Genomic DNA, 461373 nt, shown 5'->3' on the forward strand with positions numbered 1-461373 from the left:
TTGTTGGCACTGGCAGAACCAGTTCCGTTTGTGTTGGCAAAACGAATAACAAATTCGTTTACGGAATTAATATGTTTCATCGTTAAGCCACCTCTACCTGTGTCGCTTTAAATAGGAATTTCTGCATGTCCCATGCCCCTGTCGGGCAACGTTCCGCGCAAAGGCCACAGTGCAGACAAACATCTTCATCTTTGACCATGATTTTTTTGCTGGCAAGTGCATCAGAGACATAAATGTCTTTTTCGTTACCCACAGCCGGAACGCGCAGGCGTGAACGCAGATCATCTTCATCACCATTGTCGATGAAGTTGATACAATCCATCGGACAGATATCTTCACAAGATACACATTCGATACAACGATCGCCTAAGAAGACAGTCTGAACGTCGCAGCTCAAACAACGTGAGGCTTCTTTCAGGGCCAGCTTTTCATCAAAGCCCAACTCAACTTCCGCCATCATGTCTTTCATGGCTTCTTCCAAATTCATCACCGGCACTTTATTGCGCGGGTCATTGGAAACAGCACTTTGATAAGACCACTCATGAATACCCATTTTCTGAGATTCCATGGTGTAGTTCCCTGCCGGGATCTCATCGAGTTCTTTGTCATCAGACAGCATACGGTCAATAGAGGCCGCAGCAATGTGACCGTGGGCCACAGCTGTAATGATGTTTTCCGGACCAAAGGCCGCATCACCTGCAAAGAAAACTTTCTCGTGGCTGGATTGCAGCGTGTCTTTATTCAGAACTGCCATGCCCCAGTCATCAAAATCAATGCCGATGTTGCGCTCAATCCAGGGGAAGCTGGCATCCTGACCAACAGCAACCAGCACAAGGTCACATTCCACCAGCATTTTCTCACCGGTGGAGACCAGGTTACGTTTGCCCTTGTCCCACTGTGTTTCAACGCGTTCGAATTCAACGCCGATGAATTTGCCGTCTTCAATGACGTAACGCAGCGGTGTGTGGTTCGGGATGATTTCAACACCTTCTTCCATGGCGTCTTCACGCTCCCATGGGGAAGATTTCATTTCGTCATAGGTGGAACGAACGATGGCTTTGACTTCGCTGGCACCCAGGCGACGTGCTGTACGGGTACAGTCCATTGCCGTGTTACCACCGCCCAGAACAACAACGCGTTTCGGGGCTTCTTTAACGTGTTCGAATGTGACACCAGCCAGCCAGTTGATCCCGATTTGAACGTGATCTCCAGCTTCTTCCAGACCGTCCATTTTTAATGGGCGACCAGACGGGGCACCTGTGCCGACAACAACAGCGTCGTAGCCTTCATCCAGAACAGATTTCAGGGACGTCAATTCTTCACCAAAGCGGGTGTTCACACCAAAATCGAGAACCGTGTCTACTTCGCTGTTCAATGTATCCAGCGGCAAGCGGAAAGACGGGATTTGTGTGCGCATCATGCCGCCAGCCTGGGCGTCGCGCTCATAAAGTGTTACGTCATACCCCAGTGGCATCAAATCACGTGCAACTGTCAGGGAAGCCGGACCTGCACCAAGCAAGGCAATCTTTTTGCCATTCTTTTCTGTCGGGATTTGCGGCAGGCGGTCTTTGATATCTTCTTTATTGTCGGCAGCAACACGTTTGAGGCGACAGATCGCCACCGGATTTTCTTCTACGCGTTGGCGGCGACAGGCCGGTTCACACGGGCGGTCACATACACGACCCAGAACACCCGGAAAGACGTTTGCTTCCCAGTTGACCATATAAGAGTCTGTGTAACGACGTGCGAGGATCAAGCGAATATATTCAGGAACCGGCGTGTGGGCCGGACAGGCATATTGGCAATCGACCACTTTATGAAAGTGTGCCGGATCAGAAGTGTTGGTTGGTTTCACGGGGCAACCCTATCTCACTAGCTGTCAAAAAAAAATCATATAGCTGGCGTTTGTATGATTATTCCACCTTTTCTTCAAGTAAGACTTTAGTAAAAAGCGTTATTTTTCATGGTCTTACCACTTAATTGGTCATACCTCTTTTTACATTTATATAAGATGTTTTTGTTATGCGGATCTGTATTCTCCCTAGGTTGTTTTAAATACCGTAAATAAGATATCTTTTTGTAGTAATTTTAAAGTGCAAAGTTTGTTTTTCTAATAAACGCTTGTGGAGAAGACGAATGGATAAAAAATTGAAAATCGGTGTGTCGAGCTGTTTGTTGGGACAGGAAGTACGCTACAATGGTGGGCATTGTCATAACCGTTTTGTCACGAAATCTCTGGGGACATATGCTGAATTTGTCCCGACTTGTCCTGAAACTGCGATTGGTATGGGCATTCCGCGTGAAACTGTACGTCTGGAACGTTCTGCTGAGGGGAAAGTTGAAATGCTTGCCCCAAAGTCAGGTCATGATTTTACCCAAGACATGCGTGCTTTTTCAAAAAGCTGGTGTGAGCAGTTGGATCAAATGGATCTGGATGGGTTTGTTTTTAAGAAAAACTCCCCAAGTTGCGGTGTGTTCAGAGTCAAAATTTATCAAAACGGCCAGCCTGCCCAGCGTCGGGGCCGTGGTTTGTTTGCTCAAGAGGTTATGGACAGATGCCCCGAACTCCCTGTGGAAGAAGATGGGCGTTTAGCTGACCCGATGTTGAGAGAGCAATTTATTAACCGTGTTTTTGCCTTTCGCCGGGTGAAAGATGTGTTTAAGGGGGATTGGAAGCGTAAAGATATTATTGCGTTTCATGCTCGCGAAAAAATGTTGTTGATGGCTCATCACCCCCAACAGGCAAAAGTGCTGGGTCGTTTGCTCGGGAATGTGAAGTCCTTTGAACGCGACGATTTCAAGATGGTCTATATTAAGGAATTCATGGCTTGTGTGAATCATAAGGCCAGCCGGGGCAAGCAGGTTAATGCCTTGATGCATATGGCGGGCTATCTGAAGAAAAAACAGACAGCGCAGGGCCGGGCTGAGTTAAATCAATTGATCGCAGGCTATCAGCGCGGACAATATCCACTGTCTGTTCCGTTGACGTTAATGACACATATGGTGCGTCGTTTTGAACAGTCTTATTTGGCACAGCAAAGTTATCTCAAGCCTCACCCGCAGGAATTGGCTTTGCGTAACTATAGCTAAATTAATTAAGGGGCTGAAGTAGCTAAGGGTTAATGTTTAGCCTGTTTATACCATATTTTCAGCTGCTTTAGGAGGTCTGCGTGGTTGCCTCCATTGAAACGCCATTCACACTCCTTGAGAAACCAGTAGAAATGGTCAGGTTTGATACCGTTGAATTTCCGCATATGACGCTTTGCCTGATTCCAAAAGTTCTCAATGCCATTGATGTGATTTTGTTTGTCTGCAAAGAGTTTGGAATGGTTGATGCGGCGGTGATGAAAGTCCGAAACATCCAATGCGTTGTAAGCGCCAAACGTATCGGTATAGACGATACTGTCAGGCTCGACCTTCTCCTGAATAATCGGTAACAGCGTCTCTGTCTTTGCATTGGGAATGATTGCCGTATAGACCTTGCCACCCCGCTTTAAAAGGCCAAACACAGCCACTTTGCCGCCAGCACCACGACCTCGTTTTCCTTTACGGACACCGCCAAAATAACTTTCATCAGCTTCAATCTCGCTTTGCAAACGATAGCTCGGCAACTTGCTGGCAATCAATTGGCGAAGCCGCATGAAGAAGCGGATCGCTGTGTTCGCTTGGACACCTACAATTTCAGCAGTCGCACGAGCCGTGCTGCCTGCGACAAAATGCTCAATCAACTTGCTTTGCTGACGTAAAGTCAGACGACTTTTTCGGATGTACATCGTAGCCATTATAGAACCTCTTTCAGTCCTTAGCTACTTCAGCCCCTTAATTAATCAAAATTACTCGGGATTTGCTATGTCAAAAATGCCAGATGTTGAGGGCCAGCCAAACCGTGCCAGCAGAACAGGCCAGTAAGATTAGGGCCTTGAAGGATGATTGTTGTTTCAGTTCTTGTCCTTCTGGAACGATCTCTGCATCTTTATTGCCTGTGACCATGGCGCGGATGAGATTTTCTTTTTTGAAAATCAGATAAAATAGCGCTGCACTCACATGTAGGGCCACACAGGCGAGAATAACCCAGAAGCCAAGGCGGTGGAGCGTTCCTGCCAAACTTACCATGTCTGATGACGCAAGAAAGACCAGTGGGCCTTCAACAATGATTTCGTCGGTTGTGAATAATCCCATACTGCCCTGCCCTAATAAAAGAAGCAAAAGCGCAATTACCATCAAGCCACCGACCGGGTTATGGCCGAGGAATTTTTGCGGCATGGGGTCTTTTAAAGACATCAGATAGGTGAAGACAGCTTTCGGGCCTTTGATGAAATCACTAAAGCGTGCGGTATTAGACCCAAACAGCCCCCATAACAGGCGATAGAGACATAAAGTCAGGATCGCATAGCCATTCCACATATGATAGGTCATGTTAACATCACCAAACTCAAAGGTGAGATAGGCATTGATGAACAAGGCCACCAGCGTCCAGTGGAACAAGCGGGTTGGGAGGTCCCATGTGGGAATTTTTTGATTGGATTTCATAAGCGCCGCCTTAGTTCAAGATCTATTAATTTAAACAGAACAGGGCATCCTATCTCAGAATAAGATGCCCTCCCCTTTATTTTTAGCAAAAAATATTATTTCTTGCGGAACTCTTTGTGACAGGCTTTACACGAACCGCCCAGTGTTTTGAAGGCTTCAACCTGTGCAGCTTTATCGCCGCTTTTGGCTGCTTCAATCAAGCCAAGTGTTGCGCCATAAGCGGCTTTGCCTTTTTCCTGGAAGCCACTCATGTTGGTCCAGATTTCAGGCTTTGCTTTGGTTTCACCGACATCAGAACCTGCCGGGTAGGCTTTGCCCATATGGTCAAAAGCACCTTTGATCGCTTCGGCATGGTAAAGCGCATCGCCCTTACCGCCGAGGAACAAGATAGCTTTCAAAGAACCCATGTGGCCGCCAGCAACTTTATAGATGCTTTGACGGTGAACGATTGCCGGGTTGCTTTCCGCAGCGATTGCAGTTGAAGCGATACCGACAAAGGCAGTCGCACAGATACATGCAGCAAGAGCGAGTTTTTTCATTTGATCCTCTATTTGAAAGAAAGATTTATTCTAGGTTTGTTGAATGTAACACACCTTATGCTGGTTTATTATCTATTTAAATAAGTTCTTTGTAACAGACTGTAACAACCCTATATAAATTATGGGGAAATGCCCATTTAGCCCTTATCAAAGACGATAGGGTCGTGTATGAAGAGGGCAATCTAAAAACTCAATTCGGAGAAATCATCATGCGTTTTATTCTGTCTGCCGCTGCTGCCTTGACGTTTGCAACATCTGCAATTGCCGGCAACATCCCGACTCACCCGAGTTTTTCAAAAGACGTTATGCCGATCCTGGAAAAGAACTGTAAAAAGTGTCATATGGCAGGCGGTGAAGGTTTTGTTGCATCCGGTTTCTCTATGGAAAGCCATGAGGCAATCATGAAAGGGACAAAACATGGTCCTGTGATTGTTCCCGGTGATGCGTCTCTCAGCAACTTGGTACGTATGATTGAAGGTGAAACTGATCTGGCGTTGAAAATGCCACACAACACACGCCGCCTGGAAAAATCAGATCGCAATATCATCCGCCGCTGGATCAACGATGGTGCGAAAAAGAACTAAGTTCTGCTGAACATTCAGTTATGGAAAAACCCGCGAATTTTTTGTCGCGGGTTTTTTATTGCTTGGGCAAGGTGATGATAAAACAGGTTCCTTGACCTTCCTCCGTTTCAATCTCAATCGTTCCCCCATGTTTATTGACAATAATATCGTGACTGATGGAAAGCCCCTGCCCGCTGCCTTTGCCCACTTCTTTGGTGGTAAAGAAAGGATCAAAAATACGGGAAAGATGAAGTTGTGAAATACCAATGCCGCTGTCTTTGATGCGCAGGCTGACATGCTGCTTTGTTTCATCCGTTATGATCGTGATTGTTCCCATGTCTTTGGATTTTTCTGCAATCGCATGGGCGGCATTGACAACCATGTTAAGCAAGACTTGATTAAGGTCACTTTCATGGGCAGGAATTGTGCTGAGCCCCTCTTTGAGGTGAAGGTCAACTGTTGCCAGACTTTTCCATTCGTTTTTACAAACAATCAGCACCCGCTCGACAATTTCGTTCAGATTGATCAGAGATTTATCTTTTCGGCTGGGATGGGCAAATTCTTTCATGGCAAGGACGATTTTTGAGACTTGCTGAACCCCGTGAACAGATTGTTGCACTGCCTGTGGAATTTCATCCCGGATAAAATCCAGGTCAGCCTCTTCAGTTGCCTCAAAGCATTCTTCAAGCGCATTGAGCTTTAATTCTTTTTCCTGAATTTCTGTAATGAGCCCTTCATAGGTTTGAATTAAGTTCAAAAGGCTTTCATAAGAGCCCCCCATGAAATGCAGATTGTCACCGATATATTGAATGGGCGTATTGATTTCATGGGCAATCCCTGCAGCCAGTGTCCCGATGGATTCCATTTTCTGGCTTTGTAGAAGGTCGCGTTCGAGTTTTCTGTTTTTTTCGTCTGTTTCAATGATTTGCGTGATGTCCGTATCTACGCGTATGCCACCACCGATGCTCAGTGGTTTGAAACTGTGCATGACATAACGCCCGTCTTTGGTTTTTGAAACAGGAAGGTCTGAAACCAGAGAGTTTTCAGCGGATGTACCGGGAAACAGCACCGTATCCGTCTGGGTGGCGATTGTATATTGATGCAGTTCCGTACAGTTTTTCATTGTTTGAAGGATATCTTGCGGGATATCAAAAATTTTGCCAAAGGCATCGTTAATCAAAATGATGTTTTCATCTTCATCAAATAAAAGAACACCTTGGGAAAGGTTGGAAACTGCATCTTGCAAGATGCTTTCGGCTTTGAAGCGTTTTTCATGGGCTCTGGATAAGGCATCCTGAAGGTCATCGGCATATTTTTTCAGGGCAAGGGACATTTCATTAAAGCTATGGGCCGTATCGGCAAGTTCATCCTTTCCTTTGACCTCAATCACGTGACCAAAGTCTCCTTGAGCAACTTTTTTTGCCCCAATTTGCAAGGATTTGAGCTGGCGGGTCAGAATTCCGCCCAGCAGGAAACCAAAAATGCCAACCAGAATAACTTCGATAAAAGCAACACTTAAGAGGTGCTCGCGTGCCTGTTGGACAAACCCTGTGAGCTGAGTGGTTGACATCCCCAGCTCAATCACCCCCCAGATATCATCTTCAATGGTGATAGGATGTTGGACATCCAGAATATTATCCTGCTGGGCCTCAAGAATTGTACTGTCTTCTTTGAAAACTCTGTTCAGAATATCTTTTGGCCCCTGGGCTGAAAGAACTTCCCCGGCACTGTCGCGGACACGAATATAGATGATTTGCTTGTTGGTCAGGGTCTTTTCCACCAAGGCATCCAATGTGGCAAGGTCTAGTGAAATAACGGCCTCTGCCGTCATTGTTGCCAATAACTGGGCACTGATCTGCGCCCGATTAAGCATCTGTTCTTCATTGGAGCTTTTGAGATAGTTGATACTACTGACAACCAGAAGTGTGAGCAGTAAAATCTCAATAATTGCAATGCCCAGTATGGTCTTTAGACGAAACGACATAAAAAATGAGAGAGCCTTAGTCCGATTTATTATTCTTTATCCGTGTATAGGGAAGCAGCATAACATAAATAACGGATTGTGGCAGAGGCTATTGTAATTTTAGCGGCAGATACAAAAATGGAGGAAGCTTGACCTCCTCCATTTCAACATGTTGTTTTTTGTGCCGCGAAGGTCCTGATCTTAGTTTTCGGTTCTTTCAGAAATAACCATCATCACTTGTTCGTTGCCATAATTAAGGACGACCTCAAGAGGAAGCCCGCCATCTGGTACGGCTTTGGCCTCAAATGATTTTGTTGCCGGGTTTATACTCAGCCAGCTGGGAAGGTTTCCACCATCAACCAATCGCGCTGTCACTTCTGTGGTCGCAATGTTCTGGCTCACCTGCTGGGGGAGGTCAAAGCTAGCGGAATCAACAATGCGTACATTAAACCTATTCATCAGCCATAGCTGGAACGTGCCTCTTACAGCGATGTCGTGCTGGTGGATCGCTTACGTGAGCAACTACAGATCATCAACCCTGATGTTTCCGAGGACGCATCACGGAAGTCATCAACCGGGTGCTTGATAGTGCCACGCCGTCTCTCGTGGAAGAGAACCGTCGCCTTCACCTGATGATGACTGATGGCGTTGATATCGAAGACCACACACCCGATGGATCATTGCAATCCAAGAAAGTTTGGCTGCTCGATTTCGAGACAACAGATAACAATGATTGGGCTGCTGTTAATCAGTTCACTGTCATTGAAGGACGTAACAATCGTCGCCCTGACATCATTGTGTTTGTGAACGGACTTCCGCTCGGTGTAATAGAACTCAAAAATCCTGAAGACGAAAACGCTACCATCGAAGGTGCGTTCAACCAGCTTCAGACCTACAAGAAAGAAATTCACGCACTGTTCCGCACCAATCTGTTCTTGGTAACATCGGACGGCATCCTTGCTCGTGTAGGTTCTCTTACAGCGGACGAGGAACGCTTCATGCCGTGGCGGACCACAGATGGTATGACAGTGGCCCCTAAAGGCATTCCAGAGCTTGACACTCTGCTTTCAGGTATCTTCGAACCGCAACGCCTCTTGAATTACCTCAGAGGCTTTGTTGTGTTTGATAGTGATGGCTCCAAGCTAATCAAAAAGATCGCTGGATACCATCAATTCCATGCTGTGCAAAAAGCAGTTCTCAGCAGCTTGTCTGCAACAGATAATGAAGGAAACCGGAAGGCGGGTGTTATCTGGCACACTCAAGGCTCGGGAAAGAGCCTCCTGATGGCATTCTATGCTGGTCGCATCATTGCCCATTCTGATATGGGAAATCCGACACTGGTCATCATCACTGACCGTAATGATTTGGATGACCAACTCTATAAGACGTTTGCCGGATGTAAAGATTTGATCCGCCAAACACCACGTCAGGCCAAAAACCGTGAAGAATTACGTGAACTATTGGCAGTACCATCAGGCGGAGTTGTCTTTACGACTATTCAAAAATTCTCCCCTGAAAAAGGCGAAGATTTCCCGGTGCTGACAGAGCGATCCAATGTGATCGTCATGGCGGACGAAGCCCATCGTTCTCAATACGGCTTCAAGGCCAAGGTAAAAGAAGATAGCGGCGAGATAGCTTATGGCTTTGCCAAACATATGCGTGATGCTTTACACTTCAATTCAGGGAATAGTTTCTCTTTTGACGGACACTTGGTGGAACAAAATGGCTTTTAATCAGTCACGGTCTGAATCTGAATGCCAAATTGAATCCGTGATAGAAGACGCAACCCGCTCTGAAGAGCAATGGGTTGATTACATCACTAAAAAAATAAACAACAAGCATTGGGACGCTCTATGTGTCCAGACGACCTGGCCCTTTGACGGAACAGTTCATTAGTCGCTGAATTTCAGCAACCACAATAGTTTTGGGTGTTAGGAAGGCGTGGGTATCCCAGCCTTCCTCTCCATTTTCTTACATCATTTTATGTTTATGCGGGCGTGTGCGATATAGCTGCCTGTAGGTCAAGTATATCTAAAATTAAGAACTTAGATGACCAGAAAAATAATCTGACAAAACGCATCAGTAATGACAGCACCATCCGGTGCAAACCATCTGAGTAACATTATCACCCCACCCTATACTGTACAGACTAAATAACCAAACCCATAAAAATCAGAGTGGTCATGCAAACATTTAATGAATTTAGACAATCAAAACATTCAAAAAAGTCATTTTCTCAATGACTTAAACCGTAAAATATCATTGGCAAAATCAACAGAAGAAAAACTAGACCTCATGGTAAAGCTGCTTAATGCCCAGGTGCAGCTGAATGTGTTGTCCCATTCAAGCCTGTATAAAGACATGAGTGGCATCATACCGTAACTGTTAAGCTAATCCGCCTACCCCAAGCCCCCGCCACCACTGGCAATCCACTCCGCTAACGAATGTCCCCATTCTCTGAGTTTGGCCCCGACAGCAGCAGCGTCCGTTAAGAATTTAGCGTCTTTGTACAATGTTTTCTTTTCAATGTGATCAATTGCATCAGCCGTGTTGAACACCATTTTTACCACGTCAGTAGACCACTCTTCCATATCATGCAGTATCAAGGCTGCATCCAGTAGTCTCCTGATATCTCGTAGTTGTTTTTTACTGGTTTCAAGGTGTACATGCTCAACCTCTGCCAGGGCACTGTTGCTTAGTAAGGCACGATCAATTTCATCACGCACTGTTTCAATATGTGTTTTGCTGACAGTGCGTGCGCTTCGTACGGCAACATACAGCTTTTCTTTATCCGCTCGCTCTTTCCAAGATGAAGTTTCCGTTTCTTCTGCGTTGGTTTCTATCGAGCTATCTGAGCTTAACTCTGTGTGGGGTTGTTTTGTTAATGTGGCCTCTGTACCTACATCCCCTGTTTTCTCATCACTTTCTAGTTTGGGAGTATCTTCGTGTTCTTGTGTTTTGCCTAAGCGTTTCTCAAGTGCTTCAACAATTTGTCCTTCTCGATAAAGTGCATGAATTGCGGAGGACTCATTTTCTGCAAGAAAAGCTGCTTGTCTGGCTTTAGCTGCTTCAAGTTCTTCTTCAAGAGAACCTCCACCCAGCTCGATAGCTTCCCCATCCTCAGTGGTAATGATCTCCCGGTCTTCTGTTGTTAGATATTTTTTATCCTCTTCAACAGGTTGCGTCTCTGGCTTTTCCCAGGCGTCTTCTGCGTTTTTATCCCATTCTTCACGGCTTTCTGAAGCTCTTTCTTCAGCCTTTCGGCGTTCCTCGGATTCAAACTGGTAAGCAAATGAGGTCATCCCTCCATCAGTGGTGGCTGCTGGCTGGTCGCGTCCAATGGTATCAAAATCTTCAATAGAGTCGAAATCAGCAACCTCATCAATCGTTCTTGGTGCAGCGCCAGTGATCGAATTTGGACCATTGAGGGAGCCAGCGCTTACAACCGTACCACCTTCAGGTTTGTTTTCTTCTCTAGCGGTCTCTTGCGGTCCGCCATATGTTCCCATGCCAAATCTACCTGAGCCAAAACCGCCTTTTTCCTCTTTGTCCGACATAACTCCCTCTCAGAACAATTACAATGTAAGTATTGCTGTCTTTTCAAGTGTCTATCAAGCTTAATCAAACCTAATGCCGTGTTCGCTCAGGACGTATTTTCTGTTTTCATGGTAAAGCTTTTGGTCAAGCGCATATTTTTTGTCGGAGTTAGCCACAGCAGTCATAAAACTCATATTCATGATTTGGTTATTAGACGACACAAATTTTGGAGTTTTGGGTATGCTTAATCGTAAGGCCATAATTTCACATAGTGCCACATGATGAACAGGGGCTTTAGGGTGTTCAATCGCTAATTTTTTAAGTGTATCCCGAAGGCTTTCAACCCCTTCATCGCCCATATAAGATTTTGTTAAAAAGCCATCCTCCAGGCAGATAATAAAAACGAGATTTTTTATTTTAAGTAACAGTGTGTATGGGTGAAGGCGTGTCAACAGGTCAAAGTCATCGCTTTCTGTTTGAAAAACATAAAGACTTGAAGGAAGGCTAAAACCATATTCTTTTTCATAGGCATTTTGGATGATTTTGAAATTTACTGAGCTAATAACTTCGTAACAGACCTCTTTCCAGTCCTGATCATTAGTTTTCAAATAATCATTATAAAACAAGCCATAAAAAATTTTACCTAACCATGTTGATATCAAGCCGAAACTATCGTCTGTAGGTGTGAAAATGGCATGTCCAACCATATCAGTCTTATTCAGGTCATTAAACAACCCTTCGGGGTCATTCAGCAGTTTTAAGATATGGTCTTCATATCGACTACCGAACTCATTGTTGCATTTAGTATGGGCTGGAACTTTAATCTTGCTGTATTGGCTAGAGTAAACGCCATTTAAGGTCTCTTCCTTTATCTTCATCTGTCCCAGTAAGGAATTGGGAATGATGTGCTCTAGACTCTTTTTTTCGTTTATCTCTTGATTACAGAAAAAACATGTTCTGCTTAAATCTTCCATACGAGCCCCTGTAATTACACACTTTTTGTTCAAAATGATTGAATGAAGGGTAATCTGCATTTGGCTTGGAGCCAAGAAATATAAGTCTGTTATCAACTAGCCGTTAAATGATTAATATTATAAAAAAATAGAAAACTAAACTGCTCATACTGATCATTTAAGCCCGATATGTATAGAGAAAATGGAAGGCAATGTTTTTATATCTCCCATTGTGTCTTAAATGAATAAATTTGATTAATATCAGGTGATGAATGTGATCAGATGTTGCAGGTTATATCCTCCAATGACGGTAGCAGCCATGGACAGGACAATAGCTATAAACAGATGTGTTTTGTTCATTTTATCCTCCTCCCCTCATGATGTCGGTTTCGTGTCGGAGACTTCTTGTTTAACCGCACCAATCTCAAGCTTGGTTAGTTCAGTATTCAGATAGTTTGCCATTTCAGTTCTGACGACACGTTTGCCGATGGGGAACAAGGCGACAGGGGTCATTTTGAAATGAGCCATAGCATTAGGGAGCGCCACCGGAATGGTGACGATTAAGGCCATCATAGTGATGTTTAACAGGCCTGATGTGGCATGAATACAGACAAGCGGTATGCCGAACAACAAGAACCACAGGAGGTTAAACACCAGTCTGACAGCCCCTTTCGTCAAGACACCGGCATCAATGTCTTCCAACCCTTCATTATGACATGGATAAAGCAATATTTTCCAGACCCAAAGGTGCGCTTTGTTGATGTTTGTACAGCCTGTTTCCCGCCTAAATAACAATGGTTAAAACAGGCAGGTGAAAATGCAATCATTCACAGAGTATAGGGCTTCACGTACAGGGAACTCTCCGGCAGCAAGTAAACGCCAAAATCTAAGGGCAGAAGCTCATCGCCTGCATCGTCAGGGGAGTGACTTAAATAAAAAATTTTCAAGGGTAAAGTCTATAGAGGATAAGATTGATTTGATGGGTGAAATCCTGATTGTTCAGATGCAGTTGTCTATGTTGACGCTCGAAGCTTCTTTAAGGACTCCTCAGTCATCATTGGATCAGAAATGATGGTGGTGTTGCCCTTTCAACCAAGTGACTCTGTGGGGTCTTTAAAAGGCTTTGTTGGCAACCTTTGTCATCGGTGTTATTCTTTTCAAAGTTCATTTTCAAAGGATACAGTTATGGCAACAATGAATGTGTCATTGCCTGATACCATGCGTGAGTGGGTTGATGGTCAGGTTAAAAGTGGTGTTTATGCCAATGCCAGTGATTATGTCCGTGATTTAATCCGTAAGGACCAGCGCCAACGTGAGTTGATTAACCTTGCCTTGATGGAAGGTGAGCAAAGTGGTGTAAGTCAGCGTAAGGTTGGTGATATTGTCAAGGCGGCAAAGGCACAGTTAAGCGGTGCGTGATTATCGTCTTTCGGGTTTAGCTGACCAAGACCTCCATGACATTTACGTTTACACCTATCAGCAGTTTGGTGAAAAACAGGCTGATGTGTATTTATCAGATATGGAAACCTGTTTTGTGCAGTTGGTTGAGCACCCCAAATTAGGCCGGGATATTTCCTTCACTCGTGCTGGTTATTATCGGTTCGAGCATCAACACTATTCTATTTTTTATCAGATTGAGCCTGATGGGATTTTTATCGTGCGGGTTTTGCATAGTACCCGTGATATTGAAGCTGTGTTGTAAAGATGCTCGTCCTTGAGGCTTCGTTTAAGGATGTCTCAGTCATCGTTGGGGTGATTTCAGTGGGATGGTGCTCTGGAAAAATAGCGACTCTGTACGGCCTTAAATAGCCTTGTTTAGTCTGCTTTTGTGGCAGTTCCAGGCATGAAAAAAATCAGAGTGATGTCCCGGTTTGACCCGAAACGGAAGGATAAATGTTTATCTAACAGTAAGTCTCTACTTAAATATTTCCCTCCAAAAAAGATGCTTACTTTTAAGGGAGGAGTTTCATTTGGGAAAACCCTTACGGTTCCCTGAAGCTCGTTTCAATTGTTCGGATGACCGGATAAAGCACGTAAGTGATTAAGCGTCGTTTTCCAACAATGATATCAGCATTTAACTGCATACCGGGAATAAGGTGGAAGCCTTCAGGGACTTTTCGTAAGTTATTGTGTTTTATCTCTGCACGGGCGCGATAATACGTGCCTTCTTCTCCGTTAATTGAAGTCGTCACTGTATCGGCAGAGATAAACGTAATTTGTGCTTTTAAGTCACCGTGTTTCTGGAACGGCAGCGCATTCAGTTTGACAGAAACCTCGTTACCGATGGACAGGTTGCTTATATTTTGTGGATCAATGTCCATTTCAACATTTAAAGGTACATCAACAGGTACCAGGGTTAAAACAGGTTGCCCTGCGGTAACGATGGAACCGACAAACAAATCCTGAAGTTCCAGAATAATGCCGCTTTTAGGGGCAATAATCTGAATATTTCCCCGCTTGTGATCCAGCTTGACCAACTCTTCACGCAATGAAGCCCTTTTTTGCGTTGCAGTTGAAAGTTCTTCGTTAATTTGCTTTTGCCAGCCACTGATGAAAGCTTGTCGGTCTGATTGGGCTGTATCCAAATCGCCTTGAGCTACCTTCAAAGCAATTTCCGAACTTCTCAATTCAATTTTTGCCTTATCAAGCTTAAAGGCTTCTTCGACCATTTTCTTTTTAGAGAAAACCTCTTTATCAACAAGCTCCTTGTTAATGTCATAGGTGTGTTGAGCTTCTTTTAAGGCAACGCGGGCAATTTCAAGTTTGCGCCTTGCTGTGTCCAAAGCGAATTTTGATTTTTCAACACCCAGATCATAGGTAAGAACCTTGGATTTATACTCCTGCCATCGGTTCTTAAAAATATCCAACTGGATCGGATCTGAAATCTGGGGCGCTATGGAAATATCCAGATTATCCCGTTCTGCCTCCAAACGTTCGATCTGAGCTAAGACTTGCGAAAACTCCTGTTTTTGGCGTGTATAATCCGCTTCTGTTAATGTCGGGTCAAGCGTTGCTAATACCTGCCCCTCTTTTACCAATTCGCCAGCCTGAACATGAACAGAACGTACAGATGCCCCTTCACCGGATTGCACCGTTATTTTCGGAACAGTCGTTGCTAGACGACCGTTTGCCGACATGAAAATATCTATGATCGAAAAACTTGCCCACAAGACACAGGCAACAACAAGGCATGCCATTGCCCAAAATGTATATGAAATGACGGGAGGAACACGTCGGCGAGCGATTGTGTCACTGGGCGATTGGAACTCATCAATAATAAAGGCATTATCGATATTTTCCTTTCGCAATTTATCAAAAACAGTTTCTTTGACCTGCTCTGCTTTATTTTCTTTTACAGGCTGGGCTTCAAACGCGCTGACTTCCAATGCTTTATTGGAGGTCCGAACATATGTTGACAGGCGTTTCATAATGGAAACAGCCATATCAGGTGTTTGGGTGATATATTGGCTTAACGCATCTTCATCGACTTCACGCACGACCGTATCACCAACTGCTCTTGCCGCAGCACTTCTGGGGGCTGGGTCGATAACCGCCATCTCACCGAATAACCCACCTTCACCAACTTCCGTCAAGGTCGTGTATTTACCATCAGTTATCTTACAAATTTCCACCGTACCGGAAATCACAACATAACCACAATCGGCTTCATCATTTTCCTGAAAGATAAATTCGCCGGGTGCAAAACGCCTTTCTCTTAGGTCTCTTCCCGCCTGAGGAGTTTCCGTTTTCTCAGGTTTCTTTGTAGGAGAAGGTGCAGGTTGTACTTTTTTCTCAGGAGCTTTCTTTTTTTCTGCAGATTGTCCCGCCGGACGTTTCAACTTTCGTTTTTTTAGAATGCTCGGCATTGCATTTTTCTTAATCTCGCTCATGACGTGCCACCTCTTAAAGCACATTCCTTGGACCATAAGTCGGCATATTCCCCACCCAAATTCATCAGTTCTTCATGGGTACCTTGCTCAAAAAGCTCACCGTTTTTATTAAGAACCAAAATCTGGTCACTGTCTTTGATCTGAGAAAGCTGGTGTGTAGCAAAAATGACGGTTCGCCCACTGGAAATTTCATCCATATTCTTTCGGATACTATGTTCATCATCAAGGCTGAGCCCTGAAAGCGCATCATCAATCATAAGAATCTTAGGATTTCGTATTAATGCCCGAGCCAGTGCTAGCTTCTGGCGTTGACCTGAAGATAAGTTAGCCGCCCCTTCTTCAAGCTGTGTCTCATAACCATCTGCAAACTCTTTAATCTCATCATGCAGCCCAACCATTTTTGTCGCCCATATGACACGTTCCATTGAAGCCGTTGGCATCGGGCGCAGAATGTTTTCACGGATGGTTTCAGCAAAGAAAGTATTTTCTTTGCCGACAAGCGTGACGTTTAACCGTAAATGGCGGGGATCAATGGTGCGAATTTCGTTTCCTTCAAAAGAAATCGTTCCATCATCGGGGCGCAAAAGCCCTTGCATTAAACGCATCAGAGATGACTTTCCGCAACCAGAAGGGCCAACAAGTGCAATACGCTGTCGCGGTTGAATTTCAAAATTCAGGTTTGAAAGAACTTTATGGCCTTCATTATAGGTCAGGGACACATCGTTAAATTCAATACCACCACGCAATGTCGGTGAAATGCCCTGCCCTCTGGCTTCCCCTTTTCGGTTAATAACACTGCCTAACCCTTCAATAGCGGAATTAAAGCGATCAAAGTCAACAGACATGGTCACAAGTTGAACCAGTGGGCCTGTAACCTTGCCTGCCAACATATTAACACCGATCAAAACACCGGGGGTCAGTTGCTCATCAAAGACCAAAAGAACGCCAACAAAAATAACGGTCACAGTCATAAGCTGCTGTAACGTCGCACTTACCTGTGCTGACTTTTCCGACATTTTCCCCAGCTCAAGGTTGGCTAATGTCGAGCTTGATGAATACTCTTCCCAGCTTTTTTTTAGAATCGATTCAAGACTTAAGGTTTTTACTGTTTCAATGCCCGTAATGGAATTCATCAAGATGGATTGTTTTTGAGTTTCATGACGTCCAACTTGCTGCATAACGCCTTTTTGCCGTTTGGTCGAAAAGACGTTATTCAGCCCGATCAACAAAGCAAAAACGAGAACAACACCAAAGAGCTGAGGACTATAGAGCAGCAAAATCGGCACAAAAACAAATAACCCGGTTGCATCCAAGACAGTCCCAAAAAGCTTACTAACGAGAAACTGCTTGATTTTGATAACTTGCTGTACGGTTTTGATCAGTGAAGTTGGAGAGTTTTGGTGAAAATAGCCGACAGACTGCCCCATAAGGCTGGAGAAAGCCTGCACATTAAGCTTAACTTCAACTTTGCTGACGAAAAACAGAATAAGATATTTGCGCAAATAGGCAAAAACACCATTAAACAGCTGTGCAACAACAATACCTGCCGCAATAACAATTAGTGTAGAATGTGCCTCATAATTCACAACCTTGTCTAAAACAGTCATAATATAGACAACGGGTAAAAAACCGAAAATATGCAGCAGGAAAGAAATCCCCAAAAGTTGGAGCATAATCAGCTTATGATCCACCATTTCCCGGAAAAACCAGCTCAGGCTAAAAGGGTTATCATCATTAAGGATACCCACCTTGCGTTTAAGTAGGACCATGTCACCGGCCCAAACCTTTTCAAGGGTTTCCTGATTAATATATTCCAGCTTGGCATCAGAAGAAAGCGGGTCCAAAATCGCAACACAATCCTCGCCGTCACTTGATGGACACCATCTTGCTAAAATTACATATCGATTATTCGTAAACCTGAGAATTACAGGAAAAGCTGAATCCAGTTTTGAGATTTCATCCCATGAACTGGAAATAGACTTGGCCGTCAACCTATTGGCATTTGCAATCGTCAGCAACGTAGCAATATCTACATCACTTTCTTCTTGTAATGCATTTTCATGTAGCAACCGTTCAACACCGAGCTCCACCCCATGTTGTCGTGCCGCCAAGACAAGGCTTCTTATCCCCGAATTCATACCACCTCACCGCCGATATAAAAATTGAAGCAGCATGCCCCGTTATCCAAGGCATGCTGCAACATAACTGATGCTCTATCCTAAACAGATATTTGTTCAGGTATACGACTAAATGACAGATTCCTGTTCATATTGTTTATCATCATCCTGATTTTCGTCAGTGCTGTTATGAGCAACATCTTCATGCTCCTCATATGTAGCGCCCTGATTGTCTGCCTGATTTCCAGCATCATCCAGAACATTGGCTTTGTCAGACATGTCCGTATCCATGTTCTCCTGATCGCCATTTTCTTCATTTTGGGCCAGAACATCATGATCATCCTGTTCTTGGGATGTATCCTCTTCCTGTTTAATACCCAAGTCATCAGAATTATCATTTGCGGCCCATTCTGTGGGCGCTTCATTGCCTTCTTCATCATCGAAGAAATCATTTTGGCTCAAATAAGTCGGCATTTCCAAACCGTTTTCCCAAGCAAAAGATGGTTCTTCAGGGAATGGAATGTCAATGTCATCTTCCAAACTTGCAGGCGGTGCAGGCAATTCAAATGAATCTGGGAATTCAAATCCGGTTTTCGTTGTCAAAGCCTCATCGAATGTGATGGACATGGAGCCATCTTCATTCATGCTAAATCCAGCTTCGTCAATATCCTGCACATTGGTTGTCGTGCCATACTCATTGTGTTCCCAAATCTCCACATGAGGTTCTTCCCCATTTGGCAGATTAGCCACACGAATATGTCCGCCGTGCTCGATATAGGTATCAACCCCATAAGAGCCATCCTGCATCTGCCAGGTAATTGTGTCACCTTCTTCTGCCGGGTAACTGCTGTAATGACTTTCACGGCCATCACCGCTTACAAAGCTTGCAGATCCATCTGCAAATTTCGTAAAGCTGGCATCATCTGGGAAGCGTCCCTCCACATCCGGGTAATTATAGACATAGCTTGGCTCATTACCCGTAGCATTCGGATAAAATTCCTGCGTTGCCCCGTTTGGACAATTTGCCGTTTGGTGACCATCTGTATGCCAGGTAAATTCATATCCATCCGGGCGACTCAGAGTCATGGAGCCATCTTCGTTTGTAACCGTCGTGCCGACCCCTTCTGGGTATTCACCCATGCCATATTCAGATGGGTTTGGATAAATCTCTACACCAAGGTCAACATCATCTAAGTCCCCACCGGTCATGGCAGCGGACAGAATATCACCGACCGAAGCGCCGAAAATACCTTCTTCAGGCAGATCCATGATGTTGGTTTCCAAATTCCAGCTTGTACCATCAGCCTGATAAAGATCAACTAAAGAGCCATCTAGCCTACTTATGCCGTCAAAACCAGCATCTTCGGCGACCCCAAAGGCAAAACCACCTGTTGGTACCTGAAATTCAAATGAACCGTCATCTTTGGCAATGGCAATATCACCATTGAAGTTAGACTGCTGTGCCCCATCGATATTGTAGAAATATCCACCATCGGGTTGGACTGATGCCCAATCGCCACTGTCATCATCACTGTAACGATAAACACCATCATCAGACATGCCCATGGATGTCGCTTCAAAGCCATCTTCCATGGAAGTCGTACGATAGCCACCATCCGGGTCGGATGTGTGGGTTTCTTGGGTGTGTGGATTATAAAGACTGGTTGAGCCATCTTCATAAGTGGTCATTTCAATACCATCGGCATTCACAGCAACCGTCGTGCCTGATGGATATTGAGTTTCTTTAGAACCGTCATCGTAATTAATCACAACGGCAGTATCGGAAATTTCCATACCGTCAATCTCGGAACCTTCTGCATAATCAAGGGAGACGTTACCATATGATGTATCAAGATTGGTTAAGTTATCTGGATCTGGGAACTCATCTTTCCAAGACAAATCAACATTAGAGGCATCCGTTTTAAAACCGCTGCCATCTTCATAGGTAATCGTAACCGTATCACCATCCTGCGTGTAACTTACAGGCAAGCCCATATCAGTACCCACTTGCTCGTCAAGTGCAACACCTGGCTGGTATTCAACAAACATAGCCCCATCAGGTGACATGGTTACGTTGGAAACATCGCTGCCCTCTTCGTAACTTGCAATCAGGTTGCCATCCCAATGAGTTTCCAAAGAAGTCACCCCTTCAGGGAACTGTTCAAGGAAGCTTGTGTCAACCGTTTCTGCGGGGGCTTTAAAGCCACTGCCGTCTGGGTACTGCACTGTAATCATGCCGTCTTCGATGCTGAATTCAGCAGGCATGGCATCACCACCCAAGACCATATCAGGGCCAGGAACGAAGTCTTCGCTATATTCGGTAAACTGATGACCATCTGCCGTCGTGGTCATGCTGAGAACATCGCCACCTTCTTCAAAGGTGATTTTTGTCTCACCCGTATAGCTACTGGTAGAAATTTGAGAAACCTCACCTGGCAAGCCTTCCGTCCAGCCCATATCAACGTTGTCAGCAGCCGTGTTGTAGCTTGTACCATCGGCATAGGTGATGATTACATTTTCACCGTTACCATAAGTGAGATAGCCTGTCGGTGCACCCAAGCCTTCACCAAGTGATGCCCCCAGATCGACCTGAATTTCATGTTCGATCACATGGAAGCCACCTTCAGTGCTATATTCAATAGATGTATAAGTAGTGTAACCTTCACCATCTGCATTCACAGTATCAACACGCCCACCATCATATTCGCGCGTATAGCTGCCATCACCGGGGCCTTGCTCCACATAGCCATCAACATGTTCGGTGACGTAAGACCCATCTGTTTGCGTGGTCGTGACGTTCCCATCCACATCTTGAGCCTCAGTGCTACCATCTGTAAATGTGGTTACATAAGAGCCATCGGCCTGTGTAAGAGACACATTGCCATCACTATCACCCGTTTCAACCACACCATCGGGGGTCTCTTGACGATAAGAACCGTCTTCTTCCGTGATCCGTATAGTCCCCTGACCATCGCCTTCTTCAATGCGACCATCGGCATATTCTGTCTTATAGCTGCCGTTCTCCTGCGTAACTGTTACGTTACCATCAGCATCACCTGTACGAACAGAACCATCATTTTGATTATGGGTAAAGGCCCCTGTTGAATCACCTCTTTCCGTTGAACCATCGGCATGTTCAAACGTGTAATCGCCATTTGCATCAACAGATTTCACAGCCCCATCCGGCATGGTTTGGGTATAAGAACCATCTTCCTGAGTAACCTGAACAGTGCCGTCTGCCAATGTGGTTTGTACGGAGCCGTCTTCCAGAACAATCTCATCTGTAACTTCAGGCTCAGGCGGTTCTTGATCCATGGCTTGAATATCAACATTCTGACTGGCTTGCAGATAGTCCATGGCATCGCTATCACCGGATGCAAGTGTGAGCGGCGGTTCTGCATTGCTCCAAGAAATATTGCCTTCGCTGTCCATGCTGGTATAACCGCCCTGACCGTCATAAAGCGTCATGCTGCCATCCGCATTGCTCCAGAAACCAGAGCCATCATCATTATAAACACTCATGGACCCATCAGCACGCATATACATGCTGGAACCATCCTCAAAACGATGGCTTTCAGAACCATCGGCACTACGAGAATGGTATTCATTGCCTTTAGATACACTGACATAGCCGTCATAGGTGAAGACTGTCGTGCCATCGGCGTAACTTACGTAAAAGAAATCACTATCAGCGCTGTTGTCACCAAAGCTCCAAGATGCGTTATCTAAGTTGACTGGAAAAGATGGAAAAGAGAAAGCCATTTATCATGCTCCCAAAAAATATTGTTGCCCTCTAAAAGGACGGAATTTGATGCTTAAAAGTGTGGATAGTTATGCGCTTGCTTTTTTAACCGGGATTTCATCGCCCTTAAGGGAGGCGAGCATATGTTCCGCAACAGCCATTCGCTGACTAGCGTTTGTAAGTTGGTCCTGTAACGCTAACATTGATTGCTTGGCTTCATCATATTCCTGCTGGGCTTTTAAAGTGATCTCATCCACTTCTTTTTGGCGCGCCTGGCGCTTTCTCAATTCTTCTAAAGCATGCTCCTGAACAGTAAGGTGTTCCTGCATACCTTCTTCAAAACGCGCCCGTCGGCGCTTGGCTTCCTCCGCAATTTTTTGCGGATCGGAATTGGTTGTCGAATTGCTCTTTGTATGTGCTGCTTGAACAGCCTTCTGCATTACATCGAGCTGAGATTTAATTCTTTCATTCAAAGCCATATTTTCTACTCCTAAGTGAACTCCACATTGTATGCACGGTATCAAAAGGAACAAATGATAGCCACTATGCAAAAGAATAATGTTTCTCACGCAATACTATCTTTATAGGCTGAATGGTTACGACAGGCTATTTTATCTCGGAAAGCTCTGTTTATCGGTTACTCAAAAGCCATGACCTGATCACCAGTCCAGCTTACGTGGTCATCAAAGCAGCCAATGAGTTCAGGGATAAGACAACAGCACCAAATCAAATGTGGCAGACAGATTTTACCTACTTCAAGATCATTGGCTGGGGTTGGTATTATCTATCGACAATCCTGGATGACTATTCGCGCTATATCATCGCCTGGAAGCTATGTACGTCAATGAAAGTAGGTGACGTGAAAGATACGCTGGATCTTGCCCTGCAAGCTTCCGGCTATGATCAGGTGTGATTTCCCTTAACTTATAGCGCGACCGCTGCTCTAAGTGTTTGGTCTCTTTTTTGGTTAATCGTGCAACAGAAATAATCTCAAGATTAACGCCACTTGGATGGTTGCACACATTCAAAATGAGGCCTTGGCAGTATTTAGGTAAATCTGCGATCAATCTGCCAAATTGGATGTCGTATTTATGACGGGCAGGACCAAACAACTTTTGTCGGGCCTGTGAAATACTTTCAGCTTTTGTTTTAAGGGCAGCATATGTTTTTCGTGAAGATGCCTGTTTTTGTTGTTGGCGTCTAGCTTCCGCTTCTTGTTTTTCTATGGCTTTAGCATGCTGTTTTTTTGCGGCCTGTTTTTTAGCCATATTGGCCTTAGCTTCGTTTAGAAGTTGTTCTAAGTTTTGGGCAGAAGTTGTTATTCCCTGCGGTTTTTTTGAATAAAGTGTATTTTCAAGGCCACTGGCTGCAAACTCAATTCTATGCCGAAGACCTGAGGGTGTCATAGACATAAAGTCAGGGGTCTTCCAGCGTAATGTGCGATACTCCTCTAAAACCTTTTCTGCGTAGGCATTACCGTTTTGATTTAGCAGGCCTGCTGGTTTGCCATCCTTCTGTTTGGTTATCGTGTTGATGCCCTCGCATCAGAAGCATAGCAAAAATGGCCTGAAAGCCTATAAGCTAAAAGGCACACAATCTCAGTGTGATTGGTTCAAGGCAACGTTTGCTAATCAGGATGGCTAGATAAATTTCGCCATTAATTCATCATCACGTATGCAAAGAGTACAAATGCCGCAATAGCAATGAGGTTGAGAAGCCGAGTCTTGTTTGGCGTTTGACTAATGTCAGCTTTACAAAACGGGCATGTGTTTGCTTGAAACTCAGCTGGCTTCCCGCACTCAGAACAGATGAACTTTGTGTATGATTTTGTTTTTGGGACACGCTGTTTATATGCCATGATGGTTTTGAACCTTATTTCAAGGCTTACCGGATTGCCAAGAAAATCAATTATTCCTGAGAAACGTGGTTTGCTTAACCTCAACCGGGCAGCCTACAGTTTTATACACTATTTAGATTCGTATGGAATGTATGGCTGTTTGGTTCGTTGAATTTTTCAATATAGCATTGATTTTTTGTGGTACCTATGTGGTACCTAGAAGAAAACAAGGGCTTAGCTAAAATTAGCTAAGCCCTTGTTTTATATGGTCGGGACAGCGGGACTACAACCAAAATCCAAAAAGAAGCTTTAATTCAATAGCTTATCCACCTTCGATGTAAGTATGGAAGGGGTGTAATTCATACGTACACTTACATCGGTCAGAAAGCAAGCCCTTTCCCCTACCCTCAAAATGGTCGTTACTTGTTGCTGCAGATCACATCAAGATCAATCCCAATGGTCTGCTTCAAATAAGAAGAGGCAGAGCCGAGAACTGCTGCTTGATCTCTTGTAAGCTTCTTCTTCGAGATTCCCGGCTGTACAACAGAAATCCCAATACGGACTTCCTTGAAGCGAGAGCTTCTTTCAATCCCGATCAGCCTAGTTCCGTTTCCATGAAGGTAACTGTCTCGTCCAGTTTTATGTCGTCCGTTTCTTGTCACCATATGGGAAATCAACTTTTTAAATTGACCAGACCACCTTGCTGACCTCACAGCTTGAGAAGAGACTTCGACAGTGTCACCAACTCGTTCTCCACCTTCCTTGCCACCAGAGTACTTGCAATGAAGCAAACGCAATTGAATGCAATCGTCTTCTTCCTTTATGCAAATCAAATCAGCTGCTTCATTCGCACCGTCATCATCAAACACAATCTCGTACCCACCAGCAATGTACTGTTGTGCCGTATGCCATTGAACTGAGTCTTTTCGTTCAACGCCCTTTTTCCAGATAGACTCTTTCTTCACGTCAACACCTGCCCAATTCCATTCTTCTAGACGTTCCGGCTGAATGTCTTCAATCTCTGAACTTTCTGTCTTTAGAAGGATATTTCCATCTAATTCTGATAGATCAAGGAATCTCACAAGTGGTGGATAGTCTTTAAAGAACTCGTCTACCCGTCTTTCTGTGTTGCCTATAGTTACCTTGAGTTCCTTCCCTGAGAACTGCGTCAGGGTGTAACCATCTTCCCCTTTTGCGGTTAGTCTGAACTTTCCAAGGGCGTTATCGTGTTCATCTTCATAGATAGCGAACTCAATGGTAGCCGCACTATGATCGACAGATAAGCATCTCAGATCAACTGAGAACCAATCAAACTCATTTTCCCCAACTGATAAGATAATCCTCTCTTCTGATGTCCGAAGTAGCTCAGAAGGCCATTCAATATTCAACACGCCAATGTCAGGCAAGACATCAACATATTCTGGTATCATTACGTTCTTGATTATTTGGCTGGTATCAATCGTATCATCGATCAGCTTCTTACCAACGTTTTCGGCCCATTTGATGAAATCAGGAAGTGTACCTGCTGCCTTTGACCACACGCGCCCCTTCCTTGAACATCCGATGGTCATTTGACTTCCTTGTTCCCAGCCATAGCCATCGATGTTGGATTTCCTAGAACCGACCTTCTCTGTTTCACTCAACGCATCTCTGACCTGCGCCCCTGTGTACATTGCGTACCTCGCGTCCAATAGCCAGAAGGACTTTGTTCTTACGAGAATTGGCGACTTTGAAGTCTTTAGTGTTCAGGCCACGGACAATTTCTCGCTTACCCACAAGTTTACGGAATTCTTGGGGGACGTAAAAGACTACAGCCCAGCCACCGCCGGGTCGTTGTCTCAAGTTCTTTTTGGTGCTCATTGTATCGCTCATAGATGTAAGTATATACATACATCCCCGATACTTACAAGAAGAGGAAGCCCTTGATTTTAAAGGCTTCCTCTCTCTATGGTCGGGACAGCGGGATTCGAACCCACGACCCCTACACCCCCAGTGTAGTGCGCTACCAGACTGCGCTATGTCCCGTGTATGTGTGGCGGAATATATAGGGGGCTTTTCTTTGTTGCAATGGTTTGTTTTGAAAAAGTCCGTCTTTTTTAAATGATATGGTCGATTTCGCGTTTCATGTCTTTTAGCTCATCCAAAATATCGTTGAGCATATGGCGTTGTGTATCTGTCAGCATACGTTTGACGATGATTTTGGGTTCAGGCTCATCTGGTGAGCGGACGGGTTCCGGTTCCGGCATTTGGGGGAACGGGTGGTCGCTGTTAAAGGTAGGTGAGAAAATTTGTTGTGGCTCAGGCAGAACAAAGGGCCGCTCGGCTTCGGTTGTGAAATCTTCTGGTTCTGCGAGGTCTTCCCTTTTAGAAATTTCTGCATGTATAGAGCCCCTTGGCAAAGGGGAGTCCGGCTCGAGTGGCGTTGAGGTTGGTGCTATATCAAACAGGCTTGCTTGTCCTGCTGGTGCCAATGGCACGTCTTTGATTGGAGGTTCTGGGAATGGAGCCTGAGGGGAGGCTGAGGGCATTTCAGGCGTGGCTGGTTGAACCATGGCTGTGCCTTCATCAATAAATTTGCGCGCCCCGTCTTCACGTAGGAGCTTTTGTACCCCTTTGATGGTGTAGCCTTCATCATGGAGCAAGGTTTGTAGACGGCGCAGTAAAGCCACATCGTCCGGGCGGTAATAGCGCCGCCCCCCTGCCCGCTTGAGTGGTTTGATTTGCGGAAATTTACTTTCCCAAAAACGCAGGACATGCGTTGCCAGGCCAAGCTCTTTGGCCACTTCACTGATGGTGCGAAATGCGTCTTCGGATTTAGTCATTTAAGAAGCTTTTGAATTAGTCTTCGTTAATACGGGCTTTAAGCACCTGAGAGGGGCGGAAAACCAGAACTTTACGTGGCAGAATTGGTACTTCTTCCCCGGTTTTAGGGTTCCGACCAATACGTTGACCTTTGGAACGAACAGAAAAACTGCCAAAGGATGAGATCTTGACGGTTTCGTCTTTGGCAAGTGTATCGGCAATCATATCCAGAACGGATTCAAGCAGGTCAGCCGATTCATTACGAGAAAGACCAACTTCCTGATATACAGCCTCGGTCAGTTGGGCGCGGGTAATGGTTTTTTCATTCATAGGCGCAATCCTCGCAGAAAAGTTGAACAACGACAGACTTTAACGGTACCTGAGCAGGATTAATCCGTCAATATCAAAGGTTTGGTTGTTTTGAATTTCTAAAAGAATAGGCTACCAGCGAACCAGTGCAGAGCCCCATGTCAGCCCACCGCCCATGGCTTCCAAGATGATCAGGTCGCCCCGTTGGATACGCCCATCTCGCACTGCAACGTCCAAAGCCAGGGGGATGGAGGCCGCAGAAGTATTGGCATGTTTGTCGACAGTGATGACAACTTTATTGGCATCAATTTTAAGTTTTTTTGCAGTGCCGTCCAAGATGCGTTTGTTCGCCTGATGAGGGACAATCCAGTCCACGTCATCGGCTGTCAAGTCATTGGCTTGTAAGGCTTCTTTGACGACATCGGCCAAATTAACAACGGCATGGCGGAAGACTTCCTTGCCGGTCATGCGGACATGGCCTGTGGTTTGGGTGCTGGAGGGGCCACCGTCAACCATCAAAATATTTTGATGGCGACCATCGGAATGTAAATGTGTAGACAAAATACCGGCAGATTCGTCTGTAGCCTCTTCGGCACGCAAAATGACAGCGCCGGCACCATCACCAAATAGAACGCACGTGGTACGGTCTTCCCAATCCAGCAGGCGAGTAAAGGTTTCTGCCCCAATGACCAGAGCCGTTTTCCCCTGCCCTGCTTTGAGGAAATTGTCTGCTGTTGCCAAGGCATACATAAAGCCGGAACAGACCGCTTGTACATCCATGGCAAAACCATGTGTCAGGCCCAGTTGAGCTTGCACTTTGGTTGCCGTGGAGGGAAAGGTATTATCCGGTGTTGTGGTGCCCAGTACAATCAGGTCAATTTCCTGGACATCAATGCCTGCATGTTCAATGGCCTTGAGTGCAGCTTTACGGGCAAGATCGGATGTCAATTCATCTGCTGCAGCCATATGGCGTTGCTTGATACCAGAGCGGCTTTGAATCCATTCGTCGCTTGTATCGACTTTTTGGGCCAGTTCATCGTTGCTGACCACATTTTCAGGAAGGTATGATCCACATCCAAGGATTTTCGAACGTAAGGCCATCAGAACCGCCACCAGAGTTAAGAGTCTTCGCCGTTATTGGCATCCATCAGACGTTCAAGGTCTTCTTTGATCAGGTCGTTGAAACCATGACGAACCAAGTCATGGGCAACGCTGACTGCATTGGCAAAGCCAAGAGCGTCTGTTCCGCCATGGCTTTTAACGCATATTCCGTTCAAACCCAAGAACATAGCGCCATTATATCGACGTGGGTCCATTTTTTTCTTGAAATTCATCAAGGCAGGCTTGGCAATCAAGGCACCGAGTTTGCCCAAAAAGCTGCTGGTTAACGCATCTTTTAGGAAATGAACTAAAAGCTGGGCCGTACCTTCTGCGGTTTTCAAGGCGATATTGCCTGTGAAACCATCAGTGACAATGACATCAACGGTCCCTTTGCCAATATCATCACCTTCAACAAAGCCATAGAAATCAATATCTAGTGGCGTATTGCGTAAGATAGTATGGGCCTGTTTGACCGAATCATTGCCCTTTAGGTCTTCTTCCCCAATATTGAGGATACCAACCTTGGGTTTGGGCAGGCCCAGCACATTACGAGCATAGACTTCACCCATAACGGCAAACTGGGTCAGGTTATCGGCATCACATTCCACATTGGCACCCAGGTCAAGCATGACCGAGCCGCCGGTGCGGTGTGGTAAATATGTGGCAATCGCTGGGCGGTCAATACCAGGCAGTGTACGCAAGGCAAATTTTGCCATTGCCATTAAGGCACCTGTGTTGCCCGCAGAGACCACGCCGTGTGCATCGCCATTTTTGACAGCATTGATCGCCAGACGCATGGAAGAGTTCCGCCGGTTGCGCAAGGCAACGGCCGGTTTGTCATCATTGGTGACAACTTCCGTGGTGTGCTGGATCGTGCAGATATCCTTCACAGAAGGATATTTAAGCAACAAAGGCTCCAACTGGCGCTCATCCCCAACAAGCAGGAAATGTACACCAGGGAGCTTTGTTTTGCAGATGCTTAAGCCTTCAACGACCATATCAGGGGCGTCATCACCCCCCATGGCATCAATGGCTAGCGTCATTACGTCTGACAAGGAGATACCCTTTCGAAGCTACGATTAAACAGCTTCGACGTCGGTAACCTCACGGCCATCATAGTGACCGCATTCAGAACAAACGTGGTGAGGACGCTTCAGCTCGCCGCAGTTCGGGCATTCGTTGTACACAGACGCCGTTAGGGAGTCGTGTGCGCGACGCATGTTGCGACGGGATTTGGATACTTTCTTCTTAGGAACAGCCATAATTCTGTACTCTTTAAAACTTTAACTCGAAAACGAGGGAGGCGGTTATTTAAACGAAAGTGTCACATAGAGCAAGCCTTAATGACTGCTTTAGTCACTTTTATTTTTCATTTCAGCTAAAACAGCGAAGGGATTGTTAGATTCAATCTCTTCTTCCGTGATTTCCGGCCCTGCCCCATACTCTGTATAGGCGGTTCCATCTGCACGGGGGTAAAGATCTATTTCTAGACCTAATTCCTCTGCAACAGCGTTGCCGAGGTCTATCACACCATCAATGATGGGATCAAGCTCATCTGTGCTTTCAATGTCGATTTCGACCTCTTTTTCATCATTTTGCCGGGCCAGTGATGAATCATAAAGGCGGGTAAACTCCAGCTCTATCAAGGTTTCAATCGGTTTGAAGGTGACGACACATTCCTGTTCGATCTGACAAGCCCCTGTGAAACGGCATTCAATTTTTTTACCGCTGAGGCGCTGTAACACCGCTTCTACCTTAAGAAATATCATCTCTGTGAGATTGAAACGTTCGCTCAGTGCCTGGCATTCTTCTTGTGTGGCCTTGAGGTGAATCTTCTTTGGGTTCGGGCCAAGTTTATCAACGGCAAAGGGGTGGCTGAAGTCTATATCGCTCATGCGTCATTCTCTTTGCTTGGGGCTGTTATGAAGTCAATTTGACCCTTTAAAAGCTGCTCAATGGCGATCTGGTCCACATGTGCAATTTGATCGCGCAGATATTTTGCCAAAACGTCGAGCGATTCGTCGCTGACAGGTGTCTTTCTATAAAGGTTGCGATCAAGTGCTGACTTAAGCTTCTCATTATTGTCATCAGCTTCTAGACCTTCTTCATAGGCGATGACGCGACCATAGAATGCCTCGGCCATTTTGGGGACACGACGTGCCAGCCCCATGTCACCAACGCCGAGTTCTCGCAAGTTCAGGTCCATATCAGCAAACATAAGATCCCACAGGGATTGGGAAAATTCTTCTGTCGGTTCCCCACCCGTCTTGAGTTTGCGCATCAAGATAAAGGCATGCATCAAGATCATGTCAAAACGCCCCTCGACCGTATCTGCGACTTCATAGTCTGCATAAAAGGCAGGTTGGCGTGCCTGTTGCACCATGGCAGTGTAAAGGGCCTGTACCTCTTCAGAGAAAGCAGGCTTGGTTTTGAAGAATTTGGAAAAAATCACGACCGATAGAACTCCAATAAAACTTGATCCTTGGGTGTTATAAGATATTGTAGGGACTCTAATCAAAGTAAAATCCAAGTTTATACGTAACGGTGTCTCAAATGGTTCGTTCAAAGTCTGTTTTTAGTGTTGGTTTTTTAATGGGGGCTGCACTGTTTGTCAGTGCCTGTACATCCCAATATGCAACACGGGGAAATTTACCCAATGAAGAACGAATGGCCGAAGTCATTCCCGGTGAGGTTCACGCTCGTGATGTGGCTGAAATCCTTGGCACACCATCGACCTTTTCTACATTTGGGGGCGAATCCTGGTACTATATCAGTGAACGTGTGGAATATTATGCGTTCCTGGAGCCAAAAATCCTTGATCGAAAAGTTATACAGATCAAATTTGCCAAGGATGGCCTGGTGAAATGGGTGAATAAAGCGGACAACCAGCAAGTTCGCCGTATTCAGTTTGTTGAACGCACAACCCCGACAGCCGGGAATGAAATCACTTTCTTTGAACAGATTTTCGGGAATCTGGGTCGCTTTAATAAGAAATAAGCTTTGTACAGGCGGTTTTATTTATTATCGGCAACCGATTGAATCAGTACGTCTTTAACATGGGTGGCATCTTCACCCAGTACTTTTTTTGTCACCCGTTTTAAGCGCTTTTTCAAGGCGTTGATATCCAGCGTTTCCTTATTGCGCAGAAGGCGGGGCATAAAGACGTAAAGGTCGCGCAAGTAAGCATCTTCCAGACGGATCATCTGGGCGGAAATCAGCTCTTCCTGACCCATGGCGATTTCCAGTTCAAACTGTACCTTAATGCTGCCTGCTACACGTTCGCCTTGAAACATGGGGATTGTGAAGGGTTTGATCTTGAGATTGGTTGTTGTAATTTCTTTTTCCAGTTCAAGCTCTTCATCTGTTTTGACAATTTCTTTTTCTTCAAACGGGCCAAGTTTGAGGAAAAACAAAGTGCCAACAGCAGCACCTGCCATCACCAATAGCAAAACGACAAAAAGAAGAACTTTTTTCATTACTTAACCTATACCCTCATCAATGGAGTTATTATTGACAGCCTTGCAGGTGATTGCAAGGATCACGGCTTAAAAATGTCGATAGCCATGAGGGTAATCGGTATAAAGCTGGCCGTCCTCTTGGAGGATACGTATCTCTGGAGACTCTGTAATTCTGCCGATTATACTGATTTTCGTGGCCGTTTGTTCTGCGATATCAGTCAGTTGTTCAGCCTTGTCCGGGGCAATGCTAAAGAGCAGTTCATAGTCATCTCCTCCGTTTAAAACTTGCCCGAAAAACGAAGAATCCTCTGCAATGGCATGTTGGGCAGCGTCTGAAAGCGGGATGGCTTTTTGTTCAATCTCCATGCCCACCTGCATGTGTCTCATGTCTGTAATCAGCCCATCTGAGATATCCAGACAGCTACGGGCAACACTAACAAGTGCTTGACCAAGGGCGGTGCGGGCATTTGGGACTTGATAGCGAAAGGCCAGCCAACCGCTTTCATCCTTGATCTTATTTTGCATGGCAAGCAGGCCCAAGGCGGCGTCGCCAATGGTCCCGCTAACACAGACCAAATCCCCTACCCGTGCACCAAGTCTTTGCAGGGCTTTGCCTTTGGTGACTGTGCCATAGGCCGTCAGGCTAAAACATAGTGGGCCGGGTGTACGGGTCGTGTCTCCACCCAACAGGCTTATGTTAAAACGTTTTTGTGTCTCGTGTAGACCGTGGGCAAAACGTTTGATCCAGTCACTGGTGATATCTGCGGGGTAAGAGGCATTCAGGGTGTAGTGAGCAGGCTTTGCCCCCATGGCGGCGAGATCAGAGAGATTGACGCCAAGTATTTTTTGGGCAAGCAGTTCAGGTTCATCTGTTTCAAAAAAATGAACACCTGCGATTAAAGTATCGGTGGTGACAACGATTTCCTCGCCTGCATCATGATGAAACACGGCGGCATCATTTTTTAACGCAAAAGCTCCTTCAGCCTTTTCAGCTAAAGGAGCCATGATTTGTGCAATTTGTTCGAACTCACCAAGCACGGGAGTTTATGCCTTGGACAGTTCGTCAGCGCGAAGTGTTTTCGCAACGCGGTCCAGTACACCGTTGACAAAGCCCGGTTCCGGCCCTTCAAAGAAGGCGTGGGCAACATCAACATACTGGGTGATAACCACACGTGCAGGCACGTCTTGACGAATATAAAGTTCGTAAATACCACTCATCAAAATGATGCGAACGATATCTTCCAGACGGTTTGTAGACCATTCCTGTGACAAGGAGCCTGACAGAATTTCTTCCAGCTCGTCACGGCGTTTGGCAACACCACGCAGCAGATCGGCAAACAGTTGCTTATCCGGTTTTGCCAGCGGGCTGCTGCCACGATCTTCATCGCCTTCTTCTTGTGGCGTATCCCAGCGGGTTTGTTGAAATTCAACAAGTACGTCATCTACGTTGCTGTCTGAAATTTCAACTTCGTATAAGGCTTGAACCGCAGCAAGGCGTGCAGAGCTGCGTTTCACCGATTTGTTTTTTTTCACTTTATCGTTCATGGTCTTATCTGGGCAGCAGGTGAAGGTCTTTTTTCAGTTCAATCATTTGCAAACAGGCACGCGCAGCTTTACCGCCGACGTCTTTTTGCTCACGATCAGCACGCACAAGGGCTTGGTCACGGTTTTCGCAAGTGATCATGCCAAAACCATGGGCGAGATTGTGTTTCACGCTCAAATCCATCAAGGCACGCGATGTTTCGTCCACAACAACATCATAGTGCGTTGTTTCACCGCGGATCACGCAGCCCAAGCTGATGAAACCGGCATAACGAGAACCTGCAGCTCCAATTTCCATGGCACGAATGGCATAAGAAAAGGCAGAAGGCAGTTCAAACACACCGGGAACCTGATAGCGTTTCAGCTCATAGCCTTTACCTTCAAATTCTTTTTCAACCGATGCATAGAGCTGATCGGCAATGTCATCGTAGAAACGGGCCTCAGCCACAAAAATACGAGGTTTATCCATTTTTAGTCCTCCATTGCCGGAATTGGCTTTTGGTCAACAATCGAAAGGCCATAGCCTTCCAGACCGATAATATTTTTCTTTTCAGAATTACTAAGCAGGATCATATCGCTAATGCCAAGATCCAGCAAGATTTGTGCACCCGTGCCATAATCACGTAGCTGCCCAGACGGCTTTTTACCTGTAGCATGGGCTTCTACACGTTCTGACAGGCTGGAACGTTGTGGTTCGCGCAAAAGAACAATGACACCACGCCCAACATCAGAAATATGGCGCATGGCATTATGAAGTTCCTGTGCCTTCCCTGCCCCATGATCGCCCAGAACATCATCTAGAACGTTCAGCGCATGCATGCGTACCAGAACAGGCTCATCGGTTGTGATATCACCTTTAACCAAGGCCACATGTTCGGCATATTCCACATTGTTGGTGTAAACACACATATCAAACTCACCGCCATAGATGCTGTTGAGTTTGGTTTCTGTTTTCTTTTCTACAATGCGATCATGCTTGCGACGGTACGCAATCAAATCAGCAATTGTTGCAATTTTCAGGTCAAGGCGTTTGGCATATTCGACCAAATCCGGCATGCGTGCCATGGTGCCGTCATCGTTCATGATCTCACAGATCACGCCGGAGGCATCAAGGCCAGCCAAGCGGGCCACATCGACGGAAGCTTCTGTATGACCCGCACGCACCAGCACACCGCCATCACGGGCACGCAATGGGAAGACATGGCCCGGTGTGGCAATGTCAGCACGTGTTGCATTGGGTGCAATGGCTGTTTTGATGGTCAGGGCGCGATCAGCGGCAGAAATACCTGTTGTCACCCCTTCGCGTGCTTCAATCGAAATGGTAAAGGCTGTTTCGTGGCGTGACGCATTATGGGTTGTCATCAACGGCAGGCCGAGATGATCAATACGATCGCCTGTCATGGCCAAACAAATCAGGCCACGGCCATGGGTCGCCATGAAGTTAATGGCAGCGGCATCACATGTTTGTGCCGGAATGACCAGATCACCTTCATTTTCACGGTCTTCATCATCGACCAGAATGAACATTTTACCATTTTTTGCATCTTCGATGATTTCTTCGATGCTGGAGAGATATTGGCTATATTCGCTCACTTTTATTTTCCATCCTTTTCCAGCAGGCGGGCCACATAGCGCGCGAGCATATCAATTTCCAGATTAACAAAATCGCCGACTTTGGATTTGCCAAAGGTGGTAACTTCCATGGTATGAGGAATGATATTGATGCCAAAGACATCATCTTCAACCTCATTGACCGTTAAAGATACGCCGTTTAGCGTAACTGAACCCTTCGGCGCAATGAAATTTTTCAATTGTGCAGGTGCTTTGAATTTAAAACGGTGGGAATCCCCCTCTAGAGTGATGGAGATAATTTCAGCAATGCCATCGACATGACCGGAGACAATATGACCGCCTAATTCGTCACCAACGCGACAAGCTCGTTCGAAGTTAACAGATGTCTCAACTTCCCAAGAACCCATGGTGGTTTTGGACAGGGATTCCGCAGAAGCCGTAATAGCAAACCAGTTCGGGCCTTTTTCCACAACGGTCATACAAGCGCCGTTACAGGCAATAGAGGCCCCGATATCAACGGTGCTGGTATCATAAGCTGTTTCAAATTCAAAACGGGTGTCGCCTGATTTTTCAACGGCTTTGACGCGCCCAAGGTCGGTAATAATGCCAGTAAACATATCAATGAATGCTTTCAGTTATCTGTAAAATCAAGAAAGGTCTAAATCGCGACGGCGATAAAGCTCAACAAGGTCATCACCGGAGCCAAACAAGCCATTGCGATCAAAAAATGGGGTATCTTCAAGATGGTCAACGCCAAAGGCTTGTACTACGGGAATGCCATCATGGCCCATCAGGCGCGGGGCACGCATCCAGGCCAGGCGGTCTACCAGTTTGCGACGCATCATGGCTGCGCACAAATGGCTACCGCCTTCGACCAAGACGCGGGTCAGGCCGCGTTTGCCCAGTTCGCTTGCCACCCAATCCAGTGTAATGCCGCCTTCATTATTGCTGTGGGGTGGCACAATCAGTTCCATCCCTGCTTCTTGGTAAGCTTCTGCGCGGATATCATCCTGATCACCCAGGGTGAACATCCATGTGGGGATGCGATGGGCTTCTGTCACCAAATGGTGGGTCAGCGGCAGGCGCATGCGACGATCAATCACAATACGCACAGGCGAATGATCTTCCAGCCCAGCCAGTCGACAAGTCAGTTTCGGGTTATCTTCTGTTGCTGTTCCAATTCCGACCATGATCGCATCATGGTTGGCGCGCAACAGATGGCCTTGTTGGCGTGTCGGGGCCTCGGTAATCCATTCGCTTTCACCGGTATGAACCGCGATTTTCCCATCCAGTGTTGTTGCCATTTTCATGGTGAACATAGGGCGTTCTTTTAACACTTTCAGAAAAAAACCTTCATTGACTTCCAAGGCTTCTTCGCGACAGACGTTCAGGATAATTTCAATGCCTGCATCTTTAAGCATCTTAATCCCCCGCCCAGAGACGCGGGGGTCCGGGTCTTCAAGGGCGATGACAACACGTGTGATGCCTGCCTCAATCAGGGCTTCGGCACAAGGTGGTGTTTTGCCATGATGCGAGCAAGGTTCCAGCGTTACGTAGGCTGTTGCACCGCGTGCGTCTTCCCCTGCCCGGCTCAAAGCAACCGTTTCGGCATGGGGGCGTCCGCCGGGCTGTGTCCAGCCACGGCCCAAAACAATGTTGTCTTTGACAATGATGCAACCAACCGCAGGGTTGGGCCATACGTTACCAAGGCCACGACGGGCAAGGCCCAAAGCGGTGCGCATATAGGCGTCATCACTGGTTGGGGCCAGTGGTGCCTTATTGGTTATGTGTTCCCAAATTTTCGACAAAGTCCTCGAAGTCCTTTGCTTCACGGAAATCTTTATAAACAGAGGCAAATCGTACGTAGGCGACTTTATCCAGCTCAAGTAAAACTTCCATCACTTTTTCACCAATGGCATTGGACTGGATTTCAGTTTCACCGGATGTTTCCAACTGACGCTGGATAGAGCTGACGATACGTTCGATTTGATCTTCTTCGACGGGCCGTTTGCGCAATGAAATGCTAATGGAACTCAGCAATTTATCGCGATCAAAAGGTGTTTTTGTACCATCGCGTTTGACGACCATCAGTTCACGCAGTTGCACCCTTTCAAAGGTGGTGAAACGTGAAGCGCAGGCCGGACAGTAACGGCGACGACGAATGGCAGCGCTGTCCTCAGTCGGACGCGAGTCTTTGACTTGGGTGTCGTGATTGCCACAAAAAGGACAGCGCATGTCATTCGATCCTTAAGCTTTTAGCCTTAGAAGTCTTTGTAAACCGGGAACTGTTTGCACAATTCGCCGACTTTGGCACGAACAGCGGCTTCAACATCGGCGTTGTTGTCTTCACCGTTGGCTGCAAGACCGTCCAGAACGTCAGAGATCAGGTTGCCGATCTGCTTGAATTCTTCTTCCTTAAAGCCACGTGTTGTCCCAGCCGGTGTGCCTAAACGAACACCGGATGTGACCATCGGTTTTTCCGGGTCAAACGGAATGCCGTTTTTGTTACACGTGATGCCTGCGCGTTCCAGTGCCGCATCGGCCATCTTACCCGTCACACCTTTGGGGCGCAGGTCAACCAGCATCAGGTGCGTATCTGTGCCGCCTGTAACGATGTCACAGCCGCGTTCAACCAGTACAGCAGCCAGTGCTTTGGCATTGGCAACAACTTGAGCTGCATAGTCTTTGAACTCAGGACGCAGCGCTTCGCCAAAGGCAACGGCCTTGGCTGCAATCACATGCATCAGGGGACCACCTTGCAAGCCGGGGAAGACCGCAGAGTTAATCTTTTTACCCAGATCCAGATTGTTGGACAGGATCATACCGCCGCGTGGGCCACGCAGGGTTTTATGCGTTGTTGTTGTCACAACATCTGCGTATGGCAGCGGGCTTGGGTGAACACCACCAGCAACCAGACCTGCAAAGTGCGCCATATCCACCATCAACATCGCGCCCACTTTGTCTGCAATTTCACGGAAACGCTTAAAGTCGATTTGACGCGGAATAGCAGAACCACCGGCAACGATCAGTTTCGGCTGGCATTCAACGGCCATTGCTTCAACTTCATCATAATCAATGTCTTGTGTTTCTCGCGATACATCATATTGAACCGCATTGAACCATTTACCAGATTGTGCAGGTGGAGCACCATGTGTCAAGTGACCACCAGAAGCCAGTGTCATCCCCATGATGGTGTCGCCCGGTTGCAGCAATGCCATGAAGACAGCACCGTTCGCTTGTGCACCAGAATGTGGCTGAACGTTCACATATTCGCAATCAAATAGTTCTTTGGCACGCTCAATCGCCAGACCTTCTGAAACGTCAACATATTCACAACCACCGTAGTAACGGCGACCCGGATACCCTTCGGCATATTTGTTGGTCAGAACAGTGCCCTGAGCCTCGATCACAGCGCGGGAGACAATGTTTTCAGATGCGATCAGTTCGATCTGGTCTTGCTGACGGCCAAGTTCTTCACGGGTGGAAGCATAAACCTCAGGGTCGGAATCTGCCAAAGTGGCAGTAAAGAAATTTTCAAAAGACATTTACGTGAGCCTTTCTAAAGGGAGGATAAAAGAAAAATGCTTTTAAGACCTATGCTTCAAAGCGGTGGATTAGACAGTTTTTCAACACGACGTGCGTGTCGACCGCCTTCGAATTCTGTATTGAGGAACACGTCCAGGCAATCTAATGCGGTGGCTTCACCCATTGTACGATCACCAAAGGCAATGACGTTGGCATCATTGTGTTCACGTGACAAGCGCGCACCCAAGGCATCATGAACCAAGGCACAGCGCACTTCGGCAAAACGGTTGACGGCAATGGAAATGCCAATGCCGGACCCGCAGACGACAACACCGCGATCAGCGTCGCCATTTTTAATGGCTTTGGCCAGCTTGTAGCCATAGTCAGGATAATCAACGGAAGCACAACTGTCACAGCCCAGGTCAAGAACCTCAAAACCCTTGTTTTTCAGCTCATTAGCCAAAGTTGTTTTCAGGTCAATACCGCCGTGGTCACAGGCAATTGCAATTTTGTTTGAAGCCATAAGTAATGGTCCTCATCAATGGTCATTGTTGGGCTTTGGTTTAGCACAGGCAAGACCTGCGTTACAATTGTTAAATTGCGTACATAGCCCTACTTGCCTTCCCTCATTTTGCGCAGCTTGTATTCGAGCTTTTGCTTGGCATTTTGCCGGATCATTGGTTCGCCCATGCTGATTAAGCCTGTGGCGATGACCTCGACCCCGGTTTCGGCATCAATGGCGTGAACACGCAGGTATTTCCCATAGGGGCGCGCTTCAAAATAAATCTGACGATGGTGTGAGTTTTGGGACATGGTACTAAAAAAGATAATAGACACTATAGCCTTAATGTAATGGCTATCGCTGTGAAGTCCACAGGCTTAATGCGCCATTTCAGAAGTTTTTATGGTGATTTGTTCTTGTCGTTTGATCATGGGCAGGTTTTCAGACAGTTCACGGTAGAAGAAATTCATGTGGCGGTATTCTTCTGGCTCACATGTTTGGGCCTGTCTCAGGTTATAGACCAGCTTACGCATTTCATTGCAGATATCACAAGTCACACTCAGGTTACTACGCAGGGCGCAGTTGTAAATTTCTTCCAAAGCATTGTCGGTGCAATCCAGCAGGTAATTGAAGTCAAACTCTTCTTCGTGTTCGCTGGAGATTTTATCCAGAACCCAGGCCAGTTGTACGAGATGGCGTTCCATTTTAACGGAATTTAGTTCGTTAATGCCGCTATAAACCTGGGTTTCAAGGTCTTTAGGTGCCTGTTTTTTTAGAACCTTGGCAGCAAGTGTATTGGGGGCGGAGAAGGATGGCGCAGACTCTTTATCTTCTTGATTCATATGAGCGCGGTCTGGCCCAGCATAATTGCGTGTCACTACAAACTGTCGATCACTTTGACATAAGGTGCGGAAGGTTTTCAAGATGCTGTCGACAGAAATAGGCTTTTGTAAAACCAAATCACACCCCCCATCCAATAAGGCTTTTTGGGCGCTGTTCGTGTTCGTGTTTGTATTTGTCATAACCAGAATAGAGAGGAACGGGTTTTTACTGCATAGGCCATGACGGATTTTTTGTGTCAGGTCGCAAATTTCACGAATACCGAAAGAACAATCCAGCACAAGGATATCGAAATGCGTTCGTTGTAATTCTTTTTCAAGGTCATGCATGGCGCTGACATCGCAAATTTTTCCAAAACCAATACCAAGCAAGCCCCCACGTAAGCTGTTGCGCTTTTGCGGGTTTGGGTCTGCGAGCAGGAAATTGACTTCATCAAATGAGGGGCGTTTTGTTTTGGTCGGTGTACCAATTTTTTTTACGGATTTGGTTTTGTCGCAATTTATTTTTTCAAAAAGACCCGCTGTTTGATCAGAGGTGTTTTTGATGCGGGTAATAACCATTTTAATCAAGGAATAAAGCAGCGGATCAACTTCTTTGAGGCGGTCATCAAATGATTTTTTATTTAAAACAATGGCCTCAACAGGTTCATAAGTGACGACACTGGCTGAACGGGGCAAATTATTGATGATAGCCATCTCGCCGACCACGCCTCCTTCTTCGACCAAAGCAAGGGGAACTTGTGTGCCATTAGGGCCTTTTTTATAAATTTTAACGCTGCCAGATTGGATGATATAGGCAAAATCAGCTTGATCGCCTTCTTTGAATAAGACGGTATTGGCGTCAAATTTGACTGTTTTATATGCGTCTACGACCATAGTGCCCCCGTGGAAGTTTAGGCGTATCAGTCGACATGCTTTCAGCGTTTTTTCTTTTTATTCAATAGATTATGTAGAGTTGAATGAAATTTCAATAGACCCATTTGGGTGAGTGCGATGCAACAATTGGTAATGTTTTGAATTCAAATGAATTTTTTTGCAGACAATTAAAATTTTTATGATTCCAGGATGCAAACTTTTCTACTTTTAATGCTTTATGGTAGTTGAGTCTTATCTTTATGTATAGTGAAAAAGGCCCTGCCAAATAATGGACAGGGCCTTTTGTTGAAAGGTTTGAATTACATGTTACGGCGATATTGGCCGCCAACTTCAAACAGGGCGTCTGAAATCTGACCGAGGGAGCAATAGCGCACAGCTTCCATCAGGACTTCAAACATGTTGCCATTGGCACGTGCCACGTCTTTCAGCTTGGCAAGAGCCTTTTCCCCATCGCTGGCATTGCGCTGCTGGAAGTCTTTCAGGCGTGAAATTTGGCTTTCTTTCTCGTCTGTAGAAGAACGAGCCAATTCAGGGGTTGGTGGTTCTTCCGCATTGGGGTTGAGGAATGTATTCACCCCAATAATCGGCAGCGTGCCATCGTGTTTCTTCATTTCATAGTATAAAGATTCATCTTGGATCATACCACGCTGGTAACCTGTTTCCATGGCACCCAGAACGCCACCACGCTCAGAAATACGCTCGAATTCTTTCAGAACGGCTTCTTCCACAAGGTCAGTCAGTTCTTCAACGATAAAGGCACCCTGGTTCGGGTTTTCGTTTTTCGCCAGACCGAATTCCTGGTTAATGATCAACTGGATCGCCAGGGCACGGCGTACAGACTCTTCCGTCGGTGTTGTGAAGGCTTCGTCATAGGCATTGGTATGCAGGCTGTTACAGTTATCATATGTTGCCAGCAGGGCTTGCAGGGTTGTGCGGATATCGTTGAAATCCATTTCCTGAGCATGAAGCGAGCGACCAGAGGTCTGAATATGGTATTTCAGCTTCTGTGAACGCTCATTGGCGCCATATTTGAAACGCATGGCTGTTGACCAGATGCGGCGTGCCACACGGCCCAGAACCGTATATTCAGGGTCCATCCCGTTAGAGAAGAAGTAAGACAGGTTCGGGGCAAATTCATCAATGTGCATGCCACGTGCCAGATAGCTTTCTGCAAAGGTAAAGCCGTTAGACAGGGTCAATGCCAGTTGTGAAATCGGGTTCGCCCCTGCTTCGGCGATATGGTAGCCAGAGATGGAAACAGAATAGAAGTTGCGAACATCATTGTTCACAAAATACTGCTGGATATCCCCCATCATTTTCAGGGCAAATTCTGTGGAGAAGATGCAAGTGTTTTGACCTTGGTCTTCTTTGAGAATATCGGCCTGAACCGTGCCGCGCACATTTGCCAGTGTCCAGGCTCTGATCTTTTCGATCTCTTCATCTGTCGGAATACGACCGTTTTCTGTTTTGAACTTCTCGATCTGCTGTTCAATTGCTGTATTCAGGAACATGGCAAGCAACATGGGTGCCGGGCCGTTTACAGTCATGGAAACAGAGTTAGAGGGCGCACACAGATCAAACCCGTCATAGAGAACTTTCATATCGTCCAGTGTGGCAATGGAAACACCGGAGTTACCGATTTTACCATAGATATCCGGGCGATGATCCGGGTCTTGACCGTACAAAGTCACGGAGTCAAAGGCGGTAGAAAGTCGTTTTGCATCAGAGTGTTGGGAGAGATACTTAAAGCGTTTGTTCGTGCGGAAGGCATCACCCTCCCCTGCAAACATACGGGTGGGGTCTTCGCCTTCACGTTTGAAGGCAAATACACCTGCTGTGTAGGGGAAACTGCCCGGAACGTTTTCTTTTAGCAACCATTTCAGGATTTCACCTTCGTCTTCAAATTGCGGCAGCGAAACTTTTGGAATTTGGGTGCCAGACAAAGATGTGTATTTCAGCTCCGTGCGGATTTCACGATCGCGGATTTTTACGACATATTCGTCACCGGAATAATTCTCTTTTACTGTTGGCCAGATTTCCAACAGCTTGTGGCAACGTCCATCGAGCGCCTGATCGCGTTCTTTGATCAGTTTCTTGATGGCTTTTTTGCCTTTTTCGCCGGCTTCTTCCAGCATGCGGTTTGTTTCGCGCAGCTGTTGACGTTCCCGTGCAATTTTGGACTGTGTGGCGATGTCTTTGTGATAGCCACGAACCGTGTCGGCAATATCTGCCAGATAACGGCGGCGTTCTGGCGGAACAATCGCTGTTTTCGGGGATGAATGACGAATGCCGGGGCCTTCTTTCAAGGTGGTTGTGACCTTGCCAAGCTTTTTGGCTTTCAGGGCATTGACCAGTTCATAATAAAGGGCCGTTACACCTTCGTCGTTAAAGCGTGATGCAATAGTGCCGATCACAGGCATGTCTTCTGGGGCAGAATGGAATTGTTCACGGTTGCGCAGGACTTGTTTAGCCACATCACGCAAGGCATCCTTGGCTCCTTTACGGTCGAATTTGTTGATGGCGATAATTTCAGCGAAATCGAGCATGTCGATTTTTTCCAGCTGAGAAGCGGCACCAAATTCAGGTGTCATCACATACATGGGGAAGTCAACATAAGGAACGATGCCTGCATCGCCCTGCCCGATCCCCGGTGTTTCAACAATAACCAGATCAAAGCCCGCCAGTTTGCACGCATTGACCATGGATGTCATGGAAGGTGGAACTTCAGACTTATTGTCACGCGTTGCAATGGAACGCACATAAATGTTGTCCACATTGTTGGCGTTCATACGGATACGGTCACCCAACAAAGCTCCGCCTGTCTTGCGGCGTGTCGGGTCAATGGCGAGTACGGCAATGCGTGGCTCGTTTGAATACATGCGGAAACGGCGGATCAGCTCGTCCGTCAGGGAGGATTTACCTGCCCCACCTGTACCTGTGATACCGAGAACCGGAACTTTACCAGAAAGCTTTTCACCGCCTTCATCAATTTGTTTTTTCAGCTTGGCGTCCAGCTGGTCGTTCTCAAGTGCTGTAATAATACGCGCCAGATCAAGGGTGTCGCCTTTTTTCAGCTTCGCTAGTGATTTCGGGCATGAGATATCTTTTGCCGGTGCATAGTCAGAACGTTTGACCATATCCTGAATCATGCCTTCAAGGCCCAGTTTGCGGCCATCTTCCGGGGAATAGATTTTTTCAACACCATGGCTCATCAAGTCTTCGATTTCATCGGTGACGATTACACCGCCGCCGCCGCCAAAGACCTTGATATGGCCTGCGCCACGTTCTTTAAGCAGGTCGATCATATATTTGAAATATTCAACGTGACCGCCTTGGTAGGAGCTGACGGCAATGCCTTGAGCATCTTCTTCAATGGCTGCGGTGACAATTTCATCCACAGAACGGTTGTGGCCCAGATGAATGACCTCTGCCCCGCTGGATTGAAGAATGCGACGCATAATATTGATTGATGCATCGTGGCCGTCAAACAGGCTGGCGGCAGTCACAAAACGAACCGGGTTTTTCAGTTTATAAGCCTTTTTAGTGTTACCGTCTGGCATGCGATCCTCCCAAAAACTTCTATAAAAATAATTCGGTATTTAAATGCCGATTTATTTTCTTTTTTTACGCCCTAACCAAATAATGGAAGGACGTTGAAAAAAGCCAAGTCAAAAATATGATTTGGCGAAATTAAATAGTTACCTTTACGTAAACGTAAAGCAAAAGCAGAGGCAGGTAAAGAGACAAATTGTAAATAATTTAAAATGTTTCAAATTATCCCCTCGCTCTCCCATAGTTGTCATTCCAAACTTGATTTGGAATCCATTGGACCCTCGTATCAAGTACGAGGGTGACGGGCTGAAGTATGTTTTTCATATCAGTCTTTTCTGATTTTTAGATTTGCTTGACGCCGCATGTCTGAGGTGGTCTTGTATTGCCAATTTTAATACTGACTTATAGGAAAGCTTTCATGTCTGATAAGAAACTTCATCCTGAAACACTGGCCCTGCACGCTGGTTACCGTAATGATGAAACTGCAAAATCTGTGGCTGTGCCCATCCACCAAACAACCTCTTATCAGTTTGATAGTGCTGAACATGCGGCCAATCTGTTTGCCCTGAAAGAATTCGGCAATATCTATACACGTATCATGAACCCGACCACTGATGTGCTGGAACAGCGCTTGGCCGCCCTTGAAGGTGGTGTGGCAGCCCTTGGTGTGGCATCTGGTCAGGCGGCTGCGACTTTTGCCATTTTGAACCTGTGTCAAGCTGGCGATAACTTCGTGACCTCAACCGACCTTTATGGTGGTACGTGGAACCTGTTTGCCAATACATTTAAGCAAATGGGCATCGAAGCGCGTTTTGTCGATCCGGCTGATCCGGAATCTTTCCGCAGCGCAACTGATGACAAGACACGTTGTTATTTTGCCGAAACCCTGCCGAATCCTAAGTTGAATGTCTTCCCCATTAAAGAAGTGGCTGATATTGGTCGTGAATTGGGTGTGCCGCTGATTATGGATAACACAGCAGCACCGTTGATCTGTCGTCCGCTGGAACATGGTGCGGCGATTGTGATGTATTCCACAACCAAATATATCGGCGGTCATGGCACATCTATCGGTGGTATGATCATTGATGGTGGTAATTTTGATTGGGAAGCTGGCGGTGATCGTTTCCCGACCCTGAACCAGCCGGACCCGAGCTACCACGGTGCTGTTTGGACAGAGGCGGTTAAGCCGCTTGGCCCGATTGCTTATATCATCCGTGCGCGTGTAACACTGTTGCGTGACATTGGTGCAGCAGAAAGCCCGTTCAATGCATGGCAGACAATTCAGGGGCTGGAAACTCTGCCGCTGCGTATGCGCCAGCATTGTGAAAATGCCAATAAGGTTGTTGAATTCCTCAACAACCACCCGAAAGTGGAAAATGTCATTCACCCGTCCATTCAAGATGGTGAGGCCAAGCGCCGTGCCGATGCTTATCTGGATGGTGGTTATGGTGCTCTTGTCGGGTTTGAGCTGAAAGACGGTCTGGATGCAGGTCGTAGCTTTATCGACTCACTGGAATTGCTCTATCACGTAGCAAACATCGGGGATGCCCGTTCTTTGGCGATCCATCCTGCCAGCACAACGCATTCACAGATGACAGAAGAAGAACAGGCCAAAGCGGGTGTGACACCGGGCTATGTTCGTCTGTCCATCGGGATTGAACATGCAGATGATATTATCGCCGATATCGAGCAAGCTTTGTCTAAATGCTAAGTCTGCCATAATTTAAGCATAAACGCCGGGCTATATATGGTCCGGCGTTTTTGTTTGCATAAAATAAATCGTCATTCCCAACTTGATTGGGACTCTTTTTTAAGGAGAAAGATCCCCGCTTTCGCGAGGATGACGGTTTTAGTTTTTTAGGGGTATTCATCTTGTCTCGTCCACATTTTCTTACCAATGAGTCACTGCCGCGCACGCGTATGCGCCGCAATCGTCAGGCGGAATGGTCACGTCGTCTGGTGCGTGAAAATACCCTGAGTGTGGATGATTTCGTCTGGCCGATTTTCGTTTTGGAAGGCGAACAACGCCGTGAATCCGTGGCGTCAATGCCCGGTGTGGAACGTCTGTCCATTGACCTGTTGGTCGAGGCTGTCGGCGAAGCCTATGAGCTGGGGATTCCTGCCATTGAGATTTTCCCCTATACTGATGACAGTTTAAAAACACCAGATGCCAAAGAAGCCCTGAACCCGAATAATCTGGTCTGTCGTGCAGTACGTGCGGTGAAAGAAAAATACCCGGATATGGGCGTTTATACCGATATTGCACTTGATCCTTATAATAGTGACGGTCATGATGGATTGGTGCGTGATGGCCGTGTTCTCAATGATGAAACCGTTGAGATCCTGTGTAAGCAAGCGGTGGTTCAGGCCCAAGCTGGCTGTGATGTAGTTGCGCCAAGTGACATGATGGATGGGCGCATGGGTCAAATTCGCGATGCCTTGGATGGTGCAGGCTTCCAAAATGTCATGATGATGTCTTATGCGGCCAAATATGCCTCAGCCTTTTATGGGCCGTTTCGCGATGCGGTGGGATCAGCTGGTGCCTTGGGCAAAGGGGATAAGAAAACCTATCAGATGGACCCGGCCAATACGGATGAAGCCATCCGTGAAACCGCACTGGATATTGCTGAAGGTTCCGATATGGTGATGGTCAAGCCGGGCATGCCCTACCTTGATATTGTTCACCGCTTAAAAGAAAGCTTTGGTGTGCCTGTGTCAGTCTATCACGTCAGTGGTGAATATGCCATGCTCAAGGCCGCAGCCCAGAACGGTTGGCTAGACAATGATCGAGCTGTGCTGGAAAGCCTGCTTTGTTTCAAACGTGCCGGTGCCGATGTGATCTTCACCTATTGTGCTGTGGAAGCTGCCAAATTGTTGAAAAAGTGAAACAAGTGCCGTCCTCGCAAATGCGGGGACCTCTTTCAAGGGTAAAGGAGATTCCCAATCGAGTTGGGAATGATAAAGATATAAAAAAAGCCGCATCTTCCATAAGGGGACGCGGCCTTTTTGTTTAAATTTCTTTACAGATTAAACGGCAGCTTTCGCGCCCTTCATTTCTGTTGTTTGGATGTCGAGCATGCGGTCTACATCCAGTACAACCATCAGCTGGCCGTCTAGGCGATAAACGCCGGAAGCGAATTCGCGCCAGATTGGGTCCAGTGTCGATGGGTTGCGCTCATAATTCTTTTCATCAAGGCTGAGAACTTCACCAACGGTGTCAACCAGCAGGCTGTACAGTTCATTGATATGTTCGACAGTCACGCCCATGCTTTGGCCGTCGTCGTCACGCTTTGGCAGGCCAAGGCGCACACGCACGTCGATCACGGTTACAATACGACCACGCAAGTTGATGGAGCCTGCAACTTCTTTGGGTGCAAGCGGAATAAAGGCAATATGGTCCGGCATCAAAATGTCCTGAACTTTCAGAACAGGAATACCAAACAACTGATCAGCGATTTTGAAAGTGACGTAATCTTCCAAACCGTCCCCTTTGATAAGGTCTGTTGATTGCGCGTCATTCGTTGTTACGAGCTGATTCATTTTTTCTCTCCGGCCATTAGCATTTCAGCTTGTTGTCAAAAGGCTCTTCTAAAAGATGTATCTACCAATTTGACAGCTGCGCAAATCTACACAAAAAACACAGCAGAGTTAAGCCAAATTATGAGATAGCCCCCTAAAATTTATAATTACCCGGTCAACCACTGTTTTACAAGCCCGATTTGCGTCTCATCCATCAACGTTGGGGCGTGGCCGACTTTGGGGATTTCAACCAGCTCGGCATCCGGGCCGCGTTTTAGCATTTCCTGGGCTGTTTCTTTGGTCAAAAGATCGGAGTCTTCGCCCCGCAGAATCAGCACCGGGCATTTAATGGATTCCCAGATGGGCCAAAGGTCGACATCAACGGGATCAGCCTCTTTAAAAGGCTGAGAAATTGCTGGGTCGTAATGAAAAGCAAACTGACCGTCTTCACATTTCTTGGCACTATGTTCCGCCAGATGTTTCCATTGTTCATCACTTAAGGGACCAAAGGGAGCATGGATCAGGCGCAAATGTTGTTCCAAAGCCTCCAGGGACGGAAATTTGGGGTCCATGCCAAGATAATCACCAATGCGGGCCAGTGAGTCTTTGGGGATAAAGGGGCCAACATCATTGACAATCAGGCGTTGAATGGGGCTGTTGGGCTGAATGGCGAGCATCATGCCGATGATTCCCCCCATGGATGTACCAATCCAGTCGACCTTTTCATCCCCGATTTTGGCAAGTAGAGTTGCCATATCATTTACATAAAGCGGGAATCCATAATCTGAGGGATTAAGCAACCAGTCACTATATCCCCTGCCCGCCATATCCGGGCAGATGACCTGGTGGGTATCGGTCAGGGCTTGCGCCAGTTCATCAAAGTCACGGCTGTTGCGGGTGAGCCCGTGGGCACAGATGGCCGTGCGTCCCGCTTCTTCAAATCCCCAATGGGTATAGGCAATGCGGTGAAAACCATGAGGGCCAAGGCTGAGGAAACTTTTCTGTTGCATGGCAACTTATCCTTCTTATTCAAACAATTTGCCTTATCTTGCAAAGTTGATAGTTTGTTCGTCAAACAAAATCTCTAAGCGGAGCAAAAAGATATGAGCGATCCTATCCTTGTTCAACGTGATGATGCGATTGTGACCATTACTTTGAACAACCCGGAAAAACGCAATGCCCTGACCAAACCTGCCTGGCAAAAGTTGGGCGATGTGATGGAAGAGCTTTCAGCAGATAATGATTTGCGTTGCATTATTATTCGTGGGGCTGGCGATGAAGCTTTTGCGGCAGGAGCTGATATTTCTGAATTTCCTGAAGAACGCTCCAGTGCGGCCCAAGCCAAAGCCTATGGGGAAATTGTGACACGTACGGTCAAGGCGATTGAAGAATGCCGCCATCCGACGGTTGCTATGATTAAAGGGGCTTGTACAGGTGGCGGGCTGGAAATTGCCTGTGCGTGCGATATGCGTATTGCGGGGGAAAGTTCGCGTTTCGGCGTGCCGATCAACCGTTTGGGGCATACATTGGCCTATCCTGAACTGGATGCGATTCTGCGCCTTGTCAGTCCGGCGGTGATGCTGGAATTGTTGCTTGAAGGTCGTGTTGTGGATGCGGATTACGCACTACGTGTTGGCATGATCAATCGTATTGTGGAAGACTGGGAAGTTGAAGAAGAAGCCAAACAATGTGCTGAACGTATTGCCAAAGGGGCCCCTCTGGCTGCACGTCTGCACAAAAAAATGGTGTCACGCCTGAAACGTCCAGAGCCTTTGACGCAAACAGAGTTGGATGAAGCCTTTTCCACTTGTGATTCGGAAGATTACCAAAACGGCTATCGTGCCTTTATGGAAAAGAAAAAGCCGGTCTTTAAGGCAAAGTAGATTCTCGTCGTCCTGGCTTTTGCGAGGGCGACAGAGGTCTATAGAGTTTTATAGCCACCTTGGAAATAGAGCAATGGTCCGGTGGCATCGCTGTTGGTGCTGATCGAAGTCACTTCGCCGATAAAGATGGTATGGTCCCCACCCTTGTGAGATTCGACACGCTTACATTCCAGTGTTGCCAGTGTGCCGTCCAGAACTGGACAACCATTTTGACCTTCGTGCCATTTAATCGTATCGAACTTGTTTTCGTCGCTGCCCGCAAACAGATTGGATAGATTTTCCTGATTTTCCGCAAGGATGCAGATATTGAAGTTCGGCTCTGAAAGGAAAACATCGTTAAGCTGGCTGTCGGTCTTTAAAGAAAACAGGACCAATGGCGGCTCTAGGGAGACAGAGGCAAAAGAATTGATAGTGACACCAATGTTGCCCGCCTTTTCAGACTGGCTTGTGACAACAGTAATCCCTGTGGCAAATTGGCCCAGGACATCACGGAATTCGCGCTGATCGAAACTCATATCTCACCTATTCGTTGCTTTTAGACTTCAATAGAGATTGAATGAAGAGCCGTCAATAGCTTGTTTAATCAATCTCTTCAGCTATATTTTATATAAGTCCTACTGAATGGTTGTGCGAAGGAAAAAGATGTTTAATTCACGATCAAATCCATATGAGGGTGAAAGCCGTCAGGCTGTTGGCCCAGACCCGCTGGAACAGCCTGAATTTTATGATGGTATAACTCAAAAGCGGATTTTGGCCTATGTGGTTGATTTTCTGATTTGTGCCGGGCTTGGTGGATTGGGATTTGTTTTGGCTGGAATCATGGGGATTATGAGCTTTGGTTTGCTGTTTGCGCCCATGATGGCGCTGATGGCCTTGATCCCGATTGCCTATCATACGTTTTTAATCGGTTCAGCCAAGAGCGCGACCTATGGGATGCGTTTTGCCGGGATCAGGGTGTATCGCCTTGATGGGGGGCGTCCAGAATTAATGCAGGCTTTTGTACAGTCCGCTTTATTCTTTTTGACGGTACCGCCAACCTCTTTTCTTATTTTGATTGTGTGTTTGTTTAATCTGCGCAGGCGCTGTCTTCATGATATACTTGCCGGGACTTTGGTGTTAAATATTCCTGAACAAGAATAAGCCTAAGGTAAGCAATGCGCCCGGATCGTACCCAGTCCAAGGTCTTTTTTTATACAACGTCCCCCCTGTCCTGCCCTTATTTGGATGGGGAGGTTGAAAGACGTATTGTGACTGAATTGACTGGGGCAGATGCGGATGATCTGCATAATGCCCTTTCTAAAGGTGGTTTTCGTCGCAGTCACTATATGGCTTATGCCCCTGTATGTCCGAATTGTTCGGCCTGTGTTCCTGTGCGTGTGGATGCGCAGAATTTTCATTTCTCTAAAAGCTGGCGTCGGGTGGAAAAGCAGTTTTCCTATCTGGAAGCAACACTTTGTGAGCCCGTAGCCACCCAAGAGCAGTTTTTATTGTTTGAGAAATATCAAAAAAAGCGTCATGGCGATGGCGATATGGCCTCGATGGATTATTTTGACTATCGCTCCATGATTGAAGAAACGCCGATCAAAACATCGCTTGTTGAATTTCGCGAAGAAGGAACATTGGTTTCAGCCTTGTTGATGGACCATCTCGATGATGGCTTGTCTGCGGTGTATAGTTTTTTTGATGATGCAAAAAAATACCGGGGTATGGGGAATTATATGGTGCTATGGGCGATCCGTCAGGCTGTGGTGCAGAACCTCCCTTATGTTTATCTTGGCTACTTGATTAAAGACTGTCGTAAAATGTCCTATAAGGGACGTTACAGCCCGCTTGAAGGCTGCGTTGACGGGCAATGGGTATTGTTGAATACCGACTAACACTTAGAAAAAAATCAAATATTGCAATGCAGTACGCGTTTTTGCGTATGGTCTTTTGTTTGCAAGTGGTTTGCAGCAGGCGTAAGCTAAATTCTTATTGGTTATCGGATAACCGATGTCCGGTTAACAGATAACCGGATTTGAGAATTTAAATGTGATTAGGGAGGTTTTCACATGAAGCGTCGTGATTTTCTAGCCGGAGCAGCTGCGGTCGGTGCCATTGGTGCAGCAAGTGCTGTTTCTGCGCCTGCTATTGCAAGCGGTAAGCGTACACTCAAAATGGTGACCACTTGGCCGAAGAATTTCCCCGGCCTGGGCACTGGTGCGGCTCGTGCTGCAAAACGTATCACGGACATGTCTGACGGTCAGTTAACCGTTAAATTATTTGCGGCTGGTGAATTGGTGCCTGCATTTGAATCTTTTGATGCGGTGTCCAGCGGGACGGCTGATCTTTACCATGCGGCTGAATATTATTGGCAAGGTAAGCATAAGGCATTTAACTTCTTCACTTCTGTTCCTTATGGTCTGACAGCGGGTGAGATGGATGCCTGGATTCACCATGGTGGTGGTCAGGAGTTATGGGACGAACTGGCGTCCGGCTTTAATATCAAGCCGTTTGCTTGTGGTAACACAGGCGTTCAGATGGGTGGTTGGTTCAATAAGGAAATCAATTCCGTTGAAGACCTGAAAGGTCTTAAAATCCGCATGCCGGGTTTGGGTGGTGAAGTGCTGCGTCGTCTGGGTGCTGCGGCTGTAACCCTGCCAGGTGGTGAGATTTTCCCATCCCTGCAATCTGGTGCCATTGATGCGACAGAATGGGTTGGCCCATGGAATGATCTGGCCTTTGGTTTCTATAAAGTGACCAAATATTATTATTCACCGGGCTTCCACGAGCCGGGTTCAACATTGTCTTGTGGTGTAAACCTTGATGTGTGGAAATCACTGACACCTGCACAACAGGCAATCGTTCAGAACGCGACGATGGCAGAAAACAACTATATGATGGCTGAATTTAACGCCCGTAACGGTGACAGCCTTGAGGTTCTGCTTAAGAAACATGGTGTTCAGGAACGCAAGTTCTCTGACGATGTGATGATGGCGATTGGTGATGCCTCAGGTGAAGTAATGCGCGAAGTTGCCAAAACCGATGCCCTGACAACGAAGATCTTTGATAGCTATACTGACTTCCGTCGCAAAGCGATTAAATGGTCTGATCGTTCAGAAGCATCTTACTGGAACGCACGTAAGCTGCCGTTCAAATACAGCTAATTGCACAAAAAAGGGCGACAGCACAAATCTGTGCGTCGCCCTTTTTTTGTCGATTTCTAATGGGAGATAAGCTTTGGGGTCACTTTCGACTTTGATGCGCTTTATTGACGGGTTGAACCAGACGATTGGCCGAACAGTCGCCTGGCTGGCGGTGATCATGGTGATCACGCAGTTTTCCGTTGTGGTGATGCGCTATGTTTTCGGCATCGGTTCGATTATGATGCAGGAATCTGTCGTCTATATGCATTCATTTTTATTTATGATCGGTGCAGGCTATACATTACTGCACAATGGGCATGTACGCGTGGATGTTTTCTATCGTGAAGCCGGGGTGCGTAAAAAAGCAGTCATTGATATTTTCGGTGTTGTTTTCTTGCTTTTACCTGTTTGTTTCCTGATTGGGGATTCATCCTGGAAATATGTTTATCAATCCTGGTCAATCCTTGAAGGGTCCAAGGAAACCAGCGGGATTCATGCTGTTTATCTTCTGAAATCCGTTATTTTGGTTTTCTGTGTTCTCTTGAGTTTGCAAGGGATTGCCCTGGCATTGCGTTCTTTCCTGATTTTAAAAGGGGCGCTGGTGCCAGAAGAAGACCATGACGTACATGAGGTGCCTTAATCATGGAAATTGCTGAAATTCTTTGTATTGCCATGTTTGTGGTGACTTGTGGCTTCTTGATGTTGGGCTTCCCTGTTGCCTTTACCTTGGCGGGAACCAGTATTTTCTTTGCCGCCATGGGGGTGGCCACTGATGTGTTTAGCTGGTCCCTGTTTGGTGCCCTGCCCTCACGTATTTTTGGTAATGCCATGACCAATGAGGTCCTGATTGCTGTTCCCCTCTTTATTTTCATGGGGGTAATGCTGGAACGTTCCAAGGTGGCAGAAGAACTGCTTGATAGTATGGGCATGTTGTTTGGTTCCTTGCGCGGTGGTTTGGGTATTTCTGTATCTATCGTGGGCGCGTTGCTGGCGGCTTCGACCGGGATTGTTGGGGCGACAGTGGTGACGATGGGATTGTTGTCTTTGCCGACTATGTTGAAACGTGGCTATAACCCGTCCCTTGCCTGTGGGTCTATCTGTGCAGCCGGGACATTGGGACAAATTATTCCGCCATCTATCGTTCTTGTTCTTCTAGGTGATCAGATTTCCAATGCCTATTCTGATGCGCAACGCTCGCTTGGAAATTTCTCCCCGGAACCGGTTTCTGTGGGCGACTTGTTTGCAGGTGCCTTGATCCCAGGGCTTGGTTTGGTGGGCATGTATATTGCCTATCAGCTGATTGTGGCCTGGTTTAAGCCGGAAACATCCCCGCCGATCCCGCAAGAAGAGTTAAATGTGGAAGGGCTCGGAAAACGTATTGCCCATGCTTTGATCCCGCCGATTATTCTGATTGTAGCGGTGCTAGGCTCCATTCTCGCAGGTGTTGCCACCCCGACAGAAGCGGCTGCTGTTGGCTCTGTTGGTGCATTGTTGCTGGCAGGTTTGCGTCTTGATGAAAGCCACGGTATCCCATTTTATGGTGCTGGCTTGGCGCTGGTGGTGATGTTGATCTTGACCAATACGATGGACTTGCGCTTGGGAATGAGTGAAACCAGTGCGGCCAATATGTTTGGTATCGGGCTGGCGTCGGTTTGTTGTGCCATCCTCGCCTTTGGTGTGTTGATGGCGGCCAAACGGGTGTGGGATGCCAAAATCCTGCAAGAAGTATGTGCTTCGACCATGGATATCACTTCTATGGTATTTGTGATCTTGATTGGTGCCTCTGTCTTCTCCCTCGTGTTCCGTGGGCTTGGCGGAGATGATATGGTTCATGAAATGCTTAGCGAGCTACCCGGTGGTGTCGTTGGGGCCATGATCGTGGTGATGGCCGTGATGTTCGTTCTCGGCTTCTTCCTTGATTTTATCGAGATTACTTTTGTCGTTGTGCCGATTGTTGCCCCGGTCCTGTTAATGATGGATTTGAATCCGGTCTGGTTGGGGGTGATGATGGCGATGAACCTGCAAACATCGTTTTTGACACCGCCCTTTGGTTTTGCCTTGTTCTACCTGCGTGGCGTGGCCCCGAAAGAGGTCTCCACCATGCAGATTTATAAAGGCGTGATCCCCTTCATCGTTATTCAGGTGATTGGCCTGTTGCTTCTGTCCTTCTTCCCAGGGCTGGCAACTTGGTTGCCAAGCGTGATCTTTGGATAAGAAGATATCCTTGTTATGAATTGGAAAAGGCCGCTTCAGGGAAACTTGCAGCGGCTTTTTCTTTGGCCTATCCTATTCAGAATGGAGGGTGTTATGGGCAACTATCGTATTCTTTCAATTTGTTTCTTTTTGTTGATGTTGACGGCTTGTCAAAGCACCCAGATTATCAAGGCCGATAAGAATGTGATATTAGCACCAGCTGAAAGTCTGGAGTTCAGCATCTTCCCCAAACAAGACTGGCAGGAAACGGGTGTTTCCGTTCTGGCTGGTAAGGAATATGAACTTAAAGCCAATGGCATGTGGAGCTATGGCCCCATTTGTGGCATCGCTGATCCTTCTGGTGCCGGGAATGCCCCCATATGCAGTGGCCCCGGTTATGTGATTGATAAGAACAGTTCCGCACTGGTGGGGAAAATTGGGCCGACGGGCAAACCGTTTTTTGTCGGCTTTGGCGTGAAGATCAAACCTGAGAAATCCGGTAAATTGTTGATGGGACCCAATGCCTGGGATTGGTTGCCACAGGACAACACGGGGAAGATGGATGTCAAGGTGACCCGTGTCGGGGAAAGTTATCAAGTGACAACACCACAAGTTCAGCCTGCTCCCTCACAACCGCCACAGCAAGCACAAGCCCCGGTGAAGGCAGTTTCAAAATATCTTGGGGCAACCACACAAATTCAAGGGCCGCGCATTGCCTTGGTGATTGGTAATTCTGATTATCGTATTTCGCCGCTTCGAAATCCGGTGAATGATGCACGCTTGATGTCCAAGACCTTACGCAGTTTGGGTTTTGATGTAATTCACGAGGAAAATGCCACGCAACGCAAAATAAAACGGGCCTTAAACCATTTTGGGGACCGTTTGGAAAAAGCAGGCCGACGGGCCGTTGGGTTATTTTATTATGCCGGCCATGGTGTACAGGTTTCCGGGCGTAATTATTTGATTCCAATTCAGGCTAATATTCAAAATGAAAAAGATGTGGATGTGGAAGCCGTGGCCGTTGATGGGGCCTTGATTGCCATGGAATATGCCCGAAACGATTTGAATGTGGTGATTTTGGATGCCTGTCGCAATAACCCCTATCGCAGCGGGTTTCGTTCTGCCAATCGGGGGCTAGCCTTGATTGATGCACCACGCGGCAGCTTGATTGCTTATTCGACCAGTCCGGGCAAGGTCGCCGCAGATGGCAGTGGTTTAAACAGTCCCTATACGACGGCTGTTGTAAAGGCCATGTCTGATAAAGGGGTGGCGATTGAACGGATGTTCAGGAATGTACGAAATCAGGTGATGCAAATGACCAACCAACAACAAGTCCCGTGGGAGGCTTCGTCACTGGTTGGTGGGGATTTTTATTTTAACCCCTAATGAAAAAAAAGGGCCGCTGGGAAGTGATCCGCAACGGCCCTTTTCTTTTATTTTTAAGGAAGGTTATTCCCCTGCTTCCAGCATGGGTTTGCCTTCACGATGTTCTTCAGGCTGAATGCCAAGACGGGTAAACATATCTTGGTCCGCTGCAACGCCTTGGTTTCCAGCTGTCAGCAGTTTATCACCATAGAACATGGAATTTGCGCCAGCAAAGAAGCACAGCGATTGCAGTTCTTCACTCATTTCTTCACGACCTGCTGACAGGCGCACGTAAGAAGCTGGCATGACAATACGGGCAACTGCGATTGTTTTGACGAAATCAAAATGGTCGATTTTGGCCTTGGCTTCAAACGGTGTGCCTTCAATCGGGATCAGCATATTAATTGGAATGCTTTCCGGGTGTTTGGGCAGGTTCGCCAGTGTCACCATCATGCTTGCTCGGTCTTGCTGGCTTTCGCCCATACCGATAATGCCGCCTGTACACAGTTTGATACCTTTATCACGGCAACGATCCAGTGTGGCCAGACGATCATCGTAAGAACGTGTGGTCACAACTTTGTCGTAATATTCACGCGAAGTATCAATGTTATGGTTATAGTAATCCAGACCTGCTTCTTTTAGCTGTGCCGTCTGTTCATCTGACAGCATACCCAGTGTCATGCAGGTATCCATGCCTAAATCTTTGACTGACTTAACCATGTTAAGAATTTCCGGCATATCGCGCTCTTTTGGAGAACTCCAGGCCGCGCCCATACAGAAACGGGTCGCGCCCCCCTCTTTTGCCGCTTTTGCCGCATCAATCACGTCTTGCGTCGGGATCATTTTGGACGCTTTGGTTTCGCTTTCATGATGGGCCGACTGAGAACAATAGTTACAGTCTTCAGCACAGCCACCTGTTTTGATATTCAACAGTGTGCTGAGCTGTACGCGGTTCGGGTCAAAGTTTTGACGGTGAACACTTTGGGCGTGAAACAAAAGATCGTTAAACGGTAAGGCAAACAGCGCTTCGACTTCTTCAACAGTCCAGTCGTTGCGAGGGGTGGCCGAAATAGTGGGGGTCATGTTCTTCTTATTCCAATAATACCTGAGTGGGTTACCACGTTATTTAGGTCATTAGATACGGGATCGCAAGGGACATTTCAAGATAAATCGGCATTCGAATACCGATTTATTTTTTGTGGATAAATTTATGCAGGAAACCCAATGCCTTAAAAAGGCCCCCCTCAAGAAAGGGAGGAGGTCCAAAAAATATGTATGTACACTGGATGCTCTTAAGTTTTGGGTAGCATTGGTATAGGAATACCTAGTCGATTGAAACCCTGCTTGCTTCGCAAGTGAATATCCCATATCTTCTCCTTTCTGACGTTTGACGACGTCCTATTAGCGGTTAGCTGCCCCCGACTGGGCGGCCTTTGTGTGTCTGTAAAACGGCATGCAAGGCTTTTCCTATGGTCGGGAGTGGGCTGAATACAACACCCCTCGGGAAATAGGTCCGCATGTCTAATAGCATGTCGTCAAACTCCCGATCACCAGAAATTTCTGGTGGTCGCTATAACAGGAGGAAAGCGACGTGGAAAAGACAGAAATTAATGAAAATGATGCCTTTATTGACCGGTTGATTGGCCCGCTGTGATAGGTAGAAATGAAACAGGCTCCTGCTTTCGCAGGAGCCTACAGGTGGTTAAGTAAACTTATTATTCCTTGGGAAGCCATTGGGGGCTAAACGCCCTGCCCCGGCGCGTTTGCCAATCCATGGGAGCAGGTCAGTGACAGTGCGGGTACGATCTGAGCCACCGCCCATTTGCCAGCTGATGCCCTCTTCAAGGTTAAAGCTCAGCACATCGGACATGCCGCCATCACGGTATTTCTGCAAGATAACCCCGCGACCCCGGTTCATTTCCGGCAGGTCTTCGACTTTGAACACAAGGATTTTTCGGTTGTCGCCCACAACGGCAATGGCATTGCCCGTCAGCGGCATACAGATTTTTGCCTTTTCGCCTTCTTGCAGGTTCAGCACTTGTTTACCGTTTTTAGTTTGGGCGACAACGGATTTTTCCTCAATGGCAAAACCACGACCAGAGCTGGAGGCCACCAGCATTTTACGTTCCGGGTTATGGACGAACATATCGACGATTTCATTTTCATTGCCGATATCCACCATCAAGCGCACAGGTTCGCCATGCCCACGCCCCGGTGGCAGTTTGTCACAGCCAATGGTGAAGAAGCGCCCGTTGGAGCTAAAGGCCAAAAGTTTGTCTGTGGTGTAGCCTTTCAGCACAAAGCGGGCTTTATCGCCATCTTTGTATTTGATCGCGCTTTCATCGTTGTTATGGCCTTTAAACGCACGGATCCAGCCCATGTGAGAGCAGACAACGGTGATGGGTTCGCGTTCGATAAAGGCTTCGAAATTCACCACATCGGCACTTGGGGCATCGCCAAAGTCCGTGCGACGTTTGCCTAATTCGGTTTTCTGGCCGAATTGTTTTTTGGTTTCGCGAATTTCATCGGAAATGGTTGCCCATTGCTTGGTTTCATCTGCCAGCAATTCTTCCAAGCCCGCTTTTTCGTCACTGAGTTCTTTATGTTCGGTCTTCAGTTCCATTTCTTCCAGCTTACGTAAGGAACGTAGGCGCATGTTCAAAATGGCTTCGGCCTGAACTTCTGTCAGTTTAAAGGCACTCATCAATTCTTGGCGGGGATGGTCTTCTTCGCGGATAATACGAATGACTTCATCCAGATTAAGGAAGGCAATCAGGTAGCCTTCTAAAATTTCCAGGCGACGAGCAATCTTTTCTAAGCGATATTTGGAACGGCGTTGTAAAACCACGCGACGGTGATCAAGGAAGGCTTGCAAAACTTCGCGCAAGTTCATCACACGTGGGGTCTGGTCTGCATCCAGCACGTTCATGTTGAGACCGAAACGGACCTCGAAATCAGTGAGCTTGAAAAGCTGTTCCATAAGAACTTCGGCTTCAACCGTACGATTGCGCGGTTCCAGAACAATGCGGACTTCTTCGGTAGATTCATCACGGATATCGGCCAGCAGCGGCAGCTTTTTGGCGAAGAGAAGTTCGGCGACCTTTTCAATCAGTTTGGATTTTTGAACCTGATATGGGATGCCTGTGACCACGATTTGATACATACCGTGGGACAGTTCTTCTTTTTCCCATTGGGCACGAATACGGAAAGAGCCTTTACCCTTGGTATAGGTTTCAATGATGGTCGCGCGTTCATCAACAATCACACCGCCTGTGGGGAAATCTGGTCCTGGGATCAGGTCGACCAGCTTTTCAATGCCTGCATTGGGGAATTTGATCAGATGAAGTAACCCGTCACACAGTTCGCCCGCATTGTGGGGTGGGATGTTGGTTGCCATCCCCACGGCGATCCCGCTGGACCCGTTTGCCAGCAGGTTTGGAAAGGCAGCGGGCAGAACCATGGGTTCTTCTTCTTCACCATCATAGGTCTGGCGAAAATCAACGGAATCTTCATCTATATTGCGCAACAGTGCCATGGCGACTTCTGTCAGGCGGGCTTCGGTATAACGCATGGCGGCCGCATTATCGCCGTCAATGTTACCAAAGTTCCCCTGCCCATCCACCAGTGGATAGCGCACGGCAAATTCTTGGGCCAGTCGCACCATGGCTTCGTAAACCGAGCTATCCCCATGAGGGTGATATTTACCGATCACGTCACCGACCACACGCGCACATTTCTTAAAGCCTTTGGCCGGGTCCAGTTTGAGCTGGCGCATGGCAAAGAGCAAACGGCGGTGTACGGGCTTTAACCCATCGCGCACATCAGGCAGTGAGCGCGACATAATGGTGGACATAGCGTAAGCGAGGTAACGCTCGCCAAGGGCATCGGCTAGTCGGGTTTCGCGGATATCTCCGCTTTTAACGGTGTCTGACATTGGTTCTCGAAATAAGGATAGAGATTTGATCAAATAAATTTGACCCTAGTTTAGCGATCTATTTCAATCGGTCAATAAATCGCGTACGTGCAGCGGGCAACTTCTTGTTTATGGGGCCAAGAAGACAGCGTTCAATGAAATGCCCGGTGATGGTAAAAACCGCCAGCAGGTCTTTTTTATGGGGTTTTACCTCATCTACAAGTAGATGGTAGGGTAAAGGGAAAAGCTTGTCTTTATAAGGTTCCCCGGCATTGCGACTGACAGCACGTCCCGTCTTTGGGGAGATGTAGATCAAATCACCCGTTTGACCAGTGGCCGCACAGGATGAAAGGTCCAGCCCAAAGCCAAGTTCATTTAAAAGACCCAATTCCCAGCGTTGATAAATCTCCGGCCACAGGCGGGTTTCATCTAACATGTCCAATAAAATTAGGATTGCACCAAACACCCCTTCTACCGATTGGCGTTCCGGCAGGCATAGGTCACACATGGCGCACAGGGTGTTTATATTCGTCAGTTTTTCCCGACTATTGATAGCCTTGGCCCCATAGGCCGTTTCCATTTCCACGCTGAACGTACCCAGGTGTTCTTCCAGTCGCCCCTTCCATTCCACTTGTAAGAGGTTTCCCGGCTGGAGCAGTGGAGACAGTTTTTTACTGCTGCCACCGCGCACAAGCCCGCTATAGCGGCCATGTTCACGGGTCAGCGTGGTGATAATAACGCTGTTTTCCCCATGTTTGCGGGCAGATAAGACGATGGCGAGATCGGACCAGAGCATAATGTCTTGTAAAAAAATCGAAAAAAAGCAAAAACACTATGGGAACATGGCCTATGATTTCTTATGATGGAAGTCAAAATTATCACAGTGGTGAAACGGGGACCAAAGACGTGTCTGCATTTTCAGGCTTGGATGAACAAGCGCAAGAAAATGAACCTTCGGACGAAGGTGTTGAAAAGAAAGAGGAAACATCGGGGCGCAAGGCCGCACCGATCAGTGTTTCCTTGTCTTTGGCTGCAGCTATTCGTGCCCATAAAAAAGGCAAGATGGAAAAGGCCGTTCAGATCTATAGCGGCATTTTAAAGAAATACCCAGACCATGGGGATGCGAACTATCTATTAGGGGTTGCTGCCTTCGAACGTGGCCTGAAAGAAGACGCCATTGCCATGATTGAAAAGGCGATTGAGGCTGATCCGGAAAATGCCTCTTACCATGGCAAGCTGGGTGAAATCCTGACCATGATGGGCTATGTGGAACGCGCAGATGAGGCTTATGGCCGTGCAGCTGAACTGGCCCCTGGTGATGTGCGTTTTCATCTTGGCCGTGCCCAGATTTTGGAACGCAATGGCGATATTGACGGGGCCTTAAAGCAATATCACGATATTTTGGAGCGTTGGGGCGATTCGCATGAAGCCTTTTATCGTTGTGCGGCGATTGAAGCCCGTCTGGGCCAACGTGATGAGGCCAAAACCCACGCCAAACGTGCCCTTGAAGCCAAAGCAGATTACGCCGATGCGCATTTCCTTTATGGCTTGTTATCCATGGGCACGGGGGATGTGAAGCTGGCGTGCAAGCATTTTCATGCCGCTTCTCAATATAGTGAAGGGCGTGGCGATTATCATATGAAGGTTGCAGCCAAGTTGATGCAACTGGCTGATTATGATGGGGCTTTGCAGGCCCTGCGTCGTGAAACCAAACGCCAGCCCAGCAGCCCGCAGGCGTATTGCCTGATGGGGGATTGTCTGAGTGCCAAGAAGGAATTTGACGGCGCGGTGCTGAGTTATGACCGGGCCATTGAAAATGATGCCTCTTATGCCTTGGCTTATGCCAATCGGGGGCTGGCTTTAATGGCGTTAGGGCATGTGCAGGAAGGTCATGAGTCTTGTCAAAAGGGCGTGCAGATCGCCCCAAATGACTGGCAGGCCCTGAATGCCCTTGGGGTTTTGTTGCGCGAAAATGACAAGCTGATTGATGCGATTGATTGTTTAGGCAAGGCAACACGTTTGGCCCCCAATGAAAGCCGCCCGTTTGTGGAACTGGCCTTAGCCTGTCAGGACAGTCTTGATCTGGAAAATGCGCTCTATCACATTCGTGAAGCCCAAGCTTTGGCCCCGAAAGATGCTGAAATTACCTTTCGTCTTGGTCAAATGCAGTTACAGCATGGGGATTGGGCTGGTGGCTGGAAAAATTATGAGGCACGTACAAAATTACGTACCTACCAGCCGTTGTTGGGCCGAAAGGAACTGGCAGAACCCGTGTGGGATGGCAAGCCTTTAGGGGATGGGAAGCGTCTTGTTCTGTATGTGGAACAGGGCTTTAGTGATGCCATTCAGTTCTTGCGCTTTATCCCGTTGGTGAAAGAGCGTGTCGCAGATATTTATATTGCCTGTCACAAAGAAATGGCACGCCTGTTTGCTGCTGTGGAAGGGGTCAACGGTGTGGTGCCGCAAGATACCCCCCTGCCCCGCCATGATGCCCAAGCCGCGTTGAACAGCTTGCCTTATTTGTTGGGGGTTACATCACCATCAGAATTACCGCCGTTTAAAGCTTATCTTAGTGCCTCGTTTAAGGATGTTCAGTCCTGGTCGGAGCGTGTGTCAAAAGAAGCCGGTGGTGTGAAGGTCGGCCTTGTCTGGCAAGGGGATCGTGATTATCGCAAGGATAGTCGGCGCTCGCCCGGTATTTGGCCGTTTTCTCGGTTATTCTATATGCGTAATCTGGATTTCTTTGGCCTTCAGGTCGGCGATGGCAGTGACGTATTGACCGATCCGCAGTTGGCGAAGGTCGTGCGCAATTACGGCATTGATCTCTTGGATTTTGCTGATACCGCCGGGTTGATTGAGGCCCTTGATCTGGTGATTACCTGTGATACGGCTGTGGCTCATTTGGCAGGTGCGATGGGGAAACCAGTCTGGATGGTGCTGCCCTTTGCCTGTGACTGGCGTTGGGGCATACCTTTAGGGGGGCAAGGTGTGCAATCTGACTGGTATCCATCCATGACGCTTTATCGCCAGTCTGTCCATGGGGACTGGGCTGATGTTTTTGCCCGCCTGGGCCAGGAACTGGATCAATTTGTCGCAAAAAAACAATAAAGGAAGATTTACGTGGGACGTCAAACACCGATTGATTTCGTCATTAAAAAGCTGCGTGTCAAATTAGGCCCGGATGCCTTGCTATGTAATTCAGACCAACGCATTCAGGTGACTGATGAAGATAATGGCGAGCTGTGGGTTGCGGTTGAACATGACCTCGAACCCGGTGTGACCTATCTGGCTTTATTTTCAGAAGAGCTGGAGATGGATTTTGATGTTCAGATCAACGAGAAGAACGGAAAAATCCTTAAAGACAAAAACGTCAAAGCGGTTAATGAAATGATCAAATTTACGGGTATTGACGTCTTTGTCGATACGGTAGCGGCGAAAGTCTTGGAATTTAACGAAGAATTACGCGCAAGCCGATAAAGGCAAAGCAATGAGATTGTCGCTCTCGCCTATGCGGGGGCTTTTGTTTAGCTGAATAAGGCCCCCGATCAAGCCGGGGACGACGCTTTTTTATGCGTTATAATCCAAACCCCAATAATTGAAGCGTTCCGGATCATCGCTCCATTTATCGCGCACTTTGACAAACAGGAAGAGATGTACGCGGCAATCCAGAATTTCTTCCAGTTCTTTACGGGCGTGAGCCCCGATGGCTTTGATCTGTTGACCTCCTTTACCCAGAATAATCTTCTTCTGGCCGTCACGAGCAACATAGATGATCTGTTCAATCTTCACACTGCCGTCTTTTTTCTCTTCCCATGTTTCAGTTTCTACCGTTGTGGAATAAGGCAGTTCCTGACGCAGCTTGAGATAAAGCTGTTCACGGGTGATTTCAGCAGCCAGCAAACGTTCCGGCATGTCAGAAACTTGATCTTCCGGGAAGAGCCATGGGCCTTGCGGCAGTTTTTCCACAATGAAATCGACAAAATGATCAAGCCCATCCCCTTTAAGGGCAGAAACCATGAAGGTATCCGTGAAGATATCTTCCGCATTCAGCTTCATGGTGAGTTCAAGCAGGGCTTCTTTATCGACAATATCAATTTTGTTGAGGATCAGGATGGCCTTACGCTTCTGTTCCTTCAAGGTATTGATAATGGTTTGTGTTTCATGACAAATGCCGCGCTTGGCATCGACCAGCACCACGATATGGTCTGCATCAGCTGCCCCACCCCAGGCCGCAGCGACCATGGCACGGTCCAAACGGCGTTTTGGGGCAAAGATACCGGGTGTATCGACAAAAATGATTTGGCTGTCGCCTTTCATCATAATGCCTAGAACACGGGTACGTGTGGTTTGGACTTTGGGCGAAACAATGGAAACCTTGGTGCCGACCATCTGGTTAATTGCTGTTGATTTCCCGGCATTAGGCGCACCGACAAAGGCAACAAATCCGGCACGTTGTTTCGAAAAATCGATCTCTTCAGTCATTATTTCTTATCCAAAACTATGTCTAACAGGGTACCAGCAGCAGCTTGTTCCGCTTTACGTTTGGACGGGCCGCTGGCACGCTGTGGTGTATGGTTTTTCACCAATACTTCAATTTCAAAAATCGGGGCATGGGCCGGGCCTGTCTGGGAAACGGTTTTATAGACAGGTAACGGCAGTCCCTTGCTTTGTGCCCATTCTTGCAGGGCTGTTTTATTATCTTGGGGCGGTGTTGGGTCTTCTTCAACCAGACCTGCCCAAAACTTTGTAATGAAATCCTGTGCAGCCCCTAGCCCTCCATCCTGAAACAGGGCTGCAATGACAGCTTCACACGCATTGGCAAGGATCGCAGGGTTTTCGCGCCCCCCTAAATCAGCTTCGGCTTGAAGCATATCAATATATTGTCCAAGCTCAATATCAGTGGAGACACGGGCCAAGGCTTCTTTACGGACCAAAGCCGTATGGCGACGGGCCAGATCGCCCTCTTTGTCTTTAGGAAAGCGCTTAAACAGCAAATCAGCAATCACCAGTCCCAGTACGCGATCACCGAGAAATTCAAGGCGTTCGTTATCAAGGGCAGAGCCGTCTTTATGTCGGCGGTGGGTGCTTGAATGCACAAGGGCGAGTTTCAAACGCGTGGGGTCTTGAAAAGTATAACCGATGGTTTGTTCAAGCTGTTCAGGAGTGCGCATTGATTACTCAATACCTGAGAACAGGCGACTGAAACGGATAGATGACAAGTCCCAGGTCGGTTCCAGCGTATCTTTGGAATAGAACAGGAATTCTGCACGACCCACTAAATTTTTCGCCGGGATAAAGCCGACTTCACTTAGCCAGCGGCTATCTTGGGAATGGTCACGGTTATCACCCATAGCAAAATAATGTTCTGGCGGAACCGTATAGACAGGTGTGTTGTCACTCCAATGCCAATTGTCATTTTCTTCGGCAATCTCATGAACAACGCCATTGGGCAGTGTTTCGATATATTTGGTCACGCGCTGAACGCTGCCATGCTGGTTACGTGTGACAAATTCACCAACTTTTTCACGCTTAACCGCTTCCCCATTGATGTGTAGCAGGCCGTTAATGACCTGAATTTTATCACCGGGCAGGCCAACGATACGTTTGATATAATCTTTTGAGGTATCTGTCGGCAGCTTGAAAACGGCTACATCACCGCGTTCCGGCTGGCTTTCAAAGACACGACCATCAAACAGGTTTACCCCAAACGGCAGTGAATAGGTGCTGTATCCGTAGGAGAATTTGGAGACGAAAAGATAGTCACCAATAAGCAACGTCGGCTTCATTGAGCCGGACGGAATATTGAAAGGTTCATATGCGATTGTACGAATGCCCAAGGCAAGGACAATGGCCCAAAAGACTGTTTTAATCGTTTCCATGGATAAGCTTTAATTTCACGTTAACTTCAGCGCAGTGATGAATCCAACCTTATGGCTTGAATGTCAAGCTTCATCTGCTTTTGGAAGGGCAGAAATTATCACAATGGCATGGGCCATAGGGTATTCATCAGTCAAAGAGACATTGATCAGGGCTTCCATTCCGTCGGGAAGCAGGCTGTCCAGACGATCCTTTGCGCCCCCTGTGAAGGTCATTGTCGGTTGGCCGGAGGGGAGATTATCATTGACCAAATCACGCCAGAAGACGCCGTTCTGAAAGCCTGTGCCCAGTGCTTTAGCGGCAGCTTCTTTGGCGGCATAGCGCATGGCGTAGCCATTTGCAATATGGGCGCGACGTTCAGCTTTTTCTTGTTCTTCAATGGTATAGATGCGATTGATAAAGCGATCCTTAAACTTATCAAGGGTCTTTTCAATGCGGCGAATATCAATCAGGTCTGTGCCGACACCAATGATCATTCTAGGCCCCCAGTCGTGCTTCATTCATCAGGCTGCGCATTTTGTCCATGGCTTCGGCCAGTCCGCAGAAGATGGCTTCGCCAATCAGGAAGTGCCCGATATTTAGTTCCACAATCGTATCAATTTCCGCAATTGGTTTGACGGTGGCATAAGTCAGCCCATGACCGGCATGGCATTCCAATCCCAGTTCTTCGGCGTAAGCTGCGGCTTTAATGATACGTTGGAGTTCTTTATCACGTGCTTCACCTGTTTCTTCACAGTAAGCCCCGGTGTGAAGTTCAATCACAGGAGCACCCAGTTCCTTGGCCGCATCCAATTGTGCCGGGTCAGCTTCAATAAACAGGGAAACACGGATGCCTGCTTCGCTTAGCTTGTTGACAAATGGTTTGAGGTGGTCAAAGTTGCCTTTGGCATCCAGTCCGCCTTCTGTTGTGCGTTCTTCGCGTTTTTCAGGCACGATACAGGCAGCGTGTGGGCGATGACGTAGCGCAATGCCCAGCATTTCTTCGGTTGCAGCCATTTCGAAGTTCAGTGGTAGATTGACTTCATTGGTCAGGCGCGTGATATCATCATCGGAAATATGACGACGATCTTCACGCAAATGTGCCGTAATACCATCAGCCCCAGCCTGTGCGGCCAGTTGGGCGGCGCGCACCGGATCAGGAAAAGAACCGCCACGGGCATTGCGAATGGTGGCAACATGGTCGATATTCACGCCAAGGCGCAGTTTTCTATTCATCATGGCTGTGGCCTATAAAAGTCGATTTCTTTGCTGCCGCATGGCGATGAACGCGCCGTGCATGATAGCGTTTAACAAGAGTACGGATCGGGAAAAAGAATAAGGCCCAGCTCAGGATAAAGGCTGGAAGGCCACCGACGAACATCGGCCAGAAGACAGGCCAAGCCACATCCCCAACATAGGTCCAGTCCATGCCTTTGACCGCTTCGATCAGTTTGTCAAAAAAGGCTAAAAACTCAAGGTCTTCTTCGCTAGACGCGCCACTACCCGCTCCCATCATCAGCCCGGTCTTGTAAGTGCCAAGCCAGATAAAGGGGAAAGTCCAGGGGTTGCCAACTGCCGTACCGATGGCGGAGGCCAGAATATTACCCCGTGTGATCCAGGCAACCGCTGCGCCTAAGATAAAATGTAGCCCGACAAAGGGAGTAAAGGAAATGGCTGCACCAGCAGCAAAGCCCGCAGCAATGCTATAGGGCGTGCCAGGAAGACGGGCAACCCTGTGACCAACATATTTCGAAGACCGCTTCCAACCCATTGCGGGCCAGAAAAAACCGATAACTTTTTGATGAAATTTAGGTTTTTGGCGTCTTCTGAACATAAGGTACCCTAGCTTCTGGATCTTTCAACAGAATTGATTTCCGGTGTGGCGCGCAGGGCTGCAATGATATTGGTTAGATGGCGGACATCATCCACTTCCACATCAATGATCAATTCAAAAAATTCCTGCGTGCGATGGGTGATTTTCAGGTTATGAATATTGCCACTATTTTTGGCAATAACCATGGAAAGTGACCCTAAAGCGCCTTGTTCGTTAATAACGGTGAGTTTTATACGCCCGACATGTTTGGAGCTTTGTTCTTGTTGAGTCATGTCCCAAGATACATCCAGCCAGCGTTCCGGTTCATTTTGGAATTGCATCAGGCTGTCACAGTCGATGGTGTGAATTGTTACCCCGCGCCCGGTTGTGACAATCCCGACAATGCGATCACCAGGAAGTGGGTGGCAACATCCGGCAAAATGCATGGCCATCCCCGGAATGAGGCCGCGGATGGGCACAGACTCTGGGTGGGGAGTATCCTTGTGTGACTTGATTGGGATTTTTGTCGATGTCGTTGTTTTCTTTGACTTAATACCAGGAAAGATAGCTTCGACCACATCACGTGCGGGAAGGTGTCCGCTGCCGACTTCGGCAATCAGGTCATCGACTTCATTGGCATTGAATTTTTTCAAGACCCCTTGCAGGGCTTTTTCAGCGAATTCATATTCTTCCTGACGAAAAGCGCGTTGCAGCATGATTTTACCAAGGGCAAGATATTCATCACGTTGCTGCAGGCGGATATAGCGACGAATACAGGCCCGCGCCTTCCCTGTAACCACAAACCGTTCCCACGTCGGCGAGGGTTGCGGTACTTTTGAGGTAATGATGTCAACCTGATCACCGTTTCTAAGCTCTGTGCGCAAAGGAACAATCCGACGGTTAATTTTGGCCCCAACGCAACGGTTGCCGATTTCCGTATGAACCGCATAGGCAAAATCAACAGGTGTGGCCCCACTGGGCAGGTTGATAAGATCTCCCTTGGGCGAGAAACAGAACACCTGATCCTGAAACATATTCAACTTGGTATGTTCCAGAAATTCTTCCGGGTCATCAGCGCTATCGAGAATATCTAGCAGTTCGCGCAGCCAGCGGTATTGTTTGCCTTCTGTCTGTTTGGTGTCAGACCCACCTTTGGCCTTATAATGCCAGTGGGCAGCAACCCCATATTCGGCAATTTCATGCATTTCACGGGTGCGGATTTGAATTTCAATGCGGTGATGGTCCGGGCCAAAGACACCCGTGTGCAGGGATTGGTAGCCATTGGGTTTGGGTGTGGACAGATAATCTTTAAAACGCCCCGGCACGGTTGGGTATTTGCCGTGAATGACACCAAGAATGCGATAACAATCTTCTGTGTTTTCGACGATGACGCGGAACGCCATGATGTCACACAGTTGTTCAAAGCCCACGTCTTGGCGCTGCATTTTACGCCAGATGGAATAAGGCGCTTTTTCCCGGCCGCTGATTTCTGCTTCAATGCCGTTGTCTTTTACGGTGTCACGCAGTTCCTTGAGGATACGCCCCACCAGGTCCCCCCCCTGTTCACGCAGGAATTCTAGGCGGGTAATAATGGAATCGCGCGCTTCGGGGTTGAGCTGCTCAAAGGACATGTCCTGTAGCTCATCCTTGATCTCGTGCATACCGATGCGCTCAGCTAGCGGTGCGTAGATTTCCATCGTTTCGGCAGCGATACGGCGGCGCTTTTCCGGCTTTTTGATGAAATGTAGCGTGCGCATATTATGCAGACGGTCCGCCAGCTTCACCAACAGCACACGAATGTCATCAGACATGGCGATGACCAGCTTGCGCAGATTTTCCGCCTGTTTGGTATGGGAGGACTGTAATTCGATTTGAGTCAGCTTTGTTACACCGCTGACAAGGCGCTGTACACGTTCACCAAAGGCATCTTCGATGTCTTCTGCCGTAACTTCGGTATCTTCGATTGTATCGTGTAACAGGGCGGTGATGATCGTATCAGCATCAAGGCGGTAATCGGTTAGAATACCGGCTACTTCCAGTGGATGCATGAAGTACGGATCACCTGAGGCACGTTTTTGAGAACCATGTGCCTTCATGGCAAAAACATAAGCGCGGTTGAGGGCATCCTCATCCGCGCTTGAATCATAGGCCCGGACCCGTTCAACAAGTTCGTATTGACGGATCATGGTGCTACCTACTTAGTCTTCGTCGTCGATTTCAACTTCGTCTTGGAAAGCCAAAGCGCCAGCTGCATCCAAAGACGCGCTGTCATCTTGAACGTTCAATGCATCGGCCAACGCATCGGCGTTGTCTTCTGCCGCTTCAACAGCTGTTTCTTCGCTTGAAGTTTCTTCTTCTTCATCGCGGGCTGGTGCCATGCGTTGTGAGCCACGGATCAAAGACTCTTGCAAATTATCAATAGCGATTGTTTCATCAGCGATTTCACGCAGGGAAACAACGGGGTTTTTATCGTTATCTCGTTCAACAGTGAGTTCTGCGCCAGCAGAAATGTCACGGGTACGCTGAGCAGCGGACATAACCAGCTCAAAGCGGTTTGGGATCTTAACGATACAATCTTCTACGGTAACGCGAGCCATAAAGACGTCACTCCAAAAATACATAAATGCGAAGGGCGCAAAATATAGCGACACCTCTGGTGAAATCAAGCCTAATCTTGCTCAATGGCCTCAATAATTTGATCTTGAGGTAAGTGAGCGATTAATTCCTTTAAAGATAACCTTTTTTTCGGATGTGTCCAGTCTGGATCAATATCTTGCAAGGGGTACAGGACAAAGGCCCTTTCATGCATGCGTGGATGGGGCACGCAAAAGGGCTTATCTTCAATTTTACCAGCGTCTTCAATGATTTCGTTATTATAGGCAATCAGGTCCAGGTCCAGTACGCGTGGGGCATTGGCTTCGCTGCGCACACGACCAAATTCATTTTCCACATCCAGCAGCTGTTTTAAAACCTCTCTGGGGGCTAAGTCTGTTTCAATAGCGGCCACGCCGTTGATGTACCAGGGCTGGTCTGACATGGGTACGGGGGCTGACTTGAACCAGCGAGATTGTGCCGTAACCAACAGGCCGCATTGGGTAAGCCTTTTGATACAAGCGTTTAGGGTTTCAATGGGGCTACCGTGAACAGGGGATGGTAGGTTGGCACCAAGTCCGATGAGTATCATCTTATAAATCCTTGCGAAAACAGATGTTTCGCGTAATACTGTTTGCCGTTTTTATAGGATTGCCGCCGTATTTTGGCAATGATTTATATTTGAGTTATTGGAAGTGAAGATGATTTTCTACCCACAGGAGCGTATGGGGCTGTTTATTGATGGGTCTAACCTTTATGCCGCAGCGCGTTCGCTTAATTTTGACATTGATTACAAGCGCCTTTTGGAGGTTTTTGCCAATAAGGGGCATCTGATCCGCGCTTTTTATTACACAGCTCTTGTTGAAGACCAGGAATATTCCCCGATTCGACCGTTGGTGGATTGGCTGGATTACAATGGTTATACCATGGTGACCAAACCGACCAAGGAATTCACCGATGCGCAAGGCCGTCGCAAGATCAAGGGCAATATGGATATTGAGCTTGCCATTGATGTAATGGAGATGGCGGAACATCTGGACCATATTGTTATTTTCTCTGGTGATGGGGACTTTCGCCGTCTGGTCGAGGCCGTTCAGCGCAAAGGTGTGCGTGTGACAGTCGTCAGCACAACGCGTTCAAGCCCGCCAATGGTCGCCGATGAATTGCGCAGGCAGGCTGATAACTTTATTGATTTGGTCGATTTGGAAGATACGGTGACGCGACCGGCTGGCCCGGCAGGACAAAGTTCTTCTCAGCCCGATTATGAGGATGAGTATCTTGATGATGATGCCGAGTATGTTGAGGAATAAGAGATGACATCCCCTACCTCAGCTGTTCCGACACCGGATTGTGATCTCTGTCCGCGTCTTGTTGAGTTTCGCCATGATAATCAGGCAAAATACCCGGATTTTTTTAACGCACCCGTTCCATCATTTGGGCCGCTTGAGGCACAAGTGTTGGTTTGTGGTCTGGCACCGGGATTAAAAGGAGCCAATTGCACCGGGCGTCCCTTTACCGGGGATTATGCCGGGGATCTGTTGTATCCAACCTTGAAGACGTTTCATTTTGCAACAGGTGAATATGGCGCACGCGCAGATGATGGCTTTGAACTGGTCAATTGTCGCATTACCAATGCCGTACGGTGTGTACCACCTCAAAATAAGACAACAGGGCCGGAAGAAAAAGCCTGCCGTCCCTTTCTGATTGACGAAATGAAGGCCATGCCTAATTTAAAGGCCATTCTGGCGTTGGGTGGTGTGGCGCATAATGCGGTGATCCAGACACTGGGCCTGAAGAAATCACAGTGGAAATTCGGCCATAATGCCCGCCATGAGCTGGGGGATGAATTGCCTATTTTATTCGACAGTTATCACTGTTCACGCTACAACACAAATACGGGTCGTTTGACCGAAGAAATGTTTCATGACGTGTTTCGCAGCCTGTGCGAAGAGCTATAAACTAAGGGGGAAGTCTCGTGGAAATCGTATGTCTTGATCTTGAAGGTGTTTTGATCCCGGAAATCTGGATTAACTTTGCCGAAAAAACAGGGATTGAGGCCCTGAAACGTACGACACGGGATGAGCCGGATTATGATGTTTTGATGAAATATCGCCTTGATATTCTCGATCAACATGGCTTGAAAATGAAAGATATTCAGGACGTCATCAACAGCTTGGGTCCGCTGGATGGGGCGAAAAAGTTCTTGTCAGAGTTGCATGAAGATTTTCAGGTCGTCATTCTTTCTGATACGTTTTATGAGTTTGCAGAACCGCTGATGCGTCAGCTGGATTGGCCGACTTTATTCTGTCACCGTTTAATCGTGGATGAAAATGATCGTGTAGCTGACTATAAGCTACGGCTGACAGATCACAAACGTAAAGCTGTCGAGGCGTTTAAACAGCTGAACTTCCATACGATTGCAGCGGGCGATAGCTATAATGACACGACAATGTTGGGGGAAGCGCATACGGGCATTCTCTTTAGTGCGCCTGATAATGTAATTGCGGAATTCCCGCAGTTTAAAACGGCTTTCACCTATGATGAGCTAATGACCCATATTCGTGCCGCGAGCCCACGCTTTGGCTGAGATCATCAACCTTCGACAAAAACGCAAGCAAAAGGCCCGTTTGGATAAGGACAAACGGGCTGAGGAAAATCGCGTTAAATTTGGCCGAACAAAAGCGCAGAAGAAAAAAGAGGCTTTTGAAGCCGGAAAACAAAAACAATCTGTGGATGATCATAAGTTAGATTAAAAAACTAAAAATAGGGCTTGAATTTTTTTTGAGTTCGTATACATCCTAAAATGGTCTTTTCGGATTAAAATATAATTTTAGGTGACTTATGCGCTCTTTTGTTTTTTCTCTAACTTTATTGGCAGCTTCTTTTGGGGCTTTTGCAACCCATGCTGGGACTGTTGGTGTGCCTGAGGCCCCCAATTTAATGCCTGCACCGGCTCCGGCCCCCGCTCCTGCTTCGGTCCAGTCTGTAGATTCCAGCTTGAGTGCTGCGCAATGCACGAGCTTAAAAGAAACATATATTGGTTCTAAGCCAGTGGTGCAGGAACGTTTGAAGACGTTGTATCCAACCTGCCTGAAAGATCTGTAAGAAAATGAGAAAATTCCCCTATATCGAGATCGACCTCAAAACAGACATTCTGGCTTTTGCTGCCTTTGTGATGGCTTTAGGGGGCGTTCTGGTGCAGGGATATCACTTTGTCAGGGGGGCGCAAGTAACCTTGTTTCCCCCTGAACAGGTGATCATGATTTTTTATCAATATCATCCCAAGGATGAAAAACGTTATTTACGCTTGGGTGCCCGTGTTGCTTATACCAATGATGGGGAGACGGGGCATAATGCGGTTGTTGAAAAAGAAACAATTTCCTTTGAACTTGACGGGGTAAGATATGAACAGCAATGGCAGTCTGTTCATAAATTCACGGGAACGGAAGCCAGTGTTAAGACTGAATATATTAGCGAAGCCAAGCCAGAACCAATTCAAGCAGGTAACGCAATCAGTCGTGAGATCTATTTTGCACCACACAGTATACGTTGCACGCAAAAGCAACCAGATTGTAATGTTGAAAAGAATTATTTGACAGGAATCGACTTTCTTAATGGCATTGCTGGGCTTGAGCAGTTAAAAATTACCATTTCTTCCAAGTTGTTTGATGTAAAGAAACCAATCAGGGTTTCCTGCCTGATTGATGTGGATACAGCTTTGATCGGTAAGCTGGCAGCTTTTGGGTCTGCCGCCCCGAGTTGCTGGCCTGAATCATCTTGATTACGCTTTAAGGGGCAGGACCAATAACAGCGCCACCTAGCCGGAAGGAAGGTGGCGTTTTCTGTTATGGGTTAAGCCGCTTTTTCGGCACTCTCAACATTGTTGAGGAAATTGTTGATATAAGCTTGAAGGTCATCAGAGATTGCCATCAGCTCAGATGCCGAGCTGGAGACTTCCTGAGCTTTGACTCCCGTGTCCTTGGCTTCATCAGTCACATTTGCAATGTTATCTGCAACGCGTTGTGTCCCATCGGCAGCTTGCTGAACGCTTCGGGTGATTTCATCGGTTGAGGAACTTTGTTCTTCCACCGCCGCCGCTACGCTTGAAGACATGGAGCTAATCTCATTGATCATGTTGGAAATCTCGCGGATGGCTTCCACAGCACCGTTGATTTCACCTTGGATACTAACGATCTGTGCGCCAATTTCTTCGGTTGCTTTACTGGTTTGAGAAGCCAGGTTTTTCACTTCTGAGGCCACAACGGCGAAACCCTTGCCCGCATCCCCTGCCCGTGCGGCTTCGATGGTGGCGTTCAGGGCCAGCATATTGGTTTGATCTGAAATATCACTAATCAAGCCCACAACTTCGCTAATACGATCAGATGCATTGGCAAGGTGGCTGATCTTTTCATTGGCAATATCTGTTTTTTCAACAGAATTGGAAAGCAGGCCCGTGGTTTGTTGGACATCGCTTGAAATTTGCTGGATTGATGCGCTGAGCTGCATACTGGCAACAGAAACGGAATCAACATTTTCTGCAGCTTGTTGGGTATCATTGGATACGTTTTCAACTTTGTTACTTGTTGACGCCGCATTGCCGTTTAATGCATCAGCTGCGTTATGAAGGGTTGTAATTGAATTGGAAACAGCCCCCATCATTTCACCGATTTTTTCTTCAAACTTTTTAGTGAGGTCTGCAACGGCTTGCTGGCGGCGGATTTGCTTTTGTTGTTCAGCACCTTCGCGTTCTTCAAGTTTGATGCGTTCAATGGAACTTTCTTTAAAAATCTGGATAGCTTTGGCCATATCACCAATTTCATCTTCACGCTCTAGTCCGTTGACTTCTGTGTCCAGTTCGCCTTTGGCTAACTTATTGGTTACAATGACAAGTCTTTGAATGGGGGTGACGCCTTTTTTAGCAAGAAAGATGGTGATTGCGATGAAAATGATTAAAACAAGCCCTGCTGAAATGATGATGGAATTTACAATGTTGTTGATAAAGGCTTCGCTTTTTTCTTTTTCAATACCAACGTAAAGAATGCCGACGACTTTGCCGGATGGGTCAAAAATAGGGTTATATTCGGTGTAATAATCAATACCGAAAATAGTAGCTTCGCCGCGATAGGTTTTACCGCTTTTTACAACAGGGTATGCGCGCCCGGTTTGCCCCAAAGGGGTGTTGATTGCACGGGAACCGTCCGGCTTTTTAATGTTTGTGGTTTTGCGCCAGAAGTCTTTTGTTTTTTCATCCCATTGAAAAACTGTCGCTGTATCCCCCGTGGATTGGGTAATGCGGTCAATCATGAAGTGGTTGCGAAATTTCGGGAAACGAATGGTTTTGATGTCATGGACATTGCCATTATCATCAATTTTGAACTTCAGGCTTGGATACAGCATCTGAAAACCCATTGCTGCAGTACGCAAGGATTTCCCTTGAAGGTCCTGTACGAATGTTTTTAATTCTGAATTCAGCGTAATCACTGATGCAGCGCCAATCCCAACTGCGGAAAGCAAAAGCAAGAGTGTTGAGAAAACAACCATTTTCGTCGTAATGCGCATAACTATACCTCAATAAAGACATAGCCGAAGAGGCCCCCCGACCTTCGACCCGAACAGTGAAATCTTTATACTTTGGAATTAAGTATTTTCCTCACCTATTTAGGTAGCCTATTGCGTAATTATTCTTGATTGTTCATTAACATGATGAAAGTATTGTTTTTTTTGACTTTTTCGAAAGTTAAAAATATGAAACCAAAAGATATTTTTGAGGTGTTTTTTTAATTACAAGTTCTGCCTGTGTATAGAATCGGCATTCGCAGATGTATAGATTTCATCTAAAAGGTGTTTTGGGTGCTGTGACTTAGTATTTTTCGCGCATTAAGCGGGCTTTATCGCGTTTCCAGTCCCGATCCTTGATGCTTTCGCGTTTATCGTGACTTTGTTTACCTTTGGCAATCCCGATGGCAACTTTGGCAATTCCGCGATCATTGAAGTGAATATGCAGCGGAACAAGCGTATAGCCTTTCTGCGTTGTCATTCCCAACATTTTGTCCAGCTCTCGTTTATGGAGCAGAAGTTTACGTGGACGCAGTGGCTCGTGATTAAAACGGTTCCCACCTTCGTACACCGGGATATTAGCATTGACCAGATAAAGCTCACCATCTTTTTCAGTGGCGTAAGCTTCCTGAATACTGGCGCGACCACTGCGCAGGGATTTGACTTCGGTGCCTGTCAAAACCATGCCGCATTCAATGGTATCTTCAATGAAATAGTTATGGCGCGCCTTGCGGTTTTGTGCCGCAATGCGCGCCGAAAAATCATCGTTCTTTTTTTTCTTCTTGGCTGCCATGGACTTAGATAAGGCCAGCACCAGTCAAGGCGTTACGGACAGTTTCTTTGCTACTGTCAGAAATTTCTACCAACGGCAGACGTGTTTCAGAAGAGCAACGCCCCATCAGTTCAGCGGCATATTTCACAGGCCCTGGGCTGCTTTCGCAGAACATGGCATTGTGAACCGGCAGCAACTGGAACTGAATCTCCATGGCCTTTTGTACATCGCCTTCACGCCATGCACGTTGCATGTCAGAACACAGTTTTGGGGCAATGTTGGCTGTGACAGAAATACAGCCATGACCACCGGCAGACAGGAACTGAACAGCTGTGGCATCTTCACCAGAAAGCTGACAGAAGTTTCCGCCGCAAGCTTGATAAGTATCCAGCGGGCGTGTCAAATCCCCTGTTGCATCTTTAACGCCAACAATGTTTTTGAGTTTGGACAACTCTGCCATCGTTTCCGTCGTCATATTAATGACAGAACGGCCCGGAATGTTATAGATGATGATGGGCAGATCCACCGCATCATGGATTGCTTTATAATGGGCAATCAGGCCCGCCTGTGTCGGCTTGTTATAATAAGGTGTCACAACAAGACCGGCATTGGCACCTGCTTCCTTGGCATGTTTCTGCAGGCTGACGGCTTCGGCTGTATTGTTGGAACCGGTTCCGGCGATGACCGGAACGCGTCCCTTGGCAGCCTCAAGACACAGTTCCACCACACGGCGGTGTTCATCGTGGCTGAGAGTCGGTGATTCACCAGTGGTGCCGACCGGGACGAGTGCATCAGACCCTTGCTCGATCTGCCATTCAACGTGGTCTTGGAACGCTTGTTCGTCGACTTTTCCGTTTTTGAACGGCGTGATCAGGGCAGGAATAGAACCCTGAAACATGATTATCTCCTTGGTATGTGTAGGAAAAAATGTGCCTACACAAATCAAAACTATTTTTTGGATTGGGGAACATAACTGTTCTGTTGGCAATGGGCAAGTTTTCAAAGCGAAAAAAGTTGAATCCGTTCTTGCGGATGGCTGTGCTGCCGCTTAAAGTATTTGTCCAAGCAGGGATCGCAGAATGAATTCTTGCAGAAAATAGACACGGGATGGATGACCATTGAGTTTGTCTTTTAAGGTAAAGCAATCACGCCTTTTCATGAGTGCCCTTGCATTTGGTGCGTTCATGTCATTGCAGCCCCTTAGCGCTGCACCCCTTTCTCATGCAGATTACAAAATTACCAAGTCCGCTTTTCAGGATGCCAAAAAGAAGAAATGGAAACGCGCTTCCAACAAGGCGGTGAAGGCGAAAAGCACGATGCCTGCCAAACTGGTTCGCTGGATGCAGATTATTGACCCGAAAAAGGATGTTTCTTTTCAGGATATTGCGGCTTTTATTTCACATAATTCAGAGTGGCCGCGCCAGTCAATCCTTCAACGCCGTGCTGAAGAGGCCATGAGTGAAGCCATGGCACCGCAAGCTGTCATCAAATGGTTTAATGGTCGCCAACCCCGAAGTGCCAATGGACATATACGACTTGTGGACGCCTTGCATAAACTGGGACGGGTGCAAGAGGTGCGTGAACAGGTGCGTAAATCCTGGCTTAAGGTAAACTTTGGTCGCCAACAGCAAAAACAGTTTTATCGCAAATATCGGAAATACCTGACTTATCAGGATCATGTGGATCGTCTGGATCGTTTGTTGTGGGAGGGGCGTTATTATCCGGCACGCCGGATGTTGCGCCATGTAAAGAAAGATTGGCAGCGACTGGCCGAAGCCCGCTTGGCATTACGTCGAATGCGCGGTGGTGTTGATGGTGCCATTGCCCGTGTCCCGAAAAAGTTTATCGAACATCCGGGACTTTTGTTTGAACGTATGCGATGGCGCCGGATCAAGGGACGCCATGAAGGGGCTGTCGAGTTATTTTTCAAAGCACCGCAAGACCTGCCCTACCCGCATGTTTGGTGGAAACAGCGTGTGATTATGGCACGCCATGCCATTCGTGAAGGCCATTACAGCGAAGCTTATCGTATGGTCACAAACCATGGTTTGGAGAAAGGTGCGAACTTTGCCGATGCAGAATGGATGGCAGGCTGGATCAAGTTGCGCTTCTTAAAAGAGCCACAAGAGGCGTTAGCCCATTTCACAACATTGAATAAGGCGGTGAAATATCCCATCAGTAAGGCACGGGCCACCTATTGGGTTGCGCGCTCTTATGAAGATATGGGCAAGGCCGAAGAAGCGGATAAATGGTATAAAGAGGCATCGCAATATACCACCTTTTATTACGGCCAATTGGCGAGTGAACGTTTAGGCAAACGCTCGCAAGTAACGGTTAATTTGAAAGCACAACCAAACAAACAGGAACGTATTTCCTTTGAAGAAAGCGAGCTTGTGGATGTGGTTTCCTTCCTTAAGCGCATTGGGGAACGTGAACAGATGCGCAGTTTCATCTATCAGCTGAATACCATGAGTACCACGGCAGGCTGGCGCACGCTGGTGGCTGAACTTGCCATCAAGTCAGGACGGCCGGATTTGGCGGTTTATGTCGGGAAAAAAGCCTTACGTGATGGACATGGTGTCATTGAAGCTGCCTACCCGCTTCTTGATCCTAAAATCATGCGTAAGACACCAGAAAAAGCCCTTGTTCATGGGGTGGTACGTCAAGAAAGTGCCTTTTATGAAAAGGCGCAGAGCCATGCTGGTGCACGAGGGTTGATGCAATTGATGCCACGCACAGCCCACCGTTTGGCGAAGATGAAAAACTATAAATATTCTCGCAAGAAACTGACTTCTAGTCCCAAGATGAACGTGTGGCTTGGCAGTGAGTATCTGGATGATTTGTTGAAAAAGTTTGATGGGTCTTATGTGCTGTCATTGGCCTCTTATAATGCAGGGCCACACCGGGCCCGCCAATGGGTTAAGGAATTTGGCGATCCTCGCACCGATGACCGTGACTATGTTATCGACTGGGTTGAACAAATCCCCTTTAGCGAGACACGCAATTATGTGCAACGTGTGTTGGAAAATGTGCAGGTTTATCGCTACCGTTTGAAAACAACACAAATTGCATCTTCTTTGGAATCTGATTTGAAAAGAAGAAAATAGCATGACGCAAAAATTGGAAAATATTAAAGCATGCGTTTTTGACGCGTATGGTACTTTGTTTGATGTGGCCGCATCAGCGCGCCATTGTGCGGCAGATATTGGGGATAACTGGCTGAATTTTTCGGCCATGTGGCGCAAGAAGCAGCTGGAATATACATGGTTGCGCACCATGATGGGGCGCTATGTGGACTTTTGGCATGTCACGGGTGAAGCACTTGATTTCACGATGGATACGTTCAACATGCAAGACCCCTTGCTACGCGCGCGTTTGATGGAATTATATTTGAAGCTGGATGCGTATCCCGAAGTCCCCAGAATGTTGGCAAACCTCAAGGACCGGGGGATTAAGACGGCAATTTTGTCAAATGGGTCACGCACCATGTTAACTGCCGCTGTGCGTCAAGCCGGTATTGCCCATTTGCTGGATGATGTTATGTCTGTTGATGAGGTCAAAGCTTTTAAAATTGACCCAAGGGTCTATCAAATGGCTGTTGATCATTTGGAGGTCGAACCCCATGAGGTCGCTTTTCAGTCTGCCAATGCATGGGATGCGGTTGGGGCGACAGCTTTTGGTTTTCAGGTTGTCTGGATCAATCGTTTTGGTCAAAAACAGGAACAAATGGGGCAAGATATTTTGCCGAAGATTGAGGTGAAGTCCCTACATCATTTCCCTGATATTGTTTGCGAGACGGAAGTGTGATGATGTCGTTTCAGGAACGGTTTATTTCGGCTTCAGATGGGCTAAAGCTTTATGTTCGTGATTATCGCCCAAAGCAGATAGAGGGGCGAACCGTTTTATGTCTATCCGGGCTGACACGCAATTCTCAGGACTTTGATCAGATTGCGGATGTCATGTGCCAACGTGGTCATCGTGTTGTGACACTGGATTATCGTGGCCGTGGGCGATCGGACTATGATCCTGATGGGCAGAATTATGCCCCCATGACGTATGTGTCAGATATTTTTAATGTTGCTTCGGCATTGGGCTTACATCACGTGGTCTTTTTAGGAACATCATTGGGGGGCTTGTTATCCATGGCGATGTGTGTGGTTGCCCCAAGTCTTGTACACAGTGTCATTTTGAACGATGTGGGGCCGGATCTCGATGAAACGGGTCTTGCAAAGATCATCGCCTATACCAGTGACGATCGTGCCGTCAGTGATCTGGAAGGGGCTGTTGAAAAATTAAAAAGCCATTATCAGGATGAGCTGAGTTTTGATGATAAGGACTGGCATACGATTGCAAAGAAAACCTATAAGCTTGTCGATGGACGCTATATCCCGAATTGGGATGTGAAGATCGCTGAAAACCTCAAGGCTGATCGCGGTAAAGAGGAACGCAAAGATTTATGGCCCTATTTTCATGCGTTGGGCCTGCGAAAGGTGCTGGTGTTAAGGGGGGAAGTTTCTTCCGTTTTTAAGAAAGAAACTTATGAAAAAATGCTGGCTTCACTGGATAATATATCCGGTCTGGAAGTTGCCAATGTTGGTCATGCCCCTACCCTTGAAGAAGACAGTGCAGAACAGGCGATACTTGAATTTATCAGTTCCTGAAAAGATCGCTTCCTGACCTTCCATATAGAATGTGTTTCATAATGCTCTTGGTCTTACTGAGAGCGACTCGGCATGAATAATGAACAGTATATAAGTGTAATATGTTTTTTATTCGCTCACTACGGGTTTAAAAGTAATATTTTTTACCTAGGCGGTTGATTTTAGCACGTTATATTGCAATGCAGTGTCGAATTGGTGCGACGCAATACTGTTTCTTTTAGACTCTATATAAACTAGCAATACTATTATTCCCTAATATAACTTAGAGTTTTGTGTACATGGGGGCTTTATATGCAAATCCAAATTAAAGGTAGTGTTGCCATTGCTTTTTCCATTGCTTCGGCATTAATGATCGGAGCAATCGCTTTTACGCTTGATGGTATATATTCAACAAAAATTGAGACAGAAGCGGAAAAAGAAGTAAACAACAGTATTCAGCGTGCTGTTCAAATGTTTATGGTTTCAACGGTTCGTTTTCTCGAGGAATACAAAGAGGCTTCTGAAGATGAAAAACCTGAAATCCATAATGCATGGATCAAGACTATTTTTGCTGTAGATAAGGCGGTTACCCATAATTTTGGAGAAGATATGACCCGTATTCGCTTAATTAATGCGGAGACGGTTGGTGGGCCGGGGTCCTTTGGTAAGGAACAGACTGAGCCCAAAATACCTTTTGAACACGACGCGTTAACCGCCCTCAGTAAAGGTGGTGAAATTTATAAAACCCAGGATGAAGAATTCTTGCGGGTTGCTGTTCCATTGCCAAGTAATGCACATGAAGGCTGTGCGACATGTCATAGTATTGACCCTAAAGAGTCGATCTTTTTAGGGACACTGAATGTCTATGTGCCCCTAACAAATATGAAAGTTGCGGCATATGAGGAATCTACAAACATTATTATGCTGGTGGTTGCTCTTTTGCTGGCGACTTTTGGGGGGACGTATTTCTTTATCGCAAAACGTATTGTGACACCGATCTCTCAAACAACGCGTACCATGCGTCGTCTTGCCCGTGGGGAAGACGACATTATGCTTAAAGGTGTTGAGCGGACTGATGAAATTGGTGAGATGGCGCAGTCGGTGCAGGTTTTCCAAGAGAATGCACAGCGTGTGAAGCATCTTGAGGAAGAGCAAACAGCGCAAGAAAAAGCGGCCGAAGAAAAGAGAAAGGTCGCTCTTCGCGAAACTGCCGATGCGTTTGAGGCTGAGGTTCAAGACATTGTACGCGCTGTACACGAAGCCTCAGAACAATTGAAAAACCTGGCTGAGGGAATGTCTGATGCGGCTGGGCATGTCGGTGGTGCTGCTGAAAATGCTTCAAACGCTGCAGGAAGTATTTCTCAGAATGTCGATGCGGTGGCCGCTGCCTCTGAAGAACTGTCTTGTTCGGTTGATGGCATTACGCGTCAAGTCAATCATGCATATGATACTTCATCGAATGCATCGAACCTGAGCCAGGGTGTCAGCGAAAATGTACAAAGCTTGTCTAACAAGGTGACGCAAATTTCGGAAGTTGTTGGGCTCATTACAGATATTGCCAATCAAACGAACCTGTTAGCATTGAATGCCACCATTGAAGCTGCCCGAGCGGGTGAAGCAGGGAAAGGGTTTGCTGTTGTTGCGTCAGAAGTGAAGAACCTGGCCAATCAAACGGCTAAAGCCACAGAACAGATTGAAACCCAAATTAGTGGTGTCGTCGCGGCAACAGAAGAAACGGTTCAAGGGTTCTCTCATATTAATTCCGCTATTTCTGAGGTTCAGGAAACCTCAACTGAAATTGCAGCTGCGATTGAAGAGCAAGGTGCAGCAACGAGAGAAATCGCAGGTAATGCAACACAAACTGCAAAGGATGTTGCTTTGGTCTCAACAACAGTGAGTGATGTAAAAGAAGGCGCACAAAGCAATGTTGGTCGCTCTCAACAAGTTCTTTCTTCTGCAGAAGACCTGCAAAACCAAGCAGAGACTTTAAGGAGACGCTTGAGAGACTTCTTAACGGCACTGCGAGAAGGCTAAGAGCAATCTACAATTCCCCTTTGGCCTAAGCAAAAATGTGAAAGCAGTAGGTGTAGGCCAAAGGACTGGATTAAACTCTGACTTTTGTAGGTAATCGGATTGGCCATGAAAAAAGCCCGGCTCTATCGAACCGGGCTTTTTGAATCAGATAGCTTGTTTAAGCTGTTGCTTTTTTTGCATCTGCTGTATTGCTTTTATTGTTGGATGCATTGGCGTTCGAATTGGGTTTATTCGTTCCCCCTGCCCCTTTAAGAGGTGTTTTCTTGCTGGGATTAAGGCTGAATTCGCCATCGACCAGGCGTTTGCAGTGACCTTCCAGGAAGGCACCCGTTTCAATTGACAGGTTGTCATGCAGGATATCACCGACAACGTGGGCGCTTTTAGCAAGGCTCACATTCAGGGCCTTGATTTGACCATCGACTTTACCGTGAACACGAATGGATTCAGCGATGACTTCCCCTTTAATATGGGCAGTTTCGCCAACGAGAATATCTTTGCTGATGATGTCGCCACTTACAGTGCCATCAATCTGAATTTCGCCTTCACTTTTCAGGTTGCCTGTTACAGACAGGTCTTCGCTGATGATAGACGGTGCGACACGTTTCTTCGGCGCAGAAACGCTGGAAGTCTTTGGTGAGTTGCTTTTAGCCTTGGAAAACATTGCGTCCTGCCTTGATAAATTTATACGGATCGACATTTTTGCCATTTACACGTACTTCGTAATGTAAATGGGCGCCAGTGCTACGGCCTGTGTTCCCCACAAGTCCAATCTTGGTTCTAAAGTCAATTGTATCACCTTTTTTGACGAGTGTCTTATGCAGGTGACCATAACGTGTTTCAATCCCGTTACCATGATCAACGATGATAAAGCGACCATAGTTGCCTTTCCAGCCAACAAACTTCACTTTACCCGGCGCTGTCACATAAACGGGTGTTTTTTTCGTGGCAGCCATATCCAGACCGTAATGAACGGCCCAGCGATTGTTCACCGGATCACGGCGCTTACCATATCGGCTGCTGATATAGTAATAGTCAAGAGGTTGTGCCAAAGGTAAAGAGGCACGAATTTTTTGCAGGCCCTGCCAGCGGGCTAAATGACGATCAACCGCGTTCAGTTGAATTTGTTCAGCTTCTTCGGTTGCTTCGCCCTGACTATTGAGAGCTGCGATGAAAGGCCCGCCAGATGCGGTTGTATCTTCATCAAGGGTGCCTAACATTTTATCCGGATCAAGACCAGCCAAGGTCATGATTCCTTCAATATCTGTAATCTCTTCACTAGCTTGATTGGTCACGCGCTTGATCAAATCTTCCTGAGAATGATTGAGGCGGGCAACTTTAATTTCAGTTTCACGCAGCTTTTCTTCAATACGTTCTTTTTGCAGACGTGCTGTATTGCGTTCCGCCAAGGCTGTTTGTAAATCCATTTCCTTTAAGGACAGGTCGCCTTTCAGGGAATAGTTACGGTTTGCCAGCTCGCGCATGGAATCTTCAATGGAATTCAGTTGGGTATTCAGGTGCATACGCGCAATTTGTGCTTCTTTACGGGCTGCTTCGGCTGAAACCAGCTTGTCCTTATTTTTCAGAGCCTCTTTGCCAAGGCTTGCCACCATCATGGAATGGTTGGCTTCCAGTTCGTCACTGATGTTGGTGAATTTGGTCTGATATTCATTAACTTCGGTCAGCAGACTGCGATAAGCGACCTGCACGCTGAGAATTTCTTTGTCTTTGGCAACCAGTTCTGCACCATGCATAAAGTGATTGATGCTGGTAAACCCTGTCCAGCTCAGCAGTGCAAAAGCACTGGCGGCTAAAGTCATTTGTGTGCGTTTGGAGGCGCGCAGGTATTTGATGTCTGCGTCTGTGCGCAAGACAAGCTGGCGTTCCGGAAAGTATTTATCGGTAAGTTCGACGGTTTTTTCTTTTACTTTATCGTACCGTTTTTTCAAGTCGTTCATGTGCCCCTAGATACCGTTTTGTCAGACCCTAGTTATTCATTTTGTTTTTCAAAGCCTTATATGGCTTATTGAAACGGGTCGATAATTACGTTGGTAACTACCTTTCTCAAAATCCCAAGCATTTATACAGTGCTTTGTCCTCTAACGCTATGCCAATAATCAAAAAAATGTAAATTCTTTGCCTATTGGTTTTACTTTACGACTTATGTTATATCGCAATGTATTAAGATAAGGTTTCCAACAGGTGAGTTTATAGTGAGTTATAATCAGAAATTAAACAAGGAATTCCTCCTTTCACCTGCGGGTGTGCTTGCAACATGGTTTGGTTCGGGGCTTTTGCCCAAGGCCCCGGGGACATGGGGCTCGCTTGCTGCCCTGCCCTTTGCCTGGGGGATTCAATATTATACGGGCTGGATTGGCTTGAGTATTGCAACTGTGCTGGTTTTTTTAATCGGCTGGTGGGCGGCTCATGCCTTTGAAGAAAAGGCCGATGTGAAAGACCCTGGTGCGGTTGTGATTGACGAGGTTGCCGGGCAATGGCTGGTTCTGATCCCTGCTGGGTTGGACCTGAAACTTTATATCATTGGTTTTTTCTTGTTTCGTCTTGTAGATATCTTCAAACCTTGGCCGGCCTGTTGGTTTGATCGTCATGTTCATGGCGGTCTGGGCATTATGCTGGACGATGTGGTTGCCGCCCTTTATGGTTTGATTGCGATTTATTTTATCCAAATTCAATTAAGCGGGATGTAGTCCGATGAAATTGAACAGCCTTGCCAAAGAAACACTCATTGCCTGTCGCAGGGCGGGCTTAATGATTGCCACGGCTGAATCCTGTACTGGGGGTATGATTAGTGCAGCTCTGACCTCCGTTTCTGGCTCATCAGATGTGTTTGATCGTGCTTTCATCACCTATTCCAATCAGGCCAAGCAGGATATGTTGCATGTGCCTGAGAAAAAGCTGGAAAAACACGGGGCTGTGAGTAAGCAAGTCGCCAAAGCCATGGCGGAAGGAGCCCTGAGCGTTTGTGACAGTGACTTATGTGTTGCTGTGACCGGAATTGCCGGACCTGACGGAGGCACAGATGAAAAGCCTGTTGGGCTGGTTTATATCGCTTGTGCTAAAAACGGCAGCACGACCATTGTGGAAAAGCATAGATTTGAAGGCGGTCGTGATGACGTTCGTTTTCAAACGGCTGAACGGGCCTTAAAATTGATCCAAATTCAGGCTTTGGTGCCGTAAAGCTCTACGGCACGTTTTTCAAAGGCATTGATCATCAGCTTGACGGCTTCGTTAAACACTGCGCCCATGGCTTTTTGCAAAATGGCGGATCGAAATTCAAAATCGACAAAAAAGTCGATGGTGCAGCCGCCATTTTCATCTTCATCAAATTTCCAGTGGCTGTTGAGATATTTAAACGGGCCATTTTTATAGACGATTTGGACTTCCTTATCCTGATCAAGGGTCACTTCCGAGGTGTATTTTTCACGAATCATCTTAAAGCCAATCACCATATCGGCCACCATATGGTTGCCTTCAAGTGAGCGCACGCGCGTTGCCACACACCAGGGTAAAAAGTCTGGGTATTTAGCAACATCGGCGACCAAGTTATACATCTCAGCCGCCGAGAATGGGCTTTTTTTAATTTCTGCGTGCGTTGGCATGCGGGCCTTACTTTAGCTTTGCAAGTTGTTCCTCACGCGCAGCACGCAATTTGGCAAAATCATGATCGGCATGATAGCTCGAACGAGTAAGCGGCGTACAAGATGCCAGCAGGAAACCCTTGCGTTTGGCGATCTTTGTATATTCTTCAAACTCTTCCGGCGTCACGAAACGGTCAATCGCTGCGTGCTTTGGCGTGGGTGCTAAGTACTGCCCAATGGTCAAAAAGTCAACATCTGCGCATCGCATGTCATCCATGACCTGAATGACTTCTTCCTTTGTTTCGCCCAAACCGACCATGATGCCGGACTTGGTGAAAATATGCGGGTCTATTTCTTTTACCTGTTGGAGAACACGCAAGGAATGGTAATAGCGTGATCCCAACTGCACGGATGGGAACAGGCGCGGCACAGTTTCTAGGTTGTGGTTAAACACGTCCGGTTTGGCTGCGACCACATGTTCCAAGGCCCCTTCTTTTCCACGGAAATCCGGTGTTAGAATTTCAATGGTGGTATCTGGGGATTTTTCACGAATGCGTTGGATACATTGGACAAACTGATCTGCCCCGCCATCATCAAGGTCATCGCGATCAACTGAGGTAATAACCACATGTTTCGCGCCCATGGTTGCCACGGAAATAGAAACATTTTCCGGTTCCATCGGGTCAGGCGCATTGGGCTTGCCCGTAATTACGTTACAGAAAGTACAAGCACGGGTGCAAATCTCGCCCAGGATCATGAAGGTTGCATGTTTGCGTTCCCAGCATTCGCCAATATTGGGGCAAGAGGCTTCTTCACAAACCGTATGCAGGTTCTTATCCCGCATCAGTTTACGTGTCTCGTTATAGCCTTTTGACACAGGGGCTTTCACGCGGATCCAGGATGGTTTTTTCTGGATGGGGTTATCCGGGTTTTTCTGCTTTTCGGGGTGACGCAATTTCGGTGCTTCACTCATGATCTGTTGATCCTTCTTTCATGTAAAGCTGTCCTACCCACAGCATTTCTTGTTTGGCTTGATCGCTTCGATGGAGGCAGAGGCCACATATTGTTCAATACCGCGCCCCGGTGCCCAATCTTTAATATATTCACGGCTTTCTTCTTTGACATCAATGTTGATATCAACAAAGCCGACAGCTTCCAGCCAGTTTGTTAAATCTTCTACAGAAGCCGCACCGGAAACGCAACCGCACAGCAATTCTGTATCCTCTTGAATATCTTGTGGCATATCATGTGTCTGGACCACATCAGAAATGGCCACACGACCACCGGGCTTAAGCACACGATAAGATTCTTCAATCACGCGATCTTTGCGTGGGGACAAGTTTATCACACAGTTGGAAATAATCACATCGGCGGTGTTATCGGCAATGGGCAGGTTCTCAATCTCACCCAAGCGGAATTCCACATTATCAGCACCAATCTTTTGGGCGTTATCACGGGCCTTGCGCAACATATCCGGTGTCATATCCACACCAATGACTTGCCCTGCTGTGCCCACCTGTTTGGCAGATAGAAAACAGTCAAAGCCACCACCTGAGCCCAAATCAACAACGGTTTCACCTGATTGCATTGCGGCGATGGCAGATGGATTGCCACAACCAAGTCCCATGTTTGCCCCATCGGGAACTGCTGCGAGTTCTTCTTCGCTATAGCCGAAATTCTTGGCGAATTCTTCGGCAGATGGTGTGTCTGCCCCACCTGTTGCGGGAAGGCAACAACCTGCATTGCCGCCAGAATTGGCAATTTTGGCATAGCTTTCAGAAACGTCCTTGCGAACGTCATCATCAGTTTTAGGGCCACAGCAACCGGACATGAGAACCTCGTCTAATTATCTGTTTCCCTGTGTAAACAGGGAACTTGTGTGAAGAGAGATTCCTGCTTTCGCAGGAAAACAAAACGGAGAGGAAACTATAGCCCCCTCCCCGTCTTAATCAATTCACTTTTTTGTCAGCACCTTCCTATATCGTCCCCCCTGCGAAGGCAGGGGCCCATTTTCAAGGGTGGTTTCCTGCCTACGCAGGAATGACGAAAAAAGAAGATATAGGCAGCCTACATGTGTATAACTTTGCCATACGCATCCAGAACACTTTCATGCATCATTTCCGACAATGTCGGATGCGGGAAGACTGTATGCATGAGGTCTTCTTCTGTGGTTTCAAGCGACTTGGCAACACCGAAGCCCTGAATCATTTCAGTTACTTCTGCACCAACCATATGGGCGCCGAGCAGTTCACCAGTCTTTTCATCAAAGATGGTTTTAACCAGACCGTCTGGGGCACCCAGGGCAATCGCCTTACCATTCCCCATGAATGGGAAACGACCAACTTTGATTTTGTAGCCTGCTTCTTTCGCCGCTTTTTCCGTCAGGCCGACAGAAGCCACTTGTGGTTCGCAATACGTACAGCCCGGAATAAGGTTTTTATCCAGCGGGTGAACACCTTCAACACCAGCGATTTTTTCAACACAGATGATGGCTTCATGTGAGGCTTTGTGGGCTAGACACGGCGCACCAGCCAAGTCACCAATGGCATAAACACCTTCAGCAGATGTTTTGCAGTAGCCATCAATAGCAACAAAACCACGCTCGTCCAGCTTCACACCAGCAGCTTCAAGGCCGATATTTTCAACGTTCGGCACCACACCAACGGCTGTGATGACTTTATCGACTTTGATGGTTTCCTGCTTGCCGCCTTTTTCAAGGGTTGCTGTAACGCCATCAGCCGCTTTATCCAATTTCTTCACAAAAGTGCTGGTTTTGAATTTCAAGCCACGTTTTTCCATTTGCTTTTGTGCGAACTTGGAAATTTCTTCATCTTCAACCGGCATGATGGTGTCGAGTGCTTCAACCACGGTCACATCTGCACCGAATGTATGATAGAAGTTGGCAAATTCGATACCAATGGCACCAGAACCAATGACCAGCATGGATTTCGGCACTTCGGTCGGAACCAATGCTTCTTTATAGGTCCAGACTTGCTTGCCATCGGGCTCCAGCCCCGGGAAAGATTTTGCCCGTGCACCTGTTGCCATGATGATGTGTTTGGATGACAATGTTTCAAAGACTTTACCGTCTTTTTCCACGCTCAGCTTACCGCCACCAAGCAGTTTGCCATAGCCATCAAAAACAGTGACTTTGTTCTTTTTCAACAAATGGCCGATCCCGCCGGACAATTGTTTTGAAACGCCGCGTGAACGTTCAACAACTTTTGCAAGGTCAAAAGAAATGTCTTTTGCACCCAGACCGAAGCTGGCCGCATGTTTCATATGTTCATAGATTTCTGCGGAACGCAGCAGGGCTTTTGTCGGGATACAGCCCCAGTTCAAGCAGATACCACCAAGGTGGTTGGCTTCAACAATCGCTGTTTTTAGACCAAGTTGTGCCGCACGGATCGCGCCAACGTAACCACCGGGGCCTGCGCCAACAACAATGACGTCAAAATTTTTATCAGACATCTTCAAATAATTCCTTATCTCTACTCAGTCATCCTCGCGTATGCGGGGATCTGTGTGAAATGGGAACGAGGTCCCCGCCTTCGCGAGGACGACGTTCTGTTTTTGGTATTAGAGCATCAATGCAATCGGGTCTTCGATCAGAGCTTTCAGCTCTTTGATCAAAGCAGCGCCTGCCGCACCGTCGATACAACGGTGATCAACAGCCAGTGTCAGGGTGACAACAGTGGCAACAGCCAATGCGCCGTCCTTAACAACCGGGCGCTGTTCCCCTGCCCCTACAGACAGGATGCCGCCTTGCGGTGGGTTGATGATGGAGTTGAAGCTCTTAATCCCGAACATGCCGAGGTTAGAGATGGTGAATGTACCGCCCTGATATTCTTCAGGTGACAGTTTGCCTTCACGGGCACGTAGCGCCAGATCCTTGGCTTCGTTTGCCAGTGTCGCCAGACCTTTAGACGCCGCATCTTTGATGATCGGTGTGATTAGGCCACCTTCAACGGCAACTGCAATCGCCATATCCACTTGCTTGAACTTCAAGATCGCATCGTCGGTATAGGCAACGTTACAATCAGGCACACGTGACAGGGCCAAAGAGGTCGCCTTAACGATAAAGTCGTTAACTGAGATCTTATAGTCTGCGCCATCACGGGCATTGAGTTCTTTGCGTAAGGAAAGAAGCTTGTCGATTTCCACATCCACTTGCAGGTTGAAGTGCGGGATATCGCGTGCAGATTCCGTCAGGCGCTTGGCAATGGTCTTGCGCATGTTGGAGTTTGGCACGGCTTCAAATTCAGGCAGAAGTTTGAAGATCGGATCATCAACAGACAATGTGTTGCTTTCGGCAGCCACCGCTTTGGGTGCAGGTTTATCAGCCGCAGGTGCTGCTGCTTTCCCTGTACCTGCGGCAATGGCAGCGTCCACGTCACGTTTAACGATACGACCACGCGGGCCAGTCCCGGAAACAGCACTCAGGTCCAAACCTTCGTTGGCGGCAATGCGACGCGCCAGTGGGCTTGAGAAAATACGATCACCGTTATTAGCAGCCGGTGCAGCCGGGGCTGGTGCGGATGGAGCAGCTGTCGGTGCTGCGTCAGCTGCCGCAGGGGCTGCTGCTGCTGTAGGCGCAGCTGTTGCTGCCCCTTCCAGTGCAGAGGCATCTTCACCCTCTTCCAGCAACAGGGCGATCAGTTCATTGACTTTCACGCCTTCTGTGCCAGCTGGAACAATGATTTTACCCATTGTGCCTTCGTCAACAGCTTCGACTTCCATTGTGGCTTTGTCTGTTTCGATTTCGGCGATGACGTCGCCGGATTCAATTGTGTCACCTTCGGCAACACACCATTTGGCCAGATTGCCTTCTTCCATCGTCGGAGAAAGGGCCGGCATCAAGATTTGAATAGGCATAATGCTTTTATCCTTATTTCCGAGATTACTTGTAACAAACTGCTTTTGCAGCAGCGACAATGTCATTTGTCGTCGGCAAAGCCAGTTTTTCAAGGTTGGCTGCATAAGGCATTGGCACGTCAGCACCAGCCACACGGGTTACAGGTGCATCCAGATAATCAAATGCATGTTCCATCACCTGTGAAGAAATCTCAGAACCGATGTTGGAATAAGCCCAGCCTTCTTCCACTGTCACCAGACGATTTGTTTTCTTAACAGACTCGATGATGGTATGTGTATCCAGCGGACGAAGCGAACGCAGGTTGATGACTTCGGCAGAAACTCCTTCTTCTGCCAAGGCTTCAGCAGCTTGCAGTGCCCAACCAACAGAAATGCCATAGCCAACCAATGTCACATCGGAACCCGCACGCTCGATCTTTGCTTTACCAAACGGGATGACGAAATCTTCATCTGTCGGGCAATCAAATGTTTGACCGTAAAGAATTTCGTTTTCCAAAACCACAACCGGGTTCGGGTCACGAATGGCAGCTTTGAGCAGACCTTTGGCATCTTCGGCAGAATAAGGTGCAACGACCTTCAGACCCGGACAATGCGCATACCAAGAGGCATAACACTGAGAGTGCTGAGCGGCTACACGAGAGGCGGCACCGTTACACCCACGGAACACGATCGGGCAGGAAATTTCACCACCAGACATATAAAGCGTCTTGGCGGCAGAGTTGATGATATGGTCAATGGCTTGCATGGCGAAGTTGAATGTCATGAATTCAACAACGGGTTTGAGACCAGACCATGCCGCACCAACACCCAGACCTGTGAAGCCGATTTCAGTGATCGGCGTATCTACAACGCGCTTGTCACCAAATTCTTCCAGCAGACCTTGGGAGATTTTGTAAGCACCTTGGTATTGGGCGACTTCCTCACCCATGATGAAGACTTTGTCATCACGACGGAATTCTTCAAACATGGCTGTGTTCAGCGCTTGGCGAACCGTCATGGCTTCTGTTGGGCCGTCATAGGCATTTTCAATGACTTCAACAGGTGCAGCAGAGGCTGTTGGAGCAGCTGTCGCTTCGACAGCAGGGGCGCTTTCAGCTGGGGCTGCAGCCGGGGCAGAACCGCCTGCTGCGTAATTTTCAACAGCAGCAGCGTCTTCACCTTCATCAAGCAAAAGCGCAATCAGCTCGTTTACCTTAACGTTTTGTGTGCCTTCCGGTACGAGGATTTTCCCCATCGTGCCTTCATCAACGGCTTCGACTTCCATTGTGGCTTTATCAGTTTCGATCTCGGCAATGACATCACCGGATTCAACTTTGTCCCCTTCGGCCTTGCACCATTTTGCAAGGTTGCCTTCTTCCATGGTTGGAGAAAGCGCAGGCATAAGAACTTCAATAGGCATTATATTTCCTCTTATCTTGCTTTTACGCTTCCACCAACACGTCGGTCCACAGCTCACTTTCGGCTGGTTCCGGGCTGGTTTGGGCAAATTCTGCGGATTTTGTCACAACGGCTTTGATCTCTTTGTCGATCTCTTTCAAGCCGGCTTCATCCATATGACCACCGTCGATCAGCATGGCGCGTACGAAATCAATCGGGTCGCTTTCAGAACGAACCTTTTGAACTTCTTCTTTTGCGCGATATTTCGCCGGGTCAGACATGGAGTGACCGCGATAACGGTATGTCTTCATTTCCAGAATAACTGGGCCTTCGCCACGACGACATTTTTCGGCTGCTTCCTTGGCAGCTTCACGAACTTCAAGAACATTCATGCCGTTGACCTGAATACCCGGAATGCCGTGGGCTGATCCGCGTTCAGACAGGTTGGTGTTTGAAGACGCACGCTCAAGGCTTGTACCCATGCCGTACTGGTTGTTCTCAATCACATAAACAACAGGCAGGTTCCAAAGAGCTGCCATATTAAAGGCTTCGTAAACCTGACCTTGGTTAACAGCACCGTCACCCATGTAGGCAAAGTTCACGCCGCCGTCTTCGTTGTACTTGTGACCAAAGGCCAAACCTGTACCCAGCGGGATTTGTGCGCCAACGATCCCGTGACCGCCGTAGAAACCACTCTCTTTAGAGAACATATGCATGGAACCGCCCTTACCTTTAGACAGGCCACCCTCACGGCCAGTCAGTTCGGCCATAACGCCGTCCGGATCCATACCACAGGCCAGCATATGGCCATGATCACGATAAGATGTGATCAGCGTGTCTTGTGGGTTTGCAATGGATTGAATACCAACAACAACGGCTTCCTGACCGATGTAAAGGTGACAGAAACCACCGATCAGGCCCATGCCGTATAATTGACCCGCTTTTTCTTCAAAGCGACGGATCAACAACATGTCCTTATAATATTGGATCAGTTCTTCTGGTGTGGCCTCGGGGACTTTTTTCTTTCCCCGAGATGTACGTTTTGTTTGTGTTGCCATTAGGGCTCCCCTTGGCTGACCTGAAATAGGCATATGCGAAGCAAATTTGATGTTCTTTTGAAACCTATCTGGCGGGGCTTGGCAAGTTTTTCACAGAATGGAAATGTTTGTTTTGCAATGCAAAAAACTAATTTAACTATACTTTGGTTAAGTGTGTTGTAAGGGTTAGTGCGTATGATCTTAAGGGCTATTCAATAAATAGCGCTTTTATAGCCCTTGAAAAATAAAGGTATTAACTTATATATCGTTAATATATGATGAGTTAAAGTTGTTCGCTTGTTTAACGATTATGTGACTTAACTTGATTTTTGTTGTTTTGCAGTGCGGAAAAAACGTTTAAATCTCTTGGCGGTATAAGAGTACCTATCCCTCGTTGCGATTCGCTTAATTACGTACCCAGCGATAGCCGTGTTCAACTTTGGCGACTTGAAGTTGGTAATCCTCATACCATTTCTGTTTGCCACATTGACGTGCTTCTTGGTGTTCCAAGTTATTTTTCCAGTTTTCAATCGCGTCGATATTTTTCCAGTAGGAAACACTAATGCCTTTGCCCGCATCATCGCGGACACTTTCCATACCAAGGAAGCCTGTTTGTTGCTGTGCAAGCTCAACCATGTGATCAGCTATTTTATCGTAGCCATCTTGGTCTTGACTAGTCCGCTGGTTGACAAAAATGACTGCGTAATAAGGTGGGTTTGGTAGAGTTGTTGCAGTCATAATCAGTGTCTCACTTAATAATAATGGCAATTTCATCTGGATGGGCAAAATTCAATACTGCACGTGCACGTTCTTCCAGAAGATCTGGGTCAAGGCTGTCTGAGCGTAACAGGTAAACGCGATGTTCAAGGCGTTCTCTTTTCGCCTTCACTTTTGCCAGTTGTGCTTTGGTTTTTTCAACACGGGCCTGATAATCAAGCAAAGCGCGAATGCCACCATCACCTTGGACAAAATGATAGGCAAAATAAAGGACCACGCACACGCCAAGCACCGGCAGGAATACCCCCGGCTGGATGCTTGAAAAAACTGTGCGTAACGCGTTCATAAAAATCGACTATCCTAAAGATGTATCAATAGACTTTCCTTTATGACTCCAATTGGTAAATAAAGTCTAACCGGAATGAAGACTCTTTTGGGAAAAGTTTCTTTATGAGAACAGATGCACCCCCTTCCCTCTGCAAACAAAAAAGGGCTACCCAAACGGACAGCCCTTTTTTGTTTATTGTTGTTCTCGCAGATTAGCGCAGAACTTTACGACCCGCATAGATCGCCGCAGAACCGAGTTCTTCTTCGATGCGGATTAACTGGTTGTATTTGGCAATACGGTCAGAACGGGACAGGGAGCCTGTTTTGATTTGGCCCGCATTTGTCGCAACTGCAATGTCAGAGATTGTGGAATCTTCTGTTTCACCGGAACGGTGAGAGATCACTGCTGTGTACTGGGCTTTTTGTGCCATTTCAACAGCTTCAAGAGTTTCGGACAATGTACCGATCTGGTTCACTTTGACCAGAATGGAGTTTGCCACACCTTGGTCAATACCGTCAGACAAACGTTTCGGGTTTGTCACGAACAGGTCATCACCAACCAGTTGGCATTTTTCACCGATTTTATCTGTCAGGATTTTCCAGCCTTCCCAGTCGTCTTCGTCCATACCGTCTTCGATGGAAACGATTGGGAATTTCTCAACCAGATCAGCCAGATAATCAGCCATTTCAGCAGAGCTTAAGGATTTGCCTTCGCCGGCCAGTTCGTATTTGCCGTCCTTAAAGAATTCAGAAGAGGCCACATCCAGAGCCAGAACGATATCATCGCCCGCTTTGTAACCAGCATTTTCAATAGCTGTCATGATGAAGCTCAGGGCTTCTTCAGAAGAGGCAACACCCGGTGCAAAACCACCTTCGTCACCAACGTTTGTGTTATGACCAGCTGCTTTCAAGGCGGCTTTCAGTGCATGGAAAACTTCTGCACCCATGCGGATGGCTTCGCGAATGGATGTCGCGCCAACTGGCATGATCATGAATTCTTGAATATCAACCGGGTTATCGGCATGTGCGCCACCGTTAATGATGTTCATCAGCGGAACCGGCAGTTCACGGGCAAACACACCACCAAGATATTTATAAAGCGGCAGGCCAGCATCTTCGGCAGCAGCACGGGCAACAGCCATGGAAACCCCCAACATCGCGTTAGCACCCAAACGGCCTTTGTTTTCTGTGCCGTCCAGATCAATCATTGTTTGGTCGATTGCCAGTTGATCGTCTGATTCCATACCGACGAGCGCATCGAAAATCTCACCATTGACAGCTTCAACAGCATTTTCAACGCCTTTACCGAGGTAGCGGCCTTTATCGCCATCACGCAGTTCAACAGCTTCGTGAACGCCAGTGGAGGCACCAGACGGTACAGCAGCGCGACCAAACGCACCGGATTCCAACAAAACGTCAACTTCAACAGTAGGGTTACCACGGCTATCGAGAATTTCGCGACCGTGAATATCGATAATGGCGCTCATTAAAAAGCCCTCTTAATCTGGAAAACAGAGATAAAATTCGTGCGCCCTAGATACTGGCTTGAGGCACAAAATGCAAGATTTTCCTGTCCTTCTTCAAATTTCTATTTTGGGCTAGAGTTGGATTTCTTTTCAATTTTGTCAGATGAGGCAAGAACAGGCTTTTTACGAGATGCGTAAATATTACCAGGATCAAAGACTAAGCGGACTTTTTTACCTTTTTCATCATATCCAGTTCCAACCAGAACATGGTCATTACTTTCAAAGACGAATTCACCACTGACTTGCATAATGTGGTTACAGGTAAGGTCCCATTTTATTTTCTGGTTTTGGCTGGGCAGGATCACACTGGTAATACAGTACCCTACTTTAGGTGAGTCTGCGGTGAAAAAGAAATAAGTGTTTCTGCCACTATATTTAATATCGACAGAATGTTCTTCTTGCTTGCCTTCCCAGCTAAAGAGCATGCGCTTTCGCCAGATACGGTTGTATTTTTCTTTAGCTGTATATTGAACAACATCCTTGTGATTTTTGGTGGGGCGTTTGTAAGTAGCTGGCTTTTTTACAGGTTTCTTGAGTTCTTCTTTATCTATTTTCTTTGTTAACGAAGGGCCTCTATCATATTCAATGCTTACGCTTCGGTTTTTATTATCATAACCCGTGCCTAGAAAACGGTTCCCTTTTATTTGGCCTGTACCGTTTACTACCAAGTTATTGGCACAGGTTGCCGTCCATTTTCGATCATCAACTTTTCCTTGGCAGGCTCCAATTTGACTATCGAGTGTATGGAAACGAAAATTTCCACTTTCTTCGTTATAGTAAAATTGTGTCAGTTGAGGTTTAAAATGGTCTTGCCAGCTTAATGTTGCTGAATATGCAGTATATGTTTCAGTTGGTTTACGGGGCTTTGTATTTGTTGAGGTCTGGATGCTGTGCTTTATCAGGGCTTGAAGTTGTGGAGACGTTCTTCCATGAGCGCATGATGCAGCAATGCTAATGGCCATTCCTGCAAGGTCATGGTTGTTCTTATCCAGTGCTTTGGCGTTCGCGAAAACCGCGTGATGACCAGCTTTTTTTACCTTGTCGGCATAAGCTCTTTGTGCCCAGTTTTTCACTTTTGAATCAGACTTATCTGCAATGACGAATATTTGTCGGTCATTTCGCTTTGGCATTTGATCAATATAATCAGTCGGATCATAGACTAAATTTTTATATTGCCCGACATATAGGTGTCCTTTAGCTCTAATCGTATCCCATAGCGACCCGATTGAGGAAGCCAGTGTCGCGCATTTGATGTCGTTTCGCCAATTGAGCATCGCTGCAACAGCAATCCCTCCACCAGATTGGGAACTGAGCGAGATTTCATCAATATGATGTTTTGCTTTAATCTTGTTTATTGCAGCATTCAGTAATCTTGGGTTTTTCTCTTTATAACGGTCCCCATGAAAACCTGTTGAGCCAAGAGTACCTGGGCGTGCCATATAGAAAAAAGGCATCTGTATTTTGTGAGCGATGTTTTTTGCTGTAGAGGCAAACTCATTATGTGACCAGCTTGTATAGGATGCAGGAACATTGACGACTCTTGACGTGAAATAAGTTGCCCATGCGATATCGCCATGAACATGGAAATGGGCAATTTTGTTATGGGGTTTCAAACCTGCTGTATAATATTGAATACACTCTTGGGCACCCGTTACTTCAACCCACACGGTGTGTGCTCGAGAATTACATTCTGCCTCGGTTGTTCTTGTGCCTTGGTAAACACTCTCTTTGGTGAATTGAGGTGAATATTCAAGCCTGTCTGCGACACAACCTGATAGAAAAACAAGGCATAGCGCGATTATAGATTTTTTAAACATCTCCCCCCCTCCTGTTGTATGGAGTATTCAGATAGAAGGAGTGCATGTCAATCTATAAGTGTATATGGTGTTGCGAATGTTATTTTTTTGGTAGTGTGGTCAATAAGTAGCCATACCAACCAGATCAACAGGATTGCCTTTTGCAACTTCATCCAGGGCTTTGAGGGTTTGGAGCACGCCTTTGAGCTTATGAACCGGGATCATGTTCGGGCCGTCTGAAATCGCTTTGTCTGGATCGTCATGGGTTTCAGCAAAGACGCCTGCGATGCCTAAGGCAATGGCAGAACGGGCAATGACCGGGGCGAGTTCGCGGCGACCGCCAGAGGAATTACCCTGCCCGCCCGGTTGTTGTACAGAATGGGTGCAATCAATGATCACCGGATAGCCCGTGTCTTCAGCCATTTGCGGCAGGCCACGCATGTCGGTGACCAGTGTGTTGTAACCAAAGCTGGAGCCGCGTTCTGTAATCAGGATATTTTCATTCCCTGTTGATGCCACTTTCTTACAGACATTCGGCATGTCCCAAGGTGCAAGGAACTGGCCTTTTTTCACATTGATGGCTTTACCCGTTTGACCCGCAGCTAAGAGCAAATCAGTCTGGCGACAAAGAAAGGCCGGGATTTGCATCATGTCACAAACCTCACCGACGACCGCACATTGTTCTTCGCTATGTACATCTGTAATGACCGGGCAGCCATAAGTATCTTTGACTTCTTGAAAGATGGACATGGCAGGCATGATTCCAATGCCGCGATTGCCATCAACAGAGGTCCGGTTGGCTTTGTCAAAAGAGGATTTGTAGATCAGGCCAATGCCGAGTTCTGAACACATTTCAGTCAAGGCATGGGCCATTTCCAGTGCATGGTTGCGCCCTTCCATCGAGCAAGGACCTGCAATCAGACAGAACGGCAGGTCATTACCGAACGTAACATTACCAACTTGGACATGTTTCTGTGCAACCATGATAGGTCCCCTTTATACTAAACGGCTTTGTTTGATCGCGGCCTCAACGAAGGCTTTGAAAATCGGGTGTGGGTCTGTCGGGCGGGATTTCAGTTCCGGGTGGAATTGTACGGCCAGGAAGAACGGATGATCTGGTAGCTCTACAATTTCCGGCAGAACCCCATCAGGTGAGAGACCCGAGAATTTTATGCCTGCTTTTTCCAGCTGGTCTTTATAGTCGATGTTGACTTCGTAACGGTGACGGTGGCGTTCTGAAATGTCTTTCGCGCCGTTATAAACATCCCATGCCAGTGTATCTTCTTGCAACGCACAGGGATAAGCGCCCAGACGCATGGTACCGCCTAGATCACCGTCTTGAGAACGCTGTTCTTTAGACCCGTCTTCTTTTTCCCATTCCGTCATGAGACCGACGATTGGCGTTTTGCAGTTGCCAAATTCAGAAGAGCCAGCCCCTTCAATGCCCGCCATATTGCGGGCCATTTCCACAACCGCCATTTGCATGCCCAAGCAAATGCCAAAATAAGGCACTTTATTTTCACGGGCATAGGTAATGGCCTTGATCTTACCTTCGGCACCACGTTCGCCAAAACCACCGGGGACCAAGATCGCATCTTTGTCTTCCAGCTGTTTCATACCGTCTTCTTCGTGAAGCGTTCCGGCATCGATCCAATGCTGGTTCACCTTGACATTATTATGGATACCGCCATGTGTTAGAGCTTCGGCCAGCGATTTATAGGCTTCAAGCAATTCTGTATATTTACCGACAATGGCGATGTTAACTTCACCTTCCGGTTCCAGTACGCGGTGAACGATTTCTTCCCATTTGGACAGGTCCGGTTCCGGGGCGGCCATACCGAAGTGTTTCAAAACAACCGTATCAAGACCTTCTGCATGATAAGACAGCGGCACACGATAGATTGTGTCCACATCAAGGGCTGGGATAACCGCATCTTCTGCTACATTACAGAAGAGAGCGATTTTGCGACGCTCACCCACCGGAATTTCACGGTCACAACGACAGAGCAACGCATCCGGGCTAATCCCCAGACCGAGCAGCTCTTTTACAGAGTGTTGAGTCGGTTTTGTTTTCAATTCACCAGCTGCGGGGATATAAGGCAGTAAGGTCGTGTGCAGGTACATGGCGCGGCCACGGCCCAGCTCGTTCCCCATCTGACGGATGGCTTCCAAAAATGGCAAGGATTCGATATCGCCAACAGTACCGCCAACTTCAACAAGGATAAAGTCTTCGTCTGTGACATTTGCACGGGTGAAATCTTTAATGGCTTCGGTTACATGCGGGATAACTTGAACCGTTGCGCCCAGATATTCCCCTGCCCGTTCTTTTTGAATGACGCTGGAATAGATTCGACCGGATGTCACGTTGTCACTTTGCATGGCATTGACTGAGGTGAAACGTTCATAGTGACCAAGGTCGAGATCGGTTTCTGCACCGTCGTCAGTAACAAAAACCTCACCATGCTGGTATGGACTCATCGTGCCGGGGTCAACGTTCAGGTATGGGTCGAGCTTACGCAGGCGAACCTTAAAGCCACGTGCCTGTAAACACGCGCCCAAAGCCGCAGAACCCAAGCCCTTACCAAGAGATGAAACCACACCACCAGTGATGAAAATGTAACGTGCTGCCATGTCAAAAACCTAAACGTCGATAAATTTCATTCAAAGAAGAAGAGGCAGCCATTTGACCGCCTCTTTCCTCTAATTTCAAGTTCGCTTTTTGTATAGTTAAGCGAAAATTATTTTGCCAGAGGCGCGCCCGGCTCTTCATTTTTTGGAGCCGCAGGTGCTGCCGGCGCAGTCTCGGAGGTTACACCAGCGTCAGCCTTTGGTGCTGCGGGGCCTTCTTGAACTGCTGGCGCTGTTTCTGTGTCCAGAATGGAAGTGCTGTTGCGTTCTGAATTTGCCAGCAAAGACAGGATCAGGCTGGTCACCATAAAGCCAGCCGCCAACAATGCTGTGGAACGGGTCAACAGGTTAGAGGCTGAACGACCAGACATCAGGCCCCCCATGCCCCCACTTGCACCACCGCCGCCAAGGCCGCTCAGTGCGCTGCCTTCAGAGCGTTGGATCAAAACCAGAATGATCAGGCCGAGGCACAAGATCAAGTGAATCACGAGAAGAACGTTTGTCATCGCTTCTCTTCCATCCTTCAAATAAACAAATCAAACGAGCGTGAAAACGCGAAGGTCCACGCTCGCAGTCAAAATCTTGGGCTTCTTTTAGCGCAAGGTTTTAGGAAATGCTAGGACAACTTTGCGCAATTGTCCAAAAATCTTCTGCTTTTAAGGACGCACCGCCGATCAGGCCACCGTCAACATCGTCTAAAGCCAGTAATTCCTTGGCATTTTCCGGTTTCATGGAACCGCCATAAAGAATACGGATACCTTCGGCTTCTTCACTGCCCAGCATCTCACTAAGTGTTTTGCGAATGTCGCTGTGCATTTCCTGAACATCAGCCGGAGTCGCCACTTTACCTGTGCCAATTGCCCAGACCGGTTCATAGGCAATGACGGTATTACCATAAGAGGCATCGCCAGGAACAGAAGCTTTAATCTGTTCGCATACGACCTCAAGGGCCTTGCCGCTTTCTCGTTCTTCAAGGGTTTCGCCAACGCAAATGATGGCAATCAGGCTTTGGGCATGTGCCGCTTGTGCCTGTGCTTTAACCTGTTCGTTAGTCTCTTGATGGTCTGTGCGGCGTTCTGAATGACCAAGGATCACATGCGTGCAATCAACATCAGCCAACATGGCGGGGCTAATGTCACCTGTGTGGGCACCTTTTTCACTGGCATGGCAGTTTTGGCCACCTAGATACACACTGGTGTTTTCAAGAACCTGACCGACAGCTTCCAAAGCCGTAAACGGCGGGCAGACAAGCATGTCGAATTCCGCATCCGGTTGGGACATACGAAGGGTGCCGATTTCAACGGCCAGTCTGCGCGCTTCTGCACGCATGCCATTCATTTTCCAGTTTCCGGCGATAAGGGGGCGGCGTTCGCTCATTGCTTGGTATCCTTTTCTAAGAATAATAAATTGAGGTGTTTTTTACACAATTTCGCACTTAACTTCTAGCCTATTCTTTGAATTATCAAAATCTTGCTCGTTAATATACGTTTAACCATTGCGAGGTTGCCTTTCCTTTCTTATGATGCGCGACCAATTCGTAACTCATTTCTATTTGGATAGACTTCACCATGCTCGAAGGTTTTCGCAAAAATTCTAATTCGATTGTCGTAAAATCCCTGCTCTTCTTGTTGATTGCAAGTTTTGCAGCCTGGGGCATTGGCGATATGTTGCGCCCTGCCACCACAGGCAGCAGTGTGGCCACTGTCGGGGGGCAAGAGGTTCCTGCACAGGAAGTTTACCGCGATTTTCAACGTGAAATCGCCCGCATGCGTCAGTTGACTGGCGATCAAGGTGTGAATGAAAGCCTGTCCATGGCAATTGGTAACAGTGTGGTGGATCGTGCTGTTAACCGGACCTTGCTGGCAGTCAGTGCCGATGAGATGGATGTTGCCATTAGTGATGAGCAGGTACGTAAGTCTATCCATCAAACCGAAATGTTTCAGGAAAACGGTACATTCAGCCGCGCACGTTTTGAACAGATTATGTTTTCAAACCAGCTGAATGAAGCCCAGTATATTGAACTGGTGCGCGACGACCTGGCCCGTGAGCAGGTCATCAGTGTTCTGGTCAGCGGTGCCCGTGTTCCTCAACAGGTCGCCAAAGACCTCTATAAACATCGTTCAGAGAAACGTTCGGCTGAAATCGTATTGATCAAAAAGGATCAGGTCGGGGATCTCCCTGCCCCGTCAGCCGACCTCGTGCGCAAATATTATGACGATAACGTCGCACGTTTCATGGCACCGGAATATCGTAAAGTGACCATGCTACATATCACGCCGGAGGATGTGGCTGATACAATTGATGTGCCGCTGGAAAATATTGAAGATGCCTATTCTGAACGTATGGCCGAATTTAAAAAGCCGGCCCGTCGCACAGTTGAACAAATTGTCTTTTCAACGGAAGACGAAGCCAAGGCGGCAGCGGCAAAGCTGACAAGTGGTCAAAAGTTTTCTGACATTTCAAAAGATGTTCTTCCCCTTGGTGACGTGACCAAGGCGGAATTGCCAGAAGAACTGCGTGAAGCGACCTTTGCATTGGCAACCAATGGCGTGAGTACCCCGATCAAATCCTTGTTGGGGTGGCATCTGGTTCATGTCACTGCTGTAACAGAAGAAATCAATCCGGCTTTTGAAGAGGTGCAAGAGACATTGCGCAAGAGCCTTGCCCTTGAAATGGCTGGTGAAGAATTGTTTGGGATCTCAAACGGTATTGAAGATGCCTTGGGCGGTGGTGCGACGATTGAAGAGGCTGCGAAAGAAGCAGGCTTTGATATTGTCATGATTGAGGCTGTAGATCAAAACGGTGCTGATAAAGCAGGTGCTGCTGTTAAATCCATCTTTAATCAGCCTGCAATTTTGCAAGAAGCCTTCAAGTTGGAAGTGAATGCTGAACCTCAAATGAAAGATGATGGCAAAGGCGGTTACTTTATGGTGCGTGTCGATGATGTGATTGCGGCCACCCCTCGCCCGTTTGAAACAGTTGAGAACGATGTTTTACAGATTGTGATCAATAATCAGAAAAATGATGCAGCCAAGACCAAGGCAGATGAGCTTTTAGAAAAAGTCAAAGGGGGCGCCAATCTGAAAGAATTGGCCCAAGCCGCCAGCTTTGAAGTGAAATCGGAAAATGATTTTACCCGTTTTAATGCGCCGCTGCCCCGTGATGTCGTTGAAGCCTTGTTTGCTGCCAAGGTTGGTGAAACAGCCACCGGTGCAACACAAGAGGGGCAAGTGATTGCGATTTTGCGGGATATCAAATCCGTTGAAGGGGCACAGGATAAAGCCATGATCACAGCGCTACGCCGTGAAATGGAAAATGGCGTTTCAACGGACTTGCAAGGTCAGTTCGTCAATGCCTTGCGTGCACGCCATCAGGTGAAAGTTGATCGTGCTATGGTGAACCGCTTATTTGTACAAGAGCAGCAATAAGATGAAGACTTATCCCTCTTTTGATGCCTTTGAAGTCCCTTATCACAAAGGTGAAGCTCAAGTCGTTTGGACCAAGCTGGTTGCAGACCTTGAAACTCCTGTATCGGCCATGATGAAACTGGCCGATGGCAAGCCCGACAGTTTTTTGCTGGAATCTGTTGAAGGTGGGGCCAAGCGTGGGCGTTATTCTTTTCTTGGGCTCAAACCTGATTTGACATGGCGTTGTTTTGGCGAAAAGGCTGAGATTAACCGCAAGGCGGATCTGGACCGTCAGGCTTTTGAGTCTTGTGATAAACCATCACTGGATAGTTTGCGCAGCCTGATTGATGAAAGTTCAATTGAGCTGCCAGATCACCTGCCGCCCATGGCAGCTGGTCTTGTCGGTTATATGGGATATGATACGGTTCGCTTGATGGAAAAACTGCCTGATAGCAATCCAGACCCGCTGGGGGTGCCTGATGGTGTCTTTATGCGTCCAACCATTATTGCGGCCTTTGATAATATTGAAGATGTGGTGACGATTGTTACCCCCGTGCGTGCTGTTGCAGGGGTGAGTGCCAAGGATGCTTATGATGCGGCCTTGGACCGTCTTCAGGCAATCGTTGATGATCTGCAACAAAGTTTGCGTGTGAATCGCAATCTGGATGATGATATCGGGGAATTGCCAGAACCTGTTTCCAATATGACACGTGAAGACTTCCATAATATGGTGCATAAGGCACAGGATTATATTCTGGCAGGGGACATTTTTCAGGCGGTCTTATCGCAACGTTTCACCCTGCCCTTTGAACTCCCTCATTTTGCCTTATACCGTTCCCTTCGTCGTTTGAATCCATCGCCGTTTTTGTTCTTCCTGAATTTTGGCGAGTTTACTTTGGTGGGCTCCAGCCCGGAAATTTTGGTGCGCCAGCGTGAAGGCGAAGTGACTATTCGCCCGATTGCAGGGACACGTAAACGGGGCAAGGATGCAGCTGAAGATCAGGCATTGAAAGAAGACCTGTTGTCTGACCCTAAAGAGCTGGCCGAACATCTCATGTTGCTGGATTTAGGGCGTAACGATGTTGGGCGTGTCGCTAAGATCGGCACGGTGAAAGTCACCGATCAGATGATTGTTGAGCTTTATTCCCATGTCATGCATATCGTTTCCAATGTCGTTGGTGAACTGGATACAGATCGTTTTGATAACATGGATGCTCTGATTGGGGGCTTCCCAGCCGGTACGGTTTCAGGGGCACCAAAGGTCCGCGCCATGGAAATTATTGATGAGCTGGAACCTGAGCGCCGCAGCTTCTACGCAGGCTGTATTGGTTATTTTGGGGCCAATGGTGATATGGATACGGCGATTGCCCTGCGTACAGCCTTGTTGAAAGATGGCAAGATGTATGTGCAGGCAGGTGGTGGTGTCGTCGCTGATAGTAGCCCAGAAGGTGAGTATCAGGAAAGCATCAATAAGGCGCGTGCACTTATTCGTGCGGCAGAAGAAGCATATAAGTTTGCTTCTGATGAAAAATCATCGAACTAGAGCGTGTCGCGCTCTAATCCATTCGTTTTTTAAGGAAGGCCCCATGCGTTTGTATGGGGCCTTTTCTTTTTTAACCTTCCCCAATAAAATCAAAGCCAGCATCTTCAATTGCCTCTTTGATGGCTGCAACGTCATCAAGGCCATTGATTGTTACTTTTTTGCTATCCAGCTCCACATTGATTTCTGCGGAGTCTTTAACTGATTTAAGGGCATCTTTTACAGCTTGGGCGCAGTGACCACAGGTCATGCCATCGACGATATAGGTATTGGGCATTTGCTTTTCCTTAACTTAATCCTTGGTTTTTAAGAACGATTTGTGAAATGGGAACAAGGCTGAAACCCTTTGCTTCAGCAAGGGGAAGCCATTCTCTCAAGGCTTCAATGGTGCCATCGCGTGGATGACCGATGCCAACGGCAAAGCCTGTTTTCCGTGAGACTTTTTCTAATAAGTTTAATTGCTTGAGCACAGCAGATTTTTCGTTCACGTTATCCAGAAACACATTACGCTCAGCAAAAGGAACGCCTTCTTGACTTGCCATCCGTGCACCAACCGATTTTGAATTGGTACGTGAATCCAGAAACAGCATTTCTCTATTTCGAAGTTCAGCCATAAGGGCTTTCATGACAGTGCGGTTTGTTGTGGCCCGGCTACCCATATGGTTGTTGACACCAACATAGCCATCAAAGCGTTCCAGGTTCCAATGAATGCGATCCAGTAAATCTTCACGGGCCAATCGCCCATGCAGGTGGTTGGGGCCTGCATTGACGTTTTTATTCAGTGGTTCCATGGGAAGGTGGAGTAATAATTCGTGACCACGACGACGGGCATAAGAAGTTTGACTGTGCAGGTTCTTTGAATATGGGATAAAGGCCATGGTCATGGGACCTGGCAATTTGAGTGTTTGTTCCGTGCGCCGTTTATCCAAACCCAAGTCATCAATGACCACGGCAATCATGGGCTTGTTTTGTAGCGGGGCGACTTTCAGTGCATATTTCATCCAGCGAGGCTGTTCAGCCGTTCGCGAAGGTGCGGTTCTGGTTGCCTTTGGAATGACTTTTGGTGTGTAAATATCCTGAGGAAGCGCCTCTTCATAAAAGGCTGTGTTTTTGGGTGCTGTCGGTTTGGTGGAAAGATCGACATGGGCGACACGTGGGCTTGGGGCAGCTGTTGATGGTGCTGTTGAATATTGTGGCCCAAGGGTTACGGGCCTTTTCTTGGGCGTTAATTCAACAATGGTTGTGTCGATTTCAATTTCACTATCTGTCAGCATTAAGGGGGCATCGGGCATGCGGATCATGCCGATGGGCTGGGTGTGTTCCTTGTACCAGGCCAAGGCTTCCTGGTTGGCAGCTGGTGGCTTTTCTTTGGGAAGAAGTTTGTCTTTGTAATAAAATCCACCATAGGCCAAAGCGCCGACGATGAGTACCGTGCTCATCAGCGTATAGTTTAGGCCCTTTTTGCGGGACTTTGTCCTGCTTTTAGCGCTTTTCTTCTTTTTCCTGTTGTTGCGTTTCTTAGTCGGCGCAGCCACAGTTATCTTCCTTTGCAAAGCTGTTGAGGATTGGGCAATCCGGGCGATCGTCACCTTGGCAACAATCGACCAGATTTTTCAAGGTATGGCGAATACCTTCCAGTTCCTTGATACGGGCCTCGACTTCGTCGATATGGCGTTGGGCCAGTTCTCGTACATCACGTGATGCCCGGTTCTTATCTTTCCATAACGCCAAAAGGTTACCAACGTCTTTAAGAGGGAACCCCATTTTACGTGCACTTTGGATAAAACGCAAAATTTCAACATCTTGATCACTATAATCACGATAGCCATTTTCTGCGCGTGCAGGCTCTGGCATAAGATTGATACTCTCGTAATAGCGAATGGTTTTGGCTGTTACGCCTGTAAGTTTTGAAACCTTGCTGATGTTCATGGCTTCCACCGTTTTAATAATAAAGAATTCGTGACGACACTAACGCTGCTGAGTGCCATCGCAGCCCCTGCAATGACTGGATTGAGCAAGCCAAAAGCAGCAGCAGGTAAGGCGATGATGTTATAGATAAAGGCCCAGAACAGGTTTTGTTGGATCTTGCGATAAGTGGCCTTTGAAATATCAATGGCTTGGGGGACAAGCATGGGGTCAGCTCGCATTAGGGTGACGCCTGCGCTGTGGATGGCAACATCTGACCCTGTTGCCATGGCAAAGCTGACATCAGCGCAGGCCAGTGCCGGGGCATCATTGACGCCATCACCAACCATGGCAACCAGATTTCCATGTTTTTTGATCTCAATCACTTTGTTGGCTTTTTCGTTGGGAAGGACATTGGCAAAAACTGTTTCGATACCGATCTTTTTTGCCAGCCGTTCAGCGGTTTTTTGATGGTCCCCGCTTAGCATGATTGACTTTATATTATTTTTTTTCAATAGGATAATTGAATCACTTGAAGTTTTTCTTAAAGTATCTTCAAGGGCAAAAATCGTTAGGATTTGCTGTTTGTTTTCCAGCCAGATAACGGTTTTACCTTGTTGTTCAAGCTGGTTGGCAGCTTGTTCAAAAGCGCCTAAGGGGTGGTTCATATGTTTCCGGTTGCCTAGGCGATATTCCATACCTTCGATTGTTCCCAAGATGCCCTGTCCGGCAATGGCTTTAAAATAGATGACTTCTTTGGGGGTATCGGTTGGGAAAGCTTTGGCAAGGGGGTGTTCGCTGCCCTGTTGCAGACTGGCGGCAATCTCGTAGTAATCGCGTCCGACTTGCTCGACAATCTGGGGGCGGCCTTCAGTAAGGGTGCCTGTCTTGTCGAAAATGATGGTTTGGACTTTATTGGCAATTTCCAGGGCCTGGGCATCTTTGATTAAAATGCCGTGTTTGGCCCCCACCCCGGTTCCGGCCATGATGGCAGTGGGGGTGGCAAGTCCTAAAGCGCAGGGGCATGCGATGACCAAAACGGTGACCGCATTGATGATGGCAAGCTCAACAGGTGCATCTGCAACCATCCAGCCAGTAAAGGTGATAAGGGAAACCAGGCAGACGATGGGGACAAAGATGGATGCGATTTTATCGGCCAGTTTTTGGACGGGAGCTTTGCTAGCTTGGGCACCTTGTATCATTTCGATGATTTTGGCGAGCATGGTTTCTTCGCCAATCTTGGTGGTTTTTACCAGCAAAAGGCCAGAGCCATTGAGTGAGCCACCTGTGACAGGGCTGTCGATTGATTTTGCAACGGGCAGGCTTTCACCGGTCAGCATGGATTCATCAACTTCGCTTTCGCCATTAATGATAATACCGTCAACAGGGATGTTTTCACCGGGTTTCACCACGATGGTGTCATTGAGCTGTACGTCGTTGAGGCTAACGCTAACATGCTTGCCATCGACCAGTTTGCGTGCTGTTTCTGGGCGCAGCTTTATAAGGGCGCGAATGGCTTGGGTGACACCGTGTTTGGCCCGGTTTTCCAGCCATTTTCCCAGTAGGACAAGGCTTGTGACTGCTGCGGCGGCTTCAAAGTAAAGTTCGGGCTGTTGTTCGGATGTGCCAAACAGAAGGTAAAGGCTGAGGCCAAAGGCAGCACTCGTGCCAAGACATACCAGTACATCCATGTTTCCACTCATGGCTCTGATCGCACCCATGGCAGAAGGCAAGAAACGGTAATAGGCAACGATTTGTACAGGCAGGGCGAGGAATAATTGGATGTAGCCATTTAAATGGAATTGTCCGCCAAAGGGCATGGCAAGCATCGGGGCAACCAAGGGAGCGGTAAGAAGAAGGCAGACTATAAGGGTGGAACGTTCAAATGTATTGCCTGTTTCTGCTTCTTTACCCTTTTGATCTGTTATGGGGTGGGCACCAAAGCCAGCTTTTTCAATTTTGGCAATGATGTCGCTTTGTTCGGCGTCGTTGTCATTTACTTGAACGGTTGCTTGTTCTGTAGCTAGGTTGACGCTGGCCTCTGAAACGCCGTCCATGCGGTTGAGGACTTTTTCAATCCGTGCAGAACAGGCTGCACAGCTCATGCCTGTGATTTGTAGTTTGTACGTCGTCATGGGTTTAACCTTCTATCTTACTGTAATGTTATATGGGGTTTCCAGTAAGGGCAAGGTCAAGTGTAAAAATTGCAGCTTGACCTTAGGGTAACGAGCTTGCATTCTCTCGTTTCTGGGCGATTTTGAGTCGCCTTTTATAATTAAATAATCACTTTCAAAGTGTGAAGTAAGTTATTGAAATGTTTTTGTTAATTGATAATTATGACAGCTTTACATACAACCTTGTTCACTATTTTGGTGAATTGGGGGCTGATATTGAGGTTCGTCGTAACGATGTGTTAACGGCTGATGAAGCCATGGAAATGGCACCGCAGGGAATTATTTTATCCCCCGGCCCATGTGACCCTGATCAGGCTGGAATTTGTCTGGAGCTGATTGAAAAGGCAGCGGGCAAGCTGCCGATCTTTGGTGTGTGTTTGGGGCATCAGTCCATCGGTCAGGCTTTTGGGGGGCAGATTGTACGCGCCCCACAACCGATGCATGGCAAGATCAGCCCGATCACCCATACCAATCAAGGTGTGTTTGCTGATATCCCCTCCCCGCTGGAGGTAACGCGGTATCACTCTTTGACGATTGATCCGGCGTCCTTGCCCGATTGTCTAGAAGTGACTTCTCAGACAGAAGATGGGGTGATTATGGGGGTGCAGCATAAAGAATTCCCAATTCACGGGGTGCAGTTCCATCCGGAAAGTATTGCTTCCGAACATGGGCATCAGCTTTTGAAAAATTTCCTTACACTTGCTAAACAACAGGGATAAGCCAATGAGCGACGCAATGAAACCCACAATCGCCAAAGTGGCCGATGGTCAAAGCTTAAGTCAGGAAGAAGCAAAAGCGGCCTTTGACCTTATCATGACGGGCGAAGCCACACAGGCCCAAATCGGGGCGTTTTTGATGGCTTTGCGTGTGCGTGGGGAAACGGTCGAAGAAATTACCGCTGCGGCCACCACTATGCGCGAACAGATGAATAAGGTTTCGGCCCCTGCTGATGCGATTGATATTGTCGGCACGGGTGGAGATGCCAAGGGGAGCTTGAATATTTCTACCGCAACAGCCCTTGTGGTCGCTGGTTGTGGTATTCCGGTGGCAAAGCATGGCAATAAGGCGCTGTCATCAAAATCCGGTGCGGCAGATGTGTTGTCTTGTTTAGGGGTGAATATGCAAGCCGGTATTCCGACAGTGGAAACGGCAATTGCAGAGGCCGGGATCGGTTTTATGATGGCGCCGTTGTATCATTCCGCCATGCGTTTTGTTGGTGGCCCGCGTGTGGAGATGGGCACACGTACTGTTTTTAACCTGTTGGGACCAATTTCAAACCCGGCTGGTGTGAAGCGCCAAATGACGGGTGTCTTTGCCAAACAATGGGTACGCCCGCTGGCCGAAGTGCTGGGTCGTTTGGGAAGTGAAAAGGTTTGGGTTGTTCATGGTTCTGATGGGATGGATGAACTGACAACAACAGGTCCGTCTTATGTGGCGGAATATGCCAATGGTGCTGTGCGTGAATTTGAAATTGATCCGCAAGACCTCGGTCTACCTCTAGCCCAGGAAGAGGACTTAAAAGGCGGCGATGGTGATTATAACGCAGCGGCCATTCATCGCTTGCTTGATGGGGAAGCCGGGGCTTATCGCGATGTGGTTTTGCTTAATGCAGCTGCTTCTTTGATGGTGGCAGATAAGGTTTCTGATATGAAGGCTGGGATGGACATGGCGGCCCAGTCCATTGATAGCGGCAAGGCCAAAGAGGTTCTCGCCAAGCTGGTTGAGATTACGAATAAGGGATAAGGCGTGTGAGTGATATTCTTGCTAAAATTTGTGACGACAAGCGTGAGCATGTTGCCGATTGTAAAAAACGTCAGGACATCAGCTTGTTAGAGGTTGCTGCCAAAGAGGCTTCTGCCCCGCGTGGGTTTATTGCAGCATTGAAGTCCCGTGTACGGGCAAAGCAATATGGTTTGATTGCCGAAATTAAAAAGGCATCACCTTCCAAAGGCTTGATCCGGCCGGATTTTGACCCCGTCAGTATCGCCAAAGCTTATGAGGCTGGTGGGGCAGCTTGTATGTCTGTGCTGACCGATGTGCCTTATTTCCAAGGCGCTGATGAATATCTGGTTGTCGCACGTCAAGCCGTAAACTTACCTGTATTGCGCAAAGATTTCATGGTGGACCCTTATCAGGTGGTCGAAGCCCGTGCCTTGGGGGCGGATTGTATCCTGATTATTATGGCAGCTCTTGATGATACGCTGGCTGCTGAATTGGAAGCCGCTGCCCTTTCTTATGGTATGGATTGTTTGATTGAGGTCCATGATGAAGAAGAGATGGAGCGTGCGCTTAAGCTGAAATCCCAGCTTATCGGGGTGAATAACCGTAACCTGAAAACCATGGAAATCAGTCTGACAACGACGGAACGTTTGTCCACAATGGTGCCTGATGATCGTCTCTTGGTATGCGAAAGTGGAATATTCACGCCGGAAGATTTGGCTAGAATGTCAAAAGTCAATGCCAACTGTTTTTTGGTTGGTGAATCATTGATGCGCCAAGATAATGTGGAAGAGGCAACCAAAGCCCTCTTAACCAAATAAGGAAGTGAGGACCCATGGGGGAGAATTTCACCCATATTGATCAAGACGGTAATGCCGTAATGGTCGATGTATCTGAAAAAGATATTACGGAACGTGTGGCAACGGCAAAAGGCAGTGTCATTATGCTGCCTGAAACGCTTGCAAAGATCATGGACGGAACCATGAAGAAAGGTGATGTGCTTTCTGTGGCCCAGCTTGCCGGGATCATGGGGGCGAAAAAGACCCCGGACCTTATTCCCCTTTGTCATCCGCTGGCACTAACCTCTGTAAAAGTTGAACTCACCTGTGATCCTGAGCGCAATGCAGTGGATGTGGAAGGGACGTGTAAGCTTAAGGGTCGAACCGGGGTCGAAATGGAAGCGCTTTCTGCCGTCTCCATCGCGTGCTTGACGGTTTACGATATGTGTAAGGCCATTGATAAAGGCATGACGATTACAGATGTGCGTCTGACCTATAAGGATGGTGGCAAATCAGGAAAGTTTGAAGCCTCATGAGTTTATTGCCTTTAGAAGATGCACTGGCAAAGGTTGATGGTGGGATTGCCCCCCTGCCCGCTGAACAAATTTCTGTGGCCGAAGCGGTGGGGCGTGTGTTGGCTGAAGATGTCGCAGCACGTTTAACCCAACCCCCTTCTGCTGTATCGTCTATGGATGGCTATGCGGTTTGTTCTTCTGATCTGCAAACGCAGCCCCGGACATTAACGCGTGTGGGGGAATCCCAAGCTGGTGGTCCATTTGAAGGAACCTTGCAATCAGGTCAGTGTGTGCGGATCTTTACCGGTGCGCCTTTGCCTGCGGGTGCTGATGCTGTGATCATGCAGGAAGATACGGACGTTGATGGCGATCAGGTCACTTTTAAGGAAGTAGCCTTTGACGGCAAGTTTGTGCGTCGTGCCGGGCTGGATTTTTCTAAAGGTGATGTTCTCGTTAAGGCCGGTCAGTTGTTAACGGCGCGTGATATTGGCTTGCTGTGCGCGATGAATGTGCCATGGGTGAAGGTCTATCGCAAACCACGTGTTGCTATTTTGGCAACAGGTGACGAGTTGGTTATGCCGGGCGAAGCGGTGCGTGAAAGCCAGATCATTAGCTCAAACTCTTTGATGGTTGCTGCGATGGTAACAGCCATGGGCGGTGTGCCGATCAATCTTGGTATTGCCGGGGATACAGAAGAATCCTTGCGAGCAACGCTGGCTGGGCTGAATGGTGCTGACATTTTGATTACATCCGGTGGGGTGTCTGTCGGTGAATATGATTTGGTGCGCAATGTGCTGGGCGAAGAGGGACTGGATATTGATTTTTGGCGTATTGCGATCAAGCCGGGCAAGCCTTTCATGTTTGGTAAAATCGGTGAGATACCAGCTATGGGATTGCCGGGGAACCCGGTTTCAGCCTATGTGACAGCTTTTATTTTCCTGCGTGCAGCTTTGAAAAAGATGCAAGGATTGCCCTTTGAACAGGATAAGCCGATGAAGGCTCTGCTTGGTGCAGGTGTTCCGGTCAATGGCATTCGTCAGGAATATATGCGCGCCGTTTTCTCCCATGATGACCAAGGGCGTCTTGTCGCCACACCCTATGACAAGCAGGATAGTTCCATGCTGGGGAATTTGGCCCATTGTGAAGGCTTTATTATTCGCCCAGTCAATGGGGAGGCACTTCAAGCCGGAAGCGAAACGGACGTTATTTACGTGAATGATAGCCTGTTATCTGTTTAAGTTTTGTTCTTGACCTGCTTGAGGAACTAAAGTAGAACATAATGAGTGTTTTACTTTTGTTCCTTTTTTCTTGGGGGTGGCGCGATGCTGACGAAAAAACAATATGACTTGTTGCTGTTTTTGGAAAAGCGCCTGAAAGAAACCGGTGTATCCCCCTCTTATGACGAAATGAAAGAAGCGCTGGAACTTAAATCAAAGTCAGGTATTCATCGTTTAATTACGGGGCTGGAAGAACGTGGCTTTATTCGCCGTCTGCCCCATCGTGCCCGTGCGGTAGAAGTTTTGCGTGTGCCGGAAAATAAAGACCAGCTCGATGCGCCACTGGTGTCCGATAGCCATAAGATTGCAGACCTTGATGATGCCCGTAATCAAGTGGGAAGTATGGGGAATAATACCGACGTTCTTCCCGACTCAGAAGCTGTGGAACTACCAATGGTTGGCAAAATTGCAGCTGGGACACCTATTGAAGCCTTGCAGGATAATTCCAATCATGTAGACGTACCAGCCAGCCTGTTAGGGCTTGGGAGCCATTATGCGCTGGAAGTGGAAGGGGATTCTATGATTGAGGCCGGTATTAATAATGGTGATACCGTTATTATTCAAAAATGTAATACTGCGGCAAATGGTGAAATTGTTGTGGCCTTGGTGGATCAGGAAGAAGCAACCTTAAAGACCTTGCGCCGCAAAGGCGGTAATGTTGAATTAGAACCAGCTAATGTGGCTTATGAAACGCGTGTCCTCTCGCCTGAGCGTGTGAAGGTGCAAGGGCGCTTGGTCGGTTTGATCCGGAAATATCACTGACGCAAAAATGGTGTGCTATTTGCCGTAAACCGTCCAGGGACGTTGGCCGCGTTGGTCTTTTACGGAAACGATATGAATATCGTTTTCATCCACATAAACCGCATGAGCCCCTTTTGTATTCAGGTCATGGGCATCAATCAAGCTATCTGGCCCAACGCAGGATGTCGGGCTGGTGAGTGGTGTAATTAACAGATTAGCCTGTAGGCAGTCTTCTTCAAGTGCCATGGCCTGTTTGTTAAAAACAATTCTTTTTCCGGTTTTGTGGGTGAAGCTACATCCTTGTTGATCACAGGCAAGTTTTTGATCAAAACTTTGCAGGGGTTGTCCTTCTTCACCCCAGCGTCTGACCCAATTATCACGTACATAGGAGCTATGGCGTAACTGTGACATCGCGATGGTGTTGTTGTTTTGATTATATAAAGCACTGAGTTTTCCATCCGGTAAAATCAGGATATCTGGTTTGGGTGTTGTGAGGCTGAGGATCAGGGCAAGAGAGATCAAGCCTGCTCCGCTATAGCGCCAGTTGCTTCGAATAAAACAGATCATCAGCCCGCCCAGGGTCATGATAATTAAGCTGCTGGTCGGAATGGCGGGAATAGAAACTTGGGCATAAGGTAGTGCTGCTGTTGTTTTTGCCACCCATAACAAAGCGTCAATCCCCCACCCCATGATTTTGAAGGCGTAACTTTCCAGTCCGAAGGGCATCAAGGCTAAGGAAAGTAAGCCCAAAGGCATAATCCAGAAAACGGTGAGTGGAATTGCCAGCAGGTTTGCACCAATTCCCCATAATGTAATCCGGTTAAAATGATAGGCGGCAAAAGGCATGGTGGCACATGAGGCAATGAGGCTGGAATTCAAAATCTCACGGACATAGCGGATGGAGGCATGTCTATCATAATCAATGCGCCGATTTTCATAAAAAGCAACAAGGGCAATTACGGCCGCAAAGGAAAGCTGGAAACTGGCACCCAACAGGCTTTCTGGAAAGAACATAAGGATAACGATAGCCGCCCAGGCAACTGTTCTGAGTGAAATGGCCTTTCGATCCAGCAAGACGCCTGTCAGGACAATGGTACACATAATAAAGGCACGAATAGTGGGAACGCTGGCTCCGGTCAGTAGTGTAAAGAATAAAGCCCCGAAAATTGCTCCGAAAGCGGCCCATTTTTTGATGGGATAGCGAAGGGCAAGATACGGGATATGGGCCAATGTAAAACGAATAACAAAAAAGACGATGGTGCTGACCAAGCCAATATGAAGCCCTGAAATTGCCAGAAGGTGGGCCAATCCAGCTGCGCGTACCGCTTCGTGGGTTTCTTCATCAATGACTTGTTTGTTGCCGGTCAAAAAGGCAATCGCCAGACTTTCCACAACCTTATGATCATCATCAAAGGCTGATTGGATGCGTACTTGTATGAGGGAGCGGAGTTCGTCAAACAGATGTAAGAATGACGGTTGATTTTTTTCAATGATTTCAATGCCGCCGTAACTGAAACCGATGGCTCCAATTTGTTGAAAATAGGCATGTCGTTGAAAGTCAAAGCCGCCGGGACTTGAAGGGGCTGGTGGTGGTTTGAGCATGGCACGGGCTTTTACCCATTGCCCAACCTTAACTTGGCTTTTAGTTGTATTTACATGTAATCGTAGCCGTGTTGGGACGTGATTGGCGCGCAAGCGTGAAATCTGTAAGTTATCTAAAGTAAGCTTGATCCCTTTGGCACTGGGGGATGCCTTAACGATTCGCCCTTGAATTCCTGCGGGACCAAAGCTGTATGGCAGGATATTTGTGGCGACATAATAGGTGCGCAATTGTGCGCAAGAAAAACCTGCGAATACTATGGTGACTATTAAGCTACTTAAAAATACTATGTAATAATGACGTAAATAATACGTGGTCACACCACTTATAGCTAGGCAAGTTAAACCCATCCAAACAGGTATTTCTGTGGTCATACCAAAATAAAATGCAATGCCTGCGGCAAGTAGAACTGGAATCCACAGGAAAAAATGATCTTTTTCTTGCAATGCGAAATTACTAATATGCATTGAAAAATAAAGGCTTAATGATTTATGTCGTTTTTTTGACAACATTTTTTGCAAACCAACTAATGCATCTCACTTTTTTATATGGTACACATCCGCCCAATTAAAGAAACAACAAAGATATTGACTACATGAGTGTCGTAACACGATTTGCACCTTCGCCTACTGGCTACCTCCATATTGGGGGGGCACGTACAGCCTTGTTTAACTGGCTTTTTGCCCGTCATCATAATGGTAAGTTCCTGCTTCGTATTGAAGATACGGATCGCGAACGTTCCACGGACGATGCCGTTGATAAGATCTTTAAAGGATTGGAATGGCTGGGGCTGGATTGGGATGGCGATGCCATTTCCCAGTTTGAACGCCGTGATCGCCATGCTGAGGTTGCCCAGCAGCTTTTGGATGAAGGTAAAGCCTATTATTGTTACTGCAGCCCGGAAGAATTGGCTGAAATGCGCGAGGAAGCACGCGCAGTCGGCCGCACCGTTGCCTATGACCGTCGCTGGCGTGATAGTGATGCAACCCCGCCGGAAGGCGTGAAACCTGTTGTTCGCTTGAAAGCTCCACTGGAAGGTGAAACTGTTGTCAAAGATGCGGTTCAAGGTGAAGTCAAAATTTCCAATGAAAATATTGACGATATGATTTTGCTGCGCGGCGACGGTACACCCACTTATATGTTGGCTGTTGTTGTTGATGATCATGATATGGGCGTAACCCATGCGATCCGTGGTGATGACCACCTGACCAATACGTTTCGCCAAAAAGTGATTTATGATGCTTTGGGTTGGGAAACGCCGACATTTGCACATATTCCGCTAATCCATGGCTCAGATGGTAAAAAACTGTCCAAGCGCCACGGTGCACTGGCTGCTGATAGCTATCGCGACGAAGGCTTTTTACCCGAAGCTATGTGTAACTATTTATTACGTCTTGGCTGGGGCCGAGGCGATGAAGAGTTTATTCCACGTGACAAGGCGATTGAATGGTTTGATCTGGACGGGATCGGCAAGGCCCCTGCCCGTTTTGATACGACCAAATTGACAGCTTTGAACTTTGATTATATGCGCCAAGCTGATGATCAGCATTTGGCAGATCTGGTTTTGCCGCTGATCGCTAAAGAGCTTGGAGATAAATATAATAAAGAGGGCGAAGGCTGGCTTGTGTCCGGTATGCCCGGTTTGAAAGATCGTGCTAAAACTTTGTTGGAACTGGCTGCAAACAGTGCTTTTTACCTGCGCGCCCTGCCTTTTACCTATGATAGCAAAGCTTTGAAACTTATGAATAAAGGCAATGCCAAAGAACTGTTACAGTTGTTTGTGGCAAGCCTTGATAATGTGTCTGAATGGACACAGGAAAACCTTGAAAATGCAGCGAAGTCTCTGGCGGAAAGTCAGGAAGTCGGACTTGGGAAAATTGCCCAGCCGATCCGTGTTGCATTAACAGGTTCGACCGTTTCTCCGTCTGTTTTTGAAGTCATGGCTGTATTGGGCCGTGAGGAAGCAGTGCGTCGTTTAAGATGCGAGCCTGAAAATCAAGGAGAGTGATTGTTTTTTTGACTAACACGCAGTATTCTCTGCACTAATAATTATAAATGTTAAGTCAGTTCACCTTGCGTTGGGCAATCAAGTCCAACCAAATATTTTTAAGGGGATGTCTCTATGAGTGATAAGAAGTCCTTCACGCTTACGGATAACCAGTCTGGTAAATCTTACGAATTGCCAGTTATGGATGCAGCTGTTGGCCCGAACGTTGTTGACGTTCGTAAATTCTATGCAGATACAGATCACTTCACATATGATCCGGGCTTTACGTCCACAGGTTCTTGTGAATCCAAGATCTCTTTCATCGACGGTGACAAGGGTATTTTGCAGCACCGTGGTTATTCTATCGAAGATCTTGCTGATAACTGTGACTTCATGGAAGTTGCTTACCTGCTGCTGAAGGGTGAACTGCCGAATATGGAAGAAAAATCCAAGTTCGAAAATGACATCACCATGCACACAATGGTGCACGAGCAACTGCACAAATTCTTCGACGGTTTCCGTCGTGATGCTCACCCGATGGCCATCATGGTCGGTGTTGTTGGTGCGTTGTCTGCGTTCTACCATGACTCTCTGGACATCAATGACCCGCACCACCGCATGGTTTCTTCCTATCGTTTGATTGCGAAGATGCCGACGATTGCTGCTTGGGCTTATAAATATTCTGTTGGTCAGCCGTTTATGTACCCGCGTAACGACCTGCGTTATGCTGAAGACTTCCTGCACATGATGTTTGCAACACCGTGCGAAGATTATAAAGTGAACCCGGTTCTAGCAAAAGCCATGGACCGTATCTTGATCTTGCATGCTGACCACGAGCAAAATGCTTCTACATCTACAGTTCGTTTGGCCGGTTCTTCTGGTGCAAACCCGTTTGCTTGTATCGCTGCTGGTATCGCATGTCTGTGGGGCCCTGCTCACGGTGGTGCGAACGAAGCGGTTCTGAACATGCTGCAAGAAATCGGCACTGCTGATCGTGTGGGTGAATTCGTTGCAAAAGCGAAAGACAAGAACGATCCGTTCCGTCTCATGGGCTTTGGTCACCGTGTTTACAAAAACTTCGACCCGCGTGCGAAGATCATGGCGAAGACTTGTCACGAAGTTCTGGGTGAACTCGGCATTAAAGACGAGCCGCTTCTCGACATTGCAATGCAGCTTGAGAAAATCGCTTTGGAAGATGAGTACTTCATTGAGAAGAAACTGTACCCGAACGTTGACTTCTATTCCGGTATTATCCTGAAAGCGATGGGTATTCCGACATCTATGTTCACAGTACTGTTCGCTCTGGCCCGCACAACCGGCTGGATTGCACAATGGAACGAGATGATCGAAGACCCGAGCCAGCGTATCGGTCGTCCACGTCAGCTTTACACAGGTGAAGTTGATCGCAAGTTCGTACCGCTTCATCAGCGCTAAGAACACGGACAGCCTTCCGTATCTAAAGAAAAGCCGTGAGAGGGAAACTTCTCACGGCTTTTTATGTTTATAAGGAAAGTTGACATTTACTGATATGCAATTTTAAGATTAGTATTGCTGTTAAATGTACATTATTGGGGGGTACTTGTTATGCGTACAGTAGGTTGGTATTATGTGGCTTGGGTTGGTACAGACAATCAAATTAGAATTTCCAGTTATCATCATCGTACTTCAGAATTTGAACAAACGATAAATACGGGCCTTAAAACATGTACAACACCGAAGTTGATAGGGTGTGAAGGTGTTGATGGCTCGATAGATAACTGGTCTCTTTTCTATTTTGATCGAAAAGGACACTTTCGCTGGGGCTCTTCAACCCGGATGGGAGGCGGAACTGATCTCGGTCAAATATGGAACATGAATGAAGAAAATACCCAAATAGGAAGAGTTGGTGGTCAGACTTTGAATACTCCAGGGGAAAAATTAGCTTTATTTCCCAGGCAAATTAATTCCAAGCTAACTCTAGAGTCTTCTAAATACGATCAAAACATGAAGACATTTAGCGTTCTGACAGCTTTGGGGCTCGATGATTTAATACAAAATGTTACCGTTTCTTTACGCCAAAATACAGGCGCGAGTGCATGTTTGGTAGATAATCAGATTTGTATTGTTGTTGCCCTGACTGGGAGTGGAAACAACTTGAAAACATCCAATATGGGCTTAATTGTTTACGATCTGCTTTCGAGAAAAGTATCTGGTGGGCTACTCTTTCCTGAGGCAGGTAATGATAACCTTTATCTGACTCACAAAACCCCAACGATTTGCCGAACCTATGATCATTCTGGTGTTTTTATTACCTGGGCTGGTATTGATGGCAATAATAGCCTGAATCTTGCTTATTTGGGGAAAGGAGCGCTTATGGCGAGTAACGGGCTTGTTACAGTACCAAAAAAGCAAACAACGGTTTTGTGGGAGGAGTCTTCAGGTTATTCGCCTGTATTTGCAGGAACAACCGGTGAAAATGGCCTTTTTTGGATTGGTAAAGATACGAACCATCAGTTTAACTATGCGGAAGTCGGTTTTGAAAGAAAGTGGCTGTTGTGGTCATCTTCATCGCCAGACAAACAAGCTTCTTCAAAACATACGTTTGAATTTCCAAGTGGTCGACAGTTCGGCATTGATGTTATAGGCAATGTAAAAGAACAGGTTATGTAATTGAGAATTGTTCCTGTATCTCTGTGTATGTGGGGATACAGGAATTTCATATTTATGATAGTTGCCCTTTAAGCAAAATAAATGCAATCAGCCACATAACACCACCTGTTATACCATCAATGACTTTCCATGTTGTTGGGCGTGCGAGATAGGGCGAGGCCCAGGCAGCGCCAAGAGCAAGAAAACCAAACCAGAGAAAACTTGCGCTCATGGCCCCTATGGCAAAATAAAGACGCGGTTCCATTTCATATTGGGCGGCAATACCACCAAGCAGTACCACGGTATCAAGGTAGACATGCGGGTTTAAAAAAGTGACTGCCAATGTGAAAAGGAGAATTTGGCGGCGGCTTTTGCTGTGGGGTTTTTCGTTATCCAGCTGATGATTGCTGAACATGGAACGGAAGCTTTTTAAACCATACCATCCCAGAAAAATTGCCCCACCCCATGCCATCACTTGTGTCCATGTTGGATTAGCAGAAATTAAGCCGCCCAAGCCTGCAACACCTATGCTTATTAAAAGTGCATCACTGATGGCGCAAATTAAGGCAACGAGAATATGGTTTTGGCGACGTAAGCCTTGCCCTAAAACAAAGGCATTCTGGGCACCAATGGCGATAATGAGACTGGAACCGAGGCCAAAGCCGGAAGCGAGTGCTGTAAACATAAGACCATTACTTTTGATTGACATGTAGACAGATTTTTAACTAATTACCGTTATAAAATGAAATGAATAGTCCTTAATGGCGATTAGACGAGCTAATGACATGTTAGATTACAAACTGGTGGAAGCCGTATCGGCCGTGATCCGATTGGGTTCTTTTGAAAAAGCAGCACAAGAATTGGGAATGACGCAATCAGCTGTTTCTCAGCGTATCAAGTTGCTGGAAGAACGTGTGGCCCAGCCCCTTGTCGTACGCTCCAAGCCAATTAAAGCCACGGATGCGGGGCAACGTCTTTATCGTCATTTTCAACATGTGAATATGTTGGAACAGGAAATTTTATCAGACCTACCAGATGATCATAATGCTGACCAGTTTAAAGGTGTGGCTTTAGCTGTGAACGCCGATAGTCTTGCGACATGGTTTATCCGTGTGGCTGAGGTTCTGTTCCTTGATTATAATCTACTTGTAGACTTGTCTGTGGCTGATGAAACAAACACTTTGGATTTGTTGAAGCAAGGCACGGTTATGGCCTCGATCAGTACACAGGATAAGCGTATTCAGGGCTGCAAGGTGAAAACACTGGGGGCCATGCGCTATATTCCCGTTGCGCGCCTTGATTTCATTCAACGCTATTTCCCCGAAGGTGTAACGCCAAGCGCCTTAAGAAAGGCACCCGCGGTGATCTTTGGTCGTGATGATGAGCTGCACCAGAAGTTTTTGAAGAAAAACTATCGTGTTTCAGCAGGTGAATTCCCAACTCATGTGGTCCCCTCTTCCGAAGGTTTTGTCAATGTCTGTCGTACTGGAATGGCTTACGCATTGGTTCCGGAAAACCAGGTGAAGCCCTATTTGGAAAATGGGGAGCTGGTGAAGATTTGTGATAAGGAAATGTTGCGCCCGCTCTATCTCCATTATCACAATATTGACAGTTCCATGTTGAAATCCGTTGTGAGCGTAACACAAGCGATTGCATCCATGGAACTTGGTCAAGCTTACGAATAGTTATTTACGCTCAATCAGTTCAATTTTGTAACCGTCAGGGTCTTCAATAAAAGCAATGACGGTTTTTCCATGTTTCATTGGCCCCGGCTCCCGCGTGATTGTGGCCCCAGATGCGCGTAGCTTGTCACATGTTGCATAGATATCTGTAACACCAAGTGCAAGATGTCCAAAGCCAGAGCCCAGATCATAAGGCGCAGATTGATCCCAGTTATGGGTGAGTTCAATGACAGTATGGTCCGTTTCTTCACCATAGCCTACAAAGGCGAGTGTGAACTTCCCATCGGGGTAATCGCTTTTGCGCAAGAGTTTCATCCCTAGCATTTCTGTATAAAATGCGATGGATTTATCCAGATCAAACACACGGATCATCGTGTGTAAAAAACGAAATTCAGACATTAAGAAATCTCCTGTTTGAGAAGAGAGAGAACGCAGTCAGCCGCCCGCTCACTTGGTTTTTGGATCTCTCCAAAGCCAAGCATTTCCATTGCGGTTTTTAGCTGGTCATTTTGATTTATATCATCGCCATGGTGATCCAGAATATTGGAGACTTCTGTGATGATATTTTCTGCCGTGCAGTCATCCTGAATCAGTTCAGGGATAACAAAGCGGTCATGTAAGATATTGACAATACTGGCATATTTCACTTTGACGAGCCGTTTTGCCAGGAAATGCGTCATGCGTTTCATACGGTAGGTAATGACACTAGGTGTTTGTGCCAAGGCCAACTCAAGGCTTACGGTGCCAGAAGCTGCCAAGGCAACATCAGCAGCCTTGAAAGCGCCAAACTTTTCCTCATCCCCTTCTATAATCAAGACAGGAACTCCCCATGTCATTGTGGTTTCTTTGACATATTGGGCAACTGTCGATACGGTTGGGAGAACAATGCGCAGGTTCGGGTATTTTTGCTTTAAGCCTTTTATGGCTTCTTTAAAAATAGGAAGAAGCTGTGAGGTTTCGCTTTGACGGCTACCGGGCAACATACAGAGAAGTGGCACATCATGGGGAATGCCATGACGGGTTTTAAAATCATCCCCATCAACAGCGCCAAGCCCACTTTCAATCACACTATGCCCGACAAAGGTGGTTGCCAGGCCCTCTTTTTCAAAATAAGGGGGCTCAAATGGCAGAATAACCATGAGATGGTCGAGAAACTGCGCAATCTTTTTGGCTCGCCCCGGTTTCCAGGCCCAGACAGTCGGGGCAACATAATGGATCAGAGGAATCCCCTTCCCTTTCAGCTTTTTGGCAACGCGGAAAGTAAAACCGGGGGCGTCAATCGTGATGAGACAATCGGGCTGTTGTTGTTCAACATCAGCAACCGTTTCTTTAATTCGTCGAAGAATTTTCGGGATATGGGGTAATACTTCGGCCAAACCCATTACGGTCAGTTCAGACATGTCAAACAGGCTGTCTAATCCTTCGGCACACATATGAGGGCCACCGATCCCACAAAAACGGACTTGGCCGTTTGTTTTGGCTTTCAGCGCCTTCATCAAGCGTGCACCTAGAAGATCCCCTGATGGTTCGCCTGCAATCAGGTAAATGAGCGGAGCTGTCATTTTTCAATTCCTATAAGGAAGAGGCCGAGTTCATTTGCCTTGGCAATGACCTTGTCTTGATCTACAATAATAGACCCTCGTGCCTCAACCGCGATACCACGCAAACCTGCCTGATGGGCATTGATGATGGTTGCAACACCGATTGTAGGTAAATCAGCACGTTTTTCCTGATTGGGTTTTTTTGCTTTAACTAAAACACCGCCTGGTCCATCACGTTTTAGCTCTTTACAGCGAGACAGCATTTGATCAGTGCCTTCAATCGCTTCAACAGCCAAAACAAGGTCCTGCTGTACGACACAGCCCTGGCCGACATCGAGTTCACCAATGGCGTGGGCAATCGCAAAGCCCTTTTCAATATCCTTAAGCGCTTGTTCGTCTGGTTTGTTTTGGCTAAGGAGACCTGCTGGGGCCAATAAGTCTTTTAGAACCTCATGGGCACCGATCACTTTGAAACCTTCTTCTTCCAAGGCTTGAATAACACGACTGAGCAAACCGTCATCCCCGAAAGCCGCAGCCCCTGTTTTTGCTAAAAATTTTAACCCCCAGCCGTCTGGGCGCATGGCAGCAAGCGAGGGCCGTTTAATAGGACCCGCCATTAATAAGCTTTGGACTTGTTGCTCTTTAAGCGTGGCTATTGTTTTACCTGCAGCGCCTAGGCGTACCCATGTATGGGGGTGGCCTTCCACCAGTTCAGGTTCGGTTTGGCCTTTAAAGGCGATAATATGGAAAGGGCGACCTTCCTTGACGCACTGTTCAACAATGCGTTTGGGAAGATCGCCCTTGCCTGCTAATAACCCAAGTTTATCGGCCATGGTTATTTTGGCGTACAAACGCCCCTTGATGAATCCTGGCGGATAAAGTTGACAATTTCCATGACGGGTTCGACATCTTTAAACATGCCGGAAACATCTTCAACGCGCTCGGCCATGGTTCCTTCTTGTGCGAAGAGCAAACGATAGGCTGTACGCATGGAATGAATGACTTCGCGATCAAAGTTACGGCGTTTAAGCCCAACAATGTTCAAACCAGCTAAACGTGCCCGGTTTCCTGTGACAGAACCATAAGGGATGACATCATTTTCAATACCACTCATGCCGCCAATCATGGCATGGCGACCAACACGACAGAACTGGTGAACGGCAGACAGGCCACCGATAATCGCCCAATCTTCGATAATGACATGGCCTGCCAATGTCGCGTTATTGACCAGAATGACATGATCGCCAACTTGACAATCGTGACCAACATGAGCACCAACCATAATCAAGCAGTTGCTGCCGACTTTGGTCAGCATGCCGCCCCCTTCTGTACCGGGGTTGATGGTCACATGCTCGCGGATGACATTATTGTCCCCAATTTCAAGACGGGATGGCTCCCCGTTATATTTCAGGTCCTGTGGACAATGGCCGACAGACGCAAAGGGAAAAATTTTGTTGTTTTTTCCAATTGTTGTTCGACCTTCAACAACCACATGGGAGAGAAGTTCAACATTTTCATCGAGAACCACGTCAGGACCAACCATACAGAACGGTCCAACTTTTACGTTGTCAGCCAGTTGGGCTTTGGGGTCAACAACCGCACTTGGGTGGATTTCAGCCATTATTCATTCACAATCATTGCTGTAATGACAGCTTCTGCCATCAGGTTTTCGCCGCAGTATGCTTCGCCTTTGAACTTCCAGATGTTGCCACGCTGGCGTTCTTTTTGAACCTTGATATTGAGTGTATCACCAGGGCCAACAGGTTTGCGGAAACGGCACCCTTCAATAGACATGAAGTAAACCAGCTTGCCTTCAATCTCCTTGCCTTCGGTTTGTACGACAAGAACAGCAGCCGTTTGTGCCATTGCTTCGACAATCAGAACACCTGGCATGACAGGTTTTTGTGGGAAGTGGCCGGGGAAAAACGGTTCATTAATGGTAACGTTTTTAATCCCTGTTGCACTTTCACCTACAACAATATCTTCAACGCGGTCAACCAGCAGAAATGGATAACGATGCGGGATCATTTCCATAATGCGCATGATATCTACGGATGTCGCTTCATTTTCTGACATAGATACTTGTCCTCTTTATTTTTTACCTTTGGTCAGCTTGTCGATAGCACTGACCTGACGTAACCATTTCCATTGTGGAATTGCGGGGAAGCCACCAACAGTCTGGCCTGCTTCAACATCTCTCATCACTCCGGCTTTTGCCGCAATGACAACACTATCCCCAATTTTCAGGTGGCCGGCAATGCCTGCCTGACCACCGATGACAACGAAATTACCTAACTGAGTGCTTCCTGAAATCCCGACATGGGAGACAACAACACAGCCTTTGCCAATTTGAACATTATGGCCGATTTGCACCAAGTTATCTATTTGTGTTCCTGCACCAATGACGGTATCTGGTCCTGCACCCCGGTCAATGGTGGTATTGGCGCCAATATTGACACCGTCCCCAATTAAAACGCGACCCAGCTGTGGGATGCGAACATGACCTTGTGCGCCACTGGCAAAGCCAAAGCCGTCTTGACCGATTTGACAGCCTGCGTGGATTGTTACACCATTAGAGATCATACAATGGCTGATGGTGACATTGGGATGAATGATACAGTTTTGACCGATGCTGACACCATCCATAATGGCTGAATTTGCTTTTAGCCACGTCCCTTCCCCAATTTTGACGTGATCCCCAACAAACACACCTGCATCAATTATAACACCATCGGCAATTTCAGCGCTATCAGATACATTGGCGTTGGGGGAAATGGAGGGCGCAGGATTCGTTTCCGGGTAAAAAGCTGAGGATACTTTTGCATAACCCATATAGGGTTCAGGCGTCACCAATAAGGTCATACCTTCAGGTGCCTTGTCTACAAGGTCTGGATGGACAAGGCAAAGCCCTGCCTGACTGTGTTGGAAAGACTCAACATACTTACGGTTATCTAAAAATGAAATCGTATCAGATGTCGCATTTTCAAGGCTGGCAACATCGTTGATAATCAGGTCGTCTTTGCCAACAAGCTTGGCAGAGGCGATTTCGCAAAGCTGCTGGGCTGTGAATGGGCCTTTTTTATTAAAGAAACGCGAGTCTGCCATCGTTTATTTCGCTGCAAGAGTAATGGTCGGAAGGGCTTTGTTCAATTCAGTAATAACCGTTTGGGTGATATCAAATTTATCGGCAACTACAAGTGTTTGTGAACGGCGCAAAACAAGAGAATAGCCATTGTTTTTGGCAAGAGTAATCACAACTTTGCTTAAAGCTGTTTTGACTTTATTCAGTGCTTGGTTCTGTGCCTTTTGAAGCGACAGGTTCTTTTCCTGAACTTTTTTCTGAACAGCATGAACTTTTTGTTCAAATTTGCGGCGCTCTTCGTTGAAGGCTTCCGGGCTTAAGAGTGTTTGCTTTTGGGCGAGTTCCTGATTGGCCTTGCGCAAAGCTGTTTCTTCTTTTTGTACATCAGTCCGATAGGTTGTTCTGATTTTTTTGACTTGCTCACGAATGCTTTTAGGAGCAGCAGCTGTTTGAAGAATTTGTTCCATATCAACAACGGCGACTTTTAAAGGCACCTCTTGTGCTGATGCGATAGAAGTGAAGCAGATAGCAAGAGCAAAAACAGCAATACGAAGTAAGCCATTATGTGAGAAAAAACGCATCATAAATTCCTAAAAACGGGTTCCGAAGGTAAAGCGGAAGTTTTCTGTTTTATCGTGATCTTCTTTTAAGATTGGGAATGCCCAGTCCAGTCCAATCGGTCCCATAGGGGAGACCCAGGAAATTCCAAAACCAGCCGCAGCACGAAGAGAGGATTTATCAATCGTGTTTGCATCTGATGGGCTAAGTTCTGTTACGGTACCATAGTCAGAGAATGCAAGACCAGAAATTTGATATTCGTTGGGTAGACCAAGCGGGAAGCGAAGTTCTGTTGAGCCGTTGACAACATATTCACCACCAAGTGCATCTTCTGTTGATTTATCACGAGGGCCGACGCCGCTTGACGCAAAACCACGCAGTGAGCTTCCACCCAGGAAATAACGGTTTTGGATTTTTACATCCTCGCTTAAGCCTGTAATATGACCAATACGTCCTTTTGTAGTTAGGACCCACTGATCTTGAAGTGGGTAGTAATAGGAGGCACTGAGTTGGTTTTTCAAATAAAAGACTGTTCCCCCCAACCCTGCCAGACGGTTATGTAAGGAAACTCGATACCCTTCCGTTGGGAAGATGCGACTATCACGGTTGTCATAGGTCAGGGTATGGGAAATAGAAGATGTCATTTCTTCGCCTTCTTGAGATTTAATCAAAGAAGAGGCATCCGAAGCAACATTTTCAATGGTTGTTTCATCAAGGTTATATGACCAAGACTGATACATATGATCAGAGAACGGATAGGATGCTCTTAAAGCAAAACCAACACTGCTTTGGTCATAGGAACTTGAATCTTGTTTCTCTTGAGTGACCTTATAAAGGTCAAAGCCTGCTGCAAGCTCTCGGTCAAGGAAGTAGGGTTCGGTAAAGCTGACATCAAATTTAGTTTTTTCAGAAGCAACATTGGCTGAAAAAGATAAGTTTTGACCACGACCAAGAAGGTTGGATTCAGAAATGCCGAATTCAACCATGGGGCCGTTGTCTGTAGAATACCCTGCCCCAACGGAGAGAGAACCTGTTGATTTTTCTTCAACCGTTACATCAATAACTTTTTGGTCGGGTGCACTGCCTGGGCGTTCAGCGATCTCAACATTTTCAAAGAAGTTCAGGTTGTTGATACGTTTTTTAGAGCGACGGAGCTTGGCAGCATTGAGAGCATCGCCTTCAACGACCTGAAATTCACGACGAACAACTTTATCCAGAGTGCGGAAGTTACCTTTAATGTCAATGCGCTCAACAAAAACACGAGGCCCTTCGGCAATATTGAAAGTCAGGTCAATTGTGCGATTTTCTGTATCTTTATCAATTTTAGGGGAGACTTTAACAAAGGGGAACCCTTGAAAACCAATTGTGTCGATGAAGTCTTCAACAGAATCATCAACTTCATCGGCATTATACCAATCCCCAACTGAGATATCTGAAACACCGTCAAGGGTGGTTTTGTCCAGTCCTTCCAGAGTGCTTTCGATATTGAGGCTCTTGATTTCGTAGCGTGGTCCTTCATCAATTGTGTAGGTGATGAAGAATTCTTCGCGTGATGGGCTAAGTTCTGCAACGGCAGAGGTAACTTTAAAATCAGCAAAACCTCGGGACAGATAGAAGCGACGCAATAACTCCTTATCATAATTCAATCGGTCTGGATCGTAATTGTCATCAGCCGTCAGGAAGTTATACCAGCGGGTTTCTTTTGTGCGGATAACATCGAGTAGTTTGCCATCACTATATTCCTGATTCCCAACCACACGAATTTTTTCGATACCTGTTGGCTCACCTTCATCAATTTCAAAGGCCAGATCAATACGGTTTTGATCCAGCTGAATGACTTTGGGTTCAACTGTTGCTGCAAAACGACCGCTTCGACGATAAAGGGTGAGAATACGTTCAACATCTTGCTGGACCCGTGTTCTTGTATAAATGACACGGGGGCGCAATGTGGTTTCTGTATCTAGGATCGTGTCATCAAGTTTGCGGTTTCCTTCAAACGCAATGCGGTTGATGACGGGGTTCTCCACAACATTAATAACAAGGTTGCTGCCTTCACGCTTAAAGGTAACATCCGCAAACAGCCCTGTCGCAAAGAGTTGTTTCAAAGAACGGTTCATCTGGCGAGAGCTATAGCTGTCACCTTCCTGAAAGGTCAAATAGGTGTGTACAGTTTCCGGTTCAACCCGTTGGGCACCGACAATTGTAATCTCTTCAATCAAACCGGCACCAAGAGCAGATGTACTCATGAGTGCGCCAACAACACCAAATGTCAGGCCCGCGCCCAGTGATGTAATGCGTTTACGATTTTTCACCTTGATCCCCCATTATCGAGTTAGTCGCTCAGGTGAAGAGCTGTTTGATAAAATCGAATACTTTCAACTGTACAAGGTCATTCCATGTAGCAAAGACCATTAAACCCAATACCAGAGTTAAGCCTAAACGGAAACCATATTCTTGTGCCTTTTCGCTCAATGGCTTACCGCGCAGGGCTTCTGCTGCATAGAATACCAGATGTCCACCATCCAGCATCGGAATTGGGAACAAGTTTATCAGACCAAGGTTAACAGAAAGTACCGCCATCAAATAAATTAGATTATCAAAGCCGGATTTGGCCGCATCGCCAGAAACCTGCGCAATGCGCAAGGGGCCACCCAAGTCTTTCATGCTGCCCCCTCCGGTAATGAGGGTCCCTAAATGAGACATGATTTGAACAGAAAGGTTGTAGGTCCGTTCAACCCCCATCCAAACTGCGATGAGCGGGTTATAGCGGACATATTCGGCTTGTTCCGGATCAGGACGAACACCAAGCAAGCCGATTGTTTTATCACCGTTTTCCTTGGCTTTCGGCGTGATGTTGACAGCGAGTTCAGAACCGTCACGAAGGACAACAGCATTCAAAGCAATATTCGGGCTGTCCATCACAATAGTGCGCAGGTCGTCAAACGTTTCCAGTTTTTGCCCATCAAGGCTGAGTACGAGGTCGCCCTTCTTTAAGCCCGCTTCATCAGCAGCACTACCAACAACAACTTCACCAATACCTGCGTGGAATTTTTCAGGTACACCAACGGCCATATAGAGTAAGGCAAAGAGGATGGCAGCCAAAATAAAATTGGCGATTGGTCCGGCTGCAACAATAGCTGCACGTGCGCCTAAGGACTTGTAGTAAAACGAGACTTTCTTTTCTTCTTCCGTAAAAGGGCGTTCTTCTGATTCTGTCGAACCGCTGCTGGCGGCATCACTGTCGCCAAACATCTTTACATAGCCACCAAAAGGCATCAGGCAGACTTTCCAGCGGGTTTCAGATTTATCGTTCCAGCCAAACAATTCTGGACCAAAACCGATGGAGAAAACCTCGACCTTTACCCCATTGCGGCGTGCCACCCAATAGTGACCAAGTTCGTGAAAGAAAACCAGAACACTTAGGGCAAAAATAAAGGCAACAATAGGGTTGGCGAAAAGAAGATCGTACATGAAATAAACCGATATATTTTATAGAATGCGTAAAATAAGCCTATTTGCTTCTTTTTTCAATGGCTTGAAGCGCAAGTTCACGGGCTTTTTTATCTGTGTTGAGGACCTGTTCAATCATTTTCAGGTCTTTATGGTCAAAATTGTTCAGCACCTCTTCCACACAGGCAGGAATATCCAGAAAACCGATTTGCTCTTTTAAAAAGGCACTGACAGCAACTTCATTGGCTGCATTGAGAACGCAAGGCGCTGATTGGCCTGCTTGTAAGGCTTCTCGGGCCAAACGAAGGGCGGGAAAACGTTCTAAATCAGGCTGTTCAAAGTTTAATTGGGCGATTTCAGCGAGATTCAACTTAGGGGACGGGGCTGGCATCCTGTCAGGCCAGGCCAATGAGTAGGCAATCGGTGTTCTCATGTCCGGGGAGCCGAGTTGAGCAAGTACAGACCCGTCAATATAGGAAACCATGGAATGAATAACCGATTGAGGGTGGACTAAAACCTCAATATTCTCTTCTGCAACCGGGAAAAGATGAAACGCTTCGATCAATTCCAGCCCTTTATTCATCATGCTGGCAGAATCAACTGAAATTTTGGCCCCCATGGACCAGTTTGGATGGGCAACAGCCTGTGCAGGTGTAACAGATTGCATTTGTGCTTTGCTAAAGGTGCGAAACGGTCCGCCAGATGCTGTGAGGATGATTTTTTCAATGCCTTCTGGGCGTTTAAAGTCAAGAACCTGAAAGATGGCATTATGTTCTGAATCAACAGGCAGAAGGGTTGCCCTGTATTCTTGCACCGCTTGCATCATTAAATCACCGGCACAGACAAGGCTTTCTTTGTTTGCCAGACCAATGATGGCCCCGCGTTTGATCGCTTCAAATGTGGGGGCAAGACCAGCCGCACCGACAATGGAAGCCATGACCCAGTCGGCATCGCGTTTGGCTGCTTCAATCACAGCCTCTTCCCCTGCCCCGATTTCTATGTCAAATCCATCTAGTTCCTCTTTTAAGGCTGTGTAATTTACACTGTCTGCGACGCAGACGAACTCAGCCTGTAACTCTTTTGCCTGTTTTGCCAGAAGCTTGACGTTCGAGTTACCTGTTAGAGAAATAACATTAAACTGGTCAGGGTTGCGTTTGATTAAATCAACTGTATTGGTACCGATTGACCCGGTCGAACCAAGAATACTGATGGATTTCTTTAGAACCATGACAAAATTTGTCCATTGGTTGCGAGAATAAGACCTGCAAATGCAGCGCCGGCGCTAATCATACCATCCATACGATCAAGCACACCGCCATGACCGGGGATGATATTGCTGGAATCTTTAACATCAAAATGGCGTTTGACATGGGATTCAAATAGATCTCCAACTTGGGCGATAAAGGCAAGGGCTGCGCTGATCAAGGCAACGATAACTGGGGCTTGCCAATCAAAGAGATTTGCTAAAATAAGGCCAACCAAACTGGCACAGAGCATCCCCCCAAGCAGCCCTGCCCATGTTTTCTTCGGGCTAATACGCGGTGCTAGTTTCGGTCCGCCGATTGTAAGGCCAAAGCCATAGCCTCCTGTATCGGTTGCCACAACAGTTAAGGCCAGCCAATAGACCAACTGGACACCAATTCCATCTGTGTTTCTCAAAAAAATAAAAGAGGCCAGCGGAAGGGCTAAATAAATGGCCCCAATGGCGAAATATAATTTGCCGCCTTTGGAAAAGCTTAAAGCAAAAAGAAGGGTGCAGATGACCGGGGCAATCAGGATTGCTTCGACTAGTCCCAGTCCCAAAAGGGGTAACATGGGAATGGCTGCACTGAACAGGGCAAGCAGAATACCAGGAAGTTTAAATTCGTCTTCAAGGCAAAGCTTTGACCACTCCCAAGCCATAAGGGCACCGAGAAGCGAAATGAAAATATTGAAAAATGGTGCGCCAAATTCAATGGCTACCAAAGCTGGCCCTGCAATAACGATTGCTGAAACCACACGGGCACCAAAGTTGCTGGGAAGCTTGTTAACCACTGATCATTCCATATCGTCTGTCACGACTGGAAAGTTCCTTTAAGGCGCTTTCCAAGTGTGTTTTATCAAAGTCAGGCCAAAGAACATCCAAAAAGACAAACTCGGCATAGGCAATCTGCCAGAGTAGGAAGTTACTGATACGTTGCTCACCACTCGTACGGATTAATAAATCCGGGTCGGGCAAATCTGCTGTAAAAAGGGAGCTGGAAACGGTTTCTTCTGAAATCTCATCAATGCCCAAGTTGCCTTCAGATACTTTTTGAGAGATCCGTTTGACGGCTTGGGTAATTTCATCGCGCCCACCGTAACTCAGGGCAATTGTGAGGCATAATGTCGTATTGTCTGCAGTCAGGGTTTCTGCTTGTTCAATGGCTTTGATAATATCATCTGATAGTTTTGAACGATCCCCAATAAAACGAATGCGGACATTTTCCTCATTTAGGCGTTTGACTTCATGTGCAAGATAATGACGCAGCAATCCCATTAGAGTGCTGACTTCGTCTTCTGGTCTTTTCCAGTTTTCCGAAGAGAAACCAAATAGAGTCAGATGTGTTACGCCAAGTTCAACAGAGGCTTTAATAGCACGGCGCACGGCATCGGCGCCTTTTTTATGGCCTGCTGTGCGCGGCAAAAAGCGTTTTTTGGCCCATCTGCCGTTGCCATCCATAATGATGGCAACATGCAGGGGGGAAGTCTCTGATGAAGTTTGCAAGGAAGATTGGCTCATAAGAGTTATACTTGCATAATCTCTTCTTCTTTATGTGCCAGCGTTTCATCAACTGTTTTGATGGCGGCATCCGTTACGTCTTGAACTTCTTTGCCATAATCGCGATGTTGATCTTCTGAGATCGCACCGTCTTTTTCCATTTTCTTCAATTCGTCATTCCCATGACGACGAATATTACGAATGGCAACACGGGAATCTTCAGCGTATTTGCCTGCAATTTTCACCAGTTCTTTACGACGTTCTTCGTTCAGGGGTGGGATCGGAATGCGAACCAATGTACCGTCAGACTGCGGGTTCAGGCCGAGGCCAGATTCACGAATGGCTTTTTCAACCATTTTGACATTGGCTTTGTCCCAAACCTGTACAGAAAGCATACGTGATTCTGGGACACTAACCGTACCAACCTGGTTGATCGGCATTTTTGCACCGTAAACATCAACCATAATCGGGTCGAGCAAGCTTGTAGATGCACGGCCTGTGCGCAGACCGGCAAATTCATTGTGTAATACATCGACAGCTTTATCCATTTTGCTGGCGAGTTCTTTTTTCAGTGTTTTGAAATCAACGTCAGACACGAGTTTTCCCCTTTTAGTCCTTAATTACCGTATAAAGCCCTTGTTGCTTGACAACTTCAGCGCAAGAACCCGGTTCATGCATTGAAAAGACAACGATTGGCAGCTTATTTTCGCGCGCCAAAGTGATGGCTGCAGCGTCCATAACTTTCAAATCATTTGTCAAAACATCTTTATATGTCAGTGTATCATAGCGCTCGGCATTCGGGTCTTTTTTCGGATCGGCACTATAGACACCATCAACTTGCGTCCCTTTAAGGATCGCATCGCAATTCATTTCCACCGCGCGCAGGGCCGCAGCCGTATCTGTTGTGAAGAACGGGTTGCCTGTACCAGCTGCAAAAATAACAATACGCCCTTTTTCCATATGGCGAATGGCACGGCGGCGGATGTAACGTTCGCACACACTTTGCATCGGGATTGCCGATTGAACACGGGTTTGAACCCCTTGACGTTCCAGTGCACTTTGCATGGCAAGGGCATTCATGACGGTTGCCAACATCCCCATGTGGTCAGCACTGGTACGGTCAATGCCCGCTGCCGCATCTGAAATACCACGGAAAATATTACCGCCACCAATGACCAGGCAAATTTCGGTGCCAAGCTCATGAACCTTGATGACTTCTTTGGCAATTTGATCAACATATTCTGTATCAAGGCCAAATTCTTTTTTCCCCATTAAGCCTTCACCGGAAAGCTTGAGGAGAATGCGATTAAATACCGGGGTATCTGACATGATGTATAAGCCGCTTTAACCATATGTGAATGGAGAGCTACACATACCCTGCCCTGTTTGATTAATCAACGGCTGTTTGCTGTGGAGAGGTAAAAAAACAAAAGGCGATGGGATTTAACCCCATCGCCTTTCATCAGACTTCAAAAGAAGAACTTAACTTTAAAGTTAGGAACCTGCAGCAGCAGCGACTTCAGCAGCAAAGTCTTCTTCTTTTTTCTCAATACCAGCACCCAGTTCATAACGCAGGAAAGCAGCCAATTTGATGTCAGAACCCAGCTCTTTAGCAAGGTTTTCAACAGCTTTACCAACGGAATTATCCGGGTCAATTACGAAAGACTGTTCGATCAGGCAGTTTTCTTCGTAGAACTTGCGCATACGACCTTCAACCATCTTGATGGCGATCTCTTCCGGCTTACCTGCTTCTTTGGCTTGTTCGATCAGGATTGTACGCTCACGCTCAATGTCAGAAGCATCAACGCCATCACGATCCAGTGCCAGCGGGTTTGTTGCCGCAACGTGCATGGCAATTTGTTTGCCCAGTGCGTTCAGCTGATCTTTGTCACCTTCAGATTCGAGGGCAACCAGAACACCGATTTTACCAAGACCTTCGCCCGCAGCGTTGTGCATGTAAGATGCAACAACACCGTTGGAAACAGACAGTTTGTCCATACGGCGCAGGTTCATGTTTTCGCCAATTGTACCAACCAGCTCAGTGAGAGTTTCTTCGCAGTTTTTCTCAGAACCAGGATAAGCTGCTGCTTTGAGTTCGTCAAAGTTTGCAACACCCAGTGCAACAGAAGCAGCATCTTTAACATAAGTCTGGAACTGTTCATTTTTCGCAACGAAGTCAGTTTCGGAGTTAACTTCCAAAACTGCAGCAGTATTGTCGCCAGATGCAACAGCAACCAGACCTTCAGCAGCAATACGGTCTGCTTTTTTGGCGGCTTTTGCCAAACCTTTTTGACGCAGCCAGTCTTGAGCAGCTTGCAGATCGCCGTCAGTTTCGTTCAGTGCTTTTTTACAGTCCATCATGCCTGCGCCAGAAGTTTCGCGCAGTTCCTTTACGAGCGCAGCAGTAATCTGTGCCATAGGATTGTCCTCTTATTCAGTAGAGTAAAAATAAAATGCTTTTACACGTTTACTATGTGAAAGCGATGACAGTGGAGAAATGACTTTTCCCCACTGTCTTCAAAAATTAAGCTTCAGCCGCAACCGGCGCTTCTTCAGCTTCCGGCAGATTTTCAACCGGTGCTTCTTCCTGTGCACCAACGTCGATGCCAGCTGCAGACATTTGGCTCTGGATGCCGTCAAGAACGGAACCAGCCAGCAGGTCACAGTAAAGTTTCAGCGCGCGGATGGAATCATCGTTGCCCGGTACCGGGTGCGTGATGTTCAGCGGAGAGCTGTTGGAGTCGAGAATTGCAACAACCGGAATGCCGAGGTTTTTGGCTTCGTTGATTGCAATAGCTTCTTTTTGAGTGTCGAACACAACCATGATGTCCGGCAGGCCACCCATTTCTTTGATACCACCCAGAGTGCGTTCCAGTTTTTCACACTCACGTGTCAGGTTCAGCTGCTCTTTCTTCGTCAGGCCAGCCATGTCACCAGCCAGTTGCTCTTCCAGAGTTTTCAGGCGCTTGATAGAACCAGAAACAGTTTTCCAGTTTGTCAGCATGCCGCCGAGCCAACGGTGGTTAACGTAGTACTGACCACATTTTTGTGCAGCTTCTGCAACAACTTCAGACGCTTGACGCTTTGTACCAACGAACAGTACGCGACCGCCACCGGCAACTTTGTCGCGAACTTGAACCATTGCTTGGTGCAGCAGTGGAACAGTTTGTGCAAGGTCGATTACGTGAATGCCATTACGTGAACCAAACAGGTATTGGTCCATTTTCGGGTTCCAGCGACGTGTGTTGTGGCCGAAGTGAACACCAGCTTCCAGAAGCTGACGCATAGTAAAGGTTGGCAGTGCCATTTTCTATATCCTTTTTCCGGTTAATCCTCCGTGGAAATGTAGAGTTCTGTTTAGAACACCGGATCGAATGTATAGGATGTCTCCCCATACTTCCGTGAATTTCCACGTGTGAAGTAGGCGCGCTAAATACGTCTTTTCTGCCATAAAAGCAAGTGTTTTTTATTCTGCAGGGATTTGCCCACCGGATTGGAGCAATAATTTATAGGTTTCCATCAGGTGGCGAACATCATGGGCTGCACGATGCGGGGTTAATTTGATGTTTTTCCATGCCTGAAGCCCCAGGGTATCAATGATACGGTCGTAACGGTCAGTTTGTGCGCTTGGCGTTGTGTTGTTTTTCTTGAATTCTTCTGCAACATGAAGGTCAAAGAGTTCAATTGCAGAGCCGAGTTTAAAGCGGGGTCGTTCTCCGGCTGCATCAAATAGTCGTTTGAGCCAAAAACCGTCAAATTGGGGGGCGTCGCAATAGACAACTTCACCGGCCAGTCGTTCATTCATACGCTCGATAATAACCGAGATGGGATCACCCATGGCAATCAGTGTTTTTTGTGAAATGCCGTGGGCGTCTTTTTCTGCCACCGGATCCCAGTATGTCCATTGGGGGACACTGTCGATGTTGATTAAAAAAGAAGAAACATCGCCAGCAGCATTATTCCAAGCAACTTCAATGGGGTAAGAGTTTTCTCCAAACCCACTGGCTTCGAAATCTATGAAACGTGGATAACCGATCTCAATGCTCATGATTAAATCTCTTGTACATCTGCAATGCCGGGGACTGCTTTAACAGCCTGTAATAGTCCAGGTGTGATTCTATATCCTTCTTTCAAGTTTATTTCTGCTTCCGTGGTCGCGTCAATACGGGCCATTACGGTGACATTACCTTTCCCTTTGCCTTCACGTTCCAGCAGTTCTTTCATCAAGGATACGGCCGTTATATCTTCAATAAAGATTTTCAGTCCGGCTGTGGCACGTGCGGCTTTAACATCAAGCAAGTCGACATTATTGGCAATAAAACGCACGTTTTCTTCTTCAAACTGGGCGGAGGCCATGATGAAGACAGATTGCCCCGGTTCCAGATAATCCCGACAAGCGGACAAGGCTTCACTAAAAACGGCAATTTCATAGTCACCTGATGAATCTGATAAGGTAACAAAAGCAAAACGATTGCCCTTTTGAGATATTTTTTCTCGTTTGACACCAACTGTGCCAGCAATTTTCACCGGGCCTGAGATACCAGCTTGTACAATGTCACTATAAGATTTTACGCCAAGGCGCTGTAATGTCTTGCTGTATGTATCCAAAGGGTGAGCAGAAAGATAAAACCCGATTGCAGAGCGCTCTTGACTTAGGCGTTCCATCCCCGGCCAGTCAGGAACATTTGGCAACTGCGCTGCTTTTTTCATTGCACTGTCATCAGCCCCAAACATACCCATTTGGTCCGAATTACGTTCTTCAGCTGCCAAGTTGGAATGTTTTATCAGGGTTTCAATACCATCAAAGACTTGTCGGCGGTTCGAGTTAATCGCATCAAACGCCCCTGCCCTGACAAGGTTTTCCAAAATACGTTTGTTAACGCCTTTATTATCCACCCGGTTGGCAAAATCAAACGGGTCTTTGAACGGTCCGTTGGCAGTGCGTTCAGCCACAACGGATTCCATGGCTGCATCGCCAACATTACGGATGGCAGACAAGGCATAACGCACAGCCTTGATCGTTCCACCGACGTCTTCATTCGGGTTTGGAATTTCTTCCACACCAAAAATCACATTGGATTTGTTGATGTCCGGTTGAAGGAGCGGAATTTTCATTCTCGCGAGTTCTTTTTTAAACAAGTCGAGCTTATCGGTGTTATTCAAATCCAGCGACATGATTCCGGCCATGAATTCAGCTGGATAGTTGGCTTTTAGATAAGCCGTTTGATAGGCCACATAGGCATAGGCGGCGGCGTGGGATTTGTTAAAACCGTATGAGGCAAATTTTGCCATGATATCGAAAATTTCATCGGCTTTTTTCTGGGGCACACCGCGTTCGACGGAACCGTCAACGAACATTTTTCGCTGCTTTTCCATTTCTTCGGCAATTTTCTTACCCATGGCACGGCGCAGCAAATCCGCACCGCCAAGGCTGTAGCCTGCCATGACCTGTGCGATCTGCATGACCTGTTCCTGATAGATCATAATCCCGTAAGTTTCTTTCAGGATCGGTTCAATCGTAGGATAAAGATAATCGGGTTCTTCTTGTCCGTGTTTACGCTTAATGTAGCTGGGGATATTATCCATCGGACCAGGACGATAAAGCGCCACGACCGCGATCAGGTCTTCAAGGCGGTTGGGCTTCATGGAGCGAAGCACACCGCGCATGCCTTCGGATTCCAACTGGAAAACACCACCCCCTTCGCCACGGCCCAACATTTCATAAGTCGGTTTGTCATCCAGCGGGATACGTGAAATATCCAGTGGCGTTTCCCGGTCTTCGTTAATGAATTGTAAGGCGGTGGAGATAACGGTCAGGGTTTTGAGGCCCAAAAAGTCAAATTTCACCAGACCGGCTTGCTCAACAAACTTCATGTTGAACTGGGTGACGGGCATGTCGGATTTCGGGTCGCGATAAAGTGGGACCAGCTTATCCAGTGGCCGATCCCCGATCACCACCCCTGCGGCATGGGTGGAGGCATGACGATAAAGCCCTTCTAGCTGCTTGGCGATATCCACCATGCGTGAAACGGTTTCGTCATCTTCGACTTCTTGTTTGAATTCGGGGATTTGCTCTAACGCCTGTTCTACTGACAGCGCCTTACCTGGATCGTTAGGTACATATTTACAAATCCGGTCGACCTGACCAAAGGGCATTTGCAGAACGCGGCCCGTATCACGTAAAACCGCACGGGCTTGCAGTTTACCGAAGGTGATGATCTGAGCCACATGGTCATAGCCGTATTTATCCTGAACGTATTTGATCACCTCTTCACGGCGATCCTGACAGAAGTCAATATCGAAGTCAGGCATGGACACACGTTCGGGGTTGAGGAAACGTTCAAACAGCAAGGCATATTTCAGCGGATCAAGGTCGGTAATCGTCAGGGCATAGGCCACAAGGGAGCCCGCACCAGAACCACGGCCCGGCCCTACCGGGATATCATGTTCTTTACCCCACTGAATAAAGTCGGCAACGATGAGAAAGTAACCGGGAAAGCCCATCTGGTTGATGATGCCCAGCTCATAATCCAGACGTTCCCAATAAGGTTTTGAGACTTCATCGCGTTGTTCTGGTGTCATGCCCTCTTCATAGACACCGTTTTGAAGACGCAGCTTTAGTCCGTCTTCAGACATTTTGCGCAGTTCATCTTCTTCATTTCGCCCTTCCCCACAATCAAAGGGCGGCAGGATCGGCGCAATATTCTCAACCTTGATGGCACAACGTTTGGCAATCACAAGGGTATTGTCGCAAGCCTCGGGGATATCCTTAAACAGTTCACGCATTTCAGCGGCAGTTTTCAGATAATGTTCCGGGGTTAGTTTACGACGGTCCGTTTGATCCACATAAGACCCTGCGGCAATACAGACCAGAGCATCATGGGCGGCATACATGTCCTTATTTGGAAAGAATGCCTCGTTGGTTGCGACCAAGGGAATATTTAAGGCATAAGCAAGGTCAATGAAATCGTCTTCAATCTGGTCTTGCTCGGGTAAATTATGACGCTGTAGTTCCACATACATGCGATTTGGAAACGCCGCTTTCATTTTTGAAAGTAAAGATTCCGCCTTTTCCTTATGACCTTGCAAAAGCATTTGACCAATGGGACCAAGATGTCCGCCTGTGAGCAGAATCAGCCCTTCGTTATTATCAAGAACATCTTCAAGGAGGACTTGCGGGTCTTCACCTTCCGGGGAATTCAAAAAAGCACGGCTGACGAGCTTCATCAAATTGCGATAGCCCGGATCATCCTGGGCCAGAAGGACAATTTGGTCAGGGGTGGTCGGCCCAACGGATTTGACAGTCAAACCCGCAGATGAATCATCAATGGCTTGTGCTGTGATTGATAGCTGACAGCCGATAATGGGCTGGATACCTGCACCGGACATGGTCTGGGAAAATTCAAGCCCGCCAAACATATTGTTGGTATCGGTCATCGCAATCGCAGGCATGCGCTCGCCATCAACCCATTTGGGCAGGGATTTGATACGGACAGCCCCTTCTGACAGAGAATAGGCCGTATGCATACGAAGGTGAACGAAATCAGCGTGTGACATTGTGCGATAATTGCTTGAGTAAGGGATAACTTAGGTGCACATTATCCTTCCTCAACCCCTTTCAGCAATCAGAAAATATCTTTCATATTGATATCCAACAGGTAAATGGTCCTGCCCTATGAGTTTCTGGCGAAAAATTACATTTCCACGACAGCCGATCCAATCTGTTTTGTTTTTTGGATTTGGGGGCCTGACTTTGTTGGCGGTGACTGTGGTGTTGTATCTTGGTCTGAAATATACCACCAATATTACTAAAGATTACCATCACTTGATGATCGAATCTGCACTGGATAATCTGACAAGTGAGGTTGAAGGGCTTTTATTACCTGTAGAAAGTCAGGCCCTGTGGGTCAAAGATCAGGTTGAAGGCCGACATGTAAACCTTGACGATTATAAAAGTCTGGAAGTTTTTTTGCGCGGGGTTTTAGCCGGGACACCTAATGTCACAGGTCTTGGCTTTCAGTATCCGGATGGCGTGTCGCGCTATGTCATTCGTGAAAAAAGCCAATGGGTTGAACGTTCTTTTATCAGTACAGAAGAAAATCGGCTATTTTTTGAAAACATGCAAAACGTACAGACAAATGTCTGGAGCCGCTTTTTTTGGGATGAAGAAGACCAGCAAACTCTCGTTGATGTGCGTACCCCTATTCGTATTGATGGGGAATTAAAGGCGATCTTGTTTATTGGGGTGACGGTTGCTGATTTGTCTAAAAGTATTTTAATGACTTCGACAGATCGTTTTTTAACCCCGTTTATCCTTTATGGTCGGGACCATCTTTTGGCGCACCCCTTGTTGACCAGCGGCAGTACGGTGACGCAAGATCTGGCCTCACAGGCGGACTGGATCCATGGTAAAGGCGAAATCCCCTTGCCAAAAATCAGGGACTTTCAAGATGCCAAGCTTGATCAACTGATTAATGGCCCCGTGATTAAGGCGGGCTTGGTTACACCGATTGAAGGGGTGGCGGTTAATCGTGCGCGAGTAAATGATGATCTGCATATCGTTGCGACACAGGAATTGACGCGTTTTGGGAAAACACCCTGGGTTTTGGGTGTTTATATTAATGCGGAAAAATCAGACCGCACACAAGCCATGCAGCTTTTTGAGATGGCAGGGGCCGGACTTGTTGTTTTATTGGTGTCTGTTGCCCTGTCTCTTAAGGTCGGTAAAAAAATGGCGCGTCCTATTGTGCGTTTGGCCGATGCGGCCCGCACTGTGCGCAGGGGCGGCGTTGAAGATTTGCCTGCCTTGCCACGTAGCCGTTTGCGCGAACTGGATCAAGCCGCCCTTGCTTTTAATGAAATGGTCGAGGGATTGCGCGAACGTGATATGATTCGCGAAGTTTTTGGCCGATATGTTCCTGAATCGGTGGCCTCTTCGCTCATGCAGGAAAATGGGGTGCTTCAACCAATTGCCACCCAGGCAACGATTTTATTTTCTGATATTGAAGGATTTACCCAGCTCACTGAACAAGTTGGCCCGGAAAAGATTGTCTCCATTTTAAATGAATATTTTTCCGCTGTGGTAGAGGTATTGGAAAAACACGACGGTGTGGTCACTCAGTTTCAGGGGGATGCGGTTCTTGCGACATTTAATGTCCCTATTCAATCATTTGATCACGCAGAAAAAGCATTAAGGGCAGCGCTTGAAATTAAGGGAATGCTTGAAAAACGGACCTTTGACGGCATTGTGTTAAAAAGCCGGATTGGGCTGAATAGCGGAAATGTGGTTGCCGGTGCTGTTGGGGCAGAAGGCCGATTAAATTATACGGTCCATGGGGATGCGGTGAATTTGGCAGCGCGTGTTGAAAACCTGAATAAACACTTTGGGACAGACATTTTAATTTCAGGAAATACAGCACAGCATGTGCAAAGAATTGAGCTGAAATCCATCGGGACAACCGAAGTTCGAGGATTGAGCGTTCCCGTAAAATTGTATATTCCGAAAAACGTAACTTGTGATTCATAATTCAATATATTATGAAAAGCCCAACTAACACACCTAACCAAGGCGCTCACCTTCAATGAATCCTGGCTTTAAAAGATTTCTTGGCTTGTTTGTTGGCGCATTGCGCGATCTGGCGCCAATCATACTTGTGATTGCATTTTTCCAGATCGTTGTGCTGCAACAGCCTTTCCCAAACCTGGATAAAGTTATTCCGGGCCTGTTTTTAGTGGTCATGGGACTTGCCTTTTTTATTCAAGGCTTGGAGATGGGGCTGTTCCCGCTTGGTGAAAGCATGGCTAATGCCTTTGCCCGAAAAGGCAGTGTAATTGCGATTTTAGCTTTTGCTTTTGCACTCGGTTTTGGAACAACGATTGCTGAACCTGCCCTTATTGCCGTGGCTGCTGAGGCTGCTGAGATTGCAGCTAAAGGCGGCCAAATCGCTTTAGACGCAGAAGTGCAAGCCACGTATGCCAACCAATTACGACTTGTTGTGGCGCTTTCAGTTGGGTCTGCGATTGTTTTGGGTGTTTTCAGAATTTTAAAAGGCTGGCCGATCCAGTATTTCATCATTGGTGGTTATATTATTGTGATTGTCATTACGAAATTTGCTCCGCCAGAAATTGTTGGGATTGCCTATGACAGTGGCGGAGTGACGACCTCAACCGTGACGGTTCCGCTGGTGACGGCCTTGGGTGTTGGCTTGTCTTCAACCATCCGTGGGCGTAACCCGATGATTGATGGTTTTGGCTTGATCGCTTTTGCCAGTTTGACGCCTATGATCTTTGTTCTTATCTTTGGTATGGTGATGTAATGCTGGAATGGATCATCAACATATCGGAAGCTGCCGTTGCGACCTGTCGTGACATTGCGCCTATTATTGTGATTTTGCTGGGCTTTCAGTTCCTTGTTATTCGCAAGAAAATCCCGAATTTCAGAAAAATCATTATTGGCTTTTTCTACGTTCTTTTGGGGCTGACACTATTTTTGGTGGGGCTGGAACAGGCTCTGTTCCCATTGGGTGAAGCCATGGCGACACAATTGTCTGATCCGGAATTTCTGGGCGCAGGCGGTGATCCGAGTTCCTTGACCTGGAAAGATTATTACTGGGTTTATATTTTCGCAGCGGCCATCGGGTTTGCGACAACGGTTGCTGAACCTTCTTTGATTGCCGTTGCGATCAAGGCTGAAGAAATCTCCGGTGGCAATATCAGTGCCTGGGGGTTGCGTGCTGCTGTGGCGATTGGTGTGGCCGTCGGGGTGTCTTTGGGAACTTTCCGTATTGTAACGGGAACGCCCCTGCCTGATTATATCATGGTGGGCTATATCGTCGTCATCATTCAAACGTTTTTTGCTGCTAAAACTATTATTCCACTGGCCTATGACAGTGGTGGGGTGACGACATCAACGGTAACTGTTCCAGTTGTCGCTGCCCTTGGTCTTGGTTTGGCCTCAACCGTACCGGGTCGCAGTCCGCTGCTTGACGGGTTTGGTTTGATTGCCTTTGCCAGTGTCTTTCCAATTATGTCTGTACTGGCGTATGCTTTGATTGCCGATTACCGTGCAAAAAGAGCAAAAGAAGCCCAAGCTACAGATACATCTTCATCAGGGAGTGAAGCATGAACTTAAAATTGATCGTAGCCATGGTGGCTGATGAAAAAACAAATGTGGTTATTGATGCCGCACGTGATGCAGGTGCGACCGGGGCAACTACCATTAGCTCGGTTCGCGGCGAAGGTATGACACCGGAAAAAGGCTTTATGGGGCTTGAGCTGACCGCACAGCGCGATGTTATCCTGTTCCTGGTTGCAGGCACGCAGGCACGCCGCATTCTGGAAGCGATTTGTGAGGCTGGTAACTTTGATGAAGAGCCCGGCGCAGGTGTTGCTTTCCAAATTGATATTGAAGATGCCGTTGGGCTGAATACACAACTCCCGAAAATTATGGAAGAAATTGCAGGTGAAGTATGACTGAGAAATCTTTTATCCGCGTCAGTGATGTCATGTCCCCGAATGTGAAAACAATCGGGCGTGTTGCAACAATTGCTGAAGCCATCACAATGATCAAAGAGGAAAAAGTCAGCTCTCTGATCGTTGAACGCCACAATGAAGGTGACGAGTTTGGCCTGTTGACCATTCGTGACATTGCCCGTGAAGTTGTGGCAACGGACCGTCCGGCAGCGCGCACCAGTGTCTATGAAATCATGACCAAGCCTGTTCTGACAGTGCCTGCGGAAATGAATATTAAATATGCAGTTCGCCTGCTTGTTCGTTTCAGCCTGTCACGTGCTGTTGTGATTGATCATGAGCGTAACCCGGTTGGGATCGTCACATTGCGCGACATGGTTCTGGGCTATGAAGACGATTAAGTCCTCATAAAACTCAAGAATAGAAAAAGGCGGCTGTTTCCCTGATAGCTGCCTTTTTTATTGCTCAATGAGATGGCCGTCTTCCAGCTTGATGATACGGTCCATTTTTTGTGCAAGCACCGGGTTGTGTGTGGCGATCAGGGCAGCCAGTCCCTCTTTGCGCACTTCTTCAAGTAACAGGCCAAACACATGATCTGAGGTCAGAGGGTCAAGGTTGCCCGTTGGTTCATCGGCAAGTAGAAGCTTAGGCTTGTTGGCAAGAGCGCGGGCAATGGCAATACGCTGTTGTTCCCCACCTGATAGTTCAGCTGGGCGATGTTCGCCACGTTTGCTTAAGGACACGGCCTCTAACAGTTCTTGTGCTCGTTTCAGGGCATCGGGGCGGCTTTTGCCATTGATCATCTGCGGGATGATAATATTTTCAGCGGCAGAAAACTCAGGCAGCAAGTGGTGGTATTGATAAACAAAGCCGAGATAGCGCCGACGCAATTTTGTTTTGGCATCGTCATTAAGATTGCTGGCATCTTGCCCATCAACCAAAATCGTCCCCGTGTCGCCTTTTTCCAACAGCCCAGCCGTTTGTAACAAGGTTGACTTCCCTGCCCCACTTGGCCCGACCAAGGCAACAATTTCACCTTCATTAATCGTCAGATTGGCTTCTTTAAGAATATGAAGCGTATCGCGACCTTGCGTGAATGTTCGACACAGGTTTTGCAGTTCCAAGACAGGCTTACTCATAACGCAGGGCCTCCACCGGATCGAGACGAGCAGCGCGCCATGACGGATAAAGCGTGGCAAGGAAAGAAAGGCCCAAGCCCATTCCGACAACCAAGCCGACCTCACCATAATCCACAATGGCGGGCAGTTTGGATAGGAAGTAAATTTCAGCCGCAAACAGTTCAGTCCCGCTTAAACCTTCAATCCATTGACGGATGGTTTCGATGTTTTCTGAAAAAGCCAAACCCAGACCAAAGCCAAACAGGGTGCCAAAGACACCAACACTAGTCCCGGCAATAAAAAAGATGCGCATGATACTGCCCCGGCTTGCCCCCATGGTGCGCAGGATCGCAATATCTTTTCCCTTATCTTTGACCAGCATTATAAGCCCGGAGATAATATTGAAGGCTGCAACAATGATAATCAAAGTCAGGATCATGAACATGACGTTGCGTTCAACCTGCAAGGCATTGAAAAAACTTGCATTTGTGCGTTTCCAGTCAACGGGGTTTAAACCCATTTTTCCTAATGCTATGCGGATGTCATAAGAAATACTTTCCGCTTTATCTGCACTGGGGGTCAAAATCTCGAAGTAATTGACACCGGGAATACGAAAATAATTCTGTGCGGCTTTGAGCGGCATAAAGATAAAGCTGGAGTCATATTCATACATGCCGATATCAAAGGTAGCTGCAATCACATAACTGCGCATGCGCGGCACGGTGCCAAAGGCTGTGACATTGCCCTTGGGGGAAATCAGGTTGATCCGATCCCCCACCCACAAACCAAGTTTCGAGGCAAGACGGGAACCAATGACAATGCCCTCACCTGCTTCAAACAGTTTTAAAGAACCTGCTTTGATGCTGTTGGATAGTAAATCACGTTTCTTGAAGTCCTCACTGCTCAGCCCCCGGACCATAGCTCCGCTGGAGCCGCCCTTGCCTGTTGCCATGATTTGACCTTCAATCATGGGGGTGACGCTGATGACCCCCTCAATCTTGGCAAGTTCAGAGGCTAAGGGATTATAGTCACGGATAACACGCTGATGGCCGTACACATTGATATGACCGTTAATACCTAAAATCCGGCTAAGCAGTTCTTCGCGAAACCCATTCATCACCGACATAACAATGATCAATGTTGCCACGCCCAAGGCAATCCCCAGCAGGGAAAACCACGCAATGACAGAGACAAAGCCTTCCCGGCGGCGCGCACGCAAATATCTTGCGGCCATCATCCATTCAAAAGCCTTGAACATATGTTTCCCCTAAGCCTCTTGTTCTGTGTGTGCAGAAACGACCTTATGCTGTGAATTTCGCAATCAGTTGATCAATTGCGATTTCTTCTTTTTCACCAGTTTTGCGGTTTTTAACTTCGGCAACACCGTTTTTCAAACCACGTGGGCCAATCACCACCTGCCAAGGCAGGCCGATCAGGTCCATATTGTTGAATTTGGCCCCTGCACGTTCTGAACGATCATCATAAAGGGTTTCAATCCCGGCAGCGTTCAGTTCTTTGTAAAGTTTCTCACAGGTTTCGTCACAAGCCTCATCCCCTGTTTTCAGGTTGATCAGGCCAACGGTGTAAGGCGCAACGCTTTCAGGCCAGATGATACCATTTTCATCATGGCTGGCTTCGATGATCGCACCGATCAAACGGGAAACACCAATGCCGTAAGAGCCCATTTGCAGGTCAATCTCATCGCCATTTTGATCTGTTACTGTCGCCCCCATCGGCTTGGAATATTTAGTTCCAAAGTGGAAAATATGACCAACTTCAATTCCACGTGCTGCCAAGAGTTTATCACCAAGCTTAGCTTCCTCAGATTCATCGTGTTTTTCATCTGTTGCGGCATAAAGCGATGTCCATTTGTCAACAATCGGCTGAAGGTCTGAATTATAATCCACATCTTGCGGGATATCGAAATCAAGAACATCTTTGTGAACAAACACACCGGATTCCCCCGTTTCTGCCAGTACGAGGAATTCATGAGACAGATCACCCCCGATGGGGCCTGTGTCGGCTTTCATCGGGATCGCTTTGACACCCAAACGATCAAAGGTACGCAGGTAAGAGACAAAATGCTTGTTGTATGCTGCCTTGGAAGATTCGTAATCCAAATCAAAGGAATAGCTGTCTTTCATCAGGAATTCACGGCCACGCATGATGCCAAAACGCGGGCGGACTTCGTCACGGAATTTCCACTGAATGTGATAGAGCATTTTCGGCATGTCTTTGTAAGACTGACATTCCATTTTCACGATATCTGTAATGGCTTCTTCGTTTGTTGGGCCATAGAGCATATCGCGCTCATGACGGTCTTTGATACGCAGCATTTCCTTGCCGTAATCATCATAACGGCCACTGCGTTGCCACAGTTCAGCCGGCTGGATCGTTGGCATGAGGACTTCCTGACAGCCCGCGGCATCTTGTTCTTCGCGAACGATTTTTTCAATCTTGCGCAAGACACGCAGGCCCATCGGCAACCAGTTATAAATTCCGGCAGAAGATTGGCGGATCATGCCAGCACGCAGCATTAAGCGGTGCGAAACAATCTGGGCTTCGGAAGGGTTTTCTTTCAGGGTCGGCAGGAAATATTGTGAAAGGCGCATCTTAGTCCTCAAAACAGATAAAATGATGTTGAACTGACTTTAGATAATGCGGGTGTGAAAGGCAACGAAATCGTTGTTATTTTTGCCTATATTGTGCAAGGCAGGCGTCCAGAATCGCGTTATTTTCACCTTGCCCCAGTTTTTGACCATTCCAATAGACATGACGGCCCTTTACTTTCACTTGCCCAAGATTGGCCTTGCCATAAAAGCCAGCTCCCATATTGTATTTTTCAGCCAAGTCGATTCCAAGATCAAAGGTGATTTCATCTGGTAGTTTGATTTGATTGCCCCCATTCAAATCTGCCCCGACAACTTTATTGCCGCGCATATCCACACCGGGGACATAATCAGCCCCACTGAAAGAATTTAGCCGGATCAGTTTTTTGCATTCTTTTTCCGTGATGGAAACGGCACTGGCAACACCATCAGCCATGGCAACTGCGGGGAACATGACTAAGGCCATCAAAAAAAATCGCATTGCTTTACCCTTCTTCGTAAATGGTTGGATCAACTTGCATCCAGGGGGGATTAATCTTAGCAATTTTTTTGAATACAGGACAGTCTTCGCGATGTGTACCGGGCAGGTATCCAGTGCTCATGAGAAACTCCCCCGTAATTTCACCGCCTGTAAACTTGAATGTTTTCTTAAACAGTTTCACCCATTGCGATTTTGGTTTTGGGTGTTGGGAGGTCAGCCAATTTGCAAATGAGCCTTGCTCCTTCTGCAAGTCTTGAATAACACGGGCATTATGAATAATGGCGTTGATTTTCAGCTTATTACGGATGATAGAGGCATCACCAAGAAGACGAGCGATATCATCTTCACCATAAGCAGCAACTTTATCAATATCAAAACCATCAAAGGCCCGAATGAAATGATCTTTCTTTTTCAAAATCGTGAGCCATGACAGGCCCGCCTGAAAAATTTCAAAGGCCAGACGTTCAAAAAGTTTATGATCGTCTTCAATGGGAAAGCCATATTCCTCGGCATGATAAGGGCCATGAAATTCATGACCAGGGGCAACGTCACAATACCAATTCATTGGCTAAACCCAATCCATTCCAGCAGATAAGCCCCATAAATAATGGTAAGAACAGCGGCAGCAAGCATGGCCGATTGAGTGATCATGCAGCCCATGCAGGGGCGCAAGTTTTCGCGTTGATCGCTGTTCATATATTTCTGGTCAGCACGCATTTTTACGCCGAAGTAAAACAGCCACCATAAAATGGCAAAGGCGATGAGCAGGATAGCTTCTGTCTGACCAAAATTCATAGGATACTCACAAAAAAGCCCCTGTTTTCACAGGGGCGCATTTTAAATTAGGCTTGTTCCAGTTCAACCAGTGCACCGTTGAAATCCTTTGGGTGCAGGAAGAGAACGGGGTTCCCATGGGCGCCGATTTTTGGCTCTCCATTGCCAAGAACGCGAGCACCTTCGGCTTTCAGCTTGTCACGGGCTTCGATAATGTCATCAACTTCGTAACAAATGTGGTGAATACCACCAGCCGGGTTCTTTTCAAGGAAGCCTGCGATTGGGGAATTGTCACCCAGTGGATAGAGCAGTTCAACCTTGGTGTTGGGCAGTTCAACAAACACAACGGTGACACCGTGGTCCGGTTCGTCTTGCGGTGGGTTTACTTTTGCACCCAATGTTTGTGCATATGTTTTTGAAGCTGCTTCCAGATCCGGTACAGCAATAGCGATATGGTTCAAACGTCCAATCATTTATAAAAACTCCCTAGGTTTTAAACTCTTAATAGGTGGATATGGGTTACGGCACGTTTGCCGAATTGATTTCTAAACCAGCGGCGTATATTCAGGCGCAGGTTTTCTTCCAAAACGGCATCGTCTTTACGATCACGTCTTGGCATGGCTTCAACCGTATTAAAGATGATGTCAAACAACTGATCCCACAGGTGGTCATCCCCGTCCGGGTCCAACAACCCTTCTGTGGTGATAATGGGTTCGCCCAGAATCGTACCGTCTTTATCAACGGCGAGCGAAGCCACGCAAGAGCCATTAAATAAAGCTCGCTTACGGGTTTGTACCACTTCGGATTTCATTGGGACAGCACGGCGTCCTTCCCAGGCGAGGCGTCCAGTTTCAACTTCATCAATAATGCAGGGTAAATCTTTTTCCAGCTTTACCACATGGCCGTTTTCAATGACAAAGGCTTTCTTGACGCCGCATTCTTCTGCCAGTGCTGCATGGGCTTGAAGGTGGCGAAACTCCCCATGAACCGGGATGGCGATATGGGGACGCACACGGCGAAACAGCTCGCGCAATTCATCCTGGGCTGGATGGCCGGACACATGGACAAAATGGTCAGAGGCTGTGACGATTTCCACCCCTTTGCGTGCCAGTTCATTTTGAATGCGGAAAATGGATTTTTCATTACCGGGAATGGTCCGTGATGAAAAGATCACCACATCACCGTCCCCAAGGGAGATGTTTTTGTGATTCCCGCTGGAAATACGAGCCAAGGCCGCACGCGGTTCCCCTTGGGAGCCTGTGCAGATAATCAACAGCTTATCATCTGGAATGTGATGGGCTTCATCTTCAGGCAAGAAGTCTGGCGTATCTAGCATATAGCCATTGGCATGTGCTGCTTCCATCATGCGGCCAAAAGAACGACCGGAAACCACAATTTGACGGCCACATTCACGCGCTGCCACCGCAATAGTATGAAGCCGTGCAAGGTTGGAGGCAAAACAGGTTACGCATACCTTGCCGTCATATTGAGAAATCAGTTCTGTCAGGCTGGATTCCAGCTCTTCTTCCGATCCGGTGGTACCGGGGGAAAAGACATTGGTGGAGTCACACACCATTGCCAAAACACCTTCTTTACCCAGACGGTCAAGCGCATCTAAATCTGTGGTGCGCCCCACAACAGGACCAGCATCCAGCTTCCAGTCCCCAGTATGAACCACGGTGCCTTCTGGTGTACGAATGGCAAGTGCATTGGGTTCTAGAATGGAATGGGTGAAGGTGATGAATTCCACATTAAAGGGGCCGAGTTCAAAGCTGCCCCCCAGTGGAATTTCCTTTACAATATCCAAATGTCCAAAGCCTGCTTCTTTCAGCTTGCCACGTGCGAGTGAGGCTGTGAAGGGCGTGCAATAAACCGGGCATTGGACCCGATCCCACATATAAGCCAGTGCGCCAATATGGTCTTCATGGGCATGAGTAATGACGATACCTTTAACGCGGTCTTTTCGTTGTTCAATAAAGGTTGGATCTGGCAGGATCACATCCGTACCGGGTGTGGTATCATCCCCAAACGTAATGCCATAATCAACAATGAGCCAGTCTTCTTCCTCCGGCTTGCCATAGCCATAGAGGTTGAGGTTCATGCCGATTTCCCCTGCCCCGCCAAGTGGGACAAAGATAAGTTCTTGTTTGGTCATACGTTTTGATTTCTTTTATAAATTGCAAGCAGGCCGCGAAGGGTCAGGTCTGTATCACTGTATTGAATGACATCAGTTGATTTTTTAAACAGGGAAGATAACCCCCCTGTGGCAATGACGGTCATCTCTTGACCGAATTCATCTTTCATACGCTGGGTCAACCCTTCGATCATGCCGATATAGCCCCAGAAAATGCCCGATTGCATCGCCGTTGTCGTGCCTTTGCCAATGGCTTTATCTGGACGGCCAATGGCCACACGGGGCAGTTTGGCCGCAGCCATATGCAAGGCTTCTAAAGACAGGTTAATGCCCGGTGCAATGGCCCCGCCACAATAGTTGCCATCCCCATCAACCACATCAAAGGTCGTGGCTGTCCCAAAATCAATAACGATTAAGGGGCCATCATAAACTTCGTGGGCGGCAATGGCATTGACCAAGCGATCCGCGCCGACTTCCTCCGGGCGATCCAAAAAGATTTCAATACCCAGTTTTACATCCGGGTTGCCAACGACTTTTGGTTCAATCTTGAAGTATTTGCGACAGAGAGACTGAAGGTTAAACAACATGGCTGGGACAACAGTGGCGATGATTGCATCCTTGATGTCGTGGTGTTCGATACCTTCAAAAGCCATCAATTGGGACAGCCAGACGGCAAATTCATCCGCTGTGCGGTTGGCATTGGTGGAGCTGCGCCATTCACCACGCACGGTGCCGTCATCATCAAAGACAGCAAAAACGGTATTGGTGTTGCCTGAATCAATGGCCAGAAGCATGCGTCGTTTGTCCTTCTGTCTTAAGCGTTGAAAAACACATCGCCAGCCGTAATAAGACGCTGGCCTTCCTTGGTTCGTAGGACAAGCGCGCCCTCAGCGTCAAGACTTTCAAAGGTACCATGTAATTGTTCGGTGCCCAAATTAACGATAATTTCTTTACCAACACCTTTTGCCCGCTCCAGCCAGGCATTGCGAATAGCTGTAAACCCAAGGGTTTCCCAACGTTCGAACCAGGTTTGGAAATGTTTGAGCAGGATTTCAAGCATATCTGGTACTAACATTGCTTTTTCGCGATAGGCGTTAATATACCCACATGGATAAGGGGTATCGGCAGGTGCATGGGCTAAATTTATGCCGATTCCAATAATCAGCCAATCCAGTTCATTTGATTGGGGGATCGTTTGTGATTCCAGTAAAATACCACAGACTTTATAGCCATCTACCAAGACATCATTGGGCCATTTACATTCCACATCACAATCAAACCCGTCAACAGCCTCTTTGATGGCATCGTGAATGGCAAGGGCAGATACAAAGCTGGCTTTGGAGGCTTCGGTTAAGCTGACGTTTGGTTTTTGCAGGATGGAACAAAATAAATTGCCCGGTTGGCTGACCCATGTGCGCCCGCGTCGCCCCCTGCCCTTTGTTTGTTCCAGAGCACAGACAACGGTATTGTGTTCAGCGCCTTTTTGGGCACGTCGGCGTAATTCATCATTTGTACTGTCAAGGGACTCAAAAGCCGCCAGAGTGAAAGCTGACGGCTGTTTAAGGTCAAAAATATTCGACATGTTTTATCCTGTAAACAGGCTGGCCGCTGCAAGGGCAGCGCTGTCTGTAATAAGGGAGGGATAGATGAAAAAGGCCAAAATCACGATTGCAGCGGCTGTGATAACCAGATTGATTTCACGCCCTGTTTTACCGTCCAGTGTTTCTTCTGCATCATCAAAATACATGATTTTGATCAGGCGAATATAATAGAAACACCCGACGACAGAAGTCAGCACCCCGATCACTGCCAAGATAACAAGGCCCGCTTCCAGTGCAGCAAGGAAAATATAGAGCTTGCCAAAGAAACCCGCAAGTGGCGGAATACCTGCCATGGAAAACATGAAAATAGCCAGGGCTGCGGCCATTAATGGGTTGGATTTGGACAGACCGGCCAGATCGTTGATATTTTCAACATTCTGACCATTGCGTTTCATAGCCAAAATACAGCCAAATGTGCCAAGGGTCATGATCACATAGATGGTGAGATAGACCAACATGGATTCAATGCCATCTTGTTGCACGTCTGTGCCACTGGCAACGGCTCCACCGACAGCCAGACCAATCAGCATATATCCCACATTCCCGATGGAGGAATAAGCCATCAGTCGCTTGATATTGGTTTGGGCAATGGCTGCAAAGGCCCCGATCACCATGGAAGCCACTGCGATAAAGATCACAATCTGTTGCCATTGGGGCGCCATGTCACCAAAGGCCCCGACCATCACAAAGATAAACAGGGATAAGGCAGCAACTTTTGGGGCTGCGGCGAAAAAGGCGGTGACAGGTGTGGGCGCACCTTCATAGACATCAGGCGTCCACATATGAAAGGGTGCGGCTGAGATCTTGAAGGCTAACCCGACCATAACAAAGACAATACCGAAGATAAGCCCTGTGTTCGGTCCGTGAACGCCTCCACTTTCTTGGGCCAGAATTTTAGCCATGGCATCGAAGTTGGTCGTGCCGGAAAAACCATAAACAAGCGAGGAGCCATACAGCAACATGCCAGATGCCAGTGCCCCTAGAACGAAATATTTCAGGCCGGATTCTGTTGACTTCAAATCATTGCGCATGATCGACGCCATCACATAGAGCGAGAGGGATTGCAGTTCCAGCCCCATATAAAGCGCGATAAGGTCATTGGCTGAGACCATCATCATCATCCCCAGTGTCGCCAGAAGAACGAGAATGGGATATTCAAAGCGATGGACACCCACACGATCAAAGAAATCACGTGACATGAACAAGGTGGTTGCACTGGCCCCAAGGATCAGTGCTTTGGCAAAACCGGAAAAACCGCTGGTAATAAACAGCCCGTTAAAGGTTGTCCCTGCTTGTGTCGAAAAGGCCGTTACCAATAAAAGGGTCAGGATCATTGCACCTGTTGCCAGCATGGAAACGGTACGGGTCACCGTTTTGGCTTCGGCATTGAAAAAAACACCGACCATTAAGAGCGCCATTGCAACGCAGGCCATGAAAATTTCCGGCAAGGCCGGGGTGAGATTTGGAAGCTCACTCATGTCTGCTTACTCCTATTGCACAGCTACCTGAACGCCGGCAGCGTCCAGTGCAGCATGGTAGTTGTTGACCAAATTTTCGACAGAGGCATGCATCACATCCAAAAATGGCTGCGGATAAACTCCAGCGTAAATGGTCAGGATAATCAGCGGTGCAAAAACCAGCACTTCACGGCGATTCATATCTAAAATGGATTTGAGATTTTCTTTCGTCAGGGCACCAAAGACAATGCGACGATAAAGGTAAAGTGAATATGCCGCCCCTAAAATCGCCCCTGTTGCGGCCAGTGCGGCCACCCATTGATTAACCTGAAAGACACCCACCAGAACCAGAATTTCACCGACAAAGCCCGATGTACCCGGCAAACCGACAGAAGCCATCATAAACAACATGAAAATCACGGCATATTTCGGCATGCGTTCAACAAGTCCCCCATATGCTGAAATCTCACGGGTATGGATACGATCATAAATTACCCCGACAATCAGGAAGAGAGCCGCAGAAACGATCCCGTGGGACAACATGGTGAAAATGCCCCCTTCAATTCCTTGTACCGTGCCTGTGAAAGCGCCAATGGTTACAAACCCCATATGGGCGATAGAGGAATAAGCAATCAGCTTTTTCATATCATCCTGAACCAGTGCAACCAGCGAAGTATAGATCACCGCAATAATGGAAAGTGTGTAAATCAGCGGTGTGAAATCAGCGCTTGCCAAAGGCATCATCGGGATTGAGAAACGTAAAAAACCATAGCCGCCCATTTTCAATAATACACCTGCCAAAATGACAGAGCCAGCCGTTGGTGCCTGTACGTGGGCATCGGGTAACCAGGTATGGACAGGCCACATGGGAACCTTGACGGCAAAGGAGGCAAAAAACGCCAGCCACAGCCATGTCTGCATTTCAAGTGGGAAATTATAGGCCATCAAGGTTGGTATATCGAAAGAACCTGCTTCCCAATACATAGCCAGCATGGCGACCAGCATTAAGACAGACCCTAACAATGTATAGAGAAAGAGTTTGAAAGCCGCATAGATACGATTTTGCCCACCCCAGACACCGATGATGATAAACATCGGGATCAGAACACCTTCAAAGAAGATGTAGAACAACATCATGTCCAACGCACAGAACATACCGATCATCATGGTCTCAAGAATGAGGAAGGAGATCATATATTCTTTGGTTCGTGTTGTGACAGCCTCCCATGCCGACAAGATACAAATGGGTGTCAGCAAGGTCGACAGCAGGACAAACAGTACGGAAATGCCATCAACGCCCATATGGTAATTTACATCGACACCGGGAAGCCATTCAGCCTTTTCAACAAACTGAAAGTCAGCCGTTGAATGATCAAAACCAGTCCATAACCCCAAAGAGATGATGAAGGTAAAGACAGAGGTCAACAGCGCAATCTGTTTTGCGCTTTTGCTATCATCCTTGACATCACCGCGAACAAACAGCAAGAGCATCGCGACGCCTACGAGAGGCAGAAAGGTGATAACACTGAGAAGAGGAATATTACTCATCTTATTACTTTCAGCCTTTCGTAAAGAGATACCAGGTGGCAAGAATAGCCGCACCAACCAACATGACAAATGCGTAGTGATAGAGGTAGCCTGTTTGCAACCGTGATGCTTTCCCCGCAAGCTGTTGGGTCGCACGGGCAAAACCGTTTGGTCCAACACCATCAATTAATTGTTCATCACCGGCTTTCCAGAAACCACGACCTAAATAAAAGGCAGGTTTCACAAACAGGAAATCATAGAGTTCATCCCAATACCATTTATTGAGTAAAAATTGGTAAAGCCCGTTGAACTTTTGGGCCAATTTGCCCGGAATATCAGGTACGGCCAAATAGAACAGGTACGCTAATGAAATGCCGCCAATACCCACAAGCAGAGGCAACCATTTCACCCAGGCAGCCACATGATGGGCGTTTTCAAGGCCCGGATGGCTGGGCAGGATCAAAATGGCATTGTTCCAGAATTCTGTTGCATTGGCCCCAACGAAGTTTTCATAGCCGAGATAGCCTGCAAATAACGCTCCAAGGATCAGTGGCACCAATGGCAAGGTCATGATTTTGGGACTTTCATGAACATGGGCCATCACATGTTCATTGGCCCGTGGCTTACCATGGAAAGTCATGAACAAAAGTCGCCATGAATAAAAGGCTGTCATGAAGGCAGCGCCAATTCCCATCCAATAGGCAAAAAGCCCCACATCTGTGTGCGAAGCATAGGCGGCTTCCAGCACGATATCTTTGGAGAAATATCCGGCAAAGGGCGGTACACCTGCCAAGGCAAGGTTGCCAATCCACATGCAGGCATATGTGAAGGGGATCATTTTCCAAATCCCGCCCATCTTGCGCATATCTTGCTCATCAGACATGGCATGGATAACGGAGCCTGCGCCCAGGAAGAGTAATGCCTTAAAGAAACCATGGGTCATCAGGTGGAAAATACCGGCAGAATAAGCAGACACACCGCAGGCAAAAAACATATAGCCCAGCTGAGAACAGGTGGAATAAGCGATCACCCGCTTGATATCATTTTGAACACAGCCAATGGTGGCTGCAAAAAAGGCTGTCGCCGCCCCCACAATTGTGACCACATTCAAGGCCACATCAGAATACTCAAACATGGGCGACAGACGCGAAACCATAAAGACTCCGGCTGTCACCATGGTTGCCGCATGGATCAAGGCGGAAACGGGTGTCGGGCCTTCCATAGCATCAGGTAGCCAGGTATGAAGGCCAAGCTGGGCGGATTTTCCCATCGCCCCGACAAACAAGAGCAGGCAGATGATGGTCATGGCATGCCATTCCGTACCAAACAGGGTAATCATGGTATTGGCCTGTTCAGGAACAGCGGCAAAAATTTCATCAAAATTTGAGGTGCCGAACAAAAGGAAGGTGGCAAAGATGCCAAGGGCGAAGCCGAAATCCCCTACACGGTTCACCAAAAAGGCTTTAATCGCAGCAGCGTTGGCTGAGGGTTTGTGATACCAAAAGCCAATCAGCAGATAAGACGCCAGACCGACCCCTTCCCAACCGAAGAACAATTGCAGCAAATTATCTGCCGTAATCAGCATCAGCATGCAGAAGGTAAAAAGTGACAGATACCCCATGAAGCGCGGAATATTCGGGTCATGGGACATATATCCGCAAGAATAGACATGCACCATGGAGGATACGCCCGTCACCACAATCATCATGACGGCTGTTAATGTATCAAAACGCAAAGACCAGGAGACATCGAAATTACCGGATTGAATCCAGGTGAACAAGTGAACGGTTTTGGCATTTCCGCCAAGCCCGACATCAAAGAAAATGACAATGGCAAGGGCGGCAGAAATTAACATACCGCTACAGGTGACAATTTGGGCAAGGCGGTCATTGGTCTTGCGTTTTTTTTCATCTTCCGGTGTGAAAAGTGCAAGAGCCCCAGCAATGAGAAAGCCCAAAAGTGGAAGGAAAATAGCTGCTGTATACATATTGCCCTACCCTTTCATCGCATTGATATCTTCAACCGCGATTGATCCACGGTTACGGAAGAAAATGACCAGAATTGCCAAACCAATGGCCGCTTCGGCAGCGGCAACGGTTAGCACGAAAATAGAGAAAACCTGCCCCATTAAATCCCCGAGAAAGGCGGAAAAGGAAACAAGGTTGATATTCACAGCCAACAAGATCAACTCAATAGACATGAGAATGACGATCATATTCTTCTTGTTTAAGAAGATGCCAAGGATACCCAGTGTGAAAAGGATAGCCCCGAGGCTGAGATAATGTGCAAGACCAATTTCTAACATTACACGCCCTTTCCACTTTCGACCTTTTTCATTTCGGCCACATCTTCGATGTTTAAATGAATTTGATCGGCAATAACTTGTTTGCGTACACCTGCCCGTTTGCGATGGGTCAACACAATGGCCCCAATCATCCCGACAAGCAGGATAAGACCAGCTGCCTGAAACAGATACATATAATCTGTATAAAGAATTGCGCCCAAGGCATGGGTATTTGTCATGGTCTCAACAGCAGGTATTGGTGCCGTTGCGACTTTTTCAAACTCCGGTGCAAAATGCCAGCCAGCCCCAATGAGGATGAGTTCTGCTGCGAGAATGATCCCGATCGTGGCGCCCAGCGGCATATATTGTAAAAAACCCTGACGTAGTTCGACAAAGTTAATGTCGAGCATCATGACGACAAAAAGAAACAGCACTGTAACTGCGCCTGCATAGACGACGACCAACAACATGGCGAGGAATTCAGCCCCTAACAGGATAAAGAGACCCGAGGTATTAAACAGGGCAAGTACCAGAAACAGAACGGAATGCACCGGGTTTTTGGCAGTAATGACCATAACCGCACTGATGACTGTCACGGTTGCAAACAGGTAAAATGCAATGGCTTGTACAATCATGTGCCCCCCTGTCCGGTGGTCCGGCTTGTCAGGTCTATGAAAAAGAGTGTCATCATAATTTCCCCTACCCTCCAATCAACGATACGGCGCATCTAGGCGGATGCGGGCAGCGAGTTCTGTTTCCCAGCGTTCCCCATTGGCAAGAAGCTTTTCTTTATCATACATCAGCTCTTCACGGGTTTCCGTGGCAAATTCAAAGTTTGGACCTTCAACAATGGCATCAACCGGACAGGCTTCCTGACAGAAACCGCAATAGATACATTTGGTCATGTCAATGTCATAACGTGTTGTGCGGCGCGATCCATCATCACGTGGTTCAACTTCAATTGTAATCGCCTGAGCGGGGCAAATGGCTTCGCATAATTTACAGGCGATACAGCGTTCTTCACCGTTTGGATAGCGGCGAAGCGCATGTTCACCACGAAAACGCGGGGATAGCGGGCCTTTTTCAAACGGATAGTTCAAAGTCACTTTCTGTTTGAACATATAACGAAAGGTGATCCATAAGCCTTGTAATAGTTCTTTTAAGAAGAACGCGCGAGCTGTGTGAGACAAGTTACTCATATTTTCAGTTCCCCTTATTGAAGGCCCGGTGCAAAGCCGCCGTAAACAGCCACACCCGAAGCGATGATAACACCTGCCAATGACAGCGGCAGAAAGACTTTCCAGCCCAAGCGCATCAGTTGGTCATAACGATAACGTGGATAAGCTGCACGCAACCAGATAAAGACAAACAGCAGGAACGAAATTTTCAAAAACAGCCAGACAGGCCCTGGAATGAAGGACAAGTAATCAAACGGTGGCAACCAGCCGCCCATAAACAAAACAGCGGTGAAGGCCGCCATCATGATCATATTGGCATATTCCCCAAGGAAGAACAGGGCAAAAGCCATGCCGCCATATTCCACATTATAGCCCCCAACCAGTTCAGCCTCAGCTTCTGGGAGGTCAAAGGGATGGCGGTTGGTTTCTGCCACGCATGAGATGAAGAACATCACTGCAAATGGGAAAAGCGGTGTAAACATAAACCAGACATCACGCTGGGCCTCAACGATATCACTTAAATTCAGGGACCCAGTGAAGACCAGTACGGTGATGATAATGAACCCCATGGAAACTTCATAAGAAACCATTTGTGCCGCAGAACGAAGCGCTCCTAAAAAGGCATATTTGGAGTTTGAGGCCCAGCCTGCCATCAAAATGCCATAGACCCCAAGACCTGAAACCGCAAACAGGTAAAGCACGCCAACGTTAATATCTGACAGCACCATACCTTCATCAAACGGAATAACCGCCCAGGCGATCAGGGCAAGGATCAAGGTTAGACAAGGCGCAATTAAAAAGACACCCCGACTGGCCCCGGTTGGAATAATGATTTCCTTGAGGAAAAGCTTTAAACCATCGGCCAGCGGCTGTAATAAGCCCCACAACCCTACAACATTTGGCCCGCGCCGCATATGCATAGAGCCAATGACTTTTCGTTCAGCCAGTGTCAGATAGGCAACTGCCCCCATGACAGGGCCAACGATTGCGACGATCTTAATCACAATCCAGAGTGTCGGCCAAATATAACCGTCCCAAAGTTCAGCCATGTGTACCAATCCTTTGTTGCGGGTTGATCAAAGCCTCGGTGCATTCTGCCATCGTTTTGGACACGCGGCTAACCGGGTCTGTCATGTAATAATTTGTAATCGGTGACATCAGTACGGTTTCAACTGTCACGCCTGCTGTGCCAAAATCTTCCCAGTCAGCTTTCTGAATTTCATCAGGATGAGCGAAAGTCGGGCTGATTTCAGCCAGTTTTGTACGCAGTTGGGACAAGCTGTCAAACGGTAATGGATTATTCATTGCGCCAGATAAAGCACGTAAAATTGTCCAGTCTTCCTTGGCTTCCCCCGGTGGGAAAACCGCCTTGTAGCCATATTGCATACGACCTTCGGTATTGACGTACATACCGTCTTTTTCTGTATAGGCCGACCCCGGTAAAATGACATCGGCACAGTGTGCGCCCGCATCACCATTATGGCCTTGGTAAATAACGAAGGAGCTTTCAAGCTTGCTGGTGTCAATCTCATCGGCCCCTAACAAATACACGACCTCAGCATTGCCGTTGACGATATCCGTTGTATCCATGGCGCCAACACCGGGGATGAAATCCATTTCCAGTCCGGCCACACGGGCTGCAGCTGTGTGTAGAACGTTAAAGCCATTCCATTCATCAGAAACAAAGCCGTATTTATCAGCAATTTCTTTGGCAAGGGCCAAGATCGCAGTCCCATCTCCACGAGCCAGTGCCCCCTGACCTAAAATCAGCATGGGCTTGGTCGCGTTTTTCAAGACCTCAGCATAAGGGATTGAGCCATCAATGATTGCTTTAAGCGTATCAGCGGTATTTCCCAGATGCTCTGTTTTATAGGTCAGATCAATATTTCCCCCAACAACGGCTGGGGTGAAACCATGATTGATATAACGTTTGCGCAAACGGGCATTGATAATCGGGGCCTCCCAGCGGGGGTTAGATCCAATGATCAAGCAGGCATCCGCCTCATCAATACCGGCGATTGTGCTGTTAAACAGATAAGAGGCGCGCGAGGCAGTATCCAGTTTTGCCCCATCCTGGCGACAGTCAATGTTTTGAGAGCCAAGCATTTCAGCAAACATTTTAAGGGCAAACATGGATTCAGCATCAACCATGTCTCCGGCAAGGGCTGCAAACTTCTTACCGTCCATCCCTTTTAACTTTTCTGCGATCGCTGCAAAAGCCTCATCCCAACTGGCAGGTTGCAGTTTCCCCTCTTTGCGCACATAGGGGCGATCCAGGCGTTGTTTTTTCAAACCATCAATGGCGTAGCGCCCCTTATCAGCCAGCCATTCTTCGTTCACCTCTTCATTCAGACGGGGCAATACACGAAGAACTTCATTCCCACGGCTGTCTAAACGGATATTGCTGCCAACAGCGTCAAACACATCAATGCTTTGCGTTTTTTGCAGTTCCCAAGGTCGTGCGGTATAGCTATAGGGTTTGGAGGTCAACGCCCCAACAGGGCACAGGTCCACAAGATTTCCGGCCAGTTCCGTTTCAATCGCCTTTTCAACATAGGTACCGATTTCGGTGTAATCACCGCGATAGGTCCCACACATATCGGAGGTGCCAGCAATTTCTTCGGTAAAACGTACGCAACGGGTACAGTGAATACAGCGTGTCATAAAGGGACGAATAATCGGACCGAAGTCTTTTTCCTTAACGGCCCGTTTGTCTTCGCTGTAACGGCCTTTATCGCCACCATAAGCCATAGCCTGGTCTTGCAAGTCACATTCGCCCCCTTGATCACAAATCGGGCAATCCAGCGGGTGGTTGATCAGCAAGAATTCCATCACGCTTTCACGGGCCTTGCGGACCTTTTCATTATCAGTATGGATGACCATGCCTTCCCCTACAGGCATAGCGCAAGAGGCAATGAGCTTCGGTGCGCGTTCCATTTCCACCAGACACATCCGGCAGTTTCCGGCAATGGATAGGCGCTCATGATAACAAAAACGCGGGATTTCAATACCAGCCTGTTCACAGGCTTGCAGGACAGACAACCCGTTTTCAACTTCGATTTCATTACCGTTAATTGTCAGTTTTGGCATTTACTCCCCTCCCTCATGCCGCATCGTTTTTTGCAGCATGATAAGCTGCAATGCGGGCTTCCAACTCGGGTCGGAAATGTTTAATCAGGCCCTGAATCGGCCAGGCAGCGGCATCGCCAAGGGCACAAATTGTATTGCCTTCAACCTGTCGGGTAACAGATTCCAGCAAATCAATTTCTTCAACGGTGGCATTACCAACGACCATGCGGTGCATCATGCGCTGCATCCAGCCCGTACCTTCACGACAAGGGGTACATTGCCCACAGCTTTCATGATGGTAAAAATCGGAAAGCCGGGTAATGGCCTTGATGATATCGGTATCTTTTTTCATGACAATCACAGCAGCGGTTCCCAAGCCAGAGCCATGTTCGCGCAGCCCATCAAAATCCATGATGGCCTTATCACATTGTTCCTTATTCATCACAGGAACAGATGATCCACCGGGGATGACGGCCATCAAATTATCCCAGCCGCCAATCACCCCGCCACAATGGGTTTCCAGAAGTTCACGCAAGGTAATCCCCATGGCATCTTCCACCACACAGGGGCGCTCCACATGACCGGAAATGCCATAGAGTTTCGTTCCGGTGTTATTTTCCCGACCAATACTGGAGAACCAGGCTGCCCCACGTCGCAGAATTTCTGGGGCAACGGCAATGGACTCCACATTATTTACAGTTGTTGGGCAACCATAGAGACCTGCCCCAGCTGGAAATGGTGGCTTGAGGCGCGGCTGTCCTTTTTTACCTTCAAGGCTTTCAATCAGGGCTGTTTCTTCCCCACAGACGTAAGCCCCGGCCCCACGGTGAACATAAAAATCAAAGTCCCAGCCGTGAATATTATTTTTCCCGATCAGTTTATTTTCATAACATTCATCAATTGCGGCTTGTAGGGCTTCGGCTTCGCGGTAAAATTCGCCACGGACATAGATGTAACACGTATGCGCCTGCATGGCGAAAGAGGCAATTAAGGCCCCTTCGATCAGGGTATGGGGATCATTGCGCATAATCTCACGATCTTTACAGGTACCCGGTTCCCCTTCATCCGCATTGATCACCAGATAATGGGGGCGCTCCCCGACTTCTTTGGGCATGAAGCTCCATTTAATGCCTGTGGAAAAGCCAGCCCCACCGCGACCACGAAGGCCGGAGGCTTTCATTTCTTCAATGATCCAGTCGCTGCCTTTTTCAAGAATCGCCTTGGTGCCATCCCAACAGCCACGTGATTGTACACCTTTGAGGGACTTATCCTTGAGGCCATAGATATTGGTGAAAATGCGGTCTTTATCACTCAGCATTCGCCATCTCCCGTCAATGTGGTTGGGCCACCAAGCGGTGCAGCCCCTTGGCGACCATTATAAGGTCCCGTTCTAGGCTGTTGACCATTGCGCAAGTCATGGATGATCTGTTTGGCATTATCGGCTGTCAGGTCTTCGAAATAATCATCATTGATCTGCATCATCGGGGCATTGGAACAGGCCCCGAGACATTCCACTTCCCACAAGGTAATCAAACCATCTGCGGATGTTTCACCCGTGTTGATCTCAGCTGTTTCCTGAACGGCTTTGACAATGTCGTCAGACCCGCGCAGCCAGCAGGAAATATTGGTACAAACCTGAACATGGTGTTTGCCCACAGGCTCTTTATTAAACATGGTATAGAAGGTTGCGACTTCATATACCCGTGTTGGGGCCATTCCCAGCATCTCCGCCACCATATCCATGGCTGCACGGGGTAACCAACCGTGTTGGCGCTGTGCTAAATCCAGCAAGGGCATGCAGGCGCTTTGTTGTTTACCTTCCGGATATTTGGTGATGTGCTGTTTTGCACGTTCCAGATTTTCTGTCGTAAAGGCAAAGCTGTCAGGTTGTTGAAACGTTATATTGCTCATCGGTCAATCTCCCCGAAAACGATATCCAGAGACCCGATATTGGCCGTGATATCAGCCAGCATATGTCCGCGTGACAAGAAATCCATGGCTTGTAAATGTGCAAAGCCCGGTGCCCGGATATGACAGCGATAGGGTTTGTTGGACCCATCTGAAACCAGATAAACGGCAAACTCCCCTTTTGGGGCTTCAACTGCACAGTATGTTTCACCTGCCGGGACTTTGAACCCTTCTGTGAAGAGTTTGAAGTGATGGATCAAGGCTTCCATTGAGGTTTTCATTTCCCCGCGTTTTGGCGGTGAAAACTTGTTATCTGTACATTTCACGGGCTCGCCTACACAGTCATCCAGCTTGTCACAGGCTTGAATAATAATTTTGCAGGTTTCATACATTTCCAAAATGCGTAGATAGTAGCGGGTGAAACAATCGTTTTTGCCCTTCCCCACAGGGATGTCGAAATCAAATTCTTCATAAGAATCATAAGGCTGGCTTTTACGCAAATCCCATGGGACACCACATCCACGCAAGTTTGGGCCGGAAAACCCCCAGTCCTGTGCGTCTTCAAGTGCAATAACACCGATGTCGACGGTACGCTGGCGGAAAATACGGTTATCGGTCAGCAAGGTTTCAATATCTTTGACAACCTGGGGAAAACGTTCAGCCCAGGCTCGGACATCATCTGTCAATCCTGCGGGGATATCCTGAGCTACTCCACCGGGGCGGTAATAGTTCATATGCATACGTGCTCCGCAGGCCCGTTCGCAAAATTCATACAGGACTTCACGTTCTTCAAACCCCCAAAGAAACGGGGTCATGGCCCCGACATCCATGGCATAGGAACAAACGTTCATCAGGTGATTTTGGATACGCCCGATTTCTGAAAAAAGTACACGGATATACTGCCCCCGTTTGGGAACCTCCATCCCGGTTAGTTTTTCAATCGCTAAACAAAAGGCATGTTCCTGATTTTGCGGGGCAACATAATCAAGGCGATCAAAATATGGTGTGCCTTGTTGATAGATTTTATGTTCCAGCAGTTTTTCTGTACCCCGATGGAGAAGCCCGATATGTGGGTCTGCTCGATCAACAATCTCACCATCCATTTCCAGCACAAGGCGCAGTACACCATGGGCTGCGGGGTGTTGGGGGCCAAAGTTGAGGTTGTAGTTTTTAATCTGATTGTCAGACATTTACGCATTGCCCTCCGCTTTTTCATCACCGGGTAAGACGCCTTGAATCCCCTCCCATGGGGATAGGAAATCAAAGTTACGGAAGTCTTGTGTCAATTTAACCGGCTCATAAACAACGCGCTTTTGTTCATCGTCATAACGGAGTTCAACATAACCAGTAAGTGGAAAATCCTTGCGCAAGGGATGACCTTCAAAGCCATAATCGGTCATAATACGGCGCAAATCGGGATGACCATCAAAATAGATGCCATATAGGTCCCAAGCTTCACGTTCAAACCAGCCTGCCGCACTAAACAAGCTTGTGACACTGGGGACTGGTGTGTCTTCATCAGTTGTAATCTTGATCCGTGCCCGCAGATTATGACTTGTACTCAACAAATTATAAACAACGTCAAAACGTTCTTCGCGTTCAGGGTAATCAACCCCACACACATCCATGAGAAACTTGAACTGACAATTGGCATCATCGCGCAAGAATTTAAGAACCTTGATGATCGCATCACGTCGGGCGTGCAAGATAAGTTCACCATTCTTAATTTCTGTTTCGGTGACTTCCTGCATCAGTTTGACGGCGATAATGTCGGAAAGCTCGTTTAAGGCTTCAATCATAGATATCCCCTTTTCCTAGCGAAACAGTGTGCCTGTGCGGCGAATTTTCTTCTGGAGTTGAAGAATGCCATACAGAAGGGCTTCAGCCGTTGGGGGGCAACCCGGTACATAGATATCAACGGGAACGATGCGATCACAGCCTCGCACAACGGAATAGGAATAATGATAATAGCCTCCACCATTGGCACATGATCCCATGGAAATCACATAGCGCGGTTCGGCCATTTGGTCATAGACACGGCGAAAGGCCGGTGCCATTTTATTGGTAAGTGTCCCAGCAACGATGATGACATCGGATTGTCGTGGGCTTGGGCGAGGTACAACGCCAAAACGGTCAAGGTCATAACGAGCCATATAAGCGTGCATCATTTCAACAGCACAACAGGCCAAACCAAACGTTAACGGCCATAAGGACCCGGTACGTGCCCAATTCACAACTTTATCGACTTGCGCTACAACAAAGCCGCGATCCTGAATTTCATCCGTTACAGCTTTGAGCAAATCATCTTGTGCCGCCCCGGCAGGGGTAAGTGCCTGAGAGCCGGGTTTGGAATCTACTCCCATTCCAAAGCTCCTTTCTTCCATTCATATATGAAACCGATGGTGAGAACGCCCAGAAAGACCATCATCGACCAAAAACCGAACAAGCCAATATGTCCCAGCGAAATCGCCCAAGGAAAGAGAAAGGCAACTTCAAGGTCAAAAATAATAAAGAGGATGGCGACAAGGTAAAAACGTACATCAAATTTTGTACGGGCATCTTCAAAGGCAGCAAAACCACATTCAAAGGCGGAATTCTTTTCTGTGTCGGGCTTTTGTGGTGACACAATAAAGGGGGCAAGAATCATGATGCCAGCGATTACAATCGCAATTGCCAAGAAGATAATAATTGGCAAATATTCTAACAGGAGTGCTTCCATCGTAGCGTCCCTTTTTACCTTACGTTAGTTCGCAAGGCTTCTAACAAACAAATTTTCCAAAGAGAATATCGGCCATTTACGTCACAACATAAACTTACGTAAAGTCGATCTCCCCTTCAGATCACGGGTATTATTTTTTATACCCTTGTTGCGCCATACACCTGTTTTCAATAACAGGTTTACCGACAATAAAGTGGCGAGAGTGACGGGACTCGAACCCGCGGCCTTCGGCGTGACAGGCCGACGCTCTAACCAACTGAGCTACACCCCCACGTTTGTCATTTTTAAAAGAGTAACGCTATAAGTCCTTTCAGGCAAATGGAAAAACTGTGTTTTGTGAAGAGTTTATAAAGAAAATGAGAGAACGGTTTTTCGGTTAGAAAACAGTCGTGCAAAATAGGCTATTTAGAAAGAGGGAAAAGAAACCGTGTAAGGTTTTGAATTTTATAGCTGAACGCAAAAAGGCCGTCGCAATGACGGCCTTTTGAAGATGGTGGGCGACGAGAGATTCGAACTCCCGACCCCCTCGGTGTAAACGAGGTGCTCTAACCAGCTGAGCTAGTCGCCCTTCTTAGCATCTTTATCTCTGCGAAGAGAGTGAATGGTGGGCGACGAGAGATTCGAACTCCCGACCCCCTCGGTGTAAACGAGGTGCTCTAACCAGCTGAGCTAGTCGCCCTAAGAAGTTGACGTGTTTATAATTGAATTTTTTAGCTATGCAATAGTTATTTTAAGAAAAATGATATTTTTTTTGAAGTGCTTAGAAGGATCCCTAAAAAAGTAAAACCGGCTAGCTTTCGCCAACCGGTTCCACAGGATACATGAACTTATGAATCTTAGTTCACAGCGTCCTTCAAGCCTTTACCAGCTTTAAATTTCGGCTGTTTAGAAGCCGGAATTTGAATTTTTTCGCCGGTGCGCGGGTTGCGGCCTTCAGAAGCAGCACGTTGTGCTACAGAGAAAGTGCCGAAACCGACGAGACGAACCTCGTCACCTGATTTAAGTGCATCAGTGATAGCGCCGAAAACGCCGTCAACTGCTTTAGAAGCGTCAGCCTTTGAAAGGCCAGTACCAGAAGCTACTGCAGCCACAAGATCGTTCTTGTTCACCTGGGCCCCCTATAAAGTGGTTATTATTTAAATAAAGCGAAGACTTTTGATCGTTACCAACCAATCGTCGAAGACGCGCAAAGTTTACTTTCGCCAAATCATGCAGTCAATCGAAGATACGTTGAAAGTCGCAGTTTTTTCACTTTTTTCAGTCTATTAATTCAAGGGCTGATATTTACGGTCATCAAGAATGATGAAATTTAACCTACAATGGCATAAATAGAGTTATTCAAATAAAAACGCCGCCCACATAAGAGGCGGCGCTTTCAAAGATTCTCTAAGAAAAGTCTAATGTGTCACAACACCGTTAGATTCTTCATCTGATTTGCCTTTTGACATTTCAGATTGATTCTCTTTTTCTTCATCCCATTCAATGGGAACAAGCGGGGCGCTTAAGGCTTTTTCCAAAACTTCATCCACCCACTGAACGGCAATAATATCAAGCCCACGTTTGACGTTGTCCGGGATTTCCTTGAGGTCTTTTTCATTATCACGTGGAATTAAGACCGTTTTGATACCTGCACGGTGTGCGGCCAAAAGCTTTTCTTTCAGTCCACCAATTGGCAGAACGCGACCGCGCAAAGTAACCTCACCCGTCATCGCAACATCTTTACGAATAGGAATACCAGTCAGTGCTGAAACAATTGACGTCACCATACCGACACCGGCACTTGGGCCGTCCTTTGGTGTGGCCCCTTCCGGGACGTGAACATGAATATCTTTTTTGCTAAAGACTGTCGGTTCAATACCAAAAGAAATGCTTCGTGACTGAACATAAGTCGTTGCAGCCTGAATTGATTCTTTCATCACATCGCCAAGCTTACCGGTTGATTGGGCCACGCCCTTCCCCGGTGTGACAACAGCTTCAATGGAAAGAATTTCACCACCGACTTCTGTCCAGGCCAGACCTGTGACAACGCCGACCAGATCTTCTTCCTCAACTTCGCCATAACGGAATTTCTTCACGCCCGCATATTTTTCAAGGTTGCGTGACGTAATGGAAACTTTCTCAGATTTTTGAAGCAAGATATCGCGTGTGGCTTTGCGACACAGCATGGCAATTTCACGTTCCAAATTACGCACCCCGGCTTCACGGGTGTAATAGCGGATCAGGTCACGAATTGCACCTTCGGAAATCGTCCATTCCCCTTCTTTCAAACCAGCAGCTTTTTTCTGTTTTGAAATCAGGTGACGTTGGGAAATTTCAACCTTTTCATCTTCTGTATAACCTGAAAGACGCAGGATCTCCATACGGTCGAGCAGTGGTTGCGGCATGTTCAACGAGTTGGCCGTTGTGACAAACATCACGTCAGACAAATCGTAGTCCACTTCCATATAATGATCCTGGAACTTGTCATTTTGTTCTGGGTCAAGAACTTCCAACAAGGCAGAAGCTGGATCACCACGGAAGTCGCTGCCCATTTTTTCAATCTCGTCCAACAGGAAAAGAGGGTTGGACGCTTTGGCTTTTTTCATGCCCTGAATGATTTTACCCGGCATAGAGCCAATATATGTACGGCGATGGCCACGAATTTCAGATTCATCACGCACCCCACCCAGTGCCATACGGACATATTTACGACCTGTCGCACGAGCAATGGATTTACCCAATGATGTTTTACCCACACCTGGAGGGCCGACCAGACACAGGATCGGGCCTTTCATCTTTTTGGTACGTTGCTGCACGGCCAAATATTCAAGAATACGTTCTTTGACTTTTTCCAGACCGTAATGGTCTTCATTCAAAATCTTTTCGGCCAGAGCCAAGTCCTTTTTGACTTTGGAACGCTTCTTCCACGGGATTGTCAGCATCCAATCCAGATAGTTGCGCACAACGGTGGCTTCTGCTGACATCGGGCTCATGGATTTAAGCTTTTTCAACTCGCCCAAAGCCTTTTCACGGGCTTCTTTGGAAAGCTTGGTTTTCTTGATCTTTTCTTCGAATTCGGTGTTTTCATCCTTACCGTCTTCACCTTCGCCCAATTCATTTTGAATCGCCTTGAGCTGTTCGTTCAGATAGTACTCACGTTGTGATTTTTCCATCTGACGCTTCACGCGGTTACGGATTTTCTTTTCGACTTGAAGAACACCGATTTCAGTCTCCATGAAGGAGAAGACTTTTTCCAAACGGTCAATCACAGCTGGCATTTCCAGAAGTTCCTGTTTTTCAGAAATCTTCAATGCCAGATGGGAAGCCACTGTATCGGCCAGTTTGCCGGAACCTTCAATTTGATTGATGGATACCATCACTTCCGGTGGAACTTTTTTGTTCAGATTTACATATTGTTCAAACTGGGTAACGACAGAACGGCCTAAAGCTTCGACTTCTTCTGCCTCGCCTTCGGTTTCTGAAATGTCGCTGACACGTGCCTGAAAAAAATCTTCCGTTTGGGTATATTCATCAATGCGGGCACGACGGCCCCCTTCGACGAGCACTTTGACTGTCCCATCAGGCAGCTTGAGAAGTTGCAGAACAGTAGAAACTGTCCCGACTTCGTAGATATCTTCGGCTTTTGGATCATCATCAGTTGCATTTTTTTGAGCAACCAAAAGAATTTGCTTATCTTCTTTCATGACATCTTCAAGCGCACGAACTGATTTTTCACGCCCGACAAAAAGCGGCACGATCATATGCGGGAAGACAACAATGTCACGAAGCGGCAGGACGGGGTATGTACCGTCAGAAGTATTTTCGAACATAAGACCCTTTTTCAAAACTGTCTGTTCATTTGATGCGATCCCATGCATTGGCAATCGCGTTAAGTCATCTTAGACCAAAAAGAATTTAGCTCCCAAGAAGAAAACTTCAAGGGAGCTAAAAAAATAACGAAATTATATGAAATTTCTGTTTACGCGCTTGAATCAGCCTCTTCCGGCTTATCAGCGTAGATCAGCAGTGGGGCAGCAGAACCATCGACAGCCTCTGTATTTACCACAACTTCATCAACATTATCCTGGCTTGGCAGGTCAAACATGGTATCCAGTAGGATTCCCTCCATGATTGAACGTAAGCCACGTGCGCCCGTTTTACGTTCGATTGCCTTATCTGCAATAGATTCCAAGGCACCTTCGGTAAAGGTCAGTTCAGAATCTTCCATATCAAAGAGGCGCTGATATTGTTTAACCAATGCGTTCTTCGGTTCAGTCAAGATACGAACAAGGGCTTCGTTATCTAAATCTTCCAACGTTGCCAAAACAGGCAAACGACCAACAAATTCCGGGATCAGGCCGAATTTCAGCAAATCTTCCGGTTCCATGTCGTGCAGGATATCCCCTACCCCACGGTCATCATCGCTACGAACATCAGCACCAAAACCGATGGAGGTATCACGGCCACGATCAGAAATAATTTTGTCAATGCCAGCAAAGGCACCGCCGCAGATGAACAGGATATTGGTCGTGTCAACTTGCAGGAATTCCTGTTGCGGGTGTTTGCGGCCCCCTTGTGGTGGAACGGAAGCAACTGTGCCTTCCATAATTTTCAACAGGGCTTGCTGCACACCTTCACCCGATACGTCACGGGTGATGGACGGGTTATCAGATTTGCGTGAAATCTTGTCGACTTCATCAATATAGACGATACCACGTTGGGCACGTTCCACATTATAGTCAGCAGCTTGCAGCAATTTCAGAATGATATTTTCAACGTCTTCACCCACATACCCGGCTTCAGTCAAGGTTGTCGCATCAGCCATAGTGAATGGAACATCCAGAATACGTGCCAGTGTTTGGGCGAGAAGAGTTTTACCGCAACCTGTTGGGCCAACCAGCAGAATGTTTGATTTTGCCAGTTCAACCTCGCCTGTTTTACCAAGATGGTTCAGGCGCTTGTAATGGTTATGGACAGCAACGGACAAAACGCGTTTTGCATGGCGTTGGCCGATTACATAATCTTCAAGAACATCAAAAATTTCTTGTGGGGAAGGAACGCCTTCTTCCGATTTGGACAGGTTGGTTTTGCTTTCTTCACGGATAATATCCATGCAGAGTTCAACACATTCGTCACAAATGAAAACGGTAGGACCGGCGATCAGTTTACGGACTTCATGTTGGCTTTTGCCACAGAAGGAACAGTAGAGTGTGTTTTTTGAGTCGTCACCGGAAGACTTAGTCATGATTACTCCGTATGCGGTGCTTGTTTTACACCTGTTTGAATTCTTATCTCTATAGACAGCTTAGCCCGAGTTGAGAGTCAACTACAATGCCTAAAATGAACTTTTCGACAGGAAAGTGTCATAAATTATACGTATGGATGTCACGCACAGATTACAAGCATATGAAAACGCCCGCTTAAAGAGAGCGGGCGCTTTATTTTTTTATTCTGCGTCTTCGCTGCCGGGGCGTGTGGCGACAACTTCGTCAATCAAGCCGAAGTCTTTGGCTTCATCCGGCGTCATGAAACGGTCACGTTCGAGTGCTGATTCGATGTCATCATAATTTTGCCCAGTATGGTGTACATAGATTTCATTCAGACGTTTTTTCAAAGACAAAATTTCTTGAGCCTGAATTTGAATGTCTGTCGCCTGACCTTGCGCCCCACCGCTTGGCTGGTGCACCATGATACGGGAGTTCGGCAGCGCATAACGTTTGCCTTCAGCCCCTGCAGCCAAGAGCAGGGAGCCCATGGAACACGCCTGACCCAAACAAACTGTAGAAACGTCCGGGCGGATATATTGCATGGTGTCATAGATGGACAGGCCGGACGTCACAACACCACCGGGGGAGTTGATGTACATGGCAATGTCTTTATCCGGGTTTTCAGATTCCAAGAACAGAAGCTGGGCACAGATCAGGCTGGCCATATGATCTTCCACCTGCCCTGTGACAAAGATGATACGTTCTTTTAACAGGCGGGAATAAATGTCATAGGCGCGTTCACCACGGTTTGTGGTTTCTACAACCATTGGGACCAGATTGCTCATTACGCTAAGAGGATCGTGCATTATTTTTTGTTCCATGTTTTGCAGTAAAAAACCCACCCTGTTTTCACAAGGTGGGTTTAAATTACGAAGCCTTTTCCAATCTAGCAAGGGGAAGATGTGGAAAATGGCGAAAAAGATGTTTCTTATTCAGAAGCTTCTTCTTCTTTAGCCGCTGCCTTTTTCTTGGCCGGGGCCTTTTTCTTTGCAGCTGCTTTTTTCTTTGGCTTTTCTTCTTCTTCGTCATTCAAAGAATTCAGCAGGTCATCTGCGGAAACTTCTTTGTCTGTGACGTCTGCCAATTCAAGAATGAAATCGACGACTTTTTCTTCAAACAACGGTGCGCGCAGAGATTCGATTGCTTGCGGGTTGTTTTTGAAATATTCGAATACAGCCTGTTCTTGGCCCGGGTAGCGTGTTGCTTCCTGCATGATCGCCTGGTTCAGGTCTTCCTGATTCAGTTCGATTTCATTAACGCGACCAACTTCGGCCAGAACCAAACCAAGACGTACGCGACGCTCAGCGATAGATGCGTATTCTGTTTTCAACTCGTCATCAGACTTGTCTTTGTCTTCTGCGTCGATTGCATCTGGGTTATTTTTGCGTGTTTCTTCGTATTGTGACCAGATTTGGTTCACTTCACCGTCAACCAGTGTTTGCGGCAATTCGAAAGAGTGTGCTTCGTCCAGTGCGTCCAGCAGATGCTTTTTAACGTGCTGGCGTGTCATTTGGTCGAATTCTTTGGAACGTTCTTCACGAATCGCATCTTTCAATGCATCCAGTGTTTCCATGCCGACTTTTTTCGCGAGTTCGTCATCAAGTTCAGCCGGAACAACTGTGCGAATTTCGTTCACAGTACATTTGAAAACAGCATCTTTGCCTTTGAGGTTTTCTGCGCCGTAATCGTCTGGGAATTTAACTTCAACGTCTTTTTCTTCGCCAGCTTTCATGCCGATCAGTTGATCTTCGAAGCCCGGAATGAAAGTACCAGAACCGATTTCGAGGTTGTAGTTTTCACCTTTACCGCCTTCGAATTCTTCACCGTCAACAGAACCAACAAAGTCGATCACTGCGATGTTGCCTTTTGCAACTTTCTTGGCCTTGGACTTAGCTGGCTCAGAAGATTTGTTGCTATCAGCAATGCGTTGCAGTGTTTCGTCGATTTCTTCGTCTTTAACCGGAACAACCAGACGCTCCAGAGAAACTTTTTTGAAGTCCATCAGATCGAATTCGGGGAACAGCTCAACAGCCATTGTGAATTCCAGATCTGTGCCTTCTTCGAATTTTGTGATTTCGATTTTAGGCTGAGCTGCTGGACGCAGTTCATTGTCTTCAATCGTTTTAGAAGAAGCTTCGTTTACTGCGCCTTCCAGAACTTCACCCATAACGGACTGGCCGTATTTCTGACGAAGGATTTTCGCCGGAACTTTACCTGGGCGGAAACCCGGAATTTTGATGGTTTTGGAAATTTCGCCAAGGCGAGTAGTAACTTTTTCTTCGATATCTGCTGCAGCAACAACTACAGAATATTCACGGTTAAGACCTTCGGCCTTAGTTTCAGTAACCTGCATGTCTGAAATCTCTATAATAAGATGAGTTATACGAATTCGTCTGTTGAATTCGGTGTGGCTGCTAGATCGAATAAAGAGATTTTTTGGTGCGGGTGGAGGGACTTGAACCCCCACGGCTTGCGCCACCAGAACCTAAATCTGGCGTGTCTACCAATTTCACCACACCCGCAATGTCAAAAAATCGTATTCGTAAGCGCCGAACGCCTCGAATTCAATTGCGCGACACTCTATACATAACTTTGCGCAAGTCAATACGCAGAATCTTATTTTTGTAATGTTTTTATCACCAAAGGCAAAAAATCACCGATATCTTCGGCAATAAGGCCCGCTCCAGCCTCTTCCGCACAACGTCCATGGAACCATGCGCCCAGACATCCCGCTTCAAAGGCACCTAAGCCCTGGCACATCAGCCCAAGACAAATCCCGGCCAGAGAATCCCCACTACCTGCCGTTGCCAGCCAGGGGGTGCCTGTCGTGTTAATAACAGCACGCCCATCTGGCGAGGCAATGACCGTATCTGGACCTTTTAGCAAAACTGTACATTGGGAAAGGCGGGCCGCTATTCTTGCCTTTTCAACTTTACTTCCGGAAATTTCAGGGAAAAGGCGGGCAAACTCCCCTTCATGCGGGGTGAGAAGAGTTTCACCACCACGTCTTTGCCACTGCCAGTCATCCAGCATGCTGAGGGCATCGGCATCCAATATAAGGTGGCGCTTAGATTGTAACAGCATGTGCACCATGGACTTGCGCCTGTCCCCAATCCCCAAGCCGGGGCCAATCAGATAAGCATTTTTGCGAGGATCACTTAAGAGTTTATCAAGACTTGCATTGGAAACAATATTGCCTGCTTCGCCCTGACGGTAGACCATATAAGCACTGCCATGGGCATTGATGGTCAAAAGCCCTGCCCCAACCCGTCTGGCACAAATAGCAGCCAGTCTTGTTGCCCCGGTCATTTGTGGACCACCCACAATAACACCATGCCCCCGGTGATATTTATGTCCCTCAATATCAGGCCAGGGGAAAAACTCTTGAGGGTGATTGATTTCACATTTGGGGTCAATTTCTTCGATAACGGCATCAGGAATGCCAATGTCTGTGACAACAAGTTCCCCACACAGTTTTTTCGCGGGGTAAAGGTAATGTCCGGTCTTTGGGCGACAAAATGTGACCGTTAGATCTGCTGGTAATGTGGTACCAAGCACCTGTCCGCTTTCACCATGAAGGCCACTGGGGGTATCAACGGCAACGATGGGAACGTTAAGGGCTTTCGCTTTTTCCAAGGTTTGGGCAATAATTCCTTCAACATTGCGCACCAATCCTGCACCGAAAATCGCATCAACGATCAGGTCAGTACCGTCTAGCTGTTCAGGAGCAAGTGGATGTATCTCTTCTGTCCAGCGATCAGCATTAATTTTTGCATCGCCTTTTAAGCTATTTTGATCTCCGAGAAGAAGGACTTTGACCTGAATCCCGCGTTCTTTCAACAAACGGGCAATGACAAATCCATCCCCACCATTATTGCCCGGACCACATAAAATGACAGTTTGTTTCGGGCTCCAGCGTTGGGTGATTTCACGTACAATGGAAAGTCCGGCGGCTTCCATCAGCTCGACACCGGGAATCCCGCTTGCGATGGTAAGGCGGTCTGCCTCATACATTTCTTCTACAGTTAAAAGGCGGTTTTTCGTATTTTTTCCCATCGCTTCCTTGCCTTTGACTACAACAGCTTTTAAATAGCAGATCAAAACGTAAACCATGAATGGTGTCAATTGTTGTGAGAGTCTTAGTCCTCGGTGCAGGTGTTGTGGGTACAGCGACCGCTTATTATTTAAATAAAGCGGGCCATGATGTTGTTGTACTTGATCGACAGGAAGCTGCCGGCATGGAAACCAGCTATGCCAATGGCGGGCAGATTGCGGCTGCTCATGCAGACCCGTGGGCCAGTCCTGCCACACCGTTTAAGGCGCTGAAATGGCTGGGGAGAAAAGATGCTCCCTTGCTTTTCCATCTCTTTCGCTTTGATCCAGCCTTGTGGAGCTGGTGTTTGCGTTTTTTAGGCAATTGTACAGCACAAAAAACAGACGTTAACATTGAACGCACCCTGCGTATTGCCTTACATAGTCGTAAATGTTTCAAAGACTTACGTAAAGAAGTTCAACTGGATTACGATAATCGTGAAGAAGGTATTATTCACTTTTATCGTAGTGAAAAAGAGTTTGATCTTGCTGTTCATGCTGCTGAAACCATGCGTAAATATGGCTTGGATCGCGAAGTTTTAAGCCCGACGCAATGTGTTCAAACAGAAGCAGCCCTGACATCGGTCAAAGATGAACTGGTTGGTGGCATTTATTCACAGGATGATGAAAGTGGTGACGCCCATCGTTTCACCCAACAGCTTGCCCAAATTGCACAAGGCAATGGGGTTGAGTTCAGGTATGATCATTCTGCGAAAAATCTACTTGTAGAAAAAGCTAAGGTCACAGGTGTGGCGACAAACCAGGGGGATATACGAGCCGATGCCGTTGTGGTTTGTCTGGGTAGTTTCAGCCGTCAGCTAATGGCAAAACATGGTATTCAGTTACCAATCTATCCGGCCAAGGGGTATTCCATCACCCTGTCCCTTCATACACCGCAAAAAGCCCCGACCGTAAGCTTGACTGACGATGAACATAAACTGGTTTTCAGTCGCCTTGGTGATCGCCTGCGCGTCGCAGGTACGGCAGAGCTTGGTGGTTATAGTACCGAGATGAATGAGGCTCGGGCACGATTGATCCTGAATAAGACCATGGATCTTTTTCCAGATTGTGCAAATCCAGATGATGTTGAATTTTGGACAGGTTTGCGACCAAAGACACCAGATAGTGTGCCAATTATGGGGGCATGTGCACTCGATTCTTTATATTTAAACACTGGACATGGGACATTGGGCTGGACCATGTCTTGTGGCTCTGCACAAATAATGGCAGATGTAATCAGCCAGAAAACGCCGGAAATTAGTCTTTCCGGGCTGGGTTTGGATCGCTTCTGAGTTGTGGCATCGCAGCATTGTCTTGCTAATTCATTTCCTTACGATAACAATTGCGCGTCAAAATAAAGATGCATTTACCAAGGAGGCTTGAATGTCGGCCAAGATTCTTACCATCGCCCAGCAAAAAGGTGGGGCGGGTAAAACGACTGTTGTGGCGCAACTGGCGGCTGCTTATGCGGCACAAAAGAAAAATGTCGCTCTTGTCGATATTGACCCTCAAGCAAGCTTGACCTCGTGGTTTGCAGAAAGAAAACGCACCTTGGCAGAAGATAACCGGATTGTGTTATCCAGTGTTGGTGGTTGGCGTTTGAAAAATGAGCTGGACCGCTTGAAACAAGATTTTGATGTGATTCTGGTTGATGCCCCCCCCCATGCACAGACCGAAGCCAATATCGCCATTCGTTATGCAGACCTTCTGGTGATCCCGGTTCAGCCTAGTCCTATGGATGTTTGGGCGACTGATCCGACCTTTAAACAGGCTAAAAAAGAAAAAACCGATGCGATTGTTTTGCTGAACCGGATCCCACCACGTGGGAAGCTTCTGGATAAAATCCGGGGAATGCTGGAAGAAGACGAACGACCCATGTTGACATCAACATTGGGCAACCGTGTAGCTTTTGCCGCCAGTATGATTGATGGGCTGGGTGTTGTGGAAACAGAAAAACGCAGTGCGGCGGCAACTGAGATTAAAGCTTTGGCAAAAGAAATCTGGGGTAAGTGCTGATTATGGCTAAATCGAACTCAGACCATACAGAATTCAATCAGGATGATGTGGAGGTTCTGTCCAAAGAGACGCCATTTAAAAATTACTTTCAAGTCGACAAATATGTCATGCGCCATAAGGTTCACGAAGGTGGCTGGTCTGAGCCCTTGATGCGTGAAATCTTTGAGCGTGGGCATGCTGTTGCCATTCTCCCTTATGATCCGGTTGAAGATGTTTTAATCCTGATTGAACAGTTTCGCCCCGGCGCGTTTGCCGCAGGCTATAATCCATGGCTTCTGGAAATTCCAGCAGGGATTATTGATGAAGGCCAGACACCGGAAGATGTTGCACGGCGAGAAACCCATGAAGAAACAGGTTGTACAGCAAAACGTGTGGAGTTCATCATGGATTATCTGGTGACACCGGGGGGATCAACAGAAAGTATGCACCTGTTCTGCGTTGAAATTTCCATAGATGAGGCTGTGGAGTTTGCCGGGCTTGAACATGAGGGTGAAGACATTCGTGTTCTTAAAGTGCCGCTCAAAGAGGCTTTAGCCAAGCTATCTTGTGGGCAAGTACATAATTCCATGAGTATTATTGCCCTACAATGGCTGCAACTTAACCATCATAATATACGCAAAAAATGGTGTAAATAAAATAAAATCACGCATATATTAGATTAAATATTGAATTATTCTACATTACGAACTATTTTCACTTCAAATGAGTTTCATATTGAAGAGAAAACCTATGGATATTCGTAACGGATTTGTCGGTACTGTTGGCAACACCCCCCTTATTCGCCTCAAGCAGGCTTCAGAAGAAACCGGATGTGAAATTTTGGCAAAAGCCGAGTTTCTCAATCCCGGAGGGTCCATTAAAGACCGCGCTGCCCTTGCTATTATTAAAGACGCCGAAGCCAAAGGTCTTCTTAAACCCGGCGGCGTGATCGTTGAAGGCACGGCGGGCAACACCGGAATCGGCATTGCCTTGGTTGGTCGTGCGCTTGGCTATCGCAGTGTGATTGTCATGCCGGAAACGCAAAGTCAGGAAAAGAAAGATATGCTGCGCTTGTGCGGGGCGGACCTTCGCCTTGTGCCAGCTGTTCCTTACAAAGACCCAAATAACTACGTGCATTATTCACGTCGTCTTGCTGAAGAGTTGGCTGAAACAGAAGAGAACGGTGCTATTTGGGCCAATCAGTTTGATAATGTGGCAAACCGTCAGGGCCATATTGATACGACAGCGCAGGAAATCTGGGATCAAACCGATGGGAAAGTCGATGGCTTTGTCTGTGCTGTGGGAACCGGCGGAACATTGGCCGGTGTATCTATGGGATTGAAGGCCCATAACAAAGATATTCAGATCGGGATTGCTGACCCTATGGGGGCAGCGCTCTATAACTACTATAAAAATGGTGAGCTAAAGGCCGAAGGATCATCTATTACCGAAGGGATCGGTCAAGGTCGTGTTACTGCCAACCTGGAAGGTGCGGTGATTGACCATGCTTATCAGATCCACGACGAAGAAGCTGTTCTTATTGCTTTTGACCTGTTGAAACAAGAAGGTCTATGTGTTGGTGGATCTTCCGGTGTGAATGTGGCTGGTGCTATCCGTTTGGCAAAAGACCTGGGCAAAGGCAAGACGATCGTCACTGTTTTGTGTGACAGTGGGACACGTTATCAAAGTAAGCTCTATAACCCGGAATTTTTGAAAAAGAATAATTTGCCCGTACCAGACTGGATGTAAGGTCAAGGGGGGAGCGAAAGTTCCCCCTTTTTCTTTGTAGGAATATAATTTTCCCTTGCGTTTGGTTGTGTGAATGTGCCCAATAGACACTACCGCCATAAAGCAAATAAGGGGATGATATGAATTTCAAAAACCCGCAAGGTCTTGTCAGTACACAATGGTTGGCCGATCATATGGATGCACCGGATGTGCATGTTGTTGATGCGAGCTATTTCTTACCGATTGAAGGTAAAAGCGCAAAAGATGCCTATATGGAAGCCCGTATTCCCGGTGCACAGTTTTTTGACGTGGATGAAATTGCGGATAATAAAAATCCCCTGCCCCACATGCTGCCGAGCCCCGAAAAATTTTCCTCACGTGTGCGTAAACTCGGCCTTGGTGATGGCATTCGTATTGTTGTCTATGATTCCCGTTTTGGCGGCTGTGCCGCAGCCCGTGTCTGGTGGACATTCCGTGTGTTTGGTCATGAAGATATTGCTGTCTTGGATGGCGGCCTAACAAAATGGATTGAAGAAGGCCGCCCTGTGGAAGAAGGCCCGGTAGAACCTGTTCAGGAACGCCATTTTACAGCGCGTAAAAACAATTTTATTGTGCGCGACAAGGTGCAGATGTTGAAAAATATTGAACGCAAACGTGAACAGGTTGTCGATGCCCGCTCTGTCGAACGTTATCGCGGCGAAGGCACGGAACCTTGGGATGTACATAAGGTTGGTAAGATCCCCAATTCTCACAACGTCCCTTGGGATCGTTTGATTGACTCGCAAAAAGGCGGTGTGTTTAAAACAGCTGAAGAAATCACAGCTATTTTTGATGAAGCTGGTATTGATCCGCGCAAACCGATGGTGGCAAGTTGTGGGTCTGGCGTGACAGCCTCTGTCCTAACCTTTGCTGCCTATTTGCTGGGAAATAAAGATGCTGCCGTTTATGACGGGTCCTGGGCCGAATGGGGTTCTGCTGACGACACACCGGTTGAATAATTAATTTACTGAAACGGATACAAAAGCCCCTGAAACGGGGCTTTTTCTATTGAAGATAACAGGCGAAACAATGAAAAAACAAACACACCTTTTACATGCCGGGCGTAATGCAAAAGAAAACTTCGGGATTGTTAACCCCCCTGTTTATCATGCCTCGACCGTTACCTTCCCCACCGTTGAGGCCATGAACAAGGCAGGTGAGAACCCAACAGAAGGGATCTATTATGGCCGCATGGCAACGCCAACTTCTCATGCGTTTGAAGAGGCAGTCGCCGCTCTTGAAGGGGCAGATAAAGCTATCGCCGTCCAATCTGGCTTGGCCGCAATTACCGGGGCAATTCTGGCTTTTGTAAAAAACGGGGATCATATTCTGGTGACAGATTCGGCTTACTTCCCAACCAAAAAGTTTTGCAATACGGTATTGAAAGGTTTTGGTGTTGAAACAACCTATTTTAATCCAACGATTGGAAGCAATATTGAAAAATTGATCCAGCCAAATACCAAGGTTATTTTTACAGAATCACCGGGGTCACTGACATTTGAAGTGCAAGATATCCCTGCCATTACAAAAGTTGCCAAAGACCATAAGATTATCACTATGATTGATAACACCTGGGCTGCGGGGTATTTCTTTAATGCCTTTGATCATGGGTGTGACATTTCCATTCAGGCGGCAACCAAATATATCGGGGGCCATTCCGATGTCATGTTGGGCACCATTGCCTTGGGTGATGATCTTTATAAAAAGGTCAAAACCTATGTGTATGGATTGGGCTATTGCGCCGCACCGGATGATTGTTATTTAGCACAACGCGGTATTCGTACCCTGCCCGCCCGTTTAAAAATTCATGAAGAAAATGGGATGAAACTGGCGTCCTGGCTAAAGGAACAACCAGAAGTCAAACGCGTTTTGCACCCGGCCTTTGAAGATTGTCCAGGCCATGACATTTTCAAGCGTGATTTTACCGGGGCGTGCGGGCTATTTTCTATCGTCTTGCAAGATCATTATAGTGAAAAGGCTGTAGCTTCCATGCTGGATGGAATGGAATTATTCCCCATGGGCTATAGCTGGGGGGGATATGAAAGCCTGATGATCCCATTTAACCCAAAGGGGGCCAGAAATGCCTCAAGCTGGGAAGATCAAGGTCCTTGCCTGCGCCTTCATGCCGGGCAGGAAAATGTTGAGGATTTGATCAATGATTTGGACAAAGGCTTTGAACGGTTGAACAAAGGCTGATCACCGGATATATAAGCAATAAGCACAGACGCAATAATGAATGAAAGCACGGCAAAATGGGCGAAGTGACCAAATATAAGGACGATACAAAAGCACAAGCCATTGGCAAAACCATCTTCAAATTAGCTGTGGTTTCCCTGTTTGTTGGCCTTGCCATGTCCTGGTTTGATATCACCCCCCAATCCATTATTGAGAATTTTGGGGAAAGTGTTGCCAAAGCTTATGCTATGTTGACAGGGTGGTTGCGATGGATGGTGCCCTACATCCTGTTAGGGGCAACTATCGTTGTACCCATTTGGGCTATTCTGGCCATCCTTCGACTGGGTGGTCGTAAAAAAGATTAGGCGGCTAAAACGTCGTCAATTGTCTTTTTCAATTCAACGGCTTTAACCGGCTTCATCAGGCAGGCATCAAAAATAGGGCCGGACATGTTGATGACATCCTTTGCATTAATGCGATTGCCCCCACCTGAGACAAGAATCGTTTTTGTTTTGCCTGCCACATTTTCAAGATGGGGCAAAATGGAAAAACAATCGCCATCTGGCAAAAACATATCCGTGATAACCAGATCGTATTGAGTTTTTGTTATTTTCTCAATTGCATCCTTACAGCTAAATGCAGGTTCAATTTCATAGCCACCAACCTCCAAGAAAATGCAGGTTGCTTCTGAAATTGTTACGTCATCTTCAATAAGTAATATTTTTGCAGTCATCAGTTCATGTTTTATTTATCACGCTTGTGATCCTGAACATAAATTAGGATGCCACAGATTAAAAATGTTTTTATTGCTTAAGGAGAGTTACGGATAAAAAAAGAGAAAATTACATCAAACGGTTGAGTAGTTTTAAAGAAATGGTTGATGTGAGTTCTTCAATGGGGAATGGTTTCTCAAAAAATGGGACTTTCATTCTTAAAAATTCCAGACGGTCAGTCTCTTCACAAAGGCCGGATAAGACAATCGGCATGGTTTCTGGATGCTTATCTAAAATAAGTTGGACCAACTCATAGCCGTTGATACCAGGCATCATAATATCAGTAATACAGACATCTACTTGCTCAGGCCCTTCCAGTAATGTGATGGCCTCTTCTCCGCTGGTAGCATAATGAAATGTCCAGTCTCCACTCATTTGATGAAGAATACGTTTGGTACTGTTGATGACTTCAATCTCATCGTCGACAAAAAGAACTGTTGGCATTGTGACACCCCTACATTTCACAAAATCAATCTGATGAATAGTTTTTTTCTTTATGATTTTATATCATCACGTTCGTGCAGCCTATCACCAAATGGGAACATAGGATTTTTGTTCGTTAAGCTAGTTATTTGGTATTACAGGACTTTAAAGTCAAAAAACAGTTCAGGAACCCAATCCTGAACTGTTTCTGTTTGAGGTGCAGATTTCACATAATCTACAGTGTATTCTGGCGCGCCCAGAAGGATTCGAACCCTCGACCGTCCGCTTAGAAGGCGGATGCTCTATCCAGCTGAGCTATGGGCGCGCAATGTGAGAGATGGCTCACAAAATTAATAGACGATCCTGTCCATCGCGAAGTTATCTGCGTAGGTTTTAATTTGCAGCTTACGTTTTTTTGCTTCTTTAACTTCGTAGGATAGACCTTTCTTTTTTGCAAAGGCAATGGCTTGCTCTTTACTGTCAAACTTCATGTGCAATTGCTTGCGTGTATCACCACCACCGCTCCAGCCCATGAGTTCATCGGCACGTTCAGCTGCGATCGGCATAAATTCCAAAACCCAGATGTTTATGTTGGCGCGCCCGGATTGCATTGCATTTTTTGCAGGCTGATAAATACGAACGTCCATCTTAAACACCTCTATAAAATTATAACGGCTGTATGGGTGAATGCCTCAAACTTGCCGATTGGTCAAATGAATTTTGCAAAACACATTGAAAAAACTAACATAAAAGCCCGGTGAGCTTAAGTGTTGAATTTAAATAGAGGATTTCCCATCTGTTATTGAAGCAGTTTAAGGGACGTCTATGAAAGCCAAAAAAACACAGCAGAAAAAGATTTTAAAAGCTTTTGAGTTTTCAGAAGCTGCTTTGTTTTTTGATAAAACTTTAAAAATTATAGAAGCCAATGCCAAAGCCCATCAGCTCTTTGATTACCCAAAGGGTAAACTGGTGGGAAAAAGCCTGAAATTCCTTTTTCCCTCTGACCACCATGTCCTTGGCAAAACCTTTCGGACAAAGAATATTGCAACCAACAAGAAAATCCGAAAGCTGAATGACAGGCCCCTTACAGGCTTACAGCGTGATGGAACAGAACTGAAGCTTGGGATCAATATTTCCCTGTTTCATATTGCGAAAACAAAGAAAAAAAGCGGTCTGATCCTCTGTCGTGATATTACAGATAAGCTGAAATTAAAACAGCGCCGGGTAATGGCAGAAGAAATGCTTTATGAAGCCATTGAGACAATCCCGGATGGGTTTGTCATTTACGATCAAAATGATGAACTATTTATCTGTAATCAGGCTTACCTTGATATTTACCATACATCAGCCCCAGCCATTAAACAGGGAGTAACCTTTGAAGATGTGATTCGCTATGGACTGGAACGCGGACAATATCCACAGGCTGGATCAACAGAACCTGCAAAAGAAGCCTGGCTGCAAGAGCGATTGGAACGTCACAGAAACCCTTCTCAAGTGGTCATTCAGGAAACAGATGAAGGGCGATGGCTCAAAATTGATGAACGCAGAACCGAAAATGGCCTTATTGTTGGTGTTCGCACCGATGTGACGGATATTAAACGAGCAGAGCAGAATTTGCTGGCCCAACAAAGCCTGTTGGAAGACCAAGCCCGTGAATTACAAAAAATGGCGCAGGAACACTTGCTTGCCAAGGAAAAGGCAGAAGAGGCATCAAAGGCTAAAAGTGAATTTTCAGCCATTATCAGCCATGAACTACGCACGCCCCTGACCGGTATTATGGGGATCACTGATTTGCTTTTATCATCAGATTTAAGTGACGAACATCGAAATTATATTGAAGGGCTTAAATCCTCTTCCAATAACCTGCTTTTGTTATTGAATGATATTCTGGATTATTCAAAATTTGAAGCCGAACAGGTGATTCTTGAACCTATAGCCTTTGATTTCAACAGGTTGATTAATAACATTGTTCTCTCCCAGACCCCCGCGGCCAATGAAAAAATCATACGCCTTGTTCAGGACACCTCGAAAGCCAAAGAGCAAATCATCGTCAGGGCCGATAAGACACGTTTGCGCCAAATTCTTTTGAACTTTGTGACAAATGCGATCAAATTTACACAAAATGGTACTGTTATCGTTCGTCTGATCAAACAAAAAGAAACAGTGCAGAATCTGTGCTTGCGTATTGAGATTGCTGATACAGGCATTGGCATTCCCGATGAACACCGTGATAAGCTTTTTAAACCTTTTTGTCAGGGCGATAGCTCAACGACACGCAAATATGGCGGGACCGGTTTAGGACTAGCAATCTGCCAGAAACTGATTGAAGCGATGGGGGGAAGAATTGGTTTTGACAGTGTTGTTGATGAAGGGACGACCTTTTGGTTTGAAGTGGAATTTCCAAAAGCGGAAACCTGTGACATTCAAACCTTTGATGAGCCCCTCTCCTCTTTACAGCCTGCTGACCATCAATCACAGGACCATAAAACCAGATTACTTCTGGCAGAAGACAATAAAGTAAACAGTAAAGTCATCACCACTGTTCTCAAACGAATGGGGTATGACGTTGATTTGGCCGAAAATGGCCGTGAAGCCTATGAAATGGTTCAGGACAATCTCTATGACCTTGTTTTGATGGACATGCAGATGCCGGAAATGGATGGCTGTGAAGCGACAGAAAAGATTCGCGCACTTGGTTGTGAGAAAAAAGATACCCCTGTGATTGCATTAACCGCAGATGTAAAAGCTGAAAAGAATGAGCGTTACCAACAGGCAGGGATTAATGCCTTTATGTCAAAGCCTGTAGACTGGGTGCTGTTGGAAGAAACGATTAAATCTTTGAAATTTTAATATGAAAAAGCAAAAAGCTCTAAAAACCAAATGGTTTTCAGAGCTTTTGAACTGGTCGGGGAGACAGGATTTGAACCTGCGACCCCATGCACCCAAAGCACGTGCGCTACCAGGCTGCGCCACTCCCCGACGGCCCGGAACATATTGAGTAGTAGGCCCCTTTGCAAGAACTTTTTTCAAAAAATGTCAGTTTTGTAAAATTACCTGGTCGCCAACGCTGATACCAAAATCTTCTGCGCTGCCGGCAGCCAGTTCAAGAACCGCAGAAACTCGCCCCCCTGAATGGATTTGTCGTGTCGAGTTCGGTTCTGTTTTTTCTTCAATGCGACGAATACGTCCTTTATGATTGATAAAAAACATATCCAGAGATAAAGGCGTATTTTTCATCCACATCGTAATCGCACGTGGTTTTTGATAGATAAATAACATGCCTTGTTTTTTCGGCAGGGATTTACGATGCATCAGCCCTTTGGCTTTTTCTGCCGGTGTAATGGCGTATTCAACCAACAACTTCACAGGACCATCCTTGGTGATAATTGTGATATAGCCTTTCCCGGCACTATAGGCATTGCTCATCATGGCAAAACTGCATATCGAAATAATTAAAACATAACGAGATAGGGGCTTGATAAACAAGGAATGCTCTCCGAATCCAATGGTCATTTCAACCAATTAAACTATAAAAAAGGGATGAATACAAACTGCACAGTTGTGAATTTACGCCGTTTTACGCAAAAATACGTAGCAGTTTACTAATTTCCTTTGGAAAAAGTTTTAAATAAAGGTTAAAGAAGGCGCCGGAAATACAACAGGCAAACGATTTGCTGTTGCTATCCGTTAATGAATTGTTATCCTTTAGGTAATACCGGAAGGGCTGGCTCTGTTCAGGCTTTCCGCATTAAAAATAAACAATCAGGGGACATCCTGTGGCAAATTCTATAAGCCTTTGGGTCTTTCTATATGCGTTTTGGTTTCTGCTTTCCGGGCATACAGAGCCGTTGTTGCTCGTGTTCGGTGCAATTTCCTGCACGCTGGTCGTTTACATCGCACGTCGTATGGATGTAATCGACCATGAAGGTCACCCTTCTCATATTTCGATAAAAATCATTCCTTATTGGATCTGGCTTTGCTGGGAAATCGTTAAGGCAAACGTTGATGTTGCCAAAGTGATTCTATCACCAAAACTGCCGATCAGTCCGGTGATGTTTAAGGCCAAAGCGTCACAAAAACGTGAACTGGGTCAGGTTATTTATGCAAACTCGATTACATTGACGCCGGGGACTGTGACCGTTGGTCTGGAAGATGGTGTTCTTGAAATCCATGCCCTGACTAAAGAAGGTGCTGAGGGTGTTTTAACCGGCGATATGGATCGCCGTGTTTGTATGGTTAAAGGTGAGATGGAGGGGCGCCCATAATGTTTGTTGCTGCTGCTGCCGCTCTCATCGTGGCTATTTTACTTGGTCTGGTACGTGCCCTTGTTGGCCCGACGATTTATGATCGCATTCTTGCGGGCAATATGATCGGCACCCTGACTGTTATTTTGATTGCTGTTCATGGCTTTCTGGCTGGACGACCGGAATTTCTGGATATTGCCCTCGTATACGCTTTGATTAACTTCATCGGTACAATTGCGATTCTGAAATATTTTCGTTTCAAGGACTTGGGCCATGCTGGAACAGATCATGGCAAAGCCAAGGAGGATACGTAAATGGATATGATCCTCGATGGGTTAAGCTGGTTCTTTGTTTTGCTTGGAAGTGCCTTTGTCCTGATTGGGGCCATTGGTGTCATCCGCTTACCTGAAGTTTTCACCCGTTCCCATGCTGCCGGTATGGTTGATACGTTTGGCACGGGCATGATTATCCTTGGGCTGTGTTTCCAGACAAGCCCATTTGAAAGCATCGCCAGTGCATTGGTGTTGGTTAAACTTGTGATGATCGGGTTTTTCCTGTTCTTTACAAGCCCGGTTTCGAGCCACGCGCTTGTGCGCGCCGCCATGGCTGATGGGGCGAAACCTCTTCTTAAAGAAGGTGTCGAGCTGGAAGGCGCCCTGAAAGACGAAGGAGACAAGCCATCCTAGAGATTTTGGACATAGTCTTGTTGTTCTTCATGGCAGTGACCGCAATTGGTATCCTGCGTATGAAGAATCTGTTTGCGGTTGTCATGCTGGGCGGTATTTATTCGCTGCTTTCAGCCTTGATGTTCGTAAACCTTGACGCCGTGGATGTGGCCTTTACCGAAGCGGCTGTTGGTGCGGGGATTTCTACCGTACTGATGCTTGGCACGCTTGCGCTCACATCACGTGAAGAAAAACGCGAAAAGAAACCAGCTCATACAATCTGGTTGCCCCTTCTTGTTGTTGTGGCAACAGGTGTTGCCCTGATTTACGGCACATTGGATATGCCTGCTTATGGTGATCCCAATGCTCCTGTACATCAACATGTGGCACCACGTTATCTGACTGATTCTGAAACAGAAGTCGGAATGCCCAACATCGTGACATCCGTGCTGGCAAGTTATCGTGGTTTTGATACCTTGGGTGAAACCACGGTGGTTTTCACAGCTCTGGTCGGTGTGTTAATTTTGTTGGCAGGTCGTCGTCGCAAAGAAGACGAAAACCCGACATTGGAAGAACTTGAAGAACGGGAGGATGAGGTATGATGAGACGAAAACCTATTCTCCGGGTGACATCAAAAGTCTTTATGCCATTTATTCTGATCTTTGCCCTTTATGTGCAATTCCATGGGGACTTTGGTCCCGGTGGCGGCTTTCAGGCTGGTGTAATTTTTGGTTCAAGCTTTATTCTCTATGCACTGATTTTCGGTTTGCATGATGTGAAAAGAGTTATGCCTGCTGCTGCGCTTGAGGTGATTTCGGCACTTGGCGTTTTGCTTTATGCCGGTGTCGGTGTGGTCAGTTTGTTTGTAGGGGATAATTACCTGAACTATAACTCTCTTGCCGAAGATCCCTTGCATGGTCAGCATTACGGTATTTTGCTTGTGGAACTGGGCGTCGGTATGACCGTCTTTTCATCCATGACGCTGATCTTTTACATTTTTGTCGGACGGGGGCGTTAAGGTATGGAATATAATGAAATCCTGAACCCCGGTCTCTATAACTACTGGGTCGTAATCTTTTTGATGATGGTCGGTTTTTATATTGTTATTGCACGGGGCAATCTGGTTAAAAAATTGGTGGGTTTGAATATTTTCCAAACCTCGGTTTTTGTTCTCTATATTAGTATCGGTAAAGTAACTGGCGGAACGGCACCAATTTTTGGTGAAGGCATAAGCGTCTTTTCAAACCCCCTTCCCCACGTATTAATCCTGACAGCGATCGTGGTGGGGATTGCGACGACAGCATTGGGCTTGGCCCTTGTTATACGTATTCGTGAATCCTATGGCTCGATCGAAGAAGAAGAAATTCACGCTCAGGAGGAAGACTTTTAAATGACTGCCCATCTTCCTATTTTGCAAATCATCATTCCCTTGATGGCTGCACCGCTTTGCGTCGTGTTGCGCAATCGCGATATTGCCTGGGGAATTACATTGCTTGTCAGCTTGATCAGCTTTGCGATCTCTTTAATGATCCTGGATCAGGTTCTGACACAAGGCGTTTTGTCCTATTTTATGGGGGGCTGGCCTGCTCCTTGGGGGATTGAATTCAGAATTGATGTGGTCAATGCCTACATTCTTCTGATTGTTTCCGCCATTGGGGCTATTGTCTCCATTTATGGTCGCCACAGCATTACACGTGAAATTCCACGTGAACAAACGACACTGTTTTACACAGCCTTTTTGCTGTGCCTCACAGGTCTGCTGGGGATGACGGCGACAGGCGATGCCTTTAACCTTTTCGTTTTCCTGGAAGTTTCCTCCCTCTCCACTTATGCACTGATTTCCCTTGGCAAAGACCGTCGTGCTTTGACGGCTTCTTACCAATATCTGATCATGGGGACGTTGGGGGCGACATTTTATGTGATCGGTCTGGGTTTGCTCTACCAAATGACCGGGACACTCAATATTGTTGACCTGCATGACAAGCTTTCCAACATGGATGGCAGCATTCGCACGTTACAAGCAGCCTTGGCTTTCTTGACTGTTGGTTTGAGTTTGAAACTGGCCTTGTTCCCGCTGCATCTGTGGCTACCGAATGCTTACACTTATGCGCCGAGCACTATTACAGCCTTTTTGGCAGCAACCGCAACAAAGGTCGCAGTCTATGTCATGCTGCGGGTCTTCTTCACCATCTTCGGGGTGGATATTTTCGAAGAGACAGGCTTGGCACCGGTGATTATGGGACTAGCAATTGTTGGGATGTTCGTTGCTTCCACAGTTGCTGTTTTCCAGAATAACTTGAAACGGATGCTGGCTTATTCGTCTGTTGCACAAATCGGCTATATTATGCTTGGGATCAGCTTTTTGAATGTCACGGGTGTTTCTGCCGGTATCGTTCACTTGCTGAACCATGCGGTGATGAAATGTGCCTGTTTCCTCGCAATGGGTTGTATCATGTATCGCGTTGGCTCTGTGCGCATGGAAAATCTGCACGGCATCGCCAAGAAGATGCCTCTCACAATGGCGGCTTTTGTCATTGGGGGGCTGAGCTTGATTGGTGTGCCGCTGACTGTCGGCTTTATTTCCAAGTGGCAATTGATCTTGGCAGCGATGCAAGCCGACATGATGCCCATTGCCTTCTTGATTTTGCTTAGTTCCTTGATTGCAGTTGTTTATGTCTGGCGTTTCATTGAAGTCGCCTATTTCAAAGCACCTGCTGATGGCGATACCAGCGTTAAGGAAGCGCCGCTGTCCATGTTGATCCCATTGTGGGTCATGGCTTTGGCGTCTATTTATTTTGGGATTGATACCGATATGACACTGGGTGTTGCAGAACTTGCTGCTGAGATGCTGGTTGGAGGTGCACCATGACAATGGAACTTGCCATCATTCTCTCAATGGTGATACCCGCTATTGGAGCGGTTCTGATCGCGCTGACAGGGAAATCACCAAATCTGCGTGAGACAGTTACACTTGTGACGGCGGTAGCCCTCTTCCTGAATGTACTAACCCTTTTGGGGCCTGTTATGGACGGTGCCCGCCCGGAAGTTCGTCTACTTGATATGTTTCCGGGGCTTGCCATTGCCTTTAAGGTTGAACCTCTGGGTATGATGTTCTCGCTGATTGCCTCGGGCTTATGGATTTTGAATTCCATCTATTCCATCGGCTATATGCGCGGCAATAAAGAGAAACATCAGACACGGTTCTATATTTGCTTTGCCGTTGCCATTTCGGCCACATTGGGGCTGGCTTATTCAGCCAACCTGCTGACATTGTTTATCTTCTACGAAGTTTTGACATTCAGCACCTACCCGCTTGTTTCGCACAAAGGGAATGAGACAGCCCTGCAAGGTGCACGTACCTATCTGGGGATCTTGGTTACGACATCTGTTGCGTTCTTGTTCCTGGCGATTGCCTGGACCTATTTTGCAACAGGCACACTTGATTTCGTCAATGGCGGGATCTTGGGTGGCAAGGTAGAAGGCCCAATGATGGGCTTATTGCTGATGCTGTTTATCTACGGCATTGGTAAAGCCGCTGTTATGCCTGTTCACCGTTGGTTGCCCGCAGCCATGGTGGCACCGACCCCGGTTTCTGCCTTGCTGCATGCTGTGGCCGTTGTGAAATCCGGTGTATTCTCTGTCGTCAAAGTGATTGTTTATACCTTTGGTATTGATAACCTCGTGACTTCCGGGTCTACAGACTGGCTGGTTTATATCTCTGGCTTCACGATCATTGCCGCCTCTATGGTGGCCCTGCGCCAAGATAATATTAAGCGCCGATTGGCTTATTCAACCATCTCGCAACTGTCTTATGTGGTTTTGGCTGCGGCCATTCTGACGCCAATTTCAGCCATTGGTGCTGCGTTGCATATTGCTGCCCATGCCTTTGGTAAAATCACCCTCTTCTTTGCAGCGGGTTCTATTTATACCGCGGCACATAAGACAGAGGTCAGCCAGCTAAACGGGATTGGTTGGAAAATGCCGATTACCATGACCGCCTTTTCAATTGGGGCGCTGTCTATGATTGGCTTACCGCCGACGGCTGGCTTTATTTCAAAATGGTATATCGTTCAGGGGGCAATGAGTTCTGAGAACTTTGTGGCCTTGAGTGTCGTTGTCTTAAGTACGTTGCTGAACGCAGGCTACTTCCTGCCGATCATCTATCGTGCATTCTTTAAATCACCGGAAAGCAAGAAAGGCGAAGGTGAGAACCATGATGATCATGGTGAAGCCCCGCTGCCCATCGTTGTCGCCATTACATGTACGGCAACGCTGACAATTTTGATGTTCCTGTTCCCGGATGTTGCCCTTGAGTTGGCACAACAAATGATTGGGGGTGTTCAATGAGTGAACAACAAGACGTTCACTGGCTTTGCCGCCCTAAGACCATAAAAAACTTATGGATCATCGGCATTGCTATTCTGGTTATTACAGTTTTGCTGGAATTCACCATTCACCCGCACCCATATTTTGAAGTCGACGGTTGGTTTGGCTTCAATGCTTGGTTTGGCTTCTTGGCCTGTGCTGCAATGGTACTTTTTGCAAAACTGCTCGGTATTTTCTTGAAACGGAAGGACACCTATTATGATGATTAACAGTGCCCTTCCCCCCGGATTGATCATGATTTTCGGCGCTTTGTTCCTGCCTGCACTGGTTGGAAATGCGCGCAAAACCATGATGTTGCTGATCCCGGTCATCACCATGTATTTCATCTGGGCCGTGCCCGATGGCGTACAGTTGACCATTTCGTTCCTGGATTACACGCTGGAACCGCTGCAAGGCGATAAACTGTCTCGCCTGTTTGCAACCATCTTCACCTTGATGGCTTTTGTTGGGGGTATTTTTGCCCTGAATCAGAAAAGCCAGATCGAACTGATGTCGGCGTACGCTTACGCTGGTGGTGCTGTGGGTGTGGCAATGGCGGGTGATCTCATCACTGTCTTTGTCTTCTGGGAATTCATGGCGATTGCCTCAACTTTGGTGATCTGGTCGGCACGTACAACTGAATCCTATGGCGCTTCCATGCGTTATGTGATTGTTCACTTGTTCGGTGGTGTGATTTTGATGATCGGTATCATCGGTCAGATTTATCATTCTGGCTCCGTTGAATTTGGCGCGATGCAGGCTGATAGCTGGTGGACATGGATGATTTTGGTTGGTTTCCTGATTAACGCAGGTGCCCCGCCCTTTTCATCTTGGTTGCCCGATGCTTATCCAAGTGCGTCTTGGTCAGGCAGTGTTTTCCTGTCGGCCTTTACAACCAAGACCGCCGTTTATGTCTTGATTCGCACTTTCCCCGGTGAAAATGTCCTGATCTTTGTTGGCCTCTATATGGTTTTTTACGGCATTATCTATGCTCTGTTGGAAAACGATATGCGCCGCATTCTGGCCTATTCCATCATCAACCAGGTGGGTTTCATGGTGACAGGTATCGGTATCGGGACAGATCTTGCCCTTAACGGCGCGGCGGCTCACGCCTTTGCCCATATTATCTATAAAGCACTGTTGTTGATGTCTGCCGGTGCGGTGATTTACGAAATTAACAAGCGTAAATGTACAGACCTTGGGGGCTTGTATAAGGCCATGCCGTTGACCATGATTTGCGGTACTATTGGCGCTTTGGCGATCTCCGGCTTCCCGCTGACATCTGGTTTTACAACCAAGACTATGATTGCGTCTGCTGCGGCCAGTGAACATATCGCTTATGCGTGGTTCTTGCTGGAAGCGGCTTCTGCCGGGGTATTCCTGCACGCTGGGATTAAGTTCCCCTGGTTTGTGTTTTTCCAACGCGCCCCGGGGTATGTGGAAAAAGAATTCGGTGCCAAGCCGAAAGACCCGCCCTTTAACATGCGTTTGGCCATGTTGATTTTTGCAGGGTTCTGTATTGGTCTTGGGGTTTATCCGGACCCGCTTTATGCCATCCTGCCATATGAAGTCAATTATGTGCCTTACACAGGGACGCATGTGGTTCATATGTTGGAATTGCTGTTGTTCTCAGGTTTTGCCTTCTTCGTCTTGTTGAAGATGATGAAGCGGACCTTGACCATTACGCTGGATTTCGACTGGTTCTATCGCAAATTCTTCAATCTTCTTCACGAAGAATTTGTGATCCGTCACGGTGGAAAAGCTTTTGAAGCCTTTAAGAAAACATCCTTAAATCGCTTGGAAGTCTTCATTAAACATGTGACCCGCCATCATGGTCCACATGGTATTTTGGCACGCACTTGGCCGACAGGAAGTATGGTCTTGTGGGTGGCAATCCTGCTTGGGGTTTATCTCTTGGTGTATTACATCTAAGAGATAAATTGACCTAAAAAGAAAGGCTCCCGGTTATCTGGGAGCCTTTTTCTTTGCTGTTTTTGAAGCCAGCGGTGTGGCTTGTGCCACTTTTCTTAATCCCGGTGCCCAGGACTTTGCTTCAACAGCGCGACCATTATGAGTGCGCACCACTTTTGGCTTGAGCACTTTATCAACACCGGGCGCTGTTTTTGATTTCTTAAAGCTCAGCACCATTTCTTTAAACGGAATTTCTGTACGCTTGCCTTTTTTCAAGGCTTTTTGGAAAGCAGGCGTTCGTGTTGTAATGTGATTGAGCTTATCTGCTGAAAATGAACCAAAACGTCGCCAAATCCCTTCAAGAAATTCATCTACATAAGGCGGCATCGTTGTGTTCAGGTAAAAATTTGGCCTGCCCTGTTCAAAAGCACGAAACACATGAGGCTCAATCGGCCCTTGGTCATCGGCAAGAAAGACGCCAGGGGCTAGTTTTTTACCGTGGTAGGCTAAGGCAAAGTAACTTTGAGAAAGATATAGCAGCCGATGCATTTTCATGGGCTGAAGGTATTCGTTGTCATTTAATGCATGATCCATAAACCAGGCGGCAACGTCATACATTGTTTCAACGGCAGCGGCGCTCATTACATCCTCTTCATCAATCGCTTTTCATATCACTATACACAGGCAATCGTTTCCACCTGCTTAACGTAAATGGAAAATTCAGGAAAAGCTCTGTTGTGAGTTTACATTGCGATATTAAGGGAACCGCCTCTAACTTTTAATTCGCCGTTTACGGCGCGGGTACTTAGGTCATAAGTTGAAGTTGCGCGTTCCATATAAGCCTGAAAGGCAGGTTTACCTGTACCCGTACCATCACCAACATAGCCATCTTCCCCTACAGAGGAGCCTTGTTGAGAGTCTTCAAATAACATCGCAAAAGTGCGCGAGGTTCCATGAAGTTTAAGGGTATGGGGCTGTTCATGGCGTTGTTGCTGCTGGCCTTTACCATTGAAATCATCAAGATTTCGGTTTTCATCATCCCCTCTAACGCCAGACTGGGCGTAGAGTTCAGAAACAGCACCAAATTGGGAAGCGACTTGACGAACACTACTGCCCGCGCGGCTTGATGCCACCGGGGAGGTACTAGCTGCAATTGGCTTAGTAACACTCGACATAGTATTTGTCTTTCATCAGTTTCGAAACATATAAACAGGTGTGTAGCCTGTTTATAAAACACACGTACGTACTATCTAAACTACTTTAGCAAAAGGTAAAGATCAAGTCAGAAAACTAAGGTCTTCTACTTAAATAAATAAAATAATTCTAACCTGCTGAATTAATTAGGTTTTAAATCAGCGGGCAGTTCTGGGGGAAGATCAGCTGAAGGGGCTGTTTTGACATCAACCTGCCGCCTGTTATTCGAATCTTTGGCATTCACATTGTAACGACATTCAAACGTGATACGATTGGGGGTAGCCAGCGGGCATTCCCATTTGTCATTTTCCGTATAGACCAGCTGTAGGCTTGAGACCATGGCCTCAATACGTTTTTTGCGATCAACAGGGCCAGCAAAGTGCCCGCCTTCGGCCTGGTTTAAATAGCGCACATTGCCAAGATTACCAATTTGAACAAGATTTTGTGTTTCCGTGATACGTCGGACACATTCTTCATGGGCCAATTCATAGACTTGTTTCTGGCTATGTTGGTCCATATCAAAACAGATGGAAACTGTCAGTTCATCTTCTGGGATTTCTGTCAGGCGTTCACGTTGCCAATCTTCCACAAACGGGGCCCTTGTACAGGCTTGCAGGAACAAAAGAACAAAAGCGAAAGCCAGAGGGGGAAAGTTGATTTTTGACAACACAAGTAGAAATCCTGTTAATCGAGTAAGTCCGTTTCTTCTATAACAATTTCTTCCGTATCCAAAGGGCCTTTTTCTTCAATTGGGATCAAACCAGAATGTTGGTCATCACTAATTTGAGGCGTGTTTAATTCTTGTAATGATGTCGCAAGCTGGATTTCGTTCAATGGCCCCGCTAAACGCACAAAGCCACTTCCCTGTTTTTTTGTGGCAGAAGTCATCTGGTCACTATTGAGGCGGATATTCAGGAACTGTTTGATGAGATCAAGATGCCCTGTACCAGATATATGTACAGAAGGGGCAATCACATTAATCTCATTACTGTTGATCTGACCATGACGGCCATCCAGTCGGCCCTTGATTTCTGCAAATTCAAGGGAGGTACTTTTCTCCCCAGCCAGAGCCTTTGCCACATTTGGGTGTTTCAAACTGCCATCCAGAATAGAATAATCACCATGGGTTCGAGCCGTTTGAAGAAGCTGTTGAAAAGAAGCCCCTTCTGATTGGATCTCAAAACCGGTTTTCAACGTCCCTGTCATTTTGAAATCCCATAATAAATCTTTTTGAGCCTGTTCCAGATTGATATTATTGGCATCAATGCGCAAGTCCATATATCCGCCGTCAACCCCTTCATACCAGCGAAAACGCATATTTGTCAGGCCATCAAACGCCTTGATATTATGGGCATTTAACGACAAACGCCCATCATTAAGTGTGGCTTTGACCCGGGGCTGGATCAGAACGCCTGAGGGCAAGCGAATACCTTGATATTTAAAATCAACATTGGCATCAAAAGCATCAAGGAAGAGGTCCTTGAAATTAAAACTACGTTGAATAGATGTTGAAAACACGTGACCAATTGGCTGAATGGGAAATGTCACGGTCCCCATAATTTCAGGCAGGGTTGGTTTGAAATCAATTGCCCCTGTGGCAGAAAAAATAAAAGGGGTTTGAATATATTTTGCATTCTCAATTTGAAGCTTTTGATCGCGTAGCTTTAATTCCGTTTTAATCAGCAAAGGCGTGGCCTGGTCCGGGCAATCATCCGAATAGGCAAGCCAGTTGCAGTAATCACTTAAGGAGGGAATATCGACCCGCAAATCCCCCTGTGACACAAAAGTCGATCTTTTAGCGGCACTTCCGATGAATTCAACGCGTAAAGGCGCTGAATCAATATTAAGGGTCAAGCGGCTTCTAAAACCACGCAAGAAATCATCCGGGCGTTGCAAGCGAAGTTTGAAGTCAACACTACGCTCATTAAGATACACATTACTGCTGACCTTAAGGTCTTTACCCTCTTTAGGCTTATTTAGCTGTATGTTGAGCTTTTGCGCCGTCAATGACTTGTTTGGTTTTTGGTTCCAGTGAAGACTGCCTTCCGATATTTGTGCATTTTCAATGACGGAATTTTCCAGAAAATACTGGATCAATTCAAAGTAACGGACATCTTGTTTCCGTGCGGTTCCCAGTTGTGAACGTAGCCATTCCGGGAGCAAGGGGGTGAAATCCCCATTAATCGTCACTTTTGGGGAAACCAGTAGAAAATCTTCCAGGTGAAGATTACCCGCTAGAAATTGCAGGATTTTCAAGTCCGCTTTCAGCTTGCGAACAGCACCGACGATTTCAATATTTCGTCGAACTTGACCGCTAAAAACAATATCTTCAGCCTCGATGATGAGGTTTGGAAAGGTCGTAACATTAAAACGCCCTTCGAATTCAACATCCAGACCGCTGGCTGCTTCAAGCCGATTTTCCAGAATATTTTGATAAACAACAGAGGGTAAAAAGAAAGGTGTTGCCAGCAGAATCAGCAAAAGGCCGATTGCAATAAACGGCATTTTGGATTTTACAAACCTGACCTCAAAGCCATCAACTTCAAACATTGCTGATCCTTGTCTACACCTTAATCGCAGTTGCAAAATATGCGATTTCCCGCTACTTTACAAAGAGATACCTGTGGCGACAATAGCAGAGATGTATCAAGCTGTCGGAAGTTTGTACTTTTTCCAGGCGTTTAATCCACCTTTAACCACACTTACATTGGTAAAACCCAAGCCTTTCAGCTGCTTTGCCGCCATGGCAGCACGTTGGGAGGACAGGCAGATGACATAGATTTTATGGTCCAGAAACTGGCGTTTTTCTTCAATATTTTCGCCCAGTTCATAAGGTTGAACGTTCACGCTGTCCAATGCATGTTCAGCCTTATATTCTTCCGGGGTGCGTACATCAATCAAAACGGCGTTTTCATCATCTTTCATACGGGCAAAAACCGCTTCAGCATCGACAAAAGGAACACCTGCCAATAAGCGAGGTAACATACGAAAGGAAATAAAGGCAATTGCAATAACGATAATGGCCGTAACGAGTGGTGAATCCATTCTGAGTATCCTTTGTATATAAGCGTATTGCGTTTTACTAATTCTGAGAAAGTTTAGCAAGAGACTTGCTTATTTAATAAACAAACTATATGTCGTGATGATGACAAAGACACTCCATATTATTGGCGGCGGTTTGGCTGGGAGCGAGGCTGCTTGGCAAGCTGCACAACGCGGGATCAAGGTTGTCCTGCACGAGATGCGCCCGGTGCGCCCAACCGAAGCCCATCAGACAGACACACTGGCAGAGCTGGTTTGTTCAAACTCGCTTCGTTCTGATGATGCGCAATATAATGCCGTCGGTCTCATGCATGAAGAAATGCGCCGTTGCGGCTCTTTGATTATGAAATGTGCCGATGAAAATGCCGTCCCTGCCGGGGGGGCCTTGGCCGTGGACCGTGATGGTTTTGCCGAAGCTGTTCAAGCAGCTTTAATGAACCATGGAAACGTCGAAGTCGTTCGCGAAGAAATCACGGACATTCCCGGTGACGAATGGGAACAGGTGATTATTGCCACAGGGCCATTAACATCAGACCCCCTTGCCCATGCGATCAAGGGCTTGACAGATGAAGACTCCCTTCATTTTTTTGATGCCATTGCCCCGATTATTCATAGAGACAGCATTGATTTTTCCAAAGCCTGGTTCCAGTCACGCTATGACAAGGGCGATGGTTCCGATTACATCAATCTGGGCATGACGCGTGAACAATATGACCAGTTTATTGATGACCTGCTGGCTGGCGATAAAATGGAATTCAAGGAATGGGAAAAGAATACACCCTATTTTGAAGCTTGCCTGCCCATTGAAGTCATGGCTGAACGGGGCCGTGAAACGCTGGCTTATGGCCCGATGAAACCGGTTGGGCTGACCAATCCGAACGACCCGGATACAAAACTGGCTGGCGTGGTCCAACTGCGCCAAGATAACAAGCTGGGCACCCTCTATAATATGGTTGGCTTTCAGACCAAGTTGAAACATGGGGAACAAGTCCGTATTTTTAAAACGATTCCGGGGCTGGAAAATGCTGAATTTGCCCGTTTGGGCGGTATTCATCGCAATACCTTTATCAATTCCCCTCGCCTGCTTGATGGTAGCCTCAAGCTTAAAGGGCGCAACAATATCCGTTTTGCCGGACAGGTCACGGGCTGTGAAGGCTATGTGGAAAGTACAGCCGTTGGCCTGATGGCCGGACGTTTTGCCGCCTGTGAATTGCTGGAACAAGAGATTACGTACCCACCGGAAGTAACTGCCCTTGGCGGTATTTTGAATCACATTACAGGTGGGGCTGATGCCTTGACATTCCAGCCGATGAATATCAACTTTGGTTTGTTGCCACCGATGGATGTGCGCAATGAACGGGGAAAACGGGTCAAAGGCAAAGAGAAAAAGGCTGCTGTTTCCGCCCGTGCATTAAAAGCACTGGATGAGTGGCTGGAACAAACAGACCGGGTATAAATGATCACACTGGATAAACTCACACAAGCCCAAAAAACCATGGCAGATAAGTTGCTATGTACCCCTTTGGTGTTTTCACGTTCTCTCTCTGATATATGTGAAGCAGAAGTTTATCTTAAGCTGGAAAACCTGCAAACCACGGGCTCGTTTAAAGCCCGTGGGGCACTTATTAAACTATCCCATTTATCCGAAGAGGAAATGAAGCGCGGCATCGTGGCTGCATCTGCGGGAAACCATGCTCAAGGGGTGGCTTATCATGCCAAAGCTATGGGGATCCCGGCAACGATTGTCATGCCTGTTGGCACCCCTTTTAATAAAATATCCAAAACAGAAGAACTCGGTGCACAAGTTATCGTATCTGGAGATAACTTCAATGAAGCACGCGAGCATGCTCTCAGTCTTGTTCATGAAAAACAGCTTACCTATATCAGCCCCTTTGATGATGAAGATATCATCGCAGGCCAAGGTGTTGTCGGCCTGGAGATGGTGAGCCAGAGCCAGCCCCCCTTTGATTGCGTGCTGGTTCCCATTGGTGGGGGTGGCCTGATGGCGGGGGTTGCTTCGGCATTTAATGCTTTATCCCCTCAAACTCAAATGATTGGTGTGCAATGTGATGCCTATCCCTCCATGCATGATCTTTTTTATCATCAGGACCAAACCCGTGGCGGGCAAACCCTGGCAGAAGGGATTGCGGTAAAAACACCGGGAAAACTAACCGCCCCGATCATTCGACAAACGGCCCGTGATATTCTAGTGGTCAAAGAAACTGATATTGAACAAGCTGTGTTGTTATTGATGGAAAAACAGCGCCTAATTGTTGAGGGTGCCGGTGCTGTAGGACTAGCTGCGTTATTAAACCATAAAGAACAATTTAAAGGCCAACGGGTTGGCCTTATTTTATCTGGTGGCAATATTGATTCGCGGATTTTATCTTCTGTATTGATGCGCGGACTGGCTCGTGATGGCCGTATGGTGAAATTGCGGATCACCCTGCCCGACCAACCCGGAAGTCTGGCAACCATTGCAAAGATGATGAGCGAGCAAAGCGCCAATATTGTAGAGATTTACCATCACCGCATGTTCTATGACCTGCCTGTTAAAATGACCGAAGTCGACGTGGTTGTTGAAACACTTGATACAAACCATGTCGATGTTTTGGTTCAGCATTTCGCAGATAATGGGTTTAGTTGCCGGGTGATCAGTGAGAGTGAGGCTTAGGGCTTAATAGCTTCCTCTCCAGGCTTTGAAACCTAATTTTATCTGTTTAATTAAACGACCGTTTCCCAAGTTTGGGTTAAAAGGGTCAAACCCTACTTTTTCCAGTCGGGTGAGATAATCCTCAATAGCAATCGTACTGAGCAAAACCGGGTTTGTTTCAACTTTGCATTCCCGCGCCTCTTTGATCAACTTGCAGCATTCAGCTACGATTTCTTTAACGCAGCCTTTAAGCGCGGCTGTACAAGTCAATTCCATAACGGATTTTAGAGAAAGCTGATGTTTTTTGACAAGGGCTGTCGGGATTTTACAGCGGTTATGACGTGCCTGAAAAGCTATGGTTTGCAGCATACCCGCCAAAGTACCCGCAGCACCGACTTTCAGGGCTGCATCTGTTGGGGAAAGCCCAATGGCTTGTTCTTTTATCTGCGCAATAGTGCCACCTGTGGCCTCGCTATAGCGTCGTAAAGAAGCCATGTCATCATGAACGCGGTCTTCCATATCAAATTGGCGGGCATTGAAATAGCGGTCGAATAAATCTTGTTCGATATTTCGCGCTTTCAGAGCTGCGATAATTTCCTTATGCATGCCTGTTTCAACATTGGGGGCACGGCCTGCATATATATCAGCAATTAAATCACGCCACCATTGCAGGCGCATCAATCTCATGTGGGGTTCCGTTACCATATCGCGAATACGTGCCGTTTCCCGATAGAAGATTTGTAAGGCATAAAATGCCTCACGGTGATCTTCTGACACAAATAAACCGCAAAGAAACTGGTCATGATCGTGTGCATGGATTTCTTGAGCGCATAAACTTAATAGGTCTGTCATCTGATTGGCTTTTGATTTGGCTGTGTAGCTGTGTCATATAAGACCATCGAAAGGAAAAGGCCAAGTGACAAAGAACGCAGATACAGAAAATTTCCCGGTGGCAAGCCTCTTACTGGCCCCTGCTGTGCGTTCAGATGTGCTGAGGTTTTATCAATTTGCACGGACAGCTGATGATATTGCCGACTCTACGGTCCTGAGTGCAGAAGAAAAGCATGACCAACTGAATATGGAAACAGACAATCCTTTCTTACAGGATTTACTCGTCGCTTTTCATCAAGATGTTGATAAAAACCGCTATCAGACTTGGCAGGAATTGATGAACTATTGTCATTATTCTGCCAACCCTGTTGGACGTTTTTTATTGGATGTACATGGTGAAACTTGCTTGCCTACAGCCAGTGATGCCTTATGTAGTGCATTACAAATTCTCAATCACCTACAAGACTGTCAAAAAGACTTTCAGGGCCTGAACCGCATTTATTTACCTGAAGAGTATCTTCAAGGTGGTGAGAGCTATGAAGACTTTCTGAAAAACAACAAAGCCTCTTCCCGCTTTCGTGAGATTCTAAACCTATGTCTTGAACAAACAGAAGTTTTGTTAAAACAGTCCCTTGAGTTACCCAAACAAATCAAAAGTAAACGGCTGCGTTATCAGGCAAAAGTCACCATTTTGTGTGGTTTTGCCCTATTGGGGAAACTAAAACGTCAAGACCCGCTGGCAATGCGAGTGGAACTGAGTAAACTGGATAAATTCCTGCTCGCTTATAAAGGGTTCTACCCCCTATGACACATGCCCAGCCCAAAGACTTTAAATTTGTTGAAACCATTGTGAAAGAGTCCAAAAGCTCCTTTGCTATGGGGATGAAAGTCTTGCCTGAAAGCCGTCGGGGATACTTGTATGCGATTTATGCCTATTGCCGTGTTCTCGATGATATTGCAGATGAAGAAGACAGCCATGAAAATAAAGTAACCCAGCTTTATCTTTGGCGAAAAAAAATAGATAAAATGCTCAATGGTGAGCCTTCCTGTGAAATTACCCGCATTTTGGCAGATGCTGTCACCTTATATCATATTCCCAGTATTGAGTTGTATAACCTGATTGACGGGATGGAAATGGATGCCAACGGCCCGGTGCATCGCCCATCATGGGAAAAGCTTTACCAATATTGCCGCAATGTCGCAGTGAGTGTCGGGCTGCTTTCCCTCCCTTTGTTTGGGCGGACTGACCACGGGGCAGAAGAATTTGCAATTGAGCTGGGATACGCCTTACAGTTCACCAATATTTTGCGCGACATCAAAGAAGATGAAGAACTTGGCCGCGTATATTTGCCAGATGAACTTCTGAGAGAACATGAAAGCTTTACACAAACCGTTGAAGCTTTCGCAACTCACACCGAGGCACATTATAAGAAAGCGGATGAAATTCTAAAAAAAGCAGGTAAGGAAAAGCTCTTGCCTGCCTTGATGATGAAAGCTGGCTATCAGAAAATTTTTGAAAAAATGAAACGCCGAGGGTGGCGTGTTCTAAGCCCCCGAATGCGCCTGAGCAAAACCGAAAAAATGTTTCTCCTCATGAGTATGTTAACGAGGGCATGAGTAATCGCCGCGTTCATATTATTGGGGCAGGATTGGCTGGCTTAAGTGCTGCGGTGCATTGTCGCCATTTAGGGGCAGACCCTCTTGTTTACGAAGCAGCGCCAAAAGCGGGCGGGCGGGTTCGTAGGGTTGGTTCCCACGATAATGGGACACATCTGATTATTAAAGGGTATCAACATACATTCGAGTATCTTAACCTTATCGGTGCACAGGGCGAATTGCAGCCACTCTCGCCTGCCTCTTTTCAATTTTATGAGCCTGAAAAAAACTTATCCTGGACCATAAAGGCCCATCATTTTTTATGGGAAGTGGCTAAAGGCACTATTCCTCAAGTTGCCTTACATAATCTGTTTGGCAGACAAGCCGTTCAGCGTTTTTGGGAACCTTTCTTTATTTCTGTTTTCAACACCCCGCTTAATGAAGTGCCGCTAAAACTCCTTAGCCAAACTTTTAAAGAGCTTTTAAAACAGGGGCCTGATGCACTAGAGCCTTTCTTTCCCAAAAGCACATTGGAAAATACCCTAACCCTTCCTGCGTTAAAGGGACTTGATATTCAATTTGGTAAACGCTTAGTCGGATTTGATGAAAGCAGTCTCTTTTTTAAGAACGACGAAATTAAAATCGCTCAACAGGACCGGATTATTTTAGCTCTTCCTCTACCTGCTTATCAAAAAGTCCATTCCCCACTTTCAATCAGCCCTATCCCCTCCAACCCGATTGTAAATATTCACTTTTATTTAAATGATGCGATTGAAGAGATATTCTTCGGCCTGATCGGTACAAAAAGTCATTGGGTTTATGCCAAGGAAAAACACGCATGCGTGACAATCAGTAACCACGCACGCATATCTGATATTGAAGAGGTTTGGGCAGAGACATCCCCATTCTTGTCGCAAAAAACATCAGATATGCCCAAACATCGTCTCATTTGCGAAAAAATGGCAACCCCACGTCAAAATAAAGCATTTTCAGAAAACCGTCTCACAACAAAAACTAAAATGGAAAATATCTTCTTGGCTGGAGACTGGATTGACACTGGCCTTCCTGCAACAATTGAAAGTGCAATCAAGTCAGGAAAGCTTGCAGCGCAAATGGCTTGTTCATCGTAAAAAATATTTCCAACAAGGGGTTCCCTTTTTCATATCACCACACCATTTCATTAGCACGATGAAATGATAAACAAATGAAAGGGGCCTGAAATGGCGTTTGAACTCCCTCCCCTCCCTTATGCCCAAGATGCACTGGAACCTCATATTTCCGCCAATACCCTGAGCTTTCATTATGGCAAGCATCATAACACCTATGTCGTGAATCTTAATAACCTGCTGGGTGATAATGCGGGTAAGACGCAGGAAGACTTGGAATCTGTCATTAAAAGTGCCGCTGGTGATAGCTCTAAAGTCGGTGTCTTTAATAATGCAGCTCAAGTTTGGAACCATACATTTTACTGGAACTGTATGAAGCCAAATGGCGGCGGCGCACCAACGGGTGAGCTGGCCGACAAAATCAATGCTGCCTTTGGTTCCTTTGACAAATTCAAGGAAGAATTTACTCAAGCCTGTATCACAGCATTTGGCTCCGGCTGGGGTTGGCTTGTACTGGAAGATGGTAAACTGAAAATCACCAAGACAATCGGTGCAGATACACCGTTGGCACACGGTCAAAAAGCATTGCTCACCTGTGATGTTTGGGAACATGCGTATTACCTGGATTACCAGAACCTGCGCCCCAAATATGTCGAAACATTCCTCAATGAATTGGTCAATTGGGATTTTGTTGCTTCACAGCTTTAACACATATCTTTACAGCCAAAGAAAAACACCCGTCGCACTGTATGCTTCGGGTGTTTTTTTAATCAACGGCAATGAGGGCGGCAATGACACGCCTATCTTCGGTTTGTAAAACATTAAAGGTGCGGGCTGCGGCCCCTGAATTCATCCATTCAAGGATAAGCCCCTTTTCCTTCACTGCTTCTTTTAAGGTTTTGGGTGGCATTTGAGAAAGCGCCCCGATCCCAATCAGAAGGATATCATAATCTTCTTCTGTATTAAAAAGAGGGGCCAAGCTGTCCAGCGTAATCTCAGAAACATCTGATATCTGCCAAGGTTCAACTTTACCATCATAAAGAAGGACGGCGCCTGTCACCTTATGATCATTTACGGTGAAGGTTCCTTCACCATAGGATTTGATCATCAAGCGGTTATCCGTAATGACAGGTGTGATGTCCAAGGACATTAAGCTGTCCCCTCACCTTCAACCTTTTCGATTTCGGAGTTTTCATCTTCTTCTTCATCACCCCGACGAATAGCAAAATAAGTCAGGATTGGCACAGCCAAACAAATGGAAGAATAGGTTCCGATCAAAATGCCCCAGATCATGGCGAAGCTGAATCCTCGGATAACTTCACCGCCCAGAATATAAAGGGCAAGCAAGGCCAACAAGGTGGTGACAGACGTCATAACCGTACGTGACAAGGTTTCATTGACTGACTTATTTAAAAGCTCAGGCAATTCCATCTTTTTATATTTACGCAAGTTTTCACGAACACGGTCATACACAACAACCGTATCGTTAATGGAATACCCTGCAATGGTCAGGATCGCCGCCACTGTAGACAGATTAAACTCCATCCCCAGCAAAGCAAAAATACCAATGGTCGAAATCACGTCATGGATAAGAGCAATCACCGCGCCCATACCGAACTGCCATTCAAAACGAAACCAGATGTAAACAAGGATAGCTGCAATGGCAAAACTGACAGCCATTACCCCATCCATAAAGAGTTCTTCCGATACTTTCGGTCCGACAAATTCTGTACGGCGATATTCAACGCTGTCTTTCAACACGTCTTTAACGGCCAGAACAGCACGTTGCTGGGCTTTTTCATCGCCTTCCTGGCGTTGAATACGGATCAAGACCTCTTCGGGTTCACCAAATTCCTGAATAGAGACTTCACCCAGACCAAGACCACCAAGCTGGTCGCGCAGCTGTCCAATATCCGCAGGTCCGCTTTTGGTGCGAACCTCCATCATGATACCGCCTTTAAAGTCGATACCATAGTTCAATCCCTTTGTGCCAAACAGGCCAAGAGAGGCAAGAATCAGTACGACGGAAAAGGCAAAAAACATGATTTTCTTGCCGACGAAATCAATTGTTGTTCCAGCAGGAACCAAATGCAGATGTTTCATTCTTCAGTTCCCTTACAACACCAGTTTTTTCGGCTTGTTCTTGCGCAACCACAGAACAACTTGCAAACGTGTCACCATGATCGCTGTGAACATAGATGTTAGAATGCCAATTGCCAAAGTAACCGCAAAGCCACGAACTGGGCCGGAGCCAAATTCAAACAAAAGAACCGCTGCAATCAAGGTTGTAACATTGGCGTCAATAATTGTTTTGATCGCCCGTTTGTAACCTGAATCCACAGCCGCAATCGGCCCGAGACCATTGCGCAGCTCTTCACGAATACGTTCAAAAATAAGAACGTTGGCATCAACCGCCATACCAATGGTCAGAACAATCCCGGCAATCCCCGGTAATGTCAGGGTCGCTTGTAACAAAGACAATGCCGCTGCAATCAAAATGATATTAAACATCAAGGCAACATCGGCATAGATACCAAAGCGGCCATAGGTCACGATCATAAAGGCGATCACACCAATCAGGCCCACGATAGAGGCAATTTTACCAGCGGCAACAGAATCTGCGCCCAGACCCGGACCAACGGTCCGTTCTTCAAGGATCACCAGCGGGGCTGGCAACGCACCGGCACGTAACAGCAAGGAAAGATCGTTTGCTTCCTGTACACTGAACTGGCCTGTAATCACACCGCTCCCACCCAGGATCGGACCTTGGATATTCGGGGCACTGATCACCTGACCGTCCAGAACAATCGCAAGGCTGCGGTTTACGTTTTTAGACGTAACCTGACCAAATTTTTTGCCACCTAACGCATTAAAGGTAAAGGACACCACCGGACGGCCATCTTGAAAAGTCGGCTGGCTGTCAATCAGCATGTCACCGGACACTTCGACCTTACGGCGAACGGCCAGCTTGCGCCCCTCGTTATCGGCATCAGGTAAAACAATTGTTCCCGGTGGAATACGGTTCGCCAGAAGATCTTCGGCAGACACATTATGATTGACCAGATGGAACGTCATTTTTGCGGTCTTACCCAACAAGCGTTTCACATCTTCCGGGTTATCAATACCAGGCAACTGAATGAGAATACGTTCATCCCCCTGGCGCTGAATATTTGGCTCTTTTGTTCCTGTTTCATCAATACGGCGGCGTACGATTTCAATGGATTGCTCAACGGCAGAACGTTTTGCTTTGATAATCGCATCTTCGGTTAAGGTAATGGAGATCGCGCCCCCTTCCTTAACTGTTTCAGCGCCATTATCGATCTTGCGAACCAGATCATACGCCTTTTCGACCTGTTCAGGCTTTTTGATTTGAACGCGCACAACACCGTCTTTTACCCCAAGCCCTGTATAGCGAATACGTTCACTACGCAGTGAGGAACGAACCGCATCGACAATGGCAACAAGGCGTTCATTAATAACCGTCTGGGCTTCGACCTCCAAAAGAAGGTGAGAGCCACCTTGAAGATCAAGGCCAAGACTGATTTGCTGATTAGGGAGCCATCCCGGTAGATTATCCGTCGTGGTGCGATCAAGCATGTTGGGCGCAGCAAATGCCACGCCCAACAAACAAACCACAGCCACAAGGGCAATTTTCCATTTGGCGAAGTAGACCATCTTTTTCGGTCCCTTCCTTTATATGTTCGTGGTTAGTCTTTCTTTGCGCCGAAGAGTTTCTTCAGACCGCCTTTTTCTTCAGCAGGCTCCGCAGAGTCATTTGCTGCTTCCGGGGCATCGCCTTCGTCTTTTGCAGGTTCTGTTTTGCTTGTCACCTGTGCGATCATTTCACGGCGAACTTTCACAACAGTGTCATGCGCAATTTCAACGGAAACTTCAGTGTCGCTATCAACTTTTGTCACCTTACCGATGATGCCACCGCTGGTTACGATGCTATCACCGCGACGGATGGCTTCCAACATTGCCTTATGTTCTTTAGCGCGCTTTTGCTGCGGACGGATCATTAGGAAATAGAAAACAACAAAGATCAGAATAAGCGGCAAAAACTGTGCAATACCTGCTTCGGCACCACCTGCTGCTTGAGCATAAGCCGGAGAAATGAGCATTGAAAACTCCATTGGTTAGATAAAAACTGTAGATGGGCAAGCCCAAACTTGCGCGGGACTATACAATGTGATGTTTACATTTTCTATATGAATCCTTAGCCTTATCTGACTTTTTTATGATCTTGAGGGTGTTATGAGTGAACTGCAAATCCAGTCTGTCCTGCAACGTATTGCCGATGCTCTTGAGCGACAATCGCCTAAACATGTTGTTGATCATGATCTGGACCAAGCAAATGCCTATATCTGGAATGCACAAATTCAGGGCCTTCATCCTGTGCACACTGTGAATCACATTGCGCTGAATATGCTGCAAGGCATTGATTTACAAAAAGATATCTTGCTTAAAAACACACAGCAGTTTGCCGAAGGTTTCAGCGCAAATAATGCCCTTCTTTGGGGTGCACGCGGTACGGGGAAAAGCTCTATCGTCAAGGCTGTTCATGCCCATATCAATGAAAAAACGCCTGATAGTTTGATCCTCATTGAAATCCATCGTGAAGATTTATCTTCCATGCCTGATTTGCTGAAAGTCCTCAGTTCAACCCAAAAACGCTGTGTCCTTTATTGTGATGATCTATCTTTTGATGACAATGACACGTCCTACAAGTCTCTTAAAGCTGTCTTGGAAGGCGGAATCGAAGGACGCCCGGAAAATGTGATTTTCTATGCGACCTCTAATCGTCGTCACCTGATGCCACGAGATATGATTGAAAATGAACGTTCAACCGCGATCCATGCCTCAGAAGCGGTTGAAGAAAAAGTATCCCTTTCTGATCGTTTCGGGTTGTGGCTTGGGTTTCACAATATGGACCAAGAGACTTATTTTGCAGCTATTCGTGGCTATATTGAGAAATACGAACTCAATATCAGTGAAGAAAACTGGAAAGCTGAAGCCATTGAATGGACAGTAACCCGTGGCGGACGCTCAGGTCGTGTGGCGTGGCAATATATTCAGGATCTGGCCGGACGTTTAAAACAAAAAATCACCTAATCCCAAAGGACTATTTAGGAGACTTAAGCTTAACTTGTTTGGTTTGTGGCTTATACTTTTACACACTTGCTGGTTTATATCCGCTTTCCTATAAGGTCTCAAAAAAGCGGATAAGAGCAACGTGGCTATTTGGCGCATATTTATATTTGGATTTTGCTGTGTATTTTCCTTAATAGTTGGGAATACAAATGCTTATGCTTGTCCAACCTCTCCAAACAAGGTTTTGATGGTTCATTCTCAAAAAGGTGAACCTTATGATTCCTTCACACTTCCTTTTTTCAATGCATTTTTCACAGGCGCTCAAAAAGTTCGCTTTGAACATGTGGTCTTGAATAATCACGAAAAATATCTGGACCGTTATCTCGCCCAAAAGAAGCCTGCACATATCTGTGCGGTTGTTGCGGTTGGTACAGTTGCCTTGCGGGCAATTCGGGATCAAAAAATCATTCCTGATCACATTCCTGTCATTTTTGGTGCTGTAACGGACCCGATAGGTGAAAAGGTTATTTCCAGTTTTGAACAGCCCCAAAAGGGGCGTTTTACAGGCGTCGCTTTTTCCGTCCATATTAAAGACAGGCTACGCTATATGCGTAAGGTCTTTCCTCAGGCCAAAAAAATCGGTGTGATCTATACCACGATGCCCCAATCAATCAGCTTTAAGAAATGGTTGATGGCCTTAAAAGATGATCCTGAGTTTCATGATCTGGAATTCCTGTATCGTCGCGTTGGTATGCGCACACAAAAAAATGGCCCGCAAAAGATGGTTAAAGATGCCAAGCTGCCTATCCTGTCTTTAAAAGATAAGGTTGATATCTTTTTATCGCCAAGTGACCAAATGGGGATCTTGCCTGAATTTGCACAATATGTTGTTCAGTTAACCAATAAACCTGTGTTTGGCCTTGCTAAAAAAGATGTCACAGCACATAGGGCTGCTGTGGCTTCGGTTTATCCGGATATGGAGGCAAGTGGTGAAATTGCCGCAACAATGCTTCAAGGCGTTTTAGCAGGAAAACCAATCTCTGATTTCACACCAAAACGCCCTCAGTCCCTTAAAGTTTTTAACGAGCGCACAGCACGCCTGTTTAATCTGAAAAAGCCAGATTAAACATCCAGCTCACACCAGACAGGCGTGTGATCTGAAGCTTTTTCCCATCCGCGCGGTGTTTTATCAATATGGGAATCCACGAGCATATCTGCGGCATGCGGGGATAATAAAAGATGATCAATCAAAACACCGTGGTCTTTATTCCATCCCCCACCCCGGTAATCCCACCAGGAAAACTGGCCGGGTTCTGGGTGGTAAAGCTTAAATGAATTGGTCAATCCCATATTCAGGTGCTGGCGATACAGGCGTCGACCTTCTTCGCGACAAATAGCGTCCCCGCCCATTTTGGCAATATCATACACATCGCCATTATCCGGTGCGACGTTATAGTCCCCGCCCAGCACAAAAGGAATTTCTTCTGACAAAAGGTCTTTTGTCCGCTTGATCACACGTTCCATAAAGCCAAGCTTATAGGTGAATTTTTCAGAATCGACCGGATTACCATTGGGGAAATAGATCGAAGCGACACGTATCCCCCCTGTATCCGCCTCAATATATCGAGACTGAATATCCTCTTCATCACCCGGTAGCTTATCTAAAACAACGTTGATTTCCTGTTTAGAGAGAATGGCCACACCATTAAAAGATTTTTGCCCGACAAATTCTGTGTAATAGCCAAGCTCTTTCAATTCCAGTAAAGGAACGGCGTCCCCCGGTGTTTTTAATTCTTGTAAAAGTGCTACATCGGGGTCGAAATCTTTTAACCAGCGTAACAAATGTTCCCTACGGGCATTGATGCCATTTACATTCCAAGTCGCAATCTTCACGGAATTCTCCATTGAGTCTGTGTTTGGAGATAACATATACTGTCCCTATGAAGTTTCCATCATTCCTTTTCAGTTTTTTGGTCTTTTTTATCCTCGCCTCTGGGGAGCAACAGGCATGGGCGAAAAATGGCTGGCCCAAATGTCCAGAAAATGGCCGTAATGTTGAGATTTTCATGGAAACCTCTATGGGAGACCTGAAATATCATAAAGGTCTCAATTCTCGCCAGCTTTCCAAAATGCGTGGCAATGTTGGACGTCGTTTAGGCCCCATGTGGATTCCTACGGGACTTACGGTTGCTGATGAAAATTATCACCTGAAAACCGGCACAAAAATCTACCAGTTGGGCCGGGGACGCTTTTGTGCTGTTTTAGAATCTGCACAGCTGTTTATCGGCTATCGTAATATTGATGTCTATATCAGTAATAAATATCGCCAAGGGTCCTGCGAGCATGACTCCATCCTCAACCACGAAAACGTCCATGTGCAGATTTTCCGCGATACACTTTACAAACATGCTGGCGGGATTGAACGCGCCATTCGTAAAAAAGCGCCACGTATTGGGCCAGTCTATCTGCGTTCAGCCAATGCAGCAGCGAACAAGCTGCAACGTTTATTAGATGCACAAATCCGCCCACTTTTTAAACGGATGTCATCAGACATCAGCCGAAAAAATGCGCGGATTGATACGAAAGCAAACTATCGCCGTGAACAGGCCATGTGTCAGGACTGGTAATTTAAACGGAAAAACTGCTGCCACAGCCACATTCAGACGTGGCGTTAGGGTTTTTCATCTGAAAGCTTGAGCCCATTAAGTCTGTGACATAATCAAGTTCTGATCCTTCAACAAAAGGCATAGATGCCTCATCGACCAACACATCAATCTCACCAAATGTGAAAACCTGATCATCGTCTTTGACTTGATCATCCAGACTAAAGTTATAGGAAAAGCCGGAACAGCCCCCAGAAGTGATCATGATACGCAGTTTCAGGTTTGGATTTCCTTCCGATGCAATAAGCTTTTCAACCTGCTTTGCGGCATTTTCCGTTAAACCGACTTGAGACATGTGGAAACTCCATAAATAAAACTGTTTGATCCTTTATGTAATCTAACAAACAGATTTGTCAAACCCATTGCATCAAAAGCACGTCAAGGTTACCTTCTTGCCCATGAGTGAATTAATTACATTAGCCCCTTATGCCTGCCTCCCCCAAGACAGTCGTGGGCGATATCACCCGGAACCGGAAAGCACGACACGCAGCTGTCATCAACGCGACCGTGATCGCATCATCCATTCCGCGGCCTTTCGACGTCTTCAATATAAAACACAGGTTTTCGTCAACCATGAAGGTGATTTTTTCAGGACGCGCCTGACACACTCACTGGAAGTTGCCCAGATTGCCCGAACGGTTTGTCGTTATCTTGATCTCAATCAGGAACTGGCTGAATCCCTCGCCCTTGCCCACGATTTGGGTCATCCGCCCTTTGGTCATGCCGGGGAAGATGCCTTGGACGAGGCCCTAGCCCCTTACGGTGGGTTTGATCATAACGCCCAGTCCTTGCGTGTGGTCAGCGAGCTGGAACAACGCTACGCCGATTTTGACGGGCTGAACCTGACTTGGGAATGTGTGGAAGGTGTGGTCAAACATAACGGGCCGTTACGTGGTCCCAATTCCACCCACGCCAAACCTGTGCCCCAGGCCATTGTCGATTATGACGCTCATGTGGTTGACCTTGATCTTGATAATTATTCGTCACTTGAGGCCCAAATCGCAGCCCTTTCAGACGATATTGCCTATAATAACCATGACATCGATGATGCGCTTCGTGCCCGTCTTATTCGAATCGAAGACTTAAAGGATGTCCCTGTTGTGGGCGAAACCTTCCATGATGTGGCCAAACAATATCCTGATTTGGATGAATCGCGCCTGATTTATGAGGCCGTGCGCCGCCTTATTGGCGATATGGTCAACGATCTCTTGCAGGAAACCCAATCACGCATTAAAGATGCGGCACCAAAAGATGTTGGGGATATTCGCAATGCAGGCAGGGCAACGGCCAGTTTTTCTGAACGTATTCAGAAATGTGACCGGGAATTGAAAGCCTTTATGTTTGAAAATGTTTATCGTCACTACAAAATCAATCGGATGACATCTAAGGCCCGCCGGGTGGTGCAAGACCTCTTCACCCTATTTATGGCGGAACCCAATTGTCTTCCGACTGAATGGTACAAACTCACCGATGGCAAGCCTTCGGAAAAAACGGCGAAAGTCGTTGCCGATTATATTGCCGGAATTACAGATCGTTACGCGTTGGATGAACATTCCCGTTTGTTTGATGTACAGGCCAGAAACTCATGAATTTTTTTAAATCTTTTCATAACGATATTTCAGCAATCGTCACCAAGCTTTCTTCTGAAGGCAAACTACCCGAAGGTATGGACCCGTCCCGCCTGACCTGTGAGCCCCCGCGCGATGCCTCCCATGGGGATGTGGCAACAAACGCCGCCATGGTGTTGTGTAAACAAGCCAAGATGAAGCCGCGTGATTTGGCAGACATTCTGGCCGAAGAAATCAAAAACATTGACCATGTGGTTTCTGTTGATGTAGCTGGCCCCGGCTTTATCAATATCAAACTGGCAACTGAATTCTGGCACGCGCGTTTGCGTGATGTTTTGGCCGCAGGTACCAACTGGGGGGACTCAGATATGGGGTCCGGCCAGTCCATTAATGTTGAATATGTCTCTGCCAACCCGACAGGCCCCATGCATGTGGGCCATGGTCGAGGTGCCGTTGTTGGGGATGCGCTTGCTCTCTTGCTTTCAAAGGCAGGCTTTAACGTAACCAAAGAATATTATATCAATGATGCTGGGGCTCAGGTTGATGTCCTCGCCCGTTCAGCTTATCTGCGTTATCGCGAAGCCTTTGGTGAAACCATTGAAATCCCAGAAGGTCTTTACCCCGGTGACTATCTTGTCGGCGTGGGCAAGCAGCTGAAAGAGAAATTCGGTGATCAATGGCTCAATGCGGATGAAAGCGAGTGGCTGGCAGAAATCCGTCAATTCTCCATCGATGCAATGATGGGCTTGATCCGTAATGACTTGGCAGCCCTTGGTGTTCAACATGATGTATTTTCGTCTGAGCGCGAACTGGTTGAAAACGATATGGTGGGTAAAGCCATCAAATATCTTGAAGACCGCGATCTAGTGTATACAGGTGTGCTGGAACCGCCGAAAGGCAAAAAGCCCGATGATTGGGAACCACGCCCGCAATTACTGTTTAAAGCCACGGACTTTGGCGATGATGTGGATCGCCCATTGAAAAAGTCTGATGGCTCCAACACGTATTTTGCCAACGATATTGCTTATCACTTTGATAAATTCAGCCGTGGTGCTGATCAGATGATTGATATCTTTGGGGCTGATCATGGTGGCTATGTTAAACGTATGAAAGCTGCCGTAAAAGCCATGTCTGAGGGCAAAGGTGATCTGGATATCAAACTGGCCCAAATGGTCAATTTGATGGAAAATGGCGAGCCTGTGAAAATGTCAAAACGTGCAGGCACATTTGTGACCTTGCGCGATGTGATTGACAAGGTGGGTAAAGACGTTGTGCGCTTTATCATGCTGACACGAAAATCCGATGCCCAGCTGGAATTTGATTTTGCCAAGGTGGTAGAACAATCCAAAGACAACCCGGTTTTCTATGTACAATATGCCCATGCACGTTGTTATTCTGTTTTCCGCAAAAGTGCAGAAGAAATGCCGTCTGTCAGCATGGATATTGAGAACTTGAATTCTGCGGACCTGTCTTTGCTGGATGATGAATCTGAACTGGCCTTGATGCGCCTGATGGCTGAATGGCCACGCTTGGTTGAAGCCGCAGCAGAAAGTCATGAGCCCCATCGTATTACATATTTCCTTTACGATTTGGCTTCAGAATTCCATTCTCTTTGGAACAAGGGGACAGGAAATGTTCAATTGCGTTTCCTGCATTCAGATAACGAAGCCCTGACAAAATCGCGTCTTGCACTGCTGAAGGCGGTTTCTTTGGTCATTGCTTCTGGTCTGAACACATTGGGTGTAGAACCGCGTGAGGAGTTGCGTTAATGCCGCACAGGGATGATTTTGACGATGATTTGATGGATCCGTCCTCGGATGCCTATGATTACAAGCCAGTCTCAAGCGATGAAGGCGGCAAAGGAAAGGCGGTAAAACTTTTCCTTGCTGTCACGGTCATCGCCGGACTTGCAGGTGGTGCATGGTATTTTGTCGGCAATACACCACAATCAAGTGATGATATCCCTGTTGTCCGTGCTGATACGGCCCCAACAAAAGAAAAACCCAGTGATCCGGGCGGGATGAGCGTCCCTAACCGGGATAAAACGGTTTATGATCGTGTCAGTGGTGAAAATACAGAACCAAAACTGGAACGCCTCTTACCGCGTCCGGAACAACCGCTGGAAAAACCCGCGCGTGAACATGCTATTCCTGAACTCAGTGAATCCATTGATCCTGAAACTGGCATGCAAAAGGTCAGTAAAGAGCTGCCAAAGCTTGAAGCCCCGCAAACAATTGTCAAAATGCCCGACCCTAAACCGGCACCGGGGCCTGTGACATTGCAAGCGCCAAAACTGCCGGAAGTCCCGTCTGAGGAAATGGCCGAAAAGATTGCGCCACCGCCCCCTGCACCGGTTGAAGATAAAAATGCACCACGCGCTTTAACGAAACGCGAAGCCGTGGCTCCAACCCAGCAAGATAAGGATGATCTGGCTGCAAAAGTTGCAGAAGCTTTACAAGAACCTGATAAGCCGACAGAACCAGTTGCAACAGCAACCGAAGTTAAAAAAGAGCCTGTAAAGACAGCAGCGCGCGTTATGCCAAAGCCACCTGCGGTTAAGCCCCGCCCGGCAAATGCACTAAAACCTTTGGCAAAGTCTGGTTATACCTTGCAATTGCTCTCTTCTAAAAATGAAGCAGGCGTCAAGGCAACATGGCAGAGGATTAAAGCTAAAAACGCCGATATTATTGGCCGCCTTCCCGCCAATATTGTAAGGGCTGACCTTGGCCCTGCAAAGGGGATCTACTACCGCTTGCGTGTCGGGCCTGTTGAAACAGGTGATAAGGCCAAAAGCTTGTGTAGCCAACTCAAAAAACGCAAAGTGGGGTGCTTCATTGTCCGCGTACGATAACTCAAATCCACAAGCCGGTATTTTCGGCTGTGAAGGATTGGAACTGACCGATTGGGAACGTGAGTTTTTTACAGACCTGAATCCGCTGGGCTTTATTCTGTTCGCCCGTAATGTGGAAGACCCGTATCAGGTTCGTGCCCTATGCGATGATTTGCGCAGTTGTGTTTCTCATTCCGATGTACCTATCCTGATTGATCAGGAAGGTGGCCGGGTGGCCCGTCTTCGCCCGCCCCATTGGCGCGAGGCTCCAACCGCAGCTAAAATTGGTGAGCTTGCCGCCTTTAATATGGAAATGGGACTGGAAGCTGCCCACCTCAATGCCCGTCTGTTTGCTTCGGAATTATCTGATTTGGGGATCAATGTGGATTGCGCCCCTGTTTTAGATATTCCCATTGAAGGGGCTGATCCGATTATCAGTGATCGCGCTTATGCGTCACATCCAGAATTAGCAGCCATTATGGGGCGTGCCGCCTGTCGAGGGTTTATGGCTGGTGGTGTACTTCCTGTCATTAAACATATTCCGGGCCATGGCCGTGCCCTTGTCGATAGTCACAAAGCCTTGCCTGTTGTTGACGAAAGTTTTGATATTCTCGATAGCGTCGATTTCCGCCCCTTTGCTGATCTCAATGACATGCCTTGGGCGATGACGGCTCATATCGTTTATAGCGATATTGACCCCCATGCGCCGGCCACTATGTCCCCGCGCCTGATCGAAGATGTGATCCGTTCCCATATTGGCTACAACGGTGTGCTGATTTCTGACGACTTGTCCATGCATGCCCTGGAAGGCAGCTTTACAGACCGTGCAGAAACCGCTCTTGATGCGGGGTGTGACTTGGCCCTGCACTGTAACGGTAAAAAAGAAGAAATGTTGGCCGTCGCAGAAGGTCTACGCCCTCTGACAGATGAGACATATGACCGCCTGGAAGAAGGCTGGAAAATGTGTCGTGAAGGCTTTGAAGAAATTGATTTCGATCAGGCCGAAAATCGTTTTAACACCCTGATGGAACTGGTGAGCTAGCATGGATTTCGCCAACATCGGATTTATGATTTCGGTGTGGATTCTGCCCATCATCATTGCCGTGACCATTCATGAAGCCGCCCATGGTTGGGTGGCTTGGCGTTTGGGGGACCGAACCGCCTATATGCTGGGCCGTGTCACTTTTAACCCGGTCAAACATATTGATCCGTTTGGCACCTTGATTATGCCCGGCCTTATGTTGTTGATATCTGGTGGAAAGATGATGTTTGGTTATGCCAAGCCCGTTCCCATTGATATGCGTAACTTCCGCCATATTCGGCGCGATATGGTTTTGGTGGCTGCGGCGGGGCCCGGTTCAAATATCTTATTGGCCGTCCTGTCAGCACTCGCCTTTTACGCCCTGCCCTTGTTGCCGCAAGAGGTCGATGTCTGGGTGGCACATAATTTGGCGAACTCTATCCGGATCAATATTATTTTATGCGTCTTCAATCTGATTCCGTTACCTCCTCTTGATGGGGGACGTATTGCTGTAGGGATATTACCCCGCCCGCTTGCCATGCGCCTGGCTTCACTTGAACGCTATGGGATGTTGATTTTACTTGGCATGATCTTCCTTGTTCCCTACGTGGGGGGCTTGTTTGGCTATAACCTGAATATTCTGTGGTGGCTTGTAGGTATTCCCGCTGAATTCTTGACAGAACTGATTATTCAAAGCGTTGGAATTACAGGATAAACAGATGGCTAATCTGATTGACCTTGACCAGCATGAAGATGAAGACCTGCGCCCAAAGAAGCTTAAAAGCGCCCTGATCATCGACCTTGAAGGGTTTGAAGGCCCGCTTGATATCCTGCTGGAACTGGCACGTGATCAAAAAGTCGACCTGATCCATATTTCTATTTTGCAACTGGCCGATCAATATTTGCTATGGGTTGCCGAAGCGCGTCGCAAAAACCTTGAACTCGCTGCAGATTATCTGGTTATGGCTGCATGGCTTGCCTATCTGAAAAGCCGCCTTTTGATCCCTGAACAAAATGATCAGGAAGAACCCAGTGCAGAAGAAATAGCTGCTGCTCTTGCCTTTCAACTTCAACGTCTGGAATCCATGCGAAACGCAGGGGAAGCCCTGATGGAACTCAATACGTTAGGCCAGCTGATCCATAAACGTGGGCAACCGGAAAGTTTTGGGAAACTGGATGAAGTCACTTATGACGTCACACTTTATGACCTGATGAAAGCGTATGGCGACCAGATGAATAAACATGTGGACCAGACCCTTCATATTGAACCCATGGATTTATATTCCATGGATATGGCGATTGAACGATTACGCAACTTCCTTGGAAAAATCCCAGAATGGACTCAATTGGTCAATTTTCTACCCAATGATTTAAAAAACAGTCTGCATACGCGTTCAGCCATTGCTTCAACCTTTGCAGCCGCTCTTGAAATGGCGCGGGACGGTAAGTTAAAAATTCGACAAAGTGACACCTTTGGTCCGATCTATTTTCAAAGTTCTGATGAGGAACCACAATCATGAGTGCAGAGGAACAGTTCCAACAGCTTCGTTTGTTAGAAGCCGTCCTTTTCGCATCAAAGGAACCCTTGGGCGAAAAGAAACTTGCTAATTATTTTGATGAAGACGTCTCAATAAAAGAACTGTTGCGCACCCTTCAGTCAGAATATGAAATCCGTGGCGTCAACCTTGTCCATCGTGGCAATGCCTGGGCTTTTCGCACAGCCTCAGATATCGCAGAACAACTGAGTGAATATCGTGAAAATGTCAAAACCCTCTCACGTGCGGCCGTAGAAACCCTTGCGATTGTTGCGTATCACCAGCCTGTTACGCGGGCAGAAATTGAAGAGATCCGGGGGGTCTCTCTTTCCAAAGGGACGTTGGATGTTCTTTTTGAAGCCGGATGGATCAAACCACGTGGGCGACGGCGTACACCGGGGCGCCCCATGACATGGGGAACAACCGTCAATTTTCTGGATCAATTCGGCCTTGAAAAGATTGATGACCTGCCGGGGATTGAAGAGCTGAAATCAGCGGGGCTTCTGGATGCCCGCCCTGCAATCAACGCCTATACGGTACGTGGAGAAATGGAATTACCCCTTGATCACCCTGATCAAGAGCAAGACGGCATAGAAATGCCCGAACCGCTTGAAGACGATTAAAGAAAAAGCACCTTATCGGAATTAACTCTAATATATGTCGTAATTGGGCATTGCGGTGGAACAATCTTTCTGCTTATATGCTTAAAAGACATATAATTATTGTAACACGGAGAACCCTTCCCATGATGCCAAGTCTACCCCAGTTGCTTATTGTTCTGGCGATCGTTGTTGTTATTTTCGGCCTTGGTAAATTCCCGAAAATCGCAAGCGATTTGGCAAAAGGTATCAAAAGCTTCAAAAAAGGTATGAAGGACGACGAGCCTGAGGTTTCCACATCTTCAGAGCAACCTGCTTCCATTTCTAAAAGCGACGAAGCTGCAAGCACAAGCACGACAAATGCTTCTGAGAAAAAAGACGCCTGATAACATTCTACCTTTTGGACGACACAAACGATGCTTGATATCGGTTGGACCGAGATCGCCTCTATCGTCATTATTGCCATTCTTGTGATTGGCCCCAAAGACTTACCAAAAGCCATGCGTTCTGTTGCACGCATGATTGGCAAGGTCAAAGGCATGATCCGCGAATTTCAAAGCAATATTGATGATATGATCAAGGAAACAGAACTCGAAGAAGTTAAAAATCAGATTCAATCTGTACGGACAGCCGATATCAATCGCAAGATTGAAGAAACTGTTGATTCAAAGGGGGAAATCACCAAAGCGATGGACTTTTCCCAAGAGGCGGCAGACTTCAATAAATCCATGCAAGAATCATCTGATACAACGGCTAAACCCGCTGTAGAAGACAAATCAGACAAAACTGCGAAATCATAAGAGTGCCGCTGTGACCGACCCTCATTCCTCAGTAAACACAATGCCCATTATGGAGCATTTGATTGAACTGAAAAACAGGCTGACCGTTGCCATGGCTGCCCTGTTTATCGCATTTCTGGGCTGTTATTATTTTGCTGCCGATATCTATAATTTTTTGGTTGCCCCGCTTGCCCAGATTTTGACCGAGCTTGGCGGCAATCGCCGGATGATCTACACCGCGCTGCATGAAGCCTTTTTCACCCAGCTTAAAGTCTCTTTCTTTGCAGCCTTCTTGCTGGCCTTCCCGGTCATTGCCACACAATTCTGGCGCTTTTTGGCACCGGGGCTGTACAAGAATGAAAAAGCCGCCCTTGCACCTTATCTGGTCCTTTCTCCCATCCTGTTTATCATGGGCGGGGCATTGGTCTATTATTTCATTATGCCGATGGCCTGGAAGTTTTTCCTGAGCTTTGAAACCATGGGCGGTGGTGATGGAACGCTTCCCATTCAGCTTGAAGCCAAGGTCAATGAATATCTGTCACTGGTCATGAAGCTGATTTTTGCCTTTGGTATTAGCTTCCAGCTTCCACTGGTCTTGACACTTTTGGCCCGCATCGGTTTTGCAACATCACGTGGTTTAGCTGCCAAACGTAAATATGCGGTGGTTGTAACCTTTATTTTTGCCGCTTTTATGACCCCGCCGGATATTATTTCGCAAGTAGGTCTGGCAATTCCTATTCTTGTTCTGTATGAAATCTCCATCATTTCGGTTCGTGCTGTTGAGAAAAAACAAGACGACACCATTGATGAAGAAGATGAAGATGAATTTGAAGAAACCGACTTCAATATGACCTAAGGCGTACAGACCTATGTTTGATATTAAATGGATCCGTGAAAACCCTGCTGACTTTGATGCCGGAATGGCGCGCCGTGGCCTTGAGCCACAGGCTGAAAGTCTGATTGCTCTTGATAGTGAACGCCGCGACATTTTGTCTCGTTCACAAGAAGTGCAGGCAGAACGCAATAAACTGTCCAAAGAGATTGGCATTGCAAAACGCGAAGGCCGCGATGCCAGCGAGATTATGACGCAAGTTTCACAGTCCAAATCACAACAGGCTGAACTGGAAGAACAAGCAAAAGCCAAAGAAGCGGAACTGGAAAACGCTTTAATGTCTTTGCCTAATGTTCCGGCTTCTGATGTACCTGATGGTGATGATGAAGACGATAATGTGGAAATCCGCAAATGGGGCGATGTACCGTCTTTTGAGTTTGAAGCAAAAGAGCACTTCGATATTGGCGAACAACTTGGCCAAATGGATTTTGAAACAGCAGCCAAGATTTCGGGCTCGCGTTTTGTGATCTTAAGCGGGGCTTTGGCCCGTATGGAACGTGCCTTAGCCGCTTATATGCTTGATTTACACACAATGAAGCATGACTACACCGAAGTTAATCCCCCTGCCCTTGTCAAAGACAATGCCCTTTATGGTACAGGACAGTTGCCGAAATTCTCAGAAGACCTTTACCGTACAGAAGAAGGTTTTTGGATGATCCCGACAGCAGAAGTACCGCTGACAAATATGGTTGCCAACGATATTGCAGATGAATCATCCCTGCCTCGTCGTTATACGGCAATGACATGGTGCTTCCGTTCAGAAGCCGGTTCTGCGGGTAAAGACACACGCGGTATGATCCGCCAACACCAATTTTCAAAAGTGGAAATGGTGTCTGTCGTCAAACCTGATGAATCAGATGCTGAATTGGAACGCATGACAGGCTGTGCAGAAGCCGTTCTCCAAGGACTCAAGCTTCCTTATCGTGTGATTACGCTATGTACAGGTGATATGGGTTTCTCTGCACGTCGGACCTTTGATATTGAGGTTTGGCTACCTGGCCAGGACCGTTATCGTGAGATTTCATCTTGTTCCACAACAGGTGATTTTCAGGCACGTCGTATGAAAGCCCGTTTCCGTGCAGAAGGTGAGAAAAAGCCCCAGTTCGTTCATACACTGAATGGATCAGGTTTGGCTGTGGGCCGTTGCCTTGTTGCTGTATTGGAAAACTACCAACAGGCTGATGGTTCCGTCATTGTACCTGAAGTTCTTCGCCCGTATATGGGTGGGTTGGAAGTTATTACAGCAAACTAGGTTCCTGAGGCCCGTTATGATCAACCTGTCAGATGCAAGAATCCTGATCACCAACGATGATGGTATTCATGCACCGGGTTTGAAGGTACTGGAACATATTGCCAAGGCCGTTGCCAAAGAGGTTTGGGTCGTTGCCCCGGAAACGGAACAAAGTGCAACAGGCCATTCCCTTACCTTGCGACGGCCATTGCGCATTCATAAACATTCAGAATATCGCTACAGCGTCGATGGCACGCCTACCGATTGTGTCCTTCTCGCCTTAAATGAAGTCATGAAAGATAACAAGCCGGACCTTGTATTATCAGGTGTAAACCGCGGAGGGAATCTGGGAGAGGACATCACCTATTCCGGTACAGTCGCTGCGGCAATGGAAGCGACCTTACTTGGCGTACCCGCCATTGCTTTTTCCCAGTTCTTTAAAGATAAACACCCGCTGAAATGGGCAACTGCGGAAAAGCATGGCCCCGACGTCCTGCAACAACTGGTTCAAATGGGCTGGGCGGAAAATACATTGATGAATGTGAATTTCCCCGATGTGGTCAGCCAATCTGTCAAAGGTCTAAAAGCGACCAAACAGGGACGGCGAAAAATCGGTGATGATCTAGTTAAAGCCTATGACCCACGTGGTGAAGAATATTTCTGGGTTGGGGCTCTGCGTTCCGAAGATACATTCAACGAAGGCTCGGACCTTCATGCCGTAATGAATGGCTATATTTCAATTTCCCCCATTTCGTTAGATTTCACAGATTATGAGCGTCTGGAAAAAATGCAGGGGATCTTATCATGAGTATTCATGCGGAAAAAATTCGCCTTTTGATGGAACTGCGCCGCCAGGGAATTACAGACACAGCTGTGTTATCAGCCATTGAAACAATCCCGCGTGAAGCCTTTGTTTCTGAGAACTTTCATGATCAGGCGTATGATAATATTGCCCTGCCCATCGGCTATAGCCAAACCTTAAGCCAGCCTTATATCGTTGCTTTTATGAGCGAATCCCTGCAAGTGACAGATCGCCATAAGGTGCTGGAAGTGGGAACCGGATCAGGATATCAGGCTCTGGTTCTCGCCAAGCTTTGTCGCCGTCTTTACACCATTGAACGCTATAAGCCCCTGTTTGAACAGGCTGAGCAACGTTTTCACCACTTTAAACAAACCAATATTGTTGGCCGCTGTGGTGATGGCACATTGGGTTGGCCCCAACAGGCCCCGTTTGATCGTATTATGGTGACGGCTGCGGCGGCTGATGTCCCGCCAGAACTGGCCGACCAACTGGCAATTGGCGGCATTATGGTGGCCCCAATTGGCGAAGATACATCGGCACAATGGTTAATCCGCGTTACGCGAACAGAAGATGGTTTTCAAGTCGAAGAACTGGAAAAGGTCCGATTTGTGCCGCTTATCCCCGGCTTGCCAGAATAAAATTGAAACTCTTGATAGGCTTAGGCATAATCCGCCCATGAGTTCTCTCCCTAAATATATCATGACAGGCTGTTTGTTGTTGCTGGCGTCTTGTGGCGGTGTGGGTGTCCCTTATAAGGGGACGCAATCTCAAGGCGATCACAGTTCATCTCAGAACAGGAAAAGCTATGGATATGTCCCCAGTACTGTGGTCACGCAGAAAGGGGATACGGTTTGGGCAATTTCACGAAAATACGGTGTTACTGTTCGTGAGATCATTGACGAGAACAAACTCTTGCCGCCGTTTCATCTCAAAACAGGGCAGCGTATTAAATTACCACGCGGTAAAGAACATGTGGTTCAGTCCGGTGATACGCTTTATTCTGTCTCCCGCCTCTATCGCACGGATGTGTATACCCTTTCCAAAATTAACAGCCTCAAATCACCTTATGTCTTACATGTCGGTCAACGTCTAAAATTGCCGGGTGCGACAAAAACTGTTGTTGTTCAACACAGAACACCACCACAAAAACCTGTATCTCCACGCAAAAAGGCGTCGGTGACAACGACGGTGAAAAGCAGTGGACCTAAACCCCGCGTGAGCGCCGAACCAACCTACAAACCGACAAGAGTTGCAAAGGCCCAGCCACGCATCAGCCGTAAGTCTATCCCCAAACCGCCACCACGTTCAAGCAGTCGTTTTGCATGGCCTGTGGATGGACGGGTGATTTCACGCTTTGGCGCGAAACGAGATGGGCTGCGCAATGACGGGATTAATATTGCAGCCAAACGGGGAGCCCCCGTCAAAGCAGCTGAAAACGGTGTCGTTGCCTATAGTGGGAATGAATTGCGTGGTTTTGGCAATATGTTGCTAATTAAACATAGCGGCGGCTGGATTACAGCTTATGCCCATAATGAGAAACTATTGGTCAAACGCGGCCAAAAAGTGAAAAAAGGCCAAACGATTGCCAATGTGGGCAGCTCTGGCGGTGTGATCCGCCCTCAGCTTCATTTCGAGGTTCGTCGTGGTATGAACCCTGTAAACCCAAAGAAATTTCTGGGTAGTTAAAGCCCCTCATCTCCGATAATACTTTCGGAATATTCCTGCCTATGTATAATGGATATGTGCCATTTACTACATTTGGACGATTGCCAAATGGGGATACCAATTTACCCTAATAGTTGATAATCTTCTAATACGGGTGAAGGAAGAAAGGAACAGGTCATGAAAAAGATCATTTGGAATGACAAAACGTTCGATTTTGGCGACCGTATACTGAACCTACAAAACCAGCATGTGGCCGATTTGCTGAATATGATTCACCAGTCCCCTTCCCTGCTCTCTGATCGAGATTTTATTACCTCTGCATTGGAAGAACTCTTTGAATATTCGCAAGAATGTTTAGGCCATGAAGAAGATATACTGACAGAAATCAGCTGCCAATACACGCAAGAACATAAGCAGCGGAATTGGGAATTTCTGACAAACCTGTCAACCTTATCAGCAATGGCAGAAAACGGTAGCCTTGTTTTCCCAACAAAGTTTGAAGAGTTTGTTGAAGACTGGTGGGAAAATCACGTTATTCGTGAAGACCTAAAATGTCGCACCTGTATTTCAACAGGCAAACGGGGAAAATGTTCATTCCCTCAGAAAAATAATTAAGGAAGCCTCCTGTTTTTCGGAGACTTCCTTTTTCCTTACAGCCCTTCAAGCTTACTGACATCACGCACAGCACCTTTATCAGCACTTGTTGCCATTGCAGCATAGGCTTTCAACGCTGTACTGACATGACGCTCACGCGGTTTCACAGGTTTCCAGGCATCCTTGCCTTTGGCTTCCATGGCTTGGCGGCGTTTGGCAAGTTCCTCATCACTGACTTCCAGATTGATCGAACGATTCTGGATATCAATGATAACCGTATCACCTTCTTCGACAAGGCCGATGGCACCGCCATTTGCCGCTTCTGGTGAGGCATGACCGATCGACAACCCAGATGTCCCACCGGAGAAACGACCATCTGTCAGCAAGGCACATTCCTTGCCCAGCCCCATGGACTTAAGATAGCTTGTCGGATACAGCATTTCCTGCATACCCGGCCCACCTTTGGGGCCTTCGTAACGGATGATAACAATATCACCAGCCTCAATATCACCACCAAGGATACGGGAAATCCCTTCATCCTGACTTTCACAAATTTTGGCTTTGCCCGTAAATTTCCAGATGCTTTCATCCACACCCGCTGTTTTTACCACACAGCCATCTTCCGCAATATTCCCGTAAAGCACAGCCAAGCCACCATCTTTAGTGAAGGCATCTTCAACCGAACGAATAATACCGGACGAACGATCTGTACACAGTTCTTTATAACGTGCTGATTGGCTGAACGCTTCTTGTGTTGGGATACCGCCCGGTGCCGCCTTGTAAAATTCATGGGCGCTATCTGTACGGCTGACATCCCATTTATCAATGGCATCACCCAGTGTCTTTTCATGTACGGTTGAAACATCACGATGCAGCAAACCACCAGCATCGAGTTGACCCAAAATCCCGATAATACCACCAGCACGATGAACGTCTTCGATATGAACATCCGCGACATTTGGGGCCACTTTACACAGGCAAGGAACCTTGCGTGACAAACGGTCCATATCCTTCATGGTGAAATCAACACCAGCTTCCTGGGCAACAGCCAAGAGGTGAAGAACCGTATTGGTGGACCCGCCCATGGCAATATCCAGCGTCATGGCATTTTCAAAGGCTTCAAAAGTTGCAACGCCGCGTGGCAGAACACTTTCATCGCCTTCTTCATAATATTTCTTACACAGATCAACAGACAAGCGCCCGGCACGCAAGAATAATTCTTTACGATCTTCGTGTGTGGCAACGACCGTGCCATTGCCCGGTAAGGACAGACCAAGGGCTTCTGTCAGGCAGTTCATGGAGTTAGCAGTAAACATACCAGAACAGGACCCACAGGTCGGACAAGCTGAGCGTTCAATCGCATCGACTTCATCATCCGGTACATTCGGGTCAGCAGCCTTAACCATAGCATCAACCAGGTCCAGAGAATGTTCAACGTCATTGATGGTGACTTTACCCGCTTCCATCGGTCCGCCGGAAACAAAGACAGTCGGGATATTCAAACGCATAGAAGCCATGAGCATCCCCGGTGTGATCTTGTCACAGTTAGAGATACAAACCATCGCATCGGCACAGTGGGCATTGACCATATATTCAACACTATCGGCGATCAAATCACGCGACGGCAGGCTATAAAGCATCCCGTCATGGCCCATAGCAATGCCATCATCAACGGCGATGGTGTTAAACTCTTTGGCCACACCCCCAGCCTGTTCAATTTCACGTGCGACCATTTGACCCAAATCTTTAAGATGGACATGGCCCGGTACAAATTGGGTAAAAGAGTTCACAACAGCGATGATCGGTTTTTCAAAATCACCGTCTTTCATTCCAGTTGCGCGCCAAAGGCTACGCGCGCCAGCCATATTACGGCCAGCTGTTGTTGTACGCGAACGATACTCAGGCATGGTCAAATCCTTTTGGGTCTTTCAAAATAAAACGCCCCGCAATTCTATCCTGCGGGGCGACTACAATACCTATATGTCGGGCTTTTGAAAAGGTTTATACGCTAAAGGAGATAAAGTCCGGTTCAATCCCCAACGCTTGTGTTTTGTCCTGATGGTCAAACACCACAAGAAGTGTTGTTAATTGATGGGATTGTCCCAGCGTCACTTCACTGACAAGATCACTACAGACCATTAAAATTCGCCGGCGCGAGGCCAGTGGGAATTTTTCATCTAACTTTGCCAGATCACTTCGTTGCAGAATACGTTCAGGTGTAAAAGAGAGCCCATGATGGTTCATCTTTGCCGTTGTCTCTTCACGGCTACACCGTTCATCCACACTAAAAACGGCCAGCTTTTTACCCATTTGTCGAAGTTGTGGTACAACAACGGCCCCGGAAGGTAATGTAAAGCCATCTTTAATCAGAGTATTTTCAGCACTGAACAAGACCACATCAAATTTATCAGCAATATCCAGAATGCCATTTATTTTTTCGGTATCTGCCTGATACCCGTTAAAAAGCGAATTTGTCGGCCCAAAATCAATATTTCGGGGCCTAAACTCTACCCTAAACGCCATATAAGCCTCCATCCACTAAGCCGACCTCTTAAGTGGGGAGTCAAAATCAGATTTCAAATCTTTTTTTATTATTTTTTGGAAACAGCTTTTCCCACAGCACCAACGGCCTTTTCCAAATCTTTGGCTTTGTCCTTAAGCTCTTTTTCCATTTGCTTAATCTGGCGGTCCAAAGCCACGGCGTTGTTATACATGCGCTCACGTTTTTTCGCTTTTGCCTTTTTCCACATTTTACGGGTCATCCACTCCCCGGCATGGGCAAGAATCAAAATACCTGCGATCAAGCAGACCATTCCCGCCAGCATATAATCAATGCGCCCAAAAGCCGCAGCAACACCCCAAAAACCAATTGTGGCGAGGCTGGAGCCAAAAATAAACAGCATGCGTCGACTGACCTGATTATCATCATATTGAGTTTTTTGATAATCACGCATGGAATTGGCAATCTCACTGCGAGCAAGCTGCTGCCACTTGTTAAAATTCATTCCCTTAAAAGGTTGACGATTTTCCCGAATAAAAAGTTCAAGTCGCTTCACAATATATTCGGCGCGTTCTTCTGGTGTTGGTTCGTGCTTGCCCATTGTTCTTAGTCTTTAATAGCTGTAACGAAAAAAGCCTTACCAAAACAGGTAAGGCTTTCATCATATAAGTGAAATCACAAAGAATCTGTTAAAGCGCAGAAACGAGACGTTCCAAAGCGGCTTTAAACTTATCATTTTTCTCAGTCAGTTCCGTCACTTTCGTGCGCTCGGTTGCGACAACCTCAGCCGGTGCATTATTGACGAACTTCTCATTTGAAAGTTTCTTCTGCTTACCCATGATGATCTTATCAAGGTTGGCAATTTCTTTTTCCAAACGCGCTTTTTCCGCTTCGACATCCATGTGATCAACCACATTGATGAAGACTGTAGATTCAGCCACAACTTCCTGAACACAGCCCTGTGCCACAGCCTGTTCAACCAGATCAACCTTTTCAAGACGTGCCATGCGCAGGATCAAATCCATATTGCGCTCCAGGCGTTGCGCTGTTTTCTCACTCGCACCTTCAAGATACACATCCAGTTTCACACTGCCCGGTACATTCAGTTCTGAACGCGCCGTACGGATTGTAGAAATCAATTGAACCAGCCAATCCATTTCTTCGTTGGCATCCTGATCATCCAACAGCTTTTGGGGCCACGATGCGCTGATGAGCTGCATATCACGTTCATCAGCCATGGATTCCCACAGCTCTTCCGTAATGTAAGGCATAATCGGGTGAAGCACATGAAGGATTTGATCCAGAACCCAAGCCGTTGTCGCTTTGGTTTCTTCAATTGCCCCTTGATCTTCCCCATTCAAGATCGGCTTGGTGAATTCCAGATACCAGTCACAGAATGTCCCCCAGGCAAAGCCATAAATAGCATTTGCAGACTCGTTAAAACGATAATCATCAATATGGCGCCCCACTTCTGCGGCCACTTCACCGACTTTGCCGACAATCCAGCGGTTCACAGGATGTTTAACGGAAGCTGCATCAAAATCGGCAACAGGCTTACAGCCATTCATCTGGCAAAAACGTGCGGCATTCCATAGTTTCGTTGCAAAGTTACGATAGCCCTCAACCCGGCTTGTTGCCAGCTTGATATCGCGCCCCTGTGCAGCCATGGCTGTCAGGGTAAAGCGCATCGCATCTGCACCGTATTCATCAATCAAGTCCAGTGGATCAATCACATTGCCTTTGGACTTAGACATTTTAGCGCCATGCTCATCACGCACAAGGGCATGAATGTAGATATCTTTAAACGGCACCTCACCCATAAAGTGGATCCCCATCATCATCATGCGGGCAACCCAGAAGAAGATGATGTCAAACCCAGTCACCAACACATCTGTTGTATAATAATTTTCCAGCTCCGGCGTCTTTTCCGGCCAGCCTAGTGTTGAAAACGGCCATAATGCAGAAGAGAACCAGGTATCAAGCACGTCGGTTTCACGGGTCAGTTTCACCCCCTCACCTGCGGCAGCTTGTGCCTCTTCTTCGGTCATTTCCACATAAACATTGCCGTCTTCATCGAACCATGCCGGGATTTGATGGCCCCACCAGATTTGACGGGAAATACACCAGGGCTGGATATTGCGCATCCATTCATAATAAGTGTTTTCCCATTGCTTCGGGACAAAGCGTGTCTTACCTGTTTCAACAGCTTCCAGTGCTGGCTTTGCCAACACATCAGCCTTCACAAACCACTGGTCTGTCAGCCACGGTTCAATAACAACACCGGAGCGATCCCCATAAGGAACAGTCATCGGGTTATCTTCAATTTTGACAAGAAGACCGAGTTCTTCCATCTCAGCAACAATTTTGTCGCGGGCCTGAAAACGTTCCATGCCCTGATATTTTTCAGGCACATTTTCATTCAGGTCGGCATTGATATCAAGAACGTTGATAATTTCCAAATCACAACGCTTACCCACTTCATAGTCATTGAAGTCATGACCCGGTGTGATTTTCACCGCACCAGACCCTTTTTCAGGGTCCGCATATTCGTCAGCCACAATTGGAATCGGACGATTAACGATCGGCAGGATCACATTTTTACCAATAAGGTCCTTGTAGCGTTCGTCATCAGGATGGACCGCAACACCGGTATCACCCAGCATGGTTTCCGGGCGTGTGGTGCCCACCATGATGAACTTGCCCTCTTCGCCTTCAATCGGATAATTGAAGTACCACATCTTCCCGTTGGTTTCGCGCTGTTCAACTTCAAGGTCAGAAATCGCTGTATGCAGTTTCGGGTCCCAGTTCACCAGTTTTTTGTCACGATAGATCAGGTCTTCTTTATAAAGCTGAACGAAAACTTTGCGCACAGCTTCAGACAAACCTTCATCCATTGTGAAACGTTCTTTTGCCCAATCAGCCGACGCACCCAGACGGCGCAACTGATTGACAATCGTTCCACCGGATTCTTCTTTCCATTCCCAGATTTTATCGATGAATTTGTCACGGCCTAAATCATGACGGGTCACACCCTCACCTTCCAGGCGACGTTCAACAACCATCTGTGTTGCAATACCAGCGTGGTCAGTACCTGGTTGCCACAGAGAATCTTTCCCCTTCATTCGGTTATAACGAATAAGGATATCCTGCAAGGTAAACGTCAAAGCATGACCCATGTGAAGGCTGCCTGTCACATTTGGCGGTGGCATCATGATCGTGTAAGGGTCTTTGCCTGTTTCATGATTGGCTGCGAATGCGTTGTTATCTTCCCAAAGCTTATAGTGTTTCGCTTCGACTGCACCGGGGTTGAATGTCTTGTCCAGCATAGATGACGGCCTTCTTTAGGTAATGAATATCTAGGATCAGAACCTATTCACTTATTGGGTTTGGTTTGTAAAAATGCCGTAAGGTAAGGAAATGACTTGCAGGGAGAGTATTCTCTTTCAAGCGTCATTGACGTAGCCTTTGCGTTATTTTTAGCTCAGCCAAATTCATTAAATGAATAGATTCTGACCCTAGGCCATTTAATAAACGCCAAAACGCCCGAGGACAACCCCGGGCGTTTGGTTTTTAGCAATCAACGCGTTTTTTAGTCTTCCAGACGTTCTGCGCGGTTGATCATGATGTCGATTTCTTTCTTCACCAAGCGCTCAATCAGATATGGCAGGTTACGATCCAGCCATTCTTTCAAAAGCGGGCGCAGCATTTCACGTGTCAAACCTTCCAGCGTGATATCACGTGTCCCCACAGCAACGTCGCGCTGATCCAGAATGGCTTTTGCCAGTTCTGACAACACATCGGTTGATGCATCTGCGGTTGGAGGTGAGACGATTCGATCTGCAACAGCAGATGCTGTAACAGGTGTTGGTTCCGGCTCAAACACAGGTTCCGGTTCGTCAATCATCATATCCGATGTCAGATCAAGGATATCATCATCAATATCCAAATCTTCGACGATTGGCTCTGGTTCGGGTTCCGGCTCGGGCTCAAACACAGGTTCCGGTTCTGGCTCAGGCTCGGGTTCTTCTAACTCAATGACAGGCTCGGGCTCGGGCTCAGGCATTGGTTCCGGTTCGGGTTCCGGCTCAGGAATCGGTTCAGGTTCGGGCTCCGGCTCTGGTTCAGGTTCGGGCTCCGGCTCCGGCTCTGGTTCAGGCATTGGTTCAGGTTCGGGTTCCGGCTCAGGCTCGGGCATTGGTTCTGGTTCGGGCTCAGGAGCAGGTTCTGGAGCAGCAGCAGCTTCAGTTGCAGCACCCTCTTCTTCCTCATCTTCAGACAGAATGCGCCTGATAGAGGCAAGAATGTCCTCCATTGACGGTTCTGCGCCGTCTTCTGCTGCTTCTGTATTTTCTTCACTCATATCTACAACACCCGAATTAAAAGTGTAAAAATCAAAAATCTTACGATTTATAGACTATTTTACACGTCTTCACCTTAATTAATCGTTATCTACTTTTTCCATGTCGTCAATATCGCCGACGGAAGAAGTACCAATCCATGCATCACGAACTTCATCGTAATGAACTGTTGGATCATAAACCCCTGTATCCAAAGCAAGCTTCTCAGCAGTTAGATCGCCCAAAGCCTGCTTAAGTTCATACACAGCAACCAGCTCATCACGTTGCGCACGAACAAGGCTTACTTTTGCATCCAGCAATTCCTGTTCGGCATCAAGAACATCAAGAACGGTCCGTGAGCCAACAGAGGCTTCACGCTGCACACCATCCAAAGCAACTTCCGCTGCACGAATCTGCGCCAGGAAAGACTGGATACGCGCTCGCGCTGTTACAAGCCCTTCCCACCCCGTTTTGGCACTTTCAACCACATTACGGCGGGCTTGTTCCATATCCATACGTTTTTCAGCCGCAGTTTGCTTGGCTTCACGCACCTGTGAATACACACTGCCCTGTTGATAAAACGGTACAGAAAGAGTCAGGCCGATTCTAGCCGTATCAGAACGACTACCAATGCTTGATGACTCCAACGCCGTCTCATGGCTTGCAACCAGATTCAATTCAGGCAAAAGCTTACCTGCTGTTTCCTTAATATTTTCCATTGCCGCTTTTTCATCCTGAAGAGCCGCCAACAATGTGGGGTTATTTTTCAGGGCGCGATCAATGGCTTCTTCAATCGTATTTGGAATATCGCTTGGCAAAGGTGATGGAAGCGGCTTGGTTGCCACCTCACCAATCACATTTTCATAAACAGCACGTGCAGCTTCCAAATCCCCTTCGGACTGAATGCGATCAGCTGTTGATTTTGCAAAACGGGCTTTGGCCTGACTGACATCCGTACGGGTCAGTTCACCGACTTCAAAGCGGTCTGTTGTTGCTTCAAACTGGCGGCGCAAAACCTGTTCGTTGTTTTTATTCAATTCCAAAACAGCAATGTCGCGCACAATGTTGGAATAAGCTGTTACCGCATCAAACAGAACCGTTTGTTCCGTTTCCAGCAGGTTATAGCGCGCGGCCATTACGTTGGCTTCGGCCTCATCTGTCGCAGCGATTGTCTGAAAACCACGAAAAATTGGTTGTGTCACACTAAAGGTACTGGACAGCGGTGTGAGTGTTTGTTTGCGCTGATCACCAATTCTTGCGTTATTTTCATTTTGTGAACGATAAGCTGAACCCGACCAGGAAACATCCGGGCGCCAATTCGCCAAAGCTTGCGACACCCCCTCATCCGTTGCGCGCACACTTGCACGTTCTGAATTCAGAGACGGATTGTTGAGATAAGCTTTAACAAGCGCTTCTCGTAGGGTTTCTGCATTCGCTTGAGTACTGAGCGTCAATGCTCCAAGCGCAACGCCTACCAGAAAGTTTTTTCTCAAATTCATTAGATTTCTCATATCACTCACACAATTTTTGCACAGTCTAACCATCTGCTTTTCAAAACGCAAAGGATTCAGACACTTGTAACCAAATGTTTTTTAACAGAATTTTCTAAACTTTTTATTTACAGCTAAATTGAGGGGATAAAAGTGAAGTAATTCACGTTTATTTTTTTTAATCGGAAAACTGAAAACGCCTAGCACCTAAAAACACAGATGCAATCTTATTTAATATTTTCAAATACTTAAAAGGAGAATCCCTTTTCAACCTCAAAACCGGGCAGTCGAGCTACACCAGCTTCAAGAACATCACGTTTCGAAAAAAACTCATCACGTCTTGTATACACACTCACTGTAGACAAGATGGAATCACCTGCAACCATACAGATCAATCGACCACCATCAGCAAGCTGTTGTTTAATCGAATCTGGAATTTCAGAAACAGAACCATTAAAGAAAATGACATTATACGGGGCCTGCTTGGCGACACCATCAGACAAACGCCCCGTGACCACAACAGCATTGTCAATCCCAAGACTATTTAAGGTTTCCGTTGCCTGATGAGCGAGCTTTTCATCAGATTCCAAAGCCACAACCGTACTGACCACTTTTGCCAACACCGCCGTTGAATAGCCTGTATTGCAACCGATGTCTAAAACGATGTCATCGTTCTGAAGTTCCGCAACTTCCAACATTCGGGCCATAACCATCGGTTCCAATATGAATCGCCCTTTTGCCACTTCGATTGCATCATCAATATAGGCAACACCTTTTTTTGCATTGGGAACAAACGCTTCACGCGGCACTTCACCCATTGCCTCCAAAACATAAGGGTCTGTTACCCGGTTTGTCTTGATCTGCCCTTCAATCATATTAAATCGTGAAAGCGCGTAATCCATAATGTCCCTCCTGCAATCAAGGAACTAAAACCATAACATGCCATCCATCGGAAATGAAAACATATATATCATCTGTTCTTTTTCACCTTCCCTACCCTAAAAAGAGGGGAACTCTCTTTCCCATAAAAACCCAAGTTTTTGGCCCTAAACGCAAAAAATTCAAAAAAAAATAAAAAAACCCATTGACCCGAGAGTGCCATCCGACTAATTTCCGGTCCGCCGATGGTTACAGCCAACAGCTTCTAATGTGATTGGGCGCGGTGGTAGAGTGGTTATGCAGCGGATTGCAAATCCGTGAACAGCGGTTCGAATCCGCTCCGCGCCTCCACATTTTCGCTAATCCGCCTTAGTTCAGTTGGTAGAACGGTGGACTGTTAATCCATATGTCGCTGGTTCGAGCCCAGCAGGCGGAGCCAATAGAGTGTTGGTCTGTAATCATCGGTGATCAGTTTTTTCTGATCCGCCTTAGTTCAGTCGGTAGAACGGTGGACTGTTAATCCATATGTCGCTGGTTCGAGCCCAGCAGGCGGAGCCAATTTAAAACACCCTCATGTCCTAATGAGGGTGTTTTTTTGTTTTATGTTTTGTTGTTTTTCAATACCTTAAAATAGATATACGCAAAAAATTGCACATTCGACCACTTGTGATTGCGTTTTTATGAAGACAAGTGGATATAACCTCTATATAATACAACCGAGTTTGAAAACGGGGTCGTAAACAAAATAAACCTCGCACCTCTAAAACGACAAAACCGAGAACACAGGATTTTGACTAATGGCAAAAACTGCAACTAAAGAAGTACTTCCCGGCACGCGTGGAAGTGACACCCCTCACCCCGTTGATGTACATGTCGGCCAACGCGTTAAGCTGCGCCGCACGCTCATGGGTATGACACAGGGAAAGCTGGGGGAAAGCATTGGGCTGACTTTCCAGCAAATTCAAAAATACGAACGTGGCGCAAACCGCGTCAGCGCAAGCAAGCTATGGCAACTCAGCAACGTGCTGGATGTGCCGATTTCTTTCTTCTTTGAAGATATGCCCGAAAGCATTCGCGACTCCTTCCCTGGTTATCAGGGTGAAACAGCCGAAAGCGATATTCCAGAAGAGCACCTGACTTTGCACCGCCGCCAAACCTTGGAATTGGTGCGAACTTTCTCTCGCCTTCAAGACCCGGTTATTCGTAAACGTGTGATTGATGTTGTGCGTGCGATTGCAGAAAGTGAAACTGTAAACGGTTAATTTTATTTCCGTTTTTCAGATTTTTTAAAAAGAGCGACTGTCCTTTCAGTCGCTCTTTTTGTTTGTTGCTCCAGACCTTTTATATTTCACAATGAAAAAAACGGCATAAATATTACAGTCTTTTCACATTTTTTTATTCCATTTGATAAATTTGGATGTAAGATATCCCGAAGTCTTGAAAGAAGACCAATTATAATTTAGCTTCTAATTTATTGATTTTAATGATTTTGGAATAAGACTTGTTAGAGATGGGTGCAGAAGGAAAACCGATCGCTGTGAGAAAATGCGGAACATGTGGTGGCGGACGTGAAGATTCGTCGCTGTGCGGCCTTGCCCGTTCAGGTCTACAATCCGACAAGCTCAAACGTACCCATAAAGTGTATGAAGTCGGCCAGAATATCTACCTTGAAGGCGACAACAGCGATGGTGTCTATTGCCTGAAAGCAGGTCTGATTGCCATTCGTAAGACAGATGTTAATGGGAATTCTGCTGTTGTCCGCTTGGTCCAACCCGGCGAAGCTTTTGGGCATCGTTCCTTTCTTGCCAACGAAAAACATGCAGGTACAGCCGAAGTCCTGGTAAAAAGCAAACTTTGCTTTATCCCAAAGGCCAGTCTGGACAATCTTTTGGCAGAATCCCCGGATGTTGCCGTGCGCTTTACCCGCCGGGTCGCCAGAGATTTACGTGAAATTGAGGAACTATACCTTCTGACCACAACCCAGCCTGTGCGAAAGCGCTTGGCTCACCTGCTTCTTGGCCTGCGCACACGTTATGCCAATGAAGATGGCGAAACGGACGAAACAGTCCTTGAGCTTCCCCTCTCTCGTCAGGAACTGGCCGCTGCAATCGGAACACGCCCGGAAACCATTGCCCGTACAATCAAAAAACTGGAAGAAGATAAGCTGGCTTTCTTCAAAGGTCGTATTGTTACGATCCCAAGCACAGCGCTTCTTCAAGAAGATTTTGAAGCTGACTATTAAAACCTCTTTTCTTTCTTGCTTTTAGCATTTTTTCGAGTACCCTTCCGCGCAGATATGTGCAGCGCAGCATTACGGGGGATTTGTAATGGGTATTCGCAATTTACAAAAAATGTTTTCGCCAAGTTCGATCTGTGTCATCGGCGCCAGTAAGAATAAAAATGATGACGCCCATCTGGTCATTCAAAACCTGACCCAAGGCGGCTTTAACGGCCCCGTCATGCCGATTAGCACAGATCAAACTGCCATTGGCGGGATTTTGACATATAAAGATGTTGCCTCCCTGCCCCTGTTGCCAGATTTGGCAATCATCTGCTGTGAAGCCCGCTCCCCGAAAGAAGACCTTGAGAACTTGGCCCAAAATGGGGTGAAATCAGCAATTTTAATAGGAAAAGCTGAAACAGCTCTTGAAGCAGAATATACAAATGAGCTGACACGCACATACGGCATTCGCATTCTGGGACCTGACAGTATGGGGGCGATTATCCCCAGCAAAAACCTGAATGCCAGCACCCTTCACTTACCTGTTCAACCGGGTAAGATTGCCTTTGTGTCACAATCTGATTCGATGTCCAGCACCGTACTGGACTGGGCAAATGCCCACGGCGTCGGTTTTTCACACTTTATTTCACTGGGCAATAGTTCCGGGATTGATTACGGCGATATTATCGACTACCTCGGCAGTGACCCCTTTACCCGAGCAATTCTGCTTTATATGGAATCTATCCATGAACGCCGCAATTTCATGTCAGCGGCACGGGCAGCAGCACGCAACAAACCCATCTTGGTGATGAAAACAGGAAAGCACGAAGCCGTCTCCCTGATGACCCAATCTCATACCGGGGCAATGGCAGGCAGCGATCTGGTTTATGATGCGGCCTTCAAACGTGCTGGGATGCTGCGGGTGAATAGTATTGCAGAACTTTTTGCCGCTGCTGAAACCCTTTCTGTGACCAAACCTTTTAAAGGCAAAAGGCTGGCTGTGATCTCCAATGGTGGGGGCTTGAACATTATCTCCAGTGATCACCTGCTAGATAATGGTGGGGAACTGGCTGAATTTTCAGACGAAACCAAAGAGAAAATTCAAAACCTTCTCAAAAAGTCCCCATCAATCAGCAATCCTGTTGATCTGGGGGCTAATGCTGATGGCAATATTTACGCCCAAGCCTATGAGATTGTGAAAACCAGTAAAGAAGCAGACTGTATTCTCTTCCTCCATGCCCCAAATAAGCATTGCGACAGCACACAATGTGCACAAAAACTGGCAGAGGCCCATAAAAAGCTAAAGGGTCATATTCTGACCTGTTGGGTGGGCGAAGAGAGCATTAAACAAGCCCGCAAGGTTTTTGAAGAGAATCAAATTCCGACTTATACCTCTCCACGTATGGCAATCACGGCCTTTATGCATATAGTGCAGTATCTGGAAAACCAGGAAATGTTGATGGAGACCCCCCAACGTGTTCCCGCAGATATTAAACCGGCTCGCCTTAAGGTGCGTAAAATTATTGATGAGGCGCTGTCTCGTGGTGAGAACTGGCTAAAAGAAACAGATACCAAACAAATCCTGAAAGCTTATGGCATTGATACGGTCGAATCCCACTTTGTGACCTCTATGGAAGAAGCCCGTAAAACTGCTTGCGAGATCGGGTTTCCGGTTGTGGTCAAAATCATCTCACAAGATGTTGTGCATAAATCAGATGTGGGTGGTGTCGTTCTGTCTTTAACCACAGAACAAAGTGTCGAAGACGCTATTTGCGGGATCAAGGAGCGCGTAACGGCCTACAATCCCGATGCTGTGATTGATGGTTATATTGTGCAAAAAATGGTCTCTATGCCTATGGCACACGAATTAATTGCCGGGATGACCCATGACCCGGTTTTCGGCCCTGTCATGTTATTTGGTGAAGGTGGCACCGCAACTGAACTGATTGGTGATCGTGCCATTGCCTTGCCCCCCTTAAATATGGGATTGGCCAAAGATGTAATTTCACGCACGAATATCAGCCGCCTGCTTGATGGTTATCGCGACCACCCCGAAGTGGATAAGAATGCCCTGTGTCAGCTGTTAATCGAACTTTCTGAAATCTGCATTGATTTCCCGGAAATCCTTGAAATGGATATCAACCCGATCTTTAGTTCAAAAGATGGGGCACTGGCTGTTGATTCCAGAATGCGTATTCAGGAATGTACAAAAAAATTCCCTAACCGTCGTCTTGCTATTCGCCCCTACCCGGCAGAACTGGAAGAAAGCTTCACCTTGCGCAATGGCCGCGAAACCTTGATACGCCCCATTCGCCCGGAAGACGAACCCGCCCATAATGAATTTATGACGAAAATTTCACCCGAAGATATTCGCTTCCGTTTCTTTGGCTCTGTGCGCAAACTCCCACACAGTGAAATGGCCCGACTGACCCAAATTGACTATGACCGGGAAATGGCCTTTATCGCCCAGGCCCCCCATGAAGAAGATGGTCACATGGAAACACTGGGGGTCGTTCGTACAGGAACCGACCCCAATAATGATGAAGCCGAATATGCCATTTTAGTGCGCTCTGACCTTAAAGGGCAGAAACTGGGCTGGAAACTGCTCAACAAAATGATTGAATATTGCCGCTCACGCGGGACAGCTTACTTCACAGGACAGATTTTACGCGAAAACAGGCCCATGCTGGATATGGTCAAAGCCATGGGGTTTGAAGCCCATACAATCATGGAAGAAGATATCGTCGAAGTGCGCCTTAAATTACAAAAGTAACATTTTAATAAACTTTTCGATTTATAGTGTAAGCAAGAGTTTGACGTAAGGCACTGTTACAATTAATATCTACTCTCAGTGCACGATAATTAATCTGGAGGTCGATCCCGTGCGGGCTCGTTATTTCATCAGCACCTGTATTGGTGCGTTGATGGCATTTTCTGCCACAACTGAAACGCTTGCTGCCAGTCTGGAAACAGAACTGAGCAATATGCTTGTCGACCACCCCAAACTAAAAGCTGCGCAAAAGACAACACAATCTGCCACAAAAAACATTGATGTTCAGGAAGCGGCTCAAATGCCAACGGTTTCTGTTACAAGCGACTATGGCTATGAATGGATAACCAACCCAACAGAACGCAGTAATTCTGATGGCAAGGACGATTCATCCATGATGCGTCAAACAGCAGGCATCACCGTAACACAAAACCTGTTTGATGGTTTTGCTAAAAACTCAAATGTGCGCAAGGCCCGCTTAAGCAAAGAAGAACAAAGCTTTGAAGAAAACAAAGAAGAACAGACACTGCTTCTGGAAGGCATTGAAACCTACCTGAATGTTCTCAAGCATGCACGTCGCATTGATTATGCCAAAGAAAATGAAGCCAATATCCGCACACAAATGGAATTGGAAGATGAACGGGTTCGCCGTGGGTCTGGTATCGGTATTGATGTTCTCAATGCGAAATCACGCCTTCAAACGGCAAAAGATAAACGCGTCGAATATGAAGGTAATTTGGCAAAAGCGGCTGACCAATATATGCAAATTTTTGGTCATGCCCCCGATATTGCTGCGATGGTTGACCCCAACCCGCCGCTGGATTTAATCCCGCAAACGATGGATGAAGCCATTGAAATTGCGCTTAAAACAAACCCGCAATTACTAAAACAAGACGTAACAGCTGAAATTGCCAAAGAAAACAAACGGACCGTTCAGGCGGAATATTACCCTTCCGTTGATCTTGTCGGTTCCATGAACTACGAACGTGACAAAGGGGCAACAGCGGGAACCCGACGCGATTATTCCGTATTGCTTGAAGCAAACTGGGATTTGTTCAGCGGTTTTTCAACTGAATATTCCATGAAAAAGGCTGTGTTTGATTATGCAGCCTCCAAAAACACATATGAATATACAGCGCGTAAACAAATCGAAGGTACGCGTAAAGCCTGGCACAATCTTGAAACCACACGTGAGCGCCTGTCTTTAAAAGAAAATGATGTCATTCTTAAAGAAGAGATCTTTATTGATACCCGCAAGCAACGTGAAAACGGAGCTGAAGGCGTGGATGTCTTAAACGTTTTGGATCGTGAAAAAGAAGTCTATGAGACAAAAATTCAGTATGCTGAACTTTTCTACGATACCCGTCTGGCAATTTATTCCGTCTTATTTGCGACAGGCCAGCTGACACCTGATGTTTTAAATTTGGAATAATACTTTCAGATAAGTATAAGAAAAAGGCCCGCTGTTTTATTCAGCGGGCCTTTTTCTATTGAACAATTACTTGGTTGTCGCCACAAAGACACCATCCCAGTCAGCCCCCGGTGGAGAGGTTTCATAAGCCAGCATACGGTCTTCATAAAGATCATACAGGCCATGATGGTCCATTCCCAGCTCATCAATCATCTGATTTGCCGTGACAATCATTTCACGCACTTTGGCCCATTCCTGATTACGGTAATGGACCAATAATTCGCCATGATGTTTGGCATAATCAGTAAACAAAGACTTCTGCGCGATCTTGTCATCCCCAAGAACAGAATAAATACGAACAGCCTCGGTTTTACCTTTCACCATAATCAGGTCTAGTTCGATACAGGCGAGATCCTGCACATTTTTATAAGTGCTTTCCCCAATCACAATTGTCACACCATAGGTCTTTGACTGCCCTTCCAATCGTGACGCAAGGTTTACGGCATCTCCCAGAACAGAATAATCAAAACGCTGGTCTGACCCCATATTACCCACACAACAGGTCCCTGTATTCAAACCAATCCCGATGCGCAAGGGAATGTGGGGGCGGCCTTCTTCTTCAGCCTCTTTTTCCAAACGTTCATTAACAGCGACAAGGGAATCAATCATTTCAAGGGCAGATAAACAGCCATTGCGTTCATGGTTTTCATCATCCAGAGGTGCATTCCAAAATGCCATAATACAATCGCCCATATATTTATCGATCGTACCACGGCGTTGCAAAATCACATTGGTCAAAGGCGTGAGAAATTTATTGATCAGCTTGGTCAACCCTTCGGCATCAAACAATTCTGAAATAGAGGTAAAGCCGCGTACATCGCAGAAAAGCAACGTCATATCACGGTTTTCCCCACCCAGTTTAAGCTGGGTTGGGTCTTCTGCCAGACGCTCAACAAGAGCCGGTGACATATAATGTGAAAAGGCCGAACGGACTTGCTTTTTCTGCGCCTCTTCCGCAGCATAGCCCATATAAGTCAGTTGGACATAAATCCCAAGTGTCGACAACATGGCAAATCCGGCATCAAAGAGCAGTTTTTTCTCCGCAAACAAATACCAGGATGCCCCACCGGAACCACCGGCAATCAACAAAAACAGCACCAATGTCCATTTGGCCCCAATCATGGGCACCAAAATGATCATGATAAGGCCAGCCCCCAGTGTCAGCATAAATTCCGCGCCGTTCATATTAGGGGGGCGGCTCAAGAACGCCTTGTCGACAACAGCCTCAATCACATTGGCGTGAACTTCAACCCCCGGCAGTGTCCCTTCAACAGGTGTTGAGCGAATATCAAGCAAGCCCACAGCAGATGTTCCAACAAGGATCAGCTTGCCCCGGATCATTTTAGGATCAACAACGCCACTTAACACATCACGGGCAGATACATATTTTGCCTTGTCATGCTTTGAGAAATGCGGCCAGACACGCCCTTTTTTATCCGTTGGCAAGATTAACCCCTTGGCGATCCCGACTTTTGAACCCCCAACGGATCAGATGTTACAAGGATAGTGCGTCGCCCTGTCGCAACGCGCAGCATTTCAATGGATAGGCCCGTATAGATATTTTCATCAAACTGGAACAGGGTCGGTACACGCCTGACAATCCCGTCAGGTTCAGGGAAAAGAGAGAAAAAGCCATGACCTGCCGCCACTTTTTCAATTTCAGGCACATTTCTCACCAAAGAAGGCAGAATAGGAACAAATTTATGGGGTTTTTCCCCTCTAAAGGCGATGGATTTTTTTACCGGAGGTCGATAGACCTGATCTTCAATTTTTCGATCAAAGCCAGCTTGCCCCAGCACCACGCGGGTTTGGCGAATGATATTGGCAAAATAGGCATCGTTGCTCGGCAACCCCCGAATCGTTTTTTCAACACTGGGGTCCAGTCCACGCACATTTTGCGCAATCATATTGGGCGATAAGCGGTCTGGTTCCGGAAATGCAATATCGAATGCGACAACGCCAGCCCCCATTTTAAACAGGTTGGCAACCATATCGGCAATAATCGTGCGAGGCCACGGCCATTGCCCAACCTCCGCCAGACTTTCCTCATCCAGATCGACAATTGTGACTGGACGTGTTTTAACCTCGCGAGGTTCTGCACGCTGGAACATATCAAATGTTTTGATACGTAGAAATTGCACCGGATAAGGATCAAGGATTTGCACGGCAAGTAAGCCCACAAGAAAAACCAATCCGGTTAAACGGGCAGCCGAGAAAAACTTTCTCAATCTCCCTGGTTTCTTTTTGTCCTTTTTCTTTTCATCAGCCACGGTTTTACGCCCCTTTATCCATGGTGAAACGACATTCTATGACACCAGCTAAGATGCTACAGGTCAAGAAAACATGGTGATGAAATCAATTTTTCCTACAAAAAACAAACATATACGTCGTTTTTTATTTAATTCTGCGTTACTTTTAATATCGTATAACGAAAACAAAACGTGGAATCGTAAATGTTACCCACCAGCTTTGATTGGCTTAAACCTCTCCTAAAGCCTTTGACCAAAACATTCAGAGAAGTCATGGTCATGTCCTTCTTTGTAAATATGCTGGCCTTGGTCGTCCCGGTGTTCGTTTTACAAGTCTATGACCGGGTGGTGTTCAATGCCGGAATTGAAACCCTACAAGGGCTTGTCATCGGTGTCATTCTCGTTCTGGTTTTCGATTATACTTTACGCCAGACCCGTTCCAAAATCATGCAACGTGTGGCGTTGAAAATTGATGTCGAAGTGGGGCGAAAACTGTTTCGCCAGTTTACCTCCGTTCCTTTACAAACACTGGAAAGCAAGCCTGCTGCTTTTTGGCAGACCATGTTTCGCGATGTCGATACAGTGCGCAATACCCTAAGTGGTGGCACGGCAATCTTACTGGTGGACCTGCCCTTTGTTTTCCTTTTTCTTGGTCTTATCCTTGTTCTCGCCCTGCCGATTGCCTGGGTGTTCCTGATTATTCTCCCCATGTTTCTATTTGTGGCATGGCGTTCTGGTAAAGTTATTAATGCCGCCAGTCAGGAAGAAAAGAAAACAGCCCTTAGCCGAGATGATCTGGTGGCCGGCGTCATTGCCGGTCGAACAACCATCAAAGCTCTGGCAATGGATAAAACGCTGGAGTCCACATGGGAAGACCGCCACGCCGATAATATTGAAAATTCTATTATCCGGGGGGGCAAAGCCGATGCCTATACCAACCTCGGCATGACTTTGACCTTACTGACGACCATTTCCCTAACAACCGTTGGGGCGATTGCCATTATCAATCAAGAACTCACCATGGGGGCCTTGATTGCAACCAATATGCTTTCCGGGCGTTTGCTTGGCCCTATGAACCAACTGGTGGGTTCCTGGCGTGCCTTTGGCGGATTTCGACAATCTGTTGAACGTTTGGGCCAGCTTTTTGACCTTCCGATCGAAAAACAGGAAAGCTCCGTATCCATGGGGCGCCCGCAAGGGCTGATTAGTCTGGATAAAGTCACCTTTGCGTATGGGGAAGACAGCGAACCTGTTGTCAATGGAGTCAGCTTTAGTCTAAAGCCGGGGGCCCTAACCGCCCTTGTGGGGCGAAACGGCAGTGGTAAAACCACACTGGTTAAAATTATTCAGGGACTTTACACCCCACAAAGCGGGCGCGTTTTGCTGGATAAGGCTGATATTAAGCAATTCACCCGCCATGAATTGGCAGGCTGGGTCGGCTATGTGCCCCAAGAATGTGCCCTTTTGCACGGAACAGTACGCGAAAACCTTGCCTTTGCCCGTCCAGAAGCCAGTGATGATGAAATTATCGACGCCTGCAAAGCCACAGGCGTGCATGACACAATCATTGACCTGCCTGATGGATATGGCAGCGATATCGGTGAAGCAGGTCGTCGCCTTTCCGGTGGACAAAAACAACGCTTGACGATTTCACGTGCCCTTTTGGGCAACCCACCTGTTTTATTATTGGATGAACCTTCCGGCAGTCTGGACCGGCAAGCCGAAGAAGAATTACGAGACCTTCTGGCAAAGCTGTCACAAGACCACACCATTATTTTGGTGACACACAGCCCTATCCTGCTGGCAGCCTGTGCCAATATGATTGTGATGGATAAAGGGCAGATTGCCTTGGCTGGCCCAACAAAAGATGTTTTGCCAAAACTGGCACAAAACGCCCAAGCCAATAAAAAGGCCCAACAAAAAGAAACACCAAAAGCACAAGCCCCCTCCCCCACACTTCCTCTTGAAGTGAAGGAAGAAGCCCAATGAGTACCCGCCTTGATGTTCTGTTAAAAGAAAACCCGCTCCAAAGCTTCAAACCCGTTGCCTACGGGATCATGGTGGCTCTGCTGACATTTCTGATCTGGAGCGTCTTCACCATGCTTGAAGAAGTTTCCGTCGCGATGGGAGAAGTGGTTCCCCAAGGCAAAGTCAAGGTCATCCAGCATTTGGAAGGCGGAATTATCACGGAAATTTTCGTCAAAGAAGGCGATGTGGTCAGAAAAGACAGCAAACTGGCGCAACTTGATCTTGGTACAGGGGGGGTCAACAAGGAAGAATTGGAAGTGCGCCTTGACGGCCTTCTTCTTAATCGCGCCCGTCTTGTTGCCGAAGGTTACAGCAAAGAACTTGAGTTCCCACAAGAAGTTGTAGAGGCCCGCCCCGGTATGGCCGCCGCTGCACAGCAGTCTTTTGAAGTACGCAAACGGGATTTGAAAAACCGCCTGAATGTCCTTAATGACAAGCTACGCCAGAAAGAGCTGGCCGTGGAAGAACTGGAAACAAAGCTTAAAAACACGAAGAATGACTTGCGTTTAAGTAAAAAACGCTTTGCCATGTCGCGTGATTTGCTGAAAGACAAACTCACATCAAAAATGGGGCATTTAAAACTGGAATCAGAAGTCCAGAAACTGGAAGGTGAAATGGTCACCCTGACCAAATCTGTCCCCAAAGCCAAAGCGGCAATGCAGGAAACCAAAAGCACCATTGATGAAGAAATCACCGCCTTCCAACGTGAAGCGATTGAAGAACTTGGTACGGTGGAACAATCTATCGCCCAAACCTATGAACTTCTTTCCAAGGCAACAGACCAAGGCATACGCGCCCTGATTAAAAGCCCGATTGACGGTGTGGTGAAAAACATGACCTACAATACAGTCGGCAACGTGGTCAGTGCGGGAGAGCCGATTATGGAAATTGTACCCATCGGGGAGAACCTCGTCATCGAAGCCCGCTTAAACCCCATTGATCGGGGCTATGTTGAAGAAAATCAGGATGCCACCGTCAAGATCAACACATATGACTTTGTGCGCTATGGCGGGCTTGACGGTAAAGTGATCCATGTGGCACCGGATTCAACCACCTCACCCGAAGGAGAAACCTATTTCAGAGTCATTGTTCAAACTGAAAAAACCTATCTGGGCGAAACTGAAGGGCTATATGCAATCACACCAGGTATGGAAGCCACTGTTGATATCCATACCGGAGAAAAATCAGTGATGGAATATCTGGTCAAGCCGGTTCTTAAAATGAAACATGAAGCCTTTCGAGAAAGATAATTTAGGAAAACCATTATGACTCTGTTAGGAATTTAGGTGCATAATGTGTTCTAATAGCTTTATATTAAAGCAAACATGAGCCATATAGAGTAATAAGGCAGAGGCGTTAGATATGTCGTTTGCAACGATAATCGGGATTTTAGGCGGTATTGGCCTGTTTGTAGGGGCCATCCTGTTAAGTACGGATAACTTCTTGATGTTCTTGGATGCACCAAGTTTCATCATGGTTATTGGCGGGACATTTGCGGCAACATTTGTTTCATACGAACCACGGTACGTTCTGCTTGCTCTTAAGCTGATCGGTCGCCTGGTCTTCGCCCCCAAAGTTGCCCGTAATATCCTGACTGCTGAAGTTGGCCGTATTATCAAATGGGGCTATACCGTCCAAAAAAATGGTATCCCGGCCTTGGAAGCTGAATCAAAAAAGGCTGCACGAGCAGATCGTTTTATCGGTTTTGGCATGGATATGGTAATTTCCGGCTATACAGGTCAGGAAGTGCGTGAAATCTTGCACAACACCATTGAGACAACATTTGTGCGCAATACCATTCAGGCAAAAATCCTGAAAGATATCGCAGCAACCTGCCCTGCATTCGGGATGATCGGGACATTGATTGGTCTGATCATCATGCTTGATGGCATGGGCGGTGATCCTAAGGAACTTGGTGCGGGCCTTGCCGTTGCCCTTTTGACAACGCTGTATGGTGTCTTGTTTGCCCGTATGATTTTCTTGCCCGCAGCCAATAAAATTCAACAGCGTGAAGAAATTGTGCGTTTTCGCAACTATCTTGTTGCCGAAGGCTTGTGCCTGCTCGCAGACCGTAAAAGCCCGCGTTATATTCAAGACCGTATGAACAGCTTCCTTGACCCAGCTATTCATTACAACCTTGATAAGATGATGAAAAACAAGTGATGAGTAAGTGAGGTAATCAAATGCCACCTCCCCCACCAGAAGACGAACCAGCTGATGAATCCTGGCTTGCGACCTATGCCGATGCCATTACCCTTTTGATGGCCTTTTTTGTCCTTCTTGTCGCAGTTTCCAAAGTCGATTTGGCCCTTTATGAAGAAGTCGCAGAAGGGATTAACCAGCAGGTTAATAAAAAAGAACGCAAAGCCCCTATTAAGGATATGAAGGCTGATGCTGCTGAAATCGTTCAGGAATATACCGATGGTAAAGCCCTTAAGCTGGGCGTGGATGACAGTGGCATTGTTCTGGAATTTGATAGTTCAACCTTCTTCCTACCCGGTACCGCACAAATTGTAGAGGCTGCCTACCCTGTTATTGCCGCCGTATCTGAACTGGTCAACGCCCCGCAATATGTCATGTTTAATCTTGATATTGAAGGCCACACCGATGATGATCCGATCAGTACGGTTCAATTTGCCTCAAACTGGGAATTGGGGGCTGCACGTGCAGCTTCTGTATTACGCGCTATGAATGAAAACGGCACACAGGTCAAACGCATGCGCGTTCTTTCCTATGCCGAAACCCGACCCAAGGCCCCAAATCGTGCAGAAGACGGCACACCATTGCCTGAAAACAAAGCGCAAAACCGCCGTGTCGTTATGCGTATTCACCAAAAGCCATTTGAATATTCACCACCCAAATATGTTCCCCTAACGTCAATTGCACGTGACGTAGAGGGTACAGTACAGCCACAAGGGGCAGCACCGCAAGCTCAACAATAAGATCATAAATGGTGATTACAGACCGCAGTATTTGCAGTCGATACAATTTTCTTCATCGGGTATAAGGATGTCCTGAACCACATGTTTCAGATATTCCTCTGCCCGTTTTTTATTGTGTACACCGATCACCTGATCAAAGTTTTTCAACTGTTCAAGGATCGTCACTTGAAGGCTGGACAAGTTTTTACAAAGCGACGCAAATCCATCAAACTGACGCGTGACCTCTGCCTTGTTTTTACAGTGCTCATAGGCTTTTTCTGCAAGTTTTTGTAACTCTAACAGTTGAACAACTTCATTGTCCCCATACGTTTGGGCAATGAAGTAATCTGTATAGAGTTCATGCAGATCACTAAAGCTGTGATAAAAGTTATGAAAATATCCGCAGTCTTGCGAACTTCCCTGTTCTGACAACATCGTCTACTCCCCTGTCCACCTGATCAGCAGAGTAGTTTCTCACATGTTTGTGGGCATGTTTTATCATCTTCATAGCGCATCTGTTTATGAGCACAGCAAAAGCGCACACTTGAAACCACACTTGTATCGGTCAATTCCGTATGAAGATGTGCCTTTTTACCTTTTTCGGCCTCACACACGACAACAGAAAGAGGGGTATTTTCAGCCAAAATTGCCACACACGGCATGGCACGCGTATCTTTGAAATCAATCAAACCACACACTGCTGTAATCGGTACATCGTTTTCAATAGATGTAACCCAGTATTTTTTGACGCGTTTTGCAACAGCATTCACACCGACATTGACTTGCGGCTCATCCTGACGCGAAACAACAACCTCATCTTCAAATAGACTTTCGATATATTCTATATCGTATTCATTGAATGCTGTAACATAGTCGTTCGCGACTGCTTTGCATTGTGCTCTATTTGCCATTTTTTTCCACCATTAGGCCTTCTTACCTAAATAAAAAATATCACAACCCCTCGTTACGCATAGTTTCGCGCGGCTTCATTTACTTTTTTGTTACAGGGATAATATCAAAGTAAGAACCGCTCTAAAAACTACGTAATGCCCTCTAACCCTTTTTCTCCAAATAGCATATACTTTAGGTTAGTTAAATATAGCTATATAGCTATACCATGGAATAGATTCACAGGGATTTTATCTATATTTTTTGATAAAATTTTATCTTTATCGTTTTAGGGATCGGAATTATACGTATTCGATTCGCAACCTTTTGGACAAAATGGCCTGCTTGTTGGCAACTACAAAATTATATTATTTGTAATCAAGATGTTTCAAACTTCAATCGTCATGAGTTCTTTTGCGGCAAAGACCTTATCCCACTTCTCTACTGCAAGTTTTTCAATCTCTGTCATCATGTCATCTGTATGTTCAGGGTCATGATGAAACAGGGCTAGGCGTTTCACATTGGCCTGCTGACATACACGGATACCTTCTTGCCACGTAGAATGGCCCCACCCGATCTTTTCCTTGAATGTCTCATCACTATAAGTCGTGTCATATATAACAAGGTCAGCGCCTTCAATCAGGGCCAAGACATTCTGGTCTGGTGCTCCAATAACATGTTCGGTATCAGTAACATAACAGATCGCTTTGCCATTATATTCAATACGATAGCCCGTGGCCCCATTAGGGTGATTCAGAGGTTTTGTGAATACACGGATACCATTATTAAATGAAAAGTCTTCCCCGCCACGAAAATCTTCAAAGGTAAGGCTGGCTTGCATGACTTCTAAGGGGACGGGAAAAGTTGGATTTGCCATTTGACTGGCAAGAACCTGACGGATCCCCCCAACATCCATTAAATGCCCTGCCATCACATGGAAACTATTGCCCGGAATATAAGCCGGGGTAAAGAAAGGAAAGCCGTTGATATGATCCCAATGGGTGTGGGTTAATAAAAGGTGGGAATTTTTGTGCCCAGCCTTCAAAAGATCCTGGCCCAAACAGCGTATGCCCGTTCCGGCATCTAAAATGAGGCGATGGTCATCAGCTTTAATTTCAATACAGCTTGTATTGCCGCCATATTCGATATGTTGTGGCGAGGGACAGGCAATTGAGCCCCGTACTCCCCAAAATTTTACAGCAAACGACATTTTACAACTCCGGCTTAAGCAGCCTCGGCAATTTTTAATTATATGATCTATTCTTGCAAATTAGACAGGAAAGTAAATGATTATTCTCCGATCATGTTACATCCATCAAGTTTCCAATCTCTAAACCAAAATGCCGTGCCGCATTTCCCTGATTAACTGCAATTTCAACAAATCCAGACGAGTTATAATACCAAAAAGCTTCTCCGGGCTGTGTCTGACAAAAGACATCGGCATATGCGATGCGGTGTCCCTGAACCCTCAATACCCGCTCTTTTGGAAAGTCCCCTTCTCTGAGACTGGTCCAACAATTACCATAAACATCTATATAAATAATATTTACAATTTTATCTTTAATTATATTTTTCTTAAGTTCACTTATTTCAAGCTGTTGTCGTGGGAAGTCTTGCCCTTTTGATAGCATTGCAGCAACCGGGGCAAACAGGTCCCGACCATGAAATGAATGAGACAACGCATCCGGTCGCCATAAAATCTCATAAGCCTCTACATCTGCATACCGTGCCAGTATAGAGGTAAAAATCCCATTATCGGGACCAACAAACCAGCATTCATCGCATTTGAGGCATATCGGTTTTCGGCTTCCCCCCACACCGGGATCAACCACACAAAGATACACGCAGCCTTGGGGCATTTCACAGATCAGTCCATCTAACAACAAGGAAGCCGCCTCAATATTAAAGGCAGGCACATCCACCATCAGGTCAATGATAGAGCTGGCTGGATTATATTCCAGAATCCGTGCTTTCATCTGGCCCAAATAAGGGCCTGTCACGCCAAAATCTGTAAATGTGACAATCATGCCTTTCCCTTAAACGGTATTTTCAACATCGACCATAATTTCAAACAGGACTTACCTTTAAAATCGGCCAAACCAATGGTCATTTTATCATGCCCCATCATCGGCTGGCTGGTATAGCTTTGAAAAGCGCGATCCCAACAGCTCAAAAAAAAGCCGTAATTACTATTGGTTTCCTGACTTAATACAGAATGATGGACACGGTGCATGTCTGGTGTAACGATAAAAAGGCGCACCATTCGGTCCACCCCAAAAGGTAACTTCAAATTTGCATGATTAAACATGGCCATGGCATTCAGCAGAATTTCAAAAATAATCACTGCCAGTACATCAATGCCAAAGATAAAGATAACGACAATTTTATAAAAAATTGAAATGATAATCTCTAAGGGGTGGAAACGTATCCCCGTTGTAACATCACATTCCAAATCACAATGATGCATGCGATGTAAACGCCATAGTATAGGGATTTTATGCATGGCCCGATGCTGCATATAGATCGCCAGATCAAGGATCACGACCCCTAACAGCGTATTGACCAATTCTGTTGAGGCAGAAATATTCATCAAGGCTGCGTTTTCAACACTCACATAATAAGCCACACTCACAGGCACCCAGGGCATAAAGACCCGCACACATAGCCCACCAATGAGCAAAACTCCAATATTTGCCCCCCACCTCTGTCCTCTGGGGAATAAACGCGCACGCTTGGGGAAGAGTCCTTCACAAAAAGCAACCAGACAGAAAACAGAGAAAAACACGCCAAGTCGAATAAAACCTTCATTACTTGTAATGAATTCACTCATGACTGGCTTATTTCCTCATTTGCCTAAACTGAATGATGGCAACCCCTGTCATCGTTAGGAGGCCACCAATCATCTTATAAATAGTGAAGGCTTCCCCCAATAAAAAGACCCCAGCCCCCACTCCGATCATTGGGGCTAATAAGGTGAAAGGAACCACTTGGTTTACATCAAGACGACCAATCAATTTGTACCATAAATGATAAGCAATAACGGAAGAGCCTAAAATCGTATAGCAGAGCAGCAGCCAGACATGGGCTTCAGCTTCTTGCACAGCACGTAATTGGTCACTTTCCCAGAAATAGGACATGACAGCTAACACAGGAACTGCAAATAGGCTCATCCATCCCATAATAGCCAAAGGGGGGACATCTTCCAGTTTCTTGATCATAATGTTTGCCCATGCCCAGCAAAAGGCACATAAGATCACGGAAACAATGGAAACAAGTGTGCCCCCCTGTGGTTCACCCGCCAGAAATGCCGCCCCGATAAAGGCCATAGACATCCCCGCCCCACGTTTCAGCCCCAGTTTATCTGCAAAGAAAATGGCGGCTAGAATTGAACTAAACGGCACCCCAAGCTGTAGCAACAAAGCAACCGTTGCCGCATCGGCCCCCTGAAAGCCAACAAAAAACAAACCGAAATGCCCCACCCCTAACACAAGGGCAATGGGGATAATCTGTTTGAGCTGCGCATAGGACAGCCGGAAAAAAGGAAGAAGGATCGCCGCTGTAATCAAAAAGCGAACCACCGTCAGGGTCAATGGCGGAACCGAAGCCACAGAAACTTTAATAGCGGCAAAATTAAACCCCCAGATAATAACCACGCATAATGCTTGGACTGTATCACGGAGGTTCATAAGTTTACTGCCTTGCCTGCTGTCTTTCGCAGACTATGGCATATGTCAGACGGTTGAGTCTAACGAATAACCCGCTGCCCGTACGGTGCGGATGAAATCCGGTTTGTCATCAACACTTAAGGCTTTGCGAAGACGGCGGATGTGCACATCCACAGTGCGGACCTCCACATGAATATCGCGCCCCCAAACTTTATCCAACAGTTGTTCACGTGAGAACACACGACCAGGACGTTCCATCAGAACACGTAATAAACGATATTCCGTTGGACCAAGGTGAATGGGTGTGCTTTCACGCAAAACCTTATGTTCAGATAAATCCATAGAAATATCTTCATAAGAGAGCTTATCTTCAGCCAAAGTCGGGCTAGAACGACGCAACACAGCCTTTGCACGTGCGACCAGTTCATTGGGAGAAAATGGCTTGACGATATAATCGTCCGCACCACTATCCAGTCCACGAATGCGGTCATTTTCTTCACCACGAGCTGTCAGCATAATAATCGGTAAGGATTTTGTGCTTTTACGTTCACGAAGACGACGACAAACCTCAATCCCGCTTAAGCCCGGCAACATCCAGTCAAGAATAAGAAGATCAGGTTCCTCTTCTTCAACCAGCAACATGGCCTCTTCACCATCACCAACACAAAGAGCACGAAAGCCCTCTTTCTCAATATTATAACGAACCAATTCAGCCAGAGGTGGTTCGTCTTCAACGATCAAAACCAATGGGTCCATTTTCGTTTACTCTTCCAAACCTGTAAAACTTGCTTCATCATCTTTTGGGCGTTCATCTTCCAGATGTTTCCCGGTAACAAGGAAGTGGACATTTTCAGCGATGTTGGTTGCATGATCGCCTGCGCGTTCCACATTTTTTGCAATGAACAACAAATGCGTACAAGGCGTGATATTGCGCGGGTCTTCCATCATATAGGTCAGAAGCTCCCGAAACAGGCTGGTATGGAGCTGGTCAACAACCTCGTCTTGCTGACGAATATCAAGAGCTTTACGCTCATCCCGTTCCAGATACGCATCCAACACATTATGTACCATGGATTGCACCAACGAAGACATCCGCGCAATGGTATGAACAGCACCGATTGGTGCAGCACTGGATAAGGTGATCGTGCGTTTTGCGATATTTTTTGAAAGATCCCCAATCCGTTCAAGATCAGAAGATGTTTTCAACGCTGCAATCACGGCACGCAGATCATCGGCAACAGGCTGGCGCAAGGCGAGAATACGGGTTACTTCCGTATTAATTTCCATTTCCAGCTCATCAACCTTCAAATCATCGTGGATAACATCAGCTGCAACTGCTGTATCGCGTTTAACAAGTGCCTCACAGGCACGGCCCAGCTGAGATTCAGCAAGGCCACCCATACGGGCAATGGCGTTATCAAGCTGAGTTAGCTCAGTATCATAAGACTTAACTGTATGGTCTGTAGTATTCATGGATCAAATTACCCGAAACGGCCTGTGATGTAGCCTTTGGTACGCTCATCGACTGGTGAAGTGAAAATTTGTTCTGTTTCGCCATATTCAACCAGATTACCAAGGTGGAAGAAGGCTGTTTGTTGGGAAACACGTGCAGCTTGTTGCATGGAGTGCGTTACGATGACGATTGTGTAAGAGCCACGCAGCTCATCAATCAATTCTTCGATTTTTGCTGTTGCGATAGGGTCAAGTGCAGAGCACGGTTCATCCATCAACAGAATTTCAGGATCAACAGCAATGGCACGGGCAATACACAGACGCTGTTGCTGGCCACCGGACAGCCCTGTTCCCGGTTCTAAAAGGCGGTCTTTGACCTCTTTGAGCAAACCAACCTTTTCAAGACTTGTTTCAACGATTTCATCCATCTCAGCTTTGCTGTTGCCAATTCCATGCAAACGCGGGCCATAGGCCACATTGTCATAAATAGATTTCGGGAACGGGTTCGGCTTTTGGAAAACCATGCCCACCTTTGCACGCAGCAAAACCGTATCGACTTCTTTGGACAGAATGTTCATATCGTCGATCATAATCTCACCTGTGACAGAACAGGTGTCGATTGTATCGTTCATACGGTTAATACAGCGCAGGAAAGTCGATTTGCCACAACCAGACGGGCCAATAAAAGACGTCACCTTGCCTTTGGGCATATCAAGATTGATCCCAAACAGGGCTTCTTTTTCACCGTATTTCACACGCACATCACGAGCTGAAATTTTCACTTCATCTTGTGAAAAAGTAACTGAGTTAACACCGTTAGATGTTGTCCCATTGCTGACATTGACTTGGTTTTCAATATCAACTGCATTTTCTTTTGTCATTGGTTTCATAGCTTTCATTTCCATTATTACCAACGTCGTTCCAGCTTCTTACGCAAGAGAACGGCTAGCGCATTCATGGTGATCAGGAATGCCAACAATACCATGATGGCAGCGGATGTTTTTTCAACAAAGGCACGTTCCGGGCTATCCGCCCACAAATATACCTGTACAGGCAGTACTGTGGCTGGATCAAATGGTGTACCCGGTACGTCTGCAATAAAGGCAACCATACCAATCATCAGCAACGGTGCAGTCTCACCAAGGGCTTGCGCCATACCAATGATAGTCCCAGTCAAAATTCCCGGCAATGCCAAAGGCAACTGATGATGGAAGACAGCCTGCATTTTCGAAGCCCCCACACCAATGGCCGCTTCCATAATAGAAGGCGGGATAGATTTAAGTGCCGCACGTGCGGCAATAATGATCGTCGGTAATGTCATAAGCGCCAACACCATCCCCCCAGCAACCGGGGCTGAACGGGGCATCCCAAATACATTAAGGAAAATTGCCAACCCCAGCAGACCAAACACAATGGAAGGAACCGCAGCCAGGTTGTTAATATTCACCTCAACCAAATCTGTGAATTTGTTTTTCGGTGCAAATTCTTCCAGATAGATCGCTGCCATCACCCCAAGAGGGAAAGACAAGCCCAATGTCACCAACATGGTCAAAGCAGACCCAACCAAGGCCCCTTTGATACCGGCTTGTTCCGGCTCACGAGAATCACCTGCAGAGAAAAAGTTGGTGTTAAAACGTTTTTCAACACGGCCTTCTTTTTCAAGAACTTCAACCCAGGCAATTTCTTTATCTGTAATGGGGCGCGTGCTTTCATCTTCGTTTCGGTCAAAGACATTTTTCACCAGCATGTCGACTTCATCAGATGCCATCACCCAAACGGTTTGCTTGGTCCCAATTAAGCTTGGGTCCGCAACCACCAGATCACGCAATGCATAACCTGCGCTTGAGCTAATCAGACCATATAATTTGCGCTTGTCACGACGTCCCTTCACATCTGCAAACTTGGTGCGTAAGGATTGCTTTACGACACCTGCGTAGTTTGCAAACTGAAGTGTCTTAAGCTCACGCGCACCTTCCGGGTCAATAACGTCTTCATCCAGATAGAATTCAAGCTTTACATAGGTTTGTTGAAAACCCGTGTACCCATTTGAAATAATGCTGGAAAAGAGCATCAAAACACAAAGGAAAGCGAAGATCAGTGCCCCCGCACCAAGCATCTTGAAGCGCGTTTCTGCCGCATGGCGTTTTTTCAAACGCGCCTGGGCTTTTTGCATGGATTCTTTTAACTCAGTCATATTTCTCTCGGTATTTTGCAACAACGCGAAGGGCGATGACATTCAAACAAAGTGTGACACAGAACAAGACCAAACCAAGGGCAAAGGCTGCCAGCGTCTTGGGGCTGTCAAATTCCTGGTCACCAACCAGCAAAGTCACCATCTGGACTGTTGCTGTTGTGACCGCATTTAATGGATTTGCTGTCAGGTTTGCAGACAGGCCAGCCGCCATCACCACGATCATGGTTTCACCAATGGCCCGTGAAATCGCAAGCATGACACCACCAACAATCCCCGGCAATGCAGCAGGAAGAACAACATTAATCACCGTCTCAGATTTTGTCCCGCCCAAAGCATAAGACCCATCACGCAGCGATTGTGGAACGGCGCGGATCACATCATCAGACAGGGAAGAGACAAAAGGAATAATCATGACCCCCATGACAAGACCAGCCGCAAGGGCACTTTCTGAGGCAACTTCCAGCCCCCAGCCTTCACCAATATTGCGAACTGTCGGTGCAACGACCAACGCAGCAAAAAAGCCGTACACAACAGTTGGGATACCGGCAAGGATTTCAAGGACAGGCTTACCAAAGCCACGTACCTTTGGCGTAGCATATTCGGACATGTAAATTGCAGACAACAGCCCAACGGGAACCGCAACACACATGGCAATGAAAGAGATCAACATGGTGCCCGCAAAAATGGGAACTGCACCAAAGGAACCTTCACTGGCGACCTGATCTTTACGCATGGCAATTTGCGGGCTCCATTCCGTACCAAATAAAAAGTCAGTAAATGGAATTTTGCCAAAAAAGCGAATAGCTTCGAAAAGCAGGGAAGAAACAATCCCAATTGTCGTCAAAATTGCGACGATTGAACTTGCCAGCAAAACGTAACGGATGACTTTTTCAACCTGGTCACGTGCTTGCAGCTTTTGACCAATCGTACGAGTGCCAATCACCAAGCCAATAATCGCAAAAGACAGAATAGAAACAGCCAAAGCTGTTGTACCAAACTGTTTCAATTCAATATAACGTTGGGCAGCAACGATTAATTCAGGTGTCGCACGCGATACATCCGTTCCATTTGCTGCAATGAATTTAACATCACTCAAAATACGAGCGAGCATTGCGCTTGATGTTTCCGCAGTTACAGAAGATACACTCCCCAACACCATGGAATTAATAATTTCAGGTTCAAAAATGAACCAGACAACACAAATTAATAAAGCAGGAAGGCCACACCACATCCCAACGTAATAGCCGTAATGTCTGGGCAGTGAATGGAGTTCCCGAATATTCCCTCCGACTGAAGAGACGGCACGGGAGCGTCCCATATAATAGCCAATCAAGGCTAGGATCAGGACCGTTACTGTAAAAATCGTTGCTTGCATAATGCTGCGTTCACAATCTGTAATTATAAAAACAAGCACGAAAAAGCGGCGGTTGTTAAAACCGCCGCTTCCTCAAGTGTGGTTTTAGCTACCAGCACCGAGTGCTTTAACGTTTGCTTTGTACTTAGCACGTTCTTCAACTGGCATCGGGATCAAACCTTTATCAGTCAAGTAACCTTCGTCACCCCAGGCTTTGTCAGCCGTGAACTCTGCCAGATACTCAAGGATACCCGGTACAGAACCAATGTGCGCATCCTTAACGTAGAAGAATAACGGACGAGAAACCGGGTAAGAACCGTCAGCAATCAGTTCGAACTCAGGTAATTTACCGTCGATTACTGAGCCTTGAACAGAGTCGGAGTTTTGGTCAAGGAAAGAGAAACCAAATACGCCAAAAGCATTCGGGTTAGCATTCAGTTTTTGAATGATCAGGTTATCGTTTTCGCCAGCGTCAATGTATGCGCCGTCTTCACGAACAGAGTGACAAATGGCTTTATATTTCTTTTTGTCTTTTTTGATCCCCAGTTTCTCATCACCCTTTTTCAGAGCTTTGATTGTCGGGAATTTCTTACACCCACCTTCAAGGGCCAGCTCAGCAAACGCATCACGTGTGCCAGAGGTCGGCGGTGGGCCGAGCACTTCGATTTTGAAGTTCGGCAGGGAAGCGTCAATATCAGACCAGTTTTTATACGGATTTGGGATCAGCTTGCCTTCTGCATTTGGAACATCTTTAGCCAATGCCAGAAAGATTTGCTTACGTGTAATTTGCAGCTGTTGACCTTTTTTGGAATTTGCCAAGACAATACCGTCATAACCAACTTTCACTTCAGTGATTTTCTCGACACCATTTTTTGCACAACGCTCAATCTCAGAAGGCTTTACAGCGCGAGAGGCGTTTGTGATATCAGGGTGCTGCTCGCCAATCCCCGCACAAAACAGCTTGAAGCCACCGCCGGAACCCGTAGATTCGATCACGGGTGTTTTAAAGCTTGTTGATTTACCGAAAGTTTCAGCAACAGACGTTGCAAACGGGTAAACAGTAGAAGAACCAACGATACGGATTTGATCGCGTGCTTCAGCAGCGCCAGCGGCAACAACAGAAGCGAGAGCTGCAACAGCAAAAGTCTTCTTCAGGGTCATAAGGAAATTCTCCAACAGAATAATTTAGCGATACCGCTTTTTAAAAACATGATCAGCGGCACAACGAATGTGGCGACACCCTATGTTTCCATGGCTTCGATTTTATGACACGCATGTTACAGTTTCATGACAGCGCGCCCAAAATGTTACAATTTGATGGGTAACAAGACCGAAAAGGTAGAGCCTTCCCCGGTTTTACTCTCAATATTCAACCGTCCACGATGGCGCGCAATAATATGTTTTACGATGGCGAGCCCCAACCCTGTGCCACCCAAAGTTCTGGATCGCGCCTTGTCCACACGATAAAAGCGTTCCGTTAGTCGGGGTAAATGTTCTTCATCAATCCCGTCCCCATGATCACGAATTTCGACCAGCACACCGGGGACATTTTGATGAGGTAAGCGATCTACATAACGGGTCGTGATTTCTACGGGTGTCGCAGGCTTGCCATATTTAATGGCATTATCAAGCAAGTTCTGAAAGACCTGTGTCATCTGATCAGAATCGCCTGCCACCATACAATCTTTAGCCTCATAGTTCAGAATCAACTCCATCTGACGATCATTGGCCTTAAGAGCCAGAATATCTGTCACATTTTGGAGAACCAGACCAACATCAACACTGTCATCCGGCACCACATGTTCCTGAATTTGCACCCGAGACAATGAAAGCAAATCATCAATCAGCCGCGCCATTCGATTGGCTTCCTGAATCATAATCCCCAAAAAACGTTCACGTGCATCCGGGTCATTTTGCGCAGCCCCTTGCAATGTTTCAATAAACCCGACCAAGGCAGAAAGTGGAGATCGCAATTCATGGCTGACATTGGCAACAAAATCAGAATGCATTTCTTCGGTGCGTTTTTCCAAAGTTGTATCACGCACCGTAATCGACACCCCCTCACCTTCTGCAATCAAGGCGACATGTAACGTCAAATGACGTTCAACCGGGGCTGGGAAAGAAGCATCACCGACCCATGTTTCCTGTGTTTGAAACACCTGCTCGACCGCATCGACAACATGGGGCTGGCGGATGCACTGAACAATATTGCGCCCGACCAACACGCGGCCAAACAAGTCCATTGCCGCCTGATTGGCATATTTAACAACCCGTTCACTATCTAAAACAAGGATTGGGTCAGCCAAGGATGCCAAAATAGCATTCGTTTCATCAATTTTTGACGCGTCACCTTCTTGGGGTGTTTTCCGGTCAATCACAGGCTTCTTTTTACGAAAAAGCACAACAACCTCTTCAGGCAATAGTTTTCAAGGGAAGTTGGACGGGAATATATGTCAAAAATATTACATTTTTATGACGCTGTTAGAGAGGTACAGAGAATCCATCCCTACGATAAAATCATCAAACTGTTCCTTTATCGTTATCTTTCTATAAGTTACACTGTGACAAAATGACCACCGAGCGTTCATTCTTTGCTTTATTCACCTTTTACAATTCAATGTTATGAAAACAACTGATACGCACACCCCAGAAGATAAAACATACGATACGAGCATGGTCTCACGTGAAATTGAACTTCGTAATCAGATCGAAGAATGCGCTGGCATTGGCGGACTGGAATGGAATATTGAAACCGGTGATTTCTGGTGGTCAGATCATGTAAATCAAATTTTACAGATTAAAGGGCATCCCCCTCTCCCTTCGTTACAAAGCCTGATTGGTTTTATTCATCCCAGCGACCAACTCAAGGTACAAACGCTTTTTGAACGTGTGGCCCAAGAAGGCGGACGTTTTCGCCTGCATACCCACGCGCTTGCCAGAAACGGCAAGGAAATCCCCATTCTTTTAATGGTGAAACAGGTTGCGGAAACGTCAAAACTGATCGGCTATATTCAGGATATCAGCGAAGATTTCAGCGAAAGAGCCTCCCTTTTGGAAACACTGGCAAAATATCGCGGTGTTATGTCCGGTGCCGGGGATGCCATCATCCTGCTTTCCCATGAAGGCAATATCATTGAAGGAAATAAAAAAGCAGCCGAGTTACTGGAAGTCAGTGAAAGTGACCTGCCGAACCTGAGTGTTGATGACATTCACCTTGAAGAAGACCTCGATACTATGATGGGGCATTATCAGGCTTTTCTATGGGGCCAAAATGAGACCGCGCAAAGTACAATTGTGGGGAAAAGCGGGCGCCTCACTTCCGTAGAAATTTCTGGGCGCAGTGTGGATATTTCCTCTCAACAGATGTTGGTGGTGATCCTGCATGACATCACCGCCCAGCAAAAAGCACAGCGCAGTGAACAAAGATATCGCAGCCTTGTGGACGAGGCGATGGAAGGTATTTTGTTGCTGGATGAACATGGTAAAATCTTGGCGGCCAATCCAAAGCTATGTGAAAGCACCGGCATCAAACGCTCAGCCCTGTTAGAAAGCAACTTCCTTGAAATTACGGATTTCGATATGGAAGTCAGCCCCATTGACCTGCTGCAAGCCTCAGGCACCCGCCCCTCCATTCATATGGAAGGCAACCTGAAAACCATTGAGGGCAAACTCCTGCCAACAGGGTTTAACGTGGCACGTTATCAAGAACAGGGACAAGTTCAATTTATTGTCACAGCCTACGACCTTACCGCTGTACGATCAGGTGAAGAAGACCGCCTTGAGCTTCAAAAGCAGCTTTTTCGCGCCCAGAAGCAAGAACTGCTGGGCCAGCTTGCCGGTAGCCTTGCCCATGATTTCAACAATTTGCTCTCCCCTATTTTGCTGGTCAGCGAAATGCTCATGGAAGAAGCCGAAGATGCATTTTATGAAAAGAATTTATCAAACATCAATCAGGCCGCACAGCGCGCCCGACGACTTGTTCGACGTATTCTGACATATACACGCCCGGAAGAAAGTGAACCGACCGAAATTGATTTTGTCGATGAATTTGATGAAACCATGGCCTTATTGCGTTCTTCCATTCCGCAAACAATTACGATTATTGAAAACCGGAATGTCGAATCACTCACCTGTTTTGCCGACCCGGATCAGGTGCATCAAATCATTATGAATATCGGGACCAATGCGGCACAAGCAATCGGTGAAAACAGTGGCACCATTACATTTGACTTGGATAAAATTCATATTGATGAAAACTCCTACCTGATCAGCCGTTTTGAATTGCCAGAAGGTGATTATCTCAGACTGAATGTCAGTGATACCGGACCAGGCATCCCAGCCAATATCATCAAAGAAATCTTCGATCCATTTTTTACAACAAAAACACAAACCGATGGCTCAGGTCTTGGACTGTCTGTTGTCCAACAGCTTGTCGAAATCCATGGTGGGACTGTCGAAGCCAGCTCCCCTCCCGAAGGTGGCGCAAAAATCAGTGTTTATCTTCCTTTACTCTAACAACAGGATATCGCCGTGACTGACCTGCGAAAAATTTTAATTGTTGATGATGATGACATGGTACGAGAATCTGTTGCGATGGTTCTCGATAGAAATCAGTGCCAAACAACGACTGCTTCTTCTGCAAAAGAGGCACTGGAGATATGCAAAACATCCTCTTTCGATCTGATCTTTACTGATCTTGTGATGCCGGAAATGGACGGGGTGGAACTGATTAAGGAATTACGCACTAGAAACAACAACACCCCCATAGTCACATTGACCGGGGGTGTTCGTGTTGGGTCTAAAAACCTGTCATTTGCAGCCCTTGAAGCCGGGGCATTCCTTGCTTTAAAGAAACCCGTCAACAAACAGCAACTGCTTGACGCAATTGAAATGGGAACGCGTTAACCGCTAAAGCCACTTCGCAATGCCAAGCCAACAGCCTGCGTGCGGCTGGAAACGCCCAGTTTACGGAACACACCTTTCAAATGGGCACGTACCGTTACTTCCTGTAATTCAAGAATACTGGCAATAACCTTATTGGAATGCCCTTCCACAAGGTATTTCAAAACTTCACGCTCTCGTGATGTCAGTTCTTCAAAAACCTTGCTGTCGGTTTCTTCTTCAACAGCTTCTTCTTCCGTCGAACAAATCACAGACGGGATGAATTTTTCGCCATGCAAAACCAGATTGATCGCATTAATCATGGCCTGCCCGCCCAGCGTTTTTGGAATGAAACCAGCGGCCCCTTTATCAATACAGGACAATACATCTGCACGACGATAAGCACCGGACATCACGACAACAGGCTGCTCTTTGGCAAGCTCAACGATTTTTTCTACGCTGTCCAAACCGGATACACCCGGCATTTTCAGGTCAAGCAAGATCAAATCATATGTACTGCCGTTATTAAGCAGTGTTTCTGTTTCTGGCAAAGTCTCAGCTTCTACAACTTCAATATCAGGTTGTAGCTTATTGAAGATAAGTTTGATGCCCTCTCTGAAAAGACCGTGGTCGTCTGCCAACAGAAATTTCATGGTTATATCCCTCTGTTATCCGATACCTAAGTATCTCATTTTTTTGTACTTAAATCAAAAACTGGTTTGGACATCGTACTGAAGTCCATATTTTCGACATAAGGAATTTCACCTAAGATATCAACATTGCCGAATTGTTCAATGGCAATTTTATTTCTTTGGTTTAATGCTCCATTCAAAATAACACCTTTCACGGGAATGTCATTTGAACGAAGCGCGTTCAATGTGAGCAAAGTATGATTAATCGTCCCTAAACCACTTCTGGCAACGACAATGGCCTCACACTCCATTCGTTTAATCAGATCAATCATCATATAGTTATTGTTCAGGGGAACAAAAACCCCACCGGCCCCTTCGATAACTAGATGGCCTGTTACCTTTGGCTTTATAATCCGCTCGATATCAATCTCAACATTATCCAATCTTGCGGCTTCATGCGGTGATAACGGTTCGCGAAGTTCATACGCACAGGGCAAAATCTTTTCATCAGGAATATCTGCAAGACGTTGCACTGTCTTTCTATCTTCGGCTTCGATCGTGCCAGATTGGACAGGCTTCCAGTAAAAAGCTCCAAGTTGCTGGGTTAGCAGTGCTGAAATCACTGTTTTCCCGACATCGGTATCCGTGCCTGTGACAAAATATGTTGTCATTTCGTCCCTATCAACTGTAGATCACCCAAGATTATTTCGTAAGTCATCACACAGTCTTGCTGTTGATCCAACGCTCTTAACGCTTTTCTCATTTGTCCTGCTGATAACGGTTGATGGCCGTGGCGAGGTTCCTGTGCACCGATTGCTTTTAAAGCACGCAAAAAACTCAAACCGTTATCATATTTCTGAACACGTAGTTCATGACTAAACTGAATTCGGCATTCCGGAAAGTCATAAGTTTTCAAGTCCGCCAAGTCAGGATAATTATGCAGCCCCACAGGTAACTGCATAATTCCCATATGGTAACGCCATTCCTGAAATGTTTCACACCCTAAGGTCGTAAAAATAAGCCGCCCATTTGGTTTAAGTAGTGAAATCAACCGTTTGCATGATAATTCAAGATCTGTGAACCACTGGAAAGCGAGACTACTGACAATCAAGTCAAACTTTTCATCTAGATCTGGAAACTCACCATCCATGTTGTGAAAACGCACTTTATTGCCGATGCGTTTTTGGCATTGGGCCAACATATCATCCGATAAATCCGTCACCAGCCAATCGGCCTGGCCCAACAGGTCCTGCATATTTTCAGTTAAAAAGCCCGTACCGCACCCAATTTCCAGACATTTGGCATCATGTGCAATATCAAGCGTTTCAACATAATCGCGCACGTAGCCAGCTGTCCATTTCTGTACAGGGGCTTCGCGTTCATAAGTCGAAGAGGCTTTGGAAAAAGAGGCGGCGATGTGTTTTTTATTCACTTAAAAAAGTCTCAAAAATGCAAGGATATCTTCAGCGATGGCCTGAGATTCAAACAAGGGCAATAAATGGTTGCCCTCTTTATACCAAATTACCTCCTCACCGAAAGAGGTAGAAGTTAATTTTTCAGGGATAATACGATCCGTTTCCGAAGCGATGGCCATAAACTTTCCATCAAAACTTTCAAATGCCTGACGCACGTCACATTGAGAAAGGTATTTCAGCCCCTCGCTTAATTCTTGTGTATGAAATGCGTCTGAATAAACAGGAAAAAGATCACCGCAATTTTTCATAAAATCCGTCCAGACCTTTTCTGGCATTTTATCAAACTGGCTGATCATCCGCTGTAACATCCGAGGTGCCACACCATCGGGCCAGTTCTCATCAGCACAAAACTTTGTAAACCCGTTAATTGCGATCAATCCCTTACATGAAGGCACATGCTCCAACGCCCAGGGCAGTCCCATGGAATGGGTCACATAAACGGCATTCGGGTCGATCACGGGGTTCTCTTCTCCCTTAAAGCCCAGGTCGACAAACTCCTTGTCAAAGGTCGGAAGGAACATTGTTACCCCTTCCCAAAATGACGGGTCAAAGCCCCATCCGTGAACAAAAACAAGTTTAGTCATTTTTTGAAACTTTCAACAACATCACAAAGGTGATCAATATCACCCTGACTATGGGCTGCACTTAAGGCAAAGCGGATACGACTGGTCCCACGCGGTACCGTTGGTGGACGAATGGCAATTCCAAGGACATTTTCAGCCTCAAGAGCTTTTGCCATTTCCAATGTTTTTTTCTCATCACCAATAACCAGTGGAATGATTTGAGTTGAAGACTCTGCCACATCAAACCCACACGATGTGAAATGATCACGTACACGCTGGGCATTGGCATGTAGCTGCGCTCTTTCCTCATCCAACTGCGCAACAAGCTCCAACGCCGCATCCATCGCCCCAAGCACAGCTGGTGGCAAGGCTGTTGAATAAATCAGCCCACTACAACGATTAACCAGATAATCTTTCACCTGTTGAGAACACACGAGGTAAGCCCCGAAGCCGCCTAATGCTTTTGAAAATGTTCCCATTTTAAAGGGCACATTCTTACCAGCACACAGACCATATCCCTTTTGCCCCAACACACCGGTCGCATGAGCTTCATCCAGATAGAGTTGAGCATTATATTGCTCGGCCAATTCAATCAGCGCATCCACATCACTTTGATCGCCATCCATACTGAAAACGCTTTCACTCAGGATAAAGCGATCACTATTTGAATCCTTATTTTTCTTCAACAGGTCTTCCAGATGATTCAAATCATTATGACGATAACGGATTTGACGTATCCCGGCGGCCTTAAGTCCGTGATGCATACTGGCATGATTAAGGCGATCACAAAAAACAAGCGGTTCAGCCCCCAAGACCTCTTTATCAAGTAAAGCCGTCAAGATTGCAGAATTGGCCTGAAAACCGGAATTGAAGAGAAGCGCTGCTTCCCCGCCTTTGGCCTCCGTCAACCGTTTTTCCACACGTTCATGCAATTCCATAGTGCCACATACAAGGCGTGAGGCCATTGCCCCAACACCCCATTCCTGTGTCCACTGACACGCACGTTCAACTAACAAAGGGTGTTGTGCCAGCCCCATGTAGTTATTGGAAGAAAAGTTCACAATCTCATGCCCATCAATTTCCGTGCGCCCAAGGTGGCTTTTTCCCATGACACGCAGGCGACGGCGCAGCCCCTGTTTTTCAAGGTCATGAACATAATCACCAAAAAGATCGTCGATATAAGATGTCATGGCAAAAATTCGTTTAACACAGCCATAAACTCATGAGGCATTTCAGCATGAACCCAATGACCTGCCCCTTCAATGGTATGGAAAGCAACTTTGGGGAAAAGGTGACGGATCAATTGATGATGGCTTGACTGGATATAATCAGATTGAGCACCAGCAATAAACAGTGTCTCACCTTCATACTTTGCATCCATACGAAGAGCAGGCACCCCGCCAATCGTCTCCATTTCGCGTCCCAGTGTTTCAAGATTCACCATCCAGCGAAGGCCCTCAGGCGTATTTTCAAGGTTGCCCAACAAAAACGCACGCACACCGGGATTTTCAATCACATCCGCAATAAGGGGATCGACTTCGCTACGGCGTGATACCGTTGACAGGTCAACCGATTGCAACTTGTCCACATAAGATTTAAAGACCATGCGGGGATATTTTACAGGTGCAATGTCAGCCACAACCAAACGCTCTACCCGTTTTGGGGCCTTCAATGCCAAGGTCATGGCGACTTTACCGCCCATGGAATGGCCAACAATATGGGCTTTTTCCAATCCGCGCTGATCCAAAAATTCCACAAGGTCCTGCGCCATTTCCACATAGGACATGGTTTCGCTCCAGGGGGAAGAACCATGATTGCGCAAATCAACGGTTAAAATGCGATAGCTGCGTGCCATTTGCTTGGCAATAGAATTCCAGTTTTTTGCAGCCCCGAACAAACCGTGCAAAATAACAACCGGAGTTCCCTCCCCCATATCCTGATATGCAAGTTCCATCGTTGGATTTACCTTGTTTTAAACGCGAGTCTGTCTTAATTAGAACAGATGACCACCATTCGCCAACCTTCTTTTTACAAGGTGACTAGCCATGTGTTCTGCAACCAGCACATTCAAAGATATCGTAGATGCCCTAAAATACAATAGCGATGGCTTAATTCCGGCCATTGCACAACAGCATGACACCGGCGAGATTCTGATGATGGCATGGATGAATAAAGAGGCCGTGGCAGAAACACTGGCGACCAATCGCGTATGTTATTATTCGCGTTCACGCCAAAAACTGTGGCGCAAAGGTGAAAGTTCCGGGCAACAGCAAGAACTGATTGATTTTCGCACCGATTGCGATCTTGATACAATTGTCGTTCTGGTTAATCAAACGGGTGTGGCCTGTCATACCGGGCGTCGCAGCTGTTTTTCATGGGCAGCGCGTGACGGTAAAATCGAGGTTGTGGAAAAGGTCGTCACCTCCCCAGATGAACTTTACGGCAAAAAATAGCCCCTTCTCTTTTTACGGCACATATTATACCATTAAACATCTATAGAGCGTTTGACGGTATATAATGAGCAACCCTGGCGACGAAACCCAAACCATAGAAGTTCCGATATCCCAATGGAATGAAATGCGTGAACAAGTTATGTTGGCGCGCATGGAAGAAGCCGTTGTTGGTCGCGTGAAAAGACATTTTGCCTGGGCCGCCATTATTGTAGCTGTTTTAGGTGTGATTGGTATCAATGCGACAGGATATGTATTGGTCAGTGAACAACTCAAACCACAGCTTGAACAGGCCCGTAATGCAACGGCCAAAGCCAATGCAGAAGCCGAAATTGCATCAACATCAATGGCTGAGGTCAACAAAGCCATTAAAAAAGCCAAACAAGATGCCGAAGCTGCCTTGTTAAAAGCCCAGGAACAAACCAAAAAATCTCAAGCCTTGATTGAGAAGATTGATGAAGAGGCAAAAGAACTCGACAAAAAGTTTAATCGCGTCAAAACTGATTCTAACCGCGTCAAAGCATATTCAGAAAACGTCCGCCTCCAGCTTGAAGCTTCGTTTGACGAGGTTAATCAGCGCCTCGACAGCCTCGTAAAGAGTGTCCCTACCGCAGAAAAAGAACAGGAAGAAATCAAGGCATCTTCCAAGATTGACAGTTTCAAGGCAAATTCTGAATTTGAAGTCTACTTCAGCATAAACGCGGCTAAAGAAGCCATTCCTTTCATTGCAGATGCAGCAACAGAGCTAAAAAACTTGGGGTATAAAGTGACCGGAGATGAAGATTATTCTCCAGATTCCATTGGTAAATATGCAACTGTAAACTCTATTCATATTGCATATATGAAATCTGGAATAGAAAAGCTACACAACATCAAAGAGATCCTCCTAAAACATTCAGAGTGGAAGGTCCAAGTTAACGCATCCCCTCGCGATATAGAAAATGGAGATTTACCTCTCGTTGGCGATATACAGATTGTCGTAAAGCAGGCAGAATAGTTTTATCGGCCTCGCAAGCCCCGTTTTAGCGCAGACTCAATTGTCAGATAAAAGGCTTGTTCCTCTTTCCTTTGTGCTTGCCATTCAACCGGAGCCTCATAAGACTGCCCTCTAAACAATGCGACACCATAGGGACTAAAGCTGCGCTCATCACTGTCTTTAGGCTGGCGGAAAGTAATTTCCATCGCACGATAAGTAACAATCATCTTAAGTGCACCAGCGTCGCTCTGAAACTTTTGAGGTAATTCTGAACAAAAAGCAAAGCGATAATCACGTGAACGGGCCTGTGTAATCAGCACACGAGACCAATTTGTAATATCGTTGATCAAAAACTTTCGACGCAACTCATCTTCCTCACTCTTCAACAGAAGATGTTTTTCCAGTTCTGTACGCAGGCGACTTTGGGCACAGGTGAACTCATGGGGCTGGAACACCTCATCTGGTGCCTCGTTAAAATAGGTTTCAATCGCCCGGATAGGACGGCGGCGCAACACAACACCATTTACGGCCGGGTCATGGATTGCCCGCCACTGGCTGGCATTTTTCAGATCAATAACCATGCGTTTTTCTGGCCCAGCCTGTTTATTACGGGGCTTTAGGTTTCTCATATTCGCAGGCGAAACAACAGTGGGACGCAAGGTCATAATCTTCCCTTTCGGATATCGCGGATAAGAAAACGGGCAGGATGCAGCGCTTCGCGATATGTATTTTCAATTGGACAAGCTGTCCCGTCAATATAAGACGAAAGGATATCGGCCAACAAGGGGGCAGTTTGCACCCCACGTGCGCCAAGTCCGCACATCACATAAAGCCCCTCCACATATTGTGCATCTACAAAATCACCACCACGAGGGCCATGTTTCAATGCCTCATATGCCTCAACATACCAATCTTGTGAGAATACAGGCCCGACGATGGGCAGGTGATCAGATGTCATGGCCCGAATGGAAGAACGACCATCCCGGATTTCCGGCTCAATATCAGGCATGAACGTGTTCAATTTTTCACGATTGCGCACATGCCCCTCTTCGCTTACTTCTTTGTAACCATAATCGAAAAAATCTGACCAGCGTTCAAATGTCGCCCCGACAATATGCTCCCTTTCATAAGCAGGGATCATATATCCCCCCCCAGTGATCGCATGGCGAAGTTTTGACGTTTTATCCGTTGCTTGCACATAAGAAACCTGACCGCGACGCCCGCCCATAGGCAACGTGCAAAAATCATTCAAAGCAGAATTTTCCCCTGCCGTTGCCAAGACAACAGCGTCCCCTTCAAAAACAATTCCACCACCTGATTTCACAATCCAACGACCATCAGCCTGCGAAATATGGTCAATATTCACGTCAAACGAAGAAGGAATATTTTCCGATATTTTCTTGCAAAGTTTTTCTGGTTCAAGACAGCCTGCATTGGCAAACCACAGCCCCGCATTTTGCGCTTCAATACCTATTTTCTCACTTGCCTCGTCACGCTCTAAAAAGGTCATTTCAGATGCAGGTAAAATTAATTTTTTGCATAATAGTTTTTGGCGTTGAAGGTCTTCTTCATCTTCAGCCATTTGGAAAATGCCCCGTCCCCCTTTCCAGATATCATCACCTAAATGATCATAAAAAGAAAGCGCATGAAGATAGGCCCGAAGATTAAATCCACCCTCCATCGTAATACGCGGCTGGATCAATCCAAGACGGTTTCCTGACCCTTCCTGACCGGCTGTTTTATTACGATCAAATAAATGAACCTCATGCCCATCAGCCATTAAACGACGTGCTGTGACGCATCCAGCTACACCGCCTCCAACAACAGCAACTTTCTTCTTAATTTTTGGCTTTAAGTATTTTATAAACCATTTATTTTCAATACTTTGACTTATTACTTTTAAAGTACCAATTAAACTTTCTCTCTTGCGCCCAAACCCCTTGCGTTTGGTCATTTCAAAGCCTGCTTCCTGCAAACCGCGCTTGACAAACCCTGCTGCTGTAAAGGTGGAAACAATGGCCCCAGGTGCAGACAAACGCCCCATTTGATCAAACACATCCTGACACCACATCTCTGGATTTTTGGCCGGGGCAAATCCATCAAGATACCAGGCGTCCACCTGCCCTGTTGCCTGTTGATACATCTGTGCGGCATCACCAAGCATCAAGGTTAGTTTAACCTTTCCACCTTCCAAAACAATATGATGAAACCCCGGCGTCAAAACCGGATAGAACTTTAAAAACTCGTCGCCATACCCTTTCAAGGAAGGGAAGTTTTTATAGGCTTCTCGCAGCTCATTTACCGACAATGGAAAGGCTTCAACGGAGAGATAGTTCAGCTGACATTGTGTCCCGCTTTCTTTCCAACATTGCCATGTTAATAGGAAATTAAGCCCAGTCCCAAATCCGGTTTCAGCGACTGTAAAACTCTCTTTTCCCTCAAAAGCCTCTGGCATGCCACAGCCATTGATAAAGACATAAAGGGATTCAGCAACGCCGTCATCAACACTGAAATAAACATCATCAAAACGTTCTGAGACCGGAGTCTTATTTTCTTTCCAGCCCAGCTTTGGGGATTCAAGTTTGTTCATGCCTATCTCACTCAAAATATGTTGTTTTTAGTCTGATCCTCCCCATATCTATTTTATTAGGGGAACGATCTTGGGTCTGTAAAATGAAACATTTTAGCCCACCAAAGATAAATCGAAAAACATATGCGTGGTCTGTACGCGCCTTTTCAACTGTCAAACGTCTGCTTGGCGTGAACATCAAGCTGCACGCCCATCACAATCAGGTCGAAAAGGGTCATATTTTTCTTTTTAATCACTTTGCCCGTTTTGAAACCTTTATTCCGCAATATCTGATTTATCAAGAACAAAAGGCTTATTGCCGTTCCGTCGCAGCTGCTGAATTTTTTAAGGGGGATGAGCGCTTTACCAACTACCTCCATGCCGTTGGGGCTGTGCCCAATGATATGCCCAACCTGCTCAGTTTTCTGGCCCGTGATATCCTGTGCGGTAAAAAAATCATTATCTTCCCCGAAGGGGGTATGGTGAAAGACCGCCGCAGCCTGTCCTCATCTGGTGATTTTTCCGTCTATTCCCCTACGGCCGAAGAACGGCGCAAACATCACAGCGGTGCTTCCCGCCTTGCCCTTGTTCTTGATATCTATAAAAGAGTGGTGATAGAAGCCCATAAGAACAAGGATGAGGACACCTTGAAAAAATGGGCTGATGAACTGCACCTTAATGACGTTGATACATTGCTCATGCGCTGTCAGGAACCAACACGCATTGTCCCCAGCAACATCACATTTTACCCCATACGAATTTCAGATAACTTCCTTAAAGACAGCGTAGAACGGCTCACAGGCAAGCTTTCAAGGAAATATCAGGAAGAACTGCTGATTGAAGGCAACATCGTGCTGAAAGATACCGACATGGACATTCGTATGGGCACGCCGATTGAAAGCACCCTCATGTGGCCGTGGTGGGATCAGCTGATCCTGAAAAAAGCCGTTGACGGTATGGCCAGCCTGAATGACCTTTTTGCCTTTGGCAGTCAGGCTGACAGTTTTCTGGAACGCATTGCAGCCCAGAGATTGCGCAATAAAACAGAAGAACTACGCGATCAGGTCATGCAGGAAATGTATGGCCTTGTCACCATCAACCTCTCCCATATTGCCTCAGCACTGATTTTAAAACTGATTGATGAAGGCGCTGATCAGGTTCCACAATCAACCTTCCTTCATATCCTGTATCTTGCGGCCCGTTATGTCAGTCATGAAGAAAAGGTTCATCTTCACCGCTCCATGTTATATGCCGAAACTTATCGGGATTTGCGTGATGGCAGTTGCGAAGAAATCCAGCAATTTTTTCGTTCTGCCCAAACCGCCGGACTGATTAAACTGGAAAACCAAAGCCTCACCTTTCAACCAAAGCTCAAAGATGAACATGACTTTCATGATATTCGTCTGGAAAATCCCATCTGCGTCTATGCCAATGAATGTGAGCCCATTACCGGCATTGACAACGCGATACAACGGGCGATGGATAACCACCTCAACATTCCCGGTGCACAATGGGCACAGTATTTTTATGAGGATGAACTCCATTCTTTTGAGCAATCCAAACTCAAATTCTCAAAAGATGAATTTGAAGAAATCAACAAACAACAAACTGCAACAAAAGATGCCTCCCCCTTTTATCTTAGCCCAAAACAGGACATTGAAGAAAAAGCAACCAGCATTTTGCTCGTACATGGTTTTCTTGCCTCGCCTGCTGAAATGCGCGGCCTTGGGGAGGATTTAGCCGCACAAGGCTATTGGGTCTATGGTGCACGACTGGAAGGCCATGGCACATCGCCCTGTGATTTGCGTGATCGCAGCTGGGCTGAATGGATGCGTTCGTTAAAAATGGGCTATGAGGTCTTAGCCGCACGCAGCAAACGCATCATTATTGTTGGATTTTCAACCGGGGGCGCCTTGGCCTTGCGTTTTGCAGCCGAAAGGCCCGATAAGCTGGCGGGCCTTTGTGCGATCTCAACACCGTTAAAATTTGCCAACCCAAACCTTGTTTTCGTCCCCCTGATCCATCATGCCAATCGCTTAGCCAAATGGCTCGCCGCTCAAGAAGGGGTTTTACCCTATATCATTAATGAATCAGAACACCCGGATATTAACTACAAACATATCCCGGTGCGCGCCCTTCATGAATTGCGCCTGTTAGTGGATGAAATGGAACAAAACCTTCATCGTATCAACTGCCCTGCCCGCCTGATCCAGGGGGATGCAGAAAAGGTCGTCAAACCAGAAAGTGCCGACCTGTTACGCGCCCAAATGGTGGCGACAACACCGGAAGTCGTCATGATTCCCTCCACACGTCACGGCATTGTGACCGAAGACATTGGCGGCACACGTCAGCACATTATTGATTTCATTGAAAAGCAGGAAAGAAAATGAGCCCCTACAATCCGTAGAGGCTCATGTGATTTATGGTCCAAAGAAATAGACCCTGAGGTAAACACCGACATAAAATGTCAGGGCGACAGCCGCCAAAAGAAGTCCTATTTTTCCTTTTGACGGCAGGTTTGGTTTATCATTCATGATTTCACCCATCGCTTACTCCGCTGGTTTCGCAGTTGGCCCAGTCGGATATCCCGGGTCTGTGGTCGCTGCCATATTACCTTCACGATCCTCATAACCATATGGCGACCATTCAGGTTGAACGCTTGGCGGGTTCGGGAAATTCCCGGCTTGTGGGCAGTTCGGTGCATGTGTCCATTCCATGGAACAGGATTTCCACGGATTTTCTACTGCAACCTTGCCTTTAAAGGCGGAATAAATCCAGTTCAGGATGGTTACAGCCATACCACCTGCCACCATGAAGGCACCAACAAGGGCGACCTGATGATAGGGTTCAAACTGCGGGAACATCTGATAATCCCAATAACGTCGTGGCATCCCTTCCACCCCAATGATGAACAGAGGGATGAATGTCACATGAACACCAATGATATTAAGCCAGAAGCCCAATGTCGCCGCCGGTCCGTCCGCATAACGGCCAAACATTTTCGGGAACCAGTAATAAATCCCGGCAAACATCGCAAAGGCAGAGAACATCGCCATAATGAAATGGAAATGGGCATGGACAAAGGATGTTTCAGACAGGTGTACCGTAATGGCCGTCAAGGCTAACGGAATCCCCGTTAAACCACCCGATAACACCAAGAACAGACAGGAAATAGCATAAAGCATTCCCGTGTTAAAGGTAATGGCGGCACGGTAAAGGGTTCCCCACATGGACATGACCATCAACCCCACAGGGACCGAGATCAACAGGGTCGTCACCATTTGACCGATACGCAACCAGTCCGGCATACCCGATACATAGAGATGGTGAACCCATACGAAACCAGAAATCCCAACGATCCCCCAAATGCCACCATAGACACAGGCCTTATAGTTAAAGACACGGTTCTTACACATGGTCGCAAAGATTTCGAACAAGATGCCACAAGCTGGCAAGAAGATCACATAAACGGCAGGATGTGAATAGAACCAGAAGAGATTCTGATAAAGCAACACATCGCCACCTGCTTCTGGATTAAAGAAGTTGGTACCGAGATATTTATCAAACAACAACATGGTTACAGCAGAAGCCAGTACCGGAATGAATACCAGTTGCAGAACAAAGGCCGCAACAGTCGTCCAGGTAAAGATATTCAGCTGGTTCCAACCCATGCCCGGTGCGCGCATGTAAATCACTGTCACCAGGAAGTTCACCGCCCCAAGGACCGAACTAAAGCCCAAAAGGTGGACGGTAAAGACATAGAAGGCCGTATTTCCCGTCGTCGTGATGGAATAAGGCGGATAGCCCGTCCACATGACATCTGGTGGATCAGGGATCACAAAGCTCAGCAACGCAAGAATAATCGCCCCATAGAACAGCCAGATCGAAAAGGCATTAATCCGGGGGAAAGCCACATCTTGTGCCCCAATCATAAGGGGAAGAAAATAATTGGCAAAAAAGCCCGTCAAACCGGGAATAAGAAAGGCCAAAACCATGGCAGCGCCGTGGAAATAAAGCCAGTTGTTGTAATCATTTGGGTTATCCGTAATGGTTGGCCCAAGTGAGGATTGTTCCAAACGGATCAACAGCGCCATGAGCCCCGCAACCACAAAGGCTGCCATGGAGCCCACGAGATACATGATCCCGATGCGCTTATGGTCCGTCGTGAAAAACCACTCTTTGAAAGTCTGCATCGTCATACCTTCGCATCCTCCCCTTAGCTTTGTGATTTCACGGAATTGGCCGCACGGGCTTCTTCCTTGAGTTCATTGATGAACTGTTCATATTCGGCTTCTTCGACGACACGAACAGTGGTATACATTTCAGCATGTGCTGTTCCGCAATATTCCGTACAGGTTTCAACAAATTCACCTGTGCGCTTCGGATTAAACCAGACATAAGTCACACGGCCCGGCATCACATCTTCCTTCACACGGAATTCTGGAATATAGAGTGAATGCAGCACGTCTTCTGATGTCATGCGCAACACAACCGGCTCGCCTTTTTTGACAACCAGTTCTTCTGAAACCAGATCATCACCATAATCGAATTCCCAGTACCATTGATAAGCCGTAACGCGTATCTCTTTGGCCTCATCAGGAATACGGCGATAATCATTCCACAAGGTCCAACCTTTTGCAGATAGGAAAAAGTCATCTGCCATAAAGATTGAGGCCGGGATCAGTGCCCATGCAAGGGCAGCAGCGGGTGACAGCTTCGGTCCTCGACCAACCTCATCATCACTTTTTGCCCGATATTTCCAGACCATATAGATCGCAGCAACACTGAAAATGACACCGATCACAGTAATGTCGATGACAATCTCACGCCAGAGGTGATCCCATCCGGCGGCGGGGTCACGTTCATACCCCTCAGCGAACGCTGGTGAAGCCATCATCAAGCCTGATAAGGCCAGTACGACTTTCCCTGTTAACGCTCTCATAGCATTTCCTCCCTTTTTCTTTGTTTGCGCTTATAGGCAACAATCGTTGTGCCAAGGGCACTCACGCCCAAAATCAACGAGCCAAAAGCAACAAACATGGGGATGTTAAATATGTATCTGCCTTCCTTATAGCTGTAGGAATAGCATAAGGAGACAGCGTAATTGATGATCTCACTGGGTCTGAAATTGCCTTCGCGCGATTCCAGAACAGCCAGCTCGATATCACTGATATCTATGTCATGTGCATATAAGATACGGGCCAGTCGCATTTCCGGCGACAAGACCATATAGACCGTTGGGTGGAAAAATGTTCTATCTTGGGCTGACCAGAAAAAACGAAAGTCATAATGATCCGTAAAATTCTTGATCCGCGCCCGGTCAGCTGCACTTGCCACAGCAAATGTCCAACCATCCGCAACATTTTTATCCAATCCAACGTGAGTGCGAAACTTATTCAAGGTCTCCAACGTATCTTCTTTATCAAAAGACACCGTCACCACATCGAAATCACGCCCCGGCTTTAAACGCCCTGTCTTTTCAAGTTCTGCCAGTCGTTCACCCAATTCAATATTGACGGAAGAACAAACGCCATCACAAGTGTAATAAGACATGACCAACACCAACGGCTTGCCCACACGGTCTTTAAACGTGAAAGGCACCCCGTTTTGATCAACGAAGGAAAAACCTTTTTTAGGCTTGAGCCCAAGGACTTTAGCTTCGTTGATACGCAGATATTCAGGGTCAATTTCAGATTCAGGTACCTTAAAAGTCTGTGTGGCTTCTGCCTGCATTGAACAGAACAAAACCGACAAACTGATAAAAAATACGATGAAGACTGAGTTTCGCATATGCACGTTCCCTCGCCTTACCAGAAATAAATCTGTGAAACGACGAAGAACCAGACCACATCCACAAAGTGCCAATAAACCGAGGCACACGTGATAAAGGTCTTGTTGGTCATTCCCTTAAAGGCCGGGATTAAAACACAAACAAAAATACCTAAACCACCAATCACGTGGGATGCATGAAAGCCCGTCAAACTAAAGAAGACAGTCCCAAATGCATTTGTGTCTGGATAGAAATCAGCCGCAAACAAATGGTTATATTCATAGAAAGTCATCCCTACGAACACAAAACCAAGTGCCATCGTGATCATCAACCATTTACGAAAACCCGCCTGATCATCATGGGCATATTTTTCTTCCGCCACATGAATAGTCACAGAGGAGCCCACCAAGATCACAGTCATGATCAAGGGTAAGGCGACAGGAAATTCCGGCGTTCCTTCCGGCGGCCAAGATTCAGCGCCCAAGCGCATCATCCAATAAGTCGCAAAGAAAGACAGGAAGATGAAAATTTCCGAAATAATAAAAATAGGTAGACCGATCCCGGCCACATCTGCAATCAACGGCTTAACCGTCAGCCCCTCGTTAACCCACATGGCAATACCTGCAAGCAACATAGGCGTGCCAATTCCCGCAAAAATAGCTGCTAACAGCGGATTTTCATATTGGAAATAGGCGGCAAATGTTAACGGAACCAGAAAGAAAACACCAACAACCACCCAGAATGGCGCTTGGCTCCATTCCCAATGGTGTTCGTGAGCGTGTGAACTTTCAGCCGACATTCAGTTCCCCTCCCTCATGTCGTTAAAACAAATGATTAAAGGCATGTGTCGCACTGGACTTTTATGTTCATCCTAAATGGGAAGATGAACGTCCATTATGACGACAACGAAAAGCCCCCCTAAATACTTCATGGATGCAAAGAAATTAGTCATCGCCGTTTTTTCATCCGACGATTTGATCAAATCCCAATTACATTTCAGGAGATATAAACCGAGGGCAAAGGCCCCGATCCCATAGATATTGCCCAGTTCCCCCAGGAGCCAAGGCAACAAAGATGACCCAACAAGTAAAATACTGTTGATCAAAATATAACGCGAAGTCACCACATTACCGACAACAACAGGCAGCATAGGCACACCTGCGGCGGCATATTGATCTTTTAACCGGATCGCCAAGGCCCAAAAATGGGATGGTGTCCAGAAAAACAGAACAACAGCCAGTAACATCGGTAACAACCACTGATCCGGGTTCACGGCAGCAGCGCCAGCTAAAACAGCAAAACTCCCCGCCAAACCACCGATTACGATGTTAAGCCAGTTTCTGCGTTTCAGCCAGATGGTATAGACAACGCCATAAACAAAAGCGCCTAAAAATAAATGTGTCGCAACGACGGGATTAAACACATAAGTGGCAATCCCACAGCCCAGAAATAACAAACCCGCAGCGATCCAAAGGACCAGTTGCGGGCGATTAACTTGACGTTGCGCAAACGGACGTGAGGCTGTCCGTGTCATGAGACGATCAATGTCTCTATCATAGAAATGGTTAAATATGCTGGATGCAGCAGAACCCATCATCATTGCTATGGTCAGCAATAACAGGTGTCCCCAATCGACCTGCCCTTGTTGCGCTGTTGCAAGATATCCTGTAACGGCGGTTAAGGCGATCATAACGCCAATCCGAGGTTTGGCGAGCTGAATGTAACCTCCCATAATATTCCCCTTTTTTGAATGGGTTATATTATTTTTTTTATTATTGCCTGGAATCTTACCCTCAAATTAGAATAAGTCCAAAGGAAATCTTTTCATTTGCATCTCTTATTTACGTACAATCAATTTTCCACGCATTTTATTGTGTTCAATACCGCAGTACTGCGTGCAACCAATGGCATAGACACCTTCACGCAAATTTCGCAACGCAACAATATACTCTTTTCCAGGTTGAAGCAGGATATCAATACTTTGCCCTGTGGCCTCTTTGCTTAGATGAAAAGCATGCTGAATATCGGCTGTTGCAAGGTGTAAGCGATAGGTCTGCCCTGCCTGTAGTGTTAGTTCAGACGACCATTCCCATTGACGAGCCATCAAGTATATATCTGTACCCACATTTTTTTGTGTCATTAGTTTATTTTCAAACTCTTCCACATGGCTCAGCTCACGTATATATAGGTCACGGTTTTCAACTTTCAGGCTAGAGGCCAACTGTACTCCCATATACAAGGCGCAAAGACCAATGAGGGAAAGAATAGCAAGGTCACGCTTGTTCATAAATTTTCCCTCCCTTCAAGATTAGTTTCAGTGTGATCACAACGAACAACACACCACCGATTACAGCAATAATCCCGCCAATCCCCATCAGGCCCATGGACAGTATTTTTTCGATATTATCCAGACTCTGTGCATCACCGGCTGTTTTACGGGGCACACCTTGGCTACCTGCTAAAAACATCCCGCTGGCATGCATGATTTGCCCCAGCCCATAGAGCCAATATTGTGCAGTGAACAATCGCCCCCGTCTGGGTTCAATACGTATAAATGGCAGCATTACGCGATGATAAAAAATCATAAAGGAAAGATTGATACCACCGATCACGGCATGGTAGTGCGCAGGCACTCTGGTATCCGTTCCATCCAATAAAAGCCCATAGAATCCACCTAAATTGTAAGTCAATAAAGACAACCAGAGGGCAGACTTTGTTAAGTTATCCAGCATTTTTGCCCTGGAAGAGGCCAGAAACAACAGCAAAGCCAATGAAGCAATCATAGATGGAAGCGGCAAACCATAACGCAACAGCTCTGTAAAGAAACTGCGATGAACAGGCCCCAAAATCTCAAAGAAGCCATAGATTACAGGGGCCGGCAGTACAAACACGCCCAATAAGGCAAAAGTCATAAAGCTATAGAGAGGGCTTAACAGCTCTTCCCCAGTCTCGATCTTGATGAGAGCTGACCACACAAGGACCAAGAGCGCTGTATTGACGAATTGTAGAACATGTCCCCCGCCCCAAAAAAGTTGTTCATTATAGGTTGGCGATGGCAAATCCCCTGTCAGCAAAGTCGCAGCAAGAATAAAACAAAGTAAAGCAACCAGATAAATAAAGGCCGTCACCCCCGCCCCGAAATGATGATGTGCACGAAGTTTTAATTGCCTTATTGCCACAACGCCCAGCCCGATAAACAAGCTGGCAAGACCACCATAGTAAAGCCAATGGTTCATCACCGGGACATAATTGTTCAATTCAGCTGTTCCAAGGTCAAACAAGGCAGGAACAATCAACCCGACACAGCCGACAGCCGCAAATCCTAAAGCCCAACGTCCCTCATCAGAGGTGCTGTCTTCGCCTTTTTCTTTGGCATAATACCAACAAAATAAGGCCCCCATCGTTGCCAAAAACCAGACAACAAAAGAAAAGACAACATGCGTCACCAGCCCTTTATGAAAAAAGCTTTTCCAGGGCCAGGGCAGTAAATCCTGAATAATGGGGGTACGAGAAAAAACCAGCAACAAGGCAAACACACCGGCAATAGCCAGAGCCCCAACTGACAGCAACGTCCAGGCTTTACATTCCTGCCGTAAGGTCATACGCCCCCCGTATAGATATGAAAGGCCATCACATACACAACAATTCCAGAGGCACAGACAAATGTCCAAAGGGGGAATGTATAACGTGCAATTGCTTTATGGCGGATAAAATCTTTTTGGATCAGCGCACGCCATACTGACAGAATAATCATGACCAACACAATGGCTGCCATGACAATATGTGAAAATAAAATCGTGAAATAGACCGTTCGCACACCCCCTTCCCCCTTAAACGGTACATGGCCAACATGGGCATGGTAATAGAGGTAAGAGACGAGAAAAACAGCTGAGACCGCAAGCGCGGAAATCATTAGTTTTTTATGGAGATGTTCCTTGCCGCCCTTAACGGCCATAAAAGCCATCGTAATCAGCAAAAGCGAAAGTGCATTCAGTGTGGCCTGAAAATGGGGAAGAATTGATAAAATTTCCATTACGATGATTGAACCTCAAAATTAAGCCATGTAAAGGCTGTAAACACCAAAAGTCCGCCCGCCTGATGAAGCGAGGCCAAGGATATGGGCACAACAGCCAAAAGAGTTGCAATACCGATAAGCGCCTGAAGGCTGACAAGGAAAAAACACGCTTGCACAGCTTTGATATTTTTATATTTCAGCCAAAATAAACAGGAAAAAACGAACAATGTGACAGCCAACAAACGATGCTGAAACTGCACAGTCGTCACATTTTCAAAATGGTTCAGATACCAAGGTGTCGCGTTATAAAGCCCGCCGGGAACCCAATCCCCATCCATCAAGGGAAATGTATTATAGGTCAGCCCCGCATCCAGCCCAGCCACCAAGGCCCCAGCCAAGATCGTAATATAACTCATGCCCCATAAGAACAAGGCGTAGAACCTGCTTCCCCCCTCTGGGTGCACCCCCTGCCCTTTATAGATTTTGAGCCCAGCCCAGATCAGGGCAGCATAAAGAATAAAGGCAAATCCCAAATGGGCCATCAGACGATACTGGCTGACTTCTGGCACATCAACAAGGCCGCTTTTCACCATATACCACCCCAATATACCTTGTGCCCCACCTAAGACAAACAAGCCACATAAAGGCAAGATCATGGGCTTGGAAATCCATTTTTTATACAGGAAGAAAATCAAGGGCAAGGCAAAGGCCAAACCAATAATACGCCCCCATAAACGATGAAGGAATTCCAGCCAGAAAATATTCTGAAATTCGGCCAAACTCATGCCGAAATTGACTTTTTGATATTGAGGAGACTGTTTGTAAAGCTCAAATACCGCCTGCCACTGTTCTGTCCCCAGTGGAGGCAACCAGCCCGTCACAGGTCGCCAATCTACCATAGACAGGCCAGATCCAGTTAAACGTGTCAGCCCCCCAAGCACGACCATCAAAAAGACCATGCCAGCAACAATAAACAGCCACATTCCCACAATTTTATCGTGCTTCACAGCAGAAGAAGCGATCATATAAGCGTCTTATTGTGCTGTTGGAACCAGATCACGATAGGCATGCCAGCTGGCATAACCCAGCACAGGCATAGCTACGACCAATCCGACAAAGAAGGTCGCCATGGCAAACCAGGCAATAATCCCAATGGTAAAGGCCCAGCTCCACATCACATGACTGTTCTTCATAACCGTTTTAAAGCTAAAAGCCATCGCTTCGAAAGCACCAGTATCACGATCAAGGATCATGGGAACAGAAACGGCAGTTAAAAGAAAAACAATTGAGGCAAAAACCAAACCGACCGTTGATCCCACAGCCAAAAAGACCAGACCATCCGTGCGCGTAAAGATATCAACGCCCATGTTTTCCAATGACAAGGAAGCGTCCCCCATCATCAGGGCATAAAGAACAACGGCAACCTGCGTCCAGACCAGCATAAAGATCAACAGTACAAACGCCATAATCCCGAGCCTGCGAGGGCTGGAACGCCAAGCCCCGCATGTACTAACAAAGGTTGGAATTTGCCCCAGTTCACGTTGGCGCGAAACTTCATAAAGACCCAGTGCCAACCAAGGGGCAAATAAAATAAAACTGCCAGATAGCGGTAAAATCAGATAACTGAGCCCCAGAGCTTCAAGTCCCCAGAAAAGGCCATAACCTGCCAAAACAAAAATAAGGCCGTAACTTAACCCAACGCCGGGTGCATCTTTAAAATCAATCCAGCCTTGCCTCAGCCATTGAGCTGGCGCTTCAAGGTGAACTTTATTGGAGTCAGCGATATGGATCCCATTCGGTGTGGTAGCTTCATTCATGTCAGCCCCCTGCTTTAATTATACTCGGTTCGAGTTCATTTTAGAGTCATGCTAACATAAAAGCCCTATGGCGCGGTATGTTTTTTTATGTAAATAAACAGATAGAACTGTACAATCCCATTTGACATCACAGCCCTGCCCTCATAAATATAAGCCCTTAAAATTATTTATAGTTTGGAGCCTGTTTGATGAACGACCAGCCAAGCATTGAGGCAAAGCTCAAGCTTTTACAAGAACGTTTTGCCAAACGTCTCAACGATACTGCGGAAGAAATGGAAAGCTGGCGCGATAATAGCCACCTTGACCGTTTTATTGAAATCACACACAAGCTGGCAGGGACAGCAGGCACATTTGGGTTTATTGAATTAAGCCAGCAAATGAAAGCGCTGGAGCTGGAAGGTATTGGCGTTCGCTGCCACAAAATTTCAGAAGAACAAGCAACAGAACTGTATCAACGCACCCTAAAGATGCTCAAAGAGGCAAAAGCGAAATAGGATCAGCCCTCGTTTTAGCCCTGCGTCTCTTCCCATAACTCCATGATTTGATCAGACAGCATCATCGGGTCAAAAGGTTTGGCAATAACACCAATTGCCCCCAGAGACAAAAAACCCTTAATATCATCATCCATGAGTTTCGCGGTTAAAAACGCAATGGGTGTTTGCGCAAAACTCTCTAACTTTCGGATTTCCTTAAAAGTCGTCATGCCATCCATTTCAGGCATCATGGCATCAAGAAGCACCAAATCGGGTGTAAACTCATTAATAATGTCCAAGGCTTTATGGCCGCTATCAACGGCCTTTACCTCAAAGCCCCCTACATTCTCAAGGACGAGCTGAGCAATCTCGCGAATATCGGGCTCGTCCTCAACATATAGAATTTTTGTAAGGGCTTTCGTCATGAGCGCTTTTAAACGGGCCTAAAATCTCAGCCCCGCCCCAACCTCAATAGACTCCAACCAATCAAGGAAACGGTGAACATCTTCGCCTTTATAAATGCTACCATGCTGTGGGCAAAGCATCTCAATATCCAGCTTTCTCACCCGCTTGATCCACATATCCTTGGCGTGTTCTGACGGCATCCAACGTTGATGGAACGTCTTGATCTTGGAAATATTTTTGTCAAAATCTTCAACAAATAGAGAATCTTCCGGCTGGTTTAACCCTGCCCCAATATCACCACTGAACAAGATTTTTGCAACCGGGTCATAAACGCTAAAATTCCCTGAAGAATGCATGTAATGAGCCGGAATAAATTGAATTTCCAACCCGTCAAATTTCAGTGTCTGACCTTCATCCGGGATCGGGTTATAGGTAATGGCCTCACAGCCATAATGGCGCAAGAAACCTTCCCAGATCCACGGTGCATGCAGCGTTGCATTGGGCAAGGTCTTGTCCCAAAGACCAAGGGATGAGATCACATCCGGGTCTTGGTGGGATGCAAACAGGTGCGTGATTTGATCCACAGGCAAAAAGTGGACGACCGCTGCAAGCATGGAGGAAAACAGCTCAATCCCGCCCGGATCAAGCAAAATGGCCTCCCGCCCGGTCTTGATCATAAACTGGTTCGTATCAATAATTCTTTCGTTTTTTTCCGGGTCACGGCCAAAAACAACCCATTCGTGAAACTGGCCTTCGTATAATTTTATGGTTTGCATTACAATCGAACCTTAAGTCATTAATTCTTTTATCTTACGTTCAAGACTTTACGGCATTCCTGCACCGTTGAACGAATATTTTTTGCCGCATTTTCAAACTTGCCGACAATCGCTTCAAAGTTTGCCCGATAGATGGTTGAAACGGTTGCAGCCTCTAAACGTGATGTTGACGTTACCACATTGGCAGCAAGCATGCGCGATTCAATCTCTTCTAACAGTTCATGAAGCCGGCGCGTATTCTTGATCAGTTCAAGCTGAAATTGCTGTAAATCTTTTTCCGCCTCATGATAGGCATGATCATATGTGTGCGCGTAAAGGGCACCTTCTGATTTTATCTTCGCCCGATTAAAGTGATTAACCGCTTCGCTCCCCCGCAGGGCGGTCAAGGACGAACGCGAAATCAATAAAGCCTCGCGGTTAATATCTTCAACGAGGTTAATCGTATCACTTGCCAATTCCACCATATAATCGGTGATCGGCTTAAAGGTGCGGACATTTTCCCCCGCACGAGCGACCAATGCCTTGGCATTCATTGCTTCAAGGGAAATATTTTTTGCTTCTTTCAAGACGGCACTCAAACGGGCCGATACAGCTACAGCCGTAATAAAAAAAGTTGTACGCAGTTCAAAATCTACAGCCATAAAATTACCTTATGTGTCAGCTGCGGGCGCTAGTTGAAAATCCCAGAACACAGTTATACTGATTTGTTGATTGAATTTAAGCACGATCAGCCCAACAGCACAACAAATTATCCATGAAAAAAAAGGATAATAAGAGGAAAAAACATTGAAGTTCCAATTGCATTGGGGCAAATTGGTATATGATCAAAACAGAAAGTTAATGGCGGGAGGATTATGGACAATGGATGAGTTAGTTACTCTTGTTGTGAGTGACAACCCAGACTTCCGGAGTCTCGTTGTTTGCGGCCTTGAAGGCGAAAATCTGCATACCGAGTTTGTTGATAATTTTGGCGAACTTGAAAGAATCCTGCAGGAAGAAAACAACAACGTCTCCACAGTCATTACTGAAATCCCTGACGATCTGTTTGATTTTGAACGCAAACTGCGTGTTATCAAGCGCAAAGATTACGGCAAATATATTCCGATCATCGGCTTACTTGCCGAAAAACGTGATAAATCAGAAATCGCCCGTCAGTTATTTTTCCATATTCTGACCGTTCCCCTGCATGACCATATGCTGGCCCATACGATTGAAGCAGGAAAATCTGATTATCGCCGCTATCAGTCCCTTCTGGGCGAGGTTAGCTCACGCACCTCTGCAATCGGCTTGATTAAATCAGGAAACTTTACCTTAAAGAGCCTCCAGCAGGCAGAGGCCCTGACAACCATGCTGTCTTTGGCCTGCCCTGACCCTTCTGCAGTCTCTCTGGGCCTTTCAGAACTTTTAGTCAATGCCATTGAACATGGCAATCTTGAGATTTCATATGTTGAAAAATCCCAGCTTCTGGAAAACGGAAAATGGGATGAAGAAATCAAAAAGCGAATGAAAGATGCCAAATATGCGTCCCGTTTTGTAGAAGTGAGCTTCAAACGCGAAACAGCCCAGATCGACATCACCATTACAGATCAAGGGAATGGTTTTGAATGGAAAAATTTCGTGAACAGTAACCCGGACCAATTTACCAGTAAACATGGCCGTGGGATTGCTATTGCCATTGCGATGGGATTCAATAAGCTGACCTATAATGAAAAAGGCAATCAGGTTACAGCAACCATCAAATTGTAAATTTCTTTAAAAGCATCATACCCAATAAAAAAACACCCTCGCATTTTTTCGAGGGTGTTTTTTATTATATCTCTTATCCGCTTATTTCTTCGGACGAACAAAGCTAACTGTTGTCAAATCATCCGGAATTGGCGGGACCGCCTCTCTCAAAAATTCATCAAGAAGACGCGGCTGAATTTGGTCAAATCCTTCAACTGCATATTTCTTTGTACGTGCAATCAGTCCTTCTTCTTCCCACATCTGCCCCTCAGAATCCGGAGATTCGATCAAAGCATCTGAATAAACGAAGATGAAGCTGTTATCCGGGAAATCAATCACCTGGTTATCATATTCAAAATCCGCAACAATACCAACAGGCAAGCCCGCCGTATCAATGAAGCGTATCCCCGGTACGTCCCCTTCAATCCCGACCATAACGGGCGGCGCAGCAGCAGACGCATATGTCAGGGTGTTTTCCTGATCATCAATAACACCCCAGAACAATGTCGCAAATTGTTCAACAGACAACACTTTTGCCAAGTGGGCATTCACAGCCTGCAAACAGGATTTTGGATCGCCCCAGTCAAGATTGCTTTCGTTGATCAAGGTGTGAAGACGGAATGTGTTCAGGGCAGATACGACCCCATGCCCGGAAAAATCAATAATGAAAAAGCCAAGGCGATGCTCATCAATCTGTTGCATCCCCCACAAGTCCCCGCCCAGCTCGGAAGAAGCCTTCCAGTGGTTTTGAACTTTCAGCTTCATATTCTCTTCAATAGAAGAAATAACATCCTTTGTGGGGAGCAAGCTTTCCTGAATGACACGAGCAGAATTCAACTCCTGCTCCATACGGGCCTGATATGCTTTTTCCTTACGTTGCAAGATTACGTTTTGCAATTGCAGTTTTACGCGGGCAACAAGCTCATAGACGTTAATCGGCTTGGAAATAAGATCGTTGGCACCAACTTCAAAGACTTCTGCACGTTCTTGCGTGGCTTCCATACCTGTTTGGATCAAAATCGGAATATGCGCGTGGTTTTCGCTTTTACGAATACGACGGCAAACTTCAAACCCGTCTGTCCCCGGCATAACAATATCCAGAATAATCAAATCCGGATTCAATTCATCCAGCATTTCAAGAGCCATATCACCATTTTCCGCCACATGCAGATTGGTATAGCCAGCTTTCATCAAACATGTCTGGATCAGCGTGCGCAAGACCGCAACATCATCGACAATCAGGATCTTACAATCCGATATCTCTGAAAATTTTACGGCTTCATCCATACTCGTTTCCTTCCCCTAATGGGTATTTTGTAACACATGTCATTGCATGGGTTCAATTGATATACGTCATCTTTTTCATAATAGATGACAATTTATTGGTTCAAAACAACTCAATATCGTCTGAGGACTCAGCATGTTCAACCTGCAAGTCACCACCGGATGCATGTTCGTCAAACTCATCATTGCCATTATCAAAAAGAGTATGTTTTACAAACCGTTCTCTCATCTCACCTAACTTAAATCCAGAAATCATACTTTCAATCCAGACCTGATCGGGTTCAGCAACATAATCACGCCCCAAAGAAGGAGCGGATGTTTTTTCCATCTCAACCAGCATATCAACGATGACATTCAATGTTGCACTAATATGGGCCAAACGCTGGCTTGTACGATCCTGAAACTGCATACGCATGACAACATCGGCAATGCCCTTGGACAAATTGGAAGAATCTTCCTGAGAACGCGCAACAACATCCTCGATACTTTTGCTTTGCTGAACAATATATTCAATCAAATCTTTAAACTGGTCTTTAACTTTAACTTTCTTGGCAATATCAATTGAGGCGACCTCTCCCAGTGACTGCTCAACCTTATTCACATCCATCAATGCCTGAGACAGAGCTTCAAAATCAACAGGCTCACCAGATTTCTGCTTTTCACATTCTGTTTGCAAACACGTTTTGGCTTGCCCTAACAAAGAATGTAGGTTGCCAGTATCCTTTGACAAGTCGATAATTTTATTCAGCGTCTTATTCAGGTTCTCATCAAGTGTTGCCAGAACCTGTTCAATGGGAAGCTCTTCCCCATCAAATGTAATCGTAGTGGCTTCCTTAGCAAAAGTATTGATTTTTTCAGCTTGAGTACCCGCAACAAAAGCCAAATTCATGAAGCGGTCACTGAGTTTTTCAACACTTGTTTCAACAAGTTCAGAAGCTGTTTCAACTTCTTTGGCCAACGCAGACAAGCCATGGCGCTGTGCTGCAGACAGACTTAACCAGTTTTCGAGGGCTTCTTCATACTTTTTTTGCTCAGAATTACTCACTGGTTTCCCCATTATTCTCACATAATGAAATCAATTCACCTGCAATTTTCTTCAAATCCAGTTGCTTGTGAATTGCTCCACGTTCGAATGCTGCCTTTGGCATGCCATAAACCACACAAGACGGTTCATCCTGTCCCAGGTTATAGGCACCAGACTGCTTTAACTTAAACATGCCTTCACTACCATCACGCCCCATACCGCTCAGCATGACACCGATGGTTTTTTCCGGTGAGACATGGCTGGCAGAATCAAACAAAACATCTACAGAAGGAATATGCCCACTCACAGGATTGCCATCAACAAGACGACAGACCAATTCCCCCTTGCTGCGCGCAATACGCAGATGCATATCCCCCGGCGCAATATAAACATTACCCGGTCTTGCCACCGTAAAGTCTTCTGCTTCCTGAACCTGCATGGAACACATGGTGTTCAATCGCTTTGAAAAGGTACCTGTAAACTGTTTGGGCATATGCTGGACAATAAAGATAGGCGGCATATTTTCCGGCAAACGGCCAAGCACCGTCCGGATTGCCTCAACCCCACCAGTTGAGGCCCCAACCACAATCATCTCAACCCGGTTGTCCTTAATCGGGTCAACATCGCGTGGCAAGGATTTAACATCACGGTCAATTTCATCCAGCGGGCTAATGCGCGCACCTGCTGCCGTTTTGACTTTCTTGATGATTTCTCTGGCTTTGTCTTCAAGGCTGCGCTGCACATCTTGCTGAGGTTTTGCAACATAATCAACCGCACCGATCTCAAGGGCCTGAAGTGTAATATCAGCCCCTTTCTGCGTCAGGGTTGAAATCATCACAACCGGCATGGGGCGCAGCGTCATAATCTTGCGCAAGAAATCAATGCCGTTCATTTTCGGCATTTCAATATCAAGCGTGATCACATCCGGGTTCAGACGCTTGATCATTTCACGCGCCTTTAAGGCATCAGGCGCCGCCCCAACAACTTGAATTTCAGGGTCCGAACTCAAAATTGACGTCAGCATCTGCCGGATCAGCGCGCTATCATCAACGATCAGAACTGTAATTTTACGAGCCATATTATTGTTCTTACCTTCCCGTTAGAAAATTTCGATCGAACCTTCGATCTCGCTCTTCTCGATTTTAGATTTCAAGACCTGTTCTTCAGCCACAACAACATCATTGTCATGCTTGTCTAACAGTTTCATTTTCACTTTCCCACTTGAGGGGAAATACACAATCCGCCTGCCCTGCTCTCCACCAAGATGCTGGGCCGACACCGCCATATGTTCAATTCGCAAGTATGTTTCGACGAAATCAATATTCTTCGATCCGATAAGAGAGGAAGAAGAAATCACATTAGCCCCACCAAAAAGCTTGATTTCAAGACGATTTCGCGCCCCCCCCATACGTAGTACATCATTAATCAGTACTTCCATAGCATAGTTACCATATCGCATTGAAGCACTAACACCACCCCAGTTGCCAGAATCGCTTTCCGGCAACATAAAGTGGTTCACACCGCCAATCCCAGCCTCCGTATCACGCACACAGGCAGCAATACAGGAACCCAAAGTTGTCACAATCATTTCTTCTTTGTTATTCGTGACATAATGCGCACCAGGGGCAACTTTAACCGCGAAATGTTTAAAGTTCGGGTCCCAGTAACGGCGCGGCGCCTGTTGAGTGGACGCCCCGTCTAATGAATAGAGTGAGTTATTATTTGTCGTCATTTTTTCGTGTTCCCCTTCCCCCTCAGAGCACCCGCTGATAAATCGTACGGCCATACAGGTCCAAATGACCTTCCGTATCCAATATCGTCTCAGAGTGACCGATGAATAACCAGCCACCGGGTTTTAGCAGTTCTGAAAACTTACGTGTCATTTCCTGTTTTGTCTTATTATCAAAATAGATCATTACATTGCGACAAAAAATTGCATCAAACGGCCCTTTTACAGGCCACTTTCCAATCAAATTCAATTGCTTGAACGAGATATAGTTCCGCAACCTATTGGCTATGTGATATTGATCTCCCTCTTCCCCACGAGGCTGGAAATACCGCATATAGTCGTTATTAAGTGTTTCACCAGGCTTAAGTTTATAATTGCCGTTACGACCGAATTCCAACATGTTGGTATCCAAATCAGTCGCAAGGATTTTTGCATCTATGTCCTTGGCATTATGCTGTCTTAAAGCTTTATCAAGGACCATTGCAATACTGTAAGGCTCTTCTCCAGAAGAACAACCCGCAGACCAAATCCGTATCCGTTTCTGGCGACGGGCTTTAATCTGATGAATGGCTTCGGGGAACACCTGATTTTCAAGATGTTCAAAATGATGATTTTCGCGGAAAAACTTCGTCAGGTTTGTCGTGATTGCATTAATCAGAAAACCGATTTCCTGATCCCCTTTCGTCCCTGCGAGATAATGCAGATAATCAGAAAAAGACTGCAATCCCAAGGCTCTTAGGCGACGGGCCAAACGCCCATAGACCATATTTTTCTTATGCTCTTTCATCATAATACCGGTCCGGGTATGAATCAGATCAGCCAGCACCGCGAAGTCCCCATCCGAAAACGGGAACTCCCTGGCTTGTTCACGTGGTTTCATAACAAACCATACCTTTGGCTTTTGATTTCCATCACTGCCTGCACTGTTCTTACGAACCAATCTGATCTTTTTTTCAACCATAGACCGGCAACCTTAGAACTCTTCCCAATCCGCGTCAAAGCCCGCTGCTTCATTCTGAGCAGATTGCGGTTCTTCATCTGCGAACTCATCAAAGTCATCTTCAAACTCTTCATCAAATGATGCAGAAGACACTGGCGCAGGTGCTGGGGCAACTTTGCTTGCCACCTCCTTTGCAGTGACCGGAGCAATTGGTGTTGCTGCACTCGGCTTGCCATCCCCGATTTCGAAGAAGGACATCAATTGCATCATTTTTTCAGACTGCTCTTCAAGCGAACGCGCACTTGCAGAACTTTCTTCAACCAATGCCGCGTTTTGCTGCGTCATTTCATCCATTTGCGTTACAGCGGCGTTAATTTCGCCCACACCGGAAGCCTGCTGTTGGCTGGCTGCGGCAATCTCAGACACAATGTCAGCCACCCGCTTAATGGAGTCCACGATATTTTCAAGAGAGCCCCCTGTATCACCAACAAGTTTCACCCCTTCACGGACTTGCTGATTACTATCAAGGATCAGGCTCTTGATATCTTTTGCCGCTTCACTACTGCGTTGGGCAAGGGTCCGAACCTCAGAAGCCACAACAGCAAAGCCTTTACCGGCATCGCCTGCACGGGCTGCTTCCACCGCCGCATTCAGAGCCAACAAGTTCGTCTGGAAGGCAATTTCATCAATAACACCGATGATATCAGATACTTTCTGTGATGAGTCTTCAATAGAAGACATGGCGGTCACAGCCTGTTCAACAACCTTGCCACCATCTTCGGCAACATCACGTGCTTTAATTGCTAGCGAGTTTGCCTGCTGTGCGTTATCCGCATTCTGTTTCACAGTCGTGGACATCTCTTCCATTGATGCCGCTGTTTCTTCAAGGCTGGATGCCTGTGTTTCCGTGCGTTGCGACAGGTCGATAGAGCCCGATGAAATTTCCTTGGAAGCACTGGTGATTTCATTGGAAGACACAATGATATCACCCACAATCCCTTTCAAACGAACCGACGTCTGGTTGGCATCCTGCTTCAACGTTTCATATGTACCGGCATAATCCTTGGTGATCTGATACTGCAAATCCCCTTTTGCCAATGCAGACAGAGATTCAGCAATTTCATCAAAGACATCACTGACGGTATCATTCAACGCATTGATACTTTGGGCCAAAGACGCCATAAAGCCTTCTTTGCCATCCAGTGCAATCGACTGTGTGAAGTCACCGTTTACAACAGCACGCACCACATTGTCGACTTCTTCCTGAACTTTCAGTTCACTGGTGATATCTTTCCATTCAACAACACTGCCCAGTCGCTTGCCTTCCTGATCTTTCACAGGGGCTGCTGTCAGTTCAAAGGTACGATCCCCCATCATCATCCGGGTCTTGAAGATATTTTCAAGCTTGGACAGCATGTCCGCCTGATGTTTCGGGTTCTTGTGATAAATATCAATGGATTGACCCAAAACATTTCTGGCATCGAAATGCGGGATGGATTTCTTGATATCAGCCTCAGCTACATCCAGCATATGCTGAACCGACGGGTTCATATAAACGATGTCACGTTCTGAATTCGCCACCATAATACAGGTTGTGGCATTATCAAGGGCTGCGCGAATACGGTAGTTTTCTTCGGCAATAACACGTTCGCTTTCTTCTTTTTCAAGACGCGCCGTAATATCCGCCCATTCAACAACACTGCCCAAACGATTGTTTTCATCATCATACACAGGGGCAGCTGTCAGATTAAATGTACGCCCCCCCAGTTTCAACTGTGTTTGATGAGCTGACGTCAAGTGAGCTAGAACATCAGCCTGATGCTGCGGGTTCTTGTGATAAATATCAATAGATTGACCCAAAACATTGCGTGCTTCAAAATTAGGCAATGCCTTTTTAATATCCGCCTCAGCAACGTTCAGCATTTCCTGAACCGCTGGGTTCATATAGACGACTGTACGCTCCGTATCAGCGACCATAATACAGGTTGTGGCATTATCAAGGGCTGCACGAATACGCTTGTTTTCAATCCCCATGGAATGAATAAGGTTAAGAGAACGTGCCATATCGCCAAGTTCATCACCACGCTCTTGCATATCCAGTGACTTCACACGGCCAGCAGCCAGTTCACCAACGATCCCGGTTAATTCAGAAATCGGACGGGAAATACTACGACCAAGAAATGCCCCGACACCAATCGCACCAGCAATAATGACGAGGAGAACCAGAAGAACACCATTGCGGATATCATCAATAAAAGCAAAGACCTCTTCTTCTTCCTGCATGGCCAGAACGGCATATTTCACACCTTTAAATTCAAATGGCGCATACCCAACAAAATGAGGGTGCGGTGCTTCATTCTCACCCCAATCCACCATCTCAGCCATCATCAAGCCAGTTTGACCATCCAAGGCTTTTCGCACAAAAGCACCATCGACAGGGCGCTTCAATACAGTTGGTCGATCAATAATCGGAGACTGGTTGCGCGCAAGGCGGTCTTCACCGACCAGAATAATTTCACCTGTTTCACCTTGGTTAAAGCGCTTTCCAACAAGCGCATTAATGCGGTCAATCGGCATTTGGAAAATCAAGGCACCACGGGTGATACCATCAACGACAACAGGTTGGCCAATAAAGCTTGCTGGCGCATCAGCAGATGGCCCGTAAGGTTTAAAGTCATAAAATGCCTGTTCACCTTCACGAAGCTTAACCGCATCACGGAATGTCTTTGCCAAATCCGTGTCGCGCCATTGGCCTGTATTCAGGTTGGTTGCATAGTCCAGCTCTTTAAAGACCGAATAGACCAGGTTCCCCTTGGTATCAATCAGGAACACATCATAATAGCCACGGTCTTCCAAAAATTTGCGATACCAAGGATGGTATGCCTTATGAACCTGACCATACGCCGTTGCATCCCCATTGGCGACATCAAGCTTGTGCTTTTCACCAGTTGGGAACGGATTTTCATTAATGTACATACGCTGGAGATCCGTCTTTGGGTCCCCATCATGCATCGACCAAGCCCGAGAGAAAGACAACAATGCCTTTTTCGTCATGGGCGCTTCGGCAATAATGCCCAAGTCATTTTCAATTCGACCGAAGTAGTTTTTCAGCTCTTCAGCACGCAAAACCGTCAGATTTTGAAACTCGTCACGAATTTTTTCTTCTTCGACAGCCTGAAACTTCATAATTGCAAAAAAACCGACGAGCAAGGCGCTCAATGCGGCAGAAGCAGCAATAAATAGCGGAATTTTACGCGATAACTGCCAGAAAGATTTATTGTGGTCCATCTGTTCACTCATTTTTACTTATCCCCTACAGCTGCTTCACCAAGTGCAATGCCAGTTTCAATGGCCTGCGGGTTAAAGAGAAGATCTACATCCAACAAAGCAACCATGCGGAGTCACCGTCACAAGGCCACTTAAATATTCATCATCAATATTACGATCCATTTTCGGCACGTCCTGCACTTCATTTTTTGAAATGCTGATAATGTCCGATACCGTATCGACCAAAATGCCAACCATACGGTTTTCAACCTGTACGATGACAACGACATGCATCTTTGTTGCTTCTGTCAAGCCCATACCAAAGCGACAGCGCAAATCAAAAATCGGGACGATCAAGCCACGCAAATTCAAAACACCACGCATAAATTCCGGTGTATTGGGAAGATGTGTTGTTTCTGTCCACGCCTTAATCTCGCGCACAGCCATAATATCTACACCATATTCCTCTTCACCAATGGTAAAGGTAATATACTGGTTCACTTCTTCTGCACTGCTTTGAAGTTCCCCGTTCTCATGGACACTTGGCATGAGGTTGTTATCTGTCGGTGCCATGTTATTACTCTCCAGTCAAAAGGACCTGCTGTTGCAGGTTACCGTATTTTCGGCGCTTTTCTGAACCGTGTTCCATCTCAGCAAGACCATCTACATCCAAGATCAAGGAAACTTTCCCGTTCCCCATAATTGTTGCAGCCGAAATACCTGCAATTGGATCGTAGTTATCTTCAAGACTTTTAATGACGACCTGTTGTTGGCCCAACAGTTCATCAACCATAATCCCAACATTGCCATAACGTTCGGTTTCAACAATGACAACCAGAGCCTCTGCCGGGTTGGTCACAGCATCTTTCACATTAAACAGTCGATAGAGATTAACAATTCGGATGTATTCACCCCGGACGGAAGCCAAAACCCCACCGTTCACAAGAACCTTCAGCTCTTCTTGAACCGGATGAATACTTTCAATAATAGCCGTCAGCGGAATGATGTATTTTTCAGTACCGCATTTCACAATCATCCCGTCCAGAACCGCCAGTGTCAGTGGCAAGGACAGGGAAAAACGTGTTCCCTCCCCCGGTGTGGAAAAGACGGAAATACGACCACCCAAATTAACGATATTACGACGCACAACATCCATACCGACGCCGCGCCCCGATACATCACTGATTTGATCGGCCGTGGAAAAACCAGGGGCAAAGATCAAGTTGTCAATTTCTTCATCATCAAGGTCCTGATCCGGTTCGACAATACCTTTTTCAATAGCTTTTTCCAAAACCTTCTCACGATTGATCCCTCGACCATCGTCACTGATATCAATCTGAATACGACCACTGCGATGTTCTGCACTCAGATGGATCGTCGCACGTTCGGCCTTACCTGTTGCCAGGCGTTCTTCAGCGGTTTCAATCCCGTGATCAACGGAATTTCGGATCATATGGGTTAAGGGGTCCATCAATTGTTCAATAACCGTTTTATCAACCTCGGTCATTTCACCAGATGTAATCAAATCAATTTTCTTGTTCAGTTTCGTTGATAATTCACGAACCAAACGAGGCATACGGGCAAAAACGGATTTCACCGGCTGCATGCGAATTGCCATAACACTTTCTTGTAATTCGCGTGTATGAGCACTGAGGTCTTCAAACCCCTGAGACATAATTTGTCCCGCATTATTAGCCAGATCTTCGGCCTGCTGTTTTAACATCGCTTGTGTAATCACAAGCTCCCCAACCATATTGACCAGCTTGTCCACACGATCCAATTCAACACGAATAGAGGAAACTTTTGGACCGGCCGAAGCCGCCGCGCCTGTATCAGCCTTGCCTTTTTTAGTTGCAACAGCCTTGGACTTGTTTTTAGGAACAGGCGGCGCTGCAATTTGGGCAGGAGCTGGGTCTGGCTTTTCTTGTGGCTTGGGTTCAACAACAGGCTCAGGCTGTTTTAGCACTTCCGCAGCAGGCTGTGCTTTTGGAGCAACCTCAACATCTGGCTGGCTCCCCCCCTTGCCAAGCGTACTTTCCTTGATCTTTTTGACTTCAAGGGCACAGTCATCGACCACGAACTCAAAGACTTCTTCGATTTCCTCGATAGATTTATCTGTGCGTAACTCAAACACCCAGCTCAGATAAGCCACATCAGGTGAAATATCTTTCAAGCTGGGCAAGCGCGATGTATCAACGATTGCCGTACAATCCCCAAGGGAGTTCAGTTCCCGCGCCAGAAGCAAAGGTTCATTGGCAAACTGAAGAAGATGGGCTTCTGGAACAAAGCTAATGCTGTACAAGGGCAAAGGCGGATCATTGGTTTCTTCTGTTGCATCACCTGTTTCAGCAACAGGTTCATCAATGAAAAGCCCCCAGCCCTGTTCGTCTTCTTCACTGACGACTGGTGCAGCTGCAGGCTCACGACTGGGTACATCATCAAGGAAAAGACCCCAACCTTGTTCTTCTTCTTCGGCAGCAGTCTTATTGTAATCCTGCACTCCCCCTGACGCCGATTGCGAGGCAACGGGTTTGCCATTTGTATAGGCTTCTAGGTCATTGGCGACCCCTTGCCATATACTTGCATCGACATCTTCTTCATCCTGTGCCATCTGCACTAACGAAGCCAGCACATCGTTTGCTGCAATCAGGCAATCTGCAAGCTCTGCATTCAGCTCAAGCTTGCCTTCCCGAAGCTTATCCAATGTCGTTTCGAAAATATGTGAAAAACTCACCAGATCAACGAAGTTGAAGGCACCCGCCCCACCCTTGATGGAATGCACACACCGAAAAATGGCGTGCAGGGTTTCTACATCCACATCACTGAGTTCCGCCTGTAAAACGCCAAGGTGCTCTTCCCCAGAGGCAAGAAGGTCCTGACATTCTTCAAAGTAGGTGGCTTTAAATTGGCTTAGATCGAAGTCTTGAGGCACTGTTCGCGTACCTTTCTACAAGGTTGGTTTTACGGACAGACTTTAGAGACAACCTGAAGAAGCTTGTCTGGGCTGAATGGCTTGACAATCCAGCCTGTCGCACCTGCTGCACGACCTTCATTTTTCTTTGAACTGTCAGATTCAGTTGTCAGAACCAAGATCGGTGTGATTTATGCACATCATTGGCACGCAGCTGCTTAATCAGCGTAATACCATCCATACGTGGCATATTTACATCGGTGATGATCAGATCAACACGGTCATTGCCAAGTTTTGCCAAAGCATCTTCGCCGTCCCCTGCTTCAATGACATCATGACCAGCATTTCTTAATGTGAAACCAACCATGTCACGCATCGTTTTGGAATCATCAACTGCCAATACACGCAAACCCATTAATTTTTACTCCAATTTTCTAGATATTCAGATAACCCCAGGTCTTTCATTCCTCTTTCAAAACCTGAGCTTGAATTTTTTAACAAAAAACGACCACCGCTGGCTTCAACTTCACGCGCAGCTGCCAACATGACCTGTACGCAGGGCGTTGAAATTCTTTCCACGGGTTCAATATTGAGCACAATATTTTTACTCATAGAAGTACATTCCCGAAGAGACAGAAGCAATTCTTCAGCAACAGCCATATCCAAAATCGGAATCAGGCTCAGTTCTGAAGTCCCGTCATTTACCTTTATGGAAAAGGAATCACTCATTTCATTCTATCCTCGGCGCCACATACAGTTTTAATATAGTTCATAAAAACGTCATCTATATTCTTGTTATGGTTTTCAACATGCTATCAGCCTCTGCAAAAAAATAAAATCTTTTCTAAGCTGTAACAGCAACAGCGATAAAGTTCATCACATCAATTGATACATTTTTTTCAGAAAGAAGATGCACACCTTGTAAGTTTTCATTCAACGCTTCACGCCGATCCGGACAGATCAACGCAAATTTGACTTTTGTCATTTGCCGCATTCCATCAAGGCTACGCACGAGTTCAGCCCCGTCCATCTCATCTAGCCCCTGTGACACGACGATGATTTCCGGCTTCCTCTGGATTGCCATTTTATAGCCTTTAAAAGCAGAAACGGTCGTCATGAGAGAAAAACCACTTTCTTCAAATGCAGGTGAAATTTCACCAATCAAATCGGTATTTTTTCCGATAATAAGGACTTTTGCTGTCGAATCTTTAACAGAATCTGGTTTTAACGTATCTTTTTGCGGCAAATCATCAAGCCAAAAGCCAGCACGCCCTTCATCACTGCCTTCATTGCTTTCAATCAAGTCAGTCAAGCGATCAACATATATGTATGAATCATCAATCTGGTTCTGCGAAAGTTGCTGCGCCCCCTCCAGATAATCTTCCAAGGCATGACATAATTTTGTCACCAAGGGCATCTGGAACGTGCCCCCCATGCCTTTCAGGCTATGGATCTCGCGATGAAATTCTTCATAGATTGCATCCTGATCTACATCAACACCCGATGTTAAAAGCTGCAAGATCTCATTCAGGCGCGTGAGTTTTTCGTGGGCTGTCTCAAGAAACTTCTCGTTCATCTGCGCGAGAATTTCATTCATATCTGGCATATTTTCCATGAGATGCCCTCAAACTCCGTAAGAAAAATTAAAGTACTTCATTTAGATAATGATTATTTTTTTAAAGATTACAACTCAACAATACCGTTTTCAATCGCATATTTAACTAAACCCGCAGATGTTTTTACATTGAGCTTTCGTTTAATGTTTCTGCGATGGGTCTCTACAGTTCTCACACTAATATCCAATTCACGCGCAACGTGTTTATTGCTATTACCTTCTGCCAGTAATTGAAGAATCGTTTTTTCCCTATCGGTTAAGGGAACTTCCTTTGTTCCGCCTTCATTCAGCAAAATATCTGTCACACCAGAACTGTAATATGTTTTCCCCTCATAAACAGCCTTGATTGCACTGACCATTTCACTGGAAGACACATCTTTTAGAATATAGCCCTTTGCCCCGGCTTTCAAAACGCGGGTGATATATTCCCGGCTATCATGCATCGTCAGCATCAAAACTTTGACATCCGGCTCATCACTGGCGAAACGTTCTGCGGCTTCCAGACCATTCATCACAGGCATATTGATATCCATTAACACAATATCAGGGTGATGTTCTTTTGCCAGAGCCAAGGCTTCTTCCCCGTTTGCCCCTTCTGCAATCACTTCAATCAAATCATCATCTTCAAGGCGGGACCGAATACCGTCCAGCACAAGAGGGTGATCATCAATCAAAAGCACCCGTATTTTGTTTTCATTCATTGTTCCACCTGCAACACCCGTAGCGGTAATTTAGCTTCAACCACAGTTCCTTTATCCGGTGATGACCAGACGGTCAGCTCCCCACCATGAAATTCTATACGTTCTTGCATGTTTCGCAAGCCAATCCCTTGGAAAGCATTTTTTCTCCCTTCCATTCGCAAGACATCAAAGCCAACGCCATCATCTGAAATAATCATACGAACCCCATCGACACGCTTAACGAGTTCTATTTTCACTTGAGAGGCCCCCGAATGGCGCTCAATATTGGTCAGTGCTTCCTGTGCGATTCTAAACAGCGTTGTCTTAACATCTTGTCCTAACTGTTTTGTAAAAGGATGTTTTTTAAAGCTAACTTCAATCGCCGTGCGTTCCCCAAATTCATGACTCATGGCATCAAGAGCGGCAGACAAACCGATATCATCCAGAACACTGGGGCGCAGATCACGCGAAATACGCCGGACTTCACCAATGGCTTCACGCAGGCCCATTGCCCCTTTTTCCATAGGCTTAATGGCATCTCCGGTACCTGTTTTCATTTTATCAATGGCCAGTTCAATGGAATATTTAACAGATACCAGAATTTGACTGATCCCATCATGGAGTTCACGCGACACGCGGCCTCTTTCTTCTTCCTGAAACTCAACAATACGCTGTGTTAATTCTTTAAGCTGGGTATCTGCCAGCTTACGTTCTGTTGCGTTAATCACCAGTCCAGAAAGGAAAACACCAACCAAGGCCACCACAGCAATCCAGAAAATTAAAATAAAGGCCCGTTCAATCCTGTCTTTGATTTCTTTTTTACGGGTTTCAATTTGATCGTAAATTTCATCAAGATAAATGCCTGTTCCGATCATCCAGTCCCATTTGTCCAACATCACTGCATAGCTGAGCTTTTCAGCAACAGTATCTGTCGATGGTTTTTCCCAAAGATAGCGGTAATACCCGCCCCCTCTGCGCGCCCGTTCCGTCAACTCCTTAATGACCAACCGGCCTTTGCTATCTTGCAAGCCCCACCAGTTCAACCCAACAATCTCGGGCTGACTGGGATGAACCAACCCAGTCCCATCCCCGGCATACACGAAAAAGTATCCATCTTTACCATAAGTGAGGTCATTCAAAATCGCCTTGACCTTTTCCTTGGCAACCTCGTCATCATCTCCTGCATTTTGGTAGACATGATCCACCGCTGTCAGGGCCATATGCATATAATGTTTCAACTCGTCCGTTTTGGCTGAAATCACATTTGTTTCAACCCGTTGCAGCTGTTCTTCAATCAAATCATCTGATTGAAAAAACAAGATAAATATAATCACGCTGAGAGCGAAAGATAATGGCAACACTGCCAAAAGCAGAATTTTTAAACGCAGCATAAAACAGACCCAAACTTCAATATTTCGATCATACCATGGAATAAGCAAAAAAATACTACGTAGTTATAGGTAGTATATCTACGTAGTCACTGCGATATTCAAAACCGTAAATTCCCGTTAGGGTAAAAGCCAAGTTGTTTTGATGAATACGGGCTCGCCAGCACACCTTCCCCCGAACTATGCACCCTACGTGCTGGCGGGTCTTTCATCTTTATTCAAACAACGCCCCAATTAAAGGCTTCTTGCTTCCCCGGCAAGAAGCCTTTTTCTTTACCTTGAAAATTCGCTATAAAATATGGAAAAGGGAGAAATGTATGTTTGAACAAAAAGAACCTGTATCCCACTATGTCAAGGTGGACGATTATGAAATTCATGTGACCGAATGGGGTGTCGATAATGCACCATGCATTTTAATGTGGCATGGACTGGCCCGTACAGGACGCGATTTTGACCATTTGGCACAGGTTCTTTCCAAGACATATCGGATTTTATGCCCAGATACCCTGGGCCGTGGTCTGTCACAATGGAGCACTCATCCAGAAAAAGAATATTGTTTTGATTTCTATGAAAAAATTGCCCTGAAAATCTGCGAGATTTTTGGCTTTTATAATTTTGATTATATCGGCACCTCCATGGGCGGGGCCTTGGGCATGCGTTTGGCGGGTGGTCCCCTAAAAGGAAACATCAACCGTTTGGTCATCAACGACATTGCCCCAGAAGTTGCCCCCACTGCGGTTGAACGTATTCTCACCTATGTTGGCAATCCCCCATCTTTTCAAAACATTGGCGAACTTGAAGAATACTTGCGCACCATTTACGAACCTTACGGTTATCTAACGGATGAGCAATGGCGTTTAATGACGGAAACATCCTATCGCCGGATGGACAACGGGCAGATTACCCCACATTACGACCCTAATATCGTCAAACAATTTAGTGAACATCCAGATGACTACAATCTGTGGGGTCATTATAATCAGATTGAGGCTGAAACACTCGTTCTACGTGGGGCCACCTCAGACCTCTTGCTTGCTGAATGGGCGCAACAAATGACAGAAGTCGGTCCGAAAGCGCATTTGATCGAAATCCCTGGCTGCGGCCATGCCCCTGCCCTTAATAGAAGCCAACAAACCCATATCATCGAAACATTTCTGGAGCATGACACATGACAGGTGATGACCATATCAAAAAGCTACTTCAAGAAGGCTTGGGCAAATTCAATATGGAAGACCAATTGAATAAGGAAAATGACCCACGTACCCAAGCCCCGGATGAAGTTCCAAGCTTTGAAGAACTCGGTTATGACTATGAAACCAATCCCGTCCTCAAAAAACGTGTAGAAGACGAAATTAAGGAACTCAAAAAGAAAGACGGGATTGAGTGATCATTCTACAATCACTTTCTGTTCCTGCACACCGAGCCCTTGTATCCCCAGCGACATCACATCCCCCGCTTTTAAATAGACTTGCGGGTCCTGCCCCATGCCCACACCCGGCGGTGTCCCTGTAGAGATCACATCACCGGGTTGAAGCGACATATAACGTGAGAGATAACTCACCAGATGTTTGACACCAAACACCATGGTTTCAGTTGTCCCTTCCTGATAACGTACACCATTGACTTCCAACCACATGGAAAGATCTTGAGGATCAGCGATTTCATCTTTGGTCACAAGCCAAGGACCAATGGGCGCAAAAGTATCACAGGACTTACCCTTTACCCATTGCCCAGTACTTTCCAGCTGATAAGCCCGTTCAGACAGATCGTTGAGAATGCAATAGCCTGCGACATAATCAAGCGCATCTTCTTCATCAACATATTTGGCTTCCTTGCCAATCACAACGGCGAGTTCACATTCCCAATCGGTTTTCACGGACCCACGGGGCAAAAGCACGTCATCATTGGGTCCATTGATCGCGCTGGTGGCTTTTGTAAACAGCACAGGTTCACTTGGCACGTCCATTCCCGCTTCTGCCGCATGGTCTGAATAGTTCAACCCGATACAAAGGATTTTACCGATCCCCCCTACACAAGGGCCAAGGCGGGCATCGTCGACTTTGGGCAACGTTTGAACGTCCAAAGCAGCCAGTTTTGAAAGAACCTCCTCAGATAAGCTCTCCCCGTTGATATCTTCCACAATACCTTCAAGACTGCGCACCCCGTCATTCATATCAAGGATACCGGGTTTTTCCTGACCTTTTTCGCCATAACGAACAAGTTTCATGAGAGTTTCCTTTCCCTATTCTTTACTTGGCGCTTCAAGCAGATTATATAGTCGCCATGAACAAGCGCATTCCAAAAATTGGCATTGTCAGCCTGGGTTGCCCAAAGGCACTGGTTGATTCCGAACGTATCCTGACACGGCTGCGTGCAGAAGGCTACGAAATTTCACCTTCCTATGACGGTGCAGATGCCGTGATTGTGAACACCTGTGGCTTTATCGACAGTGCCAAGCAGGAATCCTTTGATGCCATTGGCGAAGCGCTGACTGAAAACGGCAAGGTGATTGTCACAGGCTGCCTGGGTGTGGATGAAGAAGGTATTCGTGAAATTCACCCCGGCGTTTTGGCTGTAAGTGGCCCCCACCAATATGAAAGTGTCATGCAAGCTGTGCATGAAGCCTCTCCACCTGCTCATGACCCATTTGAAGATCTGGTTCCTGCCGAAGGGATTAAGCTGACACCGCGTCATTATGCCTATTTGAAAATTTCAGAAGGCTGCAACCAGTCCTGTACCTTCTGCATTATCCCGTCCATGCGCGGTAAGCTGCGCTCACGCCCGGCAGGGGAAGTGTTGAAAGAGGCTGAAAACCTCGCCCTTAGTGGGGTAAAAGAAATCCTGCTGGTATCCCAAGATACCGGGGCCTATGGGTCTGACCTGAAATATGCCGAAAGTGACTTTTACAACAAGCAAGTCCGTACCAAGATGTATGACTTGTGTAATGCCCTTGGTGATCTAAAAGTCTGGACACGCTTGCATTATGTCTACCCCTACCCGCATGTGGATGACATTATTCCTTTGATGGCCGAAGGCAAGGTCCTGCCGTATCTGGATATCCCGTTCCAACATGCTTCACCGAAAATCTTGAAGTTGATGAAACGCCCCGGCAATCAGATTGAACTGCTGGAACGGATTAAAAAATGGCGTGAGGTCTGCCCGGAGATCACCATTCGCTCCACCTTCGTTGTCGGCTTCCCCGGTGAAACGGAAGAAGATTTCGAATATTTGCTGGATTGGTTGAGTGAAGCCAAACTGGATCGCGTTGGCTGTTTCAAATACGAAAATGTTGAAGGCGCTGCGGCCAATGACCTGCCAGACCATGTAGATGAAGAGGTCAAGGAAGAACGCTGGAACCGCCTGATGGAACATCAACGGCAAATCTCTGATGAACGCATTCAGGCCAAGGTTGGCACAACCGTCGACGTCATTATTGACGAAGTGGATGAAGAAGGCGCTGTGGGCCGTACCAAAGGCGATGCACCGGAAATTGACGGCGAAGTCTTTATTGATGGGAACGGTGCAACCGACCTTGAAGCCGGGCAAATTGTCAGCGTACAAATTCATGCGGCAGAAGATTATGATCTGTGGGGAACGTTGATTACGTCATAGGGAAGACAATTGTTTTGACTTCCCCGCCCCACAGGCGTACAAGGCGCGCACCTCCATTCATTTTTACCTGTAAGAAAGTGCGTCTGTCATGGAAGTGTCCACACGATACCCTCACGCCATTATCATTCGTCTTGCGCCTGAAATTTTATTAAAAGCGCCCGCAACCCGTAAAAAATTCCAGAAACACCTGCGTAATAATATCCAGCAAGGTATGGAAAGCCGGGGTGTTGAATATGAACTCATCGGTCATGAAGGCCGTATGCAAGTTCATACCACAGACCAAGAAGCCGCAATGGATGTACTTGCCCATACTTTTGGTGTCGCAAGCTACTCCCCCATTGATAAAATTATTGACGGCGGGCTTGAAGCCCATAAAGAAGCCGCTGTCGGTCTTTATAAAGAACTGGTCACAGATAAGACCTATGCGGTTCGTATCAAACGCTTGGGTCAGAAAAAGAAATTCACGTCTGTTGAGATGGAACGCCAAATTGGTGGGTGCCTGCGTCCCTTTGCCAAAAAGGTTGATCTGGATAACCCGGAAGTTCTCATCAAAGGTGATGTTGCAGGCGATCTTGCCTATTTCTATACGAAAAAAATTAAAGGCCCCGGCGGGTTTCCCATTGGCATTCAAGGGAGTGCTATCACCTTGATTTCCGGTGGTTTTGATTCCGTTGTTGCCGCTTGGTACCTAATGAAACGCGGTGCCATGAATGATTTTGTCTTCTGCAACCTTGCAGGGGGTGCTTATGAGCGTATGGTGGTTGAAATCACCAAAGTTCTTTGTGACAAATGGGCAACAGGTACACGCCCAAAACTCTATTGCATTGATTTTGAACCTGTCATCAATGACCTGCGTGCTAATACCAGCCCGGAATGGTGGCAGGTCATCCTGAAACGCCAGATGTATCGCGCAGGCTGCGAAATCGCCAAACGAATTGGCGGGGATGCACTGGTCACAGGCGAAGCTTTGGGGCAAGTATCTTCACAAACCCTGTCCAACCTGAACACCATTGATGAAGTGTCCGATATTCCAGTGCTGCGCCCGCTGATCGGTTTTGATAAAGAACAGATCATTAAAGACGCCCGTATGATTGGTACAGACAAGCTTTCTGAAAAAATCCCGGAATATTGCGCCTTGAACAAGCGTCGCCCGGCGATTAAGTCAGGCCGTAACACTATCACCAAAGAAGAAACGAAGATGAACTTCGACATTCTGACCGATGCGGTGGAAGGCTGTAAAATCTACGATATGTTTGATGTGAGCGATGCCGATGTCGCCCAACATAGTGTCTTTATCGAAGAAATCCCTGAAAATGCCATCATTATTGATTGCCAACCTGAAAGCCTTTATGACGATTGGCACGTGGCCGGAGCGGAAAATTACAGTGCAGGCAAGCTGATGAACAACTTGCGTAGCCTTGAGAAAACCCAACCTTATGTGCTTTATTGCCCGTTTGGTACACAATCTGCGGTGCTGGCAGAACGGATGCAAAAGGCAGGGTATGAAGCCTATTCCTATAAAGGTGGGATCAAACAGCTGAAACGGCTTTATCCCAACGGGGCTGAACAAGACGACGAATAAAAAGAATAACGGGCTGCAAGATCAAAACTTGCAGCCCTCTTTTTTATCCAAGCGGTACAAAATAGTTCTCGATACGAATATCGTCTTCTTCAACCGTTGTATAGCCATCCATCTCGGCAATTTTCTGCGCAGCATTTGCACCAGAACCATCACTATCATAATAAAGGTAGGATTTTTCGACCTCATCCCCTTGTAAGAAGATGAATTTTGCCGTGGTGTCGCCAAAGTTATTGCTTTCAACATCTGTCTGATGTGTCACGGTTGAACCACTGAGGAAGCTGACTTCAGGAACACTGGAAAGAAGCTCACTTGCCCCGCCAGTCGCCAGCCCCAAAGCTGATGCATCAAAGACAAATTCATCATTACCCGTGACCCCACCTTCAAAACCTGCAATATAATCGGTAAAGCCTGTAAATTCGGCTGCAGTTTCATAAATAAACTTATCAGCGCCATCACCGCCATACATCGTATCGTTACCAGCCCCGCCAATCAACTTGTCAGCACCTTCATCCCCCATAAGAACATCATCGCCCCCGTGACCGGAAAGCTCATCATCACCTTCCATCCCGATAAGGGTGTTCACACTCTCATTACCATCAATCATATCAATCAGGGATGTCCCGTCGATATTTTCAATGCCGCTGATATCCACATTACCAAAGGCTGTTCCGGCAAACTGATCCCCGACACCCCCAAGGGCTCCATCACCTGTGATCCCAAGATCAAGGGTCAGGCCACTTGATGGATTGCTCAGGTCAAAAGATAACCAATCCGTGCCAATCCCACCATCAATAACGTTTCCAGCCGCCCCGGCAGCCATCTTGATCCGGTCATCACCAGAACCGGCTGCAACTAGATTACTGCCACCGACCAGATCAATCATATCATTTCCGCCGCCACCAACGACAATATCATCACCAGTTCCTGCATTGATCACATTGGCATTATCATCACCTGTGATGTTATCACTGTGGCTTGTCGCAATGATGTTTTCAATTCCGATCAGAGTGTCTGTTCCGGTTGTGGCCCCTGTCGCAGCGCCTGTTGTCAGGTTAATGACCATCGCTTCGTTATAGGTGGCATAAGATACACCATCAACACCTGCCCCACCATCATAGGTATCATTACCAGATGTCCCGACAAAGTTCTGTTCACCATATCCAGCAATAATATGGTCATCCTTGCCCGCCTCACCTGTGAGTGTTACCCCACCGATGAGGGAACCGTCATTATTGAAGGTCTGTTTATAGATGCCACGCCCAGACGCATCATCACCTTCCCAAACAACAACAAAGCCACTGCCTGAGATATCATTGTCAACAGCCTCAACCCGTGGTGCAGACTGGTGGCCGACCACCTCGGAATTGATCAGGAAGCTATCTGTCAGGGCTGTACCTGAATTGTTAAAGATACGACCAAAAATACCACCCTGATCGTTATCCATTCCATCCACACGCCAAACGGCAACGAAACTGCCGTTATCCAATCCAGCGACAGAAACCGTCGCCTCCGGATCACTGTCTGTTGTATTCAGCTGGAACGGGCCAAGAACCTGCGTTCCATTCGGGGCATAAATGGCAGCCATCGCATCCAGCTTGGTATCTGCATTTGCATCTTCAGTCCAGGACACAAGAATATTACCATTATTCAGTATCGTAATATCACGGGATGTAATGTCATTTGCGCTATCTGTACTGAGAATAATGTTGCTGATAACCACACCATCATCACTGTCAAAAATCGACATTTTCGTAGAATAAGTTGCCCCGGTTGTTTCTTGCCAGACAACAGCATACCCGCCTGTATTCAGGCCGATAACTTCTGCGCCGGTTTCTTCATTCCCGCTATTAGCAATAACTTGGCCACCAGATGACGTACCATCTGCCTTATAATGTTTGGTGTGGATATCACCTTCTTCGGTCCATACCGTAATAAACCCGCCATCATCCAGACCCGCAACCCGGATCGTATCCTGATAAAGTGTTTGTGAGGTGGTATCGACGATAAAACTCGGCGTGCCAAAATCCGTATTCAGGCTTCCATCAGAATGGTAAACTGCGGCAAGTACATCGGTTTTATTGGAGCTGGGATCACCCCCTTGAACCCAGGTAATGACAAAGCCACCCGTTTTCAGTGCACTGACCCGTGCAGACCCGTTGACATAGCCCGCAGATGGGAACTGGCTAAAGGACACTTCCGCATTTGCCGTGCCCTCTTCATCATAAATGCGGAAATAAACGGCAGCATTATTACTTGCATCCAAACCTTCATAAACAACGACACTGCCCCCAAACTTCAAGGCTGCAATATCGGGAGCAATCTGACTGTTCACTGTCGTTGTGTTCACCAGCTCTTCTGCTGCCATGGAAACCGTGACATTGCGTTGATCGGCCGTTACACCATTGCCGTCGAAATAAAGCTGTTCCACACTGACAAGCGTATCCATCCCTTCGTTGGTACCCGATAGCGTATTGCTATCTTCAACCTCAAGCATGGCACCAAGCTGCGTCAGGATATATTCGTTGGATTTCCCGTCATAATTGGCCTGATCAAACCCACCTTGGCCAAACAGAATATCATCGTCTGCATCACCAATAAGCAAGTCATTCCCATCACCGGCAAAAATATGGTCAACCCCATTGGTGCCTTGCAGACTATTAGCTGCCGCATCACCATTGATGATGTTTTCACTGGATTGGGAGTTAACCGTTACATTGACACCAGCGCTATCCGTACCGCCATTTCCATCAGAAATCGTGTAGCTAAAGCTCGTCCCACCTGTAAAGCCACTAGATGGCGTAAAGGTAATCGTGCCATTGACATTTGGGATCACAATCCCGTTTGCAACAGCGAACGGATCCCCCAGGCTCACAGCTGTACCGTTGATATGCGTAATGGTCAGGCTGTCGGCATCCGCATCTGTATCATTGCTTAACACAGTAATGGTCGTTGCCGTGTCAACATCGGTTGTCGCACTATCATTATTGGCAACAGGATTATTATTGGGTGTTGACTCAACAGTCAGGTTCACCTGCCCGGTTGCAAGACCACCAGCGCCATCACTGACTGTATAAGTCAGGGTATCACTGCCTAAAAAGCCGTTATCCGGTGTATAAGTCCAGGTTCCGTTCTCATTATCCACCAGATTACCGTTTGAACCACCGTAAACACTGCTCAAGGTCAAAGTCGCATTATCAATATCCGTGTCATTTGTCAGCAAGTCTGACGCAGAAATAATAATCGGTGTGTTTTCCTGTACCGTAAGATTGTCATCAACCGCAACAGGATTATCATTCACAGCTGTCACCGTCACGCTGATGCTATAAGGGTCGGAATAATTGCCGCTGCTATCCTTGGCAACAACCTGGAAACTGTCAGAACCGCTAAACTCGGCATTGGGGCGATAGACATAGGTCCCATCGGGTTGGACGTCCACCTCCCCATTTGTCGCCTGAGCATGAAGGTGCAGAGTCACAGCACTATCCAGTCCACCCAAGTTCTGGTCTGAGAACTGGATCAACCCATGATGGCCTTCGTCTTCGCGTACCGCAAGGGTCGCTGTATTTTGTAGAACCTGTGGCAAGGCAGGTGCAAACTCAGCCCCTGTTGGCAAGGTGATATCTGTATTGTTACCCGATGTATCGGCAATCACACCGCCTGTTGGCTCGTCAATCATACGCCAATAGCCCAACAGGTTCGGCTCTGTCCCACTTAGGCCCCCTTCACGGATATTTTCAATCGCGGCTTTGTCCATATAGGTGTTCCACAACTGGACCTCCCCAATATGGGCATTCACGTTATTACCCAGGATCGCGCTATTGCTGCCGGAAATGTCATATGTCCCCTGAATGGAGCTTACATTGTCATGGCCCGTATAGATGTCGAGCTGCGTCCCGTCATAACTCAGCGAAATATTTTCCCATTCGCCAAAATCAAAACCGTGTGTAATCGTTGTTGAAATTGCACCACTATTCAAGCTGACAACAATTTCTTCATTCGCATTTAACGTAACAACCAGCTTACCGGAACCAATATTCAACAGTTCCTGTCCTGATGCCGTCTGTGCATTTAACCAGATGGATGTGGTAAAGGCGTTGTTGGCCATGACCTGTGTGCCAAGATCAATAGATGTCGACCCATTGAGGCTCAGCGACTGATGCAGGTAATCATTGAGATTTGGTGTCGGGGAACTCCACTCTGGCGTCCCACTAACAGACAAGTTGCCGTAAGGAGAGCTGGAACCATTATTACTGACAGATGTTCCACTTCCATCATCAAAGTGCCAGAAGCCTGTGATCTTGTTGGATGCAGACCATACACCTTCATCATACACTTTTGTAAATTTGCTTGCGTCCAGTGCTTCATCAAACACAGCAAAGTCAGCGATTTCACCGATGAAATGGGTATCTTGCGCGGCATTGGTCCCAAACAACAAACTTGCATCTGTAATGCTCAGAGATGTGATTTCATTATCAACCCCCAGTGTCAGGCTTGCCCCTGTATATTCAGTCCCATCCACAAACAGACGTAACCCATCGGTGATATCATAACTGTAGCCAATATTATGCCAGTGACCGTCATTAAGGTTTGCACCAATTGTTGAGTAATTTTTGATCTGAGCACTGGCCCCTTTGATCTCAACATTTAACTCGCCACTGGCTAACATAGTCACAGTTGCCGACTGACCTGATGTGCTATCTGTTGCAAAGATCGCCCCTTGGGCATTTGATGTTGTCTGAATCCAACCAGATACAGCATGCGCCCCAGCCAGCGCATTTGTCCCACTCGTCTGGGCAAAATCGTCCCCACTGAGGGATAGGCTATCAAAACTGCGGACATGGTTGTTATTAGATGACAGGTCTTCAACATATTCCTTATCATTATGGTCAGCCGAAGCAAAATCCCAATAAGCTTTCAATGAAGTATCTGCTGTATTGGAAAGTTCCTGCCCCATATAGCTCTTGATATCAGCCTGCGTGCGTGCCTCAGACCAAATACGGGCTTCTGTCATCTCCCCATCAAAGAAGAGAATGGGATTATCCGCATCCACAGCGCCAACCATCAGTTCAGAATTTGCCCCATCTGTTGGTGCCTGATTTTGCGGATCATAGGTGTTATAGGGCGATGTCGAAGCATTTCCACCAATTTCACCAGAAATGGCTGAAACCTCTTCCCCATTTTTATAAAGCTTAATCACCCCATTCGTATTGTCACGCACCAGCGCAAGATGCGCCCATTCCCCAACAGAAAGGTTGGTATCAAATGTGACAATAACATTGGCCCCCGCCCCATATTCATGAGAATAGGTGATATCACCCGTACCGGCCTGAATTTCCAGCATATAGAGCTGGTTGTCAGCACTTGCTTCAGAACCTGTATCCCCGGCCATGGCAAGAATGCTTTGCGTCCCAGTCAAGCTATCCGGTTTGAGCCAGGTCTCAAGGGTCAAATCACTGCTTAAGGCAAGGCTATTCGTATTGCCCCGCCCCGCATTGATATAATCATCCACCCCGTCAAACACGACGGAAGCCATTTCAGAGACAACACCTTTGATAACAGGGGGGAAATTATATTCGGTGATACCGTCCATCGCAGAAACAGGTGGCGCAGTTGTCACCCCTTCCAGCTTGATCAACGTGCTATCATAATTGCCCCCACGAACATAAATATACCCATCTCCGGTATCTGTGGTGAAGAATACAGTTCGTTGCGCAGCAGTCGCATCCGCGTCAATGACCGAAATCGCAGCCTCGTAGGTCGTATAATTCCCATAAATCTGAGGTGCGTAAGCCGAACCAGACAATCCTTCAAAGGTAATTTTATCCCCGGCGGTTGCATCAAAGTCCTTAATCGTATCCCAGACTTGATCGGCATTGCTGTTATAATAACTATCTGAACCAACCTCATAGGCAAATTCATCCGCACCAGCACCGCCGGTTAACGTATCAGCACCGGCCTGACCTGCGAGTGTATCATCGCCAGCCCCTGCATTCAGGATATCGTTACCGCCTTCACCGCGCAGGCGGTTGGCGTTACTGTTGCCCGTCAATGTGTCACCTTTTTGGCTACCACGGACGTTTTGAACATTCAGTAATGTATCTGTATCGCCATAAGTATCAGTTGCTGTGTCTTGGGATAGATCAAGAGTAACGCTACCTGTCCCTTTTTCACGGCTATAGTCAATTTCGTCACGGGAACCGCCACCATCGAAATAGTCATCCCCTGCCATACCGCTGAAACGATCGTATCCGGAACCACCAGTGAAGCTATCGGCAAAGTCTGTCCCCCGGATACGGTCAATATTGTTCAGTGTGTCTGTATCACCAAAACCATCCGTAACCGTATATACCGTTGAATCAGAATTGGCGGTTGCTGTAATCCCTTCAAAGGCACCGTACCATTTGTCTTTTTCGTATGATACCTCGTCAAAATTATACCAGCTGTTCAAGCCGTTAAAGGTATCGTCTCCAGCCAAGCCAAAGTACTTGTTATAGGTTTCCGTCGTTCCTGTGTTATAGCCCGTAAACACATCCCCATATGCGGACCCACGGACATATTCAAAATTGGAAATTGTATCGGTATTCCCCCACCCGTCAATGGCTGTACCCGCACCCAGGTTAACTGTTACCCCTGCCGGATCAATAGAATAAGACAGTTCGTCTTCAACACCAGCGCCACCATCAAGAACATCGGCACCGTCCATACCGGCAATCCGTTCGTAATGTAATCCGTCCGAACCTGTAATCGTATCGGCATTGCCGGAGCCGCGAACACGCTCAATAGAAGAGAACGTATCGGTATTGCCATATGTATCGACAACCGATGTACCATCCAGGTCAATGGTAATGCCTTGTGCCCCGGTTTCCTTGTCAAAGCGAATTTCATCACGGCCGCGATCCCCGGAGATCGTGTCTGTCCAGCCTGTATAGGTATCGGCACCATCCATCCCGGCAAAGGCATTATAATCACCAGACCCGATAAAGCTGTCGTCATATTGAGTACCAATTACGAAATCAATATCATTAATTATATCTGTAGAGGCATTGCTGGAGATTGTCCCGGCATCAAAATCTGCGGTAATCCCGGTTGAGCCATTATCATAACCACCGTAATTCACAACGTCATAGTCAAGCTCTGCCTGTATCGGAATTTGGCTATTGGCACTTGGCTCTTGTTGTGTTGTGCCATCACCATAAATGGCCTGTCCGCCCAATTGATTGACAATAAAGCGATCATCCCCCTCATTACCAATCAAGCGATTAAAGGTGCTATTGGTAATCAACGTATCATCACCATCTCCCCCAATAAGCGTGCCATTAGGGTTATTTAGGATCAGACGGTCATTACCGTCAAAGCCCTCAATCGTATCATAATAATCAGAGCCACTCAGGGTGACTTCGGGGGCGTAATTGACACTATAGGGATATGTAAATGTTTGTGTCGGAGCAATCCCGTCATTAACCGTAACCGTCAACGTACCGTTTGAAAAGCTGTTGTTATCCGTTTTAAAGGTCAGATTACCCGACAAAAGGTAACTGTTAATTTCATTTACCATCCCCGTCACATTTAGAGTCGTTGTTCCCTTGCCAGTAACATGCGTATCGGTAAATGCATTATCTGTATAGATTAAAGTTCCATCCGTAACCGTAATCGTAACGGTTTGTTCCGTTGAATAACCATCCGGATCACTGAGCGTTAAGCCGGAAATAACGTTGGTATCTTCACTGTTAAAGAAGAACTTGTCATCAATCACACCGCCATAACTGGTGCCGTTTGTGCTCAGGTGATAGGAAGATTCGCCTCCATCTGTATAGAGAACACCATGCTGGGTACCATCTGTTGTTGCCTCATCAAAGACAGAAGTCCCTTCCCCGTCATTGAAACGATACAAGCGAGATAAGCCCGTTTCATCACCGACCAGAACGGTTTCCTTATTATCCTGAATTTGGCTTTGACTGCGCACCCCATCCCACAAGCGTATCTCATCAATCTGACCATCAAGATTTTTACCGATATACAGCTTGCCTCCGCTAGGTGCCACCGGGTCTGCGCTTGCATCAATGGTTTGTGTCGGATCACTCAAAGTGACAGCCTGACTATCAATATAAGCTGTCCAGCCTGCCCCATCATAGGTCACGGCGACATGGGTCCATGTACTGCTTGGAACCACCTGATCCAAATACAATGTACCAACCGTTTCAATGGACAGAGCAATTTTGGCATCCGCCTCATGCTGTACAAGCTTCAATTGGAAACCATTGCTGCCTGCTGTCCCGTTTGCCACTAAAACCGGATTGCTATACGCGCTATAGGCATAGAAAGTTGCCTCAACACTAAAGGCTGACGCGCTGGCAACAAATGTCTCGGCCTCAACGTAATTACCTGCCCCGCTCAACGACGTGCTACTGCCTTCAACAGTAGGCAGCTCATTCACATTATTATAGGTAAAGGCAATGGTTTTGGAGAACGTCAGACCATGCTGGTCTGTCACCATGACGTCAACTGTATCACTGCCGTTTGTTGTCCCATTATAAGGGCTTTCATAATCAAGTGACTTATCATTTTTCAGCTTCAGCTGATTACCACTGATTTCAAAACGTGGATCTGTTGTACTGAAGGTAAAGTCGGCTGATGATGAATCCAGATCTGTTGCATCCAATGTCCCCAGAACGGCCCCAGTGACATTTTCATCCACAGAATTCAGTGTCAGGGAAATATCTGTCGGCACATTACCAACGGGCTGGATCAAATCTACAGGCGTGGTATTCACCCCGTCACTAACATCATAGGTAATTTCCAGATTACCGGAGAAAACTCCATTTAAGTCAATCGTATAATCGCCATTTGCATCTGGACCATTCAACGTTCCGGCTTCACCACCCAACAATACATTGCTGATCGTCAGGTTATCGCCTTCTTCATCCTGAACGTTATTCAGCAGCGTTTGTTTTGTAAGCGCGATACCTGTTGTCCCAACAGCCTGGGCCGGTAAAACATTCCCCACATCCACAGGGGCATCATTTACAGGTTTGACATTCACTTCGTAGCTACCAGAAACAGACAAACCACTTGAATCCGTAACGGTCAAGCTGAGGTGTCCGACACCATTAAAATTGGCAGACGGCTGGACAGTCCATGTCCCATTCTGATTGTCCGTCACAGTGCCCTGATCCAGACTTATATTGCTGATCGTAAGCGTATCTGCCGTATCTACATCGTCAAAAGCTGCCAGCAAGTCTGCTGTGCTCAAGACCAATGGCGTATCTTCCACAGCTTCAAACGACAGAGTGCCAACATATGGAATAGGTGTTGTCACACCTTCTGTCGTAAAGATGCGTGTTTCAACATTCACACTATCGTCTGACCATGAAGCGATAAAGCGTCCATCAGGGAATGTATCAATAGAGGGATTACGTTGGTCGCCAGTAGTATTTTGATGAATTTGGAATTCCGTACCAACCGCAGTCCCTACATTATCAAAACGCTGCCCATAAATCCCAAAGGCATCCCCGTCTTGCCCATTTGAATGCCAGATTACAATAAAGCCACCTGTTTCCAGTGAGACAACCTGAAATTCATTTTGTGTATTGGTCGTATATGTATTTACGCGGAAGTCATCCTTTAAGACAGTCCCAGCATTGTTATAGACAGATGCATATACAGCAGAACTGCTGCCGTCCAATGTTGTATCTTCCCAGACAATAACAAAATTATTATTTGAAAGGGTTTCCACCTCGGCATATGCCTTCACATGTGCTGCAGATGTTGTTACCTGAGTTTCTGCAATAAGTTCTGTCCCGTTTTTATTGAACTTCTTGTAGAACATCTCCCAATAGCCCGTTTGACTGGAATGCCAGGAAACAATGAAATCCCCATTATCAAAAGTCGCAACCGCAGGCTCGCGCTGGCGCCCTGCCGTCGTTGTGTTGATCAGGAAGTCAGAAACAACGCTTGTTCCATCTTCGGTAACGATTTTACCAAAAACATCTTCTGAATTTGTCGTACTGTTATCTTCGTAAACAACAATAAACTCATCTTTATTATCGCCGTTAATATCGCCGATATTGTCCATATTGATATAAGCTTGGCTACCCGCATTCGTCGTAATACCAGAAATTTGGCTATTCACAATGAACTGGGTTCCCAATGTTACAGCCGTTCCATTCGGCATCACATTTTGAGCATAAACATCATTGGATGTTGTGGCACTGTTATAACCAACCCAGTTTACAAAATACCCACCACCATCTTTGGCCGTGGCAACAATATTAAGCTTGTTCCCCGTATCACTGGAATTACTGACGCTAAATTCACTGCCAATCGCAGTGCCATCATCCAAATAACGCTGCCCATAAACTTGTGTACTGCCCGATTTTGAAGAAAGCCAAAAAACGGCATACTCACCCGTGCTATGCACCACGATACTTTCTGAAACACTTGTATGTCCTGTTGATGTCACCAGTTTTTCATCAGCCGTTGCTGCATCTGTTGGATCAAATGTCGGCACATCATTAACAGGATTATATGTCAGTTGAATTTGCTGACTATCAGTGCTTAAGGCCGTACCACTCACATCACGTTCAGAAACGACAAAGGCAATATTTTCCGTCTGATCAAAGTTCGCTGTTGGAATATAGCTAAACTGCTGAGTTCCGCTATTGTAATAGAGCTTACCCCCTTCAAGAACGGTACCTTCGCTGGCTGCGGCCAATTCTGATAATGTCTTACCTGCAACACTATCAATAGTAATGCTATCACCATCAACTTCTGTCACCTGATCCAACAGGTTTTGGAGCGTAAAGCTAAAGGAAGTGTCTTCATTCTGTGCGGTTGGCACAAAATCAGTAAGCGTCAGTAGGTCATTCACAGGCTCAACATAAACCCTGATATCACCCGTCGCAGCCCCCCCCCCGGCATCTGTGACCGTAACATTCAGGTTGCCAATACCGTTAAAGTTGTTATCCGGTGTTAACGTCCATGTGCCATTTTGATTATCCACAACAGCCCCGTTTGCAACACTGTTAATGGTAATTGTATGGCTATCACCAAGGTCTGGATCGTGGAAGAAATTCAGAATATCTTCTGTCGTAAGGACCGTCACGGCATCTTCATTAAGATGCAAACCATCCAGGTTAATGGCAACGGGTTGCGGCGTCGTTACATCTTCATAGCTATAAATCCGGCGTTCAACACCCGCTTCCCCGGCGACTTCATTTGACCATGTGACAATAAACTGTCCTTCCGGCAGGGTTTCAATATGGGCACTCAGCTGATGGCCGGGTGCAGAATTTTCGCTGATATTGAACTCACCACCAATCTTGTTGCCCAGATCATCAAAACGCTGGCCTACAATCTCAAAATAGCCTGGTTCTGCAGATAAGTCAGACTGCCAAACAGCAATAAAACCACCTTCCGGCAAACTTGTCAGATTAACATGAGACTGGCTACCATAAGTGGCTGTATTTATAGGGATATCAATTGCTGTTTCAGCATCAATATCTGCCTGTGAAGGTACAATTGGGCCACCGTCTTTACCAATAATAGCGCCCTGTACCCCTAAATCACCGGCACCGTCACCATCAAAATCTGTCCATGCGACTGCCAGATTGCCATTGCTTAACAATGTCACATCCATATCCCATTGCTGGTTGGATGTTTCAATACTAATCAGGCGTGGTGCATTCAGGACAGTACCGTCTTGTGCATAACGGGCATAATAGACATCTGAATCCCCACCGTTGTGGCGGTTAAACACAATACCAACGCTACCATCGTCAAAGACAATAAAGTCACGCGGGTTTTCCCCTCCTGTTGTTGTGCCGTTCAAGACAATCGGCTCAGAAACAGTGCCATTGCCATCATGAACAACCATAAACATATGGTCATAGGACGTCGTATCAATCGTATGGCTATCAGCATAGATACTGACATATTCCAACGGCTGGCTCGCTGGCACAGCTTCCATATTCAGGCTGAAACGGTTCTCATGCAGGTAATTATCGGCAATTTTCACCGCTTGTTGCGCTTCCAAGCCCCCTTGGCCGTCGGGCTGGTACTTGCGGGTATAAATGTCATAGCCGACAGTCTGTTCGCCATCATTTACAACAAATTGAACAAGATAGCCGCCATCCTCTGTCGCAATAAGGTTATGTGCCCACATGGCAGCCGTCGGGGTTTCACCAACCGGGAAGCCCCCTTGGGTGCGAAGGTCAAAGACCTCCCCAATCTGGTGGTGGTCTTCATCAAAGAACCGCAGCTTGGTCTCAGAGGCACTATCACTGGTGCCATCCTGCCAGATAACGGCATAAGAGCCATCAGGATGTGCCGCTACAACTGGATCGACAATACCATTTGCCCCGGTTCCTTCGCCAATATTTTGCGGCCCATCATAAGTATCGTAGAAAACTGAGCCATCAAGACTACCGTGCAGTTTGTTACCAGACTGATCAAGTAACGTGCCTGTTGTAAAATCGTAATCAATATGCAACTGGCTGTCAAAAGAGGTTGTCCCCCCATCCATCAAGGCACCAATGGCCACACTGTCAAGCTTGTCATTATAGACCGTAAAGGTCTTCATTTGCCCATCAATGCCGGTTTTACCATCGCTGCTTTCAAGCCAACCGCCCACAGACATTTCAAACACATCAATTTCTGTATCCGTCAACGCCGTTGCATATCCTGAACCAACAGAGGTCAAGCCCGTTGTCGCGAAGTCCCCGCTATAAATCCCGGATGATGTGCCATTGATGAAGAACTCAACCCCGGCGGTATCATAAGCCACAGCCACATGAACCCACTCCCCACTGGAAATGGAAGCCGTACTTGTGACTTCGGTGGTTGGGTTATCTGCATGCCAGACGAGCTTTCCATTCGTATCCACAGAAAACTTCGCAACTGTATTGATGCCATCGCCTTGCGTCGCTGTAATCACTTGCAGGTCTGATAGGTCATCCAGCTTGATCCAGGCTGCAATGGTCCCTTTGGCCTGTTCCATCAAACGCCCGGCATCAGAGACATCAATGACCGTTGCTCCATCCAGATGCAGCGCATCAAAGCTTTCTGAAAGTGGCTTGGGTGTATCAGTCTGATCAAGACTAAAGGTTCTTTGTTCAATATGCAGTCCCGGACCCAGGTCATGCCAGGTCACAACAAACTCATTATTGCCCGTATTCATAATTTGTGGGGCATATTGTATGCTGAGCTTATCCGCATTAACCTGGAATTCGTCCCCGACCTTGCCCCCAGCCGCATTAAAGCGCTGCCCGAAAACACCTGCACCATCCCCATCTAAGGTATCTTCCCAGACAATGACAAAACCGCCATCATCCATTGCAGCAACAGTCGGGTATTCCTGATTTCCTGCTGCTGTCGTATTCACATGGATATCTGCTACAGATATGGACCCGTCCGGGTTCACGATTGTTGCGTGGATACTCATATCCGTTTCAGGTGCTGAGCCCCCACCCACACTTGTCCAGCTTACAACAAACCGCCCATCATTTAAGGCAGTCATTTCAGAATAGCCACCATTGGTATTGGCCGACAGTGTCTGATTGGATGAAATCGTTGAGAACGAACCGGTCTGAGCCTCAGTATCAAAGCTATATTCGAAAATATTATATTTTTGCGTCCAGTTTCCAACCAGATCCGTATAGGTCACAGCAAAACGGCCATTGCCCAAACTCACCACATCATGAGGCACCTGATAGATCCCCACCTGCGGGATCATTTGTTCTGCAATGAGCGCGGTTCCGGTTTCATCAACAATCCGGACATAAACCCCTTCATTCGAGCTTGCCCGTTGATCGCGCCAAATAACGGCAAAATCTTCTTTGCCATCGGCATTCACATCGCCAAGAGACGCAACAGAAGATTGATATTGGCTGCTGCTAGACGCCCCGTTCACCACATAGTTCGCAGCGAGGTTCACCATATTGCCAGACACATTGACTTTTTGCACAATCACATCAGAGTTTGCCCCCGGTGTGGAATATGTCACCAAATAGCCACCGTCATCTGTGGTCGTTGCATTTGGATAAAGTGAATAGCCATGGGAGGCACTGACAACGAAATCACTCCCAATCGGGTGGCCTGAGGGATCATAGACCCGCCCGCGAATTTCATTAACCGACCCATTATAATGGGTCCAAAACACACCATAAGACCCATCGGCATGGGCAACCGTATCCAGACTATCTGTCGATCCCGGCCCAGATGTGGTTGCTGTGGTGGAAACCTGTTCATCCCCATCAACCATGATGGATTTTTCAGGGGCCAAGAACTCTGGCGCATCATTAACCGGGCTTACGGTGAATTGGATATTTGCGCTCGCATCAAACTCCCCGTCACTTACGACATAAGGGAACGTTTGTGTTCCTTCAAAATCAGCGCGTGGGGTAAAGATAAACTTGGAACCATCAAAAGCAAGACTGCCACTTGGAAGTATCAGGCTTTCTTCCCAGGCTGTACCAACTTGAATAACCTGCCCTGCGACAGATTTTAATGTGAGTTCTCCAACCGTATTATCAACATCACTGACATTTGCCAGAATGTCACCGATTGTGAGTTCTTGTGCGGTTTCTTCTGCACCGCTAGAGGCTGCGATAGAAGCAACAGGCGCATCATTTACAGCAAGAACATCAAAATTATAACTTCCTGTTATGGTATTCTCACCATCACTCAAGCTATAGGTAAACCCATCACTTCCCGTGACATCACTGTCGGGAACAAACATCACAAGCCCACTGGGGACTTCTGTATCAAGCACAACAGGCGCACCCTGAAGAGGTTTATCTGTTTGTTCATCCATAGTTGCGTGATAAAGCGTACCATTTGACGGCAAGCTTGTAAGCATCGCAGTTAATGTCACGCTATCAACATCATATCCACCAAGTGCAAATACCTTGGGCTGATCTTCAATCGCAGCAACCAGACGTTTTGCCATAATGGCACCTGTCTGGTCATCCTGCCAGGTCATCACAAACTGATTATCATCGCTGGCCGTAATTTGGTGGCTGTGCTGCGCCCCGGTATCCGTATCATTGACTTTAAACGCAGAACCGGCCAGTCGCCCGTCCTCGGTTATATACTGGGCATAAATATCTTTTGCTGTTGCTGTATCCGTCCAGGAAACAAGCAAGATCCCATCTTCTGCCACTGCGATTGAAAGACCGGGATCAACCCCCAATGAAGGATTAATGGCAACAGGAACAGACGTAACCGGTTGATAATCGCTGCCATAAATCATGACACGGATTTCGCCTGCCCCATATTGGTAGGCAACAGCAAAACCACCATCATGTGTGGCAATCAGATCAGATGATGCCTGATTTGTGCTCCCATCTGTCGGTAATTCAAGAAGCGGTGTGTTTTCCGGTGTTCCTGCGTCCAGAGACAAATCCGGTTTCAAAATCTGAACGTGGCTTTCCTTAACCCCGCCACTTTCAATATGCCAAAGAACAGCCAGTTTATTACTGCTTTCCAGTTCAACAATTTTCGGATACAGGTTGGTTCCTGACGTCGCGCTTGTCCCCGGCAACGTCACATCACTCACACTTTCCCCAGCGCTATTAAAGCGATGTACATTAATGGGATAACTCGAAGATGACACCACATAGCTGACGACAAAACCACCATCAGACATGGCTGTGATATCAACACTATGCGGGTTTCCTGTTGTTGAAACAGCAGCTCCAGCCGGGCTCACATCTTCCGTTTGCGGGTTAACCAACACAGCCTGGAATTTATTGGTTGTTGCATCCAGATAAGCCACAGCCACCCGGTCATCTGACAAGGTTGTAATAACCGGATCATATTCCGCCCCAGCCGTTGCTGCGATATTAAAGGCGTGCCCAATTTCGTCCCCAGTTGCAGAAAAACGCTGGGCGAGGATATCCTTGGCATTGGCGCTATCAACCCACACCCCTAAATAGGTCCCATCATCCAGGAGTGTCAGCTGGGGCTCGCTGTACGTCTGTGTTGCATGATCCAGTGCAATACTGTCGACAGAATCAGAACCAAAGGCAATGGGCGCATCATTTACTGGGGTTACGCTTGAGCTGGCCGTTAAAATATCTGTACCAAAAGAGGTTTCACCACCTGTTGCGGAAATAGTAACGCCCGTATCGCCTGATTTTCCTGTTGTCCCATCCCACAGACGGTATTGGAAGGTTTCACTTCCTGCAAAATTCTCATGTGGAACAAAACGGATTTGTGATGTGCTATCCAGTAACAGGGCACTCGTTTCTGACGTGGTGCCCATCGCCAACCAGCTTGAACCCGCATCAATGGAATATTCCCATTTCCCATGATCACTAAGCGATCCGGTAACGGCAATCCCGACAGGCAATGCAGCCCCATCTGGGTCACTTGCGCCTTGTTGACTGACAATTGCACTTACCGCCGTTGCCTCAATCGTCGTCGCATCTTCCAAATTCGCCGTAAGTTGGGCAACGGCAGTATTATCGCTGACGACAGGGGCATCGTTGGTCAGGGTAATCGTGATCGTTGCCGATGCCGGAGCACTGGTGTTCAGCCCATCATTGATCGTCACCTCAAGAACACGATCTACATCACTGGCATCATCGACTGTTGTTTTATACGTAACCGTGCGTAGAACCGCCTGGAACTGCGCAGGTGTCACAAATTCACCGCTATCAGATGTGAGGCTCAACGTACCCGTAGACGCATTATACACACCGCTGACATTATTTGCTGTTGCAACACTACTATCAAAACCAAGCTGATCACCGTTCTGAACATTTGAGATTTTGACACTGGCAGAAACAACCTCAGCGGCGGCATCCTTGTCTTCCAAAACAATATATTCAAATGGCAGGGCCACATCCCCATCTTCCGTATGGGATGAAATTGGGTCAGGCGTGTTATTAATTAAAATTTCAGTGTTGTAGCGATAATGGGACAAGGCAATATCCAGTTTGCCGTCACCATTGATATCCCCGATATCAACAGATGCCCCCCAGTCACCACCTGTACCAAGGGCAGCCCCGGCATTGATGTCCGTAAAACTGCCTGTACCGTCATTAATCCAGAATTCGTCCGTACCATCGCGGGCGACAATCACATCAAGATCACCATCGCCATCAATATCCCCGATATCAGCCCCTTGGCGAGTTGTATCCCCACTATCAGCAAACGTCCCCCCTGCGCTAAAGGTCAGGTTATCCGCCCCATCATTCAGGAAAACCTTGTTAGGTGCATAACGGTTGGTCAACCACAGGTCCTGATCACCATCGCCATCAAGGTCCCCGACTTCAATATCATTGGTTGCTGCCCCACTGCCCGGATCAAGAGTCCCGGCAGATGCGAAGGTCGGTGTCCCTGCTTCACCATCCAGACCTGTGTTTTGCCAGACTTCGCTCACACCACCCCAGGTCCCGGTTACGAAATCAATATCGCCATCAGCGTCAAAATCGCCAAAGCCGATTGATTTGCTATCCAAACTCCCAAATGCATAACCTGAATTGGTAAAGCCTCCTTCCCCATCATTAAGGAACAGTTGGTTGGCCCCATTGGTCAGGCGGAAAACATCCAGATCACCGTCGCTGTCAATATCCACGACACCGAGGTTTGCCCCTCCTGTCATGAATGCGGTTTGTTCTGTAAAGGTCCCATTCCCGTTACCCGTCAAATAGGCCCCATTTGCCATGACAAAATCGACATTGCCATCTTTATTGAAGTCCCCGACCTCAAAACGATGATAACTCGCACTGTAAACAACGCTTTCAGTCCCGAGATTACCATTACCATCGTTGAGGCGAACCTCCATACGCCCATCGCTATTGTTCGCCATAATCAAATCATTATGGCCGTCGTTATTCACATCCACGATTTCCATATCGTAATAGGACGTCGCCGTACCGTAGTTCTTTTCTGATGTCAGCGTAAAGGGCGGTTCAATCGTAATAGCCGGAATTTCATCATTGGTATCAGTCACAGAAATGGTAAACGCCAGCGGGCTTTCCAAACTGTTGGTCCCATCACTGACATCAATAGTGAGAGGAATGCTTGTCCCATCCAATTCAGCATCAAGCTTTTCACCGGATTTCAGTTTCAGCTGATTATCAACGATCTCAAAACGTGAGTCACTGATGGTATAGGTAAAGGTGTTATTGGCATCCGGGTCGGTCACAAAGACATTGCCGACCACCGCACCATCCTCATCCTCTGCAACACTTAGGCTGGAGACAGAGATATTGGTCGGTGCTTCATTGACATCATTGATATTTACCGTGAAACTTTTGGAGACAGACAACCCGCCACTGTCGGTTGCGGTGACTGTCAGTGTCACGGTCTCATTTTCTTCGAAATCCAGTTCATAACCGGATTTCAGTTTCAGCGTTTTGCCGTCACTGTCGATTTCAAACTTCGCATTATCAACACTATAGGTAAATGTATCACCTGTATCTGTATCGGTTGTGGACAGAATCCCCACGACAGCCCCGTCGGTAGCCTCATTCACACTGGAATTTGACAGCGCCATATCTGTGGGGGCATCATTTACATTACTAACCGTCAAGCTGACCGTTTGCGTAAAGCTCAAGCCATTACCATCAGACACAATAACGGTAAAACTATCCTCACCAGAATAATTTGTTTCCGGTGTGTACGTATAAGTGCCTGTTGTTTCATTCAGGCTGACACTGCCGTAAGACGCCTCTGCCCGTGTATCCAGTGTATAGGTCAGCGTATCCCCATCGGGATCAAACACACCGATATAATCAATAATTTCCGTATCAGTTGTCGTTACATTGACCGTAAAGCTTTGGGTAAAGCTGTTCCCCTGATCATCGGTTGTTGTAACCTTGAAACTGTCTGTTCCGTTAAAACTGGTGGTCGGGATATAGACATAAACCCCATCGACCGGATCAATACTGACCGTCCCTTTGGTCGGGATATCATCTGGTTCAACCGTGTAGATCAGATCAGAGCTGAAATCGACACTGCCGGTAATGACCGTATCTTCCGCCACAGTCCCAGAAATGGTCGCAAAACCTTCAGGCGCGTCATTCACTGCATTGACCGTAAAGGTCATGGTCGCTTCATTTTCAGAAAAGACCTGCTGTACGACATTGCTGCTATCAGTATATGTTTCCCCGTCTGAGGCTTTCCAGCCCATGCTCAAGGTCCCGGTGAAATCCCCTTGCGGGCTAAAGACCAGATTAGGGATATCGGCAACAGCGATCTTGTCATAAAGCGACACAGCCGACCCATTCAGCTTCAACGTCCCGATATCGGTGTTGAGATAGGTCTGCCCCCCGTCACTAATGCTTTCAGCCGGAAGCTGGGTAATCTGAATATGGGTCAGACTGTTGCTTTCAACATCGCTATAGCCTGCAGTGAAATCTGATGCCGCAAAGGTATAGTCATTGCCTTCATCAAAACTCAGGGATGTATTACTGACAACAGGTAAATCATTTGTCCCCGTCACCGTCACACTCACTGATCCGGTCGCGCTCAACCCTGCACTATCTGTTACCACATAGGTAAAGGTATCGGTGAGTGTCTCCCCATCCCCCAGAGCTTTGATTGTTGCATCATCCGGGTCCGGTGTGTAGGTCACACGCCCACCCACGCCACTGTCCAGAATGGTTACTGTCCCTTTGGTCGGCGGTGTGGCAATGGATGTCACGGTCAGGGTATCGCCCGTATCCACATTCACATCATTCGCCAACAGGTTCAAGGTTACTTCGGTAATCTCATCTGGGGTTGTCGCAATATCTGCAATCGCAATCGGCGCATCATTGATTGGGTTCACAGTCAATGTCGCTGTGGCAGAAGCAATTTTCCCGTTATCGGTTGTGATGATATAGGTAAAGGTCACATCCCCGACCTCATCAGTCACCGGGGTAAAGACAAATTTCCCGTCACTATTAACTGAAATGGTCCCAGAACTTGGCTTACCCACATCAAGGATGGTCACAGCTTCACCATCTTCACGATAATCGTTTGCCAACAACAGATCATCCAGTACCAGCGATGTGTCTTCATCCACAGACAAGGTATCGGCCACTGCAATCGGCACAGCCTTGGCTGCGGCCTGTTCGTTTGCCAATTCCACCTTGGCATCGACAAGGTTGGACAGCTGTTCATAACCTTGGTTCAAACCACCAACGTCACCTTCAATCCGTTCGATGCGCGACGCATGAGCACGGGTCAGCTCTAACTGGTTGACGGCTGTTTGCTTATAAGTCTTGGCCGCATCGGCATACGTTTTGGCATCTCCCACCGGGTCAACGTCATTATTGACATCAACCGTCTTGTTGGCTTCTGTACGCGCAGACTGACTGGCTGTCAAAGATGCCGTGGCGGCTGTACTGACATCTGTTTGAATGGCCGCCAACTTGTTTTGCGCCGCTGTCACAGTTGTTTTCAGGGTGTTTAACTGGCTGACAAGATCGTCATAAGTCGCCTGTCCCAAATTATCGACGATCGTTGTCTGATTTGATGCTAACGTGCCGCTCAGCAAACTGTCGATATTGGAATTAATCGTCGAGGTCAGCGATGTAATATCAGCAACGACCCCAACCGTGTCTTCCGTACTATCCGGATCATCATAGACCTTGGCCGCAAGGGCTGCAGCGGCTTCCGCATCCACAGCTTCTTGTTCAGCCGCAGCTTCATAGGCAGCAACGGCCTTGGCAACAGCCGCTGTAATATCGGTCGCCGCACTATCTGCGGTATCTTCTGCCGTGATGGCGGCTGTTGTGGCAATCGCATGCTGCGTCACGGCCTCTTGTAACGAGGCAAAGGTCTCACTCACCGATTGATGGGCATTGGTGATCAAGTCTTTTTGCAACGTCGTAATCGAGTTTGCATTCGCCTTGGTGGTCAATTCAGTCTTAAGATCGGCAATGAAGGCATCAAAGGCCGTTTCATAGGCTGTGACCTTGCCTGTTTCTGCCGTTTCCAAGGTGCTATTATCCGCAGCCGTTGTGGTTGTTGTATCGGTATTGGCATGTGCGGTAATCGCCGCAGACATTTCATTATAGGCCGTGGTCAGGCTATTCAGTTCAGATGAGGCTGTCCCAATCACGTCATAGGCCGCAATTAAGGCGGTATAAGCATTGTTGAAATTGCTCAACGCATTGGTTTCAGCTGTTTCAACAGTAGACTGCTGGCTATGAGCTGTATTGGCTGCGGTACGAGCCTGATCAATTTTCTGCTGATTGGTCAGGGTTGCATCTGTGGTTTTGGCAGACGCTTCTTGAGACGCTGCACTGGCTGCTGTGGCTGCTGTTTCAGCACTGCTGGCATTCGTTTCGGCCCCCTCACGATAGCTTTCGACTTTTACCAACTGATCAGCAATCTGTTCTGATTTATCAAAACTGGTTTTCGTCGTCGCAGCCGCATCCTTGCTATTGCTTGCCTTGGTCACAGCTGCAGCGGATTTCACCTGTTCTGCTGCTGCATCCGCTTTTTCAGTGGCTGCAATATTTTTCTGGGTAACGGCTGTATCTTCCTGTTCGCCTGCAATCTTACGACTGTTGGAAATTTCCTTGGCATTGGAAATACCATCACCATCAATATCGCTTTCATCAGTGCCCGATGTACTTGTATCATCGGTAAAGAAACTGGAGGTCAGCGTAGAAGCATCAAAACCATCAAGATAGGTCACATAGTTTGATGACTGAGACGGGTTGACAATTTTGGCAACCGTTTCTGCTTCCGCTGCAGCTGCGTCAGAGGCTGTACGGGCCGCTTTTGCCGCCGTATCAGCAGCCGTTTTGGCCGTTTCAGCCGCCTTCATCGCATTATAGGCATCCTGATAAGCATTCTTGGCATCATTTAAATCATTAAGGATTTGAGCCTTTTGTGCCAAATCCGTATAACCATGATAGATATAGGCATCCTGGGCACCCGCCTCATCTGTAATGCTATCTGCCCCGCCCAGCCCGTCAACAGCTGTGCCATTGGCCGCATCCAGTGTATCGGCCCCACTGGTCCCAAACAAGGTTGTGTAGCTGCCCCCATTTTCCAGATCGAAATTGGATGAACTGAGCGTGCCTGTCATATTGGTGATTTCAACAAAGAAATCCGCATAAGGGTCAGCCGTTGTAATCTTGGTAAAGACATAAGTGGAACCACCATTGCTGAAATGCACAATGGAATTTTCCGCCACAGTGCTATCGGCAATAATATTGGCCCGTGTCGTTTTAACATCCGTGTCAAATGTGTAGGCTGTTTCTACAAAGCTCAGATGCGTGCCGTTCTGCAACACAAGTTTGTCATCACCCGTATTGAAATTGGCGATGGTATCCTTGTTGTTATCGGCAAAGTTTGCGGTGCTTTCCAACGTGGTCAAATGACCTTTGGCCGCAGCCTCATCCAACACCGCCTGATCATAGGATGCTTTGGCCGTCGCGGCATCTGCCTCAGCCGTATCTGCGGCTGTATCAGCAGCATTGGCCGATGCGACAATCGCATCAATATCGGCCTGTACTGCATTTTTAGCCGCTGTTTCCGCATCAGCCAAGGCTTTCTGCGCCTGAATACCCGCAATATTTTTCAATGCGGTTTGAGCCGTAGCAGTAAAACCGGCAACGCTTTCCGCATGCCCTGCCCCATTAGATGCCGCCGCTGCTGTATTTTGCGCTGCGGTAATCCCCGCATTCACATCTGCCGAAGTTGCCGCCTGTGCCGCAGCATTTTGCGTATTGGCTGTTTTCAGTTCTGTTAAGGCCGACAACGCAGAAACCACGCCCCCGTCATCCGGGGTATTACCCTCATCCAACATGGCCGCAATCGCATTGATGGCCTGTGTTGCTGCCGAAGATCCAAAACTGCTTAACCCTGATGCGTTAGACAATGCGGTATGCGCATCAAATAACAGGGTCAACAGGTCACTATCGCCACCTGTGTCCACATCACCAATATCGGCAATCGCACTATCAATCTGTGTACCATTGGGTGATGTCCCAGATGTGCCCCATCCATCAACATCACTTTGAAGCGACCCAATTGCACTAAGCGCACTGGTCATTTTCGTCAGTGCGGTATTGATGTCGCTATTCCCACTGCCTTCAATCGCAACAAGGCCATCTACGGCAGATTTAGCTGCATTCACCCCGGTATAGGCTGAATCAACCGCTTCCTCCGCTGCTTTTTCTGCACGTTCAAGGGCAGACGCCGAAGCCGTTTGCGCGGCATCAAGGTCAGCTTCCGCAGCCAAGGCTTTTTGGGCCGCAATGGCATTGGCCTTTGCCAGTGATTGCGCAACCTCTTGCACCTTCACCGTCACATCTTGAAGCGCCTGGGCTGCTTCATCAGCCTTTTTACCCGCCAGTTCAATACTTGCCTGCGCAGACTTATATTTCTGGAAGGTTGAGCCGTAAATTACGGTTGAAGCATCAATTTTCACCCATTCCGCATTGGTATAAGAGGCAAAGTCCTGAATGGTGCCGCCGTCATCATTGGCCGCTTTAATCGCCACATGATATTGTGCCAAGGCATTTTGCGCCTTGGTCAAGGCAGCATCGGCGCTGGCTTTGGCCGTTTGTGCATCTGCCAAGGCCCCAACCGCATCATCTGTACTATTGGGATTATCGTAGGCATTTTGCACCAAGCTTTGATCAAAATTGGCATCATCTTTGGAATAAGTCGCCGCCGTCACCGCCTTGGCATCAACAGTCGTTTTTTCAGCGGCAATATTGCTGAGCGCCGTATCCAGTTCTGTTTGCGCAGTGCTGAGACGGAAATCCACTTGCGCTTCAGAAACCGAACGACCCAATTGTTCCGCTGCGGCAGCAAAGGCGGCATCAGAGACCGCATCGGCTAATTGATCTGTTGCATTATTGGCCGCTGTTAACGCCCGATCATACGTTGTTTGCGCCACTGTTAAACGGCTTTTGGCATCACTGAGCGCTTGTGCCGCATCCTGAGAAGCTGCCAAAGCGTTGGCTGTCGCATCACCAGCCGCCGTCGCCGCAGAAGCCCAAGCCTGATAAATCACATTTGATGTATCATTCCCCACTTCAACCAAAACAGCAGCTGCCTTATCTTTGGCCGTTTTTTCTGAATCCACCAAACTGTTATAAGCCGCCCCGGCAGAGGCCGCATCGACTTCGGCATCGGCCACAGCGGTGCGAGCGCTATCCAACTTGGTTGAGGCATCACTTAACGCGTTGCGCGCAGATGTTTCGTTATTTGCCGCCGTCGTCTTGTCACTATCAGCAGAAAGTCGTGCAGAAGTCGCCGTGCCATCGCGCCATTTATCAGCAGCCGCTGCGGCATTATCGGCTGTACCGACAGCAGCTTCGGCTTCCCCGACATACCCTTGAGCTGCCTGATTTTTTGCACGTGCATCACTGGCATGTGTCGCCGCCGTTGTGCCCGGCCCTGGACCAGCAGCGGCTTCAGATGCCGCCGTTGCTGCCGCCTGTGCCTTGGCTGCATGGTCACGTACAGATGTTAAATAGGTTTCAGCAGATTGCTTATCCCCGTTAACCGCTGCTTCTTGCGCATTTGCCAAAGCCGTTTTTGCCAAGGCTTCTTCGGAAGTTGCCGTGTTTTTGAACTCAAGCGCCTTGGCCGTATCAGCTTCATCTTCGGCTGCTTTTTGTTTTTCGCGCTCTTCTTGGGCTTTCGCAGCATCTGCTGCGGCTTTATCAGCTGCGGCCTGGGCAGCGACACGGGCTTTTTCCGCCTGAACAGCCGCATCGACCCGTGCATCCCACAATTTATCATAAAGATCCAATGCATTGTTGATCTGCACAATGCGCTGTACAGCAGCAGAAGCCGCCCCATTTTCATCAGCAATCTGACCTGCAACTTTGCTGAGTTTATCAACCGTAGTGGAATAGGTTGAATAATCCGCCCCTGTCAGTTCTGCCAAATCCAAAATCAAACGGGCATCAACAGCCAGATTTTCCGCCTGCGTTGCATATGTATCGGTTAAGTTTTTGGCTGTTTTTGCCGTAGACAGATTTGTCGCCACCGATGTTTTCAGGTTTTCCAACTTTGTAAAAAGCGGATCATAACTGGCAACATCTGTCCCTTCCCGTTCCTGACGTTCCGAAGTCGACACAGCCATTTGGTCAGGATCGACCAGAACAGAAACGATTGAAGCCGTATCGCTAATATTAAAGACTTCACGCACACTTTCCACACTGGCATCTGTCTTGTCATTTTCCGCCTTATCGGCTTTGACATATTCTGCCTCTGCCGCTGTTTTTTGTGTGCTGGAATTAGACAGCAATCCAGTACGGCCGGTCTCCACACCATTGGCATCAATGGTGCGCCCCCCTACCGTATTGCTAAAGGCCGTAATGACTTCTTTAGCCGCCGCCTGCACGTTGACGCGAATACCTGTCGATGTGGTGGAATTATCACTGTGTGTGCCCCCATTCAGCAACGCTTTCACATCTGTGGCATAATTTTGCACGCTATCAGCCAAACTGCGGGCCAAATCAAGATTACCTGCTGTTTGCGCATCAACAACCTGCTGTACAAGCCCAGTAATATTATTAGCACTATCCCCAGACACCAATGTCAGTTTCGAAACAATGGTATCGTAATCAGTTTTGACATTACCTTCTCTGGTCGCAGAAGAATTAGCTGCTGTACTGTCCGCCCCTTTTTCCGCAATCGTCGTGGCCGCAGCCTTAAGGGCTTTAGCCTCAGCCTCAGCAGACTGGATTTCCTTTTGCGCAGCTTGTGCTTTTTCCACCGCAGCCTGCAAGGCTTGTGTTTTCGCCGCCTCAGCTGCAGTCGTAGCCGTGACCTTGGCCGCTGCAATACTGCTTGCATCACCAGAAACGATTTCAGTAATCACCGCAACAGACTGAGTTGCTGACTGATACTGTTTCAGGGCTTCGTTATAAGCACTTTGCGCTGAGGTCTGTAGCGCCTGTAAATCGGCAATAACGGTATCCACATCACTGGGGGGACGCGGATAATCGGTTTTAATATCGTTCGCACGCTTTAAAACATCATCATCGGTTGAACCGCTATCATCAGCCGCAAAACGATCATAAGCCTGTTTCGCCGCTTCCATCGCAGTCTGGGCTTCACCTTGCAAGGTTTCCGCAGCCGATTTAATACTGGCACGCGTTGCACTGTCATCCGTACTTTCCGCCTTGGCAATTTCAGCTTCGGCCGCCTTGGCCTTATCTGCGGCAGTCTTGGCCTGTGCCAATGCTGTATCCAGTAAGGCGCGCCCATCAGACAAAATATCATCCAGATCGGCTATGGCTTCTTGTTCTGCACGGGTCTCCAGCACAGATAATCGTGATTGGAAGATCGCAACGGTCTTGCTTTCGACCGAAACATCCTGTTGGGCCTCAATCAAATCATCCAGTTTGTCATTCACATCATCGCGTGCCGTACTTTCCGTCGTCTTGGCATCATCCAATGTTGTCTTCAACGAATTGGCAGAAGATCGCAGCGCCGTCGCCTTGGCAGAGGCATCATCATATGCCTTCTGCCACAGGGCTTGTAGTTCCTTACCAAATTTAATGACTGTTTCATAAGCGGAAACCTGCTGTTCCCCAATCAAGACATTGCGCGCAGCCTCAATATCCTTTGGGTCATCTTGTAAGGCTTGCTTCCACTCGCTAAAGGTCTTTTTCTGATCAGCCGTTGCTGCTGAATTACTATGATATTTTTCATTTGTATCAGTTGGATAGCTATCCAGTTTAGCCTGACGATTTGCGACATAATCCTTCACTTCCTGCAAGCCATCCAGGCCACTGCCATCAGAAGCTGTAAAGCTGCTATCACCTGCATTAATCGTAGCCGCACCAGCCTCATAGACTGTCGCCTTGGCATCTTCACGTGCCCAATTCAACAAAGCCGTCAACACATTACCAGAGGCCGTTTTCAACGTGCTTGCTGCCGTATCAAAGGCAGACTGCGCTGTTGCCAAATCTGTTTTGGATTGTGCCAGTCCCGTTTTTGCACTGGTCAAATTGCTGGTGGCCGCATCAATATCCGCTTGAGTGACACGCTCCCCTGCCACAGAAGCTTCTGCTGCATTTTTGGTGGTGCGATCAAAGTTGCTCAAAATGGTTTGAGCACCGCTTGAGTTCTCGCTCTGCGCTGAACCCCTCGCCGTTGTATAGGTTGAAATCCCGCTTAAAACCTGTGAAGGGACGTTATCATCCCCAACAGAATCAATATATGCCTGCTTGGCCGCATCATAATCAGTTTTGGATTGCGCAGAACCTGTTGGGTCAACAAAGTCATAGGCACTTTTTTGTGCCGCTGAAGCCGCCGTTGCCGCAGCATCCATCAAACCTGCAGAATCAGCATTACCACTATCAGCATTGATTACATTTGCCGCTTGGGTTGCCGCTGTTTTGGCATACCCATTGAGAACCAAAACTTCGTCGATAAAGCCATCAAGCTTGCTGCTATCCACCGTGCTACCTGCAACAAAGTCAAGATTTTTCAGGTTGCCAAGCTGCGTATCCACCGCCAGCAAATGGTTATCCAAATTTGTAAGGGCATTGGGATTACCACTATATGTCAAAGCAGCGCTAATTTCCGCCTGGATACCATCAAAATATTTATAGACTTCCGTTGTGGTGTCGCCAAAGGTCAACTTACCCGTGCTTGGGATACCATCAATGATGATTTCACGCGCTTTGGCACTGGCTTCGGCATCTGTGCCGCCGTTATCTTTGACAAACTTGGCCGTACGGGTAACGGCCTCAACCATGCGGTCTTTGACCGACAGGCTCAGATCCGGGTTAGAGGAATTGGCATCTTGTACCAGTGTCATGGCAGAAACGATGTTCGTTGCCTCTGTCATGGCCCCGGCCAAACTGGTCTGGATCGTCTGAAGGGCCGTAATGGCACTGGCTGGGTCGTCCAGCACTTTCAATGAACGTGCAATCAATTCTGTCAGGTCAATGACACTTGTCCCGACGATCCCTATAGCATTGGCGGTGGAATAACCTTCCATCACGTTGTCAATACTATCCTCGATGGCATTCGCCGTATCATTATCCCAATCAATGGAAATAACTCCAACCTTGGCCTGAATTTCAGCCGACCCACCGCTGGAACCGGCAGTTTGTTCAAGGGCTGAACCACTGCTGGCAATGGACTGCATATCTGTTGCCAATGTGGACAAGCTATTGGCCTGTGCCGTAATTGCAGCATCTTCATCAAGGATGTCTTGAGTCGCCTGTACTGCTGCAACTTCGGCAGTTTCTTCCAAATCAGCGACGAGTTCTTCAATCAGATCAGCAGAAGCCGAGAAATTGGCCTGTGTCACAGCGACCGTTTCAAAAATTTCCTGTAAGGCTTCGGCCGTATCCAGATCGACCAAGACCTCTTCCGGGGCAACAATCTCCCCCTTTGCTTCCGGGTTTTTCGCTTGTACAATGGCCGCTACCACTGCCGGGGGCAACAGATTTGCTGCATTTGGCAGCGCCGAGATAGCCGCCCCTGCCAATTGGCCGATTTCAGCCGGATTTAAAATACGCGGGGCAGAGTTACCGCTGGCCGTACTGGTCATCCCCTGAAAAGCTTGGTTAATGGTGGTCGTCTCGCCTGTGGCCGTGTTGGTGACGATAAACTCCCCTGTCACCTGACCGCCGCCACCGGCAATCTGATCCAGCTCAAGGTCTGCACCTGCCCCTTCCTGTTCAGGCAGCATAACAGCATCTAATTGCCCTTGCGCAACCTTCAACACCCCTGCGGTTCCACGAATACCGATGGTCGCAATGGGGGTTGAAATTTGCATGGCGTCCGGGTTCACCTTGGCAACAGCACCGGACACAAACGTCATGGCACCACTCAGCAACGTCATGCCAATGGCACCGTCTTCACCACCCGGATCATAGACCATTTCATCCAAAATCATCCGGCCGGCCTCACCTAAGGCAAAGGTGGTTTCATCAGCAAAGACAATCCCGACAGCGCCATCATCACCTGTGACCAGCTCGTCACCTTGATAAACCGGGTCCCCGACAGACAAAGTCACGCGGGTACCATCCGCACGGATGACCTCAACCGTACCATCGGCCGTTTCGACTTTACCGATGGGTTCAGCCGCCAGCGGGTCTGTGGCCTGAGCAACTTGATTAGGGGCAATGGGGCCAGCAAGCTTGGCAACGATATGAGCGGGCAAGACCACACCGTTGGGAAGCGTAATAGCTGTTTTCATACCGGCGGCAAAATAGCCGGTAACAAGGATCGTTTCACCGGAATTGGACGTGATCAGCAGGTCAGGCCCCTGTCTGTCAAACTGCACAGTTGCAATATCGAAGGAAGGAGGCAACGCAACCTTTGCGCTATCAGCACCCAAAACGACATCAGCAGCGCGGAGGTCTCCGAACTGCCCCTTAGAACGATCAAAAAAATTCATAAGCTTGCCCGCCTATCTTGCTGTTTATCCATGCCCTCAAGAAAGCATAGGTATTCTTTTTTTAGTTATCGAATTGTAGCAAAAATATCGGTAGAACCAAAACTTTAGCACATATAAGCACAATTAAAGTTGCCTACTTACAACGCCGTTTCCAAGCACACAAAAACCACCCCCATAACCCCCTGCTTTAAAACAGTTTTCTTAAAATTTGAAGAATTAACCATTCCTTAAATAAGCATAAGAAACGCAAAGGTCTATAAACACCCAAGATGTAAAAACGAATCTTTTTGAAAAAGATTCGCAAACACAAGGGTAAAATCCATGTAACAAGAAAAAGAAGTTTTTGAGATTAAACAACTTTTGAGAACATCTACGGGGATGTACTTATCTATATTTTCAAGGAAGGCAGAACTAAATTATAAGTTGAACACCTCTTAACAGGCAACGATATTGACAGCCAGTCCACCCTTGGATGTTTCTTTATATTTACTACGCATATCCATGCCTGTTTGACGCATGGTTTCAATCACCTTATCCAATGAAACAAGATGCTGCCCATCCCCTCTCAAGGCAAGACGTGAGGCATTGATCGCTTTCATCGCGCCCATGGTATTGCGTTCAATACAGGGGATTTGCACAAGCCCACCAACCGGATCACAGGTCAGACCCAGATTATGTTCCATGCCAATCTCAGCAGCATTTTCCACTTGCTCGTTACTCCCACCCAAAGCTGCTGTTAAACCACCAGCAGCCATGGAACAGGCAACCCCGACTTCCCCCTGACAACCAACTTCAGCCCCGGAAATGGAAGCTCGCTTTTTATAAAGCACCCCAATGGCAGCTGCGGTTAGCAAGAAATCCACCACCCCATCTTCATTGGCCTGCGGACAAAACCGTTCATAATAGCGCAAAACAGCAGGGATCACCCCCGCAGCACCATTGGTTGGTGCCGTTACCACCCTGCCCCCGGCAGCATTTTCCTCGCTCACCGCCAGTGCATAAAGATTAATCCAGTCCATTACCGTCAAAGGGTCTTTTAACCCCTCTTCCGGTCGGGTTGTCAGCTCCTTGTAAAGGTCATTTGCCCGACGCTGTACCTTGAACCCACCGGGCAACACCCCGGCTTGCAGGCATCCACGATCAATGCAATCGCTCATCGCATTTCTGACACGCATGATAAAATCGCATGTTTCATTTTCTGCACGCCAAGATAATTCATTGGCTTTCATGATCTGCGCAATCGTCAGCTTTTCACGCTGCCCAATAGCCAAAAGTTCCTCTGCCGAAGAAAACGGGTATTTCAACACCACATCCTGACCACTGTATTCTGCCTGATTATGGGCACTTTTGGTGACAATAAAACCACCACCGACCGAAAAATAATCCTGCTGATACAACAGACTGGCTTGACCATCATAGGCAGCAATGGTCATCGTATTGGGGTGTTCATCACGTACAATATCGTAATTAAAAACCAGCTGGCTCTCTTCTTCAAAAGAAATGATATGCTCACCTGCGAGCTTGAGTTGTTTGCAGCTTCTAATCCCATCAAGGCAGGTTCCAATTTGATCCGGGTCCACACTTCGTGGTCGCTGCCCACTAAGCCCCAAAAGAACAGCATTATCCGTGGCATGCCCCTTTCCCGTTAACGCCAGTGAACCATAAAGGTCAATACGTACCGCCTGAACCCGATCAAGCAATTTATGTTTCAAAAGGTCCTGACAAAACAGGTACCCTGCCCGCATGGGGCCAACAGTATGGGAACTTGACGGCCCAATCCCAATGGTGAACAAGTCGACAACGCTTAGGTTTGTATCAATCTGCTTTTGGTCGACTTCGTTCAACTGCCCATCCTTATTCTTGACTATTCAAGCTTTCTGCGTTTTTGCGAACCTTTGCCATTAAGGTCAGCAATTGTTCCTGCTCTTCCTGATCCAATCCGGCAAGAAGGTCTTTTTCCAGCTCCTGCACTTTGGCGGCAAGCTCATCAAAGATATAGTAACCGTTACGCGTCAGTTGAAGGGCAACTTTGCGGCGGTCTGCTTCATCGACTTTGCGTTCAAGATAGCCCTTATTTGTCAGCCCAGAAATAGCACGACTGACTTTGACCTTATCAATACTGGAACGTGTGACAATTTCACCGGCTGAAAGTGGTTCTTCGCTATTGCCCAACACCGCCATTGCCCGCCATTCTGAAACTGTCAGGTCATAATCTCTTTCATAAATGGTTGAGACGGCATCACTCACAGCACGATAATAAATACGGACAAGGTACGGAAAAAATGTCTCAAGCTTAAAGTCGTCAATCGGCTTATTACGTCTCATTTGGTAAAATACCTGACCTTATTTTTAGTTTCATTAATAACCATCTAAGAACAGGAAGAACGCCTTCGCAAGTTTTTTTCACATCCAAATGCATTTTCCACTTGATTAGTTACAATTGAAACCTTTATAGTTTCACTTGTAACTTTATCAGGGCGGCTTTTTGACGGAGATTGAAATGGCCATACAAAAAATTCACCACGTTGCCTATCGCTGTAAAGATGCGAAAGAAACGGTTCTTTGGTATCAAAAATATCTGGATATGGATTTTGTTTTAGCAATTGCAGAAAACGAAGTTCCTTCGACAAAAGAACCAGACCCTTACATGCATATTTTCCTGAATGCGGGCAGCGGCAATATTCTGGCCTTTTTTGAATTGCCTAACTCCCCGGAAATGGGGCGTGATGTCAACACACCTGAATGGTGTCAACATATCGCCTTTCAAGTCGGTTCTATGGAAGAGCTCAACAGCATCAAGGAAAAGCTCGAAGCCGATAATATCGAGGTTGTCGGCCCCACCGACCACACTTTGTTCCAATCCATCTATTTCTTTGACCCCAACGGCCATCGCCTGGAACTGGCCGCAAATACAGATACACCAGACATGCACAAACGTCTGGATGATGTGAAATGGGACATGCTGGAAGAATGGTCCAAGACCAAGCGTGCACCGGAACATGCCAAGTGGATGCATGAAAAAGAATTCAACGGCTAAAAGGTGTGAAGGGAGGAAAGCACATGCTTAATACATATGAATATCCGGAATTTGACTATATTCAATCCGATGAACAAAAATCTGGGGAAGTAAAACGCCACAAGGCTGTTGTAATCGGGGCTGGCCCCATCGGCCTGACCACTGCCCTTGATTTTGCCAAACAAGGTATTCCCGTTGTTGTTTTGGATGACAACAACACCGTTTCCATTGGTTCACGTGCTGTTTGTTATGCCAAGCGCCCCCTTGAAGTCTGGGACCGTTTAGGCGTTGCTGACCGCATGATTGATAAATCAGTTGTGTGGAAAGTTGGTAAAGTCTTTCGTGACGAAGAAATGGTCTATCAATTCGACCTTCTGCCCGAAGACGACCATAAAATCCCCGCTTTCATCAATCTTCAACAATATTATCTTGAAGAATACATGATTGATGAATGCAAAAAACAATATGGCAACCTGATTGATTTCCGCTGGAAATCCAAAACCATCAGCCTCAAAAACCATGAAGACCATGTGGCCTTACAAGTTGAAACACCAGACGGTGTTTACAAGATGGAAGCCGACTATGTAGTTGCCTGTGACGGGGCCAATTCCGATACACGCAAGATGCTTGGCCTTGATTTTGAAGGCCAATTCTTCCAAGACCGTTTCCTGATTGCCGATGTGGTCATGAAGGCTGATTTCCCGGCGGAACGTTGGTTCTGGTTTAACCCGCCTTTCCACCGCAACCAATCTGTCCTTCTCCACATGCAATCTGATGATGTCTGGCGCATTGACTTCCAGCTGGGGTGGGATTGTGACCCGGAAGAAGAGAAAAAGCCGGAAAACGTCATTCCGCGCTTGAAAGCCATGTTAGGCGAGGATGTAGAGTTTGAACTGGAATGGGTATCTGTCTATCAGTTTGCCTGTCGCCAGCTGCAAGATTTCAAGTGCGGTCGCGTCTTTATTGCAGGCGATGCAGCCCATCAGGTATCTCCGTTCGGTGCACGCGGGGCAAACACTGGCGTTCAGGACATTGATAACCTGACATGGAAGTTAAAAATGGTCATGGATGGAAAGGCACCTGAAAAGCTGTTGGACACATACAGCGAAGAACGTGTATTTGCCGCTGCTGACAACCTGCTGAACTCCACCCGTTCCACAGACTTCATCACACCTAAAAGTGCGGTTTCCAAAGCCTTCCGCGATGCGGTTCTGGACTTGGCCTCCGACTATGATTTTGCCCGCCCACTGGTCAATTCCGGTCGCCTGTCCATGCCGACCCCTTATGTGAACAGCTCTCTGAACACACCGGATAGTGATGAATTCGCAGGTAAAATGAATCCAGGCACCAACTGTGCGGATGCACCGGTTAATGGGGATGAATGGTTCCTCAACACTATTGCTGACTCCCGTTTCAAAGTTTTGGTCTTCGGTACAGACCCTCAGGTTAAATCCGTTGAAGTCAATGGTATTGACGCCGACGTGATTGTTGTCGGCAAGGATATTGAAGACACCAAAGGTTGCCTGAAAGAACGCTACGACGGCCAGGATGGCACCACATACCTGATCCGCCCCGACCAACATGTTGCTGGACGCTGGCGCAGCTTTGACGACACCGAAATCGCCACGGCCATCATGCGTGCAACAGCACAAGCTTAAGAAAAGGAGGTTCTAACAATGGCATTAAACACAAAACCAAATATCGCACGCCCTGATGACTTTTATCAGGAATTGATCGACCTCCACCGCGACCTGAGTGAGGAACAAAGCCGCGAGGTCAATGCAAAACTGATTTTGCTACTCTCCAATCACATCGGTGATATGGATGTGCTTAGCGAAGCAATGCAAGCGGCAAGAAAGAGCGCAGAAGCATAAAACAAACTGTGCGTCACCCCCGAAAAACCTGGGGTGACGCACACCCTTCAAAAAAAATCAAAAAAACTAAAATTTCCCGCTTGCCAAGCATATAAAAACTAGGCTAATAACCTGCCAACACATCCTGTGGAGGGATGGCTGAGTGGTCGAAAGCGGCGGTCTTGAAAACCGTTGTACGGAGACGTACCTAGGGTTCGAATCCCTATCCCTCCGCCACTGATTAAAGAAAGACCAGAAAACCTAATACCATTGGTTTTCTGGGCTTTTTCAGTTTATACTGTGCAACCAAACGTGCAACTTTTGTAGTTGCACACGACCTGAACCCAATAGGTTGCACATGCCACGCGAAGTCAAAATTACCGGATTATCCCAGAAAACTAACGGGCGTTGGATATACGTCAGAAAGATTCCGGTTCGTCTACGTGATCACTTCCCTGCCCCGGTATATCCAGATGGCAAACCACATCGCATGGAACCAAATGTCAGTGCTGGATACTATCGTGTAAATCTTGATACGAAGCACGAAAGTGAAGCCGTTGTACGCTACGTTGATTTTGCGGCTGATTATGATCAACGCATCGATGTCGCCAAACGAAAACTTGATGACCAACCGAAGTCACCACCACACATACCGCAACTCGAAATCCAGCGGATGATCGAACGTTACTATACATCTGTGCCCTTAACCGAGTTGACCCCCATGCAACTCCTTTCACATAATCTTGGTGGTGATGCACATCAAATTGCTTCCAATGCAATTGCTCATGAATTACGCCACCTTGATGCAATTAAAGAAAACACCAAGTTCGATACTTCCGATGCAGACCCGGTGATTGATTGCATGCTTGAGAAAAACAATCTCATTGTCCCGGCAGGCACAGATTTATACAAACAAATCAGAACACAATATTGGGAACACCAAAAAGCAACTGCCATACAAAATATTGGTGACATAACGCATCGCAAAACTGATATTGCGGCACATACACCAGACACATCATCACGCGGTAAAAAAACGGTGACACTTCGTGAGTTATACAATGAATACATGAAAAACCCGTCGAAAATTCGCGGAAGCAAAACGAAGCTGACCAACGGCTACAAAGCTGATTCATTGATTGAATTACTTGGTGGCGACAACCGTTTGATCAGCACCATCGAGCGTCATGAATTTGATGAAGTTCGAGATATTTTTCGAGAACTGACCCCATACTTCCATTCAAAATTCCCAAAGATGACCGTCCGGGAAATTCATGCCAAGTTGAAGAAACTACGTAATGAAGGTCGCGATTTCCCAAAACCAGCAGCGAAGACCATCAATGACTACATGACATTGCTCACATCCATGTTCACGTTTGCAAACAATAAAGATTACGTTGATAAATCATTGGCTGTTGATTTGAAGGTGGCTGTTCCACGTAAAGAGAAAAACAGAACCAAAGAACAATTCACCATGGAGCAAATCAAAACAATATTTGATGCAGAACTATATCATGGATGTATGAATTTAGAATACTGGTGGCGGCCCGGCAACTTCAAAGTGCGTAGCGGAAAATTCTGGGTGCCATTGATTGGCCTGTATCAAGGTGTCAGATTGAATGAATGCTGTCAGCTTTTGGTATCAGACATCAAAATTATTGATGGTTACCACTGCATCCTGATCCGATACGACGACGATGATGGTGAAGAAGTCAAGAATGTCAAAAATGAAAGCAGTGAACGCTTCCTCGTCATCCACCCCATGTTGATCAAGCTCGGTTTCATTCATCATTACGAGCAGCAGAAGAAAGCCGGTGAAACACATTTATTCCCGGAACTCCCCATCGGCTCCACAGGCTACTACAGCGATCCATTCAACAAATGGTTCAACCGATCACTACTCAAGAAAAAACTCGACATCAACGGCCCAACCTTCCATTCCCTACGTCACATGTATTGTGATGCGTTACGGGCCGCACAGGTGCCACAAGACATCCAACGCACGTTGGGCGGTTGGTCATCAAAGAATGGTGAAGAAGACACCATCGATTACAAAGTCTACGGTCGCGGCTATCCACCGGATGTCCAACACGAACACATCAGCAAGGTTACATATGATGTGGATTTATCACATTTGATTGATAACGAGGAAAATGAATGACGTATCATTTAAGTAATTTCACAAGCATGTTTGAAGTATTGTTTGGTGTGTATGTCGCAATTGCTTTCTGGTCGCCATTTGAACATGAAGCTACAAAATATGGCATGGCATATTTGAAAAATGTTAGGTGCAAAGAAAACCCAAGTAACAATCTCTTCCTAGCTATCATAAACATATTTTTTGGTTTAATTTTTACTTCATGGGCATGGCTTTTGGTAGGTATATCCTTAATTATCTATCTTGCTGCACGAATAGCCCCATTCATTGGAGGTGGATATTGCTTTTACGCTTTATATCAATTTGCCATGAATGGTGAGCAAATTTATTCTTCAATCGAAAAAAACCATATCTTGGCATTCAGCATAGGTCCATTTGCTATGTGCGTTTTTGCTTTTTTGTTTGCAAGAGCTTTTGATAAAGGGGCAGTTGAAGAATTTAAAAACATGGGTGGTATAACCAAGGTAGATATATCTCACACACCCAAAGCATGCCCAACATGTGGAAAACACTGACTATATTTTAATTGAATTAATTACACCAAACACCTACCAATAGATGTTTTTTTTTTCAAATTCAAACATTGGAACTCATCGCATGAATGACCAAGCAACAGTCGGTCACCTATTATTTGGCATTGCAATATACGGTGGATTAATATGGCATGTCGGTCACCGTATGCGTGGCTCAGTATATCCATTTTCACAATCTTCGATACGCAACAAACGTTTCATAGTTGCTGTTTTGCCCATGGTCATGTATTTGATCGGTGGTGAAATAGAGCGAGATTATATGCTCAGATTATTCATTGGCATACCAGTTTCGGTGTTGATTTTTAGCTTCATCAGTTCTCGGATTTTCAGATGGTGTTTTCAAACGGTTACTGGAAACAGCAATGAGCCACTAATAGAATATGTCGTCATCCATGCATACACATTACTTGCATCAATGATTTGCTACACCTCGGTTGAAACAACCGCAAAATATTTTAAAGCTCTGTTCGGATAGATACGATGAATTTCCAGCAAATAAAACGTAAACTCAAAGCCTCTGCCTTGATCATTAATCGTCTTATGACAATAAAACAAGGCCGGTTGGTCAAACGTTATGGTGCCGTTGCATCTTTAGCGTGGGTGGTGATTGGTGTAATCGGTGGTCTGTTTGCGTTTAGTAATGATGGCAAACTGAATGAAATGGGTGATTTCTTCGCGGGTTGGTTTTCACCATTGGCATTTACATGGTTTGTCTATGCTGTGTTCTTGCAAATGAAAGAACTCAAAGCGACCAACGAAACAATGAATTTGCAGAAGGAAGAACTTGAAGGTTCCAAGCTAGCGTTACGTGAGCAATCCAAAACATTAAACCGTCAAAACATTGAAAACACCTTCTTCAAGATGATCGAGTCATTGCAAGACATCATCGGGGGAATGACTATAACTGAAAAAGAATACATCTCAGATTCTGCAAAAAAAGTTTTCCTAACCGGGAGAACCGCTTTAGCCTCAATTCACAAAGAATTTGAAAGAATGATTATAGGCTGCACTTCCGAAGAAGATTTCATTAAGAAATATGAATACCTATATGAAGAGAACGGTGAAAACCTTGGTCATTACTTTCGGATGCTAAATCGAATTATCGAATTTATCGAACATCATACAGAATTACATGACACAGATAAAATTGGCCTAATTAAAATATTACGTCCCCACCTGTCAGATGGTGAACTTTTCTTACTTTTCATCAATTCCCATTACAAATACGGGAAGCCCATGACACCTTATATCAAAAAACATGAAATGTTGGATAACTTCACCCTTCGCACCAGAACAGAAGATGACATCCTAGTGAACCATGCAAAAAACCTAAATGTTAAATACGAGATTATTGATAAATCTACAGGATTTTTCTAACGGCCCGTTCCAAAATCAATGGATTAGTATCTGCATATTCAGCCGATTGGTTTACCGTAGCGTGCCCCATCAGGCATGACAGGTTCTTCAAGCCGACACCGTTGTTGATCAGACGAGTGGCGAATGTTCTACGTCCAGAGTGACTGCTAGTGCTGTCTGGTAGACCAGACTTGATAAACAAACGCTTCGCCAACTGCTGCATCGTATTCCCGGTAAAACGGCTGCCTTTTTGTGATCGGAACAGGAATGCGTTTGGATGCAGGTCAGGACCTTCGGTGGCACGGCGGTGATCGATATATGATTTGATGGCACGACGCACACGCGGGTTGCTCAGGAACACTTCTCTGTTTCTGTTCGTCTTGCTGTTGGCAATTTTTATCTGAAACTGCTGACGAATTTCACCATCACTATCCGTAACATCACCGAGACGCAATGAACTGCATTCATGGACCCGCAGGCCCAAGCCGAACAAACACATCAGGATTGCTGTGTTACGGGCCGCATGAGCTTCTACAGCGGTAATCTTCATCAATCGCTCAAACTCCGCATCTGTCAAAACCTTGGCTTTGCCTTCCTTGCTCATATCATCCTCCCATAATGTTTATCTTTGAGGTGCAGCATGCACCTTTCAACATTATCAACCGCGTTGAAATCATCCGTCATCAGCAACGCCGCAGCAATGATCACAATCTTTAACTTTGGACAGAAGTAAACTTTTTCCACCGGGTGCGTTGGTATGCGTCATCCAATGCCGCCAGAACATCTTCATCCTGCTCGTCCAAAGCCTCAGCAATACGGTTCAAGGTTGCCTGCACATGATCCAACGTCTCACCACATCGGATACTCTCGTAGCCATGGATTTGAACCTTCTGGGATGAATAACGCAGGACCAGATAATATTCACCACCGTCAGACCAATACCACTTCCGTACCGGCACGGCGACTGTGGTGGGCTTGCCATGACTATAACGACGGCGTTGGATCGTGAATGTTTCACCGATGAGTTCATGAGCAACAACCTCCAACTGCTGTTCAAGGGCTGCCCGGAATACTTTGATAGGATCATTTCTCCGTACCTCGACCAGCGGCTTTTTCTTGTTGCTAAAGTTCATTTCAATCATGGTGACCACCCCGTGTAACTGCACTAAATGCAGCAGTTCCATCACCGAAAGTCAAATTCAGGCCATTGCCATATCACGCTAAAAGCCTTGTGGGTTCCAATTCAGTGAGTCCATTCAAGGACTTCCATCTAAAAAGGTAGCATCGTGTTACCTCGCTCATTTTATGATTGCTACTCTGTGAATATTGCGATTTTAGCATCGAATCCAAAACAGGAACATCTGTAGGAATTTATTAATTGACGATTCAGCGTGCCCTGATTTAGAAGGCAAATATTGTGTTCGGGACATCCAACTGATGACCTGTGCTAAATAACCTTGGAAGTTTAAAATACAACGCTGATACCGGGAATAAGACCGGCAGTTTGAGGCCCGTGATGATTAAGACCATCACCACAACTTCCACTGTGGCCGACTTGAAATCGCGATGTCGCATCTCGAAAGCTGGGGTAAATATACCAGTAATCCAGTGGACCTGTGAAACAAGCGGTGGCGGCAAGACTAAATAAAGAAGCCCTAAACGATGTCGGCCCTGTTTTCTGGTGGATGCAACCGACACCATCGCATTAGTAATCGTATCTGCTTTTGCCTTGGCCCGTTGCGTGTGGAGACACAGGGGAAGTAGTCATCAAGCAGGTACAGCGTAACCGCCTGCGGCAATGAACATGGTTCATAGCAGTGACTGATACGACTGGTACAAACGGCTCATCGAATAAAACCAATTTCCCTCCTGCTCAGAGATTAACTCATATCTTATGATTTCTGGGCAGGGGGGATTTCAGGATTCCGGTCTATCGAATATGAACGATTTAATATTTCTACTTGGACTTAAAAGTCCAAGAAACAAAAACACAAAACCACCCTCACCCGCAGGAATGAACGTAGTTCATGACGAGGACGAGGGTGAGTTTACGACGAACGCGAAGCGTTTGGCGGTTAAGAGTATTGTGATTTCACGAAGTCAATTTTAACACCCAAATGATTCACCAACTGAATCACTTCGACGGCATGGTTTGTCCAAATTTCGATATTCACGTAATCTTTCCATATCGCCAGCATATCACGGCAGAACTGATCCAGATCACTGGTGTGCAGTAATGTGGATACGGACACGTCGGTCATCCGGGGAACCAATTCCATTAGTTGATCCAGTTGTGCTGCTGTCAGGTCAATACCAACACAAATTTCGTATTCATCCAGCGTCGGCTTTTCCGGGGAAACATAGTCATCAATAGAAATCATTTCCCGGTCTCCATTTCGATCTGTCGGATGTAGTGCAGCAACCAACGCTCAAGCGTTTCATTACGGCAATCCACAGCCAATTCGGATAGGAAGTTCTTCATGGCGTTCCAAACTTCACCACTGGGATTACTATTGGTACGCTGTAGCGTAGAAAAATATGTCCGGGATCGCTGAACCTGAGCAGCGAAGTCAGACCAGCTACCGATAAAACCATTGGCAGTCAGAAATTTCTGAATTGCCGCATATAACGGCATGTCGGTGTTGTCGATAATCATCTCGTTATCTCCATCAAAATTTTACATGAAGATATTTATCAACGGCGATCTACATTGATGAATATGAGGATATATGGTGAGCATTAAAAGCTGCACGGATCGATTGCTTTAACTGGTCATCACCACCCCACACAACCAAACAAGAAGGAAATGGGGCTGAGTTTGGTTGGTTCGAAAATTTCAAGCGTCCTTGAAGAAGAAATACATCTGCGTGCCCGGCAACTTGTCGATGCCACCATCCCGTATCTGTACGGGCAGCTAATAACGCGATCACGCACTCTGCATCACCATTTTCAACGGACTCTCTGGCCTTCCTACACCATGGTTCGTTAGCACTGTACGGCGGGTTTAGAAAAACCTTGCCATTCCACGGCTGCTGCAATCCATCATCTTCAATCGTATAGTATTTGTGGGCCTCAACTGGTTTACAATGAAGCGGACTGCTGGGGTCCAGATCAAATTCACCATTGATGCAGGTGTACAGTTTTTCTAAAATTGAAGGCGGTGAATACCATTCATCACTTTTATTACTCATGGCTGCCCCGTTCCAAAAATTCTTGTCAGAATTAATCGGCACGATAATTGGCTTAGTATTCAAGTGAGAAAAAATAGTATTCAATACATCCAACCTACCTGAATTCTTTGTCTCCAAGCTCACTATCGTTGGATGCGAGACACCGACCAATTCAGCCAACTTTCGTTGACTGATGTTTTGTGACTTTCGCAAAAGGGCAATGCGTTTTCCAAGCACACCTGTAGTTGGTAATTTCTTTGCTGAAATATCCAAATCTAGGGTTTGCATGATCTGAATGAAGTTCGCTAAATTACCCTTACCCAGTTCGATGTTTCGTAATGTTGGTCGGGAAATACCTGTGTTTTTCGATAAAACCACATGGCTCGTTTTCGTGTTCTTACGGAACTGGGCAAGTTGTTGCCCTAAGCACTTATGGTAAAACTTTTTTTCCATCCTGTTCCTCATTCTGTAAAACACCTTTTATCATTTGCTCGGTGAATTTCAATATGAGAGTTTCAAGGTATCGACGGGAATTGTTTTTGGGACACCCTGTGTAAGATCAATCTCTAAAAGGTCAGCGGTGCCGATACTAACTATGACGTCATCCAGAATTACCGTGATGCCTGTGTCCGTCAGTTTGCACCACGAAGTGTCTATGATGCTGTAAATGGCCCCCTGTGGCTCTGTAGAAGCTGCAACAACATAACCGGCTGCGTTGATGCGATATGGGCCGTCATAGCGTTGCTGGACACTTATATCGAGGAATTCGACATGGTAGTCATTGATGCTCAGGCAGGGCTGTGCGAATTCGTCAGGCATATATCTTGGTGGAAGTTTCCCGGTGATTAATACCGGGATAATATAAAGCTGCTTGGTTATCATGCGGATAGGTTCCAATCTGTACCATGATCGGTTGATGAAACTTCGGCGGTCTCCAAATCAACGCCAATGACATTGCCATCCAGCATGATTTCCACATCCAGTAGGATATTATCAAATTCTGTGCAATGAACGGAAACGATTGGATTGTGACCAAGACGATCCAGTGCATCGGTCAATGTTTTCCCAAAGACGGCAATCACACCACGGCCATGGATAAAGGCCGATTGCATGCCACCATCAAGGTTCTTGTAGCAATGTTCAAAATCCGCATTGCCCAGCGGATGGCCTTCGACAGTCATCTTCATCCGGTCAATAACCAGATCACCTGCCGTGGGCATTGTATTGCCACGCACTGACACCGGCACGGCGTATAAGAAATCGGCACATTGGTATGGGTTAGCAGTAATTTCAAAATCACGTAATCGCATCGGAACCTCCATCAGTTGATGGCGGTATTTATCCGAATCAACAAACCTCATTAGCCATTGGACTACCACCCTATGAACAATATAAGATTGTTTGGAAGATGTATGTAACGGGGGAGATGAACATTGTCCGATTTTGTAAAAGTTCTGTTAATCGTGACCTTAACGATACTTGGTGCTTATGGCACTGCGTTGTTAATTTCAGTATCTAATTCTCCTGAAAATTTTGAACACATTGCGAGCGGAATTGGTGTTTTCCTATTGCCGTTTGCCACACTCACTGCTGCTTTAGTCGGTGTCAAATGGTTCCAAGAGATCAAGGGTGCTGTTGATCTTCAAATTGCTTCTGCCCACAAGAAAGATAAAAAGAAAGAGCTTCAATTTGAGTTAGCTAATCAAGTCATTGACGCTGTATACGAAGCACAAAATAAACTCCAAGAAATTCGCAGTCCCGCAGTCATGGAAGGTGAAAGAGAGACAATCATCAATCAGATACGAGAGCAAGAAGGCGAACAAGCAGCTAATGAAATCAATAACAATGGTATGCGTCTTCATGGTGCGGCTGGTTATTTCCGCTGGAATGAAAACCGTGAAACATACTTAGAACTTCAAAGGCTCAAGAAAAAGTTTGGATTTATATTCGGTTCAGAAGAACCAATCGAAACGATCCTCCATCAATGGCGTTCAGTTCGAGCAGCAGCAATTGTAATCGCACAAGGAGGCCAAGTTGAAAACCTTGAATGGAGACTATGGGAAGTTGGCAATGATGATGATGAAGTATACCAAACAATGAATGCAGCTATTACCCAAGTCGAAGAACTCTGCGGACCCGTTCTGAGAGATACAATTTCAAATTAAAGCCCAATCGATCAGATGATTTAAACCATCCTCCGAATTTAAATACAGCTCACCACCATTTGTGCAACCAAATGAGCAACTACACAATTATTAAAATTATATAACACGTTGAATTTAATTAGAATAATCAATTGCAATACGGAGGTTTTGACTTTCCCTATCCCTCCGCCATTAAAACCCCGCTTCGGCGGGGTTTTTTATTGTCTTTAAAGACTTGTTCAAATTGAGTTGAATTTGGCTAAAATCCTGTAGCCTGAAAACCTGCTACCTTCCTCTCAATCCACCTGCGTCTGAACCTGTCTCCCCCCCTTCCGGTTATCACGGGTTTTATGCCTCGCTGGATAAAAATTAGCTTGTATTCAAACGTCCCATACGCTATTCCCTCTAAATAGTATGTAATTTTTTTGATGATTTAAGCGGTTATTATTCTTAATCGACTTTATGGGTGGTGCGAAAACGTGACGTAGAGTTGGAAGCTTAAAGGGGAAAATGTGATGAAAAAGGTCTGTTCTGTAGCTGTCGGCTTGGCGCTTTTAGGTGCAGCGAATGCACATGCAGCTGATTTGGCAACGCCAGTCTATGTAAAAGCTGGTGTGGGTTATGTAAATTTCACTGACCAGCGGGCAGAAGCCACTCGTGGTATGAATCCAGTTCCAGACATCATGACCACCGATTTCACAGACACACAAGCCGTTGCTTTGGGTGTTGGTTACAGTGTGACAGACTCTATCGACCTGGAAGCGACATACCAATACAACTTGGCTTCCAAATCAAACGCCATGTCTTGGACGCAAGGTGGCGCCCTTGAGGCAGGCCACTATAATGTGACAGTACAGACATCTTCGTTAATGTTAAATGCGCTGGTAAAGCTTAATAGCCTAACGAATGAAGCAAAAACGATTCGCCCCTATGTCGGGTTAGGTGTGGGTGTGGCAGCACATAGAATATCTGATCTGGAGACCGTGGGTACATATTACGATTATAGGGTTAACGATAAGGCGAACTACTCTCTTGCAGGCAGAGCGACACTGGGTGCGGTGTATGACATCAGTGAAAAAGTGTCACTCGACTTGTCTTACTCTTTGGCACACTATGGCGTAGCTAAGGGTGATAAAATATGGCATGAGGTAGGCGGTACTTCTCAGGGTCCTGTAGAGACACCAATGGCTTTTGATGTACTCAATCATGAAGCTTTATTTTCACTAAGATATAATTTCTAATTTCATAGTGAAACTGTTCGCTAGGTTTACTTTTCCATCCTCACTATATTGAGGATGGAAAACAGTCTTCAAATGGGACAGAAAACTGACTGGCCGCTTCACCGTCAGGGAAGCGGCTTTTTTTATAATTTCCCCCACCTCAAGCCCGGCTTGGTAAACGGAAGTATTTTTTAAGCTCCCCCATCATCCGTGTTTCAAATTCTGCGCAGAAGCATGTTTCATAGCTTGCACCAGAGTGGCTGCAAGACGATTGTTCAAAACACGATTTGCATCGTTGCTCGCGAACATAGGCATAACAGCCTTCCACAGATTGGAAATGTTTATTGTTCCTGAATTCGTAAGTCATGTCAGATACCTCATTAAAATACGGCGGTATCAACTTTATTTATTATCATTCGGTTTCTTACATATTGCCGATATAAACTTTTAATTTTGCGCCTTTTCCTCCCCCTCTCTTTTTATAAATGACGAGAATTCATAGCCAAGCTGTTCAAACAGGCTTTTAATCTGCCCGTTATTTTGCAGCTCTCTTAATGCCTGATTAAAATCAGCAATGATTGCAGCACCATCCGGGTGCCCAGCCCGGATCATTAAATGTAAAGGCTTACTTTCAATCACTTCCTTATGCAGAACATATATTCTTTTCCAGTGGGAGATATTTCTATTGAGATAATGCTGTAGAACCAGTTCATCTTCCAAAATGGCATCGACCCGTCCATGTTCAAGCATTTTAATCCCTTGAGCCAGATGACTGACATAGACAATGCGCTTTTCAAACCGCTTTAAGGTTGCTGCGTTGTAGCCATAGCCACGGATCAAACCAACGGTGAACCCCTTGGGCAGAAAGACACTGCGGGTTAAGAGTTTCAAGTTATTGGCCATATAAGGCTTGCTATACAGAAAATATTTTTCCCTGTCTTTTTTATACCAAGCACCAATAATACCGTCGGCCTCAGCTTTTTCAGCCATGCTCAGGGCACGTTTCCAAGGGTAATAGTCCGTTTTCAAACGATACCCGGAACGACCAAGGGCCATCCTGACAATCCCTGTCCCCAGCCCCTCCTGTGCCATCGTAGGCGAATTGAACGGAGGGTAATCATCATTAACCAGTAATAAACTTGCCCCATTGGCCGCATCAGCATTTTTAAGGCACAGAAGAAAAGACAGCCCACATACAAGAAATGCCATCTGTATCGCCGTAACTATGCTTAAAAAACGTGCCATATACCCATAAGTTTCAAAGGTGATACATATTCGTTACACGATAGTAACGCTATCAACTTGTAATTCTCATCACCCAAATGGGTGTCTTCCAAGTAGATTGTTCACAAAGTGGAAATCAGTCACCCATTTCCCATTCTGCTTCGTGAAGAATACGTCGATAGGATTCACACACAGGAAAACGCACATCATTTTTTAAAATAATTTCATAAGTCCCATCGACCTTTTCCACTTTCTTCACCGCACCTTTTAACACCCAGTGCTGTAAATGAACGCAATTGCCATCAAATGCCTTTAAGTCGTGTACCGCATCGCTAAAACGGTAAAGGATACGATCTTCCCCTTTTTCACCATAAACACGAATGAAGTGTTTTTCCTCACTGACCGCCCAAACCACAGGGCCAATATCTTGTGTTAACCTGGCAAAAAACTTTGGCGCAGATGGCTCTTTTTTCACGGGTGCTTCTTTAGGGGCAGTTTTTTTAAAGAAAAACATGTCAAACAATCGTTTCATATCATGGCTCTAGGTCTAGGGTCAGGACCGATTAATTTACTGAGTTTGGTTTGTAAAAAATGCCGAAGGGACGGGCTCAAAATAAAGGTGGCTCGCGTTATAAAACTCTTGCAATGGAGGGCACTGCGACGAGTTTCATGCCTAATCCACCTTTATTTTGAGCGCCGCCAAACTTAGTAAATTAATCGGTCCTGACCCTAGCCATATATAATCACTCTTTGCCTCTTTTTCAAAGCCGTACGTTTAAGATTCGGATAAGGAAAGATACCCCGACGCAAGATAAACAACACATAAATCGAAAATAGGTAGCCAACTAATAAAACCATACAGAGTGTCTATTTTCGAAATAACAACAGACAAAAGAAGAATCTACACCTTAGAAGTGCAAAGCAAGTTCTATTATTTTAAAGGAATTGCAGTATTAATTAGAGTAATAACAAATACTTATACAATTGAGTAATGTGATTATGTAACCTGTATCTTTCAACAAAGTCAGTATGTTAAAGCCAAAAAAATGGACCAAAGCCATTCTACACCTTGCTATAGAGTTGAATATAATTAGAATGTGGAGCCACTTGTGAATAAACAAAATTAAAAATCATTCACAAAAAGCTAAGCTAGGGAGCCATAGATGGTCGGAAACGATAATCGCATTTCATCCGACGCAAACTTTTTTGATTGGACAGGCCATGAAAAAAGTTTGCTACAACAATTGGGTAAGCTGCTTGAACCAGCCCTGCCCAATGTCTTTAACAAGTTCTACGATTACCTTGAAACGATTGAGCATCTAAAAATACAAATTGATCGCGCAGGTGGTGCTGAACGTCTGAAAGAGGCTCAGAAAAAACACTGGGAGCATCTTTTCAACCAGATTGATTCTGAACAATTCAGAAAAGAAACCATCGCCATTGGTCGGGCTCATGACAAAATCGGCCTAAAACCAGACTGGTACCTTGGTGGATATCACTACCTTCTTGTCGGCACCTTAAATGAGCTGCGCCGTCTTGAACGCAATGTGGAAAAACGCGGTCAGTTTATTGACGTTTTCCTCAAGGCCATGTTTTACGATATTGAGCTTTCTCTGTCTGCTTATGTGGAAATTGGGTCTTCCAATATCATCAAATCTGAAATCCTGACAATTTCAGACATGCTGGAACGCGAAGCAACCAACACTATCGGTGAAGTTGCCCATAAGTCAGCCAAATTTAACCAAATTTCCAAACAGGTTGCCAAACGTTCCACGGGCCTGCAAGATATCGTTAATGATATGGCAGATTTAACCGCCCAGTTTTCTCAGGATGTACAAACGATTGCCAGCCTGAGTGATAACCTCAAGGAACTCAGCAGCAATATCGGCATGCAGGTGAATGAAACCTCTCAAGCCACACAGGCCGTTTCCCAACTCAGCCAAGAAGCCTCCAGTGCCGTTGAACGGTTGAACCTGGCAACGGACCAGATTGCCGGGGTCGTGACCCTGATTAAGGACATTGCCGCCCAGACAAAAATGTTATCGCTGAACGCCACCATCGAAGCCGCACGTGCTGGTTCTTACGGCAAAGGTTTTGCCGTTGTTGCCCAGGAAGTAAAAGGGCTGGCAGGTCAAACAGAAAACAGTATTACACAAGTTTCGAGCCATTCTGCCGACATCTCGCAAGAGGCATCGGCAACAACGAAAAACATCAATGATATTGAAGGCTCTATCACACAAATGGCTGAACAGGCTGGCGAAATTTCAAATGCTGTAGGGGATCAATTATCTTCTGCCAACGAAATTTCATCCCGAATGGGTGAAGCTGTTACCAAATCGGCCAATGTTGCCGATCAGATGGGTTATATTCGCGAACAGGCTGAAGAAAACCTTCAATCCTCTATGGCTCTATCCTCAATTTCACAAATGTTGACACAGGATATGGAGACATTGCGCGCCCGGATTTTAAGCATCGTGGGTAGCTCAACCGTTAAAGATGATCATATCCGTGTTCCTGTTGCCCTTGATGCCAATATCATCGACAAAGAAAACTCTTACCCCTGTAAAATCGTCGATCTGTCCTTGGCCGGGGTGATGCTCAGCTTTCAAGGCGATAATCCTCATCATGATATTGCGATGGGAACATCCTGCGAGCTTGAATTCGACCTGCTGGGGTCTGCACGCTGTCGCACATTAATGCCGTCAGCCAACCATCTTCATATTCAGTTCATGGACCTGCGTGATAGAGAAATCACCATTCTGCGTGAATACGCCCAGGAAGTTATGGCAAAAGATTTCCAAATGGGGGCGATTTGTCAGGATGCCGCCGGGCAAATTCAACGGGCCTTTAATGAGTCTGTGAAAAACGGCCTGATTGATATTGATGACTTGCTGGATGAAGAATATACCCTGATTGAAGGGACTGATCCCAAGCAGTTTATGACAAAGTTTGTTAACTTTACCGACCGTGTTCTTCCCCCTATTCAGGAGAAGGTCATGGAAAATAACGATGAAATTTTGCTCTGTTGTGCGGCTGATCGTAACGGTTATATTGGCACCCACAACAAGATGTATTCTCACCCGCAAAAACCGGGGGAAACCGTCTGGAATACAGCAAACTGTCGAAACCGGCGTATCTTTGATGATAAAGCGGGCCTATTGGCCGCCCATAACAGGGAACCCATGTTTACCCAAACATACGAACGCGATATGGGGGGCGGGAAAGTCGTTTATCTCAAAGAAGTAGACTGCCCTATCTTTATTGAAGGAGAATATGGCACCGAACATTGGGGTAACTTGCGCGTTGGCTATAAAGCCTAACAAGATGAATGACAAAAGGGGAACAGCGTTTCCCCTTTTTATCTTACAGCTCTTAGAGCCTGCCCCAAAAGTATTTGTTACTTTTCATAGCCTTATGTTTGTTCGTCAGTAGAAAAGATTTGTGAGGTGATGCTGGAGGCATCATAAGCAAATCTTGACGCCCTGACGGGCGAACATAAGGCTACCCTTCGGGTCAACGTCTCAGGGGCAACTGTCGCGTCAACACGTTTAACCGATGCCCCGCATCGCTTTGCACGTGTTTCCTAACTTTTATCCTTGAGTAAGTTGATGAAAAACAACAAATACTTTCGGGTCAGGCTCTTAATTCCCGTTGATCTTGCGCATGAGAAAAGCCAGAAGACCAATCACAACCACAACAGTTGTCACAACCCCACCAATGCCAAACATTGCAATACTATCCATGACGGATGCTCCTTTTTGACGGCGTTTTCAGATGAAGACCATCATGACAAGGGGGCAGCATTAGAGCATTGCGATTTATCAATAAAATAGATTAATTTTCGTTGGCGATGGATTGCAAACGATCCAGATCGGCCCAGAAATGGTTTTTGCCCATATCTTTTAAAGACCCCTCCCGCTTGAATTCCGCAATAATGCGCGAGGTGGTTTCTGTTGTCACGCCAAGAATAGCCCCAAGGTCTTCCCGGCTGAATAAATGGCAGCTATGATCTTTTTCATCAGACAGGCCAATAACCAAACGTGCGACACGGGATTTAGAACTTCCTGTTGAAAGTTCTGTCAACCATTCATCTGCCCGCTGCACAGCTGTATGCCAACGTGACAACAACTGTGTATGAATACGGGGCGTTTCCTTGTTTAAACGTTCCACAACTTCACGCGGGATTTGACACAGTTCAGCATCACGCAAAATGGTGGCATAATGTTCATACGTCGGATTAACCAGTGTTTCCAGCCCGGCGACATCTCCGGTGCGTAACAAGCGAACAATACGTTGGGCACCATCAGGCAAATATTGTGTTAGCTTGATCACCCCACTGCGCACAGTATAGAGAAACTCCCCCTCATCGCCTTCACTATAAAGGCTTTCCCCCTGCCGTTTACTGATTTCCGTAATCGGTTTATGGATCAGCTCAAAATCATCATGTTCGAGATCAGCAAATAATGCGAGGTGACGAATGCCACAATTCTCACATGACGAAATTCCCGTCCAAGCGTTGGCAATGGCTTGTTTTTCCAAGGCGGTGCCTTTCTACTCACAACACTACATATGCATTAACTCCTAAATATTTACCCTATTTTCTAAATTCTTTTCAATGCTATTCTTGAATACGATATAATTTTTCGGTTCTCTTTGGCTTCAAAGACTTGCATGATCATCACAAGGCGATAACTTCTGCCCCATAAGGTCTCTGATAAGAAAGGTGAACAATGCTCCATACCCGTAACTCCATCATTGACTGGCTGATCAACGAAGGCTGGAAATTTTCAGATAAAAAAGCCTTTACACGCGAACTGGCAAACAGCTTCTTGGCAGCAGGTGTCCAGATTGACCGCATTCGGCTAACCATCCGCCTGTTACACCCTCAGGTCATGGGGTTTAGCTTTACCTGGGACAGCAGCAAAGAGGAGGTTGATTTCTTTGCAGCCTCTCACGAAATGAAGGAAACGGACCTTTATAAAAACAGCCCCTTCTCTGCCATTTTTGAAGATAACGCCGGTGCAATCCGTCGCCCCCTTCATAACCCGAACTGCCTGTTGGATTACCCTGTCCTGACGGATTTAAAGGAAGAAGGCTTCACAGATTATGTCGCCCTTCCCATTATTTTCTCAGATGGGCGGCGCAGTGCAATCACCCTGTCCAGTAAAGCCCCCAAAGGTTTTACGACACAGGAGCTGACACTTATTTATGACTGTTTGCCTGCCCTTGCCCGCATTGTGGAAAACCATGCCTTAAAACATACCGCATCTGTTTTGCTGGAAACCTATCTTGGTAAAGAAACCGGGCAACAAGTCCTTAGCGGTAAAGTGAAAAGAGGCGATGGACAGCGCATCCGTTCGATCATATGGTTTTCAGATTTACGCCAATCGACCCATTTGGCTGAGACTATGGATAATGAGGATTTCCTCAAGCTTCTGAACACCTATTTTGAATGTACCGCCGGGGCTGTTCTGGATAACGGTGGCGAAGTACTGCGTTATATTGGTGATGCTGTTCTGGCCATTTTCCCCGTTGGTGAAACAGAATTTTGCCCCACAACACACAAGGCGGCACAAAATGCGGAAAAAGCGATCCGGGCAACCTTTGACAGATTGGATAAAATGAACAAAGCTCACGCAGGGTTAAATCTGCCCGAAGTCAAATGCGGGGTTGGCATTCATGTGGGTGAAGTCATGTACGGTAATATCGGTACCAATGAACGACTTGAATTTTCGGTTATTGGCTCATCTGCCAATGAAGCTGCCCGACTTGAAAGCATGACTAAAGAACTCAAAGTCCCCGTTGTTGTCTCAAATCAGTTTTGTGAGCTGCATGGGGGTGATTTCTGGCATTCACTGGGCAAACATAATCTGAAAGGTTTCTCAAACGAACGAGAACTCTATACCCTTGCCCAATAAATCAAAAAAGACGGCTATTTTTAATTGTTTAAGTGGCAATTCGATTAGAATGGTTTAGTATGCCCGTAAAGAAAAAGAATCATACAGGAGAGTAAGTTTGGGTTCGCAGCGTATTGCCAACATCTTTGTGGCCTCAACCAATACTGAAAACATTGATAGTTTTTCCCAGCGTTTGGAAAAGTATCAATATACCGTGATCAAGAACGACGGAATGGATTTGCTTGCCCAAGCCGAAGCCGCCCACCCCGACCTGATTGTTCTAGATGTGACCTGTGATGATTTTGATGGGTTCGATGCTGTCACCAGCTTGAAAAACAACACAAAGACCCGCCATATCCCTGTTATTGTCATTGCTGATCAAAAGTCAAATGAGCTGTATGAAAAGGCTTATGCCGTCAAGGCTGATGATGTTTTCATCCATTCTTTTGATATTCAGGAATTCTTCATTCACATCAAGCCCCTGTTGCGCCTGTCTACCATGTTCATGGAATTGGAAAACCGTGTAGAACTGGCCCAAACCATGGGGGTCAAAGCCAGTAGCGACATCAACTTTGATGATGACAGTCGCTATCAAATCCTGTTGATTGATCCCAAAGATGGTGATCGTGCGATGATTGAGACCGTGCTGGACGGCAATTGCCATATTGATGTCTGCACCGATTTCTTTGCCGCAGAAGATCAACTGACCACCGGTCAATATGATGCAGCCATTTGTTCGATTGATGAAAATACAAAGGAAAATGTCCTGAGCCTTAGCTCACGTGCGCGCAATAACCCACGCCTGTTTAACTTGCCCATGCTGGTTATTAGCGAAGGCAACATTCAAGACCGCATGGATGCTTATCGCCGGGGCGTCACCCGTATTGTCAGACGTCCTATCAATCAGTCTTCTTTGCGCACCAAGCTCAAAATGCTGATCCGGCGCCAACGCCTGCGTTGGAATGTCCGCAAAGCAATGGACACGACATGTGAAAGTGAAACCACACACGAAGTCACCCATGCCTATTCCAAAGACTTCTTTGTAAAAAATCTCTCGCGTCAAATTGAAAATGCTCATAAATGGCAAAAGAATATGACGGCTGTGTTTATGTCCGTCCCCAATATCCCCAATATTCGCGACCAGTTTGGCGATGAAGCTGCCGACCACCTGTTGCAGCAAGTCTATCAATGGATCACCAGCCTGACCCGTGTGGAAGATACCGTTGCTCTTTATGGAGATAATGAATTTTGTATCGCCCTGCCCGATACCCCGCAGGAAGAAGCTCAAATCGTTATGCATCGCATTGCAGGTATCCTCAGCTACACGGACTTTGCCGTTGTTGATGTATTCCAACCCATCAGTGTCTGGGTTGAAACAGGGATCACTGCCGTTGAACTGGGTGATGACGCGGACATTCTGATTAAACGGGCACGCAAGAACATCGACTAGGGCCAAAACCATAAACATGTATATCGACATTTATTATGATACGATTTGCCCTTGGTGCCTGATTGGTAAAAAACGCTTGGAAAGCGCCCTGGAAAGCCGAGGACATATTTCCCTGAAAGTCAGATGGCGCCCCTTTTTGCTCAACCCTTCCATGGGGCCGCAAGGGATGGAGCGCCAAACTTATCTGGATCAAAAATTTGGTGGCCCACAACGGGCCAAACGGGTTTACGATGTCATTGCCCAAACCGGACATGACAACGGTATTGATTTTCAATTTGATAAAATAGAATACACCCCCAATTCCATTGATTCCCATCGCATGGTCTATCTTGCCGAACGCTACGGTCTTGAATCCAAGATGGTTGAGCGCCTCTTTCAAGCCTTTTTCATGGAAGGGGCCAATATTGGTGAACGGGATGTGCTCATTACCCTTGGTGAAGAAATCGGGCTGGCGCGTGAAGAAAGCACCCTCTTTTTAGAGGGAAGCGTGCGTTATGATGATGTCATCCAGTCTGACCGTGAAGCCCGCCAATTGGGTGTTCATGGCGTCCCCGCTTTTGTCGCACGTGATCGCTATGTGATCTCTGGTGCTCAGGAAAGCAAAATTCTGGGTAAATTCATTGATACGGCTTGGCACGGCTAAGAAGGCTTTGCCATTTCACCTAAGTCTTTCAACAATTGCTTTACCCCGCCAAGGCGTTTGGACATATCGTCCCAACGGCGCATGAAAACCAAACAATGGTCCGGGCGCATTTTAGCCGTGCCGGCCTGATCCATTAGGAAACGAACCAAGCCATCAGGATTGGCAAATTCGTTATTGCGGAATTTAATCACCGCCCCTTTTGGCCCGGCATCAATTTTTTCAATAGATGCCTCACGGCACAGGCGCTTCATTGTCACCGTATCCAGCAGGTTTTCCACTTCACCCGGCAATGGCCCAAAACGATCAACCATCTCAGCTGCAAATGCATCCAGCTCTTGGGAACTTTTCAGCGTCGACACCCGACGATACAGCTCCATACGCACATTCAAATCAGCAATATAACTTTCCGGGATCAAAACGGGCAGGCCAATACCAATCTGCGGGCTCCATTCATGATCCTCGACACTCAGATCACCGCCACCTTTGGCTTCGGCAACTGCTTCTTCCAGCATTTGCTGATAAAGTTCAATCCCAACCTCTTTGATATGACCGGATTGTTCATCCCCCAACAGGTTCCCTGCCCCACGGATATCCAGATCGTGACTTGCCAGCGTAAATCCAGCCCCAAGGCTATCCAGTGTCTGCATGACTTCAAGACGTTTTTGCGCAGTCTTGGAGATTTTCTGGCCCGGTGGCAAAGTGAGATAGGCATAAGCCCGTGTTTTGGAACGCCCGACCCGGCCACGCAACTGATAAAGCTGAGCCAAGCCAAACATATCTGCACGATGAATAAAGATCGTATTGACAGAAGGCAGATCAAGACCTGATTCGACAATGTTGGTTGCCAGCAAGATATCATAAGATTTCTCAGAAAAAGCCGTCATGACATCTTCCAGCTCCTTAGGCTTCATCCGGCCATGAGCGACAGCAATTTTGGCATCTGGCACCAGTTCATGCAGGTCTTCGGCAACCTTATCCAAATCCGCCAAACGGGGGCACACATAGAAACATTGCCCACCACGAAAACGCTCGCGCTGAATAGCCTCACGAACCACGACCGGATCAAAAGGCGTCACAAAAGTGCGCACGGCCAAACGATCCACAGGTGGTGTGGCAATCAGGCTCATTTCCTTCACGCCCGTCAAGGCCATTTGCAGGGTACGTGGGATCGGCGTTGCTGTCAGGGTTAAGACATGGACATCGGATTTAAGTTTTTTCAGCTGTTCCTTGTGAGTCACACCAAAATGCTGCTCTTCATCAATAATCAACAGACCAAGGCGTTTAAATTTCACGGTTTTCGCCAGCAAGGCGTGGGTCCCCACCACAATATCGACCGTGCCATCCACCATTTCTTCTTTCACCCGTTTGGCTTCTGTGGTGGTGACAAGACGCGATAGCTGCTGGATGCGAACCGGGAAATCCTTAAAGCGTTCGACAAAATTATTGTAATGCTGGCGTGCCAACAGGGTTGTCGGCACCACAACGGCAACCTGCATGCCACTCATGGCCGCAACGAAAGCTGCGCGCAAGGCCACTTCGGTTTTGCCGAAACCCACATCACCACAAACAAGGCGATCCATGGGACGGCCACTTTTCAAGTCACTAATGGCATCGCCAATAGCACGCAACTGGTCATCGGTTTCAACGAACTTGAACTGCGTACAGAATTCTTCATATACCCCATCAGGTGCGGCAATGGCTTCACCTTTGCGCAATTCACGTGCAGCGGCAACCTTGATCAGGTCTTGGGCAATATCGCGCACACGTTCTTTCAGGCGGGCTTTTCGGGCCTGCCATGCCACACCACCCAGTTTATCCAGATGGGCAGCGCCTTGGTCTGAGCCAAAACGTGATAGCAATTCGATATTTTCAACCGGCAGAAACAACTTATCCCCACCATCATAGACAAGGATCAGGCAATCATGCGGTGCCCCGCCCACATCAATGGTTTCCAGCCCTTCATATCGGCCAATGCCATGATCCATATGAACGACAAGATCGCCCTCGCTAATACTAGAAGCTTCGGCAATAAAATTTTCTGCCCGCATGCGACGGCGCGCCGGGCGCACCATCCGGTCACCAAGAATATCCTGTTCTGCCAGAACGGTCAGCCCGTCACAGACAAAACCATGTTCCAACCCCAAAACAACAACGGCCACCGCCTCTTGAGGCAGACGTTCCACATCGCCAAAGGAACCGACAGCGGCCAAACCGGCAACCCCATGTTCTTTCAAAACATTGATTAATCGATCGCGTGATCCATCGGAATAAGCAGCCACAAGCACACGTTGATTATTGCTTTGTTCAGCCACGATATATTGACGAACTGCGTCATAAACATTCATGTTTGGATTAGCGCGTGCCTCGGCAAAATCAAGGCAACGTCGCCCTTGGGCATCAATGACTGTATCTGCCTCAGGTACGTCATAAGCATTGATCTGTCCAAGCCCATAACCATCCAGTGCCTGATCCCAACCTTCCTGATTTAAGTAAAGAAGGTTTGGTTCAATCGGATTATAAGGGGCTTCCCCACTGAGGGCTGCATCAGCGACCTCTGCACGGGCATCATAATAATCCTGCACCATTTCAAAACGACTATCACGGGCTTGTTCAGCCTCATGGTCCAGCACAATCTTCGCCGCTTTAGGCATATAATCGAGCAAACATTCCATCGTTTCATGAAACAATGGCAACCAATGTTCAACCCCAATGGGACGGCGCCCGGCAGATACCGCTTCATACAGTGGATCTTTTGATGCCTTGCCGCCAAAGATTTTACGAAATTCGGTGCGAAAACGTGAAACAGCCTCTTCCCCCATCGGCAGTTCACTGACGGGTTTAAGAACAAATGTTTTGATCGTGTCAATGGTGCGCTGACTGACGGGATCAAAGGTACGCACGCCAGAAACTTCATCCCATTCCAGATCAAGGCGCAACGGCTCGTTTCGCCCCGGTGGGAAGACATCGACAATATCACCACGCACCGCATATTCGCCAGGTTCCATCACCGTTTCACTACGTTGGTAGCCATTGCGTTCCAGAAATTCCACCAGTGTTTCACGGCGGACTTCATCGCCAATCTCAGCCTTAAAGACCACATCTTTAAAACTTGCACGTGGCGGTATCTTTTGCACAAAGGCTGAAACCGTTGTCAGAACAATTCGGGATTTCTTGTGACTTTCGGCAATACGGGTTAAGGCATCAACCCGTTGCCCAACGATTTCAGCATGGGGCGATACCCGGTCATAAGGTAAACAGTCCCATGCAGGAAACTGAATGACTTCTAAATCAGGATAGAAAAAAGAAACCGCCTGCGCTGTGCGCACCATTTTGGCTTCATCAGTCGTGATGAACAACAGATCGCCATGTTGTTTGGCCAAATAACCAAGCAACACACTATCAAAACCTTCGGGCACTGCACTATAAGTTTGCAGTCCCGCTGTCGGAAGCGCACGGAGGGAAAGTTTCATTTTCAATCGCCTTTAAGAGAGGTTGGGCATATAGCCTTCAACCATGGCGTATTCCTGACATTGACGCAGTTTTTGCATCACTTCATTTTCAAATCCAGCCGGAACGGGCTGTTTTTCCGTGATCCATTTGAAAATATCAACGTCATTTTGTTCCAGAAGAGTTTCAAACTGAACAATTTCTTCTTCTGGCAGGTCATCCAGATAACGTTTGGCAAAACGGGCAAAAATCACGTCATTTTCATGCATGCCCATATATTTGCATTTATGATGTAAGCGTTTAAGTCGTCCATCCATGATATCACCAATTGCCAGATCAAAAAAATTCCTTAGGATATAGCGAGCTTTTCATTCCTTGTCATTTCCAAATCCATGCGCCCTGAAATTCTTTTCCCCCTTTTTCGCCCGATCACCGCCCTTACTGGCGTGGGGCCGCGTATATCCAAATTTATGGAAAAAATCACCGGAGAACATATTGTTGATGTCCTGTGGCATTTACCCAGTGCCTTCATCGACAGACGCTTTTCCCCCAAAATTGCCGAAGCCCCGGATAATACGGTTGTCACGCTGGAAGTGAGCATTGCCAAACATTTCCCATCACGCAATCGACGCGCCCCTTACAAGGTCTCCTGCTTTGATGAAACCGGGCCGATGGATTTGGTCTTTTTCAATGCCCGTGGGGACTATTTAAAAAAACAACTCCCCGAAGGCGAAGTCCGTATCATCAGCGGTACAGTTGAGCGTTTTCAAGGCGTGTTACAGATGACTCACCCTGATCGCATCGGCAAACCAGATGAACTAGCAGACATCCAAACCGTTGATCCGGTTTATCCCCTTACAGCCGGTGTGACCAACAAAGTCATGGGCAAGGCCATCCGGGGCGCCTTGGAAAAAACAACTGAATTGCCCGAATGGCTCGACCCCGCTTTTAAACAAAAAAAGAAATGGCCCCACTGGCAAGAAGCCTTGGAAGCCGCCCATCACCCACAGGAAGAAGAAGACCTCTTTGCAGACTCCCTGCCCCGTGAACGGCTGGCTTATGATGAACTGCTGGCAAATCAACTGGCTTTGGCCCTGGTTCGACGTACCGTGCGCCGCGCAGCAGGGCGTTCAGTCACAGGAAACGGTAATTTGCGCCAACAGATCAGAGATAGCCTACCCTTTACCCTGACCAATTCACAGGAAGAGGCCCTGAAAGAAATTGAAGCCGATCTGAGCGAACCGTTACGCATGTTACGCCTGCTCCAAGGGGACGTAGGCAGCGGTAAAACAGTCGTGGCCTTGCTGACAGCCTTGATTGCCATTGAGGCAGGCATGCAAGCCGTTATCATGGCCCCAACGGAAATTCTCGCACGCCAGCATATGGAAACCATCGAACCGCTTTTATCTGGCACTCCCATCACCCCTGTGATTTTAACCGGGCGTGACAAGGGCAAAAAACGCACAGAAATTCTGGAACGGATTGCCACAGGCGAAGCCCAGTTGGCGATTGGTACACACGCGCTTTTCCAGGAAGATGTGGATTTTGCCAATCTGGGCTTGGCCGTCATTGATGAACAACACCGCTTTGGTGTGCACCAACGCCTTGCTTTGGCCGGAAAAGGCCAACATGTTGATGTGCTGGTCATGACCGCAACCCCTATCCCGCGCACCCTTATGCTCACAGCCTATGGCGATATGGATGTGTCGCGCCTGCTGGAAAAACCTGCGGGACGAAAACCGATTGACACACGGGTTATGGCTCTTTCAAAACTGGAAGACGTCGCCCACAGCATTGGCCGGATGATTGCCAAAGGGGCACGCATTTACTGGGTCTGCCCACTGGTGGAAGAATCTGACAAGATTGAAATTGCCGCTGCCCAAGAACGGTTTGACCATCTGCAAAGCCTTTATGGCGAGCGTGTCGGCCTTGTTCACGGCAAAATGAAAGGGGCTGAAAAAGATGCCGTTATGACGGCCTTTGCCACAGGTGAGATTGATGTGCTGGTTGCCACAACCGTGATTGAAGTTGGCGTCAATGTACCCGAAGCCACCGTCATGATTATCGAACATGCAGAACGGTTTGGCCTTGCCCAGCTCCACCAATTGCGCGGCCGTATTGGCCGGGGGATGGACGCCTCAACATGCTTATTACTGTATGGGGCACCTTTATCTGAAAACGGTCAGGCTCGACTAAAAATCATGCGTGACACAGAAGATGGCTTTGTCATTGCAGAAGAAGACTTGCGCCTGCGCGGTGCAGGTGAAGTGTTGGGCACCCGGCAAAGTGGCCTGCCGGAATTTAAACTGGCACAATTGCCCGCCCATGAAGAACTGCTGGCTGCGGCGCGTGATGATGTGAAACTTATTCTAGAACAGGACCCCGAACTTGCCAGCGAGCGCGGACAAGCCCTCCGCACCCTGCTCTATCTTTTCGAAGAAGATGCCACGGTTGGCTATTTAAGGTCAGGCTGAAGATTATTCAGCCTCTTTCCCCTGTTTGGAAAGCAACACAGGTGCGCCTTCTTTTTCACGCAAGACATCCACATCCTCATACGTTTTAGCCGAAGTTTGCGGTTTTTCTTGTAATTCTTTGGAACGTGTATCTGGTGGGGTGACAATCCCGCCGGAGATCACCATCTTAACAGCTTGTTCCACAGACATGTTTAAGTGGATCAAATCCTTTTTTGGAACAAACAACAAGAAACCAGAGGTCGGGTTTGGTGTGGTCGGCAGAAAGATATTAACGCAATCTTCTTCTGTCAGGTTCTGTACTTCCCCTTTTGTCGTACCCGTAATGAAACCGATTGCCCAAATGCCCCGGCGGGGGTATTCGATCATAACGGCTTCACGGAAAGCTTGTGATTTTTGTGCCAAAACCGTTTCAAAGATTTGCTTGGTTGCACTGTAAATCCCACTGATCACAGGCATACGTGCCATGATCCCTTCACTGATACGCACCAGCAGCTTGCCGATAAAACCAGCAGTCAGCATACCAACAACGGTCAGCACGATCACAACGATAACAAGACCAAGGCCAGGTAAACTAAAGGGAAGATAAGTTTCCGGGTTATAGTCTTGCGGAATTAACGGCGTGACTTTTTCATCCACAAAGTCAATAAACAACCATGCCAGTAAAATTGTAATCGAAATCGGTGCTGTCACCAAAATCCCGGTCAGAAAATACGCGCGCAGACGTGCAGCGACGGTCAACCCTTTTACAGGTTTACTTTCTTCGTGCATATTCTCATCAGTCATGGACAACCGTTCCTATTTTTTGTAGCGTTGCACCGCATGTTATAGTCTTTACCCTCAAGAAAAAAGAACGAATTGTTACCGTTATGAAAAATTGGGTCATTCAGTACGTTTACGCCACCGAAAAAAATGAGCAAGGCGTATCAATTTTAGAAGTTCAGGCCGAAACACTGGAAGAGGCCAAAGAAATCGCTGTGCAAAAAGCTGCGGCTGAAGAATATATTTTCAATGTTTATCCGCAATCTGATGAACAGTTCCTCGGCACCGTCAAACATCAGGCCAGCATGCTGGTTGGTAAAGGTGAAACGGCAGAAAGCGAAGAATAATAAAGGCGTCAGCTTTTATATTTCGCCAGTTCCTGCCCCATCCGGCGGATATTTTTCACGAAGATATTGATCAAACCGCGCATAAACGGGTCTGCCTTTGCCAGTTTCGTCATGAACGTGTCACGGGTTACGACAACAAGCGTGGTTTGTTGCACTGAACGAGCCGCCGCCATACGGGGCTGGTTGTCGATCAGGGCCATTTCCCCAAAAATGCCGCCCTTGCCAATTGTTCCCAGCACGACTTCCTTGCCATCAATCATCTTAAAGATTTCAATCATACCTCGTTCAACAATATAGGCACGATCGCCGGGATCACCTTCTTTAAAAATTTTATCGCCTGCGTAAAAAACCTTACGTTCAACAAAGCGTTTTGAAGCTTGACCAGCCATTTATGAAACCTTTCAGAATCATCTATCCCTTTTTTAATACTACCCATTTATATATTTATTGCAATCACGTCAAATGACATACTGATAAAAAAGGCATAGGAATAATCAAAAGGTTGTAAATGCGCACATACCCCCAAAGACCATGGGTTGCCATTGGCGTTGTTGTCCATAAAGGTGACAATATTTTGCTTATCAAACGGGCAAAAGAACCCAACAAAGGACGTTGGAGCCTTCCCGGCGGGGCACAAGACCTTGGTGAAACTGTTTTTGCTGGGGCTGCACGTGAAGTTTTTGAAGAAACCGCAATCCAGACCACAGATCATTGCCTGATTGACGTGGTGGATTCCATTCATCGTGATGATGAGAACCGTGTGCTCTATCACTACACCTTAATAGAAATATCCTGCCTGTACCAAGATGGCACGCTTAAGGCCAGCGACGATGCCTTAGAGGCCATCTGGGCACCCTACCACAAGATCAGCAGCTATGATTTACGCGAAGACACCTTGCGGATCATCACACAGTCTTATCTTTCGCGAAAAGCTTCGTTAACCGAGGTATAAACCGGCTTGAGAAGATATTGCAGCAATGTCTTCTTGCCTGTTGTGACATCGGCCTGCACCGTCATCCCCGGCATAATGCGGTTGTTTTCAGGGTCATATCCCACGTAACTGCGATCCAGCACAATTTGCCCTTTATAATAAGGTTCTTCTTTCTCATTCATAAAGGTCGTGGCCGAAATTGACGAGAGTTCCCCGGTAATCCCGCCATAACGGGCAAAATCAAAACTGGTAATTTTAACCGTTACGGGCTGCCCCACACGCATATGCCCCACATCACGGGTTGTGATCTTTGTTTCCACAACCAGCTCTTTATCCAAGGGGACAATTTCTGTAATGGTTGCCCCTGGTGCAAGAACCCCACCAACTGTGGTTGCTTGCATCCCTTTGACAATTCCCCGCACAGGTGCGCGTGATTCCAAACGTTCCACCCGGTCTTCCAGTTTTGCCAAAGCTTCGCGAACTTGCGCCAGTTCAGAAGTGACAGTCCCCATTTCCTGCAACGCCTGTTCTTTTGACTTGGCAACATCCTGTGCCAACCTGTTTTTAGCCTCTTCATGAGCTTCCAGTGCTTTGAGGCGTTCCTGAACAACCTTGTTCACATCCCCGCGTGATTGGTTGGCTTCCCGTTTTAAGTCCAGATAAACGACCTTTGATGTCAGCCCTTGCTTATAAAGGTTTTCGCGCATCTTCAATTCATCTTCCACAATGGTCAGATGTTGGCGCAACGTTTGTTCCTGTTCATCCAAAACATCCAGTTCCGTACTTGTTTGTTCAATCTGATTGATCAAAACCTGACGGCTACTGGCTTGGGAGCCTGTCTGAACCTGATAAATAGTTTCCTGATCCTTGACCATATCGGCATATTCCTGACTCACAATCGAAAAGTCAGGTTCCCGGTCCAAACCAACAGCGCGCAAACGTTCAGCCTTCAACAACAGGGAAGCACGGCGTGCCTTCATCTGGGCACGTTCTGAATAGGCTGCTGCCGGGTCCAGACGAATCAAGATATCGCCTGCTTCCACAATCTGGCCCTCTTCAGCCAAAATTTCAGAGACGATCCCCCCTTCAAGGTGCTGAACCGTTTGAATTTGGCCTGAGGGGATCACCTCCCCAAACGAAATGGAAACTTCATCCACCTCAGTAAAATAGGACCAGACGACAAAAGCAACAATCACCAGCCCCACCGTTATCATGCCAGCACGGATCAGCGATGATGTCCCGGCTTCTTCCAAAACAACAGACTGGGCAAGATAGCGGGTTTGGCGCGAACCAAGCTTGAACGGGACAGGCTTTGGTTCCTCTTTCCCTTTCTTTTTTGTCTTTACAAGGTCGCGACCAGTACTCATAGGAAGTCTTTCGGCAAGTGGGGTTTTACTTCTTCTGTTGGACCATACATTTTCATATGGCCATTTTCCAGCCAAAGAATTTTATCCGTAATTTTCAAATGGCTGGGACGGTGGGTGACGATAAAGCTGACGACTCCTTCCTGTTTTAAACGGTCCACTGCTTTCATAAAGGCTTGATCATCTTCAAAGTCAAGACCATTGCCCGGTTCATCAAACAACATAATGCGTGGTTGTTTAATAAAACAGCGGGCCAAATTCAAACGTTGCTGGAAACTGGTTGGCAATTGCCCCCCTGTCCCTTCCCCAATGCGTGTCCAAAACCCTTTGGGCAAATCTTCAATATCTTTCAAAACATTTGCCATCTCACACGCCATCGCCAATTCTTCATCGGTTGCTGCCGGATTTGCAAGACGCAGGTTTTGCGAAATCGTACCATAAAAGAATTGTGTCGTTTGCGGTGCATAACCAATCATCTGGCGCAGTTCAACTGGATCAAGCTGTCGAATATCGGTCTGATCCACACGAATACTGCCTGCCTGAGGGACATACATGCCCAACAGAAGCTTCAGGATTGTTGATTTACCACACCCATTCCCCCCAACAAGTGCAAGGACTTCCCCCGGTTTAATATCAAAATTAACCCCAACAAGTGCCGGGTCTGCCTCAGGTGAATAGCGCAGGGAAACACGACCAAAAGAAATATAGCCATCAATCTTGCGATTTGAATTTATGGCCTCGTCCTTATGTTCTGAATTAATATTCATCAGGTTGTTGATCTGCCCAATGGATGAACGGACCTGTTCAACACGGGTCAAGGTCACAAAACCTGACTGTAACGGACCAAGCACCCGCCAGACCAAGATCATAGAAGCCACAAGGCCACCGATGGTCATCAGCCCGTCAAACACACGAAAGACACCAAAAGCAATGGTGATGACCCCGGCTAGAATCATCAAGACATGGGATATGGTCGTCAGATAATTTGTCACTTGTGAAGATTTAAAACTTGCCAGTGATGCCTTGGCGGAAAGTTCACGATAACGTGCAAGCCATGTTTCTTCGGAATTGCTGTATTTAATAGCCCGCATGGATGAAATGGTTTCAATCAGCAATTCCTGTCGCTGGGACCCATAACGCGCTGTTTCACTAATAGCATGGCGAATCATGGGGCCAAATGCCAAGGCAACCAGCCAATAAACCACCAGCATAAAGATGGGAATAAAAGCAACAGGCCCACCAAGGATGGCAATCACAATAATAAAAATAAATGAGAACGGAACTTCAAATAACACCACAGCCATCGGCCCGGTGAAGAAATCCCGGATAGATTCAAAATCCTTAATCCGTGCAACCTGTGCACCGATTGTTGCGCGTTCTGTAAAAGCGGGGGGCAAAAACAAGATGCGCCTGAAAACTTCATTACCAACAATATGGTCAATCCTTGCCCCAACAAAGGCAAAGATGCGCGTTCTGATTTGCCGAAGAACATAATCACAAATCAGGGCAATCGCCACACCAACACCGAAATACCCCAATGTTGTCATGGATCCTGTTGCCACCACCTTGTCATAAACAGCCATGACAAATAACGGGGTAGCAAGAGCCAAGAGATTCAATAACAGCGTCAGTGTCAAAATTTGATAAACCAGCCCCCGGAAACGTTCCATCACCATCCAGAACCAACCAATTTTGGCCTGAACCAGCTTTTCTTCTTCCAGATCAACTGGGGAGAAAAAATAAGCGGTGCCCTTTTGGGTCATATCCTTACCGCTTAGGGTTTCATAATCACCTGTTCCCCCATTAAAAATACGAACACCGAAATCACTACGCGCCATAGGAATGAAGGCCGGCATATCATCAGAAACGAACAGACAAGGCATCAAACGGGGATCAATATCAGACAAGCGCACCCGTTCAGGCCGACTTGAATATTGCAGGTTAGCCATAACATTGCGAAACCCTGTAATATCCAGCTCATCAGCAAAGTGCGGCATGGCTTCTGCAATATTGCGCTGTTGCCCACGCCAACTCAAGGACATCAACAAGACCTCAAGGCATGCCGCAAAATCTGAAATTTCCCGCAAATTGGCTAGCAAGGGCGACTTCTTGATAGACTGCGCCATTGGCGAAAGGTCTTCTGTCGGTGCAGGAACCTGCGTCACTTCTATTTTTCCCAAAGCTTCAGACATTCTTCACATCCGTTTCAGGTTTAGTCCGTTTTTTCAAAACAAACTTTGGCTTGGCGGCCGGATCAAAAGATTGCCCTTCCGGGGGAATAACCGTCACCTTTGAAGGATGGTCTTCTTTCCCCCCCTTATCATCAGAAACTACTTTGGGCTTAAAGATCGCCTGAGGAGTCGTCTGGATTTTTGCCTTGGTATGGATACGTTGGGAAGCAGATTTTTTATCTGTCTCCAGCTCTGTTTTCTCGACCTTTTGTTCCTGAGGTTCAATTGTTGCCATATTTAACTCAGGTGATGGCGGGGCTGGCGGCGGGGCAAATGGTTTGAACCCAAAGCTATCTCCATCACGTTTGGTAAACTTACCGTCATCAAGGTCATATACCTCGTCCGCCATCCGTAAAAGAGAGGGACGGTGTGTCACCAAAATCAAGGTTCGCTGACCATGGGCCTGTTCCAAAAATTCGGTCAAGACCTTATCGCCTGCACTATCCATGGCAGCGTTGGCCTCATCAAACAAAAGAACGACCGGATCAGTCATCAAGGCGCGTGCGATAGCAACACGTTGCTTAATCCCACGAGGCAAGGAATCATAAGCCCCATTACCCACGGCGGTATCGTAGCCCAATGGCATGCGTGAAACCACATCATCCAGTCCCAGCAGGCGTGCAATACGCAACGCTTTATCTTCCAGTTCCGGCTTAAACATGGTGAGATTTTCCAGAATGGTCCCATTAAACAGAACGCCATGCTGGGGGAGATAGGCAATTTTACGCCTGACACTTGAGGGTTCCAGCTCGTTAATATCCTGACCATTAATCAAGATTTGGCCTTCCGTCGCCCGCATGGCCCCCATCATCAAATAAAGCAATGAGCTTTTCCCACTGGCATTGCCACCGGAAATCCCGATGATCTGACCGGGTTCCACTTTCAAATTTACCCCTGAAAACAAGGGAGCTTGCTCTTCCTCAAATGATAATCCGACATTACGCAGTTCAATGTGGCCCCGATAGCTGGCATCAATAACAGGAAGAACACCTTCGGTTTCCGGCTTCATCTCAAAAATTTCTTCCAATTTGCCGCGTGCCAGCTGGATTGACTGAAAACGTGCCCAAATTCCCACAGCCCGTTGCAAGGGCTGCATGGAACGCCCCGACAACATGGTGCAAGCGGCCAGACCACCAACGGTCAATTGTCCATCAATAACAAACGTGCTTCCCGCCCCAACAACAGCAAACATGGTGAGCTGCGAATAAAGGGAGCCCAGGTTCATTGCGGCAGAGCTAAAACGCGTCACATCATAGTCAGAGCGGGCACAAGATTCCTGCAGACGCTCATAACGGCGCAGCATCTGGGTTTCCATCGCCATGGATTTTAAGGTGTGAATGCCGCTTAAGACCTCAATAATAAAATTAAAACGACGTTCATCAGCAACCATGCGCTCAGCCAGTGAACCACGTAATTTCGTCCCCAAGCGCCAGGCATTCAGGGCAAAAACAGCAATCAAGACAATAGGAACAAAAACAAGCCCGCCCGCAAGGTAGCTGATCAACGCAAGGAAAATAAAAGCAAAAGGCAGATCAAACAGGGTCATCAGGGCCTGACCGGCATAAAACTCTTTCAAGGTTCCCAACGAGGACATCCGTTCAAGGTGCACACCGGAACCATCTTTTTCAAATTCATTTACACTGCTTGACAGAACACGTTCAACGGCTGCACATCCAGCCATATGTTCAAAACGCGCCCCGACCCAACCGCTTAAGTAACTGCGCCCAACGCGTAAGATTGCTTCCAGAAACAAAGCGATGGCAATACCGGCAACCAGCATGGCCAGTGTATTCATCGTATTATTGGGTAAAATCCGGTCATAGATTTGCAGCAATGCCAAAGGCATCACCAAGGACAAGACATTGATGAAGAAAGAGGCAAAAAGAATATCAAACATCCCGAAAGATGTTTTAGATTGCTTCCCCAGCCGGGAAACCCAATCCACTTTTTTATTTGCGCGATTCTTAAACATCTCTGCGTTAAAGCTCACTTGTCAAAATACACGGTCGCCAAGTTGAACATGCATATCATTTATATTAACAAATGAAATACATAAGGTTTCATCGAAACAACTTCGATACATTTATGAAATTCATACATATATTCTTGCATTAGACATAAACGTACTCTTTAATCTATATAAGAAACAACGAACAAATTATTAAGATATGGAAGAATCATGACCTCTACTGTCCTCGTTTCCGTTTTTTGCCCTGATCAGACAGGCTTGGTCGCTTCAATTACCGGCAATTTATTCGACCTTGGTGCAAATCTGGCGGCGACCACATTCACCGCCCTTGGAACTGGCGCTGAATTCACCGCTGTTGCCGAACTACCTGAAGACGTCAGCATTGATGATATCCAAAATGATTTAGAAAAAATTGACGTATTGAATGGGGCGCAAATTTCCATCACACCATTTACGCTGGAACCGAATCAAGGCCCACACGGGCGTATTACTCACCGAATCACCGTATCTGGTGGTGATCGCCCCGGCCTGATTGCCCGTCTGTGTGAAGTTTTTGTCCAGTTCAAAGCCAACATCGTTCGCATGAATGCTGAAAGGCTAGTCAGCGGCACTCAGGATCAATATATCATTCGCTTTTCCGTCTGCCTTGATGACGACAAAGCGGATAAATGTTTGGCAACAATTGGCAATACAGCAGGCGAGCTTAAACTCGATTACCATTGGGAAGGTGCATGAAACACCTTTCTTGTTAACGAAAAAGAAACGCCTCCCTTGCCACAATGCTTGAGACTTGCGTGGACTGTACATTTTTTCTACTATCCGCGGCGTTTTATCTATGCTCAAGCAGAAGATCACGGGAATGCTGGACAGACGACTTTTACATAAGAACCGGAAACGGTCTTACAAAACAATTATTGCAGCCTGCACAGCTTTGGCGGCTTTGTCTCCCATTGAAAGTCATGCCAAACTTTCAATTCTTGGTGTTTTGGACACACGTCCCTCTTTTGCCCAAACGCCCGTTGCCCCGATCTCACCAACGACAGCCACAAGCCCCGTTATTCCAACGCAGGCTCTCACACCGACCCAGCATATCCCGCATCAGACACAAACAGTGCCTGAAAATGCCACAGATTTCAATGCGTCAGGCTTTTCCGCAGAAGAAGTTGGCTTTCACAAAGAACTTGGGGTTATTACCGCACGGGGCAATGTCGAGATCATTCATGAGGATCGGGTTCTTATTGCCGATACAGTTTCCTATAATCAAAATAAAAACCTCGTAACAGCCTCAGGTAATGTTCAGCTTATTGAACCAAATGGCGATGTGCTTTTTACCGAATTTCTTGAAATTACCTCAGACCTGAAATCCGGCATTGCCCAACAGCTCCGCATGAGCCTGTCTGATAATTCACATCTGGTTGCCAGCAAAGCCAAACGGACGGAAGGCCGCTTTTTAATTGCAAAAGACGCCGAATACTCCCCTTGTCAAAAATGTCAAGACAACCCTGAGCGCCCACTTGCCTGGAAACTTTCTGCAAAAGAAGTTACCCATGATGCAGAGCAAAAACGCATGGAATATAGCGATGTCTTTTTAGAACTTTACGACATCCCCGTTCTTTACTTCCCCTACTTCACCCACCCAGACCCGACACAACGGCGTGAAACCGGCTTCCTAACACCAAGTTTTGGTTCCCGTGGAACATTGGAAGGCTTTGTAAGCGCACCTTTCTTCTGGAATATTTCACCATCCAAGGACCTGACACTGGAGCCGACCTACTATTACAACCTGGAACAAGGCCACCTCAATGCTGAATACAGGCAACATACCCAGACAGGCCAGTTACGTCTGGGAGGAAGTTTGACCTATGCAGATGGTGGTGCCGGTGCCACAGACAGTAATAAAAGTGAAGTTCGCGGACATATCGACAGCGAGGGGCTTTTCCATATCAACGACACATGGCGTTGGGGATTTGAAGCCAACCATGCCACAGATGAAACCTATGTCAGACGTTACGGAGTAACCAACAGAACGGAAAATGCGCATTTAACCTCCAACCTCTTCACCGAAGGCTTTCGCAAACGCAATTATATGAAAGCCCAGTTGAGCAGCTACCAAGAACAGCGCGACGGCAACGACAACGACCTTCAAGACGGCAAGTTTGAATATCTTTTCAATCATATCAGCCAACCTCAAAAAAGCGGTGCTTACTGGAAAACGAACGCAAGCCTTTACAGCATTAATAGCAGAAATGATTCTTCGGCATCCCGACTTGCTGCAGATACCTCCTGGGTTATTCCTTATACCTCTCCCACAGGGGACCTGATTACGCTGGATACCAACATCATTGCTAGCCTCCATTACGCAAATAACCTGAATAATAGTGGCTTGTCTGAAGAATATTCCGGTGCCCAGGCTCGCTTTACGCCCAGTATGTCACTGGAATGGCGCAAACCGTTAAGCCGCACCCAGATGGGTGGCCGCGTCAATGAAATCTTTGAACCTATTATCAAGTTAAAGGCAGCTCCAAACATTGGAGAAAACCATAAGATTGCCAACGAAGACAGTCAGGACTTTGAATTTGACGATACGAACCTGTTTAAAACAAACCGTTTTGCAGGTCTGGATAAAGTCGATGGTGGTCAACGTCTTGATTTTGGCTTTAACTGGGGACTGTTTGGTGAAGAAGGTGGCTACAGCCAAATGTTTATCGGCCAAAGCTATCGCCTACGTGATGATAGCACCTATGACAGCAACTCAGGCCACCAGGATAACATGTCAGACATTGTTGGCCGTGTGATCGTCGAACCATCAAATTTCTTAAGCGTCCTTTATCGCTATCGTCTGGACAAAGCAAATATGTCCTTAAACCGAAGCGAGACCCAACTCGCCATTGGCCCAGCCTCCAGTCGCTTTAGCATGGGGCACCTCTTTGTCGAAGGAACAGGCCAAAGCTCAGAATATGCAACACGTGAAGAAATTCATGGAACGTTGTCCAACCAGATCAGTAAAAACTGGTATTCTACCATTGATGGACGCTACCGGATGAGTGATCCCGAAGGCAGTGTCTCTTACGGTGGTCGTCTTGGCTATAAAGATGAATGCACGACTATTTATTTCGATTTCCGCAGGAACTTCTCTGATGACCGTGATATTGATCCCACAGATGTCATGACACTGCGCTTTGAACTGAAAAACCTTGGTGGTTTCGGCACCCTTTAAGAAAACAATAAAAAAAGAGGCTGGATTAATTCATAACCCAGCCTCTTTTTACTTATCTTTTAAACACCTTAGTCCATAGAACGAATTTTAACATAAGACCCAGGCGCATCTTCAAACGGCTTATGTGTTTTGCTGCCTGGCTTGCGGGCATTCACTTTGCCACCGCTATGACGTGAAATCCATTTCTTCCAGTCCTGCCACCAAGACCCCTCATGTTGAGTTGCCCCAGCCAACCACTTATCGGCCTCAGCAGGTTTGTTCGTGTTGGTCCAATAGCCATATTTGCCGGATTTTTCCGGATTGATAATCCCTGCAATATGACCAGAGCCGCCCAGAACAAACTTCACGGAACCACCAACATTCTGGGTCAATTTATAAGTGGATTTCCAGGGTGCAATATGATCATCGTGCGTAGAGATCATATAAAGAGGTGTCTCAATTTTGCCTAAATCAATGGGTTCACCATTGAGTTCGATCCCCCCTGGTTCAACCAACCTGTTTTCCAAATACATTTTGCGCAAATAGAATTTATGCATCATCGCAGGCATACGCGTTGAATCTGAATTCCAGTACAACAGATCAAACGGGAATGGCTCTTTCCCCATCAAATAGTTATTCACAAAGAACGACCAAACAAGGTCATTGGCCCGCAGCAAGTTAAACACCTGCGACATTTCAGACCCTTCAAGATAGCCCAAACGCTCCATATGTGCATCAAGCAGGTCCATTTGCTCTTCATCAATGAAGACACTGATTTCACCGGCATCAGTGAAATCTGTCAGGGTTGTAAAGAGGGTCGCAGACTTAACTTTATCTGCCTGCCCCGTTGCTGCCAAATAAGCCAGCGTACAGGTTGTTAACGTACCACCAATACAATATGCCGCAACGTTTACCTGATCTTCGCCCGTGATTTCCTGAATCGTATCAATGGCTGCCAGCGGACCTTCCTGCATGTAGCAAGAGAAATCTTTATGTGCGAGTTTATCATCCGGGTTCACCCAAGAGATGACAAAGACGGTATGGCCCTGATCCACCGCCCATTTGATTAAAGAGTTTTTCGGCTGCAAGTCCAATACATAGAATTTGTTGATCCATGGCGGCACAATCAAAAGTGGATTTTTATTCACTTTTTCTGTTGTTGGCTCATACTGAATCAACTGAATAAGGCTATTTTGATAAACGACCTTACCCGGTGTTGAGGCAACGTTTTTACCAAGTTCAAATGCTTCCAAATTCGTCATGGAAACTTTCAGCTTGCCCTTCCCTTCTTCAAGGTCATCGAGGAAATGCTGAAAACCTTTCAACAAGCTTTTCCCTTGGGTTTCCACCGCTTCTTTCAAAACAGTCGGGTTTGTTGCCACAAAGTTGCTCGGGGCCATAGATTGCACAAAGTTACGGGTATAAAAATCGACCTTGGCTTGCGTGCTTTCATCAATCCCTTTGACATCTGCCATGGTGTTTTTAATCCAGCGGGCTGTCAGCAGGTAATATTGTTTAATCGCATCAAAATAAACCTCTTCCTCCCAGGCTTCGTCCTTAAAGCGACGATCACCGGGAACAGGTTTCGCCACAGGTTCGCTTGCCTGGCCCATCATGCGTTGTGTTACATGCTGCCATAAAGAGGTATATTCCTGCCACAGGTCAGCCTGAGCCTGAGCCAGTTTTTGCGGGTCCTGCATCAATTGGGCAGAAGCACGCATGAACGCCTTGCCAACCACATAGGGGTCTGGAATTTGGAAACCATCATCTTCGGCCTGACGTTCCAAAAATTTTGTCATAATACGTTGTGAACGATCTGCAAAGTCCTGCATGTTTTCCATCAGTTCCTGCTGGTCAACGTTCAGCATTTTCAGTTCTTGATCTTGTGACAAATTATTGTCTCCCCGTTAATGGATTTATCTATGCCGTGTCAGTTCAGTCGAAAAAAGAAGCAATGTCAATTTCGATTATTAAGACTCATACTCAAGTTATACGAGAATAACACGATCAAATTTCTCAATGGAGCTATGATTTAGGCACAACCCTTTGATTTTTCTAATTTCAGCAAGATCGCGCCCTGCTTTATGAGCCTGCTAATTCCTGTAAAGCTTTTTCATGCAATTCAATTGTTGCGGAAGCTAACAATCTCCCATCCCAATCCATTGTGACTTCTTCCCCCTTCCATCCTGTGACGATTCCACCAGCCCCTTTAATCACAGGAACCAGTGCCATAACGTCATAAGGCTTCAATCCAGCCTCAATCACCAGATCAATATGGCCCGATGCCAAAAGCGCATATGCATAACAATCGGCCCCATAGCGCACTGTCTTGACTTTACCTTTAACCCGTTCAAAAGACACCCGTTGCTCAACATCAAATAATTCAGGGTCTGTTGTAAACAGGCTTGCTTCTTCAAAACCAATGCCTGTGCGTACCTGACACGCCTGCCCATTATATGTTGTCCCGGCAGATGTCCCTACCCATTGTTCCCCCATCATCGGGATGTTAAGAACACCGGTTTGCGGTACCCCTTGTTCAAGATAAGCCACCAAAGTTCCAAACCAGGGTGCGCCACAAATGAAAGAACGAGTGCCATCAATCGGGTCTAAAACCCACATGGATGTCCCCTCACCTTCTTTCACCCCATGTTCTTCCCCAAAAATCGCATGGGTTGGGTATTTTTCTTCAATCGCCTTGCGCATGACTTCTTCGGCATTCCGGTCAGCAACGGTTACAGGACTGTCATCAGCCTTATCAATCACCCCGACATTACTACGAAAATAAGGGCGGATCACTTCACATGAAATATCGGCAAGATGTTTGGCGAAATCAGTAATTTCCTGCGTCATGATTATTTATCTACCCCACCCATACAAAGGTATTTCACCTCGACAAAATCTTCGACACCATATTTGGAGCCTTCCCGGCCAATGCCGGACTCTTTCACCCCGCCAAAGGGTGCAGCCTCGCTTGAAATAATCCCCTCATTGATGCCAACGATGCCATATTCCAGCCCTTCTGAGACACGCCAGACACGCCCCATATCCCGTGCATAGAAATAAGCTGCCAGACCAAAAGGCGTATTGTTGGCTTCTGTAATGACCTCTTCCTCACCTTCAAATTTATAAAGCGGGGCAACAGGGCCGAAAATCTCTTCACTGGCCACACGCATATCCGTTGTCACATTTGTCAAAATAGTTGGCTGATAAAACGTCCCGCCAATTTCATGGGGGGCCCCACCACAGACAACAGTTGCCCCTTTTTCTTTGGCATCATCGACCAAAGCCTGCACTTTATCCAATGCCGCCTGATTGATCAGCGGGCCTTGTGTCACGCCCTCTTCTGTCCCCACACCGACTTTAAAGCCAGAAACAGCTGCTGCCAGTTTTTCAGCAAATGCGTCATAGACCCCAGCCTGTACAAAAATCCGATTGGCACAGACACAAGTCTGTCCTGCATTACGGTATTTAGAAGCAATAGCACCGGTCACAGCGGCATCCAGGTCTGCATCATCAAACACAATAAAAGGCGCATTACCACCGAGTTCCAATGAAACTTTCTTGACCTGGTCTGCACATTGCTTCATCAGCAATTTGCCAACAGGGGTCGATCCGGTAAAGCTGATTTTACGTACTGTCGGATTGCCTGTCAGTTCCCCACCAACTGCCGGGGCATTGCCTTTATGGCAAGGCACAATATTAAGCACCCCTTTAGGGATACCGGCACGTTCAGCCAGTTCAGCCAAGGCAAGGGCTGTCAGCGGCGTATCTTCAGCAGGTTTCACAACTGCCGTACAGCCGACTGCCAGTGCGGGTGCAACCTTGCGGGTAATCATTGCAAGCGGGAAGTTCCACGGCGTAATCGCCCCAATCACCCCGATGGGCTGTTTTAACACGACAACCCGCTTATCTGGGCCATGAGCAGGAATAACATCGCCATAGACACGTTTGCCTTCTTCGGCAAACCATTCAACAAATGATGCCCCATACAGCACCTCCCCACGGGCTTCAGCCAATGGTTTACCCTGCTCCAAGGTCATCATCAGGGCTAAGTCTTCCTGATGTTCTAAAATCAGCTTAAACCAATTTTGCAAAATATTTGCCCGTTCCTTGGCTGTCTTTGCCCGCCACGCAGGCATGGCCGCATCCGCAGCCTCAATTGCCCGTCTAGTCTCAGCCGCACCGACATCTGCAACAGACGCAATCAGCTCGTCATTCGCCGGATTCAGCACCTCAAAAGTCGACTGATTATCAGCATCAACCCATGCCCCATCAATATAAGCCTGAGTATGCAATAATTTAGCATCTGAAAGATTCATGTTTCTCTCCATTGAATGTCATTTGTCCTGACCCTACCTGAACAGCGATTATTGGACAAGTTCCGCATCAAGTTCATATTGCATTTTCGGATCTTCAATTTCCAACACCCACATATCATCATCACGTTGGGTTTGACGGGTGATATAGTCATCGCATGCACGTTCATCCACATAACCGTCTTTTAAGCCATGCATCCAGCCGCGTGCGCCCTCAATCGTCGTAATCGGCACAAAGACAGCACACCCGTCTTTAAAACGGTTGATTTTCAACAAGACAGAACCTGAATCCGGATCCCCTTTTCGCACAACCATGGCCGAGATAAAATTGATATCGCAAATACGCAATTGCGCCTGCACCCATATTCCTGCTTTAATCCGCTCCGACACGCCAGATACCTCATGATTAGTAAAGAGAGCCTCATGTTTAAACTAAATGAAAGAATTGACAACGATACGTTTGAAATCTGCGACCTCCCTTTATGTACAGTACGCTTGATGAATGATGAACAGTATCCCTGGCTTATTCTCGTGCCTAAAATTGCCAACGTAAGCGAGCTTCATCAGTTAGAAATGACAGACCAGCAACAACTGCTTCTGGAAATCAATCAGGCTTCACAGGTTATCGAAGACCTATTTACCCCCACAAAAATCAACATTGCCTCCCTTGGCAATATGGTCAGCCAGCTTCATATTCATGTCATTGGGCGCTTTGATTCTGATATTGCCTGGCCCGGCCCCGTCTGGGGGCAACACCCACCATGCCCCTATGCAGATGAAGAAATCATCCATAAATTGAAAGTTGCATTCAAACATTTGCAATCACGGGCCTAAAGTACTACAACAAGACCATGAGTAATATGCCGGAAAAAAGAAAATCACGTATTCGCGAACGCAATGAGGAAGCAATCCTTAAGGCGGCTGAACGTATTTTCGCGCAACAAGGATTTGGCGCTGCCACAACCGCAGAAATCGCCAAGGAAGCAGACATTCCCAAAGCAAACCTGCATTATTATTTCAGCACCAAAGAAGACCTTTACCTGTGTGTGTTGGAAAACATCCTCAAAACATGGTTAACAGCGGCAGAAGATTTTACAGCCGACCACGCCCCCAAAGAGGCTTTGGAAAATTACATTCGAACCAAAGTTGAACTTTCCCGTACCCGCCCGGAATCTTCTAAAATTTTTGCCAAAGAAATCATCAGCGGTGCACCTTTCCTGTCGACCCACCTGAATAATGACATCAATCCATGGATCGAAGAGAAAGTTCGCATTTTTGATCACTGGATTGAACAAGGTAAAATGGCCCCCGTGGATGTGCGCCATCTTTTTTTCCTGATTTGGTCCATGACACAAACCTATGCCGACTTTTCCACACAGATCGGTATTGTTCTGCAAAAAGATGAATTGGAAGAACAAGACTTCCAGACAGCGGCCGATATGATCGTTGCGATGGTCCTTTCTTTGTGCAAGCTGCATTAAAATATCATTTGTGTGATCCGCGTCACATCTGTATGAAAAAGCATCTATTAAAAAGAGAATGTCACCAAAACAGGGGACGACATAAAAAACAAAGCCGCGTATGAACGCGAAAAAGCTTATACAGGGGACTAAAATGTTATCGAAAAAATGGGCGCAAAGCGGAATTGAACCCAGCCTGAAAGAAATGATGAAAGATCCAATTATTGAATTGATCATGGCGCGTGATAATCTGAAAACAGATGATGTCTGGCAAGTCGTCCAGAACGCAAAACAACAAATCGAACAGCGTGCGGCCTAATCTTTCCTTCCCTTTTATCAAAGAGGGTTGTAGATTGCCTGTCAAAAGCGTCCTGACATCAGGGCGCTTCTTATTTATCTAAACTATGGAGATTTACAATGGCTGATCAAGTCGGCGCGGCACACATCCTTCTCATGTACGCAGGTTCTGCACGTTCTACAGCAACACGCAGCAAAGAAGAAGCACTGGACCAAATCAAACAGATGAAAACCGACATTGACGGTGGTGCTGATTTCGGTGAACTGGCGCAGAAAAACTCTGACTGCCCCTCTGGTGCAAATGGTGGCGATTTGGGTATGTTTGGTCGCGGTCAAATGGTGCCGGAATTTGAACAGGCTGCTTTCTCCATGGAAGTGGGTGCAACAAGTGACGTTGTGGAAACTGATTTCGGTTACCACCTCATCCAACGCACATCCTAAAATACATTTTAAAAGAAAACGCCATCGCGCAAAGCTTGCGTGATAATTGATAAAAGCGATAGAGTGTCTTTTGTTGATTAGCCTGTTGTTTCAGGCTGGCGTTTTCTTTTTTTGTGGAGCTGTGAAACATGGCGGGCATTGACCTGGATTTCCCGGAAATCATCTTCATCAAGCGATTAGACGGTACCGGCTATGGTTTTTTCTATTCAACCCCTGCCCAGTTTGACAACGCCGCCCACGGCTTTATCGGCCCAATAAAAGAACGCATCAAAGAAGAATCAAAAGGCAAGGAAGAACTTCCTGTCAAAGCCGAAGAATTCTGTCTGAAGGCATCCTTAACCTCCATTCAAAAAGTATTTGAACCCAACTGGGAAGATAGCGAAGGTATTGACGGTGCCCGTTGCGTTGCCGCCTCCTGCGTTGCTGAATATAAATGGGATGATGTGGTTCCCCAGTGCGTGGTCATCGAACAGGCAGGTGATGATATTACCTTGCGCGAAGGTTTTGAATTCCTTGAACACCCCGGTTATCCCCTCTGCGTCGTCATTGGCTCCAAGGGTGATGGCGGGGGCCTGAGCACCTTTTTTGACAGCGCAGATGAATTTCGCCAGGTTGCCACAAAACCACCAAGTGAGCATACATGGTTGCCACAGCTGATCTATCGCCTCTATGCCAAAACACCTTCAATCATGACAGGGTTCCCCACCCCCAGCAGCGATGGCAATGGCGTCAGCGTTGAATGCCATGCCTACACATTAAACCGGCAGGGACAGCTGATTGAAAGGCACCGTAAAACGTGATTTTCATCGACGAACAATCCAACTTAAGGTATAGTGCCTCATCTTTTGAAAAGGGTTTGTAATATGACTTCCGTGCTTTTTGTCGATGATGAAGAAAACATCCTCAATGGTATTAGAAGAACACTTCACCAAATGGGGGGAACGTGGGAATTCCTCTATGCCACAAATGGTGAAGAAGCACGCGATATCCTTGAAGGCCCGGAACATGTTGATTTTGTCGTCACCGACATCATGATGCCCGGCATGAATGGCTACGAACTCATCGAAACGATTATGGATAAATACCCGGACATCAAACCGATTGTCATTTCCGGCAAGTGCGATGCAACAGACCGCCTTGAATTCGAACGCATGAACATCCCTTTCTTCAAGAAACCCTTTTCTACCATGGAACTGGCGCTCTTCATCAGCAAACAGATGGTGGACCAGATTGACGGGTAAAAACACCCCTGTATCAGCTAGAATCTGAAAGACAGCCCTAACAAAACGCCAGCCCTTTTGGTGTTTTTTTGTAACCTTATCACTAATCTCGCAAAGAAAAAGCGCTACCAAACTGTATGGTAGCGCTTTTCTAATTGGCATCTCCAAGGGGACTCGAACCCCTGTTGCCGCCGTGAAAGGGCGGAGTCCTAGGCCACTAGACGATGGAGACATAGGATATATATTCATAAGGAAAGGTGGCATCTCCAAGGGGACTCGAACCCCTGTTGCCGCCGTGAAAGGGCGGAGTCCTAGGCCACTAGACGATGGAGACCTAAACCTTATGTACCGAAAGCTTCACTTGAGTGCTGTGCACCGCGTTTCCGCCGTTGGTGAGCGGGTTTATAGAGGAAGCTTTCAAAGGCTGCAAGACTAAAATTGCACTTTTTTTATTTTTTTTCGAAAAAATCAAAAAAATCAGTGAAATCAGCCTATTGCAGCATCATCAATGAGCAACTGAACAGAGGTTCCGCCTCCCCATGTGTCCAGTTTAAGTCGTCCAGCAATATGCATTTTACGACCATTGTGCTGTAACAGGGCCTGACCCAATTCAGAATCTAATGCCCGAAAGGCAATCGCTTTAAGGCGCACACCAAATTGATCCCCTAAGAAACAACGCACATGGTCTTTACCAACCACATCAGCGCGCTGTACGAAGACATCATTCAACACAAAACGCGGCTGTGCGTTACCTGAGCCGAATGGACCGACCTGTTCCAGCTCTTCCACCAAGGCAGGTGTCACAGCACTGGGTGAAATTGCCCCATCATATTTATAGGTCGGTTGGATATTTTGCTCTTTAATCTGCGTGCCAATGCGCTCACTTAAAAAGGCTTTAAATTCATCCAGCTTGCTTTCTTCAACCGTAAAGCCTGCTGCCATGGCATGACCGCCGCCTTTTTGCAGTAAACCAGACTGTCGCGCGGCAATAATCGTTGTACCCAGGTCCACCCCACTAACAGAACGGCCAGAACCATGCCCCACCCCATCAGACAGGGCAATAACACAAGCTGGCAGACTGTAGCGTTCTTTTAAGCGCGAGGCCACGATCCCAATCACACCGGGATGCCAATCTTGCCCGACAGCGACCACAACACTGCTGTGTTCCTCTCCATCGACTTGGGCAATGGCTTCATCCAAAACCGTCTGCTCCAGCTCTTTGCGGTCTTTGTTATAGCCATCAAGCTGGGCTGCAATTTCTGCGGCCAAAGACGGGTTATCAGAAGAGAGTAAATTTGCGCCTAAATAGGATTCCCCAACACGCCCACCAGCATTCACACGGGGACCTAACACAAAACCTGCATGATAGGCTTCCGGTGTTTCATTAACGCCTGCCACATCGGCCAAAGCTGCCAGCCCTGCATTGCCACGACGCGCCATAACCTTAAGCCCCTGAATAACGAAAGCCCGGTTTAACCCTGTTAGCGGCACCACATCGCACACGGTTCCCAAGGCAACCAGATCAAGGAGCTGGCGCAGGTCCGGTTCTTTTCTTTCCTCTCCAAACCAATCCGCCTCACGCAACGCCCGGTTCACCCCAACAGCAAAGATGAAAGTCATTCCCACCGCTGCTAAATGAGCGTAACGGCCATCTTCATCAAGACGTTTGGGGTTAATCACAGACACACTGTCAGGCAGCTTCACTTCGGCTTCGTGGTGATCCACGACAACCACATCTAAGCCGATGGACTGGGCATGGGCCAAAGGTTCAAAGGATGTCGTACCGCAATCCACGGTAATGACGACCTCAACTCCTTGCTTCTTCAACAGGTCCATGGCATCCACATTAGGGCCATAGCCTTCTTCAAGGCGGTCCGGAATATAGATGGTTGATTGTGCCCCTACCCCATTTAGGAAACGACGCAACAAGGCAGATGACGTCGCCCCATCCACATCGTAATCCCCAAAGATTGCAATCAGCTTACCTTCTTGAATAGCCTTTGCAACGCAGCCTACCCCTTCGGCCATACCTTTAAAATGATTGGGATCAGGCAACAGGTCGCGCAACGTCGGACTTAAGAAAGTCGGGGCTTCATCCAGTGTCACCCCACGCGCTGCCATGACACGGGCTGTGAGTTCACTGACGTTTAAACGTTGAGATAAAGCCATGGCTGTACGTTCATCGAACTCGCGTACAAGCCATTGTTTAGCGGAAACTGATTTTTCAATGTGAAATGACAAGGGAAACCATCCTCTTTATAGAAAAAAGTAACCCCGCAACAAGTGCGGGGTGACGGTTAATCATATGACGTTCTATTCTTCCAAAAGACCAGCACGTTCCAGGTCGTGATGGGCTTCCACAAAACGGATTGTTCCGCTGCGTGAATTCATAACGAGTGAATGGGTCTTGGCATTTGCCCCGACACGTTTAACACCTTCCAACAAGGCACCATCCGTGACCCCTGTAGCTGCAAACATCACTTGCCCCTTCACCAGATCATCAAGGGAATATTTTTTGTCCAAGTCTTCAACCCCCATAGAGGCTGCAAGCCTACGCTCTTCCGGTTTTCTGAAGACCAGACGGCCCTGGAATTGCCCACCAATGCAACGAAGGGCAACGGCACCCAGCACCCCCTCAAGAGCACCCCCGATCCCAATGTAAACATCAATACCGCTAGAAGGCTGACTGGTTGCGATCACCGCAGAAACATCCCCATCCGGGATCAGCTTAATGCGTGCGCCAGTTTCGCGAATGGCTGCAATAATACCGTCATGACGTGGGCGTTCCAACACACAGACAACCAGGTCCTGAACCTCACACCCCTTGGCGTCGGCAATAGCACGCAGATTTTCTTCCGGTGTGGCATCCAGATCAATAATATCAGCAGGCAAGCCACCACCAACAGCGATTTTATTCATATAAACAGGTGGAGCCTGAAACAGGTTACCCCGTTCTGCCATGGCCACGATGGACAAGGCATTCGGCCCCCCCTTAGCCGCAGAGGTGATACATTCCAGCGGCTCAAGTGCAAAATCAATCTGCGGGCCTTCACCCAGACCGACTTTCTCACCCGTAAACAAAATTGGGTTATGCTCTTCATCACCTTCACCAATGACCACACGACCATCCAGTGACATAGCATTCAAGGCATCGCGCAAGGCAATCGCTGCTGTACGATCAGCTTCTTCCTCATCACCACGCCCCATATAAGAAGAGGCAGCAATAGCTGCGGCTTCGGTCGCACGAACAGCTTCAAGGGCAAGATTACGGTTAATTCCGGCTAATTGAGACATGGCTCAATGCCTCCATTAAAAGTCTTCGATACGGATCATACGCGGTGTTTCAACAACACTGTCAAGCGCACCAATCCCGTCCAATGCCTTCAACATAGCGTCTTCGCTTGTCTCATGCAGGGTCAAAACCAATGGTACAGCTTCACCCGGTGCGCGGTTGCGTTGAACGATTGTTTCCATGGAAACATTATGTTCTTTTAACACACCTGCGATATCGGCAAAGACGCCCGGCTTATCCACCACCATCAGGCGGACATAATAAGAGCCCTTGTGCCCTGCCAAGGAGGCAGAAGACAGTTTTTCAAGCTTATCTGCGGGAACGGAGAATGTCGGCACAGACAGGCCACGGGCCACATCAACCAGATCACCCACAACAGCAGAGGCTGTCGGGCCTTCACCAGCACCACGGCCTTGCAAGACAACCTTATCAACAAAGTTACCTTCCACCACAACGGCGTTAAAAACATCTTCCACCTGAGAAATCGGTGTGGATTTTGACACCATGCAGGGGTGAACGCGCTGTTCAACAGTCCCGTTTTGACGAGACGTAATACCCAGAAGCTTGATGCGATAGCCCAGTTCTTCAGCAAATTCGATATCGATTGGCGAGACATGGCGGATGCCTTCTGTCTGCACACCGTCGAAATCAACTTCACAGCCAAAGGCCACGCTGGTCAGGATTGCAAGCTTATGGGCAGCATCAATGCCATCCACATCAAAGGTCGGGTCGGCTTCGGCATAACCGAGGTCTTGAGCTTCTGACAGGATCACATCAAAATCACGGCCTGTTTCACGCATATTGGTCAGCATATAGTTACAAGTACCGTTCAAGATACCGTAAACACGGCTGAAACCGTTGCCTGCCAAACCTTCGCGCAGGGTCTTGATGATCGGAATACCGCCAGCAACGGCGGCTTCATATAAAACAGAAACGCCTTTTTCTTCGGCTGCTTTCGCCAAGGCAGTGCCATGATGGGCGATCAAGGCTTTGTTCGCTGTAATCACATGCTTGCCATTTTCAATGGCTTTTTCACACAGTGCTTTGGCAATGCCGTCAGACCCGCCGATGAGTTCGACAACCGCATCGACATTATCATCGGTTGCCATATCAACCGGGTTATCATACCAGGTCATCGCGTCAAGGGAGACACCACGATCGCGGTTACGATCACGGGCACTGACGGCCACAACTTCGATCATACGGCCACTGCGTGCAGCAATCGCCCCTTTATTATCATTGAGAACTTTAATTACACCGGCACCAACAGTGCCAAGGCCAGCAATGGCAATTTTTAATGGCTTGTCCATGGTTCACTTAACCTGAAAAACAAGAGAAAAGAAAAAGGTTCAAATAACTTACAGTGCTTCGCCTGCATTATGCGTTCGCATGAACTGCTTGATGTTACGCACGGCTTGGCGAATACGGTGAACGTTTTCCACCAGACCGATCCGCACGTAACCTTCGCCATGTTCACCAAAGCCAACACCTGGGGCAACAGCAACTTGGGCTTCTTTCAACAACAGCTTGGAAAATTCAAGCGAGCCGAGATGTGCAAATTTTTCCGGAATTGGTGCCCAAGCAAACATGGTTGCTGGTGGGCTTGGAATATCCCAACCTGCCGCAGCCAACCCTTCAATCAACACATCACGGCGTTGTTTATAAAGGGCACGAATTTCATCCACACAATCTTGCGGACCGTTCAATGCAGCCGCAGCCGCCACCTGTACAGGTGTGAATGCACCATAATCCAGATAGGATTTAATACGCGTCAGTGCCCCAATCAGCTGTTTATTACCTGTGGCATAACCAATACGCCAACCTGCCATGGAATATGTTTTCGACATGGAGGTAAATTCAACAGCGATATCCCAAGCGCCTTTCACCTGCAGAATGCTCGGCGGTGGGTTATCATCAAAATAGATTTCTGCATAAGCCAGATCAGACAGGATCCAGATGTTATTTGCCTTACAAAAATCAACAATTTCCTGATAGAACGCCAGATCACAAACACAAGCCGTCGGGTTGCTCGGATAGTTAATCACAACAGCAGACGGTTTTGGCAAGCTGTGTTGAACGGCACGTTTCAACGCTTCCAACATATCTTCGCCCGGATAGGCCGGGATGTTGCGCACAGACGCACCTGCGATCATAAAACCGAAATGGTGGATCGGATAAGACGGGTTTGGCACCAAAATCACATCACCGGGCGTGGTGATGGCGGATGCCAGATTTGCCAAGCCTTCTTTAGAGCCCAGCGTCACAACAGTTTCGCTTTCCGGATCAACCTTCACCCCAAAACGACGTTCGTAATATTCAGCATTGGCTCTGCGCAAGCCCTTGATACCACGCGAAACAGAATAGCCATGTGTTTTCGGGTTTTGGACCGTTTCCACCAGCTTATCAACGATATGTTTGGGCGTTGCGGAATCTGGATTACCCATCCCGAAGTCAATGATGTCTTCCCCCGCCGCTCGCGCCGCTGCCTTCATTGCATTTACTTCAGCAAAGACATACGGGGGCAAACGTTTAATGCGGTGAAAATCTTGTTCCATGACCTCAAAAGACCTTCCAGATTTAGGGATTAAAATAAAAGAGGCTTTCCGAATAGAAAGCGCATAGTGCTTTAGACCACAGGTGCGCCCAAACGGAAAGCCTAAAATTAGGTTTCAGCGTGTTTTTTTTCGTGGAAATTAATAATCCACAAAAATTTCCGTACGGCGATTTCCTGCTTCACCAGAAGGCATAACTTCTTGATACAACGGCTGCGTATCAGAAACCCCACCAACGAAGAGGCGATTACCCGGCACACCAAGATTCAGCAATTCGCGTGCGACCATATCGGCACGACCAACGGAAAGCTTCAAATTCACCGCCTGATGGCGTTCTGGTGCCATATTACGTGTACGCGAACTTGCATGCCCAACCACACGGATCACCCCGCCCTGCTGGCGATGAATGCTTGTCACTTCACGCAAAATACGCAAATCTTCGGCCGTCAAATGTGCAGAACCATTGCCAAACTGAATGGTCGCCACCTGAAACGAGCCTGTAAACATAGACGGATTAAACCGCGTCATGGACAAAGCTTGCCCCTGTTGCACCACATTGGGCTCTGTCATCATTGCAGAAGACACCGGGCGACGAACATCTGTCTGTACGGTTTGAGACAAAGATGCATATTGCGGCTGATACTGCTGCTGACCATAATTCACAGCTTGACGCGCCACACCACCACTGGAAACCACAACGGTTTCAAATGGATGCCCACCAATGGACAGGGTATCGCGCATTTGCACCGCCATCATGTCACCGCTTGGACGGGTTTGCGCAATATTTGCCGCATAAATTTCGCTCACACTGCGATTATCAGCTGGCTGCTCTGCCATTTGCGGCGCGGCCACAGGCTGTTGCTGTGGTTGCGGCGGCGTTAAGGTCAACTGTTGCTGCGACTTTTGAACAGGTTTAGCAACGACCATAGGCTTAGGCGGAATTGCCGGGGCTGCAGCCATTTCGATTTCAGATTTGCGCACCGGGGCAACAGGTGCCGCCTTCGGAGCTGGTGCTTTTTCGACCACAACTTTTTTGGCATCACCCAACGGGTTAACCACGTCACCTTGACGCATCACTTGCTGCGCATACTGACGAGAGGGCTTTTTCGCAGCCACAAAACCGGAGGCAATCTCTTGTTTTTCAGGTTGCACAGCAGGAGCCGCAGCAGCCGCGTCTTGTGTTTGCGGTTGAGGGGTATTGGCAGCTTGTGCTTCACCATCATTGAAATATTCAACAGAAGAACGGTACCATTCCACCGGGTTAACGGCATCTGGCACAGATGAACACCCGACCAACAGCAACGGTGCAGCCATAACGGTTGCCTGCAAAACCAGCTTTTTCTTCAGCGCTTTGGTGAACATCATTTACCCCTCGTATATTAGCCCCGAAACGACGCGTAGTATCTTTATTTCGTTATTGCTTGTGCATAACGGTTAATCGCAATCTAAACCATTAGCAGCATAAGGTTAATATAAAATTGAATTTTTTTATGATTTTTCTTCACTCATATACTGGGCCGCGACATCAACGTAATGATCTGTGCCATGCTTTAAGCCGATAATTTGCTCGTCTGTCAGGTCGCGCATCTTCTTGGCCGGGTTTCCGCCCCACAACTCTCCTGACTTCACAATTTTCCCTGGTGTCACCAAGGCACCGGCGGCCACCATAGCCCCGCTTTCAACAACAGCCCCGTCCAAAACAATTGCGCCCATACCCACAAAAGCACCATCTTCCAGGGTGCAACCGTGGATTACAGCATTATGACCGACCAGCACATCATCACCGATATAAGTGCCAAATTTATCCGCCGTCACATGGACAATCGTCCCATCTTGGATATTGGAACGTTCGCCAATGCGAATTTTTTCAACATCACCGCGCAAAACACAGCCATACCAGATACTGGACTGCGCCCCGATTTCAACATCCCCAATGATCACGGCATTTTCTGCCACAAACACATCATCGGCAATTTTGGGTTCAGTCCCCTTATAGGTACGAATAAGCGGTTTCATATTTTCTTCCTAGTTCTGTAGCCAATAACGCAAAAGGGCGGTGACGGCTTCGGGTTGTTCCATGGTGGATAGATGCCCACAATTTTCAATTTCCACAAGAGAAGAGTTCAAAATTTCTTCTGCCATTTGTCGGGCAACCTTAACAGGCGTCATTCCGTCTTGTCGCCCCACAACGATTAACACGGGGCAATCAATCCCCTTTAAATCAGCAAAACTATCCGGCCTGTTTAACAGGGCTGTTTGCTGGCATAAAAAACCGTCTATCCCAACCCTATGCGCCATCGCATCAATGGCTTTAACCAGCTCTTCATCTTCATAACGCTGGGGGTGGATCAAACGGCCAAGCAAAAGATTCATCACCTCTTCCAGCCCATGATCCTTTGCCATCTCCATCGTTGAAAGACGAAACTCACGATGTTCTGGCGCATCTGCAAAAGGCGATGTATCGAGCAAAGCCACCCGATTAATCCGATCAGGGGCCCTGCGCAGCAATTCAAAAGCGACATAACCGCCCATTGACAGTCCGGCGACTGAAAAACGCGGCGGTGCAGCCTCTAAAATATGGTCCGCGAAAGCAGAAATACTGTCTCCATGTGAAAAGTCTGCGACCCGGATGTCATAATCTTGGGACAAGGTTTCAATTTGGTGACGCCACAGACCGCGATCACATAATAAACCGGGCAAAAGGAAAAGAGTTTCTTTCATGGGGCTACTTAATCAACGGCAAAATAGATTTAAAATCGTCTGTCCCGGCTTGTTGCAGCCATTCAAACATCACCATTTCAGAACTCACAATCTGCGCACCGGCATGGCGCATCCGATCCAGCCCGAGCATTTTATTCTCGACCGTGCGAGACGCCACCGCATCTTCCACCACATAGACCTGATAACCTTCATCCAACATATCCAACACAGTTTGGCAGACGCACACGTGGGTTTCCATGCCACTCACCACAATCTGATTGCGCCCTTTTTCCTTAAGCTCCGCTGCAATCACATCATCGCCCAAACAAGAGAATGTCATTTTTTCAAACAGGTAAGCCGAATTAATCAAAGGGGCCAGCACATCAACGGTTTGACCAATCCCGGCGGGGTATTGCTCACTCACCATATGGGGAACACCAAGATGCTGAGCAGCCTGTAAAAGTTTGTAGTTCACCTCAATGGCGGCTTCCCCGTTCCACATGGCGGGGGCCAGTTTTTGCTGGATATCAACAACAAGAAAGAGGCTTTCCTGCGGATCAATTTTTAAGGCCATATGCATTTCCCCATCGTTTCACACCATCTTTTTTCATGACCCTACCCTATATTGGCGTGATACGAAAGCGCCATGATCATTGACTTTGGTGCCCAAATGCATAATATCGCGCGAATTATCTATGATGAAAGACCAGTCAATGAAATTTGCGGACCTCGGGCTTAGTGAAGAGCTTTTAAATGCGGTGTCAGATACAGGGTATGAAACACCTACCCCCATTCAGGCACAAGCCATTCCACAAGTCCTGATGGGACGCGACATTCTGGGTGTTGCCCAAACAGGTACAGGGAAAACAGCCTCCTTTACCCTGCCAATGATTGATATTCTGGCCGAAGGTCGGGCACGGGCACGGATGCCGCGCTCCCTCATTTTAGCCCCCACCCGCGAACTGGCCGCACAGGTTGCTGAAAATTTTGAAACCTATGGCAAAAACCACAAGCTCACCATGGCGCTGTTGATTGGCGGAACTTCCATGGGAGATCAAATGAAAATCATTGATCGCGGCGTGGATGTGTTGATTGCCACACCGGGGCGTCTGCTGGACCTGTTTGAACGTGGTAGCCTGATTTTGCGGGATGTGAAAATTCTGGTGATTGACGAAGCTGACCGCATGATGGACATGGGATTCATCCCGGACGTAGAAAAAATCGTCACCTTGCTCCCACAAATCCGCCAGACTTTATTCTTTTCCGCCACCATGGCCCCGGAAATTAAAAAGCTGGCTGACAAGTTCCTGATGAACCCCAAGGAAATCAAGGTCGCCAAGCCGGCAACAACGGCAGATACTGTACGCCAAGGCTTGTTAATGGTGAATTGCAAGCCAGCCGATAGCAAAAGCAAACGCAATGCCCTTCGCGCCCTGATTGACAGCGAAGAGGTGAAAAACGCCATCGTCTTTTGTAACCGTAAAAGAGACGTCAATATCGTTTGCAAATCCCTGAACAAACATGGCTATAACGCAGGCCAGATGCATGGGGATATGGTGCAATCTGCGCGTATGGAAACGCTGGATAGATTTAAGAACGATGAAATCACCTTCCTCGTTTGTAGTGATGTGGCTGCACGCGGGCTGGATATCCCAGCACTGAGCCATGTGTTTAACTACGATTTGCCGCCCAATGCCGATGATTATGTCCACCGGATTGGCCGCACAGGCCGTGCTGGTAAGGAAGGCACAGCCTTAAGCCTGTCCATCCCGGCAGATAAAAAACAGCTATCAGCCATTGTAAAGTTAATCGGCAAGAAAATCCCGCCTGTGGAATTGAAAATTTCCCCACCAAAGGAAGAGAAAAAAGAACCGCGCCATAAACGCGGGCGCGGCAGATATCAGGACCGCGATGTATCTGATACGGTTCAAGTGCAGGAAGAACCAGAAAACGGGGTTGTCATCGGTTTTGGTGCATTTATGCCTGCCTTTATGGAAGAACCTGTACAGCTGGAAGAAAAAGAAGTCAAAACAACGAAAAAAGCTGTAACCAAGAAGAAAACGACAACAGCGAAAAAGTCGACTTCAACAGCAAAGAAAAAAACAACCACACGCAAGCCACGCACAACCAAGAAAAAGGAAGAAAAGCCTGAAGAGGTTGTCGAAGCGACTGAAGTTGTTGAGCCTGTTGAGGCTGCGGTTGAAGTTGTTGAAATCGTTGATGGGGACCAAGCGGAAGCCTAGAGCGTGTCGTCTATAGGGTCAGGTTATACAAAAAATTCTTTTGGCGGGGCAAAGCCATTAAAGCCTTGGGAGGCATACATCGTTGTATAGGCCCCGGCAGAGAGAATATGTACCGTATCACCTGTTTTTAAATCCAACGGCAATTGGTAATAGGTCTTTTCATAAAGCGTATCACAGCTATCGCACGTTGGTCCGGCGATAATAACAGGCCCCATTTCCCTATCATCATATTCGGTTGCGATTCTGTAAATGATGGATTCATCAATCGTTTCAGCCAAGCCGCCAAACTTGCCAACATCCAAATAGACCCAGCGGACTTCCTCTGCAAAGTCCTTGATGGACACGCAAACGATTTCACTTTGCAACACACCCGCTTCGGCCACAATAAAGCGACCTGGCTCCAAAATAATTTCCGGCCACTTATCACCAAATGATGTCTTCATATGCTCTTTGATAAAGCTGACAAACTCTTCCAGTTTGGGAATCTCATCTTGATAATGTGCAGGAAAGCCACCCCCCATATTGATCATTTCAAGCTGAATGCCACATTCACGTAACGCATCAAACAAGACCGCCACATCTGCAATGGCCTTGCCCCAATGGGCCGGGTCCAACTGCTGTGAGCCCACGTGGAAAGAAATCCCATAAGGGATCAGCCCCAAGGATTTCGCCTGCACCATCAGCTCATGCGCCATGGACGAGGAACAACCAAATTTTCGCGACAACGGCCAGCTGGCCCCTGCCCCATGACGGTTGACCAAAATACGGCAATACACGCGGGCTCCCGGTGCAACTTCCGCAATCTTATGTAACTCGTCAATACAATCAAAGACAAACAAGTCCACACCCAAATCATAAGCTGCCTTAATGTCTTTTTTCTTTTTTAACGTATTGCCAAAAGAAATACGTTCCACATCCACCCCAGCATCCAGACATTGCTGAATTTCAGCAAGACTTGCTGCATCAAAGGAAGAACCGAGTTTATTCAGGCGCTCAAGGATCGGCTGTGCCGGATTTGCCTTCATCGCATAATAAATATTGGCCTGTGGAAACTGGGTATGAAGCTGGGTATAGCGATTCTCTACGACATCAAGATCGACGACCAAAAATGGACTATCGTTTTGAGCTTCTTTCAAGAAGGCGTCTATTTTAGGTGTCATCACCCCAATCCTTAACCTAGACAAAAAGTGAGCGCTATATAAGACTATTTTCAGAAAATGGAAGCAGTTTTTATACTTCGATCAGCATTTTGCATAAATATCGAAATGATATATTTTCAAGTCACATATAAACAAGTCATTAACAGGGCGCAAAAAAATATACTTTCAAAAAGAGAGTTATTTCCTTTCTGCCAACTTTTATGCTACGCAATTCAAACTATCTGAATAATCAAGGTATCCAACAATGTTTTTACGCCAATGGTTGTACAGTAACCTATTTTTTCTCACACTCATTAGTTTGAGTAGCACAGCGTTTGCAGCAACCGAAATTGGTAGTACCGGCATTTTCTTTAACAACGCCAGTGACGGTACCGTTTATTTTTATTCAGATTCTGGAGAAACAAACTCTCTGGGAAATGCGGATCCCGATGACATCACTGGTAGTGTCCGCCCTTGTGATGGTGATAATGGCGCTGATGGGCTTTCAACAGCAAACACCCTTCCTGTCACCCTTGGTTCAGCAATTTATAATGGACTCGGGTCTAGTACATTTGCACCTAGCAATAGCTCAGGACATTGTTTTTATAAACTATCCAATGGTTCCTATGTAGGCATTGAAAACATGTCAGACTCTGGCGAGACCTCAACAATTGCCGCATCCCGTATTTATGCATGTCCGAGTAGTGCGACGGTAACAGCATCCGGCTTTAACATGGCCAGCCAGTGTATCTCTTCCTCCTCATCCTCACTGTCAAATTTGACAAGAACACTGGCACAGGGCCGGGCACAGGCACAAGCACGCAGCACACGTAAGTCGGCTTCTGATGCCCGAGGTCGCTTTATCAATAACACGCAAGTTCAAAAAACTGCAAAACTGTCTGTAAACGGTTCTAGCGATCAGGGGTCATTGTTGTCAAAAGGTCAACTTGACCGTATCGTTGGTGAACTCAATGGCTGGGTCGGCTACTGGCAAGCGAACTTCGACTACAACTACCGTGAAGAACAAGGCAGCAGTGGAACTCTTACCGGTAAACTAGGTGTGGAAAAAAAGTATGATGACTATGTCACAGGCTTTTATATCGGAACATCATTGGGACGTGCTGAGGTTACAGGCTTTTTTGAAGGTAACGAAGACACAGCAGGCATATCACTGGGAGGATATGTGGTCAAACAGCTAACGCCCGACCTTTATTTTGATGGCTATGGGTCACTTGGTTTTTCCAATAGTACTCTTGCGATAAACAGTGGTTCCATTGATTATGATGGCAGCTATGGCAGTCGCACAATTGTTTTTGGCTCCAGCTTGACTGGCCTGAGTAACTTTTATGGTTACGACCTTCGCCATGTCGGAAATGCTGAATATATCAACATGTATACGGGCAAATACTTTCTCGTCAGTGAAGGCATACGTCAGAAAAATGAAGATGCAACAACACGACAGACAAACCTACGCTACACTCCTGAAGTACGGGTAGAATTGGGAGAAGGAAAGATGCTCTACAGCCCGAGTATTACCTGCGAACACCATAAAGCAGACACCACAACAACCAACTGTGGTGGTGGTATCGGTGCTCATTACATTCACGAAGATGAACTCGGTTCCTACGTAAAATTTGGCGGAAATGTCGCAAGTATTAGCGGACAACGCCGTATGGGAATTTCTCTACTATTGGAACAGAAATTCTAATTCAATAGCCTAATAAAAAAGACCTTACTGCACAGGCCCATCTCATCACTTTGGCGAGGTGGGCCTGTCGTTTATTTATACCAATATTTTTGCATAATTGAGAAAGCTACATCCATTTTTTGCTGGTTATACCCCGCAAAGCCCATAATCATCCCTTGCTGTGGTTTGCCTCGGCGGTAAAAAGGGCTTAGAGGTACAACACTTACCCCAGATTCTGACAATTTCTGACACAGCTGGACATCACACACAGATTGTTTAAACACCGTACACACATGCAATCCCCCATCTGCAGGCAATACGTTTAAAACAGAAGAAAAATCTTGTTCCAGCCTCTCAATCAAATAGCGGCGACGTTCCTGATACAATTTCTTCATACGCCGAAGGTGGCTGGAAAAATAACCTTCCTGAAAAAAGTCCGCCAATGCAGCCTGATGCAGAATAGACGTATGCCCGTCACTATATGATTTAGCCGCTAAAAAGGGCTCAAGCAAGTTTGGCGGAACAACAAGATAGCCCAGCCTGAGGGCTGGAAAAATAATGCGGCTAAATGTGCCCACATACAGCACCCGCCCCTCCCGGTCCAAGCCTTGAAGGGATGATAAAGGTGGGCCATCAAAACGAAACTCACCATCAAAATCATCTTCAATAACCCAGGCGTTACAGCGACGTGCTTCTTCCAATAACCCCAAACGCCGTGCCAAAGACATGGTTGTCCCCAAAGGGTAATTCCGCGATGGTGTCACCATAAAGCTTTTCACATCTGCACAGCGCACCTTATCTAAACACAGCCCCTCATCATCAACTTCTGTGGGCACTGCTATGGCACCAATGCCACGGATCACCCCGTCCATACCGGGATAAGCCGGGTCCTCCACAACAATCCGATCGCCTTTCTCCCACAAAACACGTGCAATTAAGTCAAGCCCCTGCTGTGCACCAGACAAGATGATAACCTGATCAGGGGTACAGTTCAGCCCCCGTGTCGTCTGCAAATACTCACAAACATGTTCACGCAAGGGCTGATAACCCGCAACGGTTTCTGATATGGCAAGCGTTTCCCCGCAAAGCCGCCAACGACGTGACAATAGACGCGCCCATTGATCAAAGGGAAAGTCATCCAAAGCAGGTCGGCCAGACGAAAACGCCCTGTCCTTATCACCTTGTTGATGTCGCTTATGGACATGCAACCATTCTTCTGCCCGCCTCGCAAGTGCGGGTAAATCCTCCCCATAATTTTGTGATACAGCCTTATTGCTCCAGCCCTTTTGCGGCAGATCATGAGTAACATAAACACCTGCCCCCGCTCGGGTTTCAACAAACCCTTCACTATGTAGCAGCTCATAAGCCTGATTGACCGTATTGCGCGATAGGGCCAATACAGCAGCCAATCGACGTGAAGGCAACAAAACGGTTCCCGGCGCTAACCCTCCCGATAAAATATAATCACGCAAGATCATATAAAGACGGCGAAACTTTGGACCATGAAAGCCTTCTTTCCAGCGGGTTTGCACCGTCGCAAGCTGTAAATCATTCAAATTGGCACCATAAAATTAAATAAATTGGAACTTATAATAAGACCAATATTAAGCCACATTCCTTTTCAACAAAAGGAGACAATTATGACCAGCTATCCCATTACAGAACGCACACGGGTTAAAAGAGGCCATGAACGGGCAAATTACGACCAAGAAATTGTTCATGCTATCATTGACGAAGCCTACCTTTGTCACGTTGGTGCCCAAATGAAAGACCGCCCAATGGTTCAACCCACCTTTCATTGGCGGGAAGGCAACAAACTCTATATTCATGGATCAAGTAAAAACGCCCTGTTCAAAAGCTTGCTAGACGGTGTGGAAGCCTGCATTACCATTACACACCTTGATGGTTTGGTTATGGCACGGTCCAGTTTTCACCACAGTGCCAATTACAGGTCTGTCATGATCTTTTCCAAGGCCAAACAGATTGCCCCCCCGGAAGAAAAAAGCCGCCTGCTGGATTTAATGATGAAAAAAATCACGCCAGACCGTTTTGACGACATCAGAAGCGCAAACGAACAAGAACTCAAGGCAACAACTGTTCTTGAATTTAGCCTTCAAGACGTTTCCGCCAAAATTCGCACAGGCCCGCCGGTGGATGACGAAGAAGATTATAGCCTGCCCGTTTGGGCCGGTGTCATCCCGACCACATTAGAAAAAGGTAAACCACTTGACGATCCCCGCTGGTTAGACGATCATGGGGACAAATCACAGGAGATAAAATAATGAGCGGCTGGAGCTGTCCAAACGAAGTTAAGGGCCAATGCGAACATGTAGCGGGGCAAAAATGCGACCCCGGTATGAAAGGCTGTGTCCTGTTTGGAAAGTTCCGCTTTGCCAATACCGAAAAAAACAGCCCCCGACGGGAGCGAGAACGCCAAGAAGCAATGGCCAGTGACAGCGAACAATTAATGAAAACGCGCTCTACTCAGAAATGATCTGATTACGACCATTTCTTTTTGCTCGATAAAGGCGCTCATCAACGATTTTTAAGGCTTCCTCATAACTGGTGTCTTGATCCCATTCCAGCAAGCCGCCACTAATCGTCATTTTCATCGCACCACCACAAGGCAAATCCATCACATTGTTTTCAATGCGCTCACGGATACGCTCCGCCAAAATTTGCGCGCCTTCAAAATGGGTTTCGGGTAAAAGAAGGACGAACTCTTCCCCACCAATTCGCCCCAGGGCATCACTGGTGCGCAAATCATGACCAATCAACTCAACAAGAAGCTTCAGGGCCTCATCTCCAATATCATGACCATAGGTGTCATTGATCTTTTTAAAATAATCAATATCAATCATCAGCACGCATAAAGGGTGCTCGTTACGGTTTGCGCGATAACGTTCAGCCATTGCCGTTTCACTAAAGGCCCTGCGGTTTAAAATCCCTGTCAGGTAATCCGTACGTGCCGCAACTTCCAGGGCTTTTTCCATCTCTTTGCGCTTGGTTATATCATTAAACGCCACAAAAAAGACGTCCTCATTACCAATTTTCAATGGTGTGGCATTGTAAAGCGTCGTCAGCGTCTTCCCCTTGGTTGTGACAAAATCCACTTCCTGATTTGTCACCAACCCATTTTCCCGCACATCCTGTAAAAGGCGTTCCCGGTCTTGCGGATTTTTATAAAGATCCAGAGCAAGCGTTTGGCTGACCTCTTCTTCCTGAAGGTGTACAGCATTACGCGCCTTCTCATTCATCTCAATCAACATGCCGGTTTCAACAGACGAGATCGCATAAGGAATGGGAAGGGCCGCCAGAATTTTCTGCAAACGTTCCTTTTCTTCTTCAGCATGGCGATAATACTGCTGGGCAATCAACTGGTTTTGCACACGGGCCAAAACTTCGGGCATTTGCAAGGGACGTGGAATATAGTCTGCGGCGCCAACCTCAAACCCTTTAATCTTGCTTTCCACCGTATCAGAAGCTGTAATAAAAATAATCGGAATTTCACTGGTCGCTGGTGCCGCCTTTAGACGACTGCAAACTTCAAAACCATCAATCCCCGGCATGACGACATCAAGCAAGATCAAGTCAGGTTTTTGTTGGGCAACGGATTCCAACGCCTGCTCCCCATCACAAGCAGCACGTGTATGGTAGCCATTATTCTCCAGCACTTTACACAGCACTTTCAAGTTGACGATATTATCATCAACAACAAGAATATCATTATCCATAACGCTTTTTTGCAGATTCCAGCTCATACGACCTCGCCAAACCTATCTTTTCGCAGCATAGGAGCAAAAAATTAAATATCAATTTAAATCATAAAAAAAAGATAAAATTGTACATATGTATATATACCTATGCGATCATTCTAAGATGGATCAAGACCGATAACCTTGACCTTGAACAAGCCCTATGAGCCTGTTAAAACAACATACTATAGGCAAATATTACCTATTTTTTTCGTATGAAATTAACGTTAGAATAACTCAAGCATGACATATTGAACCGCCTGTTATTTTCTTACTTATTAAAGTGTCGATCATGAAACGTCGAATTTTTCATATTGCTACTGCCTGTTACCTGGCCCTTTCCCTCTCAGCCTGTGAGGCGCTTGTTATGGGAGAAGGCATTTCCACAATGATTACCGACAAGACACTTTCTGATCATGTCATCTCCACCACAAGCGGGAAAGACTGTTCTACAGTGCGCAAAGAGCTTGGCCTGACATATTGCAAAGAAGACGACCCCCAACTGCTGCGCCAGAAGAAACTGCATTGTTACAATGAATTGGGTAAAGTCACCTGTTATGAAGAAGCAGACCTGAACAGCACTCGCCCCAGTATCGAAGACAAAAAAGTCCCTTATAAAAAGTGGCAATAATGACCTTCCCATCATGGCGTGTCCTTTGGCTTGGTATCCGGCCCAAGACCTTGTCGCTGTCTTTTATGCCTGTGCTGTGTGCTTACATGTTTGCCCACCATGAAGCCTTTGATGTTTCAAACCTGAATTTTGCCCTGATCCTCATGGCAGCATTGTCCATTCAAATGGCGACAAATCTTTTTAATGATGCCCATGATTTTCTGAATGGAACAGATCAGACAAGCCGGATCGGGCCAACACGCATTACTCAAAGCGGCCTTGCCAGCGCACAACAAACAAAAAATGCGGCCATATTCTTCATGGGACTTGCCACTCTCTGCGGAGGGGCTTTGTTGTACTCAGGTGGATGGATCGTAGCCCTTCTGGGCACATTGGCCTTAATTTGCGCTTATAGCTATTCTGCAGGCCCCTGGCCCATTGCACGCAGCCCCTTTGGTGAAGTCTTTGTTCTTGGCTTTTTTGGGCTTGCCGCTTTTTCAGTCAGTTTTTTCCTCATCACAGGCCAATGGGCAACAAACGGCCTGTTATACGGCATAGCCATCGGCTTACCAGCCTGCGCCATTTTATTGCTGAATAACTATCGCGATCTTGAAAATGATGTACAAGCAGGCAGACGCACCCTTGCCATTTGCTTAGGAGATCAAGGGACTAAAATTCTTTTTCCCTTACTTGTTATCACGCCTTACCCGATCCTTGGCTATATTGCCCCTAGCCCCTTTTTTCTAGCTGGCCTGCCTTTAAGCCTTTTGGTTATTTTCAAATTCCTGAACATCACAGACAAACGGCAACTTAACCCGGCTTTAGGTCTCTGCGCTCTAAGCCAGATTGTCATGTGTCTTGGCCTGATCATTGGTTTTATACAGGCATAAAAAAAGGCCCGCCGATGTGGCAGACCTTTTTTCAAAACTGTGTGCGTTTTTACTCGACCAGTTTAATCTCAGAAGCAGCTTCTTTGCCACGGCTTACCGCAACTTCGAAAGACACTTTCTGACCGTCATCCAATTTCTGGATACCGGATGCATGCAATGCTGTAATGTGAACAAACACGTCTTTGCCGCCATCTTCTGGTTCGATAAAGCCGTAGCCCTTAGTTGAGTTAAACCATTTAACTGTACCGTTAGCCATTGGTATTCAATCCTTAAATTCTGTTTTAGTCTGATTCCCTTTCAGGAACATCAAGAGTTCGATATCTACGATCTGTAGGCATAAGGAGAACATAAGGACAGATTTAAGTGCTTCATTTCACAAAAGAAAATACACACCTTAAGGCTGTTTCAGGTTCTTTTTCTAACCAACAACGAGTAAAAACGTAACTCACGTACGTAACACTATGTCTATTTCAAACCAAAAGCAAACCTATTTATGTGACAAAATTTTAGCAGGCGGCTCTCAGAATGCGAAAACAGACCTATAATTCCATATCCCCAGGGGCAACTTGCTCTCGTCGTCCCTCATCCAGCGCCACAACTTTGATCTTGCCATTTCCAACCTTGAACGCATCATAGCCGAAGTCATAAGCTAGGCGCAGCAAGGTGTTTAAGACCTCTTTATCACTGTTACGAAACTTATCATTTTGCATCCAATGATTGGCAATGGACTGCACGACCATCTGTTCAACGGTCATCTCGTTTTGCTTGGCCTTTTCCACCAGCGCCTTAAGCGCCCATTCGCTGACCACATCTTCCTGAATGATGAATTTCTTTTTGTTAACCCGGATAAAATTCGTCATGACCTATACCTGTTATGAATTACACGACGACCCTACAACATCATGCCAAAGACAACAACGCCATAACCAACAATTGCGGGTCATAATAAGGCGTGGTTTGCGGGGTGATCAAACGTCTATCAATCACATCAATCCCTTCGCTACGCAATTTCGCCTTGGTTGCAGGTTTCAAACTTTCCCCATTTTCACTATCAATAAAAACATGGGTTAGCAGGCTGCTGGAAGGACACTCACGCCCTGTATCCTGCTTTAACAAATCCAACAACCTGAAAATAGACTGGTCCACCGGCAGGCCAATTCGCTCAGGATCATTCCCCAAACTGGGCACATAAACCTTGGGGCACTGCTTTTCAGAAATAGCCTGCCCAACCCCCTTAGGCAGCAGGTTCGCCATAATGCTTGAATAAAAGCTACCGGGGGGATAACAGATCAGGTCTGCTTTCGAGATCATCTTTTTCTTTTTTTTCTGTAAAATGGCCTGTGCCTTAACTGGCTTTTTCAGGTTATCCACCAGAAAAAATTCTTTAATCGGGCTGGCAAGCTCCTCGACCTCTTTCCCCGTAATCATATGCTGGCCGCAAACCGTATCGCCATTTTCCAGTTTCACCGCTAAATGCAGATTGTCATTCACAATCGGCGTGACCTGCCCCAAGACGTTTACCAGCTTGGTAAACATAAAGACCACCGGGTCGAGCTTATGATTATGATGAAGATATCCTGCCGCCAAAATCAAGTTCCCGATGCTGGCCCCTTTGAGGTCAAAGTCATCGGGCATATGCTCCACAAACATGGATAAATGATTGGTAATCAGCTTGCGCATAGGATTTTTGATTGCCGCAACACGTGCATCCTTACCATCGGCCATCGCCTTGAGCTGAACAAACAGCTCTTTCTTTTTGGCCTCTTTAGGCAGGCGGTGGGAAAAAAGCTGAAAAATTTCAGGGTTTCCACTGATACTTTCATCCGCCAGCGCCATCATACGCGAACGCATGTCCCCAATTGCAGGCATATGAAACGCCTTGCGCAAAATCGCTGAACTGCCGCCACTATCAAAAGGCGTCACCAGATGGATGGAATTATGGGTAAATTTCTTCAAGACCCGGCTGGTTTGTGTCAAAGCTGTACCACCAGAAAAGAACAAAACACGCGGCCCATATTCCGGTGCCTTTTCATAGCGCGAAATCCGCATGATATCCGGTACAGTCACAGTACGCGACACAACAGTCTTTTTCATAACACTTCAAATCCAGCGGGTTACTTTTCCTTATAATGCAAGTCGTTACATCAAAGGTCCATAAAGTTTTTCATGAAAGTTCAACAACATATATCACGCAAAATGCACCCTATTCAAATAATCCCCACTTTCAAGCTGGATTGGGGGGGCATTTTTCTTTAGGGTCAAAGACATTACCCACTGCCTTCTCCGATGAGTTAAAAAAACTTATGCGCCTTCCCCAATCAGTCCTTGAAAACCTGCATTTTTTATTGGCAGAAACCCAATCACAACTTGCAAACCTGCGTGTCCTTCTTGAAACCGCCTCCCCGACGGTTTCCCAACGAATTTTGGACCGCCAAGGCTATAGCTATAATCTCGCCATGCGGGTCCATGACGGCTGTATCGACGCATTGCGACATGGCAAAAAAGGCGATGTGAATATATTCTCCCTGCGTGCAGCCGAAGCCATTGCCTCTGACCTGGAGCGTATCACCGATATTTGCCATGACTGTGTTAAAATGATGGGAAACCTGTCGCGCAAAGATGCCTTACGTGGACGCAAAAGTGCCAAATTGCTCAGTGACATCGACCAAGGGATTGAACTGATTGAAAAGGCGATTGAAACAGATGATACCCGCATCGCCCTGAAAATCGGCAATATTGAACGCAAGCTTGATATCGCTTATGGGCGCTTGTTTAAGGAACACATCAAAGAGGTACGCAAGAAAAAGCGCCCGGAAGATACAATCACATCCCTATTTATTGCTCACCACATCGAAGAAATGGGCGATATGTTGCTGAGCATCAGTGAGTCCATTATGTCGGCCAAACTGGGCCAGCCCATGCATATTGACCGTTTCCGCTCTCTTAAAACCGCCTTGTCAGACTTGGGACTGATTGATGGCGAAGTGGAAACCATCGCAGAAACCAAATCCGGCAGTGCCATTGCCGGTATCACAGACCCCGAAGCCGATGAAGATGGCTATGTGGCTATTTTCAAGGATGGCAAGAAAGAAAAGCTGAAAGAAGAGCGTGAAAGCGTTGAAAGCTGGCATGAAATCTTCCCCGGCCTTGCCCCACAAATCCTGTCTTATGAAAAACGCGGAAAAAACGCAGCCCTGTTGATTGAGCATCTCCCCGGTGACACCTATGAAAGGATTTTGCTGCAAGAAGATGAAGCCGTCATGCACAAGGCCCTTAAACATCTATGCAAGACCTTGAAAGCTGTCTGGCAGGAAACCAAAAAGAAAAAACAAATCCCAGCCAACCATATGGCACAACTGAAAAAGCGCCTAAGAAATGTATTGGATGTCCATCCCGGCTTTGATGTTCAGCCAGTTAACATCAGTTCAAAAAAGCTGCCTTCCCTATACGAATTAATTGAAACAGCCCAACAGATTGAAGACCAAACGACGCCCCCTTTTTCTGTATATATCCACGGGGATTTTAATCTCGATAACATTATTTTTGATGCCGAAAACAAAAAAATCCGCTTTATCGACCTGCATCGCTCCTGCTATCAGGATTATACACAGGACATATCGGTCTTCATGGTATCAAATTACCGCCTTCAGGTACTGGACAAACGAACGCGCCAACGTATAAAGGCCAGCGCCTTGTACCTTTACGAATTTGCAAAAGAATATGCCGATAAACATAAAGATAAATCCTTTGAAATGCGCATGGCACTTGGGTTGGCCCGTTCCTTTATAACCTCAACACGTTTTATCCTGGATAAAGAGCTGGCAACAGCCATGTTGTTGCGCGGTATTTATATTCTGGAACGTATCGCCCAGCACAAAGATAAAGACATCAAAAGCTTCCACCTGCCTATTAAGGATCTGTTTTCATGACCAATGTAAAAATCGCTGTAATCGGTATTCCCGGTAAATGGTCAACCGAAGTCCTTGCAGACAGGCTGAAAGAAAAAACAGGCTTTCGCCTTGTTCTTAGCATGGCTGATGTCTCTGCCAATCTGGAAAGCGGAACACTCATGGCAGGTTCCCATAACCTGTGTGAGCTGGACGGTATTATCGTCAAGAAAATCAGTCAAATCTACAGCCCTAATACACTGGATCGTATTGAACTCTTGCGATTGGCAGAAAAACAGGGGGTGCGTGTTTTTTCCCGCCCAGACACCATCATTCGCATGATTGACCGTTTGGGCTGCACCATGACCTTGCGCCACGGCGATATCCCCATGCCAGCCACGCGGGTAAGTGAAGATATCAATTTTGCCCTGAAAACGGTGAAAGATTTCGGCGCTGCCGTATTCAAACCGCTTTATTCCACCAAGGCCCGTGGCATGTGCGTGATTGAGAATAACCAGCTAGATGAGCATATTCGTAAAAAAATCGAACAATTCAAACACGATAACCCCATGATGTATATGCAGCAAAAACTGGACCTGCCGGGGCGCGATTACGGTATGGTCTTTTTAGGGGGGCAATATCTTGGCACCTATGCCCGTGTTTCACAAACTGACAGCTGGAATACAACGATTAACAGCGGGGGCAAATATGCCCTACATCAACCACCACAAAGCACTATTGACCTTGCAACCAAGGCTCAAGCCCTGTTCGGTATGGATTTCACCACCGTGGATGTCGCCGATACCCAAAACGGCCCCATCGTATTTGAAGTCTCTGCCTTTGGCGGGTTCAAAGGGGCTTTGGAAGGGGTCGGCATTGATGCCGCCGACCTTTATGCCGACTATGCCATCAAAGAGGTAAGCAAATGAAAACCGCACAAGACGTCGCCAACAAACTGTTGAATGGTCACTCTCTTGTAGAAGGAGAGGTTATCCTTGATCTTGATGGCTATAAAATTGCCGTTCAGTCAAATAGTGGGGCACTGCTTGACAAGCTCGGTATCTATTTTGCTCACACCTTGGGAACAGGTCCAGCAGATTGCGTTGTCACAGCCATTGAATGCCCTGCAACCGACTTGGGCCTAACCTTTACGGACTGGACACGTGAACCCGGCAAGAGCGGACGCAAAGATGCGGTGGCTGACCTTGAAGATTGCCGTCTTGTCCATAAAGTGAGAACGGGCATGCTCTTTTTACAAAGTACGGATCATTTAATTGCTGCGGGCCCTTGTTTGGAAAACGACAATCAGGTGATCAATTACATCAACGTCCAATATATAAATCACCTTCTTCAAAACGGTTCACTGATCTGTCATGCTTCCGGTCTGGTTTCCAACGCAAAAGCATTGGCGATGGCCGGGTTTTCAGGTGGGGGGAAATCCACTCTGATGCTCCATATTTTGGCACAGGACGGTATCAGCTATCTCACCAATGACCGTTTATTTATCAATAACGGTTCTGCCTATGGCATTCCAAAACTCCCCCGTGTCAATCCGGGAACCATGATCCATGATAAAAACCTCAAAAGCCTTTTACCTCCAGACCGGCTAAGGGAACTGGAAAAACTCCCTCAACAACAGTTATGGGATATTGAAGAAAAATATGATGTCTTTATCGAAGATGTCTATGGTCCAGATAAAATCAACCACACTGGCCGCATGGATGCCATCTTGATCTTAAACTGGGAGCGTGAAAGTTCGGCCCCCTGTCGCATTCACGAAGTCGACATTACAGAACGTACTGAACTCTTACAGGCGATCATGAAATCACCGGGGCCATTTTATCAGCTTAAGGATCACAGTTTTTTCAAAGGGGGCATGAAACTTGATGAAGCCCCCTATCTGGAAGTTCTTAAAAATATCAAAATCTATGAAGCCAGTGGCAAAGTCGACTTTGCGTTTGCAAAAGACTATTGCCTGACCCATCTTTTGACATAAGGAACAGACGATCATGCCAAAAGACTTATTCATTTTGCGCCACGGTCATGCAAAAGACATGCACCCAAAGGGGGATTTCGCCCGTGAACTGAAAGATCAGGGGAAACGGTGCGCCCAACGTATCGGCGTCTGGCTCTCCCAAAACGCTCTGGTGCCGGATCATATCTCGGCCTCTCCGGCAGAACGCGCCCTGACCACAGCCCATAAATGCTGCAAATCCGCAGGTAGCCCCACTTCGATCATCAAAGAGATCCCCAGCCTGTATAATGCCGCGCCCGTTGAAATCTTAACGGCTATACAGCAGGCCCCAGCAGATGCCCAACGCGTTATGATTGTGGGGCACAATCCGGGCCTTTCCATTATTGTTGGTCACTTAAGTGAGCAGTATATCTCACTCAGCCCAGCAACCCTTGTCCATTTACAGGTTGAAGAGGATTGGGCCAATGTCGGGAAAGCCCCCCTCAATCTTGTCGATGTTATTGATGCAACCATGCTGCCAAAGACCTTTCCCTTTGAAGGAGCAAACGGAATAGAGCAGCGGATACGTCCCTCTTATTATTATCGCCAGTCCAGTGTGGTCCCTTATCGCTATACAGAAGGAAAACTGGAAATCCTGATGATTTCTTCCAGCCATCATAAACATTGGGTTGTCCCCAAAGGTATTCACGAACCGGGCCTGAGCGCCCAAGACAGCGCAGCCAAAGAAGCCGTTGAAGAAGCGGGGATCACAGGGCATGTTCATCAAGATGTAATTGGTCAGTATGCCTATGAAAAATGGGAATCTACCTGCACAGTCAGCGTCTATCCCATGGAAGTTAAACAAGAGCTTGATGCACCACAATGGGAAGAAAACCATCGCCTGCGCAAATGGGTTTCCCTTGAAAGCGCCGTTCACCTGCTCAAAGATCAGGAATTGGCAAAAATTATCGAAGACCTGCCTGCCTATCTGGAAAAAACCACCTCTAACTAAAGACGAATTACATCATGAAAACAAGCTCACGTTTCAGGCATGATTCTTTACAGGATCAAAGTTCAATCTCTGATCTGCTGACAGCGATTACTCAAGGAATTGAAAAGGGCAAGATCGTCCTTGAAGATGAAAACGGAACCATTACGATGGAACCTTCCGGCTTGCTGCGTCTCAAGGTGTCAGGCTCTCAAGAAGACGAACATAATCGCCTGAACATTAAAATCACCTGGCAAACCGATCAAAATCTCCCCAACAGCCAGAACCTTAAAATATCCCATAAGTAGAAAGGTTGTTTTTGCAACAAATAGCTTTAACTGAAACAAGCTTGTTGATGATTCAATAACTTTTATGGCACTATGAACGACTAATAAAAACGAAATGGCGAGATAAATCACTCTCATGAATCCCTATAATGTGCTTTTGGTTGATAAATCAGAGCCAAGCGACATTGTAATCTGCTTACAAGAGGTTGGAATTTCAAACTTCCAGATCCTGTCTGATCTTGAGTCCTCTTTAGGGATAGAAGAACCTGACCTTGTCATTTACGATCTTAAAGGGGCTGCGTCCCCCATCCATGCTGTTTCCACCTTATCTTCCGCCCCGGCAGTAATTGCTGTGGGCGATGCGGACCAGCCCGAAAAAGCCTTTGACTTACTGGATCAAGGCGCTGATGAAGTTCTCATTCGCCCCTTTGATCCATTGGAAGCCAAACTTCGAATTTCACGCCTGTTAAAAGAACGCAGCAGAAAACAGCGCAAGCAAATCCAGCAACCAGCCTCAATCGACAATCAATTGCGCTATGAAAAGCTGCTTGATCTGTCCATGGACATTATTCTGACCGTGCAAAATGGTGTTATTACCTTTGCAAACAAAACGGCTGAGGCCATGCTGCATTATGGGGACGAATGCCTCACTGGCGTTCACCTATCCAGTATTGCGCAAAACGACTGGGCGGCTGAAATTGAAGAAATCCTGCCTGAACTGGCTGAAACAGGAAGCCGCCTGCCCATGCAGCTTATTGGCCGGGATCAAACCTCAATCCATGCTTTGATCGGTGCGGTTGCCCTGGAAGAAGAAGGGCCAAACACCTATATGGTTGAGGCCGTTGACCGTTCTGAACATAAGCAGGCCCTTGAAAACCTGTTACAACGCGAAAGACGTTATCGCAGTCTTGTTGAACTGTCTTCCAACCTTGTTTTTGTCGTCAGTGGTGGCGTGATCAGTTTTACCAATCCAACATGTGAACGCGCACTCAATAAACATGGGAAACCGGATGGCCTTATTGGTCGCCCGCTGGCCAGTATCGTGGATATTGATTACGTCCCCATGTTGGAAGGGTTGGAAGAACTCGCCGATTTAAAAGAACGCCTGCCTCTAAAATTTCGCTCCCTTGACGGGCAATTCATCGACGTTGTGATGGGTGTAGCCCATATGGATGGCGAACAAGGTAACAGCTTCCTTGTGGAAGCCGTTGATATCAGTGAACAGAAAAAATCAGCCCAAGCCCTGCTGGAGCGCGAAGAACGCCTGAGTGGCATTGTAGACAATGCCCCGGATGCCATCATCACGATGGATGAAAATGGCAAAATCGAATCCTTTAATAATTCTGCGGAAAAGATTTTTGCCTTAAAACGCGGGGAAGCCATCGGCAAAAGCCTGTTTGATTTCGTTGAATTCCCCGCAGGGGAAAGGATGCAGAACAAGGGGGAAAAGCTTCAGGAATGTTCTGCCAAAGAAGCCGTTGGGATTCGTGCGGATCACAGTAAAATCGACATTGACCTGTCGATCAAATCCATGGTGTTCAGTGACCAAAAACGCACGATTGCGATTATTCGCGATGTCACCGTTCAAAAACGTGACCATGAAGAACTCGCCTTTTTGGCAACCCACGACCCGCTGACAAAGCTGCCCAACAGCCATTTCATGCTCAACGCAATTGAGCGTATCACAAAAGTCACCGAAGAAAATACCGACGAAATACATGACTGTAGCGTCCTGTTCATCACTTTGGAGCGTCTAAACAGGGTCAACGATCTGTTCGGCCATCAAATGGTTGATCGCGTCTTGGTGGCTGTGGCCCAAAAGCTAAATGACACAATCGGTTCGGCCAATGTGATTGGGCGTTGGGGCGGCGGTAAGTTTATTGCCATTACATCAGGTTTCAGCCGTGATGAGATCATTCAGGATATCTGCCAGAAAACCCATGACGCCCTGCATGAACCCTTTGTCATTGATGATAATGAAATCGTCATTGGCTGCACTATTGGGATCAGCTGTTACCCAGAAGACTGCGAAAACCCGACCTCACTGGTAAAAAATGCAGGCATGGCGGCCTTTGCCGCACGTCAAAATGAAAAAATGCCGTACATGTTCTATACCAAGGAAATGGAGGCCGAAGCCGAAGAACGTGACATGCTGGAACGCGAACTTCGCCTTGCCCTGGAACAGGACCAGCTGCAAGTTTATTACCAACCCAAAATTGACCTATCCACCGGCCATATTAAAGGCATGGAAGCTTTGGTCCGCTGGATTCATCCTGACCTTGGTTTTATCTCCCCTGTTAAATTTATTCCGATTGCCGAAGAAACAGGGCAAATTGTTAATATCGGTGAATGGATTTTAAGAAGGGCCTGTGAGGATACTAAATTCTGGACCATGAATGGCACGCCACACCTTAAAGTCGCAGTAAACCTGTCGGGTCGTCAATTTGATGATGAGAACCTTCTCAGCAGTGTCAAAGATATCTTGCTGGAAACAGCCCTGCCCCCACAAAACCTTGAGCTGGAAGTCACCGAAAGTTCGTTGATGCGTGATGTGGACCAAGGCATGAAGACCTTAAAAGAATTACGCGAACTTGGCATTACAACAGCAATTGATGATTTTGGCACAGGCTATTCTTCCTTAAGCTACCTGCGTCGTATTCCACTGGATACCTTAAAAATCGACCAATCGTTTGTGCGCAACCTGCATATTGACCCAGATGATGCCGCCATTGCCCGTACCATTATGGACATGGCCGAGAACCTTGGCCTGAACGTTGTTGCAGAAGGGATCGAAATTCAGGAACATGAAGAATTCCTGCAAACAATCCACTGTCATATTGGTCAGGGCTATTATTATTCCAAGCCAGTTCCCGCAGAAGAATTTGGGCAGCTTTTGGCGAAATTTGCCCCAATGGAAGGGTCTGTCTACAACCGCCGCTCAGGCAAGGACAGACGTAAAAGCCCCACAGGAAAAGACCGCCGCAAAGGCCCGGATCGAAGAGTGGACTAACCTTTGAGCCAAACAGAGTTCAAATCACAACAGGCACATGATTTTTGCCCTGCCAGAAATGTTTCAAAATACCATTGCTTGACACTTGTCTCCAGCGCCGTTGTACTTGGTTCGTAACTTACAAGATATTCCAGGACTTCAATTGCCCCATTGGCCGTATCGACAGCCTTCATGCATTTGGCACGATAGTTTAGCTCTTTGGCAATGACGCACTTTTGATTCTCAAGATAAGAACGGGCCTGATCGACAATCGTTTTCAAATATTTGCGTTTTTGATGTTGGGAAAAGTCTGGGCTCTCTTCAGTATAAGATGCAAAAAGCTCTTGTAACTCATAAGCTTGCGCATAATAGTCCGATACAAAAGTGCACCCGACCTGCTTTTCGTCTTCAATAACATCCAACATGGAAACAGCTCTACCCCTACCTAAAACGCAAGCGGGAATCTACCATTCTCTAGACTATTTAGATATTATACCCACGCATACTGTATAAATACGTACCAAATACTTCTTTTGAGGTATCACAATCAATCGAAAGACGTTTTAGTTGTTGCCATATAGATTTCTTCGTTGGTTTGTTGATCCAGTCCCCGCAGTACAATTTCATAGCCCCACAAGACTTTTAGGTGTTTCATGACCTCATCACGCTGGGCTTCATAAAGGGTCACGCCATTTTTTACCCGATGGCGTAAATAAAGGGTCCGGTTTCCCTTCATATTCACATCCATGACCTGAATGTCCGGTTCTTGCAGGGACAAGTTATAGCTTTCAGCCAGTGCATTGCGCACATCACGATATCCCGCATTATTATGAATGGCCGCAATTTCCAGATTGGATTTATTGGCATCATCATGAATGGCAAAGAAACGCATTTTACGCATCAGATGCGGGCTGAGATATTGTAGAATAAAGGACTCATCACGATAATTGGCCCAGGCATCCAAAAGGGTGGCCCGCCAGTCCCCATTCCCCGCAATATCCGGAAACCATTCACGGTCCTCATCAGTCGGGTCCATGCACATGCGCTTGATATCCGTCATCATATTAAATCCCAGCGCATAAGGGTTGATGCCATTATAGCGCTGATCATCAAATTCCGGCTGGAAGACAACGCTGGTATGACTGTGCAACATTTCCAGCATCGCCCCTTCGGTAATAAGCCCTTTATCATATAAACGGTTCATGATGGTGTAATGCACAAAGGTTGCACAGCCCTCGTTCATCACTTTGGTTTGTTTTTGCGGATAGAAATACTGGGCAATATTGCGCACAATACGCAAGATTTCACGCTCCCACGTCGCTAAAATCGGGCTATTTTTTTCCAAGAAATACAGTAAATTTTCTTCGGGCAGCTTAAACATCTCGCGACGTTTTTTGCGTTCAACCTCACTTGGGTCCGGTTCTTCCTTTTCCTCTTCATTTACCGGAACGGTACGCCATAGGTCATTATATGTCCGTTCTTCATATTCTTCGCGTTCCTTCACCTTTTTATGCAGTGCTTCCTTTGACAACTTTGGGGGCCTGCGATAGCGAAACACCCCTTGGTCCATCAAGGCATGGGCTGCATCCAGAATGTCTTCCACCCGCTCGCGGCCATGACGTTCTTCACATTTGGAAATATAATCACGGGCAAAAGAAAGATATTCCAGAATGCCTTCCGCATCGGTCCATTGCTGAAACAGGTAATTATTTTTGAAGAAATGATTATGTCCAAAAGCGGCATGCGCCATCACCAAGGTCTGCATCGCCATGGAACTGTCTTCCATATTATAGCTGATGCAGGGACTGGAATTGATCACAATCTCATAAGCCAGCCCTGCATAGCCACGCCGATAACTATGTTCATCACGTACAAAACGTTTGCCAAAAGACCAATGTTTGTACATCAACGGTAAACCGATAGAAGAATAACAATCCAGCATCTGTTCAGAAGAAATAATCTCAATCTGATTGGGATAAGTATCCAGCCCCAGATCATTATGGGCGATATCTTCAATCGCATCATAGACCGTGGACATCAGATCAAAGGTCCATTCCGACCGGGTAAAGAGGGGTTGAGTATCTTGTTTTGTCATTATGATGCCCCTTTCAGGTCTTTTGCAAACAGCTCCCTAAAGACCCCATAAATATCACCAGCCTGTGCAATTTTGCCCATTTTGAAAAGCGGCCAGCCCTCGCGGACCTGACGATAGGCTTTCCAAAGTGAAGAGCCCCCTTCCCCATTGCGCACAATCTCCATTTCATTTTCATCAACAACTTCGATGTAGGTATAATATTGAACAAAGGGCAAAATATCGTTGTTCAACAAACTGATACAATTGCCACTATCCCCACTGGTATTATCCCCATCTGAGACTTGCGCCCCATAGATATTCCAGATATCGGTCGGGTAACGTTCACGCTGTACCTTTTTCATTTCATCCAAGGCTCGACTGACCACGGTGCCCCCGCTTTCACGGCCATAAAAGAATGTCTCTTCATCAACTTCTGAAGCCACATGGGTATGGCGAATAAAGACAATCTCGGTATATTCATAGCGGCGGTCCAAAAACAGATGAAGCAACAGAAAGAAACGCTTTGCCAAATCCTTTTCCCGTTCCCCCATCGAACCTGAGACATCCATCAGGCAAAACATCACAGCCTTGGAATTGGGTTGTGGCACTTTTTCAAAGGCATGATAGCGCACATCAATGGGATCAATGAAACCAACAACAGCGCGTTTGCGTAACATCTTCTCATGGAGGGCTCTTAGCTCTTCCAATCGGGCCTTTTGCTTTGCCCCTAAACGACTTTTGGCTTCCAGTTCCTTAATCTCTTCTTCAACCTGATCAAGCTCTTCCTTTTTGGGGCGTTTCAAGGCTGTACGCCGTCCCAAGGATTGGCGCATGGTACGTACCAAAGAGATATTGGAGGTCGTGCCCGAGGTCCGATAGCCCGCATGTTTGGTTTGAAAGTTTTTCACATCGGTCAAAGATTTTTTGACCATATCGGGCAATTCAAGGTCTTCAAAAAACAGGTCAAGAAATTCATCACGGGTAAGTGTGAAGGAAAAGTCATCTTGGCCTTCCCCATCTTCGGAAGCTTCCTTGCCTTGGCCCTTGCCACCGCCCCCTTCCGGGCGTGGGATGGTATCGCCGGGGATAAACTCCTTATTTCCGGGAAAAACACGATCCTTTTTACCTGTACGGCCATCATTGAAAAACTTGGGTTCTTCGATCCCTTTGGTTGGGATCGTGATGGTTTCCCCCGTGGATAAATCCTTGATACTGCGATCTTTTAGGGAACGATCCACCACTTCCTTAATACGGTTGCGTGCGCGTTTAACAAACCTTTGCCTGTTGCCCAGGCTTTTGCCTTTTGGGTTTTCGCGGCGGTCTACGAAATATCGCATCTCGATCACCCCGCTTTATTGACACGCATGTACCATTCAACCAGACGCCGGACCTGGCGTTCGGAATACCCGTGTTCTTTCATCCTTTCAACGAACTCCCCATGCTTGGCTTCTGTCTCGCCATCTTTCTTGGTGCCGAAACTGATGACAGGAAGCAAATCTTCCACCTGATTGAACATGTGTTTTTCAATCACATCACGCAGTTTCTCATAGGAGGTCCAGACCGGGTTCTTGCCCTTGTTATTGGCCCGTGCACGAAGCACGAATTTCACCACCTCGTTGCGGAAATCTTTTGGATTGGCAATACCTGCGGGTTTTTCGATCTTGGACAATTCCGCATCCAGAATTTCACGTTCAAACATCTGCCCGGTATCCGGGTCTTTGAAATCCTGTTCTTCAATCCAGGCATCCGCATAAGCGATATAGCGATCAAACAGGTTCTGCCCATATTCGGAATAAGATTCCAGATAGGCCCGCTGAATTTCATTACCGATAAATTCTGCATATTTGGGTGCCAGATCGGATTTAATGAAATTGAGATATTCCTCTTCCTGCTCTTTGGGGAACTGCTCGCGCTTAATCGCCATTTCCAGCACATACATCAAATGCACCGGATCAGCCGCAATTTCTTCGGTATCATAATTGAAGGTTTGGGACAGAACCTTAAAGGCAAAGCGAGTGGAAATCCCCGTCATCCCTTCGTCTACACCGGCCATATCGCGATATTCCTGTACAGAGCGCGCTTTCGGATCGGTATCTTTCAGGTTTTCCCCGTTATAGACCCGCATTTTGGAATAAAGGTTTGAGTTTTCGTGGGCCTTCAAACGGGTCAGGACTGAGAATTGCGCCATGAGCCGCAGGGTCTCCGGGGCACATGTTGCCTCACACAGTTTGGAATTATTCAGCAGCTTTTCATAAATCTTGGTTTCTTCAGAAACACGTAGGCAATACGGCACCTTGACGATACAGATACGATCAAGGAAGGCTTCGTTATTCTTATTATTCTTAAACTGCTGCCACTCACTTTCATTTGAATGGGCCAGCACAATCCCTTGATAAGGGAAAGCCCCAAAACTTTCCGTGCCCAGATAGTTTTCTTCCTGCGTAGCCGTCAAGAGTGGATGAAGCACCTTGATCGGAGCCTTAAACATCTCCACAAATTCCATGATCCCTTGGGTGGTGCGGTTAAGGCCACCGCTAAAACTATAGGCATCCGGGTCATGCTGACTGAAATGTTCCAGTTGACGAATATCCACTTTCCCCACCAATGTGGAGATATCCTGATTATTTTCATCACCGGGTTCGACCTTGGCGACACAGCGTTGATGCAGTTTGGACGGCATCATGCGCACCACGGTAAATTTGGAAATATCCCCGTCAAATTCCTGCAAGCGCTTGGCTGCCCAGGGGGACATCAGACCGGATAATCGACGACGTGCGATACTATATTTATCTTCAAACAAATCGCCAAACTTCTGAGGGTTAAACAGACCAAGGGGAGACTCAAAAACCGGGCTGACATGATTGCCCGCCTTGAGCACATAAATCGGGTCTTCTTCCATCAAAGCCTTGAGCCGTTCAGCAATAGAAGATTTCCCGCCACCAACGGGACCAAGCAGATAAAGCACCTGTTTCTTTTCTTCCAACCCTTGGGCCGCATAATTGAAATAACCGGCAATGCGTTCAATGGTTTCCTCCATCCCATAAAAGTCTTTAAAGGACGGATAGACCTTAATGGTGCGATTTTGATAAATCCGGCTTAAGATCGGATCGCTATTGGTATCAATTAATTCTGGTGCCCCCATAGCAGCAACCATCCGTTCAGCCGCTGTCGCATACATCATGCGGTCTTCGCGACACCCCATGAGATATTCCTGAAGCGCCATTTCTTCCTGACGTTCCTTGGCATATATTTCTGAATATAAATCGAAAACTTCCATGACACGTTCCTCATAAATCCCGGTACGAACCGTTCTGATTTGAAAGGTACAGATGAACGTTTCGCACGTCTCGTTCCTGGTGATTATCCTACTAAACAGGTGGGAATTAAAAATGCTCTTTCAAGGAAGAAACCGCTGATTTTTATAATATTTTTTAATTGACAAGTGCACATTCCCAGTTTCTAAATTCGGTTATGAATGTACAACAATTCCTCCCCCTTGGTTTGGCCTTTATCATGTTTGCAGTGGGCAGTGGCCTGCGAGTTGAAAACTTTCAACAGGTCTTACAGGCTCCCAAAGCTTTATTCATTGGTCTGGCAAACCAAATCATCCTCCTGCCTCTTATAGGTTTCGTTATTGCCAGCCTTTACACCGGGCCTGTTGAATTTGCCTTGGGCCTCATGATTTTGGCGGCTTGCCCCGGTGGTATTACCTCAAACCTGCTTGCCGTTTTAGCCGGAGGAAATGGGGCTCTGTCTGTCAGCATGACGGCCATCACCAGCTTACTTTCCATTGTGACGGTCCCTGCTGTGCTTACGGTCTCACACTCTTTCCTGATGGGTGAACAGACATCAATCGACATGCCCGTGGGCCGTATTATGGCAGGTATTTTCCTGATTACAGCCTTGCCCCTTTGTCTGGGCATGTTTTTTAACGCCAAAAAACCACAGACCTGTCAAAAATTCAGTAAAGCAATTCGTCATCTTGCAACACTCATTTTTGCCCTGATTGTTGCAGGCGCCTTTATCAGTAACCGGGAAAATATCAGCTCACATTTTCTGGATGTAGGGTTTGCTCTGGTTCTTTTGAACTGCATCACCATTGCCTTTGGCTTTCTGAGCGCACGATACCTTCAAATCAGTCAACCAGAACGCATTACCATTGCGTTGGAATGCGGACTCCAAAATGTCGCTTTGGCAATTTTTCTGGCCTTAAATGTTTTAAATCAACCTGACCTGATGGTTCCCGCAATCATTTATGCCTTGGTCATGAATGTCAGTGCTGTTGTAATTATATGGTTTGCTCGCAAGTTTAAAACCGTTCAAACTGCATAAAAGTTTTTTTGAGAATTATTCGCAATAACCATTGACAATCACTCGCATTTGCAGCATTGTGCACTGCGTTACAGGGGAGTTGATCTCGCAAGTTAACCTCTTTTGTAGCTGTTGCTCTCTTTTTTAAGAGTAGCTATTCACTACCTTCCGCACGCAAAGGCCCCGTTACCCCGACGGGGTCTTTGCACTTTCTGGACCCTGAGTTTAAAACATCTCTTCATCCAGTGCCATCATGGACGCCCCACCAGCCATGATAGAGGCAAACAAGCTGCTTGTTTGTGGCAACAGCTTTTGCATGAAGAAACGTGCCGTGATCATTTTCGCCCGGTAGAAATCTGCGTCTTCCCCATCCGTTTTGTCTTTGGCGATTTCCACCATACGACACCACATATAGGCCAGTGCGACAAAGCCAAATAAACGCAAAAATTCCGTTGCCCCAGCTGCGGCCTCTTCCGGTTTTCCAAGGCCGACACGCGCAAGCTGGCCTGTCGCCTGTTGCAAGCGACCAAAAGCTTTGGCTAAAGGCTGGACGAATTCGCCCATTTCCTCATCCATCATATATTTTTCAATATACGCCTGAACCGGATGGAAAAAGCGGCGAAGATAGCGTCCAGCCTTGCTTGGCATTTTGCGCCCGATTAAATCCAGCGCCTGAATGCCATTGGTGCCTTCATAAATCTGGGCGATCCTACAATCGCGAACATATTGTTCCATACCATGTTCGCGAATAAACCCATGACCACCAAAGACTTGCATCCCTATATTGGTGCTTTCAAAGCCTAAGTCTGTAAAAAGCGCTTTCACAATCGGTGTCATTAACTGAACAAATTCATCAGCCTCTTGACGGCGTTTTCCATCAGGATGTCTGCGCGAGATATCCAGCTCTTCAGACACCCAGCCCCCAAAGGCACGACAACCTTCAATATAGGCACGCTGCGTCATCAACATACGACGTACATCCGGGTGAACAATGATGGGATCAGCAGATTTATCGGGATGTTTCACCCCACTGAGGGAACGCCCCTGCAACCGTTCTTTGGCATATTCCACTGCCCCTTGATAGGAGGCTTCGGCCAAGCCCAGACCTTGCATACCCACCGCAAGACGGGCCGCATTCATCATGGCGAACATACCACGCATGCCTTTATTCAGCTCCCCAACCAGCCAGCCTTTTGCCCCATCAAAATTCATCACACAGGTAGAAGAGGCTTTGATCCCCATTTTATGTTCAATCGCCCCACAGGAGACCCCATTTTTTTCACCCGGTTCCCCATTTTCATCCGGGATAAATTTCGGCACGATAAACAGGCTAATGCCTTTAATTCCCTCAGGTGCATCTGGTGTGCGGGCCAAAACAAGATGAATGATATTTTCTGTCAGGTCATGTTCCCCGGCAGAAATAAAAATTTTCGTCCCTGTCACCGCATAAGAGCCATCTTCTTGCCCTTCCGCCTTAGTGCGACACAGACCCAAATCGGTCCCGCAATGGGGTTCGGTCAAACACATGGTCCCCGACCAGCGCCCCTCAACGAGCTTGGGAAGATAGGTCTCTTTCATCTTATCATCGGCAAAGGTATGAAGCGAATGATAAGCGCCATGTGACAGGCCGGGATACATACCAAAGGACAAGTTGGCCGAACAGATCATTTCTGCAATCATATTATCCACGACCTTGGGCATACCCATGCCACCGTAAGCCGGGTCACATGCCAGTCCGGTCCAGCCACCGTCGCAAAACATCTGATAGGCGTCTTTAAAGCCCGTAGGTGTCGTGACCTTGCCCCCTTTAAACACACAACCTTCTTCGTCCCCGCTACGGTTTAAGGGGAAGAGAACTTCTTCGGTGATTTTGCCGGCTTCTTCCAAAACCGGGTCAATCACATCACGGGTTGCCTCTTCATAGCCCGGCATCTCACTGAACATGTCTGCGTTCATCAGTTCATACATCACAAACTGCATATCGCGAATAGGTGCTTTATAATTTGCCATTGCCTTAATTCCTCAACGGTTTGCCAGTGAGTAACATATGTTCAACACGGTCCAGAGTATCTGGATGGCGCACGATCTTCATGAAAGTTATGCGTTCCAAATCCAGAATATCCTGTTCAGACATTTCTTCGGTGATATCCCCCTTATCTCCACCTGTCAGAATTTCAGCCACCGCAGCCGAAACAACAGCATCATGCTTTGTCGCCTTGCCTTGGCGCACAAACCCGCCAACAGCCATTGAAAAGGCCACACGACCAGTTTCACCGGGCAAATGGAAAACAGGGGGGTGTGGGGGCTGATAGCCTTCGACTAAATCCAACGCCTTGGCCTTGGCATCAGCCAACAGGCGGTAACGGTTCATGGTGATGCCGTCCTCTGTGCGCATGACCATATTGGATTTGGCCTCTTCTGCCGATTTTGCCACAGTGGCTGTGGAAATCAGCTCAAAAGCCTTGGCCGCACCGGGCATACCCCCACGAGGGTGCTTCGGGTTCGTTGACCAGCGGTGCAGCATTTCCTTACAGCCCCCCCAGCCCGGCACAATGCCAACGCCGACTTCAACCAGCCCGGTATAGGTTTCCACATGGGCCTGAACCGCATCACTATGAAGCAGGAGTTCACAGCCCCCGCCCAATGCCATCCCACTGGGGGCAGATACGACCGGGAACGGTGCATATTTCAGGGCCATATAGGTCTCTTGCCCGTTTTTCACAATCTTTTCAATTTCACCCCACGCAGCGATATTGGCCGCAAAAACGGCCAAACCAAGATTTGCCCCAACTGAAAAATTGCTCCCTTCATTATAAATCACCAGCGCTTTATAATTTTTCTGCACAACAGCAATCGTTTTTGCAAGAAGCCCCAGTGTTTCAGGATCAAGCGCATTCATTTTTGAGGTAAATTCAAAACATACAACCCCATCCCCAATATCCCAAAGGGCCGCAGATGCATTTTTCAACACTGGTTTGGAAGTCAGCTTGATATCAGACAACATCATCACGCCATCAGGGCGGATCAGGTCTGTGTAAGTCCCTTCCATGGTCAGATATTGGAGTTTCCCACCTTCAACCCGATAAAAACTTTTGCCTCGTGCCGTTTGCAAAATGGCGGGAACCTCAAACCCCTCTTCCGCCAATTTATCGGCAAACCAGTCAGCTCCCAACTTATCAATCAATTCAAAGGGGCCGAATTTCCAGTTATAGCCCAGACGCATGGCCTCATCGACCGAGGCAATATCATCTGCGGCCTCGCCCACCAACATGGCAGCATAGGAAAGCGTATGAGCCAACACACGCCAGGCATAATTTCCGCCCTTATCTTTGTGCGTGACCAGCTTTTGCAAATTTGTGACCTTGATGCGCCCGGAAGAAAGTTTGGACTTAAGTGTTGGGCGATACTCCCCTGTTTGCAGATCAATACCTTCCTTAACCTTTTGACCGCCTTCCCGGTTCAGGCGATAAAAGCCACCCTTCCCTTTGCGCCCAGTATAGCCCTCAGCAATCATTTTTTCGACCATAGGCAAGTCGCGCTTGGCTTTGACAAAAGGATCATCTACAGGCAACAAACTCACCATGGACCCAATCACATGAGGCATCAGGTCAAGCCCGACCAAATCCATCAAGCCGAACACCCCGGTTTTAGGGATACCACAGGGTTTGCCGATAATGGCATCAGCCTCTTCAATGGTAAGCCCCTGATCCATAGCTTCCAGCAAGGCCATATAAATCCAGTAAACGCCAAGACGATTGGCAATAAAACCGGGACGATCTTTACAATGAACCACGGATTTCCCCAGCTTGCGATCAGCAAAATCACTGACCATTTCAATGACACTTTGTCTCGTCTGTTTCCCTTTGACGACTTCCAATAGTCGCATGTAGCGTGGTGGGTTAAAGAAATGGGTCACACAGAAGTCCGTGGCAAATTCATCACTCATCCCCTCCACCAGCTTATCCAGGGGAATGGTTGACGTATTAGACGACACAATAGAGCCTTCCTTGCGCACGCCATCCAGTTTTTGATAAAGGTCCTGCTTGATATCCAGACGTTCAATCACGGCCTCGATAATCCAGTCACACTCTGCCACTTGTTCAAGGTGATCTTCGATATTACCCGGTGTGATCCGCTTTGCATTACGTTTATGGGTTAAAGCCGCCGGGTTGGATTTGATCAGCTTGGCAATCGCACCTTGGGCAATCACATTTCGATTGGACGCACCGTCTGGAACAATATCCAGCAACAGCACTTCGTGACCGGCATTGGCGACATGGGCGGCAATGCCTGCCCCCATCACCCCGGCACCAATCACACAGACTTTGTTAATGTTACTCATGTGACGGCCTCCACAATTGTGGCGATACCTTGACCACCGCCAATACATTGGGTCGCCAGGCCATATTTTGCCCCTTCACGTTTCAGGACGGAGGCTACCTTCCCTACAAGGCGCGCACCGGTTGCCCCTAACGGGTGCCCCAGCGCAATGGCCCCGCCATCAAGGTTAATCCTGGCTGGGTCAAGCCCCAGTTCATTGATACAAGCCAGTGATTGGGAAGCAAAGGCTTCATTCAGCTCCACCACGTCCATATCCCCCATGGATAGTCCTGCACGGTCAAGGGCCTTGCGCGTCGCCCCCACGGGCCCCATCCCCATCACTTCCGGTGCACAGCCAGATACAGCAATGGATTTAATCCGGGCGAGAACATCCAACCCATTTTCAGTGGCATACTCTTCTGAACAGACCAAGACAGCCGCCGCCCCATCCGTCAGCGGGGAACTGGTGCCCGCAGTAACTGTGCCCTGTGCATCAAAGGCAGGATTAAGGCTGGCTAGATCAGCCTGCGTGGTCCCTGCACGAATACAGCCATCATCGTCTACACCATGAATGGCAACAATTTCATCCCTAAAGCGCCCTTCTGCCTGTGCTTTGGCCGCCTTTTCATGGGAGGCAACAGCAAACTTTTCCTGGGCATCGCGTGAAATCTCATAGCGTTTGGCGACCACTTCGGCCGTATCCCCCATCCCCATAAACGCATTGGGATTTTCTTGATACAGGGTCGGGTTCGGCATGGGATTAAAGCCCATAATCGGCACCCGTGTCATGCTTTCCACCCCGGCACAAATAAAGACATCCCCTGCCCCCATGGCAATGGCCCCAGCCGCCTGATGGACCGATTGCATGGATGATCCGCAAAAACGATTTACCGTCACAGCGCCCACCGTATTGGGCAAGCCACTTAGAAACACCAACATGCGGGCCAAGTTAAGCCCCTGTTCACCTTCGGGAAAAGAACAGCCACAGATCAGGTCCTCAACATCATCCGGCTTCACCCCTGTTTTTTCAATCAAGTCACGGACCACAGCCGCACCGAGGTCATCTGGCCGGACTTTCGCCAAGGCACCCTTATTGGCAAAATGAAAGGGGGAACGGGCATAACCCGCAATAACTACGTTCTTCATAATAACGCCTCCGTCCTCTAAGTTACCAATACGTAACTTTCACATTCTAAAAAAACGGCCCTGTTGACCATGACCTGTTCTTATTCTTCAATCCCTTTTTCTATAAGGGTATCGAGACACTGCTTTTCAATCCCCTTTAGCTCTGTCAAAACAGATTCAAGTTCGACACGCTGTTCTTCCAGATCATCAATACGATGGCGCACCTTTTGGCTAAGCATTTGAAGCTGTTCAACCTGATTGATATCTGTTTCATAAAGCTCAAGAAACTCGCGAATTTCCGCCAGTGAAAATCCCAGCCGTTTGCCCCGTAAGATTAAAATCAATCTCGCCCGATCTTTACGCGTATAAACACGTGTATTTCCCGCACGTTGTGGGAAAAGAAGCTTTTTCGTTTCATAAAAGCGGATGGCCCGTGGGGTAATCCCCAGCTCCTTTGCCAATTCCGGTACCGTATAAAACGCATCTAGTGTCATAGGGTCTCTCTTTACCTTCCACCTATAGATAGATTGGTTACCTATAGGTCACTTTCAAGGTAAATTTTAGGTTAGCTTCGTTTCGCCCGTTCCTCTTCGACCAGTTCTTTCTTCGATAGTTTACCGATCATTGTTTTGGGCAATTCATCACGAATTTCGATTTCTTTGGGCATTTCGATACGTGACAGCTTATCTTTCAGGAAATGCTTTAATTCTTCACTGCCAATCACGTTATATCCATCAGCAAGTGTGACAAAAGCTTTCGGTGCCTGCCCGCGATAGTCATCATCAACCCCAATCACGATACATTCCGCCACCGCCTCATGTAAATAGAGCGCTTCCTCAATCACCCGAGGATAGATGTTATAACCGGAACTCAGGATCAGGTCCTTGATGCGGTCTACGATGAAAATATACCCTTCTTCGTCCATATACCCGATATCCCCGGTATGCAGCCGTCCCTCTATCAAAGTTTCACCTGTTGCCTCTTGACGCCCCAAATATCCGGCCATAACCTGTGGCCCTTCAATGGTGACTTCCCCTTTTTCACCTTGTGGCATTTCAGTTTCAGGGTTTTCCGGATCACGAATGGTAATATGCGTATCCACCAAGGGTAAACCAATGGAGCCTGCCTTAATTTTACCTTCCGGTGGATTGACTGCCACAACTGGCGAGGCTTCGGTCAAACCATAGCCTTCCACCAATATACAGCCTGTCAATTGCTCAAAAGCCTCTTTAACCTCAAGAGGTAAAGACGCCCCACCGGAAATACAAAACTTGATACTCGACATATCGAACTGAGAAATATTATCAGCCCGATTAATCGCGGTATAAATCGTTGGCACCCCCGGCATCAGGGTCGGACGTTTTTTTTCAACTGTCTTTAAAAGCTGTTGCAGTTCAAAACGGGGCAAAAGAACCAGCTCCGCCCCAATTGAGACACCAAGATTCAAAACAACAGTCATGGCAAACACATGGAATAAGGGTAAAACCCCCAGCATCACTTCATGACCCGGCGTAACCTTTGGCAAGGCATGACGCACCTGATACGTATTGGCCGCAATATTGCCATGGGTCAACATCGCTCCTTTGGGCTGGCCTGTTGTTCCCCCGGTATATTGCAACACGGCCAAATCCTCCTGCAAAATTTTCACAGGCTTATATTTTCCATCCGTATTGGTTAAACGGGTAAAGGATAAATGCGCGGGATCCCGGGTAAAGTCCACCAATTCAGAACGTTTAAGCACGTTAAACAAGACACTTTTGACAGAAGGCAGACATTCAGACATCGAACAAACCACAATGCGTTGTAAACATGTCATTTCCAAACATGTCGCCACTTTGGGATAAATTTGCTTCAAATCCAGTGTGACCATAATTTCTGTTTGTGAATCATTGATCTGATAAGCCAGCTCACGTTCCACATACAGCGGATTATAATTCACAACCGTGCCACCAACCTTCAAAATCGCAAAATAGCACACCACCCCATAAGGGGTATTGGGCAAACAAATCCCGACTTTGGTACCTTTTCCCACCCCAAGCTGCTGAAACCCTTTTGCCGCCCTATCCACCAATTGAGCGATTTCATCATAGCTATATTTCTTATCAAGAAAATCCACACAGGGACGTTCACCAAACTGCTCCACCGCTTGATCAAAATAATCAATGACCGTTTTTTCCATGATACCGCCCCCCTTAATAACTATTCAGTTATGTGAATAACCTATAGGTTATATCGAAGATCAAAAAAGAAAGGAGAATCCCTCCTCCCCTAAACATATGGGGATTAAAAATCTCCACTCAAGAAGTCATTGTATAACAAGCATCAAATGCGAATAAGTATAAGTTACAACAAAACACATACCTAAGAAGTAATTCACCCAAAAAGCTAATACTTTAGAACTGTGAATAAGTAAAAACAGCATAGATTACCCCTTCCAGATAAGGTGCTTTATATGTATATTACCCTAAGTTACACACCATAACCCCAAGTTAAATAAAGGGCATACAATGAAACACTTTACTCGTGCGTTTGTTATTACAGCGTTACTGCTTGTCGCAGGAACAGCACAAGCATTTGAATTTGAAAAAGCAAAATTCGAAGAAATCGCAAAAAACACAATTTCTGCTGCTCTGTCCGGTAAAATTGACAATGTTGATGCTGTAATGGCTGACCAGAAGAAGTTAATTGCACTTGGTGTCGCTGGGTGCCGTGCGTACGCTCAGGAAGATGCCACTCATAAAGCGATGATGGAACTGGTTGCTTCCAGTGCGGAAAAAATGACCGCTATGTCACTGGAACAAATCGAAGAAGCATGGCACGAAGGTGGTGCATTGGCTGAAATCGGCGTTGATGTTGACGATATCGAACATTTCGGTACAGCGATTAGTCTGATGGATGCCGTTGTTCACCCCGCAACAGCCTATATTGCCCTGCAAGAATACAAAAAGACTGGTGAAGCCGAATTGCTGGTTCAAGTGAAAGACGAGCTGTCTGAAGTTCTCGAACATATGAGCCACATTCACTAAACGCGACGTTTAGAACAGGCTCTTCCATCATAAATGGAAGGGCCTTTTTCCCATTTTACATAGAGAACTCGCCATGTCCATTTCAAAAAAGCTCCAATTAAGTTTCGTTGTTGTTGCGATACTTGCCTCTATTTCAGGGCTTGCTGGATCCATGTTCACAAGCCAACTGGCTGAACAAACCAAAACGGTTATTGAACGCAAGATCCCGATCAAGGCTGTAACATCTGGGGCTGAGCTGTCATTGTTAAAAGTACTCAGTGCGATTAACAGTTATATGAGCGCACGTGATGGCCATGAAGAGCTTCGCAAAGAACTAAATACACAAAAACAACTGTTCCGTATGGATGTAGCCATGTTGCTGCATGGAACAGAAAGTGAGACCTTTAAGAAATCCCCACAGTATGAGCTGTATCAAAAACAGTCTCACAAAATCATCATCCAGGACCCAGCACAGGGTGAAGCCCGCGCCTCCCTATTGAAAATTCAAAAACAATTTGAAGACCTGACAAAAGTCAGCATGAAATTGATGGATACTCACGACCGTCAAGTCGGCCTGACCTTTGATTTTAAAGGGCGTGAATTCAGTCTGGACCAATTCACCGATACACTGGAAGTCGGCCTTCTCCACTGGTTTCAGGCTCTTCATGATGCCGCTGCCTATAAAGTGCCGTTCAAAGGCGTCTTACAAGCTGATAAAAGTGATTTTGGTCAATGGTATCAATCGTTTAAAACAGAAGATAAGAAACTTGCCAGCCTGTTAAAAAGATATCACAAGCTCAATGGCAAAATGATGAAGGCGGGGCTCAAAGCAGAAAAAGCAGCCACCCCGAAAAAAAGACTGTCCCTGGTTGAACGGGGACGCGCACGTTATCAGAACAAGGCAGTCGTTGCCTTGACTAAAATCCGCTCCCATGTCGCCCCGATTTACGAACAAATTCTCATTGATACGAAAAATGGAAAGGCTGAGCTAGGAAAAGGCACTGCACAAATTCGCAGTCAGCTCAAAAAACTGATCAAATCCGTTGATGAAGACCTGGATAAGGCTAACACAGAAGCCGATGATACAGCCCATATTGCCGTCACCCTGACATTGCTCTGTGTGGCTGTTGGTTTTGTTTTGGCTGTTATCCTTGCCTTACTGATCGCCCGTTCCATTGTCCGCCCACTTGTGGCAATTCAAGGGGTCATGACTTCCCTGACAAATAATGATCATTCCGTTGAAGTTGTTGGCACAGAACGTCCGGACGAGCTTGGCGATATGGCACGCGCCATTCAAATCTTTAAAGACAACCTCCTACGCATCAGCCGCCTGGAAGAAGAACAAAAAGCAGCAGCCGCCCAAGCTGAAAAAGAAAAGCATGACGCTCTCATGGCTGTGGCTAATGAGGTCGAAGAAGAAGCCACCCGTGCAGCCAAACAGGTTTCAAGCAGCACAGAAGAGCTACATCAGGCTGCAAACCAGATGTCAGACTCCTCGCAAAAAGTAGGCAACAACTCCCAAAGTGTGGCCACAGCTGCTGAACAGTCCTTGGCAAATGCAGAAAATGTCGCCGCTTCGATTGAAGAACTTAGCATTTCCATTGATGAAATCACCCGTCAGGTCACTGATCAGGCAGGGATTGCCGAAGAAGCTGCTGAAAAAACGTCTCACGTCACTGAACTCGTCAGCAGTCTGGCAGAAGCCGCTTCACAAATTGATCAGGTCGTCGTTTTGATTTCCGATGTGGCCGAACAAACCAACCTGCTCGCCCTCAATGCCACCATTGAAGCTGCCCGTGCAGGTGAAGCTGGTAAAGGCTTTGCTGTCGTTGCAGGTGAGGTGAAGAACCTGGCCGCCCAAACCACAAAAGCCACAGAAAACATCCAACGCCAGGTCAGCCATATTCAACAAAGAACAGGCAGCTGTGTGGATGGCATGAACAGTGTCCACAGCACGATCATCAACATGAATGAAATCTCTACAAGCATTTCCAGTGCCATGTCACAACAAAGCTCTGCCACAAGAGAGATTACCGACAATGTGAACTGGGCGACCAATGCAAACCGGGAAATCACCTCGCGCATTGCCGAAGTCTCCAATGAAGCCGATGAAAGCATGCGCCTGTCCGAAAATCTCTATAAAACTGCCAGCACAGTTGCCGAAGAAGTCGCTGAGCTGGGCAAACGGATCAATGAAATTATCCTCGATGATAAGTCATAAAAAGAGAGGAAAAGGGCTGAGGCACACAGCTCCTTTTCCCTTTTACTCTCTAGGCGAAATCGACATTGATTTGGATCACACGATTGATGCCGCGATATAAATAAAAGCAAGAAAGTGAATATCTGCTTTATCATAACATGTGGTGCCTCTGTCTGAAGTGTAGAATCTCTGACAGGGTTTAAATCTCAAAAGTTGATTAAATACGTAAAATCACGTATTATCAAAAACGATATATACTATTTCATTAGTCATTTCGTAATGGTGCCATCTGCAGGTAAAAGACGATTGTATAACTACGTTATTAAATAAGCAGGTATGTTGCGTATGACATAGACAATGTGAGGGTTGTCTATGGTTTATTTTGATAAACAGGCAACAGAGAGCCTGTATCAACAGATTGAAATTGATACAGTGGGCGAACGGGTCGTTCTGCCTGATGGGGTGAGTCTGCAAAACGCACATATCTCGCGTGATGGCAGTGATCTTTTATTTACAACAAAAACAGGAGATCACTATTTCGTTGCAGATTATTATCTGCAAGAAAGCTCCTTTGATTTTCTTCTTAATGATGGTTCTGTTCTATCCGGGCGACGTTTTGATACCCTGTCAGACGTAAATGCCATAGAGCAATATGCCCAAGCGTCCCCCTTGCCTATTCCCGGTTTACAAGACCTTCCAACAAGCCAAGACAATCGCATTGATCTTGGTGAAGCAATTGGAACAGTGGAAACCGTCAGCGGCGTTGTTGTCGCCGTGCGAGCAGATGGAAGCTCCATCCAGCTTTCTGTCGGGGATAAGGTCTTTCAAGGTGACAATCTGCAAACCTCTGAAGATGGCGGTGTCGGGATCACACTGGCCGACACCTCAAGCTTTTCCCTTGGCGAAGAATCTGAAATGGTGCTGGATGAACTGGTTTACGACCCAGGCCAAAGCGAAGGCAGCGCCGTTCTCTCCCTTCTGGAAGGAACGGCCAGTTACGTTAGCGGACAAATTGCAAAAATAAATCCGGATGCCGTTGCGATTAAAACCCCGGTTGCCACGATTGGTATTCGAGGGACCAAAGTCTTTGTTGAATATGTCGACGGCAACTTCCGCGCCATTAATCTATTAGAAACCACACTGGAAGGCGAAACCGCCGGCGAAATTGTTATTTTTGATATTGATGGCACTCCGATTTCCTCCACCAATCAGGCCAATATTGGCTGGAGCTGGGATGGTGGAGACCGCAATCAACTCAACATGCTTCGTCTCTCTCCACGCGATGTAGAAAAACTGACCGAAGATGTTCTGGAACACCTTCCACCTAGCCTGGCTGAACAGGCCCTGGAAGCCCGTGAGCTGGAACAAGCCTTAAAAGAAGCCGCCGAAATTGCCGCTGAAGAAGCCGCTGAAGCAGAACGCCTGGCACAAGAAGCCGAAACATCTGCCGAAGAACTGGAACAGGCCGCAGAACTGGCACAGGCCCAAGCTGAAGCCCTGCTGGCAGAAGCCGCCATTGCAGAGGCACAGCTGGAATTGCTGCAACAAGAGCTAAGCGAACTGATTGAGCAAGGCGGCTTGGCCAGTGATATTTTCCTGATGCAAAATGAACTCAACAAGCTGAAAGGAGAATATGATACCCTGCTGGTTGATGCACAGCACGCACAATCTGCAGCACAGGCCGCACAAACAGTGGCCCTGAATGCCTATAGCCACAGCCAATCCCTGCGGGCGGATTATGACAGAGCCAATACGGCTGCACAAACAATTTACCAGGCTGTCCGCGAAGCATCAGAAACATCACAAAACAGCTATTATCGAGCAACAGAATATGTTGGCTATAAGGCCAATGTAGAACGCGAAGAAACATCAAATGCCACACAGGTTGTTCAAGCGCCTCAATCCCCTGTCAGCGCCCCTGTAACACCTGAAAAAGAACCAGAACAAGAAGAAAGTTCAAACGTTTTCATCCCTCATGAAACAGCAACCCAAACCTTTGAAACAGAAGAGAATTTCAGTATCACCGACATTGTCAGCACAGAAACGACATTAAGCGTTTCTGACAATTCCCAAGAGACCACCATCGCAGATGACAATGAAGATCCAGAGACAACAACCAACACTGAAAACACACAAGAACACCCCCAAGAGACAGTCACAGCCCTAAACGGTAAAGCTGTTGATGGCTATCTTAGCGGCGCAACTGTCTTTGTCGATCTGGATAAAGATGGGGTGCAAGATGCCAATGAAACCGACAGTACCACAACGGACAGCCTGGGTAATTATAGCCTGAGCACCACAGCCAGCGACTATATTATTTCCATGATTGGCGGCAGTGATATCGCCACGGGGAAAGCGTTCTATGGCGTTTTGAAAGCCCCGGCGGGTTCCAGCGTTGTTACCCCGTTAACCACATTGCTTACCAACGGTGTTTCCGAAGATGCCCTCAAAACAGCCTTTGGCCTGTCCAGTTCCTTAAGCCTGACTTCAACCGATCCCGTTGCAGGAGCCACTGACAGCACTATTGCCAAACTCGCCGCCATCGGTGTTCAACTTCAAAATACAATTTTGCAAGCTGCTTCGGTCATTGAAGGGGCTGCCAGTGGTGATTTGGATGATGGTTCAACTGGTGGGGCTGTCTTTAATGCCCTTGCCAATGCAATCAACACACAAGGCGCAAGCTTCGATATTTCAGATGCAACCAAACTGCAATCAGTTATTACAACAGCAGCCGGGTCTGTTCTTTCAGGAGCAGAACTCACCACAGCAACCAATGCGGCAGCCAATACGGCACAGATTATCAGCTCTTCAAACAGTGTGATTGACGGATATATATCTTCTGGCGGAACCGGAAATGATTTCCTGTCCAGCCTCGCCCAGGTCGCAGTTGTCGCCAGTGATGCAGCAAGCGCACTGGAAAGCACAGTTGGCAGTGGCGGTGATTTAAGCGCCCTGCAAACCCAATATAGTTCCAGCAACCTGACCAGCAAAATCGAAGCAGCCTCTATTGGCGATGTCAATGGGGATGGGTCTTCAAATACCGTCAACGCCGCCCCAAGCGTCAGCGGGGCTGTTAACCTATCCACAAATGAAGATAGCGCCCTGAGCATTACCTCTTCACAGCTTCTAGCCAACTCCAGTGACACAGATACACTGACTCTTACCAATCTGACAGCCTCTAGCGGGACACTCACCCCCACAGATACCGGCTGGACACTCACCCCTGCAGCCAATTCAACCGATACCATCACCTTAAGCTATTTCGTCTCCGACGGAGTTAAAAGTACATCAGCCAGTGCCACTGTAAGCGTACAGGCCATCAATGATGCCCCAACCGTTTCCGCTAATGTCAGCTTTACAGACCATGATGAAGATGTGGCTATCACACTGACCAAAGCCCAGCTTTTAACCAATACCAGTGATGTGGATGGTGATACGCTGGATGTTATTAATGTAACGGTGACATCTGGTGGTTCTGTTGTGGATAACGGCAATGAAACATGGACCATTACACCGACACTCAATTCTATCGACAATGTGGTTTTAAGCTATAATGTGCGGGATAATAACGGTGGCACCGTCATTCATGGGGCAGTCATTGATCTGGACCCAGTAAATGATGCACCCACTTTATCAGCCGTAGCCTTAAGCAGCGCAACAGAAGACGTTAGCTATACCATCAATGAAAGTACACTGGTGGCCTCAAATGTTGCCACAGATGTGGATGGCGACAGCCTCAGTGTGACCAACATTAGCGTGGACCACGGCAATATTACGGATAATGGCTCCAGTTGGACCATCACACCACAAGCCAATTACAACGGTACAGTCAAAGTCACCTACACAGTCTCAGATGGCACAACGACTTCTTCAAATACGGTTGATCTGATTTATCTTGCCGTCAATGATGCCCCTACCGTTTCCTCCACCCCCGTTGCCCTAAATGGCACAGAAGATAACGCCGTCACCATTACCCAGTCCCAACTTCTGACAAATTATGCCAGTGATGTGGATAATGATACTTTAACACTACAAGAATTAAGCACAACAGCTGGAGGGGGCCTGATTGATAATGGTAACGATACCTGGACCTATACCCCGGTTGCCAATGCCAGTGGCGAGGTGAATTTTACCTTTAAAGTGTTTGATGGTACCACCACAACAAACGGGGCGGCAACCCTGACCCTATCTGCAGTGGATGATGCACCGATAGTAAGTGGCACAGCAACTTTCAGCGGGGTGGAAACAGGAACAGTTTCTTTGACCCCAGCCCAATTGCTGGCTTATGCTTCAGATGTAGACACCAGCAGTGGTAATCTGTCTGTCACGGATTTATCCGCCTCCAGCGGGACACTTACCCCCACAGACTCAGGGTGGACCTTTACCCCGTCCGGAGCAGGCACTGTCACTTTCAGCTATAACGTCTATGACGGGACAAGTAAAACAGCCACGACAGCGACAGCTACAATCTTAAGCACGGAAGAAGCCAATACAGCTCCAAGCGTAGGTGCAGCCATCAGCCTGAGCGGAGATGAAGACGGTGGAGATGATGGGTACATAACCATCACGAAGACGCAATTGTTAAGCGGAGCCTCAGATGCAAACAATGATACGCTTTATGTCAATAACCTGCAGGCCAGTAGCGGGACGTTGATCTATGACAGCTCCAGCGGTAATTGGCATTTTACCCCCACGGCCAACAGTATAGCCGATGTAAGCTTCACCTATCAGGTCAGTGACGGAATTGATTCGGTCAATCAGACCGCAACCTTAAGCCTGAACGCCGTCAATGACGTGCCAACCATCAGTGACAGTGTAAACTTGAACGGCACCGAAGATACAGTCCTGACCATTACCAATGCCCAACTGATTGCCAATGCAACAGATGTGGAAGGTGATACATTGAGCGCCAGCTCTCTGGCAACAAGTGACGGCGGTTCATTGGTCGATAACAATAATGGTACCTGGTCCTATACACCTGCAACCAACAGCACGTCAGGTGTCAATTTCAGCTATGTAATCTCAGATGGAAATGGGGGAAGCGTTAACGCCACAGCAACAGCCTCCTTTACAGCGGTGAATGATGCTCCAACCATTAGTAACAATGTCATCTTAAGCGGAAGTGAAGATACCGACCTGACCATTACAAAGACGCAACTTCTGGCTAATGCCAGTGACGTGGATGGCGATAACCTGCTGGTTCAAAACCTGACGACATCTGATGGCGGCACTCTGATTTATAATGGGAATGATACCTGGACCTACAGCCCGGATGCCAATGATACCTCTAATGTGACTTTCAGCTACGATGTCTCTGATGGCACAACCTCAAGCCCGACATCCGCTATTGCCAGTTTTGCAGAAGACGGTACAACAGAAGGAAGCAGTGGCGCAGATACCATAACCGGGACCACAAGTGCAGATACCATTACAGCTTTGGCCGGAGATGACCTGATCACAGGTGGTTTGGGCGATGATACCATTGATGGCGGTGAAGGCGATGACACAGCCGTCTTTTCCGGAAATGCCGCAGATTATAGTTTTGGTGAAAATGCCAGTGGTCAGATGACCATTACCGATAACAATGGCGCTGATGGAGATGACGGCACTGATGTTCTGGTCTCAATTGAAAAATTCCAGTTTGCCGATCAATTGTTGCAAGAAAATGATAATGATCAGGACGGCCAAGGCGCTGATACCGATGACCGCCTCTTGGGTGGAAATGGCGTAGATACGATCTATGGCGGCGGCGGCAATGATGAAATCCTGTCTTTCAATGCTGCTGATATTCTTTATGGTGGCAGTGGCAACGATAGTCTATGGGGGGGAAATGGGAATGATACGATCACAGGGGGCAGCGGAGCTGATCTGATCTATGGTGAAAATGGCGATGACGTCATTATTCTGAGCAGCGGTGACGTCACCATCAGTGGCGGCAAGGGAACGGATAGCTTACGCCTGAGCAATGGTGACGGACTGGACCTAACCTCCAATACAGTTGATTTGTCTTTACTCGAAGTCATTGATTTACAAACCGATACAGCAAGCAATAGCCTGACACTCACATCAAGCGATATTATTTCCATGAGCAGTAACGATACCTTGATTATTGACGGTAGCACGAACGATAACGTCACCTTAAACGACAGTGGCTGGTCCCAAGGCAGCACATCAAATGGCTATACCGTCTATGAACATTCAACCTCCGGCGCAACCGCACAAGTCGCTGAAAACCTCAATGTCACAAGCAATTAAAATACCCCGTTCAGCTACTCCAGCAGCTATGATCACCTCTGCGTCATGTTGATTTATGTAGAAGGAACAATTCCAGCCTGACCTGCCAGAGCAGACGCTAAATTCTGGTCCCGTCCCTATAAAGTGGAGAGTACTTAACCATAAGTATCTATTTTGATTTAGATAAACTAGGGCGTAAACTCATATTTATGTGTACTTTTACTATACCGCTTGGCGGAATGCTGCTGCAGCAACGGATAAAATTGCCAAGTTTGGTGATTGCACTTGTGTGAGCCCTTCCAGCCTTTCGGCCAGGTAACGAGTTGCCTGTGCCAGTTCGTTTGGGCTACTCAAAGCCATATGTGTCAGGTCTGATTGATAATCAAGGAAATCTGCATTTAGAGCATGAAATGCACTGCGCTCCCAGCGGTCAACCCCTTTAGACAGATCCAGCGCCTTTTCACGTAACATTCCTAAGGAGAAGGCATCTCCAACCTGATAGAACTGCTTAACAACATCCTTCTCATTCTTACCTGTTTTCTCACAAACTTCTGCAGCAGCAAATAAAGATAAGAGATAACGGCTGGATAGAATACGCGCAGCTAATGCTTCAGGTACACCTTCATTACAGAAGCTTTCCACATCATCTTCATATTGAGCCTGATCCTTTGCATTTAACCCCTTGATCAAAGCTGTTGATAACTTCTGCACATCTAACCTTTCAGCCCAATCGAAGATATTTCCCGCTGTCTCAGAAAGATTTTTGCGCAAGAGCCAATGGGTTCCCTGTTCGACCAACACAATTGTCTCATTCATCAATCTGACTTGCGTTTGCGCTGTTACTTTCAGATCAAGGGATTCAATCTCTTGCCATAAAGGCAAGAGGCCGAACATGCGACACATGGTGGCATAAGCTGTTGCAACATGGCGATCTTCACAACCGACATAATCCTGCATATCATTAATGAAGCCACTACCGACCCGATTAATCATACTGTTCACCACTTTTGTCGTGATAATTTCACGACGCAGGGGATGCTTTTTGATCAATTGCGGGAACCGTTTTTGCAACCTTTCAGGAAAATAGCTTTGTAAAATCGTACCGAGAATAGCTTGATCTGGAAAATCAGAATTCAACAGCTCATTATACACAGCCATCTTCGTATAAGACAGTAACACCGCCAGCTCAGGACGCGACAGCCCCTTACCTTGATTTTGACGTTTAAACAGCTCTTCATCATCGGGTAGCGCTTCAATCTGGCGATCAAGATAGGCACCGCGCTCCCCTTTGCTTAAAACCTGCATGACCCGCATATGGCGATCCAGTCGTTCAAAGGCTTTTTGCTGGGAGATGCTCAAGGCTTGAGTTTGGAGATAATTATCACGCAAAACCAACTTACTGACATCATCAGTCATGTCGACCAAAAGCTCATTGCGCTCTTCTTCTGTCAGTTTCCCCGCCTGAACAGCTTGGCCTAATAGGATTTTGATATTCACTTCATGATCTGAGCAATTCACACCTGCCGCATTATCAATGGCATCCGTATTCATCCGCCCACCGGAACGAGCAAACTCAATACGGGCTTTTTGCGTCATGCCAAGATTTGCACCCTCGCCAATCACTTTACAATTCAACTCACCCGCGCTGATACGCACACTATCATTAGCACGATCCCCTGCATCCTGATTGGTTTCATCAGAGGCACGGATATAAGTTCCAATTCCACCAAACCACAACAGATCAACAGATGCTTTCAAAATTGCAGAAATCAACTCATCTGGCGCAAATATATGTTTGGTTAAATTAAGAGCCTGACGGGCAAATTCTGAAAGCTCAATTTTCTTAGATGTACGATCATAAACCCCACCGCCTTCTGAAAGTAAGCTTTTGTCATAACTGGCCCAATTCGAAATTTCCATTTCAAAAAGACGCTTGCGCTCTTGGAATGATTTCGCTGCATTTGGTGAGGGATCAATAAAAATATGGCGATGATCAAAGGCTGCGACCAAGCGGATTTTATCAGATAATAGCATGCCATTACCGAACACATCCCCACTCATGTCACCAATGCCGATGACCGTGAATTCTTCATTCTGCGTATCGCAGTTCATTTCACGGAAATGACGCTTAACAGCTTCCCATGCCCCTTTGGCCGTAATGCCCATTTTCTTATGGTCATATCCGTTTGAACCACCCGAAGCAAACGCATCTCCTAACCAGAAACCGTAATCTTGTGAAATACCATTAGCGATATCTGAAAAAGTCGCTGTTCCCTTATCTGCTGCGACAACCAGATAGGTATCATCTTCATCATATCGAATGGTATTTTCAGGGGGAACAGCTTTACCTTCAACAATATTATCTGTCACATCCAATAAGGCACTAATAAAAGTCTTGTAACATTCTTTGCCATAAGCAAAACGATCAAAACCACGGGGTTCCATATCCGGTGTTTTTGCAATGAAGCCCCCCTTTGCCCCATCCGGGACGATCACCGCATTTTTCACCATCTGGGCCTTCACAAGCCCAAGAATTTCCGTACGGTAATCATCAACACGATCGGACCAACGCAATCCCCCGCGCGCAACTTTCCCGCCTCGCAAATGGACGCCTTCTACTTTGTTTGAAAAAACAAAAACTTCAAACTTTGGCTTTGGCAGTGGCATCAATTCTATATGAGCACAATCAAACTTGATGGAAATATAGCTTTTAAAGGCTCCACGAGCCTCTTTCTGAAAGAAATTCGTGCGCAAAGACGCCCGAATAAGATTATAGAAAATCTTCAGAATTTCTTCTTCATGTGCACTTCCTACCGTTTCAAAATGAGCTTCAACAGCAGCTTCCATACTTTGAATATGATCAGAACGATTAATCGTTTCGATTTCCGGAGAAAACTTTGCGTAAAACAAATCAACCAGAGAACTTGCCAAAGAACAATTTTTGACGAGAACCTCTTCCACATGTTCTTGCGAAAAGGGGGCTTGAAGCTGTTTCATATATTTGAAATAAGCCCGCAGCAGATCAATCTCACGATAACCCAACCCACCAGAGGTCAACAGACTGTTAAAACCATCAATCGTTAATGTGCGGTTCAATCCCCCTTCAATCAAATCACACAAGATATTTTCCAGGCTCGATAGCTCATGCGGGGCAGAAAATTGCACTCGCACATCATGGGCACAAAGAGGTGCATTATGGGAATCTGCACGAATAAAAAGCGGCTCTTCCGTTAAAACATAAAGCCCCGTACTTTCCAAAATTGGGACAAGTCGAGAAAGCGCAACTGTTGCGACCGCATCAAAAATAACCAAGCCAAAACGGTTATCATCTCCCTCAAGATCATAACAAGCTGCCATTCCCCCTTTCTCAGCAGCACAATCTTGAAGACCTTTTGCATGAACACCACTTGTTTCATTTATGATCACAGAAATACTCTGATCCTTCGGAGATAACTGCATACCTGCTTTGGGGTTAAGTCTCGAAAGGATTGAACCAAAAGCATCTGTCCGGGAAGAATGCTGCATTTTTTTCATAAAGCCTCCTAAAAACAGAGCGTATTCGCAACACACTGCTTTACTGTAAATGTTAATTTTGTGATCACATTATCACAATAATACATCCAATTACACACCTAATTTAAGATATAAAAGCCTATCCCTTTGTTTTTCATAAATTATAGGATTTATATTTTTGATCAAAAAAATAGCTCACCTAACAAAATTTAGGTGAGCTAAGGTAAACAGTAAGCTAGGGAGTCTTACCGCTGAATTGCTGAGCTCCATGCCCAGCAGGGGAGTGCCTCTTTAACGCGACAGGAAACGGACCATCCAATCTGCAACAACAGCAGAGTCTGGTCCATCTTGATCCTGCGCTAATTTTTCCAGTGCAGGATCTGCGCTACTTTCGGGAACCACAGCACCCCGTCGCGCTAAAATCAGGTCTTTTTCATAGTCACTTTGAAATTCAGGATGCGCCTGAAATGTCAAAATCTTGTCACCATAAAGCAGACCGGCATATTCACAGAAATCAGATGAAGCGATCACTTTCGCCTGAGCAGGCTTTTCAACAACCTGATCCTGATGCATGGCATTAATCGTAAAACCAGAACAGCCCTGAGCCAGATCAAAATCAGGTATCAGCTTATAACTATGTAAACCAACGCCCCAGCCTTTCTGAGACTTTTCAACACGCCCACCGAGGGCAGAAGCAATGATTTGATGCCCAAAACAAATCCCAACCATGGGAACTTTGCTTTCATCAATCGCTTGAATCAGCCCTTTTAAGGCGATCATCCATGGCAGGTTTTCATAAACACCATTGCGTGACCCGGTAATCACCCAACCATCACACTGATTGGCATGATCTGGAAAAACATTGTTCATCACGCTGAAAATTTCAAATTCCATGGCAGCATCTGCCTTACCCAACAAGGTAACAAACATATCGGCATAACTACCATATTGATCAATCAGTTCCGGCGGCGTCGTGCCAGTTTCCAAAATTCCAATTTTCATATTCTTTTCCTAAATGCGACCAACCGGGTTTGGCTTTGCACCCTTTTTAATTGCCATCAAGCACAGAAAGTCATGGGCAATTGTCGCTGCATTAATAGCTGTCACTTCTGCCACATCATAAGCTGGTGCGACCTCAACAACATCAACGCCGACAATATTAAGATCCCCAAGATTTCTGACAATTTCCAAAGCTTGCGCAGGCGTCAACCCACCGGAAACTGGCGTACCTGTCCCCGGGGCAAAGGCTGGATCAAGACAATCAATATCAAAGGTGACATAGACCTTATGATCACCAATGCGTTCTTTAATGGCCTCCAGCGTTTTTTCTGTACCATTGCGATGAACCCAAGGCGCTGTAAGCCACTCAAACCCATGATCGGTATCATTGGCGGTACGTAAACCAACCTGACAAGACTTACTTACATCCAAAATCCCCTCATTCTTAGCACGCAAGAACATAGAGCCATGGTCAAATCGCTTGCCATCATCAGGCCAGGTATCGCAATGGGCATCAAAATGAAGCAAAGCCACAGGGCCATGATGTTTATGAATTGCACGCAAAATCGGATAGGTGACAAAATGATCCCCCCCAAAGGTCATCGGCATAACACCTTTATCCAAAATCCCGCTAATATGGCTTTCAATAGTCTCCACCACTGTTTCAGGATGGTGGGGGTCAACCATGCAATCCCCATAATCCACAACAGCCAATGTATCAAACGGATCAAATCCAAACGGAAAAGCATCCAATTCCGCCAATTGTACAGATGCCTGCCGTATCGCACGCGGACCAAGACGAGAACCTGGACGATAAGTCACCGCATTATCAAAAGGCACACCACTAACAGCCACATCAACCCCTTCAAGATCACGGGTATATTTGCGTCGCAGAAAACTCAATGCCCCGCCGTAGGTCATTTCAGGCCAGCGCCCGTAAACGTCCTTCTTCATAAAGGCCTGATCGCCATTATCCATATCAGACATAAAGCCACTCCTAATTAAGCTGATTTCTTTTTCATACGGCGCATCTGGAAGACCGTTGCCAGAACACCGACAGCAACAACTGCAATCATCAATGTTGCCAGCGCATTAATTTCCGGACTAACACCAAGGCGCACCTTAGAGAAAATCACCATTGGCAACGTACTGTTACCAGGCCCAGACACAAAGCTGGCGATCACGAGATCATCAAGTGACAGTGTAAAAGACAACAACCAGCCAGAAATAATCGCAGGCATAATCAACGGCAGTGTTACCAAGAAGAACAGCGAGCTAGGTTTTGCGCCCAAATCCATGGCAGCCTCTTCTAAAGACTCATCCATTGTGGAGAGACGAGACTGAATAATGACTGCCACATAAGCCATACAGAACGTGACATGAGCGATAATCACCGTCATCGTGCCGCGCCCAGATGGCCATCCAAACAGCCCCTCCATCGCCACAAACAACAGCAATAATGACAGACCTGTAATGACTTCCGGCATCACCAACGGTGCGGTTACCATCCCGGACAGTGCCATGCGCCCACGAAAGCGCTTGAAGCGTGACAGACAAAAACCTGCAATCGTCCCCAAAACAACAGCCAGCGTTGCACTGATTACTGCAATTTTCAAACTCATCAAGGCAGCATCAATGATCTGGTCATTTTCAAGCAGCTTGCCATACCATTTGGTGGAAAAGCCCCCCCAAACGGTAACAAGCTTTGACTCGTTAAAACTATAGACGATCAAGGAGACAATCGGTGCGTAGAGAAAAGCAAACCCTAATGTCGCGCTAATGAGCAAAAAAGTAGACTTCGTTCTCATTAGTATTCCTCCCCTTTATTTCCTTGTGCATTTCTAAACAACATAATCGGCAAAACGAGGAACAAGAGCATGACAATTGCCACAGCTGAAGCCATCGGCCAATCACGGTTCAGGAAGAATTCATCCCACAGGACACGCCCGATCATGAGCGTCTCAGACCCGCCTAACAACGCGGGGATCACAAATTCACCAACGGCAGGAATAAAGACCAGCATGCAACCTGCAACAATCCCGGGGACTGAAAGTGGTAAGGTGACATAGATAAAGGTTTCCCATGATTTCGCCCCCAGATCAGCCGCAGCTTCCAGCAAGGTGCCATCCAACTTTTCCAAAGTGGTATAAAGCGGCAAAATCATAAACGGCAAATAGGTATAGACAATACCGATATAAACCGCCGCATCCGTATTCATGATCGTCAGTGGCTGGTCAATAATACCAAGATTTAGCAACACATTATTGATCACCCCATCCTTTTTCAAAAAACCCATCCACGCATAAACACGCAGCAGAAAGGAGGTCCAGAATGGCAGGATGACAAGAGCAAGAAGAACCGGGCGATAAGATGGCGCACTGCGCGCAATCATATAAGCCATTGGGTAAGCGATCAGCAGCGTAAAGAAGGTTGAAACGGCTGCAATTTTGATCGAGCTCCAATAAGCGTCAATATAAAGGGTATCTTCCAACAAAAAGAGATAATTGCCGAAATTCACCTTAAAAGAAGCGATAGCCTCTTCCGCATCCCAATCCAGTAGAGCACTGTAAGGCGGCTGTGCAATCTCTGTTGTTGCGATAGAAATTTTGAACACAACAATAAACGGAACAAGGAAGAAGACAGCCAACCAAACGGTTGGAATGGAGACTACGAACGCCCGCCCCCAATTGATCTTCTTTTTAATCTTATGCGCAATTGTCTTAAGGGCTGGTGAAATGACCCAAGCTGCGCCACCTGATGCACTCATGACGTCAACACCACACAACTAGTGGGCCCCCAAGTTAGAAAAACTTTATCATTCCAGGTAAAACGTTCATCTTCACTACGCTCACGGTTAAAGCGGGTAATACGAACATTTTTCCCCGTATCCAGACGAACCTTAAAGACAGACATATTCCCCATATAGGCAATATCAACAATCTCACCTGGGCAGCAGTTGTACTCATACTCAGATTTTGTATGACTGATGATGACTTTCTCAGGACGAACCGCAACACCAACTTTTTGATTTGGCGAACAACTAATCCCGTGACTGACATAAAGATTGCTACCTGCCTCTTTTGACTCAATCATCACATGGTCAGGCTCATCAACCGCAACATGTCCATCAAAGATATTTACAGAACCGATAAATTCCGCGACAAAGCGACTGGTTGGGTATTCGTAAACCTCATGCGGCTTACCTAGCTGTTCGATCTCACCTTCATTCATCACCGCCATACGAGAAGCTAATGTCATGGCTTCTTCCTGATCATGGGTCACAACAACAAAAGTGACCCCCAGCGATTCCTGAATATTGATCAACTCAAACTGTGTTTCTTCACGCAGTTTTTTATCCAATGCTCCCAACGGCTCATCCAACAAAAGCACTTTAGGGCGTTTAATCAAGGCACGCGCCAAGGCCACACGCTGGCGCTGGCCACCGGAAAGCTGATCCGGTTTGCGCTTGGCAAATTTCGTCAATTGAACCAGCTCAATCATTTCCTGAACACGCTGCTTAATCTCACCAGAAGGTACCCCTTCTCGTTTCAGACCAAAGGCAATATTCGCCTCGACACTTAGATGAGGAAACAACGCATAAGACTGGAACATCATATTGATTGGACGTTTCCATGGTGGAATATCAGCCATATCCACACCATCAATAATGATTTGCCCGCTGGTTGGCGTTTCAAAACCGGCCAACATACGTAACAACGTACTTTTACCAGAGCCGGACCCGCCTAATAAGCAGAAGAGTTCAGATTGATAAATATCTAAAGAAATGTCATTTACGGCGACAAAATCACCAAACTTCTTCGTGACATTCTTAATCTGAATAAACGGCTCTGTCTCATTGACTTCCGGTTGAATAGCTTCTGCTTGAAGAGACATGATAAAAACCCTGAGATTTTATTATTATATATAAGTGCTCAATAAAATAAGGGAGGAACATATCATATGCCCCTCCCTTTAAAGTCATTAGCGACCAGTCTTAATGGCTGTCCAAGCTCGTGACAACAGACGGTCAAACTTGGCAGTGTGCGCTTTTTGTGCGAACAGCTTCGCTTTAACCTTCTCTGCCGGATAGATACCGGCATTTGCCTTCACTTCATCAACGATATGCGGTGTTGCTGCTTTGTTAGCAACTGCATAGAAAACGAAGTTGGCAATAGAAGCACCTGTTTCCGGCTCCAATACAAAGTCAATAAACTTATGTGCTGCTTCTTTATGCGGTGCATCAGCTGGAATTGCCATCAAATCAAACCAAGCCAAAGAACCTTCAGACGGGATCACATAATCAACATTGATGCCGTTCTTTGCCTCTTGTGCACGGCTTTGAGCTTGCAGCATGTCGCCATTATAGCCAATTGCCATACAGATTTCGCCGTTTGCCAAGTCAGAGATTGTCTTGGAAGAGTTGAAATATTTAATGTTGGCGCGTGTCGCATTGAACAATTCTTGCGCCTTCTTCAGATCACCCTTCTTTTCACTATTGGGATCAAGACCCAAGTAGTTGAGTGCAATAGAAACCATCTCTGCCGGAGAGTCCAACACACCAATGCCGCAATCTTTCACTTTTGCTGCCATTTCCGGCTTGAACAAAAGATCCCAGGAATTATTTGGCAGGCCGCCAAAACGCTCAGCCAACATATCCATATTATAAGCAATACCGATTGTCCCCCATGTGTATGGCACACCATATGTGTTACCCGCATCATGGTCTTCAACAGCCTTTTTCAGCCCTGCATCAAGGTTGCCATAGTTAGACAGTGACGCTTTATCGACTTTAGAGTAAATACCCGCCTGAATTTGGCGTTCCAAAAACGCACCAGTGGGAACAACAACGTCATAACCACTGCCACCAGCCATTAACTTAGCTTCCAGCACTTCGTTTGAATCATAGACATCATAATTCACTTTAATGCCTGTTTTTTCTTCAAACTTTTTCAGATAAGCCGGATCAAAATAGTCTGACCAGTTATAGATATTCAGTACTTTTTCTTCTGCAACAGCGCTAAAGGCCGTACCGACGGACAAAACGGCTGTTAAAGCGAGTGATTTAAACTTCATTGGAAACCTCCAGATAAAAAAATTGGTTTTTCTTGACGTTGTTTCAATTAAATTCCGAGTTTATCGCGCATTTGGTACCACCAAGAGCCAATAACATTGTAAGGAACACGGAAAAGCTGACCACCAGGCAACGGGTAAAACGGCAGCTTGGCAAAATGATCAAAACGTTTTGCATCACCATCCAGCGCTTCAGCCACAAGACGACCAGCAAGATGGGAGCAGGTTACGCCGTGACCACTGTAGCCATGGGCGTAATAGACACGGTCATTCATACGACCGAAATGCGGAATACGGGTGTAAGTCAGGGCGAAATTACCACTCCAGGCATAATCAACCTTCACCCCCTTGAGCTGCGGAAATGTTTTAAGCAAATGCGGCAACACAACAGCAGGAACGTTTGCCGGGTCCTGCCCGCCATATGATGTCCCACCACCATAAATCAGGCGGTTATCAGCTGTGCAACGGAAGTAATCCAGCATATAGTTACAGTCTTCAACACAGGTATCAGATGGCAACAGTTCGCGGCACTTTTCTTCGCCCAAAGGTTCTGTACAGATCACCTGCGTGCTTACCGGCATGGTCTTATCATAGAGTTCCGGGATAGATTTCCCCATATAGGCATTGCCACAGACAATCACATATTTTGCAATTACCTTGCCTTTTGCCGTTTCGACTTCCGGCTTTGGCAGTTCTTTTCTGATTTTTTCCACACGAGACATTTCAAAGACCCTGCCCCCCAGGCTTTCAATGGCACGTGCCTGACCAAGGCACAGATTCAGCGGGTGAATATGCCCACCTTTTTTATCAATCATACCGCCAATATACGCTTGGCTCGTCACATGTTCGTCAAGCTGGCTACGATCCAACAACTCCAAACCGTCATGACCATGGGTCGCCCAATTACGTTTCAGGTCTTCCAGCTCGCGCATTTGCTTGGATGTAAAAGCAGCAAACACGTTGTTCGGCTTATAGTCACATTCGATATTATATTTCTCAATACGTTCCCGAATGATATTACCGCCTTCTAACGACATATCGCCTAACGCAACAGCAGCTTCACGACCATAACGTTTTTCGATCACTTCCATATCACGGGAATAACCGTTAACGATTTGACCACCGTTGCGACCAGAAGCCCCCCAACCGATACGGGAGCCTTCCAGAACAGCGACTTTATATCCTTTTTCCGCAAGATGCAGCGCACTTGAAAGGCCCGTGAACCCTGCACCAACGATACATACATCAGCTTCAACCGTACCATCCAATTGAGGGCGAACCGTTGTATCATTTGCCGTAGCTGCATAGTACGAACCAACGTGTTCATTACTTTGAAGAACAATTTGAGACATTTTAAAGCGTACCTAAATAAGTTTCATATTCAGCGTCAGTGACGCGGGCTTTGAATTTTGCGAATTCTTGAAGTTTGACGGCTGTGAAGACTTCGACCAATTGATCGCTCAGCACATTCTTAATCAATTCACTGCCGTCAAACGCACGGATGGCATCGGGCCATTCCGTTGGCAGGGATTGATGGGGGAGTTCACTGGCATATGTATCGCCGACTGTTTCTTCCGGCGCTTCCAGCTTATTTGTAATTCCATGCAGGGCCGCACCCAGAACAGCAGCCAAAACCAAATACGGGTTGGCATCGGCCCCGGCCACACGGTGCTCAATACGGCGTGCAACATTCGGGCTTTCCGGCACACGCACAGCAACAGTGCGGTTCTCATAGCCCCAGTTCGCTACGATTGGAGCATGGGCACCCGGTGTAAAACGACGATAAGAGTTGGCATGCGGCGCAAAAATCAACATGCTTGCACGCATACATTCAATAAGCCCGGCAATAGCGTGACGTAAAACATCTGTGCCTTCTGCTGTACCGCTGTCAAAAATGTTTTTCCCGCTCTCATCCAACAGACTGAAATGAACATGGAACCCGTTACCACTTTTATCACCCGCTGGCTTCGCCATGAAACTGGCCAAATGCCCATGTTTTTTAGCAACACCTTTCACAATACGCTTGAACATCACCGCATGATCAGCTGCCGATAATGCATCGGCTTCATGATTTAGGTTCAACTCAAACTGCCCTGTCCCCATTTCAGCAATCACTGTATCGGCAGGCACACCTTGTGCATCACAAGCTTCGCGAATTTCAGACAGAATATGTTTAAAATCATCCAGCTCACCGATGGAATAAACATCGTTGCGCTCAAATGCGTAACCTTGCGGCATCCAGGGGGACATCATCGGCTGCTTTGCCTGAATGGAAGCAATATCAAAAAGATAAAATTCCAGTTCAGTTGCAACAACTGGCGTCAAACCCAGCGCCTTGAATTTTTCACAAATCACCTGAAGACACTGACGCGGATCAGCCGTAAATGGGCTGCCATCCGGATTTGTCATCATTGAAATAACCTGTTGGCGTGGCGCATCTTCCCAAGTCACCGGTGCAAGTGTGTTTTTAATCGGCACACAAATACCGTCACTATCACCTGTTTCAAAAACCAGGCCGTTTTCGATCACATCGTCGCCCCAGTAATCCACCCCAACAACAGAACGTGGCATCTTGAAGCCTTCTGTCATGATCTTATCCAGACTGGTTGCAGGAAGACGCTTCCCTCGTAACTGACCATTCAGATCAGAAAGAAAGATGTCGAATTCCGCAACTTGGATATTTGAATTATTTACTGTCACTTCTCTTTTCCCTATTGCCTCAATGGAAGCAGGTCATGTCGTTTACTTGATATAAATGTGATCACAAAATTGAATTTCGTCAAGAGTATTTTTCAAGATCATAAAATCTTAATTGTTTTTTTGTGATCATGAATAAGCTATTATGCAGCCATAAAAACGCCGTAAACACAGGCAATAGGTTGAGATTATGAATAAAAATAAAACTGTAAAAATCACACCAATCGAAAAGAACGATGACCTTACCGTCAACCAATGGGTCTATCGCTCTTTGCGTAAATCTTTAATGATCGGACAGATCTCCCCCGGCAGCGCCATAACGATTCGAGGACTGGCAACCGAACTTGATGTAAGCCCCATGCCCGTGCGTGAGGCCCTACGTCGCCTTATCAGCGAAGGTGCCCTTGAAATGCTGGACAACAGACGCCTCAAGGTCCGCACCATGACAGCCCAGCGCTTTAAGGAACTTTGTGACGTGCGTATTTTATTAGAGACACATGCCGCAGAAAACGCCCTTCCCTATATGCGCGAATCTGACACAGCACACCTCAAAGAACTCGACAAACAAGTAAACAGCGCTTACGACACAGAAGATATCGAAGGTGGCAGCCTGGCTAACCAAGAATTTCACCGCTACCTCTACACGCGCAACCCTCATCAGGTCAGCCTGCGCTTAATCGAAGGGATCTGGATGCAACTTGGCCCCTTCTTTCGCGTTGTTACCGATAAACTTAGAGAAAACTACGTGATTGACCGCCACTCTGAAGCCATTGATGCAATTGAGCGAAGCGACAGCTTTGCCCTCAAGCGCGCCATTGAGGCTGATATCCGAGATGGCATTGCCACCATCCAGTCCATTGAAGGACTCGAAGAAATTTTCGATCCACAATAAAACGTCTAACCACCCCAAAAACTTAGATTTTTTCAAATATGATCACAAAACAACCTCGCCCTTCGGCGGGGTTTTTTATTTTCTTGTGTTGACTTTGCTAAAAATGTGATCACAATTAAGGGAATTTTACAGAGGTTCCAGAAATGACAGACATAACCAATTCAACCAACTGGTTTGAGCGCGCAGCTAATTTACAGTTCACATCACAAGCTTTTATTGATGGGAATTATGTCGATGCAGCAAGCGGTAAAATGTTTGACTGCATCAGCCCAATTGATGGACGCACACTGACATCTATCGCCGCATGCGGTGAAGAAGATGTAAATCGCGCCGTTAAAGCAGCCCGCGCAGCTGTAAATGACGAACGCTGGAGTGGCCTTGCCCCGACAGAACGTAAAAAAATCCTGTTGCACTTTGCCGACCTGATCGAGGCCAATGGTGACGACTTAGCCCTGTTAGAAACACTGGACATGGGCAAACCGATTTCTGATGCACTGGCCATTGACGTTCCCGCAACGGTGAGGTCTTTCCGTTGGTACGCAGAAGCTATTGACAAAATTTATGATGAAGTTGCCCCCACAGCGCCGAACTTCCATGCCACAATCACACGCGAACCAATCGGTATTTGTGCAATTGTTGTTCCCTGGAACTTCCCCATGATTATGGCGGCCTGGAAATTGGCCCCGGCTTTGGCAGCAGGTAATTCCATCATCTTAAAACCAGCTGAACAATCTTCTCTGACAGCCATCCGTCTCGCAGCCCTGGCCGCAGAGGCCGGCATTCCTGATGGCGTCTTCAATGTTATTCCGGGTATGGGCGTTGAAGCTGGAAAAGCGATTGGTCTTCACATGGATATCGACGGCGTCTTTTTCACAGGCTCCACACAAGTCGGTAAGTTTTTCCAACAATATTCAGGTCAATCCAACCTGAAACATGTTGGTCTGGAATGCGGTGGCAAAACGGGGCATATCATCTTGGATAGCTGTCAACGTCTAGATGATGCCGCCACCGCAGCCACTTTTGGCATTTTCTTTAACCAAGGCGAAATGTGCACTGCGGGTTCACGTTTAATTATTCACGAAAAGGTCAAAGACCAAGTTCTGGATAAGATGCAGTCTATCGCCAGCACAATCACCCCTGGCAATCCATTGGATACACACACATCCATGGGGGCAATGGTTGATCATGAACATACAGAAAATGTCATGCGCTATATTAACGTGGGTAAAGAAGAGGCCAACCTTCTCATCGGTGGTAATCAAGTCAGTCCGGTTGAAGGCGGGTGCTATATCGAACCAACCATCTTCGATAAGGTTGATAACAGCACACACCGTATTGCCCGTGAAGAAATCTTCGGTCCGGTCCTGTCTGTCATCACGGTTAAAAGTGCTGAAGAAGCAATCAGGGTTGCCAACGACAGTATTTATGGTTTGGCGGCAGGTATCTGGTCTGATGATATCAATGTTTTACATAAGTCTGCCCGCGCACTGAAAGCCGGGGTTGTCTATGCCAACTGTTATGACTGTGACGATATCACCACCCCGTTTGGGGGCTACAAACAATCAGGGATCGGGCGTGATAAGTCGCTGCACGCTTTTGACAAGTATACCGAGCTTAAGTCCACCTGGCTGAAACTCTACTGATTTTAAAAATAGACTCTAGTTTTATAAGGAGATGCCGAAATGGCAACGAACGCTAATCTTTTGGAGCGTCGCGTAGACGCTATCTCTCGCGGTGTTGGTTTTATCACTGACTTTTTTGCAGAACGTGCTGAAAATTCAGAAATCTGGGATGTGGAAGGCCGCCGTTTTATCGACTTCGGTTCCGGCATCGGTGTGTGTAACACGGGTCATCGCCATCCTAAAGTCATGGAAGCGATTGAAAAGCAAATTGCCTCTTTCACTCACACATGCCATCAGGTCACCCCTTACGAAAACTATGTGGAACTGGCTGAAAAACTGAACACCGCTGTTTATGGCCCGTCTAAAAAGAAAACCGCTTTTGTCTCCACTGGGGCAGAAGCCGTTGAAAATGCCATCAAGATTGCCCGTGCCCACACAGGGCGCACAGGTGTCATTGCCACAAACGGTGGCTTCCATGGTCGTACCTTTATGGGCATGAGCCTGACCGGGAAAGTCATTCCTTATAAGGCTGATTTCGGCTCCATGATGAATGACGTCTTCCACTTCCCCTATCCAAACCCGGTTCACGGTGTTTCTGTGGATGTCTCTATCAAGGCATTGGAAAACCTGTTTAAGTCAGATATCGGTGCAAACCGTGTGGCTGCCATTATTTTTGAACCAACACAAGGTGAAGGTGGCTTCTATGTCGCCCCACAAGAGTGGGTAGAACGTATCCGCGCCATCTGTGATGCACATGGCATTGTCATGATCGCCGATGAAGTTCAATCTGGCTTTGGCCGTACAGGTAAGTTCTTTGCCATGGAACATTATGGCGTTGAAGCTGACCTGACCACAACGGCCAAAGGGCTTGGTGGCGGTATGCCAATTTCTGCTGTAATTGGTAAAGCCGAAATTATGGATGCCCCAAATCCCGGTGGCCTCGGCGGGACATATGCTGGTAATGCCGTCGCGGTGGCGGCAGCCAATGCGGTATGTGACATCATGTCTGATCCCGCCTTTCATGCGCGCACCACAGCGCTTGGCAAAAAGCTGCGCAGCATGTTGAACGAACTGAAATCAAATGTTTCCCAAATTGCCGATGTCCGGGGCCAGGGCCTGATGGTTGCGGTTGAATTTATGGAAAATGGTACACCACGCGCTGATATGGTGCCTTCCATCATGAAATACGCCAAAGACAATGGCCTGATCCTTCTGTCTTGCGGCACTTTTGGGAACTGCATCCGCTTCCTGCCACCACTGACGATCGAAGACAGTGTTTTTGATGAAGCACTCACCATCATTGCTGATGCCATCAAGCAAGCTGCCTAAGAGGAAAGAATGATGAACCTATCAAATCCTAATCTACTTCGCAGTCAATGTTTTATTGATGGTGCCTGGGTTGATGCTGATAACGGTGCCACAATGCCCGTCACGAACCCGGCAACAGGTGAGATTATCTGCACCGTTCCTAAAATGGGACAAGCAGAGACTGAACGCACAATTAAAGCAGCTGAAATTGCTCAAAAAGACTGGAAACATCGCCCAGCCAAGGAACGCTCAAGCATTTTGCGCAAATGGTTCAACCTGATTATGGCAAATCAGGAAGACCTTGCCCAAATCATCACAGCTGAAATGGGCAAACCGTTGGCAGAGGCCCGTGGTGAAGTTGCTTATGGCGCCAGCTATATCGAATGGTACGCTGAAGAAGCCAAGCGTATCTATGGTGAAACAATTCCGGCACCATCTGATGACAAACGCGTCATTGTGATGAAACAGCCGATCGGGGTGATCGCCTCAATCACCCCGTGGAATTTCCCCAATGCCATGATCACCCGTAAAATCGCCCCTGCCCTGGCTGTGGGCTGTGCATCAGTGATGAAACCGGCTGAACAAACACCCCTTTCTGCCCTTGCCCTGTGCGTGCTGGCAGAAGAAGCTGGCCTGCCCAAAGGACTAATGAATTGTATCGTTGGGGATCCAATTAAAATTGGCGGTGAAATGACCTCCAACGACATCATCCGCAAAGTCACCTTTACAGGATCGACAGGCGTGGGACGTTTGCTCATGTCACAATGTTCGACAACCATTAAAAAGATGGGCCTGGAACTTGGTGGTAACGCCCCCTTCATCGTCTTTGATGATGCAGACCTTGATGCTGCAGTTGAAGGGGCAATGATGTCCAAATACCGCAATTCCGGTCAAACTTGCGTCTGTGCGAACCGTCTTTACGTGCAAGAAGGTGTCTATGATGCCTTTGCTGAAAAGCTCGCAGCCAAAGTGGCCGAACTTAAAGTCGGCAATGGTGTTGAAGATGGTGTGGCCCAAGGCCCCCTGATTGATATGAAAGCTGTTGAAAAAGTAGAAGAGCATGTGGCTGATGCGGTTGCCAAAGGCGGTGAAGTGATCTGTGGTGGTAAACGCCATGAACTTGGCATGAGTTTCTTTGAACCAACCATCATTAAAAATGTCACCAAAGATATGAAAGTAGCACGTGAAGAAACCTTCGGACCAGTTGCACCACTATTCAAATTTAAAGATGCAGAAGATGTCATTGCCCAAGCCAATGACACAGAATTCGGCCTGGCGTCTTATTTCTATTCCAACAATATGAGCAACATCTTCCGTGTTGCAGAAGAACTGGAATACGGCATGGTCGGCGTCAACACAGGCATCCTGTCAAATGAAGCTGCCCCATTTGGCGGTATCAAACAATCCGGTTTGGGCCGTGAAGGTTCCAAGTTTGGTTTGGATGATTATCTGGAACTGAAATACGTCCTGCTTTCTGAAATTTAATTTCCCCTCTTAAATCTCCCCTGAGGGGTCACTTTCAACCCACAAAGTGGCCCCATTTTTTTCTCACAGGAGGTTCTTATGAACGATTTTGGCGATAACTTTACAAAAGACATTCAAACCATTGATGCAGCCCATCATTGGCATCCTTTTACCGACACGAAATCCCTGAATAAAAAGGGGGCTCGCGTCATCACAAAGGGTGAAGGCATCTATCTGTGGGATTCAGAAGGGAACAAGATTTTAGATGGTATGGCCGGCCTATGGTGTACAAATTTGGGCTATAACCGCAAGGAACTGATTGAAGCAGCCTATCAACAACTACAAGAGCTGCCCTATTACAACACGTTTTTCCAAACCACAACGACACCTTCTGCACAGCTTGCTCAAGAAATTGCCAGCATCACACCGGGTGATCTGAACCATATTTTCTTTGCCAATTCCGGTTCAGAAGCCGTGGACACCATTATCCGCATGGTTCGCCATTATTGGGTGTTAGAAGGTCAGCCTGAAAAGAATACTGTCATTGGTCGTATTAATGCCTATCACGGCAGTACGATCGGTGGCACCAGCGTTGGCGGCATGAGTGGTATGCATGACCATGGTGGTCCCTACCTTCCAAATATCGCTCATGTCCGCCAACCCTTCTGGTATAAAGAAGGGGAAGATTTGCCACCAGAAGAATTTGGTCTTCTGGCCGCCCGAGATTTGGAAGAGAAAATCCTTGAAATCGGTACTGATAAAGTTGCCGCCTTTATTGGCGAACCCATCCAGGGGGCTGGCGGCGTCATTGTCCCACCAGAAAGTTACTGGCCGGAAGTTCAACGCATCTGTCAAAAATATGACGTACTGCTAGCAGCAGATGAAGTGATCTGCGGCTTTGGTCGCACAGGAAACTGGTTCGGCTGTGAAACCTTTGGCTTCCAGCCCGATATTATGTCCATGGCGAAAGGTCTCTCATCCGGCTACCTGCCGATCTCTGCTGTCGCTGTCGGTGGTCGTATTGCCGACAGCTTCATTGAAAAAGGTGGGGAGTTTTACCACGGTTTCACCTATTCAGGTCATCCCGTAGCCGCAGCCGTTGCCATTAAAAACATTCAAATTCTCAAAGAAGAAAAGATTATTGAGACTGTACGCAACGAAATTGGCCCTTACTTCCAGACCCAACTTCATACCACCCTTAGGGACCATCCTCTTGTTGGTCACATCGAAGGTAAAGGACTGGTCGCAGGTATTGCTTTGGTTAAAGATAAAAAGAGTAAAACCTTCTTTGAAAATGGCGGCGACGTCGGCACAATTTGTCGTGACTTCTGCTTTGACAACAACCTGATCATGCGTGCTGTTGGGGATCGCATGGTTGCCTCCCCTCCCCTCATTATTACAAAAGCGGAAATCGACGAACTCTGCGCCAGGGCAAAAAAATGTTTTGACCTAACCCTTGAAAAACTGGGGTAATCCCATGGATATAGGAATGCGTCTTATTAAGGCGTAAACTAGTCTGAAAACAATAGATCGTACCTTTTAGGTTTTTGATATTAGAGCGTGAAACCATAAGTGGTCAGATTATGCGCGCGCTAACAATTGCCGCAGGGCACTTTCCATACGAGGATAATCAATCTCGTGAATTTCAATACTTTTACCAATACCAGTGAGGGTCGTAATACAAAGTTCCCCGCCAATATGTTCACGAAATTCTTCAATCCCAGCAAGCAAGTCTTTCTGATGAGTATGTAAAACCGGATGTGACAGCTCAAATCCAATATTTTCCAACAGGCCAATAATATGTTCGACAGAGTGCGAAGATAAGAGCCCACTATGCATGGCATAGAGAACGTCCAGCGCTATACCAATAGCCACTGCTTCACCGTGACGTAAATCATGGCTACTCATTGCCTCAAGCTTATGGGCCGACCAGTGGCCAAAATCCAGCGGTCGATTAGACCCGGTCTCAAAAGGGTCCCCCCCTTCTGTGATATGATCTAGATGTAGTTCAGCACAACGCTTAATCAGATCGTTCAGTGGTGCTGGTTCAAACCTAGACAAAGCTAGACTATTATTATCGATCCAATCATAGAATTCTTTATCACGGATCAAAGCAACCTTGATGGCTTCCGCAATACCTGAACGCAAATCACGGTTTTCCAATGTATTCAGAAAAACAGGGTCATTAATAATCGCATACGGTGCTGCAAAACTACCAATCAGATTTTTCAAACCAAAGGCATTCACGCCATTTTTAACGCCTATCCCCGCATCACACTGGGCCAGAACAGTCGTTGGGAGCCGAACAAGGCGCACACCTCTGTGGAAGGTCGCAGCAGCAAAACCAACGCAATCGAGCACAGCCCCGCCGCCAATGACCACAACATATGAATGACGATCAATAGCACCATCCAACATATGCCGGTGAAGTGTGGCAATCTGACCTTCTGTGTTTTTACACTGCTCTCCACCAGGAATAATGACAGGACGACCATAAAGTGAAAGGAAGGGAGCATGGGCTTCTATATAGGTATTGACACGTTCCTCCAGGTCAGGCCAGCTACTTGCAACACCTTCATCCACGACCAATAGAAACTTACTATTCCGTCTGGTTTTATTTTCGCTCAAGATGTTTACAAAGGTAAGATTCTGGGGCGCAAAAACAGCTTCGGAGGTAATAAAGGGGAAACTAAAAGGCACGTGAAACTGATAAGTCTGAGTGTTCCTACGATCAAGCACATTCAATGCTAATGGTTCAAAAAGTTTTTTCTGAAATGGTCTTGCCACCAGCCAACAAAGACCAGGCAAAGCAATAGCACCAGCAAAAGCCGCAAAGAATGAAGTGCCTTGCTCAGGCAAAAAGCCTGCACTGGCGTAAATCATCGCAATACCAGCATTTGCCAAAATAGTGGTCAGTAAGAAGATCTTGAAATCCATCCTCATAATGCCTGCTGCCATCACACTGGTTTCAGCCAAAACAGGAACAGCACGCATGATAATGAGAGAACCAATCCCCAACCGAGTGGTAATTTGATGTGCCTGTGTCCAATCTTTGGGATTGATAAAACGTACGAGCCCCATATGGCTTGCACCATTACCAATCCCATAACCGAGAACGCACCCGGTACACAGACCAGCCCAAATGATAAGGAAGCCATAAAGCGGGCCAACACTCAAACCTGTTGCAACACCGACGATACTAGAGGGAATAGGCAGGACAATATCTAAAGCCAAACTGCAATAAGCAATAAGCGCCCAGATTACCGTTTCAGTCGTTTCAGTGAGTATTTCCTCAAACCATCCTTCGATCGCCTGACCATAAAACATAAAAGGTATGATGACCATAGCCATGATCACGCTCAGGATGGAGAGGAATTTAAAATTGATTCTCTTTGCTAAATCCATTTTTTTCTCTGACGGCTAAAATTCGATAATCTGAGCAATGCAGCACCTACATCTTAAGAGGCTTCATTCTTTTCCAATTGAAAAGGAGGAGCAGCAGTATAGGTTTGACCGTTACTCTCGATCTCAAACTGAACGACTTTTTCAGCAACCAATTTGAGTTCAAACATAACCCCAATTGCAGAAGAAATCATACTCGGATCACCGTTAAAGGTTTTGTCCAAAGAATCAATCAGGCGCATGTAGGCCAAGTAAAACTCCTGTGCAGCCTGATAGACGGCTGTACCTTCCTGATAGTCACTCAACGCCGCATTTGGCTTAAAGTTATAGATATCATCGTCCGTAACCGGGATATCCTCCCCCGTGTAAGACCACCCGGACACCGCAGTGTCATCTTTGATCAACTTTTTACCGTGATAGATTTCACCAAATTTGAAATAGTGGGCAAAACTGTGATTCATCCCTCCATACGGACAGACTGGATCGGTGTTGATTTTAGCCCCTTCCCCCTGATCAAGAATGGTATCCACCATGATTGCAGCAGAGGTCAGATCAGTGACATACCCTGTCTGATATTTTTCTGGTGCTTCGGTTGGTTTTTGCCCCGTTTCAATAGCATTGGGGAAAAGGTCACTGACATTCAGCTGCAACTTTTCAGAATCTTCTACGAACGGATTATTTCCGCTCTTGCTCAGTTCATCCAGCTTCGCGAGGATCGCATGGTAGAAATCACCAATAGAATCATAGGTTGGTTCAACCACCAGCAACATCTTTTCAGGCACTTCACCAGGCAAAGTTGCTGTTGTATCTGGACGTTCAATCCCCATGAAGACTTCTTGTACATG

General features: G+C 46.9%; 409 protein-coding genes, 13 tRNA genes and 3 pseudogenes (2 of these 425 only partly in view). 159 read left to right on the top strand and 266 right to left on the bottom strand.

Going from position 1 to position 461373, the window contains the following annotated elements:
- Both E4K71_RS06065 and E4K71_RS06070 read right to left on the bottom strand, forming a co-directional pair.
- Window positions 1-80: the beginning of a 2-oxoacid:acceptor oxidoreductase subunit alpha gene (locus E4K71_RS06065; RefSeq protein WP_135077743.1), read on the bottom strand. 1762 nt of this gene lie to the left of the window's left edge; 80 of the gene's 1842 nt are visible here — the first part of the coding sequence; the start codon lies at window positions 78-80; its stop codon lies off the left edge, out of view.
- A 2-nt stretch (window positions 81-82) separates the two neighbouring features.
- Complete coding sequence (locus E4K71_RS06070) at window positions 83-1855, bottom strand: FAD-dependent oxidoreductase (RefSeq protein WP_135077745.1); 1773 nt, start codon at window positions 1853-1855, stop codon at window positions 83-85.
- A gap of 281 nt (window positions 1856-2136) precedes the next feature.
- Here E4K71_RS06070 and E4K71_RS06075 point away from each other — a divergent pair, with 281 nt between their 5' ends.
- On the top strand, window positions 2137-3090 hold the full coding sequence (locus tag E4K71_RS06075; RefSeq protein WP_135077747.1) for a DUF523 and DUF1722 domain-containing protein: 954 nt from the start codon (window positions 2137-2139) through the stop codon (window positions 3088-3090).
- Between the two features lie 29 nt (window positions 3091-3119).
- Here E4K71_RS06075 and E4K71_RS06080 read toward each other — a convergent pair whose 3' ends face one another.
- The 3 genes from E4K71_RS06080 to E4K71_RS06090 form a co-directional block, all read right to left on the bottom strand.
- Window positions 3120-3773 carry an IS1595 family transposase gene (locus tag E4K71_RS06080; protein WP_135081994.1) on the bottom strand — a complete coding sequence of 218 codons (654 nt, stop codon included), beginning with the start codon at window positions 3771-3773 and terminating at the stop codon, window positions 3120-3122.
- Between the two features lie 79 nt (window positions 3774-3852).
- Entirely contained in the window at window positions 3853-4530 is a 678-nt protein-coding gene (locus E4K71_RS06085) for a cytochrome b/b6 domain-containing protein (protein WP_135077749.1), read from the bottom strand.
- Between the two features lie 95 nt (window positions 4531-4625).
- Complete coding sequence (locus E4K71_RS06090) at window positions 4626-5069, bottom strand: cytochrome c (protein WP_135077751.1); 444 nt, start codon at window positions 5067-5069, stop codon at window positions 4626-4628.
- A gap of 209 nt (window positions 5070-5278) precedes the next feature.
- On the opposite strand from E4K71_RS06090, the gene E4K71_RS06095 reads away from it, so the two are divergent.
- Window positions 5279-5653, top strand: coding sequence for a c-type cytochrome domain-containing protein (locus E4K71_RS06095; protein ID WP_135077753.1), 375 nt, complete (start codon window positions 5279-5281; stop codon window positions 5651-5653).
- A 55-nt stretch (window positions 5654-5708) separates the two neighbouring features.
- Here the strand turns inward: E4K71_RS06095 and E4K71_RS06100 are convergent, their stop codons facing one another.
- Window positions 5709-7616, bottom strand: a complete 1908-nt coding sequence (locus tag E4K71_RS06100; protein ID WP_135077755.1) for an ATP-binding protein — start codon at window positions 7614-7616, stop codon at window positions 5709-5711.
- A 180-nt stretch (window positions 7617-7796) separates the two neighbouring features.
- Window positions 7797-8054 carry a hypothetical protein gene (locus E4K71_RS06105; protein WP_135077757.1) on the bottom strand — a complete coding sequence of 86 codons (258 nt, stop codon included), beginning with the start codon at window positions 8052-8054 and terminating at the stop codon, window positions 7797-7799.
- Window positions 8055-8200: 146 nt separating this feature from the next.
- Between E4K71_RS06105 and E4K71_RS06110 the strand changes: the two genes are divergently transcribed.
- Together E4K71_RS06110 and E4K71_RS06115 are read left to right on the top strand one after the other, a co-directional pair.
- Window positions 8201-9328: an HsdR family type I site-specific deoxyribonuclease gene (locus E4K71_RS06110; protein ID WP_240796878.1), complete on the top strand. Its 1128-nt coding sequence runs from the start codon at window positions 8201-8203 to the stop codon at window positions 9326-9328.
- Window positions 9329-9791: 463 nt separating this feature from the next.
- On the top strand, window positions 9792-9977 hold the full coding sequence (locus E4K71_RS06115; RefSeq protein WP_135077759.1) for a hypothetical protein: 186 nt from the start codon (window positions 9792-9794) through the stop codon (window positions 9975-9977).
- 17 nt (window positions 9978-9994) lie between these two features.
- Here E4K71_RS06115 and E4K71_RS06120 read toward each other — a convergent pair whose 3' ends face one another.
- The 3 genes from E4K71_RS06120 to E4K71_RS06130 form a co-directional block, all read right to left on the bottom strand.
- On the bottom strand, window positions 9995-11152 hold the full coding sequence (locus E4K71_RS06120; RefSeq protein ID WP_135077760.1) for a hypothetical protein: 1158 nt from the start codon (window positions 11150-11152) through the stop codon (window positions 9995-9997).
- A 60-nt stretch (window positions 11153-11212) separates the two neighbouring features.
- Window positions 11213-12106, bottom strand: a complete 894-nt coding sequence (locus E4K71_RS06125; protein ID WP_167730320.1) for an HNH endonuclease — start codon at window positions 12104-12106, stop codon at window positions 11213-11215.
- 354 nt (window positions 12107-12460) lie between these two features.
- A complete protein-coding gene (locus E4K71_RS06130) occupies window positions 12461-12814 on the bottom strand; it encodes a YccF domain-containing protein (protein ID WP_167730322.1) in 354 nt (117 codons plus the stop codon).
- Between the two features lie 88 nt (window positions 12815-12902).
- Between E4K71_RS06130 and E4K71_RS06135 the strand changes: the two genes are divergently transcribed.
- The 3 genes from E4K71_RS06135 to E4K71_RS06145 all read left to right on the top strand — a co-directional run bounded on the left by E4K71_RS06135 (window position 12903) and on the right by E4K71_RS06145 (window position 13787).
- On the top strand, window positions 12903-13157 hold the full coding sequence (locus E4K71_RS06135) for a hypothetical protein (protein ID WP_135077766.1): 255 nt from the start codon (window positions 12903-12905) through the stop codon (window positions 13155-13157).
- 113 nt (window positions 13158-13270) lie between these two features.
- The gene (locus tag E4K71_RS06140; protein ID WP_135077768.1) at window positions 13271-13504 is read left to right on the top strand and encodes a type II toxin-antitoxin system ParD family antitoxin; all 234 of its coding nucleotides are present in this window, start codon (window positions 13271-13273) and stop codon (window positions 13502-13504) included.
- Window positions 13497-13787 carry a type II toxin-antitoxin system RelE/ParE family toxin gene (locus E4K71_RS06145; protein ID WP_135077770.1) on the top strand — a complete coding sequence of 97 codons (291 nt, stop codon included), beginning with the start codon at window positions 13497-13499 and terminating at the stop codon, window positions 13785-13787. Before E4K71_RS06140 ends, E4K71_RS06145 begins: the two co-directional genes overlap by 8 nt.
- A gap of 280 nt (window positions 13788-14067) precedes the next feature.
- On the opposite strand, the gene E4K71_RS06150 is transcribed toward E4K71_RS06145, so the two are convergent.
- The 4 genes from E4K71_RS06150 to E4K71_RS06165 all read right to left on the bottom strand — a co-directional run bounded on the left by E4K71_RS06150 (window position 14068) and on the right by E4K71_RS06165 (window position 22313).
- Window positions 14068-15975: an HlyD family type I secretion periplasmic adaptor subunit gene (locus tag E4K71_RS06150; RefSeq protein WP_167730324.1), complete on the bottom strand. Its 1908-nt coding sequence runs from the start codon at window positions 15973-15975 to the stop codon at window positions 14068-14070.
- Window positions 15972-18113: a peptidase domain-containing ABC transporter gene (locus tag E4K71_RS06155; RefSeq protein WP_135077774.1), complete on the bottom strand. Its 2142-nt coding sequence runs from the start codon at window positions 18111-18113 to the stop codon at window positions 15972-15974. The genes E4K71_RS06150 and E4K71_RS06155 overlap by 4 nt, the downstream gene beginning before the upstream one ends.
- 108 nt (window positions 18114-18221) lie before the next feature.
- Complete coding sequence (locus E4K71_RS06160) at window positions 18222-21854, bottom strand: hypothetical protein (RefSeq protein ID WP_135077776.1); 3633 nt, start codon at window positions 21852-21854, stop codon at window positions 18222-18224.
- Window positions 21855-21923: 69 nt separating this feature from the next.
- Entirely contained in the window at window positions 21924-22313 is a 390-nt protein-coding gene (locus E4K71_RS06165) for a hypothetical protein (RefSeq protein WP_135077778.1), read from the bottom strand.
- 128 nt (window positions 22314-22441) lie between these two features.
- Between E4K71_RS06165 and E4K71_RS06170 the strand changes: the two are divergent.
- A pseudogene (locus E4K71_RS06170) lies at window positions 22442-22741 on the top strand (DDE-type integrase/transposase/recombinase); the annotation flags it as partial.
- On the opposite strand, the gene E4K71_RS06175 reads toward E4K71_RS06170, so the two are convergent.
- The 11 genes and pseudogenes from E4K71_RS06175 to E4K71_RS06220 all read right to left on the bottom strand — a co-directional run bounded on the left by E4K71_RS06175 (window position 22653) and on the right by E4K71_RS06220 (window position 30335).
- On the bottom strand, window positions 22653-23246 hold the full coding sequence (locus tag E4K71_RS06175; RefSeq protein ID WP_135077780.1) for a hypothetical protein: 594 nt from the start codon (window positions 23244-23246) through the stop codon (window positions 22653-22655). The pseudogene E4K71_RS06170 and the gene E4K71_RS06175 overlap by 89 nt on opposite strands.
- 844 nt (window positions 23247-24090) lie before the next feature.
- Window positions 24091-25314, bottom strand: a complete 1224-nt coding sequence (locus E4K71_RS06180) for a hypothetical protein (protein WP_135077782.1) — start codon at window positions 25312-25314, stop codon at window positions 24091-24093.
- Window positions 25307-25531, bottom strand: a complete 225-nt coding sequence (locus tag E4K71_RS18170) for a DUF6538 domain-containing protein (protein ID WP_167730326.1) — start codon at window positions 25529-25531, stop codon at window positions 25307-25309. Before E4K71_RS18170 ends, E4K71_RS06180 begins: the two co-directional genes overlap by 8 nt.
- Window positions 25532-25619: 88 nt before the next feature.
- Window positions 25620-25696, bottom strand: a tRNA-Pro gene (locus tag E4K71_RS06185).
- A gap of 563 nt (window positions 25697-26259) precedes the next feature.
- A pseudogene (locus E4K71_RS18345) lies at window positions 26260-26493 on the bottom strand (MerR family transcriptional regulator); the annotation flags it as partial.
- A 16-nt stretch (window positions 26494-26509) separates the two neighbouring features.
- Window positions 26510-26803, bottom strand: coding sequence for an integration host factor subunit alpha (locus tag E4K71_RS06195; RefSeq protein ID WP_135077786.1), 294 nt, complete (start codon window positions 26801-26803; stop codon window positions 26510-26512).
- 111 nt (window positions 26804-26914) lie between these two features.
- Window positions 26915-27883: a beta-ketoacyl-ACP synthase III gene (locus E4K71_RS06200; RefSeq protein ID WP_135077788.1), complete on the bottom strand. Its 969-nt coding sequence runs from the start codon at window positions 27881-27883 to the stop codon at window positions 26915-26917.
- 17 nt (window positions 27884-27900) lie between these two features.
- On the bottom strand, window positions 27901-28938 hold the full coding sequence (gene plsX / locus E4K71_RS06205) for a phosphate acyltransferase PlsX (RefSeq protein WP_135077790.1): 1038 nt from the start codon (window positions 28936-28938) through the stop codon (window positions 27901-27903).
- Between the two features lie 24 nt (window positions 28939-28962).
- Window positions 28963-29145, bottom strand: coding sequence for a 50S ribosomal protein L32 (gene rpmF, locus E4K71_RS06210; RefSeq protein ID WP_135077792.1), 183 nt, complete (start codon window positions 29143-29145; stop codon window positions 28963-28965).
- 90 nt (window positions 29146-29235) lie between these two features.
- Entirely contained in the window at window positions 29236-29778 is a 543-nt protein-coding gene (locus tag E4K71_RS06215; RefSeq protein ID WP_135077794.1) for a DUF177 domain-containing protein, read from the bottom strand.
- Window positions 29775-30335 carry a ubiquinol-cytochrome C chaperone family protein gene (locus tag E4K71_RS06220; protein WP_240796879.1) on the bottom strand — a complete coding sequence of 187 codons (561 nt, stop codon included), beginning with the start codon at window positions 30333-30335 and terminating at the stop codon, window positions 29775-29777. Before E4K71_RS06220 ends, E4K71_RS06215 begins: the two co-directional genes overlap by 4 nt.
- A 101-nt stretch (window positions 30336-30436) precedes the next feature.
- On the opposite strand from E4K71_RS06220, the gene bamE reads away from it, so the two are divergent.
- Window positions 30437-30880: an outer membrane protein assembly factor BamE gene (gene bamE, locus E4K71_RS06225; protein ID WP_135077796.1), complete on the top strand. Its 444-nt coding sequence runs from the start codon at window positions 30437-30439 to the stop codon at window positions 30878-30880.
- A gap of 17 nt (window positions 30881-30897) precedes the next feature.
- Here the strand turns inward: bamE and E4K71_RS06230 are convergent, their stop codons facing one another.
- From E4K71_RS06230 to icmF, 13 genes are all read right to left on the bottom strand, one after another.
- Window positions 30898-31359, bottom strand: coding sequence for a hypothetical protein (locus E4K71_RS06230; RefSeq protein ID WP_135077797.1), 462 nt, complete (start codon window positions 31357-31359; stop codon window positions 30898-30900).
- 69 nt (window positions 31360-31428) lie between these two features.
- Window positions 31429-32379, bottom strand: coding sequence for a thiamine-phosphate kinase (gene thiL / locus E4K71_RS06235; RefSeq protein WP_135077799.1), 951 nt, complete (start codon window positions 32377-32379; stop codon window positions 31429-31431).
- A gap of 6 nt (window positions 32380-32385) precedes the next feature.
- The gene (nusB, locus tag E4K71_RS06240) at window positions 32386-32874 is read right to left on the bottom strand and encodes a transcription antitermination factor NusB (RefSeq protein WP_167730328.1); all 489 of its coding nucleotides are present in this window, start codon (window positions 32872-32874) and stop codon (window positions 32386-32388) included.
- Between the two features lie 16 nt (window positions 32875-32890).
- Window positions 32891-33352 carry a 6,7-dimethyl-8-ribityllumazine synthase gene (locus E4K71_RS06245; RefSeq protein ID WP_135077803.1) on the bottom strand — a complete coding sequence of 154 codons (462 nt, stop codon included), beginning with the start codon at window positions 33350-33352 and terminating at the stop codon, window positions 32891-32893.
- A gap of 2 nt (window positions 33353-33354) precedes the next feature.
- The gene (ribB, locus tag E4K71_RS06250; RefSeq protein WP_135077805.1) at window positions 33355-34476 is read right to left on the bottom strand and encodes a 3,4-dihydroxy-2-butanone-4-phosphate synthase; all 1122 of its coding nucleotides are present in this window, start codon (window positions 34474-34476) and stop codon (window positions 33355-33357) included.
- A gap of 2 nt (window positions 34477-34478) precedes the next feature.
- On the bottom strand, window positions 34479-35072 hold the full coding sequence (locus tag E4K71_RS06255; RefSeq protein WP_135077807.1) for a riboflavin synthase: 594 nt from the start codon (window positions 35070-35072) through the stop codon (window positions 34479-34481).
- Between the two features lie 30 nt (window positions 35073-35102).
- Window positions 35103-36263 (bottom strand): bifunctional diaminohydroxyphosphoribosylaminopyrimidine deaminase/5-amino-6-(5-phosphoribosylamino)uracil reductase RibD, encoded by a 1161-nt coding sequence (gene ribD / locus E4K71_RS06260; protein WP_346504515.1) that lies wholly within the window; start codon window positions 36261-36263, stop codon window positions 35103-35105.
- The gene (gene nrdR / locus E4K71_RS06265) at window positions 36232-36690 is read right to left on the bottom strand and encodes a transcriptional regulator NrdR (protein WP_135077809.1); all 459 of its coding nucleotides are present in this window, start codon (window positions 36688-36690) and stop codon (window positions 36232-36234) included. Before nrdR ends, ribD begins: the two co-directional genes overlap by 32 nt.
- 26 nt (window positions 36691-36716) lie before the next feature.
- Window positions 36717-38000 carry a serine hydroxymethyltransferase gene (glyA, locus tag E4K71_RS06270; RefSeq protein ID WP_135077811.1) on the bottom strand — a complete coding sequence of 428 codons (1284 nt, stop codon included), beginning with the start codon at window positions 37998-38000 and terminating at the stop codon, window positions 36717-36719.
- A 56-nt stretch (window positions 38001-38056) separates the two neighbouring features.
- Entirely contained in the window at window positions 38057-38503 is a 447-nt protein-coding gene (gene rpiB / locus E4K71_RS06275; RefSeq protein WP_135077813.1) for a ribose 5-phosphate isomerase B, read from the bottom strand.
- A gap of 89 nt (window positions 38504-38592) precedes the next feature.
- Window positions 38593-38817 carry a hypothetical protein gene (locus E4K71_RS06280; RefSeq protein WP_240796880.1) on the bottom strand — a complete coding sequence of 75 codons (225 nt, stop codon included), beginning with the start codon at window positions 38815-38817 and terminating at the stop codon, window positions 38593-38595.
- A gap of 42 nt (window positions 38818-38859) precedes the next feature.
- A complete protein-coding gene (locus E4K71_RS06285; protein WP_135077815.1) occupies window positions 38860-40197 on the bottom strand; it encodes a cyclic nucleotide-binding domain-containing protein in 1338 nt (445 codons plus the stop codon).
- A 299-nt stretch (window positions 40198-40496) separates the two neighbouring features.
- The gene (icmF, locus tag E4K71_RS06290; protein WP_135077817.1) at window positions 40497-43757 is read right to left on the bottom strand and encodes a fused isobutyryl-CoA mutase/GTPase IcmF; all 3261 of its coding nucleotides are present in this window, start codon (window positions 43755-43757) and stop codon (window positions 40497-40499) included.
- A gap of 410 nt (window positions 43758-44167) precedes the next feature.
- On the opposite strand from icmF, the gene E4K71_RS06295 reads away from it, so the two are divergent.
- Complete coding sequence (locus tag E4K71_RS06295; RefSeq protein ID WP_135077819.1) at window positions 44168-45460, top strand: PLP-dependent transferase; 1293 nt, start codon at window positions 44168-44170, stop codon at window positions 45458-45460.
- A 209-nt stretch (window positions 45461-45669) separates the two neighbouring features.
- Window positions 45670-46635, top strand: coding sequence for a porphobilinogen synthase (gene hemB, locus E4K71_RS06300; RefSeq protein WP_135081998.1), 966 nt, complete (start codon window positions 45670-45672; stop codon window positions 46633-46635).
- A gap of 141 nt (window positions 46636-46776) precedes the next feature.
- Here the strand turns inward: hemB and E4K71_RS06305 are convergent, their stop codons facing one another.
- On the bottom strand, window positions 46777-47289 hold the full coding sequence (locus tag E4K71_RS06305; RefSeq protein ID WP_135077821.1) for a chemotaxis protein CheW: 513 nt from the start codon (window positions 47287-47289) through the stop codon (window positions 46777-46779).
- Window positions 47290-47435: 146 nt separating this feature from the next.
- A complete protein-coding gene (locus tag E4K71_RS06310) occupies window positions 47436-48278 on the bottom strand; it encodes an alpha/beta hydrolase (RefSeq protein ID WP_135077823.1) in 843 nt (280 codons plus the stop codon).
- Between the two features lie 93 nt (window positions 48279-48371).
- Between E4K71_RS06310 and E4K71_RS06315 the strand changes: the two genes are divergently transcribed.
- Window positions 48372-49151, top strand: a complete 780-nt coding sequence (locus tag E4K71_RS06315; RefSeq protein WP_135077824.1) for an enoyl-CoA hydratase-related protein — start codon at window positions 48372-48374, stop codon at window positions 49149-49151.
- Between the two features lie 38 nt (window positions 49152-49189).
- Here E4K71_RS06315 and E4K71_RS06320 read toward each other — a convergent pair whose 3' ends face one another.
- Window positions 49190-49666 (bottom strand): flavin reductase family protein, encoded by a 477-nt coding sequence (locus tag E4K71_RS06320; protein ID WP_135077826.1) that lies wholly within the window; start codon window positions 49664-49666, stop codon window positions 49190-49192.
- A 127-nt stretch (window positions 49667-49793) separates the two neighbouring features.
- Here E4K71_RS06320 and E4K71_RS06325 point away from each other — a divergent pair, with 127 nt between their 5' ends.
- The 6 genes from E4K71_RS06325 (at window position 49794) to E4K71_RS06350 (ending at window position 55855) form a co-directional block, all read left to right on the top strand.
- On the top strand, window positions 49794-50291 hold the full coding sequence (locus E4K71_RS06325; protein WP_135077828.1) for an RDD family protein: 498 nt from the start codon (window positions 49794-49796) through the stop codon (window positions 50289-50291).
- Between the two features lie 14 nt (window positions 50292-50305).
- The gene (locus tag E4K71_RS06330) at window positions 50306-51028 is read left to right on the top strand and encodes an arginyltransferase (RefSeq protein WP_135077830.1); all 723 of its coding nucleotides are present in this window, start codon (window positions 50306-50308) and stop codon (window positions 51026-51028) included.
- Window positions 51029-51202: 174 nt separating this feature from the next.
- On the top strand, window positions 51203-52297 hold the full coding sequence (locus E4K71_RS06335) for a TRAP transporter substrate-binding protein (protein WP_135077832.1): 1095 nt from the start codon (window positions 51203-51205) through the stop codon (window positions 52295-52297).
- 73 nt (window positions 52298-52370) lie between these two features.
- Window positions 52371-52916 carry a TRAP transporter small permease subunit gene (locus E4K71_RS06340; RefSeq protein ID WP_240796881.1) on the top strand — a complete coding sequence of 182 codons (546 nt, stop codon included), beginning with the start codon at window positions 52371-52373 and terminating at the stop codon, window positions 52914-52916.
- Between the two features lie 2 nt (window positions 52917-52918).
- Complete coding sequence (locus tag E4K71_RS06345) at window positions 52919-54490, top strand: TRAP transporter large permease subunit (protein ID WP_135077834.1); 1572 nt, start codon at window positions 52919-52921, stop codon at window positions 54488-54490.
- Between the two features lie 93 nt (window positions 54491-54583).
- Window positions 54584-55855, top strand: coding sequence for a caspase domain-containing protein (locus tag E4K71_RS06350; RefSeq protein ID WP_167730330.1), 1272 nt, complete (start codon window positions 54584-54586; stop codon window positions 55853-55855).
- Window positions 55856-55918: 63 nt separating this feature from the next.
- On the opposite strand, the gene bioB is transcribed toward E4K71_RS06350, so the two are convergent.
- From bioB to recO, 3 genes are all read right to left on the bottom strand, one after another.
- On the bottom strand, window positions 55919-56917 hold the full coding sequence (gene bioB / locus E4K71_RS06355; RefSeq protein WP_135077838.1) for a biotin synthase BioB: 999 nt from the start codon (window positions 56915-56917) through the stop codon (window positions 55919-55921).
- 619 nt (window positions 56918-57536) lie between these two features.
- A complete protein-coding gene (parC, locus tag E4K71_RS06360; RefSeq protein ID WP_135077840.1) occupies window positions 57537-59768 on the bottom strand; it encodes a DNA topoisomerase IV subunit A in 2232 nt (743 codons plus the stop codon).
- Window positions 59769-59826: 58 nt separating this feature from the next.
- Window positions 59827-60543, bottom strand: a complete 717-nt coding sequence (recO, locus tag E4K71_RS06365; protein ID WP_135077842.1) for a DNA repair protein RecO — start codon at window positions 60541-60543, stop codon at window positions 59827-59829.
- 53 nt (window positions 60544-60596) lie between these two features.
- Between recO and E4K71_RS06370 the strand changes: the two genes are divergently transcribed.
- Both E4K71_RS06370 and E4K71_RS06375 read left to right on the top strand, forming a co-directional pair.
- Window positions 60597-62855, top strand: a complete 2259-nt coding sequence (locus E4K71_RS06370) for a tetratricopeptide repeat protein (protein WP_167730332.1) — start codon at window positions 60597-60599, stop codon at window positions 62853-62855.
- Window positions 62856-62867: 12 nt separating this feature from the next.
- Entirely contained in the window at window positions 62868-63224 is a 357-nt protein-coding gene (locus tag E4K71_RS06375; RefSeq protein ID WP_135077846.1) for a hypothetical protein, read from the top strand.
- Window positions 63225-63314: 90 nt separating this feature from the next.
- On the opposite strand, the gene era is transcribed toward E4K71_RS06375, so the two are convergent.
- The 9 genes from era to folK form a co-directional block, all read right to left on the bottom strand.
- Entirely contained in the window at window positions 63315-64229 is a 915-nt protein-coding gene (era, locus tag E4K71_RS06380; RefSeq protein ID WP_135077848.1) for a GTPase Era, read from the bottom strand.
- Window positions 64229-64918 (bottom strand): ribonuclease III, encoded by a 690-nt coding sequence (gene rnc / locus E4K71_RS06385; protein WP_135077850.1) that lies wholly within the window; start codon window positions 64916-64918, stop codon window positions 64229-64231. Before rnc ends, era begins: the two co-directional genes overlap by 1 nt.
- 3 nt (window positions 64919-64921) lie before the next feature.
- Complete coding sequence (lepB, locus tag E4K71_RS06390) at window positions 64922-65626, bottom strand: signal peptidase I (RefSeq protein WP_135077852.1); 705 nt, start codon at window positions 65624-65626, stop codon at window positions 64922-64924.
- Window positions 65627-65689: 63 nt separating this feature from the next.
- Complete coding sequence (acpS, locus tag E4K71_RS06395; protein ID WP_135077854.1) at window positions 65690-66100, bottom strand: holo-ACP synthase; 411 nt, start codon at window positions 66098-66100, stop codon at window positions 65690-65692.
- 1 nt (window position 66101) lies between these two features.
- Window positions 66102-66839 (bottom strand): pyridoxine 5'-phosphate synthase, encoded by a 738-nt coding sequence (locus tag E4K71_RS06400; RefSeq protein WP_135082000.1) that lies wholly within the window; start codon window positions 66837-66839, stop codon window positions 66102-66104.
- Window positions 66832-67437, bottom strand: a complete 606-nt coding sequence (locus E4K71_RS06405) for a DUF2062 domain-containing protein (RefSeq protein ID WP_135077856.1) — start codon at window positions 67435-67437, stop codon at window positions 66832-66834. Before E4K71_RS06405 ends, E4K71_RS06400 begins: the two co-directional genes overlap by 8 nt.
- 8 nt (window positions 67438-67445) lie before the next feature.
- Window positions 67446-69602 carry a bifunctional (p)ppGpp synthetase/guanosine-3',5'-bis(diphosphate) 3'-pyrophosphohydrolase gene (locus E4K71_RS06410; RefSeq protein WP_135077858.1) on the bottom strand — a complete coding sequence of 719 codons (2157 nt, stop codon included), beginning with the start codon at window positions 69600-69602 and terminating at the stop codon, window positions 67446-67448.
- A gap of 12 nt (window positions 69603-69614) precedes the next feature.
- Window positions 69615-70013, bottom strand: coding sequence for a DNA-directed RNA polymerase subunit omega (gene rpoZ / locus E4K71_RS06415; RefSeq protein WP_135077860.1), 399 nt, complete (start codon window positions 70011-70013; stop codon window positions 69615-69617).
- A gap of 71 nt (window positions 70014-70084) precedes the next feature.
- The gene (gene folK / locus E4K71_RS06420; protein ID WP_135077863.1) at window positions 70085-70600 is read right to left on the bottom strand and encodes a 2-amino-4-hydroxy-6-hydroxymethyldihydropteridine diphosphokinase; all 516 of its coding nucleotides are present in this window, start codon (window positions 70598-70600) and stop codon (window positions 70085-70087) included.
- Between the two features lie 109 nt (window positions 70601-70709).
- On the opposite strand from folK, the gene E4K71_RS06425 reads away from it, so the two are divergent.
- From E4K71_RS06425 to E4K71_RS06450, 6 genes are all read left to right on the top strand, one after another.
- Window positions 70710-71318: an NYN domain-containing protein gene (locus tag E4K71_RS06425; protein WP_135077865.1), complete on the top strand. Its 609-nt coding sequence runs from the start codon at window positions 70710-70712 to the stop codon at window positions 71316-71318.
- Window positions 71319-71321: 3 nt separating this feature from the next.
- Window positions 71322-71966 (top strand): uracil-DNA glycosylase, encoded by a 645-nt coding sequence (locus tag E4K71_RS06430; RefSeq protein ID WP_135077867.1) that lies wholly within the window; start codon window positions 71322-71324, stop codon window positions 71964-71966.
- A gap of 17 nt (window positions 71967-71983) precedes the next feature.
- On the top strand, window positions 71984-72595 hold the full coding sequence (gene thrH / locus E4K71_RS06435; RefSeq protein WP_135077869.1) for a bifunctional phosphoserine phosphatase/homoserine phosphotransferase ThrH: 612 nt from the start codon (window positions 71984-71986) through the stop codon (window positions 72593-72595).
- Complete coding sequence (locus tag E4K71_RS06440; RefSeq protein ID WP_240796882.1) at window positions 72570-72761, top strand: DUF4169 family protein; 192 nt, start codon at window positions 72570-72572, stop codon at window positions 72759-72761. Before thrH ends, E4K71_RS06440 begins: the two co-directional genes overlap by 26 nt.
- Window positions 72762-72849: 88 nt before the next feature.
- Window positions 72850-73113, top strand: a complete 264-nt coding sequence (locus E4K71_RS06445) for a hypothetical protein (protein WP_135077871.1) — start codon at window positions 72850-72852, stop codon at window positions 73111-73113.
- 4 nt (window positions 73114-73117) lie between these two features.
- Complete coding sequence (locus E4K71_RS06450) at window positions 73118-73789, top strand: hypothetical protein (RefSeq protein ID WP_135077873.1); 672 nt, start codon at window positions 73118-73120, stop codon at window positions 73787-73789.
- Window positions 73790-73860: 71 nt separating this feature from the next.
- Here the strand turns inward: E4K71_RS06450 and E4K71_RS06455 are convergent, their stop codons facing one another.
- The 3 genes from E4K71_RS06455 to dapA form a co-directional block, all read right to left on the bottom strand.
- The gene (locus tag E4K71_RS06455) at window positions 73861-75567 is read right to left on the bottom strand and encodes a Cache 3/Cache 2 fusion domain-containing protein (RefSeq protein ID WP_135077875.1); all 1707 of its coding nucleotides are present in this window, start codon (window positions 75565-75567) and stop codon (window positions 73861-73863) included.
- Between the two features lie 301 nt (window positions 75568-75868).
- Window positions 75869-76357 carry an SsrA-binding protein SmpB gene (gene smpB, locus E4K71_RS06460; protein ID WP_135082002.1) on the bottom strand — a complete coding sequence of 163 codons (489 nt, stop codon included), beginning with the start codon at window positions 76355-76357 and terminating at the stop codon, window positions 75869-75871.
- A gap of 4 nt (window positions 76358-76361) precedes the next feature.
- Window positions 76362-77234 carry a 4-hydroxy-tetrahydrodipicolinate synthase gene (gene dapA, locus E4K71_RS06465; protein WP_135077877.1) on the bottom strand — a complete coding sequence of 291 codons (873 nt, stop codon included), beginning with the start codon at window positions 77232-77234 and terminating at the stop codon, window positions 76362-76364.
- Window positions 77235-77493: 259 nt separating this feature from the next.
- Here dapA and E4K71_RS06470 point away from each other — a divergent pair, with 259 nt between their 5' ends.
- The 4 genes from E4K71_RS06470 (at window position 77494) to E4K71_RS06485 (ending at window position 83010) form a co-directional block, all read left to right on the top strand.
- The gene (locus E4K71_RS06470; protein WP_135077879.1) at window positions 77494-79443 is read left to right on the top strand and encodes a lytic transglycosylase domain-containing protein; all 1950 of its coding nucleotides are present in this window, start codon (window positions 77494-77496) and stop codon (window positions 79441-79443) included.
- A gap of 1 nt (window position 79444) precedes the next feature.
- A complete protein-coding gene (locus E4K71_RS06475) occupies window positions 79445-80143 on the top strand; it encodes a haloacid dehalogenase type II (RefSeq protein WP_135077881.1) in 699 nt (232 codons plus the stop codon).
- Window positions 80143-80997: an alpha/beta hydrolase gene (locus tag E4K71_RS06480; protein ID WP_135077883.1), complete on the top strand. Its 855-nt coding sequence runs from the start codon at window positions 80143-80145 to the stop codon at window positions 80995-80997. The genes E4K71_RS06475 and E4K71_RS06480 overlap by 1 nt, the downstream gene beginning before the upstream one ends.
- A gap of 291 nt (window positions 80998-81288) precedes the next feature.
- On the top strand, window positions 81289-83010 hold the full coding sequence (locus tag E4K71_RS06485; protein WP_135077885.1) for a methyl-accepting chemotaxis protein: 1722 nt from the start codon (window positions 81289-81291) through the stop codon (window positions 83008-83010).
- Window positions 83011-83167: 157 nt separating this feature from the next.
- Here the strand turns inward: E4K71_RS06485 and E4K71_RS06490 are convergent, their stop codons facing one another.
- On the bottom strand, window positions 83168-83671 hold the full coding sequence (locus E4K71_RS06490; RefSeq protein ID WP_167730335.1) for a polymer-forming cytoskeletal protein: 504 nt from the start codon (window positions 83669-83671) through the stop codon (window positions 83168-83170).
- Window positions 83655-84965 carry a M23 family metallopeptidase gene (locus E4K71_RS18425; RefSeq protein WP_135077889.1) on the bottom strand — a complete coding sequence of 437 codons (1311 nt, stop codon included), beginning with the start codon at window positions 84963-84965 and terminating at the stop codon, window positions 83655-83657. The genes E4K71_RS06490 and E4K71_RS18425 overlap by 17 nt, the downstream gene beginning before the upstream one ends.
- Window positions 84966-85220: 255 nt before the next feature.
- On the opposite strand from E4K71_RS18425, the gene E4K71_RS06500 reads away from it, so the two are divergent.
- The gene (locus E4K71_RS06500) at window positions 85221-85715 is read left to right on the top strand and encodes a phosphatidylglycerophosphatase A (protein WP_135077891.1); all 495 of its coding nucleotides are present in this window, start codon (window positions 85221-85223) and stop codon (window positions 85713-85715) included.
- A gap of 4 nt (window positions 85716-85719) precedes the next feature.
- On the top strand, window positions 85720-86205 hold the full coding sequence (locus tag E4K71_RS06505) for a CinA family protein (protein WP_135077893.1): 486 nt from the start codon (window positions 85720-85722) through the stop codon (window positions 86203-86205).
- On the opposite strand, the gene E4K71_RS06510 is transcribed toward E4K71_RS06505, so the two are convergent.
- From E4K71_RS06510 to tpiA, 15 genes are all read right to left on the bottom strand, one after another.
- The gene (locus E4K71_RS06510; RefSeq protein WP_135077894.1) at window positions 86187-86627 is read right to left on the bottom strand and encodes a type II toxin-antitoxin system RatA family toxin; all 441 of its coding nucleotides are present in this window, start codon (window positions 86625-86627) and stop codon (window positions 86187-86189) included. The genes E4K71_RS06505 and E4K71_RS06510 overlap by 19 nt on opposite strands.
- Window positions 86628-86634: 7 nt before the next feature.
- Window positions 86635-87579, bottom strand: a complete 945-nt coding sequence (lipA, locus tag E4K71_RS06515) for a lipoyl synthase (RefSeq protein ID WP_135077896.1) — start codon at window positions 87577-87579, stop codon at window positions 86635-86637.
- Between the two features lie 33 nt (window positions 87580-87612).
- The gene (locus E4K71_RS06520) at window positions 87613-88437 is read right to left on the bottom strand and encodes an arsenite methyltransferase (RefSeq protein ID WP_135077898.1); all 825 of its coding nucleotides are present in this window, start codon (window positions 88435-88437) and stop codon (window positions 87613-87615) included.
- A gap of 236 nt (window positions 88438-88673) precedes the next feature.
- The gene (gene lpdA, locus E4K71_RS06525; protein WP_135077900.1) at window positions 88674-90077 is read right to left on the bottom strand and encodes a dihydrolipoyl dehydrogenase; all 1404 of its coding nucleotides are present in this window, start codon (window positions 90075-90077) and stop codon (window positions 88674-88676) included.
- A gap of 108 nt (window positions 90078-90185) precedes the next feature.
- The gene (locus tag E4K71_RS06530; protein ID WP_135077902.1) at window positions 90186-91481 is read right to left on the bottom strand and encodes a pyruvate dehydrogenase complex dihydrolipoamide acetyltransferase; all 1296 of its coding nucleotides are present in this window, start codon (window positions 91479-91481) and stop codon (window positions 90186-90188) included.
- A gap of 25 nt (window positions 91482-91506) precedes the next feature.
- Window positions 91507-92880, bottom strand: coding sequence for a pyruvate dehydrogenase complex E1 component subunit beta (locus E4K71_RS06535; protein WP_135077904.1), 1374 nt, complete (start codon window positions 92878-92880; stop codon window positions 91507-91509).
- 22 nt (window positions 92881-92902) lie between these two features.
- Complete coding sequence (gene pdhA, locus E4K71_RS06540; RefSeq protein WP_135077906.1) at window positions 92903-93916, bottom strand: pyruvate dehydrogenase (acetyl-transferring) E1 component subunit alpha; 1014 nt, start codon at window positions 93914-93916, stop codon at window positions 92903-92905.
- A 384-nt stretch (window positions 93917-94300) separates the two neighbouring features.
- Window positions 94301-94531, bottom strand: a complete 231-nt coding sequence (locus E4K71_RS06545) for an antibiotic biosynthesis monooxygenase (RefSeq protein WP_240796883.1) — start codon at window positions 94529-94531, stop codon at window positions 94301-94303.
- A 112-nt stretch (window positions 94532-94643) separates the two neighbouring features.
- Window positions 94644-94958 (bottom strand): septum formation initiator family protein, encoded by a 315-nt coding sequence (locus E4K71_RS06550; protein WP_206201963.1) that lies wholly within the window; start codon window positions 94956-94958, stop codon window positions 94644-94646.
- Window positions 94959-95151: 193 nt separating this feature from the next.
- Window positions 95152-96426: a phosphopyruvate hydratase gene (eno, locus tag E4K71_RS06555; RefSeq protein ID WP_135077910.1), complete on the bottom strand. Its 1275-nt coding sequence runs from the start codon at window positions 96424-96426 to the stop codon at window positions 95152-95154.
- Window positions 96427-96527: 101 nt separating this feature from the next.
- Window positions 96528-98282, bottom strand: a complete 1755-nt coding sequence (locus tag E4K71_RS06560; protein ID WP_135077912.1) for a hypothetical protein — start codon at window positions 98280-98282, stop codon at window positions 96528-96530.
- Between the two features lie 99 nt (window positions 98283-98381).
- Entirely contained in the window at window positions 98382-99245 is an 864-nt protein-coding gene (gene kdsA / locus E4K71_RS06565) for a 3-deoxy-8-phosphooctulonate synthase (protein WP_135077914.1), read from the bottom strand.
- 12 nt (window positions 99246-99257) lie between these two features.
- Entirely contained in the window at window positions 99258-100892 is a 1635-nt protein-coding gene (locus E4K71_RS06570; protein ID WP_135077916.1) for a CTP synthase, read from the bottom strand.
- A gap of 107 nt (window positions 100893-100999) precedes the next feature.
- Entirely contained in the window at window positions 101000-101395 is a 396-nt protein-coding gene (gene secG, locus E4K71_RS06575; RefSeq protein ID WP_135077918.1) for a preprotein translocase subunit SecG, read from the bottom strand.
- A 100-nt stretch (window positions 101396-101495) separates the two neighbouring features.
- Window positions 101496-102266: a triose-phosphate isomerase gene (tpiA, locus tag E4K71_RS06580; protein ID WP_135077920.1), complete on the bottom strand. Its 771-nt coding sequence runs from the start codon at window positions 102264-102266 to the stop codon at window positions 101496-101498.
- A gap of 191 nt (window positions 102267-102457) precedes the next feature.
- On the opposite strand from tpiA, the gene E4K71_RS06585 reads away from it, so the two are divergent.
- Window positions 102458-104317: a SurA N-terminal domain-containing protein gene (locus E4K71_RS06585; RefSeq protein WP_135077922.1), complete on the top strand. Its 1860-nt coding sequence runs from the start codon at window positions 102458-102460 to the stop codon at window positions 104315-104317.
- 1 nt (window position 104318) lies between these two features.
- Window positions 104319-105839, top strand: a complete 1521-nt coding sequence (trpE, locus tag E4K71_RS06590; protein WP_135077924.1) for an anthranilate synthase component I — start codon at window positions 104319-104321, stop codon at window positions 105837-105839.
- 70 nt (window positions 105840-105909) lie between these two features.
- Here trpE and E4K71_RS06595 read toward each other — a convergent pair whose 3' ends face one another.
- From E4K71_RS06595 to E4K71_RS06610, 4 genes are all read right to left on the bottom strand, one after another.
- A complete protein-coding gene (locus E4K71_RS06595; RefSeq protein ID WP_135077926.1) occupies window positions 105910-106113 on the bottom strand; it encodes a heavy metal-associated domain-containing protein in 204 nt (67 codons plus the stop codon).
- 10 nt (window positions 106114-106123) lie between these two features.
- Window positions 106124-107275 carry a divergent polysaccharide deacetylase family protein gene (locus E4K71_RS06600; RefSeq protein ID WP_135077928.1) on the bottom strand — a complete coding sequence of 384 codons (1152 nt, stop codon included), beginning with the start codon at window positions 107273-107275 and terminating at the stop codon, window positions 106124-106126.
- Between the two features lie 79 nt (window positions 107276-107354).
- Window positions 107355-107765 (bottom strand): Cu(I)-responsive transcriptional regulator, encoded by a 411-nt coding sequence (cueR, locus tag E4K71_RS06605; RefSeq protein WP_135077930.1) that lies wholly within the window; start codon window positions 107763-107765, stop codon window positions 107355-107357.
- Entirely contained in the window at window positions 107762-109876 is a 2115-nt protein-coding gene (locus E4K71_RS06610; RefSeq protein WP_135077931.1) for a heavy metal translocating P-type ATPase, read from the bottom strand. Before E4K71_RS06610 ends, cueR begins: the two co-directional genes overlap by 4 nt.
- A 179-nt stretch (window positions 109877-110055) precedes the next feature.
- On the opposite strand from E4K71_RS06610, the gene E4K71_RS06615 reads away from it, so the two are divergent.
- The 6 genes from E4K71_RS06615 (at window position 110056) to lexA (ending at window position 114967) form a co-directional block, all read left to right on the top strand.
- Window positions 110056-110634 carry an aminodeoxychorismate/anthranilate synthase component II gene (locus E4K71_RS06615; RefSeq protein ID WP_135077933.1) on the top strand — a complete coding sequence of 193 codons (579 nt, stop codon included), beginning with the start codon at window positions 110056-110058 and terminating at the stop codon, window positions 110632-110634.
- Window positions 110635-110638: 4 nt separating this feature from the next.
- Entirely contained in the window at window positions 110639-111658 is a 1020-nt protein-coding gene (gene trpD / locus E4K71_RS06620; RefSeq protein ID WP_135077935.1) for an anthranilate phosphoribosyltransferase, read from the top strand.
- Window positions 111659-111663: 5 nt separating this feature from the next.
- Complete coding sequence (trpC, locus tag E4K71_RS06625) at window positions 111664-112455, top strand: indole-3-glycerol phosphate synthase TrpC (protein ID WP_135077937.1); 792 nt, start codon at window positions 111664-111666, stop codon at window positions 112453-112455.
- Between the two features lie 14 nt (window positions 112456-112469).
- Complete coding sequence (gene moaC, locus E4K71_RS06630; RefSeq protein ID WP_135077939.1) at window positions 112470-112949, top strand: cyclic pyranopterin monophosphate synthase MoaC; 480 nt, start codon at window positions 112470-112472, stop codon at window positions 112947-112949.
- On the top strand, window positions 112946-114166 hold the full coding sequence (glp, locus tag E4K71_RS06635; protein ID WP_135077941.1) for a gephyrin-like molybdotransferase Glp: 1221 nt from the start codon (window positions 112946-112948) through the stop codon (window positions 114164-114166). Before moaC ends, glp begins: the two co-directional genes overlap by 4 nt.
- An 84-nt stretch (window positions 114167-114250) precedes the next feature.
- Window positions 114251-114967 (top strand): transcriptional repressor LexA, encoded by a 717-nt coding sequence (gene lexA / locus E4K71_RS06640; protein ID WP_135077943.1) that lies wholly within the window; start codon window positions 114251-114253, stop codon window positions 114965-114967.
- 15 nt (window positions 114968-114982) lie between these two features.
- On the opposite strand, the gene E4K71_RS06645 is transcribed toward lexA, so the two are convergent.
- Window positions 114983-117058, bottom strand: a complete 2076-nt coding sequence (locus tag E4K71_RS06645) for a ComEC/Rec2 family competence protein (protein WP_135077945.1) — start codon at window positions 117056-117058, stop codon at window positions 114983-114985.
- Window positions 117059-117141: 83 nt separating this feature from the next.
- Here E4K71_RS06645 and gltX point away from each other — a divergent pair, with 83 nt between their 5' ends.
- From gltX to E4K71_RS06660, 3 genes are all read left to right on the top strand, one after another.
- Window positions 117142-118554, top strand: coding sequence for a glutamate--tRNA ligase (gene gltX, locus E4K71_RS06650; RefSeq protein ID WP_135077947.1), 1413 nt, complete (start codon window positions 117142-117144; stop codon window positions 118552-118554).
- Window positions 118555-118668: 114 nt separating this feature from the next.
- Window positions 118669-119967 (top strand): citrate synthase, encoded by a 1299-nt coding sequence (gene gltA, locus E4K71_RS06655; protein WP_135077949.1) that lies wholly within the window; start codon window positions 118669-118671, stop codon window positions 119965-119967.
- Window positions 119968-120117: 150 nt separating this feature from the next.
- Window positions 120118-121182 carry a hypothetical protein gene (locus tag E4K71_RS06660; RefSeq protein ID WP_135077951.1) on the top strand — a complete coding sequence of 355 codons (1065 nt, stop codon included), beginning with the start codon at window positions 120118-120120 and terminating at the stop codon, window positions 121180-121182.
- A 52-nt stretch (window positions 121183-121234) separates the two neighbouring features.
- On the opposite strand, the gene E4K71_RS06665 is transcribed toward E4K71_RS06660, so the two are convergent.
- Complete coding sequence (locus E4K71_RS06665) at window positions 121235-121846, bottom strand: LysE/ArgO family amino acid transporter (RefSeq protein ID WP_135077953.1); 612 nt, start codon at window positions 121844-121846, stop codon at window positions 121235-121237.
- A gap of 76 nt (window positions 121847-121922) precedes the next feature.
- Between E4K71_RS06665 and E4K71_RS06670 the strand changes: the two genes are divergently transcribed.
- The gene (locus E4K71_RS06670) at window positions 121923-122846 is read left to right on the top strand and encodes a LysR family transcriptional regulator ArgP (RefSeq protein WP_135077955.1); all 924 of its coding nucleotides are present in this window, start codon (window positions 121923-121925) and stop codon (window positions 122844-122846) included.
- Here the strand turns inward: E4K71_RS06670 and gloA are convergent, their stop codons facing one another.
- The 18 genes from gloA to dnaE form a co-directional block, all read right to left on the bottom strand.
- Window positions 122847-123242, bottom strand: coding sequence for a lactoylglutathione lyase (gloA, locus tag E4K71_RS06675; protein WP_135077956.1), 396 nt, complete (start codon window positions 123240-123242; stop codon window positions 122847-122849).
- Window positions 123242-124405 (bottom strand): lipid-A-disaccharide synthase, encoded by a 1164-nt coding sequence (gene lpxB / locus E4K71_RS06680; RefSeq protein ID WP_135077958.1) that lies wholly within the window; start codon window positions 124403-124405, stop codon window positions 123242-123244. Before lpxB ends, gloA begins: the two co-directional genes overlap by 1 nt.
- Entirely contained in the window at window positions 124402-125217 is an 816-nt protein-coding gene (gene lpxI / locus E4K71_RS06685; RefSeq protein ID WP_135082004.1) for a UDP-2,3-diacylglucosamine diphosphatase LpxI, read from the bottom strand. The genes lpxB and lpxI overlap by 4 nt, the downstream gene beginning before the upstream one ends.
- A gap of 2 nt (window positions 125218-125219) precedes the next feature.
- Entirely contained in the window at window positions 125220-126005 is a 786-nt protein-coding gene (lpxA, locus tag E4K71_RS06690) for an acyl-ACP--UDP-N-acetylglucosamine O-acyltransferase (RefSeq protein WP_135077960.1), read from the bottom strand.
- Window positions 126005-126460, bottom strand: coding sequence for a 3-hydroxyacyl-ACP dehydratase FabZ (gene fabZ, locus E4K71_RS06695; protein WP_135077962.1), 456 nt, complete (start codon window positions 126458-126460; stop codon window positions 126005-126007). The genes lpxA and fabZ overlap by 1 nt, the downstream gene beginning before the upstream one ends.
- A gap of 15 nt (window positions 126461-126475) precedes the next feature.
- Window positions 126476-127489, bottom strand: coding sequence for a UDP-3-O-(3-hydroxymyristoyl)glucosamine N-acyltransferase (gene lpxD, locus E4K71_RS06700; RefSeq protein WP_135077964.1), 1014 nt, complete (start codon window positions 127487-127489; stop codon window positions 126476-126478).
- A 3-nt stretch (window positions 127490-127492) separates the two neighbouring features.
- A complete protein-coding gene (locus tag E4K71_RS06705) occupies window positions 127493-128050 on the bottom strand; it encodes an OmpH family outer membrane protein (protein WP_135077966.1) in 558 nt (185 codons plus the stop codon).
- Window positions 128051-128056: 6 nt separating this feature from the next.
- Window positions 128057-130336: an outer membrane protein assembly factor BamA gene (bamA, locus tag E4K71_RS06710; RefSeq protein ID WP_240796884.1), complete on the bottom strand. Its 2280-nt coding sequence runs from the start codon at window positions 130334-130336 to the stop codon at window positions 128057-128059.
- Between the two features lie 28 nt (window positions 130337-130364).
- Window positions 130365-131495, bottom strand: a complete 1131-nt coding sequence (rseP, locus tag E4K71_RS06715) for an RIP metalloprotease RseP (RefSeq protein ID WP_135077968.1) — start codon at window positions 131493-131495, stop codon at window positions 130365-130367.
- A 40-nt stretch (window positions 131496-131535) separates the two neighbouring features.
- Window positions 131536-132702: a 1-deoxy-D-xylulose-5-phosphate reductoisomerase gene (locus E4K71_RS06720; protein WP_135077970.1), complete on the bottom strand. Its 1167-nt coding sequence runs from the start codon at window positions 132700-132702 to the stop codon at window positions 131536-131538.
- Window positions 132693-133508, bottom strand: a complete 816-nt coding sequence (locus E4K71_RS06725) for a phosphatidate cytidylyltransferase (RefSeq protein WP_135077972.1) — start codon at window positions 133506-133508, stop codon at window positions 132693-132695. The genes E4K71_RS06720 and E4K71_RS06725 overlap by 10 nt, the downstream gene beginning before the upstream one ends.
- Window positions 133501-134235 carry an isoprenyl transferase gene (locus tag E4K71_RS06730; RefSeq protein ID WP_135077974.1) on the bottom strand — a complete coding sequence of 245 codons (735 nt, stop codon included), beginning with the start codon at window positions 134233-134235 and terminating at the stop codon, window positions 133501-133503. The genes E4K71_RS06725 and E4K71_RS06730 overlap by 8 nt, the downstream gene beginning before the upstream one ends.
- A gap of 5 nt (window positions 134236-134240) precedes the next feature.
- Window positions 134241-134810 (bottom strand): ribosome recycling factor, encoded by a 570-nt coding sequence (frr, locus tag E4K71_RS06735; RefSeq protein WP_135077976.1) that lies wholly within the window; start codon window positions 134808-134810, stop codon window positions 134241-134243.
- Window positions 134811-134823: 13 nt separating this feature from the next.
- Entirely contained in the window at window positions 134824-135543 is a 720-nt protein-coding gene (gene pyrH / locus E4K71_RS06740) for a UMP kinase (RefSeq protein WP_135077978.1), read from the bottom strand.
- Between the two features lie 165 nt (window positions 135544-135708).
- Window positions 135709-136632: a translation elongation factor Ts gene (gene tsf, locus E4K71_RS06745; RefSeq protein ID WP_135077980.1), complete on the bottom strand. Its 924-nt coding sequence runs from the start codon at window positions 136630-136632 to the stop codon at window positions 135709-135711.
- A 106-nt stretch (window positions 136633-136738) separates the two neighbouring features.
- Window positions 136739-137521, bottom strand: coding sequence for a 30S ribosomal protein S2 (gene rpsB / locus E4K71_RS06750; RefSeq protein ID WP_135077982.1), 783 nt, complete (start codon window positions 137519-137521; stop codon window positions 136739-136741).
- Window positions 137522-137680: 159 nt separating this feature from the next.
- Complete coding sequence (locus tag E4K71_RS06755; RefSeq protein ID WP_135077983.1) at window positions 137681-138262, bottom strand: hypothetical protein; 582 nt, start codon at window positions 138260-138262, stop codon at window positions 137681-137683.
- A 2-nt stretch (window positions 138263-138264) separates the two neighbouring features.
- Complete coding sequence (gene dnaE, locus E4K71_RS06760) at window positions 138265-141771, bottom strand: DNA polymerase III subunit alpha (protein ID WP_135077984.1); 3507 nt, start codon at window positions 141769-141771, stop codon at window positions 138265-138267.
- Window positions 141772-141889: 118 nt separating this feature from the next.
- Between dnaE and E4K71_RS06765 the strand changes: the two genes are divergently transcribed.
- From E4K71_RS06765 to E4K71_RS06785, 5 genes are read left to right on the top strand one after another with little or no spacing between them, the layout of a single operon-like run.
- On the top strand, window positions 141890-143740 hold the full coding sequence (locus tag E4K71_RS06765; RefSeq protein ID WP_135077986.1) for an adenylate/guanylate cyclase domain-containing protein: 1851 nt from the start codon (window positions 141890-141892) through the stop codon (window positions 143738-143740).
- Window positions 143741-143795: 55 nt separating this feature from the next.
- Window positions 143796-144530, top strand: a complete 735-nt coding sequence (locus E4K71_RS06770; RefSeq protein ID WP_135077988.1) for a DUF1538 domain-containing protein — start codon at window positions 143796-143798, stop codon at window positions 144528-144530.
- Window positions 144530-145339: a DUF1538 domain-containing protein gene (locus E4K71_RS06775; protein ID WP_135077990.1), complete on the top strand. Its 810-nt coding sequence runs from the start codon at window positions 144530-144532 to the stop codon at window positions 145337-145339. Before E4K71_RS06770 ends, E4K71_RS06775 begins: the two co-directional genes overlap by 1 nt.
- A complete protein-coding gene (locus E4K71_RS06780) occupies window positions 145336-145686 on the top strand; it encodes a P-II family nitrogen regulator (protein ID WP_135077992.1) in 351 nt (116 codons plus the stop codon). Before E4K71_RS06775 ends, E4K71_RS06780 begins: the two co-directional genes overlap by 4 nt.
- Complete coding sequence (locus E4K71_RS06785; protein WP_135077994.1) at window positions 145683-146084, top strand: CBS domain-containing protein; 402 nt, start codon at window positions 145683-145685, stop codon at window positions 146082-146084. Before E4K71_RS06780 ends, E4K71_RS06785 begins: the two co-directional genes overlap by 4 nt.
- 57 nt (window positions 146085-146141) lie before the next feature.
- On the opposite strand, the gene E4K71_RS06790 is transcribed toward E4K71_RS06785, so the two are convergent.
- The 34 genes from E4K71_RS06790 to E4K71_RS06955 form a co-directional block, all read right to left on the bottom strand.
- On the bottom strand, window positions 146142-146822 hold the full coding sequence (locus E4K71_RS06790; protein WP_135077996.1) for an ABC transporter ATP-binding protein: 681 nt from the start codon (window positions 146820-146822) through the stop codon (window positions 146142-146144).
- A complete protein-coding gene (locus E4K71_RS06795; protein WP_135077998.1) occupies window positions 146815-148059 on the bottom strand; it encodes a lipoprotein-releasing ABC transporter permease subunit in 1245 nt (414 codons plus the stop codon). Before E4K71_RS06795 ends, E4K71_RS06790 begins: the two co-directional genes overlap by 8 nt.
- A gap of 43 nt (window positions 148060-148102) precedes the next feature.
- Entirely contained in the window at window positions 148103-149413 is a 1311-nt protein-coding gene (gene proS, locus E4K71_RS06800) for a proline--tRNA ligase (RefSeq protein ID WP_135078000.1), read from the bottom strand.
- A gap of 76 nt (window positions 149414-149489) precedes the next feature.
- On the bottom strand, window positions 149490-149891 hold the full coding sequence (locus E4K71_RS06805; RefSeq protein WP_135078002.1) for a hypothetical protein: 402 nt from the start codon (window positions 149889-149891) through the stop codon (window positions 149490-149492).
- A gap of 4 nt (window positions 149892-149895) precedes the next feature.
- Complete coding sequence (locus tag E4K71_RS06810) at window positions 149896-150456, bottom strand: DNA-3-methyladenine glycosylase I (protein WP_135078004.1); 561 nt, start codon at window positions 150454-150456, stop codon at window positions 149896-149898.
- Window positions 150453-150686 (bottom strand): hypothetical protein, encoded by a 234-nt coding sequence (locus E4K71_RS06815; protein ID WP_135078006.1) that lies wholly within the window; start codon window positions 150684-150686, stop codon window positions 150453-150455. Before E4K71_RS06815 ends, E4K71_RS06810 begins: the two co-directional genes overlap by 4 nt.
- 47 nt (window positions 150687-150733) lie before the next feature.
- Window positions 150734-151138, bottom strand: coding sequence for a methylmalonyl-CoA epimerase (gene mce / locus E4K71_RS06820; RefSeq protein ID WP_135078008.1), 405 nt, complete (start codon window positions 151136-151138; stop codon window positions 150734-150736).
- Window positions 151139-151158: 20 nt separating this feature from the next.
- A complete protein-coding gene (locus tag E4K71_RS06825) occupies window positions 151159-152820 on the bottom strand; it encodes a ribonuclease J (protein WP_135078010.1) in 1662 nt (553 codons plus the stop codon).
- Window positions 152817-153593, bottom strand: a complete 777-nt coding sequence (locus E4K71_RS06830; RefSeq protein WP_135078012.1) for a type III pantothenate kinase — start codon at window positions 153591-153593, stop codon at window positions 152817-152819. The genes E4K71_RS06825 and E4K71_RS06830 overlap by 4 nt, the downstream gene beginning before the upstream one ends.
- Before the next feature lie 20 nt (window positions 153594-153613).
- A complete protein-coding gene (locus E4K71_RS06835; RefSeq protein ID WP_135078014.1) occupies window positions 153614-154381 on the bottom strand; it encodes a biotin--[acetyl-CoA-carboxylase] ligase in 768 nt (255 codons plus the stop codon).
- Window positions 154382-154384: 3 nt separating this feature from the next.
- On the bottom strand, window positions 154385-155878 hold the full coding sequence (gene nuoN, locus E4K71_RS06840; protein ID WP_135078016.1) for an NADH-quinone oxidoreductase subunit NuoN: 1494 nt from the start codon (window positions 155876-155878) through the stop codon (window positions 154385-154387).
- Window positions 155879-155890: 12 nt separating this feature from the next.
- Window positions 155891-157405, bottom strand: a complete 1515-nt coding sequence (locus tag E4K71_RS06845; RefSeq protein WP_135078018.1) for an NADH-quinone oxidoreductase subunit M — start codon at window positions 157403-157405, stop codon at window positions 155891-155893.
- A gap of 10 nt (window positions 157406-157415) precedes the next feature.
- Window positions 157416-159371: an NADH-quinone oxidoreductase subunit L gene (gene nuoL, locus E4K71_RS06850; protein ID WP_135078020.1), complete on the bottom strand. Its 1956-nt coding sequence runs from the start codon at window positions 159369-159371 to the stop codon at window positions 157416-157418.
- A gap of 6 nt (window positions 159372-159377) precedes the next feature.
- Window positions 159378-159689, bottom strand: coding sequence for an NADH-quinone oxidoreductase subunit NuoK (gene nuoK / locus E4K71_RS06855; RefSeq protein ID WP_135078022.1), 312 nt, complete (start codon window positions 159687-159689; stop codon window positions 159378-159380).
- Complete coding sequence (locus E4K71_RS06860; RefSeq protein ID WP_135078024.1) at window positions 159689-160303, bottom strand: NADH-quinone oxidoreductase subunit J; 615 nt, start codon at window positions 160301-160303, stop codon at window positions 159689-159691. Before E4K71_RS06860 ends, nuoK begins: the two co-directional genes overlap by 1 nt.
- A gap of 75 nt (window positions 160304-160378) precedes the next feature.
- A complete protein-coding gene (gene nuoI, locus E4K71_RS06865; RefSeq protein ID WP_135078026.1) occupies window positions 160379-160867 on the bottom strand; it encodes an NADH-quinone oxidoreductase subunit NuoI in 489 nt (162 codons plus the stop codon).
- Between the two features lie 14 nt (window positions 160868-160881).
- A complete protein-coding gene (gene nuoH, locus E4K71_RS06870; protein WP_135078028.1) occupies window positions 160882-161895 on the bottom strand; it encodes an NADH-quinone oxidoreductase subunit NuoH in 1014 nt (337 codons plus the stop codon).
- Window positions 161888-163936 carry an NADH-quinone oxidoreductase subunit NuoG gene (gene nuoG, locus E4K71_RS06875; RefSeq protein ID WP_135078030.1) on the bottom strand — a complete coding sequence of 683 codons (2049 nt, stop codon included), beginning with the start codon at window positions 163934-163936 and terminating at the stop codon, window positions 161888-161890. The genes nuoH and nuoG overlap by 8 nt, the downstream gene beginning before the upstream one ends.
- A 13-nt stretch (window positions 163937-163949) precedes the next feature.
- Complete coding sequence (gene nuoF / locus E4K71_RS06880; RefSeq protein ID WP_135078032.1) at window positions 163950-165233, bottom strand: NADH-quinone oxidoreductase subunit NuoF; 1284 nt, start codon at window positions 165231-165233, stop codon at window positions 163950-163952.
- Entirely contained in the window at window positions 165227-165826 is a 600-nt protein-coding gene (nuoE, locus tag E4K71_RS06885; protein ID WP_135078034.1) for an NADH-quinone oxidoreductase subunit NuoE, read from the bottom strand. The genes nuoF and nuoE overlap by 7 nt, the downstream gene beginning before the upstream one ends.
- On the bottom strand, window positions 165823-167013 hold the full coding sequence (locus E4K71_RS06890) for an NADH-quinone oxidoreductase subunit D (RefSeq protein ID WP_135078036.1): 1191 nt from the start codon (window positions 167011-167013) through the stop codon (window positions 165823-165825). The genes nuoE and E4K71_RS06890 overlap by 4 nt, the downstream gene beginning before the upstream one ends.
- A complete protein-coding gene (locus E4K71_RS06895; protein ID WP_240796910.1) occupies window positions 167014-167574 on the bottom strand; it encodes an NADH-quinone oxidoreductase subunit C in 561 nt (186 codons plus the stop codon). It abuts the gene before it with no gap.
- Between the two features lie 63 nt (window positions 167575-167637).
- Window positions 167638-168186, bottom strand: a complete 549-nt coding sequence (locus tag E4K71_RS06900; protein WP_240796885.1) for an NADH-quinone oxidoreductase subunit B — start codon at window positions 168184-168186, stop codon at window positions 167638-167640.
- Window positions 168177-168542, bottom strand: a complete 366-nt coding sequence (locus tag E4K71_RS06905) for an NADH-quinone oxidoreductase subunit A (protein WP_135078042.1) — start codon at window positions 168540-168542, stop codon at window positions 168177-168179. The genes E4K71_RS06900 and E4K71_RS06905 overlap by 10 nt, the downstream gene beginning before the upstream one ends.
- A gap of 194 nt (window positions 168543-168736) precedes the next feature.
- Window positions 168737-168813: transfer RNA gene (locus tag E4K71_RS06910), tRNA-Asp, on the bottom strand.
- A 220-nt stretch (window positions 168814-169033) separates the two neighbouring features.
- Window positions 169034-169110, bottom strand: a tRNA-Val gene (locus E4K71_RS06915).
- Between the two features lie 34 nt (window positions 169111-169144).
- Window positions 169145-169221: transfer RNA gene (locus E4K71_RS06920), tRNA-Val, on the bottom strand.
- Window positions 169222-169378: 157 nt separating this feature from the next.
- Complete coding sequence (locus tag E4K71_RS06925; RefSeq protein ID WP_069185710.1) at window positions 169379-169651, bottom strand: HU family DNA-binding protein; 273 nt, start codon at window positions 169649-169651, stop codon at window positions 169379-169381.
- 288 nt (window positions 169652-169939) lie between these two features.
- Window positions 169940-172351: an endopeptidase La gene (gene lon, locus E4K71_RS06930; protein ID WP_135078044.1), complete on the bottom strand. Its 2412-nt coding sequence runs from the start codon at window positions 172349-172351 to the stop codon at window positions 169940-169942.
- 149 nt (window positions 172352-172500) lie between these two features.
- The gene (gene clpX / locus E4K71_RS06935; protein WP_135078046.1) at window positions 172501-173766 is read right to left on the bottom strand and encodes an ATP-dependent Clp protease ATP-binding subunit ClpX; all 1266 of its coding nucleotides are present in this window, start codon (window positions 173764-173766) and stop codon (window positions 172501-172503) included.
- Window positions 173767-173967: 201 nt separating this feature from the next.
- Entirely contained in the window at window positions 173968-174594 is a 627-nt protein-coding gene (clpP, locus tag E4K71_RS06940) for an ATP-dependent Clp endopeptidase proteolytic subunit ClpP (RefSeq protein ID WP_240796886.1), read from the bottom strand.
- 122 nt (window positions 174595-174716) lie between these two features.
- Window positions 174717-176141 carry a trigger factor gene (gene tig / locus E4K71_RS06945; protein ID WP_135078050.1) on the bottom strand — a complete coding sequence of 475 codons (1425 nt, stop codon included), beginning with the start codon at window positions 176139-176141 and terminating at the stop codon, window positions 174717-174719.
- An 84-nt stretch (window positions 176142-176225) separates the two neighbouring features.
- Window positions 176226-176310, bottom strand: a tRNA-Leu gene (locus E4K71_RS06950).
- A 94-nt stretch (window positions 176311-176404) separates the two neighbouring features.
- The gene (locus E4K71_RS06955) at window positions 176405-177901 is read right to left on the bottom strand and encodes an NAD(P)H-hydrate dehydratase (RefSeq protein WP_240796887.1); all 1497 of its coding nucleotides are present in this window, start codon (window positions 177899-177901) and stop codon (window positions 176405-176407) included.
- Between the two features lie 17 nt (window positions 177902-177918).
- On the opposite strand from E4K71_RS06955, the gene E4K71_RS06960 reads away from it, so the two are divergent.
- The 7 genes from E4K71_RS06960 to E4K71_RS06990 all read left to right on the top strand — a co-directional run bounded on the left by E4K71_RS06960 (window position 177919) and on the right by E4K71_RS06990 (window position 184182).
- A complete protein-coding gene (locus E4K71_RS06960) occupies window positions 177919-179172 on the top strand; it encodes a D-amino acid dehydrogenase (protein ID WP_135078052.1) in 1254 nt (417 codons plus the stop codon).
- A 91-nt stretch (window positions 179173-179263) separates the two neighbouring features.
- The gene (parA, locus tag E4K71_RS06965) at window positions 179264-179896 is read left to right on the top strand and encodes a ParA family partition ATPase (RefSeq protein WP_135078054.1); all 633 of its coding nucleotides are present in this window, start codon (window positions 179264-179266) and stop codon (window positions 179894-179896) included.
- A 2-nt stretch (window positions 179897-179898) separates the two neighbouring features.
- A complete protein-coding gene (locus tag E4K71_RS06970) occupies window positions 179899-180531 on the top strand; it encodes an NUDIX domain-containing protein (RefSeq protein WP_135078056.1) in 633 nt (210 codons plus the stop codon).
- A 94-nt stretch (window positions 180532-180625) separates the two neighbouring features.
- Window positions 180626-181624 carry a cysteine synthase A gene (locus E4K71_RS06975; protein ID WP_135078058.1) on the top strand — a complete coding sequence of 333 codons (999 nt, stop codon included), beginning with the start codon at window positions 180626-180628 and terminating at the stop codon, window positions 181622-181624.
- A 119-nt stretch (window positions 181625-181743) separates the two neighbouring features.
- Complete coding sequence (gene sseA, locus E4K71_RS06980) at window positions 181744-182601, top strand: 3-mercaptopyruvate sulfurtransferase (RefSeq protein WP_135078060.1); 858 nt, start codon at window positions 181744-181746, stop codon at window positions 182599-182601.
- Window positions 182602-182671: 70 nt separating this feature from the next.
- The gene (metC, locus tag E4K71_RS06985; RefSeq protein WP_135078062.1) at window positions 182672-183838 is read left to right on the top strand and encodes a cystathionine beta-lyase; all 1167 of its coding nucleotides are present in this window, start codon (window positions 182672-182674) and stop codon (window positions 183836-183838) included.
- Window positions 183839-183894: 56 nt separating this feature from the next.
- Window positions 183895-184182: a DUF6460 domain-containing protein gene (locus E4K71_RS06990; RefSeq protein WP_135078064.1), complete on the top strand. Its 288-nt coding sequence runs from the start codon at window positions 183895-183897 to the stop codon at window positions 184180-184182.
- On the opposite strand, the gene E4K71_RS06995 is transcribed toward E4K71_RS06990, so the two are convergent.
- From E4K71_RS06995 to E4K71_RS07010, 4 genes are all read right to left on the bottom strand, one after another.
- Window positions 184179-184550, bottom strand: a complete 372-nt coding sequence (locus E4K71_RS06995; protein ID WP_135078066.1) for a response regulator — start codon at window positions 184548-184550, stop codon at window positions 184179-184181. The genes E4K71_RS06990 and E4K71_RS06995 overlap by 4 nt on opposite strands.
- Before the next feature lie 109 nt (window positions 184551-184659).
- Window positions 184660-185034 (bottom strand): response regulator, encoded by a 375-nt coding sequence (locus E4K71_RS07000; RefSeq protein WP_135078068.1) that lies wholly within the window; start codon window positions 185032-185034, stop codon window positions 184660-184662.
- Between the two features lie 227 nt (window positions 185035-185261).
- Window positions 185262-185338: transfer RNA gene (locus E4K71_RS07005), tRNA-Arg, on the bottom strand.
- A 25-nt stretch (window positions 185339-185363) separates the two neighbouring features.
- Window positions 185364-185660 carry an ETC complex I subunit gene (locus tag E4K71_RS07010; RefSeq protein ID WP_135078070.1) on the bottom strand — a complete coding sequence of 99 codons (297 nt, stop codon included), beginning with the start codon at window positions 185658-185660 and terminating at the stop codon, window positions 185364-185366.
- 178 nt (window positions 185661-185838) lie between these two features.
- Between E4K71_RS07010 and E4K71_RS07015 the strand changes: the two genes are divergently transcribed.
- Complete coding sequence (locus tag E4K71_RS07015) at window positions 185839-187863, top strand: ATP-binding protein (RefSeq protein WP_135078072.1); 2025 nt, start codon at window positions 185839-185841, stop codon at window positions 187861-187863.
- Window positions 187864-187915: 52 nt separating this feature from the next.
- Here E4K71_RS07015 and E4K71_RS07020 read toward each other — a convergent pair.
- Window positions 187916-187992, bottom strand: a tRNA-Pro gene (locus tag E4K71_RS07020).
- Between the two features lie 57 nt (window positions 187993-188049).
- On the bottom strand, window positions 188050-188442 hold the full coding sequence (locus E4K71_RS07025; protein WP_206201964.1) for a DUF192 domain-containing protein: 393 nt from the start codon (window positions 188440-188442) through the stop codon (window positions 188050-188052).
- A 347-nt stretch (window positions 188443-188789) separates the two neighbouring features.
- Between E4K71_RS07025 and E4K71_RS07030 the strand changes: the two genes are divergently transcribed.
- Genes E4K71_RS07030 through E4K71_RS07075 form a run of 10 tightly spaced genes read left to right on the top strand, consistent with a single transcriptional unit; the run spans window position 188790 to window position 196219 of the window.
- Window positions 188790-189278: a Na+/H+ antiporter subunit E gene (locus tag E4K71_RS07030; protein WP_135078074.1), complete on the top strand. Its 489-nt coding sequence runs from the start codon at window positions 188790-188792 to the stop codon at window positions 189276-189278.
- On the top strand, window positions 189278-189571 hold the full coding sequence (locus tag E4K71_RS07035) for a monovalent cation/H+ antiporter complex subunit F (RefSeq protein ID WP_135078076.1): 294 nt from the start codon (window positions 189278-189280) through the stop codon (window positions 189569-189571). The genes E4K71_RS07030 and E4K71_RS07035 overlap by 1 nt, the downstream gene beginning before the upstream one ends.
- The gene (gene mnhG / locus E4K71_RS07040) at window positions 189572-189943 is read left to right on the top strand and encodes a monovalent cation/H(+) antiporter subunit G (RefSeq protein WP_135078078.1); all 372 of its coding nucleotides are present in this window, start codon (window positions 189572-189574) and stop codon (window positions 189941-189943) included.
- A 29-nt stretch (window positions 189944-189972) separates the two neighbouring features.
- Window positions 189973-190524: a DUF4040 domain-containing protein gene (locus tag E4K71_RS07045; protein WP_167730339.1), complete on the top strand. Its 552-nt coding sequence runs from the start codon at window positions 189973-189975 to the stop codon at window positions 190522-190524.
- Window positions 190521-190940: a Na(+)/H(+) antiporter subunit B gene (locus E4K71_RS07050; protein WP_240796888.1), complete on the top strand. Its 420-nt coding sequence runs from the start codon at window positions 190521-190523 to the stop codon at window positions 190938-190940. Before E4K71_RS07045 ends, E4K71_RS07050 begins: the two co-directional genes overlap by 4 nt.
- A gap of 3 nt (window positions 190941-190943) precedes the next feature.
- Window positions 190944-191312, top strand: coding sequence for a cation:proton antiporter subunit C (locus E4K71_RS07055; protein WP_135078080.1), 369 nt, complete (start codon window positions 190944-190946; stop codon window positions 191310-191312).
- Window positions 191313-192791 (top strand): monovalent cation/H+ antiporter subunit D family protein, encoded by a 1479-nt coding sequence (locus tag E4K71_RS07060; RefSeq protein ID WP_135078083.1) that lies wholly within the window; start codon window positions 191313-191315, stop codon window positions 192789-192791.
- Entirely contained in the window at window positions 192788-194269 is a 1482-nt protein-coding gene (locus tag E4K71_RS07065; RefSeq protein ID WP_135078085.1) for a monovalent cation/H+ antiporter subunit D family protein, read from the top strand. Before E4K71_RS07060 ends, E4K71_RS07065 begins: the two co-directional genes overlap by 4 nt.
- Window positions 194266-194517: a hypothetical protein gene (locus E4K71_RS07070; protein ID WP_135078087.1), complete on the top strand. Its 252-nt coding sequence runs from the start codon at window positions 194266-194268 to the stop codon at window positions 194515-194517. The genes E4K71_RS07065 and E4K71_RS07070 overlap by 4 nt, the downstream gene beginning before the upstream one ends.
- Window positions 194507-196219 carry a Na(+)/H(+) antiporter subunit D gene (locus tag E4K71_RS07075; protein ID WP_240796889.1) on the top strand — a complete coding sequence of 571 codons (1713 nt, stop codon included), beginning with the start codon at window positions 194507-194509 and terminating at the stop codon, window positions 196217-196219. Before E4K71_RS07070 ends, E4K71_RS07075 begins: the two co-directional genes overlap by 11 nt.
- A 33-nt stretch (window positions 196220-196252) precedes the next feature.
- On the opposite strand, the gene E4K71_RS07080 is transcribed toward E4K71_RS07075, so the two are convergent.
- The 5 genes from E4K71_RS07080 to E4K71_RS07100 form a co-directional block, all read right to left on the bottom strand.
- Window positions 196253-196840 (bottom strand): hypothetical protein, encoded by a 588-nt coding sequence (locus tag E4K71_RS07080; RefSeq protein ID WP_135078088.1) that lies wholly within the window; start codon window positions 196838-196840, stop codon window positions 196253-196255.
- Between the two features lie 101 nt (window positions 196841-196941).
- On the bottom strand, window positions 196942-197373 hold the full coding sequence (locus E4K71_RS07085) for a hypothetical protein (protein WP_135078090.1): 432 nt from the start codon (window positions 197371-197373) through the stop codon (window positions 196942-196944).
- 161 nt (window positions 197374-197534) lie between these two features.
- The gene (locus tag E4K71_RS07090) at window positions 197535-197981 is read right to left on the bottom strand and encodes a hypothetical protein (RefSeq protein ID WP_135078092.1); all 447 of its coding nucleotides are present in this window, start codon (window positions 197979-197981) and stop codon (window positions 197535-197537) included.
- Between the two features lie 95 nt (window positions 197982-198076).
- Window positions 198077-199942: an AsmA-like C-terminal region-containing protein gene (locus E4K71_RS07095; protein ID WP_135078094.1), complete on the bottom strand. Its 1866-nt coding sequence runs from the start codon at window positions 199940-199942 to the stop codon at window positions 198077-198079.
- A 96-nt stretch (window positions 199943-200038) separates the two neighbouring features.
- Complete coding sequence (locus E4K71_RS07100; protein ID WP_135078096.1) at window positions 200039-200437, bottom strand: rhodanese-like domain-containing protein; 399 nt, start codon at window positions 200435-200437, stop codon at window positions 200039-200041.
- 100 nt (window positions 200438-200537) lie between these two features.
- Here E4K71_RS07100 and trmFO point away from each other — a divergent pair, with 100 nt between their 5' ends.
- On the top strand, window positions 200538-201890 hold the full coding sequence (gene trmFO, locus E4K71_RS07105; RefSeq protein WP_135082011.1) for a methylenetetrahydrofolate--tRNA-(uracil(54)-C(5))-methyltransferase (FADH(2)-oxidizing) TrmFO: 1353 nt from the start codon (window positions 200538-200540) through the stop codon (window positions 201888-201890).
- Window positions 201891-203108 (top strand): threonine ammonia-lyase, encoded by a 1218-nt coding sequence (locus E4K71_RS07110; RefSeq protein ID WP_135078098.1) that lies wholly within the window; start codon window positions 201891-201893, stop codon window positions 203106-203108.
- 3 nt (window positions 203109-203111) lie between these two features.
- On the opposite strand, the gene E4K71_RS07115 is transcribed toward E4K71_RS07110, so the two are convergent.
- Window positions 203112-203939, bottom strand: coding sequence for a squalene/phytoene synthase family protein (locus E4K71_RS07115; RefSeq protein ID WP_135078100.1), 828 nt, complete (start codon window positions 203937-203939; stop codon window positions 203112-203114).
- Between the two features lie 64 nt (window positions 203940-204003).
- Here E4K71_RS07115 and E4K71_RS07120 point away from each other — a divergent pair, with 64 nt between their 5' ends.
- From E4K71_RS07120 to E4K71_RS07135, 4 genes are all read left to right on the top strand, one after another.
- Window positions 204004-204726 (top strand): squalene/phytoene synthase family protein, encoded by a 723-nt coding sequence (locus tag E4K71_RS07120; protein WP_135078102.1) that lies wholly within the window; start codon window positions 204004-204006, stop codon window positions 204724-204726.
- On the top strand, window positions 204723-205535 hold the full coding sequence (locus E4K71_RS07125; protein ID WP_135078104.1) for a squalene/phytoene synthase family protein: 813 nt from the start codon (window positions 204723-204725) through the stop codon (window positions 205533-205535). Before E4K71_RS07120 ends, E4K71_RS07125 begins: the two co-directional genes overlap by 4 nt.
- Window positions 205532-206644, top strand: coding sequence for an FAD-dependent oxidoreductase (locus E4K71_RS07130; protein WP_135078106.1), 1113 nt, complete (start codon window positions 205532-205534; stop codon window positions 206642-206644). The genes E4K71_RS07125 and E4K71_RS07130 overlap by 4 nt, the downstream gene beginning before the upstream one ends.
- 90 nt (window positions 206645-206734) lie before the next feature.
- Window positions 206735-207328, top strand: a complete 594-nt coding sequence (locus E4K71_RS07135) for a superoxide dismutase (RefSeq protein ID WP_135078108.1) — start codon at window positions 206735-206737, stop codon at window positions 207326-207328.
- A 58-nt stretch (window positions 207329-207386) separates the two neighbouring features.
- On the opposite strand, the gene E4K71_RS07140 is transcribed toward E4K71_RS07135, so the two are convergent.
- From E4K71_RS07140 to yajC, 4 genes are read right to left on the bottom strand one after another with little or no spacing between them, the layout of a single operon-like run.
- Window positions 207387-207770, bottom strand: coding sequence for an Mth938-like domain-containing protein (locus tag E4K71_RS07140; RefSeq protein ID WP_135078110.1), 384 nt, complete (start codon window positions 207768-207770; stop codon window positions 207387-207389).
- Window positions 207770-208723 carry a protein translocase subunit SecF gene (gene secF, locus E4K71_RS18355; RefSeq protein ID WP_135078112.1) on the bottom strand — a complete coding sequence of 318 codons (954 nt, stop codon included), beginning with the start codon at window positions 208721-208723 and terminating at the stop codon, window positions 207770-207772. Before secF ends, E4K71_RS07140 begins: the two co-directional genes overlap by 1 nt.
- A 12-nt stretch (window positions 208724-208735) precedes the next feature.
- Window positions 208736-210295 (bottom strand): protein translocase subunit SecD, encoded by a 1560-nt coding sequence (secD, locus tag E4K71_RS18360; protein ID WP_135078114.1) that lies wholly within the window; start codon window positions 210293-210295, stop codon window positions 208736-208738.
- Window positions 210296-210327: 32 nt separating this feature from the next.
- Window positions 210328-210741 carry a preprotein translocase subunit YajC gene (yajC, locus tag E4K71_RS07155; protein WP_135078116.1) on the bottom strand — a complete coding sequence of 138 codons (414 nt, stop codon included), beginning with the start codon at window positions 210739-210741 and terminating at the stop codon, window positions 210328-210330.
- A gap of 133 nt (window positions 210742-210874) precedes the next feature.
- Here yajC and E4K71_RS07160 point away from each other — a divergent pair, with 133 nt between their 5' ends.
- Complete coding sequence (locus E4K71_RS07160; RefSeq protein WP_135078118.1) at window positions 210875-211732, top strand: ATP-binding protein; 858 nt, start codon at window positions 210875-210877, stop codon at window positions 211730-211732.
- Between the two features lie 226 nt (window positions 211733-211958).
- Complete coding sequence (locus E4K71_RS07165) at window positions 211959-212837, top strand: ABC transporter substrate binding protein (protein ID WP_135078120.1); 879 nt, start codon at window positions 211959-211961, stop codon at window positions 212835-212837.
- On the opposite strand, the gene xth is transcribed toward E4K71_RS07165, so the two are convergent.
- Entirely contained in the window at window positions 212834-213604 is a 771-nt protein-coding gene (gene xth / locus E4K71_RS07170; protein ID WP_135078122.1) for an exodeoxyribonuclease III, read from the bottom strand. The two genes, E4K71_RS07165 and xth, sit on opposite strands and share 4 nt — an antisense overlap.
- A gap of 47 nt (window positions 213605-213651) precedes the next feature.
- Between xth and E4K71_RS07175 the strand changes: the two genes are divergently transcribed.
- Window positions 213652-214338 carry a hypothetical protein gene (locus tag E4K71_RS07175; RefSeq protein WP_135078124.1) on the top strand — a complete coding sequence of 229 codons (687 nt, stop codon included), beginning with the start codon at window positions 213652-213654 and terminating at the stop codon, window positions 214336-214338.
- 1 nt (window position 214339) lies between these two features.
- Here E4K71_RS07175 and erpA read toward each other — a convergent pair whose 3' ends face one another.
- A complete protein-coding gene (gene erpA / locus E4K71_RS07180; RefSeq protein WP_135078127.1) occupies window positions 214340-214669 on the bottom strand; it encodes an iron-sulfur cluster insertion protein ErpA in 330 nt (109 codons plus the stop codon).
- A 103-nt stretch (window positions 214670-214772) separates the two neighbouring features.
- Here erpA and E4K71_RS07185 point away from each other — a divergent pair, with 103 nt between their 5' ends.
- The 15 genes from E4K71_RS07185 (at window position 214773) to E4K71_RS07255 (ending at window position 227911) form a co-directional block, all read left to right on the top strand.
- Window positions 214773-215963: a deoxyguanosinetriphosphate triphosphohydrolase gene (locus E4K71_RS07185; protein ID WP_135078129.1), complete on the top strand. Its 1191-nt coding sequence runs from the start codon at window positions 214773-214775 to the stop codon at window positions 215961-215963.
- Complete coding sequence (gene argS, locus E4K71_RS07190; RefSeq protein WP_135078131.1) at window positions 215960-217711, top strand: arginine--tRNA ligase; 1752 nt, start codon at window positions 215960-215962, stop codon at window positions 217709-217711. Before E4K71_RS07185 ends, argS begins: the two co-directional genes overlap by 4 nt.
- Window positions 217711-218793 (top strand): SPOR domain-containing protein, encoded by a 1083-nt coding sequence (locus E4K71_RS07195; RefSeq protein WP_135078133.1) that lies wholly within the window; start codon window positions 217711-217713, stop codon window positions 218791-218793. The genes argS and E4K71_RS07195 overlap by 1 nt, the downstream gene beginning before the upstream one ends.
- Window positions 218777-219814 carry a beta-N-acetylhexosaminidase gene (nagZ, locus tag E4K71_RS07200; protein ID WP_135078135.1) on the top strand — a complete coding sequence of 346 codons (1038 nt, stop codon included), beginning with the start codon at window positions 218777-218779 and terminating at the stop codon, window positions 219812-219814. Before E4K71_RS07195 ends, nagZ begins: the two co-directional genes overlap by 17 nt.
- A gap of 1 nt (window position 219815) precedes the next feature.
- Complete coding sequence (locus E4K71_RS07205; protein ID WP_135078137.1) at window positions 219816-220508, top strand: site-2 protease family protein; 693 nt, start codon at window positions 219816-219818, stop codon at window positions 220506-220508.
- 4 nt (window positions 220509-220512) lie between these two features.
- Entirely contained in the window at window positions 220513-221313 is an 801-nt protein-coding gene (locus E4K71_RS07210) for a ScpA family protein (RefSeq protein WP_135078139.1), read from the top strand.
- Complete coding sequence (gene scpB, locus E4K71_RS07215; protein WP_135078141.1) at window positions 221310-221951, top strand: SMC-Scp complex subunit ScpB; 642 nt, start codon at window positions 221310-221312, stop codon at window positions 221949-221951. Before E4K71_RS07210 ends, scpB begins: the two co-directional genes overlap by 4 nt.
- 122 nt (window positions 221952-222073) lie before the next feature.
- The gene (gene tatA, locus E4K71_RS07220; protein ID WP_135078143.1) at window positions 222074-222313 is read left to right on the top strand and encodes a twin-arginine translocase TatA/TatE family subunit; all 240 of its coding nucleotides are present in this window, start codon (window positions 222074-222076) and stop codon (window positions 222311-222313) included.
- A 30-nt stretch (window positions 222314-222343) separates the two neighbouring features.
- A complete protein-coding gene (gene tatB, locus E4K71_RS07225; protein WP_135078145.1) occupies window positions 222344-222727 on the top strand; it encodes a Sec-independent protein translocase protein TatB in 384 nt (127 codons plus the stop codon).
- A gap of 10 nt (window positions 222728-222737) precedes the next feature.
- Complete coding sequence (tatC, locus tag E4K71_RS07230; RefSeq protein ID WP_240796890.1) at window positions 222738-223562, top strand: twin-arginine translocase subunit TatC; 825 nt, start codon at window positions 222738-222740, stop codon at window positions 223560-223562.
- Window positions 223563-223575: 13 nt separating this feature from the next.
- Entirely contained in the window at window positions 223576-224850 is a 1275-nt protein-coding gene (gene serS / locus E4K71_RS07235; protein WP_135078147.1) for a serine--tRNA ligase, read from the top strand.
- Window positions 224851-224866: 16 nt separating this feature from the next.
- The gene (surE, locus tag E4K71_RS07240; protein ID WP_135078149.1) at window positions 224867-225637 is read left to right on the top strand and encodes a 5'/3'-nucleotidase SurE; all 771 of its coding nucleotides are present in this window, start codon (window positions 224867-224869) and stop codon (window positions 225635-225637) included.
- Entirely contained in the window at window positions 225634-226269 is a 636-nt protein-coding gene (locus tag E4K71_RS07245) for a protein-L-isoaspartate(D-aspartate) O-methyltransferase (RefSeq protein WP_135078151.1), read from the top strand. Before surE ends, E4K71_RS07245 begins: the two co-directional genes overlap by 4 nt.
- A gap of 37 nt (window positions 226270-226306) precedes the next feature.
- The gene (locus E4K71_RS07250; protein ID WP_167730341.1) at window positions 226307-227317 is read left to right on the top strand and encodes a LysM peptidoglycan-binding domain-containing M23 family metallopeptidase; all 1011 of its coding nucleotides are present in this window, start codon (window positions 226307-226309) and stop codon (window positions 227315-227317) included.
- A gap of 156 nt (window positions 227318-227473) precedes the next feature.
- The gene (locus tag E4K71_RS07255) at window positions 227474-227911 is read left to right on the top strand and encodes a hemerythrin family protein (RefSeq protein ID WP_135078154.1); all 438 of its coding nucleotides are present in this window, start codon (window positions 227474-227476) and stop codon (window positions 227909-227911) included.
- A gap of 35 nt (window positions 227912-227946) precedes the next feature.
- Here the strand turns inward: E4K71_RS07255 and ilvD are convergent, their stop codons facing one another.
- The 7 genes from ilvD to E4K71_RS07290 all read right to left on the bottom strand — a co-directional run bounded on the left by ilvD (window position 227947) and on the right by E4K71_RS07290 (window position 237119).
- Window positions 227947-229797, bottom strand: coding sequence for a dihydroxy-acid dehydratase (gene ilvD / locus E4K71_RS07260; RefSeq protein WP_135078156.1), 1851 nt, complete (start codon window positions 229795-229797; stop codon window positions 227947-227949).
- A gap of 94 nt (window positions 229798-229891) precedes the next feature.
- On the bottom strand, window positions 229892-230413 hold the full coding sequence (locus E4K71_RS07265) for a hypothetical protein (RefSeq protein WP_135078158.1): 522 nt from the start codon (window positions 230411-230413) through the stop codon (window positions 229892-229894).
- A 68-nt stretch (window positions 230414-230481) separates the two neighbouring features.
- Window positions 230482-230991, bottom strand: coding sequence for a hypothetical protein (locus tag E4K71_RS07270; RefSeq protein WP_135078160.1), 510 nt, complete (start codon window positions 230989-230991; stop codon window positions 230482-230484).
- A gap of 88 nt (window positions 230992-231079) precedes the next feature.
- Window positions 231080-233716, bottom strand: coding sequence for a valine--tRNA ligase (locus tag E4K71_RS07275; RefSeq protein ID WP_135078162.1), 2637 nt, complete (start codon window positions 233714-233716; stop codon window positions 231080-231082).
- Window positions 233717-233979: 263 nt separating this feature from the next.
- Complete coding sequence (locus tag E4K71_RS07280) at window positions 233980-234750, bottom strand: DUF2497 domain-containing protein (RefSeq protein WP_240796891.1); 771 nt, start codon at window positions 234748-234750, stop codon at window positions 233980-233982.
- A gap of 78 nt (window positions 234751-234828) precedes the next feature.
- The gene (locus E4K71_RS07285) at window positions 234829-236226 is read right to left on the bottom strand and encodes a TolC family outer membrane protein (RefSeq protein WP_135078164.1); all 1398 of its coding nucleotides are present in this window, start codon (window positions 236224-236226) and stop codon (window positions 234829-234831) included.
- Window positions 236227-236465: 239 nt separating this feature from the next.
- Window positions 236466-237119, bottom strand: a complete 654-nt coding sequence (locus tag E4K71_RS07290) for a protein-L-isoaspartate O-methyltransferase (protein ID WP_206201965.1) — start codon at window positions 237117-237119, stop codon at window positions 236466-236468.
- 254 nt (window positions 237120-237373) lie between these two features.
- Here E4K71_RS07290 and E4K71_RS07295 point away from each other — a divergent pair.
- The 7 genes from E4K71_RS07295 to E4K71_RS07325 all read left to right on the top strand — a co-directional run bounded on the left by E4K71_RS07295 (window position 237374) and on the right by E4K71_RS07325 (window position 243519).
- A tRNA-Cys gene (locus E4K71_RS07295) sits at window positions 237374-237447 on the top strand.
- Between the two features lie 12 nt (window positions 237448-237459).
- Window positions 237460-237535, top strand: a tRNA-Asn gene (locus tag E4K71_RS07300).
- Window positions 237536-237578: 43 nt separating this feature from the next.
- A tRNA-Asn gene (locus E4K71_RS07305) sits at window positions 237579-237654 on the top strand.
- A 239-nt stretch (window positions 237655-237893) separates the two neighbouring features.
- Window positions 237894-238358 (top strand): helix-turn-helix domain-containing protein, encoded by a 465-nt coding sequence (locus E4K71_RS07310; RefSeq protein WP_135078168.1) that lies wholly within the window; start codon window positions 237894-237896, stop codon window positions 238356-238358.
- Window positions 238359-238606: 248 nt separating this feature from the next.
- Window positions 238607-239338, top strand: a complete 732-nt coding sequence (locus tag E4K71_RS07315; protein ID WP_135078170.1) for a Crp/Fnr family transcriptional regulator — start codon at window positions 238607-238609, stop codon at window positions 239336-239338.
- An 85-nt stretch (window positions 239339-239423) separates the two neighbouring features.
- Window positions 239424-242090 carry a bifunctional acetate--CoA ligase family protein/GNAT family N-acetyltransferase gene (locus tag E4K71_RS07320; protein WP_135078172.1) on the top strand — a complete coding sequence of 889 codons (2667 nt, stop codon included), beginning with the start codon at window positions 239424-239426 and terminating at the stop codon, window positions 242088-242090.
- A gap of 109 nt (window positions 242091-242199) precedes the next feature.
- The gene (locus E4K71_RS07325; RefSeq protein WP_135078174.1) at window positions 242200-243519 is read left to right on the top strand and encodes a TolC family outer membrane protein; all 1320 of its coding nucleotides are present in this window, start codon (window positions 242200-242202) and stop codon (window positions 243517-243519) included.
- A gap of 66 nt (window positions 243520-243585) precedes the next feature.
- Here the strand turns inward: E4K71_RS07325 and E4K71_RS18555 are convergent, their stop codons facing one another.
- Both E4K71_RS18555 and E4K71_RS07335 read right to left on the bottom strand, forming a co-directional pair.
- Window positions 243586-245004, bottom strand: coding sequence for an adenylate/guanylate cyclase domain-containing protein (locus tag E4K71_RS18555; RefSeq protein WP_135078176.1), 1419 nt, complete (start codon window positions 245002-245004; stop codon window positions 243586-243588).
- A gap of 2 nt (window positions 245005-245006) precedes the next feature.
- The gene (locus E4K71_RS07335; protein WP_167730344.1) at window positions 245007-245828 is read right to left on the bottom strand and encodes a CHASE2 domain-containing protein; all 822 of its coding nucleotides are present in this window, start codon (window positions 245826-245828) and stop codon (window positions 245007-245009) included.
- Window positions 245829-246011: 183 nt separating this feature from the next.
- Between E4K71_RS07335 and E4K71_RS07340 the strand changes: the two genes are divergently transcribed.
- From E4K71_RS07340 to E4K71_RS07355, 4 genes are all read left to right on the top strand, one after another.
- Window positions 246012-247796, top strand: a complete 1785-nt coding sequence (locus tag E4K71_RS07340) for an ATP-binding cassette domain-containing protein (protein WP_135078180.1) — start codon at window positions 246012-246014, stop codon at window positions 247794-247796.
- Window positions 247793-249085 (top strand): HlyD family type I secretion periplasmic adaptor subunit, encoded by a 1293-nt coding sequence (locus tag E4K71_RS07345; protein ID WP_135078182.1) that lies wholly within the window; start codon window positions 247793-247795, stop codon window positions 249083-249085. Before E4K71_RS07340 ends, E4K71_RS07345 begins: the two co-directional genes overlap by 4 nt.
- 112 nt (window positions 249086-249197) lie before the next feature.
- Window positions 249198-249998 carry a MotA/TolQ/ExbB proton channel family protein gene (locus tag E4K71_RS07350; RefSeq protein WP_135078184.1) on the top strand — a complete coding sequence of 267 codons (801 nt, stop codon included), beginning with the start codon at window positions 249198-249200 and terminating at the stop codon, window positions 249996-249998.
- Window positions 249999-250018: 20 nt separating this feature from the next.
- Entirely contained in the window at window positions 250019-250777 is a 759-nt protein-coding gene (locus E4K71_RS07355) for a flagellar motor protein MotB (RefSeq protein WP_135078186.1), read from the top strand.
- Between the two features lie 15 nt (window positions 250778-250792).
- Here E4K71_RS07355 and E4K71_RS07360 read toward each other — a convergent pair whose 3' ends face one another.
- The 13 genes from E4K71_RS07360 to E4K71_RS07420 form a co-directional block, all read right to left on the bottom strand.
- On the bottom strand, window positions 250793-251191 hold the full coding sequence (locus E4K71_RS07360; protein ID WP_135078188.1) for a hypothetical protein: 399 nt from the start codon (window positions 251189-251191) through the stop codon (window positions 250793-250795).
- Between the two features lie 23 nt (window positions 251192-251214).
- Entirely contained in the window at window positions 251215-251667 is a 453-nt protein-coding gene (locus tag E4K71_RS07365; protein WP_135078190.1) for a hypothetical protein, read from the bottom strand.
- Between the two features lie 365 nt (window positions 251668-252032).
- Window positions 252033-252854 carry an MBL fold metallo-hydrolase gene (locus E4K71_RS07370; RefSeq protein ID WP_135078192.1) on the bottom strand — a complete coding sequence of 274 codons (822 nt, stop codon included), beginning with the start codon at window positions 252852-252854 and terminating at the stop codon, window positions 252033-252035.
- Window positions 252855-252945: 91 nt separating this feature from the next.
- Window positions 252946-253671 carry an SAM-dependent chlorinase/fluorinase gene (locus E4K71_RS07375; RefSeq protein WP_135078194.1) on the bottom strand — a complete coding sequence of 242 codons (726 nt, stop codon included), beginning with the start codon at window positions 253669-253671 and terminating at the stop codon, window positions 252946-252948.
- On the bottom strand, window positions 253668-254474 hold the full coding sequence (locus tag E4K71_RS07380; protein ID WP_135078196.1) for a sterol desaturase family protein: 807 nt from the start codon (window positions 254472-254474) through the stop codon (window positions 253668-253670). The genes E4K71_RS07375 and E4K71_RS07380 overlap by 4 nt, the downstream gene beginning before the upstream one ends.
- 7 nt (window positions 254475-254481) lie before the next feature.
- The gene (locus tag E4K71_RS07385; RefSeq protein ID WP_135078198.1) at window positions 254482-255330 is read right to left on the bottom strand and encodes an EamA family transporter; all 849 of its coding nucleotides are present in this window, start codon (window positions 255328-255330) and stop codon (window positions 254482-254484) included.
- Window positions 255331-255375: 45 nt separating this feature from the next.
- The gene (gene phoB / locus E4K71_RS07390; protein WP_135078200.1) at window positions 255376-256065 is read right to left on the bottom strand and encodes a phosphate regulon transcriptional regulator PhoB; all 690 of its coding nucleotides are present in this window, start codon (window positions 256063-256065) and stop codon (window positions 255376-255378) included.
- Between the two features lie 6 nt (window positions 256066-256071).
- Window positions 256072-256782: a phosphate signaling complex protein PhoU gene (gene phoU / locus E4K71_RS07395; RefSeq protein ID WP_135078202.1), complete on the bottom strand. Its 711-nt coding sequence runs from the start codon at window positions 256780-256782 to the stop codon at window positions 256072-256074.
- 8 nt (window positions 256783-256790) lie between these two features.
- Window positions 256791-257651: a phosphate ABC transporter ATP-binding protein PstB gene (gene pstB, locus E4K71_RS07400; RefSeq protein WP_135078204.1), complete on the bottom strand. Its 861-nt coding sequence runs from the start codon at window positions 257649-257651 to the stop codon at window positions 256791-256793.
- Between the two features lie 17 nt (window positions 257652-257668).
- Complete coding sequence (pstA, locus tag E4K71_RS07405; RefSeq protein WP_240796892.1) at window positions 257669-258955, bottom strand: phosphate ABC transporter permease PstA; 1287 nt, start codon at window positions 258953-258955, stop codon at window positions 257669-257671.
- Window positions 258948-260330, bottom strand: coding sequence for a phosphate ABC transporter permease subunit PstC (gene pstC / locus E4K71_RS07410; RefSeq protein WP_206201966.1), 1383 nt, complete (start codon window positions 260328-260330; stop codon window positions 258948-258950). Before pstC ends, pstA begins: the two co-directional genes overlap by 8 nt.
- A gap of 84 nt (window positions 260331-260414) precedes the next feature.
- Window positions 260415-261470: a PstS family phosphate ABC transporter substrate-binding protein gene (locus tag E4K71_RS07415; RefSeq protein WP_135078208.1), complete on the bottom strand. Its 1056-nt coding sequence runs from the start codon at window positions 261468-261470 to the stop codon at window positions 260415-260417.
- Between the two features lie 146 nt (window positions 261471-261616).
- Window positions 261617-262711, bottom strand: coding sequence for an ATP-binding protein (locus tag E4K71_RS07420; RefSeq protein ID WP_167730348.1), 1095 nt, complete (start codon window positions 262709-262711; stop codon window positions 261617-261619).
- A gap of 220 nt (window positions 262712-262931) precedes the next feature.
- Here E4K71_RS07420 and E4K71_RS07425 point away from each other — a divergent pair, with 220 nt between their 5' ends.
- Window positions 262932-264824 carry a PAS domain-containing sensor histidine kinase gene (locus E4K71_RS07425; protein ID WP_135078212.1) on the top strand — a complete coding sequence of 631 codons (1893 nt, stop codon included), beginning with the start codon at window positions 262932-262934 and terminating at the stop codon, window positions 264822-264824.
- A 15-nt stretch (window positions 264825-264839) separates the two neighbouring features.
- A complete protein-coding gene (locus tag E4K71_RS07430; RefSeq protein ID WP_135078214.1) occupies window positions 264840-265214 on the top strand; it encodes a response regulator in 375 nt (124 codons plus the stop codon).
- Here E4K71_RS07430 and E4K71_RS07435 read toward each other — a convergent pair.
- Genes E4K71_RS07435 through E4K71_RS07460 form a run of 6 tightly spaced genes read right to left on the bottom strand, consistent with a single transcriptional unit; the run spans window position 265211 to window position 269814 of the window.
- Window positions 265211-265843 carry a response regulator transcription factor gene (locus E4K71_RS07435; protein WP_135078216.1) on the bottom strand — a complete coding sequence of 211 codons (633 nt, stop codon included), beginning with the start codon at window positions 265841-265843 and terminating at the stop codon, window positions 265211-265213. The two genes, E4K71_RS07430 and E4K71_RS07435, sit on opposite strands and share 4 nt — an antisense overlap.
- A gap of 35 nt (window positions 265844-265878) precedes the next feature.
- Window positions 265879-266493, bottom strand: a complete 615-nt coding sequence (gene bioD / locus E4K71_RS07440) for a dethiobiotin synthase (RefSeq protein ID WP_135078218.1) — start codon at window positions 266491-266493, stop codon at window positions 265879-265881.
- Window positions 266490-267254 carry a methyltransferase domain-containing protein gene (locus E4K71_RS07445; protein ID WP_135078220.1) on the bottom strand — a complete coding sequence of 255 codons (765 nt, stop codon included), beginning with the start codon at window positions 267252-267254 and terminating at the stop codon, window positions 266490-266492. The genes bioD and E4K71_RS07445 overlap by 4 nt, the downstream gene beginning before the upstream one ends.
- Complete coding sequence (locus E4K71_RS07450) at window positions 267255-267881, bottom strand: alpha/beta hydrolase (protein WP_135078222.1); 627 nt, start codon at window positions 267879-267881, stop codon at window positions 267255-267257.
- Window positions 267878-269050 carry an 8-amino-7-oxononanoate synthase gene (bioF, locus tag E4K71_RS07455; protein ID WP_135078224.1) on the bottom strand — a complete coding sequence of 391 codons (1173 nt, stop codon included), beginning with the start codon at window positions 269048-269050 and terminating at the stop codon, window positions 267878-267880. The genes E4K71_RS07450 and bioF overlap by 4 nt, the downstream gene beginning before the upstream one ends.
- Window positions 269047-269814 (bottom strand): alpha/beta fold hydrolase, encoded by a 768-nt coding sequence (locus E4K71_RS07460; protein ID WP_135078226.1) that lies wholly within the window; start codon window positions 269812-269814, stop codon window positions 269047-269049. Before E4K71_RS07460 ends, bioF begins: the two co-directional genes overlap by 4 nt.
- Before the next feature lie 91 nt (window positions 269815-269905).
- On the opposite strand from E4K71_RS07460, the gene hisI reads away from it, so the two are divergent.
- Together hisI and E4K71_RS07470 are read left to right on the top strand one after the other, a co-directional pair.
- Window positions 269906-270313 (top strand): phosphoribosyl-AMP cyclohydrolase, encoded by a 408-nt coding sequence (gene hisI, locus E4K71_RS07465; RefSeq protein WP_135078228.1) that lies wholly within the window; start codon window positions 269906-269908, stop codon window positions 270311-270313.
- A 124-nt stretch (window positions 270314-270437) separates the two neighbouring features.
- Entirely contained in the window at window positions 270438-271307 is an 870-nt protein-coding gene (locus E4K71_RS07470; protein ID WP_135078229.1) for a hypothetical protein, read from the top strand.
- Window positions 271308-271309: 2 nt separating this feature from the next.
- Here the strand turns inward: E4K71_RS07470 and E4K71_RS07475 are convergent, their stop codons facing one another.
- Entirely contained in the window at window positions 271310-271951 is a 642-nt protein-coding gene (locus E4K71_RS07475; RefSeq protein WP_135078231.1) for a DUF1826 domain-containing protein, read from the bottom strand.
- Window positions 271948-273876, bottom strand: coding sequence for a bifunctional tRNA (5-methylaminomethyl-2-thiouridine)(34)-methyltransferase MnmD/FAD-dependent 5-carboxymethylaminomethyl-2-thiouridine(34) oxidoreductase MnmC (mnmC, locus tag E4K71_RS07480; RefSeq protein ID WP_135078233.1), 1929 nt, complete (start codon window positions 273874-273876; stop codon window positions 271948-271950). The genes E4K71_RS07475 and mnmC overlap by 4 nt, the downstream gene beginning before the upstream one ends.
- 83 nt (window positions 273877-273959) lie before the next feature.
- On the opposite strand from mnmC, the gene E4K71_RS07485 reads away from it, so the two are divergent.
- Window positions 273960-276245 carry an alpha/beta fold hydrolase gene (locus tag E4K71_RS07485; RefSeq protein ID WP_135078235.1) on the top strand — a complete coding sequence of 762 codons (2286 nt, stop codon included), beginning with the start codon at window positions 273960-273962 and terminating at the stop codon, window positions 276243-276245.
- Window positions 276246-276404: 159 nt separating this feature from the next.
- Here E4K71_RS07485 and E4K71_RS07490 read toward each other — a convergent pair whose 3' ends face one another.
- The 10 genes from E4K71_RS07490 to E4K71_RS07535 all read right to left on the bottom strand — a co-directional run bounded on the left by E4K71_RS07490 (window position 276405) and on the right by E4K71_RS07535 (window position 285457).
- Window positions 276405-278054, bottom strand: a complete 1650-nt coding sequence (locus tag E4K71_RS07490) for a cbb3-type cytochrome c oxidase subunit I (protein ID WP_135078237.1) — start codon at window positions 278052-278054, stop codon at window positions 276405-276407.
- A 17-nt stretch (window positions 278055-278071) separates the two neighbouring features.
- Window positions 278072-278797 carry a cytochrome c oxidase subunit II gene (coxB, locus tag E4K71_RS07495; protein WP_135078239.1) on the bottom strand — a complete coding sequence of 242 codons (726 nt, stop codon included), beginning with the start codon at window positions 278795-278797 and terminating at the stop codon, window positions 278072-278074.
- On the bottom strand, window positions 278794-279645 hold the full coding sequence (locus E4K71_RS07500) for an SCO family protein (RefSeq protein WP_135078241.1): 852 nt from the start codon (window positions 279643-279645) through the stop codon (window positions 278794-278796). Before E4K71_RS07500 ends, coxB begins: the two co-directional genes overlap by 4 nt.
- Window positions 279646-279662: 17 nt before the next feature.
- A complete protein-coding gene (locus E4K71_RS07505) occupies window positions 279663-280424 on the bottom strand; it encodes a heme-copper oxidase subunit III (RefSeq protein ID WP_135078243.1) in 762 nt (253 codons plus the stop codon).
- A gap of 72 nt (window positions 280425-280496) precedes the next feature.
- Window positions 280497-281357 carry a heme o synthase gene (gene cyoE, locus E4K71_RS07510; RefSeq protein ID WP_135078245.1) on the bottom strand — a complete coding sequence of 287 codons (861 nt, stop codon included), beginning with the start codon at window positions 281355-281357 and terminating at the stop codon, window positions 280497-280499.
- 105 nt (window positions 281358-281462) lie between these two features.
- Window positions 281463-281912, bottom strand: coding sequence for a hypothetical protein (locus tag E4K71_RS07515; RefSeq protein ID WP_135078247.1), 450 nt, complete (start codon window positions 281910-281912; stop codon window positions 281463-281465).
- The gene (locus E4K71_RS07520; protein WP_135078249.1) at window positions 281899-283227 is read right to left on the bottom strand and encodes a cbb3-type cytochrome c oxidase subunit I; all 1329 of its coding nucleotides are present in this window, start codon (window positions 283225-283227) and stop codon (window positions 281899-281901) included. The genes E4K71_RS07515 and E4K71_RS07520 overlap by 14 nt, the downstream gene beginning before the upstream one ends.
- Window positions 283224-283658 (bottom strand): DUF420 domain-containing protein, encoded by a 435-nt coding sequence (locus E4K71_RS07525; RefSeq protein WP_135078251.1) that lies wholly within the window; start codon window positions 283656-283658, stop codon window positions 283224-283226. Before E4K71_RS07525 ends, E4K71_RS07520 begins: the two co-directional genes overlap by 4 nt.
- Window positions 283658-284665 carry a COX15/CtaA family protein gene (locus E4K71_RS07530; protein ID WP_240796893.1) on the bottom strand — a complete coding sequence of 336 codons (1008 nt, stop codon included), beginning with the start codon at window positions 284663-284665 and terminating at the stop codon, window positions 283658-283660. Before E4K71_RS07530 ends, E4K71_RS07525 begins: the two co-directional genes overlap by 1 nt.
- Before the next feature lie 9 nt (window positions 284666-284674).
- A complete protein-coding gene (locus tag E4K71_RS07535) occupies window positions 284675-285457 on the bottom strand; it encodes a DUF2189 domain-containing protein (protein ID WP_135078252.1) in 783 nt (260 codons plus the stop codon).
- Between the two features lie 188 nt (window positions 285458-285645).
- On the opposite strand from E4K71_RS07535, the gene E4K71_RS07540 reads away from it, so the two are divergent.
- The gene (locus E4K71_RS07540) at window positions 285646-285951 is read left to right on the top strand and encodes an Hpt domain-containing protein (protein ID WP_135078254.1); all 306 of its coding nucleotides are present in this window, start codon (window positions 285646-285648) and stop codon (window positions 285949-285951) included.
- A 14-nt stretch (window positions 285952-285965) separates the two neighbouring features.
- Here the strand turns inward: E4K71_RS07540 and E4K71_RS07545 are convergent, their stop codons facing one another.
- The 3 genes from E4K71_RS07545 to E4K71_RS07555 are packed head-to-tail and all read right to left on the bottom strand — an operon-like array spanning window position 285966 to window position 287752.
- Window positions 285966-286355, bottom strand: a complete 390-nt coding sequence (locus E4K71_RS07545) for a response regulator (protein ID WP_135078256.1) — start codon at window positions 286353-286355, stop codon at window positions 285966-285968.
- A gap of 18 nt (window positions 286356-286373) precedes the next feature.
- Window positions 286374-287111, bottom strand: a complete 738-nt coding sequence (locus E4K71_RS07550) for an MBL fold metallo-hydrolase (protein WP_135078258.1) — start codon at window positions 287109-287111, stop codon at window positions 286374-286376.
- Between the two features lie 29 nt (window positions 287112-287140).
- The gene (locus tag E4K71_RS07555) at window positions 287141-287752 is read right to left on the bottom strand and encodes a hypothetical protein (protein WP_135078260.1); all 612 of its coding nucleotides are present in this window, start codon (window positions 287750-287752) and stop codon (window positions 287141-287143) included.
- Between the two features lie 220 nt (window positions 287753-287972).
- Here E4K71_RS07555 and E4K71_RS07560 point away from each other — a divergent pair, with 220 nt between their 5' ends.
- Entirely contained in the window at window positions 287973-288857 is an 885-nt protein-coding gene (locus tag E4K71_RS07560) for an ATP-binding protein (protein ID WP_167730350.1), read from the top strand.
- A gap of 81 nt (window positions 288858-288938) precedes the next feature.
- Here the strand turns inward: E4K71_RS07560 and E4K71_RS07565 are convergent, their stop codons facing one another.
- The 13 genes and pseudogenes from E4K71_RS07565 to E4K71_RS07625 form a co-directional block, all read right to left on the bottom strand.
- Entirely contained in the window at window positions 288939-290123 is a 1185-nt protein-coding gene (locus E4K71_RS07565) for a fused response regulator/phosphatase (RefSeq protein WP_135078264.1), read from the bottom strand.
- A gap of 100 nt (window positions 290124-290223) precedes the next feature.
- Entirely contained in the window at window positions 290224-291165 is a 942-nt protein-coding gene (locus E4K71_RS07570) for a hypothetical protein (RefSeq protein ID WP_135078266.1), read from the bottom strand.
- On the bottom strand, window positions 291158-292222 hold the full coding sequence (locus E4K71_RS07575) for a chemotaxis response regulator protein-glutamate methylesterase (protein WP_135078267.1): 1065 nt from the start codon (window positions 292220-292222) through the stop codon (window positions 291158-291160). The genes E4K71_RS07570 and E4K71_RS07575 overlap by 8 nt, the downstream gene beginning before the upstream one ends.
- Window positions 292223-292243: 21 nt before the next feature.
- Window positions 292244-292876, bottom strand: a complete 633-nt coding sequence (gene cheD / locus E4K71_RS07580) for a chemoreceptor glutamine deamidase CheD (protein WP_135078269.1) — start codon at window positions 292874-292876, stop codon at window positions 292244-292246.
- Window positions 292877-292898: 22 nt separating this feature from the next.
- Window positions 292899-293834 (bottom strand): protein-glutamate O-methyltransferase, encoded by a 936-nt coding sequence (locus E4K71_RS07585; protein WP_206201967.1) that lies wholly within the window; start codon window positions 293832-293834, stop codon window positions 292899-292901.
- Between the two features lie 12 nt (window positions 293835-293846).
- Window positions 293847-297113: a methyl-accepting chemotaxis protein gene (locus tag E4K71_RS07590; RefSeq protein ID WP_135078271.1), complete on the bottom strand. Its 3267-nt coding sequence runs from the start codon at window positions 297111-297113 to the stop codon at window positions 293847-293849.
- A gap of 60 nt (window positions 297114-297173) precedes the next feature.
- The gene (locus E4K71_RS07595; protein WP_206201968.1) at window positions 297174-297653 is read right to left on the bottom strand and encodes a chemotaxis protein CheW; all 480 of its coding nucleotides are present in this window, start codon (window positions 297651-297653) and stop codon (window positions 297174-297176) included.
- A gap of 4 nt (window positions 297654-297657) precedes the next feature.
- Window positions 297658-300012 (bottom strand): chemotaxis protein CheA, encoded by a 2355-nt coding sequence (locus E4K71_RS07600; RefSeq protein ID WP_135078273.1) that lies wholly within the window; start codon window positions 300010-300012, stop codon window positions 297658-297660.
- Window positions 300013-300041: 29 nt separating this feature from the next.
- Window positions 300042-300406 (bottom strand): annotated as a pseudogene (locus E4K71_RS07605) (response regulator).
- Window positions 300406-300720, bottom strand: a complete 315-nt coding sequence (locus tag E4K71_RS07610; protein ID WP_135078275.1) for an STAS domain-containing protein — start codon at window positions 300718-300720, stop codon at window positions 300406-300408. Before E4K71_RS07610 ends, E4K71_RS07605 begins: the two are co-directional and overlap by 1 nt.
- Before the next feature lie 115 nt (window positions 300721-300835).
- Window positions 300836-301606: an Hpt domain-containing protein gene (locus E4K71_RS07615; RefSeq protein ID WP_135078277.1), complete on the bottom strand. Its 771-nt coding sequence runs from the start codon at window positions 301604-301606 to the stop codon at window positions 300836-300838.
- A gap of 68 nt (window positions 301607-301674) precedes the next feature.
- Window positions 301675-302307 carry a response regulator transcription factor gene (locus tag E4K71_RS07620; protein ID WP_135078280.1) on the bottom strand — a complete coding sequence of 211 codons (633 nt, stop codon included), beginning with the start codon at window positions 302305-302307 and terminating at the stop codon, window positions 301675-301677.
- Window positions 302304-303677: a cache domain-containing protein gene (locus E4K71_RS07625; RefSeq protein ID WP_135078282.1), complete on the bottom strand. Its 1374-nt coding sequence runs from the start codon at window positions 303675-303677 to the stop codon at window positions 302304-302306. Before E4K71_RS07625 ends, E4K71_RS07620 begins: the two co-directional genes overlap by 4 nt.
- A 314-nt stretch (window positions 303678-303991) precedes the next feature.
- Between E4K71_RS07625 and E4K71_RS07630 the strand changes: the two genes are divergently transcribed.
- The gene (locus E4K71_RS07630) at window positions 303992-304846 is read left to right on the top strand and encodes an alpha/beta hydrolase (protein ID WP_135078284.1); all 855 of its coding nucleotides are present in this window, start codon (window positions 303992-303994) and stop codon (window positions 304844-304846) included.
- Window positions 304843-305061 (top strand): hypothetical protein, encoded by a 219-nt coding sequence (locus E4K71_RS07635; protein WP_135078286.1) that lies wholly within the window; start codon window positions 304843-304845, stop codon window positions 305059-305061. Before E4K71_RS07630 ends, E4K71_RS07635 begins: the two co-directional genes overlap by 4 nt.
- Here E4K71_RS07635 and E4K71_RS07640 read toward each other — a convergent pair whose 3' ends face one another.
- Window positions 305062-305901, bottom strand: coding sequence for a fumarylacetoacetate hydrolase family protein (locus E4K71_RS07640; protein WP_135078288.1), 840 nt, complete (start codon window positions 305899-305901; stop codon window positions 305062-305064).
- Between the two features lie 56 nt (window positions 305902-305957).
- Between E4K71_RS07640 and rimO the strand changes: the two genes are divergently transcribed.
- Window positions 305958-307286 carry a 30S ribosomal protein S12 methylthiotransferase RimO gene (gene rimO, locus E4K71_RS07645; protein WP_135078290.1) on the top strand — a complete coding sequence of 443 codons (1329 nt, stop codon included), beginning with the start codon at window positions 305958-305960 and terminating at the stop codon, window positions 307284-307286.
- An 88-nt stretch (window positions 307287-307374) separates the two neighbouring features.
- The gene (gene thiI / locus E4K71_RS07650) at window positions 307375-308868 is read left to right on the top strand and encodes a tRNA uracil 4-sulfurtransferase ThiI (protein WP_135078292.1); all 1494 of its coding nucleotides are present in this window, start codon (window positions 307375-307377) and stop codon (window positions 308866-308868) included.
- A gap of 43 nt (window positions 308869-308911) precedes the next feature.
- On the opposite strand, the gene E4K71_RS07655 is transcribed toward thiI, so the two are convergent.
- From E4K71_RS07655 to E4K71_RS07665, 3 genes are all read right to left on the bottom strand, one after another.
- Entirely contained in the window at window positions 308912-338203 is a 29292-nt protein-coding gene (locus tag E4K71_RS07655; protein ID WP_135078294.1) for a tandem-95 repeat protein, read from the bottom strand.
- Between the two features lie 434 nt (window positions 338204-338637).
- Window positions 338638-340047 (bottom strand): L-serine ammonia-lyase, encoded by a 1410-nt coding sequence (locus E4K71_RS07660; protein ID WP_135078296.1) that lies wholly within the window; start codon window positions 340045-340047, stop codon window positions 338638-338640.
- A 10-nt stretch (window positions 340048-340057) separates the two neighbouring features.
- Entirely contained in the window at window positions 340058-340528 is a 471-nt protein-coding gene (locus E4K71_RS07665) for a MarR family transcriptional regulator (protein WP_135078298.1), read from the bottom strand.
- Between the two features lie 175 nt (window positions 340529-340703).
- Here E4K71_RS07665 and E4K71_RS07670 point away from each other — a divergent pair, with 175 nt between their 5' ends.
- The 8 genes from E4K71_RS07670 (at window position 340704) to E4K71_RS07705 (ending at window position 347140) form a co-directional block, all read left to right on the top strand.
- The gene (locus E4K71_RS07670) at window positions 340704-341240 is read left to right on the top strand and encodes a VOC family protein (protein WP_135078300.1); all 537 of its coding nucleotides are present in this window, start codon (window positions 340704-340706) and stop codon (window positions 341238-341240) included.
- A gap of 23 nt (window positions 341241-341263) precedes the next feature.
- Window positions 341264-342877 carry an FAD-dependent oxidoreductase gene (locus E4K71_RS07675; RefSeq protein ID WP_135078302.1) on the top strand — a complete coding sequence of 538 codons (1614 nt, stop codon included), beginning with the start codon at window positions 341264-341266 and terminating at the stop codon, window positions 342875-342877.
- A gap of 18 nt (window positions 342878-342895) precedes the next feature.
- On the top strand, window positions 342896-343093 hold the full coding sequence (locus E4K71_RS07680; RefSeq protein ID WP_135078304.1) for a DUF2783 domain-containing protein: 198 nt from the start codon (window positions 342896-342898) through the stop codon (window positions 343091-343093).
- Window positions 343094-343221: 128 nt separating this feature from the next.
- Window positions 343222-343309 (top strand) — tRNA-Ser (locus tag E4K71_RS07685).
- A gap of 121 nt (window positions 343310-343430) precedes the next feature.
- Complete coding sequence (locus E4K71_RS07690; RefSeq protein ID WP_135078306.1) at window positions 343431-345233, top strand: site-specific integrase; 1803 nt, start codon at window positions 343431-343433, stop codon at window positions 345231-345233.
- Window positions 345234-345259: 26 nt separating this feature from the next.
- Window positions 345260-345745, top strand: a complete 486-nt coding sequence (locus tag E4K71_RS07695; protein ID WP_135078308.1) for a hypothetical protein — start codon at window positions 345260-345262, stop codon at window positions 345743-345745.
- Window positions 345746-345827: 82 nt separating this feature from the next.
- Window positions 345828-346238, top strand: coding sequence for a hypothetical protein (locus tag E4K71_RS07700; protein WP_135078310.1), 411 nt, complete (start codon window positions 345828-345830; stop codon window positions 346236-346238).
- A 5-nt stretch (window positions 346239-346243) separates the two neighbouring features.
- Window positions 346244-347140: a putative phage abortive infection protein gene (locus E4K71_RS07705; RefSeq protein ID WP_135078312.1), complete on the top strand. Its 897-nt coding sequence runs from the start codon at window positions 346244-346246 to the stop codon at window positions 347138-347140.
- Here E4K71_RS07705 and E4K71_RS07710 read toward each other — a convergent pair.
- The 7 genes from E4K71_RS07710 to E4K71_RS07740 form a co-directional block, all read right to left on the bottom strand.
- A complete protein-coding gene (locus tag E4K71_RS07710; protein WP_135078314.1) occupies window positions 347124-347723 on the bottom strand; it encodes a site-specific integrase in 600 nt (199 codons plus the stop codon). The two genes, E4K71_RS07705 and E4K71_RS07710, sit on opposite strands and share 17 nt — an antisense overlap.
- Before the next feature lie 109 nt (window positions 347724-347832).
- Window positions 347833-348261, bottom strand: coding sequence for a hypothetical protein (locus tag E4K71_RS07715; protein WP_135078316.1), 429 nt, complete (start codon window positions 348259-348261; stop codon window positions 347833-347835).
- A gap of 933 nt (window positions 348262-349194) precedes the next feature.
- On the bottom strand, window positions 349195-349500 hold the full coding sequence (locus tag E4K71_RS07720; protein WP_135078318.1) for a hypothetical protein: 306 nt from the start codon (window positions 349498-349500) through the stop codon (window positions 349195-349197).
- Window positions 349497-349775: a hypothetical protein gene (locus E4K71_RS07725; protein WP_135078320.1), complete on the bottom strand. Its 279-nt coding sequence runs from the start codon at window positions 349773-349775 to the stop codon at window positions 349497-349499. The genes E4K71_RS07720 and E4K71_RS07725 overlap by 4 nt, the downstream gene beginning before the upstream one ends.
- Window positions 349776-349824: 49 nt before the next feature.
- Complete coding sequence (locus E4K71_RS07730) at window positions 349825-350742, bottom strand: DNA N-6-adenine-methyltransferase (RefSeq protein WP_167730354.1); 918 nt, start codon at window positions 350740-350742, stop codon at window positions 349825-349827.
- Window positions 350743-350790: 48 nt separating this feature from the next.
- Window positions 350791-351171: a hypothetical protein gene (locus E4K71_RS07735; RefSeq protein ID WP_135078324.1), complete on the bottom strand. Its 381-nt coding sequence runs from the start codon at window positions 351169-351171 to the stop codon at window positions 350791-350793.
- Window positions 351168-351599: a hypothetical protein gene (locus E4K71_RS07740; protein WP_135078326.1), complete on the bottom strand. Its 432-nt coding sequence runs from the start codon at window positions 351597-351599 to the stop codon at window positions 351168-351170. Before E4K71_RS07740 ends, E4K71_RS07735 begins: the two co-directional genes overlap by 4 nt.
- Before the next feature lie 123 nt (window positions 351600-351722).
- On the opposite strand from E4K71_RS07740, the gene E4K71_RS07745 reads away from it, so the two are divergent.
- Window positions 351723-352454, top strand: a complete 732-nt coding sequence (locus E4K71_RS07745; RefSeq protein WP_135078328.1) for a hypothetical protein — start codon at window positions 351723-351725, stop codon at window positions 352452-352454.
- A gap of 494 nt (window positions 352455-352948) precedes the next feature.
- Window positions 352949-353674: an outer membrane beta-barrel protein gene (locus tag E4K71_RS07750; RefSeq protein WP_240796912.1), complete on the top strand. Its 726-nt coding sequence runs from the start codon at window positions 352949-352951 to the stop codon at window positions 353672-353674.
- A gap of 426 nt (window positions 353675-354100) precedes the next feature.
- Here E4K71_RS07750 and E4K71_RS07755 read toward each other — a convergent pair whose 3' ends face one another.
- The gene (locus E4K71_RS07755; protein WP_167730356.1) at window positions 354101-354862 is read right to left on the bottom strand and encodes a transporter substrate-binding domain-containing protein; all 762 of its coding nucleotides are present in this window, start codon (window positions 354860-354862) and stop codon (window positions 354101-354103) included.
- A gap of 151 nt (window positions 354863-355013) precedes the next feature.
- A complete protein-coding gene (locus E4K71_RS07760) occupies window positions 355014-355409 on the bottom strand; it encodes a LytTR family transcriptional regulator DNA-binding domain-containing protein (protein ID WP_135078334.1) in 396 nt (131 codons plus the stop codon).
- A gap of 631 nt (window positions 355410-356040) precedes the next feature.
- On the opposite strand from E4K71_RS07760, the gene E4K71_RS07765 reads away from it, so the two are divergent.
- Window positions 356041-358197 carry a protoglobin domain-containing protein gene (locus E4K71_RS07765; RefSeq protein ID WP_135078336.1) on the top strand — a complete coding sequence of 719 codons (2157 nt, stop codon included), beginning with the start codon at window positions 356041-356043 and terminating at the stop codon, window positions 358195-358197.
- 514 nt (window positions 358198-358711) lie between these two features.
- On the opposite strand, the gene E4K71_RS07770 is transcribed toward E4K71_RS07765, so the two are convergent.
- The gene (locus E4K71_RS07770; protein WP_135078338.1) at window positions 358712-359416 is read right to left on the bottom strand and encodes a Crp/Fnr family transcriptional regulator; all 705 of its coding nucleotides are present in this window, start codon (window positions 359414-359416) and stop codon (window positions 358712-358714) included.
- 191 nt (window positions 359417-359607) lie between these two features.
- Between E4K71_RS07770 and E4K71_RS07775 the strand changes: the two genes are divergently transcribed.
- From E4K71_RS07775 to E4K71_RS07785, 3 genes are all read left to right on the top strand, one after another.
- Window positions 359608-360795, top strand: a complete 1188-nt coding sequence (locus E4K71_RS07775) for an adenylate/guanylate cyclase domain-containing protein (protein ID WP_135078340.1) — start codon at window positions 359608-359610, stop codon at window positions 360793-360795.
- Window positions 360796-360892: 97 nt separating this feature from the next.
- Window positions 360893-362224 (top strand): diguanylate cyclase, encoded by a 1332-nt coding sequence (locus tag E4K71_RS07780; protein WP_135078342.1) that lies wholly within the window; start codon window positions 360893-360895, stop codon window positions 362222-362224.
- A gap of 16 nt (window positions 362225-362240) precedes the next feature.
- Window positions 362241-362867: a DsbA family oxidoreductase gene (locus tag E4K71_RS07785; protein WP_135078344.1), complete on the top strand. Its 627-nt coding sequence runs from the start codon at window positions 362241-362243 to the stop codon at window positions 362865-362867.
- Here E4K71_RS07785 and mfd read toward each other — a convergent pair.
- Both mfd and E4K71_RS07795 read right to left on the bottom strand, forming a co-directional pair.
- Entirely contained in the window at window positions 362864-366337 is a 3474-nt protein-coding gene (gene mfd / locus E4K71_RS07790; protein WP_135078346.1) for a transcription-repair coupling factor, read from the bottom strand. The genes E4K71_RS07785 and mfd overlap by 4 nt on opposite strands.
- 12 nt (window positions 366338-366349) lie before the next feature.
- Window positions 366350-366631 (bottom strand): succinate dehydrogenase assembly factor 2, encoded by a 282-nt coding sequence (locus E4K71_RS07795; RefSeq protein WP_135078348.1) that lies wholly within the window; start codon window positions 366629-366631, stop codon window positions 366350-366352.
- Between the two features lie 75 nt (window positions 366632-366706).
- Here E4K71_RS07795 and recG point away from each other — a divergent pair, with 75 nt between their 5' ends.
- Window positions 366707-368788, top strand: coding sequence for an ATP-dependent DNA helicase RecG (gene recG, locus E4K71_RS07800; protein WP_135078350.1), 2082 nt, complete (start codon window positions 366707-366709; stop codon window positions 368786-368788).
- Between the two features lie 3 nt (window positions 368789-368791).
- Here the strand turns inward: recG and E4K71_RS07805 are convergent, their stop codons facing one another.
- Window positions 368792-369571: a DUF502 domain-containing protein gene (locus E4K71_RS07805; protein ID WP_135078352.1), complete on the bottom strand. Its 780-nt coding sequence runs from the start codon at window positions 369569-369571 to the stop codon at window positions 368792-368794.
- Window positions 369572-369654: 83 nt separating this feature from the next.
- Between E4K71_RS07805 and E4K71_RS07810 the strand changes: the two genes are divergently transcribed.
- Window positions 369655-369894 carry a hypothetical protein gene (locus E4K71_RS07810; RefSeq protein ID WP_135078354.1) on the top strand — a complete coding sequence of 80 codons (240 nt, stop codon included), beginning with the start codon at window positions 369655-369657 and terminating at the stop codon, window positions 369892-369894.
- Window positions 369895-369902: 8 nt separating this feature from the next.
- Here the strand turns inward: E4K71_RS07810 and E4K71_RS07815 are convergent, their stop codons facing one another.
- Window positions 369903-370283, bottom strand: a complete 381-nt coding sequence (locus tag E4K71_RS07815; RefSeq protein ID WP_135078356.1) for a cyclic nucleotide-binding domain-containing protein — start codon at window positions 370281-370283, stop codon at window positions 369903-369905.
- A gap of 119 nt (window positions 370284-370402) precedes the next feature.
- Between E4K71_RS07815 and E4K71_RS07820 the strand changes: the two genes are divergently transcribed.
- A complete protein-coding gene (locus tag E4K71_RS07820) occupies window positions 370403-370846 on the top strand; it encodes an NUDIX hydrolase (RefSeq protein WP_135078358.1) in 444 nt (147 codons plus the stop codon).
- Here E4K71_RS07820 and E4K71_RS07825 read toward each other — a convergent pair.
- From E4K71_RS07825 to E4K71_RS07835, 3 genes are read right to left on the bottom strand one after another with little or no spacing between them, the layout of a single operon-like run.
- Complete coding sequence (locus tag E4K71_RS07825) at window positions 370810-372192, bottom strand: HlyD family type I secretion periplasmic adaptor subunit (protein WP_135078360.1); 1383 nt, start codon at window positions 372190-372192, stop codon at window positions 370810-370812. The two genes, E4K71_RS07820 and E4K71_RS07825, sit on opposite strands and share 37 nt — an antisense overlap.
- Complete coding sequence (locus E4K71_RS07830; protein WP_135078362.1) at window positions 372189-374381, bottom strand: ABC transporter transmembrane domain-containing protein; 2193 nt, start codon at window positions 374379-374381, stop codon at window positions 372189-372191. Before E4K71_RS07830 ends, E4K71_RS07825 begins: the two co-directional genes overlap by 4 nt.
- Window positions 374374-376317 (bottom strand): ABC transporter transmembrane domain-containing protein, encoded by a 1944-nt coding sequence (locus E4K71_RS07835; protein WP_206201969.1) that lies wholly within the window; start codon window positions 376315-376317, stop codon window positions 374374-374376. Before E4K71_RS07835 ends, E4K71_RS07830 begins: the two co-directional genes overlap by 8 nt.
- A 282-nt stretch (window positions 376318-376599) precedes the next feature.
- Here E4K71_RS07835 and E4K71_RS07840 point away from each other — a divergent pair, with 282 nt between their 5' ends.
- Window positions 376600-377124 (top strand): amino acid-binding protein, encoded by a 525-nt coding sequence (locus tag E4K71_RS07840; protein ID WP_135078366.1) that lies wholly within the window; start codon window positions 376600-376602, stop codon window positions 377122-377124.
- Between the two features lie 100 nt (window positions 377125-377224).
- Complete coding sequence (gene lptD / locus E4K71_RS07845; RefSeq protein ID WP_135078368.1) at window positions 377225-379606, top strand: LPS assembly protein LptD; 2382 nt, start codon at window positions 377225-377227, stop codon at window positions 379604-379606.
- A gap of 68 nt (window positions 379607-379674) precedes the next feature.
- On the opposite strand, the gene phaC is transcribed toward lptD, so the two are convergent.
- The 4 genes from phaC to E4K71_RS07865 form a co-directional block, all read right to left on the bottom strand.
- Complete coding sequence (gene phaC / locus E4K71_RS07850; protein ID WP_346504516.1) at window positions 379675-381477, bottom strand: class I poly(R)-hydroxyalkanoic acid synthase; 1803 nt, start codon at window positions 381475-381477, stop codon at window positions 379675-379677.
- A gap of 190 nt (window positions 381478-381667) precedes the next feature.
- Entirely contained in the window at window positions 381668-382435 is a 768-nt protein-coding gene (gene hisN / locus E4K71_RS07855) for a histidinol-phosphatase (RefSeq protein WP_135078370.1), read from the bottom strand.
- A 2-nt stretch (window positions 382436-382437) separates the two neighbouring features.
- Window positions 382438-383904 carry an NAD-dependent succinate-semialdehyde dehydrogenase gene (locus E4K71_RS07860; RefSeq protein WP_135078372.1) on the bottom strand — a complete coding sequence of 489 codons (1467 nt, stop codon included), beginning with the start codon at window positions 383902-383904 and terminating at the stop codon, window positions 382438-382440.
- A 48-nt stretch (window positions 383905-383952) separates the two neighbouring features.
- The gene (locus E4K71_RS07865; RefSeq protein WP_135078374.1) at window positions 383953-384291 is read right to left on the bottom strand and encodes a DUF1491 family protein; all 339 of its coding nucleotides are present in this window, start codon (window positions 384289-384291) and stop codon (window positions 383953-383955) included.
- A 33-nt stretch (window positions 384292-384324) separates the two neighbouring features.
- Here E4K71_RS07865 and E4K71_RS07870 point away from each other — a divergent pair, with 33 nt between their 5' ends.
- From E4K71_RS07870 to E4K71_RS07890, 6 genes are all read left to right on the top strand, one after another.
- On the top strand, window positions 384325-384735 hold the full coding sequence (locus E4K71_RS07870) for an HIT domain-containing protein (protein ID WP_135078376.1): 411 nt from the start codon (window positions 384325-384327) through the stop codon (window positions 384733-384735).
- Between the two features lie 26 nt (window positions 384736-384761).
- On the top strand, window positions 384762-385382 hold the full coding sequence (locus E4K71_RS07875; RefSeq protein ID WP_240796894.1) for a TetR/AcrR family transcriptional regulator: 621 nt from the start codon (window positions 384762-384764) through the stop codon (window positions 385380-385382).
- A 133-nt stretch (window positions 385383-385515) separates the two neighbouring features.
- Window positions 385516-385680 carry a hypothetical protein gene (locus E4K71_RS18180; protein WP_167730358.1) on the top strand — a complete coding sequence of 55 codons (165 nt, stop codon included), beginning with the start codon at window positions 385516-385518 and terminating at the stop codon, window positions 385678-385680.
- A gap of 134 nt (window positions 385681-385814) precedes the next feature.
- Complete coding sequence (locus E4K71_RS07880) at window positions 385815-386099, top strand: peptidylprolyl isomerase (RefSeq protein ID WP_346504518.1); 285 nt, start codon at window positions 385815-385817, stop codon at window positions 386097-386099.
- A 128-nt stretch (window positions 386100-386227) separates the two neighbouring features.
- Window positions 386228-386899, top strand: a complete 672-nt coding sequence (locus E4K71_RS07885; RefSeq protein WP_135078382.1) for a hypothetical protein — start codon at window positions 386228-386230, stop codon at window positions 386897-386899.
- Window positions 386900-386962: 63 nt separating this feature from the next.
- Window positions 386963-387340, top strand: coding sequence for a response regulator (locus tag E4K71_RS07890; RefSeq protein WP_135078384.1), 378 nt, complete (start codon window positions 386963-386965; stop codon window positions 387338-387340).
- Window positions 387341-387475: 135 nt separating this feature from the next.
- Here E4K71_RS07890 and E4K71_RS07895 read toward each other — a convergent pair.
- The 10 genes from E4K71_RS07895 to E4K71_RS07940 all read right to left on the bottom strand — a co-directional run bounded on the left by E4K71_RS07895 (window position 387476) and on the right by E4K71_RS07940 (window position 396437).
- Window positions 387476-387551, bottom strand: a tRNA-Glu gene (locus tag E4K71_RS07895).
- A gap of 26 nt (window positions 387552-387577) precedes the next feature.
- Window positions 387578-387653, bottom strand: a tRNA-Glu gene (locus tag E4K71_RS07900).
- 152 nt (window positions 387654-387805) lie between these two features.
- Window positions 387806-389560, bottom strand: a complete 1755-nt coding sequence (gene recJ, locus E4K71_RS07905; protein ID WP_240796895.1) for a single-stranded-DNA-specific exonuclease RecJ — start codon at window positions 389558-389560, stop codon at window positions 387806-387808.
- Between the two features lie 72 nt (window positions 389561-389632).
- Window positions 389633-390613, bottom strand: coding sequence for a class II fructose-bisphosphatase (gene glpX, locus E4K71_RS07910; protein ID WP_206201971.1), 981 nt, complete (start codon window positions 390611-390613; stop codon window positions 389633-389635).
- A gap of 15 nt (window positions 390614-390628) precedes the next feature.
- Window positions 390629-391921, bottom strand: coding sequence for a homoserine dehydrogenase (locus tag E4K71_RS07915; protein WP_135078386.1), 1293 nt, complete (start codon window positions 391919-391921; stop codon window positions 390629-390631).
- 48 nt (window positions 391922-391969) lie between these two features.
- Window positions 391970-393166 (bottom strand): LL-diaminopimelate aminotransferase, encoded by a 1197-nt coding sequence (locus E4K71_RS07920; protein ID WP_135078388.1) that lies wholly within the window; start codon window positions 393164-393166, stop codon window positions 391970-391972.
- Between the two features lie 138 nt (window positions 393167-393304).
- The gene (locus E4K71_RS07925; RefSeq protein ID WP_135078390.1) at window positions 393305-394528 is read right to left on the bottom strand and encodes an OmpA family protein; all 1224 of its coding nucleotides are present in this window, start codon (window positions 394526-394528) and stop codon (window positions 393305-393307) included.
- A gap of 123 nt (window positions 394529-394651) precedes the next feature.
- On the bottom strand, window positions 394652-395179 hold the full coding sequence (locus E4K71_RS07930) for a gamma carbonic anhydrase family protein (RefSeq protein ID WP_135078392.1): 528 nt from the start codon (window positions 395177-395179) through the stop codon (window positions 394652-394654).
- Window positions 395180-395188: 9 nt separating this feature from the next.
- Window positions 395189-395884, bottom strand: coding sequence for an alpha/beta fold hydrolase (locus E4K71_RS07935; RefSeq protein ID WP_135078394.1), 696 nt, complete (start codon window positions 395882-395884; stop codon window positions 395189-395191).
- Between the two features lie 4 nt (window positions 395885-395888).
- Window positions 395889-396437, bottom strand: coding sequence for a hydrolase (locus tag E4K71_RS07940; RefSeq protein WP_135078395.1), 549 nt, complete (start codon window positions 396435-396437; stop codon window positions 395889-395891).
- A 139-nt stretch (window positions 396438-396576) separates the two neighbouring features.
- Here E4K71_RS07940 and E4K71_RS07945 point away from each other — a divergent pair, with 139 nt between their 5' ends.
- Window positions 396577-398106 (top strand): DEAD/DEAH box helicase, encoded by a 1530-nt coding sequence (locus tag E4K71_RS07945; RefSeq protein WP_135078396.1) that lies wholly within the window; start codon window positions 396577-396579, stop codon window positions 398104-398106.
- A 23-nt stretch (window positions 398107-398129) separates the two neighbouring features.
- Here E4K71_RS07945 and E4K71_RS07950 read toward each other — a convergent pair whose 3' ends face one another.
- Entirely contained in the window at window positions 398130-399266 is a 1137-nt protein-coding gene (locus E4K71_RS07950; RefSeq protein WP_135078397.1) for a type III PLP-dependent enzyme, read from the bottom strand.
- Between the two features lie 244 nt (window positions 399267-399510).
- Between E4K71_RS07950 and E4K71_RS07955 the strand changes: the two genes are divergently transcribed.
- The gene (locus E4K71_RS07955; RefSeq protein ID WP_135078398.1) at window positions 399511-400953 is read left to right on the top strand and encodes a hypothetical protein; all 1443 of its coding nucleotides are present in this window, start codon (window positions 399511-399513) and stop codon (window positions 400951-400953) included.
- A gap of 71 nt (window positions 400954-401024) precedes the next feature.
- Here the strand turns inward: E4K71_RS07955 and E4K71_RS07960 are convergent, their stop codons facing one another.
- Entirely contained in the window at window positions 401025-402488 is a 1464-nt protein-coding gene (locus tag E4K71_RS07960) for a PLP-dependent aminotransferase family protein (protein ID WP_135078400.1), read from the bottom strand.
- 84 nt (window positions 402489-402572) lie between these two features.
- Here E4K71_RS07960 and E4K71_RS07965 point away from each other — a divergent pair, with 84 nt between their 5' ends.
- Window positions 402573-403214: a pyridoxamine 5'-phosphate oxidase family protein gene (locus E4K71_RS07965; protein WP_135078403.1), complete on the top strand. Its 642-nt coding sequence runs from the start codon at window positions 402573-402575 to the stop codon at window positions 403212-403214.
- Window positions 403214-403426, top strand: coding sequence for a hypothetical protein (locus E4K71_RS07970; RefSeq protein ID WP_135078405.1), 213 nt, complete (start codon window positions 403214-403216; stop codon window positions 403424-403426). The genes E4K71_RS07965 and E4K71_RS07970 overlap by 1 nt, the downstream gene beginning before the upstream one ends.
- Here the strand turns inward: E4K71_RS07970 and E4K71_RS07975 are convergent.
- Complete coding sequence (locus E4K71_RS07975) at window positions 403413-404693, bottom strand: diguanylate cyclase (protein ID WP_135078407.1); 1281 nt, start codon at window positions 404691-404693, stop codon at window positions 403413-403415. The two genes, E4K71_RS07970 and E4K71_RS07975, sit on opposite strands and share 14 nt — an antisense overlap.
- Before the next feature lie 286 nt (window positions 404694-404979).
- On the opposite strand from E4K71_RS07975, the gene E4K71_RS07980 reads away from it, so the two are divergent.
- Window positions 404980-405318 carry a hypothetical protein gene (locus E4K71_RS07980; RefSeq protein ID WP_135078409.1) on the top strand — a complete coding sequence of 113 codons (339 nt, stop codon included), beginning with the start codon at window positions 404980-404982 and terminating at the stop codon, window positions 405316-405318.
- The gene (menA, locus tag E4K71_RS07985; protein ID WP_135078411.1) at window positions 405318-406187 is read left to right on the top strand and encodes a 1,4-dihydroxy-2-naphthoate octaprenyltransferase; all 870 of its coding nucleotides are present in this window, start codon (window positions 405318-405320) and stop codon (window positions 406185-406187) included. The genes E4K71_RS07980 and menA overlap by 1 nt, the downstream gene beginning before the upstream one ends.
- 49 nt (window positions 406188-406236) lie before the next feature.
- Here menA and E4K71_RS07990 read toward each other — a convergent pair whose 3' ends face one another.
- From E4K71_RS07990 to E4K71_RS08000, 3 genes are all read right to left on the bottom strand, one after another.
- The gene (locus E4K71_RS07990; RefSeq protein WP_135078413.1) at window positions 406237-406443 is read right to left on the bottom strand and encodes a cold-shock protein; all 207 of its coding nucleotides are present in this window, start codon (window positions 406441-406443) and stop codon (window positions 406237-406239) included.
- A 283-nt stretch (window positions 406444-406726) separates the two neighbouring features.
- On the bottom strand, window positions 406727-407047 hold the full coding sequence (locus E4K71_RS07995) for a hypothetical protein (RefSeq protein WP_135078415.1): 321 nt from the start codon (window positions 407045-407047) through the stop codon (window positions 406727-406729).
- A 40-nt stretch (window positions 407048-407087) separates the two neighbouring features.
- Window positions 407088-408281, bottom strand: a complete 1194-nt coding sequence (locus E4K71_RS08000; RefSeq protein ID WP_135078417.1) for a GAK system CofD-like protein — start codon at window positions 408279-408281, stop codon at window positions 407088-407090.
- Window positions 408282-408490: 209 nt separating this feature from the next.
- Here E4K71_RS08000 and E4K71_RS08005 point away from each other — a divergent pair, with 209 nt between their 5' ends.
- The 6 genes from E4K71_RS08005 to E4K71_RS08030 all read left to right on the top strand — a co-directional run bounded on the left by E4K71_RS08005 (window position 408491) and on the right by E4K71_RS08030 (window position 416313).
- Window positions 408491-410116: a phosphotransferase gene (locus E4K71_RS08005; RefSeq protein WP_135078419.1), complete on the top strand. Its 1626-nt coding sequence runs from the start codon at window positions 408491-408493 to the stop codon at window positions 410114-410116.
- Window positions 410113-411003: a GAK system ATP-grasp enzyme gene (locus E4K71_RS08010; protein WP_135078421.1), complete on the top strand. Its 891-nt coding sequence runs from the start codon at window positions 410113-410115 to the stop codon at window positions 411001-411003. Before E4K71_RS08005 ends, E4K71_RS08010 begins: the two co-directional genes overlap by 4 nt.
- Window positions 411000-412070: an HprK-related kinase B gene (locus E4K71_RS08015; protein ID WP_135078423.1), complete on the top strand. Its 1071-nt coding sequence runs from the start codon at window positions 411000-411002 to the stop codon at window positions 412068-412070. Before E4K71_RS08010 ends, E4K71_RS08015 begins: the two co-directional genes overlap by 4 nt.
- A 13-nt stretch (window positions 412071-412083) precedes the next feature.
- On the top strand, window positions 412084-413040 hold the full coding sequence (locus tag E4K71_RS08020) for an NUDIX domain-containing protein (RefSeq protein WP_135078425.1): 957 nt from the start codon (window positions 412084-412086) through the stop codon (window positions 413038-413040).
- Window positions 413041-413054: 14 nt separating this feature from the next.
- Window positions 413055-413324, top strand: coding sequence for an amphi-Trp domain-containing protein (locus E4K71_RS08025; RefSeq protein ID WP_135078427.1), 270 nt, complete (start codon window positions 413055-413057; stop codon window positions 413322-413324).
- Between the two features lie 115 nt (window positions 413325-413439).
- Window positions 413440-416313 carry an EAL domain-containing protein gene (locus tag E4K71_RS08030; protein WP_135078429.1) on the top strand — a complete coding sequence of 958 codons (2874 nt, stop codon included), beginning with the start codon at window positions 413440-413442 and terminating at the stop codon, window positions 416311-416313.
- Here the strand turns inward: E4K71_RS08030 and E4K71_RS08035 are convergent.
- The 4 genes from E4K71_RS08035 to E4K71_RS08050 all read right to left on the bottom strand — a co-directional run bounded on the left by E4K71_RS08035 (window position 416310) and on the right by E4K71_RS08050 (window position 421643).
- Window positions 416310-416717 (bottom strand): hypothetical protein, encoded by a 408-nt coding sequence (locus E4K71_RS08035; protein ID WP_135078431.1) that lies wholly within the window; start codon window positions 416715-416717, stop codon window positions 416310-416312. The genes E4K71_RS08030 and E4K71_RS08035 overlap by 4 nt on opposite strands.
- A 122-nt stretch (window positions 416718-416839) precedes the next feature.
- Window positions 416840-418387 carry a SpoVR family protein gene (locus tag E4K71_RS08040; protein WP_135078433.1) on the bottom strand — a complete coding sequence of 516 codons (1548 nt, stop codon included), beginning with the start codon at window positions 418385-418387 and terminating at the stop codon, window positions 416840-416842.
- Window positions 418387-419703 (bottom strand): YeaH/YhbH family protein, encoded by a 1317-nt coding sequence (locus E4K71_RS08045; protein WP_135078435.1) that lies wholly within the window; start codon window positions 419701-419703, stop codon window positions 418387-418389. The genes E4K71_RS08040 and E4K71_RS08045 overlap by 1 nt, the downstream gene beginning before the upstream one ends.
- A gap of 5 nt (window positions 419704-419708) precedes the next feature.
- Window positions 419709-421643, bottom strand: coding sequence for a PrkA family serine protein kinase (locus E4K71_RS08050; RefSeq protein ID WP_135078437.1), 1935 nt, complete (start codon window positions 421641-421643; stop codon window positions 419709-419711).
- Window positions 421644-421837: 194 nt separating this feature from the next.
- Here E4K71_RS08050 and E4K71_RS08055 point away from each other — a divergent pair, with 194 nt between their 5' ends.
- Window positions 421838-422698 (top strand): bile acid:sodium symporter family protein, encoded by an 861-nt coding sequence (locus E4K71_RS08055; protein WP_135078439.1) that lies wholly within the window; start codon window positions 421838-421840, stop codon window positions 422696-422698.
- A 204-nt stretch (window positions 422699-422902) separates the two neighbouring features.
- On the opposite strand, the gene E4K71_RS08060 is transcribed toward E4K71_RS08055, so the two are convergent.
- The 5 genes from E4K71_RS08060 to E4K71_RS08080 all read right to left on the bottom strand — a co-directional run bounded on the left by E4K71_RS08060 (window position 422903) and on the right by E4K71_RS08080 (window position 430301).
- On the bottom strand, window positions 422903-424687 hold the full coding sequence (locus tag E4K71_RS08060; RefSeq protein ID WP_135078441.1) for an acyl-CoA dehydrogenase C-terminal domain-containing protein: 1785 nt from the start codon (window positions 424685-424687) through the stop codon (window positions 422903-422905).
- A gap of 4 nt (window positions 424688-424691) precedes the next feature.
- The gene (locus E4K71_RS08065; RefSeq protein WP_135078443.1) at window positions 424692-427019 is read right to left on the bottom strand and encodes a 3-hydroxyacyl-CoA dehydrogenase/enoyl-CoA hydratase family protein; all 2328 of its coding nucleotides are present in this window, start codon (window positions 427017-427019) and stop codon (window positions 424692-424694) included.
- On the bottom strand, window positions 427016-428143 hold the full coding sequence (locus tag E4K71_RS08070) for a thiolase family protein (protein WP_135078445.1): 1128 nt from the start codon (window positions 428141-428143) through the stop codon (window positions 427016-427018). The genes E4K71_RS08065 and E4K71_RS08070 overlap by 4 nt, the downstream gene beginning before the upstream one ends.
- An 80-nt stretch (window positions 428144-428223) precedes the next feature.
- A complete protein-coding gene (locus E4K71_RS08075; protein ID WP_135078447.1) occupies window positions 428224-428616 on the bottom strand; it encodes a MerR family DNA-binding transcriptional regulator in 393 nt (130 codons plus the stop codon).
- 71 nt (window positions 428617-428687) lie between these two features.
- Window positions 428688-430301, bottom strand: coding sequence for a long-chain fatty acid--CoA ligase (locus E4K71_RS08080; RefSeq protein ID WP_135078449.1), 1614 nt, complete (start codon window positions 430299-430301; stop codon window positions 428688-428690).
- A gap of 328 nt (window positions 430302-430629) precedes the next feature.
- Here E4K71_RS08080 and E4K71_RS08085 point away from each other — a divergent pair, with 328 nt between their 5' ends.
- The 3 genes from E4K71_RS08085 (at window position 430630) to E4K71_RS08095 (ending at window position 439582) form a co-directional block, all read left to right on the top strand.
- Window positions 430630-431148, top strand: coding sequence for a hypothetical protein (locus tag E4K71_RS08085; protein WP_135078451.1), 519 nt, complete (start codon window positions 430630-430632; stop codon window positions 431146-431148).
- A gap of 73 nt (window positions 431149-431221) precedes the next feature.
- Window positions 431222-433348, top strand: coding sequence for a methyl-accepting chemotaxis protein (locus tag E4K71_RS08090; RefSeq protein ID WP_135078453.1), 2127 nt, complete (start codon window positions 431222-431224; stop codon window positions 433346-433348).
- Window positions 433349-433699: 351 nt separating this feature from the next.
- Window positions 433700-439582, top strand: a complete 5883-nt coding sequence (locus tag E4K71_RS08095) for a cadherin-like domain-containing protein (protein WP_135078455.1) — start codon at window positions 433700-433702, stop codon at window positions 439580-439582.
- A gap of 201 nt (window positions 439583-439783) precedes the next feature.
- Here the strand turns inward: E4K71_RS08095 and E4K71_RS08100 are convergent, their stop codons facing one another.
- The 9 genes from E4K71_RS08100 to E4K71_RS08140 all read right to left on the bottom strand — a co-directional run bounded on the left by E4K71_RS08100 (window position 439784) and on the right by E4K71_RS08140 (window position 451843).
- The gene (locus E4K71_RS08100) at window positions 439784-443020 is read right to left on the bottom strand and encodes an NAD-glutamate dehydrogenase domain-containing protein (RefSeq protein ID WP_206201972.1); all 3237 of its coding nucleotides are present in this window, start codon (window positions 443018-443020) and stop codon (window positions 439784-439786) included.
- A gap of 345 nt (window positions 443021-443365) precedes the next feature.
- A complete protein-coding gene (locus E4K71_RS08105) occupies window positions 443366-444076 on the bottom strand; it encodes a gamma-glutamyl-gamma-aminobutyrate hydrolase family protein (protein WP_135078459.1) in 711 nt (236 codons plus the stop codon).
- Window positions 444077-444085: 9 nt separating this feature from the next.
- Complete coding sequence (gene speB, locus E4K71_RS08110; protein ID WP_135078461.1) at window positions 444086-445060, bottom strand: agmatinase; 975 nt, start codon at window positions 445058-445060, stop codon at window positions 444086-444088.
- Between the two features lie 14 nt (window positions 445061-445074).
- The gene (locus E4K71_RS08115) at window positions 445075-445881 is read right to left on the bottom strand and encodes an ABC transporter permease subunit (protein WP_135078463.1); all 807 of its coding nucleotides are present in this window, start codon (window positions 445879-445881) and stop codon (window positions 445075-445077) included.
- Entirely contained in the window at window positions 445881-446840 is a 960-nt protein-coding gene (locus E4K71_RS08120; RefSeq protein ID WP_135078465.1) for an ABC transporter permease subunit, read from the bottom strand. Before E4K71_RS08120 ends, E4K71_RS08115 begins: the two co-directional genes overlap by 1 nt.
- Complete coding sequence (potA, locus tag E4K71_RS08125) at window positions 446837-447967, bottom strand: polyamine ABC transporter ATP-binding protein (RefSeq protein ID WP_135078467.1); 1131 nt, start codon at window positions 447965-447967, stop codon at window positions 446837-446839. The genes E4K71_RS08120 and potA overlap by 4 nt, the downstream gene beginning before the upstream one ends.
- 87 nt (window positions 447968-448054) lie before the next feature.
- Window positions 448055-449146, bottom strand: coding sequence for a polyamine ABC transporter substrate-binding protein (locus E4K71_RS08130; protein WP_135078469.1), 1092 nt, complete (start codon window positions 449144-449146; stop codon window positions 448055-448057).
- A gap of 47 nt (window positions 449147-449193) precedes the next feature.
- Complete coding sequence (locus tag E4K71_RS08135; RefSeq protein ID WP_135078471.1) at window positions 449194-450495, bottom strand: FAD-binding oxidoreductase; 1302 nt, start codon at window positions 450493-450495, stop codon at window positions 449194-449196.
- Between the two features lies 1 nt (window position 450496).
- A complete protein-coding gene (locus E4K71_RS08140) occupies window positions 450497-451843 on the bottom strand; it encodes a glutamine synthetase family protein (protein WP_240796896.1) in 1347 nt (448 codons plus the stop codon).
- 187 nt (window positions 451844-452030) lie between these two features.
- On the opposite strand from E4K71_RS08140, the gene E4K71_RS08145 reads away from it, so the two are divergent.
- The 5 genes from E4K71_RS08145 to E4K71_RS08165 all read left to right on the top strand — a co-directional run bounded on the left by E4K71_RS08145 (window position 452031) and on the right by E4K71_RS08165 (window position 458599).
- Window positions 452031-452732 carry a GntR family transcriptional regulator gene (locus E4K71_RS08145; RefSeq protein WP_135078473.1) on the top strand — a complete coding sequence of 234 codons (702 nt, stop codon included), beginning with the start codon at window positions 452031-452033 and terminating at the stop codon, window positions 452730-452732.
- Between the two features lie 143 nt (window positions 452733-452875).
- A complete protein-coding gene (locus E4K71_RS08150; protein WP_135078475.1) occupies window positions 452876-454375 on the top strand; it encodes an aldehyde dehydrogenase in 1500 nt (499 codons plus the stop codon).
- Window positions 454376-454414: 39 nt separating this feature from the next.
- A complete protein-coding gene (gene gabT / locus E4K71_RS08155) occupies window positions 454415-455683 on the top strand; it encodes a 4-aminobutyrate--2-oxoglutarate transaminase (protein ID WP_135078477.1) in 1269 nt (422 codons plus the stop codon).
- A gap of 9 nt (window positions 455684-455692) precedes the next feature.
- Window positions 455693-457147 (top strand): NAD-dependent succinate-semialdehyde dehydrogenase, encoded by a 1455-nt coding sequence (locus E4K71_RS08160; protein ID WP_135078479.1) that lies wholly within the window; start codon window positions 455693-455695, stop codon window positions 457145-457147.
- 78 nt (window positions 457148-457225) lie between these two features.
- Window positions 457226-458599: an aspartate aminotransferase family protein gene (locus E4K71_RS08165; RefSeq protein ID WP_135078481.1), complete on the top strand. Its 1374-nt coding sequence runs from the start codon at window positions 457226-457228 to the stop codon at window positions 458597-458599.
- Window positions 458600-458707: 108 nt separating this feature from the next.
- Here E4K71_RS08165 and E4K71_RS08170 read toward each other — a convergent pair whose 3' ends face one another.
- A complete protein-coding gene (locus E4K71_RS08170) occupies window positions 458708-460531 on the bottom strand; it encodes a 3-dehydroquinate synthase (RefSeq protein ID WP_135078483.1) in 1824 nt (607 codons plus the stop codon).
- 53 nt (window positions 460532-460584) lie between these two features.
- Window positions 460585-461373: the 3' portion of a ferritin-like protein gene (locus E4K71_RS08175; RefSeq protein WP_135078485.1), read on the bottom strand. 348 nt of this gene lie beyond the right edge of the window; the window shows 789 of its 1137 coding nt (coding positions 349-1137); its start codon lies off the right edge, out of view — the gene reads right to left on this strand; its stop codon occupies window positions 460585-460587.

Source organism: Terasakiella sp. SH-1 (genome assembly GCF_004564135.1).
Taxonomy (GTDB): Bacteria; Pseudomonadota; Alphaproteobacteria; order Rhodospirillales; family Terasakiellaceae; genus Terasakiella.

Bases quoted from the DNA above. Each gene is read 5' to 3' on its own strand.
- E4K71_RS06075 (WP_135077747.1), top strand. From the start codon at position 2,137: ATGGATAAAAAATTGAAAATCGGTGTGTCGAGCTGTTTGTTGGGACAG.
- E4K71_RS06080 (WP_135081994.1), bottom strand. From the start codon at position 3,773: ATGTACATCCGAAAAAGTCGTCTGACTTTACGTCAGCAAAGCAAGTTG.
- E4K71_RS06085 (WP_135077749.1), bottom strand. From the start codon at position 4,530: ATGAAATCCAATCAAAAAATTCCCACATGGGACCTCCCAACCCGCTTG.
- E4K71_RS06090 (WP_135077751.1), bottom strand. From the start codon at position 5,069: ATGAAAAAACTCGCTCTTGCTGCATGTATCTGTGCGACTGCCTTTGTC.
- E4K71_RS06095 (WP_135077753.1), top strand. From the start codon at position 5,279: ATGCGTTTTATTCTGTCTGCCGCTGCTGCCTTGACGTTTGCAACATCT.
- E4K71_RS06100 (WP_135077755.1), bottom strand. From the start codon at position 7,616: ATGTCGTTTCGTCTAAAGACCATACTGGGCATTGCAATTATTGAGATT.
- E4K71_RS06105 (WP_135077757.1), bottom strand. From the start codon at position 8,054: ATGAATAGGTTTAATGTACGCATTGTTGATTCCGCTAGCTTTGACCTC.
- E4K71_RS06115 (WP_135077759.1), top strand. From the start codon at position 9,792: ATGAATTTAGACAATCAAAACATTCAAAAAAGTCATTTTCTCAATGAC.
- E4K71_RS06120 (WP_135077760.1), bottom strand. From the start codon at position 11,152: ATGTCGGACAAAGAGGAAAAAGGCGGTTTTGGCTCAGGTAGATTTGGC.
- E4K71_RS06125 (WP_167730320.1), bottom strand. From the start codon at position 12,106: ATGGAAGATTTAAGCAGAACATGTTTTTTCTGTAATCAAGAGATAAAC.
- E4K71_RS06135 (WP_135077766.1), top strand. From the start codon at position 12,903: ATGCAATCATTCACAGAGTATAGGGCTTCACGTACAGGGAACTCTCCG.
- E4K71_RS06140 (WP_135077768.1), top strand. From the start codon at position 13,271: ATGGCAACAATGAATGTGTCATTGCCTGATACCATGCGTGAGTGGGTT.
- E4K71_RS06150 (WP_167730324.1), bottom strand. From the start codon at position 15,975: ATGAGCGAGATTAAGAAAAATGCAATGCCGAGCATTCTAAAAAAACGA.
- E4K71_RS06155 (WP_135077774.1), bottom strand. From the start codon at position 18,113: ATGAATTCGGGGATAAGAAGCCTTGTCTTGGCGGCACGACAACATGGG.
- E4K71_RS06160 (WP_135077776.1), bottom strand. From the start codon at position 21,854: ATGGCTTTCTCTTTTCCATCTTTTCCAGTCAACTTAGATAACGCATCT.
- E4K71_RS06165 (WP_135077778.1), bottom strand. From the start codon at position 22,313: ATGGCTTTGAATGAAAGAATTAAATCTCAGCTCGATGTAATGCAGAAG.
- E4K71_RS06175 (WP_135077780.1), bottom strand. From the start codon at position 23,246: ATGTCTATGACACCCTCAGGTCTTCGGCATAGAATTGAGTTTGCAGCC.
- E4K71_RS18170 (WP_167730326.1), bottom strand. From the start codon at position 25,531: ATGAGCACCAAAAAGAACTTGAGACAACGACCCGGCGGTGGCTGGGCT.
- E4K71_RS06195 (WP_135077786.1), bottom strand. From the start codon at position 26,803: ATGAATGAAAAAACCATTACCCGCGCCCAACTGACCGAGGCTGTATAT.
- E4K71_RS06200 (WP_135077788.1), bottom strand. From the start codon at position 27,883: ATGGCCTTACGTTCGAAAATCCTTGGATGTGGATCATACCTTCCTGAA.
- rpmF (WP_135077792.1), bottom strand. From the start codon at position 29,145: ATGGCTGTTCCTAAGAAGAAAGTATCCAAATCCCGTCGCAACATGCGT.
- E4K71_RS06215 (WP_135077794.1), bottom strand. From the start codon at position 29,778: ATGAGCGATATAGACTTCAGCCACCCCTTTGCCGTTGATAAACTTGGC.
- bamE (WP_135077796.1), top strand. From the start codon at position 30,437: ATGGTTCGTTCAAAGTCTGTTTTTAGTGTTGGTTTTTTAATGGGGGCT.
- E4K71_RS06230 (WP_135077797.1), bottom strand. From the start codon at position 31,359: ATGAAAAAAGTTCTTCTTTTTGTCGTTTTGCTATTGGTGATGGCAGGT.
- E4K71_RS06245 (WP_135077803.1), bottom strand. From the start codon at position 33,352: ATGGATAAACCTCGTATTTTTGTGGCTGAGGCCCGTTTCTACGATGAC.
- E4K71_RS06255 (WP_135077807.1), bottom strand. From the start codon at position 35,072: ATGTTTACTGGCATTATTACCGACCTTGGGCGCGTCAAAGCCGTTGAA.
- nrdR (WP_135077809.1), bottom strand. From the start codon at position 36,690: ATGCGCTGTCCTTTTTGTGGCAATCACGACACCCAAGTCAAAGACTCG.
- glyA (WP_135077811.1), bottom strand. From the start codon at position 38,000: ATGTCTTTTGAAAATTTCTTTACTGCCACTTTGGCAGATTCCGACCCT.
- rpiB (WP_135077813.1), bottom strand. From the start codon at position 38,503: ATGGCTTCAAACAAAATTGCAATTGCCTGTGACCACGGCGGTATTGAC.
- E4K71_RS06285 (WP_135077815.1), bottom strand. From the start codon at position 40,197: ATGGTCGTAGACGCATATAAAACAGTCAAATTTGACGCCAATACCGTC.
- icmF (WP_135077817.1), bottom strand. From the start codon at position 43,757: ATGCCAGACGGTAACACTAAAAAGGCTTATAAACTGAAAAACCCGGTT.
- E4K71_RS06295 (WP_135077819.1), top strand. From the start codon at position 44,168: ATGTCTGATAAGAAACTTCATCCTGAAACACTGGCCCTGCACGCTGGT.
- hemB (WP_135081998.1), top strand. From the start codon at position 45,670: ATGCGCCGCAATCGTCAGGCGGAATGGTCACGTCGTCTGGTGCGTGAA.
- E4K71_RS06305 (WP_135077821.1), bottom strand. From the start codon at position 47,289: ATGAATCAGCTCGTAACAACGAATGACGCGCAATCAACAGACCTTATC.
- E4K71_RS06310 (WP_135077823.1), bottom strand. From the start codon at position 48,278: ATGCAACAGAAAAGTTTCCTCAGCCTTGGCCCTCATGGTTTTCACCGC.
- E4K71_RS06315 (WP_135077824.1), top strand. From the start codon at position 48,372: ATGAGCGATCCTATCCTTGTTCAACGTGATGATGCGATTGTGACCATT.
- E4K71_RS06320 (WP_135077826.1), bottom strand. From the start codon at position 49,666: ATGAGTTTCGATCAGCGCGAATTCCGTGATGTCCTGGGCCAATTTGCC.
- E4K71_RS06325 (WP_135077828.1), top strand. From the start codon at position 49,794: ATGTTTAATTCACGATCAAATCCATATGAGGGTGAAAGCCGTCAGGCT.
- E4K71_RS06330 (WP_135077830.1), top strand. From the start codon at position 50,306: ATGCGCCCGGATCGTACCCAGTCCAAGGTCTTTTTTTATACAACGTCC.
- E4K71_RS06335 (WP_135077832.1), top strand. From the start codon at position 51,203: ATGAAGCGTCGTGATTTTCTAGCCGGAGCAGCTGCGGTCGGTGCCATT.
- E4K71_RS06345 (WP_135077834.1), top strand. From the start codon at position 52,919: ATGGAAATTGCTGAAATTCTTTGTATTGCCATGTTTGTGGTGACTTGT.
- E4K71_RS06350 (WP_167730330.1), top strand. From the start codon at position 54,584: ATGGGCAACTATCGTATTCTTTCAATTTGTTTCTTTTTGTTGATGTTG.
- bioB (WP_135077838.1), bottom strand. From the start codon at position 56,917: ATGACCCCCACTATTTCGGCCACCCCTCGCAACGACTGGACTGTTGAA.
- parC (WP_135077840.1), bottom strand. From the start codon at position 59,768: ATGTCAGACACCGTTAAAAGCGGAGATATCCGCGAAACCCGACTAGCC.
- recO (WP_135077842.1), bottom strand. From the start codon at position 60,543: ATGCTCTGGTCCGATCTCGCCATCGTCTTATCTGCCCGCAAACATGGG.
- E4K71_RS06370 (WP_167730332.1), top strand. From the start codon at position 60,597: ATGATTTCTTATGATGGAAGTCAAAATTATCACAGTGGTGAAACGGGG.
- era (WP_135077848.1), bottom strand. From the start codon at position 64,229: ATGACTGAAGAGATCGATTTTTCGAAACAACGTGCCGGATTTGTTGCC.
- rnc (WP_135077850.1), bottom strand. From the start codon at position 64,918: ATGCGCACTCCTGAACAGCTTGAACAAACCATCGGTTATACTTTTCAA.
- lepB (WP_135077852.1), bottom strand. From the start codon at position 65,626: ATGGAAACGATTAAAACAGTCTTTTGGGCCATTGTCCTTGCCTTGGGC.
- acpS (WP_135077854.1), bottom strand. From the start codon at position 66,100: ATGATCATTGGTGTCGGCACAGACCTGATTGATATTCGCCGCATTGAA.
- E4K71_RS06400 (WP_135082000.1), bottom strand. From the start codon at position 66,839: ATGAATAGAAAACTGCGCCTTGGCGTGAATATCGACCATGTTGCCACC.
- E4K71_RS06405 (WP_135077856.1), bottom strand. From the start codon at position 67,437: ATGTTCAGAAGACGCCAAAAACCTAAATTTCATCAAAAAGTTATCGGT.
- E4K71_RS06410 (WP_135077858.1), bottom strand. From the start codon at position 69,602: ATGATCCGTCAATACGAACTTGTTGAACGGGTCCGGGCCTATGATTCA.
- rpoZ (WP_135077860.1), bottom strand. From the start codon at position 70,013: ATGGCTCGCGTTACCGTAGAAGATTGTATCGTTAAGATCCCAAACCGC.
- folK (WP_135077863.1), bottom strand. From the start codon at position 70,600: ATGATACTCATCGGACTTGGTGCCAACCTACCATCCCCTGTTCACGGT.
- E4K71_RS06425 (WP_135077865.1), top strand. From the start codon at position 70,710: ATGATTTTCTACCCACAGGAGCGTATGGGGCTGTTTATTGATGGGTCT.
- E4K71_RS06430 (WP_135077867.1), top strand. From the start codon at position 71,322: ATGACATCCCCTACCTCAGCTGTTCCGACACCGGATTGTGATCTCTGT.
- E4K71_RS06445 (WP_135077871.1), top strand. From the start codon at position 72,850: ATGCGCTCTTTTGTTTTTTCTCTAACTTTATTGGCAGCTTCTTTTGGG.
- E4K71_RS06450 (WP_135077873.1), top strand. From the start codon at position 73,118: ATGAGAAAATTCCCCTATATCGAGATCGACCTCAAAACAGACATTCTG.
- E4K71_RS06455 (WP_135077875.1), bottom strand. From the start codon at position 75,567: ATGCGCATTACGACGAAAATGGTTGTTTTCTCAACACTCTTGCTTTTG.
- smpB (WP_135082002.1), bottom strand. From the start codon at position 76,357: ATGGCAGCCAAGAAGAAAAAAAAGAACGATGATTTTTCGGCGCGCATT.
- dapA (WP_135077877.1), bottom strand. From the start codon at position 77,234: ATGTTTCAGGGTTCTATTCCTGCCCTGATCACGCCGTTCAAAAACGGA.
- E4K71_RS06470 (WP_135077879.1), top strand. From the start codon at position 77,494: ATGAGTGCCCTTGCATTTGGTGCGTTCATGTCATTGCAGCCCCTTAGC.
- E4K71_RS06475 (WP_135077881.1), top strand. From the start codon at position 79,445: ATGACGCAAAAATTGGAAAATATTAAAGCATGCGTTTTTGACGCGTAT.
- E4K71_RS06480 (WP_135077883.1), top strand. From the start codon at position 80,143: ATGATGTCGTTTCAGGAACGGTTTATTTCGGCTTCAGATGGGCTAAAG.
- E4K71_RS06485 (WP_135077885.1), top strand. From the start codon at position 81,289: ATGCAAATCCAAATTAAAGGTAGTGTTGCCATTGCTTTTTCCATTGCT.
- E4K71_RS06490 (WP_167730335.1), bottom strand. From the start codon at position 83,671: ATGTTTTCCAAGGCTAAAAGCAACTCACCAAAGACTTCCAGCGTTTCT.
- E4K71_RS18425 (WP_135077889.1), bottom strand. From the start codon at position 84,965: ATGAACGACTTGAAAAAACGGTACGATAAAGTAAAAGAAAAAACCGTC.
- E4K71_RS06505 (WP_135077893.1), top strand. From the start codon at position 85,720: ATGAAATTGAACAGCCTTGCCAAAGAAACACTCATTGCCTGTCGCAGG.
- E4K71_RS06510 (WP_135077894.1), bottom strand. From the start codon at position 86,627: ATGCCAACGCACGCAGAAATTAAAAAAAGCCCATTCTCGGCGGCTGAG.
- lipA (WP_135077896.1), bottom strand. From the start codon at position 87,579: ATGAGTGAAGCACCGAAATTGCGTCACCCCGAAAAGCAGAAAAACCCG.
- E4K71_RS06520 (WP_135077898.1), bottom strand. From the start codon at position 88,437: ATGTCCGGTTGCTGTGGCCCTAAAACTGATGATGACGTTCGCAAGGAC.
- lpdA (WP_135077900.1), bottom strand. From the start codon at position 90,077: ATGTCTGATAAAAATTTTGACGTCATTGTTGTTGGCGCAGGCCCCGGT.
- E4K71_RS06530 (WP_135077902.1), bottom strand. From the start codon at position 91,481: ATGCCTATTCAAATCTTGATGCCGGCCCTTTCTCCGACGATGGAAGAA.
- E4K71_RS06535 (WP_135077904.1), bottom strand. From the start codon at position 92,880: ATGCCTATTGAAGTTCTTATGCCTGCGCTTTCTCCAACCATGGAAGAA.
- pdhA (WP_135077906.1), bottom strand. From the start codon at position 93,916: ATGGCAACACAAACAAAACGTACATCTCGGGGAAAGAAAAAAGTCCCC.
- E4K71_RS06545 (WP_240796883.1), bottom strand. From the start codon at position 94,531: ATGGTTGAGCTTGCACAGCAACAAACAGGCTTCCTTGGTATGGAAAGT.
- E4K71_RS06550 (WP_206201963.1), bottom strand. From the start codon at position 94,958: ATGAACGCGTTACGCACAGTTTTTTCAAGCATCCAGCCGGGGGTATTC.
- eno (WP_135077910.1), bottom strand. From the start codon at position 96,426: ATGAGCGCCATTATCGATATTCACGGTCGCGAAATTCTCGATAGCCGT.
- E4K71_RS06560 (WP_135077912.1), bottom strand. From the start codon at position 98,282: ATGTTTAAAAAATCTATAATCGCGCTATGCCTTGTTTTTCTATCAGGT.
- kdsA (WP_135077914.1), bottom strand. From the start codon at position 99,245: ATGGTTGCACAGAAACATGTCCAAGTTGGTAATGTTACGTTCGGTAAT.
- E4K71_RS06570 (WP_135077916.1), bottom strand. From the start codon at position 100,892: ATGGCAGCACGTTACATTTTCATCACTGGTGGTGTGGTTTCATCTCTT.
- secG (WP_135077918.1), bottom strand. From the start codon at position 101,395: ATGACAAACGTTCTTCTCGTGATTCACTTGATCTTGTGCCTCGGCCTG.
- tpiA (WP_135077920.1), bottom strand. From the start codon at position 102,266: ATGAGCGAACGCCGCCCCCTTATCGCCGGAAACTGGAAAATGAATGGC.
- E4K71_RS06585 (WP_135077922.1), top strand. From the start codon at position 102,458: ATGCTCGAAGGTTTTCGCAAAAATTCTAATTCGATTGTCGTAAAATCC.
- trpE (WP_135077924.1), top strand. From the start codon at position 104,319: ATGAAGACTTATCCCTCTTTTGATGCCTTTGAAGTCCCTTATCACAAA.
- E4K71_RS06595 (WP_135077926.1), bottom strand. From the start codon at position 106,113: ATGCCCAATACCTATATCGTCGATGGCATGACCTGTGGTCACTGCGCC.
- E4K71_RS06600 (WP_135077928.1), bottom strand. From the start codon at position 107,275: ATGAGCACGGTACTCATCGTCGGCGCTTTGGCCTATGGTGGATTTTAT.
- cueR (WP_135077930.1), bottom strand. From the start codon at position 107,765: ATGAACATCAGCAAGGTTTCAAAACTTACAGGCGTAACAGCCAAAACC.
- E4K71_RS06610 (WP_135077931.1), bottom strand. From the start codon at position 109,876: ATGACGACGTACAAACTACAAATCACAGGCATGAGCTGTGCAGCCTGT.
- E4K71_RS06615 (WP_135077933.1), top strand. From the start codon at position 110,056: ATGTTTTTGTTAATTGATAATTATGACAGCTTTACATACAACCTTGTT.
- trpD (WP_135077935.1), top strand. From the start codon at position 110,639: ATGAGCGACGCAATGAAACCCACAATCGCCAAAGTGGCCGATGGTCAA.
- moaC (WP_135077939.1), top strand. From the start codon at position 112,470: ATGGGGGAGAATTTCACCCATATTGATCAAGACGGTAATGCCGTAATG.
- glp (WP_135077941.1), top strand. From the start codon at position 112,946: ATGAGTTTATTGCCTTTAGAAGATGCACTGGCAAAGGTTGATGGTGGG.
- lexA (WP_135077943.1), top strand. From the start codon at position 114,251: ATGCTGACGAAAAAACAATATGACTTGTTGCTGTTTTTGGAAAAGCGC.
- E4K71_RS06645 (WP_135077945.1), bottom strand. From the start codon at position 117,058: ATGTTGTCAAAAAAACGACATAAATCATTAAGCCTTTATTTTTCAATG.
- gltX (WP_135077947.1), top strand. From the start codon at position 117,142: ATGAGTGTCGTAACACGATTTGCACCTTCGCCTACTGGCTACCTCCAT.
- gltA (WP_135077949.1), top strand. From the start codon at position 118,669: ATGAGTGATAAGAAGTCCTTCACGCTTACGGATAACCAGTCTGGTAAA.
- E4K71_RS06660 (WP_135077951.1), top strand. From the start codon at position 120,118: ATGCGTACAGTAGGTTGGTATTATGTGGCTTGGGTTGGTACAGACAAT.
- E4K71_RS06665 (WP_135077953.1), bottom strand. From the start codon at position 121,846: ATGTTTACAGCACTCGCTTCCGGCTTTGGCCTCGGTTCCAGTCTCATT.
- E4K71_RS06670 (WP_135077955.1), top strand. From the start codon at position 121,923: ATGGCGATTAGACGAGCTAATGACATGTTAGATTACAAACTGGTGGAA.
- gloA (WP_135077956.1), bottom strand. From the start codon at position 123,242: ATGTCTGAATTTCGTTTTTTACACACGATGATCCGTGTGTTTGATCTG.
- lpxB (WP_135077958.1), bottom strand. From the start codon at position 124,405: ATGACAGCTCCGCTCATTTACCTGATTGCAGGCGAACCATCAGGGGAT.
- lpxI (WP_135082004.1), bottom strand. From the start codon at position 125,217: ATGGCCGATAAACTTGGGTTATTAGCAGGCAAGGGCGATCTTCCCAAA.
- lpxA (WP_135077960.1), bottom strand. From the start codon at position 126,005: ATGGCTGAAATCCACCCAAGTGCGGTTGTTGACCCCAAAGCCCAACTG.
- fabZ (WP_135077962.1), bottom strand. From the start codon at position 126,460: ATGTCAGAAAATGAAGCGACATCCGTAGATATCATGCGCATTATGGAA.
- lpxD (WP_135077964.1), bottom strand. From the start codon at position 127,489: ATGGCAGACTCGCGTTTCTTTAATAAAAAAGGCCCATTCACAGCCCAG.
- E4K71_RS06705 (WP_135077966.1), bottom strand. From the start codon at position 128,050: ATGATGCGTTTTTTCTCACATAATGGCTTACTTCGTATTGCTGTTTTT.
- rseP (WP_135077968.1), bottom strand. From the start codon at position 131,495: ATGTACGATCTTCTTTTCGCCAACCCTATTGTTGCCTTTATTTTTGCC.
- E4K71_RS06720 (WP_135077970.1), bottom strand. From the start codon at position 132,702: ATGGTTCTAAAGAAATCCATCAGTATTCTTGGTTCGACCGGGTCAATC.
- E4K71_RS06730 (WP_135077974.1), bottom strand. From the start codon at position 134,235: ATGAGCCAATCTTCCTTGCAAACTTCATCAGAGACTTCCCCCCTGCAT.
- pyrH (WP_135077978.1), bottom strand. From the start codon at position 135,543: ATGTCAGATACCCCGGTATTTAATCGCATTCTCCTCAAGCTTTCCGGT.
- tsf (WP_135077980.1), bottom strand. From the start codon at position 136,632: ATGGCACAGATTACTGCTGCGCTCGTAAAGGAACTGCGCGAAACTTCT.
- rpsB (WP_135077982.1), bottom strand. From the start codon at position 137,521: ATGGCACTGCCAACCTTTACTATGCGTCAGCTTCTGGAAGCTGGTGTT.
- E4K71_RS06755 (WP_135077983.1), bottom strand. From the start codon at position 138,262: ATGAGCATTGAGATCGGTTATCCACGTTTCATAGATTTCGAAGCCAGT.
- dnaE (WP_135077984.1), bottom strand. From the start codon at position 141,771: ATGTCACACGCTGATTTCGTTCACCTTCGTATGCATACGGCCTATTCT.
- E4K71_RS06765 (WP_135077986.1), top strand. From the start codon at position 141,890: ATGAGTTTCTGGCGAAAAATTACATTTCCACGACAGCCGATCCAATCT.
- E4K71_RS06770 (WP_135077988.1), top strand. From the start codon at position 143,796: ATGAATCCTGGCTTTAAAAGATTTCTTGGCTTGTTTGTTGGCGCATTG.
- E4K71_RS06775 (WP_135077990.1), top strand. From the start codon at position 144,530: ATGCTGGAATGGATCATCAACATATCGGAAGCTGCCGTTGCGACCTGT.
- E4K71_RS06780 (WP_135077992.1), top strand. From the start codon at position 145,336: ATGAACTTAAAATTGATCGTAGCCATGGTGGCTGATGAAAAAACAAAT.
- E4K71_RS06785 (WP_135077994.1), top strand. From the start codon at position 145,683: ATGACTGAGAAATCTTTTATCCGCGTCAGTGATGTCATGTCCCCGAAT.
- E4K71_RS06790 (WP_135077996.1), bottom strand. From the start codon at position 146,822: ATGAGTAAGCCTGTCTTGGAACTGCAAAACCTGTGTCGAACATTCACG.
- E4K71_RS06795 (WP_135077998.1), bottom strand. From the start codon at position 148,059: ATGTTCAAGGCTTTTGAATGGATGATGGCCGCAAGATATTTGCGTGCG.
- proS (WP_135078000.1), bottom strand. From the start codon at position 149,413: ATGCGCCTTTCACAATATTTCCTGCCGACCCTGAAAGAAAACCCTTCC.
- E4K71_RS06805 (WP_135078002.1), bottom strand. From the start codon at position 149,891: ATGCGATTTTTTTTGATGGCCTTAGTCATGTTCCCCGCAGTTGCCATG.
- E4K71_RS06810 (WP_135078004.1), bottom strand. From the start codon at position 150,456: ATGAATTGGTATTGTGACGTTGCCCCTGGTCATGAATTTCATGGCCCT.
- E4K71_RS06815 (WP_135078006.1), bottom strand. From the start codon at position 150,686: ATGAATTTTGGTCAGACAGAAGCTATCCTGCTCATCGCCTTTGCCATT.
- mce (WP_135078008.1), bottom strand. From the start codon at position 151,138: ATGATTGGACGTTTGAACCATATCGCTATTGCTGTACCGGATCTGGAA.
- E4K71_RS06825 (WP_135078010.1), bottom strand. From the start codon at position 152,820: ATGACCAAACAAGAACTTATCTTTGTCCCACTTGGCGGGGCAGGGGAA.
- E4K71_RS06830 (WP_135078012.1), bottom strand. From the start codon at position 153,593: ATGCTTCTGGCCATTGATTCAGGCAACACCAATACCGTTTTTGCTGTC.
- E4K71_RS06835 (WP_135078014.1), bottom strand. From the start codon at position 154,381: ATGTCGAATATTTTTGACCTTAAACAGCCGTCAGCTTTCACTCTGGCG.
- nuoN (WP_135078016.1), bottom strand. From the start codon at position 155,878: ATGAGTGAGCTTCCAAATCTCACCCCGGCCTTGCCGGAAATTTTCATG.
- E4K71_RS06845 (WP_135078018.1), bottom strand. From the start codon at position 157,405: ATGAGTAATATTCCTCTTCTCAGTGTTATCACCTTTCTGCCTCTCGTA.
- nuoL (WP_135078020.1), bottom strand. From the start codon at position 159,371: ATGTATACAGCAGCTATTTTCCTTCCACTTTTGGGCTTTCTCATTGCT.
- nuoK (WP_135078022.1), bottom strand. From the start codon at position 159,689: ATGTTAGAAATTGGTCTTGCACATTATCTCAGCCTCGGGGCTATCCTT.
- E4K71_RS06860 (WP_135078024.1), bottom strand. From the start codon at position 160,303: ATGATTGTACAAGCCATTGCATTTTACCTGTTTGCAACCGTGACAGTC.
- nuoI (WP_135078026.1), bottom strand. From the start codon at position 160,867: ATGAGTAACTTGTCTCACACAGCTCGCGCGTTCTTCTTAAAAGAACTA.
- nuoH (WP_135078028.1), bottom strand. From the start codon at position 161,895: ATGGCTGAACTTTGGGACGGTTATATTTGGCCGACACTCTGGATTGTG.
- nuoG (WP_135078030.1), bottom strand. From the start codon at position 163,936: ATGCCAAAACTGACAATTAACGGTAATGAAATCGAAGTTGAAAACGGG.
- nuoF (WP_135078032.1), bottom strand. From the start codon at position 165,233: ATGCTGAGTGATAAAGACCGCATTTTCACCAATATCTATGGCCTCAAG.
- nuoE (WP_135078034.1), bottom strand. From the start codon at position 165,826: ATGAGCAATATAACGTTTCAACAACCTGACAGCTTTGCCTTTACGACA.
- E4K71_RS06890 (WP_135078036.1), bottom strand. From the start codon at position 167,013: ATGTCTGACAATCAGATTAAAAACTACAACCTCAACTTTGGCCCCCAA.
- E4K71_RS06895 (WP_240796910.1), bottom strand. From the start codon at position 167,574: ATGCAGGAAGTCACCGAAACAGAAATTAAGAATGGTGAACTTATCTTG.
- E4K71_RS06900 (WP_240796885.1), bottom strand. From the start codon at position 168,186: ATGGGAGTAGATTCCAAACCCGGCTCTCAGGCACTTACCCCTGCCGGG.
- E4K71_RS06905 (WP_135078042.1), bottom strand. From the start codon at position 168,542: ATGGAAGCACTCCTGTTAGAATATTTGCCAATTATTATCTTCTTGGCA.
- lon (WP_135078044.1), bottom strand. From the start codon at position 172,351: ATGTTCGAAAATACTTCTGACGGTACATACCCCGTCCTGCCGCTTCGT.
- clpX (WP_135078046.1), bottom strand. From the start codon at position 173,766: ATGACTAAGTCTTCCGGTGACGACTCAAAAAACACACTCTACTGTTCC.
- clpP (WP_240796886.1), bottom strand. From the start codon at position 174,594: ATGCACGATCCTCTTAGCGTAATGAGCAATCTGGTCCCAATGGTTGTA.
- tig (WP_135078050.1), bottom strand. From the start codon at position 176,141: ATGCAGGTTACTGAAACTAAGGCCGAAGGTCTTAACCGTGAATATTCT.
- E4K71_RS06955 (WP_240796887.1), bottom strand. From the start codon at position 177,901: ATGGTTTACGTTTTGATCTGCTATTTAAAAGCTGTTGTAGTCAAAGGC.
- parA (WP_135078054.1), top strand. From the start codon at position 179,264: ATGTCGGCCAAGATTCTTACCATCGCCCAGCAAAAAGGTGGGGCGGGT.
- E4K71_RS06970 (WP_135078056.1), top strand. From the start codon at position 179,899: ATGGCTAAATCGAACTCAGACCATACAGAATTCAATCAGGATGATGTG.
- E4K71_RS06975 (WP_135078058.1), top strand. From the start codon at position 180,626: ATGGATATTCGTAACGGATTTGTCGGTACTGTTGGCAACACCCCCCTT.
- sseA (WP_135078060.1), top strand. From the start codon at position 181,744: ATGAATTTCAAAAACCCGCAAGGTCTTGTCAGTACACAATGGTTGGCC.
- metC (WP_135078062.1), top strand. From the start codon at position 182,672: ATGAAAAAACAAACACACCTTTTACATGCCGGGCGTAATGCAAAAGAA.
- E4K71_RS06990 (WP_135078064.1), top strand. From the start codon at position 183,895: ATGGGCGAAGTGACCAAATATAAGGACGATACAAAAGCACAAGCCATT.
- E4K71_RS06995 (WP_135078066.1), bottom strand. From the start codon at position 184,550: ATGACTGCAAAAATATTACTTATTGAAGATGACGTAACAATTTCAGAA.
- E4K71_RS07000 (WP_135078068.1), bottom strand. From the start codon at position 185,034: ATGCCAACAGTTCTTTTTGTCGACGATGAGATTGAAGTCATCAACAGT.
- E4K71_RS07010 (WP_135078070.1), bottom strand. From the start codon at position 185,660: ATGGACGTTCGTATTTATCAGCCTGCAAAAAATGCAATGCAATCCGGG.
- E4K71_RS07015 (WP_135078072.1), top strand. From the start codon at position 185,839: ATGAAAGCCAAAAAAACACAGCAGAAAAAGATTTTAAAAGCTTTTGAG.
- E4K71_RS07025 (WP_206201964.1), bottom strand. From the start codon at position 188,442: ATGATGAGCAATGCCTATAGTGCCGGGAAAGGCTATATCACAATTATC.
- E4K71_RS07035 (WP_135078076.1), top strand. From the start codon at position 189,278: ATGTTTGTTGCTGCTGCTGCCGCTCTCATCGTGGCTATTTTACTTGGT.
- mnhG (WP_135078078.1), top strand. From the start codon at position 189,572: ATGGATATGATCCTCGATGGGTTAAGCTGGTTCTTTGTTTTGCTTGGA.
- E4K71_RS07045 (WP_167730339.1), top strand. From the start codon at position 189,973: ATGGCAGTGACCGCAATTGGTATCCTGCGTATGAAGAATCTGTTTGCG.
- E4K71_RS07050 (WP_240796888.1), top strand. From the start codon at position 190,521: ATGATGAGACGAAAACCTATTCTCCGGGTGACATCAAAAGTCTTTATG.
- E4K71_RS07055 (WP_135078080.1), top strand. From the start codon at position 190,944: ATGGAATATAATGAAATCCTGAACCCCGGTCTCTATAACTACTGGGTC.
- E4K71_RS07060 (WP_135078083.1), top strand. From the start codon at position 191,313: ATGACTGCCCATCTTCCTATTTTGCAAATCATCATTCCCTTGATGGCT.
- E4K71_RS07065 (WP_135078085.1), top strand. From the start codon at position 192,788: ATGACAATGGAACTTGCCATCATTCTCTCAATGGTGATACCCGCTATT.
- E4K71_RS07070 (WP_135078087.1), top strand. From the start codon at position 194,266: ATGAGTGAACAACAAGACGTTCACTGGCTTTGCCGCCCTAAGACCATA.
- E4K71_RS07075 (WP_240796889.1), top strand. From the start codon at position 194,507: ATGATGATTAACAGTGCCCTTCCCCCCGGATTGATCATGATTTTCGGC.
- E4K71_RS07080 (WP_135078088.1), bottom strand. From the start codon at position 196,840: ATGAGCGCCGCTGCCGTTGAAACAATGTATGACGTTGCCGCCTGGTTT.
- E4K71_RS07085 (WP_135078090.1), bottom strand. From the start codon at position 197,373: ATGTCGAGTGTTACTAAGCCAATTGCAGCTAGTACCTCCCCGGTGGCA.
- E4K71_RS07095 (WP_135078094.1), bottom strand. From the start codon at position 199,942: ATGTTTGAAGTTGATGGCTTTGAGGTCAGGTTTGTAAAATCCAAAATG.
- E4K71_RS07100 (WP_135078096.1), bottom strand. From the start codon at position 200,437: ATGGATTCACCACTCGTTACGGCCATTATCGTTATTGCAATTGCCTTT.
- trmFO (WP_135082011.1), top strand. From the start codon at position 200,538: ATGACAAAGACACTCCATATTATTGGCGGCGGTTTGGCTGGGAGCGAG.
- E4K71_RS07110 (WP_135078098.1), top strand. From the start codon at position 201,891: ATGATCACACTGGATAAACTCACACAAGCCCAAAAAACCATGGCAGAT.
- E4K71_RS07115 (WP_135078100.1), bottom strand. From the start codon at position 203,939: ATGACAGACCTATTAAGTTTATGCGCTCAAGAAATCCATGCACACGAT.
- E4K71_RS07125 (WP_135078104.1), top strand. From the start codon at position 204,723: ATGACACATGCCCAGCCCAAAGACTTTAAATTTGTTGAAACCATTGTG.
- E4K71_RS07130 (WP_135078106.1), top strand. From the start codon at position 205,532: ATGAGTAATCGCCGCGTTCATATTATTGGGGCAGGATTGGCTGGCTTA.
- E4K71_RS07135 (WP_135078108.1), top strand. From the start codon at position 206,735: ATGGCGTTTGAACTCCCTCCCCTCCCTTATGCCCAAGATGCACTGGAA.
- E4K71_RS07140 (WP_135078110.1), bottom strand. From the start codon at position 207,770: ATGTCCTTGGACATCACACCTGTCATTACGGATAACCGCTTGATGATC.
- secF (WP_135078112.1), bottom strand. From the start codon at position 208,723: ATGAAACATCTGCATTTGGTTCCTGCTGGAACAACAATTGATTTCGTC.
- secD (WP_135078114.1), bottom strand. From the start codon at position 210,295: ATGGTCTACTTCGCCAAATGGAAAATTGCCCTTGTGGCTGTGGTTTGT.
- yajC (WP_135078116.1), bottom strand. From the start codon at position 210,741: ATGCTCATTTCTCCGGCTTATGCTCAAGCAGCAGGTGGTGCCGAAGCA.
- E4K71_RS07160 (WP_135078118.1), top strand. From the start codon at position 210,875: ATGAGTGAACTGCAAATCCAGTCTGTCCTGCAACGTATTGCCGATGCT.
- E4K71_RS07165 (WP_135078120.1), top strand. From the start codon at position 211,959: ATGGTTCATTCTCAAAAAGGTGAACCTTATGATTCCTTCACACTTCCT.
- E4K71_RS07175 (WP_135078124.1), top strand. From the start codon at position 213,652: ATGAAGTTTCCATCATTCCTTTTCAGTTTTTTGGTCTTTTTTATCCTC.
- erpA (WP_135078127.1), bottom strand. From the start codon at position 214,669: ATGTCTCAAGTCGGTTTAACGGAAAATGCCGCAAAGCAGGTTGAAAAG.
- E4K71_RS07185 (WP_135078129.1), top strand. From the start codon at position 214,773: ATGAGTGAATTAATTACATTAGCCCCTTATGCCTGCCTCCCCCAAGAC.
- argS (WP_135078131.1), top strand. From the start codon at position 215,960: ATGAATTTTTTTAAATCTTTTCATAACGATATTTCAGCAATCGTCACC.
- E4K71_RS07195 (WP_135078133.1), top strand. From the start codon at position 217,711: ATGCCGCACAGGGATGATTTTGACGATGATTTGATGGATCCGTCCTCG.
- E4K71_RS07205 (WP_135078137.1), top strand. From the start codon at position 219,816: ATGGATTTCGCCAACATCGGATTTATGATTTCGGTGTGGATTCTGCCC.
- E4K71_RS07210 (WP_135078139.1), top strand. From the start codon at position 220,513: ATGGCTAATCTGATTGACCTTGACCAGCATGAAGATGAAGACCTGCGC.
- scpB (WP_135078141.1), top strand. From the start codon at position 221,310: ATGAGTGCAGAGGAACAGTTCCAACAGCTTCGTTTGTTAGAAGCCGTC.
- tatA (WP_135078143.1), top strand. From the start codon at position 222,074: ATGATGCCAAGTCTACCCCAGTTGCTTATTGTTCTGGCGATCGTTGTT.
- tatB (WP_135078145.1), top strand. From the start codon at position 222,344: ATGCTTGATATCGGTTGGACCGAGATCGCCTCTATCGTCATTATTGCC.
- serS (WP_135078147.1), top strand. From the start codon at position 223,576: ATGTTTGATATTAAATGGATCCGTGAAAACCCTGCTGACTTTGATGCC.
- surE (WP_135078149.1), top strand. From the start codon at position 224,867: ATGATCAACCTGTCAGATGCAAGAATCCTGATCACCAACGATGATGGT.
- E4K71_RS07245 (WP_135078151.1), top strand. From the start codon at position 225,634: ATGAGTATTCATGCGGAAAAAATTCGCCTTTTGATGGAACTGCGCCGC.
- E4K71_RS07250 (WP_167730341.1), top strand. From the start codon at position 226,307: ATGAGTTCTCTCCCTAAATATATCATGACAGGCTGTTTGTTGTTGCTG.
- E4K71_RS07255 (WP_135078154.1), top strand. From the start codon at position 227,474: ATGAAAAAGATCATTTGGAATGACAAAACGTTCGATTTTGGCGACCGT.
- ilvD (WP_135078156.1), bottom strand. From the start codon at position 229,797: ATGCCTGAGTATCGTTCGCGTACAACAACAGCTGGCCGTAATATGGCT.
- E4K71_RS07265 (WP_135078158.1), bottom strand. From the start codon at position 230,413: ATGGCGTTTAGGGTAGAGTTTAGGCCCCGAAATATTGATTTTGGGCCG.
- E4K71_RS07270 (WP_135078160.1), bottom strand. From the start codon at position 230,991: ATGGGCAAGCACGAACCAACACCAGAAGAACGCGCCGAATATATTGTG.
- E4K71_RS07275 (WP_135078162.1), bottom strand. From the start codon at position 233,716: ATGCTGGACAAGACATTCAACCCCGGTGCAGTCGAAGCGAAACACTAT.
- E4K71_RS07280 (WP_240796891.1), bottom strand. From the start codon at position 234,750: ATGAGTGAAGAAAATACAGAAGCAGCAGAAGACGGCGCAGAACCGTCA.
- E4K71_RS07285 (WP_135078164.1), bottom strand. From the start codon at position 236,226: ATGAATTTGAGAAAAAACTTTCTGGTAGGCGTTGCGCTTGGAGCATTG.
- E4K71_RS07290 (WP_206201965.1), bottom strand. From the start codon at position 237,119: ATGGATTACGCGCTTTCACGATTTAATATGATTGAAGGGCAGATCAAG.
- E4K71_RS07310 (WP_135078168.1), top strand. From the start codon at position 237,894: ATGGCAAAAACTGCAACTAAAGAAGTACTTCCCGGCACGCGTGGAAGT.
- E4K71_RS07315 (WP_135078170.1), top strand. From the start codon at position 238,607: ATGGGTGCAGAAGGAAAACCGATCGCTGTGAGAAAATGCGGAACATGT.
- E4K71_RS07320 (WP_135078172.1), top strand. From the start codon at position 239,424: ATGGGTATTCGCAATTTACAAAAAATGTTTTCGCCAAGTTCGATCTGT.
- E4K71_RS07340 (WP_135078180.1), top strand. From the start codon at position 246,012: ATGTTACCCACCAGCTTTGATTGGCTTAAACCTCTCCTAAAGCCTTTG.
- E4K71_RS07345 (WP_135078182.1), top strand. From the start codon at position 247,793: ATGAGTACCCGCCTTGATGTTCTGTTAAAAGAAAACCCGCTCCAAAGC.
- E4K71_RS07350 (WP_135078184.1), top strand. From the start codon at position 249,198: ATGTCGTTTGCAACGATAATCGGGATTTTAGGCGGTATTGGCCTGTTT.
- E4K71_RS07355 (WP_135078186.1), top strand. From the start codon at position 250,019: ATGCCACCTCCCCCACCAGAAGACGAACCAGCTGATGAATCCTGGCTT.
- E4K71_RS07360 (WP_135078188.1), bottom strand. From the start codon at position 251,191: ATGTTGTCAGAACAGGGAAGTTCGCAAGACTGCGGATATTTTCATAAC.
- E4K71_RS07365 (WP_135078190.1), bottom strand. From the start codon at position 251,667: ATGGCAAATAGAGCACAATGCAAAGCAGTCGCGAACGACTATGTTACA.
- E4K71_RS07370 (WP_135078192.1), bottom strand. From the start codon at position 252,854: ATGTCGTTTGCTGTAAAATTTTGGGGAGTACGGGGCTCAATTGCCTGT.
- E4K71_RS07375 (WP_135078194.1), bottom strand. From the start codon at position 253,671: ATGATTGTCACATTTACAGATTTTGGCGTGACAGGCCCTTATTTGGGC.
- E4K71_RS07380 (WP_135078196.1), bottom strand. From the start codon at position 254,474: ATGAGTGAATTCATTACAAGTAATGAAGGTTTTATTCGACTTGGCGTG.
- E4K71_RS07385 (WP_135078198.1), bottom strand. From the start codon at position 255,330: ATGAACCTCCGTGATACAGTCCAAGCATTATGCGTGGTTATTATCTGG.
- phoB (WP_135078200.1), bottom strand. From the start codon at position 256,065: ATGGACCCATTGGTTTTGATCGTTGAAGACGAACCACCTCTGGCTGAA.
- phoU (WP_135078202.1), bottom strand. From the start codon at position 256,782: ATGAATACTACAGACCATACAGTTAAGTCTTATGATACTGAGCTAACT.
- pstB (WP_135078204.1), bottom strand. From the start codon at position 257,651: ATGAAACCAATGACAAAAGAAAATGCAGTTGATATTGAAAACCAAGTC.
- pstA (WP_240796892.1), bottom strand. From the start codon at position 258,955: ATGACTGAGTTAAAAGAATCCATGCAAAAAGCCCAGGCGCGTTTGAAA.
- pstC (WP_206201966.1), bottom strand. From the start codon at position 260,330: ATGCAAGCAACGATTTTTACAGTAACGGTCCTGATCCTAGCCTTGATT.
- E4K71_RS07415 (WP_135078208.1), bottom strand. From the start codon at position 261,470: ATGACCCTGAAGAAGACTTTTGCTGTTGCAGCTCTCGCTTCTGTTGTT.
- E4K71_RS07425 (WP_135078212.1), top strand. From the start codon at position 262,932: ATGAAAACAACTGATACGCACACCCCAGAAGATAAAACATACGATACG.
- E4K71_RS07435 (WP_135078216.1), bottom strand. From the start codon at position 265,843: ATGAAATTTCTGTTGGCAGACGACCACGGTCTTTTCAGAGAGGGCATC.
- bioD (WP_135078218.1), bottom strand. From the start codon at position 266,493: ATGACAACATATTTTGTCACAGGCACGGATACCGATGTCGGGAAAACA.
- E4K71_RS07450 (WP_135078222.1), bottom strand. From the start codon at position 267,881: ATGACTAAACTTGTTTTTGTTCACGGATGGGGCTTTGACCCGTCATTT.
- bioF (WP_135078224.1), bottom strand. From the start codon at position 269,050: ATGACATCTTATATCGACGATCTTTTTGGTGATTATGTTCATGACCTT.
- E4K71_RS07460 (WP_135078226.1), bottom strand. From the start codon at position 269,814: ATGGAACTTGCATATCAGGATATGGGGGAGGGAACTCCGGTTGTTATT.
- hisI (WP_135078228.1), top strand. From the start codon at position 269,906: ATGTGTTCTGCAACCAGCACATTCAAAGATATCGTAGATGCCCTAAAA.
- E4K71_RS07470 (WP_135078229.1), top strand. From the start codon at position 270,438: ATGCGTGAACAAGTTATGTTGGCGCGCATGGAAGAAGCCGTTGTTGGT.
- E4K71_RS07475 (WP_135078231.1), bottom strand. From the start codon at position 271,951: ATGACCTTGCGTCCCACTGTTGTTTCGCCTGCGAATATGAGAAACCTA.
- mnmC (WP_135078233.1), bottom strand. From the start codon at position 273,876: ATGAACAAACTTGAATCCCCAAAGCTGGGCTGGAAAGAAAATAAGACT.
- E4K71_RS07485 (WP_135078235.1), top strand. From the start codon at position 273,960: ATGAAACATTTTAGCCCACCAAAGATAAATCGAAAAACATATGCGTGG.
- E4K71_RS07490 (WP_135078237.1), bottom strand. From the start codon at position 278,054: ATGACGATGCAGACTTTCAAAGAGTGGTTTTTCACGACGGACCATAAG.
- coxB (WP_135078239.1), bottom strand. From the start codon at position 278,797: ATGAGAGCGTTAACAGGGAAAGTCGTACTGGCCTTATCAGGCTTGATG.
- E4K71_RS07500 (WP_135078241.1), bottom strand. From the start codon at position 279,645: ATGCGAAACTCAGTCTTCATCGTATTTTTTATCAGTTTGTCGGTTTTG.
- E4K71_RS07505 (WP_135078243.1), bottom strand. From the start codon at position 280,424: ATGTCGGCTGAAAGTTCACACGCTCACGAACACCATTGGGAATGGAGC.
- cyoE (WP_135078245.1), bottom strand. From the start codon at position 281,357: ATGGGAGGTTACATTCAGCTCGCCAAACCTCGGATTGGCGTTATGATC.
- E4K71_RS07515 (WP_135078247.1), bottom strand. From the start codon at position 281,912: ATGAACAAGCGTGACCTTGCTATTCTTTCCCTCATTGGTCTTTGCGCC.
- E4K71_RS07520 (WP_135078249.1), bottom strand. From the start codon at position 283,227: ATGACCTTACGGCAGGAATGTAAAGCCTGGACGTTGCTGTCAGTTGGG.
- E4K71_RS07525 (WP_135078251.1), bottom strand. From the start codon at position 283,658: ATGGAAATTTTATCAATTCTTCCCCATTTTCAGGCCACACTGAATGCA.
- E4K71_RS07530 (WP_240796893.1), bottom strand. From the start codon at position 284,665: ATGATCGCTTCTTCTGCTGTGAAGCACGATAAAATTGTGGGAATGTGG.
- E4K71_RS07535 (WP_135078252.1), bottom strand. From the start codon at position 285,457: ATGAATGAAGCTACCACACCGAATGGGATCCATATCGCTGACTCCAAT.
- E4K71_RS07540 (WP_135078254.1), top strand. From the start codon at position 285,646: ATGAACGACCAGCCAAGCATTGAGGCAAAGCTCAAGCTTTTACAAGAA.
- E4K71_RS07545 (WP_135078256.1), bottom strand. From the start codon at position 286,355: ATGACGAAAGCCCTTACAAAAATTCTATATGTTGAGGACGAGCCCGAT.
- E4K71_RS07550 (WP_135078258.1), bottom strand. From the start codon at position 287,111: ATGCAAACCATAAAATTATACGAAGGCCAGTTTCACGAATGGGTTGTT.
- E4K71_RS07555 (WP_135078260.1), bottom strand. From the start codon at position 287,752: ATGGCTGTAGATTTTGAACTGCGTACAACTTTTTTTATTACGGCTGTA.
- E4K71_RS07560 (WP_167730350.1), top strand. From the start codon at position 287,973: ATGGATGAGTTAGTTACTCTTGTTGTGAGTGACAACCCAGACTTCCGG.
- E4K71_RS07565 (WP_135078264.1), bottom strand. From the start codon at position 290,123: ATGGATGAAGCCGTAAAATTTTCAGAGATATCGGATTGTAAGATCCTG.
- E4K71_RS07575 (WP_135078267.1), bottom strand. From the start codon at position 292,222: ATGGCTCGTAAAATTACAGTTCTGATCGTTGATGATAGCGCGCTGATC.
- cheD (WP_135078269.1), bottom strand. From the start codon at position 292,876: ATGACGACAAATAATAACTCACTCTATTCATTAGACGGGGCGTCCACT.
- E4K71_RS07585 (WP_206201967.1), bottom strand. From the start codon at position 293,834: ATGGTTGAAAAAAAGATCAGATTGGTTCGTAAGAACAGTGCAGGCAGT.
- E4K71_RS07590 (WP_135078271.1), bottom strand. From the start codon at position 297,113: ATGAGTGAACAGATGGACCACAATAAATCTTTCTGGCAGTTATCGCGT.
- E4K71_RS07595 (WP_206201968.1), bottom strand. From the start codon at position 297,653: ATGGCACCGACAGATAACAACCTCATGCCAAGTGTCCATGAGAACGGG.
- E4K71_RS07610 (WP_135078275.1), bottom strand. From the start codon at position 300,720: ATGAGTGATTCCTTTTCCATAAAGGTAAATGACGGGACTTCAGAACTG.
- E4K71_RS07615 (WP_135078277.1), bottom strand. From the start codon at position 301,606: ATGGAAAATATGCCAGATATGAATGAAATTCTCGCGCAGATGAACGAG.
- E4K71_RS07620 (WP_135078280.1), bottom strand. From the start codon at position 302,307: ATGAATGAAAACAAAATACGGGTGCTTTTGATTGATGATCACCCTCTT.
- E4K71_RS07625 (WP_135078282.1), bottom strand. From the start codon at position 303,677: ATGCTGCGTTTAAAAATTCTGCTTTTGGCAGTGTTGCCATTATCTTTC.
- E4K71_RS07630 (WP_135078284.1), top strand. From the start codon at position 303,992: ATGTTTGAACAAAAAGAACCTGTATCCCACTATGTCAAGGTGGACGAT.
- E4K71_RS07635 (WP_135078286.1), top strand. From the start codon at position 304,843: ATGACAGGTGATGACCATATCAAAAAGCTACTTCAAGAAGGCTTGGGC.
- E4K71_RS07640 (WP_135078288.1), bottom strand. From the start codon at position 305,901: ATGAAACTTGTTCGTTATGGCGAAAAAGGTCAGGAAAAACCCGGTATC.
- rimO (WP_135078290.1), top strand. From the start codon at position 305,958: ATGAACAAGCGCATTCCAAAAATTGGCATTGTCAGCCTGGGTTGCCCA.
- thiI (WP_135078292.1), top strand. From the start codon at position 307,375: ATGGAAGTGTCCACACGATACCCTCACGCCATTATCATTCGTCTTGCG.
- E4K71_RS07655 (WP_135078294.1), bottom strand. From the start codon at position 338,203: ATGAATTTTTTTGATCGTTCTAAGGGGCAGTTCGGAGACCTCCGCGCT.
- E4K71_RS07665 (WP_135078298.1), bottom strand. From the start codon at position 340,528: ATGAGACGTAATAAGCCGATTGACGACTTTAAGCTTGAGACATTTTTT.
- E4K71_RS07670 (WP_135078300.1), top strand. From the start codon at position 340,704: ATGGCCATACAAAAAATTCACCACGTTGCCTATCGCTGTAAAGATGCG.
- E4K71_RS07675 (WP_135078302.1), top strand. From the start codon at position 341,264: ATGCTTAATACATATGAATATCCGGAATTTGACTATATTCAATCCGAT.
- E4K71_RS07680 (WP_135078304.1), top strand. From the start codon at position 342,896: ATGGCATTAAACACAAAACCAAATATCGCACGCCCTGATGACTTTTAT.
- E4K71_RS07690 (WP_135078306.1), top strand. From the start codon at position 343,431: ATGCCACGCGAAGTCAAAATTACCGGATTATCCCAGAAAACTAACGGG.
- E4K71_RS07695 (WP_135078308.1), top strand. From the start codon at position 345,260: ATGTTTGAAGTATTGTTTGGTGTGTATGTCGCAATTGCTTTCTGGTCG.
- E4K71_RS07700 (WP_135078310.1), top strand. From the start codon at position 345,828: ATGAATGACCAAGCAACAGTCGGTCACCTATTATTTGGCATTGCAATA.
- E4K71_RS07705 (WP_135078312.1), top strand. From the start codon at position 346,244: ATGAATTTCCAGCAAATAAAACGTAAACTCAAAGCCTCTGCCTTGATC.
- E4K71_RS07710 (WP_135078314.1), bottom strand. From the start codon at position 347,723: ATGAGCAAGGAAGGCAAAGCCAAGGTTTTGACAGATGCGGAGTTTGAG.
- E4K71_RS07715 (WP_135078316.1), bottom strand. From the start codon at position 348,261: ATGATTGAAATGAACTTTAGCAACAAGAAAAAGCCGCTGGTCGAGGTA.
- E4K71_RS07720 (WP_135078318.1), bottom strand. From the start codon at position 349,500: ATGATTTCTATTGATGACTATGTTTCCCCGGAAAAGCCGACGCTGGAT.
- E4K71_RS07725 (WP_135078320.1), bottom strand. From the start codon at position 349,775: ATGATTATCGACAACACCGACATGCCGTTATATGCGGCAATTCAGAAA.
- E4K71_RS07730 (WP_167730354.1), bottom strand. From the start codon at position 350,742: ATGGAAAAAAAGTTTTACCATAAGTGCTTAGGGCAACAACTTGCCCAG.
- E4K71_RS07735 (WP_135078324.1), bottom strand. From the start codon at position 351,171: ATGATAACCAAGCAGCTTTATATTATCCCGGTATTAATCACCGGGAAA.
- E4K71_RS07740 (WP_135078326.1), bottom strand. From the start codon at position 351,599: ATGCGATTACGTGATTTTGAAATTACTGCTAACCCATACCAATGTGCC.
- E4K71_RS07750 (WP_240796912.1), top strand. From the start codon at position 352,949: ATGAAAAAGGTCTGTTCTGTAGCTGTCGGCTTGGCGCTTTTAGGTGCA.
- E4K71_RS07755 (WP_167730356.1), bottom strand. From the start codon at position 354,862: ATGGCATTTCTTGTATGTGGGCTGTCTTTTCTTCTGTGCCTTAAAAAT.
- E4K71_RS07760 (WP_135078334.1), bottom strand. From the start codon at position 355,409: ATGAAACGATTGTTTGACATGTTTTTCTTTAAAAAAACTGCCCCTAAA.
- E4K71_RS07765 (WP_135078336.1), top strand. From the start codon at position 356,041: ATGGTCGGAAACGATAATCGCATTTCATCCGACGCAAACTTTTTTGAT.
- E4K71_RS07775 (WP_135078340.1), top strand. From the start codon at position 359,608: ATGCTCCATACCCGTAACTCCATCATTGACTGGCTGATCAACGAAGGC.
- E4K71_RS07785 (WP_135078344.1), top strand. From the start codon at position 362,241: ATGTATATCGACATTTATTATGATACGATTTGCCCTTGGTGCCTGATT.
- mfd (WP_135078346.1), bottom strand. From the start codon at position 366,337: ATGAAACTTTCCCTCCGTGCGCTTCCGACAGCGGGACTGCAAACTTAT.
- E4K71_RS07795 (WP_135078348.1), bottom strand. From the start codon at position 366,631: ATGGATGGACGACTTAAACGCTTACATCATAAATGCAAATATATGGGC.
- recG (WP_135078350.1), top strand. From the start codon at position 366,707: ATGCGCCCTGAAATTCTTTTCCCCCTTTTTCGCCCGATCACCGCCCTT.
- E4K71_RS07805 (WP_135078352.1), bottom strand. From the start codon at position 369,571: ATGACTGATGAGAATATGCACGAAGAAAGTAAACCTGTAAAAGGGTTG.
- E4K71_RS07810 (WP_135078354.1), top strand. From the start codon at position 369,655: ATGAAAAATTGGGTCATTCAGTACGTTTACGCCACCGAAAAAAATGAG.
- E4K71_RS07815 (WP_135078356.1), bottom strand. From the start codon at position 370,283: ATGGCTGGTCAAGCTTCAAAACGCTTTGTTGAACGTAAGGTTTTTTAC.
- E4K71_RS07820 (WP_135078358.1), top strand. From the start codon at position 370,403: ATGCGCACATACCCCCAAAGACCATGGGTTGCCATTGGCGTTGTTGTC.
- E4K71_RS07825 (WP_135078360.1), bottom strand. From the start codon at position 372,192: ATGAGTACTGGTCGCGACCTTGTAAAGACAAAAAAGAAAGGGAAAGAG.
- E4K71_RS07830 (WP_135078362.1), bottom strand. From the start codon at position 374,381: ATGTCTGAAGCTTTGGGAAAAATAGAAGTGACGCAGGTTCCTGCACCG.
- E4K71_RS07835 (WP_206201969.1), bottom strand. From the start codon at position 376,317: ATGTTTGATATTCTTTTTGCCTCTTTCTTCATCAATGTCTTGTCCTTG.
- E4K71_RS07840 (WP_135078366.1), top strand. From the start codon at position 376,600: ATGACCTCTACTGTCCTCGTTTCCGTTTTTTGCCCTGATCAGACAGGC.
- lptD (WP_135078368.1), top strand. From the start codon at position 377,225: ATGCTCAAGCAGAAGATCACGGGAATGCTGGACAGACGACTTTTACAT.
- hisN (WP_135078370.1), bottom strand. From the start codon at position 382,435: ATGACGCAGGAAATTACTGATTTCGCCAAACATCTTGCCGATATTTCA.
- E4K71_RS07860 (WP_135078372.1), bottom strand. From the start codon at position 383,904: ATGAATCTTTCAGATGCTAAATTATTGCATACTCAGGCTTATATTGAT.
- E4K71_RS07870 (WP_135078376.1), top strand. From the start codon at position 384,325: ATGTTTAAACTAAATGAAAGAATTGACAACGATACGTTTGAAATCTGC.
- E4K71_RS07875 (WP_240796894.1), top strand. From the start codon at position 384,762: ATGCCGGAAAAAAGAAAATCACGTATTCGCGAACGCAATGAGGAAGCA.
- E4K71_RS18180 (WP_167730358.1), top strand. From the start codon at position 385,516: ATGTTATCGAAAAAATGGGCGCAAAGCGGAATTGAACCCAGCCTGAAA.
- E4K71_RS07880 (WP_346504518.1), top strand. From the start codon at position 385,815: ATGTACGCAGGTTCTGCACGTTCTACAGCAACACGCAGCAAAGAAGAA.
- E4K71_RS07885 (WP_135078382.1), top strand. From the start codon at position 386,228: ATGGCGGGCATTGACCTGGATTTCCCGGAAATCATCTTCATCAAGCGA.
- E4K71_RS07890 (WP_135078384.1), top strand. From the start codon at position 386,963: ATGACTTCCGTGCTTTTTGTCGATGATGAAGAAAACATCCTCAATGGT.
- glpX (WP_206201971.1), bottom strand. From the start codon at position 390,613: ATGTCTCAATTAGCCGGAATTAACCGTAATCTTGCCCTTGAAGCTGTT.
- E4K71_RS07915 (WP_135078386.1), bottom strand. From the start codon at position 391,921: ATGGACAAGCCATTAAAAATTGCCATTGCTGGCCTTGGCACTGTTGGT.
- E4K71_RS07920 (WP_135078388.1), bottom strand. From the start codon at position 393,166: ATGGAACAAGATTTTCACCGCATTAAACGTTTGCCCCCGTATGTCTTT.
- E4K71_RS07925 (WP_135078390.1), bottom strand. From the start codon at position 394,528: ATGATGTTCACCAAAGCGCTGAAGAAAAAGCTGGTTTTGCAGGCAACC.
- E4K71_RS07930 (WP_135078392.1), bottom strand. From the start codon at position 395,179: ATGAAACCGCTTATTCGTACCTATAAGGGGACTGAACCCAAAATTGCC.
- E4K71_RS07935 (WP_135078394.1), bottom strand. From the start codon at position 395,884: ATGAAAGAAACTCTTTTCCTTTTGCCCGGTTTATTATGTGATCGCGGT.
- E4K71_RS07940 (WP_135078395.1), bottom strand. From the start codon at position 396,437: ATGGCCTTAAAAATTGATCCGCAGGAAAGCCTCTTTCTTGTTGTTGAT.
- E4K71_RS07945 (WP_135078396.1), top strand. From the start codon at position 396,577: ATGAAATTTGCGGACCTCGGGCTTAGTGAAGAGCTTTTAAATGCGGTG.
- E4K71_RS07950 (WP_135078397.1), bottom strand. From the start codon at position 399,266: ATGACACCTAAAATAGACGCCTTCTTGAAAGAAGCTCAAAACGATAGT.
- E4K71_RS07955 (WP_135078398.1), top strand. From the start codon at position 399,511: ATGTTTTTACGCCAATGGTTGTACAGTAACCTATTTTTTCTCACACTC.
- E4K71_RS07965 (WP_135078403.1), top strand. From the start codon at position 402,573: ATGACCAGCTATCCCATTACAGAACGCACACGGGTTAAAAGAGGCCAT.
- E4K71_RS07970 (WP_135078405.1), top strand. From the start codon at position 403,214: ATGAGCGGCTGGAGCTGTCCAAACGAAGTTAAGGGCCAATGCGAACAT.
- E4K71_RS07975 (WP_135078407.1), bottom strand. From the start codon at position 404,693: ATGAGCTGGAATCTGCAAAAAAGCGTTATGGATAATGATATTCTTGTT.
- E4K71_RS07980 (WP_135078409.1), top strand. From the start codon at position 404,980: ATGAAACGTCGAATTTTTCATATTGCTACTGCCTGTTACCTGGCCCTT.
- menA (WP_135078411.1), top strand. From the start codon at position 405,318: ATGACCTTCCCATCATGGCGTGTCCTTTGGCTTGGTATCCGGCCCAAG.
- E4K71_RS07990 (WP_135078413.1), bottom strand. From the start codon at position 406,443: ATGGCTAACGGTACAGTTAAATGGTTTAACTCAACTAAGGGCTACGGC.
- E4K71_RS07995 (WP_135078415.1), bottom strand. From the start codon at position 407,047: ATGACGAATTTTATCCGGGTTAACAAAAAGAAATTCATCATTCAGGAA.
- E4K71_RS08000 (WP_135078417.1), bottom strand. From the start codon at position 408,281: ATGAAAAAGACTGTTGTGTCGCGTACTGTGACTGTACCGGATATCATG.
- E4K71_RS08005 (WP_135078419.1), top strand. From the start codon at position 408,491: ATGCGCCTTCCCCAATCAGTCCTTGAAAACCTGCATTTTTTATTGGCA.
- E4K71_RS08010 (WP_135078421.1), top strand. From the start codon at position 410,113: ATGACCAATGTAAAAATCGCTGTAATCGGTATTCCCGGTAAATGGTCA.
- E4K71_RS08015 (WP_135078423.1), top strand. From the start codon at position 411,000: ATGAAAACCGCACAAGACGTCGCCAACAAACTGTTGAATGGTCACTCT.
- E4K71_RS08020 (WP_135078425.1), top strand. From the start codon at position 412,084: ATGCCAAAAGACTTATTCATTTTGCGCCACGGTCATGCAAAAGACATG.
- E4K71_RS08025 (WP_135078427.1), top strand. From the start codon at position 413,055: ATGAAAACAAGCTCACGTTTCAGGCATGATTCTTTACAGGATCAAAGT.
- E4K71_RS08030 (WP_135078429.1), top strand. From the start codon at position 413,440: ATGAATCCCTATAATGTGCTTTTGGTTGATAAATCAGAGCCAAGCGAC.
- E4K71_RS08035 (WP_135078431.1), bottom strand. From the start codon at position 416,717: ATGTTGGATGTTATTGAAGACGAAAAGCAGGTCGGGTGCACTTTTGTA.
- E4K71_RS08040 (WP_135078433.1), bottom strand. From the start codon at position 418,387: ATGACAAAACAAGATACTCAACCCCTCTTTACCCGGTCGGAATGGACC.
- E4K71_RS08045 (WP_135078435.1), bottom strand. From the start codon at position 419,703: ATGCGATATTTCGTAGACCGCCGCGAAAACCCAAAAGGCAAAAGCCTG.
- E4K71_RS08050 (WP_135078437.1), bottom strand. From the start codon at position 421,643: ATGGAAGTTTTCGATTTATATTCAGAAATATATGCCAAGGAACGTCAG.
- E4K71_RS08055 (WP_135078439.1), top strand. From the start codon at position 421,838: ATGAATGTACAACAATTCCTCCCCCTTGGTTTGGCCTTTATCATGTTT.
- E4K71_RS08060 (WP_135078441.1), bottom strand. From the start codon at position 424,687: ATGGCAAATTATAAAGCACCTATTCGCGATATGCAGTTTGTGATGTAT.
- E4K71_RS08065 (WP_135078443.1), bottom strand. From the start codon at position 427,019: ATGAGTAACATTAACAAAGTCTGTGTGATTGGTGCCGGGGTGATGGGG.
- E4K71_RS08070 (WP_135078445.1), bottom strand. From the start codon at position 428,143: ATGAAGAACGTAGTTATTGCGGGTTATGCCCGTTCCCCCTTTCATTTT.
- E4K71_RS08075 (WP_135078447.1), bottom strand. From the start codon at position 428,616: ATGACACTAGATGCGTTTTATACGGTACCGGAATTGGCAAAGGAGCTG.
- E4K71_RS08080 (WP_135078449.1), bottom strand. From the start codon at position 430,301: ATGGAAAAAACGGTCATTGATTATTTTGATCAAGCGGTGGAGCAGTTT.
- E4K71_RS08085 (WP_135078451.1), top strand. From the start codon at position 430,630: ATGAAACACTTTACTCGTGCGTTTGTTATTACAGCGTTACTGCTTGTC.
- E4K71_RS08090 (WP_135078453.1), top strand. From the start codon at position 431,222: ATGTCCATTTCAAAAAAGCTCCAATTAAGTTTCGTTGTTGTTGCGATA.
- E4K71_RS08095 (WP_135078455.1), top strand. From the start codon at position 433,700: ATGGTTTATTTTGATAAACAGGCAACAGAGAGCCTGTATCAACAGATT.
- E4K71_RS08100 (WP_206201972.1), bottom strand. From the start codon at position 443,020: ATGCAGTTATCTCCGAAGGATCAGAGTATTTCTGTGATCATAAATGAA.
- E4K71_RS08105 (WP_135078459.1), bottom strand. From the start codon at position 444,076: ATGAAAATTGGAATTTTGGAAACTGGCACGACGCCGCCGGAACTGATT.
- speB (WP_135078461.1), bottom strand. From the start codon at position 445,060: ATGTCTGATATGGATAATGGCGATCAGGCCTTTATGAAGAAGGACGTT.
- E4K71_RS08115 (WP_135078463.1), bottom strand. From the start codon at position 445,881: ATGAGAACGAAGTCTACTTTTTTGCTCATTAGCGCGACATTAGGGTTT.
- E4K71_RS08120 (WP_135078465.1), bottom strand. From the start codon at position 446,840: ATGAGTGCATCAGGTGGCGCAGCTTGGGTCATTTCACCAGCCCTTAAG.
- potA (WP_135078467.1), bottom strand. From the start codon at position 447,967: ATGTCTCTTCAAGCAGAAGCTATTCAACCGGAAGTCAATGAGACAGAG.
- E4K71_RS08130 (WP_135078469.1), bottom strand. From the start codon at position 449,146: ATGAAGTTTAAATCACTCGCTTTAACAGCCGTTTTGTCCGTCGGTACG.
- E4K71_RS08135 (WP_135078471.1), bottom strand. From the start codon at position 450,495: ATGTCTCAAATTGTTCTTCAAAGTAATGAACACGTTGGTTCGTACTAT.
- E4K71_RS08145 (WP_135078473.1), top strand. From the start codon at position 452,031: ATGAATAAAAATAAAACTGTAAAAATCACACCAATCGAAAAGAACGAT.
- E4K71_RS08150 (WP_135078475.1), top strand. From the start codon at position 452,876: ATGACAGACATAACCAATTCAACCAACTGGTTTGAGCGCGCAGCTAAT.
- gabT (WP_135078477.1), top strand. From the start codon at position 454,415: ATGGCAACGAACGCTAATCTTTTGGAGCGTCGCGTAGACGCTATCTCT.
- E4K71_RS08160 (WP_135078479.1), top strand. From the start codon at position 455,693: ATGATGAACCTATCAAATCCTAATCTACTTCGCAGTCAATGTTTTATT.
- E4K71_RS08165 (WP_135078481.1), top strand. From the start codon at position 457,226: ATGAACGATTTTGGCGATAACTTTACAAAAGACATTCAAACCATTGAT.
- E4K71_RS08170 (WP_135078483.1), bottom strand. From the start codon at position 460,531: ATGGATTTAGCAAAGAGAATCAATTTTAAATTCCTCTCCATCCTGAGC.